Origin of the sequence: Arthrobacter sp. FW306-05-C, assembly GCF_021801725.1 — a bacterium.
Taxonomy (GTDB): domain Bacteria; phylum Actinomycetota; class Actinomycetes; order Actinomycetales; family Micrococcaceae; genus Arthrobacter.
The window spans coordinates 3142070-3594816 of the sequence record NZ_CP084556.1 but is presented as its reverse complement, the minus strand read 5'-3'; the positions used below and the strand labels follow the sequence as shown (position 1 = coordinate 3594816).

The 452747-nt window shown below is 65.7% G+C and carries 424 protein-coding genes, 3 tRNA genes and 8 pseudogenes (2 of these 435 running past the window's edge); 243 read left to right on the top strand and 192 right to left on the bottom strand.

The genetic code is table 11. The annotated features are described in order from the left end of the window. From LFT44_RS16720 to LFT44_RS16705, 4 genes are all read left to right on the top strand, one after another. Positions 1–537: the 3' portion of a carbohydrate ABC transporter permease gene (locus LFT44_RS16720; RefSeq protein ID WP_236799547.1), read on the top strand. It extends 417 nt beyond the left edge of the window; only the last 537 of its 954 coding nucleotides appear in the window; its start codon lies beyond the left edge, outside the window; its stop codon occupies positions 535–537. Beyond that, positions 534–1448: a carbohydrate ABC transporter permease gene (locus LFT44_RS16715; RefSeq protein WP_236799546.1), complete on the top strand. Its 915-nt coding sequence runs from the start codon at positions 534–536 to the stop codon at positions 1446–1448. Before LFT44_RS16720 ends, LFT44_RS16715 begins: the two co-directional genes overlap by 4 nt. A gap of 18 nt (positions 1449–1466) precedes the next feature. Then, a complete protein-coding gene (locus LFT44_RS16710) occupies positions 1467–2114 on the top strand; it encodes a Poxvirus protein I5 (RefSeq protein WP_236799545.1) in 648 nt (215 codons plus the stop codon). Between the two features lie 107 nt (positions 2115–2221). Beyond that, positions 2222–3379 (top strand): MFS transporter, encoded by a 1158-nt coding sequence (locus tag LFT44_RS16705; RefSeq protein ID WP_442863785.1) that lies wholly within the window; start codon positions 2222–2224, stop codon positions 3377–3379. A 78-nt stretch (positions 3380–3457) separates the two neighbouring features. Here the strand turns inward: LFT44_RS16705 and LFT44_RS16700 are convergent, their stop codons facing one another. Further along, entirely contained in the window at positions 3458–6757 is a 3300-nt protein-coding gene (locus tag LFT44_RS16700; RefSeq protein WP_236799543.1) for a family 78 glycoside hydrolase catalytic domain, read from the bottom strand. Positions 6758–7085: 328 nt separating this feature from the next. Between LFT44_RS16700 and LFT44_RS16695 the strand changes: the two are divergent. The 4 genes and pseudogenes from LFT44_RS16695 (at position 7086) to LFT44_RS16680 (ending at position 14092) form a co-directional block, all read left to right on the top strand. Further along, positions 7086–8182 (top strand): annotated as a pseudogene (locus tag LFT44_RS16695) (IS110 family transposase). A 362-nt stretch (positions 8183–8544) separates the two neighbouring features. Continuing rightward, positions 8545–12993, top strand: a complete 4449-nt coding sequence (locus LFT44_RS22010; RefSeq protein WP_272910866.1) for an RHS repeat domain-containing protein — start codon at positions 8545–8547, stop codon at positions 12991–12993. 36 nt (positions 12994–13029) lie between these two features. Further along, positions 13030–13251: a hypothetical protein gene (locus tag LFT44_RS16685; protein WP_236799542.1), complete on the top strand. Its 222-nt coding sequence runs from the start codon at positions 13030–13032 to the stop codon at positions 13249–13251. A gap of 244 nt (positions 13252–13495) precedes the next feature. Then, a complete protein-coding gene (locus LFT44_RS16680) occupies positions 13496–14092 on the top strand; it encodes a recombinase family protein (protein WP_236799541.1) in 597 nt (198 codons plus the stop codon). A 20-nt stretch (positions 14093–14112) separates the two neighbouring features. Here LFT44_RS16680 and LFT44_RS16675 read toward each other — a convergent pair whose 3' ends face one another. Continuing rightward, on the bottom strand, positions 14113–15003 hold the full coding sequence (locus tag LFT44_RS16675; RefSeq protein WP_236799540.1) for a hypothetical protein: 891 nt from the start codon (positions 15001–15003) through the stop codon (positions 14113–14115). 337 nt (positions 15004–15340) lie between these two features. Here LFT44_RS16675 and LFT44_RS16670 point away from each other — a divergent pair, with 337 nt between their 5' ends. The 6 genes from LFT44_RS16670 (at position 15341) to LFT44_RS16645 (ending at position 21858) form a co-directional block, all read left to right on the top strand. Next, positions 15341–16546 carry an IS110 family transposase gene (locus tag LFT44_RS16670; protein WP_236799539.1) on the top strand — a complete coding sequence of 402 codons (1206 nt, stop codon included), beginning with the start codon at positions 15341–15343 and terminating at the stop codon, positions 16544–16546. 99 nt (positions 16547–16645) lie between these two features. Then, complete coding sequence (locus LFT44_RS16665; RefSeq protein ID WP_236799538.1) at positions 16646–16846, top strand: hypothetical protein; 201 nt, start codon at positions 16646–16648, stop codon at positions 16844–16846. Positions 16847–16900: 54 nt separating this feature from the next. Next, on the top strand, positions 16901–17635 hold the full coding sequence (locus LFT44_RS16660) for a GAF and ANTAR domain-containing protein (protein WP_236799537.1): 735 nt from the start codon (positions 16901–16903) through the stop codon (positions 17633–17635). A gap of 351 nt (positions 17636–17986) precedes the next feature. After that, positions 17987–18415: a hypothetical protein gene (locus LFT44_RS16655; RefSeq protein WP_236799536.1), complete on the top strand. Its 429-nt coding sequence runs from the start codon at positions 17987–17989 to the stop codon at positions 18413–18415. Between the two features lie 339 nt (positions 18416–18754). Next, complete coding sequence (gene dprA, locus LFT44_RS16650; protein WP_236799535.1) at positions 18755–19663, top strand: DNA-processing protein DprA; 909 nt, start codon at positions 18755–18757, stop codon at positions 19661–19663. A 914-nt stretch (positions 19664–20577) separates the two neighbouring features. Next, the gene (locus LFT44_RS16645) at positions 20578–21858 is read left to right on the top strand and encodes an IS110 family transposase (RefSeq protein ID WP_442863784.1); all 1281 of its coding nucleotides are present in this window, start codon (positions 20578–20580) and stop codon (positions 21856–21858) included. Positions 21859–22147: 289 nt separating this feature from the next. Here LFT44_RS16645 and LFT44_RS16640 read toward each other — a convergent pair whose 3' ends face one another. Then, positions 22148–23359 carry a Gfo/Idh/MocA family protein gene (locus LFT44_RS16640; protein ID WP_236799533.1) on the bottom strand — a complete coding sequence of 404 codons (1212 nt, stop codon included), beginning with the start codon at positions 23357–23359 and terminating at the stop codon, positions 22148–22150. Positions 23360–23613: 254 nt separating this feature from the next. On the opposite strand from LFT44_RS16640, the gene LFT44_RS16635 reads away from it, so the two are divergent. The 6 genes from LFT44_RS16635 (at position 23614) to LFT44_RS16610 (ending at position 29199) form a co-directional block, all read left to right on the top strand. Then, complete coding sequence (locus tag LFT44_RS16635) at positions 23614–24276, top strand: YesL family protein (protein ID WP_236799532.1); 663 nt, start codon at positions 23614–23616, stop codon at positions 24274–24276. Positions 24277–24403: 127 nt separating this feature from the next. Next, positions 24404–25936 carry an extracellular solute-binding protein gene (locus tag LFT44_RS16630; RefSeq protein WP_236799531.1) on the top strand — a complete coding sequence of 511 codons (1533 nt, stop codon included), beginning with the start codon at positions 24404–24406 and terminating at the stop codon, positions 25934–25936. Continuing rightward, on the top strand, positions 25937–26911 hold the full coding sequence (locus LFT44_RS16625) for an ABC transporter permease (RefSeq protein ID WP_236799530.1): 975 nt from the start codon (positions 25937–25939) through the stop codon (positions 26909–26911). Beyond that, the gene (locus tag LFT44_RS16620; protein ID WP_236799529.1) at positions 26911–27783 is read left to right on the top strand and encodes a carbohydrate ABC transporter permease; all 873 of its coding nucleotides are present in this window, start codon (positions 26911–26913) and stop codon (positions 27781–27783) included. Before LFT44_RS16625 ends, LFT44_RS16620 begins: the two co-directional genes overlap by 1 nt. 24 nt (positions 27784–27807) lie before the next feature. Next, a complete protein-coding gene (locus LFT44_RS16615; protein WP_236799528.1) occupies positions 27808–28500 on the top strand; it encodes a rhamnogalacturonan acetylesterase in 693 nt (230 codons plus the stop codon). Further along, a complete protein-coding gene (locus LFT44_RS16610) occupies positions 28501–29199 on the top strand; it encodes a DUF1961 family protein (RefSeq protein WP_236799527.1) in 699 nt (232 codons plus the stop codon). It abuts the gene before it with no gap. 62 nt (positions 29200–29261) lie between these two features. Here LFT44_RS16610 and LFT44_RS16605 read toward each other — a convergent pair whose 3' ends face one another. Beyond that, positions 29262–29828 (bottom strand): ABC transporter substrate-binding protein, encoded by a 567-nt coding sequence (locus LFT44_RS16605; protein ID WP_236799526.1) that lies wholly within the window; start codon positions 29826–29828, stop codon positions 29262–29264. A 302-nt stretch (positions 29829–30130) separates the two neighbouring features. On the opposite strand from LFT44_RS16605, the gene LFT44_RS16600 reads away from it, so the two are divergent. Continuing rightward, positions 30131–30508: a DUF7793 family protein gene (locus LFT44_RS16600; protein ID WP_236799525.1), complete on the top strand. Its 378-nt coding sequence runs from the start codon at positions 30131–30133 to the stop codon at positions 30506–30508. Between the two features lie 42 nt (positions 30509–30550). Here the strand turns inward: LFT44_RS16600 and LFT44_RS16595 are convergent, their stop codons facing one another. Beyond that, entirely contained in the window at positions 30551–31588 is a 1038-nt protein-coding gene (locus LFT44_RS16595; protein WP_236799524.1) for a LacI family DNA-binding transcriptional regulator, read from the bottom strand. A gap of 152 nt (positions 31589–31740) precedes the next feature. Between LFT44_RS16595 and LFT44_RS16590 the strand changes: the two genes are divergently transcribed. The 9 genes from LFT44_RS16590 to LFT44_RS16550 all read left to right on the top strand — a co-directional run bounded on the left by LFT44_RS16590 (position 31741) and on the right by LFT44_RS16550 (position 41315). Next, a complete protein-coding gene (locus LFT44_RS16590; RefSeq protein WP_236799523.1) occupies positions 31741–32085 on the top strand; it encodes an L-rhamnose mutarotase in 345 nt (114 codons plus the stop codon). An 87-nt stretch (positions 32086–32172) separates the two neighbouring features. Then, positions 32173–33339 carry an L-rhamnose isomerase gene (rhaI, locus tag LFT44_RS16585; RefSeq protein ID WP_236799522.1) on the top strand — a complete coding sequence of 389 codons (1167 nt, stop codon included), beginning with the start codon at positions 32173–32175 and terminating at the stop codon, positions 33337–33339. A gap of 7 nt (positions 33340–33346) precedes the next feature. Further along, positions 33347–35383, top strand: a complete 2037-nt coding sequence (locus LFT44_RS16580) for a bifunctional aldolase/short-chain dehydrogenase (protein ID WP_236799521.1) — start codon at positions 33347–33349, stop codon at positions 35381–35383. Continuing rightward, entirely contained in the window at positions 35380–36873 is a 1494-nt protein-coding gene (locus LFT44_RS16575; RefSeq protein WP_236799520.1) for a rhamnulokinase, read from the top strand. The genes LFT44_RS16580 and LFT44_RS16575 overlap by 4 nt, the downstream gene beginning before the upstream one ends. A 74-nt stretch (positions 36874–36947) precedes the next feature. Then, positions 36948–37967 (top strand): acetylxylan esterase, encoded by a 1020-nt coding sequence (locus LFT44_RS16570; protein WP_236799519.1) that lies wholly within the window; start codon positions 36948–36950, stop codon positions 37965–37967. A 49-nt stretch (positions 37968–38016) separates the two neighbouring features. Next, positions 38017–39342 (top strand): glycoside-pentoside-hexuronide (GPH):cation symporter, encoded by a 1326-nt coding sequence (locus LFT44_RS16565; RefSeq protein WP_236799518.1) that lies wholly within the window; start codon positions 38017–38019, stop codon positions 39340–39342. 234 nt (positions 39343–39576) lie between these two features. Further along, a complete protein-coding gene (locus tag LFT44_RS16560; protein ID WP_236799517.1) occupies positions 39577–40698 on the top strand; it encodes a 3-deoxy-7-phosphoheptulonate synthase in 1122 nt (373 codons plus the stop codon). Positions 40699–40852: 154 nt separating this feature from the next. Beyond that, positions 40853–41065: a helix-turn-helix domain-containing protein gene (locus LFT44_RS16555; RefSeq protein WP_043452394.1), complete on the top strand. Its 213-nt coding sequence runs from the start codon at positions 40853–40855 to the stop codon at positions 41063–41065. Between the two features lie 151 nt (positions 41066–41216). Beyond that, a complete protein-coding gene (locus LFT44_RS16550; RefSeq protein WP_003792170.1) occupies positions 41217–41315 on the top strand; it encodes a 30S ribosomal protein bS22 in 99 nt (32 codons plus the stop codon). A 68-nt stretch (positions 41316–41383) separates the two neighbouring features. Here LFT44_RS16550 and LFT44_RS16545 read toward each other — a convergent pair whose 3' ends face one another. Further along, the gene (locus tag LFT44_RS16545) at positions 41384–42202 is read right to left on the bottom strand and encodes an HAD family hydrolase (protein WP_236799516.1); all 819 of its coding nucleotides are present in this window, start codon (positions 42200–42202) and stop codon (positions 41384–41386) included. Between the two features lie 78 nt (positions 42203–42280). Here LFT44_RS16545 and LFT44_RS16540 point away from each other — a divergent pair, with 78 nt between their 5' ends. Both LFT44_RS16540 and LFT44_RS16535 read left to right on the top strand, forming a co-directional pair. Then, positions 42281–42535, top strand: a complete 255-nt coding sequence (locus LFT44_RS16540) for a glutaredoxin family protein (RefSeq protein WP_142132722.1) — start codon at positions 42281–42283, stop codon at positions 42533–42535. A gap of 11 nt (positions 42536–42546) precedes the next feature. Next, on the top strand, positions 42547–43251 hold the full coding sequence (locus LFT44_RS16535; RefSeq protein ID WP_236799515.1) for a redox-sensing transcriptional repressor Rex: 705 nt from the start codon (positions 42547–42549) through the stop codon (positions 43249–43251). A gap of 74 nt (positions 43252–43325) precedes the next feature. On the opposite strand, the gene LFT44_RS16530 is transcribed toward LFT44_RS16535, so the two are convergent. Together LFT44_RS16530 and LFT44_RS16525 are read right to left on the bottom strand one after the other, a co-directional pair. Continuing rightward, positions 43326–44108 carry a Yip1 family protein gene (locus LFT44_RS16530; RefSeq protein WP_236799514.1) on the bottom strand — a complete coding sequence of 261 codons (783 nt, stop codon included), beginning with the start codon at positions 44106–44108 and terminating at the stop codon, positions 43326–43328. Between the two features lie 203 nt (positions 44109–44311). After that, positions 44312–44860, bottom strand: coding sequence for a YceI family protein (locus LFT44_RS16525; RefSeq protein ID WP_236799513.1), 549 nt, complete (start codon positions 44858–44860; stop codon positions 44312–44314). Between the two features lie 203 nt (positions 44861–45063). Between LFT44_RS16525 and LFT44_RS16520 the strand changes: the two genes are divergently transcribed. The 10 genes from LFT44_RS16520 to LFT44_RS16475 all read left to right on the top strand — a co-directional run bounded on the left by LFT44_RS16520 (position 45064) and on the right by LFT44_RS16475 (position 59300). Further along, entirely contained in the window at positions 45064–45744 is a 681-nt protein-coding gene (locus tag LFT44_RS16520; protein WP_236799512.1) for a histidine phosphatase family protein, read from the top strand. A gap of 53 nt (positions 45745–45797) precedes the next feature. Beyond that, a complete protein-coding gene (locus LFT44_RS16515) occupies positions 45798–46358 on the top strand; it encodes a TlpA family protein disulfide reductase (protein ID WP_236802930.1) in 561 nt (186 codons plus the stop codon). Between the two features lie 15 nt (positions 46359–46373). Beyond that, positions 46374–47129 (top strand): cytochrome c biogenesis CcdA family protein, encoded by a 756-nt coding sequence (locus LFT44_RS16510; protein WP_236799511.1) that lies wholly within the window; start codon positions 46374–46376, stop codon positions 47127–47129. Then, on the top strand, positions 47129–48928 hold the full coding sequence (resB, locus tag LFT44_RS16505; RefSeq protein WP_236799510.1) for a cytochrome c biogenesis protein ResB: 1800 nt from the start codon (positions 47129–47131) through the stop codon (positions 48926–48928). The genes LFT44_RS16510 and resB overlap by 1 nt, the downstream gene beginning before the upstream one ends. Beyond that, positions 48928–50013 carry a c-type cytochrome biogenesis protein CcsB gene (gene ccsB / locus LFT44_RS16500; protein WP_236799509.1) on the top strand — a complete coding sequence of 362 codons (1086 nt, stop codon included), beginning with the start codon at positions 48928–48930 and terminating at the stop codon, positions 50011–50013. Before resB ends, ccsB begins: the two co-directional genes overlap by 1 nt. A gap of 188 nt (positions 50014–50201) precedes the next feature. Further along, on the top strand, positions 50202–52394 hold the full coding sequence (locus LFT44_RS16495; protein WP_236802929.1) for an Hsp70 family protein: 2193 nt from the start codon (positions 50202–50204) through the stop codon (positions 52392–52394). 1 nt (position 52395) lies between these two features. Further along, the gene (locus LFT44_RS16490) at positions 52396–54483 is read left to right on the top strand and encodes a LuxR C-terminal-related transcriptional regulator (RefSeq protein WP_236799508.1); all 2088 of its coding nucleotides are present in this window, start codon (positions 52396–52398) and stop codon (positions 54481–54483) included. A gap of 165 nt (positions 54484–54648) precedes the next feature. Then, positions 54649–55761 (top strand): IniB N-terminal domain-containing protein, encoded by a 1113-nt coding sequence (locus LFT44_RS16485; protein WP_236799507.1) that lies wholly within the window; start codon positions 54649–54651, stop codon positions 55759–55761. A 126-nt stretch (positions 55762–55887) separates the two neighbouring features. After that, positions 55888–57810, top strand: coding sequence for a dynamin family protein (locus LFT44_RS16480; protein ID WP_236799506.1), 1923 nt, complete (start codon positions 55888–55890; stop codon positions 57808–57810). Beyond that, the gene (locus LFT44_RS16475) at positions 57807–59300 is read left to right on the top strand and encodes a dynamin family protein (protein WP_236799505.1); all 1494 of its coding nucleotides are present in this window, start codon (positions 57807–57809) and stop codon (positions 59298–59300) included. The genes LFT44_RS16480 and LFT44_RS16475 overlap by 4 nt, the downstream gene beginning before the upstream one ends. 23 nt (positions 59301–59323) lie before the next feature. Here LFT44_RS16475 and LFT44_RS16470 read toward each other — a convergent pair whose 3' ends face one another. Next, a complete protein-coding gene (locus LFT44_RS16470; protein WP_236799504.1) occupies positions 59324–59893 on the bottom strand; it encodes a hypothetical protein in 570 nt (189 codons plus the stop codon). Between the two features lie 4 nt (positions 59894–59897). Continuing rightward, entirely contained in the window at positions 59898–60287 is a 390-nt protein-coding gene (locus LFT44_RS16465) for a PLD nuclease N-terminal domain-containing protein (protein WP_236799503.1), read from the bottom strand. A gap of 62 nt (positions 60288–60349) precedes the next feature. Between LFT44_RS16465 and LFT44_RS16460 the strand changes: the two genes are divergently transcribed. Next, positions 60350–60658: a DUF4229 domain-containing protein gene (locus tag LFT44_RS16460; RefSeq protein WP_236799502.1), complete on the top strand. Its 309-nt coding sequence runs from the start codon at positions 60350–60352 to the stop codon at positions 60656–60658. On the opposite strand, the gene LFT44_RS16455 is transcribed toward LFT44_RS16460, so the two are convergent. The 5 genes from LFT44_RS16455 to LFT44_RS16435 form a co-directional block, all read right to left on the bottom strand. Then, positions 60655–61536, bottom strand: a complete 882-nt coding sequence (locus LFT44_RS16455) for a 1,4-dihydroxy-2-naphthoate polyprenyltransferase (protein ID WP_236799501.1) — start codon at positions 61534–61536, stop codon at positions 60655–60657. The genes LFT44_RS16460 and LFT44_RS16455 overlap by 4 nt on opposite strands. A gap of 76 nt (positions 61537–61612) precedes the next feature. Further along, on the bottom strand, positions 61613–62824 hold the full coding sequence (locus LFT44_RS16450) for an AMP-binding protein (RefSeq protein WP_236799500.1): 1212 nt from the start codon (positions 62822–62824) through the stop codon (positions 61613–61615). Between the two features lie 12 nt (positions 62825–62836). Next, positions 62837–63790, bottom strand: coding sequence for a 1,4-dihydroxy-2-naphthoyl-CoA synthase (locus LFT44_RS16445; protein WP_236799499.1), 954 nt, complete (start codon positions 63788–63790; stop codon positions 62837–62839). Between the two features lie 22 nt (positions 63791–63812). Beyond that, entirely contained in the window at positions 63813–64253 is a 441-nt protein-coding gene (locus LFT44_RS16440) for a VOC family protein (RefSeq protein ID WP_236799498.1), read from the bottom strand. 51 nt (positions 64254–64304) lie between these two features. After that, positions 64305–65066 (bottom strand): CPBP family intramembrane glutamic endopeptidase, encoded by a 762-nt coding sequence (locus LFT44_RS16435; protein WP_236799497.1) that lies wholly within the window; start codon positions 65064–65066, stop codon positions 64305–64307. 206 nt (positions 65067–65272) lie between these two features. Between LFT44_RS16435 and LFT44_RS16430 the strand changes: the two genes are divergently transcribed. Beyond that, positions 65273–66733, top strand: a complete 1461-nt coding sequence (locus tag LFT44_RS16430) for an amino acid permease (RefSeq protein ID WP_236799496.1) — start codon at positions 65273–65275, stop codon at positions 66731–66733. A gap of 10 nt (positions 66734–66743) precedes the next feature. On the opposite strand, the gene LFT44_RS16425 is transcribed toward LFT44_RS16430, so the two are convergent. Further along, a complete protein-coding gene (locus LFT44_RS16425; protein ID WP_236799495.1) occupies positions 66744–67538 on the bottom strand; it encodes a dienelactone hydrolase family protein in 795 nt (264 codons plus the stop codon). Between the two features lie 46 nt (positions 67539–67584). Here LFT44_RS16425 and LFT44_RS16420 point away from each other — a divergent pair, with 46 nt between their 5' ends. Continuing rightward, on the top strand, positions 67585–68655 hold the full coding sequence (locus LFT44_RS16420) for a DNA polymerase IV (RefSeq protein WP_442863754.1): 1071 nt from the start codon (positions 67585–67587) through the stop codon (positions 68653–68655). 51 nt (positions 68656–68706) lie between these two features. Further along, positions 68707–68841 carry a hypothetical protein gene (locus tag LFT44_RS22005; RefSeq protein ID WP_272910863.1) on the top strand — a complete coding sequence of 45 codons (135 nt, stop codon included), beginning with the start codon at positions 68707–68709 and terminating at the stop codon, positions 68839–68841. Here LFT44_RS22005 and LFT44_RS16415 read toward each other — a convergent pair. Further along, a complete protein-coding gene (locus LFT44_RS16415) occupies positions 68838–69014 on the bottom strand; it encodes a CsbD family protein (RefSeq protein ID WP_236799494.1) in 177 nt (58 codons plus the stop codon). The two genes, LFT44_RS22005 and LFT44_RS16415, sit on opposite strands and share 4 nt — an antisense overlap. A gap of 128 nt (positions 69015–69142) precedes the next feature. Between LFT44_RS16415 and LFT44_RS16410 the strand changes: the two genes are divergently transcribed. The 4 genes from LFT44_RS16410 (at position 69143) to LFT44_RS16395 (ending at position 72854) form a co-directional block, all read left to right on the top strand. Then, on the top strand, positions 69143–69817 hold the full coding sequence (locus LFT44_RS16410; protein WP_236799493.1) for a pentapeptide repeat-containing protein: 675 nt from the start codon (positions 69143–69145) through the stop codon (positions 69815–69817). Between the two features lie 118 nt (positions 69818–69935). Next, positions 69936–71162, top strand: coding sequence for a thiolase family protein (locus LFT44_RS16405; RefSeq protein ID WP_236799492.1), 1227 nt, complete (start codon positions 69936–69938; stop codon positions 71160–71162). Next, positions 71162–71965, top strand: coding sequence for an enoyl-CoA hydratase/isomerase family protein (locus tag LFT44_RS16400; RefSeq protein WP_236799491.1), 804 nt, complete (start codon positions 71162–71164; stop codon positions 71963–71965). The genes LFT44_RS16405 and LFT44_RS16400 overlap by 1 nt, the downstream gene beginning before the upstream one ends. A 79-nt stretch (positions 71966–72044) precedes the next feature. Continuing rightward, entirely contained in the window at positions 72045–72854 is an 810-nt protein-coding gene (locus LFT44_RS16395; protein ID WP_236802927.1) for a 3-hydroxyacyl-CoA dehydrogenase family protein, read from the top strand. A gap of 24 nt (positions 72855–72878) precedes the next feature. On the opposite strand, the gene LFT44_RS16390 is transcribed toward LFT44_RS16395, so the two are convergent. Further along, positions 72879–73112 carry a DUF6480 family protein gene (locus LFT44_RS16390; RefSeq protein WP_236799490.1) on the bottom strand — a complete coding sequence of 78 codons (234 nt, stop codon included), beginning with the start codon at positions 73110–73112 and terminating at the stop codon, positions 72879–72881. 73 nt (positions 73113–73185) lie between these two features. On the opposite strand from LFT44_RS16390, the gene LFT44_RS16385 reads away from it, so the two are divergent. Further along, entirely contained in the window at positions 73186–73806 is a 621-nt protein-coding gene (locus tag LFT44_RS16385) for a GNAT family N-acetyltransferase (protein WP_236799489.1), read from the top strand. Here the strand turns inward: LFT44_RS16385 and LFT44_RS16380 are convergent. Then, a complete protein-coding gene (locus tag LFT44_RS16380) occupies positions 73803–74639 on the bottom strand; it encodes an SGNH/GDSL hydrolase family protein (RefSeq protein ID WP_236799488.1) in 837 nt (278 codons plus the stop codon). The genes LFT44_RS16385 and LFT44_RS16380 overlap by 4 nt on opposite strands. A gap of 158 nt (positions 74640–74797) precedes the next feature. Between LFT44_RS16380 and LFT44_RS16375 the strand changes: the two genes are divergently transcribed. Continuing rightward, positions 74798–75517 (top strand): tyrosine-protein phosphatase, encoded by a 720-nt coding sequence (locus LFT44_RS16375; protein ID WP_236799487.1) that lies wholly within the window; start codon positions 74798–74800, stop codon positions 75515–75517. Beyond that, the gene (locus LFT44_RS16370) at positions 75514–77676 is read left to right on the top strand and encodes a S1 family peptidase (RefSeq protein ID WP_236799486.1); all 2163 of its coding nucleotides are present in this window, start codon (positions 75514–75516) and stop codon (positions 77674–77676) included. The genes LFT44_RS16375 and LFT44_RS16370 overlap by 4 nt, the downstream gene beginning before the upstream one ends. 86 nt (positions 77677–77762) lie before the next feature. On the opposite strand, the gene LFT44_RS16365 is transcribed toward LFT44_RS16370, so the two are convergent. Both LFT44_RS16365 and LFT44_RS16360 read right to left on the bottom strand, forming a co-directional pair. Continuing rightward, complete coding sequence (locus LFT44_RS16365; RefSeq protein ID WP_236799485.1) at positions 77763–78473, bottom strand: DUF4397 domain-containing protein; 711 nt, start codon at positions 78471–78473, stop codon at positions 77763–77765. A 101-nt stretch (positions 78474–78574) separates the two neighbouring features. Then, entirely contained in the window at positions 78575–79018 is a 444-nt protein-coding gene (locus LFT44_RS16360) for a PaaI family thioesterase (protein WP_236799484.1), read from the bottom strand. 142 nt (positions 79019–79160) lie between these two features. Between LFT44_RS16360 and paaZ the strand changes: the two genes are divergently transcribed. Beyond that, positions 79161–81272, top strand: coding sequence for a phenylacetic acid degradation bifunctional protein PaaZ (gene paaZ, locus LFT44_RS16355; protein ID WP_236799483.1), 2112 nt, complete (start codon positions 79161–79163; stop codon positions 81270–81272). Positions 81273–81419: 147 nt separating this feature from the next. Then, the gene (locus LFT44_RS16350) at positions 81420–81815 is read left to right on the top strand and encodes a VOC family protein (protein ID WP_236799482.1); all 396 of its coding nucleotides are present in this window, start codon (positions 81420–81422) and stop codon (positions 81813–81815) included. Between the two features lie 80 nt (positions 81816–81895). Here the strand turns inward: LFT44_RS16350 and LFT44_RS16345 are convergent, their stop codons facing one another. From LFT44_RS16345 to LFT44_RS16335, 3 genes are all read right to left on the bottom strand, one after another. Further along, positions 81896–82201, bottom strand: coding sequence for a hypothetical protein (locus LFT44_RS16345; protein ID WP_236799481.1), 306 nt, complete (start codon positions 82199–82201; stop codon positions 81896–81898). A gap of 13 nt (positions 82202–82214) precedes the next feature. Beyond that, the gene (locus LFT44_RS16340; RefSeq protein ID WP_236799480.1) at positions 82215–83372 is read right to left on the bottom strand and encodes a S1C family serine protease; all 1158 of its coding nucleotides are present in this window, start codon (positions 83370–83372) and stop codon (positions 82215–82217) included. Between the two features lie 101 nt (positions 83373–83473). Then, positions 83474–84127, bottom strand: a complete 654-nt coding sequence (locus LFT44_RS16335) for a TetR/AcrR family transcriptional regulator (RefSeq protein WP_236799479.1) — start codon at positions 84125–84127, stop codon at positions 83474–83476. 161 nt (positions 84128–84288) lie between these two features. On the opposite strand from LFT44_RS16335, the gene LFT44_RS16330 reads away from it, so the two are divergent. After that, positions 84289–85035 (top strand): hypothetical protein, encoded by a 747-nt coding sequence (locus LFT44_RS16330; RefSeq protein WP_236799478.1) that lies wholly within the window; start codon positions 84289–84291, stop codon positions 85033–85035. A gap of 25 nt (positions 85036–85060) precedes the next feature. Here LFT44_RS16330 and paaK read toward each other — a convergent pair whose 3' ends face one another. Beyond that, on the bottom strand, positions 85061–86464 hold the full coding sequence (gene paaK / locus LFT44_RS16325; RefSeq protein ID WP_236799477.1) for a phenylacetate--CoA ligase PaaK: 1404 nt from the start codon (positions 86462–86464) through the stop codon (positions 85061–85063). A 7-nt stretch (positions 86465–86471) separates the two neighbouring features. After that, positions 86472–86942, bottom strand: coding sequence for a hotdog fold thioesterase (locus LFT44_RS16320; RefSeq protein ID WP_236799476.1), 471 nt, complete (start codon positions 86940–86942; stop codon positions 86472–86474). A gap of 326 nt (positions 86943–87268) precedes the next feature. Here LFT44_RS16320 and pta point away from each other — a divergent pair, with 326 nt between their 5' ends. Then, positions 87269–89392, top strand: a complete 2124-nt coding sequence (gene pta / locus LFT44_RS16315; protein ID WP_236799475.1) for a phosphate acetyltransferase — start codon at positions 87269–87271, stop codon at positions 89390–89392. Positions 89393–89463: 71 nt separating this feature from the next. Here pta and LFT44_RS16310 read toward each other — a convergent pair whose 3' ends face one another. Continuing rightward, positions 89464–89754, bottom strand: a complete 291-nt coding sequence (locus LFT44_RS16310; RefSeq protein ID WP_142132762.1) for a hypothetical protein — start codon at positions 89752–89754, stop codon at positions 89464–89466. A gap of 271 nt (positions 89755–90025) precedes the next feature. After that, positions 90026–90205: a hypothetical protein gene (locus tag LFT44_RS16305; RefSeq protein WP_236799474.1), complete on the bottom strand. Its 180-nt coding sequence runs from the start codon at positions 90203–90205 to the stop codon at positions 90026–90028. Positions 90206–90342: 137 nt separating this feature from the next. Between LFT44_RS16305 and LFT44_RS16300 the strand changes: the two genes are divergently transcribed. From LFT44_RS16300 to LFT44_RS16290, 3 genes and pseudogenes are all read left to right on the top strand, one after another. Next, complete coding sequence (locus tag LFT44_RS16300) at positions 90343–90699, top strand: VOC family protein (protein ID WP_236799473.1); 357 nt, start codon at positions 90343–90345, stop codon at positions 90697–90699. A 55-nt stretch (positions 90700–90754) separates the two neighbouring features. Next, positions 90755–91915: an acetate kinase gene (locus LFT44_RS16295; protein WP_236799472.1), complete on the top strand. Its 1161-nt coding sequence runs from the start codon at positions 90755–90757 to the stop codon at positions 91913–91915. Positions 91916–91920: 5 nt separating this feature from the next. Then, positions 91921–92480: pseudogene (locus LFT44_RS16290) on the top strand (GNAT family N-acetyltransferase). Positions 92481–92482: 2 nt separating this feature from the next. On the opposite strand, the gene LFT44_RS16285 reads toward LFT44_RS16290, so the two are convergent. From LFT44_RS16285 to LFT44_RS16275, 3 genes are all read right to left on the bottom strand, one after another. Beyond that, complete coding sequence (locus tag LFT44_RS16285; protein ID WP_236799471.1) at positions 92483–93679, bottom strand: NAD(P)/FAD-dependent oxidoreductase; 1197 nt, start codon at positions 93677–93679, stop codon at positions 92483–92485. Between the two features lie 4 nt (positions 93680–93683). Continuing rightward, complete coding sequence (locus LFT44_RS16280) at positions 93684–93890, bottom strand: DUF2945 domain-containing protein (RefSeq protein WP_236799470.1); 207 nt, start codon at positions 93888–93890, stop codon at positions 93684–93686. A 145-nt stretch (positions 93891–94035) separates the two neighbouring features. Further along, a complete protein-coding gene (locus LFT44_RS16275; RefSeq protein ID WP_236799469.1) occupies positions 94036–96252 on the bottom strand; it encodes a S9 family peptidase in 2217 nt (738 codons plus the stop codon). A 156-nt stretch (positions 96253–96408) separates the two neighbouring features. On the opposite strand from LFT44_RS16275, the gene LFT44_RS16270 reads away from it, so the two are divergent. Then, positions 96409–96969: a hypothetical protein gene (locus LFT44_RS16270; RefSeq protein ID WP_236799468.1), complete on the top strand. Its 561-nt coding sequence runs from the start codon at positions 96409–96411 to the stop codon at positions 96967–96969. 12 nt (positions 96970–96981) lie between these two features. Beyond that, complete coding sequence (locus tag LFT44_RS16265) at positions 96982–98598, top strand: FAD-dependent monooxygenase (protein WP_236799467.1); 1617 nt, start codon at positions 96982–96984, stop codon at positions 98596–98598. Between the two features lie 99 nt (positions 98599–98697). Here the strand turns inward: LFT44_RS16265 and LFT44_RS16260 are convergent, their stop codons facing one another. Then, positions 98698–99915, bottom strand: a complete 1218-nt coding sequence (locus LFT44_RS16260; protein ID WP_236799466.1) for an integrase catalytic domain-containing protein — start codon at positions 99913–99915, stop codon at positions 98698–98700. A gap of 673 nt (positions 99916–100588) precedes the next feature. Between LFT44_RS16260 and LFT44_RS16255 the strand changes: the two genes are divergently transcribed. Then, the gene (locus tag LFT44_RS16255; protein ID WP_236799465.1) at positions 100589–101011 is read left to right on the top strand and encodes an Hsp20/alpha crystallin family protein; all 423 of its coding nucleotides are present in this window, start codon (positions 100589–100591) and stop codon (positions 101009–101011) included. A 220-nt stretch (positions 101012–101231) separates the two neighbouring features. Here LFT44_RS16255 and LFT44_RS16250 read toward each other — a convergent pair whose 3' ends face one another. The 10 genes from LFT44_RS16250 to LFT44_RS16205 form a co-directional block, all read right to left on the bottom strand. Then, on the bottom strand, positions 101232–102191 hold the full coding sequence (locus LFT44_RS16250; protein ID WP_236799464.1) for an ADP-dependent NAD(P)H-hydrate dehydratase: 960 nt from the start codon (positions 102189–102191) through the stop codon (positions 101232–101234). Further along, positions 102175–102966: a histidine phosphatase family protein gene (locus tag LFT44_RS16245; RefSeq protein WP_236799463.1), complete on the bottom strand. Its 792-nt coding sequence runs from the start codon at positions 102964–102966 to the stop codon at positions 102175–102177. Before LFT44_RS16245 ends, LFT44_RS16250 begins: the two co-directional genes overlap by 17 nt. A 221-nt stretch (positions 102967–103187) precedes the next feature. Further along, the gene (locus LFT44_RS16240; protein ID WP_236799462.1) at positions 103188–104879 is read right to left on the bottom strand and encodes an alkaline phosphatase D family protein; all 1692 of its coding nucleotides are present in this window, start codon (positions 104877–104879) and stop codon (positions 103188–103190) included. Positions 104880–104966: 87 nt separating this feature from the next. Continuing rightward, complete coding sequence (locus tag LFT44_RS16235) at positions 104967–106118, bottom strand: LCP family protein (RefSeq protein ID WP_236799461.1); 1152 nt, start codon at positions 106116–106118, stop codon at positions 104967–104969. Between the two features lie 30 nt (positions 106119–106148). Beyond that, positions 106149–107294 carry an LCP family protein gene (locus tag LFT44_RS16230; protein WP_236799460.1) on the bottom strand — a complete coding sequence of 382 codons (1146 nt, stop codon included), beginning with the start codon at positions 107292–107294 and terminating at the stop codon, positions 106149–106151. A gap of 127 nt (positions 107295–107421) precedes the next feature. Beyond that, positions 107422–108087, bottom strand: coding sequence for an arsenate reductase/protein-tyrosine-phosphatase family protein (locus LFT44_RS16225; RefSeq protein WP_236799459.1), 666 nt, complete (start codon positions 108085–108087; stop codon positions 107422–107424). A 146-nt stretch (positions 108088–108233) separates the two neighbouring features. Further along, complete coding sequence (locus tag LFT44_RS16220) at positions 108234–108884, bottom strand: DUF305 domain-containing protein (RefSeq protein WP_236799458.1); 651 nt, start codon at positions 108882–108884, stop codon at positions 108234–108236. Between the two features lie 57 nt (positions 108885–108941). Then, positions 108942–109448 (bottom strand): hypothetical protein, encoded by a 507-nt coding sequence (locus LFT44_RS16215; RefSeq protein ID WP_236799457.1) that lies wholly within the window; start codon positions 109446–109448, stop codon positions 108942–108944. 32 nt (positions 109449–109480) lie between these two features. Continuing rightward, positions 109481–111667, bottom strand: a complete 2187-nt coding sequence (locus tag LFT44_RS16210) for a heavy metal translocating P-type ATPase (protein ID WP_236799456.1) — start codon at positions 111665–111667, stop codon at positions 109481–109483. An 81-nt stretch (positions 111668–111748) separates the two neighbouring features. Further along, entirely contained in the window at positions 111749–112105 is a 357-nt protein-coding gene (locus LFT44_RS16205) for a heavy-metal-associated domain-containing protein (protein WP_236799455.1), read from the bottom strand. A gap of 272 nt (positions 112106–112377) precedes the next feature. Here LFT44_RS16205 and LFT44_RS16200 point away from each other — a divergent pair, with 272 nt between their 5' ends. Next, on the top strand, positions 112378–113058 hold the full coding sequence (locus LFT44_RS16200; RefSeq protein WP_236799454.1) for a PAS and ANTAR domain-containing protein: 681 nt from the start codon (positions 112378–112380) through the stop codon (positions 113056–113058). On the opposite strand, the gene LFT44_RS16195 is transcribed toward LFT44_RS16200, so the two are convergent. From LFT44_RS16195 to LFT44_RS16185, 3 genes are read right to left on the bottom strand one after another with little or no spacing between them, the layout of a single operon-like run. After that, on the bottom strand, positions 113055–113672 hold the full coding sequence (locus LFT44_RS16195) for a hypothetical protein (protein WP_236799453.1): 618 nt from the start codon (positions 113670–113672) through the stop codon (positions 113055–113057). The genes LFT44_RS16200 and LFT44_RS16195 overlap by 4 nt on opposite strands. Positions 113673–113723: 51 nt before the next feature. Then, a complete protein-coding gene (locus LFT44_RS16190; RefSeq protein ID WP_236799452.1) occupies positions 113724–114443 on the bottom strand; it encodes a sortase domain-containing protein in 720 nt (239 codons plus the stop codon). Between the two features lie 22 nt (positions 114444–114465). After that, positions 114466–115239 carry a CHRD domain-containing protein gene (locus LFT44_RS16185; RefSeq protein WP_236799451.1) on the bottom strand — a complete coding sequence of 258 codons (774 nt, stop codon included), beginning with the start codon at positions 115237–115239 and terminating at the stop codon, positions 114466–114468. A 232-nt stretch (positions 115240–115471) separates the two neighbouring features. Between LFT44_RS16185 and nhaA the strand changes: the two genes are divergently transcribed. Further along, the gene (nhaA, locus tag LFT44_RS16180; protein WP_236799450.1) at positions 115472–116824 is read left to right on the top strand and encodes a Na+/H+ antiporter NhaA; all 1353 of its coding nucleotides are present in this window, start codon (positions 115472–115474) and stop codon (positions 116822–116824) included. Between the two features lie 14 nt (positions 116825–116838). Here the strand turns inward: nhaA and LFT44_RS16175 are convergent, their stop codons facing one another. The 6 genes from LFT44_RS16175 to ctaC all read right to left on the bottom strand — a co-directional run bounded on the left by LFT44_RS16175 (position 116839) and on the right by ctaC (position 123931). Continuing rightward, positions 116839–117015, bottom strand: coding sequence for a hypothetical protein (locus LFT44_RS16175; RefSeq protein WP_236799449.1), 177 nt, complete (start codon positions 117013–117015; stop codon positions 116839–116841). 199 nt (positions 117016–117214) lie between these two features. Further along, positions 117215–118372, bottom strand: coding sequence for an ABC transporter ATP-binding protein (locus LFT44_RS16170; RefSeq protein WP_236799448.1), 1158 nt, complete (start codon positions 118370–118372; stop codon positions 117215–117217). Beyond that, complete coding sequence (locus tag LFT44_RS16165) at positions 118369–119958, bottom strand: ABC transporter permease (RefSeq protein ID WP_236799447.1); 1590 nt, start codon at positions 119956–119958, stop codon at positions 118369–118371. The genes LFT44_RS16170 and LFT44_RS16165 overlap by 4 nt, the downstream gene beginning before the upstream one ends. A gap of 4 nt (positions 119959–119962) precedes the next feature. Further along, on the bottom strand, positions 119963–121018 hold the full coding sequence (locus LFT44_RS16160) for an iron ABC transporter substrate-binding protein (RefSeq protein WP_236799446.1): 1056 nt from the start codon (positions 121016–121018) through the stop codon (positions 119963–119965). A gap of 325 nt (positions 121019–121343) precedes the next feature. After that, entirely contained in the window at positions 121344–123077 is a 1734-nt protein-coding gene (ctaD, locus tag LFT44_RS16155; RefSeq protein ID WP_236802926.1) for an aa3-type cytochrome oxidase subunit I, read from the bottom strand. 35 nt (positions 123078–123112) lie between these two features. Beyond that, positions 123113–123931 (bottom strand): aa3-type cytochrome oxidase subunit II, encoded by an 819-nt coding sequence (gene ctaC, locus LFT44_RS16150; protein ID WP_236802925.1) that lies wholly within the window; start codon positions 123929–123931, stop codon positions 123113–123115. 240 nt (positions 123932–124171) lie between these two features. Between ctaC and LFT44_RS16145 the strand changes: the two genes are divergently transcribed. Continuing rightward, entirely contained in the window at positions 124172–124993 is an 822-nt protein-coding gene (locus LFT44_RS16145; protein ID WP_236799445.1) for a carbon-nitrogen hydrolase family protein, read from the top strand. Between the two features lie 31 nt (positions 124994–125024). On the opposite strand, the gene LFT44_RS16140 is transcribed toward LFT44_RS16145, so the two are convergent. The 3 genes from LFT44_RS16140 to LFT44_RS16130 all read right to left on the bottom strand — a co-directional run bounded on the left by LFT44_RS16140 (position 125025) and on the right by LFT44_RS16130 (position 127654). Next, positions 125025–125510 (bottom strand): hypothetical protein, encoded by a 486-nt coding sequence (locus LFT44_RS16140; RefSeq protein ID WP_336885531.1) that lies wholly within the window; start codon positions 125508–125510, stop codon positions 125025–125027. Next, entirely contained in the window at positions 125510–126229 is a 720-nt protein-coding gene (locus tag LFT44_RS16135) for a VIT1/CCC1 transporter family protein (protein WP_236799444.1), read from the bottom strand. The genes LFT44_RS16140 and LFT44_RS16135 overlap by 1 nt, the downstream gene beginning before the upstream one ends. Positions 126230–126304: 75 nt before the next feature. After that, on the bottom strand, positions 126305–127654 hold the full coding sequence (locus LFT44_RS16130; protein ID WP_236799443.1) for a cytochrome P450: 1350 nt from the start codon (positions 127652–127654) through the stop codon (positions 126305–126307). Between the two features lie 160 nt (positions 127655–127814). Between LFT44_RS16130 and LFT44_RS16125 the strand changes: the two genes are divergently transcribed. Further along, positions 127815–129176 carry a phenylacetate--CoA ligase family protein gene (locus LFT44_RS16125; RefSeq protein WP_236799442.1) on the top strand — a complete coding sequence of 454 codons (1362 nt, stop codon included), beginning with the start codon at positions 127815–127817 and terminating at the stop codon, positions 129174–129176. Between the two features lie 56 nt (positions 129177–129232). Here the strand turns inward: LFT44_RS16125 and LFT44_RS16120 are convergent, their stop codons facing one another. Both LFT44_RS16120 and LFT44_RS16115 read right to left on the bottom strand, forming a co-directional pair. After that, entirely contained in the window at positions 129233–129457 is a 225-nt protein-coding gene (locus tag LFT44_RS16120) for a hypothetical protein (RefSeq protein WP_236799441.1), read from the bottom strand. Further along, positions 129457–129714, bottom strand: a complete 258-nt coding sequence (locus LFT44_RS16115; protein ID WP_236799440.1) for a hypothetical protein — start codon at positions 129712–129714, stop codon at positions 129457–129459. Before LFT44_RS16115 ends, LFT44_RS16120 begins: the two co-directional genes overlap by 1 nt. Before the next feature lie 323 nt (positions 129715–130037). On the opposite strand from LFT44_RS16115, the gene LFT44_RS16110 reads away from it, so the two are divergent. The 4 genes from LFT44_RS16110 (at position 130038) to LFT44_RS16100 (ending at position 133392) form a co-directional block, all read left to right on the top strand. Continuing rightward, positions 130038–130376 (top strand): hypothetical protein, encoded by a 339-nt coding sequence (locus LFT44_RS16110; protein ID WP_236799439.1) that lies wholly within the window; start codon positions 130038–130040, stop codon positions 130374–130376. A gap of 20 nt (positions 130377–130396) precedes the next feature. After that, positions 130397–130531, top strand: coding sequence for a hypothetical protein (locus LFT44_RS22000; protein WP_272910862.1), 135 nt, complete (start codon positions 130397–130399; stop codon positions 130529–130531). 80 nt (positions 130532–130611) lie between these two features. Then, positions 130612–131757 (top strand): carboxylate-amine ligase, encoded by a 1146-nt coding sequence (locus LFT44_RS16105; RefSeq protein ID WP_236799438.1) that lies wholly within the window; start codon positions 130612–130614, stop codon positions 131755–131757. A 129-nt stretch (positions 131758–131886) separates the two neighbouring features. After that, positions 131887–133392 carry an FAD-binding oxidoreductase gene (locus tag LFT44_RS16100; RefSeq protein WP_236799437.1) on the top strand — a complete coding sequence of 502 codons (1506 nt, stop codon included), beginning with the start codon at positions 131887–131889 and terminating at the stop codon, positions 133390–133392. Between the two features lie 44 nt (positions 133393–133436). Here LFT44_RS16100 and LFT44_RS16095 read toward each other — a convergent pair whose 3' ends face one another. Next, positions 133437–135140 (bottom strand): alkaline phosphatase family protein, encoded by a 1704-nt coding sequence (locus LFT44_RS16095; RefSeq protein WP_236799436.1) that lies wholly within the window; start codon positions 135138–135140, stop codon positions 133437–133439. A gap of 2 nt (positions 135141–135142) precedes the next feature. Then, entirely contained in the window at positions 135143–136309 is a 1167-nt protein-coding gene (locus LFT44_RS16090) for an alkaline phosphatase family protein (RefSeq protein ID WP_236799435.1), read from the bottom strand. A gap of 307 nt (positions 136310–136616) precedes the next feature. Here LFT44_RS16090 and LFT44_RS16085 point away from each other — a divergent pair, with 307 nt between their 5' ends. The 10 genes and pseudogenes from LFT44_RS16085 (at position 136617) to LFT44_RS16040 (ending at position 146696) form a co-directional block, all read left to right on the top strand. After that, entirely contained in the window at positions 136617–136973 is a 357-nt protein-coding gene (locus LFT44_RS16085) for an SPW repeat domain-containing protein (RefSeq protein WP_236799434.1), read from the top strand. Positions 136974–136988: 15 nt separating this feature from the next. Continuing rightward, complete coding sequence (locus LFT44_RS16080) at positions 136989–137336, top strand: CU044_2847 family protein (RefSeq protein WP_236799433.1); 348 nt, start codon at positions 136989–136991, stop codon at positions 137334–137336. Between the two features lie 5 nt (positions 137337–137341). Then, the gene (locus tag LFT44_RS16075) at positions 137342–138688 is read left to right on the top strand and encodes a phosphoribosyltransferase (protein ID WP_236802923.1); all 1347 of its coding nucleotides are present in this window, start codon (positions 137342–137344) and stop codon (positions 138686–138688) included. Then, entirely contained in the window at positions 138678–140009 is a 1332-nt protein-coding gene (locus tag LFT44_RS16070; RefSeq protein ID WP_236799432.1) for an erythromycin esterase family protein, read from the top strand. The genes LFT44_RS16075 and LFT44_RS16070 overlap by 11 nt, the downstream gene beginning before the upstream one ends. A gap of 18 nt (positions 140010–140027) precedes the next feature. After that, positions 140028–141863: an acetate--CoA ligase gene (acsA, locus tag LFT44_RS16065; RefSeq protein ID WP_236799431.1), complete on the top strand. Its 1836-nt coding sequence runs from the start codon at positions 140028–140030 to the stop codon at positions 141861–141863. 19 nt (positions 141864–141882) lie between these two features. Further along, positions 141883–142928 (top strand): annotated as a pseudogene (gene pdhA / locus LFT44_RS16060) (pyruvate dehydrogenase (acetyl-transferring) E1 component subunit alpha). An 18-nt stretch (positions 142929–142946) separates the two neighbouring features. Next, a complete protein-coding gene (locus tag LFT44_RS16055; RefSeq protein ID WP_236799430.1) occupies positions 142947–143915 on the top strand; it encodes an alpha-ketoacid dehydrogenase subunit beta in 969 nt (322 codons plus the stop codon). Beyond that, positions 143908–145386: a 2-oxo acid dehydrogenase subunit E2 gene (locus tag LFT44_RS16050; RefSeq protein ID WP_236802922.1), complete on the top strand. Its 1479-nt coding sequence runs from the start codon at positions 143908–143910 to the stop codon at positions 145384–145386. The genes LFT44_RS16055 and LFT44_RS16050 overlap by 8 nt, the downstream gene beginning before the upstream one ends. A 22-nt stretch (positions 145387–145408) precedes the next feature. Further along, positions 145409–145651: an acyl carrier protein gene (locus tag LFT44_RS16045; protein ID WP_236799429.1), complete on the top strand. Its 243-nt coding sequence runs from the start codon at positions 145409–145411 to the stop codon at positions 145649–145651. 19 nt (positions 145652–145670) lie between these two features. Further along, positions 145671–146696 carry an alpha/beta fold hydrolase gene (locus LFT44_RS16040; RefSeq protein ID WP_236799428.1) on the top strand — a complete coding sequence of 342 codons (1026 nt, stop codon included), beginning with the start codon at positions 145671–145673 and terminating at the stop codon, positions 146694–146696. A gap of 63 nt (positions 146697–146759) precedes the next feature. On the opposite strand, the gene LFT44_RS16035 is transcribed toward LFT44_RS16040, so the two are convergent. The 6 genes from LFT44_RS16035 to LFT44_RS16010 all read right to left on the bottom strand — a co-directional run bounded on the left by LFT44_RS16035 (position 146760) and on the right by LFT44_RS16010 (position 151801). Continuing rightward, positions 146760–148061, bottom strand: a complete 1302-nt coding sequence (locus tag LFT44_RS16035; RefSeq protein WP_236799427.1) for an MFS transporter — start codon at positions 148059–148061, stop codon at positions 146760–146762. A gap of 113 nt (positions 148062–148174) precedes the next feature. Continuing rightward, positions 148175–149575 carry an MBL fold metallo-hydrolase gene (locus tag LFT44_RS16030; RefSeq protein WP_236799426.1) on the bottom strand — a complete coding sequence of 467 codons (1401 nt, stop codon included), beginning with the start codon at positions 149573–149575 and terminating at the stop codon, positions 148175–148177. A gap of 145 nt (positions 149576–149720) precedes the next feature. Further along, positions 149721–150017 (bottom strand): rhodanese-like domain-containing protein, encoded by a 297-nt coding sequence (locus LFT44_RS16025; RefSeq protein ID WP_236799425.1) that lies wholly within the window; start codon positions 150015–150017, stop codon positions 149721–149723. A 47-nt stretch (positions 150018–150064) separates the two neighbouring features. Beyond that, positions 150065–150406 (bottom strand): rhodanese-like domain-containing protein, encoded by a 342-nt coding sequence (locus LFT44_RS16020; protein WP_236799424.1) that lies wholly within the window; start codon positions 150404–150406, stop codon positions 150065–150067. Between the two features lie 22 nt (positions 150407–150428). Further along, positions 150429–151187 (bottom strand): sulfite exporter TauE/SafE family protein, encoded by a 759-nt coding sequence (locus LFT44_RS16015; RefSeq protein ID WP_236799423.1) that lies wholly within the window; start codon positions 151185–151187, stop codon positions 150429–150431. Beyond that, positions 151184–151801 (bottom strand): rhodanese-like domain-containing protein, encoded by a 618-nt coding sequence (locus LFT44_RS16010; protein WP_236799422.1) that lies wholly within the window; start codon positions 151799–151801, stop codon positions 151184–151186. The genes LFT44_RS16015 and LFT44_RS16010 overlap by 4 nt, the downstream gene beginning before the upstream one ends. A gap of 125 nt (positions 151802–151926) precedes the next feature. Between LFT44_RS16010 and LFT44_RS16005 the strand changes: the two genes are divergently transcribed. After that, positions 151927–152184: a metal-sensitive transcriptional regulator gene (locus LFT44_RS16005; RefSeq protein ID WP_142117514.1), complete on the top strand. Its 258-nt coding sequence runs from the start codon at positions 151927–151929 to the stop codon at positions 152182–152184. 45 nt (positions 152185–152229) lie between these two features. After that, on the top strand, positions 152230–152646 hold the full coding sequence (locus LFT44_RS16000; RefSeq protein ID WP_236799421.1) for a DUF302 domain-containing protein: 417 nt from the start codon (positions 152230–152232) through the stop codon (positions 152644–152646). A gap of 95 nt (positions 152647–152741) precedes the next feature. On the opposite strand, the gene LFT44_RS15995 is transcribed toward LFT44_RS16000, so the two are convergent. Continuing rightward, on the bottom strand, positions 152742–153149 hold the full coding sequence (locus tag LFT44_RS15995) for a four-helix bundle copper-binding protein (RefSeq protein ID WP_236799420.1): 408 nt from the start codon (positions 153147–153149) through the stop codon (positions 152742–152744). A 208-nt stretch (positions 153150–153357) separates the two neighbouring features. On the opposite strand from LFT44_RS15995, the gene LFT44_RS15990 reads away from it, so the two are divergent. From LFT44_RS15990 to LFT44_RS15980, 3 genes are read left to right on the top strand one after another with little or no spacing between them, the layout of a single operon-like run. Next, positions 153358–153966, top strand: coding sequence for a flavodoxin family protein (locus LFT44_RS15990; protein WP_236799419.1), 609 nt, complete (start codon positions 153358–153360; stop codon positions 153964–153966). Positions 153967–154014: 48 nt separating this feature from the next. Then, entirely contained in the window at positions 154015–154686 is a 672-nt protein-coding gene (locus tag LFT44_RS15985) for a haloacid dehalogenase type II (protein ID WP_236799418.1), read from the top strand. Positions 154687–154724: 38 nt separating this feature from the next. Beyond that, positions 154725–155564, top strand: a complete 840-nt coding sequence (locus tag LFT44_RS15980) for an alpha/beta fold hydrolase (RefSeq protein WP_236799417.1) — start codon at positions 154725–154727, stop codon at positions 155562–155564. Here the strand turns inward: LFT44_RS15980 and LFT44_RS15975 are convergent. After that, positions 155551–156291, bottom strand: coding sequence for a CDP-alcohol phosphatidyltransferase family protein (locus tag LFT44_RS15975; RefSeq protein WP_236799416.1), 741 nt, complete (start codon positions 156289–156291; stop codon positions 155551–155553). The genes LFT44_RS15980 and LFT44_RS15975 overlap by 14 nt on opposite strands. Before the next feature lie 41 nt (positions 156292–156332). Further along, positions 156333–156761: a hypothetical protein gene (locus LFT44_RS15970; protein WP_236799415.1), complete on the bottom strand. Its 429-nt coding sequence runs from the start codon at positions 156759–156761 to the stop codon at positions 156333–156335. A gap of 145 nt (positions 156762–156906) precedes the next feature. On the opposite strand from LFT44_RS15970, the gene LFT44_RS15965 reads away from it, so the two are divergent. After that, entirely contained in the window at positions 156907–157452 is a 546-nt protein-coding gene (locus LFT44_RS15965; protein WP_236799414.1) for a YceI family protein, read from the top strand. Positions 157453–157596: 144 nt separating this feature from the next. Here LFT44_RS15965 and LFT44_RS15960 read toward each other — a convergent pair whose 3' ends face one another. From LFT44_RS15960 to LFT44_RS15950, 3 genes are all read right to left on the bottom strand, one after another. Next, positions 157597–158343 (bottom strand): ABC transporter permease, encoded by a 747-nt coding sequence (locus LFT44_RS15960; RefSeq protein WP_236799413.1) that lies wholly within the window; start codon positions 158341–158343, stop codon positions 157597–157599. A gap of 44 nt (positions 158344–158387) precedes the next feature. Then, positions 158388–159356: an IS481 family transposase gene (locus tag LFT44_RS15955; protein ID WP_236799412.1), complete on the bottom strand. Its 969-nt coding sequence runs from the start codon at positions 159354–159356 to the stop codon at positions 158388–158390. Between the two features lie 109 nt (positions 159357–159465). Then, positions 159466–159666, bottom strand: coding sequence for a DUF2795 domain-containing protein (locus LFT44_RS15950; protein WP_236799411.1), 201 nt, complete (start codon positions 159664–159666; stop codon positions 159466–159468). Between the two features lie 208 nt (positions 159667–159874). Here LFT44_RS15950 and LFT44_RS15945 point away from each other — a divergent pair, with 208 nt between their 5' ends. The 3 genes from LFT44_RS15945 to LFT44_RS15935 all read left to right on the top strand — a co-directional run bounded on the left by LFT44_RS15945 (position 159875) and on the right by LFT44_RS15935 (position 162952). Then, on the top strand, positions 159875–161851 hold the full coding sequence (locus tag LFT44_RS15945; RefSeq protein WP_236799410.1) for an amino acid transporter: 1977 nt from the start codon (positions 159875–159877) through the stop codon (positions 161849–161851). A gap of 131 nt (positions 161852–161982) precedes the next feature. Then, on the top strand, positions 161983–162501 hold the full coding sequence (locus LFT44_RS15940; RefSeq protein ID WP_236799409.1) for a GNAT family N-acetyltransferase: 519 nt from the start codon (positions 161983–161985) through the stop codon (positions 162499–162501). An 82-nt stretch (positions 162502–162583) separates the two neighbouring features. Then, positions 162584–162952, top strand: a complete 369-nt coding sequence (locus LFT44_RS15935; RefSeq protein WP_236799408.1) for a hypothetical protein — start codon at positions 162584–162586, stop codon at positions 162950–162952. A gap of 105 nt (positions 162953–163057) precedes the next feature. On the opposite strand, the gene map is transcribed toward LFT44_RS15935, so the two are convergent. Then, positions 163058–163831 (bottom strand): type I methionyl aminopeptidase, encoded by a 774-nt coding sequence (gene map, locus LFT44_RS15930; protein ID WP_236799407.1) that lies wholly within the window; start codon positions 163829–163831, stop codon positions 163058–163060. A 143-nt stretch (positions 163832–163974) separates the two neighbouring features. On the opposite strand from map, the gene LFT44_RS15925 reads away from it, so the two are divergent. From LFT44_RS15925 to LFT44_RS15910, 4 genes are read left to right on the top strand one after another with little or no spacing between them, the layout of a single operon-like run. Continuing rightward, on the top strand, positions 163975–164325 hold the full coding sequence (locus LFT44_RS15925) for an ArsR/SmtB family transcription factor (protein WP_236802921.1): 351 nt from the start codon (positions 163975–163977) through the stop codon (positions 164323–164325). Further along, positions 164322–165023, top strand: coding sequence for an aquaporin (locus LFT44_RS15920; protein WP_236799406.1), 702 nt, complete (start codon positions 164322–164324; stop codon positions 165021–165023). Before LFT44_RS15925 ends, LFT44_RS15920 begins: the two co-directional genes overlap by 4 nt. Beyond that, positions 165020–165430 (top strand): arsenate reductase ArsC, encoded by a 411-nt coding sequence (locus LFT44_RS15915; protein ID WP_236799405.1) that lies wholly within the window; start codon positions 165020–165022, stop codon positions 165428–165430. Before LFT44_RS15920 ends, LFT44_RS15915 begins: the two co-directional genes overlap by 4 nt. Before the next feature lie 13 nt (positions 165431–165443). Then, positions 165444–166838, top strand: coding sequence for an FAD-dependent oxidoreductase (locus tag LFT44_RS15910; RefSeq protein ID WP_236799404.1), 1395 nt, complete (start codon positions 165444–165446; stop codon positions 166836–166838). Between the two features lie 124 nt (positions 166839–166962). Here the strand turns inward: LFT44_RS15910 and LFT44_RS15905 are convergent, their stop codons facing one another. The 6 genes from LFT44_RS15905 to LFT44_RS15880 form a co-directional block, all read right to left on the bottom strand. Further along, the gene (locus LFT44_RS15905; RefSeq protein WP_236799403.1) at positions 166963–167397 is read right to left on the bottom strand and encodes a hypothetical protein; all 435 of its coding nucleotides are present in this window, start codon (positions 167395–167397) and stop codon (positions 166963–166965) included. A gap of 136 nt (positions 167398–167533) precedes the next feature. Beyond that, positions 167534–168997 carry a multicopper oxidase family protein gene (locus LFT44_RS15900; RefSeq protein WP_236799401.1) on the bottom strand — a complete coding sequence of 488 codons (1464 nt, stop codon included), beginning with the start codon at positions 168995–168997 and terminating at the stop codon, positions 167534–167536. Then, the gene (locus LFT44_RS15895; RefSeq protein WP_236799399.1) at positions 168997–169242 is read right to left on the bottom strand and encodes an SHOCT domain-containing protein; all 246 of its coding nucleotides are present in this window, start codon (positions 169240–169242) and stop codon (positions 168997–168999) included. Before LFT44_RS15895 ends, LFT44_RS15900 begins: the two co-directional genes overlap by 1 nt. Before the next feature lie 248 nt (positions 169243–169490). Further along, positions 169491–170321 (bottom strand): oxidoreductase, encoded by an 831-nt coding sequence (locus LFT44_RS15890; protein WP_236799397.1) that lies wholly within the window; start codon positions 170319–170321, stop codon positions 169491–169493. Between the two features lie 40 nt (positions 170322–170361). Next, positions 170362–171390 (bottom strand): aldo/keto reductase, encoded by a 1029-nt coding sequence (locus LFT44_RS15885; RefSeq protein ID WP_236799394.1) that lies wholly within the window; start codon positions 171388–171390, stop codon positions 170362–170364. Between the two features lie 26 nt (positions 171391–171416). Next, on the bottom strand, positions 171417–172298 hold the full coding sequence (locus LFT44_RS15880) for an aldo/keto reductase (protein ID WP_236799391.1): 882 nt from the start codon (positions 172296–172298) through the stop codon (positions 171417–171419). Positions 172299–172384: 86 nt separating this feature from the next. Between LFT44_RS15880 and LFT44_RS15875 the strand changes: the two genes are divergently transcribed. Beyond that, positions 172385–173263 (top strand): helix-turn-helix transcriptional regulator, encoded by an 879-nt coding sequence (locus LFT44_RS15875; protein ID WP_236799389.1) that lies wholly within the window; start codon positions 172385–172387, stop codon positions 173261–173263. A 147-nt stretch (positions 173264–173410) separates the two neighbouring features. On the opposite strand, the gene LFT44_RS15870 is transcribed toward LFT44_RS15875, so the two are convergent. From LFT44_RS15870 to LFT44_RS15860, 3 genes are all read right to left on the bottom strand, one after another. After that, entirely contained in the window at positions 173411–173992 is a 582-nt protein-coding gene (locus tag LFT44_RS15870; protein WP_236799387.1) for a hypothetical protein, read from the bottom strand. 170 nt (positions 173993–174162) lie between these two features. Further along, positions 174163–174519 (bottom strand): DUF7793 family protein, encoded by a 357-nt coding sequence (locus LFT44_RS15865; RefSeq protein WP_236799386.1) that lies wholly within the window; start codon positions 174517–174519, stop codon positions 174163–174165. A gap of 68 nt (positions 174520–174587) precedes the next feature. After that, on the bottom strand, positions 174588–177200 hold the full coding sequence (locus LFT44_RS15860) for an AMP-binding protein (protein ID WP_236799385.1): 2613 nt from the start codon (positions 177198–177200) through the stop codon (positions 174588–174590). 145 nt (positions 177201–177345) lie between these two features. On the opposite strand from LFT44_RS15860, the gene LFT44_RS15855 reads away from it, so the two are divergent. Then, complete coding sequence (locus LFT44_RS15855; protein ID WP_236799384.1) at positions 177346–178062, top strand: GAF and ANTAR domain-containing protein; 717 nt, start codon at positions 177346–177348, stop codon at positions 178060–178062. 275 nt (positions 178063–178337) lie between these two features. Here LFT44_RS15855 and LFT44_RS15850 read toward each other — a convergent pair whose 3' ends face one another. The 4 genes from LFT44_RS15850 to LFT44_RS15835 form a co-directional block, all read right to left on the bottom strand. After that, positions 178338–178961: a metalloregulator ArsR/SmtB family transcription factor gene (locus tag LFT44_RS15850; protein ID WP_236799383.1), complete on the bottom strand. Its 624-nt coding sequence runs from the start codon at positions 178959–178961 to the stop codon at positions 178338–178340. Positions 178962–179140: 179 nt separating this feature from the next. Further along, the gene (locus LFT44_RS15845) at positions 179141–180352 is read right to left on the bottom strand and encodes an alcohol dehydrogenase catalytic domain-containing protein (RefSeq protein ID WP_236799382.1); all 1212 of its coding nucleotides are present in this window, start codon (positions 180350–180352) and stop codon (positions 179141–179143) included. A 226-nt stretch (positions 180353–180578) separates the two neighbouring features. Further along, on the bottom strand, positions 180579–181553 hold the full coding sequence (locus tag LFT44_RS15840) for a hypothetical protein (RefSeq protein ID WP_236799381.1): 975 nt from the start codon (positions 181551–181553) through the stop codon (positions 180579–180581). Between the two features lie 309 nt (positions 181554–181862). After that, positions 181863–182243 carry a hypothetical protein gene (locus tag LFT44_RS15835; protein ID WP_236799380.1) on the bottom strand — a complete coding sequence of 127 codons (381 nt, stop codon included), beginning with the start codon at positions 182241–182243 and terminating at the stop codon, positions 181863–181865. Positions 182244–182500: 257 nt separating this feature from the next. Here LFT44_RS15835 and LFT44_RS15830 point away from each other — a divergent pair, with 257 nt between their 5' ends. Next, positions 182501–183508: an MIP/aquaporin family protein gene (locus LFT44_RS15830; RefSeq protein WP_236799379.1), complete on the top strand. Its 1008-nt coding sequence runs from the start codon at positions 182501–182503 to the stop codon at positions 183506–183508. A 90-nt stretch (positions 183509–183598) separates the two neighbouring features. Here the strand turns inward: LFT44_RS15830 and LFT44_RS15825 are convergent, their stop codons facing one another. The 5 genes from LFT44_RS15825 to LFT44_RS15805 form a co-directional block, all read right to left on the bottom strand. Further along, positions 183599–184498, bottom strand: a complete 900-nt coding sequence (locus tag LFT44_RS15825) for a metallophosphoesterase (RefSeq protein WP_236799378.1) — start codon at positions 184496–184498, stop codon at positions 183599–183601. Positions 184499–184877: 379 nt separating this feature from the next. Beyond that, a complete protein-coding gene (locus tag LFT44_RS15820; RefSeq protein ID WP_236799377.1) occupies positions 184878–185897 on the bottom strand; it encodes a sensor histidine kinase in 1020 nt (339 codons plus the stop codon). Then, positions 185894–186583, bottom strand: a complete 690-nt coding sequence (locus LFT44_RS15815; RefSeq protein WP_236799376.1) for a response regulator transcription factor — start codon at positions 186581–186583, stop codon at positions 185894–185896. Before LFT44_RS15815 ends, LFT44_RS15820 begins: the two co-directional genes overlap by 4 nt. A 5-nt stretch (positions 186584–186588) precedes the next feature. Continuing rightward, a complete protein-coding gene (locus tag LFT44_RS15810) occupies positions 186589–187284 on the bottom strand; it encodes a DedA family protein (RefSeq protein WP_236799375.1) in 696 nt (231 codons plus the stop codon). A 9-nt stretch (positions 187285–187293) separates the two neighbouring features. Continuing rightward, on the bottom strand, positions 187294–188055 hold the full coding sequence (locus LFT44_RS15805) for a phosphatase PAP2 family protein (protein ID WP_236799374.1): 762 nt from the start codon (positions 188053–188055) through the stop codon (positions 187294–187296). A gap of 402 nt (positions 188056–188457) precedes the next feature. On the opposite strand from LFT44_RS15805, the pseudogene LFT44_RS15800 reads away from it, so the two are divergent. Beyond that, positions 188458–189143 (top strand): annotated as a pseudogene (locus LFT44_RS15800) (response regulator transcription factor). Positions 189144–189211: 68 nt separating this feature from the next. Here the strand turns inward: LFT44_RS15800 and LFT44_RS15795 are convergent. Next, on the bottom strand, positions 189212–190180 hold the full coding sequence (locus LFT44_RS15795) for a GAF and ANTAR domain-containing protein (RefSeq protein WP_236799373.1): 969 nt from the start codon (positions 190178–190180) through the stop codon (positions 189212–189214). Between the two features lie 241 nt (positions 190181–190421). Between LFT44_RS15795 and LFT44_RS22090 the strand changes: the two genes are divergently transcribed. Continuing rightward, the gene (locus LFT44_RS22090; RefSeq protein WP_336885530.1) at positions 190422–191369 is read left to right on the top strand and encodes a GAF domain-containing protein; all 948 of its coding nucleotides are present in this window, start codon (positions 190422–190424) and stop codon (positions 191367–191369) included. Continuing rightward, positions 191330–192127: a sensor histidine kinase gene (locus LFT44_RS22085; RefSeq protein ID WP_336885529.1), complete on the top strand. Its 798-nt coding sequence runs from the start codon at positions 191330–191332 to the stop codon at positions 192125–192127. The genes LFT44_RS22090 and LFT44_RS22085 overlap by 40 nt, the downstream gene beginning before the upstream one ends. A 25-nt stretch (positions 192128–192152) precedes the next feature. Here the strand turns inward: LFT44_RS22085 and LFT44_RS15785 are convergent, their stop codons facing one another. Then, on the bottom strand, positions 192153–192830 hold the full coding sequence (locus LFT44_RS15785; RefSeq protein WP_236799372.1) for a response regulator transcription factor: 678 nt from the start codon (positions 192828–192830) through the stop codon (positions 192153–192155). 175 nt (positions 192831–193005) lie between these two features. After that, on the bottom strand, positions 193006–193323 hold the full coding sequence (locus tag LFT44_RS15780; protein WP_236799371.1) for a hypothetical protein: 318 nt from the start codon (positions 193321–193323) through the stop codon (positions 193006–193008). Positions 193324–193755: 432 nt separating this feature from the next. Between LFT44_RS15780 and paaA the strand changes: the two genes are divergently transcribed. From paaA to galU, 12 genes are all read left to right on the top strand, one after another. Next, the gene (paaA, locus tag LFT44_RS15775; RefSeq protein WP_236799370.1) at positions 193756–194763 is read left to right on the top strand and encodes a 1,2-phenylacetyl-CoA epoxidase subunit PaaA; all 1008 of its coding nucleotides are present in this window, start codon (positions 193756–193758) and stop codon (positions 194761–194763) included. Continuing rightward, on the top strand, positions 194760–195164 hold the full coding sequence (gene paaB / locus LFT44_RS15770; protein WP_236799369.1) for a 1,2-phenylacetyl-CoA epoxidase subunit PaaB: 405 nt from the start codon (positions 194760–194762) through the stop codon (positions 195162–195164). Before paaA ends, paaB begins: the two co-directional genes overlap by 4 nt. Further along, a complete protein-coding gene (gene paaC / locus LFT44_RS15765; RefSeq protein ID WP_236799368.1) occupies positions 195161–196087 on the top strand; it encodes a 1,2-phenylacetyl-CoA epoxidase subunit PaaC in 927 nt (308 codons plus the stop codon). The genes paaB and paaC overlap by 4 nt, the downstream gene beginning before the upstream one ends. 11 nt (positions 196088–196098) lie before the next feature. Further along, positions 196099–196638: a 1,2-phenylacetyl-CoA epoxidase subunit PaaD gene (gene paaD, locus LFT44_RS15760; protein WP_442863783.1), complete on the top strand. Its 540-nt coding sequence runs from the start codon at positions 196099–196101 to the stop codon at positions 196636–196638. A gap of 9 nt (positions 196639–196647) precedes the next feature. Continuing rightward, positions 196648–197874: a 1,2-phenylacetyl-CoA epoxidase subunit PaaE gene (paaE, locus tag LFT44_RS15755; RefSeq protein WP_236799367.1), complete on the top strand. Its 1227-nt coding sequence runs from the start codon at positions 196648–196650 to the stop codon at positions 197872–197874. 29 nt (positions 197875–197903) lie between these two features. After that, positions 197904–198695 carry an enoyl-CoA hydratase/isomerase family protein gene (locus tag LFT44_RS15750; RefSeq protein ID WP_236799366.1) on the top strand — a complete coding sequence of 264 codons (792 nt, stop codon included), beginning with the start codon at positions 197904–197906 and terminating at the stop codon, positions 198693–198695. A gap of 32 nt (positions 198696–198727) precedes the next feature. Next, positions 198728–199426: a hypothetical protein gene (locus LFT44_RS15745; RefSeq protein ID WP_236799365.1), complete on the top strand. Its 699-nt coding sequence runs from the start codon at positions 198728–198730 to the stop codon at positions 199424–199426. Between the two features lie 95 nt (positions 199427–199521). Further along, positions 199522–199707 (top strand): PqqD family protein, encoded by a 186-nt coding sequence (locus LFT44_RS15740; RefSeq protein WP_236799364.1) that lies wholly within the window; start codon positions 199522–199524, stop codon positions 199705–199707. A gap of 4 nt (positions 199708–199711) precedes the next feature. Next, positions 199712–200929, top strand: a complete 1218-nt coding sequence (locus LFT44_RS15735) for a hypothetical protein (RefSeq protein WP_236799363.1) — start codon at positions 199712–199714, stop codon at positions 200927–200929. A 47-nt stretch (positions 200930–200976) separates the two neighbouring features. After that, on the top strand, positions 200977–202536 hold the full coding sequence (locus LFT44_RS15730; RefSeq protein ID WP_236799362.1) for a polysaccharide biosynthesis tyrosine autokinase: 1560 nt from the start codon (positions 200977–200979) through the stop codon (positions 202534–202536). A 6-nt stretch (positions 202537–202542) separates the two neighbouring features. Then, positions 202543–203442 carry a nucleotidyltransferase family protein gene (locus tag LFT44_RS15725; RefSeq protein ID WP_236799361.1) on the top strand — a complete coding sequence of 300 codons (900 nt, stop codon included), beginning with the start codon at positions 202543–202545 and terminating at the stop codon, positions 203440–203442. 72 nt (positions 203443–203514) lie between these two features. Next, on the top strand, positions 203515–204405 hold the full coding sequence (galU, locus tag LFT44_RS15720; RefSeq protein WP_236799360.1) for a UTP--glucose-1-phosphate uridylyltransferase GalU: 891 nt from the start codon (positions 203515–203517) through the stop codon (positions 204403–204405). A 9-nt stretch (positions 204406–204414) separates the two neighbouring features. Here galU and LFT44_RS15715 read toward each other — a convergent pair whose 3' ends face one another. The 4 genes from LFT44_RS15715 to LFT44_RS15700 all read right to left on the bottom strand — a co-directional run bounded on the left by LFT44_RS15715 (position 204415) and on the right by LFT44_RS15700 (position 209321). After that, positions 204415–204822, bottom strand: a complete 408-nt coding sequence (locus tag LFT44_RS15715) for a VanZ family protein (protein ID WP_236799359.1) — start codon at positions 204820–204822, stop codon at positions 204415–204417. Between the two features lie 355 nt (positions 204823–205177). After that, positions 205178–205780 carry an LPXTG cell wall anchor domain-containing protein gene (locus tag LFT44_RS15710; RefSeq protein ID WP_236802919.1) on the bottom strand — a complete coding sequence of 201 codons (603 nt, stop codon included), beginning with the start codon at positions 205778–205780 and terminating at the stop codon, positions 205178–205180. 156 nt (positions 205781–205936) lie between these two features. Then, positions 205937–207883: a DUF4012 domain-containing protein gene (locus tag LFT44_RS15705; protein ID WP_236799358.1), complete on the bottom strand. Its 1947-nt coding sequence runs from the start codon at positions 207881–207883 to the stop codon at positions 205937–205939. Continuing rightward, complete coding sequence (locus tag LFT44_RS15700; protein ID WP_236799357.1) at positions 207819–209321, bottom strand: polysaccharide biosynthesis tyrosine autokinase; 1503 nt, start codon at positions 209319–209321, stop codon at positions 207819–207821. Before LFT44_RS15700 ends, LFT44_RS15705 begins: the two co-directional genes overlap by 65 nt. A gap of 314 nt (positions 209322–209635) precedes the next feature. Here LFT44_RS15700 and LFT44_RS15695 point away from each other — a divergent pair, with 314 nt between their 5' ends. The 11 genes and pseudogenes from LFT44_RS15695 to LFT44_RS15645 form a co-directional block, all read left to right on the top strand. After that, on the top strand, positions 209636–211477 hold the full coding sequence (locus tag LFT44_RS15695; RefSeq protein WP_236799356.1) for a polysaccharide biosynthesis protein: 1842 nt from the start codon (positions 209636–209638) through the stop codon (positions 211475–211477). Next, a complete protein-coding gene (locus tag LFT44_RS15690) occupies positions 211470–212606 on the top strand; it encodes a DegT/DnrJ/EryC1/StrS family aminotransferase (RefSeq protein ID WP_236799355.1) in 1137 nt (378 codons plus the stop codon). The genes LFT44_RS15695 and LFT44_RS15690 overlap by 8 nt, the downstream gene beginning before the upstream one ends. Positions 212607–212655: 49 nt before the next feature. Continuing rightward, positions 212656–213720, top strand: a complete 1065-nt coding sequence (locus LFT44_RS15685) for a polysaccharide biosynthesis protein (protein ID WP_236799353.1) — start codon at positions 212656–212658, stop codon at positions 213718–213720. Beyond that, positions 213717–214808 (top strand): polysaccharide biosynthesis C-terminal domain-containing protein, encoded by a 1092-nt coding sequence (locus LFT44_RS15680; RefSeq protein WP_236799352.1) that lies wholly within the window; start codon positions 213717–213719, stop codon positions 214806–214808. Before LFT44_RS15685 ends, LFT44_RS15680 begins: the two co-directional genes overlap by 4 nt. A 3-nt stretch (positions 214809–214811) precedes the next feature. Next, positions 214812–215954 (top strand): non-hydrolyzing UDP-N-acetylglucosamine 2-epimerase, encoded by a 1143-nt coding sequence (wecB, locus tag LFT44_RS15675; protein WP_272910860.1) that lies wholly within the window; start codon positions 214812–214814, stop codon positions 215952–215954. Continuing rightward, on the top strand, positions 215914–217260 hold the full coding sequence (locus LFT44_RS15670) for a nucleotide sugar dehydrogenase (RefSeq protein ID WP_236799350.1): 1347 nt from the start codon (positions 215914–215916) through the stop codon (positions 217258–217260). Before wecB ends, LFT44_RS15670 begins: the two co-directional genes overlap by 41 nt. 57 nt (positions 217261–217317) lie before the next feature. Continuing rightward, positions 217318–218247 (top strand): NAD-dependent epimerase/dehydratase family protein, encoded by a 930-nt coding sequence (locus tag LFT44_RS15665; RefSeq protein WP_236799349.1) that lies wholly within the window; start codon positions 217318–217320, stop codon positions 218245–218247. A 287-nt stretch (positions 218248–218534) separates the two neighbouring features. Continuing rightward, on the top strand, positions 218535–219806 hold the full coding sequence (locus LFT44_RS15660) for a hypothetical protein (RefSeq protein WP_236799347.1): 1272 nt from the start codon (positions 218535–218537) through the stop codon (positions 219804–219806). Positions 219807–221619: 1813 nt separating this feature from the next. Beyond that, the gene (locus tag LFT44_RS15655) at positions 221620–222285 is read left to right on the top strand and encodes a glycosyltransferase (protein WP_236799345.1); all 666 of its coding nucleotides are present in this window, start codon (positions 221620–221622) and stop codon (positions 222283–222285) included. Beyond that, positions 222282–223454: a glycosyltransferase gene (locus LFT44_RS15650; protein WP_236799343.1), complete on the top strand. Its 1173-nt coding sequence runs from the start codon at positions 222282–222284 to the stop codon at positions 223452–223454. The genes LFT44_RS15655 and LFT44_RS15650 overlap by 4 nt, the downstream gene beginning before the upstream one ends. Before the next feature lie 184 nt (positions 223455–223638). Then, positions 223639–223785: pseudogene (locus tag LFT44_RS15645) on the top strand (helix-turn-helix domain-containing protein); the annotation flags it as partial. A 41-nt stretch (positions 223786–223826) separates the two neighbouring features. On the opposite strand, the gene LFT44_RS15640 reads toward LFT44_RS15645, so the two are convergent. Both LFT44_RS15640 and LFT44_RS15635 read right to left on the bottom strand, forming a co-directional pair. Then, a complete protein-coding gene (locus tag LFT44_RS15640) occupies positions 223827–225155 on the bottom strand; it encodes an ISL3 family transposase (protein WP_236798899.1) in 1329 nt (442 codons plus the stop codon). A 671-nt stretch (positions 225156–225826) separates the two neighbouring features. Then, positions 225827–226252 carry a hypothetical protein gene (locus LFT44_RS15635; protein ID WP_236799342.1) on the bottom strand — a complete coding sequence of 142 codons (426 nt, stop codon included), beginning with the start codon at positions 226250–226252 and terminating at the stop codon, positions 225827–225829. A gap of 570 nt (positions 226253–226822) precedes the next feature. On the opposite strand from LFT44_RS15635, the gene LFT44_RS15630 reads away from it, so the two are divergent. From LFT44_RS15630 to LFT44_RS15610, 4 genes are all read left to right on the top strand, one after another. After that, the gene (locus tag LFT44_RS15630) at positions 226823–227869 is read left to right on the top strand and encodes a GNAT family N-acetyltransferase (protein WP_236799340.1); all 1047 of its coding nucleotides are present in this window, start codon (positions 226823–226825) and stop codon (positions 227867–227869) included. 86 nt (positions 227870–227955) lie between these two features. After that, on the top strand, positions 227956–229803 hold the full coding sequence (locus tag LFT44_RS21995; RefSeq protein WP_272910859.1) for a sugar transferase: 1848 nt from the start codon (positions 227956–227958) through the stop codon (positions 229801–229803). A 20-nt stretch (positions 229804–229823) separates the two neighbouring features. Beyond that, the gene (locus tag LFT44_RS15615; protein ID WP_236799338.1) at positions 229824–230582 is read left to right on the top strand and encodes a GNAT family N-acetyltransferase; all 759 of its coding nucleotides are present in this window, start codon (positions 229824–229826) and stop codon (positions 230580–230582) included. Between the two features lie 93 nt (positions 230583–230675). Then, complete coding sequence (locus LFT44_RS15610; protein WP_236799336.1) at positions 230676–231539, top strand: DegT/DnrJ/EryC1/StrS family aminotransferase; 864 nt, start codon at positions 230676–230678, stop codon at positions 231537–231539. Positions 231540–232381: 842 nt separating this feature from the next. Here LFT44_RS15610 and LFT44_RS15605 read toward each other — a convergent pair. Continuing rightward, complete coding sequence (locus tag LFT44_RS15605) at positions 232382–233710, bottom strand: ISL3 family transposase (RefSeq protein ID WP_236798899.1); 1329 nt, start codon at positions 233708–233710, stop codon at positions 232382–232384. 73 nt (positions 233711–233783) lie between these two features. Continuing rightward, positions 233784–234883, bottom strand: a pseudogene (locus LFT44_RS15600) (IS3 family transposase); the annotation flags it as partial. A gap of 665 nt (positions 234884–235548) precedes the next feature. Here LFT44_RS15600 and LFT44_RS15595 point away from each other — a divergent pair. Next, positions 235549–236376 carry an MBL fold metallo-hydrolase gene (locus tag LFT44_RS15595; RefSeq protein WP_236799335.1) on the top strand — a complete coding sequence of 276 codons (828 nt, stop codon included), beginning with the start codon at positions 235549–235551 and terminating at the stop codon, positions 236374–236376. A gap of 157 nt (positions 236377–236533) precedes the next feature. Here LFT44_RS15595 and LFT44_RS15590 read toward each other — a convergent pair whose 3' ends face one another. Beyond that, the gene (locus tag LFT44_RS15590) at positions 236534–237862 is read right to left on the bottom strand and encodes an ISL3 family transposase (protein ID WP_236798899.1); all 1329 of its coding nucleotides are present in this window, start codon (positions 237860–237862) and stop codon (positions 236534–236536) included. Between the two features lie 739 nt (positions 237863–238601). On the opposite strand from LFT44_RS15590, the gene LFT44_RS15580 reads away from it, so the two are divergent. Further along, the gene (locus LFT44_RS15580; protein WP_442863753.1) at positions 238602–239861 is read left to right on the top strand and encodes a MinD/ParA family ATP-binding protein; all 1260 of its coding nucleotides are present in this window, start codon (positions 238602–238604) and stop codon (positions 239859–239861) included. A gap of 97 nt (positions 239862–239958) precedes the next feature. Further along, positions 239959–241236 carry an O-antigen ligase family protein gene (locus tag LFT44_RS15575; protein ID WP_236799331.1) on the top strand — a complete coding sequence of 426 codons (1278 nt, stop codon included), beginning with the start codon at positions 239959–239961 and terminating at the stop codon, positions 241234–241236. 189 nt (positions 241237–241425) lie between these two features. Here the strand turns inward: LFT44_RS15575 and LFT44_RS15570 are convergent, their stop codons facing one another. Further along, the gene (locus LFT44_RS15570) at positions 241426–243018 is read right to left on the bottom strand and encodes a hypothetical protein (RefSeq protein ID WP_236799329.1); all 1593 of its coding nucleotides are present in this window, start codon (positions 243016–243018) and stop codon (positions 241426–241428) included. Positions 243019–243213: 195 nt separating this feature from the next. Between LFT44_RS15570 and LFT44_RS15565 the strand changes: the two genes are divergently transcribed. After that, positions 243214–243528 carry a hypothetical protein gene (locus LFT44_RS15565; RefSeq protein WP_236799328.1) on the top strand — a complete coding sequence of 105 codons (315 nt, stop codon included), beginning with the start codon at positions 243214–243216 and terminating at the stop codon, positions 243526–243528. Positions 243529–243691: 163 nt separating this feature from the next. Here LFT44_RS15565 and LFT44_RS15560 read toward each other — a convergent pair whose 3' ends face one another. Together LFT44_RS15560 and LFT44_RS15555 are read right to left on the bottom strand one after the other, a co-directional pair. After that, positions 243692–244873: a fumarylacetoacetate hydrolase family protein gene (locus LFT44_RS15560; RefSeq protein ID WP_236799326.1), complete on the bottom strand. Its 1182-nt coding sequence runs from the start codon at positions 244871–244873 to the stop codon at positions 243692–243694. Beyond that, entirely contained in the window at positions 244870–246342 is a 1473-nt protein-coding gene (locus LFT44_RS15555) for an aldehyde dehydrogenase (NADP(+)) (protein WP_236799324.1), read from the bottom strand. The genes LFT44_RS15560 and LFT44_RS15555 overlap by 4 nt, the downstream gene beginning before the upstream one ends. Before the next feature lie 128 nt (positions 246343–246470). Here LFT44_RS15555 and LFT44_RS15550 point away from each other — a divergent pair, with 128 nt between their 5' ends. Continuing rightward, positions 246471–247226: an IclR family transcriptional regulator gene (locus LFT44_RS15550; RefSeq protein WP_236799322.1), complete on the top strand. Its 756-nt coding sequence runs from the start codon at positions 246471–246473 to the stop codon at positions 247224–247226. 31 nt (positions 247227–247257) lie between these two features. On the opposite strand, the gene LFT44_RS15545 is transcribed toward LFT44_RS15550, so the two are convergent. Next, positions 247258–248472, bottom strand: a complete 1215-nt coding sequence (locus LFT44_RS15545) for an alpha-hydroxy acid oxidase (RefSeq protein ID WP_236799319.1) — start codon at positions 248470–248472, stop codon at positions 247258–247260. Positions 248473–248780: 308 nt separating this feature from the next. Between LFT44_RS15545 and LFT44_RS15540 the strand changes: the two genes are divergently transcribed. From LFT44_RS15540 to LFT44_RS15530, 3 genes are read left to right on the top strand one after another with little or no spacing between them, the layout of a single operon-like run. Then, the gene (locus tag LFT44_RS15540) at positions 248781–250262 is read left to right on the top strand and encodes an MFS transporter (RefSeq protein ID WP_236799317.1); all 1482 of its coding nucleotides are present in this window, start codon (positions 248781–248783) and stop codon (positions 250260–250262) included. A 40-nt stretch (positions 250263–250302) separates the two neighbouring features. Further along, positions 250303–251214, top strand: a complete 912-nt coding sequence (locus tag LFT44_RS15535) for a dihydrodipicolinate synthase family protein (RefSeq protein ID WP_236799315.1) — start codon at positions 250303–250305, stop codon at positions 251212–251214. Between the two features lie 34 nt (positions 251215–251248). After that, positions 251249–252214: a C-terminal binding protein gene (locus LFT44_RS15530; protein WP_236799313.1), complete on the top strand. Its 966-nt coding sequence runs from the start codon at positions 251249–251251 to the stop codon at positions 252212–252214. On the opposite strand, the gene LFT44_RS15525 is transcribed toward LFT44_RS15530, so the two are convergent. Next, positions 252211–253179: an IS481 family transposase gene (locus tag LFT44_RS15525; RefSeq protein ID WP_236799187.1), complete on the bottom strand. Its 969-nt coding sequence runs from the start codon at positions 253177–253179 to the stop codon at positions 252211–252213. The two genes, LFT44_RS15530 and LFT44_RS15525, sit on opposite strands and share 4 nt — an antisense overlap. Positions 253180–253340: 161 nt before the next feature. Here LFT44_RS15525 and LFT44_RS15520 point away from each other — a divergent pair, with 161 nt between their 5' ends. Beyond that, positions 253341–254915, top strand: coding sequence for a UxaA family hydrolase (locus LFT44_RS15520; protein ID WP_236799312.1), 1575 nt, complete (start codon positions 253341–253343; stop codon positions 254913–254915). Between the two features lie 7 nt (positions 254916–254922). On the opposite strand, the gene LFT44_RS15515 is transcribed toward LFT44_RS15520, so the two are convergent. Beyond that, on the bottom strand, positions 254923–255045 hold the full coding sequence (locus LFT44_RS15515; protein WP_336885625.1) for a hypothetical protein: 123 nt from the start codon (positions 255043–255045) through the stop codon (positions 254923–254925). 92 nt (positions 255046–255137) lie between these two features. On the opposite strand from LFT44_RS15515, the gene LFT44_RS15510 reads away from it, so the two are divergent. Next, positions 255138–255896 (top strand): SGNH/GDSL hydrolase family protein, encoded by a 759-nt coding sequence (locus LFT44_RS15510; RefSeq protein ID WP_236799311.1) that lies wholly within the window; start codon positions 255138–255140, stop codon positions 255894–255896. Between the two features lie 125 nt (positions 255897–256021). Here the strand turns inward: LFT44_RS15510 and LFT44_RS15505 are convergent, their stop codons facing one another. Genes LFT44_RS15505 through LFT44_RS15480 form a run of 6 tightly spaced genes read right to left on the bottom strand, consistent with a single transcriptional unit; the run spans position 256022 to position 261203 of the window. Then, a complete protein-coding gene (locus tag LFT44_RS15505; RefSeq protein ID WP_236799309.1) occupies positions 256022–256885 on the bottom strand; it encodes a prenyltransferase in 864 nt (287 codons plus the stop codon). Beyond that, positions 256882–257217 carry a lycopene cyclase domain-containing protein gene (locus LFT44_RS15500; protein WP_236799308.1) on the bottom strand — a complete coding sequence of 112 codons (336 nt, stop codon included), beginning with the start codon at positions 257215–257217 and terminating at the stop codon, positions 256882–256884. The genes LFT44_RS15505 and LFT44_RS15500 overlap by 4 nt, the downstream gene beginning before the upstream one ends. Next, positions 257214–257561: a lycopene cyclase domain-containing protein gene (locus tag LFT44_RS15495; RefSeq protein ID WP_442863752.1), complete on the bottom strand. Its 348-nt coding sequence runs from the start codon at positions 257559–257561 to the stop codon at positions 257214–257216. Before LFT44_RS15495 ends, LFT44_RS15500 begins: the two co-directional genes overlap by 4 nt. Further along, a complete protein-coding gene (gene crtI, locus LFT44_RS15490; protein ID WP_236799307.1) occupies positions 257558–259219 on the bottom strand; it encodes a phytoene desaturase family protein in 1662 nt (553 codons plus the stop codon). The genes LFT44_RS15495 and crtI overlap by 4 nt, the downstream gene beginning before the upstream one ends. A 5-nt stretch (positions 259220–259224) precedes the next feature. Beyond that, the gene (locus LFT44_RS15485) at positions 259225–260139 is read right to left on the bottom strand and encodes a phytoene/squalene synthase family protein (protein WP_236799306.1); all 915 of its coding nucleotides are present in this window, start codon (positions 260137–260139) and stop codon (positions 259225–259227) included. Then, positions 260136–261203, bottom strand: a complete 1068-nt coding sequence (locus tag LFT44_RS15480; RefSeq protein WP_236799305.1) for a polyprenyl synthetase family protein — start codon at positions 261201–261203, stop codon at positions 260136–260138. Before LFT44_RS15480 ends, LFT44_RS15485 begins: the two co-directional genes overlap by 4 nt. 35 nt (positions 261204–261238) lie before the next feature. Between LFT44_RS15480 and idi the strand changes: the two genes are divergently transcribed. Continuing rightward, positions 261239–261775 (top strand): isopentenyl-diphosphate Delta-isomerase, encoded by a 537-nt coding sequence (gene idi, locus LFT44_RS15475; RefSeq protein WP_236799303.1) that lies wholly within the window; start codon positions 261239–261241, stop codon positions 261773–261775. A 10-nt stretch (positions 261776–261785) separates the two neighbouring features. Here idi and LFT44_RS15470 read toward each other — a convergent pair whose 3' ends face one another. Then, positions 261786–262547 carry a glycosyltransferase family 2 protein gene (locus tag LFT44_RS15470; RefSeq protein WP_236799302.1) on the bottom strand — a complete coding sequence of 254 codons (762 nt, stop codon included), beginning with the start codon at positions 262545–262547 and terminating at the stop codon, positions 261786–261788. Positions 262548–262758: 211 nt separating this feature from the next. On the opposite strand from LFT44_RS15470, the gene LFT44_RS15465 reads away from it, so the two are divergent. Then, positions 262759–263691, top strand: coding sequence for a lipid kinase (locus LFT44_RS15465; protein WP_236799301.1), 933 nt, complete (start codon positions 262759–262761; stop codon positions 263689–263691). A gap of 567 nt (positions 263692–264258) precedes the next feature. Here the strand turns inward: LFT44_RS15465 and LFT44_RS15460 are convergent. Beyond that, a complete protein-coding gene (locus tag LFT44_RS15460; protein ID WP_236799299.1) occupies positions 264259–265266 on the bottom strand; it encodes an acetamidase/formamidase family protein in 1008 nt (335 codons plus the stop codon). Between the two features lie 353 nt (positions 265267–265619). Further along, positions 265620–266327, bottom strand: coding sequence for a hypothetical protein (locus tag LFT44_RS15455; RefSeq protein WP_236799298.1), 708 nt, complete (start codon positions 266325–266327; stop codon positions 265620–265622). A gap of 171 nt (positions 266328–266498) precedes the next feature. Here LFT44_RS15455 and LFT44_RS15450 point away from each other — a divergent pair, with 171 nt between their 5' ends. Together LFT44_RS15450 and LFT44_RS15445 are read left to right on the top strand one after the other, a co-directional pair. Beyond that, positions 266499–266843, top strand: a complete 345-nt coding sequence (locus LFT44_RS15450; protein WP_236799297.1) for a hypothetical protein — start codon at positions 266499–266501, stop codon at positions 266841–266843. A 110-nt stretch (positions 266844–266953) separates the two neighbouring features. Beyond that, complete coding sequence (locus LFT44_RS15445; RefSeq protein WP_236799296.1) at positions 266954–267466, top strand: hemerythrin domain-containing protein; 513 nt, start codon at positions 266954–266956, stop codon at positions 267464–267466. Positions 267467–267575: 109 nt separating this feature from the next. Here the strand turns inward: LFT44_RS15445 and LFT44_RS15440 are convergent, their stop codons facing one another. From LFT44_RS15440 to LFT44_RS15430, 3 genes are all read right to left on the bottom strand, one after another. Beyond that, positions 267576–268187: a copper resistance CopC family protein gene (locus LFT44_RS15440; protein WP_236799295.1), complete on the bottom strand. Its 612-nt coding sequence runs from the start codon at positions 268185–268187 to the stop codon at positions 267576–267578. Next, positions 268171–268917: a YcnI family copper-binding membrane protein gene (locus tag LFT44_RS15435; RefSeq protein WP_236799293.1), complete on the bottom strand. Its 747-nt coding sequence runs from the start codon at positions 268915–268917 to the stop codon at positions 268171–268173. The genes LFT44_RS15440 and LFT44_RS15435 overlap by 17 nt, the downstream gene beginning before the upstream one ends. Before the next feature lie 75 nt (positions 268918–268992). Next, positions 268993–269577: a hypothetical protein gene (locus LFT44_RS15430; protein WP_236799292.1), complete on the bottom strand. Its 585-nt coding sequence runs from the start codon at positions 269575–269577 to the stop codon at positions 268993–268995. A 220-nt stretch (positions 269578–269797) separates the two neighbouring features. On the opposite strand from LFT44_RS15430, the gene LFT44_RS15425 reads away from it, so the two are divergent. Then, complete coding sequence (locus LFT44_RS15425; RefSeq protein ID WP_236799291.1) at positions 269798–272008, top strand: transglycosylase domain-containing protein; 2211 nt, start codon at positions 269798–269800, stop codon at positions 272006–272008. Positions 272009–272061: 53 nt separating this feature from the next. After that, the gene (locus LFT44_RS15420) at positions 272062–272586 is read left to right on the top strand and encodes a DUF2127 domain-containing protein (protein WP_236799290.1); all 525 of its coding nucleotides are present in this window, start codon (positions 272062–272064) and stop codon (positions 272584–272586) included. A gap of 45 nt (positions 272587–272631) precedes the next feature. Here the strand turns inward: LFT44_RS15420 and LFT44_RS15415 are convergent, their stop codons facing one another. Together LFT44_RS15415 and LFT44_RS15410 are read right to left on the bottom strand one after the other, a co-directional pair. Further along, the gene (locus LFT44_RS15415) at positions 272632–273000 is read right to left on the bottom strand and encodes a sec-independent translocase (RefSeq protein WP_236799288.1); all 369 of its coding nucleotides are present in this window, start codon (positions 272998–273000) and stop codon (positions 272632–272634) included. An 84-nt stretch (positions 273001–273084) separates the two neighbouring features. After that, positions 273085–274149, bottom strand: coding sequence for a sodium:calcium antiporter (locus LFT44_RS15410; RefSeq protein WP_236799286.1), 1065 nt, complete (start codon positions 274147–274149; stop codon positions 273085–273087). Positions 274150–274416: 267 nt separating this feature from the next. Here LFT44_RS15410 and LFT44_RS15405 point away from each other — a divergent pair, with 267 nt between their 5' ends. The 3 genes from LFT44_RS15405 (at position 274417) to LFT44_RS15395 (ending at position 278018) form a co-directional block, all read left to right on the top strand. Continuing rightward, positions 274417–275091 (top strand): peptidoglycan-binding protein, encoded by a 675-nt coding sequence (locus LFT44_RS15405; protein ID WP_236799284.1) that lies wholly within the window; start codon positions 274417–274419, stop codon positions 275089–275091. Between the two features lie 6 nt (positions 275092–275097). Beyond that, positions 275098–277563 (top strand): hypothetical protein, encoded by a 2466-nt coding sequence (locus LFT44_RS15400; protein ID WP_236799283.1) that lies wholly within the window; start codon positions 275098–275100, stop codon positions 277561–277563. 242 nt (positions 277564–277805) lie between these two features. Next, on the top strand, positions 277806–278018 hold the full coding sequence (locus tag LFT44_RS15395; protein ID WP_236799281.1) for a hypothetical protein: 213 nt from the start codon (positions 277806–277808) through the stop codon (positions 278016–278018). Positions 278019–278321: 303 nt separating this feature from the next. Here the strand turns inward: LFT44_RS15395 and LFT44_RS15390 are convergent, their stop codons facing one another. After that, positions 278322–278801, bottom strand: coding sequence for an Lrp/AsnC family transcriptional regulator (locus LFT44_RS15390; RefSeq protein ID WP_373462155.1), 480 nt, complete (start codon positions 278799–278801; stop codon positions 278322–278324). Between the two features lie 142 nt (positions 278802–278943). Here LFT44_RS15390 and pdhA (LFT44_RS15385) point away from each other — a divergent pair, with 142 nt between their 5' ends. Genes pdhA (LFT44_RS15385) through LFT44_RS15375 form a run of 3 tightly spaced genes read left to right on the top strand, consistent with a single transcriptional unit; the run spans position 278944 to position 282826 of the window. Next, positions 278944–280173 (top strand): pyruvate dehydrogenase (acetyl-transferring) E1 component subunit alpha, encoded by a 1230-nt coding sequence (pdhA, locus tag LFT44_RS15385; RefSeq protein WP_236799279.1) that lies wholly within the window; start codon positions 278944–278946, stop codon positions 280171–280173. After that, positions 280170–281291: an alpha-ketoacid dehydrogenase subunit beta gene (locus LFT44_RS15380; protein WP_236799278.1), complete on the top strand. Its 1122-nt coding sequence runs from the start codon at positions 280170–280172 to the stop codon at positions 281289–281291. Before pdhA (LFT44_RS15385) ends, LFT44_RS15380 begins: the two co-directional genes overlap by 4 nt. A gap of 2 nt (positions 281292–281293) precedes the next feature. Continuing rightward, a complete protein-coding gene (locus tag LFT44_RS15375) occupies positions 281294–282826 on the top strand; it encodes a dihydrolipoamide acetyltransferase family protein (RefSeq protein ID WP_236799276.1) in 1533 nt (510 codons plus the stop codon). A 93-nt stretch (positions 282827–282919) separates the two neighbouring features. Here LFT44_RS15375 and LFT44_RS15370 read toward each other — a convergent pair whose 3' ends face one another. Beyond that, the gene (locus tag LFT44_RS15370; protein WP_236799274.1) at positions 282920–283678 is read right to left on the bottom strand and encodes a peptide ABC transporter substrate-binding protein; all 759 of its coding nucleotides are present in this window, start codon (positions 283676–283678) and stop codon (positions 282920–282922) included. A 377-nt stretch (positions 283679–284055) separates the two neighbouring features. Further along, a complete protein-coding gene (locus tag LFT44_RS15365) occupies positions 284056–284910 on the bottom strand; it encodes a hypothetical protein (RefSeq protein WP_236799272.1) in 855 nt (284 codons plus the stop codon). 656 nt (positions 284911–285566) lie between these two features. On the opposite strand from LFT44_RS15365, the gene LFT44_RS15360 reads away from it, so the two are divergent. From LFT44_RS15360 to LFT44_RS15350, 3 genes are all read left to right on the top strand, one after another. Then, a complete protein-coding gene (locus LFT44_RS15360; RefSeq protein WP_236799271.1) occupies positions 285567–285746 on the top strand; it encodes a hypothetical protein in 180 nt (59 codons plus the stop codon). Between the two features lie 158 nt (positions 285747–285904). Further along, positions 285905–288682: a S8 family peptidase gene (locus tag LFT44_RS15355; RefSeq protein ID WP_236799269.1), complete on the top strand. Its 2778-nt coding sequence runs from the start codon at positions 285905–285907 to the stop codon at positions 288680–288682. Positions 288683–288803: 121 nt separating this feature from the next. Continuing rightward, positions 288804–290261 carry an FAD-dependent monooxygenase gene (locus tag LFT44_RS15350; protein WP_236799268.1) on the top strand — a complete coding sequence of 486 codons (1458 nt, stop codon included), beginning with the start codon at positions 288804–288806 and terminating at the stop codon, positions 290259–290261. A gap of 47 nt (positions 290262–290308) precedes the next feature. On the opposite strand, the gene LFT44_RS15345 is transcribed toward LFT44_RS15350, so the two are convergent. After that, on the bottom strand, positions 290309–290725 hold the full coding sequence (locus tag LFT44_RS15345) for a VOC family protein (protein WP_236799266.1): 417 nt from the start codon (positions 290723–290725) through the stop codon (positions 290309–290311). Between the two features lie 237 nt (positions 290726–290962). On the opposite strand from LFT44_RS15345, the gene LFT44_RS15340 reads away from it, so the two are divergent. Then, positions 290963–292675, top strand: a complete 1713-nt coding sequence (locus LFT44_RS15340) for a phospholipase C (RefSeq protein ID WP_236799265.1) — start codon at positions 290963–290965, stop codon at positions 292673–292675. 325 nt (positions 292676–293000) lie between these two features. After that, positions 293001–293969: an IS481 family transposase gene (locus LFT44_RS15335; RefSeq protein ID WP_236799264.1), complete on the top strand. Its 969-nt coding sequence runs from the start codon at positions 293001–293003 to the stop codon at positions 293967–293969. Between the two features lie 232 nt (positions 293970–294201). Here the strand turns inward: LFT44_RS15335 and LFT44_RS15330 are convergent, their stop codons facing one another. Then, positions 294202–294939 (bottom strand): GAF and ANTAR domain-containing protein, encoded by a 738-nt coding sequence (locus LFT44_RS15330; RefSeq protein ID WP_236799263.1) that lies wholly within the window; start codon positions 294937–294939, stop codon positions 294202–294204. 145 nt (positions 294940–295084) lie between these two features. On the opposite strand from LFT44_RS15330, the gene LFT44_RS15325 reads away from it, so the two are divergent. Next, positions 295085–296263: an acyltransferase family protein gene (locus tag LFT44_RS15325; RefSeq protein WP_236799262.1), complete on the top strand. Its 1179-nt coding sequence runs from the start codon at positions 295085–295087 to the stop codon at positions 296261–296263. A gap of 33 nt (positions 296264–296296) precedes the next feature. On the opposite strand, the gene LFT44_RS15320 is transcribed toward LFT44_RS15325, so the two are convergent. The 4 genes from LFT44_RS15320 to LFT44_RS15305 are packed head-to-tail and all read right to left on the bottom strand — an operon-like array spanning position 296297 to position 299873. Beyond that, positions 296297–297214, bottom strand: a complete 918-nt coding sequence (locus LFT44_RS15320) for a cation diffusion facilitator family transporter (protein WP_236799261.1) — start codon at positions 297212–297214, stop codon at positions 296297–296299. Between the two features lie 3 nt (positions 297215–297217). Then, entirely contained in the window at positions 297218–297955 is a 738-nt protein-coding gene (locus LFT44_RS15315; RefSeq protein WP_236799260.1) for a cation diffusion facilitator family transporter, read from the bottom strand. Further along, on the bottom strand, positions 297952–298278 hold the full coding sequence (locus LFT44_RS15310; RefSeq protein WP_236799259.1) for an ArsR/SmtB family transcription factor: 327 nt from the start codon (positions 298276–298278) through the stop codon (positions 297952–297954). The genes LFT44_RS15315 and LFT44_RS15310 overlap by 4 nt, the downstream gene beginning before the upstream one ends. Positions 298279–298337: 59 nt before the next feature. Further along, positions 298338–299873, bottom strand: coding sequence for an LCP family protein (locus LFT44_RS15305; protein ID WP_236799258.1), 1536 nt, complete (start codon positions 299871–299873; stop codon positions 298338–298340). A gap of 203 nt (positions 299874–300076) precedes the next feature. Here LFT44_RS15305 and ftsW point away from each other — a divergent pair, with 203 nt between their 5' ends. Continuing rightward, positions 300077–301387, top strand: coding sequence for a putative lipid II flippase FtsW (gene ftsW, locus LFT44_RS15300; protein WP_236799257.1), 1311 nt, complete (start codon positions 300077–300079; stop codon positions 301385–301387). Continuing rightward, the gene (locus LFT44_RS15295; protein WP_236799256.1) at positions 301371–302663 is read left to right on the top strand and encodes an MFS transporter; all 1293 of its coding nucleotides are present in this window, start codon (positions 301371–301373) and stop codon (positions 302661–302663) included. The genes ftsW and LFT44_RS15295 overlap by 17 nt, the downstream gene beginning before the upstream one ends. A 484-nt stretch (positions 302664–303147) precedes the next feature. On the opposite strand, the gene LFT44_RS15290 is transcribed toward LFT44_RS15295, so the two are convergent. Beyond that, on the bottom strand, positions 303148–303900 hold the full coding sequence (locus LFT44_RS15290) for an ANTAR domain-containing protein (protein ID WP_236799255.1): 753 nt from the start codon (positions 303898–303900) through the stop codon (positions 303148–303150). Between the two features lie 228 nt (positions 303901–304128). Between LFT44_RS15290 and LFT44_RS15285 the strand changes: the two genes are divergently transcribed. Both LFT44_RS15285 and LFT44_RS15280 read left to right on the top strand, forming a co-directional pair. Next, positions 304129–304647 carry a MarR family winged helix-turn-helix transcriptional regulator gene (locus LFT44_RS15285; protein WP_236799254.1) on the top strand — a complete coding sequence of 173 codons (519 nt, stop codon included), beginning with the start codon at positions 304129–304131 and terminating at the stop codon, positions 304645–304647. Positions 304648–304983: 336 nt separating this feature from the next. Beyond that, entirely contained in the window at positions 304984–305205 is a 222-nt protein-coding gene (locus LFT44_RS15280) for a hypothetical protein (RefSeq protein WP_236799253.1), read from the top strand. A gap of 161 nt (positions 305206–305366) precedes the next feature. Here LFT44_RS15280 and LFT44_RS15275 read toward each other — a convergent pair whose 3' ends face one another. Continuing rightward, complete coding sequence (locus LFT44_RS15275) at positions 305367–305690, bottom strand: hypothetical protein (RefSeq protein ID WP_236799252.1); 324 nt, start codon at positions 305688–305690, stop codon at positions 305367–305369. A 156-nt stretch (positions 305691–305846) separates the two neighbouring features. On the opposite strand from LFT44_RS15275, the gene LFT44_RS15270 reads away from it, so the two are divergent. Further along, positions 305847–306281: an arsenate reductase ArsC gene (locus LFT44_RS15270; protein WP_236799251.1), complete on the top strand. Its 435-nt coding sequence runs from the start codon at positions 305847–305849 to the stop codon at positions 306279–306281. A gap of 22 nt (positions 306282–306303) precedes the next feature. Further along, the gene (trxB, locus tag LFT44_RS15265; RefSeq protein WP_236799250.1) at positions 306304–307281 is read left to right on the top strand and encodes a thioredoxin-disulfide reductase; all 978 of its coding nucleotides are present in this window, start codon (positions 306304–306306) and stop codon (positions 307279–307281) included. Positions 307282–307371: 90 nt separating this feature from the next. Here the strand turns inward: trxB and LFT44_RS15260 are convergent, their stop codons facing one another. Next, positions 307372–307713, bottom strand: coding sequence for a hypothetical protein (locus LFT44_RS15260; protein ID WP_236799249.1), 342 nt, complete (start codon positions 307711–307713; stop codon positions 307372–307374). A gap of 196 nt (positions 307714–307909) precedes the next feature. Between LFT44_RS15260 and LFT44_RS15255 the strand changes: the two genes are divergently transcribed. Continuing rightward, positions 307910–308524 carry a PAS and ANTAR domain-containing protein gene (locus LFT44_RS15255; RefSeq protein ID WP_236799248.1) on the top strand — a complete coding sequence of 205 codons (615 nt, stop codon included), beginning with the start codon at positions 307910–307912 and terminating at the stop codon, positions 308522–308524. Between the two features lie 7 nt (positions 308525–308531). On the opposite strand, the gene LFT44_RS15250 is transcribed toward LFT44_RS15255, so the two are convergent. Beyond that, positions 308532–308927 (bottom strand): hypothetical protein, encoded by a 396-nt coding sequence (locus LFT44_RS15250; protein WP_236799247.1) that lies wholly within the window; start codon positions 308925–308927, stop codon positions 308532–308534. A gap of 175 nt (positions 308928–309102) precedes the next feature. Here LFT44_RS15250 and LFT44_RS15245 point away from each other — a divergent pair, with 175 nt between their 5' ends. Further along, complete coding sequence (locus tag LFT44_RS15245; RefSeq protein WP_236799246.1) at positions 309103–309534, top strand: hypothetical protein; 432 nt, start codon at positions 309103–309105, stop codon at positions 309532–309534. Positions 309535–309559: 25 nt separating this feature from the next. On the opposite strand, the gene LFT44_RS15240 is transcribed toward LFT44_RS15245, so the two are convergent. Then, the gene (locus LFT44_RS15240) at positions 309560–310261 is read right to left on the bottom strand and encodes a GAF and ANTAR domain-containing protein (protein WP_236799245.1); all 702 of its coding nucleotides are present in this window, start codon (positions 310259–310261) and stop codon (positions 309560–309562) included. A 161-nt stretch (positions 310262–310422) separates the two neighbouring features. Here LFT44_RS15240 and LFT44_RS15235 point away from each other — a divergent pair, with 161 nt between their 5' ends. Further along, positions 310423–311643 (top strand): MFS transporter, encoded by a 1221-nt coding sequence (locus tag LFT44_RS15235; protein ID WP_236799244.1) that lies wholly within the window; start codon positions 310423–310425, stop codon positions 311641–311643. A gap of 56 nt (positions 311644–311699) precedes the next feature. Next, positions 311700–312401, top strand: coding sequence for an esterase/lipase family protein (locus LFT44_RS15230; RefSeq protein WP_236799243.1), 702 nt, complete (start codon positions 311700–311702; stop codon positions 312399–312401). Here LFT44_RS15230 and LFT44_RS15225 read toward each other — a convergent pair. Then, entirely contained in the window at positions 312370–313500 is a 1131-nt protein-coding gene (locus LFT44_RS15225; protein WP_236799242.1) for a flavin-containing monooxygenase, read from the bottom strand. The genes LFT44_RS15230 and LFT44_RS15225 overlap by 32 nt on opposite strands. Positions 313501–313616: 116 nt before the next feature. On the opposite strand from LFT44_RS15225, the gene LFT44_RS15220 reads away from it, so the two are divergent. Continuing rightward, on the top strand, positions 313617–314285 hold the full coding sequence (locus LFT44_RS15220; protein ID WP_236799241.1) for a TetR/AcrR family transcriptional regulator: 669 nt from the start codon (positions 313617–313619) through the stop codon (positions 314283–314285). Here LFT44_RS15220 and LFT44_RS15215 read toward each other — a convergent pair. Then, a complete protein-coding gene (locus LFT44_RS15215) occupies positions 314272–314640 on the bottom strand; it encodes a cupin domain-containing protein (RefSeq protein ID WP_236799240.1) in 369 nt (122 codons plus the stop codon). The genes LFT44_RS15220 and LFT44_RS15215 overlap by 14 nt on opposite strands. Positions 314641–314703: 63 nt before the next feature. Here LFT44_RS15215 and LFT44_RS15210 point away from each other — a divergent pair, with 63 nt between their 5' ends. Next, positions 314704–315303: a TetR/AcrR family transcriptional regulator gene (locus tag LFT44_RS15210; RefSeq protein ID WP_236799239.1), complete on the top strand. Its 600-nt coding sequence runs from the start codon at positions 314704–314706 to the stop codon at positions 315301–315303. A gap of 400 nt (positions 315304–315703) precedes the next feature. Further along, positions 315704–316087 carry a VOC family protein gene (locus LFT44_RS15205; protein WP_236799238.1) on the top strand — a complete coding sequence of 128 codons (384 nt, stop codon included), beginning with the start codon at positions 315704–315706 and terminating at the stop codon, positions 316085–316087. 303 nt (positions 316088–316390) lie between these two features. On the opposite strand, the gene LFT44_RS15200 is transcribed toward LFT44_RS15205, so the two are convergent. Both LFT44_RS15200 and LFT44_RS15195 read right to left on the bottom strand, forming a co-directional pair. Next, positions 316391–317296 carry a phosphatase PAP2 family protein gene (locus LFT44_RS15200; RefSeq protein ID WP_236799237.1) on the bottom strand — a complete coding sequence of 302 codons (906 nt, stop codon included), beginning with the start codon at positions 317294–317296 and terminating at the stop codon, positions 316391–316393. A 36-nt stretch (positions 317297–317332) separates the two neighbouring features. Further along, positions 317333–318526 (bottom strand): MFS transporter, encoded by a 1194-nt coding sequence (locus tag LFT44_RS15195; protein ID WP_236799236.1) that lies wholly within the window; start codon positions 318524–318526, stop codon positions 317333–317335. A gap of 53 nt (positions 318527–318579) precedes the next feature. Between LFT44_RS15195 and LFT44_RS15190 the strand changes: the two genes are divergently transcribed. From LFT44_RS15190 to menD, 8 genes are all read left to right on the top strand, one after another. Then, positions 318580–319563, top strand: a complete 984-nt coding sequence (locus LFT44_RS15190) for an ABC transporter ATP-binding protein (RefSeq protein ID WP_236799235.1) — start codon at positions 318580–318582, stop codon at positions 319561–319563. A 1-nt stretch (position 319564) separates the two neighbouring features. Further along, on the top strand, positions 319565–321187 hold the full coding sequence (locus tag LFT44_RS15185) for an ABC transporter permease (protein WP_236799234.1): 1623 nt from the start codon (positions 319565–319567) through the stop codon (positions 321185–321187). After that, positions 321184–321678, top strand: a complete 495-nt coding sequence (locus LFT44_RS15180; RefSeq protein ID WP_236799233.1) for a GbsR/MarR family transcriptional regulator — start codon at positions 321184–321186, stop codon at positions 321676–321678. Before LFT44_RS15185 ends, LFT44_RS15180 begins: the two co-directional genes overlap by 4 nt. Further along, positions 321675–322691 carry a magnesium and cobalt transport protein CorA gene (locus LFT44_RS15175; protein WP_236799232.1) on the top strand — a complete coding sequence of 339 codons (1017 nt, stop codon included), beginning with the start codon at positions 321675–321677 and terminating at the stop codon, positions 322689–322691. The genes LFT44_RS15180 and LFT44_RS15175 overlap by 4 nt, the downstream gene beginning before the upstream one ends. A gap of 112 nt (positions 322692–322803) precedes the next feature. Next, complete coding sequence (locus LFT44_RS15170; RefSeq protein ID WP_236799231.1) at positions 322804–324156, top strand: Nramp family divalent metal transporter; 1353 nt, start codon at positions 322804–322806, stop codon at positions 324154–324156. Between the two features lie 35 nt (positions 324157–324191). Beyond that, positions 324192–325232, top strand: a complete 1041-nt coding sequence (locus LFT44_RS15165) for an o-succinylbenzoate synthase (protein WP_236799230.1) — start codon at positions 324192–324194, stop codon at positions 325230–325232. A gap of 172 nt (positions 325233–325404) precedes the next feature. Continuing rightward, positions 325405–327471, top strand: coding sequence for a PhoX family protein (locus LFT44_RS15160; RefSeq protein WP_236799229.1), 2067 nt, complete (start codon positions 325405–325407; stop codon positions 327469–327471). A 109-nt stretch (positions 327472–327580) separates the two neighbouring features. Further along, a complete protein-coding gene (gene menD / locus LFT44_RS15155; RefSeq protein ID WP_442863751.1) occupies positions 327581–329398 on the top strand; it encodes a 2-succinyl-5-enolpyruvyl-6-hydroxy-3-cyclohexene-1-carboxylic-acid synthase in 1818 nt (605 codons plus the stop codon). Between the two features lie 96 nt (positions 329399–329494). Here menD and LFT44_RS15150 read toward each other — a convergent pair whose 3' ends face one another. From LFT44_RS15150 to LFT44_RS15135, 4 genes are all read right to left on the bottom strand, one after another. After that, entirely contained in the window at positions 329495–330271 is a 777-nt protein-coding gene (locus tag LFT44_RS15150) for an amino acid ABC transporter ATP-binding protein (protein ID WP_306968954.1), read from the bottom strand. Next, positions 330268–331227, bottom strand: a complete 960-nt coding sequence (locus tag LFT44_RS15145) for an amino acid ABC transporter permease (RefSeq protein WP_236799228.1) — start codon at positions 331225–331227, stop codon at positions 330268–330270. Before LFT44_RS15145 ends, LFT44_RS15150 begins: the two co-directional genes overlap by 4 nt. A gap of 35 nt (positions 331228–331262) precedes the next feature. Next, positions 331263–332222 carry an ABC transporter substrate-binding protein gene (locus LFT44_RS15140; protein WP_236799227.1) on the bottom strand — a complete coding sequence of 320 codons (960 nt, stop codon included), beginning with the start codon at positions 332220–332222 and terminating at the stop codon, positions 331263–331265. 243 nt (positions 332223–332465) lie between these two features. After that, positions 332466–333866: an isochorismate synthase gene (locus LFT44_RS15135; RefSeq protein ID WP_236799226.1), complete on the bottom strand. Its 1401-nt coding sequence runs from the start codon at positions 333864–333866 to the stop codon at positions 332466–332468. A gap of 111 nt (positions 333867–333977) precedes the next feature. Between LFT44_RS15135 and LFT44_RS15130 the strand changes: the two genes are divergently transcribed. The 5 genes and pseudogenes from LFT44_RS15130 (at position 333978) to LFT44_RS15110 (ending at position 338421) form a co-directional block, all read left to right on the top strand. Further along, entirely contained in the window at positions 333978–334754 is a 777-nt protein-coding gene (locus LFT44_RS15130) for a demethylmenaquinone methyltransferase (protein WP_236802912.1), read from the top strand. A 3-nt stretch (positions 334755–334757) separates the two neighbouring features. After that, positions 334758–336098, top strand: a complete 1341-nt coding sequence (locus LFT44_RS15125) for a geranylgeranyl reductase family protein (RefSeq protein WP_236799225.1) — start codon at positions 334758–334760, stop codon at positions 336096–336098. Further along, entirely contained in the window at positions 336095–337195 is a 1101-nt protein-coding gene (locus tag LFT44_RS15120) for a polyprenyl synthetase family protein (protein ID WP_236799224.1), read from the top strand. The genes LFT44_RS15125 and LFT44_RS15120 overlap by 4 nt, the downstream gene beginning before the upstream one ends. A gap of 386 nt (positions 337196–337581) precedes the next feature. Beyond that, positions 337582–337668: pseudogene (locus LFT44_RS15115) on the top strand (hypothetical protein); the annotation flags it as partial. A 162-nt stretch (positions 337669–337830) separates the two neighbouring features. Further along, entirely contained in the window at positions 337831–338421 is a 591-nt protein-coding gene (locus tag LFT44_RS15110) for an endonuclease domain-containing protein (RefSeq protein ID WP_236802911.1), read from the top strand. 111 nt (positions 338422–338532) lie between these two features. Here LFT44_RS15110 and LFT44_RS15105 read toward each other — a convergent pair whose 3' ends face one another. Continuing rightward, positions 338533–338961, bottom strand: coding sequence for a hypothetical protein (locus tag LFT44_RS15105; protein ID WP_236799223.1), 429 nt, complete (start codon positions 338959–338961; stop codon positions 338533–338535). A 52-nt stretch (positions 338962–339013) separates the two neighbouring features. Next, entirely contained in the window at positions 339014–339667 is a 654-nt protein-coding gene (locus LFT44_RS15100) for a trimeric intracellular cation channel family protein (RefSeq protein ID WP_236799222.1), read from the bottom strand. Positions 339668–339727: 60 nt separating this feature from the next. Here LFT44_RS15100 and LFT44_RS15095 point away from each other — a divergent pair, with 60 nt between their 5' ends. The 13 genes from LFT44_RS15095 to LFT44_RS15035 all read left to right on the top strand — a co-directional run bounded on the left by LFT44_RS15095 (position 339728) and on the right by LFT44_RS15035 (position 354319). Continuing rightward, a complete protein-coding gene (locus tag LFT44_RS15095) occupies positions 339728–340597 on the top strand; it encodes a sirohydrochlorin chelatase (RefSeq protein WP_236799221.1) in 870 nt (289 codons plus the stop codon). Between the two features lie 54 nt (positions 340598–340651). Further along, positions 340652–342397, top strand: coding sequence for a nitrite/sulfite reductase (locus LFT44_RS15090; protein ID WP_236799220.1), 1746 nt, complete (start codon positions 340652–340654; stop codon positions 342395–342397). Continuing rightward, positions 342397–343125, top strand: coding sequence for a phosphoadenylyl-sulfate reductase (locus tag LFT44_RS15085; RefSeq protein WP_236799219.1), 729 nt, complete (start codon positions 342397–342399; stop codon positions 343123–343125). Before LFT44_RS15090 ends, LFT44_RS15085 begins: the two co-directional genes overlap by 1 nt. Continuing rightward, a complete protein-coding gene (cysD, locus tag LFT44_RS15080; RefSeq protein ID WP_236799218.1) occupies positions 343122–344066 on the top strand; it encodes a sulfate adenylyltransferase subunit CysD in 945 nt (314 codons plus the stop codon). The genes LFT44_RS15085 and cysD overlap by 4 nt, the downstream gene beginning before the upstream one ends. Next, positions 344066–345481 carry a sulfate adenylyltransferase subunit 1 gene (locus LFT44_RS15075; RefSeq protein WP_236799217.1) on the top strand — a complete coding sequence of 472 codons (1416 nt, stop codon included), beginning with the start codon at positions 344066–344068 and terminating at the stop codon, positions 345479–345481. Before cysD ends, LFT44_RS15075 begins: the two co-directional genes overlap by 1 nt. 213 nt (positions 345482–345694) lie before the next feature. Beyond that, a complete protein-coding gene (locus tag LFT44_RS15070) occupies positions 345695–346471 on the top strand; it encodes a hypothetical protein (protein ID WP_236799216.1) in 777 nt (258 codons plus the stop codon). A gap of 127 nt (positions 346472–346598) precedes the next feature. Further along, positions 346599–347765: an RtcB family protein gene (locus LFT44_RS15065; RefSeq protein WP_236799215.1), complete on the top strand. Its 1167-nt coding sequence runs from the start codon at positions 346599–346601 to the stop codon at positions 347763–347765. 131 nt (positions 347766–347896) lie between these two features. Beyond that, entirely contained in the window at positions 347897–349024 is a 1128-nt protein-coding gene (locus LFT44_RS15060; protein WP_236802910.1) for an ABC transporter substrate-binding protein, read from the top strand. Positions 349025–349049: 25 nt separating this feature from the next. After that, entirely contained in the window at positions 349050–349775 is a 726-nt protein-coding gene (locus LFT44_RS15055; protein ID WP_236799214.1) for an ABC transporter ATP-binding protein, read from the top strand. Next, positions 349765–350739 (top strand): ABC transporter permease, encoded by a 975-nt coding sequence (locus LFT44_RS15050; protein ID WP_236799213.1) that lies wholly within the window; start codon positions 349765–349767, stop codon positions 350737–350739. Before LFT44_RS15055 ends, LFT44_RS15050 begins: the two co-directional genes overlap by 11 nt. Positions 350740–350956: 217 nt before the next feature. Next, a complete protein-coding gene (locus LFT44_RS15045; RefSeq protein ID WP_236799212.1) occupies positions 350957–351403 on the top strand; it encodes an SRPBCC family protein in 447 nt (148 codons plus the stop codon). Positions 351404–351490: 87 nt separating this feature from the next. After that, a complete protein-coding gene (gene cobA / locus LFT44_RS15040; protein ID WP_236799211.1) occupies positions 351491–352753 on the top strand; it encodes a uroporphyrinogen-III C-methyltransferase in 1263 nt (420 codons plus the stop codon). A 99-nt stretch (positions 352754–352852) separates the two neighbouring features. Beyond that, positions 352853–354319, top strand: a complete 1467-nt coding sequence (locus LFT44_RS15035; RefSeq protein ID WP_236799210.1) for an FAD-dependent oxidoreductase — start codon at positions 352853–352855, stop codon at positions 354317–354319. A 100-nt stretch (positions 354320–354419) separates the two neighbouring features. On the opposite strand, the gene LFT44_RS15030 is transcribed toward LFT44_RS15035, so the two are convergent. Genes LFT44_RS15030 through LFT44_RS15020 form a run of 3 tightly spaced genes read right to left on the bottom strand, consistent with a single transcriptional unit; the run spans position 354420 to position 356808 of the window. Further along, positions 354420–355658: an SRPBCC family protein gene (locus LFT44_RS15030; protein ID WP_236799209.1), complete on the bottom strand. Its 1239-nt coding sequence runs from the start codon at positions 355656–355658 to the stop codon at positions 354420–354422. A 28-nt stretch (positions 355659–355686) separates the two neighbouring features. After that, positions 355687–356514, bottom strand: coding sequence for a DUF1206 domain-containing protein (locus tag LFT44_RS15025; RefSeq protein WP_236799208.1), 828 nt, complete (start codon positions 356512–356514; stop codon positions 355687–355689). Positions 356515–356517: 3 nt separating this feature from the next. Beyond that, positions 356518–356808 (bottom strand): hypothetical protein, encoded by a 291-nt coding sequence (locus LFT44_RS15020; protein WP_236799207.1) that lies wholly within the window; start codon positions 356806–356808, stop codon positions 356518–356520. 160 nt (positions 356809–356968) lie between these two features. Between LFT44_RS15020 and LFT44_RS15015 the strand changes: the two genes are divergently transcribed. Then, positions 356969–357508, top strand: coding sequence for a hypothetical protein (locus LFT44_RS15015; protein ID WP_236799206.1), 540 nt, complete (start codon positions 356969–356971; stop codon positions 357506–357508). A gap of 196 nt (positions 357509–357704) precedes the next feature. Here the strand turns inward: LFT44_RS15015 and LFT44_RS15010 are convergent, their stop codons facing one another. Both LFT44_RS15010 and LFT44_RS15005 read right to left on the bottom strand, forming a co-directional pair. Further along, the gene (locus LFT44_RS15010; RefSeq protein WP_236799205.1) at positions 357705–358385 is read right to left on the bottom strand and encodes a FadR/GntR family transcriptional regulator; all 681 of its coding nucleotides are present in this window, start codon (positions 358383–358385) and stop codon (positions 357705–357707) included. A 4-nt stretch (positions 358386–358389) separates the two neighbouring features. Continuing rightward, positions 358390–359715, bottom strand: a complete 1326-nt coding sequence (locus LFT44_RS15005) for an MFS transporter (protein ID WP_236799204.1) — start codon at positions 359713–359715, stop codon at positions 358390–358392. Between the two features lie 136 nt (positions 359716–359851). Between LFT44_RS15005 and LFT44_RS15000 the strand changes: the two genes are divergently transcribed. Beyond that, a complete protein-coding gene (locus LFT44_RS15000) occupies positions 359852–361447 on the top strand; it encodes a CYTH and CHAD domain-containing protein (protein WP_236799203.1) in 1596 nt (531 codons plus the stop codon). A gap of 18 nt (positions 361448–361465) precedes the next feature. On the opposite strand, the gene LFT44_RS14995 is transcribed toward LFT44_RS15000, so the two are convergent. Next, the gene (locus tag LFT44_RS14995; protein ID WP_236799202.1) at positions 361466–362902 is read right to left on the bottom strand and encodes a PucR family transcriptional regulator; all 1437 of its coding nucleotides are present in this window, start codon (positions 362900–362902) and stop codon (positions 361466–361468) included. 168 nt (positions 362903–363070) lie between these two features. On the opposite strand from LFT44_RS14995, the gene LFT44_RS14990 reads away from it, so the two are divergent. Both LFT44_RS14990 and gabT read left to right on the top strand, forming a co-directional pair. Next, the gene (locus tag LFT44_RS14990) at positions 363071–364501 is read left to right on the top strand and encodes an aminobutyraldehyde dehydrogenase (RefSeq protein ID WP_236799201.1); all 1431 of its coding nucleotides are present in this window, start codon (positions 363071–363073) and stop codon (positions 364499–364501) included. 30 nt (positions 364502–364531) lie between these two features. Beyond that, entirely contained in the window at positions 364532–365902 is a 1371-nt protein-coding gene (gabT, locus tag LFT44_RS14985; protein ID WP_236799200.1) for a 4-aminobutyrate--2-oxoglutarate transaminase, read from the top strand. A gap of 78 nt (positions 365903–365980) precedes the next feature. On the opposite strand, the gene rarD is transcribed toward gabT, so the two are convergent. Continuing rightward, the gene (gene rarD / locus LFT44_RS14980; protein WP_236799199.1) at positions 365981–367009 is read right to left on the bottom strand and encodes an EamA family transporter RarD; all 1029 of its coding nucleotides are present in this window, start codon (positions 367007–367009) and stop codon (positions 365981–365983) included. 118 nt (positions 367010–367127) lie between these two features. Between rarD and LFT44_RS14975 the strand changes: the two genes are divergently transcribed. The 6 genes from LFT44_RS14975 (at position 367128) to LFT44_RS14950 (ending at position 374985) form a co-directional block, all read left to right on the top strand. Beyond that, positions 367128–368123 carry a DNA topoisomerase IB gene (locus LFT44_RS14975; RefSeq protein ID WP_236802909.1) on the top strand — a complete coding sequence of 332 codons (996 nt, stop codon included), beginning with the start codon at positions 367128–367130 and terminating at the stop codon, positions 368121–368123. 38 nt (positions 368124–368161) lie between these two features. After that, positions 368162–369628: an FAD-dependent oxidoreductase gene (locus LFT44_RS14970; protein WP_373462160.1), complete on the top strand. Its 1467-nt coding sequence runs from the start codon at positions 368162–368164 to the stop codon at positions 369626–369628. 154 nt (positions 369629–369782) lie between these two features. Further along, positions 369783–371144 (top strand): GAF domain-containing protein, encoded by a 1362-nt coding sequence (locus LFT44_RS14965; protein ID WP_236799198.1) that lies wholly within the window; start codon positions 369783–369785, stop codon positions 371142–371144. A 170-nt stretch (positions 371145–371314) separates the two neighbouring features. Beyond that, a complete protein-coding gene (gene exaC / locus LFT44_RS14960) occupies positions 371315–372838 on the top strand; it encodes an acetaldehyde dehydrogenase ExaC (RefSeq protein WP_236799197.1) in 1524 nt (507 codons plus the stop codon). A gap of 3 nt (positions 372839–372841) precedes the next feature. Beyond that, positions 372842–373249, top strand: coding sequence for a DUF779 domain-containing protein (locus LFT44_RS14955; RefSeq protein WP_236799196.1), 408 nt, complete (start codon positions 372842–372844; stop codon positions 373247–373249). A gap of 173 nt (positions 373250–373422) precedes the next feature. Next, positions 373423–374985, top strand: coding sequence for an amino acid permease (locus tag LFT44_RS14950; protein WP_236799195.1), 1563 nt, complete (start codon positions 373423–373425; stop codon positions 374983–374985). Positions 374986–375090: 105 nt separating this feature from the next. Here LFT44_RS14950 and LFT44_RS14945 read toward each other — a convergent pair whose 3' ends face one another. From LFT44_RS14945 to LFT44_RS14935, 3 genes are all read right to left on the bottom strand, one after another. After that, positions 375091–375726 (bottom strand): DUF2461 domain-containing protein, encoded by a 636-nt coding sequence (locus LFT44_RS14945; RefSeq protein ID WP_236799194.1) that lies wholly within the window; start codon positions 375724–375726, stop codon positions 375091–375093. 123 nt (positions 375727–375849) lie between these two features. Then, complete coding sequence (locus tag LFT44_RS14940; RefSeq protein ID WP_236799193.1) at positions 375850–377346, bottom strand: catalase; 1497 nt, start codon at positions 377344–377346, stop codon at positions 375850–375852. Between the two features lie 7 nt (positions 377347–377353). Further along, positions 377354–377839: a Fur family transcriptional regulator gene (locus LFT44_RS14935; RefSeq protein WP_142133005.1), complete on the bottom strand. Its 486-nt coding sequence runs from the start codon at positions 377837–377839 to the stop codon at positions 377354–377356. 80 nt (positions 377840–377919) lie between these two features. On the opposite strand from LFT44_RS14935, the gene LFT44_RS14930 reads away from it, so the two are divergent. Beyond that, positions 377920–379191 carry an MFS transporter gene (locus LFT44_RS14930; RefSeq protein ID WP_236799192.1) on the top strand — a complete coding sequence of 424 codons (1272 nt, stop codon included), beginning with the start codon at positions 377920–377922 and terminating at the stop codon, positions 379189–379191. Positions 379192–379219: 28 nt separating this feature from the next. Continuing rightward, positions 379220–380086: a zinc metalloprotease HtpX gene (gene htpX, locus LFT44_RS14925; protein WP_236799191.1), complete on the top strand. Its 867-nt coding sequence runs from the start codon at positions 379220–379222 to the stop codon at positions 380084–380086. Between the two features lie 174 nt (positions 380087–380260). Here the strand turns inward: htpX and efeB are convergent, their stop codons facing one another. From efeB to efeU, 3 genes are read right to left on the bottom strand one after another with little or no spacing between them, the layout of a single operon-like run. Next, a complete protein-coding gene (gene efeB, locus LFT44_RS14920; RefSeq protein ID WP_236799190.1) occupies positions 380261–381640 on the bottom strand; it encodes an iron uptake transporter deferrochelatase/peroxidase subunit in 1380 nt (459 codons plus the stop codon). Further along, positions 381637–382845 carry an iron uptake system protein EfeO gene (gene efeO, locus LFT44_RS14915; protein WP_236799189.1) on the bottom strand — a complete coding sequence of 403 codons (1209 nt, stop codon included), beginning with the start codon at positions 382843–382845 and terminating at the stop codon, positions 381637–381639. Before efeO ends, efeB begins: the two co-directional genes overlap by 4 nt. A gap of 32 nt (positions 382846–382877) precedes the next feature. Beyond that, on the bottom strand, positions 382878–383735 hold the full coding sequence (gene efeU, locus LFT44_RS14910) for an iron uptake transporter permease EfeU (protein WP_236799188.1): 858 nt from the start codon (positions 383733–383735) through the stop codon (positions 382878–382880). Between the two features lie 379 nt (positions 383736–384114). Between efeU and LFT44_RS14905 the strand changes: the two genes are divergently transcribed. Next, entirely contained in the window at positions 384115–385083 is a 969-nt protein-coding gene (locus LFT44_RS14905; protein WP_236799187.1) for an IS481 family transposase, read from the top strand. Here LFT44_RS14905 and LFT44_RS14900 read toward each other — a convergent pair. Further along, positions 385080–385571, bottom strand: coding sequence for a YajQ family cyclic di-GMP-binding protein (locus LFT44_RS14900; protein WP_009357171.1), 492 nt, complete (start codon positions 385569–385571; stop codon positions 385080–385082). The two genes, LFT44_RS14905 and LFT44_RS14900, sit on opposite strands and share 4 nt — an antisense overlap. A gap of 188 nt (positions 385572–385759) precedes the next feature. On the opposite strand from LFT44_RS14900, the gene LFT44_RS14895 reads away from it, so the two are divergent. The 3 genes from LFT44_RS14895 to LFT44_RS14885 all read left to right on the top strand — a co-directional run bounded on the left by LFT44_RS14895 (position 385760) and on the right by LFT44_RS14885 (position 386875). Then, positions 385760–386014: a hypothetical protein gene (locus LFT44_RS14895; RefSeq protein ID WP_236799186.1), complete on the top strand. Its 255-nt coding sequence runs from the start codon at positions 385760–385762 to the stop codon at positions 386012–386014. A gap of 166 nt (positions 386015–386180) precedes the next feature. Then, positions 386181–386262: transfer RNA gene (locus LFT44_RS14890), tRNA-Tyr, on the top strand. Positions 386263–386449: 187 nt separating this feature from the next. Further along, on the top strand, positions 386450–386875 hold the full coding sequence (locus LFT44_RS14885; protein ID WP_236799185.1) for a CBS domain-containing protein: 426 nt from the start codon (positions 386450–386452) through the stop codon (positions 386873–386875). A 101-nt stretch (positions 386876–386976) separates the two neighbouring features. On the opposite strand, the gene LFT44_RS14880 is transcribed toward LFT44_RS14885, so the two are convergent. Continuing rightward, positions 386977–387999: a LysM peptidoglycan-binding domain-containing protein gene (locus tag LFT44_RS14880; protein ID WP_236799184.1), complete on the bottom strand. Its 1023-nt coding sequence runs from the start codon at positions 387997–387999 to the stop codon at positions 386977–386979. 337 nt (positions 388000–388336) lie between these two features. After that, positions 388337–389029 (bottom strand): potassium channel family protein, encoded by a 693-nt coding sequence (locus tag LFT44_RS14875; protein ID WP_236799183.1) that lies wholly within the window; start codon positions 389027–389029, stop codon positions 388337–388339. A 114-nt stretch (positions 389030–389143) separates the two neighbouring features. Here LFT44_RS14875 and LFT44_RS14870 point away from each other — a divergent pair, with 114 nt between their 5' ends. Continuing rightward, positions 389144–389698 (top strand): acyl-CoA thioesterase, encoded by a 555-nt coding sequence (locus tag LFT44_RS14870; RefSeq protein ID WP_236799182.1) that lies wholly within the window; start codon positions 389144–389146, stop codon positions 389696–389698. A 93-nt stretch (positions 389699–389791) separates the two neighbouring features. Continuing rightward, positions 389792–390229, top strand: coding sequence for a thioredoxin family protein (locus LFT44_RS14865; RefSeq protein WP_236799181.1), 438 nt, complete (start codon positions 389792–389794; stop codon positions 390227–390229). A gap of 67 nt (positions 390230–390296) precedes the next feature. Here the strand turns inward: LFT44_RS14865 and LFT44_RS14860 are convergent, their stop codons facing one another. Next, positions 390297–390575, bottom strand: coding sequence for a putative quinol monooxygenase (locus LFT44_RS14860; RefSeq protein ID WP_142133016.1), 279 nt, complete (start codon positions 390573–390575; stop codon positions 390297–390299). A gap of 103 nt (positions 390576–390678) precedes the next feature. Between LFT44_RS14860 and LFT44_RS14855 the strand changes: the two genes are divergently transcribed. Beyond that, positions 390679–392355: an AMP-binding protein gene (locus tag LFT44_RS14855; protein ID WP_236799180.1), complete on the top strand. Its 1677-nt coding sequence runs from the start codon at positions 390679–390681 to the stop codon at positions 392353–392355. On the opposite strand, the gene LFT44_RS14850 is transcribed toward LFT44_RS14855, so the two are convergent. After that, complete coding sequence (locus tag LFT44_RS14850; RefSeq protein ID WP_236799179.1) at positions 392352–392975, bottom strand: hypothetical protein; 624 nt, start codon at positions 392973–392975, stop codon at positions 392352–392354. The genes LFT44_RS14855 and LFT44_RS14850 overlap by 4 nt on opposite strands. 164 nt (positions 392976–393139) lie before the next feature. Then, positions 393140–394126, bottom strand: a complete 987-nt coding sequence (locus tag LFT44_RS14845; RefSeq protein WP_236799178.1) for a DNA-3-methyladenine glycosylase family protein — start codon at positions 394124–394126, stop codon at positions 393140–393142. Positions 394127–394261: 135 nt separating this feature from the next. Here LFT44_RS14845 and LFT44_RS14840 point away from each other — a divergent pair. Beyond that, positions 394262–394665, top strand: a pseudogene (locus LFT44_RS14840) (VOC family protein). An 11-nt stretch (positions 394666–394676) separates the two neighbouring features. Here LFT44_RS14840 and LFT44_RS14835 read toward each other — a convergent pair. Next, a complete protein-coding gene (locus LFT44_RS14835; protein ID WP_236799177.1) occupies positions 394677–395864 on the bottom strand; it encodes an SLC13 family permease in 1188 nt (395 codons plus the stop codon). Positions 395865–395923: 59 nt separating this feature from the next. Between LFT44_RS14835 and LFT44_RS14830 the strand changes: the two genes are divergently transcribed. The 5 genes from LFT44_RS14830 (at position 395924) to LFT44_RS14810 (ending at position 401344) form a co-directional block, all read left to right on the top strand. Further along, entirely contained in the window at positions 395924–397309 is a 1386-nt protein-coding gene (locus LFT44_RS14830) for a cystathionine beta-synthase (protein WP_236799176.1), read from the top strand. Between the two features lie 39 nt (positions 397310–397348). Further along, positions 397349–398512 carry a cystathionine gamma-synthase gene (locus tag LFT44_RS14825; protein WP_236799175.1) on the top strand — a complete coding sequence of 388 codons (1164 nt, stop codon included), beginning with the start codon at positions 397349–397351 and terminating at the stop codon, positions 398510–398512. 112 nt (positions 398513–398624) lie between these two features. Beyond that, a complete protein-coding gene (locus LFT44_RS14820; RefSeq protein ID WP_236799174.1) occupies positions 398625–399131 on the top strand; it encodes a winged helix-turn-helix transcriptional regulator in 507 nt (168 codons plus the stop codon). Continuing rightward, a complete protein-coding gene (locus LFT44_RS14815) occupies positions 399128–400504 on the top strand; it encodes an MFS transporter (protein WP_236799173.1) in 1377 nt (458 codons plus the stop codon). Before LFT44_RS14820 ends, LFT44_RS14815 begins: the two co-directional genes overlap by 4 nt. 69 nt (positions 400505–400573) lie before the next feature. Continuing rightward, positions 400574–401344, top strand: coding sequence for an SDR family oxidoreductase (locus tag LFT44_RS14810; protein ID WP_236799172.1), 771 nt, complete (start codon positions 400574–400576; stop codon positions 401342–401344). Between the two features lie 142 nt (positions 401345–401486). Here LFT44_RS14810 and LFT44_RS14805 read toward each other — a convergent pair whose 3' ends face one another. The 4 genes from LFT44_RS14805 to LFT44_RS14790 are packed head-to-tail and all read right to left on the bottom strand — an operon-like array spanning position 401487 to position 406030. After that, on the bottom strand, positions 401487–402692 hold the full coding sequence (locus LFT44_RS14805) for an acyl-CoA dehydrogenase family protein (RefSeq protein ID WP_236799171.1): 1206 nt from the start codon (positions 402690–402692) through the stop codon (positions 401487–401489). Positions 402693–402701: 9 nt separating this feature from the next. After that, positions 402702–404195 carry an APC family permease gene (locus tag LFT44_RS14800; protein ID WP_236799170.1) on the bottom strand — a complete coding sequence of 498 codons (1494 nt, stop codon included), beginning with the start codon at positions 404193–404195 and terminating at the stop codon, positions 402702–402704. Next, entirely contained in the window at positions 404192–405403 is a 1212-nt protein-coding gene (locus LFT44_RS14795; protein WP_236799169.1) for a glutathionylspermidine synthase family protein, read from the bottom strand. Before LFT44_RS14795 ends, LFT44_RS14800 begins: the two co-directional genes overlap by 4 nt. A gap of 3 nt (positions 405404–405406) precedes the next feature. After that, complete coding sequence (locus LFT44_RS14790) at positions 405407–406030, bottom strand: Tat pathway signal protein (protein WP_236799168.1); 624 nt, start codon at positions 406028–406030, stop codon at positions 405407–405409. A 177-nt stretch (positions 406031–406207) separates the two neighbouring features. Between LFT44_RS14790 and LFT44_RS14785 the strand changes: the two genes are divergently transcribed. The 6 genes from LFT44_RS14785 (at position 406208) to LFT44_RS14760 (ending at position 411212) form a co-directional block, all read left to right on the top strand. Beyond that, complete coding sequence (locus tag LFT44_RS14785; protein WP_236799167.1) at positions 406208–406861, top strand: MOSC domain-containing protein; 654 nt, start codon at positions 406208–406210, stop codon at positions 406859–406861. Between the two features lie 406 nt (positions 406862–407267). Then, complete coding sequence (locus tag LFT44_RS14780; protein ID WP_236799166.1) at positions 407268–409292, top strand: DEAD/DEAH box helicase; 2025 nt, start codon at positions 407268–407270, stop codon at positions 409290–409292. A gap of 241 nt (positions 409293–409533) precedes the next feature. Further along, a tRNA-Thr gene (locus LFT44_RS14775) sits at positions 409534–409605 on the top strand. Positions 409606–409665: 60 nt separating this feature from the next. Continuing rightward, positions 409666–409739, top strand: a tRNA-Met gene (locus LFT44_RS14770). A gap of 92 nt (positions 409740–409831) precedes the next feature. Beyond that, a complete protein-coding gene (gene yidC, locus LFT44_RS14765; RefSeq protein WP_236799165.1) occupies positions 409832–410635 on the top strand; it encodes a membrane protein insertase YidC in 804 nt (267 codons plus the stop codon). Between the two features lie 22 nt (positions 410636–410657). Beyond that, positions 410658–411212 carry a dihydrofolate reductase family protein gene (locus tag LFT44_RS14760; RefSeq protein ID WP_236799164.1) on the top strand — a complete coding sequence of 185 codons (555 nt, stop codon included), beginning with the start codon at positions 410658–410660 and terminating at the stop codon, positions 411210–411212. A gap of 1 nt (position 411213) precedes the next feature. Here LFT44_RS14760 and LFT44_RS14755 read toward each other — a convergent pair whose 3' ends face one another. Genes LFT44_RS14755 through LFT44_RS14735 form a run of 5 tightly spaced genes read right to left on the bottom strand, consistent with a single transcriptional unit; the run spans position 411214 to position 419295 of the window. Beyond that, positions 411214–412434: an MFS transporter gene (locus LFT44_RS14755; RefSeq protein WP_236799163.1), complete on the bottom strand. Its 1221-nt coding sequence runs from the start codon at positions 412432–412434 to the stop codon at positions 411214–411216. A 39-nt stretch (positions 412435–412473) separates the two neighbouring features. Further along, positions 412474–413271: a respiratory nitrate reductase subunit gamma gene (gene narI / locus LFT44_RS14750; RefSeq protein WP_236799162.1), complete on the bottom strand. Its 798-nt coding sequence runs from the start codon at positions 413269–413271 to the stop codon at positions 412474–412476. A 2-nt stretch (positions 413272–413273) separates the two neighbouring features. After that, on the bottom strand, positions 413274–413894 hold the full coding sequence (gene narJ, locus LFT44_RS14745) for a nitrate reductase molybdenum cofactor assembly chaperone (protein ID WP_236799161.1): 621 nt from the start codon (positions 413892–413894) through the stop codon (positions 413274–413276). Further along, positions 413891–415585, bottom strand: a complete 1695-nt coding sequence (gene narH / locus LFT44_RS14740; protein ID WP_236799160.1) for a nitrate reductase subunit beta — start codon at positions 415583–415585, stop codon at positions 413891–413893. Before narH ends, narJ begins: the two co-directional genes overlap by 4 nt. Further along, positions 415585–419295 carry a nitrate reductase subunit alpha gene (locus tag LFT44_RS14735; RefSeq protein WP_236799159.1) on the bottom strand — a complete coding sequence of 1237 codons (3711 nt, stop codon included), beginning with the start codon at positions 419293–419295 and terminating at the stop codon, positions 415585–415587. Before LFT44_RS14735 ends, narH begins: the two co-directional genes overlap by 1 nt. A gap of 104 nt (positions 419296–419399) precedes the next feature. On the opposite strand from LFT44_RS14735, the gene LFT44_RS14730 reads away from it, so the two are divergent. Then, positions 419400–420056 carry an NAD(P)H-binding protein gene (locus LFT44_RS14730; RefSeq protein WP_236799158.1) on the top strand — a complete coding sequence of 219 codons (657 nt, stop codon included), beginning with the start codon at positions 419400–419402 and terminating at the stop codon, positions 420054–420056. Between the two features lie 4 nt (positions 420057–420060). Here LFT44_RS14730 and LFT44_RS14725 read toward each other — a convergent pair whose 3' ends face one another. Beyond that, entirely contained in the window at positions 420061–421260 is a 1200-nt protein-coding gene (locus tag LFT44_RS14725; RefSeq protein WP_236799157.1) for an ROK family protein, read from the bottom strand. 96 nt (positions 421261–421356) lie between these two features. Between LFT44_RS14725 and LFT44_RS14720 the strand changes: the two genes are divergently transcribed. The 11 genes from LFT44_RS14720 to LFT44_RS14670 all read left to right on the top strand — a co-directional run bounded on the left by LFT44_RS14720 (position 421357) and on the right by LFT44_RS14670 (position 431408). Beyond that, a complete protein-coding gene (locus LFT44_RS14720) occupies positions 421357–423072 on the top strand; it encodes a glycoside hydrolase family 13 protein (RefSeq protein ID WP_236799156.1) in 1716 nt (571 codons plus the stop codon). Continuing rightward, a complete protein-coding gene (locus LFT44_RS14715; RefSeq protein WP_236799155.1) occupies positions 423072–424013 on the top strand; it encodes an aldo/keto reductase in 942 nt (313 codons plus the stop codon). The genes LFT44_RS14720 and LFT44_RS14715 overlap by 1 nt, the downstream gene beginning before the upstream one ends. A 167-nt stretch (positions 424014–424180) precedes the next feature. Next, on the top strand, positions 424181–425044 hold the full coding sequence (locus LFT44_RS14710; protein WP_141942759.1) for an HpcH/HpaI aldolase/citrate lyase family protein: 864 nt from the start codon (positions 424181–424183) through the stop codon (positions 425042–425044). Between the two features lie 27 nt (positions 425045–425071). Beyond that, positions 425072–426046, top strand: a complete 975-nt coding sequence (locus tag LFT44_RS14705; RefSeq protein WP_236799154.1) for a DUF2797 domain-containing protein — start codon at positions 425072–425074, stop codon at positions 426044–426046. A gap of 40 nt (positions 426047–426086) precedes the next feature. Beyond that, positions 426087–426311, top strand: a complete 225-nt coding sequence (locus tag LFT44_RS14700; protein WP_236799153.1) for a DUF3188 domain-containing protein — start codon at positions 426087–426089, stop codon at positions 426309–426311. A 64-nt stretch (positions 426312–426375) separates the two neighbouring features. Next, a complete protein-coding gene (locus LFT44_RS14695) occupies positions 426376–426837 on the top strand; it encodes an FAS1-like dehydratase domain-containing protein (RefSeq protein WP_236799152.1) in 462 nt (153 codons plus the stop codon). Positions 426838–426839: 2 nt separating this feature from the next. Continuing rightward, positions 426840–427277: a MaoC family dehydratase gene (locus LFT44_RS14690; protein WP_236799151.1), complete on the top strand. Its 438-nt coding sequence runs from the start codon at positions 426840–426842 to the stop codon at positions 427275–427277. A gap of 10 nt (positions 427278–427287) precedes the next feature. Then, entirely contained in the window at positions 427288–428577 is a 1290-nt protein-coding gene (locus tag LFT44_RS14685) for an MFS transporter (RefSeq protein ID WP_236799150.1), read from the top strand. Positions 428578–428628: 51 nt separating this feature from the next. After that, positions 428629–429696, top strand: a complete 1068-nt coding sequence (locus LFT44_RS14680) for a UDP-N-acetylmuramate dehydrogenase (RefSeq protein ID WP_236799149.1) — start codon at positions 428629–428631, stop codon at positions 429694–429696. Between the two features lie 46 nt (positions 429697–429742). Next, positions 429743–430846, top strand: a complete 1104-nt coding sequence (locus tag LFT44_RS14675) for a winged helix DNA-binding domain-containing protein (RefSeq protein WP_236799148.1) — start codon at positions 429743–429745, stop codon at positions 430844–430846. A 133-nt stretch (positions 430847–430979) separates the two neighbouring features. Continuing rightward, a complete protein-coding gene (locus LFT44_RS14670) occupies positions 430980–431408 on the top strand; it encodes an endonuclease domain-containing protein (protein ID WP_236799147.1) in 429 nt (142 codons plus the stop codon). Between the two features lie 16 nt (positions 431409–431424). Here LFT44_RS14670 and asd read toward each other — a convergent pair whose 3' ends face one another. The 12 genes from asd to LFT44_RS14610 form a co-directional block, all read right to left on the bottom strand. Further along, positions 431425–432555: an aspartate-semialdehyde dehydrogenase gene (gene asd / locus LFT44_RS14665; protein ID WP_236799146.1), complete on the bottom strand. Its 1131-nt coding sequence runs from the start codon at positions 432553–432555 to the stop codon at positions 431425–431427. A gap of 169 nt (positions 432556–432724) precedes the next feature. Next, the gene (locus LFT44_RS14660) at positions 432725–433141 is read right to left on the bottom strand and encodes a COX15/CtaA family protein (RefSeq protein ID WP_236799145.1); all 417 of its coding nucleotides are present in this window, start codon (positions 433139–433141) and stop codon (positions 432725–432727) included. Between the two features lie 2 nt (positions 433142–433143). Then, positions 433144–433782: a hypothetical protein gene (locus LFT44_RS14655; RefSeq protein WP_236799144.1), complete on the bottom strand. Its 639-nt coding sequence runs from the start codon at positions 433780–433782 to the stop codon at positions 433144–433146. 23 nt (positions 433783–433805) lie between these two features. Further along, positions 433806–434795 (bottom strand): hypothetical protein, encoded by a 990-nt coding sequence (locus tag LFT44_RS14650; RefSeq protein WP_236799143.1) that lies wholly within the window; start codon positions 434793–434795, stop codon positions 433806–433808. Positions 434796–434908: 113 nt separating this feature from the next. Next, positions 434909–435127: an NF038396 family protein gene (locus LFT44_RS14645; RefSeq protein ID WP_018760496.1), complete on the bottom strand. Its 219-nt coding sequence runs from the start codon at positions 435125–435127 to the stop codon at positions 434909–434911. A 4-nt stretch (positions 435128–435131) separates the two neighbouring features. Then, positions 435132–435716, bottom strand: a complete 585-nt coding sequence (locus LFT44_RS14640; RefSeq protein WP_236799142.1) for a dihydrofolate reductase — start codon at positions 435714–435716, stop codon at positions 435132–435134. Further along, a complete protein-coding gene (locus LFT44_RS14635; RefSeq protein ID WP_236799141.1) occupies positions 435713–436516 on the bottom strand; it encodes a thymidylate synthase in 804 nt (267 codons plus the stop codon). Before LFT44_RS14635 ends, LFT44_RS14640 begins: the two co-directional genes overlap by 4 nt. Next, the gene (locus LFT44_RS14630; protein WP_236799140.1) at positions 436494–437675 is read right to left on the bottom strand and encodes a hypothetical protein; all 1182 of its coding nucleotides are present in this window, start codon (positions 437673–437675) and stop codon (positions 436494–436496) included. Before LFT44_RS14630 ends, LFT44_RS14635 begins: the two co-directional genes overlap by 23 nt. Before the next feature lie 536 nt (positions 437676–438211). Further along, on the bottom strand, positions 438212–439180 hold the full coding sequence (locus LFT44_RS14625) for an NUDIX hydrolase (protein ID WP_236799139.1): 969 nt from the start codon (positions 439178–439180) through the stop codon (positions 438212–438214). 8 nt (positions 439181–439188) lie between these two features. Next, on the bottom strand, positions 439189–441438 hold the full coding sequence (locus LFT44_RS14620) for an RNA degradosome polyphosphate kinase (protein WP_236799138.1): 2250 nt from the start codon (positions 441436–441438) through the stop codon (positions 439189–439191). Positions 441439–441568: 130 nt separating this feature from the next. Beyond that, complete coding sequence (mshD, locus tag LFT44_RS14615; protein ID WP_236799137.1) at positions 441569–442537, bottom strand: mycothiol synthase; 969 nt, start codon at positions 442535–442537, stop codon at positions 441569–441571. Between the two features lie 33 nt (positions 442538–442570). Next, entirely contained in the window at positions 442571–443269 is a 699-nt protein-coding gene (locus LFT44_RS14610) for a winged helix-turn-helix transcriptional regulator (RefSeq protein WP_236799136.1), read from the bottom strand. A 341-nt stretch (positions 443270–443610) separates the two neighbouring features. On the opposite strand from LFT44_RS14610, the gene LFT44_RS14605 reads away from it, so the two are divergent. The 5 genes from LFT44_RS14605 to LFT44_RS14585 all read left to right on the top strand — a co-directional run bounded on the left by LFT44_RS14605 (position 443611) and on the right by LFT44_RS14585 (position 448333). Beyond that, the gene (locus tag LFT44_RS14605) at positions 443611–444378 is read left to right on the top strand and encodes a permease (protein WP_236799135.1); all 768 of its coding nucleotides are present in this window, start codon (positions 443611–443613) and stop codon (positions 444376–444378) included. Positions 444379–444551: 173 nt separating this feature from the next. Further along, entirely contained in the window at positions 444552–445160 is a 609-nt protein-coding gene (locus LFT44_RS14600; RefSeq protein ID WP_236799134.1) for an FABP family protein, read from the top strand. Between the two features lie 64 nt (positions 445161–445224). Next, the gene (gene ygfZ / locus LFT44_RS14595) at positions 445225–446307 is read left to right on the top strand and encodes a CAF17-like 4Fe-4S cluster assembly/insertion protein YgfZ (RefSeq protein WP_236799133.1); all 1083 of its coding nucleotides are present in this window, start codon (positions 445225–445227) and stop codon (positions 446305–446307) included. Then, positions 446307–446732 (top strand): ankyrin repeat domain-containing protein, encoded by a 426-nt coding sequence (locus LFT44_RS14590; protein ID WP_236799132.1) that lies wholly within the window; start codon positions 446307–446309, stop codon positions 446730–446732. Before ygfZ ends, LFT44_RS14590 begins: the two co-directional genes overlap by 1 nt. Before the next feature lie 50 nt (positions 446733–446782). Then, on the top strand, positions 446783–448333 hold the full coding sequence (locus LFT44_RS14585; RefSeq protein WP_236799131.1) for a DHA2 family efflux MFS transporter permease subunit: 1551 nt from the start codon (positions 446783–446785) through the stop codon (positions 448331–448333). Here LFT44_RS14585 and LFT44_RS14580 read toward each other — a convergent pair. From LFT44_RS14580 to LFT44_RS14560, 5 genes are all read right to left on the bottom strand, one after another. Next, positions 448295–449011, bottom strand: a complete 717-nt coding sequence (locus tag LFT44_RS14580; RefSeq protein ID WP_236799130.1) for a GNAT family N-acetyltransferase — start codon at positions 449009–449011, stop codon at positions 448295–448297. The genes LFT44_RS14585 and LFT44_RS14580 overlap by 39 nt on opposite strands. A 46-nt stretch (positions 449012–449057) precedes the next feature. Further along, positions 449058–450083 carry an ATP-dependent 6-phosphofructokinase gene (locus LFT44_RS14575; RefSeq protein WP_236799129.1) on the bottom strand — a complete coding sequence of 342 codons (1026 nt, stop codon included), beginning with the start codon at positions 450081–450083 and terminating at the stop codon, positions 449058–449060. 215 nt (positions 450084–450298) lie between these two features. Then, entirely contained in the window at positions 450299–450556 is a 258-nt protein-coding gene (locus tag LFT44_RS14570; RefSeq protein WP_236799128.1) for a PspC domain-containing protein, read from the bottom strand. 3 nt (positions 450557–450559) lie between these two features. After that, positions 450560–450814 carry a hypothetical protein gene (locus LFT44_RS14565; protein ID WP_236799127.1) on the bottom strand — a complete coding sequence of 85 codons (255 nt, stop codon included), beginning with the start codon at positions 450812–450814 and terminating at the stop codon, positions 450560–450562. 1 nt (position 450815) lies between these two features. After that, positions 450816–452576 (bottom strand): PspC domain-containing protein, encoded by a 1761-nt coding sequence (locus LFT44_RS14560; RefSeq protein WP_236799126.1) that lies wholly within the window; start codon positions 452574–452576, stop codon positions 450816–450818. A gap of 125 nt (positions 452577–452701) precedes the next feature. Between LFT44_RS14560 and LFT44_RS14555 the strand changes: the two genes are divergently transcribed. Then, on the top strand, positions 452702–452747 hold the 5' portion of the coding sequence (locus LFT44_RS14555) for an ATP-binding protein (RefSeq protein ID WP_236799125.1). It continues 1319 nt past the right edge of the window; 46 of the gene's 1365 nt are visible here — the first part of the coding sequence; it begins with the start codon at positions 452702–452704; its stop codon lies beyond the right edge, outside the window.

The following is a 452747-nucleotide window of genomic DNA, read 5'->3' as shown; positions in this document are numbered from 1 at the left end:
ATCGCCATCGTCTGGAAGGCGATGTTCGGGGACTCCGGGCCCGTGGACCAGGGGTTGTCCTTCTTCGGAATCAACCTGGGCGGCTGGGTGGGCAACCCCGCCATGACCATGCCGATGTTCATCCTGCTGACGGTGTGGCAGTTCGGCGCCCCGATGGTGATCTTCCTGGCCGGGCTCAAGCAGATCCCCGGCGAGCTCTACGAAGCAGCGTCCATGGACGGCGCCGGCCCGGTGCGGAAGTTCTTCAACATCACCTGGCCCATGCTCTCCCCGGTGATCTTCTTCAACCTGCTGATGGAAACCATCCACGCCTTCCAGGTTTTCGCGTCGGCCTACATCATCTCCAACGGCGACGGCGGCCCCGCCGGATCCACCCTCTTCTACACCCTTTACCTGTACCTGCGCGGCTTCAGCGACTTCCGGATGGGCTACGCCTCGGCCATGGCCTGGCTGCTGGTGGTCGTGGTCGGCATCATCACGCTGATCTTCTTCCGCACGTCCAAGTCCTGGGTCCACTACAGCGGTGATTCACGATGACAACCATGGCAACTCCCACCCAGTCCACTCCGGACACCGTCCCGGCCTACAACCCGAAGTCAGAGTCCACCGGGGCCAAGCGGGCCAAGAGCGTGGTCTTCCACGCCGCGGCCCTCATCCTCACGGCCATCGTGCTGTACCCGGGCCTGTGGATGATCGCGTCGTCCTTCAAGCCGAACTCCGAAATCGGCGGGCAGAACACGTCGCTGTGGTCCAACAATTTCAGCTTCGACAACTTCGTCACCGCCATGGACGGGATCGGCGGGGTGTCCACCCTGCAGTTCTTCACCAACTCGCTGATCCTGGCCCTCGGCGCCGTGGTGGGGACCATCCTGTCCGCGTCCGTTTCGGCCTACGCGTTCGCCCGGATCAACTTCCCCGGCCGCAGCATCTTCTTCGGCATGATGATCGCCACCCTGCTGCTGCCCTTCCACGTGGTGATCATTCCGCAGTACATCGTGTTCCAGCAGCTGGGCCTGGTGGACACGTACGTGCCGCTGCTGATCGGCAAGTTCCTGGCCGCGGACGCGTTCTTCGTCTTCCTCATGGTCCAGTTCATGCGCGGCCTGCCCACGGAGCTGGACGAGGCGGCCCGGATCGACGGCGCCGGGCACGCCCGGATCTTCTTCTCCATCATGCTGCCGCTGATGAAGCCGGCCCTGATCTCCACCTCCATCTTCTCCTTCATTTGGAGCTGGAACGATTTCCTGGGCCCGCTGCTGTACCTGAACACCCCGGACAAGTACTCGCTGCCGCTGGCCCTGCGGCTCTTCGTGGACCAGACCCAGTCCTCGGACTACGGCGCCATGATCGCCATGTCGGTCCTGGCCCTGCTCCCCGTGCTGATCTTCTTCCTGATCTTCCAGCGGTACATCGTCGAAGGCGTCTCCACCCAGGGACTCAAAGGCTAAAGGCAGCAAAGGAAGAAAATGAGCGTTATGGACAGCACCACACCCGCATCCAGGCACGAACCCATCCCGGTGAACCGGTTCGCCCTGTTCTCCGAAACCCTTTTGGCAGGGGTGCTGGTGCTGGTGCTGTCCCTCCCGCTCGTCACCATCCCGGCCGCATACGCCGCCGGGACCGCCCACCTCGAACGGCACCTGAACGGCCGGGACGATTCCGTCCGCGGCCTGTGGTGCCTGTTTAAAGCTGCCCTGCCGGGCAGCTGGAAACTTGGCAGCACGACGGCGGCAGCCGCCGTCGTGATTGTCCTCAACCTTTTGCTCGCCTGGGTTGGGCAGCTCCCCGGCCGCGGCCTGGTCCTTCCCGCCACGCTCATCCTTGCCGCCGGCGCCGCCATCGTGCTGCTGCGCACCGCATCCGCCTGGTCCGACTACGCAGGGTCCGACTTTGCAGCCGCCGGAACCACCGGCAAGGACACTTGGCGCCGGGCCCTCGAAAGCGGCCAGGCATTCTCCCTCCGTGACTGGACCGGGTCGCTGCTGCTGGCCGCCGCCCTGTTTTGTGCCGTGGTCTTCGTCTGGATGCTCGCCGCGCTTTTCGTCGTCGTCCCCGGAACCCTCATCCTGGCCGCCGCCGCAGTGAAGCTGCGCTCCGGCCGCACCAAACGCTGACTGTGCCTGCCCGCCGCACGCGCTCCCTCCAGTCAGAACAAGCCGTCAGCAGCCAGCCCCGCTGGTACCACCCCCTAAGGCAGCACAACTACCGGCTCTTCCTGGCCATGCAGCTGGCCGGCAGCCTCGGCGTGTGGATGCAGCGCCTGGCCCAGGACTGGCTAGTGCTGCAGCTGACCGGAAGCCCCGCTGCGGTGGGCGCCGCCGTCGCCCTCCAATTCCTGCCCATGCTCGTGGTGGGTCCACTCGCCGGACTGGTGGTGGACATCTTTCCGAAGCGCCGGATCATGATGGTGTGCCAGTCCATCATCGTCCTGCTGGGCCTGGGGCTCGCGGCCTGGGCTGCCGGCGGCACCATCACCGTGTGGGTGGTCTACGCCAGCTGCGTTGCCCTGGGCATCATCGCCGCGGTGGACCAGCCCACCCGCCAGGTCTTCGTCAACGAGGTGGTGGGCGACGCCGCGCTGCGGCCCGCCATCGGACTCAACAACGCGCTGTCACAGCTGGGGGCGATGGCCGGGCCGGCGCTGGGTGGCGTGCTGATTGCGCAGGCAGGGCCTGCAGCGGCCTTCGCCGCCAATGCGCTGATTGGCCTGGTGATACTGGGCCTTATTGCCGCCGTCCGACTCCACGAACTGCACCCCACCGCGCCGGCCGCGCGGGGGCGCGGACAGGTGCTCGCCGGGTTCCGTTACGTCAGGGAGCGGCCGCGCCTGCTGCTCCTCATCCTGCTGGCGGGGCTCATGGGCGCGTTTGGAATGAACGGACCCGTTGTCCTTGCCGCGTTCGCGCAGCAGGTGTGGCACAACGGCGTGGAAGGCTTCGGCCTGTTCAACACCGTCAGTGCCGTTGGGACCCTGGCCGGTGCGCTCCTGGCGGCCCGGCTCGGCAACATGGGCCGCAAGGGCATCGTGGCCGCGGCGGGCCTCTTCGGTCTGTCGCAGCTGGTGGCCGCACTGATGCCCAACGTGGTGCTGTTCATCGGCATGCTGGTGGTGGTGGGCATGATGACGCTGCTGTTCCTGACCAGTGCCGCCACCGTCGTCCAGCTGGAGGCCGGGCCCGCCATCCGCGGCCGGTTTATGGCGCTGTACCTGCCGCTCCTGTTGGGCGGCCACGCGTGCGGCGGGCTCCTGGCCGGCTGGCTGACCGAACAGTTCGGCGTCCGGACCGGACTGGTGGCCACCGGTGCTTTGGGAATGCTCTCCGCGGCCGTGGTGGGACTGCTGCTGTGGTGGCACGGGCGGCGGCAGGCCCGGGTTTGACGCTGCACCCCTGCGCGAGATGGCACTTCGCGGCAGTGGCTTGCGACCGGATTGCCGCGAAGTGCCAACTCGCAGGGTTCAAACAGGGGTGAACGTCCAGGTTCCGGTGTGGACGCGGAATTCGCGGGCGGCGCCGGGGATTTGCTCGTCGGCTTCTGCAGCGGAATCCACGACGGCGGCATCCGCACCTTGGTCCTGCAGGATCCCAGGTCCCTGCACCCCGTAGCTGCCGGCGGGCAGGCGGACCGTGGCTGCGGTTCCGGGCGGCACCGTGCACTCCAGCTCCACCAAGCCGCCGCGGCGCCGCCAGTTCGCATGCACGTATCCGTTGCCCACCGGAACGCTGCCGCGGGCATGCTCCAGCCGGCACACGGGCGGTTCGACCAGCACGTCGTTGCCGCCCGGAACGAGGTAACGGATGCCCAGCAGGTACTCCAGGATCTCCTTGACGACCGACGCGGACCAGGCATGCGACTGGCTGTAGTCCGTGCCGTCTTCCAGGTCCCAGGCCTCCCAAGTGAAGGTGGCCCCGCGGTCAAGGAGCCGGGCCCAGCCGGGCTGGTTCGTGTTGGTGAGGAGGTCCAGCACAGCGTCCGTTTTGCCTTGGCCCAGCAGGGCCCGAACCAGCCGGTGCACAGTCATGGGCCCCTGCCGCATGCCCATCCCGGCGATCCGGTCGGCATCTGTGGCAGCATATCCAGGATCGGTGATGCCCAGGGACAGCGGAAAGGATGTTGCGTGCTGGGAGGCGTGGGAGCTGGGTGTGCCATCGCCGTGGAGTCCGTCAACCATGACGCCGTCCACCCGGAGCCGGGTCCGGATGGCGTCGGCAAGGCCGCGGGCTGCGGCGGAATAACGGACCGCGGCGGACTCGTCGCCTGCCGCGCTACAAAGCCGGGCTGTCGAGACCAGCGCGCAGTAGGCCTGCGCGTTCACGGTGGTCTTGGCCGCGCATTCCATGTCGTAGCCGAACCGCCCGGGCGCGGGCCAGTCCACGATGCCGTGCAGGTAAGGTCCGGAGCCGCCGCCCAGCCTGGTGACCAGTCCCGCCGTCGGGCCCTCCGCCGGAACGTACCGCAGCGCATAATCAGCCGTGTCGCACAGGTGGGGGAGCAACTCCCGGACCAGGGCCAAGTCCCCGGTTCGCAGGTGGTACTCCTCGGCCCATTCCGGCAGCATCAGGGAGAAGTCGGGGATGTCCCGCTTGCCGTCGCCGTTGGGGTAGACGGCGTTGTAGCGGCCCTTTTCCCCTGCGGCGCTCCAGTAGCGGCGGGCGGACCATGCGAACTCCCGCAGGGCCTGCACCGTGCAGGTGTGCTCGCCGAAGAGCGCCATGGTGGCATACGAAATGTTGGCGGCGTCCGCCAGGAACTGGCCCTTCTCCCGGGTTGGGGTGTCCACGAACTGCTCCTGCACCCCGTAAAGCGCGGAGTCGCGCAGCAGCCCGAACACGGCGTCCAGGACCGGGTCCGAGCTGCTGAAGCTGCCTTCGCCGGGATGGCTGGCGTGGACGGTAGTGGCACCCACGCGGGACACCTCTGCGGCGTCGATCCCGGGCAGTTCAAGGTAGCGGAAACCCAGGTGCACCGAGGCGCGGAACTGCTGTGGCCCGGCCGCCTGGGTGTAGGGGAAGGACATGTCCGTGTTCTGGCTGGCGGTCTTCCCGGCGTCAACCCTGCCGTCGGGGCGGAGGGCGTAACCGGCCCGGAGCATCACGGTGCGGCCGGGGACTCCGTCAAGGAAATCCACCTCCGGGCGGGCGGGAAGGACCTGGCCGAAGTCCGCCACCATCGTGCCGTCGTCGGCGGTCAAAAACTGCCGCGGTGCCACGAACTCCCCGGCAAGGAGCGTCCGGCGGGGGTGCAGGCGGGGAAAGTCCGACGACGGGTGGCGGCCCGTAACCACAGCGGCAGGCAGGTCATCGGCCGGGTCGAGTGCCGCAGCGGCCAACCCGTCCAGGTGCTCGACCGGATCGCCCTCATCGTTCCGGTAGCCGGACTGGCGGTACGGCGCCTCGGCGGCGGACCAGCCGGGGCCGGAGGCGAGAACGTCCCGGCGGCCGTCGTCGTAGTCCACGGTGAGCCGGACCAGCAGGCCAGGGACCCCCGCTGCCCGGCCCTGGCCCGGGCCGTACCAGTGGAGCAGGGCCGTCACCGGGGCCGCCGAACCGGCGGGCTGCCCGGCCAGGATCTCCGTGACGTCGGCGGCGTCGTAATAGCCCTCGCCGGGGTAGCCGAACGATGTGGTGTTCAGGCAGGGCGTTCCGGCCACGGAGAGCTGGGCGTGGTGGTGTGCGGCAACATAGAGCCGCGCCCGCCGCACCGTCCCGGACAGCTGGAGGGCCGTGCGGAACAGGGTCCACTCGTCGGGCTGGCGGTGGGTGGTGGTCCGGGGCCACTGGGCCAGGCAGGCAAGGCCCTGGTTATCGTCCACGTCGAAGCGGTGGTCAAAAATGAGGGCTTCCGGCCTGCCGGCAGTGGTGTCGGTGAGCCGCAGCGCGGCGTACTCGGCCTGGCTCCGCGGGCCCTGATGCAACGCCAGCAGGGCGGAATCATCCGCAGCGGCGGGCTGGTCAACGGCCAGCAGCTCCGTCCCGTCCAGTGTGACGCGAATGGTCCTGCCGTCATCGGTGACAACCAGGTCCCGCCAGCTGCCCGGCGCCGGATCCTTGGCCCGGGCGCTGGCCAGTACCGGAGTGTCGGGCACGGGGGAGGGGATCTCCCATTCCGGGGCGGGACGCAGTACAGCGCTGCCGTCCGGGTCCAGTTCGAGCAGCAATCCGGTTCCGGCGCCGCTGCTGCGGAGCAGGAGCCCGGCGAAGCCCATCACGGGCCGCAGCCGCGCTTCAAGCCGGAAGCTCCGGAGCGCAGGGGAGGGGAGGGGCAGGAAAGGGGAACCGGCCACGCGGAGTGAATGATTGAGGATTTCCAGCGGGGCGCGTCCACCCGGGGCACGGCCCATCCAGCCGGCCTGCCAGGAGCCGTCACCGAGGCCGGTGCTGAAGGGTTGCAGGGCGGACCAAGAGCCAGGACTGCCGGCTGCGTCCAGAATGCGCACGCGCCACGCGTAGTCCGTGTCGTCCGCGAGCCGGGGGCCGCCGTAGGGAACACCCCGCTGTGTAGCGCCGGCCATCTGTCCGGAGCTCCACAGCACCCCGCCCCGGGCGTCCCGGATCTCAAGCTCAAAGCCCACCTGCCGTGCAAGGGCGGGGTCGGCGTCGTCATCCTGCCCGAGCTGCCAGCCGAACGCAGGGGACGGGGCCGCCGTCAGGCAGGGGGAAAGACCGTCCGTGAGGAGGTTGACGGCGTACAGCCGACCCTGGCTCCCGGGCCGGGTTGCACCCTCGGCTGCCGCCTCCTGCAGTCCCGCCCGGTCCATCATCAGAAGGCCGGGAGGTCAAAAACCGCTGTGAGTCTTGACGTGGTTGGTCTGGGACTAGCTGGCAGTGTTGGTGCCGGTCGTTCTGCCCGGGGCGTGACTCGAAAAACAACTTGCCCCGTTGAGGGTGCGTTTCCCCCGACTTGTCCGCGCCGGGTTGGAGCGGCCGGCGTTGGCCTGTCCCACGTCGGTGGCTTGATTAGAAGCTTGCCCAGCCTCTGCAGGTTGTGGCTCATCACAGTTTTGCCTCGAGGTGACTCTTTCCAGGCCCAGTGCCGGCCGTTATGCGGCCGTTCTTGCCCGTTTGAAAGGAAGGAGGGCCGCAGCGTTGACTATCGTTGCCCAGACCCGCCCGTTCGTCATCGGCGTGGACTGTCACGCCCGCACCCACACCTACGCCATCATCGAGGCCAGTACCAGGCGACAAGTCGCGAGCGAGCAGTTCCCGACCACCCCTGCAGGGATTTCCCGCGCCCTTGCCTGGGTCGGCCGACGGACAAGCGGCGACATGGCCTGTCTATGGGCCGTTGAGGGCGTCGGCACTTACGGGGCACGCCTGGCCCGGGCAGCCACCAGCGCTGGTTACGACGTCGCGGAAGCACCAAGGATGAACGCCCGCGGTCGCCGGGGGATCGGCAAATCCGACCCGCTGGACGCTGCCGCCATCGGAACCGCTGTCCTGGGCCTCGAGGAGTCCCAGCTCCGGGCCCCTCGCAGGGATGAAGGAACGCGTGCCGGACTCAGGATCCTGAGTGCAGCACGGGACCAGCTGACCCGGGACCGGACACTGAATGCCAACGCACTCCTGGCCCTGCTCAGGGCAAACGATCTGGGAATCGACGCCCGTAAACCGCTGGCTCCCGCCCAGATCACCACGATCACCAGATGGCGGGCCCGGCAGGAACCGATCGAACTATCCATTGCCCGCGAAGAAGCCGTCCGGTTGGCCCGCCGCGTCCTGGAAGTCACAACACAGCTGGCCGCGAACCAGAAGCGCATGACTGAGCTGATCCAGCAAAGCCCCGCAGCTCCCTTGTTGGAGATGGTGGGCGCCGGGGCTGTCACAGTAGCGACCGTCCTGACGGCCTGGTCCCATCCAGGAAGGCTCCGCAACGAAGCCGCCTTCGCGTCAATGGCGGGGTGAATCCCTTGCCAGCCTCCAGCGGCAACACCGTCCGGCACAGGCTCAACCGGGGCGGTGACAGGCGCCTGAACCGGGCCTTGCATACCATCACGATGACCCGAATGGTCCACGATCCCGGAACACGGGACTACGTCGCCAAACGCACGCAGGAAGGGCGAAGCTACCGCGAAATCCGAAGATCCCTCAAGCGCTACATCGCCCGAACCCTCTACCGACAACTCAACACCCTGTACGCCACCGCCGAACCGGTCCCATCACCCGTTGCCGGGGCAGCCCCTTAGCCCGGAATGGGAGCACACGAAGTACATCACCCAGGATGATCAGCCTTGGCGGCGGTCGTCCGGACCTCCAGGCATTGCCAAGAACGCGGCCAGCGCAACTGCACGACAGTGACGGATGGGCTTTCGAAAATGATGGCGGGCACTTCCGCAGTTTTGTCCAAGGTTTTGATCAAATCGTTGCTGATTTTTGGCGTGGGGGTTTAGCGTCAGGGCATCACTCGTTGGGGGGTTCGGGCTTTCGATAACTGGGGATTGCCGCGGATCTTTTCGTAGAAAGCTCGTGGGGGATGTCTACTGTTCAGCGCTCGATTCGTTCTGCCATTTTTCGGCCTGTCTCAGCCGGTTTTCTTGCCATCAGGGCGGTGATCACCACCGTTGTTGCCCTGAGCATCACGATCGCGGGGCTAAGCGCACCGGCGTTCGCCGTTCCTGGGAGTGTCGGTTCGGTCTCCGCTGCTCCGGCCTCCATCCAGACGCCGGGCCTGGCTCCGATGCAGTCCACACCTTCGGTGCAGGCCGGTGTGTTTGTGCCGGTACAGGGCAGGGTGGTGGACACCAGAACCGGTCAGGGCGGGATTACCGGTCCGCTGACGCCGAACACGTGGTACCCGTTCCAGATCCTGGGCGCAGGCGGGGTCCCGACCACTGGTGTGGATGCGGTGTTGGTGTCGTTGACGGTTGTGGGAAGTACCAGTGCCAGTGCAGCGCAGGTCGTGCCGAACACCGCCCGGCAGCGTGAGACGACGGTGTTGTATTCCGGGACCGGGGACACGATGTCCAATTCCGCGATTGTCGCCGTGGGGACCGACGGCAAGCTTGCCTTGCTGGCCACTACCTCGCAGCAGTTCATCGTCGATGTTCAGGGCTATTTCACCAGTGGGGATACCCCGGCTCCGGGCGCGTTCGTTTCGGTGCCAACATCCCGGGTGATTGATACCCGCGACGGGACGGGTTACCCGGCCGGTGCCTGGACGGGCACGGGGATCAAGAGCCTGACGTTGAAGGGCAAGGGCGGGGTCCCGGACACCGCAACGGCTGTGTTTGCCAATATCACCGTTATCAGCACCGATGCCCCGAACCCGATTTTCGAGACGCTTCCCGGCGGCGGCTTCGACGCCGGGGCAGGCCCGGGCACCTCACTGAACTTCCGCGGCAATGAGATCACCGCCGTCGCGGCGGTGCTGAACCTCAATGCCGCCGGCGTCGTGGATATCAAGCACTATGCGTCCACCTTGGGGGTGAACGTGATCGTTGATATCCAGGGCTATTTTGACGGGCAGGTCTCCAACAGTGCTTTCACGACGGTTGAGTCCCGGCTGTACGACTCGAGGCTGACGAACACCCCAATCGCGCCCTATGGCAGGATCGAGCTGCAGATTGCCGGGGTCGGCGGGCTTCCCGCAGCCTCGACAAACCTGGCCGGCGTGATGATGAACGTGACCCCGTTGAGCAGTGGCGGCGGGTTCCTGCGGATTTGGCCCTCTGATGAGCCCGAGCCGAACCTGAGCACCGTGAACTACTCCCCGGATCCGGCGTCCAACAACGTTGTCGTTCGACCCAGCGCCACAACGGGGAAGATCATGATCTACAACGAAGGGGCCAGCCCCGTCAATTACGTGATCGATTCCCAGGGCTGGTTCAACAACGCGAACCTGCTCCCACCGGTCACCGTTGACGGTTCCCAGTCAGGGGCCAGGGGCAAGGCCTCGATGGTTCCCCACACCCTTACCGACTCCGCGAAACTCGCACTCAATCCGACGAACGGCAACGCCGTGCTCACCGGCCGGCTGTTCAACATCCGTGGCATCGGGCAGGACATGAACATCGCCTGGCGGTACAACACCAGGTACGACCACCGCCCCACCCTGTCGATGGGCCGGCTGGAAACGGCACTGCGGTTTGATCCCGCGACGGGGAACATGATCTATACGGCCCCGGACGGCGGCTGGTACACGTTCGCCAACACCGCCGGAGTCTATGCGATGGCACCGGAGTTGAACGCTTCGTTGACGAAGATCTCCACCACCGAGTACTGGCTGCGGTTCAACGACACTGGCGTAATCAACGTCTACCAGGACGACGGGACCAACTTCGTCCTGGTCCGGTCCGTCGATGCGAATGCTACGAATCCGAATACCGTGGCCTACACCTACGGCAACCGCCGGCTGACGCAGACCACCGACACCCAGGGCCGCACCGTCTCCTACGTCTACAACGACACGAACAACCTGAACCAGCCATCCGCGATCACGGACAACTCCCTGAACCGCACCGTGAACATCGAATACGGCGGCGGCGAAGGCCGGATGTCAAAGATCACCGAGGCTACCGGCGCGGTCACCACCTTCGCCTACAGCAACGGCAAACTCAGCTCCTACACCGACGGCCGCACCAACACCACGGCCCTGACCTACGCCGCGGACGGATGGGTGAACACCATCACCTACGGCCAAGGCACCGCCGCGGCCGCGACCTGGACCCAGACGCACAACGCGGACGGCAGCCTCTCCTACCTGACCGACCCGAACAGCAAACAGACCACCTACACGCTGGACGCCAGCAAAACCCGCGTCCTCACCACCACGGACCCGAACGGCAACACCACCTCGGCAAAGTTTGACGGGCACGACAACCGCACCAGCAGCACCAACGGGCTCGGGCAGGCCACAACCTACGCCTACAATGCGGGTAATTCCCTGACGAAGATCACCTCACCTCTGGCCGGGCCCACAGGGACGGCAGGGGAGGTGTCCTTCACCTACCCGACGGCTATCGGGGACCCGCTCCTGAACTACCGCCCGGACACCTCCACCACCAGCGAAGGCAACACCAGCACCCTCCAGTACGACCCCAACACCAAAAACCCGTCAGCGATCCAGACCCCCGACGGGCTCGGCGGTACACCCCGCCGCTACTACCAGGGCGACGCGGCAGGAACGAGCTGTGGCGCCAAGCCCGGATCACTGTGCCGATCCACCGACGGCAACGGCAACCAAACGACCTACGCCTACGACGCGGCAGGCAACGTTGCCACCGTGACCCCGCCCGCCCCGCTTGGGCCCACCACCTACACCTATGACGCGGCCGGCAGGGTCGCGACGGCGAAAGACGGGAAGAACCAGACCGCGACCTACACCTACGACAACAACGACCGGATCACCCAGATCCGGTACGCCGCAACCTGCGTGCCCGCCACCTGCGTCGCCTACACCTACGACAACGCCGGCAACCTCACCACCCGCGTCGATGCCGCCGGGACCACCACCTACACCTGGGATGCGCAGAACCGGCCCACCGGTAAAACCATCGGCGGGGTCACCACCACCGTCACCTACGACGGGGCCTCGAATATCCTGACCTACACTGACCCGCTCGGAACCGTGACCTACCGGTACGACGGCGCCAACCGGCTCACCGCCCTGGCTGAACCCGGTGGGTCCTGTCCGGCCGTCCTGGTGTTCCCGAACAACACCAAATGCACCGGCTTCGACTACGACAAGGCCAACCGGCGCACCGTCACGAAGTACCCCAACGAGGTCAAGAACACCACCACGTACGACGGGGCAGGCAAGATCACGGACATCACCGCGACCAACGCCAGCAACACCGTCCTAGCTAAGCGTTCCTACACCTACACCAGCAGTGCAGGAAAAGACGGTGCGCTCCGCGCGACCATGAGCACCGACACCGGAGCGGTCACGACTTACGGCTATGACAAGCTCAACAGACTCACTTCATCACTTAGCGGTGGCGTCACGGATTCCTGGACCTACGACGCGAACAGCAACCGGCTGACCGAAGCGAAGACTGGGACCGCCACCGTCTACACCACGTTCAACGCAGCAGACCAGCTCTGCTGGCACGCCACCACACCCGGTACCTGCTCCGCTCCACCATCAGGGGCCGTGATGTATGGGTACGACGCGAACGGCAACACCACCCTCGCCGGCTCCACCGGCACCACCCAGGCGTACAACGTCTTCAACCAATTCACCACCAACACCAACGGCTCGACGGTAACGAACTACACCTACGCAGGGACCCGCAACGACGAACGCCTCACCGCAGGATCCACCAGCTTCCTCAACGGCTCCCTCGGTGTCGCGCAGCAGACCAAATCAGGTGCCAGCACCTCGTTTATCCGAGACCCCGACGGTAGGCTCATCAGCATGCGCACCAGTGCCGGCGCCAGCTACTACTACACCATTGACGCACTCGGCTCGACAATCCTGCTCACCGACAGCGCCCAGGCAAAAGCTGCGACCTACACCTACGACTCCTGGGGGCTTCACATCGGCAGCACCGGGACCCTAGCAGCCACCAATCCCTGGACCTACGCCGGCGGCTACAACGACACCACCAGCAACCGCATCAAATTCGGCGCCCGCTACTACAACCCCGGCCGCGGCCGCTTCACCCAACCAGACCCCTCCGGCAAAGAACAGAATTCCTTTCTATATGCCGGCGCTGATCCGATGAATAACATCGATCCCACTGGGCTCTTCACCTTTGGTGACGCCGTGGGCATCGGAATCGGATTTGCAATTCCTACAGTCATCACCGGCCTGGCATGCGTGGCCTCTGCCGGAGCTGGATGTCCTTTAGCGGTTGCTGCAGCTTTTGGTGCAGCATCTGGAGCTGTTGGTGGCCTTACAGGTAAAGCTGTGGCAGCTAGCATGAACGGGGAAAGTCAGCAATCAATAGATGCTGCAGCCCTCTCCGGATTTTTCAACGGAGCTATAACAGGAGCAGCCGGACAAATGAGAAGCGTCTACCTTGGACGGATAGCCGATCTATGGAAGTGGATCTGAGGGGAGTAATCGATGCGGGGTAAATGGGCCCTAGGCTTGCTGCTTCTGTTCGTCATCGGCATCAGTGTGTGGATTCAGGTAACAACGGGGTCGCAGATCGTCGTCGCGGTTGGTTTTGCCTTGGCCGGCATCCTGGGCTCCTACTTCGGGTGGCGATGGTCGCAAAACAAGTCGGCCGAGGTGGAAGGGTATCGCCAAGACCTGATCTCCAAGAAGAAACGCCAGGATCCGGAACCCGACGAAGGGCGAGATCACTAACACTTCGGGAGTCACACAAATAGACCAAGTCCTCGTTCGCTGATATTTGGTCAAGCTTTGGCGGGGACGGAAGCTTGTCTCGCAAAGTAACAGCTTTCCAAGACACTGTCCGTGGCCGCGGGAGGGCCAGCGGTGGCGGCGCGAGCGGGCGGAATGGCCCGGAACTCGACGTCTCGGAAAGGCGTCTTGCGGTAAATTGTCTCGCCGCGGGTGCATCGGGGGCTTTTCGAGTCAGAATTGCTTTGTGAGGCTACTGGGTTACACCCGGGTCAGTACTTCCAGCCAGGACGCGCAGCTGCAGCTGGATGCCCTGGTCGCGGCCGGTGTGCAGAAACGCGATGTCTTCGCCGATGTGACTTCCGGAAGTAAGACGGCGATCGAACGGCCCGGAATGAAAAGGCTCCTCGAGTACGCCGCGGAAGGCGACACCGTGGTTGTGTGGCGGGTCGACCGGCTGGGCCGCTCGTTGGTCGACGTGCTGAACACGGTGGCCCTGCTGCGCGGCCGCGGTGTCCAGGTCCGGTCCATCTCCGATGGTATCGACCCTGTAACCTCGACCGGCCGACTGATGTTGAACATGCTCGCAACTCTTGCCGAGTATGAACGCGAGCTCATCGTCGAGCGCGTCAATGCCGGCATCTCTGCAGCACGACAAAACGGCACTCGGTTTGGCCGGCCCCTGTCCGACCCGGCCGTCATCGCGGACAAGCTCGCAATCGCCCAAGACGCCCGCGCCAAGGGCCGCACCGCGAAGGACGCGGCCCGTCTCGTTGGCTGGAGCCGCGCGACGCTCTACCGCCACCAGCATGTAGTCGCTGCCCCCGAGAACAACGGCGCCTAGGCACGATTCGGGCTGTTGGCCTACTTCTGCGGGCGTATGAGATCTGCAGCGTACATCAGTGCTGGAAGTCCGTACGCGCCCAAATCTCTTTGGATCCTTAACATGTGGGTCGGCCAGTGTCGGAGCCATTGATCCTCAAAGTCGAGTTCGGGAGAAACCCAGGTTCTCGACGGGATGAAACAGTCGATGAGAAGTTCAGTGAGCCAGCCGAGTGCAAAACCTGAATCGATGCCGCGCTGAAACTCATCACTGTAGGACGCTGAGCCATCGAGGCCTTTGGTTACGCCCCGCATGGTCTGGTAAGCGCTGAAGTGGACGTACTGGGAGGAACACTCCGCGAGGAAACCATGTAGGGGGTGTTTCTCAGCGAACCGCTTCTCCGCCAGCCACGCAATCTTAGGGAGCGCGCCGGGGTACCCACCACGGGCTCGGCGCGATGGCCAGCTGAGCTTCGTTGCCAACTCTTCGAAACTTCGCAGATTCTGTTCGAATTGGGGAGCAAGCTCATTATGCGCAGATTCCAGGAACCCTGTTGCCTTTGCCTCATCCTGGCCAAAGAAGGTGCTTTGCGTCCGTACTCGTTGCATCACGTTGAGATTCGCCATCCTGCTGAGTAGTTCATTTCTCAGTCGGCGATCTTCAAGCGTGGCCAAATAATGGATCCAAGTGTTCTCCTCATAGGCGATTCGCACAAACGGTGCAGCGTGGTTACCGAGCCCGGCTCTGTAGAGCGTGACGGCAGCCTTCAACCGTTCTGTGTGAGAAATGCAGATCGAATGCGCGATCGATGGAAAGAAATCTTGTTCATCGGACGATGGTTCGGATGGCCAGTCCTGGAGGACCTTGTTTGCAACAGATAACACTTCATCTGCCCACTCGGCGTACCGCTCGTGACGAATCTCCCGGATCATCAGGCCAATGTACCGGAGCCCGGTTTCGGCACTAATGCAGAACCCGTCCTCGCTCCGCTCGAGCTGTAGAAGCGTTTTTCTGTTTTTTGCTGCTGTCCTTATGTTGTTGACGGGTAGTTTTCCGTGGCCGTTGTAGGGTCGTGGCTACCCAGGGGAGGCGGGTATGGCTTTGTTGCTGTGGCCGGACGACTCGCGCGTGACGGCTTCGTAGGATTGGCCGCCCGCCACCCCGCGATGACCCGACCGCTGATTGAGAGACGCGACATGATCGCCGGATAAGGACACGACGGCGCGGTTATCTGCTGGGTTCCAACCATCCGACAGACTGGAGGCTGTTTTGGCGAAATTGTGGGCCGGGATCGACGCCGGCAAAGCCCATCACCACTGCGTCGTGATCGACGCCGACGGAAACCGTCTGCTCTCCCAAAAAATCCCCAACGATGAACCGGCATTGATCGAGCTCATGTCCAACGTCCTCAGACTCGGGGACGGGGATGAAATCGTTTGGGCAACGGACCTGAACCACGGCGGACCCGCGCTGCTGATCGCCATCCTCGTCGCCCACGGCCAGAACATCCTCTACATCCCCGGCCGGGTCGTCCACCACGCCTCCAAGCTCTACCGCGGCGAAGGCAAAACGGACGCGAAAGACGCCGCAGTGATCGCGGACCAGGCCAGGGTGCGTAAAGATCTGCAGCCTCTGCGTGCAGGGGATGAGATCAGCACGGGCCTGCGGATCCTCACCGCCCGGAGGGCTGACAAATCCGCGGACCGGGTCCGGGCGATCAACCGGCTGCAGGCCCAACTGCTCGAATACTTCCCCGCCCTTGAGCGTGCCTTTGACTACAGCCGCTCTAAAGGTGCGTTGCTGCTGCTGACCAAACACCGGACCCCTGACGGGATCCGCCGCACCGGTCAGGCCAGGATCCACGCCTGGCTGAAGAAACACGGCACCCGTTCCTCCGCCGCGGTGGCCCAGGCGGCCGTGGACGCAGCGAAGTCCCAGCACACCACCGTCCCGGCCCAGCACCTCGGGGAATCGATCGTCGCCGCCTTGGCACAGGAAATCATCACCTTGGACAAGGAACTGGCCGACCTGGATGCGCTGATCGCTGAGAAGGTCACCGAACACCGGCACACACAGGTGCTGCTGAGCATGCCCGGCTTCGGCCCCGTCCTCGCCGCTGAATTCCTCGGCGCCACCGGCGGCGACCTCACTGTCTTCCAAACTGCGGACCGGTTCGCCGGCGTCGTCGGACTCGCCCCCGCGCCCCGGGACTCCGGAAAGATCAGCGGCAACCACCACCGGCCCAGACGCTACGACCGCCGGCTGCTCCGGGTCTTCTACCTTTCCGGGCTCTCGGCCCTGAAAAGCTGCCCCGCCTCACGAACCTACTACGACAGAAAACGCACCGAAGGCAAAACCCACATCCAGGCCATGCTCTCCCTGGCCCGCCGCCGTCTCAACGTCCTTTGGGCCATGCTCCGCGACGGCACTACCTACGCCGCTGTCAGGCCACAAGCGTCACGTATAGCTGCGTAATGCCGGCGGGCAGGACGGAACTTGACCGCATCCACACGCCGTCATGCCTTAATGGAGGACCCCTTGCACGTCGAGTGGAGCAGTTTTTAGCATGGGTGTATGGAGGAGGCGCGCAAAACCGCTCTGATCCTGCTGAGGAATAGAACCCTCACGCCGGACGATTTGTGGATCGCGTTTTACGCGATCGGCGGGACCGCCGGGCCGCTGGAGCTTGAAGCTTACATTCATGGGCTGCTGCCGGTGAGCATGATCGACGCCGAACTGCTTTCCGACGCCCTCCATAACCTGCAGGACATCTGATCCTCCAAAAGGTGCGTGGTTGTGATAGCGGGAGGGTGCTCCTACATTTGATTAATGACCGCACAGGAAGAAACCGGCGATTTCGAGCGGCTGCATGCCCTCATAGCCACTGCTGACATCAAGGGCTTTCTGGACGGCATGTCCGGCCATGCCGCTGCGACCATGAGCAAGGCCACCGGCGGACGCATTGAAAGTGCCGTCACCTTGCGTCGACGCAAACGCAGTACAACGATCGCCGGCAGCAGTGACGAAGCGATCCTGCTCGATGGAATTGAACAACGTCTGGGAGACGGGCCCTGCGCCGAAGCGCTGCGAACCGGGAAACCCACCCTGATCGCCGACGTTTCTGCTGAGCGGCGCTGGCCTGTGTACTGCGAAAACCTTGCCGCGTCTGGGTACCGAAGCGTTCTGGGTGTCCCTCTGCAGCTTGAAGAAGGCGCCAGCGGAGCATTGAACTTTTTCGCACCTGCCCCAGGTGTCTTCACGACAGAGACGACAGCTGAAGCAGCACTCTTCGCCGGCACGGCGAGCCACGCCCTGCGGCTGGCCATCAGAATCGCAGTGGCCGAGGAACTCGCGGACAACCTACGGGCCGCCCTGGACAGCAGGACCGCCATCGATCTGGCCTGCGGGATGATCATGGCCCAAAACGAGTGCTCAAAGGAACAAGCCATCGAAATCCTCCGCAGAACATCGAGCAACCGTAACCAGAAACTCAACACCCTCGCAGAGCAGATCGTTACCCGCGTCGCGGGAACTGACAGCACGACAACCTACTTCGAAGACTAAACTCGCGCATCAGAAATAAAACCCTCAAAGCAGCCTGCCAAGGGCAGGGGGCGGGCCTCGCTGCGCTCGGACGGTACAAGCTCTTTTTCTTTTTTGCTGCTGTCCGGTGGATCATACGTGTCCGCTCCACCTGCGCAACCGTCCTGCGGACGGCCGCGCAGCCGACGGGTTGTATTCGGCGCTGCGCTTATTTCCTCACATAACCCGTCCGCTGCTTGCCCTTCGGGTTGCCCCGGCTCCGTCGGGCACAGCTACGCGATGCTCCGCCAGCAGGCAAAAAACATGGTGGGTGAGAGGGTTAGCCGGTACTTCAGGAACCCGCCCCGCCGAGCGAAACGGAGCAATCACTTGATGACCACAGAAACCCAGACCCACACGGCCACAGCCGACACCGCTGAACCGGTCTCCGCTCCGGCCCTTCCTGCCGATGACCGGGCGGGAGACGGCTACGACTGGATGGACACCCTCGAAGGCACCGCCTGGTCTGTGCTGCCGAACTGGGGCAGCGAGGGATGGGACGCCGGATCCTGGCCCTACATCATCCTCGCCGTCGCCCGCACCCGTGACGGGAACGGGGAATTGTTCGGCTACGGAACCTACGTCGAAGGGGACACCACCACGCACTGGTTCCGCTCCCAGGGTGCCTGCTATGAAGCGATCACCGCCGAGGTGTTCTTCCACTGGGCCTCCGGCCAGTCCGACGGCCCGGACAACCTCCCCGCCTCGGCCGCCGGCCTCCCGGAGCAGGACCGCAAGCCCTACCCCGGCTGGACGGACTAAAAACCCCCGAGGTGTCCCGGCCATCCACCGGCCGGGACACCCGAGCGGCACCGCCGATATCCGTTGACAACATCATTGAGATTCCTGCGGATCGTACGTGCCCGCTCCACCGGCTCAACCGTCCTGCGGACGGCTGCGAAGCCGATGCCTTGTGTCGGCGCTTCGCTTATTTCCTCCCACAAGCCATCGGCTGCTTGCCCTTCGGGTTGCCCCGGCTCCGTCGGGCACAGCTCCGCGATGCTCCGCCAGCAGGCAAAAAACGCCCGGGGGAGAGGGGAAGCTGGCCGGTCACCAAGGCCGCCCCGCCCACCGGATCCTCAGCAAAGGACGAGAAAAACCATGAACGATCGCATTGCACGCGCAGCCCTGACCCGCCTGTTCGAACCGAACGACACGGTTGGGCGGACCCTTGTGGGCAGGCTGGGCGCGTACGCCGCCCTGCGGCTTGCCACCGGCGCCCAACCCGCCCCCACCCTCCCGGACGTGACTTCCGAGGACCTGACCGACGCGGTGAAGCGCTGGGCGCCCCGGGTACCGGAGCTGGACCCGGAAAGGGACCTAGCCACCATCGAACGCCTGGGCGGCGGGTTCCTCATCCCCGGGGACGAGCACTGGCCCGCGGGGATGGACGACCTCCCGGACGCACCCCTAGGCCTCTGGTACCGGGGCAACATCGGAAACGGGATCCCCGACCCCTCCAAATGCGCGGCACTGGCGGGATCACGGGACCGCACGAGCTACGGCGCGGCCGTCACCGGTGATATCGCCTACGGCCTGGCCCAGCGCGGAATCTGCGTCATCGCCGGACTCGCCTACGGCATCGACGCTCACGCTCACCGCGCCGCACTGGCCGGAAGCGCCGGAGGAGGCCCGGCCACCATTGCAGTTCTCGCCGGAGGCGTTGACCGGGACTACCCGTCCGGCAACGCTGACCTCGCGGCCGCGATCAGCGGCAACGGCCTGACGCTTTCAGAGCTGCCGCCCGGTTCCGCCCCGACCCGGTACAGGTTTCTGCAGAGGAACCGCATCATTGCCGCCCTTGCAGGGGTGACGTGTGTCGTAGAGGCACGCTGGCGCTCAGGGGCGCTGAACACCGCCCACCACGCCGAAACCATTGCCCGTCATGTCGCGGCCGTCCCCGGCAGCGTGCACAGCGCCAACTCGGCAGGATGCCACCGGCTCCTGAAGGAAGGCGGGGCCGTGCTGGTGTCCGACGCGGCCGAACTGGCCGAGCTCCTCGCAGGGTAGTCCTTCCAGGTGGCCGTCCCGTTGCTGGGGCGGTCACCGCGGGCGGTCCGCCGTCGTGGCCTCCTTGCGCTGTGGGTTGGCGGCGGCGGACCGCCATTTCGCACACACTGTGCCGGCGACCATGGGCGCGCGCGGCCGCCGAAGGTCGAGGTGCCGAAAGCAAGCCCGGGGTGCTGAGGGAAGGTTCGCTGGGCTCACCAAGGAAAGGGCGTCCGCTGGCGCGGCCGGCTGTGGGGCCAGTGCCGGCTCCGCAGGGCTCCGCCGTCCCTGGCCCTGTCTTGTCTTCGACATTTTGGCTGCTGTCCTGACGGATTGTACGTGTCCGCTCCGGCCCGTCTAGCCCCTCCTTCGTCGGGGCCTGCGGTGCAGGAAATGTCCCTGCGGCGCTCCTAATTCGTTGTTAAGGCGGTTCTGGGAACGAGATCTTCTGGCTCGCGGGGCTGTCTTGGTGGGGTTCTGCGGTGAAGTCATTGGTGGTGACGCCTTCGGCGCTCTTGGGTCCTTGAATCCTCGACGCAGAGCGGCGCGTTCGCCGGCGGCCCTCCGCGGAACTCTGGATTCCGCGGCGCAGCACTGCTGCGACGCCTTCGGCGCTCTTGGGTCCTTGAACCCTCGACGAAGAGCGGCGCGTAACGGCGCAGATTGACGCCGCGGGATCTCCCTGGACTGGCCGGCAAATGCCGTGGGGTTTTTGCCGGCCAGGTTCCGCCACCCCGCGTGGCATCGGAACCCCCAACTGTTGGCGTGGTACTTGGTTCTCGTGGTGGCGTGCAGGCTGCGGGATGACCCCTTCCTTCTCCGGGAGCCGTGGAGCTCTTGGTCAGACCGGGGCGCCCGAAGTGGACTCGTTTCACGAACGGCTGGTGAGATGGCAGACCTTCGAGTCTTGGAATTAGGGCGCTGCGTGATCCGAACTGGCACACCCCGGGAATAGAAAGCACCTTGACTGCGAGGAGTACAGATTGGACATCTACTGCGGGATCGACTGGGCCGAGGGCCATCATGACATTGCCATCATCGACAGTGCCGGTGAGCTGCTGGCCAAACGCAGGATCACGGACGACGCTGCAGGCTATCGGGACCTAATGGAACTGCTCGCCGAACACGGGGACACACCCCTGAACCCGGTCCCGGTGGCGATCGAGACAAGCCAGGGCCTGCTCGTCGCAGCCCTGCGTGCCGGCACCCGGAGCATTTACGCGGTCAATCCGCTCTCGGCCGCACGCTACCGCGACAGGCATGGGGTCTCCAAGAAGAAGTCCGATCCGGGGGATGCTTTGGTGCTGGCGAACATCCTTCGGACCGACGCCCACGCCCACCGCCCTCTCCCGGCTGACAGCGAGCAGTCCCGGGCGATCACCGTCCTGGCCCGCGCCCAGCAGGATGCCGTGTGGGCACGCCAGCAGACGGCCAACCAGCTCCGCTCCGTGCTGCGCCAGTTCTACCCTGCGCTCCTGCAGGCTGCCGCCGTTTGGCAGAACGGGCTCACCCGCCCTGAAATCAGGGAACTGTTGCGCATCGCACCCACCCCGGGCACGGCTGCGCGGCTCAGCACCGCCCGGATCGAAGCCGCGCTGCGCCGCGCTGGACGCTCCCGCGGCATCGCCGCCCAGGCCCGGCGGATCAAGACCATCCTTCGGGGTGATCATGCCCGCCAGCCTCAGGCCGTTGAAGACGCCATGGGGCAGCAGGCGGCCAGCCTTCTGCTCCTCCTCGACGCTGCCTGCCAGAGCGTCGATCAGCTCAGCACCGCGGTCGAGGAAGCATTCCTCACCCACCCCGATGCCCAGATCCTGCTCAGCTTCCCCGGGATCGGCAACCAGCTTGGGGCACGGCTCCTGGCCGAGATCGGAGACGACAGGAAGCGGTTCGCCGACGCCCGGTCGCTGAAGGCGTACGCCGGCTCCGCGCCCATCACCAGAGCGTCGGGCAAGAAGAAATTCGTCGGCCGCAGATTCGTCAAGAATGACCGGCTCAGCACCGTCGGATACATGTGGGCGCTGTCCGCCCTGACCGGATCCCCAGGCGCCAGAGCCCACTACCAGCGCCGCCGCGCAGCCGGGGACTGGCATGCAGCAGCCCAACGGAACCTCTTCAATCGCCTCCTCGGTCAACTCCACCATTGCCTCACCACCGGTACCCGTTTCGATGAAGCCACAGCCTTTACTCCACCGGCTGCAAACCTCGCTGCTTGACTTCTTAAACACGTGAGATGTCTTCGTCGCTGATTTCCTCCGGGAATTTCCCGCCCCTTGCCCTGCGGGTAGACAGGCCTCCGTCGGCCACAGCTCCGCAAGCTTCGCCAGCAGCCAAAACAACGGTGGGGGAAGGGAAGCTGGCCGGTCACCAAAGCCGCCCCGGCGACAACAGGGTCCATGCCCGCACCTATTCCACCCGCTTGACAGACATAGAAGCGTCGGTGGGGGAAGGGAAGCTGGCCGGTCACCAAAGCCGCCCCGGCGACAACAGGGTCCATGCCCGCACCTATTCCACCCGCTTGACAGACATAGAAGCGTCGGGGGCGGCTGCAGCCCAGGGCAGGCCCAGCTCACTGAAGGTGGCATGTTGCCGGCCTGCCTGATCCAGGGCCTCCTCGATGCCGGCTACCACCGCGTGCGCGGCGTCCCCCTCGCCCTCCCAGCGCACGTAGGCGGGATCGATGGGAGTGGGAAGTGGTGCTGTGCGCACGGCCTCCAGCACGAGCATGAAGGCGCCACTGTCCTCCAGGCTGCTGATGAGCGGGACCCCGCGGGACCGGTGGGCCAGGAGGTTCTCCGTGAGGTCGTCCCGGCCATACGTTTCCTCAGTGCGTCCCGCCGCTGTTTCAACCGTGAGCCGGTCCTCGGTGTAGTGGAACACTGCCGTCCCGTTAGAGCCTTGGAGGGTCACGTAAGGCTCAACGGACTCCGAGGCGCAAATGGTCAGGGCACAGGTAATGGGCAGTCCGGCGGCGGTGCGGATCCGGATCACGGAGGTATCGTCCGATTCGATGTCATTGGCCCGGTACAACTCGGTTTCCACGGACGCCACATCGGTGGTGGTGCGCGCCCCGGCAATATGGAGTGCCGTTGCCACGGCGTGCGCCAGCGGATTGGTGGCCACGCCGTCCACCACGTCCACACCGTTGATGCTCCGTTTCCCGGCCCATCGGGAGCGCTTGTAGTAGGCCCGGTCCCGGACCCAGCGGCCGGTGGCGGAAATGCCCTGCAGGGTTCCGATGGTTCCCGCGGCCAGCAGGTCCTCGACGGCCTTCAGGGCGTGCGAGCCGAGGCTTTGGAAGCCGATCTGGACTCCACGGCCCGATGCTGCGGCGGCTTCGCACAGCCGGTTGAAGTCTGCAAGGGAGGCGACCGGCGGTTTCTCCAAGTAGAGTTCCGCATCCGTGGCCAGGGCGGCCAGGGCCAGCGGGGCATGGGTCTGGATGGGGGTGGCAACGATAACCAGGTCCAGGTCCCGGGTCGCCTTCAGGAGGTCGTCAAGCCCCGGGTAAACAGCGGCCGACGGCGGCACGGCACCCGGCGCCGGAGGCTGCGGGTCCGCCACGGCAACCAGTTCAACGCTGCCGGCGGCCTGGAGCCGTTCGAGGTTCCGGAGGTGGTGGGTGCCAAAGCCGTGTACACCCACCAGCGCAACCCTTGCCGCCGGTGTGGTGGCCGTGCCGGCGCCGCTGCCGGCGGTTTCCGTTGCCGTTCCCATCGTTCTCCGTTCTGACCGGCGGCACCACGTCGCGGGCACCAGTGTCCCAGGCGCTGGCATATTTCCAGCAAGCGCTTTCCATCACTCAGTGTGCGGCATTCGCGTACTTCGAGTCTAGTTATGTAACGATTCAAAAAACCACTTGACCGTGGTGTGACGGGAGGTCTAGATTTCGAGAAACCGATTACCAGCGTGATGCGGGACACGTTCCGCTTCGCCCCTGCAACGATCGAGAAACAGAAGGGAGCCGTGCCATGCTGTCCGGGACCTTCAGTGCGCGTGCCTACTCGTTTTTTGACACGCTTGTATGGATTGCCTGCCTGAACCTGCTCTGGATCGCGTTCACCGTGTTGGGCCTCGGTGTCCTTGGTGCCGGCCCCGCAACGGCGGCCGCGCAGATCCTGGTGCGAAAAAGGGCGGCCGGCGATGCTGCTCCGCTGCTGCGGGGCTTCGCTGCCGAATACTTCCGGAACTTTGGCAGGGCCAATGCCCTCTCGCTTCCGGTCATGGCCGTGGTGGCTGCGCTTGTCCTGAACTGGAACTACTTCTCAGGCGGCCACGGGATCTTCCCGCAGCTCATGGCCGTGGTCCTGCTTGTTGCGGGAGCCTTCGTCGCCGGTGCCTTCTGCTACGTGTTCCCGATGTACGCCAGGTACGAACTGCCGCTCCCGCAGTATCTGCTGATGTCGTCCCGGTTCGCCGTGCGGCACCTTGCGGGGACAGTCATCCTGCTGTTCGTGTCCGCGGCCGTGCTGTACGGCAGCAGCTGCCTTCCGGGGCTGATCCCGTTATTCAGTATGGGTGCCTGGCTCTACCTGACCGGCTGGCTGTGCGACCGCTTCTTCACCGCCAATGACCAGGCCGTAGAGCAGGTCGAACCTGTGGGGCAGGCCGTCCCGCAGGGCGCCTCCACCTAAAAGCAATTCCCCGGCAGCCGGGCTACCCCTGATGGTGGCAGGCGCATGCCTGTGTCGTTCAAATGAAACGTATCAACCCAGGGCGCCAACGCCCGAAGAACCCCAACGAAGTGGAAAAGGAAAATAAATGATCCGTAGGAAACTTACCCTTGCCGCCGCCGTCGTCACTGCGACGGCCCTGAGCCTCACGGCGTGCAGCGGCGGGGGTGACACACCGGCCGCGGACCTCACCTCGGTGTCCATCATGGCCCCGTTCCTTGAGGCGCAGCCGCCTGCAGCGGACGGTGCCGTCCAGAAGAAGCTCGAGGAACTCACAGGCAAGCAGGTCAAGATCAACTGGGCGCCCAACGCATCCTACGAGGACAAGACCAACATCACGCTGGCGGGGTCGGACATCCCGCAGGTCATGGTGATCCAGGGTAAAACTCCGGGCTTCGTCAAGAACGCCCAGGCAGGGGCTTTTTGGGACCTGACGGACAAGTTGGACAAGTACCCGAACCTCAAAACCACCTTCCCGGACATCCAGAAGAACGCCAGCGTCAACGGCAAGGTCTACGGCGTGTTCCGTGGCCGTGCCCCCATGCGCGCAGCGGTGATGTTCCGGCAGGACTGGCTGGACAAGCTGGGCCTGCAGCCGCCCAAGACCGTCGAGGACCTGTACAAGGTGGCCAAGGCCTTCACGGAGCAGGATCCGGACGGCAACGGCCAAAATGACACCTACGGCATCACCATCCCCAAGTGGGGTGCGCTGGGAACCAACAGCCCCTACGACCTGATCGAGGAATGGTACGGTGCCGGGAACCGCTGGACGGAGCGGGACGGGAAACTCGTGCCCAGCTTCGAGACGGACGAATTCCTCGAGGCGGACCGGTTCATCAAGAAGATGGTGGACGAAAAGCTCATCAACCCGGATTTCGCCACCTTTGACAGCACCAAATGGAACGAGCCGTTCTTCAACGGCAAGGGCGGCATCATTGTCGACGTCGATTCGCGCGTGAGCGTGCTGATCAACCTCTTTAAGCAGGCGGATCCCAACAACTTCCAGAACAAGGTGGGCTTCGTGGGCAATCTCGAAGGGCCAGACGGCAAACTGCACGCCCACCCCACCGACGGGTACTCGGGGTTCCTGGCCGTGCCCAAGGCCAGCGTCAAGACCGAGGCTGACCTGGACAAGGTCCTGCAGTTCCTGAACACCATGAACGGCAAGGACGTCCAGATCCTGCTGAACAACGGCATCGAGGGTGTGAACTTCAAGGTGGAGGACGGCAAGGCGGCCACCATCAAGCCGGAAACCCCGGAAGGCAAGGCCGTCACCACCGACATCAAGAGCTACGCACAGCTGGGCATGAACGTTGCCGGCAACGGGTTCTACCCCGTGAAGCAGCCCTCCGACTACGAGCAGCAGGTCTTCGACAAGCGCACGGAAGTCATGGCGGAGGATCTCAAGAGCGCGGTCTACAACCCGGCAGCACCCTATGTTTCAGCCACGTACGTTGCCAAGGGCGCCCAACTGGACAACATCGTGGCCGATGCCCGGATCAAGTACCTGGCCGGCCAGATCGATGAGCAGGGCCTCAAGGACGCCATCAAGCTGTGGGACACCAGCGGCGGTAACAAGGTCAAGGAAGAGATCAACAAGCTCTGGCAGGACAACAAGTAAATGGCAGCCCCTGTCATCGACACCCTCGCCGGGGAGCGGGTGGGCAAGACCACTCCCGCTCCCCGGAAGGGGGGCAGGTTCTCCGTCCATTTCGCGCACTACAAGTGGCTGTACCTGTTGCTGCTGCCCGGCGTGGTGTACTTCGCAGTGTTCCGCTACGCACCCATGTACGGGGTGTCCATCGCCTTCAAGGACTACGTCCCGTTCCTCGGCGTGAACGGCAGCCCCTGGGTGGGTTTCCGGAACTTCGAGGACTTCTTCGCCAACCCCGACTTTCCCCGGCTGCTGGGCAACACCCTCATCCTGGCGTTCCTGAACCTGGGCGTGGCCTTCCCGCTGACCATCATCCTGGCCCTGCTGCTGAATGAGGTCCGGCTGTCCGTCCTCAAACGCACCGTCCAGACCCTGGTGTACATCCCGCACTTCCTGTCGTGGACCATTGTTGCGTCGCTGAGCTTCCTGCTGTTCGCCCTGGACATTGGACCGTTGTTCCAGTTCCTGAACAACGTCATGGGCACCAATATCGATTTCCTGAGCGACCCCGCCTGGTTACGGCCCCTGATCGTGCTCCAGGAAATCTGGAAGAACACCGGCTGGGGCACCATCATCTTCCTCGCAGCGCTGGCCACCGTGGACCAGGACCAGTACGAGGCAGCGATCATCGACGGCGCCGGCCGCTTCCGCCGGGTCTGGCACATCACCCTGCCCGCGATCCGCTCCACAATCATCGTGATGCTGATCCTGGCCATCGGTCAGATGCTCAACACCGGCTTCGAGCAGATCTACCTGATGACCAACGCCCTCAACAGGGAAGTGGCCGACGTCTTTGACACCTATGTCTATTTCGTGGGCATCACCCAGGGCGCCTACAGCTACTCCACGGCGGTGGGCCTGTTCAAATCACTGGTGGGCATCGTGCTGATCTTCGGCACCAACTGGCTGGCCAAGCGATTCAACCAGAGCGGACTGTTCTAATGAAGATCCACAACACCCGCGGCGGCCGGATCTTTGACGCCGCCAACTACGTTTTCCTGTCCCTGGTCGGCATCATCACGCTGCTGCCGTTCGTTTACGTCTTCGCCGGGTCATTCGCCACTGAGGCCGAGATTACCCGCCGGGCATTCTTCGTCTGGCCTGAGCAGTTCACCTTGGGCTCCTACGAGTACATCTTCGCCACGCCGGCGTTCGTCCGCGCCCTGGTGACCACCATCCTGGTCACGGCGGTGGGCACCCTGGTCCAGCTGGCCTTCACCGTGACCATGGCCTACCCGCTGGCCAAGAAGACCCTGCGGGGCAGGAACGTGATCCTTTCCCTGGTGGTTTTCGCCATGGTGTTCTCCGGCGGAATGATCCCCACGTTCCTGCTGGTCAAGGACCTGGGCCTGCTCAACTCCTACTGGGCCCTGATCCTGCCGGCGGCCATCAACCCGTTCAGCCTGATCATCGTCAAGAACTTCTTCCAGGAACTGCCCGCCGAACTGGAGGAGTCGGCCAAGATGGACGGCGCTACCGAAATCGGGATCCTCTGGCGGATCCTGCTGCCGCTGTCCAAACCGGTCCTGGCCACGTTCGCGCTGTTCTATGCCGTGGGCATCTGGAACGACTTCATGTCGCCCCTGCTGTACCTGAGCGACAACTCCAAGTGGACCCTGCAGATGTACCTGCGCCAGGTCACTGCCGCTTCCGACCTGCTGGGCACCGGCAACGTGGACCCCAACTACATCCCGCCTGAACAGGGCATCAAGTTCGCCGTGATCGTGGTGGCCACCCTGCCCATCCTCATTTTCTATCCGTTCCTGCAGAAGCACTTCGCCAAGGGCATGTTGATCGGCTCCGTCAAGGGCTGACTCCCGCCTGGAGGAAAGGACACCATGAAGATACTGCTGGCCGGCGACTCCACCGTCGCCAACTGTCCCACGCAAGAGTTCCCCATGAGTGGCTGGGGCGCGCACTTGGCCCCGCTCACCTACACGTGGGCAGCAGTGCATAACTTCGCCAAGGGCGGGGCCAGCACCGAATCCTTCCGCAGTGAGGGGCTCTGGGCGGACCTGCTCGCCGGGGCAGGCCCGGGCGACCTGGTGCTCATCCAGTTCGGCCACAACGACCAGAAGAAGCAGCATCTCGCGGCCCGCACCGGGTATGCGGCGAACCTGCGCACCATGGTGGCCGAGGTGCATGCCCTGGGCGCCGCTACGGTGCTCTGCACATCGGTGGAGCGCCGGCACTTCCTTGACGTGCCGTCGTCGGACGCTGTCCTGGAGGAAAGCCTGGAGGACTATCCGGAGGTGGTCCGCGAGCTTGCCCTGGAGCTGGGCGTCGCAGTTCTGGACCTGAATGCCCGGACACGGTGCCTTTACCTCGGGCTGGGGCCGGACGGCTCCCGGGAGCTCTTTTGCCACTTCGCGCCGGGAGAGCACGCACACTGGCCGGACGGCCTGGCTGACAATACGCATTTCTCCCAACACGGGGCCGCGCTGGTGGCGGGGGAGGTGGCCCGGCAGCTCGGCGGGCTGGGCTATGGCGCGAAGCAGCGGCTGGCAGGTACGACGGCGGGACGCGGCTAGGTGGGCAGCGCAGGCCTGGAGACAGGCGTCCTTTACCGCAACCCGCTGGCCGGGCCGGACGATGTCGCCGGGTGGGTGGCGGAGGGGCCGCTACGCTTAGGCAGCCTTGAGGGCGCACTGGAGCTGTCAGGCAGCCTGGATGACCAGGACTTCGGCGACCATGCACACTGGACGTTCTGGTGCCCGGAGGAATTTCCGGACGGCATCCGCATCAGCTGGGAATTTTTGCCCCTTGCTGAGCCAGGCCTTGCCATGCTGTTCTTTGCCGCTGCGGGCCACGGCGGGCTGGACCTCTTCAGCCCGTCCCTGGCACCCAGGACCGGCTACTACCCGCAGTACCATTCGGGCGACATTGATGCCCTGCACGTCTCCTATTTCCGGCACAAGTACCAGCCCGAGCGGGCGTTCCGGACCTGCAACCTGCGCAAGAGCGCGGGGTTCGAACTGGTGGCCCAAGGTGCGGACCCGTTGCCTCCTGCGGAAGACGCCACGGACTTCTATCGGCTGGAAGTGCTCAAGGACGGCCCGCTGGTGGCATTTTCCATCAACGGGCTGCCGCTCTTCGAATGGCGTGATTCGTCGGACAAGGTGCTTGGCGGGGGCCGGATCGGCTTCCGGCAGATGGCACCGCTCCGGGCTGCCTACCGAAACCTGGTGGTGGAGAAGCTCCAGGCGGCACGCACCTGCACGGGACAGTAAAGCGGGCGGCCCTTTCGGGGCCGCCCGCTTTACTGGCGTTCCAGGTTCTTGACCTGCCGGAACTAGAGGCCCAGGAGGCGGTTGAGCAGGTTGGCCAGGCCGCTCAGGCCCGTCCCGCCGTCGAGGAGCCCGGTGACGGCGCAGAGGAGGTTGCCCACCAGGTTGCCGGCTCCGGTCTGGGAGGTGATGTCGAGGACCACCTGGTTCAGGTCCACGTTGAGTCCCAGGAGATCCAGGTGCAGCGGCCCGAGGACCAGGTTCAGGATGTCGCAGCTGCCGCCGCTGGCGAGGGCAGCCGCGGTGGAGGGTGCGGCTGCAGCGGTGGTGGTTACCGTCTGGGTGACAGGGGTGGCCACGCCGTTAAGGTCCGTGAAGGTACCCTGCACCAGGCCGGTGACGGTCAGCTGGCCGTTCTGGGCGCTGAAGCCGGACGGCGTGAACGAGCCAACGAAGGTGCCGACGCCGTCGATGGTCTGGTTAATGGTTCCCGTTACGTTGGCAACCTGTGATGACTGGGAAGCGGCAGAAGGAGCCGCTGGAGCCGCTGCCGTCGCCGGGCCTGCCATGCCAAAGAGCATGGCGCCGGAGAGGGCAATGGCGGTGACTGAAGCTGAGACCTTTGTTCGCATTTTCGGTAGATCCTTTCAGCGCCGGGTTGCGGCGCAATGAACCCCCCGAGGCTCCGCCCCCATGGAGAACCCCGGCGGAACTGGTTATTTCAAATGCAGTTGTTTCAAATGCAGCCCTCGCGGGCCGCGACTCGCAGCTGCCGGATGGTGATCCGGGCCACGGCACGTCGACCAACCTATTAGTAAGTATGCTGATTAGTCAAGCCGCTTGCAGGCTGTTGGGCATGGGCGCCGTGTTCCGGGTTCCCTGCACTAAGGCAAGATAGGGGAGTCAGCAACTGCCCACTGGAGGGAGGCGGGATATGGAACCCGTAATGGTCGACGGCGGCAAGGGCACTGTGGAGTTGCGCGCCGACGGCATCATCCACCTCATCTGGGAGCCCAGCGTCCGGATAGAAGTTGAGGATGCGACCGCGGCCATGGCCGCGGTGAACCGCATAGCCGGCGAAGGAAACTATCCCATGCTGGTGGACATGGCCACCACCGAGAATGTCAGCATCCAGGCACGCTCCGTCTTCTCCATCCCCTGCGCGGCCAACCGCATCGCCCTGCTGGGGGCAAGCCCTGTGGACCGGATCATCGCGAATTTCTTCTTGGGCGTCCACGTCCCGCCGTGCCCCACGCGCTTCTTCACTTCCCGGAGCGACTCCATGAAGTGGCTGCAGCAGTCCGGCAAGTAGCCTTCCCCGGTGTCCGTCGCCGCTGGGCCGGCGAGTTCTGTGTCAGCCGGCGCTGGGCCCGCTTGTGCCGCGTGCGGCAGTGCTCTGCCGGACCACCAGTTCTGGGGTGAACACCACGGACCGGTGGACGGGATTCTGCGACTCCACTTCCTCGGACAGCAACTCGATGGCCGTCCGGCCCAGTAGTTCCGTCGGCTGGCGGATGGAGGAAAGCGGAACCACGGCCGAGACTGAAAAATCGATGTCGTCATAACCGATCAGGGCCACGTCCTCGGGGATGCGGAACGTGTGGGTCATGGTGAGTGACTGCATTACGCCCAGGGCCAGGAGGTCGTTGGCGCAGAAAATGCCCTCCGGCAACTCGGCGCTGCCCCGCTCCACCAACGTGTCGCCCACGCTGCGTCCGGCCAGGACGGTCTGTCCCTCGGCTTCCAAAACCTCCAGCATTGCGTCCGGCTCCTCCTTTACGGCCCGCTGGGCCCCCTGGAGGCGGTCTGCCACCTGCCGGATGGAAGTGGGACCGCCAACAAAGGCGAGTCGACGGCGGCCGGTGTCCAGCAGGTGCCGGGCGGCAAGGTATCCGCCGGCGTCGTCGTCCACGGCAACCGAACTGAACTTGGATTCGTCGGCCAGCCGGTCCACCAGCACCGTGGGCACTCCGCGTTCGCGGAGGAGGTCCAGCCTGTCCGTGACATCGCCAACGGGTGAAATCAGCAGGCCCTGCACGCGCTGCTCCTGGAAGAGGTCGATGTAGTTCGCCTCGCGCCCTGCATTGTGGCCGCTGTCGCCGAGCAGCACTGCACTTCCCTGCAGTGCGGCGGCGTCCTCCGCCGCACGGACCACGGAGGTGAAGAAGGGGTTGCCCACGTCCAGGACAATGAGTCCGATGGTGCGGCTGTGCCCCACGCGGAGCTGCCGGGCGGCATCGTTGCGGACAAAGCCGAGGTCGTCGATGGCGCGCAGCACCCGCTCCTTGGTCCGATCCGACACCCGGTCCGGATAGTTCAGGACGTTGGAGACCGTGCCTACGGCCACGCCCGCGTGGGTGGCGACGTCCTTGATGCTGGCTGTGCGGTTCATCGATTCTCCGTGCTGATATGCCCGCGGCAGCTGGTTCCGCGCGGGAAATCAAAAGTTCTTGCCATTGCTTGACACCTGCTCAAATCCAAGAGTACTTTGAATCGTAACAATGAAACGATTCAAAGAATCCAAAAGTTTGTAGAGGAGTTCCAGTGAGGGTGTGCTTCCGTTCCTCGGTGCAACCGGCGTTGATGGATGAGTACCGTCGGCGGCACGCAGCGGTTTGGCCCGAGATGCTGCACGCCCTCAAGGAGGCAGGCTGGCATAACTATTCCCTCTTCCTCGGAGAAGACGGCCTCCTGGTGGGGTACGTGGAGTGCGACGATTTTGACGCCGTCCGTGCCCGCATGGCCCTGACGGAGGTGAACGCCCGCTGGCAGGCGGAAATGGCAACGCTTTTCGAAGATTCCGGCCAGGCACCCGACGAAGGGTTCCAGGTCCTTGAGGAAGTCTTCAACCTTGACAGCCAGTTGGCGGCCCAACCCTCCGCGGGCTGACCGGGGCACAAAAACCAGCAGGGCTCCAGCAGCGGGGCATCAACCACAACGCATCAGAATGACGCTCAAACACCGGAAAGAACCATCATGAACGACGTAGCAACGGCGCTGGGCAGGCTCGGGGAGCTTGCAATCGAGGTCCCTTCGTGGGCCTATGGAAATTCGGGAACGCGGTTCAGGGTGTTCGGCACGCGTGGCACCCCCCGGACCGTCCAGGAGAAGCTGGCGGACGCCGCCAAGGTCCACGAGCTGACCGGACTGGCGCCCACCGTGGCCCTGCACATCCCGTGGGACAAGGTGGATGATTATGCGGCCCTGAAGGAATACGCCGCCGGCCTGGGCGTGGGCCTTGGCACCATCAACTCCAACACCTTCCAGGACGACGAGTACAAGTTCGGCTCGCTGACATCCTCCAACGAGTCCGTCCGCCGTCGTGCGGTTGATCATCACCTGGATTGCATCGACATCATGCATGCCACGGGCTCGAAGGACCTGAAGATCTGGCTGGCGGATGGCACCAACTACCCGGGCCAGGACGACATGCGCGGCCGGCAGGACCGGCTCGCCGAATCCCTGCAGGAGATTTACGCCGCCCTGGGCGATGAGCAGCGCCTGGTGCTGGAGTACAAGTTCTTCGAACCGGCGTTCTACCACACCGATGTTCCGGACTGGGGCAGCTCCTATGCCCAGACCCTGGCGCTGGGCGAGAAGGCGTTCGTCTGCCTGGACACCGGCCACCATGCCCCGGGCACGAACATCGAGTTCATCGTGATGCAACTGCTGCGCCTGGGCAAGCTGGGCTCCTTCGACTTCAACTCCCGCTTCTACGCCGACGACGACCTCATTGTGGGTGCGGCGGATCCGTTCCAGCTGTTCCGGATCATGCATGAGGTGATCCGCGGCGGCGGGTACGGCAAGGACTCCGGCGTGGCCCTGATGCTTGACCAGTGCCACAACCTTGAAGAGAAGATCCCGGGCCAGATCCGGTCGGTGCTCAACGTCCAGGAAATGACGCTGCGCGCCCTGCTGGTGGACACCGCAGCGCTGAACGAAGCCCAGCGCGCCGGTGATGTCCTGGCCGCCAACGGCATCTTCAATGACGCCTTCTACTCTGACGTCCGGCCCATCCTGGCCGAGTGGCGTGAATCCCGCGGGCTGCCCGCGGACCCGATGGCCGCGTTCAAGGCCAGCGGCTACCAGAAACAGATCAACGAGGACCGCGTGGGCGGCCAGCAAGCCGGATGGGGCGCCTGAGGAAGTTATGACGAACACGACTGTTGAAGACCTGATTTCCCGTTCCAACCGCCTGGGCGCGGACAAGCGGAACACCAACTTCGCCGGTGGGAACACCTCAGCCAAGGGCATGGAAAAGGATCCGGTGACGGGCGAGGATGTCCAGCTGCTTTGGGTCAAGGGCTCGGGCGGAGACCTGGGCACCCTGAAGGAGCAGAACCTGGCGGTGCTGCGCCTTGACCGGCTGAACGCTTTGAAGGGCGTTTACCCGGGCGTGGAGCGCGAGGATGAGATGGTGGCAGCGTTCGATTACTGCCTGCACGGCAAGGGCGGAGCCGCCCCCTCGATCGATACCGCCATGCACGGCCTGGTTGATGCCGCACATGTGGACCACCTGCACCCGGACTCGGGCATCGCCATTGCGACGGCGGCGGACGGCGAGGCCCTGACCACCAAGATCTTCGGCAACAAGGTGGTGTGGGTGCCCTGGCGCCGCCCCGGCTTCCAGCTGGGCCTGGACATCGCCGCGATCAAGGACGCCAACCCGCAGGCCATCGGCACCATCCTGGGCGGCCATGGCATCACCGCCTGGGGTGCCACCAGCGAGGAAGCGGAGCAGAACTCGCTGTGGATCATCGAGCAGGCCGAAAAGTACATCAGGGACAACGGCAAGGCCGAACCCTTCGGGCCCAAGCTGCCCGGGTACGGTGCACTGCCGGAGGCCGAGCGCCGAGCCAAGGCGGCAGCCCTGGCACCGGTGATCCGCGGCCTGGCCTCCACCGACAAACCGCAGCTGGGGCACTTCAGCGATGACGCCGTCGTCCTTGACTTCCTGGAAGCCGCGGAGCACCCACGGCTCGGAGCGCTGGGCACCTCCTGCCCGGACCACTTCCTGCGCACCAAGGTCAAGCCGCTCATCCTGGACCTGCCGGCGGACGCCTCCCTTGAGGAGTCGATCGCCCGGCTGCACGAACTGCACGCGGACTACCGCGAGGACTACCAGGCCTACTACGACCGCCATGCGGACGGAAACAGCCCTGCCCTGCGCGGAGCGGACCCGGCCATCGTGCTGGTCCCGGGCGTGGGCCTGTTCTCCTTCGGCGCGAACAAGCAGACCGCCCGGGTTGCCGGCGAGTTCTACATCAACGCGATCAACGTGATGCGCGGTGCCGAGGCGATCTCCACCTACGCCCCGATCGAGGAATCCGAGAAGTTCCGCATCGAGTACTGGGCGCTGGAGGAAGCCAAGCTGGCGCGGATGCCCAAGCCCAAGTCGCACGCCACCCGCATCGCGCTGGTGACCGGTGCCGCGTCCGGCATTGGCAAGGCGATCGCCACCCGCCTCACCGCTGAAGGCGCCTGCGTGGTGATCGCGGACCTGAACCTGGAGAACGCGCAGAAGGTCGCCGAGGAACTCGGCGGCTCCGATGTTGCCATCGGCGTCCAGGCGGACGTGACGGACGAAGCGCAGGTCGCGGCGGCGATCGACGCCGCCGTGCTGGCATTCGGCGGGGTGGACCTGATGGTCAACAACGCCGGCCTGTCCATCTCCAAGCCGCTGCTGGAAACCACCGAAAAGGACTGGGACCTGCAGCACAACGTGATGGCCAAGGGTTCGTTCCTGGTGGCCAAGGCCGCCGCGAAGGTCATGATTGCCCAGGGAATGGGCGGGGATATCATCTACATCTCCTCCAAGAACTCGGTGTTCGCCGGGCCCAACAACATCGCCTATTCCGCCACCAAGGCAGACCAGGCCCACCAGGTCAGGCTGCTCGCGGCCGAACTGGGCGAGCACGGCATCCGTGTCAACGGCATCAACCCCGATGGCGTGGTCCGCGGCTCCGGGATCTTCGCCGGCGGCTGGGGCGCCAAGCGCGCCGCGGTCTACGGCGTCGACGAGGAGAAACTGGGTGAGTACTACGCCCAGCGCACCCTGCTCAAGCGCGAAGTCCTGCCCGAGCACGTGGCCAACGCCGCCGCCGTCCTGACCAGCAACGAACTGTCGCGCACCACCGGCCTGCACATTCCCGTGGACGCCGGAGTGGCCGCAGCCTTCCTCCGATGAGCACGGTTCCGAACGGTGTCGACGCGCATTTTGCCGCCAGCGTGTTTGCCGCCGTCGACATCGGCGCCTCCTCCGGGCGCGTGATGCTGGGACGGGTTTCCCCCGAAGGTGTGGCGCTGGAGACCGTCCACCGCTTCCCGAACGGAGTGGTGGAGCGCGACGGCGGCCTCCGCTGGGACTTCGACGGCCTCTTCGCCGAGGTGATTGAGGGCCTGCGGGCTGCCGCCACGGTCGCGGCGGTGCAGGGTGAAACGATCGCGAGCATCGGCATCGACACCTGGGCCGTGGACTACGGCCTGGTGGACGCGGCCGGGAAGCTGGTGGCACAGCCGTTCAGCTACCGGGACGACCGCAGCCGTGCTGCCGTCCAGACTGTCCACGCCACCCTGGACCCGGCGCGCCTGTACCAGACCACGGGGCTGCAGTTCCTGCAGTTCAACACCATTTACCAGCTGGCCAGCGAACGGAACCTGGACGGGCTGCAGGCCCTGCTCATCCCGGACCTGATCGCGTTCCTGCTCACCGGCGTGCGCCGGACCGAGGCCACCAACGCCTCCACCACTGGACTGTTCGACGCCGTGGCGGGGGAGTGGGCCACCGAGTTCTTCACCGCACTGGGCCTGCCGAAGGACCTGTTCCCGCCGCTGATCCAGCCGGGCGAGGCGTTCGGAAACCTCAAGCCGGACATCGCCGCGGCCGTGGGCCTTCCGGTGGAAACCACAGTGGTGGCGGTGGGCTCCCATGACACTGCGTCCGCCGTCGTTGCGGTCCCCGCGACAGCGGACAACAGCAGGGACGGCTTCGCTTACATCTCTTCCGGCACCTGGTCCCTGGTGGGCCTGGAACTGAAGCATCCGGTCCTCACGGAGGCCAGCCGGGAAGCCAACTTCACCAACGAACGCGGTGTCGACGGCACCGTCCGCTACCTGCGCAACGTGGGCGGGCTGTGGCTGCTGAGCGAATGCCAGCGCACGTGGGCCGGGGAAGGGTTCCAGCCGGACCTTGCCGCCCTGCTGGCTGCCGCCGCGGCACTTCCCGCGGGCGGGCCGCAGATCAACGCCGACGACGCGGACTTCATCGCCCCGGACGACATGCCGGACCGCATCCGCGCCGCGGTGCGGCGGACCGGTGCGGACCTGGCGAACGACCCCGCGGCCATCACGCGCTGCATCATGGACAGCCTCGCGGCAGGCTATGCCAGGACCATCACGGCGGCGGAGCGCCTGGCCGGCCGGCAGGTGGACGTGGTGCACATCGTTGGAGGTGGTTCCCAGAACGCCTTGCTCTGCCAACTCACCGCCAACGCAACCCGCCGACCGGTCATCGCGGGACCCGTCGAAGCCACCGCCCTTGGCAACGTACTCGTCCAGGCACGCGCTGCCGGGGCAGCCACGGGAGGGCTGGCCCTCCTGCGTGGAATTGTTGCCGCCGGAACCAGCCTGCACCGCTACGAGCCACTCGTCAGCGTGAGCCAGGGATCTCTGCAGTAGAAAGGGGATCCGTGCAGTAGAAATAGAAGAACCCACCGCGAGCCGCCGAACAACAGAAACAGAACTGGACAACGATGCCCCTCTTCGACCTTCCCCTGGCACAGCTGCGCAGCTACACCTCCGATGTCACGCCGCCGGAAGACCTGGGCGCGTTCTGGGATGGCACCCTCGACGAAGCCCGTGCCTTTCCGCTCAACACAACCTTCGAGCCGGTCGAGAACTACCTCACGGTGATCGACACTTTCGACGTCACCTTCTCCGGCTTTGGCGGCGCGCCGGTCAAAGGATGGCTGCACCTGCCTGCATTCAGGGAGGCAGGTGCCCGGCTTCCGGTGGTGGTGAACTACATCGGTTATTCCGGCGGCCGTGGCCTGGTCAACCAGGACACGCGCTGGGCACAGGCCGGATACGCGCATTTCATTATGGACACCCGGGGCCAGGGGTACGGCGGCACGCTGGGGCACACCGCGGACCCCCATCCGTCAGCCGGGGACGTGGCACACGCGGGCCTGATGACCAGGGGCATCGCCAGCCGCGAGGACTACTACTACCGCCGCGTCTACGTTGACGCCTTCCGCGCGGTGGAAGCGGCCCAGGCCCACCCTGCCGTCGACGCCACAAAAGTAGTGCTGGCGGGAGTCAGCCAGGGCGGCGGGCTGGTGGTGGCCACGGCGGGGCTCACCGCCGGAAGGCTCGACGGCGTCATCGCCGCGCTGCCCGACGTTCCGTTCCTGCAGGACTTCCCGCGCGCCATCGACATCACCCCACGGGGACCGTACCCGGAGATCGCCCAGTTCCTGGCCCGGCACCGGGAGCGCTACGACGACACCCTCGCCGTCCTCAACTACTTCGACGGCGTCAACCTGGCCCGGTACGCCACGGCGCCGGCGCTGTACTCGGCTGCCCAGATGGACGATATCTGCCCGCCGTCCACCGTCTTCGCCAGCTTCAATGCCTACGGCTCCGGGACGTCCGGCGCATCCGCCACCGGAGCTGTAAAGGACATCGACGTGTACCGGTTCAACAACCACGAAGGCGGCCAGGAACATCACTGGATCCGGCAGCTGGTGTTTCTGCGCAAGATTTTGGGGTAGATTCCTGTTCGAATGAGAAAGCGTTTTCTCGTTCGGGGGACAGGGAGCAATGAAGCCTTTGAGCAGGGCCGCAATCGTAGGCTATGGCGCCGGCGATGCGGCCAACAGCATGATCATCAGCACCGCCAACATGTTCCTGCTGGTCTACTACACGGATGTGGCCGGGATCGGCGCGGCGGCTGCCGGCACCCTGCTGGTAGTCGCGCGGGTGTTCAATGCCTTCACGGACATCGCCGCGGGCAGGATCGTTGACCGCTTCCACAGCCCCCGGTGGGGAAAGTTCCGCCCTTTCCTGATCTTCGGGTTCATACCACTGGTGCTGGGCGTAGCCGTGTTCCACGTGCCCGACGTCGAGCCATCACTGAAACTCCTCTACGCCTACTGCACCTATTTCCTGGTCTGCCTTGCCTACAGCCTGGTGAACGTCCCGTACGGCTGCCTGGTGGGGGCCATGACCCAGGACCCCCGCGACCGGGCCAGGCTTGCCGGGGCGCGGACCATCGGCGGTCTCTCCGTGGGGGCGACGCTGGGGTTCTTCGTGGCACCGCTCCTGGGCGTGGGAGGGGACGTCCAGCAGATCTTCACCGTGATGACCCTGGTCTTCGCGGTTCTGGGTTCCGGGCTCTATGTGTTCACCGGGATCGCCTGCCGGGAACGAGTGGCCGGCAGCGTCCCCAAAATCACCTGGCGCCAGACCATCGAAGCACTCAGGGTCAATTCGCCGCTGGTGGTCCTGTGCCTTGCCTCCGTGCTGCTGGTGACGGGCAACTCCGCCACCGTGGCCGCCCAGTTCTACTACCTGCGCGATGTCCTGTCCCGCCTGGACCTCTTTCCCCTGATGGCCCTAACACAGGTGGTCATCACCCTGGCACTCGCCGTGCTGATGCCCCGTCCGGTGGCCAAATGGGGCAAGAAGGCGGTGTTCACCGTCGGCTGCCTGCTCGGCGGCGCAGGCGGACTGGTGGTTTTCCTGGTGCCGGTGGAAGCACCCTGGGCGGCGGTGGCCGGGATGGTCCTGGCCCAGCTTTCAGCCGCAACGATCAGCATCCTCACGTGGGCACTAATCGCGGACACCGTGGAATACGGCGAATGGAAGACCGGCGTCAGGGTCCAGGGCATCAACTACGCCCTCCTGGCTGCCACCCGGAAGCTGGGCATGGGTTTCGGCGGAGGATTGGTGGCCTTCGCGCTCGCGTGGGGCGGCTACTCCTCGTCAGTCCAGGAGCAGGCGGCCCCGGCCCTTACCGCCATCCGCGCCGCTGCCGGACTGTTGCCCGCCGCCCTGGTGCTGGCCGCCGTCGTCATCATGTCCTGGTACCGCCTCACTGACCAAAAGCACGCCGAACTGGTGGCGGGCCTTCAGGAATCGCGATGAAGGGAATGTGACGCACTGATTTTGCGGCTGCGTGCACCCGGGTTTATGGTCTCTTCCATGACTAACCGTTGGTATGCGTATTTTTCGTTGGCTCTGGAGGGGCCCGCGTCTAACTGACACGCATCCAGCATTCCTTCAGAGCCAACAGGGCAGAGATCATTCTCTGCCCTTCGCCGTTTCTCCGGCGGGTTCTGAAATCCGGGCCCGCTTCCCATCTGGAACAGGACCCCGAACATGAGCACCGCAACAGCAGCAGCCCCCGCCACCGAGACCAAGTCCACCTCGAACCTGCGCGTCAGCGAATTCACCCCGCTGCCCACCCCCTCCGAACTCCTCGCCGAACTGCCGCTGGACGCCCGGGCCGCTGCCGTCGTCGAACGCGGACGGGACGAGGTGCGCGCCATCATGGACGGCGTGGACGACCGCCTGCTGGTCATTGTTGGCCCCTGTTCTATCCATGACCCCAAGGCGGGGCTGGAGTACGCCCGCCGGCTGGTCAGCCAGGCCGAAAAGCACAAGGAAGACCTGCTGATCGTCATGCGGACCTACTTCGAAAAGCCGCGCACCACCGTGGGTTGGAAGGGCCTGATTAACGATCCACGGCTGGATGGCAGCCACGACATGGTTACCGGCCTCCGCACGGCCCGGCAGTTCCTGCAGCAGGTCACTGCGCTGGGCCTTCCCACCGCCACCGAATTCCTGGAACCGATCAGCCCGCAGTACATGGCCGACCTCATCTCGTGGGGTGCCATCGGTGCCCGCACCACCGAAAGCCAGATCCACCGGCAGCTTGCCTCCGGATTGTCCATGCCCATCGGCTTCAAGAACGGGACCGACGGCGGCCTGCAGGTGGCCATCGACGCCTGCGGGGCAGCGGCGGCGGCCCAGGCGTTCCTGGGGATCGACGGCGAGGGCCGGGCCGCGCTGGTGGCAACGGCCGGAAACCCCGACACCCACGTCATCCTCCGCGGCGGCCGCAAGGGGCCCAACTACTCAGCGGCCGACGTCGAACGCGCCTCCAACGAACTGGGGGGCAAGGGACTGAATCCCCGCCTTATCGTCGACGCCAGCCACGCCAACAGCGGCAAGAGCCACCACCGGCAGGCCGAGGTGGCATTGGAGATCGGCGCCCAGTTGGAAGACGGCGGGACCGCAGCGCGCGCGGTGGCCGGCGTCATGCTGGAAAGCTTCCTGGTGGGCGGGGCGCAGAACCTGGACGTCGCGGACCATGCAGCAGGGCGCGCTGAACTGGTCTACGGCCAAAGCGTCACGGATGCCTGTATGGACTGGGATGTCTCCGCGTCTGTCCTGGAGCAGCTGGCGGCATCGGCACGGAAGCGCCGGGGGTCGAATTAGGGGATGAAATAGGGGGCCCGCCACTTTCACATCTGCCACAGGAACATCTAGAGTATCTACTTAGGTGGTTGGTGGATGGCTCAGCATCGGAACACCGCATTGGCACGTACCTGGGGTCACTGTTGTCCATCCGTCAGCAAAGGAAAATAGGGAAATGTCGGCAGAACAGAACTTCTCCAACGCGAAGTTCCTGACCGTGGCTGAAGTGGCCGAGGTCATGCGCGTCTCCAAAATGACTGTCTACCGGCTGGTGCACTCGGGCGAAATGCCGGCAGTGCGCTTCGGCCGCTCCTACCGGGTCCCCGAAAACGCCGTTGAACAGTACCTTAAGGGTGCTGTCGTGGACGGTCACACCGAGACGGCCTGAGGCAGCCTGTCCTGAGCCGCTCCCAATAGGCGGTACCCTGTTAAGGAACGTTTTACGTCATTGTAAGAATCTGTCAGTTGTTCAGTTCGTAGCTATGTCCGCGGACCTTCTCCATCAGACAGGTACTGCATCTAGTTTGTAAGGAACTTTCGTGGGTTCAGTTATTAAGAAGCGTCGCAAGCGTATGGCCAAGAAGAAGCACCGCAAGTTGCTTCGCAAGACCCGTCACCAGCGCCGCAACAAGAAGTAGAAATACTTCCAACAGCGTGCAAATGCCCGTCGCCTTCCGAGGCGGCGGGCATTTTGTTTGTTACCGGGCTACGCCCGCGGGCCGCGCATCCGGGCGAAGCCCTTCCAGAGGCCGTAAATCGCACCGCCAAAAGTGGCTGCCTTGAGGCCGAACGTGGCAGCGCGGCGGCCGGCGCGGAAGTCGTAGACCGGCCAGTTCCGGTCCCGCGCGTGGCGGCGCAGCTTGGCGTCCGGGTTGATGGCCACGGGGTGCCCCACCAGCGACAGCAGCGGGACGTCGTTGTAGGAGTCGCTGTAGGCCCAGCAGCGCTTGAGCTCCAGGCCCTCCTCGTCGGCGATGGCCTGGACGGCTACGGCCTTCGCCGAGCCGTGCAGGATGTCTCCCACCAGGCGGCCGGTGTACATGCCGTCCGACACTTCGCCCACCGTCCCCAGGGCTCCGGTCAGTCCCAGGCGGGTGGAGATCACGGTGGCCACCTCAATGGGCGTGGCCGTTACCAGCCAGACGCGGCGGCCCACCCTGAGGTGCTGCTCCGCCAGTGCCTTGGCGCCCGGCCAGATCCGCGAGGCGATCATCTCGTCGTAGACTTCTTCACCCAGGGCCTTGATGTCGTCAACGGTGATCCCGGCGGCCAGCGTCAGGGCCGAATCCCGCACGGCATGGACGTCATCGATGTTCTCCCCGCGGGCCACGAACTTGAACTGCTTCCATGCGAAGCCGGCGGCCTGGGCCAGGGTAAAGGCTCCGCGCTGGTGCATCTTGCGTGCCACATGGAAGAGGCTGGCTCCGCGCATCAAGGTGTTGTCCACGTCGAAAAACGCCGCTTCGCCCGGCTGCGGCTCGGCAACCGGGCGCGTGACTACGGCGACGTATTTCTCCTCGGGCATGGTGTTGAGTCTAGTCAATCCGCTGGCCTGCCGCCGTCGGCGTCACCGGCAGTACGCGAACGGCGATACCGTTAAGCCATGGCTACACCCCGCGTCGTCCTGGTCACCAAAGCTGACTGCCACCTTTGCGAAGACGCGCGCGACGCCGTCAGCCGGGTCACTGCCTCATTGGGCCTTACCTGGAGCGAAGAGTTGGTGGACAACCAGCCCGAGCTGCGGGAGCGCTACGCCGAGGAAATCCCGGTGGTGCTGGTGGACGGCGTACAGCGCGACTTCTGGAAAATCGACGAAACCCGGCTGGAACGCGTGCTGCAGCGCGCCATGGCCCAGTAGGGGGAGTGCCGGTGACCTCCCTGGATTCCACGCCGCAGCCGCTTCCCGACCTTCCAGCTGCGACGGGCACGCCGCCCAAGCAGATACCGCCCGCAGCCGTAGCCCGGCTGACCCTCTACCTCCGCGCCCTGAACACCCTGCTGGCTGAGGGCGTGGAGCGCGTCTCCTCCGAATCGCTGGCTGAAGCCTCAGGGGTCAGTTCCTCAACCCTGCGCAAGGACCTGTCCTATGTGGGATCGTACGGAACCAGGGGTGTTGGCTACGAGGTGCAGTACCTCAGCCGTCATATCGCGGCAGCGCTTGGACTGACGCACGACTGGAAAGTGGCTATCGTCGGTGCCGGCAACCTCGGCAAGGCGCTGGCGCGGTACGGCGGCTTCGAGTCCCGCGGGTTCGACGTCGTGGCCATTTTCGACGCCGACCAGATGGTGGTGGGCAGCGAGGTGGGATGGCTGCGGGTCAGCGACGTCGCGGACCTCGAAACAGTCCTGCACCGCACCGGGGCCAACATGGTGGTGCTGGCGCTGCCGGCCGCCGTGGCCCAGGACGTCTGCGACCGGGTGGTGGCGGCGGGCGTCCACAGCGTCCTGAGCTTCGCCCCGGTGATGCTGCAGGTTCCCGACGGCGTCAACCTCCGCAAGGTGGACATGGCCACCGAACTCCAGATCCTGGCCTACCACGCGCAGCGGGCCCAGACACCCGGACAGACAGCCTAGCGCTGGCTTAACGCAGGCGGCCCGGGACGCATTGCTGCGTCCCGGGCCGCCTGTTTGCCAGCAGACGTGCTGGGTTACCGCCCGTAAGGGTTGCCGAACCCACCCGAGTATGGGTTGGCGAAGGGCTGCTGCTTCCGGAAGTACGGGGCAGCTGCAGGCAGGTAAAGCAGCACGATGGCTACGATGCCCAGGACGGTTCCAAGCGTTCCGAGGGAGGGGACCCCGAACAGGCCGAAAATGGACAGCGCTGCAAAGACTGTTCCCAGGATGCGGGCCCAGTTCTTGCCTTTGCGGATGAAGAAGGCCACCAGCAGGTAGAGCGCGGCGCCGATGATGGCAAAGACCACCAGCGTGCCGGCGATGACGCTCTTGATGCTGTCGTAGCTGATGTCTGTTCCGCTCGACTGCATCTGCTGTTCAAAGAGCTGCCGGAACTGGGGGTCGTCCAGCTGGGTGAGGCCCAGGAGCATGCCGATGACGAAAATGGCGGCCGACGCAATCAGCAGCCAGAAGGAGATGTTCACCAGCTGGGGGATGCCGTTGCTTCCGGCGGGCTGCGGCTGCTCCGAGGGGTACTGGCCGTAAGGGGACTTTCCATACGGCGACTGGCCGAACTGGGACTGGCCGTAGCCGGGAGCCTGCGACCCATACTGCGGTGCATTCTGGCCGTACTGGGGTGCATTTTGGCCGTACTGCGGTGCTGCCGGCGGCTGCGAGCCGTACTGCGGAGCGTTTTGGCCGTACTGCGGAGCGTTCTGGCCGTAGCGCGGCTGGGCTCCGGACTGGTCGTTGCCGGATTGTCCGGGGCTGGTTCGCGGGTCTTCGGACCCGGGAGGCGGGACGGGAGGAGTACTCATGGGCGTTCCTTCTGCAGGGTCGGGATCCAGTTAGGCTGCCGGGAATCGGTCCTCAGCCTTCCCCCCAGCATGGCTTAAGTCCACCGTACCCCCGGCGGGCGGCGTTGTGGATCATTCGGGAGGTGTTGATGCACCGCGTTTGCAGGTTAAACACGGCACCCCGGCCATGCCGTGCAGGCGGGCCGGGGTGCCGTGAAGGGGAATTAGGCTGCGGGAGCGATGAAGGCGAGTTCCAGGTTGATGGCAACCTTGTCGCTGACCAGCACGCCGCCGGTTTCCAGGACGGCGTTCCAGGTCAGGCCGAAGTCCTTGCGGCTGATGGTGGTCTCGGCGGAGACGCCGGCGCGGGTGTTGCCGAACGGGTCCACGGCCACGCCGTTGAACTCGGTTTCCAAGGTGACGGGACGGGTAACACCCTTGATGGTCAGGTCGCCGGTGAGTTCGTAGCTGTTGCCCTTGGCCACGAGGCCGTTGGAGACGAAGGAGATCTCGGGGAACTTCTCCACGTCGAAGAAATCCCCGCCCTTGACGTGGCCGTCGCGGTTGGCGTCGCCGGAGTCAAAGCTGGCGGTCTTGATGGTGGCGTTGATCTTGGAATCGACCACGTCCTCGGCCAGGTCCAGGGTGGCGGCGGCTTCGGTGAACTGGCCGCGGACCTTGCTGATGCCGGCGTGGCGGACGGTGAAGCCAATCTCGCTGTGGGAGTTGTCCAGGGTCCAGGTGCCGGTGGTGACGTCTGCGGGAAGTGCCATGATGTTGCTCCTTGTATAGCTGTGTCTGTGGTGATCCTGCTGTTGAAGCTTCATAAGTTGAAGTCTCAACTAACTTGCTGCATCCAGTATAAACATGCATTTGCATGTTTTGTTCCCGGCTTCGGAACATTTCTTCAAAAACTTCAGTTCTACTGAACGTAGAAGATTTCGGATCGCGCGCCATCTTTGAGAAACTGGTAAACATGCCCCAAGCCACTGTCCATCTGCTCCGCCACGGCGAGGTCCATAATCCCGACGGCGTTCTCTATGGGCGGCTCCCGGATTTCCACCTTTCCGAGTTGGGGCAGGAGATGGCCCGGATGCTTGCGGAGCACTTCCGGCAGCGCGCCGAGCACGGGGCCCGCATCACCTACCTCGCCGCCTCTCCGCTCGAGCGTGCGCAGGAAACTGCACGGCCGACGTCGGAAGCCCTGCAGCTGCAGATCCACACAGACGAGCGGATCATCGAAGCGGAGAACTACTTCGAGGGCATGAAGGTCACCAAGGGTGAACTGCGCCGGCCACGGCACTGGCCGCACCTGGTCAACCCGCTGCGCCCGTCCTGGGGTGAGCCGTACAAGCAGCAGGCGGCCCGGGTGGCAGCGGCTGCGCAGGACGCGCGCCGGAAGGCGATTGAACTTGCGGCCGGCGATTTTGGCGCAGAAGGCCCTGAGGCCATCCTGGTCAGCCACCAGCTGCCCATCTGGGCCACCCGGCTGAGCGCGGAAGGGCGGCCTTTGTGGCACGATCCCCGCAAGCGCGAGTGCACCCTGACCTCCGTTACGTCCCTGGTCTTCGACGACGCCGGCTCGCTGTTGCGGGTTGAGTACAGCGAACCCGCAGCATCCCTTCTTCCCGGTGCCGCCAGCACCCCTGGAGCCTAGTAGTGAGCAACAGCAACCTTCCCTCGCGCCGCAGCCTGCTCGCTGCCGGCGGCATGGCGCTGACCGCGCTGACCCTTGGCCTGTCCGGCTGTGCCCAGGAGGATGCCCTGGCCAAGCAGGCCAAGGCGGGGGACAACAAGAACTACGTTGCCGGTGACGGCTCCGTGACCGAGTTCGCCGCCGCGGACCGCAAGGAAGCCGTGCAGATCCAGGGTGCCCTCTTCAACGGCACCGCCGTCACACCGGCCGACTTCCAGGGCAAGGTGAGCGTCCTGAACTTCTGGTTCGCAGCGTGCGCCCCCTGCCGCGTGGAAGCGCCGCTCCTTGAAGCCCTGCACCAGGAGTTCAAGGACCAGGGTGTCCAGTTCTTCGGCGTCAACCTCCGGGATGAGAAGCCAACGGCGGAGGCGTTCGAAAAGACCTTCAACCTGACCTACCCCAGCTTTGACGACAAGGACGGCGCCGTCCTGCTGTCCGTCTCCGGCCTGGTGCCGCCCGGCGCCGTGCCCACCACCCTGGTCCTGGACAAGCAGGGGCGGGTGGCCTCCCGCGTCCTCGGCGAAATCGAGAAGGGCACCCTAAAGGCCCTCATCACCGCCGCAGTGGCGGAATAGGAACAGGCCGGGACCGTGAACAGCCCCTTCGCCGAAGCCATCCTCAGCGGCTCCATCCTGCTGGCCATCCCGGTGGCACTGCTCGCCGGGCTGGTCTCCTTCCTTTCGCCCTGCGTCCTCCCGCTGGTACCCGGTTATCTGGGATACGTGACCGGCCTGAGCGGCGTGGACCTGGAAAAGCAAAAGCGGGGCCGCATGCTGGCAGGCATCGGATTGTTCGTCCTGGGCTTCTCGGTGATCTTCGTCCTGCTGGGCGGCGCGTTCGGCCAGCTGGGCACGCTCATCACCGGCAGCCAGAACGCCTGGATCACCCAGCTTCTGGGCATCCTGGTGATCATTATGGGCATCGTGTTCATGGGCGGCTTCAGCTGGCTCCAGCGGGACGCAAAAATCCATGCCAAGCCGCCCGCCGGTCTCTGGGGTGCCCCGCTGCTGGGCCTGACCTTCGGGCTGGGCTGGGCGCCGTGCATCGGCCCCACCTACTCGGCCGTGCAGCTGCTGAGCCTCTCCGGCGGGTCCTCAGCCGCCAAGGGCGCTTTCCTGGCATTCGTGTACAGCCTGGGGCTGGGCATTCCGTTCCTGCTAATCGCACTGGCCCTGCGCCGGGGGATGGGCGTGATGGCGTTCTTCCGCAAGCACCGCCTGGCCATCCAGCGGACCGGTGGCGGAATCCTGGTGGTCCTGGGGCTGCTGATGGCCACCGGCGTGTGGGGTGCCTGGGTGACCGGGCTGCAGTACTGGTTCCAAACCGACGTGAAGTTGCCGATCTGATGAGCGAGCGTGTGAAGGTAAAAAAGAAGCAATCCGCCCCTGTTGCCGAGGCGAAGGCCCAGGCCGCCCTCCCGGCGCTGGGACCCAGGGGCATGCTCCGGTGGGCCTGGACCCAGCTGACCAGCATGCGGACTGCACTGTTCCTCCTGCTGCTCCTCGCCGTCGCCGCCGTCCCCGGGTCGCTGTTCCCGCAGCGGCCCGCCAACCCGGCCACGGTGACCCAGTACATCAAGGACCATCCGGAGTACGGCAAGCTGCTGGACTCCCTGCAGCTCTACGACGTCTACTCCTCCGTATGGTTCTCCGCGATCTACCTGCTGCTGTTCATCTCGCTGATCGGCTGCGTGGTGCCGCGGGCCATCGCCCATTACAAGGCCATGCGCTCCCAGCCGCCGCGTACCCCGCAGCGCCTGTCCCGGCTGCCGGAATACGGCACGTTGGTGATTCCCTCGGGCGCCGGAATCCCGGCGTCGGACGCCATCAACGGTGCGGCTGGGTTGCTGCGGAAGCGCGGCTACCGGGTGGAGGTCAGGGATGCCGACGGCGCCCTTCCGTCTTTGGGTGCCGAGCGCGGCTTCATGAAGGAAGTGGGCAACCTGGTGTTCCACACCTCGCTCATCGGCGTGCTGGTGTCCGTGGCCGCCGGTGGCCTCTTCGGCTACAGCGGCCAGCGGATCCTGGTGGAGGGCGACACGTTCGTGAACACGCTGGTGGGCTACGACCAGTTCAACCCCGGCACCAACTTCCAGTCCAGCCAGCTGCAGCCGTACTCGCTCCAGTTGGACAAGTTCAACATCACCTTCGACCGCGAATCGAAGGGCAAGTTCGGCCAGCCCATCGACTTTGCCGCCACTGTCACCACCAAGGAGAATCCGGAGGCTCCGCCGAAGCAGGAAATCCTGAAGGTCAACGACCCCCTGAGCCTGGGCGGCACCAGCATCTACCTGACCGGCAACGGCTATGCGCCGGTGGTGACAGTCCGTGACGGGGCGGGCAACGTCGCCATGCAGGGCCCGGTGGTGGCCAAGCTGCAGGGCGAGAACTACTACTCCTCCGTGGTGATCAAGGTCCCCGACGCCAAGCCGGACCAGCTCGGGTTCGTGGGCTTCTTCCTCCCCACGGCGTTCGTCACGGACAAGAATATTTCGTTCAGCGCCGATCCCGAGCTGTTCAACCCGCAGCTGACCCTGAACTCGTACTACGGCGACCTTGGCTTGAACACGGGTGCGCCGCAAAACGTCTTCGAGCTGGATGTCAAGAACCTGACGCCACTGAACGCCAGGAACCTGGCGGCAGGCGGCATCACGCTGGCCCCCGGCTCCACCTACACCCTGCCGGACGGCAAGGGCACCATCAGCTTCGATGGCGTGAAGCGCTACATCGGCGTGGACATCCACCACAACCCGGGACAGCTCTCCGCCCTGGTGTTCGCCCTCCTGGCCGTGGCCGGCCTGATCCTGTCGCTCTACGTCAACCGCCGCCGCGTCTGGGTCCGCACGGGCACAGCCGCTGACGGCCGCACCATGGTGGAGTACGGGCTCCTGGCCCGCGGCGAGGACCACCGCCTGGCCGGCGAGGCGGCGGCACTCCGGAAGCTGTTCACCGCAGAGTGGCAGCTGCCTGAAGGCACTGACTCTGAAGGTGCTGTGTCCAAAGACGCCGCTCCGTCCCAGCAAACTCCCAGCCGGGCAGGCGATAATGTCGCAGGCTCCGTCGATAACGCGGCAGGCTCCGCTGAAACTGGCGCCGGCTCCGTCACCACCCCAGCAGGCCCCACCGGGCCCGAAAAGGACCAGTAATGCCATTTGGAATCAACGAAACCATGGGCCAGTACAGCGAACTCTTCATGCTGCTGGCGGCGGGTACCTACACGGTGGCCTTCATCGCCTTCGCCTGGGACCTGGCCAAGAGCAGCAAGGCGCTGCGCGCGGTGGACCTCAAGGCCGCCCAGGCCGGCACTGCCGCCAAGGTTCCCGTAGCGGCAGGAGTGGGTGCAGGTTCTGCCGGGGCCCGCCTGGACGGGCCTGCCGACCGGGCCGAGCGCCCGTCGTCGTCCGCCAAGGCCGGCGGAGCAGGAACTGGCAGTGTCGTAACGGCCGACGGCGACATGAAGTACGCCGCGGAGCGCCGGGTCCCGGCGCGGGTGGCCGTAGCCCTGACCATCCTCGCCGCCGTCATCCACGGGGCCGGCGTGGTCACCCGGGCACTGGGCGCGGGCCGCGTGCCGTGGGGCAACATGTACGAATTCCTCACCACCGGCGCATTCCTCGTGGCAGCCGTGTTCCTTCTCTCGCTGATCCGCCGCGACCTCCGCTTCCTGGGCACCTTCGTGGTGGGCCTGGTGATCATCATGCTGGTGGCGGCCTCTGTGGCTTTCTGGACCCCCGTGGGTCACCTGGTTCCCGCCCTGCAGAGCTACTGGCTGGTCATCCACGTCTCCATCGCGGTGCTTTCCTCGGCACTGTTCACCCTGACTTTCGCCATGTCCGCCCTGCAGCTGGTGCAGTCCCACCGGCAGAAGACCGTGGCCGCGGACGGCACCGACAAGCTCGGTTTCATGCGCCTGGTGCCCTCAGCGCTGAGCCTGGAGAACCTGTCCTACCGCATCAACGCCATCGCTTTCATCGGCTGGACCTTCACGCTGATGTTCGGTGCCATCTGGGCCGAGAAGGCTTGGGGCCGGTTCTGGGGCTGGGACACCAAGGAAGTGTGGACCTTCGTCATTTGGGTCGTCTACGCCGGCTACCTGCACGCCCGTGCCACCCGCGGCTGGACCGGAACCCGCGCCGCATGGCTGTCGATCGTGGGCTACCTCTGCGTGATCTTCAACTTCACCATCGTGAACACGTTGTTCAACGGGCTCCACTCCTACTCGGGCCTCTAAGCTGCGCCTTAAGACCCGCTGGTTTTACGGGTCTTAAGGCCCGAAATCGATCGGTGATACGGCAGCCACCTGCCGTATCACCATTCGTTGTAGCAACAGGGGTGTTCCCCGGTCCCTGGGAATGCTAATTTGGTGACTGTTCACTGTGATGAAGCTTGCATGTGGACCACCAGCCTTTCGAGGTCACCATGAGCTACGCCCTCGCCGTAGACGTCGGGACGAGTTTCACGGCAGCCGCGGTTGTACGCTTTCACCAAGGTGCTTCCCCCGTGCCCGAGTGCCTTCCCCTCGGCGCCCGTGGAGCGTCCGTCCCCTCCGTGCTGTACTACCCGGAGGAAGGCACTGTCCTGGTGGGCGAGGCCGCCGAACGCCGCGGGCTGGACACACCGGAGCGAGTGGTCCGGGAATTCAAGCGCCGGATTGGCGACGACGTACCCATCATCCTGGGCAGCCTGGCGCTGCAGCCTGAGGACGTCTTCGCCACCATGGCCCGGTGGGTGGCAGACCGCGCCGCCGAACGTGAAGGGGGCCCGGCGTCGGCCTTCTTCCTGACCCACCCTGCAGCCTGGGGCAGCCACCGCCTGTCCGTGGTGCGGGACGCCCTCAGTTCCCACGGCCTGGAGAACGTGACACTCCTCCCCGAACCGGAGGCCGCGGCCCTGCACTACGCGTCGCAGGTGCGGGTGGAGGAAGGCAGCACCATCGCCGTTTACGACCTCGGTGGCGGCACCTTCGATACCGCTGTCCTGCGGAAGTCCGGCAGCAGCCGCTTTGAACTCGTGGGACGCCCGGAGGGAATCGAAGACCTGGGCGGCGCCGACTTTGACGCTGCGGTCTTCCGCTACGTGGCAGGCCACAGCGGGAATGCACTGGAAAGCCTCGACGCCACCGACCCCGTGGTGCTTGGCGCCCTGACGCGGTTACGGCGCGAATGCGTGGAGGCCAAGGAAGCCCTGTCCGCTGACAGCGAGGCAAGCATCCCGGTACTCCTGCCGGGCGTCCAGCAGCAGGTCCGCCTGGTCCGTTCCGAGTTCGAAGCGCTGATCGAAGAGCCCGTGCGGGAAACGGTGGCGGCACTGGAACACTCCCTGGCCCAACTGCACCTTGAGCCGGAAGACCTGTCCACGGTGCTGCTGATTGGGGGATCGTCCCGAATCCCCTTGGTGGCACAGCTGGTGTCCGAGCAGCTGGGCCGGCCCATTGCGGTGGACGCCGACCCCAAGTCCTCCATCTGCCTCGGTGCCGCCGTGGCGGCGCTCCTGGCCCACAGCGCTGCGGCAAAGGCAGCGGCGTCGGCGGAAGCTGAGGCGGTCGAAGCTGAAGCGGCTCTGGCCGGGCCGGGATCAAGCGGAGCGGAGGCTGACGAGGCGCGTGCCGCCGTCGTACCTTCCGGCGCGCCACCTGGAACGGGCCACCCCGGACGGCCCAGCTGGTCGCGTAAATATTCGACGGCGGGAGGAGCCATTGCCGCGCCCTCCCGCAGTGCGCTGCACGGGAAAGGGGGCGCGCACGCCCCGAAACCCACGGTCCGGGTCACGGCCGTCGCCGCGGCCGCTGCCGTCCTTACGGTCCTTACCGCCACTGCCGCCCAAAGTCCGGATGGCTTCGGGAGCCTGACCGCGATGTTCGTGCCGCAGGCAGGGGCCAGCACCACGGGTGGATCCACCGGGGGAGGGACAACTGAAGTGCCCGATCCAGGGGGAGCAGCAGTGGTTGCCGTTCCCCAGCCCCTTGCGGGCGTTGAAGCCAGCGCCACGAAGCCGCTCAGCCAGGAGCCCGGACCCGCTGCCTACGCACCGCCCGCCGGAAAGCCGGCGAGCAGCGGCGACGGGAACGCCCCCGGTGGGGCGAAGGCCGGTGGACCCGCTGCGGGAGCTCCCCTGACTACGCTGTCCGGCTCCGGTGCGGCCGGCACCGGCATCATTCCGGATTCCATTGCCACTGTCACCGCAAGCCCTACCGACCTCTCGCAGCCTCTCCCGACCAGTCCTGCAACCTCCGTCCCCACGTCCCCTGCCACTACTGCACCCGGGACCATAACGTCCCCGCCCACATCGCCTGCCCCGTCATCGTCCGGCACGGCCTCGCCCGGCACATCACCAGGGGTGACAAGTAGTCCCACGCTTAGTCCCACGCTCAATTCCGGTCCAGCTCCCACGGACACAGGCACCGCGACGCCGACCAGCGAGAGCGCGTCTCCCAGCATGACGCCTGCAACAATGTCAGCCGCCGGCCCCACTGGCGATGCGCTCGTCACGCCAACGGCCACCGAGCTGACGCCCACACCTGCCGTTGCGCCTGCACCTACGCCCGAGGAGACCACCACTGCCTCCACTGAGACTGCCGTCGCCACGGCCACGACCACAGCTCCGGCGGCCTGAGATGGATGCGCACCTGCAGCGGGCGGAACGCCCCGTACCCCTGCACACGTCTCCGGACCACCAGGGGCACCCGCCGCCGCCCCATTCAGCGGAGCTGATGGCCAAGCAGTTGAAGGGCGCCAACGCGGCAGTACGTGAGCTGCTGCTGGCACTGTCGGTGGGCTTCGCCTTGCCCGGACCGCTCCCGGCAGACCTCCAGCAGAAATTCATCAGCGGGACCGTGGAGAACCTGGACTCCTTAGTCGACAGGGCAGAGGCCGCGGGCCTGCTGAGGCCGGATGGCACCGTGGTGGGGACTGCCCAGCACGCCCTGTTGACCGCCACTCCAACAGCCAAGGTGCACGCGCTCCAGCGGGAGCTCGTGAGCGTTTTCGCGTCCACCGGGCAACCGCTTGGCAACCTGGCGCGCGACCTCGCCAGGGGCGGACTCGCCGATTCCAGGGTTGCAGCGGAACTTGAGCAAGCGGCCAACGCTGCGCTGGAAAGCGACCCCAGGCTCGCCTCCCAGCTCTACGAGGAGGCGCTCCTTGCAGGTGCCGACACGCTGGCAACGGCGGCCCGGCGCGCGCAGGCCGCGGCCGGCGACGGTGAACTGGATACTGCCGCCCGCATCATCGACGCGCTCCTGGTCAGCGCGGACCCGCCGGACGTGCGTCGCGGCGCGGACGTAGCGGCCTCTGTGTGGGCGCAGCGGGGAATGCTGGCACGCGCAGCCGACGTCTACAACTGGTTGGGGCCAGGCCGCGTAGGTGCCTCGGCGCCCCTTGCCGCCGTCGCCATGATCGGTGCGGGAGACCGGGCAGGTGCCGAAGCCTTCTTCCAGCCGGACGCTCCGGCGTCGTCCCCGACCCTCCTCGCGGCTGCCCTGGTGCAGACCGGCCAGGGAGTCTTCGCATCTCTGGGTGAAAAGCCGCAGCAGGGCATCTCCATCCTGATCCACGCATCAGACATGTTGAACTCGGCGGGCATGGCCCTGCCGCTGCCGGAAACGCCGGCCGCCCTGGCAGCCCTCCTGGCCTTGCACAGCGGCGAGCCGCACCTGGCGGAAACAGTCTGCCGGGCCGCGGTGGTGGCCGGGCAAGGTGGCAATGCCGCGCAGCCCAGGCTTTTGCTGCTCCAGGCCTGGGCAGCCATGATGCAGGACAAACTCGAGGACGCACGGTTTGCCGCAGCGGAAGCAGCCAAGGCCAACCACTGGCCGCTGGTCCCGCGCGACGAGTTCATGTCCGCCGCCCTGGAGGTGGGACTTGCCCGCCGCAACGGAGACGTACCGGAGCTGCTCAGGGCGTGGGAGCGGGCACGGGAGGCAATGCTGCACACGTCGGTGGACCTCTACAACCTCCTGCCGTGGGGGGAGCTGCTGATTGCCGCTGCCCGCCTGCGGGAGACGCGCCGCGTGGCGCAGTACCTGGACGACGCGTGGAAGCTGCTGGGGCGCCTGGGCGGACCTGCGTTGTGGGCTGTTCCCCTTCACTGGGCCGCCGTCCAGGCTGCGCTGCTCAATGAGAGCCCCGCCGATCTTGCCCCCCACGCCACGGCACTGGCAAGGGCCTCGGCCCACAGCCAGCTGGCCGCCGTCCTGGCGACGGCGGGCAAAGCCTGGGTATCGGTGCTGGCCGGCCGTTTCCGTACTTCCGAGGTGGAGGGCGCGGCCCGGCTGCTGGGAGCTGTGGGAATGCCGTGGGAGGGCGCCAGGCTGGCCGGACACGCAGCCGCCCGCGCAGAGGAACGGCGGGACATGATGCGCCTGCTCTCCTGCGCGCGGGACCTGCATCCGCAGGGAAGCACAGGAGCATCCGGGGGCGCCGACGCGCAGGCAGGCAGCGGTGCCGACGGCGTGGGCAAAGGCGCGCAGCCGGACGCATCCGGCCTCAGCGAGCGCGAAAAGGAAGTTGCCAGGCTGGTGCTTGAGGGCAAAACCTACCGGGAAATCGGCGAGGCCATTTACATTTCGCCCAGGACGGCGGAGCACCACATCGCCCGGATCAGGCGCCGGCTCGGCGCGGAGAACCGGTCGGACCTGCTGGCCCGCCTGCGCCTGGCACTTGGCGTGGAAAGTTCCCAGCAGCTGAATCCGCAGCAGGAATGAACCCCTAACACCCCTAGGCCTGCCAGGCCCGGCGCCCCGGAACGGCGGCCGCTGCTAGGGGGAAACCGCCCGATGTCCTGTCCCCGGCAGCGAACCTAGGTTGAGATAACCGGATACGTTTCGCCGGATGATCCGCGACTTCAAGAAGATGTGAGGACCACGCATATGCCAACACTCGCAAACGACCTTGTTCAGTTCCTGATGCAGCTCTTCGGCAACCGGGAAGCGATCCAGGAGTTCCTGGACGACCCCGAGAGGGCATTGGCGGAACACGGCCTGGGCAACGTGTGCTCGGCTGACGTGGACGCCGCCATGCCGGTCGTCCTCGACTACGCCCCCATCACCGTCAACGCCTCATCCCTGGACCGGGTACATCACACCGGCGGAAACAGTGCCTGGGCAGGGCACACGGGGTCCGGGTACATGGGATCCGGGCAGGCGGGCACCACGGCGGCGCACGCCGGGAGTGCCGCGGCAATCCATGGCGGCGGGCCCAGCCCGGGGCAGGGCGGGACCGACTACGACCAGGACGACCACGCCAACGCGGTCCAGCAGCTGCACCACGTGGTGAACCACTTTTCCTACACGACCAACACCACCATGCTCGACGACCGGGACACCACCACGGACCAGTCCGTCAACCAAAACATCTGGGCGCATGGGGACGTGGAGCAGTGGTTTGACCATGATGCCGTTGTGGCCTCCGGAGATTACGCAGTGGCGGCCGGTGACGACGCCAGTGTCCGGGACTCCAATAATATTCGGGATTCGTACAACGCCGACCATTCGACCGATAACTCCAGGGACAACTCCATCCACGCGGGCGGAGACGTTGGAATCGGCAACGAGGTGACTGCCATTTCCGGTTCCTTCAACACCGACGATTCCTTCAACACCGACGTCGGCCTGGATGTGGACGACTCCTTCAACGACAACTCGGACCATTCGGACTACTCCGACCACTCGGACCACTCCGTCAGCACGGACACAGCCCTGGATGTCCGCGACTCGTTCAATGACAACTCCGACAACTCCACCCACAACTCGGTGGAGATGGAGGATTCCTTCAACCCGGATAACTCCACCAACACGGCGGTGGACGTCCACGTTGACGACTCCTTCCAGGACAACTCGGCCACGAACACCGTGCAGGACAACCTGGTGGTTGCAGACAACCAGCTCGATTTCACGGAGGACAACCCGAGCCACACGGATGTGGACCTGGAAAACCACACCGCCATCGACCATGCGGTGGTTGACGACTCCACCGCGCTGTAACACGCTATTCCAACAACACGCTGTTCGCGGGAGGCAAACCGCCCGGCAGGAGGCATCCACTTCCTGCCGGGCTCTTCCGGTATTTCCGGCATTGGGAATTTTTCGGCACCGACAGGGGGACACGCTGTGGCAGAAGCAGCACCGGCAAGGCCACCGGGGCCCGTCACTGCCGGGCAGTTGGGAAAGCTCGTGGAGCAGGGCCTGCAGTTGGTGGGCAGCGGGGACCGCGCAGACTTGCGCCGGAGGCTGGAGCAGGCCAGTGCCCGGCTGCGGGACCCGAGCATCAGGGTCATTGTCGTGGGGGAGTTCAAGCAGGGAAAGAGCAAACTCATCAATGCCCTGGTGAACGCCCCGGTATGCCCCGTGGACGACGACATCGCCACTTCCGTCCCCACGGTGGTCCGTTACGGGGAGCCGGCGTCGGCCGCGGTCCTGGTCCCCGCCCCGGATAATTCCGCCGCGGACAACTTCACGGCGGAAAACCCCGCCGGGGATGCTGCCGGCGGCGGCATTGAGCGTCGGCCGGTGGCGCTTACCGACCTGCCGGCCTTTGTTTCCGAGCAGGGGAACCCGGGAAACAGCAGAAAAATAGCCGCCGCGGAGGTCTGCCTGCCCCGACGGCTCCTCACCGGCGGACTCAGCATCATCGACTCCCCGGGCGTGGGCGGCATGGGCTCCACGCACACTTTGACCACCCTTACGGCCCTGCCCACCGCGGACGCCATGCTGCTGGTGTCGGACGCGTCGCAGGAATACACGGAGCCGGAACTGCGGTTCCTGCGCCAGGCCATGCGGATCACCCCCAGCGTTGCTGCCGTTCTTTCCAAGACAGACCTGTATCCGGACTGGCGGCGGGTGGCGGAGCTGGACAGGGCGCACCTGGACCAGGTGGCGCCGGACATTCCGCTGTTGCCACTGTCCGCAGACCTTCGGCTGGAGGCTGCGCGGCTCCAGGACAGTGAGCTCAACGACGAATCCGGCTACCCGGCCTTGGTGGCCCACCTGCGCAATGACGTGGTGGGGAAGGCAGAACGGATCCAGCGCCGCTCCGTGAGCCAGGACCTGCTGTCCGTCACCGGGAACCTGAGGCTGTCCCTGCAGTCCGAGCTGGACGCCCTGGAAAACCCAGGCGGCACGCCACAGATGCTTGCAGAACTGGAACGGGCCAGGACGGAGGCGGACCATCTGCGAAAGCGGTCCGCCCGCTGGCAGCTCACGCTCAGCGACGGCATCAACGACCTCATCGCCGACATGGAGTACGACCTCCGGGACCGCCTGCGCGGAATCCAACGGGAAGCGGAGAACGCCATCGACCAGGGCGATCCCGGTCCCGTATGGCCGCAATTCTCGCAGTGGCTCGAAGAGTGCGTTGCCGCAGCGGTTTCGGACACGTTTGTCTGGACCAGCGAACGGTCCCAATGGCTGGCGGCCCAGGTGGCTGAGCACTTCGCGGCGGACGAGGTATCACTGCCGGTCCTGCATGTCTCCGACTCCGGGGACGCCCTGGATCCGGTGGAGCAGATGCCGCAGCTGGATCCCGGCCGGGTGAACCCGGTCCAAAAAGTCCTCATCGGAATGCGGGGATCCTACGGCGGCGTCCTGATGTTCGGCCTCCTGACGGGGATCTTCGGGATGGCCCTGATCAACCCGCTGTCCGTGGGTGCCGGGCTGCTGCTGGGGCGCAAGGCCTACCGGGAGGACAAGGAGACCCGGCTGAAGCGGCGCCAGAGCGAGGCGAAAGCCTTGGTGCGGCGGCAGCTGGACGATGTGACGTTCCAGGTGGGTAAGCAGTTGAAGGACAGGCTGCGCCTGGTCCAGCGGACCATCCGCGACCATTTCACCGAGATCGCCGATGAATACCACCGGTCGCTGTCCGACTCGGTGGCCGCGGCGCAGAAGGCTGCGAACTCGTACGCACAGGAGAAGGAAGGACGCGTGCGGGACATCAGGGCGGAGCTGAAAAAGGTGGATGCGCTCCATCGGGCTGCAGAAGCCGTGGCCGCCGAGGCAGCTGCAGCCAGGACCCAGACAGCGGCGGGGGTGGGATGACGGCGTCCACCACGGCCGGGGCGGCAGCGTTGATCCGGGAAGCGCTGGAGGTATATGCCGATGACCTCCACACCACCCAGGAACTGCACAGCTATGCGCGGCGGTTGGCAGAGCCGCTGCGGATTGCCGTTGCCGGCATGGTGAAGGCAGGCAAGTCAACGCTCCTGAATGCCATCATCGGTGAGGAAATCGCCCCCACGGACACCGGCGAGTGCACCCGAATTGTCACCTGGTACCGGCACGGCCATACGCCCCGCATCACCCTCCACCCCGCGGCAGGGGAGCCCCGGGCCCTGCCGCTGAAGCGAGTGGACGGGCGCCTGGTCTTCGTCCTCGACGGCGTACGTGCGGAAGAAGTGGAACGGCTCGACGTCGAATGGCCGGCGCCGGCACTGCGGGCCATGACCTTGATCGACACCCCCGGCATCGCTTCGGTCTCCCAGGACGTGTCCGCGCGGTCCCTGGCGTTCCTGACCCCGGAGGATTCGCCGTCGGAGGCTGACGCCGTCATCTACCTGATGCGCCACCTGCACGCGTCCGACCTGAGGTTCCTGGAGTCCTTCCGCGACACCGGGGCGGGCCGCTCGGGCACGGTCAATTCCATCGCGGTGCTGTCCCGGGCAGACGAGGTGGGAGCCGGCCGCATCGACTCCCTTCTGTCCGCCGGCAATATCGCGGAGAGGTACAGCCGCGACCCCACCCTGCGGAAGCTGGCCCTCGGCGTGGTCCCGGTGGCCGGGCTCCTGGCCCAGAGCGCCCGTACCCTGCGCCAGCCGGACTTCGAAGCCCTGCGGTTGCTGGCCACCCTGGACCGCGCCGAGCGTGAACGGATGCTGCTCTCCGCAGACAGGTTCCGCCGGTCCACCGGGCCGGCGGGTCTGACGGAAGAGGCGCGGGTGTCACTGCTGGAACGCTACGGGCTTTTCGGGATCCGGCTGGCCGTGGTCCTGATCCGCAACGGGTTTGCCGAACCCACGCCGCTGGCCCACGAGCTGGCCCGGCGGAGCGGTCTGGACACCCTGCTGGACATGCTGGACCGGCAGTTCCAGGCCAGGGCGGAAGCGCTCAAGGCCCGGACCGCCCTGGTGGCAGTGGAAAACCTCCTGGCCACCCGGCCACGGCAGGGGACCGAAAACCTGGCGGCATCCCTGGAGCGGCTGCAGGCCAACGCGCATGAGTTCCGCGAGCTCCGGCTGCTGGCGGCCCTGCGGACCACGGGGGTGGAGCTCGCCCCGGAGCTGGCTGCGGAAGCTGAACGGCTGGTCGGAGGCCAGGGCGCCGCCGCATACCGCCGGCTGGCCGTGGCGCCCGATGCCGGACCGGAAGTGCTGGCCGCTGAGGCGAGCCGCTGCCTGGCACGCTGGCGCGCAATCGCTGAGAGTCCGCTGACGGCACGGGCAGCCGGTGAGGCATGCCGGGTGGTGATCCGCAGCTGCGAGGGAGTGCTGGCAGAATACGCCGGGAGGAACCGGCAGCCGAAGTCGGCGTAGGGCGTTCCCAGGCCTTTGCGGGCTCAAGCCCTGGCACTCTCCGGCCTCAGCCAGGCCCCGGCAGACGGCAGGAACAGCAGCGCCAGCCCGGCTACCGCCAGGAGCAGCCCGGCGCCCCACAGCATCACCACGTAGCTGCCGGCGGCACCGGCCGGGACCAGGAAGGCGGACGCCAGGAACAGTATGAGGACATGGCTGGCCAGCAGCGGGAGCAGGGTCCAGCGGGCCCAGTTCCGGCGGCTCAGCACGGCGGCGAGCACTGCTGCCTCAAACAGGGTCACCAGCAGCAGGGCGCCGATGCTTCCCCAGAAGACGATCTCCGCCGTCCTGCCTACGGCCGCGGCGCCACTGCCTGCCGCCATGTTTGCCACCACGCCGTGGAGCCGCTGCAGATTGGAATCACGAGCCACGAAGGACCCCAGCAGTACGGCCAGTCCCGCACCGAAACTGAAGAGCCACAAAGTGCGCGCAGTGCGGACTGTCCCGGGCAGCGGGGTGACAACCGGAATGGGCGGCGGGGTGGAGTAGGACGGGCCAGGCCTTGGTGGGGGAGCGGACGGGTGCCGCTCTTCACCGCCGGACTGGAATGCCATAGCCCTATTTCAGTCCGTCGGTATCGTGTTCGTCGGTGCCCCGCTGTCCTTTTCCGCCGTCCTCCTTGGCCTTTGCTTCCAGTTCGTCCCGGAGTTTCTTCAGTCGCTCGGCCTCGGCCTGGCTGCGGCGGCGGGCCTCGAGGTTGCGGAGGAAGTCCGGGTCATCGTCCGGGGCCATGGAATGGGGGTAGCTGGGCCGCGGCTGCGCCGTGCCCCGTGGGCGTCCAATCAGCAGCCACAGGATGGCGCCCAGGACCGGCAGGACGATCTGCACGATGATCCAGGCCGGTTTCGAGATGCCCCGGGTAAGGCGGCCTTCAGTACGGATCACGTCCACCAGGCCATACACGAAGATGACGAGGACTGCGACGGCCAAAGCCACACGGAACAGCATGCCATCAAGTCTATCGTCAGGACGGGCAGGGGCCGCCGGGCGGAGGCGGCTAAACTTGAATAGTGGCCTTTTTGAAATATTCCCTGATCCGTTTGGCGATCTTTGTCCCCCTTTTTGTCCTGTTCATGCTCCTGCAGGTAGGGGTGCTGATGGCCGTGATCTGCGCCGCGCTCATTGCCTTTGCCATCAGCTACCTGTTTTTCCAGAAGCAGCGCGATGCTGCCGCGGCGGCCCTGCAGCACCGTTTCTCGGGGAAGGCCAAGCCGCTGCGCTCCGCCGGTGAAGTCCAGGACGCCAATGCCGAGGACGCCCTGCTGGACGCCAACCCGGACATCACCATCAACAACGCCAAGGGCACCAAGAACAGTTAGAACCCGTGGCTGAGGATCAGTCCCAGTGAGAACAGCACGCTGTAGCCGAGATTGATCAGGCCGGTTTGCTTCAATACCGGGATCAGGCTCTTGCGCTTGCGGCCGTTGATCATCAGCCAGGCCGGCATCAGGCAGGCGGGGATGAGCAGCAGCACGATCAGGATCCACGGCCGGGCCGGTGCCAGGATCACCACCAGCAGGATGGCGACGGCGAGCATCAGGACATAGCTTTCCCGCGCATGCTTGTCCCCCAGCCGCACCGCCAGCGTCTTCTTGCCGGCCTGCATGTCGGTAGGAATGTCCCGGACGTTGTTTGCCATGAGCAGCGCGGTGGCGATCAGGCCGGTGCCGATGGCGCCGATGACCGATGACAGGTTGATGTGCCCGGCCTGGGTGTAGGTGGTGCCCAGGGTGGCCACCAGGCCGAAGAAGACGAACACGAAGAGGTCCCCCAGGCCCATGTAGCCGTAGGGGTTCTTGCCGCCGGTGTAGCCCCATGCGGCCATGACGCAGCCCAAGCCCACCAGGATCAGCCACCAGGCCTGGGTGAGGAACACCAGCACCAGGCCGAACACCATGGCCAGGGCAAACGTGCCGAACGCGGCCCACTTGACGTGCTCCGGCTTGGCGGCGCCGGATCCCACGAGCCGCAGCGGCCCCACCCGGTCATCATCCGTACCGCGGATGCCGTCCGAGTAGTCGTTCGCGAAGTTCACGCCCACCTGGAGCAGGAGTGCCACCAGCGCCGCGAGGATGGCGTTGGGCAGCAGGAACGAGTCCATCTCGTAGGCGGCGGCAGTGCCGATCAGCACCGGCGCGATCGCTGCCGGCAGCGTCCGGAGTCGGGCGCCTTGGATCCATTGGGCGGCTGTGGCCACGGTTAGTACCTCGTGTTGTTTCGGTCAGACGGCAGGATGGAACGTGCGCACCCGCCGCGGTGGTGCAGGTCCAACTCTACTTTCCCCGGTGCAGGGCGCTGAGTTCGGCGGTCATGGCGAGCCGGTCGGGTTTTCCGTTGGGCAGCATCCGCAGCGCCGGCGCCGCGAGGACGGTCTTGGGCGCCAAGAGCCCCAACTGCCGCTGCCATTGACGTTGGAGTACGACGGCGGGATCCCCGGCTTCCTGCCCGGCGGTGCCTTCCGTGCCGTCCGTACCTGCGGGGGCAAGCGCCACATAGGCTGCCACGGCCTGCCCCCACTCGGCGGACGGGACGCCCGCCACGAAAGCCGCGGCGACGGCGTCGGACTTTTCCAGCTGTTCCTGCACGTGGCCGGCGGAGACCTTGACGCCGCCGGTGATGATCACATCGTCGGCGCGGCCCAGCACGGTGAGCCGGCCGTCGTCGTCAATGGAGCCCAGGTCGCTGGTGCGGTACCAGCGCACCCCGTCCTCCTCGAAGAATGTCCCGGTTTCCTCGTCCGGTGCCTCGATGTAGCCTGCGGCGACGGTGTCACCGCCCAGCAGGATCCGGCCGTCCGTATCCACCCGCACCGAGACGCCTTCCAGGGGATAGCCGTCGTAGATGCAGCCGCCGGAGGTCTCCGCGGAGCCGTAGGTGGTGACCACGCGGACACCGGCGTCGCGCGCCGCCGCCAGCAGGGCCGGCGGCGCAGGGGCCCCGCCCAGCAGGATGGCGTTGAACCGGCGGAGCACGGCGAGCGTGTCCGGCGAGGGATCGTCCAGGAGCCGCTGCAGCTGGGTGGGAACCAGGGAAGTAAAGCGGATGTTGTCCGTGAGTTCCAGCGCGGCCGCGGTGAAGGCCTCCGGGGTGAAGCCGCCGGACATGTCCATGACCCAGGGCCGGGTGCCGGCAAACAGGGAGCGGACCAGCACCTGGATCCCGGCAACAAACTGCACCGGCAGTGCCAGCAGCCACTGGCCCTCGCCCTTGAGCCGCAACGCCGTGGCCATCGAGGAGGCTGCCAGGGACTCCACGGTCAGCAGGGTTGCCTTCGGCGTGCCGGTGGAACCGGAGGTGCGGACCACGGCCACGGCGTCGTCGCAGCCGGGGGTCTCAACGTGCCCAACGATGAGGCCGCCGTCGGGGCCTAAGGAGAGTTCGACGGCGGGGCCCTCGCCATGGAGGGCGGCCGCGAGGGCCTTCAGGGCGGGTTCGATGTTGACTGGACCGGCGGATACCGGAGTGGGGGAAGCTTCGCTGTTCATTGCCGTCCTGCCTTAGAAGTAGTGCGGGAAGCGTGACCAGTCGGGGTCGCGTTTTTGCAGGAAGGCTTCCTTGCCCTCCACAGCCTCGTCCGTCATGTAGGCCAGCCGGGTGGCTTCACCGGCGAAGACCTGCTGGCCGGCCAGCCCGTCGTCCGCCAGGTTGAAGGCGAACTTCAGCATGCGGATGGCCTGCGGGGACTGCCGGGCGATGTCTGCCGCGTACTCGAGCGCCACCTCCTCCAGCCGCTCGTGGTCCACCGCCTCGTTCACCGCACCCATGCGAACCATGTCGTCAGCGGAATATTCGCGGGCCAGGAAGAAAATCTCCCGCGCTGCCTTTTGCCCGATCTGGCGGGCCAGCAACGCGGAGCCGTAGCCGGCGTCGAAGCTTCCCACGGTGGCGTCCGTCTGCTTGAACTTGCCGTGCTGGCGCGACGCGATGGTGAGGTCCGCGACAACGTGCAGGGAGTGCCCGCCACCGGCGGCCCAGCCGTTGACGACGGCGATGACCACCTTGGGCATGGTGCGCATGAGCCGCTGGACTTCCAGGATGTGCAAGCGGCCAGCGCGGGCAGGGTCGATGGTTTCCTGCGTCTCCCCATCTGCGTAGCGATAGCCGTCCCGGCCGCGGATCCGCTGGTCCCCGCCGGAGCAGAACGAGTGGCCGCCGTCCTTGGGGGAGGGGCCGTTGCCGGTGAGCAGGACGGTGGCGACGTCGGGGGTCATCCGCGCGTGGTCCATGGCCCGGTAGAGCTCATCCACGGTGCCCGGCCGGAAGGCGTTCCGCACCTCGGGCCGGTTGAACGCAATCCTGACGGTGGGCAGGTCACGCACCCAGCCGCCGTCGGAATCCCGCTCCACCTGCCGGTGGTAGGTCATGTCCTGGAAGTCCTCGAAACCGGAGACCACCCGCCAGCGCGTGGGATCGAAGACATCGGACACCGGGGCGGGGATCTGGTTGCTCACCGTCCAAGTCTAGTAATCGTGCTTAGCTGATGCAGAACTCGTTCCCCTCGGGGTCCGCCATGGTGTGCCAGGAATGCGGGCCCTGCCGCGCCGACCAGAGGAAAGTGGCACCCCGCGCTTCGAGTTCGCTCCGGACCTCGTCCTTGTCCCGGCCGTCCAGCCGGACGTCCCAGTGCACCCGGTTCTTGACCGTCTTTCCCTCCGGTGCGGTCTGGAACAGGATGCGCCGCTCGGGGGCCTTGGACTCGATCTCTTCCGGCGGCCGGATGGCGGCGCCGTCCTTCCACACGAGGTTGCCCCGGTGGGTCATGGTCTGGTCCTCGCTGGCGTAGCCCTGCTCGATCATGGAACGGATGAAGGCCCCGTCCTGCGGCTCCACCGCCCACTGCAGGGTTTCCGCCCACCAGTCTGCGAGCTCGTGCGGCCTTGCAGAATCGACAACTATTTGGATATTCAGTCCCATGCGTCCACGGTAGAGGCGGCTGCCGCCCTGCGGAAGATCCCCTGGGGGCGCTTAGGCCTGGACGTTCTGCATCTGGTCGAACAGTTCCGGCGGGATGGCGTAGACCAGGATCACGGCCAGCAGGTTCTTGGCGGCATGGACGAAGTAGGAGAACATGACGTTCTTCCCGGTCCACATGTAGACGAACACCAGCGTGGCGCCCATGGCCAGGTACGGGAGCAGTGCGGTGAGGGTGATCGCTTCCTGCCCCACGATGTGCAGGGCCGCGAACAGCACCACGGACAGGATGCAGCAGATCCAGATGTTCACCCTCCTGCTTAGCTTGCCGATCAGCAGGTGCCGGAAGATGTATTCCTCCACGAACGGACCAACTATCACCAGCAGCGGGACCATGAGCCAGGCGGGGACCTGCTGCATCAGTGCTTGCAGCCCGGCCTGGTTCTGGGAGGTTTGCACCTGCCCGTTCGCCGCCACCAATATCGCCGTGAGGATCATCATGGCGATGACGGACGCCGGCACCATCAGCAGCGTGAACCAGGGCCGGGTTGCCAGGACCTTGAGGTCGCGGACCACCACCTTGCGGGCCGCCAGGAGTGCCAGTATGCCTACCGAGGCATAAAAGAGCAGGTTCACTGCGTACGAGGCCGCGGCGGGGGAGGGGGCTATCTGGCGCAGCAGCGGTGCCACCAAATCGCCGGCAGCGGCGAAGAACCCTGCGATGGCAACGTAGAGGCACAGCGTGGCCACGTCCATGGGGGAGAAACGGTACAGCTGGGGCTGCGGGGCGGGCGGTAAGCGGTGGGCTGTTGCCATGCTTCCAGCCTATCGCCGGGGCCGGCGTGTAGTGCGCGTCACGTACCACTCCGCACCAGGTTGTAGGATGGTCAGGTCGCGTGAAGCTTCGGCAGTTCGACGGTTCGCCCTCACATTCGCTGGCTGTAAGGCCTGAAGACCGAATTATGTGAGCTCGATCATACGAAGACCGGATGCGGCCAACCCCCAACCCACAAGGAACAGTTGTGCCTCAAAGTACCCCCACAGACCTAAAGAACAGTACGGCGCCATCCACCGCCGTCGACCCCACCCTCAGCGCCGAGGGCTACAGCAAGACCCTGGGCCGCCGCCACGTCACCATGATCGCCATGGGCGGCGCCATCGGCGTGGGCCTCTTCATGGGAGCCGGCGGCCGCCTGGCCTCCACTGGCCCGGCCCTGATTTTCTCTTACGCCATTGCCGGCGTCATCGCCTACCTCCTCATGCGTGCCCTGGGCGAGCTCATCATGTACCGCCAGACCTCCGGCTCGTTCGTCAGCTACTCAGGCGAAATGTTCGGCAGGAAGGGCGCCTTCCTGTCCGGCTGGATGTACTTCATCAACTGGGGCATGACCGGCATCGCCGAACTGATCGCCATCGGCTTGTACTTCCAGTTCTTCTTCCCCAACGTTCCGGTGGAAGCATCGGCCATCGCCGCGCTGGCGCTCCTCGTGGCAGTGAACCTGCTCAGCGTCAAGGCCTTCGGTGAATTCGAATTCTGGGCCTCCTGCCTCAAGGTGGGCGCCATCCTGATCTTCCTGGTGGTGGGCACCTTCATGGTGGTCACCAACGCCCAGGTGGGTGACGGGCACGCGTCGGTGGCCAACCTGTTCGCCGCCGAAGGGGGCATGTTCCCCAAGGGCGCCCTGGTGATGGTCCTGGTCCTCAACGCCGTTATTTTCGCCTACAACGGCATCGAACTGGTGGGCATCACCGCCGGCGAGATGCAGAACCCGGAGCGCGAGGTGCCCAAGGCCGTCCGCGCCGTCGTCCTCCGCATCGTGGTGTTCTACGTTGGCTCCGTGACCCTGCTGGCCGTGCTGCTGCCGTCCGACCAGTACAAGGCCGGCACCTCCCCGTTCGTTACCGTTTTCGGCCAGATGGGCCTGGGCTGGGTGGGCGACGTGATGAACATGGTCGTGATCACAGCGGCGCTGTCCTCCTGCAACTCCGGCCTGTACTCAATCGGCCGGGTGTTCCGCACCATGGCCAACAACGGGCACGCCCCGCAGTGGCTCACCAGGATGTCCAAGCGCCACGTCCCGTACGCAGCCATCCTGGCGATCGCGGCGTTCTACCTGGTGGGCATCATGTTGAACATCTGGCTGGGCGGTTCACACGCATTCGACCTTGCCCTGAACACCGCCTCCATCGGCGTGATCTTCTGCTGGGGCTCCATCTTCGCCAGCCAGATCGTGCTGCGCCGCCGCAAGGGCATCACTTCCAGCCTGCCGATGCCCGGTTCGCCGTGGACCAGCTGGGCCGGCCTGCTCGGCCTGCTGGCCATCACGGTGCTGATCGGCTTTGACACCATGACCAGCAAGGACGGCGAGGTGTTCTACCTGGGACTGTGGACCCTGGGCACCATTCCGTTCTTCGCGCTGCTCCTCTGGCTGGGCTGGCAGAAGGTCAAGAACAACCAGCCCAAGAGCGAGCTTTACAGCTGACCTTCCCGGCTTACTGAACAACGTTCGACGGCGGGCCGCCCCCTTGAGTGGGCGGCCCGCCGTCGGCGTTTCCTGTCAGGTGCCGTGCGAAGAATTCCTCGATGCGCTGCCAGGCCTCAGGGGAGGATTTGGGATCCGGGCCCACGCCCATGACCCGCATCAGCGGGCGGAGGAGTACCGGCCCCAGCTCTTCATCGTTGAGGAAGGCGTGGCCTGCCCCGGGGAATTCCTTCACGCTGTGCTCGATGCCCAACTGGTCGAGGGCTGAATCGAGCCGGGCCGCGGCGCCCTTCAGGGACTTGTCCGCACCGCCGTAGCTGGCCACGATCGGACAGGAGCCCCGCAAAGCCTCCACCAGGTCCTGCTGCGCCTTGCCGGGCAGCCGTCCGTAGTTGACGGAGGCGGCGTCGAACCCGTCCCGGGCGGTCAGCAGGGCAAACCCGCCGCCCATGCAGAAACCGATAACCCCGGTCTTGCCGTTGCATAGTTCCGACTCCGCAAGCCAGCTGCGCGCGGTGGCGATGTCTATGAAAGGCCTGCCCGTGCGGGCTGCCATGGCACGCATGGTTCCCACCAGGCAGCGCCTGCGACCGCCGTCGCTGAACAGATCCAGCGCCAGGGTAAGGTAGCCGGCCCGGGCCAGCCGGTCCGCATGCCGGCGGGTCTGGTCATCCAGGCCGAACACTTCATGGATCATGACGACGCCGGGAAAGGGGCCCTGCCCTTCGGGCACGGCAAGGTAGCCGTGCAGGAATGTGGATCCGCCGGCAGCCGTGCTCTCGGCGCTCAGGTCTACATTCGTCATGGCCCAAGGCTAGCCGCTGGGAGTCCCACCGGGCAGACTGGGGCTTGTGAGCGAACCGTGGGTGCTGCATGTGGACCTGGACCAGTTCATCGCTGCCGTTGAAGTGCTCCGCCGGCCCGAGCTGGCGGGAAAGCCGTTGATTGTGGGCGGGCGCGGGGACCCTACCGAGCGCGCCGTCGTGTCCACGGCATCCTATGAGGCCAGGGCCTTTGGGGTTGGCTCGGGAATGCCGCTGCGGATTGCCGCGCGGAAAGTGCCGGATGCCGTCATCTTGCCCGTGGACCACGGGGCCTACCTTGAGGCGTCGGAGAAGGTCATGGCGGTGCTGCGCTCGCAGCCGGGAACCACAGTCCAGGTGCTCGGCTGGGACGAGGCTTTCGTTGGCGTCGAGACCACCGATCCAGAAGCCTTTGCCAGGCTTTTGCAGGAGGCCGTCCTGGCGGAAACCCAGCTGCACTGCAGCGTGGGGATCGGCGACACCCTGCTCCGCGCCAAGGTTGCCACTTCATTCGGCAAGCCCGCGGGGGTCTTTCGGCTCACGGAAGAGAACTGGCTGGACGTCATGGGGAGCCGGCCGACGGTGGAGCTGTGGGGCGTGGGAACCAAGATCTCACGGCGCCTCGCCACCCTGGGGATCAAGACTGTTGCCGAGCTCGCAGCGGCGGACCCCAGTGACCTGGTCCCCGAGTTTGGTCCGAAAATGGGTCCCTGGTACGCGCAGCTGGGACGGGGGGACGGCTCCCGGGTGGTTGACGATACGCCCTGGGTGCCGCGGGGGCACAGCCGAGAGACCACCTTCCAGCGCGACCTGACAGACCCCGAGCGGATTCGCGACGCCGTCCGGGAGCTGGCCGCGCGCGTGCTGGAGGATGTTGCTGCCGAGGGAAGGCCGGTGATCGGCCTGACGTTGAAAGTTCGGTATGCGCCGTTCACCACCAGGACCTACGAGCGGAAGATTCCCCAGACGTCCGATCCCGAGGACGTGCTGTCCCGGGCCCTTGACCTCGCGGCGAAGATCGAGCCCGGGCAACCCATCCGGCTGCTTGGACTCCGGGCCGAAATGACCATGCCTGAGGATTCGCGGCAGGGCCACACGCCGACCCGCAGCGGCTGGTGACTTCCCCTTAGATTGCTGACTTCCCGCATCGATTGCTGTGTATTTGTCGTTATGAGCCGTCAAAACGACAAATACGCGGCAATCGATGAGGAGTGGACAGCGAAACGGCGGCAGATCCAAGGGATCCGCCGCCGTTTTGGGCTGCTGCAGCACGCCGTTCGCTGCGGCTGCATCAGCAAGGACTAGCTGCGCTTGAACTCGTCCTTGACGCTTTCGCCCACCTTCTTGGCGTCTGCCTTGACCTGGTCGGCCTGGCCTTCTGCCTTCAGGCGGTCGTTGTCGGTCGCGTTGCCTGCAGCTTCCTTGGCCTTGCCGCCAAGGTTCTCTGCCGCGTTACTGATCTTGTCTCCGAGGCCCATGGTTCCGGCCTCCTTTCGTTTCCGTCGATCAACCGTGCCCTTTCACGATAAGCAAAGCTTGCTTACTATTTCAAGTCCCGCGCTGCGTTTGCTGCCCTTTGTCAGGCCCCACCGCTAGGCTCGGGCTCATGGATAAAGCGCGCGGCAAGGCGGCAGCCAGGGTGGTCCCGCCCCGGCTCTCCCCGGTGGAGTTGAATGACCTCGAGGACCTGCCGGGCCACGCGTTCCGCCGCGGTGGCCGGCATGAGAATGCACGGTTCACCCGTGCCGCCATGGACGGCCTCGAACTCGCGGACACCGTTTTTGCCGAGTGCCGGTTTGATGCAGCCTCCTTGAACGACGCCCAGCTCCGCGGTGCCTCATTCCGCGACTGCATCCTGGCGGAGGCTTACGCGCCTGTCTTCCGCGGTGCCCGGACTACCTGGCGCGAGGTTGAGTTCCGGAATCCCCGGCTGGGCTCGGCTGAACTGTACGAAAGCGGCTTGCAGTCCGTGCGGATCGACGGCGGCAAGGTGGACTTCCTCAATCTCCGCGGCGCCAAGCTCACTGACGTGCTGATCAGCGGCTGCATCATCAATGAACTGGACCTCGGGGGTGCCGCGGCAACAAGGGTGAAGCTTGAGGGCTGCACAGTGGGCTCACTGGACCTGACGGGAGCCAAGCTGAAGGATTTTGATATCAGGGGTACGGAATTCCGCGGGATCAGCGGCTTGGGCAGCCTGTCCGGAATGGTTATCGACGAGTATCAGCTGAACCTTTTGGCGCCGCTCATTGCGGCGCACCTGGGGGTGGCGGTGCTGTAACCGGATGCGCGCGTGGGGCCTGCCGTGTACCATTTACAGAACGAACGGTCGGTAAGTGGAAGATTCCGCTGTGCCGGCCGCCGATGACAGTGCTGTTTATCGCGTGAAGGGTGTTTCCATGGCTGCAACCGCAGGTCCGCAGGCTTTCCTTGTTGGCGGGGTCCGAACGCCGGTGGGCAGGTATGGAGGGGCTTTGTCCTCCGTGCGGCCTGATGATCTTGCGGCCCTGGTGGTCCGGGAAGCGGTGCAGCGTGCCGGCCTGGATCCGGAGAGCATTGAGGAAGTGATCCTCGGCAACGCGAACGGCGCCGGCGAGGAGAACCGGAACGTGGCCCGGATGGCCACCCTGCTGGCGGGGCTGCCGCTCCACATTCCAGGGATCACCGTCAACCGGCTGTGCGCATCGGGCCTGAGCGCCATCATCCAGGCCAGCCACATGATCAAGGCCGGAGCTGCGGACATCGTCATCGCCGGGGGCGTGGAATCCATGAGCCGGGCACCCTGGGTGCAGGAAAAGCCCACCGCCGCGTTCGCCAAGCCGGGCCAGATCTTCGACACCTCCATCGGCTGGCGCTTCACCAACCCCCACTTCCAGCACGGCGGCCTGTCCCGCGACGGGAAGATGACCTACTCCATGCCGGAGACCGCGGAGGAAGTGGCCCGGGTGGACAACATTTCCAGGGAAGACGCCGACGCGTTCGCAGTCCGCTCCCACCAGCTGGCCCTGGATGCCATCGAAGCCGGCCGGTTCAAGGACGAGATCGTTCCCGTCACGGTCAAGACCCGCAAATCCGAAACCGTGGTGGACACCGACGAGGGCCCCCGGCCCGGCACCAGCCTTGAGGTCCTTGCCGGGCTGAAGCCGGTGGCACATGGCGGATCGGTGGTCACCGCTGGCAACTCATCGTCCCTCAACGACGGAGCCTCAGCCATCATCGTCGCCTCCGAAGCGGCCATCGAGCGCCTGGGCCTGACTCCGCGTGCCCGTATCATCGACGGCGCCTCTGCAGGCTGTGAACCGGAGATCATGGGCATCGGCCCGGTCCCCGCCACCCAGAAGGTGCTCAAGCGGAGCGGCCTGAGCGTCGGCGAGCTGGGCGCCGTCGAACTTAATGAAGCCTTTGCCACGCAGTCCCTGGCCTGCATCCGCCGCCTGGGTCTGGAACCGGAAATCGTAAACCGTGACGGCGGCGCCATCGCCCTGGGCCACCCCCTCGGTTCCAGCGGGTCACGGATCGCCATCACCCTGCTGGGACGGATGGAACGCGAGGACGCGAAGATTGGCCTCGCCACCATGTGCGTCGGCGTGGGCCAGGGCACCGCAATGCTGCTGGAGAAGATCTAATGGCCGTCGCGGTGAACCTCGCCGAAGAAAAGTTCTCATCCCTCCTGGTGGAGGAGCGGGAAGACCGGGTGGTGGTGCTGCTCAACCGACCCGAGGTGAAGAACGCGATCGACCAGCAGATGGTGGACGAGCTCCACACAGTCTGCGCCGCGCTGGAACAGAACCCCAAGGTACTGATCATCGCCGGCGTGGAAGGAGTGTTCGCCTCCGGGGCCGACATCGCGCAGTTGCGCGAACGGCGGCGGGACGATGCCCTGCAGGGAATCAACTCCACTATCTTCGTCCGGATCGCCAAGTTGCCCATGCCGGTCATCGCCGCGCTGGACGGCTACTGCCTGGGTGGCGGCGCCGAGCTCGCCTATGCCGCGGACTTCCGGATCGGCACCCCCAACGTAAGGATCGGCAACCCGGAAACGGGGCTGGGCATCCTTGCCGCGGCCGGTGCCAGCTGGCGGCTCAAGGAACTGGTGGGTGAGCCGCTGGCCAAGCAGATCCTGCTGGCCGGGCTGGTCCTCGGCGCCGGTGAAGCCAAGGCCATCAACCTCATCACCGAAATCCACGACCCCGCCGACCTCCTGGATGCCGCACACAGCCTGGCCAACAGGATCGGACGCCAGGATCCCCTGGCCGTCCGCATCACCAAGTCCGTCTTCCACGCGCCTGCGGAAGCCCACCCGATCATTGACCAACTGGCCCAGGGCATCCTCTTCGAGTCGCAGGCCAAGTTCGACCGCATGCAGGCGTTCCTGGACCGCAACGCGGCCATGAAGGCAGACGCCGCCAACCCTGCCGACGGAAAGTAGACCCGTGAGCGATTCAACAACGAACCCAAACCTGCCCACCGGCCTTCCCCGCTTCGTGGGAGTGCTGGGCGGTGGCCGCATGGGCGCGGGGATTGCCCACGCCTTCCTCATCAAGGGCGCGAACGTCCTGGTGGTGGAGCGCGACGAGGTCTCCGCCGAGGGTGCGCGGGAACGCGTGGAGTCGGCAGCCCTGAAGAGCATCGAGCGGGGCGCCGTGGACGCCAACTTCGACGAACTTGGGTCCCGGCTGACTGTGAGTACCGACTACGACGACTTCAGCGGCCGCGAGTTGGTGGTGGAAGCGGTCCCCGAAGACTGGGACCTCAAAGTAACGGCGCTGCGGGGCATTGAAGAGCGGCTGGCGGAGGACGGGTTCATCGCGTCCAACACCTCTTCCCTGTCGGTCAACGGGCTGGCCCGCGAACTCAAGCGGCCGGAGAACTTCCTGGGCCTGCACTTCTTCAACCCCGTTCCGGCATCCACGCTCATCGAGGTGGTGCTGGGGGAGCGCACGTCGCCCCGACTTGCTGCCGCGGCAAAAACGTGGGTGGAGGCACTTGGCAAGACCGCCGTCGTCGTCAACGATGCCCCTGGGTTCGCGTCCTCACGCCTGGGCGTGGCCATCGCGCTGGAGGCCATGCGGATGGTGGAGGAAGGGGTCGCCTCGGCCGAGGACATCGACAACGCCATGGTCCTTGGCTACAAGCACCCCACCGGGCCGCTGAAAACCACGGACATCGTGGGCCTTGACGTCCGCCTGGGCATCGCCGAATACCTGCAGTCGACACTTGGAGACCGGTTCGCGCCCCCGCAGATCCTCAGGGACAAGGTGGCCCGCGGTGAGCTGGGGCGCAAGACCGGCAAGGGTTTCTTCGACTGGCCCAGCTAGGAATCCCCGCCTACGCTGACGGATTCAGTCGAAGAACCCCACGATGTAGCCGATGAAGTACAGGAGGCACAGCACGACAACCACGCCGATGATGCCGATCCACAGGAACTGCGTGCCCTTGCGGGTGCCGTGCTCGTCGTGACCCTGCGTCATGCTGGTGGAAGCTTCACCCGGTGGTGTTTCCCCTGGCGGCACTCCGCCCCCGGGCTCCAAACCGGTGAGCTTGTCCTCTTCCGGATCCGGATTCTGGCCTGACATGGTGACTCCCTCGCTCGACGTCTTGGTGCTTGCCCCAGCGTAACCCGTGCTTCCGGCGGCCTAGGCTGGTGCAGTGACTTTCCTTGAACCCCTTACCCTCACGGGCCGCTATGTAATCCTCGAGCCGCTTGGGGAGGAGCACCACGACGGCTTGGTGGAGGCTGCCAGGGACGGCGAGCTGTGGAAGCTTTGGTACACGTCGGTGCCCGCACCCGGCAAAATGGCCGCGGAAATCCGGCGCCGGCTGGCCCTGCAGGAGCAGGGGTTCATGCTGCCATTCACCACCCGGCTGATCGATGCCGCAACCGGCGGACCGGGACGCGTTATCGGCATGACCACCTACATGAACATTGACGCCGCTACGCCGCGTGTAGAGATTGGCTCCACCTGGAACGCCGCGTCCGTGCAGGGGACCGGGACCAACCCGGATTCCAAGCTCCTGCTGCTGCGGCACGCCTTCGAAACCATTGGCTGCCCGGCCGTCGAGTTCCGGACGCACTGGTTGAACCACCAGTCGCGTGAGGCCATCGCCCGGTTGGGTGCCAAACAGGACGGCGTGCTGCGCAGCCATTCACGGACCAGTGACGGAAACCTGCGGGACACCGTGGTGTTCTCCATCCTGGAGCACGAGTGGCATGCCGTCCGCGCCGGGCTTGAGTATCGACTGGACCGGCGCGGACAGGGGCACGGCTAGGGGACGGAGTAGGCGCCGGAACCGGTGAGCGCAGCGAAGTAGGCCTGGTAGCCCGAAGCGTTCGGGTGGAAGTTGTCCGGGCTGGCGGGGTTGGCCAGATCCAGATTGATCCAGGGATCCGCGGAGTTGACGCCGTGGCCGGCGAACGCTCCCCGGACGTCCACGTACTGAACCCCTGTGGCACTGGCGGCCGCCGCGATGGAGGCGTCCAAGCCATCGGCCAGGACGGTTGCCTGCTGGATAAACAGCGACAGCGGATCGGCAGGGTTGGGGGTGACGGGGTCGTACAGGTAGGGATAGCCCGTCACCACGATCCTGGCATTGGGTGCGGCGGCCTTCACGCTCTGGATCATCGAGATGACGTCCCGGGTGAGCTGTCCGCTCTGGATCATCGCTGCGGCTGAGGCGGTGGCCGCGTCACATGCGGGTCCTGCGGCGGGGTTGGCCAGGGCAGCCCCGCAAGCGGTGATGATGTCTCCGAACCCGATGTTGTTGCCTCCCGCGGTGATGGTCACGAGCTCCGTGCTTTTGTTCAGCTGGCGAAGCTGGCTGTTCACGACGTCCCAGGTGGTCTTGCCGCTGCAGGCAGCATTCACCACCAATTGGATTGATTTGGCTTCATTCGCAAGTTCGGCATAGGCGCTGTTGCTGCGATAGCAGGCGTCCAGGTACGGCCCGGCACCTTGTCCCGCGGCATACGAATCACCCAGCGCGATGTACTTGTCTTTGTCCACTGCCTGAGCCGGAGCGGCCGCAAAGCCTGCGGCGATCGCCAGCGTGGCAAAGGCGGCAGCGAAAGCCCGCGGCCGCCGTCGTGCTGAAACTGTTCCCATGTGTTCCCCTCAGTTGCTTGGTGCCCTCCACCGGGCCAAGTTTTCGTCACAGTACTCCCGCCTGTCACACCTGTCACGGGCCATTGGGCACTCGCGCTGCACCAGCTCTTCCCCTTATGTGACATGCGGCTCCCAGCAGCGTGTGGTTAGCTGTCCGGATGAGCACAAAGGGCAGGTCCATGGACTGGGATGGCGCTGTCAACGCGTGGCACGTTTCCGGCGGCATTTACCGCATGGGGCGGCGCGAGTGGCTGACCGAAACAGGGTGGAAACAGGCGTTCGACGACGGCGTCCGCACTGTGGTGGATCTCCGTAACGCTGATGAGGGGCGGCGCCGGGACAACGACCCGGCAGTGCCTGCCGCTGGCTGGGCCGGGATCGAGGTGGTGCAGGCGCCTACGGAGGAGCCTGGTGACCCGCGCTTCACCGCAGTCGCCGGCCCCTACCTGAACGATCCAGCCCACTATGCAGAGAACGCCCGGCTCTTCCCCGAAAAGCTGGTGGGTGTGTTCCGTGCCATCGCCGTGGCCGCGCCCAAGGGGGACGTCCTGCTGCACTGCGCCGCGGGACGCGACCGCAGCGGGCTGGTGGCTGCCATGGTCCAGGACCTTGCGGGTGATTCTGACGAAGAGATCGCCGAAGGCTACCGAAGGGCCGTCCGCGGCATCAACGAGCGATACCGCACCCACGGCCCGCCCCACAGCCGGGAGCGGTACCTGGCTGAGCCGGAGCTGGCGCCGCTTCTGGAACAGCGGGGGCGTGCGGTGGTGGCGTTTGTCCGCGGCCTGGACACCCGCGGCTACCTTCTGGCCAACGGGCTCACCACCCCCGAACTTGATGCTGTCCTGGCCCTCTCGGGCGCGGGGGTGGCCCGATGAACGCCGACATGCTGCGGCGCGTGCTTGCCCTTGGCGCTGTGACCGGAATGCTGGCCTCCTCGGCGTCGGTAGCCGGTCCCGCCTTTGCCACCAGCGGATCGGACTCCGGGCAGGCAGCGCCGACCGGGAGCAGCACTGCCGCGCCGGCCCCTGCTGCTGGCCCGTTGCCCACAGCCGGCCCGTCCGGCACAAGCACCTCCACAGGACTTTCCGAAGCGGCTCTCGCCGAAGCAGTGCAGCGCGACCTCAAGCTGACTCCCCAACAGTTCGAAGCCGCAGGTGAACTTGGCGCCCGGGCGGCAGCAGCTGCGGTCCAGCTGCGCCAGGTTCCCGGTTACGTGGGCGTCCGCCTCGAGGGCCCATCCATCGTCGTGACCGGCTCCGGTCCTGAACTGCAGGCTGCCGTTGCTGGGCTTGCCGGCACAGTTAACGGCTTGACCCTTGAAGCCCCGGCGCCCCACCCGTCGGCCGTGGCGCCCACCGTCGTGCCGCCGTCGTCCCCCACTCCGTCTCCTTCAGCGTCGCCGGCCGCCCGGGCGGCCACCGACGGTACCCGCTCAAAGCTGGCAGTAAGCACTGAGCAGCTGTTCCAGGCGTATGTTCGCGACGTCGGCCCGCAGGGGCTGCAGGCGGTAATGGCGGTGGGCGGAAAGTTCGTCATCAGGACCGGCGGAATCAATGCGCCGGAGTCGCTGACGGCTTCTTCAGGAGCCGGTGCCGAGACTGCAGGCCCGGCAAAGGGAAAAGTATCGCCTGAGCAGTTCGTCTCCCGTTACGCCAACGTGGAGCTCGACGGCGGCGCGCCGATCAAGCCCGAGGCTGACGTGCCCGGCGGCGTGGGCTACCAGACGGACATCGGATACGTCTGCTCCACCGGCTTTTCCGTCTTCGATCCGGCGGGTCTTCCCGCTGTCCTTACGGCTGGCCACTGTGCCTCGGACGGCGCCGCGAAAACGGCCACCCTGGAACTCCAGGGCACTCCGGCCGGTCTCCTGGGAAAATTCGGCTTCAGCCAGTTCGGCGGGCCCGGCAACTCGCGGGTGGTTGACCCCAACACCCCCAACGGCCCGGATTACACGGCAGTCACGGATCCCGGCAACGTGGGTACCGACGTATCAGTCATACAGTCGCTGCGGCAGGACATCGATCCGATGCCCGCTGCCAGCACATGGGGGAATCCCTCCCAGCCTGGACCGGATGTGAAGATCATTGGGGTCAAGGATCCGGTGGTGGGAATGCCCGTCTGCCGGTCGGGGCGGAGCTCGTTTTGGTCCTGCGGAACTGTGGACGCGGTGGGAATCTTCATCGTGCCCGGGTCGGCCTACGGGACCGACGCTACTGACCTCCGAGCCTTCAATGGCTTCCTGTCCTATGGCGTGCAGTCCAGCGGTGGTGACTCCGGCGGCCCTTACGTGAGTGGCAATTACGCTGTGGGCACCCACTCAGCCGGGGACACCCCGGACGCGAACGGGCATGTCATCCAGAACTTTGCCGTGGGCGCCACCCTGCGGGACAGCCTGGCCGTGCTTCCGGGTTACCAGCTGGAACTCTTCCTCAACAGGCCGGCCGTCACCGCGCCGGCGCTCGGCGGAACGTACCAGCCGGGACAGACGATCAGCGGGCAGGTTCCTGCGGCTCCGGCGTCCGCCGTTGCTGAAGGTTCAAAGGTTCGGATCACCATCCAGGGCAAAGACCCGTTCGAGGTGCCCGTGGAAGCCGGAAACTGGAGCTTCATGGCTCCGCAGGGCACGGGTACGCTCCGGTTCACGGCCGAGACGGTAAACGGGTTCAGTAAATCGGGCACGAACAGCTTTGAGTTTGCTGCAGCAGCAGCGGAACAGCCTGCCCCTCCGGCGCCGTCGGGTCCCGCTCCAAGCAACCCTGCCCCGACCAGCCCGGCCCCCGCAAGCCCGTCACCTGCCGCGCCGGCGGAAACCCCCGCCGTCGTGCTTCCGCCGACAAGTACCCCCGCACCAAGTGCGCCCGCAGACCTGGTCAACACCGGCGGAAACCGGAACAGTCCCGCCGACCCGGGAAACCTGGCCTACACCGGAGCCGACGGGCTGGTTGCCGCAGCGGTCGCTGCTGTGGCTGCGCTCGCCGTCGGAATCCTGCTGATGCTGTTGGTCCGCCGCCGGAAGGGGCGCTCCACCAACTAGTTGATAAGGGGCGGGGTCCGAGGGCCCCGCCCCTTGCCATCCGCCCCTTGCCATTCGGTGCGGTCCGTTAGCTGCGGTCCGTCAGGTCAGTGCCGGCCGTGCCCGCGGTCCTTGCCGTCAACCACCTGGACGGCTACGTCCAGGGTGCCGTCTGCGAGGCTTCCCCAGGCGTAGACGATGGTGTTCTTTCCGCCCTCAACCGTGATGTCCGCCGGCCTGATCACGGGATCAGTGGTTCCTGCCGCGGCCACGCTGGCCGAAATGGTGCCGGCCTTCAGCTTCAGTTTCGCTTCGTCCGGGTTGCTGAGTCCTTCAATCACTGGAGCTCCGCCGGCCAGTACGTCGACGGCGGGGGCTGCGGCCACGTGCCTGACCGTGAGCTTGCCCTTCTGGTCGTTGCGGGGGGCTTTGGTGTCGTTCGTGAAAAGCGACGCTGTGGGGGTCCCGTCGGCACTGAGGTGGGCGACGGCCGTGTAGTTGCCGCCCTCGTCCAGTTCCACGTTGACCGGGCCGATCACCGGGTTGTCGGCGCTGGTGGCGTCGGCAGCGGTGATGGCGATTTGGTAGTCGCCGGCGGCCAGTTCCAGGGGCCCGGCAAGGGTGCCGGGGGTGAAATCGTCCAGGGTGAGGTTTCCGTTCACCCACACGTCCACGGTCAAGCCGGGAACGCCATGCAGGACGGAGAGCAGGGCAGGGTCATCGTCATGGTGGTGCCATCCGCCGGCCTGGGCGGGAGCGGCGAGGGCCAGCGAAGCGGCGAGCGAGATGGCTCCCGCTGCGTAGATCATTTTGCGCATGTCAAACTCCTTGCAGGATGCCCGGTAGCCGGGCTGTTTGTACTTACGCGCTTAATACCTGCGGAGCGGCGGCTTTGGATGCAGTGCCGGTAATTTTTTCGTCAGTTTTTGCGCTTCATCAGCAGGTTGGTGATGCGCAGGGTGCACAGCCGCTGGCCTGCCTCGTTGGTGATCAGCACCTCGTGCGTGGTGAGTGTGCCGCCCAAGTGGATAGGGGTGGCGGTGATGGTCACCTGGCCCTCACGTGCGGAGCGGTGGTGGGTTGCGGAAACGTCCACGCCCACCGCGGTCTTGCCCATGGTGCTGGCATGGATCACCGCGGCCCAGGACCCCACGGCCTCGCCCACGGCCAGGGAAGCGCCACCGTGCAGGAGCCCGAACGACTGCCTGTTCCCCTCCACAGGCATGGTGGCGACTACGCGCTCCACGGACTCCTCCAGGATCTTCACGCCCATCTTCTCGTCCAGTTCACCGAGGGTGATCTTCCATAGTTCGTGCCCGGACGGCTGGTTGCCGGCAGTATCCGCAGGGGACGTGGCATTCATAAGTTCTCCTTTGAGGCGGCCAATTCGGTCCTGGCCTTCTAGTCTGCAGCACGGCACTTCATGTATGGTGAATATATTACCGAACGGACGGTCAGTAATGCTGTCCTGTTTGCCTGCCCCCTTGTTGGAAGGACCGTCAACGATGACCACCACAGCCACAGCTCCCCAGGCCACGGTCGACACCGTGGAGACAGTGCCCAGCTTCGTCATGGACGCCTGGTGGACGCCCGACGCCGGCTCGGCGGCTTCCGCCGTCCCCGTCCGGGATGCGAGCACAGGGGAGATCCTGGCCAAGGTCAGCACGGAGGGCCTGGACCTCGCAGGGGTGGTGGAGTACGGACGCACCACCGGCCAGGATGAACTGGGCAAGCTGACCTTCCACCAGCGGGCGCTCAAGCTCAAGGAACTGGCCCAGTACTTGAATGCCCGCCGCGAGCACTTTTACAACTTCTCCTTCCAGACGGGCGCCACCAAGATCGATTCCATGGTGGACATCGACGGCGGCATCGGCGTCCTCTTCACCTTCGGCTCCAAGGGCCGGCGCGAGCTGCCCAACTCCCAGGTGGTGGTGGACGGGCCCATGGAGGTGCTCTCCAAGGACGGCTCCTTCGCCGGTGAGCACATCTACACCCGGATTCCCGGTGTCGCGGTGCAGATCAACGCCTTCAACTTCCCCGTTTGGGGCATGCTGGAGAAGTTCGCGCCCGCGTTCATCGCCGGCGTCCCCACCATCGTCAAGCCCGCCACCCCCACCGGCTACGTTGCCGCTGCGGTGGTCAAGGCCATCGTGGAATCCAACATCCTGCCCAAGGGCTCGCTGCAGCTGGTCTCCGGCTCGGTCCGCGGCCTGCTGGACGTGCTGGACTACCGCGACCTGGTGGCCTTCACCGGCTCCGCCTCCACCGCGAAGTCGCTCAAGGCGCACCCGAACGTGGTGGAGGGCGGTGTCCGGTTCACCTCGGAGACCGACTCCCTGAACGCCGCGATCCTGGGGCCCGACGCCGTGGAGGGAACTCCCGAGTTCGATGCCTTCGTCAAGTCCGTGGTCACCGAAATGACTGTCAAGGCAGGCCAGAAATGCACCGCCATCCGCCGCGCCATCGTGCCGCAGGAGCTGGTCCCCGCCGTATCCGCCGCCATCGGCAAGCGCATCACCGAGCGCGTGGTCCTGGGCGACCCGCGCGGCGAGGGCGTCACTATGGGTGCGCTGGCCTCGGTGGAACAGCTTGAGGACGTCCGCGCCGCCGTGCAGTCAATGCTCGACGCCGGCGGTGAGCTTGCGTACGGAACCCTCGATTCGCCGTCGGTCACCTCCGCCGACGGAACCACCGGGGTAGTGGACCAAGGCGCGTTCATGGCCCCCGTGGTCCTGAACTGGGACAATCCGGAAGCGGAAGCCATCCACTCGCTGGAGGCCTTTGGTCCGGTATCGTCCGTGATCGGCTACAAGGACCTGGCCGACGCCGTTCGCCTCGCAGCCCGCGGCGGCGGATCCCTCGTGGCGTCGGTCTGCACCAACGATCCCGAGGTGGCCCGCCAGCTGGTCACCGGCATCGCCGCCCACCACGGCCGCGTCCTGATGCTGAACCGTGAAGACGCCCGCACCTCCACGGGCCACGGCTCGCCGGTGCCGCACCTGGTCCATGGCGGTCCGGGACGTGCCGGCGGCGGCGAGGAACTGGGCGGCATCCGGTCGGTGCTCCACCACATGCAGCGGACCGCCATCCAGGGGTCACCCAACATGCTCACCGCCGTCACCGGCGTCTGGCACACCGGCGCGGCCCGCAACTTCACCGTGGAAACCGAAGGGACCCACCCGTTCCGGAAGCATCTGTCCACCCTCCGGATCGGCGACGCCGTCCGCTCCGACCTGCGGCAGGTCACCCTCGAGGACATCACTGCGTTCGCCAACTCCACCGGCGACACCTTCTACGCCCACACCAACCAGGAAGCGGCGGAAGCCAACCCGTTCTTCCCGGGCATCGTGGCGCACGGCTACCTGCTGCTCAGCTGGGGCGCCGGACTGTTCGTGGAGCCCGCGCCGGGTCCCGTGCTGGCCAACTACGGCCTGGAAAACCTGCGCTTCATCACCCCTGTTGCCGCCGGTGATTCCATTCGGGTGACCCTCACCGCCAAGAAGATCACGCCGCGTGAAACCGACGAATACGGCGAGGTGGCCTGGGACGCCGTCCTCACCAACCAGAACGACGAAATCGTGGCCACCTACGACGTCCTCACCCTCGTCGAGAAGTAACCCTCCCCTTGCTCTATCACTTTTGGTCCCTAAACCCCGGTTTTAGGGGCCCAAAGTGATAGAGCATCGGGGTGCCGGGGGAGGGTCTTTTGGGGCTGCCCGGCGTAAGATTCTGCCCACAAGGAGGTGGCCCCCATGCATCTGACAATGAGTTCAGCCACAACCATCCTGCCGGTGGATGACGCAGCCCGCGCCCGGAGCTTCTATACGGAGAAGCTCGGCCTCCCGCACCGCGGAACCACTGACGATGGGAATGAACTGCTGGGTATCGACGGCGGCCCGTTGCTGGAGTTGATGTCGGTGTCCGACGGCAAGCACTCCGAACACACGGCGCTGAGCTTCGAGGTCCCCGACATTGAGGAGGCTGTCCGGGACATGGAAGCCCGGGGCATCAGGTTCCAGGACTACGACCTGCCCACCCTGAAGACGGAAAACCACATCTGCACTACGGGATCGGAAAAGTGCGCGTGGTTCATGGACACCGAGCACAACATCCTGTGCATCCACCAAAACCTGGGCGACAAGCTGGAGTACCAGGTCTAGGCCCGGCAGACAGCAGAACAGCAGCAGGGGTCCCCGGTCGGATCGGGGTACCCCTGCTGCTTGTCTGTGGACCGCGGCGGCTAGCTTTCGGCGCCGCCGTGCAGGCCGTCGTCGCTGCTGTCGTCCTCGGGGCCGGTGCCCCGGCCGTCCTCGCTGCGGTCGGAGAGGTCCATGTTGCCGCGGGCCTCGTCCATGGTGGGGCCGCCGGAGGGGACGCTGTAGGTGTCCGGGCGGACGCCGTGAGACTGTTCCTCGATCAGTGCCTGCTCCTCGCTGAAGCGGATCACGTTGGCTTCATCGCCGGCGTCGCCGGGGATGTCCTCGCGGATCTTTGACGGATCCGGAATGATGAAGCCTGCGTCGGGTTCTTCCTTGGGGTGGCTCATGTGTTTTTCCTTCCTATCGGGTGGTTGTGTTGGCTGGGCGGTCGGTAAGGTCCACCTTGATGTCCAAGGTCTGGTCGGCGCGCTTGACCTTGAAGCCTACGGTGTCGCCGGGGTTGCGCTTGCGCAGTTCCGCCAGGAGCTTTTCCGGCGTGGTGAGCTCCACGCCCTCCATGGACTGCAGGACGTCCCCCGGGCGGATTCCCGCGCGTCCGGCGGGCCCGTCGGCATCGGCAGCAAGGACCACCACCCCGGATCCGGACTGGATACCCAGCTGGTCGGCGATCTGCGGGGTCAGCTCGCCCGGGGTCAGGCCCAGATACGCGTGCTTGGCCGTGCCGTTTTTCAGCAGTTCCTCGGCCACGTCCACGGCGGTGGCGGCGGGGATGGCGAAGCCAAGGGACACGGCGCCGGACGACGGCGGGATGTAGGCCTCGCTGATGCCGATCACCTCGCCGCGCATGTTGATCACGGCGCCGCCGGAGTTGCCGGGGCTGATGGGTGCGTCCGTCTGGATGAGGTCCACCAGCGAGAGGCTGTTGGATGCGGAGCCGGGGATGGAGCGGTGCAGCCCCGAGATGATCCCGGCGGTGGCGGTGTTTTCAAAGCCGAGCGGGGATCCCAGGACCAGCGCGCCCTCGCCCACCTTGGGCAGGTTGCTTTGGTAGGTGGGCTTGGGCAGGCCGGTGCGCTTGGCCTGCACCAGGGCGAGGTCGGTCACGGCGTCGCTTGCCTTGACCGTTCCTTCCACCCGCTGCCCGTCGGCGAACCCCACCTGAACGGTGGTGGCGCCACGGACCACGTGCTCGTTGGTGAGGATCAGCCCGTCCGCCGAGTACACCACGCCACTGCCCAGGCCGCCCTGCGTGAATATGGTGACGACGGACGGTGACAGGTTTTCCACGAGCTGCGGCAGGTTCCCGGCAGCTCCGGAGTCGGGGCCCGCGCCGGTGGCCGGCGCTGCAGAACCAGAGGCGGCTTGGGTGGAGGGTGCCGGCGTGGCATTGGCCGACGACGATGCCTGGCTTGGGGAGGTGCCGCTGGGATTGGGAGGGCCCGGCGTGCCAGTGCATCCGCTGAGTGCCAGGGCGGCCGTGAGAGCCCCGGCGGCCAGCGCAGTGCCGCGCGCGGGGTAGAGATGGCGTGAACGCTCTGGAGCGCTGGCCTTGCTCATCAGGACCTCCCTGCGGATGGTGGCTTTCTACCACCGTAACGGGGGAGCGGGGAAAATACCAAGCACCCTTATTATCTGGGGCCGGGAAGTTTGCGCGTTCCCTACGTGTCCGCGTGGAGGCCATCGAACGCCATGGTGATGACGTCGTCCGCCAGCCGTTCCGGCGATAGTGCGCCGCCCGGTTTGTACCACTCCACAATGGAGTTGATCATGCCGAACAGCAGCCGCGAAACGGTGCGTGGGTCGATGTCCGCGCGGAGGGACCCCTCGTCGCGGGCCGCCGAGATCAGGCCCGCGACCTTGTGGTCGAAAGCGCGGCGGCGTTCCAGGGCGTCCCGTTCGATTTCGGTGTTGCCGCGCAGGCGCAGCAGCAGGGTGACGAAGGGCAGGCGGTCCACCAGGACGGCCACGGTCTGGCGCAGCACAAACTCCAGCCGGGCATCCGCCGCGCCGGAGGTGGCTTCGGGTTGCTCCAGGATGGCTTCGAGCCCGCCCAGGGCGTGGTCGAGCGCGAGCTTGAGGAGGTCGCCCTTGGACGGCACGTGGTGGTAGATGGCGGACTTGGAGATGCCCAGGTTCTCCGCCAGGATGCCCATGGAGGTGGCGTCGTAGCCGTGGCGGTTGAAAACATCCACGGCGATGCGGAGCACCGACTGCTGGTCGTAGCCGGGGCGGCCCCGCTTGGCAGTGCCATTCGCGGCGGTGCCGTTGGTGCTGGAGGTTTCGGTGCTGGCAGTTCTGCTGGCGCTGGGCATAGTCGCTATTTTCTCATGAACGTTCGGTAATCGGCCGCAGCCGGGCCGCCGCGGGGACCTTCGGCACTTGGATGCCGATGGCCACCGGGCCACCCTGAGGGGAAAGCTGCCAGGAAGCAGGAGACCTGCCGCTCCTCCTGAAGATCGAAGGGATGCCAGCCGTGGATGACAATGCTGTTCGCCGGATCACCGGATGGGCCGGCGTCGGGATGCTGGTGTTCTGGGCAGGGCAGTTCCCGCTGTATCTCGCCCAGGACCCCTCCGTTAGTTTGTACGACGGAGCGGCAGGTGCGGCTGAGGCGTACCGGATCCGCAACATCATCTTCACCCGGGTCCTGCTCGATCTCTGCCTCTACGTGGCTGCGATGGTCTTTGCAGCGGGGTTGGGCCATCTCATCGGGCGTGCGGATCCTCGTTACGGCTGGGCCGGGTCCCTGGTGGTCGCCGCCATGGCCGTCTGGGTGGGGGTGACCCTCGTGGCCAATGGAATGGAGGGCGGCCTGGCTCTGGATGCCTTGGCACCTGCCCCCGATCCGTCGGTGAACCGGGCGCTGACCATGGCTTACCTGCTGATCTACAACAGCTCCATTGCCTTCGCCATCACCGGGCTCTTCCTGGGCGCGGCAGGCTGGGCGGCGGTGGCCACCGGTGTCCTGCCGTCCTGGACCCGGTGGGTCGCCTATGTCGGCGCGGTGCTGTGCGCCGCCGCGGTCCCCTCTATGTACGGCGGCCCCTTGGACCCCTCGGGGTTCTATAACGCTGCCGGCTGGGGCCCGGTGATCATCGCCAATCTGGCTCCGGCGGTCTGGTTCGTGCTGGCAGCCGTGCTGCTGCTCCGCAGGCCCGCTTCCCTGCCGGCCGGCCGGAGTCCCGGCAGGGAACGGACGCCGGGCCGCGCCGAACGCTGAAGCTGCCCGGCGGCCCTGAACGGCATTAGCCTTTCGGGCGCAGGTCGTAGATTCGGCGCAGCTTGCCGTTGGACCGTTCCAGCGAACCAGGCTCCACCACGTCCACGGTGCACGAAGAACCCACGTGGATCTTGATCTGCTCCTTCAAGGTGCGTGCCGCCGTCGTGCTCTGCTCAATGGTGACTGCGTCCCGGCGCTCGATGCGCACGGTCAGTTGGTCCATCCGCTGGCCCTCGGGGCGGGTGAGCTCCAGCTGGAAGTGCGGGCTGAGCTCGGGGATGCGGAGGGCGATTTCCTCGATCTGGGACGGGAAGAGGTTCACGCCGCGCAGGATGATCATGTCGTCGCTGCGGCCGGTGATGCGGCCCATGCGGCGGTGTGCGGGGCGTGCGGTGCCGGGCAGCAACCGGGTGAGGTCCTTCGTGCGGTAGCGAATGATCGGCAGGGCTTCCTTGGTCAGCGACGTGAAGACCAGTTCGCCGTGCTCGCCGTCGCGCAGGACGTTTTCCTTGCCAGGGGCCGGGTTGAAGGGGTCGATGATTTCCGGACGGAAGTGGTCCTCCCAGATGTGGCTGCCGTCCTGGGTCTCCACGGCCTCGCCGGCCACGCCCGGACCCATGACCTCCGACAGGCCATAGATGTCGCAGGCCTTGATGTTCATCATCACCTCAAGCTCGTGCCGCATCTCCTGGGTCCACGGCTCGGCGCCCAGCACGGCGAACTTCAGCGAGGTCGAAGCCGGGTCGATGCCCATGTGCGCCATGGCGTCGGCGATGGTCAGCAGGTAGGTGGGGGTGGCCAGAATCGCGTCCGGCTTGAAGTCCTGGATCAGCTGGATCTGGCGTTCGGTCTGGCCGCCGGACATGGGGATGACGGTGCAGCCCAGGGCCTCGGCGCCGGCGTGCGCGCCCAGCCCGCCGGTGAACAGCCCGTAGCCGTAGGCGTTGTGGACCTTCATGCCGGGGCGGATGCCGGAGGCGCGGAAGCTGCGGGCCACCAGCTTGGCCCAGTCGGCCAGGTCCTGCTTGGTGTAGCCCACCACCGTGGGCCGGCCGGTGGTGCCGGAGCTGGCGTGGATGCGGGCCACCTCGCTCTGCGGCACAGCGAACATCCCGAACGGGTACTCCTGGCGCAGATCCTCCTTGGTGGTGAAGGGGAAGTTACCAAGGTCCTCGAGTTCGCGCAGGTCGCTGGGGTGGATGCCCGCTTCGTCGAATTTGCGCTTGTAGAGCGGGACCCGGTCGTAGGCGTAGGCCACGGTGTCCTGCAGCCGCTTGAGCTGCAGGGCCTCGAGTTCGTCGCGGGAGATGGTTTCCTCGCGGTCCAGCCCTTCCGTAGTGGTGGGGCCGGCGTCCGTGCCGGCCGGGTTGGCTGCTTCCGCCGGGGTGGAAACGGCAGCGGCGGGGGTTTCGGGGGCATGCAGGGTCATGGTTTTCCTACTTCTTGGGGATGGTGCGGCTGCGTCCGCGGAACTCGGCGATGAGCTCGCCCGGGGAACCGGGCTGGGTTTCGGCGGCCGGCGGTGCGGCGTCGGCGGCGAAGATCTGGATGTCGTAGAGCCCGCTGCGTCCGGCGCTGGAGCGGCGGTCCGCGACGGCGGTGAGCACCTGGCCGCGGAATGCCGGCTTGAGGTAATTGATGTCGACGCCGGAGGCGACGGTAATGGTGCCTTCCTCGCCCGGTGCAGGGTGGATGGGGTTGCACGCGAGGGCGAAGGCGGTGTCACCGAAAGCGAAGATCATTCCGCCGTGGGCCATGCCGAAGCCGTTGAGCATTTCCTGCCGGAGCGTCATCCGGATAGCGGCGTGGCCGTCGCTGATGGCGAGGACCTCGATGCCCATCCATTCGGAGGCATAGTCGTTTTCCAGGATGGGGTGGGTGGCCCCGGAAAGGGTGGTCTCAGCCATGCGTCATTGCCTCCAGCTTTATTTACCGAATGTTCATTAGGTAATCCCATGAGGGGGTCCGGTGTCAAGGGGATGCGTGCCTTCCTGCCCACTTACATCGGTGGCCCAACCCGCCAAACGGGGGACACGCCGTCGTCCCCGGCGCGCCGCACGGTGGGGGTGGTAGCAACCGGGCGGGAACGCACGACGGCGGCCACCACCTTTCAGTGCGAAGTGGCACTTGGCGGCAGTCCCGGCGCTGAACACTGCCGCCAAGTGCCATTTCGCGGGGAGGGAAGTGCAAGGATGGGGGTACCGGCACCAGCAAGGACAGCAAAGGGCGGACCATGGCCAAAGGCATCTACGTCAGCGCAACAACTCCTGGATCAGGCAAGTCCCTGATCGCCCTCGGGCTGGCGGACACCCTGCACCGTCACGCGGACAGGATCGGCTTTTTCAAACCGGTAGTCCACGGGCCGTCGGCGGCCAATGACCCCATGGTGGCTTTGATGAAATCCCGGTTCGCGTTGGAGGATGAACGGTGCCGCGGCGGCCTGACCTACGACGAGGTCCGCACGCTGCTGGCCGAGGGGAACCGCGCGGAAATCGACGCCCGGTGCGTGGAGATCTTCGCGGAGATCGCACGCCACTGCGACGTGGTGATCGTGGAGGGGACCGACCTGGTGGGCCAGGACGCCGCCGTCGAATTCGACTTGAACGCCCGGCTGGCCAACAACCTCGCCACCCCTGTGGTGGCGGTGGTAGGCGCCAAGGGCCGCACCGTCAGTGAGACGGCCGCCGCCGTTGAAGTTGCCCGCAAGGAACTCGCCGCCGAGAAGTGCGCGCTGCTGGCCATCATGGTCAACCGCGCGGACGCTGATGACCTGGACGCCATCGCCGCCGCCCTGAAGCCGGGTGCCTCCGGCCGGCCGGTCTACATCCTGCCGGAGCTGGAGGAAATTGCCAGGCCCACCACCGGCGAGGTGGCCATGGCGCTGGGCGTGCGGCAGATCGCGGGTACGCCGGACATGGAGCGCGACGTCAAGGACATCAAGGTGGCCGCCATGAACGTGGGCAACTTCCTGAACGTGCTGGATGAGGGAGCGCTGGTGATCGTGCCGGGGGACCGCGCAGACGTGATGGTGGCCTGCCTGGCGTCCTCGTTCTCGCCCGAGTTTCCCGTGCCGTCTGCACTCATCCTCACCGGCGGCCTGGCCCCGGACGCCAACATCTACCCGCTCCTGGCCCAGGCGCCGTTCCCGGTGTTCGCGGCGGACGAGGACACGTACCAGACGGCCCGCCGGGTGTCCGAAGTGCGCAGCGAGATCTGGTCCGGGCACCGGCGCAAGGTGGCTTCCGCCCTGGGGCTGTGGTCCCGCCGGGTTGATGAGGCCGAACTGGTGGAGCGCCTGCACCTGCCGCGGGCGGAGCGGATGACGCCGCTGCGGTTCCTGCATGACCTCGTCGAGCGGGCCCGGGCGCAGCGCCGGCACGTGGTCCTGCCGGAAGGAACCGACGTCAGGATCCTGCGCGCGGCCGAGATCCTGCACCGCCGCGACGTCTGCGACCTGACCCTGCTGGGCCCCGAATCCGCCGTCCGGGAACTTGCTGCGGCAAACGGCATCGACCTGTCCGGTATCAGTGTCATTGATCCGGCCACGTCCGAGCTGCGGCTGAAGTTCGCCGAGAAGTACGCCGAGCTCCGGGCGCACAAGGGCGTGGACCTGCCCAAGGCCCTGGAAATCATGCAGGACGGAAGCTACTTCGGCACCATGATGGTTCAGCTGGGCGTGGTGGACGGCATGGTCTCCGGCGCCGCCCACACCACGGCGCACACCATCCGGCCGGCGCTCGAGTTCGTGAAGACCCGGGAGGGTGTGAAGATCGTGTCCTCGGTGTTCCTGATGCTCATGCCGGACCGGGTGCTGGTCTACGGCGACTGCGCTGTGAACCCCGATCCGAACGTGGAGCAGCTGGCGGACATCGCGCTCGCTTCAGCGGAGACCGCCGCGCAGTTCGGGGTGGAGCCCCGCGTGGCGATGCTGTCCTACTCGACGGGCGGTTCGGGCTTCGGCGAGGCGGTGGACGAGGTGCGGCAGGCCACCGAACTGGTGCGCCAACGCCGGCCGGACCTGGCCGTGGAAGGTCCCATCCAGTACGACGCAGCCGTGGACGCCTCGATCGCCGCATCCAAGATGCCCGGTTCCTCGGTGGCCGGGCAGGCCACCGTGTTCATCTTCCCGGACCTCAACACGGGCAACAACACCTACAAGGCGGTGCAGCAGAGCTCCGGTGCCGTCGCAGTTGGGCCGGTCCTGCAGGGGCTGCGGAAGCCGGTCAACGACCTCTCCCGCGGCTGCACGGTGGAGGACATCGTGAACACGGTGGCCATCACGGCCATCCAGGCGCAGGCCCAAAGCCCGGCGCAAGCCCAAAGTCTCCAGGCTCCAGCAGAGGCACCGGCCTCCTGAAGGACCACGCAGAAAAGTACGACGCCGGCACTTCGGAAAGTGCCGGCGTCGTACTTTTTGTTGGGGAACAGTCAGCTGTTGTCCGGCTTGGCCAGGCTCTCCGGGTCCTCCTGCTTGGCAGGCTCATCGGAGAGGCCCTGCGGGGTAAGGTCCAGGTCCTCCCGGTTCTCCGGGGCCTCCGGCGCTTCTCCCGTTTCGGCGGCCTTGAGGTGGCCGGTATCGTCCAGGGCCGGGTTGGCGCCCTCCACCCCCGTGGGATCGTCCTTGCTGCCGGAATCCGGCTGCGCGTTGAGCGGGGCGGTGCTGCTGGATCCCGTGTTGGTGGGGTCGTTCTCGTCGATCGAATTGGGCTCGTTCGTCATGGAATTGTCCTCTCGGCGTGGTCCAGCCTTGTTCGCCGACTCTATGCACAGGCTCCGCTGATCCGCAAGGAACCCGCGGCGGAGTATCTGTGCCTGGAAAACCTGCCGCCGCAAGCGGGTACGGGAAAGGTGCGCCCCGTTCGCTGAGCGCACCTTTTCGCTGTTCCGTTCGCAGCCGTTTCCGATCGGCTGCGTCTATAGTAAGCATACTGATGATAATTTTGGCAAGCTTCCCGTGCCGCTGCAGCGAAAGCCCTTTTAGCGCGGCAGGTCAGGACCAAAAGTCGGCCAGCTGCGCGCTGTCCTCCGGGAATTCGAGGCCCTCCGTGATTTTCCCGCCGGAGATACGGAAGACGAGGATTTCACGCTGGTCCAAGGTCTTGCCGTCGCGCTGCGCATGGGTCGTATGAATTCCAATTGCGTATTTGTCGCCCAGGGCCAAGTCCTCCACGTTCACCTTGATGGACCCGTTCGAGGGGGATTGGCCCCCCCAAAAAAGCGCCCCCTAAAGCCCGCGGTGACACGGACTGTCCCCTCCCGGGGTGATTATGGGGCCCTCTGTCGGAGGGGTGGGCTAGCATCGCAGGCATGCCCGGTACAGCCATCACCACCGCCTTCATCCCCGTCCGGAACCCACAGGCGGCAGCCGGCTGGTACAGCCGCATGCTCGGACTCACGGTGGGGCAAGCCAACAACTTCTCGGCCGTCCTCTCCGCCGCGGGAACGGCATCGGTGACCCTCATGGGCCCGGACAGCGGCATCAACGCCCAGCCCGGCCTTGCCTGGGCAACCTGCAACTTCCTCGTCGAGGACCTGGAGGGAGCCCGCGCCCGGCTCGCAGACAACGGGGTTGCCGTTGGCGCCATCACGGGCGCCCAGGATGTCTGCCTCTTCTTTACAGCCCAGGACCCTGACGGCAACACGCTGCTGCTGACCGACCGTTAGCCGCGCCACCTATAGTGGGGGTTGAACTGCACACGCCAGGCTGAGGAGGCCCCGCATGCTCGTGCTCGTCATCAATTCCGGTTCGTCGTCACTGAAGTACCAGGTCCGGAACGTGGCCGCCGGGACCGTCCTCACCGAGGGGCTGATCGAGAAGATCGGCGTGGGCAACGGCGGCGGCGGGGACGGCGAACTGGTGGGCCCGCGGGATCATGCGGAGGCACTAGAGCAGGTGGACGCGGCCATCCACCAGGAACTGGGCGACCCGGAACTGGGGGCGGTGGGCCACCGGGTGGTCCACGGCGGCGAGCGGTTCGCCGAGCCCGTCTTGGTGGACAACGAAATCACCCGTGCCATCGAACGGCTCAACCCGCTGGCCCCGCTGCACAACCCCGCCAACGTCCTGGGCATCCGCGCCATCACCAAAAAATGGCCCGAAATGCCTCAGGTTGCAGTCTTTGACACCGCCTTCCACCGCACCCTGCCCGAGCATGCCTGGCGGTACGCGGTCCCGGATGAGCTCTACACCAACCATGGCATCCGCCGCTACGGCTTCCACGGCACCTCCAACCAGTACGTTGCGCGCCGGTCGGCAGCGCTGTTGGACCTCCCCGTCGAGGAGTTCGACGGCGTCATCGCCCACCTGGGGAACGGCGCGTCCCTGACCGCGATCCGCGGCGGACGCTCCGTGGACACCTCCATGGGCTTCACCCCGCTCGAGGGCCTGGTGATGGGCACCCGCTCCGGCGACCTTGACCCCTCCATCCTGGTGTTCCTCGGCCGCGCCGGCTGGACGCCCGAGGACCTCGACACCATGCTGAACCGCGAGTCTGGTCTGAAAGGCCTTGCCGGGCACAACGACATGCGCTCCGTGGTGGAGGCCTCCGAGGCCGGCGACCAGCGAGCAGCCATGGCGCTCAGCGTGGCCTCCTACCGGCTGGCCAAGTACATCGGCGGCTATCACGTGGCGGTGGGCGGGGCCAAGGCGCTGGTGTTCACCGCAGGGATTGGCGAAAACTCACAGCACTTCCGGGCCCAGGTGGCGGACCGGCTGGGCGCCCTGGGCATAGAGCTCGACGGCGGCCTGAACGCCGAGCGGTCAAAGGAGCCGCGCGTGATATCCACGCAGTCCTCCGCGATTCCTGTCCTGGTGGTTCCCACTGACGAGGAGCGCGCCATCGCCGAGGCGACGGCCGCCGTCGTTTCCGCCAGCCGCTAAGACGCATGCCGGAGATTTCCCTTCCCATCCGCACTGACCGGCTGGTCCTGCGCCGGTTCGACGGCGGCGACCTGGAAGCCTTCCACGCCTACCACTCGCTGCCGGAGACCGCCCGGTACCTTCCCGGACCGGCCAAGACCTACACCCAGTCGATGGAGCGGGTGGGCCGGTACGCCAACTTTTCCTTCGAGAAGGAGGGGGACTGGGCGGCTCTCGCCATCGAAGCGGCGGATGAGCCCGGGCTGCAGGGCGAAGTGGTGCTCAAATGGCTGCCGGACGCGGGCAGGGCGAAGTGGGCTGGACCCTGGCACCGGGTGCCCGCGGCAAGGGTTATGGAACGGAGGCCGCCCAGGCCGTCCTGCGCCTGGGTTTCGAGGAGCTGGGCATGCACCGGATTGAAGCCCGGCTGGACGAACTCAACAGTGCCTCGGCTTCACTCTGCGGCCGGCTGGGCATGCGGCTGGAAGCGCGGCACATCGATAAGTGGCACTACAAAGGCCAGTGGGCCACCGAGCTCATCTACTCGATCCTTGCCGATGAGTGGCGCATCGGCACCGCCGGCTAGCGTTACGCCCGTCCCTTGAGGATCAGGTTCCAGTAGATCTTCGGGAAGATGTCGCGGTCCAGCACCCAGGACAGCTTGCTTTCATTCCACGTGGGCAGCCGCGGGATGGTGGGCATGGGCCGGTACCGGTCGTCGAATTCGGCGAACACCACGGTGTCCCGTGACACGGTGAACGGACACACGGAGTAGCCGTTGTACTTGGCCCGCAGCGGCTTTCCTTTCCGGGCTGCCACCAGGTTCTTTGCCACCACCTTGACCTGCTTGCGCAGGGACCCGCCGGACTTGGAGTTGGTGGTGCCCGCGGCGTCGCCCAGGGACCACACGTTGGGGTACCGGAGGTGCCTGAGCGTCTGGCGGTCCACCTCCACGAAGCCGCCTGCGTCCCCCGCGGCGGGCAGGTCCGTGGCCTTGAGCCAGTCCGGGGCCGACTGCGGCGGAACGGCATTGAGGACGTCGTACGTCAGGTCCTCGGTGGTGTTGGCGGCGTTGTTCCGGATGGTGGCCCTGCGGCCGGCCGGGCTCACGGCCACCAGTTCGCTGTTGGTCCGCAGCTCGATTCCGTACTCGGCGATCTTGCGGTCCAGTTCCCGGTCCACCTCCGGCACCCCGAACACGGTGGGGTACGGCTGCACCATGACCACGCGGATTTTGTCCAGCACCCCCTGCCCGCGCCAGTAGTCACACGCGAGGTACATGGGTTTCTGCGCGGCACCCCCGCATTTGATCGGCCCGGCCGGCATGGTGAAGACCGCCGTGCCGGAGCGCAGGGCGCTGAGCAGCGCCCAGGCCTTGGGGGCCAGTTCGAAGTCGTAGTGGGAGGCGCCGTACGGGGAATGGACGGCGTCGAGCAAGCCGGGCACGCGGTCCCAGTCGTACTGGAGCCCCGGGCACACCACCAGTTGCCCATAAGCTACCGAAGTCCCTGACCCGAGGGTGACCGTGTTTGCGTTCGCGTCCACGCCTACGGCAGCATCCCGGATCCAGGTGACGCCCTGGGGGATCACCGACTCCTGGCTCCGGACAGCCTCCTGGGCCTGTGCCCGCCCGCCGGCGATATGCGAGAACAGGGGCTGGAAGAGGTGGTGGTCCCGGGGCTCGACCACCGCCACGTCCTTGACGCCGTAGCGCTGCAGCCGGGCCGCCAGGGAGATCCCGGCATTGCCGCCACCGATGATCACCACCTCGTGCTGGGCAGCCACAGCGCTACTTCTTCTCGGTCAGTGCGGACGCCTTGTGCGCTGCACGGGCGCCGGTCTTGTCCGATTCCACCACGTACTGTGGTTCGTCCTCACTGGCCCGGTGGGTGTTGCCGTCGAGTTCGAAGTCGCTGGTTTTCTTTTCCACGATCTTGCCGTGCGTCTTGCCCTGTGAAGTGTTCCACTCCACGTGCGATCCCTTGCTCAATGACATGCCTGCTCCTCTGGTATCCCGCCGGAAAACACGTGCCCCCCAATAGTAAGCATGGTTAGCTTTGCCAGGTGCGCGGGTGAACATCGATTGCTCCGTACCTGCCGTTTAGCGGGCCCAAAAGGACAATAACGGAGCAATCGATGGGCTACTTCAGGCCGGCGCCTGGCAGCAGTTCGGTGGCGCCCAGGGCGTCGGCGATGAACGCGTAGTCCCAGGCCCGTTCACGCCACTGCACGTAGCGGCCGGATGCGCCGCCATGGCCGCCGTCCATCTCGATCTTCATGACAATGGGCTCGGACCCTATGGTCCTGTTTCGCAGTTCCTGCACCCACTTGGCCGGTTCCACATAGAGGACGCGGGTGTCGTTGAAGGACGTCACCGCGGCGATCTTGGGGTAGGCCACTTCCCGCACGTTCTCGTAGGGGGAGTAGGACTTCATGTAGGCGTAGGCCTGGGGATCGGTGATGGGGTTGCCCCATTCCTCCCATTCCAGGGCGGACAGCGGCAGGTCCGGGTCAAGGATGCTGGTGAGCGGATCCACGAACGGCACCTGGGCCACGATGGCCGCGTACTTCTCCGGTGCCATGTTGGCCACGGCCCCCATGAGGAGTCCACCAGCCGATCCACCCAGGGCGGCGATACGGGAGGGATCCACCCAGCCCGAGCCGGCCAACCAGTCCGTGGCGTCCACGAAGTCGGTGAAGGTGTTCTTCTTGGTGAGCTTCTTGCCGTCCTCGTACCAGTGCCGGCCCAGCTCGCCGCCGCCGCGGATGTGCGCAATCACGAACACCACGCCGCGGTCCAGCAGCGACAGCCGGGCAATGCCGAAGCCCGGGTCCATGCTCATCTCATAGGAGCCGTACCCGTACACCAGGCCGGCCGCCGTCGAATCCTGCTTGACGGCCTTGTGCCGCAGGACCGACAGCGGGATCCGCGTACCGTCGGCCGCCGTCGCCCACTCGCGGGCGGCAACGTAGTCGCTGCCGTCGTAGCCGCCCAGCACGGGGCTTTCCTTGCGCAACAGCAGTTCGCCGGCGGGTCGCTCCGGGGTGGGCAGGACGAAGTCGTAGATCCGGGACGGCGTGAAGTAGGAGGTGTAGCCCAGCCGAATCACAGGTGCCTCATAGTCGGAGCCGCCCACGCCGGCGGTGTAGAGCTCCTCATCGAATGCCGGCTCCACGGGCTCCTGCTGCGCGGGCGTGCCAAGCCCGGCCAGCCCCAGCACCTGGACCCGCTCGATGGTGTCCTTGCGGATGGAAACGATCAGGTGCGTGGAAGTGACGCCCGCGCCGTTGACGCGCACGTCGTTGGAATGTTCGACGACGGTCTGCCAGGTCTGGTCAGCCAGCGGCCTTTCCAGCTCGGCAGGGTCCGCCAGGGAGACCATGGAGTTGATGGCGCCGCGGTTGTGCGTGAGCAGGATTTTTTCTAGGCCGTCGAGCAGGAAGGGCTCGGCTTCGTACAGGATCCGCTCGTCCCGGGAAATCACGGTGCTGACTGTTCCGGCGGGGTCGTCAAACCGGAGCAGCCTGGTTTCGCTGTACTCAGAGCAACCGATGCCCAGCACCAGGTGGCGCCGGTCGGCGGAAAGCTCGAAGCCCAGCCACATGGCGGGGTCGTCCTCCTGGTACACCACCGCGTCCTGGGCCACAGGAGTGCCCAGGACGTGGGACTTCACCTGGTACGGCCGCCAGGACTCGTCGACCACCGTGTAGAAGAGCCGGGAGCCGTCCGGGGAGAAGGCAACACCGTAAAAGATGTTTTCGATGACGTCCGGCAGGAGTTCACCGGTGCGCAGGTCCTTAATCCGCAGCGTGAAACGTTCATCACCGGAGTTGTCCACGGCATAGGCGTAGAGGGTGCCGTCAACAGTGACGGCGGTTCCGCCTACGGAGAAGAACGGCTTGCCTTCGGCCTCCACGTTGCCGTCCAGCAGGATCTCTTCGCCGGGGATCTCCATGCCGGGCTCCACGGCCGGCGGGGTCCAGTCGGCCACCTTGTCCCCGGTGTCCTGTGCCTTCACCCGGCAGTGGATGCCGTACTCCTTGCCTTCGGCCGAGCGGCTGAAGTACCACCAGCCGTCCTTCCGGTGTGGGACGGAGAGGTCGGTTTCCTGGGTACGGCCCTTGATCTCCTGGAAGATGGCTTCGCGGAGCGGTTCCTGGTGCGCAGTGACGGCTTCCTGGTACGCGTTCTCGGCCCGCAGGTGCTCCACGACCTCCGGCGACTCCTTGTCCCGCAGCCATTCGTAGTTGTCCACGAACGTCTCCCCGTGGTGGATGCGTTCGGTGGGGATCTTCTTGGCCACCGGGGGCGCCGGGATCGCAGTGCCGGTGGAATCCTGCAGGGAAGTGGAGGTCATGGATTCAATATATAGACCGCCCCAAGAAGTCGGCAGGCCGTTCGCTGACGGGGGAGACGCCGCAGCCCTAAAGGGGCGAAAGACTCTGGAGCTTTGCGTCCACTTCCCGGCAGGCTGGAGGGGCGCGGCAGGAAAGCGCAGGGAAAGGAGAACGCCATGACCCCCGAATCCGGTCCGGCTCCCCGGTCCAAGGCTTGGCTGGCGGTGGCCCACAGCGTCGGAACGTCCTGCGTCATGCTGGCGCGCCGGCAGGTGCACCTTCCCAAGGACAACGTGGGCCGGGTCCTGCGCTTCGCCGACGGAAGCACCTCGCGGGTCTACCGGGAGACCGCCGTCGACCGCTTGCCCGCCGAGCCCTGCGTGCTGGTGGTGGCGTTCACGCTGCGGCTGGTGCGGGGCCGGGCGCACCGCCTGTTCGAAGCGGAAAGCATCCTGAACACCCCGCTCTTCGTTGGGTTCCCGGGCTTTATCTCCAAACTCTGGTGCGCCCACGACACCTTCGGCGCCTATCGCGGGCTGTACGAGTGGGACGGCGCCGAGCGCGCCAGGAAGTATGCGTCGGCCCTTTGGCGGGTCCTGGAACTGGTCAGCGTCTCCGGATCGATCAGCTACAAGGTGCTTCCCGGGCTGCGCCGCGAGGAGGTGCTGGCGGACCCGGCCAGGATTGCGGCCGCCGGAACCGACCACGCCTGGTGGCGGCTCCGCGCGAAAAAGTGACGGCCGGCGGGCATGCCAGGCAAACAAGGGACGACGGCGGACACGGACGTTCTAGTGGTCGGCGCAGGTCCCGCCGGGCTCACCACCGCCCTCCAGGCCCTTGCCCACGGCGCCACCGTGCGGGTGGTGGACCGGCGGGATCACCGGGTCCGCCCCTCACGGGCGCTCATGCTGCATGCCCGGGCATTGGAGGGACTCCGCCCGCTCGGTGTAACCGCTGGCCTGCTGGAGCGGGCGGACACTGCGCCTGAGGCACGGATCCACCTGGGGCGGCGGGTGGTTGAAGCACGGCTGGGGCACGCAGATCTTCCGGACACCGCCTTCCCGCACCTGACGCTGGTCCGGCAGGCCGACGTCGAGGAGGTCCTGAGGCAGGCGCTGCAGGACAGAGGCGTGATGGTGGACTGGGGTGTGGAGTTCCGTGGCCTGCACCAGGACAACGGCGGGTTGCAAGCGCTATCAAGCGGACTGGTCCGCGCCGAGCTCCAGGGAGCCCACGGGCCGGGGCATCACGTCTCCCGCTTTTTGGCCGGCTGCGATGGGCAGTCCAGCACCGTCCGCGGCATCACCGGCGCGCAGTGGCGCGGAGGCCCGTACCCCGTGGAGGCGGTCCTGGCCGACCTCGAACTCGATGGTGGCCTGGACCCCGGGCTGCTGCACGTTGCGGTGGGGCAGGCCGGGCTGGCCTTCCTCTTTGCCCTGGGCGAGGGGGCTACGTGGCGGATGCTGGCCACGCGTCCGGCGGTCCCGGATTCCGGCGCCCGCTTCGGCCAGCTGGGTCCGCCCATACCGCCGGAGGAGGTGGCGCAGCTGGTGAAGGACTCGGGCCTGGAGGCCAGCGTGCGGGAGGTGGGCTGGTCCGCCCGGGTCCCGCTGCAGCACCGGATTGCCAGCACCTTCGGGAGCAGCCCGGTCTTCCTGGCCGGCGACGCGGCGCATGCCCACTCCCCGGCGGGCGGCCAGGGCATGAACAACGGCATCCTGGACGCCCTCAACCTCGGCTGGAAACTCGGGTTCGCCTCGACCGCCGGCAGGCCGCTTCCGGAACTGCTGCAGACCTACGGGCAGGAGCGGCTGCCCGCGGCCCGGCGGGTGCTGGCGCTGACGCACCTGATCTTCTTCGGCGAAGCCTCGCCGCATCCGGCGGCACGCCTGGCCCGCAGCATCCTGCCGGCGTTCGCTCCGGTCATGCCGCTGCTCCTCCGCCGGCGGTGGCTCATCGCCAGGGGAGTCAGGCTGCTGGCCCAGCCGTTCGTGAACTACCGGAACAGCGCCATCTCGCGTGAGGGCACGCCCAAGGCCCGCGGGTGGCCGCGGCCCGGCAAACGGCTGCCCGATGCTCCGGCTGCGGTGGATGGACGCTCCGTCCGCCTGCATGAGCTGACCGCGGTGCCGGGACTCCACCTTTTGCTGGAGCGCGACGCCGGCCCAGTCGCGTTGGACGCCATCCCCGCCGTTGCGTCGATGGACAGCCAGCCCCGGCTGCTGCATGTCCACCGCCTCACCAGCCACCCCGGCACGGGAGTGGCCGGCATCAGGCCCGACGGCTACGTGGGCTTCCGCTGCGGCGAGGCGGACCCGGTCCAGCTCCGCGACTGGCTGCGGCTGGTCGGTGCCGTGCGGGACTAAGGCGCCCTCCCGCCGTCGTGATGCTCTATCAGTTATGGCTCCTAAAAGGGCCCTTTGGGGACCACATCTGATAGAGCAACGGGGGCCCGGGGAATCATGTCAAGATGCCCGCCTGGGTTGGTTCGTGGAATCATTTGGTTTTGCCCGGATGACGGGTTGGGGTTTGGTGCTCTGTTTCGCGGTGGTCAGGGTTAGCAGTTCGGCGCTAAGTGCCTGGATCTGACGTTGGATGGCGGCCGGGTTCAGGGGCTTGTTTTCCCGCCGTAGCCGGGTCTTCACGTCCCGGGAGACGGTGCCGGTGTCGGCCAGAACGCGTTGGAACGGGGTCGCGGGCCGGTCGTATGTCTTGCTGATCTTCGCGCCGGTCCGGACCTTCGCCAGGAGCTTCTGCTGCGGCCCGAAATGATTCGTCAGCAGCCGCTGGAGCGCCCAGATCCGGTTCAGCAGTTCGAGCTCGGCGGCAGTGTCGTAGCGGTGGTAGCCGACGGTCTGACGGACGATGTGCCAGTTCTTCTGTTCCACATGCGCGCCGTCGTTCTTGTTCCCGGATCGAGACCGGGTGAATGTCAGGTTCTCCTGCTCGCACCAGGCCAGCAGCTCCCAGTTGATGAACTCCGAGCCGTTATCGGAATCGATGCCGAGGATCGGGAACGGGAACGCGGCGGTCGCGTCTTTGATGGCGGCAAAGACCCATTTCTGGGCCTTGTTCCTGACCGAGCGCGTTTCGGTCCAGCCGGTGGCGATGTCGGTAATATCCAAGGTAAAGCAGAATTCACCTCTGCTGTTACCGCCCTCGTGGCCGACCAGATCTATCTCGACGAAGCCCGGCACCGCGTCGTTCCATTCGGCCCAGGTCCGCATCGGGATGGAGTCTTTCAGCAGGGTCCCCGGCTTGGTGTGGGATCGGCCCCGGGGATTGAGTTTTGCCCTGTCAGGCTTGAGCCGGCGGTCAATTGTCGCCGGTGCGATGCGGAGCAACTGCGCCGCCGTGGTGTCGTCGATCTGCAGCTCCTTGAACCGGCGCAGGCGTGGCACCAGGTCCGGCAGCGCGGCCGCGAGCAATCGCCCGCACGGGGTACCCTGTACCGCCCAGCAGAACCGAAGCGAGTCGATCACCGACTCCCCGTATAGCGGAGCCCGCGGAGTCCGGGGCCCGACCGGCTTCAGCACCAGCGCCAGCCGCAACGCTTTCCGGGCATGGTCCCGGTGCCAGCCCGTCGTCGCGCACAACTCGTCGAGCACCTGCTTCTTACCCGCCCGGTCCGAGCGGGCATAACGGGTGGCAATCGCCTTGGTGACAGCCCTGCGTTCACTCATCGAAAGCTCCATGGCTCACACTGCCGAAGCGGCGGACACCAACCCGGCGGACACGCCGCTACGCGGGCATTCTCAGATGATTCCTCGAATACCGCTGCGCGGGCATCTTTGATGAGTCAACGCGGGGGGTAGTTGAGAAGGGGTTGCGGGCGTAGTCTGGTCAGTTCAAGGCACATCGCCCGGTGTGTGATTCGCCCAGTGTTTGATCCGATCAGCGTGAGAGGGGAATTTCCATGACCATCCCGCCAGTGCACGAACCTGAGCCATTTCCGCCCGAACCCGGTCCCGAGCCCACATCGCCGGATCCCACCCAGCCGCGGCCGCCCGGTCCGCCGTCCCCCAACCCGTTCCCGGCACCGCCGGCGCCCGGCCCGCTGCCGGTCCCGGATCCAGGTCCGGCGCCGCTTCGTCCCGACCCCACCAGGGACTGACCGAAAACCTTAAAACAGTGACTCGATGAAGGGCCTTCCGCGCAGCAGCAGCTGGGTGGAAGGCCCTTTTCCCTGGTGCCGTCGACTGCGGAGTCAGGCCCCGACGGGCAGAAAAATCACCCAAAAACCATGCAGGAACCCCTTGAAGACCTGCTGCTGCGGTGCTAAAAAATCTATATCAGCCAATACAGATCGGCTGATGTGGAAACGATGTTGGACCATCTCTTACGAGGAGGGAAGCCATGTTGATGCGCACCGATCCGTTCCGCGAACTGGACAGGCTGGCCCAGCAGGTCCTGGGTACCTCTGCACGCCCGGCGGCGATGCCGATGGATGCATGGCGTGAGGACCAGGAATTCGTCGTGGCCTTCGATCTGCCCGGCGTCGCTGTGGATTCGGTGGACCTGGACGTGGAACGGAACGTCCTGACGGTGCGGGCGGAACGGCCCGATCCCGTGGGCAAGGACACCGAACTGATCGCCAGTGAACGGCCGCGCGGCGTTTTCAGCCGGCAGCTGATCCTCGGCGACACGCTGGACACGGACAACGTCAAGGCCAGCTACGACGCCGGCGTCCTGACGTTGCGGATCCCGGTGGCCGAAAAGGCCAAGCCGCGCAAGATTGAGATTCAAACGAAGGGGGCAAAGCAGGAGATCTCCGCATAGCCGGCGCAGGGATCCCGCCAAGCGCAGGGACCCGAAGAGGTTCGGAAAAGGATCGGGAGGCGGCCAGATCTGTTGACTGCCTTTTTGGGGCGAATCGCCATCTGTGCAACGCCACAGCGCCAGACAGCGCATCGGCAGCTTAGGCCTCAACCTCCCGACACGGTGGCCCCCGGGTTTAGCCGGGGGCCATCCGCGTGCCCGGGTGTCCTGCCGCCGGGCGTTAGACGCTGAATTCCAGCATCAGGGCGGGCAGTTCGTCGGCCAGTTCGCGGGCCAGGAACCCGAGCGGTCCCAGCCTGACGGCCAAGCGGTCGCCTGCGGCTGCGTGCAGGTGGGTGCCCCAACAGGCGGCTTGGGCGCCGGTGGTTCCGCGGGCACGGAACCCGGCAATGGCTCCCGCCAGGACGTCGCCGCTGCCGGACGTACCCAGCCCGCCGTACCCCGTGGTGATCTTCCACAGCTCCGGCTCGTCCGGGTTCAGGCCGGGCGGCTGGGTGATCAGCCCCTGGCAGCTGACCACAGCGCCGAACCTGGCGGAGATCTCGGCCAGGTCCTTTTCGAGGTCATTCACCTCCCGCCCCAGCAGGACCTCCGCTTCCTTGGGGTTGGGGGTGAGGATCAGCCGGCCGCGCCAGGGGCCGAGTTGGTCCTCCAGAGGCACCAAGGCACCCAGCGCGTAGGCATCAAGGACGACGGCGGGACCTTCCTTTGCGCCGGCGTCGCCTTGGGAGCCCCTGCCGGCGTCACCTTGGGCGCCGCTGTTGGATTCATTCTCCTGCCCGAGCATCGCTTCCAGCAGTTCGCCGGCGAGGTCGGGATCGTCCAGGCCGGGCCCCACCAGGATGACGTCGGCCCGGTCCAGGTAGGAGGAAATGCGGTCCAGTTCCGGTTTGACGGAGCCGCCGGGAGTCTCCGGAAGGCCGATGGACCCGCACTCAGGCAGTGCCACCCCCAGCTGCACTGACACTGACTCGGCCACTGCCAGCGTGACTTTCCCGGCCCCCGCACGCAAGGCTGCGGTGCCGGCCAGAAGGGCTGCCCCCGGGGTGGCCCTGGCCCCGCCCACTACCAACACGGAGCCGCGTGAATACTTATCTTCGCCCGGCGCCGGCAGTGGCCACCCCCGCAGGAGCGTCGCCGTCACCAGCGTGGGCCCGGGTGCGTTATCGTGGGCGGACACTGGTGTCTCCCGCGTGCTGGGTGACCTCGACGCCCTGCTCTGCCAGATGGTCGGCCACGTTGAAGCTCTCCAGCGTCCACGGCCCCACGCCGGAGGGGCGGACAAACTTGGTCAGTGACGCGTTGAGGATGGCCTCCCTGGCTGCCAGGTCCAGCAGTTCCTTTTCGCTGAGCCCTTCCAGGACATAGCGGAACAGCATGATTACCGCGTCGTGGCACACCAGCATGACCCGCTGGCCCAGGCCAAGGTTGTTCAGCTCGGCCAGGACGGACCGCAGCCGCAGCGCAACGTCCGCCCAGGATTCCCCTCCCGGTGGCCGGTAGTAGAGTTTGCCCAGCCAGTCACGGCGTTCGGATTCCTCGGGGTAGCGGTTTTCCACGCCCAGCCGCGTGAGCCGGTCCAGGATGCCCAGTTCGCGGTCGCGGAGCCGTTCGTCTATCCGAACCTGCACTGGCCAGCCTGCGGTTTCCACCGCGATCTCAGCCGTCTGGCGGGCACGCGCATACGGGGAGGACACCACCGTGTCAGGGCGGAACTCCTCCGCAATCCGTCCCAGTGCCATGCCCAGCGCCTTGGCCTGGTCCCTGCCGGTGCCGGACAGGTCCACGTCCGCATCCCGGGCGGGAACCTTGATGACCTCCACGCCGGCCTCGCGGGCCTCGGTGGCCGCAACGTTGCCTTCGCTCTCGCCATGGCGGATCAGCAGCAGTTCCACCGCCCCGGCCTGCTGGACGGCCTCCGTTAGGCCGTCGTCGTTTGCTGAAGTGTCCTTCAAGAAATCACCCCGTCCTCACCCTGCCAAATGCTGTGTCGAATGCAGGAACACTACCAACGGCGTACCCAGGGGCAGGCGCAAATAACGACGGCGGCGGCAGCGGACCATACGGCTCGACGCCCATTTTCGTCAGCGACGCGCAAAATCATCGACGCGCCCCAATATATCGGCGTCTCAGGAATATGCGCGTCGCCAGTGGATTTGCACGTCGAGGACAGGGCTTACCGTTCGGGCGTCAGGACCTTGGAGAACACCGTGGCACCGTTGGCGTTCCGGAGGCTGGCGGTGAAGCTGTTGTCCTCGCCCAGCTGGACGTGGCCGAAGAACTGGTTTTCGCCGTCGCGCGGCGATTCTCCGGCGAAGCGTCCGGTCTTTGCGAACACCACCTCGGGGCCGAAGGCGCCGTCCATGCTGTTGGGGCCGAAGGAGCCGGCGGCGATGGGCCCGGCCACGAACTCCCAGAAGGGTTCGAAGTCGGTGAAGGCAGCACGCTCGGGGGAGTAGTGGTGGGCGGCGCAGTAGTGCACATCGGCGGTGAGCCACACGGTGTTCTTGACGCCGTTGCGCTTGAAGGCGCTGAGCACTCCTGCAATTTCGAGTTCACGGCCCAGGGGAGCGCCGTTGTCCCGGTTGGACAGGCTCTCCTGGTTGACCGGGCCGTCCGGCACCACAATGCCCAGCGGCAGGTCGTTGGCAATCACCTTCCATGTCGCCTTGGACCTGGACACCTCGCGGATGAGCCAGTCCACCTGCTCCTGGCCAAGGATGTTGGTGGCGTAGGGTTCCTTGCCGTCCGTGTTGGGGGACTTGTAGGTGCGCATGTCCAGGCAGAAGATGTCCAGCTGCGGGCCCCGGGAGATCTTCCGGTAGATCCGGGCCGGCTGGTACTGCCCGGCATCATCGAACGTCCCCGGGCGCCAGATGGCCGAGCTGTCCGCGATGGGCATGTTTTCCTGCCAGGCCTGCTGGCCGCGGGCAGCGAGGGTGTTGACGTCCCGCACCGTGTAGCGGGAGTCGTCGATGATCTGGCCCGGGTACCAGTTGTTGTGGGTCTCGTGGTCATCCCACTGGGCGATGACCGGAACGTCCGCGAACATGGCCCGCATATTGGCGTCCTTGGAGTTGTAGCGGTGGCGGCCGCGGAATTCGGTGAGCGTCTCGGCAACCTTGGAAACCTCCTCCGTCACCAGGTTGCGCCACACCTGCCCGTCCTTTTCCACCACGGTTTCGGCGATGGGGCCGTCGGCGTAGATGGTGTCGCCGGAGTGGATGAAGAAGTCCGGGCGGGTCTGGTGCATGGCCCGGTAGCCACGCATCCCCCCGATTTCCTCGTTGATGCCCCAGCCCTGGCCCGCGGTGTCGCCGGTCCACACAAAGCTTTGCGCGGACGACGCCGGGACGTCGCCGCCGTTGGTGGTGTCGCCGGTGCGGCCCTTGCCGTTGACCGTCCCGGTGTCGGGGGCCGTGCGGAAGCTGCCGCGAACCGTCTCACTGGCCGCGCCGGCGTCGTCGTCGAAGCTGATCTCCAGCGCAAAACGCGTGTTGGACGGCAGGTTGCCGGCGTGGATTTTGGCAGTGAAGTCGGATGCCTGGGTGGCGCGGGGCCCGCGGAGGACCCGCTCAAAGGCGCCGCGCCCGCGCAGCACCTGGCCGCCGTCGTCCACTGCCCGCAGGACCGCCGTCATCCGGCCGGCACCCGAGGCACGCGACCACAACACAGCCGAATCGGAGGTGACATCGCCGGTGGCGATGCCGCTGGGCAGTGTGAGCCGGTTGCGCACCAAGGCGACGCCGGCGGGAGACTGGGTGACTGCCGTGGCGTTGGCGGCGGGCACGGAGGCCAGCGCGGCGGCGAGGACGGAACTCTTGACGATGGTGCGGCGGGAAACCCCTGCCGGGGAAGACTCGGTCATGTCCTCAGGGTTGTCCCGGCCGGTACACGGACTCTGGCGTGGCGGTGAACGGGCGGCGAGCCGCGGCTGAACAGCGGGGGTTGCGCCCTATGGCTTCGCGAAGTCGCCGATCCGGCCCTCCCGGAGTGCCGCGCCCACGGCCGCGATGCCGCCATAGTCTGGAAACAGTACGGATTGTCCGGCCACGAAACCTGAACCCGCCGTCGGAAGCGTCATGGTGCCGATGGCGTTCACGTCCAGGTTCCGCAGGCTGTAAGCCAGAATGGCGGCCTGTACGGGGTCGAAGGCCTTATCCACGGTGAGGCAGCAGGAAGCGAAGTCGACCAGGGACCGCACCGTATTCACATCGTTGAGGGCACCTCCAGCCGTGAGGCGGGCCAGGATTGCGCGGAGCATGATCTGCTGGTCGCGGACCCGCTGGAAGTCGCCGTCGGCGAAGGCGTAGCGCTCACGGGAAAACTCCAGCGCCGCCTGCCCGTCCAGGTGGTTCATGCCGGCGGGGAAGACGTGTTGGGTTTCAACGCTGGACTGGAAAGGGATGGGAACATTGACGTCGATTCCGCCCAGGCCGTCCACCAGGATTTTGAACCCGCCGAAGTCCAGCATCAGCGTGTGGTCGATGGTGATTCCCAGCAGTTGCTGCACGGTGGCAGTTTCCATGTCGATGCCGCCATACTGCAGGGCTGCATTGATCTTGGCGGCCCCGTAGCCGGGGATGTCCACCCAGTTGTCGCGGTTGATGGAGATGAGGTAAAGGTTCCGGCGGTCGGCCGGGACGTGAACCACCATCAGGGAGTCCGCCCGCTGGTCCTGGGCTTCGCCGGTGGCTGCCGTATGGGCGGCGGCGTCCCGCGCCGGCGTGCCGCCGCGGATGTCGCTGCCGATCACCAGGATGTTCATCGGAACTGCGGGCAGTTCCGGGATCGGGGGAGGCGGGGGCGGGGGAGCGGGAGCCGGCGGCGGCGTTTCGGAAGGAGTGGGCGTAGGCGTTGTGCTGGGCGTTTCGCTGGGCGGCTGGGTTTGGGTGGCGGCTGGCCGTGCCTCCCGGCCGGCGCGGTTCAGGCTGAAGACCGCGATGCCGGCTGCCGCCACAAGGGCCAGCACCACCAGTGCCACGATCCAGCGGCGGCGTCCCAGGGCAACCAGCCAGCCGGGCCGGTGCGCGGATGGGCCTGTGGGCGGACCGGAATTGCCGGGGCCGACGGGACCGGACGGATCAGGACCGCCTGGGATGCTCATGACGCCTCCACCTCATTGTGACTGGTGGCATCAGTGTCCGTCCGGCAAGCCGTTATTGGCTACATAGTTGTCCAAACTGTCACCTGCCAGCGCATCGCCGATGTCTTTGATTGCCGTTTGGTTTGGAAGGACGATGGACTGGCCGTCCGCGGAGGTTCCGATCCCCAGGGTGGGAAGGGTAAACATTTCCATGTCGTCCGCACGCACGTTGCGCAGTTCCAAGGCCAGGTTTGCCAGGGCCGCTGCGTTAAGTCCGCTGTCCACGCTGATGAACGGCGACATGGCAGTGACTACGTTATGCACCTTCACCGGGTTCAGAAGGGTTTCCGGGCTGAGGTTCTTGGCGAAAAGCGCCCGCACGAAAGCCTGCTGGTTGCGCACCCGCTGGTAATCGCCGTCGGTGAAGGAGTAGCGCTCGCGGACGAACTCCAGGGCGTGCTTGCCGTCCAGCAGGGTACGCCCCTGCTGGTAGGAGAATTTGTCGTGCGCGGAAACGAAGGACCGGGGGATGTCCACCTCAACCCCGCCGAGGGCATCCGTGAGGCCAACAAAGCCCTCAAAGTCGACCATGGCCACGTGGTCCACGCGCTCGTTGAACATGGTCTCCACCGTCTGCACCATGAGGGGGACGCCCCCGTAGGCGAGGGCTGAATTGATCTTTGCCCTCCCGTGACCCGGAATGTCCACCCACAGGTCGCGCATCAGGGAGATGGCGAAGATTTTGGATCGGTCCGCGGGAATGTGCACCAGCATGAGGGTGTCAGCGCGCTGATCCGAGCTGCTGCCGGATACAGCCTTGCCAACCGTTGCCCCGCGGCTGTCGCTGCCCATCACCAGGATGTTCAGCGCCTGCCCGCCGGGTGCCTGGGCAGGGGCGGCTGCTGCGGGCCCGGCCGCCGCGCCAGTGCCGGTGCCTTCGACCGGTGTTACGCCGGACGGCGCAGCGGAACGCGGCTGCGGGCGGTTGGACTCGGACGGGAATGGATTGTCAATGACCTTCGCCTGTGAATCGTACGCACGGCCGAGGCTGAAAAGGTACGTACCGGCTGCGGCGGCTACCAGGATCGCTGCGGCGAGCAGCACCAGCAGCGCGGTCCGCAACGGGTGCCGACGGCGTTTGGACCGCTCAACAACGCGGACGGCGCCGGTACTGCGAAGCTTCGCCTGGGTGCTCATTTCGGAAAATTAGCACCGGAAAAAATGCCTTACATCGGGGAAATCCACAGAAAAACCGCACTCTGTTCCACACCAGCCGGCAGGCCCAAGACCAGACGCCGGATGGGTGGAGCCTCTGCGGCAGGACCTACAGTTGGGCGGCGTCCGGGCTCACGGGCGCGTTCAGGCGGGCGTGGCGCAGGATGGAGACGATCGCCGGAGCCAGCTGGTCCTCCATCTCCCGGTAGACCTCGGGCGAGCGGCGGTAGGGGTCCACGATGTCATTTTCGGCGGGGTCGGCGGGAAGCGAGAGGTGCCGCACCCCGGCGGCGCGGGCTGGCAGCCCGCGCCAAAAGGCGGCGTTGGCAGCCAGCCGGGACTCGTCGTCGGACGCTGCTTCCTGGGGGCCGGCGGGCTGGGTGTCATTTTCGGCGGCCCGCTGGTCCAGGACATTCAGCATCCGGGCGAACTCGCGGATGGTGAACGTCCGTTTGAGCAGGGAAGCGTCCAGCTGCAGGACCTCGCCGCGGTGCCCGGACGTCATGGTAAGCACCAGGTCCACGCCGCGCAGGATTGTGGGGGTGAGCTGCCGGGCAGCGAAGCCTTCGGGATTCCCGCCGAAGGTCCGCACGATGTCCGCCGAGATGGGCTGCATGGGCTGGCCCACCAGGGCGCGGGTGCCGGCGCTGGAGACTTCGAAGCCGCCGGGCACTACTTGGTCAAGCCCCGCCTGCAGCAGCCGTTCGGCCACGGGCGACCGGCAGATGTTGCCGGTGCAGACGGTCAGGATTCGTACTGGTGCGGAAGTGTCCAAGGAGATTTTCTCTTTTCCCAGCTGGCGGCGGTCCGGTGGGGCCCGTGCCCTTCAACTTAACATGCGACGCCGCGGTGGCGGCTCCCACACCGGGTGCCGCCACCGCGTCGTTCACATTTCCCGCCAGGTCGGCGGGCTGTCCCACGCTAGAGCGTGGCCAGCAGCTGCTTCATCTGCATGATCTCCGTCTGCTGCGCGTCCACGATCTCGTGGCCCAGCTTCACGGCTTCAGGGGATTTGCCGGCGCTGATCTCCTGCTGGGCCATGTCGATGGCGCCCTCGTGATGGCCGATCATCTGCTCCAGGAAAAGCCGCGCAGCGTCGGTGCCGGTGGCCGACTTGAGCCTGTCGATCCCGGCGTCGTCCACCATGCCGGTCATGCCATGGCCGGTGTGGTCGTTCATCATGGTGGGTACGTTCCACCCCTGGAGCCAGCCGGTCATCTGCTCGATCTCGGGGGCCTGCGCCGCCTTGATCTTGCTGGCAAGCGCAGTCACTTCCGCCGGGACGCCCTGCTTGTCCAGGATGATGCCGCTCATCTCCACCGCCTGGGCGTGGTGCGGGATCATCATCTGGGCAAACATGATGTCGGCCTGGTTGTGGTCGGCGTCCGCGCTGGGCGTCGTGCCCCCGCTGGACCTGGCCCCGGAGCTGGGCATCGTGCTCGACATGGGGCCGGAGTTCCCGTGGTCCATGGGCATGCTGTTGCCCGATCCGGCGTTGCCGGCGCAGCCTGCCAGGCCAAGCGAGGCCGCCAGGGCAGCAGCAATGGACAGGGTCTTGATGGTGGTGTTCATGGTTGTCTTTCAGGGGAGTGGGTGAACTGGGCCGCGATGGATGTGGCGCAGTCCGGCTTACGTCCGGCTGATCGACAGGTCGCAGGGTGTGGGGCTGGGCGGCAGGTAGCCGTAGCCGGCGCCCGCGGTGCTACCGGGGGCGCGAGGTGCAGGAATCGCGGCCGGGGATGCCTGGGGTGGGGAAAGGGTGACCGGGCTGCCGGGCGCAGAGGGGACACAGGGCGCGCCCGATTCCTGGGCGCCCGGGCAGGAATCGCCGCAGGCGGGCGAGGCAAGGGCTGGCGCGTCCGGAGTGGAGGAGCCGGGGCGCTGGCCGGCATGGCCGCCGGCAGCAGCGGAATGCGCGACGGCGGTGTGGCTGGGGGAGTGCCCGGCGCTGTGCGATGGGTGGGCGGACGCCACAGGAGAAGCCGGACTGTGGGAAATCATGACCTGCAGGCCGGACCCGTGCGAGCCATGCCCGGAGGTGAGCACGTGCATGCCCAGCAGCCCTGCGATGACGGCCAGGGCAGCGGCCAGCAGCCAGGCACGGCGAAGGAGGGACGCCACGGCGCGGGTGGTCATGGCCGTCCCTCCTTTCAATGTGCCTGGAATGTTCAACGTACCTCGGACGGGTTCAGTTTCAGGCGCCGGAGGAGCTGGGCGTTCAGTGCCACCACCACGGTGGACGCGGACATCAGCACCGCCCCTGCTGCGGGCGACAGCACCACCCCGGCGAATGCCAGGACACCGGCAGCCAATGGCACGGACAGGACGTTGTAGCCGGTGGCCCACACCAGGTTCTGCCACATCTTCCGGTAGCTGGCACGGGACAGGTCAACCATGGACAGCACGGCCCGCGGATCGTTTCCTGCCAGCACCACGCCGGCGGATTCCACTGCCACGTCGGTTCCGGCGCCGATGGCGATGCCCACCTCGGCACGGGCCAGCGCGGGTGAGTCGTTGACGCCGTCGCCCACCATGGCCACCCTCAGGCCGCGGCCCTGCAGCTCGGCCACTTTCTTGTCCTTGTCCGCGGGCAGGACCTCGGCGAACACCTCGTCGATGTCCAGATCCGCGGCCACGGCCTTGGCCACCTGGTGCGCGTCACCGGTAACCATGGCCACCTTGACCCCGCGCCGCTGCAGGGCAGCAACAGCCTGCCGGGACTCCGGCCGCACCGCATCCTCCATGCTGACGGCGCCCAGGACGTTGCCGTCGTCGACAACGTGCAGGACCGCTGCCCCGCGGTCCATCCAGGCTTTGGTGCTCCCCGCCAGGGAGGCCGGTTCCACGACGCCGAGCTCGCGCAGGAGCGCCGGCCCGCCCACATGCACCGTACGGCCTTCCACGTTGGCGCGGACGCCGCGGCCCGTCAGCGAGGTGAAGCCGGTGGCCGGAGCCAGCGCCAGGTTCCGTGCCTTCGCAGCGCGGACGATGGCCCGTGCCACGGGGTGTTCACTGTCGGACTCTACGGTGGCGGCGAGGGCAAGCACCGCGTCCGGATCTGCTCCTTCAGCTACGGCAACGTCCTCCAGCTCCGGCTCGCCGGTGGTCAGGGTGCCGGTCTTGTCGAACAGGACCACATCGATGGTCCGCATCCGCTCCAGCGCCATCCGGTTCTTGATCAGGACACCGGCCCGCGCCGCCTGCTCGGTGGAAATGGCGATCACCAGAGGGATGGCCAGGCCAAGGGCGTGCGGGCAGGCAATGACCAGTACGGTGACGGTCCGGGTCACGGCGTCGGGGACACTTCCCATCAGCGTCCAGGCGATGAAGGTGAGGACCCCGGCCCCGGCGGCAAAGTAGAAGAGGAAGGCTGCGGCACGGTCCGCCAGGGCCTGTGCGCGTGATGATGAGGCCTGTGCTTCCTCCACCAGCCGCTGGATCCCGGCCAGGGCGGTCTGGTCGCCAACGGCCGTGACCCGGACGCGGACGCTGCTGTCCGTGGCAACGGTTCCGGCCACCACGGGATCGCCTGCGCCACGCGCCACGGTCTTGGATTCACCGGTGATCATGGACTCGTCGAACTCGGCCTGGCCGTCCACCACGTTTCCGTCAGCGGGCATGCGGGCTCCGGGACGCACCAGGACCAGGTCCCCGGCGTTGAGTTCGGACACAGGAACGGTCTCGGTGCCGCTGTCGGTGATGCGCTCGGCTTCGTCCGGCAGCAGCGCGGCGAGGGCATCAAGGGCGCCCTGCGCGGATCCGAGGGCACGCATTTCGATCCAGTGCCCCAGCAGCATGATGGCCACCAGCAGGGCCAGCTCCCACCAGAAGTCCAGGTCGAAGCCGCCGATGCCCAGGCTGGTGACCCAGGAGGCGGCGAAGGCCACCGTGATGGCCATGGCAATCAGCAGCATCATTCCGGGGGTGCGGTCTTTGAGCTCCTGCAGGCCGCCCTTGAGGAACGGCTGGCCGCCGTAGAGGAAAATCGCGGTGCCCAGGACCGGGGGGATCCAGGCGGAGCCGGGGAACTCCGGCGGCATGTAGCCCAGCAGGTGGGCCATCATGGGGCTGAAGTAGACCACGGGAATGGACAGGGCCAGCGTCAGCCAGAATCTGTTCTTGAACATGGCCGTGCTGTGGCCCGCGTGCTGGCCGTGCGTGTGGATGGTGTGGTCGTCGTCGTGCTGGCCGTGTCCGGCGTGCTGTGGGTGTCCGGTGTGCCCGGCGCTGTGTGCAGGGGGCTCCGTGAGCGTCCCCCCGGGCGGCTGGGGGTGGTCATGCCCGCCTCCCTGGTGGTGCACGGCGGGGTGGTCCTGCGTGCCGTGCTGGTCCTGCATATCGTGGTGATCCTGCATGGTTCCTCCTTGGAGGCAATCGCTGCCCGGCTTTACCCGGGGCTGCGGAAAAATGTTGGGAGCGCAGGGGCGCGGCCCGTATCAGGCCAGGGCGTAACCGGCGGCCGCCACGGCCTGGCGGACGTCGGCTTCGGACACCCCGCCGGTCACGGCAAGCCGGGAGCGGCCGCCCGGCACCAGGTCAACCGAGGCCGAGGTTACGCCCGGAACGGCGGAGACAGCCGTTTCGACAGACCGGACGCAGTGCCCGCAGGTCATGCCTTCCACTGCAAAGCTGCGCTGCGCGGAAGCGTCCGCGTCGGCATTTACGACGGCGGCCGGAGGCTCCTGCGGGGTGGTCGCGGGGAGGATGCTGGCCGGCTCCACCGAGTTGGTTGGGGCGCAGCAGCTGCAGCCGGAGGATGCGAGGGGGAGCTGGGGACGGTTCCCGCTGTTCATGTCAGTTCCAATCCGTTGAGGGAATCAAGGGGCGCTGGGGTTGAACGGCTGTGAAAGGCTGGTGCTGGTGCGCCGGCCGGGACATACCACTTCACTGACAACACCGCCAATATACCCCCTGGGGGTATAAAGGTCAAGGACTCTAGCGCATTTCACGCGCGACTTCCATGGGACCTCCCGCACTACCTTCTGTTGTGCAACGCGACCATACTGGAAGGAGCGGGGACAGAGCCGGACCGCTGGGGGCTGGCCATTGCACGGGAGGTGGACCTGTGACGGAGCTGAGCGATTTGTACACGTATTCGAGTGCCCTCGGAGACAGCGAAAGCGATGCCGGTACCTTCCGCGTGGACATTGAGCCCTCCGGTCCAACCTTCCAGTGGTCGGACGGGATGTTCCGGCTGCACGGATACCAGCGCGGCGAGGTTGTCCCCACGCTGGAACTGATCTTTGCCCACAAGCATCCTGATGACCGCGAGCGGTGCGAGGAGATTGTGCAGCAGGTTTCCGCCACAGGCGGCTTCTTCTGCATGTATCACCGGATTGTGGACGCCCGGGGGAAGACGCGGCGTGTGGTGACCTCCGGCGAGGCGGTCTTGAGCGCCGACGGAGCAGTGCTGGCGCTCGAAGGCGTAACGGTAGACCTCAGCCGCACCCTGCAGCGCGAAACCGAACAAACGGCCCGGGACGCCGTCGCGCGTGCAACGGCAACCCGGACCGTGATCGACCAGGCCCGGGGCATCCTCATGGGCCAGCTGAGACTTGGCTCCGATGACGCGTTCCAGATGCTGGTAAGCACCAGCAGCCACCGGAACGTCAAGCTGGTGGTAGTGGCGGCGGAACTGGTGCAGTTGGCCAACTCCACGGAGGCACGGACCTACCTGGACCGTGCCGTGCGGGCCATCCAACTGCGCGGCCGGGCGAACCACGCGGGGGACCGCCGCGCGGGCTAGTGGTGCTCCACCCAGCAGGCAAGGATGGTTGTGGAGAGCTGGTATGCCAAGGCGCCGCGGGTGATGGCATCCGGTCCAACCGCAGATGGAAGCGCCGATGCGTTCACCTGCAGCACAAAGTTGTCCTTTTGGAAAACGGCGGAACCGGCTGCAGTTTCATAGGCGGGAAAGCCCAGGTTGGCCAGCCCCTCAATGGGGGAGGCGTCTGTGGCAAGGGCTTGCATGGCGTCGAAATACGCCCGCGCCCTCGCTTGGTCGGGCGCCTCCTGCACGGTAATCACCAGTGCACCTTCGGTTAGATGGTAGGTGCAGGTGAAGGTGCCGTTGGCCCAGCTGCTTACCGTGTGCGGTTTCCGGTCGAGCGACAGGATGCTGGTCAGCCGTTCCATCGGCTGGTCCCCGCATACCATCCTGGCGGCCGCGCTGGGGCCTCCGGGGCTGGTTTCGGGAACAGCTGTATCGGTGCCATGGTGGCCGGCATGGGCCGCCGCCGTTGAGCCGGCGGGGGCGGGGGGCGCCGCTGGAAGGGCCTGCCCGGCTGATCCCGCCGCAGCACAGCCGGTGAGCAGCAGCGACAGCGCCAGGGTTGCCAGCAGGGGAGCACGGTTCTTCATGACGATCCGTCCTGGCCGCCGCGAGTGGGGCGGCCGTTGTTGTCTGTCCGATCAGGCTTTGAGCTTGGCGAAAACGACGTAGTTGTCATCGAAGAGGCCGGTGGCGGCGTCATAACCGTCGCAGGTGATCAGCCTCAGTTCGGACTCCGGAGTGTTGCCGTAAACCTCAAGGGTGGGGAAATTGTCTTTGCCGTAGACGGCAGCGCGTTCGACGACGAAAATGGCCGTGCTGCCGTCCGTCCGCGCCACACTGACCTCGGCTCCGGGCGCGATTTTACGGAGGTCGGCGAAGACACCTTTGTGGCCGCCGAGCGCGTTGACATGCCCCAGCACCACGGCCGGGCCGCGCTCGCCGGGCGTCGGCGAGCCGTTGTACCAACCAGCCGGGGCTCCGTTGCCCTTGTCTTCCGGGACCTGCAGCGAGCCGTTGGCCCGCAGGCCCAGGCTCAGCAGTTCCGTGCGCAGGCCAATCGAGGGGATATCAAGCGCCGCCGGTGCGGACCGGGGCAGGACTGGGGGTTCGACGACGGGAGGTGCGGTGGGTGCGGGCTGGCCGGCAGGAACGGGGGCGGTGGAGATTGGCGCGGCGGGTGAGGGCATGGTCGCGGAAGGTGCGGAGGATGCCGACGGTACGGGGGAGAGCGAAGGCGATGGGCCGGTGGCGGACGTTCCTGGTGCGGAGCCGCAGCCGGTGAGGGCGAGCAGGAGCAGAAGCCCGGCAGCCGCGGGGGCCTGAAGGCTTCCACGGCTGCCGGAGTTCAGGAAGGACATGGCGTGGTCCAGCCAGCCGGACTTAGGCTTCCGAACCTGAACCGCGGCGGCGGACCAGGTAGGCGCCCCCTGCTGCCGCTGCCAGGACCAAGCCGCCGCCCAGGGCGAGGGCGCCGCTGTCGGTGCCACCGGCCTGCTGCGCAACGCCCGTGTCAACGCCGCCGGCGGGCATCTTCATCTGCCCCGCTTTAAGCGTCCCGCAAAGGGCGGGGGAGGTGGCAGCGAGTGGGAGGCTCGGAACGAGGTCCGATTTGGCGGCCTGCCCGGCCGGGCTGAGGGTGGCCGGATCGAGCCCGTGGACAACGACGACGGCGGTGCCGGACTCCAGGGCGGATTTGGTCTCGGCGTTGAGTTCGAAAGTTCGGTCCACGGTGTAGCTGGCACCCTGGCCCGCAACCTTGAGGTCGAGCCCGGCCGCAGGGCTGGTATCGCCGCTGGTGGACAGGGTCGTCACAATTCCGCCGTAGCTGGGTGCACCCTCGGTGGTGGAAACCACGCCGTCGCCGTCCTTGTCTGCCGACGGTGCGGGGCAGACGCCTTGGGCGCCGCCGTGGATGTGCTGGACGTGGGGGTAGGGCGCGTTGTTGAAGGTGGAGGCCAGGCCGGAGACCTTCAGGACGGCGTGTGCCTGATTGCCTGTGACGTCCACGGTGACGGTGCCCGAGGCAGAGCTGCCATTGATTTGGGTGAGAGTGGACTGGTATGTGTGGTCCGCTGCGGAGGCGGGACCGCCCGAAAGGGCCAGGGCGCCCAGGGCGAGGGTGGGAACTGCGAGGAAACGAAGTGTCTTGTTCATCGGAAAGCATTCTCCTCATGCAAGTGACGTTTTGTCCCAGATGAGGGACATTAATGATTCGATGCCATCGAAGCGCCGGATGGGTGTTTTTGTGAACTGGCCCACAAACCCCCGAAATCCGCCGGAGAAGAGTGTTTGGGGGGCGGCAGCGGGGCCCCGTAGAATGGACCGAAGGTGCGCCGGGAAGTCTGGTCGGCATGTATTTGTCGAACCCGGATTTAAGGACGCCTGCATGAGCGCCACACCGCCCACCCCACGCCAGAACAAATTCTTCGGTTCCACCGTTTTTTCTCGTGGCAGCTACGCCGAGGCGCTGCGGATCGGCGAGATCCTCCGCAAGGAGACCGTCGGCGGTGCCCTCCTGGTGGTCGCTGCCGTCATCGCGCTGGTGTGGGCCAACTCCCCCGCGTCGGACAGCTACTTTGCCCTCCGCGACTTCAAGGTTGGCTACGAACCATGGCACCTTGAACTGAGCTTGGGGGCGTGGGCGGCGGACGGACTGCTGGCGATCTTCTTCTTCCTGGTGGGCCTGGAACTTAAACGCGAATTCGTGGCCGGTGACCTGCGCCAGATCAGCAAGTCGATCGTGCCGGTAGCGGCCGCCGTGGGAGGCGTGGCGGTCCCGGCGGTGATCTACGCCGTCGTCAATCTCGCCAGCCCGGAAACGCTCCGGGGGTGGGCCATTCCCACCGCAACGGATATTGCTTTTGCCGTTGCCGTCCTGGCGATCATAGGGTCCCACCTGCCCAGCGCCCTGCGGATCTTCCTGCTCACGCTGGCCGTGGTGGATGACCTGATCGCCATCACCATCATCGCGTTCTTCTACTCCAGCGACATCCAGGTGGCGCCTCTGCTTCTGGCGCTGGTTCCGCTGGCCATCTATGCCTTCCTGGCCCAGAAGTTCCGTCGGTTCTTTGGCCTGCATGCCGCCGCTGCCTGGCTGGTCCTGCTGCCCCTGGGCGCCGTGACGTGGGCGCTGGTGCACGCTTCCGGTATCCATGCCACCGTGGCGGGCGTGCTGCTGGGCTTCGCCATTCCGGTGATCCGCTCCCAGGCGTCGGGCGGGCCCGAAGCCGGACCCGGGCTGGCGGAGATCTTCGAGCACCGGTTCCGGCCCATCTCCGCGGGCGTGGCAGTGCCTGTGTTCGCGTTCTTTTCGGCCGGCGTGGCCGTGGGTGGCTGGGCTGGATTGGGCTCAGCCCTGACGGACCCCGTGGCGCTGGGCATCATCCTGGGCCTGGTCCTGGGCAAGCCGATCGGCATCCTGGCCACCACGTGGATCCTGACCAAAGCCACCAGGGCCACCCTGGACAGCTCCTTCAAATGGATCGACGTGTTTGGCGTTGCGCTGCTGGCGGGGATCGGCTTCACCGTGTCCCTGCTGGTGGCGGAACTCAGCTTCGGCAACGGCAGCCTGCATGACGACCATGCCAAGGTTGGCATCCTGGCCGCGTCGCTGATTGCCGCGCTGCTGGCAACCGCCGTGCTGCGCACCCGCAACCGGCAGTACCGCCTGGCCGAAGAGCTGGAGAAGGTGGATTCGGACCACGACGGCGTCCCGGACGTCTACCAGGACCGCGCCTGAGCCCTCCCCGGGCTTCAGGCGGTGGCGAGCGGCTTGGCCGGGGGCTGGGGCTTGGCGGTGACTTCCGGTTTCACCGGCGCCCCGGCCTCCACGTGGCGTATCTCCAGGGCTTCGGGGTCCAGCAGCTTGCGCGTGCCGGTCCGGGCGTCCAGGATCCAGAAGAGTTCAAGGGCCGGGACGACGTCGGTCACGCGCCCTTTGTGGAAGAGCCTGCCCCTGTGCCAAGCCTCGATCTGATCCCCGATCCGAAGCTGGGCCGTACGTACTCCTTGTGCCTCCATAATGGGCTGCCTCCTGCTGTTGTATCCCCGTAAGGACAGCTTGGCGGGGAGACATTGCCGGAGTGTTTCCACAGGATGATTTTTCTGTGTCAGGAGAGACGGCTGGTGCTCAGTCCTCCACCGGGAACGCCACGGCTTCGCCCACCACCCGCAGGCACAGTTCCATGCCGGGCCGGGCGATCGAGGCGTTCCAGTGCCGAATGGTGATCACCTCGCCGCCGCCGGGGTACCGGTGGTCAGCGTGCTCGGCCACTTCCTGCGGCACGTTCAGCTTCAGCCGCACGGTGGTTTCGGGGCCGAAGTAGTCCGTGTCCACCACCACGCCGCGGATGGGTCCGTCCTCGGCGATGCGGATCTGTTCCGGCCGCAGCATCAGCTGTACCCGGCCCTGCGCCGGCGGCCGGCGGACCGGGATGCCGCCCAGGGAGCAGGTGGCCAGGGAGCCCTCCAGCCAGGCGTCCAGGATGACGGCATCACCCAGGAATTCGGCGGTGGCCCGGTCCGCGGGGCGGGTGTACACCACGAAGGGGTTACCGATCTGGGCCAGCTTGCCGCCGCGCATCACGGCCACCTGGTCCGCGAAGGACAGGGCCTCGGCCTGGTCGTGCGTGACCAGGATGGTGGTGACCCCTGCCTCGGCCAGGACCTTGGCCACGGCCCGGCGGGTGGCCACGCGCAGGCCCGCGTCCAGGGCAGAGAAAGGCTCGTCCAGCAGCATCAGCTCCGGTTCGCGCGCCAGCGCCCGGGCCAGGGCGACCCGCTGCTGCTGGCCGCCGGAGAGCTGGTGCGGGCGGCGCTTGGCCATGGACGCATCCAGCGACACCATTTCCAGCAACTCCGCCACGCGGGCGTTGACGGCGCGGCGGCCGCCGTCGAGCTTGGCCGCATTCAGGCCGAAGGCAATGTTCTGGCCCACCGTCAGATGCGGGAACAGGGCACCGTCCTGGGCCACGTACCCGATCTCCCGCTTGTGCGCCGGAAGCCACGCGCCATCACCAGCGACAAGGGTCCCGTTCAGCGAGATGCTCCCGGTGTCCGGATGTTCAAACCCGGCGATCAGGCGCAGCAGCGTGGTTTTGCCGGAGCCGGACGGGCCCACGATGGCGGTGGTGCCGCCCTTGGCCACGGAGAGGTTGACGCCCCTCAGGACCGCCTGCGATCCGAAGTTCTTGGTGACGTCCGTGATCTGCAGGTGGCTGTTGGTGGTTGCCGCCACGGAGGGTGCCACCCGGGGCTCGGGCAGCCTGCGGGTTGATGGTGCTGTCACTGTCCGGCTACTTTCTTGGACTGTTGGAAGAGGAGGTAGGTCATGGGCGCGGAAAGCAGGATCATCAGCAGCGCGTAGGGGGCGGCGCCGGCATAGTCGATTTCGCTGCTCTTGCTCCAGAACTCGGTGGCCAGGGTCTTGGTGCCGTTGGGGGACAGGAGCAAGGTGGCGGTGAGCTCGTTGGCGATGGCCAGGAACACCAGGGCCGCCCCGCCTGCGGCGGCCGGGGCGGTAAGCCGCAAGGTGACGCGGATGAAAGCCAGCAGTGGCGGCTTGCCCAGCGCCTGCGCGGCCTCGTCCAGTTCCTTGGGCGCCTGTGCCAGCCCGGCCCGGAGGTTGACCAGGGCGCGGGGGAGGAACAGGAGCACGTAGGCTGCCACCAGGAGCCCCGCCGTCTGGTACATCCCCGGGACCATGCGGATGCTCACGGTGACGAATGCCAGGGCCACCACGATGCCGGGCATGGAGCTGGTGACGTAGTTGGACAGTTCCAGGGACTTGCTGAACCAGCCCGGGTGGCGGACGGCGAGGTATGCCATGGGGAAGGCCACCACGGTGGTGGCTGCGGCGCCCGCCAGCCCGTAAGTGAAGGTGGTGAAGAGGGCAGGCAGGAACTCGGACGCGGTCCAGATGTCCGCCCCGCCGGCCAGGATCCACCGCATGACGTAATACAGCGGAAGTCCGAACGCCAGTGCCGTCAGCGCCACCAGGAACAGCTGGGCCGGCACCTGATACGCGTGCAGCGGCAGCCGCAGCGCCCTTGCCTGCACGCCGGAACCGATCCTCGCGTAGCGGGCGGTGCCGCGGCTGCGGACCTCGGCCACCAGCAGGAGCAGGCAGAAGAACACCAGGACGCTGGCCAGCATGTTCCCGGCTGCGCCGTTGAAGGTGGACTGGTACTGGGTCATGATCGCGGTGGTGAAGGTGTCGAACCGGATCATCGCGAACGCGCCGTATTCGGCAAGCAGGTGCAGCCCCACCAGCAGGGCGCCGCCGGTCAATGCAATCCGGAGTTGGGGGAGCACCACTCGGAAGAAGGACCGCCAGGCCCCCAGCCCCAGGGCTGCGGCGGACTGTTCAATGGCCGGGTCCAGCCGGCTCAGGGTGGCCGCGGCCGGGATGTACACCAGCGGGAAATAGGACAGCGTGGAGATAAGGATGCCGGATCCCAGCCCCCCGAGCGACGGGACGGCCGATACCCAGGCATAGCTGTTCACGAACGCGGGGACGGCCAGCGGAGCGGCCAGCAGCACGGCCCAGATCCGGTGGCCGCGCAGTTTGGTCCGCTCCACCAACCACGCTCCCGCCACGCCAAGCAGCAGGCACAGCGGGATGGTGGCGGCCATCAGGAGCAGGGTGTTCAGCAGGAGTTCGCCCACGCGGGGACGCAGGATAAGCCCGACGGCAGTGTCCCACCCGGTTGCCACCGTCATGTAGGCCACGTACCCCAGCGGGACGAGGGAGAAGAGGGCGATCAGCACCGCCAGGAGGGACACTGCGGAAACGCCGAAAGGCGGGCGGGGGCTGTTGCCCCGGCCCGCCGTCGTCGTGCTCCGCCTGGGAGGAGCCGATAGATCGGTGGTCACGGAATTAGAGGAGTCCTGCCTGGGTCATCAGATCGGTGACCTTCTCGGAGTTGAGCTTGGCGGCGTCAACCTTGGGTGCCTGCAGGTCCTTGATGGGAACCAGCTTGTCATTGGCGGGAACGTCGGAGCCGATGGCGTACTCGAAGGACGTACCGTTCTTGAGTACCTCCTGACCCTTCTTGCCGGTGATGAACTTCAGGAACTCCTGCGCAGCCGCAGCGTTCTTGGAGGACTTCAGCACACCGCCGCCGGAAACGGACAGGAACGCGCCCGGGTCTTGGTTCTTGAAGTAGTACGGGGTGACGTTGCTGGAGTTTTCGCCGGTCTTGGCCTGGTCGCCGTAGTAGTAGTAGTGGTAGATCAGGGCGGCATCCACTTCACCGGCGTTGACGGCCTTCATGGCCGTGCTGTTTCCCTTGTAGGCCTTGGAGTTTTCCTTCATCCCCTTCAGCCACTCTTCCGTGGCGGACTCGCCCTTCAGTTCCAGGAGCGCGGAGACGATGGCCTGGAAGTCGGCACCGCTGGGGGAGGCAGCCCACCTGCCCTTCCATTCGGGGTTGGCCAGGTCAAGCATGGACTTGGGCAGCTTGTCCTCGGTGAGCTTGGTCTTGTTGTAGACCAGCACGGTGGAGCGGGCGGCGATGCCGGTCCACTTGCCGGTGGACGGCGAGAATTCGGCCGGGACCTGGGCCAGGGTGTCCTTGTTGACGTCGGCGAACAGGCCGGCGTTCTCCACCTGCGTCATGGCGGGGGAGTTCTCGGTCAGGAACACATCCGCGGGGGAGGCCTGGCCTTCCTGGATGATCTGGTTGGACAGTTCGGTGTCCGAGCCCTGGCGCATGGTCACCTTGATGCCGGTTTCCGCCGTGAAGGCATCCACCCATTCCTTGGTGAGGCTCTCGTGCTGAGCGTTGTATACCGTGATTTCACCCGAGGAGGCGCCGCCGGAAGCGGCGGACGAGCTGTCGCCGGCGGGGTTGGCGCCGCCGCAGGCGGTCAGGCCGAGAGCTGCGCTGGCGGCGAGTGCGATGCCGGCCAGCGCGCTGTTGCGGATCTTCATTGAGGCTGCTTTCGGTGGGGAAAAAGTCTGCTTGAACCTAGGTCCTATTAGGCAACACGAATGTTTCCTATGTCAGAAAACTGTAGGGTAGGCAAACCTAAGCTCCAAGCCGAAGAGCCCCTTAAGTGACGAGGTTCACATCAATTACGAAACTTGGGCGTGACGTAATTGCCGATGTATCGGCGACTTGCTCGCAGGGCCTTCAACAGCGCTGCCCATAGACACTGGCGCTACTCACAAGTGCTGGCGCTGCCCGTATTCGGGTAGCGCCAGCGTCTTTGCGCCTCGAAGGCCAGGATGCGCCTCGAAAAGCGGGGGACCCTGGCTACTTGTTCGGGTTGGGATCGTGGAGGTCGTGTTCGCCGATATCGGCGGCGCCCAGGAGGCCCTCTCCAGGGGCATTTTCATGCGGATGTACGCGGATACTCAGCTCGGGGTGGTGCAGGTCCAGGGCGGGGCGCTCGGAACGGATCCGGGGGAGCGAGGTGAAGTTGTGGCGCGGCGGCGGGCAGGACGTGGCCCACTCCAGTGAAGCGCCGAAGCCCCAGGGGTCGTCCACCGTGACTTTCTTCCCGGCGCGCCAGGTGATGAACACATTCCAGAAGAACGGGATCAGTGACGCACCCAGCAGGTAGGAACCGATGGTGGAGAACTGGTTCATGAAGGTGAAGTTGTCCTCCGGCATGTAGTCGGCGTACCGCCGCGGCATGCCCAGGACGCCCAGCCAGTGCTGGATGAGGAACGTGGCGTGGAAGCCCAGGAAGAGCATCCAGAAGTGGATCTTGCCCAGGCGCTCGTTGAGCATGGTGCCGGTGAACTTGGGCCACCAGAAGTAGAATCCGGCGAACATGGCGAAGACGACGGTGCCGAACACCACGTAGTGGAAGTGCGCCACCACGAAATAGGTGTCCGAGACGTGGAAGTCCAGCGGCGGGGAGGCCAGGATGATGCCGGTCAGGCCGCCGAACAGGAACGTGGCAAGGAATCCCATGCTCCACAGCATGGGGGTCTCGAACGTCAGCGATCCGCCCCACATGGTGCCGATCCAGTTGAAGAACTTCACGCCGGTGGGCACTGCGATGAGCATCGTCATGAACGCGAAGAACGGCAGGAAGATGGCGCCCGTGACGTACATGTGGTGGGCCCACACCGTCACGGAGAGGGCTGCGATGGCGATGGTGGCGTACACGATGCCCTTGTAGCCGAACAGCGGCTTGCGGCTGAACACCGGGAAGATTTCCGAGACGATGCCGAAGAACGGCAGCGCGATGATGTACACCTCCGGGTGGCCGAAGAACCAGAACAGGTGCTGCCACAGGATGGCGCCGCCGTTGGCGGGGTCGAAAATGTGCGCGCCGAACTTGCGGTCCGCGCCCAGGGCGAACAGTGCGGCGGCCAGCGGCGGGAAGGCCATCAGCACCAGGATGGCCGTGACCAGGGTGTTCCACGTGAAGATGGGCATCCGCCACATGGTGAGGCCGGGGGCGCGCATGCAGATGATGGTGGTGATGAAGTTGACCGCACCCAGGATGGTGCCGAAGCCCGACAACGCCAGGCCGAACACCCACAGGTCGCCGCCGATGCCGGGGGTGAAGGTGGTGTTGGACAGCGGCGCGTAAGCGAACCAACCGAAGGACGCGGCGCCCTGCGGAGTGATGAAGCCGGACACCGCGATGGTGGAGCCGAACAGGAAGAACCAGAATGCCAGCGCGTTCAGGCGCGGGAAGGCAACGTCCGGCGCACCGATCTGCAGCGGCATGATGACGTTGGCGAACCCGGCGAACAGCGGGGTGGCGAACATCAGCAGCATCATGGTGCCGTGCATGGTGAACAGCTGGTTGTACTGCTCTTTGGTCTGCAGGATCTGCATGCCGGGCTCGAACAGCTCGGCGCGGATCAGCAGCGCCATCACCCCGGCCAGGCAGAAGAACACGAAGGACGAGATCAGGTACATGTACCCGATGGTCTTGTGGTCCGTGGAGGTGATCCAGTTGACCACGATGGTGCCTTTGGGGCGCCGGACCACTGCCGGTGCCGCCGTGGCTGCCGTTCCACCCATTCTCTGGCCTGTGGTGGTCATTACGGTGCCGTCCTTTACTCTGCTGGTTCCAAAGCCTGCGGTGCCGGTGCCGACTGCGGCTGCCGGTTGAAATCGTTGCCCAGGCTTCCGGTGTTGCCCTTGGCCTTCAGGTCGGCCATGTGGCTGTCATACTCCTGCTGGCTCACCACCCGGACCTTGAAGAGCATCTCTGAGTGGTACTCACCGCACAGCTCCGCGCATTTGCCCATGTATTCGCCGGTGCGCTGCGGGGTGATGCTGATGTATGGGTTGTACTGTTCGTGGCCCGGGTAGAGGTCGCGTTTCTGCAGGAAATCGATGACCCAGAAGGAATGCTGCACGTCGCGGGACTGAAGGTGCAGCTCCACCTTCTTGCCAACGGGCAGGTAGAGGGTGGGCAGCCGGTCCGGGGCGCCGTAGCCGCCTGTCAGGTGGGCCTGCTGCCCGGCGTCCTCATGGACCTGTTCCTTGACGTAGTTGAAATCCCACGACCATTGTTTGCCGAAGACATCGATCACCACGTCCGGATTGGCGTAGCGCTCATCGATGGCGCGCTGGTCCCGGTCCGTGAAGACGAACAGGACGCCGATGACGATCAGCGGGACCGCGAGGTAGAACACCTCAAGCGGAAGGTTGTAGCTCAGCTGCGCCGGGAACCCCACCGTGTTTTTCCTGCGACGGTAGGCCACGATCACCCAGATCATCAGGCCCCAGGTAATGATCCCCACGATCAGCGCGGCGATCCAGGAGTTGACCCACAGGTCAGTGATGAGCGGAGTCTTGTCGGTGGTGTCCCGGGGGCCCGGAAGGAAACCGCGGGTGACTTCCGCGGAGCAGGAGGCCAGGGCCGGCATGGCCAGGAGGCCAACTGCCAGTGCCGCGAAGCGCCGCGTCCTGTGATTCCTGAACGGTCTTCTACCCACTTGTGGTCCCTCCGGCACGCTCCAGAAGCCCAACTGCATGAGCCCACCGCACCAGCAAAAAGCCCGGTGGGTTGTGTGGCCAACCCTACGCGGGGAGGATGCTGATGGGAAGGGGACGGGCTGCGGCCGGGACAAGACCGGAACGCCAGTCCAGGGACGGAAAGGGCAGTCATGGACCCAGCAGAAATGCTCATCGCGGCGGGCCAGTTCAGCGCGGGCACCGATCCCGGGGAAAATACGACGGCGGCCGGCCGGTTGATTGCGCAGGCTGCGGAAGCAGGGGCGCAGCTGGTGGTCCTGCCCGAGTCCAGCCTGTACGGCACCAGCGAGCCGGCCGGGGCCCTGTCAGCCATCGCGCAGGACCTGGACGGCCCGTTCATCCGGAGCATGGCGGGTTTCGCCCGGGAGCATGGCATCGCGGTGGTGGTGGGAACCTATGAGAAGACGGAGGCTGGGCCGCCGTTCAACACCCTGGTGGCTCTGGACAGGCGCGGCAAGATCCTCGGCTGCTACCGGAAAGTGCATCTCTACGATGCCTTCGGGTACCGGGAAAGCGACGGGATCACGCCGGGCAGCGCCGGGGAGCCGCTGGTCTTCACCCTGGGCGGCTTCAGCTTCGGCGCCTTCACCTGCTACGACCTCCGCTTCCCCGAGAGTGCCCGCGCCGCGGTCGATGCAGGAGCCGATGTCCTGCTGGTGCCGTCCATGTGGATCCGAGGCCCAGGGAAGGAGGAACACTGGTCCACGCTGGCCAGGGCGAGGGCCATCGAGAACACGGCCTACCTCCTGGCAGCCAACCAGGCAGGGCCGCTGGCCACCGGATACTCCATGGCGGTGGACCCGGCCGGGGTGGTGGTGGCGAATGCCGGCGAGGAGCCCGGCCTGATCGTGGCCCGCCTCAGCCGGGACCGGCTGGCCCGGGTGCGCGAGCAGGTGCCGGTGCTGGAAAACCGCCGCTACGCCGTCGTGCCCCTCCCCGACGCAAGGCGCTGAACGGGCCGGGACGGGCGGCTGCAGGCGAGAATTACCGGATGCCCGCCCAGACCGATGCTGCACCCGAGTGGCCGGTTGCGATGCTTTGGTAGACCAGGAAAACTCCGGCCAGCACGCCCAGTACCGAGGTGGCGGGGAGCAGCCAGCGCGCTTCGAGGATGCCGCGCAGGCCGCGGAAGGCGGGACGCCTGGTCAGGATGGAAGGGAAGGCAGCGGCGATCTGTGCAGCCACCACCACCAGGAAGAAGGCGGTGACGAAGCGCAGGAAGCTTCCCTGTTCGGCGTGTTCCTCGATCAGTTTTGAGACCGGCCTCGCCTTCTCCAACTGCTCCCCGGCTTCCGCCGTAAGGACGGACAGCGGGACCAGAATCAGGGCAAGGATCCCCAGCGGCCAGGCCAGGTAGCGCCTTGAGCGCCGGAGCAGCGCGAAAACCACCGCAGACAGCCCGGCCAGCGGCGCCAGGACCACCACGCCGTGGATCAGCAGGATATGGGCGGGAAGGCCGGCGATCTCCATCAGGCGATCCCGGTGGTGCCCAGCAGGCTGCCCACGGCAAACGTGAAGGCCATGGCAAGCGCGCCGCCCACCACCAGCCGGATGGTCGCCTTGCGCTTGGAGCTTCCGCCGATCTTGGCGCTGACGGTGCCGGTCAGGGCCAGCGCCAGGATGACGGCGACGAAGGTGACGGGGATGCGCGCCTGTTCAGGCGGGAAGATGATGGCCAGCATCGGCAGCACGGCGCCGACGGTAAAGGCGATGGCGGAGGCGAAGGCGGCGTGCCAGGGGCTCACCACTTCTTCTTCGTCAATGTTCAGTTCGGCGGCCAGGTGGGCTTTCAGCGGGTCCTTTGCCGTCAGCTCTTCGGCAACCGTGCGGGCCGTGGCCTCACTGAGTCCCTTGGCCTGGTAAATCCCGGCAAGTTCTTCCAGCTCGCCTTCGGGATCGTCCCGAAGTTCCTGGCGCTCCTTTTCGATCAGCGCCCGCTGGCTGTCGCTCTGGCTGCTCACGGAGACGTATTCGCCCAAGGCCATGGACACCGCACCGCCCACTACTGCGGCCGTGCCGGCCACCAGGATGGGCGCAAGGTCGTTGGTGACGCCCGCGACGCCCACCACTGTTGCCGCGACGGAGACGATGCCGTCGTTGGCACCGAGGACACCGGCGCGCAGCCAGTTGAGGCGTGCTGCCACGCTGCTGTCGTGGGGTTCGCGGCTCAGCTTGAGAGTTTCAGACATGCTGGCAGTAAAGCACCGCATGGACCCCCGTGCCACGAAGGTTTGCATCCCCTAACCGTGTTGGCAGGGAAAGGGTCAGGCGGGGGACACCCGGAACCGGAGCCCGAAGTGATTCAGCGTGCCCGGCAGTGGCCGGTCCGGGGACAGCCGGTGGGACTCCAGGGTGAAGGTGCTGTCCTGCAGCAGGCGGGCCAGCAGGGCACTGGTCAGCAGCAGCACCAACTGGCGGCCGGGGCACCGCACCGGCCCGTCGCTGAAGGGAACCACGCCCCAGTCTTCGGGATCACCGGGGCGGGCATCGTCGTGCTGCAGCCAGAGGCCGGGGTCGAAGGTATCGGCCTGCGTGAGGCGACGGCCGTCGCGGTGGAAGTAAGGGGCAAAGACCAGCACGCCGCAACGCGCCGGCATGGTTCCGTTCTCCCAGGCGACCTCACGGGTGGTCTGGCGCAGGATCATGGGCGTGGTGGGCCACAGCCGCAGGGACTCCAGCACGCAGGCGCGCAGGAAAGGCAGGTTCCGGCCGCCGGTTTGATCAGCAGCAACTTCCTCCCGGGCCTGCGCTGCCTGGCTGGGATGGCTGGCCAGGAGCGCCAGGGTGCGGATTGCCGCCATCCCCGCCGGTTCGAACGCGAACAGCCACTGGGGGACCTGGTCGCCGGGCGCCGTGGGGTCCGAGTCGGGCCGCCCGCGCAGGGCGGAGGCCAAGGTGCCGGGCGGAGCGGCATCGATGCCGGCGCGCACGCGCCCCAGGAATTCGGTCCGCACGCTGTGGCGGCGCGGCTTCAGGCCGGACCAGTTGGCGTCCTTCCGCAGCCGGGCCAGCATATCCGTGAGTTCGACGTCGTCCCTCGCCGCATCGCCGAAGACCACCCGCCGGACGGCCCGGTGCCAGGCGGCGGTGAACAGCGGCCAGTCCAGCGCTCCGTCGGCCGACCCGACGTCGCCCATGGCCGCAAGCAGCAGGGCGTCCGCTTCCTCTTCAACGACCGGCAGGAAGGAATCGGCGAACCGGTGGACCGGGCTGGCGGTATCCAGCGCCTGTTCCTGCAGCGCCCGCCGCACAGTCCTGTCGGTGCCGGTGGAAACCAGCACATTCCGTGGCTCGAAGTGCGCCAGCGCACCGCGTTTTTCGCTGCTCGCCGGCGAGAAGGGCTCCGGCGACTCCGCCAGGACCCGGTGGAGCTGGTCCGGGCGAAGGACCACCGCCTGCTTCCTGAAGGGCAGCCGGAGCAGGAGCGGACCGGCAGGATACTTGGCGTCCAGCTTCTGCATCCGCGTCACGGCGCGCCGGTCCAGGCCCAAGCGCTCGGCCAGGGCCTCGACCCGCGGCCGCCGGATCAGGGGACCTTTGGCCGCCGTCGGAATGAAGACGTCCATCAGGAACGCTGCCGTTTCGCCGATGCCGGCGCGTGGAAGGGAATGCATGGGTACCTGCCTTGCTCGGGTGCTCGTCCTAGGGTGAGGTACCCGATTCTGGGCTCCTGTAGCGGCAGGACATTTTTTGCCCCCAGCAACCGGCTTTCGGCCCTAGCGGTGCCTCTCCGGCGGGAGGAGGCTGGAGGGCGTCCCGTATGAAGGATCTGCCATGGACGTCCGCCTCCTCTCCCAAGTGCTCTCGCTGCGTGCAGCGTGGCGGCGAAGGGACCGGTGGGATGCCGCGCGCATCGCTGACCACCAGGAACGGGCCCTGCAACGGCTGCGCGAAGCCACCTATGCGGGCTCGGAATTCTACCGGCGCCATCACGCGGGGCTGCACGAGGCTCCCTTGCAGGAACTGCCGCCCGTGAGGAAAGCGGATCTGATGGAGCACTTCGATGAAGCCATCACCACCCCGGACCTGAACCTCGCCGATGTGCAGGACCATTTGCAGGAGCTCGCAGAAGGCGGAGGGGACCCCGGCCGACCATGGAGGGGCCGGTGGTGGGTTGCCGCGACCGCCGGAACGGCGGGCGGCCCGGGGATCTTCGCCTGGAACCGGTTTGAATGGGCAGCTGTGCTGGCGTCCTATGCCCGAGCGTATGACTGGGCCGGCATCTCAGCCGGGAGCCGGGGAAAGCCGGTGAAGACAGCGCTGGTCAGCTCCCGCGTCCCCACCCACCAGTCCGCAGCCGTCGCAGCGTCCCTGGCCTCCCGGTTTGTACCAACGCTCCGGCTCGATGTCACTGCGCCACTGGACGGAATCACGGCCGCCCTGAACGGGTTCCAGCCGAAGGTGCTGGTGGGTTATGCCTCCGCCCTCAAGCCGCTGGCTGCCGAACAGTCCGCCGGGCGGCTGCATATTGCACCCGCCGGCGTCATGTCTGCCTCCGAGGTCCTGACCAGACAGGCTGCCTTGGAGATGGAGGCAGCCTGGGGGACTGCCCCGATTGACGTCTATGCAACTACCGAAACAGCGGGTATCGCTTCGGGCTGCCCCTACCGGAACAGCCACCTCTACGAGGACCTGGTGATCCTCGAGCCTGTTGACCAGGCCGGAGCACCGGTCCCGGCGGGAACGACAGGGGCCAGAGTGTTGGTTACCGTCCTGTTTTCCCGCACCCTGCCCCTGATCCGCTACGAGATGTCCGACAGCGTCAGGGTCGGCGGGCGTGGCTGCCCCTGCGGGCGATCCTTCAGCCTCCTTGAGGAAGTGGAGGGGCGCCTCGAAGATGTCCTGGAGCTTTCGGGAAGGGAAGGTCCCGTCAGGCTCCATCCGATCGTGTTCCATCATGTGCTGGATGAGGTGGCAATGGGCTGGCAAGTGATCCAGGAACCCGCGCGGCTGCGCGTCCTTGTGGCCGGAATCGCGCCAGGACAAAATCCGGAGGGAATCCGTGCGGCCGTGGCGGGGGCGCTTGATGCCGCGGGCGTGCCGGCACTCCCGGTGGTCGTGCAGCCGGTTGACCGGATCGAGCGCACCGCCTTGGGTAAAGCTCCCTTTGTCCGGGCGCTGCGCAGTTCACGCTGACCCGCAATCCATGGCAGGCGCGGGCAGACGTGCGGTGCGGCAGCGCTTGAATCCGCTCAGGCCGGTTCAGCAGCGTCCTGGTCCGGTATCTCGATCTGGAATCCGCAGGCGCAGCGCAGCACCCTGGTGGCCAGGTACACGCCAAGGGCTTCCGGCAACTGGCCATAGGTGCCGTGGATGCTGCGCATTTCGGCTCCGCTGGCGGCCATGACCTGTCCGCAGTGGACGTAGTGGCCGCCCCGGACCAGGACGTCCGGAGTACGCCGGCTTTCGGTGGCCATCAGGCGACGGCGGGGTAGCTGCTGAGGATGTAGACCGCCGCGGCGGGGCCCGTCATGCGCAGCCGGCAGTTCCGGACATCCACGCCGCAGCGCAGCATTCCCGCGCGGAAGGCCTGGTCCGGCTTCGGCGTCAGGCCGTGCAGCGCTGCCCAGCTGACGTAAAGGCCGTAGAGGCAGTCGGGACCAAGGGGGTGGTCCCTGGAAGGGTCGGAGATAGTTGCTTCGTCGAGGAATAGCTGGAACTGCGAGGACGCCATTGCGTGTCTCTTCCGCTGCTGCTTAATTGCCGCCGTTGGACTACAGCAGCTGCTCTGGCCGGCCTTTGCAAAAGATCCGGGGAGGACGGGGCATGATCCCAGTCACAGGTACTAATCTACGCGGGGGTAGGGCGGAAGTACAGCCGGAGCAATTGCGGCTGCGCAACCGCACCCCTTCCCACGGATTGATAAGGCTGCTTATCATATTGTTCCCTTCCGACGGCGGCCGCGGCACCGGGGATGAAATGGTGCAGAGGTTGCCGGGGAAGATTCGACTCATGCGTGCTCCGGAAGGGTAACCAAGAGATATGGAGAACAATGAGATGAACGATTCACCCCTGCACAAGGAATTGGCGCTGCCCGACTATGACCACCTGCCCGTCGGCACCCTTCCCACGCGCATTAACGGGCTGGACGAAGCGGACGTTGCCCAGCTGGTCACCTACGAGAAGGCACACGGAAACCGGCTCCCGATCCTGCAGATCCTGGAGAAGCGGTTGCAGGACCTGCAAAGCGGTGCAGAGCCGAGTGGCACCCGGAATCCGACCACTCCGGAGGTCCAAGGCAACGCAGGGACCCCGCAGCCGTCCTCCGTCCCCGGGCCCCCGGTGAACCCGCCGTCCCACGGCGATCCCACCAACCCGGCACAGCCCCGCAAATGACCTGCGGAACGGGCACGAGCATGCAGGACAACCTGGGCGCCGGCGGCACTGAGAGGCATAGCGGCGCCGCGGACCTGCTCCGCTCGGCCAACTGGGTGGCCGGCGAATTCCGCGACGTGGGCTTCCCCATGGCGGAGGTGCTGCGCCAGCTTTGACGTCCTGATGGACGGGGCAGTCACGCTGGCCTGCTTCTGGGAGGAACTTGCAAGGAAGCAAGGGATAGGGGACGACGACGATGGACACCTACGGCAATGACGGCACCGGCGGCGCCGGTGCAGGCAGGCGCACGTTCGGGATTGAAGAGGAGCTGCTGCTGGTGGACCCTGCCACCGGTGAAGCAGTGCCGCTGGCAAGCGCCCTCCTGGACCTGTACGTCCGGCCGCTGGAGGCCGGTGCCGGCCCCGTCCTGACCGCCGAATTCCAGCAGGAAATGATCGAGCTGGTCACCCCGCCGCACGCCACGCTGGCGAGCCTGGAGCGTGACATCATTGCCGGCCGCGCGATTGCCCACCAGGCAGCCGAGGATGTGGGCGTCAGGGTGGCGGCACTGGGCACTTCGCCGCTGCCGGCCGACCCCCATCCCGTGCAGCTGCGGAGGTTCCGCGCCATGACGGAAGAGTACGGGCTGACCGCCAGGGAACAGCTCACATGCGGATGTCATATCCACGTCTCGGTGGAGTCGCCCGAGGAAGCCGTGGCCGTGCTGGACCGGATGCGGAACTGGCTGCCGGTGCTCATCGCGCTCAGCGCCAACTCCCCGTTCTGGCATGGCCAGGACAGTGGCTACGCCAGTTACCGCTCGCAGGTGTGGAACCGCTGGCCCTCTGCCGGACCGCTGGAAATCCTGCGAACACCCGATGCCTACCACCAACTGGTGCATGACATGGTGAGCACCGGGGTGGCCCTTGATGAGGGCATGATCTACTTTGACGCCCGCCTCTCCCGGCACTATCCCACCGTGGAGATCCGCCTGGCCGATGTGTGCCTCCGGCCGGAGGACACGGTCCTGCTGGCTGGGATTGCCAGGGCCCTGGTGGAAACCGCGGCAAGGGAGTGGCGGGAAGGAATCGAACCGGTGGCTGTCCCGTCGGCGTTGCTCCGCCTGGCTGCCTGGAAGGCGAGCCGCTGGGGCCTCCTCGGTGAGCTGCTGGATCCGCAGACGCACCGCCCGGCGCCCGCCCTCGCCGTCGTGAATTCGCTGCTGAACCATGTCCGCGGGGCGCTGGAGGACATGGGGGACCTGCAGCGGGTGGAGGACCTGGTGGACCGGCTGCTCGCCCGCGGCACCGGTGCGGTGCGGCAGATAGAGGTGCTGCACCGCACCGGGGACATGGAACGGGTGGTGGAGGACGCGGCCAACTGCACCGTTTCGGCCCCTTAGCTGTACTAACGAGGCACCCTTGACCCCCTGCTGTCCCCGGCGTATACCGAGAGAATCATCATGCTGGCCCCCGCTGGGCCTTGTATGGAGCCAGCTGCCCTGGTCTTGGAAGAAACAAATGGAGTTGTGATGGGTAGCGATCGTTTCGACGTGCTCCGCGAACAGGTCCGCGGGCAGGTTATCGAAGAAGACGACGCCGAGTACGAGGCCGCGCGCCTCGTGTTCAACGGAATGATCAACCGCCGGCCCGCCGCAGTCCTGCGGGTATCGCAGGTTGCGGATGTTTTGGCGGCCGTCCGCTTCGCCCGGGGCCTTGGCATTGATGTTGCGGTGCGCGCCGGCGGGCACAGCGCACCCGGCTTTGGAACGGTCGACGGCGGCTTGGTCCTGGATCTCTCGGCGCTCCGGGGAGTTCGGGTTGACCCAGCAGCAAGATTGGCCCGGGTGGAGCCGGGCGCCACCTGGGCCGACTACAACCATGCGACGCATGCATTCGGCCTGGCGAGCACGGGCGGCATCGTCGGCACGACCGGCGTCGCAGGCCTTACCCTCGGCGGGGGGATCGGATACCTTGCCCGTAAGTACGGACTGGCGTGCGACAATCTCGTTTCTGCTGATGTGGTCCTTTCCGACGGCACCTTCGTCACTGCGAGCGAGGCAGAAAACGTCGACCTCTTTTGGGCGCTCCGCGGCGGAGGCGGCAACTTCGGCGTGGTCACGTCTATGGAGTTCCGGCTGCACCCTGTCGACATGGTCCATATCGGGATCATCTTCTTCGATGCCTCTATCGGCACCCAAGTCGGCGCCGCCTACCGCGAGTGGCTTGCCGCCGAACCCGAAGAAATGGGCGCCTTCCTTGGATTCCATCTGGGTCCCCCGGCGCCTTTCCTGCCTGAGGAGTGGCACGGGAAGCCCGTGGCCGTGATTGCGGGCATGTGGACAGGGGACCTTGACGCGGGGCCGGCGAACTGGCAGGCCATGCTGGACGCCGGACCAGTGCTGGGAAGCTTTTTTGCACCGATGCCCTACCCCGCGCTCAACATCATGTTCGACGGGCTCAACATCCCTGGGCTGCAGGGCTACTGGAAGGCCGATTTCCTTCGTTCCCTCAGCGATGACGTGCTCCGCGTTGCCGTCGAACATGCCTCGGGGATCCCCAGCGTGCACTCGGCCAATCACTTCTACCCGATTGACGGGGCCGTCCACCGCGTCGCGCCGGAGGCAACGGCGTTTGCTTACCGCGACGTGAATTTCGCCCCTGTCATCGCCGGGCAATGGCCTGAGCCCGCTGAGAACGAAAAGAACATTGCCTGGGTCAGGAAGTACTGGGCCGCATTGCATGAATTTTCGGAACCCGGCGGCTACATCAACTTCCAGGATGCCGACGACCAATCCAGGATTGAGGACACCTTGGGGTCGAACTACGCGCGGCTTGCCGAACTCAAGGCCAAGTACGACCCCGACAACTTCTTCCACGTCAACCAAAACATCAAGCCAGCCACCGCAGGGTCCGCCACGGCGGCCGTGCCGGTGCGGCAGCCTGCCGTGCTGCAGGCCGAAGCAGTTCCGGAGGAAGCACGGCATGCGGATGCTGCGCCACCCAAGGCAAATCCAGCCGAGGGTGCGGCAATGTAGCCACGACGGCAGGGCACGAGGTTTTGGCCAAGCCGGAAAGGTGGTCAGTAAGTCGTCGCGTTGGGCAGGATCAGTGGCGGCAGCGGTGCCTGGTCGAAGTCGAAGGCCTTGGCCAGGTCGCCCAATTGCGGGTTGTTCTCGCGCACGTCGGGCCTCGGGTCCGGCCGTCCGTCGGTGGCGGGATCGATGCGCTCGCCGCCCAGGAAATCGTCCTCGATGAACTTGAAGTAGGCATCCTGGCTGAGCACCTGGTGGTCAATGTAGCCCTTCTTCGCATAGGGGCTGATCACCAGGCCCGGGACGCGCAGGCCGTAGCCGTTGTCGTCCACTACCGGCGGCTGCAGGTGGTCGTAGAACCCTCCCCAGTCGTCCCAGTTGAGGAAGATTGCCGTGCTGTCCCAGTCCGGCCCGCTCATGACAGCGTTGATCAGTCCTGCCACGTACGCCTGCCCGGTGCTGATTTTGGCCGGGGCGTGCTCGCTGACTTTGTCCGTGGGCGCCACCCAGGTGACGGCGGGCAGGGTGCCTTGCTTCGCGGCGTCGTAGAAACCACTCAGCGGCTTGATGTTGCCCTGCTGGCCGTCCTCCTTCACCGTGTCGAAGTACAGCAGCGGGTTCCACAGGCCCGGGGTTTTGGCGTCCTGCTTGACGGGATCGCAGGTGGCGGCGTCGTTCCGGCAGTCGGGTTCAGTGCCGTTGAAGACGTAGTAGGCCCAGTCCACCTGGTGCTTGTGGAGCAGGAAGGTCAGGTCAGTCCAGGCGTAGTCCGGCAGTTCCAGTTTTTTGGCGGCCTCGGTGAGCTTCTTCTTCAGGTCGTCGGCCACCGGCGCGGCGTCCACCGCAGCCTGGCAGACAGCGTAGGAATCGGTGGGCTTGCAGCTGGTGCCGATGATCTGGTCGATCTGGGCGGCCAGGTCCGGGTTGATGCCCGCTGCCTCCAGCGCCTCCTTGCACGGGTCCAGGTCCATCCCGGCCTGGCACTTTCCGATCAGGGTGTCCTTGATGATCTGGGGCTCCGGTTCGGGATCCGGATTCTGCAGGGCGTTGACGCACGATGACGGATCTCCACTGACGGTGCACTTGGCCGACCATTCCGAGACCAGGTACAGGTGGGCCGGCAGGCTCCAGGAGGCGGCGGAGGCGAACAGGTGGTCCTGGAGCGTGAAGTTCTGCGCATAGGCCCAGTAGTTGGGCAGGTCCCGGCCGTCGTGGAAACCCATCACGTCCGTAGGCGCACTGGTGTTGTACACGCAGTTGGTGCTGCCGGCGCTGCAGCCCGACAGCCCTTTCTCCGCCTGCGCCACAAACCCGTCCATCGCCCCGCCGTTGATGTCCGCCGTGGCGTCCGTGTGACTGTGCGGGCCCCCTGCGTTGCTGTCCGCCGAGTTGTAGAAGGGCTTGGCGCAGCCGCCCTCCGCAGGGTCGGGGACGCAGACGCTGGGCTGGCCGTCCTTCATGGGGATCCCGTCGGCCCCGGGAAAGGTGCCGAAGTAGCTGTCAAAGGACCTGTTCTCCTGGGTGATGATCACCACGTGCTTGATCTTGGAGATTCCGGCAGCGGCGATGCCAGCGGGACCGGCCGCAGGAGCGGCGTTCGGTGACGGGTTCGCCGGCGCCGCTGCAGGGGAGCCCGTCTGTTGCGGGCCGGCACGGAACGCGATGGGAAGAACGACGGCGAGGATCACCAAGGCGACCACTGCGGCAGCCGCCAGTACCAGGCGGCGTCGTCCGTTATGCTCAGGCCACATCCTCAGGATTCCTTCCGGTAAACGTCGTCGCTGAAGACCCTCGCACCGGGATCTGCCGCCAGTCCCAGGCGGGGGAGGCGGAAGAAGTCCTCGATGCTGGCCAGCAGGCTGTAGTGGTTGTAGGCCCGGTCCGATGAGGTCCCCGCCTCGCTGAACGGGGACAGGACCAGCGCGCCCACCTTGCCGCCCGCCGTGCCGCCGGCTGGTACGGCACTGGCCGGTTCGGACGGCCCGGCGGCGTCGCCCTCGGCCTCATCGAAGGTGATCACCAGCATCCCGTCCTGCTTGTACGCCGGGGAGGACAGGATGGCCGGCACCTGCTCCTTGAGCCAGCTGTCCGCCGCACGCAGGCCGCCGTCCGAGCCGTCGGCGCAGGTGCCGTCATGCCCGTCATGGCAGAGGTTGGGCGTGATGTAGGCAAGGTTCGGGGTGGTGTCCACGGACTGCAGGTCGTCCTTGAGGGCCGAGGAGTTCACCACGTTCCTTGCGCACTCCGGGGATGAGGTGATGGAGCGGAAGTACACAAAGGGGTTGTGGTGGGTGGAGTACTGCTCCTCCGGGGTGGCCTTGATGTGGTTGTCGGCCTCTTCCAGGACCGGGTGCTCGCACGGCTGCTGCATGTCCTCCATGTAGCCCTTCCAGGTTTTGCCCTGCGCCGCCAGTTGCCCTGCCAAGGTCTGGACGTTCTCCGGATAGACGCACCCGTCGCCCTGCAGCGTGCCGTCCGAATTGGTTCCAGTGGCGGTGAACCCGGTGTAGGTGTGGCAGTCCTTCTCGGTGCTGTCGTTGGGGGGTTGCCCGGAAATCTGGGCCAGGTAGTTGGGCAGTGAGTTGTGCGCTATGCCGTAGTAGTTCTGCAGCAGCACGCCCTTCTTCCGCAGTGTTCCGGACAGGTACGGGGCGGGGGAGTTGTCGCCCCAGACGCTGGCGTATCCCTTGTTTTCCAGGTTGATCACGAAGATGTGCTGGGGTGTGCCGGCGGCCTTTACGGCGTCGACAGCGTCTGCAGCGGAGCTTGGGTTTGCCGTGGGTGTTGCCGTTGCCGGTGAAGCGCTGGGCGAAGGCGTGGCAGCACCGGACGGCGTGGCTGTTTGCGGAGCCGGCGCGGGCGCGGGCGCCTGGCAGGCCACCACTCCGGACAGGAACAGTGCCAGAACGGGCAGCAGCATGGGAAAGGGGCGCCTCACCGCAGCGAAGGGAGGGAGTGGTCTTCGGTTCACGGGCAACCTCCACGGTCGGGTATTCACCTGCGCCCCAGCGCTGCGGTCACTCTTGCACACCGGGACCGCTATTTGCAGGGGCGATTGCTGTGAGTTGGCAGTGAATCGCGACGCAATGCAGGCGCTGTCCTGCCCTAGGTCTTTCTGCCCTACACCCCGAACAGCGCCAGGCGTTGACTTAAATCGCGGGAAACAAAGGCCCGCGGGACGGGAAACGCACAGGGCGCAGCCGTCCCAAAACAGAAAGGAAAGTTCAGTGAAGAAGTGGTATCGGTGGCAGGACTACGTAGCTGCTGCCGCCGGACTCTTTACCGCGGTGGCGGTCCTGTTCACGCGGCAGCAAAACATGTCCACCACCCTCATGCTCGTCTTCGGCGGGCTCCTGGTGGTCAGCGGCATCATCAACCTGGCCATGCCGGGAACTCCGGCCATGGAATACGTGCAGGCCATCCTCGCAGCAGGACTGGTCCTCTCGCCATGGCTCGGAACATACACGGGCGCGACGGGGGCTGCCTGGACGTCATGGATCGCAGGGGCAGTGGCACTGGTGGTAACAGCGGTGGCCATCAAGCCCAGCACCGACGTCCGCCGGACCTACCGCGTCTCGCATTAGTAAAAGGAATCCGCCATGACCGAGGTGCTGCGGTACGAAGTGGGATCCGGGACCGTGCTTGTCGAGGCTGCTGATGACAGCTACGGCGTGGACCATCCCGCACGGAACGAGCAGGGAATCCTGGACACGGGCAGGCGACTGGAAGATGCACTCGCCAGCGTCCGCCCCGCCGCCCGCGCAGCACTGGAGGCCATGGCGGAACTAACTCCGGAAAAGATCGAAATCGAATTCGGCGTCAAGCTTGCGGGGGACGCAGGGGCCGTGATTGCCAAGAGCAGTTCCGACGCCCACTTTGTCCTCCGCATGTCCTGGGCCCCTGCCGCGGCAGCGGTGCCCGGGGAAGAAATCATGCATGGCGGGTGACAGCTATGGTTGCGTTTCATGACAGGTCCGACGCCGGGCGGCGGCTGGGCAAACGGCTTGCGGGCCTGCGAGGACGGGACGTGGTGGTGCTGGGCCTGCCGCGCGGCGGTGTCCCGGTGGCGTTCGAAGTAGCGAAGGCCCTCGAAGCGCCGCTGGACGTCATCGTGGTGCGGAAACTGGGGGTTCCGTTCCAGCCCGAGGTGGCCATGGGGGCCATCGGGGAGGGCGGAGTCCGCGTCCTGGATCCGCGCACCATGTCCCTGGCCCGGGTTTCGCAGGAGGACCTGCAGCAGGTGGAACGGCAGGAACGCGCACTGCTGGAAAGCAGGGTGGCGCGGTTCCGGCAGGGCCGCCCCCGCATCAACCTCGACGGCCGCACGGTGATCATCGTGGATGACGGCATCGCCACCGGTTCCACCGCCAGGGCCGCTTGCCAGGTGGCCCGGCACCTCGGCGCGGCGAAAGTGATCCTTGCCGTTCCTGTTGCCCCTGCCCGTGCCATCGTGGAGCTGAAGGAACCGGACGACGTCGTCTGCCTGCTCTCGCCCCAGGACTTCCAGGCCGTGGGCTACTACTACCACGACTTCTCGCCCACCGAAGATGGCGAGGTGGTGCAGTTGCTGGACGCCGCCGCCTCCCCGGCACGCCGCCGCGCCGAGGAAGGCGGGGACGGGAGCCTGGAGCAGGACGTGGAAATTCCCAACGGCCGGGTGGTGTTGAGGGGCAGCCTCTACCTGCCCGCCAGGTGCGACGGCACCGTCCTCTTTGCCCACGGCAGCGGCAGCAGCCGGCACAGTCCCCGCAACCGCTTCGTCGCCTCCGTGCTGCACGGGGCAGGCCTGGGCACCCTGCTGCTTGACCTGCTGACCCCGGAGGAGGAGGTCAACCGGGCGAACGTGTTCGACATCGCCCTGCTGGCACACCGCCTTTCCTCGGCAACCCATTGGCTGGAGGCACGGCACGACGGCTCGGCCGGCCGGATCGGCTACTTCGGGGCCAGCACCGGCGCGGGCGCCGCCCTGTGGGCCGCCGCAGAGCCCGGCGCCCAGGTTGAAGCCGTGGTGTCCCGTGGCGGACGTCCGGACCTGGCAGGCCCGCGGCTGGCCGCCGTGAAAGCGCCCACCCTCCTGATCGTCGGTGGCGCGGACACGCAGGTGCTGGCCCTCAACCGGCAGGCCATGGCCCAGATGCAGGCCCCCACCCGGCTGGAGGTTGTCCCGGGCGCCACCCATCTCTTCGAAGAGCCCGGCACCCTGGCCATGGCAGCCAGCCTTGCCGCGGACTGGTTCCGGCAGTACCTTCTGCCCGAGCCGGTGGGGCGGTCCAGGCCGGAGGCCAGGGATGAACGCTGACGGCCGCTGGGCTGAGCGGGGTGCGGAACGGGCGGCTGAAACGGGCCAGATCCGCCGCCTCGCCCACCCCCTGGCCACGGCGGACCACCTCGAACCCCTGGTCCGCCTCGCTGCCCCCGCCCGGTTCGTGTGCCTTGGCGAGGCATCGCACGGCACCCGGGAGTATTACCACTGGCGGGCGCTGCTCAGCCGCCGGCTCATCGAAGAGTACGGCTTCACGTGGATCGGGGTGGAAGGGGACTGGCCGGACTGCTGGCGGATCAACCGCTGGGTCCGGGGCGAGGCCGGCCAGGACATGGATGCCCGTCGGCTGCTGGCGGGCTTTGAACGCTGGCCCACCTGGATGTGGGCCAACCAGGAGGTGGCGGAGTTCCTCACCTGGCTGCGCGACCGGAACCTGGACCTCCCCGCGCACCAGCGCACCGGCTTCTACGGCCTGGATGTCTACTCCCTGTGGGATTCGCTGCGGGAGATTTTCTCCTGGCTCGAGGCCAACGCCGAGGACGCCCTCCCGGCAGCCATGCAGGCCTGGCACTGCTTCGTTCCGTACCGCGAGGACCCCCAGCGGTATGCCTTGAGCAGCCGGCTGGTGCCACAGTCCTGCGAGGCGGACGTGGTGGCGCTGCTGGCGGAGGTCCGGCGGCGGACGCTGGGCCGGTTGCAGGATGATCCGGCGGCCTTCGACGCAGTCCAGAACGCCATCGTGGCCACCAACGCTGAGCGCTACTACCGCACCATGGTGCGCGGCGACCAGCAGTCCTGGAACATCCGGGACCACCACATGAGCGACACCATCGACCGGATCGCGCGCCACCACGGACCGGACTCCAAGGGACTGGTGTGGGCGCACAACACGCACGTGGGCGATGCCCGGGCAACGGACATGGCGCATGACGGCATGGTCAACATCGGGCAGCTGGTCCGGCAGCGGCACCCCGGAGAGGTGGTGCTGGCGGGGTTCGCGTCCTACGCCGGCTCAGTCACCGCAGCGGAGTCATGGGGCTCGCCGGAGTGGGTAATGGATGTGCCTGCCGCCGTACACGGGAGCCACGAGGACCTCCTCAACGAGGCACTGGGCGAGCCGTCCGTCCTGGTGTTCGGTGCCGACAGAACCGGGCCCTGGCTCACCTCCTGGCGCGGCCACCGGGCCATCGGGGTGGTGTACAACCCGCACCGGGAGCGGGGCAACTACGTCCCCACGCGGATGGGGGAACGCTACGACGCCCTGTTCTGGCATCCCCGGACCGAGGCGCTGCGGCCGCTGCACCACGAGTACCAGCCCGGCGAACCCGAGTTCGAGACCGAGCCCTCCGGGTTCTAGGCATGAGGGAGGACCACAATGACCACCGGAGTTGAAGGGTCCACGCGCTGGCCAGCCATCACCAAGGACGTGGCCGCGCTCCCGGTCCAGCCCAACATGCTGGATTACGACGCCGCCCGGCGGGATTTCACCTGGGACCAGGCGCGGCGGGCGCTGGCCGGGCTGCCCGGCGGCCGGGGGCTGAACATCGCCTACGAGGCCGTGGACCGCCACGTGGCGGAGGGCCGCGGCGGCAGGGAGGCCCTGCGTTTCGTCAAGGCCGACGGCGGCACCCGGTCCCTGAGCTATGCCCACCTTTCGGAGCGGTCCGGGAGGTTCGCGGCAGTACTGCAGGGCCTGGGCGTGGGGCGCGGCGAGCGGGTCTTTTCGCTGCTGGGGCGCAGCCCGGACCTGTATGTCGCGGTCCTTGGCACCTTCAAGAACGGCAGCGTCTTCTGCCCGCTCTTTTCCGCCTTTGGCCCCGAGCCTGTGCGGCAGCGGCTGCACCTGGGCACCGGCAGGGTGCTGGTGACAACCAGGGCGCTGTACCGCAAGAAGATAGCTCCGGTGCGGGACGCCCTGCCCGAACTCCGCCACGTCCTGCTGGTAGACACGGACAGTCGGTCTGAACCGGGAACCCTGGACCTGGCCGCACTCCTGGCCCAGGTCGACCCTGTCGAGGAGATCGCTGACACCCAGCCGGGGGACATGGCACTGCTGCACTTCACCAGCGGCACCACGGGCACACCGAAGGGCGCCATCCACGTCCACGACGCCGTCGCAGCCCACTACGCCACCGGCCGCTTCGCCCTGGACCTGCACCCGGACGACATCTACTGGTGTACCGCGGATCCGGGCTGGGTGACCGGCATGTCCTACGGCATCATTGCGCCGCTGGTGCATGGAGTCACCGCCGTTGTGGACGAGGAGGAACTGGACGCGGACCGCTGGTACCGGATCCTCGCGGAGCAGCACGTCACGGTCTGGTACACCGCGCCTACGGCCCTGCGGATGCTCATGAAGGCGGGCGGCGAAAGGGCTGCCGGGCATGACCTCTCCGCGCTGCGCTTCATCGCCAGCGTGGGGGAGCCGCTGAACCCGGAGGCGGTGGTGTGGGGCCAGGACGTGCTTGGCCTGCCCGTGCACGACAACTGGTGGCAGACCGAGACCGGCGGGATCATGATCGCCAACTACCCCGCCATGGACATCCGTCCCGGCTCCATGGGCCGGCCGCTGCCCGGCATCGAGGCCGCCCTGGTGGCCAGGGACGCCGACGGCAAACCCATCATCAGGGACGGCCAGGCTGTCCTGATCACCGGACCGGACACCATGGGGGAGCTGGCGCTGCGGCCCGGCTGGCCCTCGATGTTCCGCGGCTACCTCAATGAGGAGGAGCGGTACCGGCGCTGCTTCGCCGGCGGCTGGTACCTCACGGGAGACCTGGCAAAGCGCGACGGCGACGGCTACTACTGGTTCGTTGGCCGCGGCGACGACGTGATCAAATCCTCCGGCCACCTGATCGGCCCCTTCGAAGTGGAGAGCTGCCTCATGGAACACCCGGCCGTGGCCGAAGCGGGTGTGATCGGAGTGCCGGACCCGGTGGCCGGGGAAGTGGTGAAAGCCTTCGTGGAACTCAAGCCGGGCCACCAGCCCAGCGAGGAGCTGCAGCTGGACATCATCGGATTCGCGCGGAAACGGCTGGGTGCCGCCGTGGCGCCCAGGCTGCTGGACTTCACCGCCACCTTGCCCAAGACCCGCAGCGGAAAGATCCTCCGCCGGCTCCTCAAAGCCCGCGAACTGGGGCTGCCGGAAGGTGACACCTCGACGCTGGAATCCCCGGCGGGCCCGGCAGTGACACTGAAGGAACAGCAATGAGCACCCGCAAGGACCAGCCATGACCGCCCTCAAGAACCAGGGCGTCCCGGATGCGGGGCACGCACTGCACCTCCTGCGGCGGATGCTGCGGGTACGCCGGCTCGAGGAAAAATGCATCGAGCTGTACAGCGCGGCCAAGATCCGCGGCTTCATGTGTATATCGGCGAGGAAGCCGTGGCGGCCGGGGTGATGGAAGCCCTGGCGCCGGAGGACGCGGTGGTGGCCACGTACAGGGAGCATGGGCACGCCCTCCTGCGCGGCGTCTCGGCCGGCGCCATCCTCGCCGAAATGTACGGCCATGCCGAGGGCTGCTGCCGGGGCCGCGGCGGGTCGATGCACCTGTTCGACGCCGCCACCCGTTTCTACGGCGGAAACGCGATCGTGGCAGGCGGGCTGCCGCTCGCCGTCGGCCTGGCGCTCGCGGACCGGATGGCCGGGCGCCAGCAGGTGACCGTCTGCTTCTTCGGCGAGGGCGCCGTGGCCGAAGGCGAGTTCCACGAGAGCATGAACCTGGCCGCCCTGTGGCAGCTGCCGGTGCTGTTCTGCTGCGAAAACAACCTCTACGCCATGGGAACCGCGCTGGTCCGGTCCGAATCCCAGACCGACATCGCGCTCAAGGCCGCGGCGTACGAGATCCCGTCATGGGCCGTGGACGGCATGGATGTGCTCGCGGTGGAGGAAGCCGCGCGGCGCGCCGTGGACGCAGTGCGGTCCGGCGGCGGCCCGCACTTCCTGGAACTGCGAACCTACCGCTTCCGTGCCCACTCCATGTTCGATCCCGAGCTCTACCGGGAGAAGTCCGAGGTGGCGCAGTGGATGGAACGGGACCCCATCCGCCTGCTGCAGGGTGCCATGGAGGCCGCCGGACAGCTGCCGGAGGAGGAATGGGACGAGCTGCAGGCGGACGTGGACGCGGAGATCAGCACCGCCGTCGGATTCGCCGAGAACGGGACACCGGAACCGGTGTCCGAACTCGCCCGGTTCGTGTACAGCGACCGGGTGGAAGAAATCAACAGTGGGACGGACATCAGCAAGGGGCCAGGGAAAGGCGGGGCGGCAGGATGAAAACCATACCGTGAAGCGATGCGCGCGGCCCTCCGCGACGCGATGCAGCGCGACGAACGCGTGTTCCTCATGGGTGAGGACGTGGGCCGGTACGGCGGAAGCTTCGCCGTCAGCCTGGGCCTGCTGGAGGAATTCGGGCCGGAGCGGATCCGCGATACCCCGCTCTCCGAATCCGGGTTCGTGGGTGCCGGCATCGGTGCTGCGCTGGGCGGCATGCGGCCCGTCGTCGAAATCATGACGGTCAACTTCAGCCTGCTGGCGCTGGACCAGATCATCAACAACGCCGCCACTCTGCTGCACATGTCCGGCGGCCAGTTCAACGTGCCCATCGTCATCCGGATGACCACCGGCGCCGGCCGGCAGCTGGGCGCCCAGCACTCGCACAGCCTGGAGGGCTGGTACGCACACATCCCCGGGCTCCGGATCCTGGCCCCGGCCACCCTGGCCGACGCCCGCGGCATGCTGTGGACCGCGCTGCAGGACCCGGATCCGGTGCTGATTTTCGAGCACGGTTCGCTGTACAACGTGGCGGGCGAGCTGGACGAGGACGCCGGCGCCGTGGGCATCGACAAGGCAGCGGTCCTGAGGCAGGCGGACGGAAGCGGTGACACGGTCACGCTCATCACATACGGCGGCACACTGCCCCTGGTGCAGGAGGCCGCGGACCAGCTTGCCGGGGAGGGCATCGCGACTGACGTGATCGACCTGCGCACCCTCCGCCCGCTGGACACGCACACCCTCCTGGACAGCGTGGCCAGTACGCACCGGGCCGTGGTGGTGGATGAAGGCTGGCGCAGCGGCAGCATCTCCGCGGAGATCGCGGCCAGGATCAGCGAACAGGCGTTCTTCGACCTGGACGCACCGGTGGAGCGGGTGTGCAGCGAGGAGGTGCCCGTTCCGTACGCCAAGCACCTGGAGCAGGCGGCCCTGCCGTCCGTGGAGCGGGTCATGGCGGCCGCGCGAAGGGCCGTGGGTGCCGGTGGATGAGTTCCGGATGCCGTCCCTGGGCGCGGACATGGAGCACGGCAAGGTGGTGGAATGGCTGGTCAAACCCGGGGACTACGTCCACAAGGGCGACCTCGTGGCGGCCGTGGATACGGACAAGACCGTGATGGACATCGAGTCGTTCCAGGACGGCGTGGTGGCCGAATTCCTAGTGGACATCGGCGACACCGTGGACGTGGGCACCCCCATCGCCCGGATCACCGCCACCCCCGCCGAACTCCCTCCCGCCCAACCCCCGCTCACTTCCGGCACGCTTTCCTCCGACGCCCGCTCACCTTTGGCAGCCCGGGAGCCAACGCCCGCTCACCAGGGTGCCGAGGCCGGGCACCCGGAGTCGGCAGTCAAAGCCGCCCCGCCCGTCCGGCACCTTGCGCACACCCTGGGGGTCGACGTCGGACGCATCACCGGGAGCGGGCCCGGCGGCGAGGTGGTGCGGGCCGACGTCGAACGCGCCGCAGCAGCGTCCGTCACCGCAGCGGCGCCGGAGGAAGCAGCAGCGCCTGAAGAGCCGGCAGCGCCGGCACCCGCGGAAGCCAGGCGGGTCCGGTCATCGCCGCTGGCGCGGCGGCTGGCGGCCGAACTGGGCGTTGAGCTGCAGGACGTCAGCGGAACCGGCCCCGGCGGCGCGGTGACCGAGGACGATGTGCTCTCCGCAGTCCCGCCCAGGGGGCGGCCACCCCGCGAACAGGTTGCGGAAGCGCCGCCGTCGGAAGCTCCTGCCCGGGAGCCTGCGCCCGAAGCCGCGGAAGAGGCACCACGGCAAAAACGCCCGACGGCGGCCGGCGGCAAGGCCGAGACTTTGCGGCAGGCGGTGGGTGCGCTGATGTCCCGGTCCAAGAAGGAGATCCCGCACTATTACCTGTCCACCACACTGGACCTGGCGGCGGCGATGGCCTGGATGCAGGCGGCGAACCAGCAGCGGCCGGTGTCGTCGAGGCTGGTGCCTTCCGCCCTGCTGCTGAAGGCCACCGCGCTGGCAGCCAAGGAAGTGCCGGACCTGAACGGCTTCTTCACCAAGGGCGCGTTCCACCCCAGCAGCGAAGTGCACCTGGGCGTCGCCGTCGCACTGCGGCATGGCGGACTGGTGGCCCCGGCCCTGCACGACGCCGACACCCTCAGCCTGGATGAACTCATGGACCAGCTGCGCGACCTGGTCAGCCGGGCAAGGGCGGGCAGGCTGCAGCGCGCGGAGATGGCCGACCCCACCATCACGGTGACCAACCTGGGGGATCTGGGCGTCGAAAGCGTGTACGGGGTGATCTACCCGCCGCAGGTAGCCATGGTGGGGTTCGGCAAGGTCCTGGAGCAGCCGTTTGCGGACAACGGGATGCTCGGCATCCGGCACGCCGCCATCGCCACCCTGTCCGCGGACCACCGGGTGAGCGACGGGCTGCGGGGCGGCCGGTTCCTGGCACGCATCGACGAACTGCTGCAGGAGCCGGACAAGCTGTGAAACCTGCAAGCGAGGAGGAACCGTGAATGAACAGGACGCGCGCCAGGCGGTGGCGGCGGCGATCGGGAAAGTAGCTCCCGACGTCGAGCCCGAAGACTTGGACGGTGCCGCCAGGCTCCGCCAGGACCTGGAGCTGGACTCGCTGGACTTCCTCCGCCTGGTGGAGGTCATCGCGGAGACCACCGGCGTGGACATCCCCGAGGCCGACTACCCTGCCGTGGCCACCGTCGACGGGCTGGTCACCTACGTCGCTGCGCACGGGTGAAGCTGCTGTGGGAACGCCGGTGCAGGACCCGGTAAAGCCACGGCGGCGACGGCGCTGGCCGCGCCGCCTGGGGATCACGGCGCTGGTTGTCCTTGGGCTGGTCCTCGTTTCCACCGTGGCCAACCTGCTCCTGGAGCAGCAGGAAAGGGCAACGTTGGTGCCCTATGGCGAGAGGGTAGCGGTGAACGGCGGATCGCTGAACGTGGTCCGGAGCGGGGCATCCCCGAACGGCACCGCCCAGGGCGGGAGCGACGGCGTCGCTTCCACCGGGGGCCAAGGCCAGCCCATCATCCTCCTCAGTGGGCTGGGAACTGCGGCCCCCGGCTTGGACTTCGCGCCCCTGATGCGCGAGCTCAAGGGCTTCGACGTCATCGTGGTGGAAGGGTTCGGGTACGGCTACAGCGACATGGAGGCCAGTGCCCGGACCAACGAACACATCAGCAACGAACTGCACGAGGTGCTGGCCAAGCTCCAGGTCCGGCAGCCCTACGTCCTGGCGGGCCACTCCATTGCCGGGTTCTACCTGCTGGATTACGCCAACCGGTACCGCTCCGAGGTTTCCGCCGTGGTGGGCATCGACGTCAGCATTCCCAAACCGGGGGACCAGCCGGTGGCGGAGCCGCAGCCGGGCATCAACTGGGCCAAACTGTTGGCCACCCTGGGCGTGGTCCGAGTGGTAGCCGCGCTGGCGCCCGGCCTGGTTGACCCGGACAGCAAGGCCTACACCGACGAGGAGCTGCAGCGGATGCGCACCATGACGGTGTGGAACGTGGGCAATCCTGCCGTGGCTGATGAAACCGCGCGCATCGCCAACAACGCGGCTGCCCTCCGGGGCGTCACCTACCCCCATGACCTCCCGGTCCTCGCTTTCATCGCCGATGAAAAAAATGACAGGACTGCCACCAAAACCGCCGCCGCGGAGAACCTGCTGAAGAACGTCACCCGGCACCAGGTCCTGCCCCTCGAAGGCGGGCACTACCTGCACTGGACGCAGGCTCAACGGATGGCGGAGGAGATCCGGCGGTTCGTTGAATCGGCGGGCTGATTCCAAAGGCAGGAGTGGCGCCCGCTCCGTCGTCTCCGGCATCGACGGCTCGGCCACAAGCACCTACTTCGAGTCCTGACTCTGCCCCTGTCGCAGAGCGTGGTCGTTGCCACGCATCCGGACGGCAACCACCACACCGGACGCTGCGGTGAGAACCGCGACGGCGGCGATGGCGGCGGGGATGCCGTAAAGGTCGGCGAGGACACCGGACAGGAGGGCGCCGACGGCGAATCCGCCGTCGCGCCACAGCCGGTAGACGCCCACTGAGCGGGCGCGCCAGGCCGGGTGGGCCACGTCGCCGATGGCGGCCAGCAGGGTTGGATAGACCAGGGCGGTACCAAGGCCAAGGACGACGGCGGCGGCGAGCCATGGCCCAAAGCCGTGCGCTGAGGCGATGATCCCCAGGGCGGCGGCCTGCACCAGCATCCCCGCCGCGATGAACCACTTGCGGCCCCACCGGTCTGACGCGGCACCGGTGACCAGCTGGGCGGCACCCCAGGCGGCGGGGTAGGCGGCGGCCAGGATGCCGATCTGGCCCAGGCTCAGGCCGGCACCGGCGAACAGGACGGGAAAGAGACCCCAGGCCAGGCCGTCATTGAGGTTGTTCACCAGGCCGGCCTGGCTGGCCGCCGAGAGTGACCGGTCCTTGAAGCTGGTGAGGGTGAAGACCTGCCCGGTGCTGAGCCCGGCGTGCGCGCTGTCCTGGCTGCCGACGTGCTGGAAGGCCTCGGTCCTGGCGTGGTGGTGGGTTTCCTTCACTGCCAGGACCGTCAGTCCCAGGCCGAGGGCAATGTATGCGGCGCCCAGGAGGAAGGGGGCGGGCCGCAGGCCGTAGGCCGTGGCGAGGTAGCCGGTGGCAAGCGCAGTCACGGCTACGCCCAGGTAGCCCGCGGCCTCGTTGAAGCCCATGGCCAGGCCGCGCTGCTTGGGGCCCACCAGGTCCATCTTCATGATGACTGCCGTGGACCAGGTGAGGCCTTGGCTGATGCCCAGCAGCACATTGGCTGCCACGATCCAGCCCCAAGAGGGGCCGAAGATGAGCATGAGTGGCACGGGTACCGCTGCCAGCCAGCCGGCGACCAGCACGGGTTTGCGGCCGTAGCGGTCAGAGAGCGTCCCGGCGAAGTAGTTCATCGCGGCCTTGGACAGGCCGAAGGCCAGGATGTAGGTCAGTGCGCTGGTGTACTGGTCGAGGTGGAATTCCTGCGCGGCCAGCAGGGGCAGGACGGTGCGTTCCTGGCCCAGCGTGCCGCCCACCAGCGCGTTGACGGCCACCAGCAGCATGAACTGCGCCAGGTTCTGCCGCAGGCCCAGCACCGCAGGCGCTGGTCCCGTGCTGCGGCGCGGGAGTGCTGTGCCGTTCATCGAGTGGTTCCGTTCCGTTTGGGCAAAGGGTGGCCCGGGCGTGTGGGGGCACGCCCGGGCCGGAAGCCCGGGCAGGAGGGGGGTCCTGCCCGGGCGGTCTGTGGTCGCCTGGGTTAGGCGGCGGGGACGCTGTTCCGCCACGCGTTCCAGGCGGCGTAGCTGCCGTCGAGCTCGACGACGTCGTACCCGGCACGGCGCAGGGCGCTGGCGGCTACGGAGTTCCGCACGCCGGACTGGCAGTAGGTCACGATGGTCCCGCCAACCGGCAGCTCATCCAGGTGCCACATGACGCGGCCGCCGCTGAGCTGGTACGAGCCCGGGACGTGCCCGGCCTTGTGCTCGGTCTTGTTGCGGACGTCCAGGACCATGGCTGCGTCGAAGCCTTCGAGTTCCTCCGGCTGGATCAGCTTGGGGGTGAAGGTGGGCAGTCCCTCGATGCTGGTCAAGTAGCCAGCCACGTTGTCGATGCCCACGCGGACCAGGTGATCCCACATGTCCTGCGCCTGCTCCTGGTCCTTGGCCAGCAGCACCAGCGGGTTCTTGTCCGTCTCCGGGTTCACCACCCAGGCGCCGTAGCTGGCCACGGACTTGCCGGCCGGAACGTTCAGGGACCGGACCACGGTGCCTTCGTGGACCTCGCTGTTGGAGCGGGTGTCAATGAAGGTCAGGGTGTCTTCCGCCAGTCCTGCGGCCACGATTCCGGTGGAGAGCTCGGGCAGCGGGGTGCGTTCACCCATGACGTCCGGGCCTACGCGGTTTTCGCGCTTCATGCGGCCGAAGTAGGCGTGGGCGTCGGGCTGGCCGTCGAGGAGTTCGTTGATGAAGCCCTGCTCGTCGTTGGCGGCGAGGTAGGGACCCCACCAGGCGTAGAGGCGCTCGTAGCCGACGGTGGAGGAGGGGATGGCACCCAGGGCCTTGCCGCAGGCACTGCCGGCGCCGTGGGCGGGGTGGACCTGGACGTAATCCGGCAGGGTGAGGAACTTGTCGCGCAGGCTGGCGAACAGCTGCTTCGCGCCCTCGAACCTGGTGTCCACGCCGCCGGCTGCTTCGTCTAGCAGGTCCGGCCGGCCCAGATCGCCGGAGAAGACGAAGTCTCCGGAGAGCAGGTAGCCGGGCTTGTCGCTGAACGCGCCATCGGTCACCAGGAAGGACAGGTGCTCCGGGGTGTGGCCGGGGGTGTGGACGGCCTTGATGCTGATGTTGCCCAAGGTGATGATGTCGCCGTCGTAGAGCCGCTCGCCCTCGAACTCATACTGCCAGTCGGGCCCGCCCTCACCGGAGACGTAGATCTTGGCGCCGGTGGCGGCGGCCAGTTCGCGGGTGCCGGAGAGGTAGTCGGCGTGGATGTGGGTCTCGGTGACCGCAACGATCTTCATGCCGTTCTTGGCAGCCAGTTCCTGGTAGACGGCGATGTCGCGGCGGCCGTCCACCACGATCGCTTCGCCCTTGGCCTGGCAGCCGATCAGGTAGCTGGCCTGGGCGAGGTCTTCGTCGTAAATGCGCTCGATAAGCATGGGGTGCTCTCCTTCAGGTAGGGGGAGTATTTGTCTCTGGCAACTATTTTAGATACCCCCGGGGGTATAACGCAAGGGGACTGCCGCCAATTGAGTTGCGGTGCGGCGGGAGCCGTCGATCAGGGAAGGGCGGGTCCGGGCAGGCTTAGGTGGTGGGGAGTCCGGCGCGTGTCCAGGCGGTCATGCCGCCGGCCATGGTGTCCGCTTTGTAGCCAACGCCGTTGAGGGCATCGGCGACGGCGGCGCTGCGGTTGCCGCTGCGGCAGACGGCGATCACGGGCACGGCCGGATCGAGCTCGCCCAGGCGGGCCTGCAGCTGGCCCATCGGGATGTGCAGCGCGCCGGGGATCATGCCCTCGGCAACTTCAAAGTCCTCGCGGACATCCAGGATGTGGGCGGTAGAGCGGCGCTGGTCGGTTTCGGTGATGGTGATTTCAGCCATGGGAGTTCTCCTTTGAAATGGGTTGCGGCTGGTGGGGTGGAGTTGGGTCAGCGGATCGTTTCGCCGGCCTGGCGCCAGGCGGCCATGCCGCCGCGCACCGAGTACGCGTCATATCCCTTGGCGGCGAGGAGCCTGGCCGCCGAGGCAGAGCGGACGCCGGAGGCGCAGACGGCAATCACCGGCCGGGCCTTCTGGATTCCGGCAGTGCTGGTCTGCAGCCGGTCCAGGGGAACGTGTTTGGCTTGGGGTGCGCGGCCGGTGCGCCATTCCTGGGCGGACCGGACGTCGATCAGCGTGGCGCCGGAGCCCAGGAGTTCCTTGGCCTGCGCCACGGAAATCGTCTTGTAGGGCTTGCTGAAGGCCTTCTTGAGGGAATCGATCAATCCCACGATGTTCTCCTCTGTAACGGGGTCAGGCGGTGACCGTGCCGGCGGTGACCCACGCCGCGACGGCGAAGATGAGTACCGCGAATGAGATGCGGATGTGCTTGTCGTGCAGGCGCCGGGCCAGCCGGGCGGCGAAGACGGAACCCAGGATGGCCGGGACTGCGAACGCCAGGGTGGTGGCCCAGTCGATGGTGTAGCCGGCTGCGTGTGCGCTGAACCCGGCGGCGGAGTTGACCACGATGATCGCCAGCGAAGTCCCTACGGCCTGCTTCATCCGCAGGCCCAGGAAGATGGTCAGTGCGGGGGTGATGAGGAAGCCGCCGCCCACGCCCAGCAGCCCGGTGAGGAACCCGACCAGCACGCCCACAGCCACGGCTTTCGGGGCGCAGGACCGGAAGGCCCGGCGCGGCCCGGTGCTGCAGGAGCCCTCGGTTTCGCGCGGCTTCTTGAGCATCCGGATGCCCGCGACCACCATGATCACGGCGAATGCGAGCATCAGGATGTTCGGGTCCAGCAGTTTCCCCACGGCGGCTCCCGCCCAGGCCGCCGGGATGCCGGCGGCGCCTACCAGTGCGATGACGGGCCAGTTCAGGCCCTCGCGGAGGCGGGGGAGCAGGGCCGCCAGTGAGGAGATGCCCACCACCAGAAGTGAGGTGGGGATGGCCTGGGCGGGGCTCATGCCCACGCCGTACACCAGGGCAGGAACGGCGATGATGGACCCGCCGCCACCCACTACGCCCAGTACGACGCCGACGACGAGCCCCAGTCCCAGGGCCGGGATCATGCTGCCGCGCCCGCTTCAGCTGTCTGCACGGGAAGCTGCAGGATGGCGCTTTCGCGGGTGGGTTCGTTGGCGGCCTTGTTCCATGGCATGGCAGACAGGGCCTTTCCCATGGCGCAGGTGTTGGTCGCGGCCGAGAAGGTCAGCCCGGTGCCGATGGCGCCGGCGAGCATGCGGACCTTGGGGGAGACGAACTTGCCGCCCACCAGACCCAGCATCACCAGGGAGCCGGCGGCCAGGCGGACCTGGCGCTCCAGGTCCCAGCGGTCTTTGCCCTTGACGACGTCGCCGCCGGCAGCGGCGAAGCCCGGAACCCCGCCGGTGAGGACGTAGGCGGTATCGAGGCCGACGGTGGCCATCCGCTGGCGTGCCTGCTCGGCGCGGACGCCGGACTGGCAGACCAGGACCACGCGTGAGCCCAGCCGGGCGGCGAGTTCGTCGGTGTGCTCGGAGAGCAAGGGCAGCGGCACGTTGTAGGAACCGCGGATGTGCATGGACTCGAACTCGGCTGCAGAGCGAACGTCGATCACCACCAGGTCCTGGTGCTCTGTGATCCAGGACTGCAGCGTTTCGGGAGCAAGCGCCGTAACGGCGGTTGCTTTGGAAGGGGATGTCATGTGTGGCCTCTCGGAAGGGGTCTGGGGGATACCCCACCGAGTATTACAGATACCCCCTGGGGTAGTCAAAACACCCACGGGGGTATATAGTTGAGGGCAGCACCCCATCGATGGAGACACCTCTTATGGAACTGAACCCCACTGAACTCACGCCCGTGATCAACCGCCTCAAGCGGGCCCAGGGCCAGCTCGCCGCCGTCACGCGGATGCTTGAAGAAGGCCGGGACTGCAAGGACGTTGTCACCCAGCTGGCGGCCGTGTCCAAGGCCCTTGACCGGGCCGGCTTCGCCATCATCGCCACCGGGCTGGAGCAGTGCATCGTCCAGAAGGACGCAACCATGGACCGCAAGGACCTGGAGAAGCTCTTCCTCTCCCTGGCATAAACCAACGCCCCATCAGCGGACCGGCAGCAACCTCAAAGGAGCACCATGACCTACACCCTGGCCACCACCGTCTCCCTTCCCTGGGCCGAAGCCGTGGAACGCACCCGCGAAGCCCTCGCCGCGCAGGGATTCGGAATCCTGACCGAAATCAACGTCCGCTCCACCTTCGAAGCGAAGCTTGGCGCTGAAGCCGCGGACGCCGTCGGGGATTACGTCATCCTTGGCGCCTGCAACCCCGCCCTTGCCAGCCGCGCCCTGGCCGCCGAACCGGAAATGGGCGCCCTGCTGCCCTGCAACGTGGTGGTGCGCCGGGACAGCGCAGCCGATGCAACCACTGTGGAGGCGATCGATCCGCAGACCATGGTGCAGCTGAGCAGCGCACCTTCAGTTAAGGAAGTGGCGGACGACGCCGGCACCCGCCTCCGCAAGGCACTGGCCAGCCTGAACGGTGCAGCCGAGTAAACAGTCAGCCGGTAAACCACAACGCGGGGCTCCGCCGTTACGGCGGAGCCCCGCGTTGTTTTGCCTAAAGCACGGAGCCGTTCTTCCCGGGCGTCTCAGCCCAGGGATGCCAGGAGGTCGGCGCAGGCCTGTTCGCAACGGCGGCAGGATTCGGCGCAGACGCGGCAGTGCTCATGCATCGAGGCATGCGCGCCGCATTCGTCGCCGCACGCCTTGCAGGCCGCATGGCAGGCTTCCAGGACTGCCCGGGTGATGTTCGCGTCGTACCCGGTGTGGCGGGAGAGGACGTTGCCGGTGGCGGCGCAAATGTCCGCGCAGTCGAGGTTGGTGCGGATGCACTTGGTCAGCTCCGCGACCATGTCTTCGCTCAGGCAGGCGTCGGCGCAGGCTGTGCAGGTTTGGGCGCATTCGAAGCAGGCCTGGATACATGCGGCGAGCTTGTCCTTGTCCAGGTTGCCGAGGTCTTTGGGGTAGGTGTCCAGCATGGACTGTACGTGGGTCATTTTTGGTCTCTCGTTTCCGGTTGTGGTCAGTGGATTGGGCGGGCGGAAGTGCCCGTTTACGTCCGGCTGATGGAGAGTTGGTCTAGCGTCAGCGCCTGCCGCCGGGGCCCGGGCTCCTGCGCCACCTGCAGTACATGCTGCAGGGTGTGTGATCTACTACTCAGTAGACTGACTATTTTGGTCGAGAAAATCAAGGGAGCTTTCGCTGATGTCCACGTTGTCCGCTCTTGCCCTCATCTGTACCCTCACCCCGTCCCCGGAACCGTCCAGCAGCGAGCTGATGGCCCAGCACATCCTTGACGAACTGGAAGGCCACGGGGTGGCCACCGAGTCACTGCGCATCGTGGACCATGACGTGAAGCGCGGCGTGCAGGTGGACATGGGCAACGGTGATGCGTGGCCCGCAATCCACGAAAAGATCCTGGCCGCGGACATCCTGGTCCTCTCCACCCCCATCTGGATGGGCCACCCCTGCAGCGTCGCCCAGCAGGTCATGGAGCGCCTGGACGCCGACCTGTCGGAAACGGACGACGACGGCCGGCCGGTCATGTACGGAAAGGTTGCCACGGTTGCCGTGGTGGGAAACGAGGACGGGGCCCACAAGACCATCGCCGACATGATGCAGGGACTGAACGACGTCGGCTTCAGCCTTCCAGCCCAGGGCGGCACCTACTGGGTGGGCGAGGCCATGCAGACCGTGGACTTCATGGACCTTGAGCAGGTCCCGGACCCGGTAGCTTCCACCAATGCCGGGCTTGCCCGCAACGCCGTGCACCTGGCCCGGCTCCTGCGCTCCAACAAATACCCGGCCAAGTAGCGGGCGGCTCCGCGGTGGGGCTGCCCGCCGGAACAGGAAAGGAACATCATGTCCCAACCATTGGTCATCGTTTTTGACGTCAATGAGACCCTGTCCGACATGGGCCCGCTCGCCGAGGCATTCGCGCAGGTCGGGGCGCCTCGCGGGCTGGCCAAACTCTGGTTCGCCACGCTCCTGCGTGACGGGTTCGCCCTCACCGCCAGCGGGGGCAAGGCGTCCTTCGCCACCATTGGCGCCGATGCCCTCCGCACCCTGCTGGGAGCCGAAGGGATCTCCGGAAACCTGGAGACCGCCGTCGAACGCGTCATGGCTGCCATGCAGAACCTGTCCCTTCACCCGGACGTCCCGGACGGCATCCGCGCCGTCGCGGCGGCCGGGCACCGGCTGGTCACGCTAACCAATGGCGCCACCGCCAACACGGACAAACTGCTGGTTGCCGGTGGCGTTAGGGACAAATTCGAGCTGCTCCTATCCGTGGAGGACGCGCCTGCCTGGAAACCGGCCAAGGCCGCATATGAGTACGCGGCAACTGCGGCCGGAGCAGACCCGGCCAAGATGCTGCTGGTTGCCGTGCACCCCTGGGACATCCATGGGGCAGCCAAAGCCGGGCTGCGGACCGTGTGGATCAACCGCACCGGCGCCCGCTACCCCTCCTATTTCCAGTCACCGGACATCACCATCCCGGCCCTCACCGGGCTGCCCGCGGTGCTCGCCGCGTAGCACCCCAGCCCCGCCCCAAACTCGAACGGAGACCACCCATGGCCCAGCCCGTCGAACGCCATACCGTTGACGTGAACGGCATCCCGCTGTCCTACCTCGCGGCGGGGGATGAGGGCGCCCCGCCGCTGATCCTGCTGCACGGCACCTTCTGGAGCCGGGTGTGGCAGCCCGTCCTGCCGGCCCTTGGCGAACACAGCCGCTGCTACGCGCTGGACTTTCCGGGCTTCGGCCGGAGCGGGGGAGAGCTGGATGTTGAGCAGGCCAGCGTCCCGGCCCTGGCGCAGACCGTGCTCGATGCCGCGGATGCCCTCGGCATCGGGGAGTTTGACGTCGCTGCCCACGACATCGGCGGCGGCGTGGCCCAGCAGCTCGCCGCCTACAGCGGGAGGGTCCGGAAGATGGTGCTGATGAACGCCGTCATGTTCGACTCCTGGCCGGTGCCCGCCGTCGAGCGTTTCCGGGACCCTGACGTGCGGGCAAACACCAGCGAGGAGGACCTCCTCGCTGCACGCCGGAAGTCCACGCAGGGCTGCGCCGTCCGGACGCTCACCGAGGAGGAACTGGAGGACTACCTGTCGCCGTGGCATTCTCCGGCCCGGTCGCGCTCGTGGATGGCCATGGCAGCGGCCGCCGATCCCCGTTACACCCTGGACTTGGTCCCGGCCCTCAAGGAAGCCGCAATCCCCACACGCCTGGTATGGGGCCGGGACGACGACTTCCAGAAAATCGGGTTTGCCCGCCGGTACGTGGAGGAGGTCCCCAACGCGGACCTGGTGGAGGTGGACGGCAAGCACATCCCCACGGAAGATTCACCGGACGCCGTGGCCACGGCGATGCGGGAGCACCTGGCTGCACAGCACTCGGCTAAAGCGCCGTAAGCCCGGCCTCCGCGTCCAAAACCACCGCCCGGTGGCGGCTCTCCAGCTGGACCACGTCCCGCGTGAAGGAAAACGCGAGCAGGCCAAGGGCCAGGGCCGGCGCCGCAACCGCCGCATTGGGCGGAGTCACCGGCAGCAGTGCCACCAGCAGCGCGAACGGCTGGAACGCCCCGATCGCCTTGCGGGACGTGCTCGGCGGCAGCGTTGCACGGAGGTGCGGCCGGAGGAAGCCGGCGGCAGAGAATGCGTAGTACATGGCCCCGGTGGCCAGGGTCCAGGGACCAACGACGGCGGCGGCCGCGACGGACAGGACCAGGACCAGGGCGGCGTCCGTGGCTCCATCGAAGCGGGCGCCCTCCGCCGACGAGGTGCCGGTACGCCGGGCCACCGCGCCATCGAGCCCGTCCAGGAGGAACGTGGCGCCGCCCAGGACTGGCAGGAGCAGGTCCGTGCGGGGCCCGGTGAACAGTTGCTGCACGGCCAACACGGCGCAAAGGGCCACGAGGACGGCGCGCAGGAGGGTGACACGGTCGGCGGGCGTGGAGAAGCGCGGGACGCGCCGCAGGACAGAGCCGACGGCGGCGCCGGCCACCACGGCGCCGGCGGCCAGCCCGGCCAGCTGGGTCATTGGAGCGGACGGGGTCAGCGTGAGCAGCCACAGTGCCGCCAGCCCGTAGGCCACAAGGGCGGCCAGCGCGTCCGGCACTGCCCGTTCAGCTGCGCTCATCTGCACCTCCCCTCGCATGCTAGCAACGCCGGCGGTGATCCTCACCGCCGGCGACGCCCGGCCCGAAGCCTGGTGCCGTCGTCGTACCTTGCCCTGTGGCTCGTCCGGACCAGGCCGGCGAGTGCCAGCAGTGTGCCCGCACCTTCGGCGACAGCGCTAAGGGTCTTCGAGAAGAACCAGACGGGGTCGTACATGGCCGGGATGGGCCCGATGGCCGGGATGTCCACGTACCGGTAAAGCACGACGGCGGCGAACGCGCTGAGTGCCACCACCAGGGCCAGGGCGTAGGCAGCCCTGCTGCCGCGGACCAGGACGTAGACGCCGGCCACCAGCGCCGCGGCCGCCTCGAGCAGGAACAGGGTGCCTTGGCTGATGGTGCCCGGCTGCGCGTTCTGGTAGCCCGGGGCCAGGAAGAAGTGGACGCCGGAGTCGATGAACAGCGCCAGTGCGGTCAGGAGTCGTAGAGCCACGTTTATGTATACGCCGGAAATCCGCTCCGGGTTCAAGTCGCCCTATTACGTCTGCGGGTTTTGTGGGGAATATTTAGGGGTGTCTGGAATATTGCGCCTTTAGCGGGCAGAAGCGCCTGCGGCCCTACGAGTAAGGAGAACAGCGATGACCCTTCCCAAGGAACTCACGCCGGGAACATGGACCCTGGACATGGCCCACAGCGAGATCGGCTTCAGCGTCCGCCATGCCGGGATCAGCAAGGTCCGGGGCCGCTTCACAGAAGCGTCGGCGGAAGCGCGCGTGGGCGAATCACTGGCGGACTCGTCCGTGCATGCCACGGTGTACACCGCCAGCTTCACTTCCGGGGATGCCAACCGGGACGCCCATGTCCGCGGGGCTGATTTCTTCGACGTGGAGCAGTACCCCGAGATGACGTTCCGCGGCACCCATGTCGAGGGCGACGGCGAGGAGTACACGCTGACCGGGGACCTCACCATCAAGGGCGTCACCCGGCCCGTGGAACTTGAGGTCGAGTTCACCGGCGTTGCCGTGGATCCCTTCGGCGCCACCCGTGCCGGGTTCTCCGCCGAAACCGAGATCAGCCGCAAGGAGTTCGGGCTGACCTGGAACGCAGCCCTGGAAGCCGGCGGTGTGCTGGTCAGCGACAAGGTGAAGATCAACTTGGAAGCAGCGCTGGTAAAGCAGGGCTAGGTCCTCAAACACATTTTCGATGCGCGACGGTACTTTCGACGCGCAAAAACGATGGCGCGACCGAAATATCGGTAGCGCCATCGTTTTTGCGGCGCGGGAATGAACTTCCGCAGCGCCAAACCGTCCGGGCAGAAACCGGCCCGGTCACAGCGGCTCGGGACGCACCTTCACGTTGCCCAGCGAACGGATCAGCGCCACGGCGGTGATGGATCCGGCCGCCATGATCGAGGCCAGCACCACCACCTGGAACCGGCCCGCCTCCAGGGGAGAGGCGCCGCCGAAGATGGCACCCACGAACGCGCCGGGCAGTGTGACAAGCCCGGTGGTCTTGGTCTGGTCCGTGGAGGGGATCAACGCCGAGTGCACTGCCTGCCGGGCCTGGATCAGGGTGGCCTGCCGGGGTGTTGCCCCCAGCGCCAGCCAGCCCTCTACCTGGTCCCACTGCTCCAGGACGGCCTCGAAGAAGCGGCGGCCGGCAAGCGTGGCGATGGTCATGGAGTTGCCGATCACGATCCCGCTCACCGCCAGCGCGTATCGCGGGGAGAATTCGATGGCACCTGTGCCAAACACGATGGCCACCGTCACCAGGATGCCCGCAGCCATCGTTGCGGCCACCACGGCAAAGCGCCGCCAGGACCAGGTGAGCCGCCGCGTCGCCGTCACGGATGCCACGGTGAACATGACCAGCAGGGCCGCCCCCACCCAGAGCGGGTTGGTGATGACGCCGCCCAGCACCAGGCTGATCACCGCCAGCTGGGCCGCGCCGCGGAGGATGGCCAGGGCAGGGGAGAGGTACGACGGCGTCCGCGCGCCCCACAGGATGCCCACCGTGAGTGCCGCCAGGATGGCAATGGCCACCAGGGTGGGCAGCAGGGCGGCAAGGGCGGGCATGCCGCCAGCTTACTGGGGGCGGAAACCGCCTCCTGCGAACCCGCCTAGGTGTATTGACCTGAGAGGTTGGTGACGCGGCTGGCCGGTGGCTGACCGTTGAGTGAGGTGTGGCCTCGATGATGATTGTAATGATGGAGCCAGTCGGCGAAAGCGGCAACACGCTCGGCCTCGGAGGCGTAGGGACGGGCGTAGGCCCATTCGTCGAGCATGGTGCGGTTGTAGCGCTCGACTTTGCCGTTTGTCTGAGGCCTGTAGGGGCGGGTGCGTTTGTGCTTGATGTCCGGGCCCAGAGCGTCTTTGAATGCGTAGGAGCGGTAGCAGGATCCGTTATCGGTCAGGACCCGTTTGACAGTGATCCCGTGGGACTCGAAGTAGGCATTGGCGCGTTCCCAGAATCCGGCCGCAGTGTCCTTTTTCTCATCGGTCAGGATCTCCGTGTAGGCGAGCCTGGAGTGATCATCGACGGCGTTGTGCAAGAAGGCGTGACCCGGTCTCCGGTTCGCCGCGGTACCGGTCTTGTTCCGGTTTCCGGCGGCCCTGCCGACACTGCGGTGTCCGCCGCCGTCAGGGATCCGTCCAAGTTTCTTGATGTCGACGTGGACCAGGTCCCCGGGGCTGTGGTGCTCGTACCGGCGAATCACCCGGCCCGTGGCCCGGTCCATCCACGCCAGCCTCGCCAGCCCAAACCGGGACAGCACCCGGTGCACCGTGGAGGGGTGAATGCCCAGCAGATAGCCGATCCGTGCCGGGCCCCAGCGCCGGTTGACTCTGATCGCGACGATCCGCCGCTCCCGCCGCGTGGAGGTCCGACGCGGGGAGTTGATGGGCCGGCTGGAACGATCACCCGTCCCGTGCTCCCCGTGCTCCCGGTAACGGGCCGCCCACCGCGCTGCGGTCGTCACCGACACCTGGAACCGCTCAGCAGCACGGCGCAGCGGCCACCCGTCATCGACGATGCACCGGGCCAGCCGGAGCCGTCCCTTCGGCGTCAGAAGCGCGTTAGCATGGGACATTGAAGACCTCCTTGTGGATCGGACTCTTAGACAAGCCCCACTCCACTTGGAGGTCTTCTTTTTGTCACCTAACCACGCCGCATGTTCCTAACCTCCGTGGTCAATACACCTAGGAGTTGCTGTCCGAAATCGCGGAGCTGACAGCGGTGGGGCTGTCGTATTCCCGGTCGGGGAGTGCCTCGAGGGCCTCCATCACGTTGTTGTCGGCGCCGGATTCCTTGGCCCTGGACAGCAGGTCTTCACGCTTCGCCGGGTAGTCGATGCCGCCCAGGAACTTCTGGATCTGGATGGGATTGGGAGTGTCTGCCATGGTGCCGGGTTTCCTTTCGGTGTTCGGCTGTGCTTTCCGTGGCCCACTACGTTCAGGCCGCGGTGGACCCATCCTAGTCCCGCAGCCTGCCGTCCCAAACCAGGCGTCAAGGAATCATTAAGAAATCCCGTTTTGGCGCTTGGGGCGTTTTGGCCGGTGCTAGCTTCGCAGGTGGTCGCGGTGCAAAGGGCAGCGCGGAAAGGCAAACATGACCACGTTAAGCAGGCCCCCGGCGGATCCTTCCGCGCATCACGCGCACGGAAGGAAGACGTTCCAGGGCTGGCTGCTCTTCGGGCTCCAGGACAGCAAGGGCGCCCATCCCGGTCCCGGGGGCGTGCCGACGCAGCATGAGAAGAAGCACACATGGTGGCAGGTCATGTGCCTGACGGGGGTGGACTACTTTTCCACCCTTGGCTACCAGCCGGCCATTGCTGCGCTTGCAGCAGGGGTCATCTCCCCGCTGGCCACCCTGGTACTGGTGGCGGTGACCCTGCTGGGCGCCCTGCCGGTGTACCGCAGGGTTGCCGGCGAAAGCCCCCGCGGTGAAGGCAGCATCGCCATGCTCGAGCGGCTGCTGCCGCGCTGGGGCGGCAAGCTCCTGGTGCTGGTCCTCCTGGGATTCGCAGCCACCGACTTCATGATCACCATGACCCTTTCGGCAGCAGACGCCACCGCGCACCTGCTCGGGAACCCGGTGGCTCCGGGGTGGCTGCAGGGCCAGAACGTCCCCGTCACCCTCTTCCTGCTTGCGTTGCTGGCCGCTGTGTTCCTGCGCGGCTTCAAGGAAGCCATCGGCATCGCCGTTGTCCTGGTGGTGTTCTACCTGGGCCTGAACGCTATCGTGGTTGCCGTTACTTTCGCTCAGGTACTCTCGCACCCCGCCGCCATGGGGGATTGGTGGACCAACCTGTGGGTGTCGCACGGAAATCCGGTGATGGCCGTGGCCATCGCGCTGCTCGTGTTCCCCAAGCTGGCCCTGGGCCTGTCCGGCTTCGAAACCGGCGTGGCCGTGATGCCACAGGTCCTGGGCGCAGAGGAGGACACGGAGGAAAACCCGGCCGGCCGCATCCGGGGTACCCGGCGTATGCTCACCACCGCCGCCGTGATCATGAGCGCCTTCCTGCTGACCTCCAGCTTCATCACGGTTGTCCTGATCCCCGAGCAGGAATTCCAGCCCGGCGGCCAGGCGAACGGGCGTGCCCTGGCCTACCTGGCGCACGAATACCTCGGCGTGGGCTTCGGCAGCGTTTACGACATCAGCACCATCGGAATCCTCTGGTTCGCCGGCGCGTCGGCCATGGCCGGCCTGCTGAACCTCGTGCCCCGCTACCTGCCGCGGTACGGCATGGCTCCGGCCTGGGCCAAGGCCGTCCGGCCTTTGGTGCTCGTCTTCACCCTGGTCGGCTTCCTGATCACCTTCATCTTCAAGGCCGACGTCGATGCCCAGGGCGGTGCCTACGCCACCGGCGTCCTGGTGCTGATGACCTCCGCCGCCGTGGCCGTCACGCTATCGGCGCGCCGTCACGGGCAGCGGAACCTCACGGTGGGTTTCGGCGCCATCACCGTGGTGTTCGCCTACACCACGGTGGCCAACATCTTCGAACGGCCCGAGGGCATCCGGATCGCCGCCATCTTCATCCTTGGGATCATCGTCATCTCGCTGCTGTCCCGGGTCCGCCGCTCCTTCGAGCTGCATGCCACCCGGGTGCACCTGGACCAGCAGGCCCTGGAGTTCATGTCCAGCACCCTGGACGGGCCCATCGCGATCATCGCGCACGAGCCGCTGCGGATGACCGCGGAAGCGTACCGGGACAAGCTGGAGTCCGCCATCGAGGTCAGCCACCTGCCGCTGGCCGGCGACGCCCTGTTCCTCGAGGTTGTGGTGGATGATTCCTCGGACTTCGAAACCGAGCTGCACGTCAAGGGAGTGAACCGGCATGGGTATCACATCCTCGAAGTCCACGGCCCCGTGGTCCCCAACACCATCGCCTCCGTCCTGCTGCACATCAGGGACATCACCGGGCTCATGCCGCACATCTACTTCCGCTGGACCGAGGGCAACCCGATCAACAACCTGGTACGGTTCCTGTTCCTGGGCGAGGGAGAGATCGCGCCGGTGACCCGGGAGGTGCTGCGCGAGGCCGTCCCGGATGTCACCCAGCGCCCGTGGGTCCACGTCGGCTGACCGCCGTCGCACCGTAACGCCCACACCCCCCGCGCGAGATGGCACTTCACGGCAATGTTTCCCCGAAGCATCGCCGTGAAGTGCCGTCTCGCGGGACGGAGGGGTGCCAGCGCGCCACCATAATGGGACGCATGGACAGTCCCGTCACCATCCGCCCCATGTGCCCCGACGACTGGGCTGCGGTCCACGCAATCTACGCCGCCGGCATCGCCACGGGGGAGGCGACCTTTGAGAGCGAGCCGCCCACCTGGGAGGCGTTCGACGGCGTGCGGTTGCCTGGGCACCGGCTCGTCGCCGAAGATGCGGGCAGGGTCCTGGGATGGGCCGCGGTCTCCCGGGTTTCTTCACGGGAGGTGTACTGGGGCCTCGTGGAGCACTCCATCTATGTTGCCCCGCAGGCACAGGGCCGCGGCGTGGGCCGGGTGCTCCTGGACGCCCTGATTGAGTCGACGGAAGCGGCCGGAATCTGGACCATCCAGTCCAGCATCTTCCCGGAGAACATGGCGAGCCTTGCCCTGCACCGGAAGCTGGGCTTCCGGGTGGTGGGAACCCGGGAACGGATTGCCCGGATCAACCACGGCCCCAAGGCGGGCCACTGGCAGGACACGCTGCTCCTGGAACGCCGCAGTTCCGTGGCCGGGACCGAATAGAAGGACCTTCCGGCGCCGGGTTCGCACCTGCCTCCGGTGCCTAGACTGGACGTATGCGGGTAATGAACCCCGGGGGCTTTTGATGAGCCTGCAAGCGATGTTCGTGGGCGCGCTGTTGTCCGCCGTCGTGGCACTGGTCCTGCTCCTGCTGGTGCGGAGGGAACGGCGCGTGGGGGTCGTGGCAACGGCGGCAGCCGCGGCCCTCCTGATGCCCATGGCCTGGAATTCGATCCTGAACTGGACTGCAGCGGTCGGCCTGTTCTCCCACGACCTGCCGTTCCCGCCGTTCCCCATCAGCTGGCAGGACACGGGAACGGGAGTGTTCACCCTTGCCGGCACCGCCATCGCCCTCATGTCCGGGCCCTGCAGGCGGGACGCAGCCCGCAGCGTGGCAGCGACCGCCGCCATCACCGCGCTGGCCGCCCTGCTGGTGGACGTCTACCTCTACTGAAGTGGCGCCTGTACTCCGCGCGCTCGTACTCCGCGCGCTCGTACTCCGCGCGCTCGTACTCCGCGCGCCGGCTCAGCCGCGGCAGCGGGCGAAGCGCCCCGGCACCTACCGCGACGGCAGGGTCAGGATCTCGGCGCCGTCGTCGGTAATGGCGATGGTGTGTTCCGTGTGGGCCGTCCGGCAGCCTGTGGCGCTCCGGAGCGTCCACCCGTCGTCGTCCGTCACCAGTTCAGCCGTGTCCGCCATGATCCACGGCTCCAGCGCCAGCAGCAGCCCGGGCCGGAGCTTGAAGCCGCGGCCGGGCCGGCCCATGTTGGGCACGTGCGGGTCCTGGTGCATGGTGGAGCCGATGCCGTGCCCGCCGAACTGCGTGTTGATGGGGTACCCCGCGTCGGTGAGGACCCGGCCGATGGCGTAGGAGATGTCGCCAATCTTGGCCGTTGGCCCTGCCGCAGCGATCCCGGCAGCCAGGGCGCGCTCAGTGGCCTCAATCATCGCCACGCTCTCCGCCGGCCGCGAATCGCCCACCAGGAAGCTGATGGCGGCATCGGCGGCCACCCCGTTCTTCACGACGGCGAGGTCCAGGGTGAGCAGGTCGCCGTCGGCCAGTTCGTAGTTGTGCGGCAGCCCGTGCAGCACGGCATCGTTGACGCCCGTGCAGATGTAGTGGCCGAAGGGGCCGCGGCCGAACGACGGCGCATAGTCCACGTAGCACGACTCCGCCCCGGCCTCGGTGATCATCTCCTTGGTCCACTGGTCGATGTCCAGCAGGTTGGTGCCCACGGCGGCCCGGCTCTTCATGGCCTGCAGGATGTCCGCCACCAGGGCTCCGGTCTCCCGTGCGCGGGCCACTTCAGCGGGGTTCAGGATCTCGATCATTGCGGCGCCCTTCGTCTGCTGCCAAAAGCTCTCGGGGCCATCCTATTTGCCGTGGCTGTGGGCGTTGCAAGGGGCGGAGGAAGCAGGGGGGATTTCTGCGGATTGCCAAAGATATAGATGAGTGTAAATATTTACATGTGTCTATGTCTTTGGAGCTGACCCCCGTCCAGGCCGTCGCCTGCTGTGCGCCCTTGGCGAGGGAGCCGTTGTCAGAACCGGAAGCGGAAGGAATCGCGCCGCTGTTGAAGGCGCTGGCCGATCCGGTCCGGCTGCGGCTGATGTCCCTGGTCGCCTCGCATGAGGGCGGCGAAGCATGCGTCTGCGACCTCAATGACGCCTTTGAGCTGTCCCAGCCCACCATCAGCCACCACCTGAAGATCCTCCACGAGGTGGGTTTGCTGGACCGGGAAAAGCGGGGGGTGTGGGTCTACTACCGCGCCCGGACCGAGGCGCTGCAGAATTTGGCCGCCCTGATTGGCGGGCAGGCCACGTGAGCACACTTTCCCGCCGTGCCGCCGCCGAGTTCATCGGCACCGCCTTCCTGGTGATGGCCGTGGTGGGCTCGGGCGTGATGGCAGCCAGGCTGTCCCCGGACGACGCCGGCCTGCAGCTTCTGCAGAACAGCCTCGCCACGGGTGCCGCGCTGGTGGCGCTGATCGTGGCACTGCAGCCGGTGTCGGCGTCGTTCAATCCGGTGGTGACCCTGGTGGAACGTGCACTGGGGATGATCGACACCAGGACCGCGGCAGGGTTGATTGCCGGCCAGGTTTTGGGCGGCCTGGCCGGAACCATCACGGCGAACCTGATGTTCGGGCTGGACGCGGTCGCCTGGTCCACGCACCAGCGCACCGGGCCTGACCTCTGGCTTGCCGAGGTCATCGCCACGGTGGGACTCCTGCTGGTCATCTTCGGCACGGTCCGGTCCGGCCGGGCGGACAGGGTGGCCTTCGCCGTCGGCGGGTATATCACCGCCGCCTACTGGTTCACCAGCTCCACCAGCTTCGCCAACCCGGCGGTGACCATCGCCCGGACCCTCACGGACACCTTTGCCGGCATCGCACCGCCGTCGGCCCCTGCCTTCATCCTGGCCCAGCTGCTGGGCGGTGCCCTGGGATACTTCCTGGTCCGCTTCCTCTACCCCTCCTTCACCGCTGCCGCTGCCGTCGCGGCTGACCGAAAGGTGCTCTCATGAGCCACAAACCCTCCGTCCTGTTCGTCTGCGTCCACAACGCCGGCCGTTCCCAGATGGCCGCCGCGTTCCTTACCTCGCTCTCGCAGGGCGCCATCGAGGTCCGTTCCGCCGGATCGCAGCCGGCGGAGAAGGTCAACCCGTCTGCGGTCCAGGCCATGGCGGAGGTGGGCATCGACATGTCCGCCGAGATCCCCAAGATCCTCACCACCGAAGCCGTGCAGGACTCTGACGTGGTGATCACCATGGGCTGCGGCGACGAATGCCCCTACTTCCCGGGCAAACGCTACGAAGACTGGGTGCTGGAGGATCCCGCCGGCAAAGGCGTGGAGTCCGTCCGGCCCATCCGCGACCAGATCAGGACCCGGGTGGAAGCCCTGATCGCCTCCCTCATTCCTGCCCAGAGCTGAATTGGAGCATGCCATGACATCGCCGGAACCTACATCGCTTGAGTCCCTGCAGTCCCTGCCTGTTGCCGTGATCGGCGCCGGACCCGTCGGCCTGGCCGCGGCCGCGCACCTGCTGGAACGCGGGCTGGAGCCATTGGTCCTCGAGGCAGGCCCAACTGTTGGCGCTGCCATCCGCCAGTGGGGCCACGTCCGCGTCTTTTCCACGTGGAAGTACAACCTGGACGCTGCCTCGGTCCGGTTGCTGGAACGCTCCGGGTGGGAAGCGCCCCGGCCCACCGCCCTGCCGTACGGCGCCCAGATCGTGTCCGAGTACCTGGAACCGCTGGCCGCAACGCCGGAACTGAAGGACCGAATCAGGACCGGGGCGCGGGTGGTGGCCGTCAGCCGGCAGGGCATGGACAAGGGCAGGAGCCAGGGCCGGGACACTGCCCCGTTCCTGCTGCGGATAGAGCACGACGGCGGCAAGGTCACCCAGGTGCTTGCCCGCGCCGTGGTGGATACTTCCGGCACCTGGAGCACCCCGGCGCCGCTGGGATCGTCAGGGTTGCCCGCCCCCGGCGAGGCAGAGGCCCGGGCGGCGGGCCTGGTCACGGGGCCACTGCCCGATGTTTCAGCTGGTGGTTTCGCCGGCCGCCGCACCCTGGTGATAGGTTCCGGCCATTCGGCGGCCAACATGGTCCTTGACCTGGCCCGGCTGGCCCGCGCCAATCCCGGCACCGAGGTGCTCTGGGCCATCCGCGCGGCCACACCCGCCCGCGCCTACGGGGGCGGGGATGCCGACCAACTGCCCGCCCGCGGCCAGCTCGGCGCGAGGCTCCGCACCGCCGTCGACACGGGTGCCGTCCAGCTCCTGACGGACTTCCACACCGCTTCCATCGGCGTGCATGACGGCGCGGTGACAGTGCACTCAACGGACGGCCGCGCTGTTGAGGTGGACCGCGTGATTCCCACTACCGGTTTCCGCCCGGACCTGGCCATGCTCTCCGAGTTGCGCCTGGACCTGGACCCGGCGGTGGAGGCACCCAAAGCCCTCGGCCCGCTGATCGATCCCGATTTCCACAGCTGCGGAACAGTCCCCGCCCACGGCGCCCGCATCCTGGCCCAGCCGGAGAAGGACTTCTACCTGGCCGGCATGAAGTCGTACGGCCGGGCGCCCACCTTCCTGATGGCCACCGGCTACGAGCAGGTCCGCTCCATCGCCGCAGCCCTGGCCGGAGACAAGGACGCCGCGGACGCCGTGGAACTCGAACTGCCGGAAACCGGGGTGTGCTCCACCAGCATCCCCAGCGACTCGGATGATGCCGGTGATTCTGTCGGCGGATCCTGCTGTGCGGCGCCGGTGCCCGTGTCGATCGGGTTCGCCACGGGCCTTCAGCACGGCCGCAGCAGCGGAACCATTTCGGGGTAGGCGTGCGTTCCAGCCCAGTTACTCCCGGCCGCCCGGGTGCACAGCCAAGGGCACGCCGTCCCTCACGGCGCGCCGCGGGAGGAGCGGAAGAGTAACTGGGCGGGAATGCATGGTTGGCCGGGACTCATGGGCCGGAAGGCTCACCCCAGTTGATGCCGATGGAGCGGCCGCGGGCGAAGTGGGCGTTCGCGATTTCGTTGACTTCGCGGAGGCTCTTGCCCGGATGGGCCAGCCGGATCCACTCGTAGTCCCATTCCTGCAGGTCCCGTTCGCGGCCGGCCCGTTTTTGGTTGCGCATGTGGGCTGTGAGGTCGTCGCCGCCAACGGGTACATGGGGTGCGGCAATGACGGGTTGCGGCTTAGGTGGGGGTATCGGAGCCGGACGGGCCGGAGCCTTCGTAGTGCGGACCAGCGCCACCGTCACTGCCACCACACCCAGGCTGATGAGGATGACCCACCAGAATTTGATGATGATGGCTATGACGATCAGGACCAGGAAGGGGGCGCACCCGATAGTGCCGCCGCCCTTGCTGCGCGAGCGACGCCGTTTTGCTGCCATGGTGGTTCCTCTTGTGACGTGATGGAGCTATAGAATCCACTTTCGCACCGGCTACGCGCCGTGTCATGAGTACTAACTACTCAATTTTGACGCCTCGTTAGGGGCCTGGCTGGTTGCCCTGCAGGGTGCCGATTGCTCACCGAACCTCAATAGCGCCCATCATGCCAAGATCCTCATGGTCCAGAATGTGGCAGTGGTAGGCGGAGCGTCCGCGGAAGTCCGCGAATGCAACCCGGACCTTGATCCGTCCGTTTGCCGGTAGGTTCACCACGTCGCGCCAGTCGGGGGAGGAGGCTCGCTGACCGTTTTGCTCGACGACCTGCATGGGCCAGACGTGCAGGTGGAACGGGTGGTCCATCGTGCTGGTGTTGATGAGGGTCCATTCCTCGACGGTTCCGGCCGCGGCCGTGATATCGGTCCTGGCCGGATCGAACTCCCTGCCGTTGATGGTGAAGCGCATCATGCCGGCCCCGCCCATTCCCATGCCGGCGGACAGGACGATCTGCCGGTGGGCGGCCACTGCTGCACCCCTCAGGTCCAAAGGCGCTCTTTGTGCAGGTATTGCTGCCTGGGGAGGGGCAGCTTCGCCGGCCACCTGGAAAGAAGCCAGCGCCACGCCGTCGGCCGGCTCAGCGGGTCCAAGCGGCCCAGGCCCCTGGCCCATCATCCCCGCGGTGCTGCCGCGGTTGTACCGGAACGCGCGCAAAGAGGAGGTGCCGGCCTTGGTGGTGACCAGCAGGTCAGCCCGGTTACCGGGGGTCAGCACCAGATCTTCCACCTGCCGCGGTTCGCGGAACCGGCCGGAGTCCATGCCCAGCAGCTGCATTTGCTGCCCGTCCAGCCGCAGCTGCAGGTAGCGCGCTACACAGGCGTTGACGACGCGCCACCGTTCCCGCTGCCCGGGACGGGAAGTGAACTGGGGGTTGATTTGGCCGTTCACCAGGAGCAGTTCGCCCTCCCGGCCCGCCATCCGCCCCATCACTGACGTGGCGCTGATGTTCCCCAAACCGTCCACCGAGGTGTCCGATACCACCAGCACACGCTCGGCGCTGGACTCGATTGGCTCAGGGTCCTCCACGATGATGGCTCCATAGAGCCCGGCGAAGACCTGGTCGGCCACCATCCCGTGATGATGGGGGTGGTACCAGTACAGGCCGGCCGGATGATCCGCGGGCAGCCGGTATTCGTAGTCGAACGAAGTGCCTGGCGCGACCGCGACGAACACGTTGTCCCCATTGTTCTCGGGCGACACGTGGAGGCCGTGCACGTGCAGGTTGGTGGGCTGGGACAGGCTGTTGGTGAGACTTATCTTGAGGGTGTCCCCAGCCTTGAGACGAAGGGTGGGCCCGGGCACGCTGCCGTTGTACGCGAGCGCCGTGGCCTGCCGCCCGCCAAGCTGGACCTGCGCAGGGCCGGCTGCGAGCCGAACCTGCAGTTGCCCGTCCCCGCTCCGGAGTTCTTCCGGCTGGATCAGGTTGCCGCCAGGGGGCCGGGCGGCGGGGGAGAACAGGGACCAGATCAGGCCGGCTCCGCCTGCCACAGTGCCCGCAGCCCCCAGCCCGCCGAGGAGGAGAGCCTGCCGGCGGCTTATGGGGCGCACTACCGGCCCTCGCCGAGCACCCTGAGCTGTTCGCGGTACTGCTCCGCGGTCAGTTCACCCTTCGCGAAGCGCTCATCGAGGATCTGCCGCGCCGTCGATGCCGGCGGCCCTTCCCGCCCCTTCCCGCCGCTCCGGATACCACCGCCGAACACCCGCACGGCCACGAAGACGAGCAGCGCTATGCCCAAGAGCATCAGGATGCCCCAGAGCCACCAGCCTGCGCCCTGCCCGTAACCCCACATCATCGCCGGAGCCCTTCTTCGCGTTGGTACTTGCGATTCTTGGCGCGTTCCGGCCCGGTAGGTAGGGCCCGAGGACCCGTCGATCCCCGGCGACGCGCCTGCCCATATTCGGTTCCCCGCACTCCAGCCCAGTTACTCCCGGCCCCTCCGGTACCCGGGCCTGGACACGCCGTCAGCCACGGCGCGGTCCGGGAAAAGCGGAAGAGCAACTGGGCGGGAATGCACGGTGGCGGGCCAAGCCAGCAGCAGGGTCAGTCCGTGATGTCGGTGCTGGTGCTCAGCTCCTGCCACTGCTCCAGCTCGGCGCGCTGGGCTTCCGCCACCTTGCCGAAGGCGCCGAACGCGTCCGTGCCCAAGACCAGCAGGCCCGGCGGGTTGGGGGATTCCACGACGGCGATGATCGCCCGTGCTGCCTTGTCCGGGTCGCCGGGCTGGTTGCCGTGCGCGGTGTCGTGTTCCTTGCGGCGCTTGCCGGCGGTGTCCGCGTAGTCACCGATCGCCGAAGCGGACTGCGTGAGCGAGCGGCCGGCGAAGTCGGTGCGGAAGCCGCCCGGTTCGATCGCGGTGACATTGATGCCCAGCGGCTTCAGCTCGCTGCGGAGCGACCCCGACATGCCCTCCAGCGCAGCCTTGGTGGCCGCGTAGTAGCCGGAGCCGGGCGGTGTGATCCGTGCGCCGATGGACGAAATGTTCAGGATGGAGCCGGCCTTGTTGGCGCGCATGCCCGGCAACACTGCCTTGATCATGTCCACCGCGCCGAAAAAGTTCGTGTCGAACAGGCGGCGGATGTCGGCGTCGTCCGCTTCCTCCACCGCCGCCCGGTAGCCGTAGCCGGCGTTGTTCACCAGCACGTCGATGCTGCCGAACTTCTCCTCCGCCTGCTTCACCGCTGCGGCAATCTGCGCCTTGTCGGTGACGTCCAGGGCCAGGGGAAGCGCGGTGTCCGGGAAGCCGGCAGTGATGTCCTGCACCGCGTCCACGTTCCGGGCGGTGACGACGGCGTTGTGCCCGGACGCGAGCACGGCCTCCGCGAGCGCCCGGCCAAGTCCGGTGGAGCAGCCTGTGATGAGCCATGTTGCCATTGGTATTTCCTTTCGTGGGGGATTTGGCGGGGGCAGGCACTTAGCGCCGGTGCCGCCGTCGTGCGTTGGGCGTCAGTTCGTGGGCGCCGTAACTGTTGTCGTCCGGGTTGACGGTGACGCCGGGGGCGACCAGCTGGTCGATGCGGTCCAGCACCTCGGGGGCCAGGACGGTGTCCGCGGCCGGGAGGTAGGACTCCAGCTGCTCCATGGTGCGCGGGCCCACGATCGCGGAGGTGACGCCGGGGTGGTTGATGACGAACGCGATGGCCATCTCGATGAGCGTGACGCCTGCCCATTCGGCCACCTGGGCCAGCTCCTCCACGATGTCGAGCTTGCGCTGGTTGGCCGGCTGCGTCATGTCGAACCGGGCACTCGGCCGCGCTGACGACGTGGGCCGGGACGCCGAGTCCTTCCGCCACCGGCCCGAAAGCCAGCCGCCGGCCAGCGGGCTGTAGGTGAGGGTGCCCATCCCGTGCCGCTGCACCGCGGGAAGGACATCCTCCTCGATGCCGCGGACCAGGATGGAGTAGGGCGGCTGCTCGGTGACGAACCGCTCCAGGTTGCGCTCGCGGGACGCCCACTGGGCTTCGACGATCTGCGAACCGGAGTAGGACGAGGAACCGATGTAACGCACCTTGCCTTGGCGGACCAGGTCGGTGAGGGCGCCCAGGGTCTCCTCCACGTCGGTGTCCGGGCTGGGCCGGTGCACCTGGTAGAGGTCGATGTAGTCGGTGTTCAGACGGCGCAGGGAGTTCTCCACCTCGCGCATGATCCACCGGCGGGAGCCGCCGCGCTGGTTGGGGTCCTTCTCGTCCATGGGCATGAAGAACTTGGTGGCGAGGAAGGCGTCGTCGCGCCTTCCTGCCAGTGCTTCCCCCACGATCTCTTCGGAGGCACCGCCGGAGTACACGTCCGCGGTGTCGATGAAGTTGATGCCGGCGTCCAGGGCGCGGTGGATGATGCGGGTGGCGTCGGCGCGGTCGTTGTTGCCCCACGGGCCGAACATCATCGCGCCGAGGCAGAGGGGGCTGACCTGCACACCGGTGCGGCCAAGCGGGCGGTAATCCATGCTGTGCTCCTACTATCTGCGGCGGTCTAGGCTTCGGGGATGACCATGGCGAACCGCTCCGGGCGGGCCACATCGGGGTCCGGGCCGCTGCGGACGCCGGAGTCCAGGGCGTCGATGGCAGTGAGTTCCTGGGCGGCGAGCTCGAAATCGAACACGTCGAAGTTCTCCGCAATGCGTGCCGGATTGGTGGACTTGGGGATGGCGGAGCGGCCCTGCTGCAGGTGCCAGCGCAGCATCACCTGGGCGGGGGTCTTGCCGTGGGCCTGCGCGATGCCGGCAATCACCGGGTCGCGCATGACGTTCTTCCGGTTCTCGCCCCAGCCGGGGTAGAAGGTGATGCCGCTGATCGGCGACCAGGCCTGGGTGAGGATCCGATGGTCCTCATTGATGGTCTGGACGGCCTGCTGCTGGAAGTACGGGTGGAGCTCGATCTGGTTGACGGCCGGGACCACGTCGGTTTCCGCCAGCAGCTGCTGCAGGTGGTGGGGCATGAAGTTGCTGACGCCGATGGCCCGCACCCGTCCGTCCTTGAGCAGGGTTTCCAAGGCCTTGTACGCGGCGATGGTTTTGTCGAACCGGTCCGGGGCGGGCTGGTGCAGGATGAACAGGTCCAGCTGCTCCACACCCAGCTTGCCCACGGCCTTGTCCCACGCGTGCAGCGCCTGATCGTAGCCGTAGTCGCTGACCCACACCTTGGTCTCGATAAAGACGTCTTCGCGCGCCAGGGCCGAACGCCTGATCCCTTCGCCCACCTCCCGCTCATTGCCGTACGCGGCGGCGGTGTCGATGTGCCGGTAGCCCACCTCCAGCGCGGTCTCGACGGCCGCCGTCGTCTCTTCCGGGGGACTTTGGAAAACGCCCAGGCCGAGTGCGGGCATGGTGACACCGTTGTTGAGTTTGAGTTCCATGCCTTCACGCTATGTGGGTGTCCGCGATTGTGGGAGGGCTTGCCAGTCCCTCCTTCGCTGGTTGGGGCACGCGTACCGTTGAACCCATGACCAACAGCGATGACGTGCGGAAATTCCTGACCTCCCGCCGCGCCCGGCTCACGCCGGAAGAGGCCGGGCTGCCCGCGTACGGCGGCAACCGGCGCGTGGCGGGGCTGCGCAGGGAAGAAGTGGCGATGCTGGCCGGGCTGAGCGTCGACTATTACATCCGGCTGGAACGGGGAAACCTGTCCGGCGCGTCGGACAGCGTCCTTGAGGCCCTGGCGCGCGCCCTGCAGTTGGACGACGCCGAGACGGCCCACCTTTTCGACCTGGCCCGCGCGGCCACCGCCGCCCCGCGGGTGCGGCGCAAGCGGAGTCCCTTGACGGTGCGTCCCAGCGTGCAGCGGGTCATCGATGCGATTACGACGGCGCCGGCCTGGGTCCGCAACGACCGCGGCGATGTGCTGGCCTCCAATGAGCTGGGCCGGGCCCTGTACCTGGAAATGATGGCGGAGCCGGTCACTCCGCCGAACAGCGCGCGGTTCACCTTCCTGAATCCGAAGGCACGGGAGTTCTTCCGCGACTGGGAGCGGAGCGCGGATGACATCGTGGCGGTCCTGCGCTCCACCGCCGGAAAGAACCCGTACGACAAGGACCTCTCCGACCTGATCGGCGAGCTCTCAACCCGCAGCGGGGAGTTCCGCATCCGCTGGGCCCGGCACGACGTGAAGTACCACCGCACGGGCCGCAAACGCCTGCACCACTCCATCGTGGGGGACCTGGACCTCACCTACGAAGCGATGGAACTCCCCGCGGACCCGGGGCTGCGGATCAACATCTATACGGCCGAGCCGGGCACTCCGTCGGAGGATGCGCTGAAGGTGCTGGCCAGCTGGGCCGCCACGCAGACAGCGGCTGTGGTATCGGCCCGGGAGGCCACCTGACCTGCGCTTCTGCGGGTATTCGTTTGCGAGGCCCATATTCCGTTTCGACGCGCATATTCCTTTGCGCAGCCCATATTCGGGCCGCGAAAAGGAATATGCGCGTCGCGGGCGCTTCTGCGCGTCACTATGCGGGCCAGGCTTGCGGCTTCAGGACTCAGCGTTGATGAACCCAATGATGATTGCTGTCCACCAGCACAGCTGTGACACGGCCAGGCAGGACAGCAAGTGCACCCGCTGGCCAGGGGACAAGTCCGTGAAGGTGGTGTCGGCCGGCAGCCGGGCGAGCCGCCGCATAAGGGGCACAAGCATGATCCCGTTCAGGCTGAGGACAAGAACCGCAGCGAGCTTGACGTCGGTCATGGGGTTTTCCAGATGTGGGCTCAGGAACGCACCGGTGGCGAGCAGGCCGGCAAGACCGCCCCAGATGAGCGGAGTCGCAGCCCCGTCCAGTCGAATGATCTCGCCAAGTCCGCGCCGGCCGATCAACCACAGAAAACCATGCCAGTCGACCAGGATGATGGCGCCAAAAGCCACAACAAGGCATAGGTCGTGCACCACGAGGTCGACGGCATGGACGTATCCATCGACATAGACCATGGGTGACAAGCTGACGGACAGCAGCCAGGCCACCACAGCCGCTGCGGCAAGGGCTACAACCAGGCGCCGGGTGGACCGTTCGGATTCCCGATGCCTCCTGATGGTGCGTCGGCTGACCGGCACGTAACTCATGAGATACCTCTGCGGAGACCTGCCAGCTGTGGCCTTCCCAGTAAGGCCCGGAGTAGCTCCAACATAGTCCTGCGCATTCCTGTCAACAAGGAACAGGCCTCCCGAAGCCAAGCAATTGGTTTCGATGCGCAGGTTCCTTGCCGCTCCTGAATGCCCGGCGCCAGGCGAAATCAGCCGCCCTCCTCCAGCCACGCCATCGCCTCATCCATGGACGTGAAGTACCGGGTGGGGTGCACCGGCTTGTGCCTGCCGGTGTAGAAGCTGGCAAGGGTCTGGTCCACGGGGGAGGTGCCCACCACGGCGGCACGCGTCAGGGGCCAGGTACCGGCAAAGGCCTTTAGCGCCCCCTGGTCAATCCACTCCACGCCGGTTATTTCCACCAGCAGCGGCAGGGCGCGGCCGCCGCTAAGCTCTTTGGCGCGCTCCATCAGCGCCACAGCATCGCGTTCCGTGACCACATCCCCGTGCCCCCACTTGAGGTGCAGCAGCTCCCCGGAGAGCTCGATGGTCCCGGTGACGTCTTCCATGCCTACTACTTTGCTGCTCCTTCACCGCGTACAGCAATACGGCTCGAAAAAGGTACGACGACGGCGGCTCACCTGCCGCCGGAACGCACCGCCGCTGGGCGTCCACGCAGACTCCCCGGGCGCCCCTTCAGCCACCGTTCCCCCAGGCCCATGGCGCGCGTTGCCGCCGCCCAGTACAGGACCCCGCAGGCCAGGGAGGCCAGTACCGCGAGGCCTTTGGCCAGGGGTTCGAAGACATCAGCGGAGTCGAACAGGGGGTACACCAGCCAGTGCGTGACGTAAATGTACAGCGATGCGCTGGCCAGCAGCGCCGTGACCCGGCGCAGTCCGCGGGGAACCCGCAGCGTGGGAAGCCAGAGCAGGACCAGGCAGCCGGCGAGGATGGTGGCGCTGCGGTAGGGGTTGTCGAAGGACGCGGGAACCGTGAGGAAGGCAAGACCCGTCACCGCGATCCGCTCCCACTGGGTGCGGGAGGCGGCGGCCGCCCAGCCCAGTCCGAACAGCCACAGCACCGGACCCTGGCCCGGGTAGCGGCTGTCCACCAGGCCATAAAGCAGGGGCAGGTCAACGGCAACCAGAACCACGCCGAACGCCCACGGCCAGCGCCGCACCACCCGGTCAACGGCCGGTATCGCCAGCAGCAGGGAAAGGCCAAGGAGGATGTGGACCAGAATCTCCACGAACCAGAACCGCGAGTAGTCACTCCATCCTTCAGGGCCCAGCAGCGGATTGAGCAGGACTACGTTGTGCCAGGCGTATTTGTCCGTGACGGCGAAGGCGAACCCGATGACGGCGATGCTGGGCACGGCGATCCGGGCGATGCTGCGCAGGTGCCGCCGGAACCGCGCACCACGCTCCCCGGCCAGCTGGAACCGCGCGAAGTTGTACCCCGCCACGGCCATGAGCACATGCGCGGTGCCCTGCCAGTGGAAGAACCCGATGTGCGTGGAGACGATGGCAATGATCGCCACCGCACGGAGCACGATTCCCGTCTCCATTGGTGCAAGCAACGGGCGCTGCACCCGGTGAACCCGGGTCCCCGCAGGTTTGCCGGCGGGCGCGGCAGCCGGTGCCACGTGCGGCGCAGGCGTCAGTTCGCAGACAGGCATCAGGTGCCAGCCTTCGGGAAGGTACCCGAGTGCATGCTCCAGCCGGACAGACGCCGCCACATAGGACAGGGAGTCGCCGCCCAGGGATACGAACGTATCGGTGTCGGCGACGCGGTCCACTTCAAGCACCTCCGCGAAGATGCGCGGCACATCAGTGGAGCCCGCGCCGGGAACTGCAGTGCCGCCGTCGTGCGCTTCTTCACCACGGCCGAGGGCGAGGACGGCCGGATAGTCGGGCTTTCCGTTGCCAAGGCGCGGTATGGCTTCGACGCGGTGAAGTCCGACGGCGGCGCGCGGCAGGCCCAGGTCCTGCGCCAGGGTTTTGGCGAGCAGGGGGAGGTCGTGGTCGCCTTCGACGGCGGCAGTCACCGCGGCGTCGGAACCGGCGGCGGCCGCCGTGACACCGAGGTCCGTCAGAATCCGCTCCACGTGTCCCAGGTCCACGCGGAGCCCGGCAATTTTCAGGAAGCGGCTGCGCCTGCCAACAATCTGGTACAGCCCCTCGGGCGCTCGCCTGGCCAGGTCGCCCGTGCGCAGTTCGGTCAGGACCCGGCCCAGGCCGAGGTCCTCCGGCCGTTCGGCGTACCCCAGCATCACGTTGGGGCCGGAATACACCAGTTCATCGGCGTCCAGCCCGGCGACCGGCTCCAGCCGGAAGGAGCCGCCCGGGATGGGTACGCCGATGGACTCGGGATGCACCACGGCCTGCTCCGGCGGCAGGTATGCCATCCGCGCCGTGGCCTCGGTCTGGCCGTACATCACGAACAGGTCCCACCCCTTCCGCCGGCCCAGGTCGGCGTACCAGCGCACCCGCTCCGGTGCCAGCCGTCCGCCGGCCTGGGTGATGTAGCGCAGGTTCGGCAGGTCCATGTCCCGGAATCCCACGCGGTCCAGGAGGTCGAAGGTGTACGGTACGGCGGCGAATGAGGTCACGTTACCGGTGCGGACCAGGTCCCAGAAACAGGGGTCCACAACCGAGAGGTCCGTCAGCGCCAGGGACGCGCCCGCCAGAAGGTGGCTGTTCACCACACTCATCCCGTAGCAGTAGGAGAGCGGAAGGGTGGTGGCAGCTTTGTCGGCCGGTTGCAGCTGCAGGTATTCAGCGATTGCCGCGGCGTTGGCCTGGATGTTGTCCGCGGAAAGGCGGACCAACTTGGGGGAGCCGGTGGATCCGGACGTGCTGAGGAGCAGGGCCAGATCGGGGTGCAGGTCGTGGGAGGTCTGCTCCCGGCGCACGTCCATGGCCACGTCACCGGGGTGGGATGTCCGGACTACGATGTCCGGATCGTAGGCAGTTATCAGCGCATTTGCGGCGGACTCGCCGCTTGGAAGGACCAGCAGGGGATTGCCCGAGGACAAGGCCGCCAGGTAGGCCACCACAGACGGCAGGGTGTTCCCGGCCTCCAGCGCAATGAGCCGCCGGCCGTGCCCCAACGTCCTGGCAAATTCCTCCACGCGGAGGGCCAGTTCCGCGTAGCTTAGGGACAGGCTTCCCGTGCTCACGGCGGGACGGTCTCCGAAGCGGGCAAGGTCGGCGGCAAACGGAACGCCGGTGAGCTTTGTCTCTGTCATCACCGAAGAACCGTATAAGGTGAGGCTAACCTAACTCAAATGGACGTATCTGTGGGCGCTCTTTCGCCGGCAGGGCAGGCGGTAGCAAAATATTGTCGAAACCTTCGGCAGCCCCTGCTGCCCAGCCATGACAAGGTGCCAAGCCATGAATTATTTGCTTCCACCGGCCTATGAGCCTGCCGGACTCACCGGACGGATGGTCACCGGCCTCCTCTCCGCGGAGGATGCTTCAAGGGCCGTGCAGTCCCTGGCGTCTGCGCTGCGGGACGTGATTCCGCACGCTGCGGGCGCGGGGGTCTCCCTGATCAGCGCCGACGGCCGCGGCGAAACCATAGGTGCCACAGACAGTCTGGTGCTCCAGGCGGACAAGTTGCAGTATGAACTGGGCCAGGGGCCATGCCTGAGCGCCTGGGCCGGGCAGCGCGCCGTCATCATCCAGGACACATGGAGGGAAACCCGCTGGCCGGAGTGGACGGCGGCAGTTGCCGGCTTTCCGCTGCGGTCGGTCCTCAGCGCGCCGCTGACGCCTGAGGGAAGGCCGATCGGTGCCCTGAAAGTCTATTCACCCGTCCCGCTGGCGTTCGACGACAACTCGGTGTTCCTGATCGAGCGGCTCGCTGCCCCGGCCGCGGTCCTGCTGGGCCATGTGCGGGACCGGGCGGCTGCGCAGCGGATGACTGACGAGCTAGCCGAGGCCTTGACTAACAGGGACATGATCGCCCAGGCCCAGGGCATCCTGATTGAGCGGCTGAATCTCACCTCGCAGGAAGCGTTGGCGGTCCTGCTGGCCCGCTCCCGGGGCGAGAGTACGCCACTGCATGATGTGGCACGGGAGGTCCTTCAGGAGACCGTCGGCGAATAGGGACGCCTGCCGCCAATATCGCCAGTATTGACGGCCGGAAGTGGATGGGGAAAGGGCAGCCTGTCCCCTCCCCATCCAATCCACACCAGGAACCCCCCAATAACGGGGAGAGCGGTGCCCCCGGGCTTCCTGCTGGCTTCCTTGGACCGGGTGGCCGGCCAGAGAATTGACGGATAGACGTTTTCGTCAATTCTGCTAGAAGTGTGGCCCTCGCTCCGCTGCAAGGTCAAGGGACCTTAGTATCGGATGGATGGGGAGGACATGGAGATCGGGGATCAGGATCCGGTCCCGTGATGCGCGTTCTGCAGCTCCTGGGCGGCCGCTGCCCGAAGAGTGAGGTTGGCGTTGCGCGCCGTCATGATGAGGTGCTTCGCCGCCTCGTCCAAGGTAAAGCCGCATCGCGCAGCTATTGCTTCGCACGCGTCAGCAATCACCGCCCGCGATGCCAGGGTATGTTCCAGCTCCGCAAACTGCTCGTCGGAAAAGGTTGCCGGGGTGGTACCAGGGACGCCAGGCGGCGCCGGCATAGGTGTGGCAACGTTATGCGTCCGCCTCGGTGTGTAGTTCGCGCGGACCACGGCAGCCGCCACCTGCGCCTGCAGCACGGAGCGTGCGGCGGCAAGCAGGTTCGCCACCTCAGGGCTAGCGAGCCGGTACATCAGCCGCCCCTCGGAGCGCTGGCACTCGATCAGCCGCTGGCTCCGCAGTTGGGCCAGGTGGCGCGACAGGTGCGAGGCCTTCTCGCCGGTAGCCGCGCAGAGTTCCGGGATGGAAGACCCGCCATGGGACAGCGTGTCCAGGACCTGCGCCCTCACCGGATGGGCCGCGGCCTTGAAAACCTCCGCGAGAGCCAGCATCGACGGCCGTGCCCCGTCTGCATCAGGGACTTGTTTCGTCACGGTTTCCCACCCTTGCCTTGTCCGGGCCCCGCCAGGGAGACACGCCAATGTGTTGACGCCTAAGATCGTCCCCCGCAACCGGACGTCAGCGCAACGATTTCCCGCAGAAATGCCCGGCAGGGGAAACACGGCGGCGGCCAGCGCCAAAAGGAGCGGACCGCCGGTGGTGCAGGGGGAGGCTATGCGGTGGTCAGCACCGTCTTCAGCCAGCCTTCCTCGCGCCGGTCGAAGTTCAGGTAGGCGTCCACCACGTCGCTGATCGGTTCGTGCTGGGTGATGAATGTGGTGGGGTCGAAGACACCGGAGGCCACCAGGTCCACCAGCGGCGGCGTGACCGATCGGTGGTCGCAGTTGCCCATCCGGATGGTCAGATTCTTGTTCATGGCCTGGCCAATGGGATAGGTCATCATCGCCGGGCTGTACACGCCAATGATCCCGATGCGGCCGTACTTCCGCACGGTCTCGATGCTCCACTGCGAAACCTGCGACGGCGCGTTCCCCGGCACCCAGTTGTCGCCCTGCACATTGGTGGACGGGGCAACCTCGGCCACTTCCTGCGCGAACTGCTCCGCCTGCTCCTCGCCTTTGGCCGCCGCGGGCCCGGCCCAGGGCCGCTGCGCATCCACGCCAACGGCATCGATCACCGCGTCCACGCCGATTCCCTGCGTCGCCTCCTGCAGGGCCTCCGCGGGGTCCTCGCTGTTGAAATTGATGACATCTGCGTTCTGGTCGAGCGCCTGGACCAGCCGGGTCTCGATCCCGTCCACGGCGAACACCCGCGACGCACCCTGCCGGAACGCGGACGCGATTGCCAGCTGCCCCACAATGCCCGCGCCATACACGGCCACCGTGTCGCCGCGCTGGATGCCGGCCAGCTGCGCGCCGAACCAGGCCGTGGGGAAGATGTCCGAAAGCAGGATGGCCTGTTCGTCGCTGACATTGTCCGGCAGCCGGGTCAGGGTGTTCGAGGCCCACGGAATCCGCGCGTACTCCGCCTGCAGCCCGTTGATGGGGCCGGTGGTCTCCGGTCCGCCGAAGAAGCACGTCCCCGCCTGCGGGCCGTTCGGGTTGGCAACATCGCACTGCGCAGTATGTCCGGCCCGGCACTGCCAGCACACGCCGCAGGACATGGTCGAGGAGACAATCACGCGGTCCCCGGGCGCGAACCGCCGCACGGCCTTGCCCACGGCCGTCACCTCTCCCACGGCTTCATGGCCCAGGATGGTGCCTTCCTTCATGCCGGACATGGTGCCGCGGATGAAGTGCAAGTCGGTGCCGCAGATGGCGCTGCGGGTGATGCGGACAATGGCGTCGTTCGGATCGAGGATGGTGGGATCGTCCACGTTGTCCAGGCGGATGTCGCCTTCGCCGTGCCATACAAGAGCTTTCATGATGGGACTCCTTTTACGCGCTCAAACCGCCAAATAGGGTTCTGGTCATCAGGCACTGCATGCGCCCAGCTGCAAGATAGTAAGCCTACTGCCTATTTTGCGGCAGGGCGAGGGTTCCATCCACCCCCGAGCGACGCGCATCCTCATTTCCGCTGCTCAAGTTCCGGCCCGACGCGCAAATTCCTGAGCGCACTCCAAATAAGCGCCGCGCCATGGAGGGATCGTGTCATGGGAAGTTTTGCGTGTCGAAAACAGCGGAACGCGTACGACGCCGGGCCACGCCTGCCGCCGCCAGTTTCCGTTCCAGCGTTCCAGCCGCAGCGAGGTCCGCCCAGTCCCACCGCTCCACGCGGAATCCCAACGAACGAAGCCGGTTTTCGCGGTTCTTCTCGGCGATAACGACCTCGGATGTGGTCCGGCCCTTGAGGAACTCGGGTTTGACGTACTTCTCTTCGCCGTCGAACTCCCCAATGACCCGTGAGTCCTTCCAGTAGAAGTCCGAGTACCCTACCAGTCCGGCGGCGTCCGTGAAGCGCTGCTGGAGGATCGGGGGTTCAAAGCCGGCCACGTGGATCAGCGCGCGGCTCCAGGACTCGCCTGCTGAAGCGGATGCGGGATCGGCAAAGGCGATGGCGGTCCGGATCCTGCGCGCCGCCGCCGCGGAGTAAAGCCCACCAATGCCTGCCTCCAGTTCGGCCTTGGCCAGGGCATGCAATTGACGGCCCAGGTCCTGCCGCAGCACGTGGTCCAGCGGCGCTATGGCTTCGGTGAAGGGGCTGAAAGCGGCCAGATCCAGAACAGTCCGGACGCGTCCGGTGACCAGGAGCCCCTCCAGCTTCACCACTTCCAAACCCTCACGCGCAGCGAAGTGGCGGGTGACTCCGGCACGTGACCTCCCGCCGTCGTTCTTCAACGTGAGGGCCTGCACGGGGTGGTTCTGCCCGATGAACGGGATGTCCCACACGCTGGCCGAGGAATGCCGGGCGAAAATGGTGGGCTTTTCAAAGGTCTCCGCCGCGGCTTGGACCCGAATGCGGTACTGCTGCCAGGGCCTCATGGCCCGCCATGTGGGCCCGTCGACATACACGCCGTGCCTGATCCGCACCAGGGCGCCGGACCGCATGCGCTTGGCCAGATCGTTGGCGCTGAGCCCGTGCAAAATGCGGTCCCGCGACAGCAGGAACGGCGGGAGGTTGGTCATATCTCCACGCTGCCCCCAGGGCCCGCTGCCAAGAAGGGGCTTCTGTGGCTATGTGGAAAAGCGCCGGCGCGGGCGGGGCCAGCCAGGAGCCTCTGTCGCCAGCGACACGCATCCGCGTTTCCGCTGCGCACGTTCCTTTCCGCGGCCCATATGTGCGCCGCGCAAGTGAGCACGTGCGTCGAAAATGCACCCGCACGTCGAGCACTGGAGCGGGCCAAGGCTTCAGCAGGAACGCACGACGCCGGCCCGCACCAGAGCGGCCTGCCCGCCGTGTGCAGGTGGGCAGGCCGCTGTGGCCGGGTCGGGCGGCTACCGCTCCGCACGCGGGTCCTGGGCTCCGCCCGGCTTGCGCGTGGGATCCACAGTGCCGCCCTTCCCGTAGTCTCCTTCCGGGTACCGGCCGGTCTCGGACGCTGCGGTCCTGCCGGGGACGGGCCCGGCCTCGCCGTAGTCGGCCTTCACGTAGCGGCCGGCTCCCACGGTCCTGTCGCCCAGGGGTTCGGGCAGTCCGGCTTCGGCGCCCGCCCCGCCGTAGTCCCCTTCGACGTACTGGCCCTCTTCGTCTTCGGCATGGCGGCCGCGCTGTGCACCGGCTTTGCCAAAGTCGCCTTTGACGTACCGTCCGCGCAGCTCCCGTTCCTCCGGTGTCTCATCCGCAGTTGGGGTGTTTTCGATGCTGCTGTCGTTCATGGTCTTGCCTTTCCGAACGAACTCCACGTCCCTGCAACGGCAACCTGGACCTGTCCGGGGTGTCTCTTCCCTGGCGGAATCCGGCTCCGCGCCCGCTCAAACAAGGCGGCGGTGCTGGCGTCAGAAGTGCCGCCCGGTAGGGGTGACCGTCGGTCTGTTGCCTAGGGATACTTTCGGCGTAGCATAGAAGTGCTCGCATTGTCAATTGGTCCTGAAGTGAGGCCATAAACCTAGAAAATCGCAAAGAAGGTACTGCGATGAGTGATGTAAGTCCACTGAGAAATGCGGTCCGCAATGGCAGCGGACTCAAGCGGTTGGGTGGGACCTGGGGCGAGCTGCTTGCGGAGTTCCTGGGCACGTTCGTGCTGATCGCGTTCGGCGACGGCGTCGTGGCCATGGCGGTCGCGGCGTTGCCGGGATCGGGCCGTGCCCAGACATCAACAACCATCTTCATGGCGGCGGGCGACTGGCTGCTCATAGCCTGGGGATGGGCCCTTGCCGTGGCGTTGGCCGTCTACGTGGCCGGCGGCGTCAGCGGCGCCCACATCAACCCGGCCGTGACGATTGCCTTTGCAGTCCGCCGCAAATTCCCGTGGCGCAAAGTGGGCCCGTACATCGTGGCCCAGGTGGTGGGTGCTTTTGCAGGGGCGGCGTTGGTGTACCTGCTGTACTACAACGCGATTGACGCCTACAACACCGCCGTGGGCACCGGCCGCGGCGACGCGAAGGGCCTGGCCACCTACTCAATTTTCGCCACGTTCCCGGCGCCCTACTTCAACGGAAACGCCGTCGGCCCGCTGGTTGACCAGATCGTGGGCACGGCGTTCCTGGTGATGTTCGTCGTGGCCATCATCGACATGCGCAACACCGCCGTCCAGGCGAACCTGGGCCCGTTCATGATCGGGCTCGCGGTCGCCGCCATCGGCATCTCCCTTGGCGCCAACGCCGGCTATGCCATCAACCCGGCCCGTGATTTCGGCCCGCGGCTTTTCGCGTGGATGGCCGGATGGGGCCAAACGGCGCTGCCTGGCACAGTGGACGGGGCGTTCAGCTGGTACTTCTGGGTGCCCATCGTCGGCCCCATCGTCGGCGGCGTGATCGGCGTGCTGCTTTACGACTGGTTCATCGGTGACGTCCTGGACGCCAAGGCCCGCCTGGCAGAATCCACGCCTCCGGGCCGCGCCGGCGGCGTAACGCCTCCCGCCACCGAGGCCGAGACCTCCGTTCCGGAGACCCGGACCACCCCGAAGCGGAGAGCGGCGTAGGGGCGCACCAGCGCCAACATGGAAGGCACGACGGCGGAGCTCCCGTGGGGGTCCGCCGTCAGGCCTGCCCGGGGTACTGGGCGAACCAGGTCACTTGGTGATGCTGAACGAATCCGTGAAGCTGTATCCCTCGGCCGGCACGAACTTCACGTCCATGCGGGATTCGGTCAGCCGGATGTCCAGGGTTCCCAGCGCCGGATCCACGTTGCTGCCGGACCATGCCGTGAAGTACGGTTTCTCTTCATCCTTGGTGTTGATGGGCCTGATGTTCCTGCCGCCCAGGCCTGACGTGACAAATACCGTGCCCTTGCCTTTGGCGAGGGAGTCATCCGTATCAGCCATGCAGTCCCGCTTGGTCGACATCTGGCGGCAGCTGACGCTGTTGGCCAGCTGGTTGGTCCGCTGATAGACGTGTTCGTGGCCGTTCAGGACCAGGTCCACCTTTTTCTTGATCAGCATCTCGGTCAGCTCCCGGCCGGCGTCACAGCTGTAGCGTCCGATGGTGAAACAGGGGGTATGCATCCCAACAACCGTCCAGGGGATCTTCGCGTCACGGGCACCGTCGATGGCGCTTTCTGTCCACTGCCGGCGTTCGCTGCCCTCCGAATAGTCCAGCTCGTCCCCGCCGTCAAAGGGAATTCCGGGGGACACCAGGATCAGCCGCATCAAGGGGTTTTCCTGGGGCAGGTCCACGTACCACTGTTTGGCGTATTCACCCTGGAGGCCCGGCAGCTTGTTCGGCAGGCACTGCGCGAACTTCTCGATATTGCCCTGCAGGCCGTCGCTTTCATGGTTGCCGGCAACCAGCTGGTACGGAAAGTCGGTTCCCAGCTTTCCGGTCACCATGTCGCAGAACTGCTGCTCTGGAACGTCGGAGTAGGACATGTCACCGAGGTGGAGGTTGAAGTCGGGCGAGAGTTCCTTGATTTTGTCGAGCACGGCCCTGGCGCCGTCCTCGATGCCGGTGTCGCCGGCAGCAGTAAAGTGCACTGACCGTGCGTCTGTTTCCTTTGGATTGTCGGGGGCCGGCGGTTTCGACTCGCACCCCGCAAGCCCGGCACACACCAGCAGGGCCAGAAAAATCGATGCGGCCCGCTTTCGTGCCGGCATAAGGTCCTCCCTCCAACGGCGCCCCTCTGCTTGATGCGCCCGCCCAGCTGCCATGCCGGGGTGAGACCAACCTATTGAGCCCTCACCCGTGGAGCAATAGGGATTCCCGCAGGAAAGCCCGCAGTCCCGCCGACGATGCCGCCTGGCCACCACCCCGGCTCCGACGCGCATGTTCCCTTTCGCGGCCCGAATGTGGGCCGCGAAAGGGAACGTCCGCGTCGATAGTGCATTTGCGGGTCGAAAACGAAGAAGCCCGCAGTCAGGCTGGCGCCAGGGGCAACGACAGTTCCATGGTGGTCCCGTCCGGGCCGGTGCGGGCCACCTTCACGGTGCCCCCGGCCGCGGAGGCAATCTCGCGGACCAGTGCCAGCCCGATCCCGAAGCTCCGCCGCCCCTCGGACCCAGCAGGCCCGGCGGCGCGGACAAAGCGGTCGAAAATCCGGTCCGGGTCCACCCCGCTGATGCCGGATCCCGTGTCGGTTACCCGGACCAGCGCCCGGGAACCCTCGGCTGAGGCGGCAATGGTGATGCTCCCGCCTGCCGGGGTATGCCCCAGCGCGTTGTCCGCCAGGGCCAGCACCGCCCGCCGGAACGAACTGGGATCGATCCGCACCAAAGCCGGCCCGCCGCCGTCGAACGTTAAACGGACGCCCTGTTGCCGGGCAAGGTCCTGAAGGCTCCCGGCGGCGGACTCGGCAGCCAAAGCCACGTCCACCGGCTCAAGTTCCGGCACGGGCGCCGACGCAGTGGCGGCCAGGAGCAGCTCGTTCACGATCCCGGTCAGCGTGGACGCGTCCTCCCGGATCTTCGCCAGGGCCAGCGAAGGTTCCGAGCCCGGTTCGGTCTTCCTCTGGGCCAGCTGGATGCGGGTGTCCAGGATGGCCAGCGGGGTGCGCAGTTCGTGGCTGGCGTCCTGGACGAACCGCCGCTGCCGGGCCAGCGCCTCACCCAGCGGCCGGATGGCGCTGCGCGCACTGAGCCAGCCCACCACCCCGGCCAGCACCACGCCCGCAAGGCCGGCCAGGATCATCCCCTCAATCAGGTCCCTGGAATCCAGGTAGGTGTACGGCTTTCCCGAGGCAGAGGCGGGCTGGACCGGGTGGGCGAGCTTGTACATGAGGAAGGCGGTGGCGGCGGCCAGGAGGATGAGCACCAGGGTGGCAACCCCGGCGCTGATCCGCAGTGCCACCTTCAGCGACGCGCGGCGAAGGATCTCCCGGTCCGGGTCGGCGGAGGCAGCAGCAGTGGTGCGCGGCCCGGAAGGAACGGGTGCAGTCATGAGGGCTCGCCGATCTGGTAGCCCACGCCGTGGACGGTGCGGATCAGGGCCCTGTCGATCTTGCGGCGCAGGTGGTGGACGTAGGTGTCGATCACGCCGGGCTGGTCCGTCTCCTGGAAGTGCGCGGCGAGCAGTTCGTCCCTGGTGAACACCCGGTCAGGCTCCGCCGCCAGCGCGGCCAGCACCTCGGCCTCCTTCGCGGTCAGCGTCACCAGATCGCCGTAGAGGGACCGGACGGAGCGCGACGCCGGATGGAATTCCCACGTGCCGATGCCCACCGGGCCGGCGTGCGGACCCTGCCCGGCGGGCGGACCGTAGGTGCGCGTCAGTGCACGCAGGCGCGCAGCCAGCTCGCCGCCGTCGAACGGTTTTGCCAGGTAGTCGTTGGCGCCGGCGTCCAGGCCGCGGACTTTCTCGTCGGTGTCGCCCAGCGCGGTGAGGATCAGGATGGGGGTGCCGATGCCTTTGGCCCGCAGGGCGGTGATGACGCTGATGCCGTCCATGACGGGCAGGCCGCGGTCGATCACCATCACGTCCCACGGCTGCGTCAGCCCCAGGTGCAGGCCCTCCTGCCCGTTCACCGCGAGCCGCACCGTGAAGTCCGGCTCCAGCAGTTCGGCAATCAGCGGACCCAGGACGGGATCGTCCTCCACCAGCAGCAGGGCCGGCCCCTCACCTGTTGTCATGCCGCCTATTCTTCCGCAGCCGCCTCGACACCTTCATCAAGAGGTTCTTCAGCTGCGGCGAGCCTGTTCTTCCGGCGGCGCTTCAAATATTCGACAATCCACGGCACCACGGAGGCCAGGACCATCACCACGGCAATGATGTCGATGTTGTTGGCGATGATCTCGTAGTGGCCCAGCCACGTGCCCAGGAGGGTCACCGACGTCGCCCACGCCAGGGCCCCTGCCATGTTCCAGAGGGTGAACGCCTTGTATTCGTAGCGGGCAATTCCGGCGGTGACCGGCGCGAACGTGCGCACCATGGGCACAAAACGGGCCAGTACGACGGCGGCGCCTCCATGGCGGCGGAAGAACTCTTCCGTGACGGTCAGGTGGGCGGTTTTGAGGATGCGGGCATCGTCCTTGAACCAGCGGCGGCCGAACTTGCGCCCCAGCAGGTACCCCACCTGGTCGCCGCCGATCGCGGCCGCGGTGATCACGCCGATCAGCAGGGGCAGCGCCAGGTTCAGCTGCTGGTGCAGGAGGCCTGCGGTGAAGAGGAGGGAGTCGCCGGGCAGGAAGGGGAACAGGACGCCGGATTCGATGAACACCATCGCGGCGATGACGCCCAGTGCGGCCGGGCCGAAGCCCTCCAGCAGGCCGGCGGGATCAAGCAGCGAGGGCGAACCGGCGGTTGCTGCCAGGGGTATCAGGAGGCTGTGCATGAATGCTCCCTATGCCCGGCCGAAGGGGCGGAGGACGGTGGCCGGCAGGCGTTCCATCAGGGCAGGGGCGAAGCGGTTCCAGAGCCCGGCGAGCAGGACCACTGCGGCGCTCGCGGCAAAGAAGGAGGCTGCGACGTCGGTGGGGTAGTGGACCCCCACGTACAGCCGTGACCAGGCGACGATGAGCGCCATGACCGCGCCTCCCACCGCAACCGGCCGGGCCCAGCGGGTTCCGCGGGCCAGGAAGTACAGCGCGAAGGCCAGGGCCACGGCGAAGCTGACGTGCCCGCTGGGGAAACTGTTGGATCCGGTCTCCGGCGCCAGGGGGTCGAACAGCATCGCAGGGTTGGGCCGCTGCCGGGCGAACAGGAGCTTGAAGGCCTCGCTCGCCACCCAGCCCGAGCATGCGGTGAGCCCGAAGGCGACGGCGGTCACCAGGTCGCGCCGGAACAGCCAGATGCCCAGGGCGGCAACCGCGATGAGGGCCAGGCCGACCACCGGGCCGAACAGCAGGTTGATCCCCATCGCCACGGCGGTCAGTACGGCAACGTGGTGCAGGCTGAGGTTTTGGTCAACGCCCAGTTCCGCGGTTGTGTCGCCGGGGACCAGTTGCACGGCAAGGCCCAGCACCACGACGGCGGCGCACAGCACGATGCCCACCGGCAGCCAGTGCCGGGGCTGGGGGAGTGCCCTGAACTGGGTGCCGACGGCCGGGGGTGCCGTGGGAGCGGTGTGCTGGTTCGGTCGGTCGTTGTGGGCTGATCCGTGCATGTCTTCCTTGGGGGCGTGGCGTGGGGGCCGCTGTTCGGCCTGTCATTCCACTCTCCTCCGTGGGCTTTAAGAAAGGCTTAAGAAGTGCTGGTTCCTGGCTGTGGTAAGGGGTACGACGGCGGCCCGCGCCTTTCGCGCGCGGCGTGGCGGCGACGCGCAAACTCATTTCCGCTGCGCAGATTCCTTTTCGCGCCCCGTATTTGGGCCGCGCGGGGGAAGGTCCGCCCCTGGAACGAACATCCGCGTCGAATGTGCAGCGGGGCGCGATCAGTGGGTTTCCATTCCGGGGAGACGGACTTTCGGCCCTATTCGTTTTCGTTTGCTGCGGCGACTGTGGTGGTGGTGCATTTGTGCCGCAGGTGGCCAATGTTGACATCGGGGAAGTTGGGGGATGAGGACACTATGCCAGAGGTAAAGCATTACAAGGATGGGCGCCCGCTTCGGGTTTTTATCCTGGATGACCATGAACTCGTCAGGCGGGGTTTGAGGGACCTGGTTGAGGGCGAGGGGATGGAAGTGGTGGGGGAGTCGGGCTCGGCGGTGGAGGCCTCACGCCGCATCCCTGCTTTGCGGCCGGATGTGGCCGTCCTTGATGGCAGGCTCGCCGACGGGACGGGCATCGAGGTTTGCCGGGACGTCCGGGGGATCGATCCGGAAATTCGTTGCCTGATCCTGACGAGTTTTGACGACGAGCAGGCCCTGCGGGGAGCGGTCCTGGCGGGGGCAGCAGGCTATGTTCTGAAGGAGATTGGCAACCACGATCTGATCAACGGCATCCGGAGGGTGGCTGCCGGGGAGAAGACTTTCGGGCCTGGTGTTGAGGAGCGGGTCCTCCGGGGGTGGGTGAGGAGGCCCGGATGAATCCGAGGTTTTCCGGTCTGAGCGTGCAGGAACGGAAGGTCCTGGAGCTCATTGGTCAGGGAATGACCAACCGGGAAATCGGTCAGGAGATGCGACTGGCTGAGAAAACAGTGAAGAACTACGTCTCCTCCGTGCTTGCCAAGCTTGGCTTCGAACAACTCACCCAGGCTGCTGTCTACGCAGCCCGCCCCGAGGCCCCCGCTCAAAGGGCCGCCAAGGGAGCCTAGGTCGGCCTGACCGACAGGGTGAGCCGCGGATCAACAGGGAGGACGAGCGGTGAGGGTTTTGGTCGGCGTCAAGTTTGGAAGTGCACCGGTGGTTCGCTGCCGCCTGAGGCGGACGCCACTATTGCTGCCGCAAGGTCCCGTACTTTGATGTTCCGGTTGCTGGAGGCGCGCCGAAGAATCCCGAAGGCGGTTTCGTGGTCGCAGTGGTTTTGGCCAATCAGGATCCCTAAGGCCATGTCGATGACGGTGCGGTGGGACAGGGCTGCATACAGTTGATCGACGGTTTCCTTCAGTTCTGCGATGCGCAGGGCCGAACGCAGGGGGCCGCTGATCCGGTCGGCGAAGCCTTCAGCGGCGACGATGTCACCGTACTGGAGGCCGCCGGGCACCTGGGTGGAGAACGTCAATACCGCTGCCGACCCCTCGTCGATGGCAATGGGTACGGCCAGTACGGAGCCGATACCGCATGCCGAGGCGGACGGGGTGAACTTGGGCCAGCGGTTGTCAAAGGACGTGCTGCGCATGATGATGGTCCGGCGGCCGGTGATGGCTGTGAGTGCAGGTCCTTCCTCGAGCCGCTCCTGCAAGTCAATAACCTGGGCGGCCAATACTCCATTGCAGGCGTGGACGGGCGTTTTCTTCGGATTGAGGAGCGTGATGCTGCACGAGGTGCCGTCACCGGTTGAGGCAGTGAAATCCACCAGCGTCACCACGGCCGAAAGTGCGTCGTTGATGTTCTCGCTTGCGATGAGGCTTTCCTCCAGGGCTTTGTCCGGGTGGGCGGCGGACGGTGCATGACGTGTTTGACGGGCCCCCATGGCTGACTGGACGCTGGGCGGTGGGTCAGCGACAGTCAGCCGCCGTACGCGGACCTGGTCTGTCCCGTCTTGGTTGCGGACACCAGCAGGCTTGTCGCCCAAGCCCATACCGTCGGCGTCAGCCTCGGAGGCCGGCGCGGCGGACTTGTCCTGGGACTGGCCGGATACTTCCAGTGCGTGACCGTCAGGGGTTAGAAGCCGGAAACGGGGGGAGTCCAAATGGTTCGTTCTGACTTCGAATCCACGCGCCATGTTCTTGGCCCTTCAGTTTGGTGGACTTCCAGTAGACGTTCCGCTGCTGCGGGACCAACAGGGACAAAAGACCCCACCAGTTCCGGGCTCAATGGTGGCTGGGGTTGGTAGGATTGGTGGGTAGACGCTGGGGCTGCTGCAGATATCCTTTTTCCGAGGCGATGCAGCCCGCCATGGAACGACGTTGGTCTTTGACCGAGGTGCTTTCATGTGGCGAGAACCTATTAAGCAGCGGACCCGGAACCTCCTGCGGGAGTTTGTGGAGCGGGCTGATGACCTTGTCCGGGCCCAGGAACATGTTGAAGGGCTCCTCGGCGCGGTGGTCTCCCTCAGTGAAAACCTCAGCCTTGAGGCCGTGCTGGACCGGGTGGTGCAGTCAGCATGTGAGCTTGTCGGGGCGCAGTACGGCGCGCTGGGCGTCATCGGCGATGACCAGCAGCTGAGCACCATCACCGTCGGCATTGATGAAGTCGGTGCCCGTCTCATCGGTGATCTTCCCACCGGCTATGGATTGCTGGGGCAGCTGATCCGTGAGCCTAAACCGCTCCGCCTCAATAATCTTGGCGAGCATGCCTCCGCGGCGGGCTTCCCGCCGGGTCTTCCGCCCATGCGGACCTTCCTGGGCGTTCCGGTGCGGGTACGGGATGAAGTGTTCGGGATCCTGGCCCTGACGGAAAAGATCGAGGGCCGCGAATTCACCGCCGAGGACGAGGATCTGGCGGTGGCCCTGGCCTCCGCTGCGGGCGTGGCGATCCAGAACGCGCGGTTGTATGAGGACAGCAACAGCCGCCAACGCTGGCTGGAAGCAGGTATGGAGGTCAGCGACCGGCTGAAGAGCCAGCCGCGCTCGGAAACAGAAAATCTGGAGATGATTGCTGAACGGGCATTGCACGCGTCCTCCTCGGCGTTGGCGGTAATCGCTTCGTTGGCCGGTGACGGCAGCCTGCGGTGCCGGACGGCTCTGGGCGTACAGTCCATGCCGGCCGGGCAGGAACTTCCCGCAGGCCCGGTGTTTTCGGAGGTTCTTGCCACGGGGCAATCCCAGTTCCTGCGGGACCCGCGGCAGGTTTTCGACGACGTGTCAGCGGAAAGCTCGGCCCTGTCCTGGTGGCTGCCTTGGCCAGTGACAGCGACGGCCAGCGCGACAGTGTGCTGATTCTGGCAAGATCCGCCGGCACCGCCCGGTACACAGACGTGGACCTTGAGCAGAGCTGCGTGTTCGCCTCCCGGATCGGGCTCACCCTTGACCTTTTGAAGACTAACCGGCTGCGGGAAGAACACGCCTTGTTCATCGACCGGGAACGGATTGCCCGGGACCTGCACGACTTGGTCATCCAGCGGCTTTTCGCCGCAGGGCTGAGCATCCAGGGCCTGCGCCGCTACACCTCGGATCCGGCAGCGCATGAACGGCGCGTCGCCGGCATCACCACGGAACTGGACGACTGCATCCATCAGCTCCGCGACACGATCTACGCCCTCCAAACCGGAGAAGCCGATCAGGAGCTGCTCAGCGGCCGGGTCCTGCGAGCTGTTCAGGAAGCCGCCAATGCTGCCGGGTTCCTCCCCAGGATTCAGCTTTCCGGGCCTGTCGATGACGCAGTGGACTACGAGGTAGCCGAACAACTACTGCCGGTGCTGCACGAAAGCGTCAGCAATGCCGTGCGGCACTCAGGGTCTGAAGACATCCAGGTCCTGTTGGCAGCCCGGGACGGCGAGGTGGTCCTCACAGTCCGGGACCACGGGTGCGGCTTCCAAAATCCTGATCGGACGAGCGGGCTGGACAACATGCAAAACCGTGCCGCCCGCCTGGGAGGGACCTGCACCATCGACAGCGCCCCCGGCGAGGGGACCAGCATCACCTGGACTGCACCCACAGCCCCACTGCAGGTGCTGCCCAGATCTGCGCCGGGCTGAGGTCGGGCGGCCCAACCAGCGCTCTTCAGACGCTTTGACCCGTAGCAGCCGGTGGCGCCAGTTTGTCCCGCCGGCTGAAGCCCAGTTTCTGCAAGACCGAAGACACGCAGCGGACAACCGTCTCCTGGGAAGCCGTCATATGCAGTTCGATTTGCCTGTTGGTCATGCCGCGGGCCATGAGCGCAAAGACGTTGCGCTCCTCAAAGGTCATGGCCTCCAGCCAGTGGACCCCAGCAGTTGCGGAGAGGCTCTCGGCAACCCTTTCCCGGATCTCTGGCTCCAGCAGCGAGCGGCCGGCTGCTATCGCACGGACATCGTTGAGAAAATCCCCGATGCCCCCGACCCGCTTCACCGCGTACCCTGACGCGCCCGCCAGCACGGCTGCCCTCACCCCGTGCTGTTCGTCCCAACCGGTCAGAATCAGGCATCTCACCGACGGCGCGGTAGAGCGCAGGTGGCGGCAGACCTCAATGCCCGTAGAGTCCGGCAGGCGCTCGTCCAGGACAGCGATGTCCGGATCCAGGCTCGGGATCAAGCGGTAGGTTTCAGCCGCCGAGCCGCCTTCACCCACCACTTGGAATCCTTCATGCTCCAGCAAGTCCCGCAGCCCCTGCCGGACCAACTCATGGTCGCTGACGATGAACACCCGGACGGGCAGTGCCTCGGACCGAACCCCATTCTGTGGTGTTGCTGATGTATCCATGACGATGCTCTTATCGGCTCATGCCCTCCCCGGCCACCCCATTTCAAATGGCCGCCCCGTTCGGAAGAATCCTCACCACATCATCCCGCAACACCCCGTACACGGGCAGGGCCGAAAGTCCGCTCCGCAAGGAACGGCAAACTGCAGGCCTACAGGAGAAAGACCAGCCGATAAATCATGACCATTCGATGCCCATAATCCGGCCGGCCAACGCAGGGATCCCCCGTGACATACCGCAGACCGAGCAACTGGTCCTCAACCCAGTTTCGCGCGCCCACTGATGGGACTCCTCCAACCAGTACTCGAACCCGAACCCAAGCTTTTGCAGTTCGTTCAGGGCCCTGCTGGCTACCTCCCAGGAGCCCCACCGGCCGATCACTCCGCCGCTGTTCCTGATGACGTTGCATCCCCCATCGCCAAGCTCGGCTGCCAGGTCTTTCCGGCTGGCTGGCCCACTGCCGTGCACTGCCCTGTACTCCTCCACGGTTACCACGCGTCAACTCCTCACCCAAACATTGCCCGCCCAAGCTCTGCATCCCGTCCTGCAGGCTGGAAGCTCTCCCGGATCCCCCTCAAGTCCGCCGATCCGGCCCCGAAAACTGGGGACCCGGACGGTACCTCTACAAGAATGACAAGCTTTGCGGGCCCGGCTATAGGGCTGAAAGTCCCCTGCGAGCGCTCGCAGTACTGTTCCCCGCGGTCCGCGGCAGTGAGCCCGCATTCAGCCGAGCCGCGCCGGGAGTGAGCGGGCGTGGGAGGAAAGGTTGCGAGACGTGAGCGGGCGTGGGGAGAAAGGTTGCCAAAGGTGAGCGGGCGTCGGAAGAGGGGCGGCACGCTTGACGAGTTCCGGCACGCCAACATATCCTGAACGAACGGTCGGTAAATAATTCCGCACGTCCCAGAAGGTCTTTGCATAGGAGCAACCATGGCAGCGCAGAACTTGCAGTCAGTGCCGGTCGAGCTAACGGCTGGAACCAGCGAAACAGCAGATGCGGCAGGCCAGGCCCACTTCGACCGGATCATCGCCGAGGACTCGCGCATCGAGCCCCGCGACTGGATGCCCGCCGCCTACCGCAAGACCCTCCTGCGCCAAGTGAGCCAGCACGCGCACTCGGAGATCATCGGCATGCAGCCGGAGGCCAACTGGATCTCCCGCGCCCCCACCCTGAAGCGCAAAGCCATCCTCATGGCCAAGGTCCAGGATGAGGCCGGCCACGGGCTCTACCTCTACTCGGCCGCCGAAACGCTGGGCCAGTCCCGGGACAAGATGATGGACGACCTCATCGCCGGCAAGGCCCGCTACTCCAGCATCTTCAACTACCCCGCGCTCACCTGGGCGGACATGGGTGCCATCGGCTGGCTGGTGGACGGCGCAGCCATCTGCAACCAGGTCCCGCTGTGCCGGGCCTCGTACGGCCCCTACGGCCGGGCCATGGTCCGCATCTGCAAGGAGGAGTCGTTCCACCAGCGCCAGGGCTTCGAGATCCTCCTGGAGCTCTCCAACGGCACGCCTGCCCAGAAGCAGATGGCCCAGGACGCCGTGAACCGCTGGTACGCGCCGGCCCTGATGATGTTCGGCCCTCCGGATGATGATTCCCCCAACTCCAAGCAGTCCATGGCCTGGAACATCAAGCGGTTCAGCAATGACGAGCTCCGCAGCCGGTTCGTCGGCATGATGGTGGAGCAGGTCCGGGTCCTGGGCCTCACCCTCCCCGATGACCAGATCCGCTTCAACGAGGACACCAAGAAGTGGGAGCACGGCCCCCTGGACTGGCACGAGTTCCAGGAAGTCCTGGCCGGCCGCGGCCCCTGCAACGCCCAGCGCCTTGAGCGCCGGAGGGCAGCGCACGACGACGGCGCCTGGGTCAGGGAAGCAGCCGCGGCTTACGCAGCAAAACAGTCAGCAAAGATGCAGAAGGAACACGCAGCATGAGCCCGCACGGCAACCCCGAAACCCCGGCCAGCTCGGCCACCGAGATCAACCGCGAAGCCCCCAAGGCCAGCCCCAAGGTAGAGGCTGCCCCCACGGAGACCGCAGTAAACCACCACGACCGCTCCACCTGGGGCCTCTGGGAGGTTTTCGTCCGCTCCAGCCGCGGCCTGAGCCACGTCCACGCGGGATCCCTGCACGCCCCGGACGCCGCCATGGCCCTCCGCAACGCGCGCGACCTCTACACCCGCCGCAACGAGGGCGTCTCCATCTGGGTTGTCCCGGCCGACGCCATCGCCGCCAGCGATCCCGACTCCAAGGGCTCCTTCTTCGAATCGCCCCAGGGCAAGGACTACCGGCACGCCACGTACTACACCAAGAGCGAGGGAGTGAAGCACCTGTGAGCCCCCAGGCACCCGAAGCCACGGAAACCACCGGCCACGGCGACATCTCCACCGGCGTGGCCGGCGGCGACTCGAACGCGTCCGCCACACGCATCACCCCCGGCAACGCCCTCCGCCCGGAGGACATCGCCCTTGAGGTCAAGACCGGACTGGCCAAGCCCACCGAGGACGTCGCCGAATACGCACTGAGGCTCGGCGATGACGCCCTGATCCTCGCGCAGCGCCTGGGCCACTGGATCTCCCGCGCCCCGGAGCTGGAAGAGGACATCGCCCTGGGCAACATCGCCCTGGACCAGCTGGGCCACGCCCGCAGCTTCCTCACCTACGCCGGCGCCGGCATGCCCAACGAGGACGGCACGGCCAAGTCCGAGGATGACCTGGCCTACTTCCGCCGCGAGCACGAGTTCCGCAGCGTCCAGCTGTTCGAGCAGCCCAACGGCGACTTCGCGGCCACCATCGCCCGCCAGTTCGTGGTGAGCTACTACCAGTACGAGCTCTACCGCCGCCTCACCGAATCCACGGACGCCACCCTGGCGGCCATCGCCGCCAAGGCCGTGAAGGAAGTCGACTACCACCGCGACCACAGCACCCAGTGGGTCCTGCGCCTAGCCGGCGGCACGGACGAGTCGCGCACCCGGATGATCCACGGCCTGCGCACCATGTGGCCGTACGTCAACGAACTGTTCCAGGACGACGAACTGACCGAAAAGCTCGCCCAGGCCGGTGCCGCCGTCGCGCCTTCCAGCCTGAGGGAGGACTTCGACCGCCTGGTGGCGGACGTCCTCGAAGAAGCCGAGCTGGAGGTCCCGGACGTGCCCGCAGCCCCGGGCGGCGGCCGGCAGGGCCGGCACTCGGAGTACCTGGGCTATATCCTCGCGGAGATGCAGGTGCTGGCCCGCGAGCATCCCGGGGCAAGCTGGTGACCGTCGTGGACATCTACGTCAGCGACTTTGAGGCAAAGCGTACGACCCCGGCAGCACAGTCGGCGGACCAGCTCGCCTGGGACATCGCGGCCACCGTCGTGGACCCCGAGATCCCGGTGCTCACCATCGCGGACCTGGGGATTTTGCGGAAGGTCGACGTCGGCGCGGACGGGGGCGTGCGGGTGACCATCACGCCCACGTACTCGGGTTGCCCCGCCATGGATGCCATCCGCGACGACCTCTACAGGGCCTTCGAAAAGGAGGGCTACGGGGACGTGCACGTGGACCTGGTCCTGGCCCCGGCCTGGACCACGGACTGGATGACCGAGGCCGGCAAGGCCAAGCTGCAGGAGTACGGCATCGCCCCGCCCAGCGGCAACTCCCGGGCCGGCGGCCACTCCGGCCCCATCCGGCTGAGCCTGGCCGTCAAGTGCCCGCAGTGCAGCAGCCTCAACACCAGGGAACTCACCCGCTTCGGTTCCACGTCCTGCAAGGCGCTGTACGTCTGCCAGGACTGCAAGGAACCGTTCGACTACTTCAAAGTCCTGTAAGGAACCACCATGACTGTTGTCCGCCAGACCGCCGCCGAAGAGGCTGAGGCGACCGGCCGCCGTCGTCCGTCCTTCCACACCCTTGAGGTGAAGGAGGTGCGCCGGCTCACCGACGATGCCATCGAGGTCAGCTTCCACGTGCCGGCCGAGCTCGCCGGCAAGTTCGACTACCTGCCCGGCCAGTACGTGGCCCTGCGCACCACGCTGCCGGACGAAACCGGCGAGCCGAAGGAGATCCGGCGCAGCTACTCCATCTGCGCCGAGCCGCCCAGCTTCGCGGACGGCACCAGCGAGATCCGGGTGGCGATCAAGAAGGACCTGGGCGGGCTGTTCTCCACGTGGGCCAACGCCGAGCTGAAGGCGGGGGACACGCTGGACGTGATGAGCCCCATGGGCGCGTTCGTGTCCAAGCACGGCCGGGACGGGCAGGCCGTGGAGCAGAACGTCATGAACTCCATGAACCACCCCGAGGAGCTGGCGGGGGAGCCGGGCAACTTCGTGGCCATCGCGGCCGGGTCCGGCATCACCCCGGTGATCGCCATCGCCCGCACACTGCTGGCCGCCAACCCGGACACCCGGTTCGACCTGATCTATGCCAACAAGGCCGCCATGGACGTGATGTTCCTGGAGGAGCTCGCGGACCTGAAGGACAAGTACCCGCAGCGGCTGGCCATCCACCACGTGCTGAGCCGTGAGCAGCGGATCGCGCCGCTGCTGAGTGGCCGGATCGATGCGGAAAAGCTGCAGCAGCTGCTGGGCACCGCCCTGCACGCGGACGATGTGGACGAGTGGTTCCTGTGCGGGCCGTTCGAGCTGGTGCAGCTGTGCCGGGACACCCTGGCCGAGCGCGGGGTCAAGCCGGAGCACATCCGGTTCGAGCTGTTCACCTCAGGCAAGCCGGACCGTCCGGAGGGGCAGGCCGGCCGTCCCGTCATCGTGGACGAGTCCAAGGAGACGTACAAGATCACGTTCAAGCTGGACGGCCTGCAGGGCGAGGTGGCCAGCCCAACCCACGCCCGTGAGTCGATCCTGAACGCGGCGCTGCGGGTGCGCCCGGACGTGCCGTTCGCGTGCGCCGGGGGAGTGTGCGGCACGTGCCGGGCCAAGGTGGTCACCGGCAGCGTGACCATGGACGAGAACTACGCGCTGGAGCAGGATGAGCTGGACAAGGGCTACGTCCTGACCTGCCAGAGCCACCCGACCAGCAAGGAAGTCACGGTCGACTTCGACGTCTAAGTCTTTCCCTTTCCCACCCAAGGAGCCCCATGATCTCTCTTTCCATCAGCAACGGCATCGCCGAGGTAGTGCTGGACGTGCCGCACAAGCTGAACTCGCTGGATGAGCAGGCGCTGCGGGATTTAGCACAGGCGTACGACGACGCTGCTGCCGCCGCCTCACTTGGTGAGGCGCGGGCGCTGCTGCTGAGGGGAGAGGGGCGCGCCTTCTGCGCGGGCCGGGACATCGCGGGGGTCACCCCGGAGAACGACGACGCCGCGGCGTACCTGAGCGGGCTGGTGGAGCCGCTGCTGAAGAAGATGGCGGCTTTCCCGGCGCCAACCTTTGCGGCCGCCCAGGGGGCATGCCTGGGCGTGGGGCTGGGACTGCTGCTGGCCACGGACGTGGTGTACGTGGCGGAGAACGCGAAGTTCGGGTCGCCGTTCGCCAAGCTGGGGGCCACGCTGGATTCCGGCGGGCACTGGTACTTCACGGAGCGGCTGGGCATGCACCGGACGCTGGACCTGATCTACACGGCGGACCTGATCTCGGGCGCCGAGGCGGTGGCGCAGGGGATGTTCAGCCGCGCCATGCCAGCTGAATCGCTGTTGGAGTCGACGCGGGGGATTGTCTCGCGGGTTGCTGCCGGCGCAACCGGTGCTTTCGTCTCCTCGAAGGAGCTGGTGGCGCACATCCGCGACCAGCGGCTGGGCCTGTGGCAGGCCATGCAGGAGGAGAACGAGGAGCAGGCGCGCCTCTGCAAGACCGAGGATTATGCGGAGGGTTTCCGGGCGTTCCAGGAGAAGCGCGAGCCGAGGTTCACGGGAATTCCCCTCGTGTAATTACCCTTTGGCAAGCCTTGCAGAATTCTTGATTGAACCTTGCAAGCCCTTTTCAAAATTCTTTATTTGCGTTCGTAAGAGTAGGCGAAGCCGGGCAAACCGGCCGATGCGCCCTGCCGGTCTCAAATAGGCAGCCGCATCCGGAACCTACTCTGGGGGCACAATTGTCTGAGGTTTTGAACGCTAACACTGATGAAAAAGAAGGAAGCGATTTCAGCCGGCGCAGGGTCGTCGCGGGTGTCGCCTGGTCACTTCCGGTTATTGCCACCGCCATAGCTGCTCCAGCTGCTGCGGCATCGCCGGGGACGACTACCCCGGCTTCCGCCAGCTTAGGGCCGCTGTCCTCCTTTACTCTGGCTGGAGCAACCTCGGCTTCTGGGCCCACCAGTTTCACCATTCAAACGGGCAGTTCTTTCCTTGGTCCCACCGTTTCATACAGTGTCACCTTTACGGCTCGTGACAAGAACCAGAAAGCGTTGATCTCTGTCGGCGGGGTGTCTCAAGGAAGCGGAACGAACTCCGTTTCCCAAAACAAGCAAAGCTCCTCCTTCTCAGGCAGCGTTCCCGCCTCCGCCGGAGCCCACGCGCTGACTTTCGCTCTGTCTACATTTAGCTATACCGATAAGGCAACTAAGGGAACATATATTTACGATGTCGCCTTGCAAGTCACCCTGAACAGCGGAACGTCCTTGACGGCGGTCCCTTCCACATTGACCGTGACGTACCCCTGATGGTTTGGAAACGTGGCGGCCTGGTCGCTGAAGTCTGCACCAAACCCCGAACCCGCGTCGCACTACTGCACCTCGATGCAAGTCAGCCCGTAGTCTTGGAGGGAACAGCTGCGGTTATCTGGGACCTTATCGATGGACAGCGCAGCGAGCAGGACATCTTTGCTGAGCTTGCGTCGACCTTCGAGGATCAGTCAGGACAGATGCAGGCCCAAGTGGAAGGCTTCCTGGCAAGCCTCGAAGCGCAGCGCCTGATCGAGTCTGCCCGCGGCGACTCCCACTAACGACATGACGGCAACGGGAACCACGGAAAGCGCAGGGCTGGCGTGGAAGCAGCGCATGCTTGAGGAGTTGGCAAGGGGTGGCGACCTGCTGTGCCTGGATGTTTTGGGACAGCAGTTCGTGGTCCGCTGGGGCTCTGTAGTCACTTGGCAGCAGCGGGCCAGTATGAGCTCGGCGTGGGCTCGCTGCGTCAGCAGCCATGAACCTTTGCTGCCGCCCGTGCCCGCGGAACCGCTGCCCGGCGAGTCGTTCACGGCCTCGGTCACCTGCACGTCCACGAAACATAGCGAGGGCACCTTCCAGCTCGCGGCAGCTTCCTTTGAGGAACTGGCTGAGAACCTCACGTCCCGGCTCACGGTAGCTGCCATCCTGGCCAACGCCGGTGAGCTGACCATGCTCCACGCGTGTGGGGTGGCGGATCCAGCTACCGGGGCAGTGGTCGCGCTGGTGGCCAAGTCGGGAACGGGAAAGACCACGGCCGCCTCCGTGCTCGCCAGGACCTATGGCTATGTCACGGATGAAACGGTGGCCATTGCCTGGGACGGTTCGGTGGTTCCTTATCCCAAGCCCCTGTCCGTCAAACAGGAGGCCGGCACCTCGAAGCGCCAGGCGTCCCCGGATGAGTTTGGGCTGCAGCCGGCTCCGGCGTTGCCCTACATCCAGTCGATCGTGCTCCTGAACCGTGTCGAGGGGGCCCGGCACATGGCCCCGGCGCTGGAGAGGGTACCGCTGGCAGATGCCGTGTTGGCGCTGGTCCCGGAGTCTTCTTCGCAGGCAGAAGTCGTGGATCCGCTGCAGTCACTCTGTCGCCTCATCGAGAGCGTCGGGGGAGTGTGGCAGGTGACATATTCCGAAGCCGCAGACCTCCCGTCCGCGTTGGAACCTCTGTTCCGTCTGCAGCCGGCTACCCAGACAGAGTGGGCGCCTGCAGGAGCAAAAAGTGTCCAAGAGCCACAGATCCCGGTCGGCTGCATCCAGCGCACCACTCCAAAGGATGCGGTCGCTATCGCCGGGGACCTTCTGATCATGCTGGACAACCAGATAGTGCGCCTAAGCGGCATCGGCCCAGCAGTCTGGGAAGCCTGCGCCAATCCCGTCAGCCTGGACGGGATAACGAAATACGTCGGCAGCGTGCATGGCAAACCCGAAGGTTATCGGGAGGCCGTCGCCGGAGCCGTAGACCAGCTCGTCGCCAAGTCGATTCTGGAACGCGCCAGCAACTGAACTTACCCGCATCCCTGCATACAAGAACTTGAGTTTAAGGAACCATCGTGAGCACAGCAGCAGCCCCGGCGGAGACGCCCCCTGGCTTGGACCTGGCAGACTACCTGAACGTTCTCCGAACGTACTGGAAGGCCATTGTCGCAATCACACTGCTGGCCACCACGGCCGCCGCAGGATGGACGCTTCTCCAACCAAAGGTCTATTCCTCCGATTCCAGCGGCATAGTGGTCACTCCCGGCTCGGACAACGTTAGCCTGGCCTTGGCCGGTGACAGCTTGGCCAAGGCCAAAGTCAAGGACTACGAGTCTGTGGCCAAGTCGCGGCTCGTCGCGGACCGCGTCATCCACGCCCTGGATCTGAAGACGAGTGCCGACGCCCTGCTCGGGAGCATCAGCATCAAAGTCCCTCTCGACACGGCCCAGATCACTGTCACCGCAAAGTCGCCTGATCCAGCAACCGCCCAGCGCGTAGCCGACGCCTGGGTCAACGGCCTCGCTGACCAGGTGGAAGCCATCGAGACGGCACCCTCCAACGACACCGCGTCCAACCCGGCAATCGCCGGCGCCGGGCCGTCTGCGAACGCAACCACGGCCGTCCGTGTACTCCCGCTGGGCAAGGCCGTCCTCCCCAGCAGCCCAACCTCACCCAACACAAAGCTCAACCTCGCCCTGGGTGCTCTCGTCGGACTGGCCCTCGGCGTGGCCTACGCCCTCATCCGCCGCCACCTGGACCGTCGCATCCGCCGGGCTGCAGACATCGAACGGCTGTTCGGCGTGCCCGTGATCGGCACCCTCCCCGTGGACCACCGCCTGGATGGGAAGAGCACCATTGTGGACGCCGGCACCGCCGAACATCTGCATGATGCCGGCGGGGCCATGGCCGAGGCCCTCCGCGAGCTGCGCACCAACCTCAGCTTTCTGGACGTGGACCAGCCGCCGCGGGTCATCGTGGTCACCAGTTCACTCCAGGCAGAGGGCAAGTCGACCGTCACAGCCAATCTTGCGGTCACCATGGCGGCAGCGGGTGAAAACGTGGTGGTGGTCGACGGCGATCTCCGCCGGCCTACGTTGGTGGACGTCTTTAATCTTGTTCCGGGTGTGGGGGTCACCGATGTGCTCACCGGCACGGCGGATTTGGCTGATGTCCTTCAGCCCTGGGGTGCCTTGCCGAACCTTTCAGTTCTGGGGTCGGGGCGTATCCCGCCCAACCCCAGTGAGTTGCTTGGGTCGCGGGCCATGAAGAACATGCTGGCGGCTTTGGCGAAGGATGCAGTGGTCCTCATCGACGCGCCGCCGCTTCTTCCCGTGACGGATGCTGCTGTCCTCTCCCGGGCTGCCGATGGCGCAATCCTCGTCATCCGGACCGGCAAGACCACCCAGGAGCAGCTGGACCTGTCCCTGGGAAACCTCGAGAAGGTCAAGGGGCGGGTTCTGGGCGCCGTCCTCAACTATGTTCCTAGCAAGGGACGGGATGCCTATTCCTACTACGGAACGTACACGGCTGCGTCCACCCCGCCCGCGGAGACGGCTTCCGCTCACGGCCGGGATGAAGAGGACACTCTGGGAGCGCTGGAAGCCGCGGCGGGTGGCCGCAGAGCCAGGGGCTAGAGTCCTGTGACCCACGCTTCCCGTAAAACGCAGCTCGAGATCCCGGAGGGTGTGCTCCTGGGTCATGCCCTCGTGGCGCGCCTGGCAAATGGCCTCGGCATCAGGGCCTTCTTCATCAAGGGGCCTGCAAGCGTCCTTCAGGGGCTTCGTGAAGCCAAACTGTCGACCGATGTTGACGCCTTCGTCGATCCCGTCAGGCTTGAGGAAGTGCTGGAGCGACTCCGTGAACGGGGTTGGCGTGAACGGCCTGTGGACCCGGACAGCAGGACGTTCCCCAAGCACTCCGTCACGGTCCACCATCCGGAGTGGCCCTGCTGTATCGACATCCATTTCCGCTTTCCCGGTATGGAAAAACCCGCGCACGACTGCTTCGAAAGCTTGTGGGCGAACACTGAGACCATCTCACTTGCCGGCCAGCGGTTAAGGGTTCCCGCCAAGGAACTTGGCGTTTTGTTTTTGGCTCTGCATGCCCTGCGTTCTCCCACTCTGCCTGCTTGCCAACAGGAGTTGGACTACCTTGCTGACCTCATGCGCAGGGAGGACATGTCCGAGGCGCTCCTGGAACTCGCTGGAGCAACAGGATCGCTGGCAGCCATTCAACCCTTCCTGGAAGGGCTTCTTCCCCCGACGACCAGCGTTGTCTGGCCGGAGCCCTCCATGGAGTGGCGCAACCGCGTGGCAGCCCAAGAACCTGGCAGCGCACGCCTCGCCGCTATCCTTCAGGCCACGTGGAAAGAGAAACCAAGAATGCTGCGGCGAGCGCTCTTCCCACCGCCGGAGGTCTTCCTCAGCGGGAACATCTATGCGGACATGTCGCTGGTTGGACAACTCAGGCAGCATCGTGCCCGGTGGGGCCGGTTTATGCGTGCTCTGCCTCGTCTAGTTCGGGGCCTCTGCAGACTCTGATCGAGCGGTGAAGTCCTTCTGAAATCCGCATCCAATTGCCGTTTGGCCCACCAAATTTGTTAAGGTTCAGCTATGACTAAGGGGAAAGCAATTACCAAAGCCGTCATTCCTGCTGCCGGATTGGGAACACGCTTCCTGCCCGCCACCAAGGCAATGCCGAAGGAAATGCTGCCGGTGGTTGACCGCCCGGCCATCCAGTATGTGGTGGAGGAAGCGATCGATGCGGGCCTCTCGGACCTGTTGATGATCACGGGCCGCAACAAGCGAGCCCTGGAGGACCACTTCGACCGCGAGCCGGGCCTGGAAGCTGCTTTGGAGGCCAAGGGGGACAAGGACAAGCTGGGCTTGGTGGAGTACGCCTCCAACCTGGGCCCCATCCACTACGTCCGCCAAGGCGAGGCCAAGGGCCTGGGCCACGCAGTGCTGTGCGCGCAGCAGCACGTGGGTGACGAGCCGTTCGCCGTGCTTCTGGGTGACGACCTCATCGACGAGGCAGAGAACCTACTGAGCACCATGATGGAGGTGCAGCAGAAGACTGGCGGTTCCGTGATTGCACTGATCGAGGTTGATCCGTCACAGATCAGCGCTTACGGCTGCGCTGACGTCACTGCTGTGGAAGGCGAGGACTACGTCCGCGTCAACAGCCTGGTGGAGAAGCCGGCTGCAGCTGACGCACCGTCCAACCTGGCGGTCATCGGCCGCTACGTGCTCCATCACAACGTGTTCAGCGTCCTGGAGCACACGGAGCCTGGCCGCGGCAACGAGATCCAGCTGACAGACGCTCTGCAGACGCTTGCCGCCGGCGAAGGCGAAGGCTCCGGCGTGTACGGTGTGGTCTTCAAGGGCCGCCGCTACGACACCGGGGACAAGCTGAGCTACCTGAAGGCCGTCATCACCCTCGCGTCCGAGCGAGTGGAGTTCGGCGAGGACCTGAAGACCTGGATGAAAAGCTTTGTAGGCTAAAAGCAGCTTTTAGCACTTCTGGGAGGCCTGCTGCCGAAAGGTGGTAGGCCTCCCTTTTTTCGTGGCCCAGGCGGCCAGCAGCGCCCCGATGACAGCACCTGACGTGTTGGTCAAGATATCTGATGGGCTTGCAAAGCGATCGTCCAGAAATAGGAGCTGTCCCAGCTCGATGCAGCCGGAAATCAGCATGCCGAAACCGCCGATTTGCCACCAGCGTTTTGGTAAAAATGCCAGTGCGGCCACAAATCCGACGGGCATGAAAAGGACGACGTTGGCGGACGCTTCGACCAAACCGTAGTTGAACCAGCGGGGAATCCCGTGGCGGTGAAGGAAGGCGAGGACGGCTGCGAGCTGTCCGGAAACTGGTTTGTCGACGGGCGATGGCCAAAAAGCGATGAACGCCAGGGGAATTGCCATAGCCACGAGGATTAGCTGCCACAGTCGCTGATGGTAAACGAACCTCAAGTCGGCCTCAGGTGGTCCGTAGCAGGGCGAATACTGCAGTTCCGAGTGCAGTCACAGCCAGAAGCACAAGAAGTGCGTAGCGCATCCCATGTAGCTGGGGGAGCGGCGTCGAGAAATCGTACACCCGTGGTTCTTTGCGCCAATGTCTCCCCATAGATCAAATAGATACCACATAGCCGCTCCTGTTGGGTGGGTGTAGGGAAGGGGGCTTCAAGAACCCTCGAAGCCATGCGACGTTAAAAGCAAGAGATGGGCCACCTCCTTGCGGAGTCGACCCATCTTTCCCGGCTTATCTGACCGGCTGTTGCTAGGCAGAAGCCTCCGACTTGTTTCGACGAACCAGGATCACGCCCGCTGCGCCCAAGCCGAGAGCACCAACGCCCGCTGCACCCCACAAAAGCAGGCTGGCATCGGCACCTGTGCTTGCCAATCCACTGCCAGTGTTTGCAAGTGGAGCGCCAGCAGCATCGCCTCCGGTATTGGCCAGGGAAGCTGCTACCGTGACGGTGACTGGGCCAACTGTGATACCCGAGGTATTACCTGTTGCGGTAAGCGTGTAGGTTCCAGCTTCGCTGATGGCAATAGGAAGGGCGAAGGCACCCTGCGCGTCGGCGCTGGTCGTCAGAGTCTGCGCTTCGGCGACGACTCCGATGCGCGTAGCGACCGCTCGGCTACCCGCTATGTTGGCACCGTTGGATGCGGGGGCCTGTCCCGGGGTAACGCGGATGGTGAGCGTTTCGCCCGCCAAGAATCCCTGGCCGCGGAAGATGAAGGTTTCACCAGGGCCGACATAGCTGTCCGAGACAGCGGCCTGAGGTGGAAGGGGTGGGTAGGTAGCCGCCAAGGCCGGCGCTGACCCGATCAGTGCAATGGATCCAGCAAGAGCGAGTGCGGCAAATGTTTTTTTCATTGAAGTCCCCCCGGAGACGTTATTTTCATGTAATCCGTTTTGAGGATGCTTCCTCACTGTAAGAGACCTTTACAGAGTTACGGACATATCCCAAAAAACACGCTACCACCGCGTGAAGCCTGTGGGCAACGTCTGTCAAGTTCTTTACAGAAGATCCTAATCGCCGCAGGAAGCTCTCACCGTGGGAAGAAGAACTTCTTTGACATCTTGGAGAGTTGGGGTGACAACGACTTCCGGCTCTGCATGCTGGACCACATTCACGAATGTCATCTCGATTTCCGAAGTCTGGCCTGGTTCCAGACGTGTGGTCACGATGCCAACTGGACGATCGTAGTGGACATACGACCCAAAACTAACCTTCGCATTGTCCTCAAGAGCGGCATCCAGATGCGATAAGGATGGGCCGTAGACCGTGACGTTGGTTTGAATAGTGCCACGGGGTGTCCCGAATCGGCCGTCTCCAGTTACGGCCACTGGCAGTGCGCTTGCTGCGTCTTCTCCCGCCGTATTCGTCATACTCACTATGACCTTGTATTCGGCATAGTCACTACCGGTGCAGACAGACTCAAGGCGCACAGTTTTCCTCACGTAGTAATCCATCTTTGCGCCAGTCCCGTCGTTGAAGTAGACACCGAAGGAAGCGCCGCCAACTGTGGGACCGGAAACTGCTCCTCCCACCAAGGTTCTTTCCAACACATCCTGTTCTTCTTCCTTGGTACTCCAAACGAGGAGTCTGTGTTCCTCAACGCTCGTTGTCAAAGCACCAAGTAGTTGGTCCGGTGAGATCTTTCCTGACCCAAGAAGATTGAAAACTTCTTTCGAAACGGAGGCAAAGTAGGCATCCTGCAACTCGTTGGATTGCGTGGCGGAGTAGATATCCGACAAAAGAGCCTTCACAACGTTGCCCTCAGTCAAGATGCCGGGGACTCGTTGGCCCAATTCGGGACTGAGGTCAGGTATTGCCATCGGACCGGATGCCTTCAGAATGTGTGACAGCACTACAGGGTCGAGTGCAATTACGCCATCTATCTGTGTCCCATGCCGGGTTTCCCACATGGCCTTTGCCGCCTTCGCGGCTGTCGGAAAGTCGGGGGTCAAGTTGACGTCGCTGATGTAGCTGCCCAAGCGTTTACTGTAGATTGCGGTTTGGGCAGGGTCCACCGCTACTGCTGGGGAAAACTTTCCAAGCGCCGCCCCACTCGACTGCGCATCCAAGCTCATGGTTCCGTTTTCAATCCGCAGCACAGCCAGAGCCCCTGGAAGCCCCCCGGTGGCCCGGACTTCCGCATTGTTTTGAATCAGCACCAGATAGTGTCGGGTGCCCTCCGTCCCCATCATCTTTGGAAGGAGCGCCGACGCATCCGCAGCGACGCTGAGTGACTCCCTGAGGCTACTCAAAGAGCTTTTCGCGGTAGCGAGGGGCTGTGCCACCTCAGGTAAGAGGCCACCATCTTCGATACTGGACAGACGTTGGTATGTCAGATCGACAGTATTAGCCGCTGAAACGATGCTCGGAGAGGATGCCCTAAGCGGCTCCAGGTCAAACTTCCCCTGAACGGGTTTCAGGGCCTTCCAGTCGAGGGCACCATAAACGGACAGCAGCGGTTGGGCGGCCCCGACTACGACGTCATCGGCGGACAGCACCAGCTCCGAGACCGTAGAGAAGTTCTTCCCTACTCCGGGAACCGAGCCTGCTGCCTTCCACACCGGGTCCGTCGCAGAACTTCGAGCTCTCTGAATATGGGCTTGAATGTCGGTCAATGCAGAGCGAGCCGCCGCTTCATCATGAGCAAGGAGCTTCTTTTCGAATTCAGGGAGAACGTTATTGACAGCGGCTAGTTCCCCTCTTATATCCATAGCGCGGTAGAAAAGCCAGCCTCCGACAGCCGCAACGACCAGTAGAAGTCCAGCGAATATTCCTGCGATTCGAAGCAGAAAAAGACGGGCATGTCCCTTGGGGCTCCCTCGAGTACGTCGGGCCCTCGAGGATGTTGATTCAGGAAGTCCGCCCACTTGTGCCTGTGGGTTTCGTCGCCTGTCAGCTGGCATTATGTCCCTGTCCTCGGCCGCCGATGAAGCGAGTCTCTTCTCGTGGGCTTCCATGGAGAATTTCATCCGTGAAGACGTCATGGGAGTCCTCTGCACGCCCGTGATGGAGGTCTACCGGCGGCTTTACTGGGAGCTTGCCCGAGGTGCTGTAGCTGTAGGAGGCATAGGCATAGGCATCGGGGCCCTTGACGGGCAAGCGGTTCAGGACAACACCTAGGACGTCGGCCTGCACCATCTCAAGCGCTGCCAGGGATTTCTCCAGATCACCGGTTCGAACCTTTTGAGTGCCGACAACTACCACCACTCCACCCACTTGTTGTGCCAGAACCGCGGCGTCAGTGACAGGGAGTAGCGGTGGTGCATCGATAACCACAGCGTCAAAGACACTTTCTAGCCTGATAATCAGTTGCCTCATCTTCTCGGAGCCGAGTAATTCGCTGGGGTTTGGCGGTACCTGTCCGGACGCGAGGACGTAAAGTTGGCCATCGCCCCAGGGTTGCAGAAGGTCGTTGACATCCGCTTTACCAATGAGCGCTGTCGTTAGCCCTGCATTTCTCTCCAGCCCGAGGTAATCGGCGATCATGGGCCTCCGCAGGTCTGCATCCACCAAAGCAACAGATTGTCCTGCTTGAGCCATGGCAATTGCGAGGTTCGTGGCAGTAGTGCTCTTTCCTTCGCCGGGAACCGATGAGGTTACGAGGAGAGTTTTGGATTCATGACTTACATGGGCGAACTGAAGGTTCGTCCTCAGTTGACGGAAGGACTCAGCGCGGGGGCTCTGGTGAGCCGCCTGTGTGAGCAGTGGTTTCTTTATGGCGTCCGTATCGAAGCTGATGCCACCTAGCACGGCAGAACTGGTTACCCTCCGGAGATCTGCCTCGCCACGAATTCGAGTATCAAGAAGCGCCCGGAGCACGGCAAGCCCGATGCCGGCAGCCAACCCCGCGAGGAGACCCAGGAGCAAGTTCATTTGAACGTTTGGCGAGTAGGGCGAGGACGGTGCCGTTGCGGGGGCGACTATAGAAAGCTTGACTGGCGAATTGCCCCCGTTGGAGGGCTTTTCCAAATCGTTAACGGCGGCAATCAAGCTGCGGCTGACGGATTGGGCTATCGCCGCCGCTTGGACGGGCGATTCGTTTTGAACCGAAATGCTAATAAGAACAGTATTGGTATCTGACGTTGCTACAATTTTTTGCGCCAAGGATTGCGGGGTTGTCTTCAGGTCCAGGCTGTCAATCACTGGTTGGAGTACTGTCGGGGTCGTGACTGTCTTCACATATGACTGAACCCTCGCCTGGCTGAAGACGTTGCCCTGCTGAAGCTCGGAGACCGAACCCGAATTCTGTAGCGCAACGAAGAGCTTTGTCTCGGACCTGTAGCTCGGCTTCATAAGCAAGGACACCACACCCGCTCCCAAGATGCCGATGAGCGCACACGCAACGACTAAAATCCAGTTTCGCCGGACGATGCGCAAGTAATCCTTAAGCTCCAAAACCGAGCCCCTTCCAGGTGAAGTTCGCGGGGAAAATTTCCCTCATCGTACCGGTTCCACAACTAGAAACCGGACCGGGGGCAGTTATACGGGCAAGTGGACCACCCGCACGTAGCACTATCTTTCAAGGCGCGTCAGCACCGTAACGGAGCGCACAAATTTGCTTGACTGAATGCTTTCGTCCGTAACTACGTCGCGGAGGTGCTTTAATATCAAGGATCGATGGGCCCGTCTGTATTCTAATGTCGGGTCTGCTCGAAGGGATGAGGTGAGAATCATCTCGCGCGCAGTCAATTTGTGGGGGAACAAGTCAAGTGGGATCAACAGAGGTGCGCCAGCGCGCCGGCGATGACCGGGCTGCCAAGTGGGCATATCGCGTCGTTCAGTACTCGATCGACGCAGAGGCGTGGATCCTCGCCGTTGCATTCGCTGTCCTCTTCCGATTCGACTTTGAAGCGGAGCGGGTGAATTGGTTCTCCGTAGGCATCCTGGTTTTGCTAGCCGTCAGTCTTCAGGCTGCAGTAGGTTGGTCTCTTGCCCTTTACCGGGGACGGCATCAGCATGGGGCATTCGATGAAGCGCAAACGCTTCTGTTCACGGTGGTCATCGTTGCTTCAGCGTTATTCGGGGTCAATCTCTTCTTCCTTAGTGCCAACGGTTTGCCTCGCAGCACGGCCCTGGTGGCGCTACCCCTTGCGTTCGTCTTGATGGGCGGGAGCCGATATATGCGGAGGCTCTTTACCGAGCGGAGAGTCCGTCCGCTGGATTCAGCGGAGCGTGTGCTGATATACGGAGCAGGCCAGACCGGGGCATATCTCCTACGGAGAATGCTCGGTGATCCCGCTTCTCTGTACCGCCCAGTGGGACTTGTCGACGATGATCCTGGAAAACGGAACAGGCGGCTTTCAAATGTGGCGGTCATGGGGACGGGGGCAGAGCTAGAAGCAGTGGCGAAAAGAACCGCAGCAACAGCGGTTGTCCTATGTGTGGCACGGGCGGACGCAGATTTCATCCGCAAGACGTCGGATGCAGCGGACAAAGCAGGAATTCGGCTGATGGTAATGCCTCTTCTCTCAGACATCTTAGAGGAGGGCATGCGGCTTGGAGACCTGAGGGATGTGGCTATCGAGGACATTATTGGGCGAAGGCCGGTGGATACTGAGATAGCATCCATAGCTGAATATGTTGCTGGCAGGCGCGTCCTTGTCACAGGTGCCGGCGGTTCCATTGGCTCTGAGTTGTGCCGCCAACTCTCAAAGTATGCCCCTCGGGAGCTCATCATGTTGGATCGTGATGAAACCGGCCTCCACGGCGTTCAGATGATGCTCTCCGGACATGGACTGCTGAACAGCAGTGACGTGGTCTTAGCGGACATACGAGACCAGGAAGCAGTTCGCGCGATCTTCGACAACAGGAAGCCCCAAGTGGTATTCCACGCGGCAGCACTTAAGCACCTGCCAATGTTGGAACAGTATCCTCGAGAAGCTTGGAAGAGCAACGTTCTCGGAACGCTCAACGTCCTGAAGGCCTCCGGGCAAATTGGAGTTGAGACGTTTATCAATATTTCGACGGATAAGGCGGCAAATCCTACCAGCGTCCTGGGGCATTCGAAGCGGCTTGCAGAAAGACTTACCGCTTGGGCGGCCGAGAGAACCGGGCAATCTTACCTGTCGGTCCGTTTTGGTAACGTGATCGGAAGCCGCGGCTCTATGCTCCCGGCATTTATTGCACAGATCGAGGCCGGCGGGCCGGTAACGGTGACGGATCCTGAGGTCACGAGATACTTCATGACGATCCCAGAAGCCTGCCAGTTGGTGATCCAAGCCGGTGCGATCGGTCGACCCGGGGAAGCGCTGATCCTGGACATGGGGCAGCCCGTGAAAATACTCGATGTTGCAAAACGAATGATTTCCATGTCCGGCAGGGCGATCGACATTGTATTCACAGGTCTTCGGCCCGGCGAAAAGCTGCATGAAGAGCTATTCGGCCAAGAGGAACGCGGCGAGCGCCCCTATCACGACAAGGTGACGCACACCGCTGTCCCACCGTTGGACCCTGCGGATCTGGACTACCACCGTTGGGAAGAATCCTGCAGTAGGGTCCCAGCCGCACCCAAGCCTTACCTTGCTACGTCAATAGGCAGCAGCAATGACTGACCGGATCTATATGTCGGCTCCCGACGTGGGCGAGCTCGAGGAAAAATACATTCTGGAGGCGCTCCACTCGGGATGGATAGCCCCCCTGGGCCCGGACGTCGATCGCTTTGAGCAGGAAATGTCGCAGCGTATAGGTCGAAATTACGCAGTTGCACTGAGCTCCGGAACCGCGGCCCTCCACCTCGCTCTTCTAGCCTCGGGCGTAGGGCCAGGCGATGTCGTCTTGACGTCCACCATGACGTTTGCCGCAACCGCCAACGCAGTCACTTACACAGGGGCAGAGCCGTTCTTCATTGATTCTCTGCCGGAGTCGGGCAATATGGACCCGAGCCTACTGGAAGGCGCCCTGCGGACACTGACCGCCGCCGGTGAACGGGTCGGAGCGATTGTCCCCGTCGACCTTCTAGGAAAAGCCGTTGATTACACAACTATCAGTGAAATTGCTGCCCAGTATGGTGTCCCGCTGATAGCGGACGCGGCGGAGTCGCTTGGCGCCGTGCACGCCGGCAAGCCTGCTGGTGCTTGGGGGGACGCCGCCGTTTTCTCCTTCAACGGCAACAAGATCATGACCACCTCAGGCGGCGGTATGCTGCTCACTGATGACGGACAGCTGGCTTCCCGAGTCCGGTACTTGGCGACGCAGGCCCGACAGCCCGTTGTTCATTACGAGCATGCCGACATTGGCTATAACTACAGGCTGAGCAACCTGTTGGCCGCCCTAGGGCGAGCTCAACTACTCCGGCTTGACGAAATGATCGCAAGCCGCCGGGCCCATCGGCAGTACTACAAGAGGCTGTTCAGTGGTGTCCCTGGCGTATCGGTCTTCGGCGGTGAAACGGATGACGACGACAACTGTTGGCTAACGTCCATACTTGTCGATGAAGAAGTTGCAGGCTTCAGCCGCACCGAACTTAGCTCCGCACTGAGTCTTGAAAACATTGAGAACCGGCCGCTGTGGAAGCCTATGCATCTGCAGCCGGTGTTCCGACAGGCGCGGCGTCTTGTGGATGGGACATCAGAGCGGCTTTTTGCCACGGGCCTAACGTTGCCCAGTGGATCTGCGATGTCGTTGTCCTCGCTTCAACTAGTGGAATCGACCGTATTGGAATTTCTGGGGAGCACAGTATGAGTCTTACTCCGTGTAGCTGTGCGGTCTTTATTGGGAAAGGGAACATCTGATGGTAGATACGGCGAGTGGTTACGAGGGGAAGCGCATCCTCGTAACAGGCGGTACAGGATCCTTCGGTCACATCGTGACCAAAAAGCTGCTGTCGAGGGGTGTCGAGGAGATCCGCATTCTTAGCCGCGATGAAGCCAAACAGGATCTAATGCGCCATGAGATGGGTGACGCCCGCCTGCGCTTCTACGTGGGTGACATCCGTGACTATCAGAGCGTCGAGCGAGCAGTTCGGGACGTTGACTTTGTGTTTCATGCGGCAGCCCTCAAGCAAGTGCCGTCCTGCGAGTTTTTTCCGGTAGAAGCGATGAAGACGAACATCGTTGGCAGTGAGAACGTCGTTCGCGCCTCGGACCAGGCGGGCGTGAAGTCGGTCGTTTGCCTTAGTACCGACAAAGCAGTTTACCCAGTGAACGCTATGGGCATGAGCAAAGCGATGATGGAGAAGGTTGCCCAGTCACATGGCCTGAACAACCCAAATGCTGAAACCACCGTCTCCTGTGTGCGTTATGGCAACGTCATGTACTCACGGGGATCAGTCATACCCCTCTTCATCAATCAAATCAAGGCAGGCAAGGATCTCACAGTAACAAACCCCGACATGACCCGGTTCATGATGTCCCTCGCCGATTCAGTGGACTTGGTGGAATTCGCCTTCCACAACGCTCATCAAGGAGACCTCTTCATTCGGAAAGCGCGAGCATGCACGGTCGGAGACCTCGCTCAGGCAACTGTTAACCTTTTCCGGTCGCGCTCCAACATCAATGTCATCGGCACCAGGCACGCGGAGAAATTGTCTGAGGCCCTTGCTACCCGCGAGGAACTTTCACGCGCACAGGATATGGGCGAGTACTTTCGTATTCAGGCGGATAAACGGGACTTGAACTACAGCATCTACTTTGAACAAGGGGACCCTGTCCAGGCCAGATACTCCGATTACGACTCACATACGGTCGAACGGATGACAGTCGCTGAGGTTGAAGACCTCCTGCTTACGCTCCCAGAAGTGCGGCAAGAGCTTGTGTCCGCCGGACTTGCAGCGGACAAAGACCTCATTCGCGAATGAGTGAAGTCGCGCTGACAGGCGCTAACGGGTTTGTAGGTTGGCATACGCGGGCTGCTCTCTATGGCGTGCAGCCAAGTCGAACGTTTTCTTTGGGAGATGGTTTCCATGTTGATACCGCGTCTTCCGCAATAAACGGTGCTCACCGACTAGTGCATATTGCCGGAGTGAATCGCGGAACCGATGAAGAAGTTCGCGAGGGCAATCTACTCTTCGCGAAGCAGGTCGCAGAGGCATTGACCAGAAGTGAGAACCCGCCGCCAACCGTTGTCTTTGCCAATTCAACGCAGTCAGGGAATGGGAGCGTCTACGGCGAAGCCAAACGCAAAGCCTCTGACATTTTGCGGGGAGCAACCGAGAAGGCCGGGGTGCAGTTTGAGGATGTACTTCTGCCCAACTTGTTTGGCGAACATGGGCGGCCGTTTTACAACGCCGTCACCGCCACGTTCAGCCACCTTCTGTCGCAAGGGGAGGCACCGACGGTAGAGCACGACAAGGAGCTCTGTCTGCTCCATGTGCAGGATGCCGCTGACATTCTCGTTGGAGCCGTTACTCCTGGTGAATCCGAATCTCTTCATGTCCGTGAGTCGGTAACGGGCTTGTTGAAGCGCCTGACCGCGATTGCCAAAGCATACGGCCGAGGTGACATCCCCGATATTCGGAGCAAATTCGATCGGGACCTTTTCAATACTTACCGCTCCTATACATTTCCGCAGCAAGCTCCGCTTTCCCTGCAACGCCATGCCGATGCCCGTGGGTCTTTTTTTGAAATTTTGAGGACTCATGGTGGGACAGGACAGTCGTCGTTCTCCACAACGGAACCTGGCATTAGCCGCGGAGATCATTTCCACCGGCGGAAGATCGAGCGGTTCACCGTGCTCGCCGGCACGGCAACTATTTCCCTTCGCAAAATGTTTACAAATGAGGCCCACGAGTTCCGTGTAACTGGAGAGTCTCCAGTCGCTGTAGACATGCCTACGATGTGGACACACAAAATCACCAACACCGGAAACGACACACTCTACACGTCCTTTTGGACTAACGAAATTTACGATCCATCAGCACCTGACACTATTCCGGAGCCCGTGTAAGCAATGATCAAAAAATTGAAGGTACTGACAGTCGTTGGGACCAGACCAGAAATTATTCGTTTAGCAGCAACCATCAAGCGGCTGGATAAGTACATGGACCATGTGCTGGTACACACGGGCCAAAATTATGATTACGAACTAAACGAGGTTTTTTTCGAAAACCTCGGCCTTCGTCGCCCTGATCATTTTCTGGAAGCAGATACGAGTTCGCTTGGTTCGATTTTGGGAACCATCCTCACAAAAATGGAATCAGTGCTTGCTGAAGAAAAACCTGACGCCATGCTTGTCCTGGGTGATACCAACAGTTGCATTTCTGCCCTGATGGCTCGCAGAATGAAGATCCCCGTTTATCACATGGAAGCCGGCAACCGTTGTTTCGATGAGAATGTTCCAGAGGAAGTCAACCGCCGCCTCGTGGATCATGTGGCTGACTACAACCTTGTCTACACTGAGCACGCCCGACGCAACCTTCTGGCCGAAGGAATCCATCCTTCGCGAATCATGCTCAGTGGTTCGCCGATGCGAGAAGTGCTCGATGCCAACGCCACCCAAATCGCCGCCAGTGATGTGCTGGAACGTCAAAACCTCTCCCATGGAGGATATTTCCTCGTAAGCCTCCATCGTGAAGAGAATGTCGACAGCGTCCCTCGACTTACATCGGTTCTGGACGCTCTGAATCAACTAGCCAAGGCATACGATTTGCCAGTGCTGGTGTCGACCCATCCACGCACTCGTAAGCGACTGGATGAGTTGCCGGAAGAACCGAGGGGTTCTCTCACATTTCATCCCCCCTTCGGATTCCACGATTACGTAGCGCTCCAGCAAGGGGCAAAGCTCGTATTATCCGACAGTGGAACGATCAGCGAGGAGTCGTCCATTCTGGGCTTCCCGGCCGTGACTCTTCGGGATTTCATCGAGCGTCCTGAATCGATGGATACGGGTGGCATAATCACCGTGGGCATCTCGGCCGACTCAATCACGGATGGTGTCCGCATAGCTTTGGAGGAGTTTGGTTCTGCTGGTTCGGCAACTTTACCTGCGGAATACCAGGTATCAGATACTTCTCGACGCGTCGTGAGTTTTATACGCTCCACGGCGCATAGTCATGGCCAGCGAACCGGTATCAGAAGGCCAGAAGCTAATTGAACTCAGAACTTCGTGCATACAACCGGAAGAAAATGAAATGATCATCAAGGATCAGAAAGTTGTCATCGTTGGACAAGGCTATGTAGGCCTTCCAGTTGCGATGAGAGCGGTCGAAGTCGGCTACACAGTTGTCGGTGTGGATTTGGACAAAAACCGCATCGACTCACTCAACGCACGTGAGTCATACGTCGATGACATCTCAAACGCGCAATTACGCTCTGCCCTAGACTCCCGTCGGTATTGCGCAACGACGGACTACGCCGAGACCTACGGCTTCGATGTTGCCGTCATCACTGTACCCACGCCGCTCCGAGAGAGTCTTCCGGACCTTTCCTTCATTGAGGAGTCAGCGCGCTCATTAGCCGTCAACCTTACGCCAGGAGCTGTGGTTGTTCTCGAGTCCACGACTTACCCGGGAACCACAGAAGAACTTTTGGTGCCCATTTTGGAGGAGGGGTCTGGACTCAAGGCAGGCGCAGACTTTCATGTGGGATACAGCCCGGAGCGTATCGATCCTGGAAACAAATCTTGGGGCTTCGTGGAGACGCCCAAAGTGGTTTCTGGGGTTAATGCGGCATCCCTCGACCATGTTCAGCGCTTTTATGACGACTTGGTGAACCAGACTGTGCCGGTCAGTTCGCCGAAAGAAGCCGAACTCACGAAGCTCCTTGAAAACACGTTCCGGCACGTCAACATCGCATTAGTTAATGAACTTGCGATTTTTGCCAATCAGCTTGGTGTTAATGTCTGGGAGTCCATTGAGGCGGCAAGCACGAAACCTTTTGGGTTCATGAAATTCACCCCCGGGCCTGGTGTCGGAGGGCATTGCCTGCCTGTGGACCCGAGCTACTTGTCGTGGCAGGTTCGGCGCAAGCTGGGTCAGAACTTCCGGTTCGTCGAGCTAGCCAATGACATAAATGACAATATGCCTAGCTACGTGGTGCAGCGAGTGGTGGAATTGCTCAACAATGAGAGCAAGGCTGTGAAGGGTTCGGCTGTGCTTCTGCTGGGGCTGGCCTACAAGAAAAATACCGGTGACATTCGCGAGGCGCCTTCCGTTCGTGTGGCGGAGCTCCTGCGTGGGATGGGGGCTGAGATATCTGCCGTTGACAGTCACGTTGAGCCCCACCGCTGGCCGGCCGGGATTACTCAAACCGTGTGGTCAGCAGGGGCCGTTGACCAAGCAGACATCATCGTCCTCCTTACCGACCACGATGACATCTCTTATGACGTCGTGAATAGGGAGGGCGCGCTCGTGTTGGACACCAAGAACAGGTTGACCGGCAGCAAGGTGCACGCGCTGTAAGCGCGCCCCTCAAAGCGGTCAAGTACCCGGTCGCGTATTCGATCTAGGAGACTAAATATGGACATCTTGATAACGGGCGGGTGCGGGTTCATCGGCACCAACTTGGTGAATCATCTTATGACGCAGCCCGAAGTGGAGCGCGTGCGAACGTTGGATAACTACGTGACGGGCCGTCGTCGTGAGGTTCCGCATGAGCGCGTCCAGGAAATAGAGGGAGACCTTCGCAATTACGATGACGTGTTGCGGGCCACCGAGGGAGTCGACGCCGTCGTTCATCTTGGCGCCCTTCCGTCAGTTCCACGGTCAATCAAGGACCCCTTTTCCACCAACGCAGTGAACGTCGATGGGACACTGCACGTGCTCGAGGCGGCGCGCGTAACGGGAGTTCAGCACGTGAGCGTTGCTTCCTCATCGTCGGTATATGGTGCCAACCCTGCGCTACCGAAGACCGAATCGCTTTCTACTTTGCCGCTTAGTCCCTACGCCGTAACGAAATTGGCTACTGAGGCGTACACAAACGCCTACTCAACCAGCTACGGCCTCAACACCATTGCCTTCCGGTTTTTCAACGTTTTCGGACCGCTGCAGCGAGCGGACCATGTGTACGCGGCCGTAATTCCAAAGTTCCTGCTAGCCCTCAAGAACAACAAACCATTGACCGTCTTTGGCGATGGCGAGCAGTCGCGGGACTTTACCTCAATCCACGCCGTTACTGACGCCCTCACCAAATCTGCACTACGTACAGTAACCTGCGAGACGCCGGTGAACCTCGCATTCGGCACGCGTACCTCACTCAACGGGCTGATCGCTCTTCTGCAGGAACTGCACAGTAGCCCAATCGAAGTCGAGTACGTGGAACGCCGCCAGGGCGACGTGAAGCATTCGCAAGCCTCGTCCGAACTACTCAGTTCATTGTTGCCGGAAGTTGTGCAGCCGGATTTCGTCCACGCGCTTAAGGAAGTGTATGACTGGTACATGGGGTTATGAGTAGACGAAGCAATGAACGTCTATAAAAAACGCCCTTCTGAGCAAGAGCTGGGACAACCCAGAGCGATAGCTGAGTGCGTGGTTAGACATAGTGAAGCCTTGCCGGCCGTCTTAGTCTCTGGTACTTGTGAGCTCTTGCGCGTGGCCCCCTCGAAGGGGCCACGCTGGCCAGCTGGGTCAACACATGTGCCTCTTTGCGATGTAGAGGAGGGACGATCATGGCCCACATTCGGACAAGCCAACTTCGGTTAGGCGTTGCAACTTCGGCAATAAGCCGAGGAGTGGCAATGCTTTCTCCTTTTGTGACTGTGCCGGTTTCCCTGCAGTATCTGGGGGCAAGCCTCTATGGGGCGTGGGCCGCAGCATTGTCACTTACAGCAGTCGCGGTGTTTGCGGATCTAGGCATTGGCGCGGGACTCATGACCAGACTTGCCAAAGCCATGGCAGAAGATGACACTTCAAGGGCACGACGTCTGATATCCACCGCATATCTAGCGCTTTCGCTTGCGGTGGTAATTTGCTTGATCTCGCTCTGGGTATCGTCGCTGTCTGTTGACTGGGCTGCCGTAGTTGGACGTTCATCCAGTGCTAACGACCCTGAGGTGGAATCACTAACGTTACTGACATTGAGTGCCTTTATTCTGAACATTGTCGGTTCACTCATAATTCGTGTTCAGTATGCAATGCAGCAAGTCGGCCGGTCGAATATGTGGCAAGGAGCGGCGAGCGTTATAGGTATAGCGGCAGTCTTAGTAGCGGCACGTGTCGCCGCGGGCAGCGAGTTTTTTATCGCCCTAGCGTCTTTCTCTCCCGTTTGCGTCTCCCTCGTCAACACTATACTTTTCTTCACAGGACGCCACGGCAGGTCAATATCACCCCGGCTAAGTCAATTCAGTTGGAATGATTTGAAGGATTTAGCTGCAATTGGGGCCCGGTTTCTGCTCATAACGGTGCTAATGGCAGCGACGCTTTCGTCTGACAATTGGATCATCGCTCAGACCGTCTCTTTATCTGAAGTTACCAATTTTGCGATACCCGCAAGAATCTTTGCCATGTTTGGCGTGATTACGGCAATACTTACCACCCCGCTTTGGCCCCTGAATGCCGCGGCTCTCCAGAATGGTGACACCGCCTGGGTGCGGGCTATAACGCGAAAAATGGTTATTATCACCTCGCTCTCAGTGGGAGGGTTGGCGGGAATCGGGATTCTTCTTGGGAAGCAAGCGATAGGCTGGTGGCTGGGCTCTGCCATCGTACCAAGCAGTACACTTCTGTGCGGCCTGGGGCTCATGGTTTTCGTCCAAGCCGTTGTGGCGCCTCTCTTCATGGTTCAAAATGGAGGAGGGGTGCTGATGGCCCAGACTGTTGGTTACAGTCTTTTCCTAATCGTTGTTCCCCTTAAATGGTTCATCGCAACTCATATCGGTACTATGTGGATCCCTTTCGCGGGAGCTACTTTATACTGTGTCTTGGTCTGGCCTGCGGCCTTCATTGGTTACAGACAGACGTTACTGCGTGCTTCGAAAGATCACCCTCGGCAAATGGTGGAGACCCAATGAACTGTGTTCGTGTGCTTTATCTGGGTGCCAAGCCGATTGGATCGAGGGACGCAACTGGGCAGACTCTAAGTAGCATATACGCGGGCCTGCCTCCGGAGTCGATACTGCAACTGGTAGACAACCCTGGTCTACATGACCACCCGAGCATTGTTCCCTTACCCAAAACGGTCGCTCCGGTATCTGGCGCTATCCATTGGACCTTGGCACGGTTGCGAGCCTCGAGCCTTCCAGCCCCGGGACTAGCTGCTGATGGACTGAATGCAGCAGTCCGCCGTGAACAGGTCCCAGCCGGTGGACGCCTGAGGCGTGAAGCTAAAGCGGCTTCGGACCTTAGTCCCGTGAGGCTGCCGACCGATACCATTAGGGCCGTCTCAGAGTTCCGCCCAACCGTAATTCATTCCCTGTTGGGAAGTTGCAGAATGATGCTTTTGGCGCTCGAACTCTCCAAACGATTTGACGTTCCAATAGTCCCGCACTTCATGGACGACTGGATCCTGTCGCTTTATCCCAATCGTGAACTCTGTGGCTTGGCGCACAAGAGATCATTGCAACTTTTACACCGGGTGTTGGATCGGAGTCCCCTGTGCTTGACTATCGGCTCCGCCATGGCCTCTGATTTTAGTAGCCGAATGGGGATGGAATGCGTGGCCATAGGAAACAGCGTGGACCCTGCTGATTACTTTCGGGCGGGGAGGCCTCGTGAGGTAAGAGGGTCGGAGTCTAAGGAACTCGTCTACGTGGGTGGTCTGCATCTTGGGAGAGCGGATGTCCTGATTCAGCTAGCTGATGTGATGCGCGAATCCTCTCTGAGCGATTGGACCTTGGTTGCACATACATCGGCGAGTGACGCCGAACGCTACCTGGCTGGAGACTTGCCGAGCAACTTGAAGTGGGGCGGGGAAATCAACGTCAACGATGTTCCTCGAAGACTTACTGAGGCTGACGCGTTATTGTTCGTCGAGTCCGAAAATTGTAATATCTCTAATTTTACCCGCTTGTCCGTGTCCACCAAGGTGCCGCAGTACCTTGCTGCCAACCGACCGCTATTGATTGTTGGCCCCATTGGACAAGCTAGCGTCGAAGAGTTTCGGACTCATGGCGTTCGCGTTCGCGTGGCTCATTCCTCTGAGAGCAGTTCGCTTCGGCGAGCTTTTCAAGGACTAAGTGAATGGGCTGGACACGACATTTATTCGTCCGACGAGCCTAAGCTGCCTGAACAATACGACGTAAATTTTGTGCGTCACCGGTTTATTGAAGCCCTCCATTGTGCCGTTAGGGCTTATAAATATTCTGCGAGTGCAGCTTCCAGGACGCGGTTATGAAAGTTGCCTACTTCACCCCTAGCTCATTTCGGACAGTTAATGCAGGGGCGCTTAGGAACGTTGGTCTGGCTAGGGCCCTTGTCTTGGCCGGACACGAGATCACGATCATTTGCAGTGACCATACCCGGGATGAAATGTCGAGCGAGTGGGAAGCAATTCTGAAAGGCTCAAAGATCAGTGTGGTCCAAGGCGGTTTCCCGAGAGAAAAAGGTTTTCACGTCTTCGCTCGCTTGGTTCGGTTACTGAATGGTCCAAGCTCGGATCTCAGGAGCAGACTTTCATCTATCTCCCCTGATTCCCTTATACTCTATAATGCTGCCCCCGTTCCACTACTCCGTCTAAATCATTTTGCACGTCGCCATAAGCTGCCCTTTAGTCTCGACATCACCGAGTGGTTAAACTCGGCAGATCTTCCTGGCGGGAGGTTCGGCCCACTGGCAGTTTTACATGAGCTCACAATGCGTGCCTTGGCTTGGCGACGGGGTCGTTACTTGACCATCTCCAACACTATGGCGGGTAAATTAGGTAAGCGGGGGTTCCCCCCTCTAGTAGTTCCGCCGATCTTCGACATCAGTCCCAGCGACCTTGTTAGGCGAAGAGACCACAGAACTCATCTGGTTGCCACTGGCACTGACCTTCGAGATCACGGCAAGGATGTCGGCGGTCTTTCATTGATCGTCGCTGCGCTAGCCGAAGTGGACCCGGAGGGAAACAGGTTCCACTTGGACGTGGTAGGAGCATATAGCGCTCAAACTGAAGCGTACGTCTGCGCACGGTTGAAAGCTCGAGCCTTCAAGCTTCATGGTCGACTGAGCTGGGAGAAGACATTGTCTGCGGTTCACAGTGCGGACTTCAGCGTTGTTCTACGTGACCCGGCAGACAGAAGATCGAACCTGGGATTCCCCTCTAAAGTGCCGGAAAGCCTTCTCCTCGGCACTCCCATCCTTGGCAATTTATTCAGTGATCTATCCGAACATCTCGAGGATGGCATCAATGCGCTTGTTGTCAGTGAGCCGACAAAGCAAGCTTTGGTTAGCGCGCTCCTTCGCCTGCCTGTCGAAATTGATAGAGAAGCAGTCCGTAAACAAGCTTTGGTCCGTTACACACCACGGGCCTGGAGTGCAACGGTATCCCAGTTTGTGATGGGGGAGCTTTGAAAGCCATCATCTATGCGTCGAATATAAGAACTGGTGGTGCTATAGGCGGGGCTGCCAACCTCCTAGATACTCTTCCTGACTTCTACAAGACAACGCACATGTGTTGGGCACGCGAATGGTACGTCTACCTTTCGGATGAGATCGCCAGTGAAATGAGCCGATTGGATGACCTGCGCGATCTCGGAGTGAGCGTCGTTCAGCGTACTGACGCGGCGAATTTGCGCACCCTGCAACGAAGAAGTAATGCCTGGGCGGACGTTCGGCTGGTTCTCCGGGGACCCGACTACGTCGGGCGGATGGCGAAACGGGAGATACTAGGGTTTGCAGATCGCTCGATTCTGACGCCTGTCTCCAGGCATCAACCTGCGACCAGGCGCTTCAGGGCTTCTGCTAGGAATGCCTTAAAGCGTGCGTTACTGCGACGATACGACGCTTATCTGACCCAAACTACGAATATGTCGGAAGAATTGTCGGCTCGTTTCCCGGGTAAGCCTGTGTGGGTCTTCCCGAATTCTCCTGCCGATATTTTTCGTGCTCAAGATGTCATGTCCCGGATCGAGCGTACTCCTGCGCTCGGGAACGGTCGCAGAATTATCCGATTGTTCTATCCTGCCCGAGGCTATCCACACAAGAATCACCAATTAATTCCTCGCGTTGTGGAGGTACTCCGGTCGACCTACAACCTGGAGCTCGAGGTTGTCTGTACTCTTCGATCCGATGAATTGATATCACTTGGGCTTCACAATGCCCCCGGTATCGTCCCGGTTGGGGCGCTCTCGCGCGCCGAGTGTTACGTCCAATACCGCAATAGCGACGGAGTGTTCTTCCCCAGTCTGAACGAAACCTCCTCTGTCACTCCCCTTGAGGGAATGGCTCTTGGACTTCCCGTGTTTGCCTCCGATCTCAACTTCATAACCGAAATTTCGGGTAATGCCCCGTATTACTTCGATCCTAAAAATCCCGGTGCCGCGGCGGCAGTGATTTCTGAATATTTTGCGAACCCATACGCTGATCTTGGTCGTCTCAAGGCCGGATTTGAATTTGTGCGTGGACTGCCTTCTCGCCTGGAAACGACGCGGGGCCATCTGGATGCGATGAAGTCTATGAGTACAGCGGAGACGACTCACAATTCCCGGATTTTACCGACGATTAGGCTCGGTCGTCCGTAGTGATTGAAACAGTGGGGTCGTGCCAATCGGATCCACACGCGGGCAGCCCTTCCGTGGGTCGGGAGCGCTGCCTAGGTGTATTGACCACGGAGGTTAGGAACATGCGGCGTGGTTAGGTGACAAAAAGAAGGCCTCCAAGTGGAGTGGGGCTTGTCTAAGAGTCCGATCCACAAGGAGGTCTTCAATGTCCCATGCTAACGCGCTTCTGACGCCGAAGGGACGGCTCCGGCTGGCCCGGTGCATCGTCGATGACGGGTGGCCGCTGCGCCGTGCTGCTGAGCGGTTCCAGGTGTCGGTGACGACCGCAGCGCGGTGGGCGGCCCGTTACCGGCTCTTCGCGGTTCGTGGGGAAACGGGTCCCTGGAATGAGCGTCATGCCGCCGTCCGGACGGCACTTCGTAAGAGAATAACGGATTTGTAGTTGGCTGCGTTGCGGTACCCGCGGGCGGTTCGCTTGATGTTCTTGATAGCGGTGTTGTTGGCCTCGACCTTCCCTGTTGTGGCGCCGGTAATGATCAGCACCTCTATCTCTTTCCACCATCTGCAGACGGTTCGGTAGAGCCTGTTCGTCTCCGGCCGTGCGGCTGCCCTGACCAGTTCCTCGAGTACCGTCTTGGCCGTCGCGGCGTCTTCGAGCGAGCCGGTGCGGAGTAGTGCCCGGAGTTGTTCCTTGACGTTCCAAACAGCCTGGAGGGTTCCTGTGGGATCGTCCAGGGTGAATACTTCCTCGAGTCGGCGGCCGGCCCTGCAGCTGAGGGTGTCGCCGCCCCGGAGGAGCAGCATGCGGTGGGCCCAGGCCTTGTCGATGGCCCGGCCGCGGCGGCCCTTGACCTGTTGCGAGAGGTTCTGCCGGGTCTCCGTCATGGCCTGGTTCGCCAGGGAGATCAGGTGGAAATGATCAACGGCGACTGCCGTGCGCGGCAGCCACATCCGGAGCGCTTTACGGAATGCCGCCGAGGGGTCGATCGCGACGACCTGCACGGCCAGGCGCCACTCCAGGGGCCGGGCGAACAGCCAGTCCCCGACGCCCTTGTGGTCCCGCCCGTCGACGACACCGAGGACCTGGCCGGTGTCGAGATCAACGATGGTTGTCATCCAGGGTTCGAACCGGGTCCACGCCTTCGTTGACGGGTCCTGGAAGTAGCGCACGGACCGGAACCGGTGTTCGTCGATGCCGAGCATCCGCGGGCTGAGCTTGTCCACGTCGGGCAACCGCAGCAGGCAGGCTTCGGTCACCGCAGCCCGGACCATCCACCAGGACACGGAGAAGCCGGCAGCGGTCTCCGAGACGGCCCGGCCGGAGCGGATGACGGCGTCCACGAGCTGGTCCCGAAGGCGGCTCGTGGACCGGGCATGGCGCGGGACCTGGGGCGTGGATTCGAAGAACGAGAGCCGGTCGCAGGCCGGTTCCTCGCAGTACCAGCGGTACTTGGACCAGAGGACCTCCACGGGCCCGGCGACAGGAATATCACGGAGCCGTTGAAGGCGGCGCTCTTTCCGCCGGGAAGCGATGACCCCGCAGCTCGGGCAGCCCGGTAGCTGGTCCGTTTCAACGATGACCTGCCTCCGGCCGGCAGTGATGGTGGTGGAGATGACATGGTAGTCGGGCAGGTTGAAGAGGATAGTGGCAGCGTCGGCTGCGACCCCGGTAGGCTCGTTCAAAGGCTCGTGGTCCTGTTCCAGGTTGAATGCTAGACACACTCATCCCAGCAGGGCCACGGGCCCTCTTGTCTTCAACGACACGAACTCAATTCCCCACCAACCACGAAGAGCCACTTATGTTCCGCCTTCGACAGCTTGGGCTTCTCCGAACCTGGCACCGCGCTCCAATGCGCGGAGGGATCTTTGTCGAGAAGCCCAATCCGGAAGAAAACCGCAACCCCGATCCAGGCAGCAGGGGAGTGGTCCCAAAATCCAGTCAGGTAGCTGAGGGCCGAAGCGGCAATGAAGCATCCAACAAGTACTCTTCCGCGGGGGTCCGTCCCTGTAGCCTGCTTGCCGAGAGAAGTCCACAAGACTGCAACGTAAACCAGAACACCGACGGTCCCCATCCCGGTCCCGAGTTCCAGGATGAAGTTGTGCGCGCCGACCTGGTAATAGTTACTGAGCTGGAACGCCCCCGCGCCTGCTCCGAACCAAAAGTTATCTTCCGACGCCCAAAAGTCGCGAGCAACGGGCCAAATGATAAGGCGGCCGGACCAGTCGCCCGTAGCTCGCCCAAATACGTTCTCAAACGCTAATGACGCTTGATCCACGGCACCCGACCGTGATAGCCGCGGCGGCCACAATGAATGCTCCAATAAGTAGACGCATGGGGTGTGTCTTGGCGGCCAAGCACATGAGTGGCCATGCCATCATCAAGCCAAGCGCGATCAGTGCCCCGCGAGTATCGGTAGGACGATACCCACTACAATCAAAGCCCCGGCAGTGGCGAGCCAGAGTCGAGTCCCCTGAGTCCGGCGCCCAGTGCCCCACCACAACGCGATCATGGCGAAGCCGGCGACGAACGCGTACCCGGCATAGTTGACATTCAGGCCAGCCAAGTCCAGGCGTCCGCCCTCAAGCGCCGCTACCTGCTTCGCGTTTTCGTGCCACACGCTGTACACGAGCACAGCGCACCCTGCGAGGTAGCCAACGGCCACGCTTCGGAGTTGCTGGAGGGTTTGGATCACGTGGCGGGCGGCGATGAACATGACCAGCACAACGGCATAGTTCCTGGCAGCGCCTAGTGAAGCGTCGGGGAACTTTGACCACATAGAAGACGCCGCAGCGAACGCCACCAGCAGTGTGCCCAGCATGTGTGGAGCGTCGAAACGGAAACGCCCCGGCCGGCTCAGAGCGACGGCCGGCCACGAGGGAAACGTGCGGTCCATGGGTCACAGGGGTCCCCGGGTCATAAGCCGACAGCGCGGCGACCGTCGCCATCATGAACGTTGGCAGCCCTAACCTCAACATAGCGGGCCGCGGTTCAAGAAGGAACTCGTTTATAACAGCTTGTCATTGCTCACGAGTATGCTCTTGGTCCCCATAGTCACGACGCCGATTCTACCCGGCACATACTCCGGTTAACTGCTTTTACGCGGCGGCGGCCTCACCCGGGGTGTAGCCGGCAATAATCCCACAGCTGTAGCATGGCATGCTTGGTCGGTGCCTGTGGGTGCACAAACCAAATATTCGATGTCGCTCGGCGTGATAACGTGGCTGGAAGCGCCGGTTGTTCGCAACGTTCTGACTACTTCCGCCATTAGCGACCTGCGGAACAATTCCCGTTTGATCTAAAAATGAGTATCCGCAGATTAATGAGAAGGGATTAAGGCGCAACAAAAGCGGGTGTATCAGCTGCTTGGCGAATTGAAAGTAAGGGTGCCGTGACTCAGTTTTCCGTTCTAATGACCGACAGCCCTCAAGACGTCGAGCAATGGCGTGAGATATGGGAGCGATGGCCCGCCAGAGAGGTTTTTGCGCATCCTAATTACCTCCGCTTGTTTGAGTCTGAGAATGAGAAGGCCGCCTGCGCGCTTCTCACGTCTGCCAACGGTACTGTGATTTATCCCTTCTTCCTGCGGAAGGTTGATACGGGCAGATACCCCAACATACGTGATCTTTCGAGCCCCTATGGCTATGGCGGTGCTGTCGCCATCGACGGTACAAATAAAACGGCGTTGGAAGAGGAGTTTTGGACTAACTTTGATGAATGGTGTGCGCAGTCACATGTAGTTTCAGAGTTCGTACGCTTTACTCTTTTCCCCGAATCGCTTTTGAGGTTTCCTGGCGAGGTTGAAGATGGGCGGGAGAATGTTGTGCGCGCACTCGAAATGCGTCCAGAAGACTTATGGATGGATTTTGACCATAAAGTCCGTAAAAATGTGAAGAAAGCGCAACGTTCGGGCGTGACCATTGATATTGATTATGACGGCAGCCACTTTGAGGGATTTTATCAAATTTACCTGGAAACCATGGACCGCCGTTCTGCGTCCTCCAGGTACTATTTTGAGGAAAAGTTCTTTCGTGAGATCCACCGGTCACTAATCGGACAGTTTGTTTACTTCCACGCTCGACACGAGGGAAAGATTATCTCAACCGAGTTGATACTTGTCTCGGAGCAGAGCGTGTATTCCTTTCTGGGCGGAACCTCAGAAGTAGCCTTCGACAAAAGGCCGAACGATCTACTTAAATATGAGGCTATGGTGTGGGCCGCGAAGCAGGGCAAGAAAAACTTTGTACTGGGCGGGGGATATGCTCCTGGGGATGGGATATTCAAATATAAACGAGCGTTTGCCCCGGATGGCTGTGTGCCGTTCCGCATAGGGCGCAGAATCATGAACCAACCTGTGTATGATGCCTTGGTTCGGGAGAAGTCCTCAGAAAACTCGGGCGACGTTCCCAAGGGCTACTTTCCTGCCTATAGAGCGTGAAGCTTTTCGTTGAACCCAAGAAACTGGGTGGCGACGGTTGCACTGTACCTCGGCAGAGGGTTGCCCGACCTCGATAGGATTCAGTCGTGCACATATTGATCGTAAGTCAGTGGTTTGATCCGGAGCCCACCTTCAAAGGGATGCTTTTCGCGAAGGAGCTGCAGCGGCAGGGTCATCGCGTGAGCGTGCTAACCGGTTTCCCGAATTATCCCGGAGGAAAGGTCTATCCTGGCTACCGTGTCAGGGCTTTTCAGCACGAAACTATGGATGACATCTCAATACTGAGGGTCGCCCTTTATCCCAGCCATGATGGATCCCCTGCAAAGCGTGTCCTGAACTACCTCTCGTTCGCACTGTCAGCGAGCATTGGCGCCCTGCTAGTGGAACGACCGGACGTGGCGTACGTGTACCATCCGCCAGCTACAGTTGCATTGCCCGCATTGGTACTCAAACTGCTGCGCGGCGTCCCCTACCTCTATGACGTGCAGGACCTGTGGCCCGACACGCTTGCGGCAACGGGCATGGTCAACAGTTCAGCTGCCCTTTCGCTTGTTGGAAAGGGCATGTCTGGCGTCTACCGCATGGCTTCGCGGATAGCAGTTCTTTCCCCTGGCTTTCGAACCGCCCTCGAACGAAGAGGGATACCCGCTGGCCGCGTGGACGTTATCGCTAACTGGGCCGACGAAGCCCAGATCCGAGTGGCGTCGAACGCTAACTCGCCCAGTTCGAAGTGGCCTTTGGGGCTTGAAGGCAAGTTCGTCGTCACATTCGCGGGAAATCTCGGCAAGGCCCAAGCTCTCGAAACCGTGTTGGATGCCGCTGAGCTGCTAAAGGACAGAGAGGATATTCGGTTTCTGCTCGTGGGCGAGGGAGTGGAGGCAGTTAGTCTGGCTAAAGAGGCCAAAGAACGGGGGTTAGGGAACGTCTTCTTTGTCCCTCGTCAGCCAATAAGGGAAATAGGTGAATTTTTGGCGCGCTCTGATGCACTGCTCGTGCATCTTCGGGATGACCCGCTTTTCGAGATTACAATTCCCTCAAAGACACAAGCCTATTTGATGGCTGGGCGGCCCATCCTGATGGGGGTCAAAGGTGACGCCGCGTCGTTAATCACGGAGGCAGGGGCTGGGGTGGCATTTGAACCTGAGAACCCAGCCCAACTGGCTGACGCGGTTATTAAACTCCAGTCCTGTAGCCCTAGTCAGCGCCATGCGATGGGAGCAGCGGCGGCGAAATACTACTCAGAAGAGTTGGCGCTCAAGGTGGGGGCTGGACGGTTCAGTAGGGCATTGTTCATTGCAAGTCTCTCCAAGCCGTGGGTGTTGGGGCCGAAACGGGTAGTCGACGTAGTGATCTCTGCGCTAGCGTTGGCCGCTTTGGCTGGTCCTATGAGCGTCGTGGGTATCTTGATCCGCAAGAAACTGGGGTCACCTGTGGTCTTTCGACAGATGCGTCCCGGCCGAGACGGGGAATTGTTCGAGATGTACAAGTTCAGGACGATGACCGACGAGAGAGACCTTGATGGGAATCTCTTACCAGATGCTCAGCGGCAGACGAAGTTTGGGTCGCTACTGAGGTCGACGAGCATTGATGAACTGCCTGAGCTGTGGAACGTACTAAAGGGTGACATGTCCCTTGTGGGCCCGCGCCCCCTTCTGCCCCGGTACTCTAAATATTTCACAGAGGAAGAAAGCCTACGGTCGCTAGTGCGACCGGGTATCACCGGGTGGGCTCAAATCAAGGGCCGAAATACTGCGTCCTGGGATGACCGGCTGTCAAACGATGTCTACTATGTCAAATCATGCTCATTGCGTCTCGACGCCAAGATTCTCTTACTTACAGCCGCAAAGGTCTTCCGCCGGCAAGGTGTCGTCATTGACCCTGAATCCATAATGCAGAACCTGGACGACGAGCGACGCGGAAGGGGGACGCTCTGATGTCCGTAATTGTCCGAGACATGATCGAAGCTGATGCGCCGCTGGTTTCCCACCTGATCCTCCGCTCATTTGATGCAGCGCTGCGACCGTACATGGCGTACACGCAACACGGCATAGGAGCATTCTTATCTGTACACACAAAATATCCGGAAGCGGACCCAGGGCGGCACCTGCTGGTAGCCACTGACCAATCGAATCCTCATGGCGTTGTGGGCTACGCGGAGTTCCGAATCGGCAAGGATAATGTTGGATTTTTGTCCTACATCTGTGTTGCTGAGTCTGCGCGCGGGCGAGGGGTTGCGAGCGCCCTCGTTCGTTCGTTCGTCCATAAGCGTCCACAACTGCTGGAGCTGCAACTCGATGTATTTCAGGACAATGCCCCCGCTGTGTCTTTTTATCAAAAACTGGGATTCCGCACTATCAGTAGTGTCACATGGGTTACGCGGCCCATGCCAGATTCTTTCGGTGCCGCCCGAATCCTATCGCTGCCCGCAGCTGTAGCTAGTCTTAGGACCTATGGGTTTTGTGAACTGGAAGTAGTCAATGGGGTTGCGCCTACTAAGGTTGGGCTGATAGGTCAGAAAGTTGTCCGGTGCTTTTCCATTGAGGCCTTTGATGATGATGAGCTGCTATGTGGGCTGAGAGGGCACTTTCCTGGCGCCGACACTGTCTTGGCAATATTGTCGACCACGGCGGTGGGGAAGGTGCTTTCGAACCATGAGATCATCCAAAAATCCGACCGTATGAAACTTAGCCTTCCGGGCCGCCCTCAAGGATAAAGGAATCAGATGTCACGCCGTATAGCGAAGACTGCAGTTGACCCCTCTAATTTTTTCGAGCCCGCGCTATTCTACCGGTCTGCAAGGGAGGGCATGCATGACTTCCTGGCGAACGTCCTTCCGGATTCCCAAGATGCAGTCTTACTGCCAGCCTTCATTGGATGGTCGCCCAACGAGGGAAGCGGCGTCTTTGACCCGGTCGCCCAGTTGGGCAAACAATTTGGGTTTTATGACCTCAAACCGGACCTTACTGTCGATTTGGACGACCTGGAGCGAAGACTGGCTTCAGGCGGATACCGCGCGCTCGTCGTTATCCACTATTTTGGGCGGACCGACCCGGCACTCTCGAGCATCAGTGAACTTGCACAGCGCTTCGGCGCACTACTCGTCGAGGACCTAGCTCACGGTTTCTTTAGCTCAGTTCGGGGGAGCCAGGCCGGGTCCTACGGCCAAGTCCGCCTGTATTCCCTACACAAGATGTTTCCATTCGCAGAGGGCGGACTCGTAACATATTCGAGCCCGGCACTCCTTGGCGGTCAAAAATCGACCAAGAGCGAACTCGCCGTAGATGTAATGTCTTACAACTGGGATGCGATTAGTGCGACTAGGCGAGCCAACTTCGAGGAGATAACTAAGCGACTCGCGGCGCTCCCGGGATTGGGCCGACAGTTCCAGCTCCTCTGGCCGGAACTGAACGCTGGGGACGTTCCGCAGACGCTTCCTGTCCGCGTACTCAGCAATACTCGCGACGAAATCTACAAAAAAATGAATGAAGAGGGGTTCGGCATGGTCAGTCTTTACCACACGTTGATTGATCACGTTCGAGGCGATTTTGGCTCAATGATGGACTTATCACGGCACATTATTAACTTTCCTGTTCATCAAGATGTGCAGCCAGACGTACTGGACTCTCTCGTCTCTTCGTTCCAGTCACACTTGAAGGAAGAGATGGTATAAATGTTTCCCCAGAATTTTCCGCGGCTAAGGCGCAAGAGAATGTGGGCGAAGGTATCGAGGCTTGGGCCGAACTTGCACGGGTCGTTTCAAAGTCCCGGTGATGTTCGGTGTCGTGTCCCTTCCCGGTGCGGCTTTTGATCGCAGCGATCTCCTTTGACCGCTCTCGACAGGAGTTCTCCGATGCCACCTTCCCTTACCGAACCTGTGTGAAAGGTATTCGACAGGTGTTCTTGACTACGGACGGATCGATGTTCAGGCGGCGCTCCGGAAAGTCCGGGATCTGCGGGCCTGCGAGCGGTGAGATACCACTTCGTCAACCTGCTCCTGATGCTGCTTGGTCGGCGCGGTGTTCTCCCCGGCCCTCGCCATGATAGGGGAATGGTTCAGGCGTAACGCCGACTCCGGGATGCGGTTCGCTTCGGGAAAGACTCGCTCCCGGCCGGACTTGACATTGCTACCCATCTCGGATTGACATTCGGGCAAGGCTGCTTCCTCGGCCGCCTGAGGCCCCTTCCTGCGGGGTAGGTGCCGCCGTAGGAGGCCGACATCAACAATATTTGCAGTCGTAAAGCGGTAGGGCGGTCTCGCCTCACTGCCGTCATCGTTAACCCCTCCTGCATGACGGGGGCAAGTAGGCAACGTGGTGCAGTAAGTATTCGGCAAACGAAACTCAGGTAGGGCGTACGGGACTGCTGAAGGTTTAGTTGACAGCTGTGGTTGATAATTTCTTACGCGGCTGAGGCCGCGTTTTTTATTGTCTCAAACTCGATGGGTGTCAGCCGCCCGAGGGCGCGTTGACGGCTCTTCGCGGTTCGTGGGGAAACGGGTCCCTGGAATGAGCGTCATGCCGCCGTCCGGACGGCACTTCGTAAGAGAATAACGGATTTGTAGTTGGCTGCGTTGCGGTACCCGCGGGCGGTTCGCTTGATGTTCTTGATAGCGGTGTTGTTGGCCTCGACCTTCCCTGTTGTGGCGCCGGTAATGATCAGCACCTCTATCTCTTTCCACCATCTGCAGACGGTTCGGTAGAGCCTGTTCGTCTCCGGCCGTGCGGCTGCCCTGACCAGTTCCTCGAGTACCGTCTTGGCCGTCGCGGCGTCTTCGAGCGAGCCGGTGCGGAGTAGTGCCCGGAGTTGTTCCTTGACGTTCCAAACAGCCTGGAGGGTTCCTGTGGGATCGTCCAGGGTGAATACTTCCTCGAGTCGGCGGCCGGCCCTGCAGCTGAGGGTGTCGCCGCCCCGGAGGAGCAGCATGCGGTGGGCCCAGGCCTTGTCGATGGCCCGGCCGCGGCGGCCCTTGACCTGTTGCGAGAGGTTCTGCCGGGTCTCCGTCATGGCCTGGTTCGCCAGGGAGATCAGGTGGAAATGATCAACGGCGACTGCCGTGCGCGGCAGCCACATCCGGAGCGCTTTACGGAATGCCGCCGAGGGGTCGATCGCGACGACCTGCACGGCCAGGCGCCACTCCAGGGGCCGGGCGAACAGCCAGTCCCCGACGCCCTTGTGGTCCCGCCCGTCGACGACACCGAGGACCTGGCCGGTGTCGAGATCAACGATGGTTGTCATCCAGGGTTCGAACCGGGTCCACGCCTTCGTTGACGGGTCCTGGAAGTAGCGCACGGACCGGAACCGGTGTTCGTCGATGCCGAGCATCCGCGGGCTGAGCTTGTCCACGTCGGGCAACCGCAGCAGGCAGGCTTCGGTCACCGCAGCCCGGACCATCCACCAGGACACGGAGAAGCCGGCAGCGGTCTCCGAGACGGCCCGGCCGGAGCGGATGACGGCGTCCACGAGCTGGTCCCGAAGGCGGCTCGTGGACCGGGCATGGCGCGGGACCTGGGGCGTGGATTCGAAGAACGAGAGCCGGTCGCAGGCCGGTTCCTCGCAGTACCAGCGGTACTTGGACCAGAGGACCTCCACGGGCCCGGCGACAGGAATATCACGGAGCCGTTGAAGGCGGCGCTCTTTCCGCCGGGAAGCGATGACCCCGCAGCTCGGGCAGCCCGGTAGCTGGTCCGTTTCAACGATGACCTGCCTCCGGCCGGCAGTGATGGTGGTGGAGATGACATGGTAGTCGGGCAGGTTGAAGAGGATAGTGGCAGCGTCGGCTGCGACCCCGGTAGGCTCGTTCAAAGGCTCGTGGTCCTGTTCCAGGTTGAATGCTAGACACACTCATCCCAGCAGGGCCACGGGCCCTCTTGTCTTCAACGACACGAACTCAATTCCCCACCAACCACGAAGAGCCGCGTTGACGGCGTTTGCGGTGGTAGCTGCGCTCGATCCAGGTCGTGATGGCCAGCCGGAGCTCGGCCCGGGTCTCCCATCGTTTCCGGTTCAGGACGTTCTTTTGAAGCAGGGAGAAGAACGATTCCATCGCCGCGTTGTCACCGCAGGCCCCGACCCGGCCCATCGATCCGCTCAGCCCATAGGTGTTCAGGGCCAGGACGAACTTTCTGGATCTGAACTGGGACCCTCTGTCCGAGTGGACCACCGTGCCCGCCGGTTTCCTGAGGGCCACGGCGTGGTCCAGGGCGGCGACGGCCAGGGACGCTTTCATCCGCCCGTCCATCGAGTATCCGACGATCCGGTTTGAGTGAAGGTCCTTGATCGCGCACAGGTACAGCTTGCCCTCCCCGGTGTGGTGCTCGGTGATGTCCGTGAGCCATTTCCGGTTCGGTGCCGTGGCGCTGAAGTCCCGTTCGACGAGGTCATCGTGGACCGGAGGGCCGGCCTTGAGCCCTGAGCGGCGCCGCCGGTGGATCACCGAGAGGATGCCGTTCTCCGAGCACAACCGCCAGATCCGGCGTTCGCTGGCGGCCGGGCCGGGACCGGCGTTGATCTCATCGGCGATGAACCGGTATCCGAAGGCAGGATCGTCGCGGTGGTGGTCGATGGCCGCGTTGATCAAGTGGGCTTCTTCCCAGTCCCGGGCGGGGACGGGATTGGCGGCCCACTGGTAGTAGGCCTGTCTGGAGAAATTCAGTACCCGGCAGGACACTGCCACGGGAACCCTGATCGGGGCGTCCCTGGCAGCCAGCTCGCGGACCAGCGGGTACATCATTTTTTTGGATTGATGTCCCGGGACAGATAGGCCACGGCACGGCGCATGACTTCGGCTTCCTGTTCCAGGAGCCGGATGCGTTTGTTGGCCTCCCGCAGCTTCGCGGCGTCATCGGACACCGCCCCGGACTTCACGCCATCTTCTCTATCGGCGATCTTCATCCAGCGGTGCAGGGCAGCGGGCGAGACACCGAAGTCCTTGGCGATCTGGGTGATGGGTGCTTCGCCCTTGCGGGCAACCGCGACGACATCGCGGCGGAACTCTTCGGGAAAGGCTTTGGGCATGATGAACATCCTTCCACCCGCGAGGATCAAATCCTCACAGGCAAAGTGTCAATCAAACCTTCAGCAGTCCCTACTCGTGTCGCAAGCATTGGGGTGGGGCTAACTTCGGCCCATGAGTGGTTACGAGGAGGGCACAGGGGCACCACGCCGTTCGCGGGCTTCCTTGCCAGAGGCAATGTTTGGATTCAAAAACGGTGCGGCTTGGGTGGCGGAGGATGCGTTCGTCACACGCGACGTTCGCGGCGACCTACTTGTAGAGCGATGGGATCGACATGGGGTGCGGTTTGCAGTCGTCCGCAGAGACAGCGAGGGCTTCATGAGGGCGATGTGGTTGAAGCTAAATGAACTGGCTGTGGATGGCATCCCGGAGTCAGCGCTTTGACGCCCAGCTGTGGCTGCGCCGGGGAAAGTCCGCGTCCGCGTGAACGAAGCCATGTTAGCCTCCCTTGATTTGATCTACTGGACGCCCGGAACTGTACGAGCACTCTCGGGACCTCTTGTAGCCGCGACTTTTCTTGTACACAGCAACTACTCAAGTCTGTCGTCCGTGGTGGCCGACGCCACCAAAATGCACGGCTGCAGCAGCAATACCGCTAAGCGGTTGGGCTTCATGGGTAGAATCGGTGACCAATACGAACGCCCGCTGCCGGAGGTGCAGAAAAAGAATGTCGGAATGGCTCGAAGTCGGCAGGGACAACTATGTACTGGTCACTGAAGGATCCCAGCTGAACAGCGGTCTCATCGTCGGCTCCGAGCGCGCCATGGTCATTGATACCGGCTGCGGTCCCCGCCAGGGGCGCGAGATCCTGGAGGCTGTCCGGGAGAAGACAAACCTGACCCTCGTCGTTGTCAATACTCACGCCCACTACGACCACTTCTTCGGCAGTGCCGTCTTTGCCGAAGCCGGCGTTACAGAGTTCTGGGCGCATCAGAACTGTGCCACCGAGATTCACCGGCGGGGCGAGCTGCAGCGCCGGCACGTTGCAAGGCTGGAGCCGGAAATGTCCACCGGTGAGGGGAAGAACGTAGAACTCGTGGTGCCTAACGTAGTCGTCAAGGACCAGCCCGTCCTGGTAGATCTTGGCGGCCTGACCGCAACCCTGTTCTACCTCGGTCGTGGCCACACCGATGGAGACCTCCTGGTGGGTACGCCAACGACTCTGTACGTCGGTGATTTGGTTGAGCAAGGTGCGCACCCGTCCTTCGAAGACTCCTACCCTGAGGAGTGGGCCGACGTGCTCCGGCACATCTCGGCGCTGCGGCACCGTTACGAGTTCCTGATCCCGGGACATGGGACGCCGTGCAGCGACCAGTTCGTCAAGACCATGGCCGATACCATGAGCACGGCTGTCCGACAAGCCCGACAGTCTATTCGTGACACCCCTAACGATGCCACCAAGGCAATTCCCGTCCTGCCTTATGGCCCGGAGCAGTCCCGTTGGCTCATCAAACGTCTTCAGGAGAACCCGCGCGGCATCCAAAACGCGTCGTAGCAATCAGTGTTCTCTGAGGAAAAGTGCTCGCCGTAGCCACCGTCACTCTCGGGCTGACGGCCGTTCCCCACTGAAGCAACGCCTTCGCTCCGTTTGAACGAGGGCTACAAAACAGGCTCTTCGCGGTTCGTGGGGAAACGGGTCCCTGGAATGAGCGTCATGCCGCCGTCCGGACGGCACTTCGTAAGAGAATAACGGATTTGTAGTTGGCTGCGTTGCGGTACCCGCGGGCGGTTCGCTTGATGTTCTTGATAGCGGTGTTGTTGGCCTCGACCTTCCCTGTTGTGGCGCCGGTAATGATCAGCACCTCTATCTCTTTCCACCATCTGCAGACGGTTCGGTAGAGCCTGTTCGTCTCCGGCCGTGCGGCTGCCCTGACCAGTTCCTCGAGTACCGTCTTGGCCGTCGCGGCGTCTTCGAGCGAGCCGGTGCGGAGTAGTGCCCGGAGTTGTTCCTTGACGTTCCAAACAGCCTGGAGGGTTCCTGTGGGATCGTCCAGGGTGAATACTTCCTCGAGTCGGCGGCCGGCCCTGCAGCTGAGGGTGTCGCCGCCCCGGAGGAGCAGCATGCGGTGGGCCCAGGCCTTGTCGATGGCCCGGCCGCGGCGGCCCTTGACCTGTTGCGAGAGGTTCTGCCGGGTCTCCGTCATGGCCTGGTTCGCCAGGGAGATCAGGTGGAAATGATCAACGGCGACTGCCGTGCGCGGCAGCCACATCCGGAGCGCTTTACGGAATGCCGCCGAGGGGTCGATCGCGACGACCTGCACGGCCAGGCGCCACTCCAGGGGCCGGGCGAACAGCCAGTCCCCGACGCCCTTGTGGTCCCGCCCGTCGACGACACCGAGGACCTGGCCGGTGTCGAGATCAACGATGGTTGTCATCCAGGGTTCGAACCGGGTCCACGCCTTCGTTGACGGGTCCTGGAAGTAGCGCACGGACCGGAACCGGTGTTCGTCGATGCCGAGCATCCGCGGGCTGAGCTTGTCCACGTCGGGCAACCGCAGCAGGCAGGCTTCGGTCACCGCAGCCCGGACCATCCACCAGGACACGGAGAAGCCGGCAGCGGTCTCCGAGACGGCCCGGCCGGAGCGGATGACGGCGTCCACGAGCTGGTCCCGAAGGCGGCTCGTGGACCGGGCATGGCGCGGGACCTGGGGCGTGGATTCGAAGAACGAGAGCCGGTCGCAGGCCGGTTCCTCGCAGTACCAGCGGTACTTGGACCAGAGGACCTCCACGGGCCCGGCGACAGGAATATCACGGAGCCGTTGAAGGCGGCGCTCTTTCCGCCGGGAAGCGATGACCCCGCAGCTCGGGCAGCCCGGTAGCTGGTCCGTTTCAACGATGACCTGCCTCCGGCCGGCAGTGATGGTGGTGGAGATGACATGGTAGTCGGGCAGGTTGAAGAGGATAGTGGCAGCGTCGGCTGCGACCCCGGTAGGCTCGTTCAAAGGCTCGTGGTCCTGTTCCAGGTTGAATGCTAGACACACTCATCCCAGCAGGGCCACGGGCCCTCTTGTCTTCAACGACACGAACTCAATTCCCCACCAACCACGAAGAGCCACAAAACAGACTCCCACCAGACTCAAAGTCGCTGGTGACTACTAACCGACCGAAGTCGTTACACACCGAGGGCTTTAGTTCTCAAACTACATGACGCGACTTGTCAATCTATCTGTCACATGCGTCGGTCATAAGCAGTAAGGATGCTTATGACCGACGGAGATCGTTGTGGCCTTGACTGATTATGCCCTTGCGCTGAGCGCCTTGATGGGCACCCTGCTAATTCCCTTCGCCGTTCTGTACCAGATGCTGCGGCTCAAGCGCCGCGCAATCCGGATACCTGTACAGCCCGCGCCTGCGCCCATCCACAGAGATACCCGACGCTGATCATTCCGTACGTCGATATCAACCCTCACAAAGGCCGTCCCAAATGGATGGGCTACGTCCCCGCCGTCCTCCTGGTGCTCACTGCTGTAGTGGTTTCAGCCGCGCTCATCCACCGCTGAGCAGCGGATACTGGCAGGACCTCCTGCCGGACCCCCTAGACTTACAGATTGAACCAGTGCCGCAGAACCGTTTGCCGAAACGTCCGGGGGGACAGACATGCCAGATCCGGCTGATCAGACTGCAGGCGCCCCAGCAGAAGATGCAGGGCAGCCGCAGCTGCGCCGACGCCGCGACCTTCGTCGTGCCGACGGCTCAGTTCAGGATGCCTGGACAGGAACCATGCCAGCCGTAACGCCCCCTTCCAACTCCAGCGACGCCGGGAAGCCGGTCACGCGCCGTAGCTCCTGGGCGGAGGCAGCCGCGGCAGCGGACGCCACGAAGCCGTCACGCGCACCTTCGGCTGCTGCTGCGCCGGTGTCTCCTTCCTCTTCTATGACCCCTGCTCCGGCGAGGCCTGCTGCTGCGCCAATGGCCGCAGTTCCCTCTGCCGCTTCCAGCTCAGGTGAGGTGGTTGCTGAAGCTGCCGTCCCGCCGCCCGCCGCTCCTGCTGAAACGCCCTCCTTCCGCCGCAGCCGGCCCACCGTGGCGGACACAATCGCGGAGGCACCGATGCCGGACTTCATCAGCTCGCCGGGGCTGTTCGTTAAGGAACAGAAGCCCAGGCCCGTCGGCGGCTTCCGCGGCGCCCTGTACAACCTTACCGGTGGCGCGTGGAACCTGGGCCCCGGGCCTAAGCAGCGCCAGGAAGACGAACTGGCCCGCCGCATATCCCGTCAGCTTCAGGGCAGCTACAACACTGCCGTGTTGAGCCTCAAGGGCGGCATCGGCAAGACATCCACCACGGTGGGCGTTGGCCTGACCCTCGCCGAATACCGCGGCGACGCACCGTGCGCCATTGATGCCAATCCCGACTCCGGTGACCTGGTGGAACGCGCGCTGGGTGAGGGGATTTACCAGCAGTCCTCGCCGCGGACCATTTCGGACCTGTTGGAGAACATCGACTCCATCGACTCTCTGACCTCGCTGGCCCGGTACATGCACCACGCCGGGCGGTTGCACCTGATCGCGGGGGAGCAGGACCCGGAGGTCTCGGACTCGCTGACAGCCGAGGAGTACCGCCGCATCCGCAAACTCATCTCCAGTTACTACTCAGTGGTGCTGACCGACTGCGGCACTGGGGTGACCCACAATGCGATGAGTGGGATCCTGCAGTCGGCCGACAACCTGGTGATCGCTGCGGGCTACGCGGTGTCCGGTGCCAAGCGGGCGCGGAGCACCCTGCACTGGCTGGCCAGCCACGGGTACGAGGACCTGGCCCGCAATGCCATTGTGGTTATTACAGACAAGGACGAGGTGTCCTCCCGTGTGGACAAGGACGCCATTGAGGAGCACCTGGCCGGGATCTGTCGCGAGCTTATTGCGGTGCCGCACGACCGGGGCGTTGCAGACGGCGACCTGGTGACGCTCGACGTTCTGAAGCCGGAGACGCGGCGGGCTTACAAGGAGATCGCCGCAGCGATTGTGGACGGGTACCGCTAAGCGTTCGACCTCCACGTACGGTGCATAACCGGTCTTATTGGTCCCAGGGGGCGCAGGTAGAATCGGCATCGTGACTATGGGGACCAAGAGCATACTCGTGAGCAACGACAAGCCATTTGTGAATGAGTTCCTTCTTGAACCGCGGCCCGCTGCGTTGAGGTTAGGGCTTCCGACGTTCATGATGGCGGCGGTTGCGGCGCTGTCGGTTTATGATCCGGGGATCGCGGGGACCTGGGGGGTGTGGGCTGCCGTCGCGGCTGTCGTTTTGAGCAGGCCGTGGCGTTTGCGTATCGATGCCCCATTCCTGCTGGGCGCGCTGCTGGTGGCGTTCGCTGCGGCTTCTTCTCTATGGTCAGAGTTCCCCGATGCTTCGCTGGGCGCGGCGAGGAATTATGCCGTTGTGGTGGTCATGTTCATCGCGGCCCGTCACGTAATCCAAACTATCCAGCAGCTCCGGACTGTGGCTGTTGGATACCTTACCGGGTGCGCTGTCCTCGTTTACAGGGTGTGGCACGAGAACGCGAAGCAGGTATCGGGGCTTGAAGGCGGGCGCCTGGACTTGGGCGGCTTGAACGTCAACTATGCCGGGTACGCGTTCGTTGCCGGGTTCGCCATGATCGCGCTGCTATGGGGGACCAAACGCAGGACGGCAGGCACCCGGCTTTGGCTCGCTGCCGCCGGAGCGTCGATTGTGCTGGGCATTGTGCTGTCCGATACCCGCGGGGCGCTGATCGGACTTGGTTTGATGGTGGCGTGGCTGCTCATGTGCTTGGCCGCCAAGACGCCACCAATGCGTTTGCTTGTTGCCACGGTCCTTGCCGGCGCCGCTGCTATCACGACGGGTGCTGTGGATCAGGCGTCACTAGCGTTTGAGAACGTGTTTGGGAGGGCTACGGGTGACTGGTCGGGGCGCCTCATCATTTGGCCGGTCGCCCGCGACTTCTGGGTATCGGGAGGCAACTTCTGGTTCGGGTCAGGGGCGGGAACGTTCCAGCTCAGCAACTACTTTGAGGTCGGTGCCCACAACCTCATCCTGGAACTCGGGACCGGGCTGGGGATGGTCGGCGTACTGATGTACGTTGCAGTGTTATGGGCTTCCCTTGGCAAGCGGGCGGCAGGGTCGGACCACCGGGCCGCAATCCTGATTGGGTGCTTCATTGCCGCTTCGGCGCTCAGTTACCTGACTGGGTTTTGGGATCATTCGCCGGCTGCGTGGATCGGTGTAGCGGTATTCTCCCGGCTTGGGCTTCTCGACAAAGACCCCGCCGCGCATTGGAGCGCGGTGAAGCCAGGCGCCGAGAAGCCCAAGCTGTCGAGGGCGGAACGGAAGTGGCTAGACGGCGTTCAAGGTAGCCCTAGGCTGTCGGGGCGTTGAACGCACCGTACGTCAAGATCAGCCGAAGCGTGCCACCTGTGAAGTTGGCCGTTCGTGCGGTGACGATGATGTCCGTGTTCGTTAGGTACCACAGCGGGCTTGTTGCCGCAGCTTGAGCGCTTGGGCCGAACGTCGTGCCGACCGCCGTGCCGTCTCCGTTGCGGAACCTAGTTAGGTCGCCTGTCACACCTACCTGAATACCGGAGGCGCCGGCGATCGCGGTCTGTACCCTGCCCTGCACCCCCAGCAGCAGGGACCCTCCTGGAATAGCTGCCGCCCAAGTAGTAGACGCCCCTGACAAGGTGAGGGTAACTTCCTTCTGGGTGATGATCCCGCCTGCACCGCCGATGCCGGCGTTACCCTGGGTGCGGATCGGCAGTGCCCCGGCGCGTGGGCAATGTTGCAGCCCGCACCAACGGTGAACAGTGCGCCGCCTGAAAAGCTGGAGGCATCTACGCTCGCAAGAATGCATCCATCGAACTTTGTGGTTACCGTGTTCGACGTGTAAAGGGAAACGGTCAGGCCGGGGGCGTTGAGGTTCCGCAGAAGGATTGGCAGCGCCGGTTCCCTTGCCACGATGACCACCGGCCGGGGAGAGGCAGCGGAGGACTTCAGGATAGTCAGCCCGTCTACGGTGAGTCCGCGCACGGTCGCGTACTTGCCCGAAGCTTCCCCAGCATCGTCCTTGGTGTAGATGTACAGCTCGCCCGTGGTGTTCGACGCCACGGTTTGGGCTGAGTGATCCACTACGCCAGAAATCTTCACGTTGTCGAAGATGACCGTAGATTCCCAGTTGTAGGTATACCGCGACCAGACGGCAGGGACGCCTGTGCTGTTGAGGATGAACCCGCCTACCTTTGTGCTGACCGTGTCAGTGCCGACCGTGTAAACAGTGATGTCGATATTCTCGAAGCGGCACGGGTCAACGCGGGAGAGGTTGATCCCAGCGCACATGCTGTTGTTCTTGAACACGATGGAGCCCTTGTCTATGACGCTGACCTTGACGTCGGTGCAACCCCGTGAGGTGGTGGGGGAGTTCACTGGGTCTGCCTGCGCGGCGGTATCCGTTCCAGACGTGATGCAGTCCGTCAGCAGGTAGGCGATAGGGGCGATGTATTGGTTCCGCCAGCGGGCAACGCCTTTCACGTCAACGCACCCTGCCATGTACCCGACACGGTGAACGCCGTCCACGTCGAGGTCGTGGCGGATGCCGTCAGCACGGTGCGCGGCGATTCCATAACCGATCATGGTGCCGCGGATCTTCACATCGAAGTTCTTGCACCCGCCCTTAGCCGGATCGCTGTAGTCGCCGGTCTGCACGCCATAGCGGCAGTTGGTGGCCCGCATGTCCACCTTGACGCCATCGGTGCCGTTTATCGCCCGGACCAGTATTGCGCCCTGGTAACCGAGCAGCGTGGACGGGTCAGACAGCGCCGGCCCGACGTATTCGATGCCGGACACTTCGACATCCTTGCAGTTGTCGAACAGGAATACACCCTCAAGCGGGCCGTTGTTGCCGTACGCCGTGGTGTCGTTGATAACGGCGTCGATACCCCGGACACGGATGTGCTTTTTCCCTGCAAAGGTCATCATCCACTGCCCGTTACTTGCGGCTGCCCACTGGTAGGTGCCCGGGGGGAGGACGAAATCGACGTAACCGGAGTTCTGCGCGTCCAGGAAGCCCTGCCGGTTCTGCGCCGCCGTGTTGCCGGGTAGAACGTTGAAGTCAGCGAGGGACCGTGGGGCACTGTCCTTGCGGCCATAAGTGGCAGATAGCGACACCTGCGAGGGCTGGTTCAGCCGATTTTCCTAGGTGGTTAGGACTATGCCGTCAAGATCCCTAGAACTGACTGACTCGCAGCAACATCGCCCCCAGGAACGGCGCCTTGGAGGCAACCGTCGTCGGCAGCGTGAGCCACTTTCTGCTTCACTGGATTCGGCGATTGAGGAGAAAAGAAAGCTGGTGGAAGCTCGACGGTGTCCTACGTTCCCAACGACCTGCTGTCCCGGCTGGTAGACCGGCGGCTGTATTCGGTGGAGTTCGTCCTCAATGACTACGTGCAGTTCCGGTTCGACGGCGAGCAAGGCCCTGGCCAGGTCACGCTCAACAGCTACGTGTGGCTGATGGTCCGGCAGGATGGCCGCCGGTGGCGCGAGCAGGAGCTGGGGTACGGCTATTCGTTGCGCCGGCTGGCTCCTGGGACCGTGATCTCAACTACTGAAGAGACAGGCTCCGGCATCCGCGTCGAGCTCGACACCGGCACCATCGTGATCCACCCTGCCAAGGAATAGATCTTCGTGGAGATTGCTGAACTCAGCGGCTTCCCGGACGGGCGGTGGATGGCCTGGCGCCCCGGCGAGGACAGCTTCGAAGATCTGGCGTAGTGCAGCGTCCACCAATACCGAGAAAGGCAGGGCCCGGCACGCCCGGACCCTGCCTTTTCAATTTTTGTGGCTAACCCTCGTGCACCGGAACCTGGACAAACCGCGACAGGTATTCCATCAGGTCGCGGATCCCGAAACTCCACGCCGGGAGGTCCTCGGCGGTGCCCGTCGTGTTGATCAGCGACCCCAGCTGGGCGCTGTGGATGGTGACCCGGTCTCCCTCCTTGTGGGTGAAGCCCAGACCGGGGGTTTCCCGGTCCTGGCTGGGTGCAAAGAGCGTCCCGGTGAAGAGGGCAAAGCCGTCCGGGTACTGGTGGTGCCTGCCGTAGGCGGCTCCCACCAGTTCCTCGAAGGGCCTGCTGATCCGGGACAGGCTGTTCTGCCCGTCAAGCCGGTAGCCGTCGGTTCCCTCGACAGTCAGCGTGATGTCCTCGTTCCGCAGCGACTCCAGGCTGAACCGGTCGTCGAAGAGGCGGATGAAAGGGCCGATGGCGCAGGACGCGTTGTTGTCCTTGGCCATGCCCAGCAGGAGGGCGCTGCGGCCCTCCACGTCGCGCAGGTTCACGTCGTTGCCCACCGTCGCCCCACGCACCCGGCCCCGGGAGTCCACGATCAGGACCAGTTCCGGTTCCGGGTTGTTCCAGCTCGAAAACGACGGGATGCCGATTCGAGCCCCAAACCCGACGCTCGAGAGCACCGGGGCCTTGGTGAAGACTTCCGGGTCGGCGCCCAGTCCCACCTCCAGGTACTGGGACCACATCCCCTTGGCCGTCAGCACCTCCTTGACCTGCCGGGCCTCCTCGGAACCCGGCCGCACACTGGCAAGGTCTGAGCCAAGGACAGCGAGGACGGACTCACGGACGGCCGCGGCCTGGTGGAAGTCACCGCCGCACCGTTCCTCGATGACCCGCTCAATCATGCTGTCCACGAACGTCACGCCGCAGGCTTTGACCACCTGCAGGTCCACCGGGGCCAGGATGTGCGGGCGTTCCGTGTCCTGCGCCAGGGACGCATCGATCAGGGCAGCGAGGTCCCAGCTGGGCGACTCACGGGTGGCGGTAATGAGCCCTACCGGGTCGTCCAGGTCCATAAGCTCGGAAACGGTGCTTACGTGGGCAGTGTGGTCGAAGACGTCCTGTCCGCTGATGGAGACCACGCGCGGCCCACCGGTCTCCGGGTCCCAGACGCGCCCCACCAAAAGGGCCTTGTCCGCATCCGCGGGCAGGATCTGGTCTGCACTAACAGTCGTCATCGTGTTTCAGCTTTCTGTCCGGCGGGCTGGTGGATTCCGTCCACCCGCCGCGTGATGTTCCAGGGGTTGTCATCCCGGAGGGCAGGCGGAAGCTGCTCCGGGGCGAAGGAGTCATAGGCGACCGGTCGCATGAACCGTCCGATGGCAGCGGTGCCCACGGAGGTGGTGGAGGCGGCGGTGGTGGCAGGGTAGGGCCCGCCGTGCTGCTGCGCGTAGGTGACGCTGACCCCGGTGGGCCAGGCGTTCCACACCAGCCGGCCGCTCCGTTCGCGCAGCACCGTCAGCAGGTCATCGAGCTTCTCCTCCGGCTCACCCTGGACAGTGGCCGTCAGCTGGCCCTCCAGCAGGGCGGCCAGTTCGGGGAGGTCGGTTCCGGGACGGTACCGGATGAGCAGGGTGGCGGGGCCGAACATCTCCTGCTCCAGCAGCTCCGGCTGTGCCAGCACTGCCTCCGCGGTGGTGGCCAGCACGGTGGGCCGGGGTGCCTCGGCGTCATCGCCCTTCACCAGTACGTCCACGCCCTCGGCGGACCGCACCTTCTCCAGCGCAGCGTCAAAGCCCTCGCGGAGCTTCGGGCTGAGGAGCGGTGCCACGCTCTTGGCTTCGAGCTCCTGCTGAAGCAGGGCTGCCACCTCGTCGACATCCTCTACCGGCGCGAACAGCAGCCCCGGCTTGGTGCAGAACTGCCCCATTCCGGCGGTGAACGACGCCGCGTAACCCGACAGGATGGCGTCCCGGCGCACGGCCCAGGCCTGCTCCGTGACGAACACGGGGTTGATGCTGCCCAGCTCGCCGTAGAAGGGGATGGGGGTGGGGCGGCGGCAGGCCCGGTCAAAAAGCGCCCGGCCGCCCGCGGTGGAACCCGTGAAGCCAATCGCCTTGGTCAGGGGGTGGTCCACCAGTGCTTCGGCTGCCTGCCGGCCCACCACGGCGGAAAACAGTCCCTGCGGCGCGCCTGCGGAAGCAAGGGCCTCCTCGACGAGGGCCGCCGTGCGCAGCGCCAGCTGCAGGTGCCCTTCGTGGATCTTGTGCACCACGGCGCAGCCGGCCGCGAGGGCGGAGGCAGTGTCCCCGCCCATCACGCTGAATGCAAAGGGGAAGTTGGAGGCACCGAAGACGCCCACGACGCCGAGGGGCACGTTGACCCTGCGCAGGTCCGGGCGGGGGCCCATTCCCCAATCCTGGTCGGCGTGGTCAATGATGGCGCCCAGGTGCTCACCGGCAAGGATTTCGCTCCGGAAGAGGCGCAGCTGGAAGACCGAGCGCTTCAGTTCGAAACGCAGGCGGCCCTCGTCCAGGTGGGTTTCCTGTTCTCCGAGGCCAACGAGTTCATCCGCGTTGGCTTCGAGGGCGGCGGCGATGGCCTCCAGCCAGGACCCGCGGACCTGTGGCTCCACGTCCCGGGCCTGCTCGTAGGCCGCGTGCGCGGCCACTATCTGGTTTTCGGCCTGCTCTGGGGTGGTCTGCATGTTGTTTCCTCCTGGAATCATCTTTAGTTCCAAATCCATTCCTTGTCGAACAATGTGCGATATTTCGAACGGTGCACGTAGACTGGAAGCCGCGCTAGGCCATCGCGCCCCAAACGAAAGGACTTCACGTGCCCCGCTTGACCCCCGCCGTCGTCAGGAGCCTTGACGTCCTGGAGCTTTTCATGGACGCCCGCCACGGGCTTTCCGCGCCCGAAGTGGTGCAACGGACCGGCCTTCCCCGGACCACCGTCCACGAACTGCTCACCACCCTGACGGAGCGCAAATACCTCCGCCGGGACGATGCCACGGCCACCTACCACCTGGGGCTGAGCGTCTTCCGGCTGGGCAACGCGTTCGCCGAACGGCTGGACCTGCACGCCGTCGGGCTGCGCATTTCCCAGTCCGTGGGCAGGGAGTGCGACGAGACCGTGAACGTGGGAATCCTCGACGGCGCGGACGTGGTGTACATCTGCAAGGTGGACAGCACCCAGTCCGTGCGCATGGTCTCGCGCATGGGCGGCCGGCTTCCGGCGAGCTGCACCGCCGTGGGCAAGGCCCTTCTGGCGTACCTGCCGGACGCCGAACGCAAGCGCATCATCACAAAGGGCCTTGCCAAACTGACCCCCAACAGCATCACTGAACCCCACGCGCTCGCCAACGTCCTGGACGAGATCCGTGCCTCCGGGCTGGCCTTCGAGTCCGGGGAGTCCACGCCGGACGTTTCCTGCGTGGCTGCGCCGGTCCGGGACTACACCGGCGCAGTGGTGGCGGCCCTGAGCATCTCCGTGCCGGACATGCGCTGGAACCAGCGCCCGGTGGAGGAGTGGTCGGCGCTGGCGTCCGACGGCGCTGCCCGCTTGAGTGCCGAGCTCGGCTACCGCTGACGGCTGGGGGAGCGGGGCGAACCCCTGGCGGTCAGCCGGCCAGTGCCACATGATCGCCCGAAATGCCGGCCGTGGACTTGACGCCCAGCAGCTGCATGGACCGTACGTACTGGGAGCGCAGGATCTTCACGGCATGGGCGGCGCCGCGCTCGCCGCCGGCCATCAGGCCGTAGAGGTAGGCACGGCCCACCATCGCCGCATCCGCTCCCAGGCCGACGGCGGCCAGGATGTCACTGCCGGACATGATGCCGCTGTCGATCAGCACCGTGGGGTTGGATCCCAGGGCCTCGCGGACCTGGGGCAGGATCTTCAGGATGGTGGGTGAGCGGTCCAGCTGCCGGCCCCCGTGGTTGGACAGGACCACGCCGTCGCAGCCCAGCTCGATAACCCGTTCCGCATCCTTGACCGTCTGGATGCCCTTGACCAGCAACTTGTGCGGCCACACTTTACGCAGCCAGGCGATGTCCTCGAACGTCAGGGCGGGATCAAACACCTGGTCCGCCACCTCCGCGGAATTCCCGCCAAAGCCACGGAGTGAAGCGAACTCGATGGGCGGGGTGGTGAGCTTGTCGAACCACCAGGACGGGTGCAGGGCCATGTCCGCAAAGGTCTTTGGCGACAACGTGGGCGGAATGGTCAGGCCGTCACGCAGCTCCCTGACGCGGGCACCGCCCACCTGGGTGTCCACAGTGACCATCAGGACGTCGTAGCCGCTGGTGAGCACCCGCTCCAGCAGGCCCTCCGTCTTGCTCCGGTCCTTGGCAATGTAGAGCTGGAACCAGTTGTTCCCCTCAGGCACCGCCTTGGCGAGGTCCTCCACGGTGGTGGTGCCGACCGTGGAGAGGGTGTACGGGATGTTGTTCCGGGCTGCTACCCGGGCCACCGCCTTCTCGCCGTCGTTGTGCATCATCCTGGTGTAGCCGGTGGGCGCCAGGACCAGGGGGAAGTCGATGGTGCGGCCAAAAAGCTTCGTGGAAGGATCGGGATCCGAGACATCACGAAGGACTGCCGGCGAGAACTCCACGTCCCGGTAGGCCTGCCGGCACCGGGCGATGGTTATCTCTTCTTCGGCGGCGCCGTCCGTGTAGTTGAAGACAGCCTTCGGAGTGGTCTTCCGGGCCATTGCGCGAAGGTCGGCGATGGTGAATGCCTGGGCAAGCCTTCGCTGCACCGGATCCATCTCGAAGCTCCGGAACTGGAGAAGTTCGCGGATCTCGGACCACTTGGGCAGTTGACGGTCCTCCATAGGGAGCAACCCCTTTCACGTTCGAAATTTAGTACAAAGGTCGGCAAGTTGGCGCTGGTGAGTGTGGCGGTTTGGCGGTTTAGGCCAGCGGCCGCTGGCGCCTGCATCGCCGCTGGTGCAGGCGTTCGCGTCCAAATTCCGGTCCAGCGCTTGACGGTCCGGGGTGGCTTCCCTAGACTCCTTTGTGTTCCCGATCACCCTACCCCAGCGAACGCCTGATCGCCACATCGACCAACGTTCGAAATATCGAACATAAGACTTGCAAAATCCGAGACCCACAAAGCAGTGGGCTTTCGAAAGGACCCCCAATGTCAGCAGTCCCCAACGCCGCTGCCCCCAGCGGCGGACGGATCGTCCTGCGCTCCGCCCAGGACGTCACAGACCTCATCAACAGCGGTGCCCTCCAGAAGGGCAAATCCTTTGCCATCACCCTCATCGCCCTGGGCGGCATCTTCCTGGACGCCTACGACTTCACCTCGGTGGCGTTCGGCCTGCCCTACATCTCCAAGGACTTCCACCTGACTCCCGAGATGCTGGCCGTGGTGTCCGCCTCGATCATGGTTGGCGCCCTGGTGGGATCAGTCTTCGGCGGCTACTTCGTGGACAAGCTCGGCCGGTTCAAGGTGTTCATGGCGGACATGGTCTTCTTCGTCGTTGCCGCCATCGCCTGCGCCGTGGCCCCGGACGTCTGGACCCTCATCATTGCCCGCTTCATCATGGGCCTGGGCATCGGCGTCGACTTCCCTGTCGCCTTCAGCTTCCTGGCCGAATACGCCTCACAGAAGAAGAAGGGCGGCACCGTCTCCCTCTGGCAGCCCATGTGGTACGTCGCCGTCGCATCCACCTTCGCACTGCTGATTCCCGTGTACTTTCTCTTCCAGGGCATGCAGTGGCCGGAAAACCAGATGTGGCGCATCGTTGTCGGCTTCGGCGCCGTCCCGGCCATCCTGATCATGATCTTCCGCCAGAAGTACATGGCGGAGTCCCCCTCCTGGGCGGCGCAGAACCTGGGCCTGCACGAAGCAGCCAAGATCCTTAAGCGGACCTACAACGTGGACGCCGAAGTGGCGGAAGACGCCGTGGACCCCCGTGCCGAGCGCAAGCAGTTCCAGATGACCCTCACCCAAGCCTGGGGCAAGCTCGTGGGCAAGAAGTACCGCGGCCGCACTGGCCTGGCCCTCGTCATCAACGCCAGCCAGTCCATGGAGTACTACGCTGTCGGCTTCTTCGTCGGGCAGATCGTGCTCGCCATGCTGCACACCCAGAACGTGATGACCAACATCATGTCCTCGCTCATCCTCAACGTCTGCTTCGGCGTTACCGGCGGCTTCATCGGTGCCCGCCTCTCCGGCAAGATCGGCCCGCGCAAGCTTTCACTCCTCGGCTTCTGCGGCACCTTCACCTGCATGATCATCGCCGGCAGCCTCAGCAACGTCGAAGGTGCCTGGTCCTTCATCGGCGCCCTGGTCATCGGCCTCCTGATCTTCTGCCACGCAGCAGGCCCCGGGGCCCAGGGAATGACCATGGCCACCATGTCCTACCCCACCTCCCTCCGCGGAGCCGGCACCGGCTTCACCCAGATCGGCATCCGCCTCGGAGCGATCGCCGGGCTCGTGTTCTGGCCCCTGGCCACGGCCGCCTGGGGAACCCGTGCGCTGCTGGTGCTCGCTGTTGTTCCCGCCATCGCCATCGTGGTGATCCTGATCAACAAGTGGGACCCGCACGGCCGCGACATCGACGCCGAAGACTACGAGGACCAGTCCGTGGCCGCGGTCAGTGCAAACCGCTGATTCCGGTGCCCGCAACCCCTACAAACCCTGAAGGACAACCATGAGTGCCATCACTGGCGTAATGCCGGTAGCGCCCACCATTTTCGCCGACAATGAGGAACTGGACCTCGACGGCCAGCGCAGGGTCCTGGATTACCTGGTGGACGGCAAGTCCGACGCCGTCTGCATCCTGGCCAACTACTCGGAGCAGTTCTCGCTGACCGACGAGGAACGCGAGCAGGTGCTCCGGACCACCATGGAGCACCTTGACGGGCGGCTGCCGGTCTGCGTCACCACCAGCCACTTCAGCTCCCGGATCGCCCGGGAACGCAGCCTTCACGCCCAGGAGCTCGGGGCGGAAATGGTGATGCTCATGCCGCCGTTCTTCGGGGCCACCATGAAAGTGGACGACGACGCCGTGGTGGAGTACTTCAAGCGCGTGGCCGACGGCCTGGAGATCGACATTATGATCCAGGACGCACCGATGAGCACCACTCCGCTGTCTGTGGCACTCCTGGCACGGATCGCCAGGGAGGTGCCGAACGTGAACTACGCCAAGATCGAGATGCCCCAGGCCGCGGACAAGCTCCGCGCCCTGGGCGCCGCGGCCGGGCAGTCGCTGCCCGGACTGTTCGACGGCGAGGAAGCCATCACGCTCATCCCGGACCTGGAAGCCGGGGCCGTGGGCACGATGAGCAGCTGCATGGTCCCGGACCAGCTGGGCCGGATCGTGCGGGATTTCCATGCAGGGGAACGGGACAAGGCGATCCACGCCTGGGAGGACCTGCTTCCGTTCATCCATTTCGAGAACCGGCAGTGCGGCCTGCGCGCCACTAAAGTCCTGATGAAGGAGGGCAACATCATTGCCAGCGACAGGACGCGCCATCCGGTAGGGGAGCTGAACCCGTACACCCGTGCGCAGCTGGTGGAGATGGCCAAACGCAAAGACCCGCTGATTCTCCGCTGGGCGTGAGAATCACACGATGCAGGAAGAGGAAAGGGCGGGCATGCCGCGCATACTAATCACCGACTACGAATTTGAGTCGATCAGCCAGGAGCAGGCCGTAGCGGACGCCAACGGCGTTGAGCTGCTGCGGGCCAACTGCAGGACGGAGGACGACGTCCTGGCGGCTGCGGCCGATGTGGACGGGCTCATTGTCCAGTACGCGCCCATCACCGAGCGCGTCCTCAAGGGCCTGCCCCGGCTGAAGGCCGTCAGCCGGTACGGGGTAGGCGTGGACACCGTTGACGTCCCGGCCGCAACGGAATGTGGTGTGGTGGTGTCCAACGTGCCCGACTACGGTGTGGAGGACGTCAGTGACCACGCCATTGCGCTGGCCCTGACGCTGGCACGCGGCATCCCGGACCTGGACAGGGGAGTCCGGGCCGGGGAAACCCGGCTCGACTCGGTCAAGCCAATCCGCCGCTTCTCTTCACAAACCTTCGGCGTGATCGGACTGGGCCTGATCGGGGCGGCCACCGCAGCCAAGGCCAAGGCTCTGGGCTACCGTGCCCTGGGCTACGATCCCCTCCACACCCCGGGGACCACCACCAAGGAAGGCATCGAGGTGGTGACCTTGGAAGAACTGCTGGCCGCGTCCGACGTCGTATCCCTGCACGTGCCGTTGAACAAGCACACCCACCACTTGATCAACGCACGCACGCTGGGGCAGTTCAAGGCGGGGGCCACCATCATCAACACCTGCCGCGGCGGGGTGATTGACACCGCGGCCCTTGTTGACGCGCTGAAGAACGGAAAACTCCAGGCGGCAGGCCTGGACGTCTTTGAGGAAGAGCCCCTTCCCCTTAACAGTGCGTTGCTGGACCTTGAGCGCGTGGTGCTGACACCGCACACCGCCTGGTACACGGAGGAATCCAGCGACGAGCTGAAGCGGCGCACCGCGGAGAACGTGGTGGATGCCGTCCTGGGCCGCCGGCCGCGCAACATCGTCAACCCCGAGGTCCTCAGCTAGCTGTATTGACCTGAGAGGTTGATGACGCGGCTGGCCGGTGTCTTACCTTTGAGTGCAGTGTGGGCTCGATGGTGATTGTAAGCATGGAGCCAGTCGGGGAAAGCAGCAACTCGCTCGGCTTCTGAGCGGTAGGGGCGGATGTAGGCCCATTCCTCAAGCATGGTGCGGTTGAACCGTTCGACTTTGCCGTTGGTTTGTGGTCTGTAGGGGCGGGTGCGTTTGTGTTTGATATTCGGACCCAGCGCTTCGGCGAAAGCATGGGACCGGTAGCAGTTCCCGTTGTCAGTCAGAACACGTTGGACGGTAACTCCGTGTTCTTTGAACCAGGCGTTTGCCCGCACCCAGAAGCCTGCTGCCGTTTCCTTGGTTTCGTCAGTGAGGATCTCGGTGTAAGCCAGTCGTGAGTGGTCATCCACGGCATTGTGGAGGTAGTGGTAGCCGGGCCGGCGGTTGGCCTTGGTGCCGGTCTTGTTCTTCCAGCCAGCGATCCTGCCCACGACTCGATGTCCGCCGCCATCGGGGATCCGGCCCAGCTTCTTGATGTCCACGTGGACCAAATCCCCCGGCCTGTCGTGTTCATAGCGGCGGATCACTCGTCCTGTGCCGCGATCGAGCCAGGTTAGTTTCGCCAGCCGGTAGCGGGACAGTACCCGGTGGACGGTCGAGGGGTGCAGACCCAGCAGATAGCCGATCCTGGCAGGGCCCCACCGGCGGTTCACACGCACGGCGATGATCCTCCGTTCGGTACGCGTAGCAGTCCTGCGGGGCGAGGAATGTGGCCGACTCGAACGGTCCACCATTCCTTCGGGTCCCTCCTGGCGGTAGCGCTTCGCCCAACGTTCAGCAGTCGGGACCGAAACCTGAAACCGCTCCGCGGCACGGCGCAGGCTCCAGCACTGATCAACAACACACTGCGCGAGCTGTAACCGGCCACGAGGAGTGAGGAAAGCATTAGGGTGGGACACGAAGACCTCCGTGTGTGGAAAAGGACTCTAGACAAGCCCCACTCCACCCGGAGGTCTTCTTCATGTCACCAAACCACGCCGGGCGTCACTAACGTCTGTGGTCAATACAGCTAGCCACCCCTGGTACCCGCCGGAGTGGGGCCAACAGTAAAGGCAGAAACATGAACACACCGATTGAACTGATCGCAAACCCGCGGCTTGCCGCGGACATGGGACTGCTGGTCCTGCATCCGGAGGACAACGTTGGCACCGCCCTGGGGACGGTTCCCGCCGGCACCTCCCTTTCCGTTAACGGCGGTGAGTTGCTGTGCGCGGATGAGATTCCCGGCGGACACAAGGTGGCTTTGCGGACCATCGAGGCCGATGAACCGGTCCGGAAATACGGCCAGATCATCGGTTTTGCGGGGCGCCTGATCAGCAAGGGCGAACATGTCCACGTCCACAACGTGGCGTACCGGGAGTTCGACCGGGCCGGCCAGGCGGGCACCGCGCTGCGGGAGACCGATTTCGTGCCCGAGGATCAGCGGGCAACCTTCCAGGGGTACCGGCGGAGCAACGGCTCCGTCGGTACCCGGAACTACATCGGCATCCTGACGTCCGTCAACTGTTCCGCGACGGCGGCGAAACTGATCGCCTCCCGGATCGAGAACAGCGGGGTCCTGGACCAGTACCCCAACGTGGACGGCGTGGTGGCCCTGACCCATTCGTCGGGATGCGGCACCGGAGGGGACGGCAATTACGGCTTCGAGGTGCTGCGCCGGACCCTCCACGGGTACGCGAACCACCCCAACTTCGCCAGCATCCTGGTGCTGGGGCTCGGCTGCGAAGTCAACCAGATTGCCGGCCTCACCACCGGGTGGTCGCTGAGCCCTGACAAGTCGATTTCCAGCATGACCATCCAGGCGCAGGGCGGCACCAAGGCCACGGTGGCCGAAGGGGTGCGGCGGATCGAGGAACTGCTTCCCGAAATCAACAAGGCACAGAGGACTGCCGTTCCCGCCTCGGAGCTTGTCCTCGCCATGGAGTGCGGAGGCTCGGACGCCTTCTCCGGCGTCACCGCAAACCCGGCGCTGGGCGCAGCCGCGGACCTGCTCATCAGGCACGGCGGCACCGCAGTATTTGGCGAAACCACGGAAATTTACGGCGCCGAGCACCTGCTCACGTCCCGCGCCGAGTCCCAGCACACGGCAGACAAGCTCATGGAACGCATCCGCTGGTGGGAACGGCACGTTACCCAGGACGGATCGTCGATCAACAACAACCCGTCCCCCGGGAACAAAGCCGGCGGACTCACCACCATTCTGGAAAAGTCCCTGGGAGCCGTGGCGAAGGGCGGGACCACCAACCTGGTGGACGTCGTGGAGTACGCCGAACCCATTACCGCCCACGGCCTGGTCTTCATGGACACCCCGGGATACGACCCCGTCAACGCCACCGGCATGGTGGCTGGAGGCGCCCAGGTCCTCGCGTTCACCACCGGACGCGGTTCCGCCTTTGGCTGCAAGCCCACGCCCAGCATCAAACTGGCCACCAACACCCCGCTATATGAACGCATGCGGGACGACATTGACGTGAACTGCGGGGCGGTGGCGGACGGACAGCTGACCATCGAGGAGATGGGGCAGCAGATCTTCGACCTCATCCTGGCTGTGGCTTCGGGCCAGGAAACCAAGAGCGAAGAACTGGGTTACGGGGACAACGAGTTTGTCCCCTGGCAGCTGTCCACCGTTCTCTAGGTGCCGCCTACCGCACCGCCGCGCACCAGGCCAGCAGCGTGGTCACGAAGAACCCGGTGACATAGTTCAGCCACAGGAACCGTTCCCAGCCGCGGCGGGCCTGCTCCGAGAGGCCGCGAGGTGCGGGCACTCACTACCTGCGCCCCGTCCCGGTACGATGTGCTGAGTTGTGTGGCCGGGGCGGGGGATCTTGTGGGCAGGTGGGCGGGCCGTAGGTTTTTTATGGTTGCGGTGCTGGCTGTGCTCATGGTGGCCGCCGCTATCGTCGTCTTTCTGTCCCTGAACCGCGCGGCCCGGGACCCGGCAGCAGGAAACGAAGCGCAGCCCCAGGAGCAGACAGCATCGACGCCGGCGGGGCCGGATGCCGCGATCGCGGCTGAGCCGGACGCGGGGCAAGTAAAGCTGACCTGGCCGCAGGAGCATCCCCTGCGTTTGTTCTTCAGCGGCGACTCACTGACCGCCGGGGAGTTTTCGACCACGGAGGACACCTCGTTCCGGAGGCTGGTCACGGCTGGATTGGGAAAGCGTGGTGCCGTTGAGGAAGTTGGAACGTACAAGTCGGGGTACCGGCTACAGGACGTCGCCTCGGGGTTCGCGATCCCTCGGGGTGCAGGCCTTGCCGTTGTAGAACTGGGCACCAACGACCTGGTCACGAACACGGACACCGCGGTGTTCGCCCGGCAGTACAAGGAGTACCTGAACCGTGTCGCCGCGGCCTCCCCTGACGCCAAGCTCCTGTGCCTGGGCGTGTGGGCACCGGCAGCTGCTGGCAGAACCGCCGCCCTCGACGCTGCCATCACAGCAGGGTGCCATGCCCACGGCGGCCAGTTCATTTCCCTGAAGGAACTTTTTGGCACGCCAGCCAACAGGGGTCCGGCCGGCGATCCGGTGTGGCTGGGGAGCAGGGACACCTTCCACCCCAACGATGCGGGCCATGCAGCCATCGCCGATGCCGTGCTCCAGCGGATAGCGTCATCCTGATCCCCGCCGTGCTGAAGTGAAGATCGCCGAACTCAGCGGCTTCCCGGACGGCCGGTGGATGGCCTGGCGGCCGGGTGAGGACAGCTTCGAAGACCTTGCGTGACAGCAGCTGGAGGGCTAGGCCCCTAACGGACCGCGGCGTACCAGATCAGCAGCATGGTCACGAAGAACCCTGTGACGTAGTTCAGCCACAGGAACCGTTCCCACCCGCGGTGGGCCTGCTCCGAGTCCTCGTCCGTGACCGAGGCGAATGGGAGGATGCTCACCGCGTAGGGGAGCGCCAGCAGGGCTGCGAGCGGTCCCGGCCACGGTGTGAACAGCAGCAGCACACCGGCCAGCAGGTAGGCGGCGATTGCGAAGCGCACCGTGGCCTTGGCACCGATCACAGTGGCCACGGATCCGATGCCGCCGGCCCGGTCCGCCACCACGTCCTGCACCGCGCCGAACGCGTGGCTGGCCACGCCCCACAGGAAGAACGCCCCCAGCAGCGCCCACAGCGCCGGCGTGAACTGCGCCTGCGCCAACACCAGCCCGTACACGGCCGGGCTCACGAAGTGCGTGCTGGACGTGGCCGAATCCAGGAACGGCCGCTCCTTGAACCGCAGCCCCGGCGCGCTGTAGGCCACCACCGCGAAGATGCTGACCGCCAGCACCAGCCAGGACAGCGGGTTCCCCAGCAGGACCAGCGCCGCCAGGAACGGCACGTTGGTGCCGATCGCCGCCCGGAGCGTGACGGCATGCATGGTCCGGTCCAGCACCGCGCCCTCCACACCGCCCTTGCGCGGGTTCCGGAGGTCCGATTCGTAGTCGAACACGTCATTGATGCCGTACATCGCCAGGTTGTAGGGGATGAGGAAATACAGGGTCCCCACCACCCAGGCCAGGTCGATCTCGCGCGCCGTGAGCAGGTACGCCGCGGCAAACGGGTACGCCGTGTTCACCCAGGACAGCGGGCGGGAGGACAGCAGGAGCATCCGCAAGGTCTTCATGGCCGCCTTCCCGACGGGCTGGCCTTCGACGTCCGGTCCAGCAGGATCCACAGGCCCGGCAGCAGCAGCACCGCGGCCACCGGGTACGCGAAATCCTCCAGCGGGGCCAGGCCCACCGTCATCCCCGAAATCATCTCCGGCGCGTACGTGAACAATCCGGCGGCGATCATCAGGTTGTCGAACACCGCCGTCAGGACCAGGACGACGGCGGCCGCCCCACCTGCCGCTGCCAGCGCCACTTTCCGCGTCCGGCCCCTGAGCCGGATGGCGGCGGCGGTCCCCACGGCCAGGGCGGCGATGAGGAATACCGCGTTCAGTGCCCAGTAGCTCATGACCGTTCCTCCACCTTGCTGTTGTGCATCAGCCGGGCTCCGGCAAACCGCCGGAACAGCTGGAACAGGTTCATCACCAGGTAGCAGAGGAACACCAGGAAGATCGGCTCCTCCAGCGGCAGCTCCGGTGCCAGCTCGATCCCGATCGTCTCGTTGTGCCCGCGGAAGAAGATGCCCAGCCCGATCCCGGACAGGTCCCACGCCAGGAAGAACACCAGCCCCGCCGCCAGCACCACGGCCGCGCGCCGGGCGTCCTGCCAGAAGAAGAGCCGCAACCGCTGGTCCAGCAGCACCATGCAGCCCAGCGACACCAATAGGAACGCCAGGTACGCAACCGCCGTCACGCCGTCGTACCCTTTGAAACTGTTCCCTCTTGTGCAGGTGCCGATGGCACTGCTTTGCCTGCCAGACGCAGCGGCGCCGGCAGCGGACCGGTGCTCGTGTCGCCGCGCAGCCGCTTGACCACCAGTTCGGCGCTGATCAGGCACATGGGGATGCCGATCCCCGGAATGGTGGACGCCCCCGCATAGTACAGCCCCTCCACCTTGCGGCTGACGTTGCCGGCCCGGAAGAACGCGCTCTGCTTCAGCGTGTGCGCCGGCCCCAGCGACGTGCCCTTCCACGAGTGGTAGTCCCGCTCAAAGTCCGAGGGCCCGTACATCCGCCGCACCACGATGCGCCCGGCCAGGTCCGGGATGCCCGCCCACTCACTGAGCTGCCCGATCACGGCGTCGGCCGCACGTTCCAGCCGCTCGTCGCCGCTGCCGCCCAGACCCGGATCCGGCGGGATGGGCACCAGCACGAACACGTTCTCGTGCCCGTCCGGCGCCACGTCCGGATCGGTGGCGCTGGGCTTGCACACGTACATCGACGCCGGCTCAGGAATGAACGTGTCCTTACCGAAGATCGCCTTGAAGTTCTCCTCCCAGTTCTTGGTGAAGAGGAGGGTGTGGTGCTGCAGCTGCGGCAGCCCGCCGCGGACGCCCAGGTACAGCAGCAGGGCACTGGGCCCGGCGGTGCCCCGCTGCCAGTACCGCTGCGGGTAGGTCTGGAGGTTCCGGGGGAGCAGCGCGGTTTCGCTGTGATGCAGGTCGGCAGCGGAAATTACGACGTCGGCCGCCAGGGTTTCCTCCGTCCCGTCACTCTTGCGGAAGCGCACCGCGCGCACGGCCGCCGGACGCCGCCGGGAGATGATGGGCGCCGTTTCGATTTCCAGCACCTCCGTGCTGGTCCTGATGGTCACGCCGGCGTTGCGGGCCTGCTTTTCCAGCGCCTCCACCAGCCGGGCGAAGCCGCCCATGGGGTAGTAGACGCCCACGTCCAGGTCCAGGTGGCTCATGAGGTGGTACATGCTGGGCGCGGTGAACGGCGAGGCGCCCAGGAACACGGCCGGGTATTCCAGGATCTGCTGCAGGCTTGGATTGCTGACGTAGCGGCGGGCGTAGCTGTGCAGCGGCTCCAGCAGAAGGCGTGCCAGCCGGGGGAGCCGGGCCAGGATGTCCGGCACCAGCAGCGGGGCGAAGGACTGGAACGTGGGATACAGGAAGCGGCGCTTGGCCATGGTGTAGGTCTCGGCGGCGGAGTCCAGGTACTTCTCCAGGCGTGCGCCGGCGCCGGGTTCCAGCCGGTCAAACAGCGCCACCACCCGTGCCCGCCCGGCCGGGACGTCCACCGGCTCTGCTGCGCCTTCGGAGATGAGCCGGTAGCCGGGGTCCAGCTTCAGCAGGTCCAGCTGCTCGGCGGCGGAGGTGCCCAGGAGCTGGAAGTAGTGGTCGATGACCTCGGGCATCAGGTACCAGGAGGGCCCGGCGTCGAACCTGAAGCCATCCTCACTGAACGTGTACGCCCGGCCGCCCAGGACGTCCTGTTTCTCCAGGATGGTGACGCGGTGCCCCTCGGTGGCGAGCAGGGCCGCCGTCGCCAGTCCGCTGATGCCGCCGCCGATCACCACCACCGTTTTACCGGGTCCAGCTGTCCGTCCGGACGGAACTGCTTTCTTCACGGCCGTCACTGCGCCGCCACCCGGGCCGGGCGCGCGGCAACTGGTTCCAGGCCGCGCCTTCCGGTGAGCACGGCGGCGGCGATCTTCAGCTTCACGGGGGTGGGCACGCTGATCCTCGCCCGGATCAGGTCCGGTGCAGGGGTGACGCGGATCCGCTCGGCCAGTTCGGCGAAGAGCTCCTGGGCCAGGGCCACGGCCAGGCGGCAGGACGTGGGCAGGCTGCGGAGCACCGCGCGGGATTCCTGCAGGTCGTGGTCAATGTCCGCCAGGAGCCGGATCTTCTGTGCCTCGTCGAAGTTTGCGGGGCTGACGCCGGGGAAGTAGCTGCGGCCCAGGGACGTGAAGTCCTCTGCCAGGTCGCGCAGGAAGTTGATCTTTTGGAAGGCCGCGCCCAGGTGCCGGGCGCCGCGCTCCAGCCGGGCCCGTTCCTCCGCGCTGACCGGTTGCCCGTAGAGAAAGCACCTCAGGCACATCAGGCCCACCACTTCCGCGGACCCGTACACGTACTCGGTGAAGGATGCCGGCGTGTGTTCCGACTGCTCCAGGTCCGCCCGCATCGAGGCGAAGAACGGGCGGGTGAGATCGGTGCCGATGCCGGTTCGGCGGGCGGTGTCCGCGAACGCGTGGATCACCAGGTTGCTGCTGTAGCCGGTGGCCAGGGCGTTCTCGGTTTCCTGCTCGAACGCGTCCAGCTGCCGCCGGCTCTCCTCCGGTGACAGGCCCGCCGCGGAGGTGACGCCGTCGACAATTTCGTCCGCCACCCGCACCAGCGCGTACACGGAATCCACCTGGCGGCGGACGGCGTCGTCAAACAACTTGGAGGCGAGGCCGAAGGAACTCGAATAGGAGCGGAGCACCACGCCGGAGGACTTGAGGGCGGCGGCGGTGTAGTCGGCCAGCGCGTCGCGGTCCCGCTTCATGCGCCCATCCGATCGGTGACCAGGCGGGACAGGGGGGAGAGGCCGTCGCGCAGCTCTTGCGGCACGAACGGCTGCACCAGGACATCCAGCGCCCGCTCGGTGAGGTCTGCGGCGAGTTTCAGGGTCTTGTCCCGTGCCCCGGAGGCCACCAGGAGTTCGCGGATCTCGGCGGCATCCCTGGCCGTGAGGTCCTTGGAGAGCAGCTCTTTGATGCGGGTCCACTGGGGCTGCTGCGCTGCGTAGGAGATCAGGGCCGTGCGCTTGCCCTCGCGCAGGTCGCCCCAGCCGGTCTTGCCGGTCCTCGACTCATCCCCGAACGCGCCCACCAGGTCATCCGCCACCTGGTACGCGGTGCCAATGATGCGGCCGAACTCGCCCAGGGCCTCCACCAGTTCCCGGTCCGCGCCGGCCAGGACGGCCCCGGCGCGCAGCGGCGTGTCGAAGGAGTACACGGCCGTTTTCAGCCTGGACATCTCCAGGACCTGGTCCACGGTCTGTGGCATGGGGTCCAGGGGTGCCAGCACGTCCAGGAGTTCGCCGGCCGCTGAAGCCATGACGGCCTCGTCAAGGAGGTCGCCCAGCCGCTGCCGGATGGCCGGGTCCGCCTCGACTTCGGACAGGAACCGGTATGCGTTGGACAGCGCCAGGTCCCCGGCGATCACCCCGGCGGACAAGCCGGTGTGCTCTGCCCTGTCCGGGCTGCTGCCCTGGTCCGTGGCGAGGCTGCGGTAGGCGCCGGCGAGGTTGGGCATCCCGCGGCGGGTGAAGTCCTGGTCCACCACGTCGTCGTGGATGATCAGGGCAGTGTGCAGCAGCTCGTAGGAAGCGGCCAGCGTGGCTGACGCCGTCCTGTCGCTGCCGCCCAGCAGGGAGTAGGTGGTCATCACCAGCCGGGGACGGAAGCGTTTGCCGCCCACCGTGCAGGCTTCAAGGTGTTCCCACAGGCGTAGGTACTGGGGGTGCAGCGCACCGGCCCTCACCTTGGCCCGGGCAAAGAAGGATTGCAGAACGCCATTGACCAAGCGGCCGTCATCGGTGTGCGCCAGCGTGGTCCCCGTATCCATAGGTAAAGTAAACACGGGCACCCATGGGAGGGCAATTGAACGGGAAGACAGAGCAGGTGGTCCTGGCCGCCGACGACGGAACACCCGTTGGCGTCGAGGACAAGGCCACCGTGCACACCTCCGCCACGCCCCTGCACCTGGCCTTCTCCGCCCACGTGTACGATTCCGACGGCCGCATTCTCCTCACCCGCCGCGCCCTGGCCAAGCTGACCTGGCCCGGCGTCTGGACCAATTCCTTCTGCGGACACCCCGCGCCGGGAGAGGACCTCGAGGACGCCGTGCGGCGCCGGGGCGAGTATGAGCTGGGCCTCCGCCTCTCGGACATTGAACTGCGGGTTCCGGACTTCCGATACCGAGCGGTGGATGCCTCCGGCGTGGTGGAAAACGAGATCTGCCCGGTCTTCACGGCGCACGCCGCGTCCCCGATGGATCCCCGGGCCGACGAGGTCATGGAGTGGCAGTGGACCGACCCCGCCCTGATCACCGCCGCGGTGGCCGCGACCCCCTGGGCCTTCAGCCCTTGGCTGACCCTCCAGCTGCCGCTGCTCTACCCGGAGCGGTTCGGCGCTTAGGTTCCTTGTGTCACCGTTGTGGTGACGGACGACGGCGGCGCTCGCCGCGGGCTTTCAGCGTCACCTTCCAGCGCTCCCAGGGAGGCAGCTGCCGCCAGTGGATTCCCAGGGTGTGGAAGGCGCGCTTGAACCGCAGGCGTGCATCGGCGCCGCCGGCAAGCGCGCGGGCCGAAATGCCAACCTTCAGCGAGGGATCGTAGGCCGTGCGGCGGGCGGGGTCCAGCGCAAAGCCGAGGTCGACGTCGTCGTGCACGCCCGTGTCCAGCCGGTTCACCCTGGCGCGGGCCTGCTCCCAGTCCGGTCGGCCGAAGGCGCAGTTGGAGCCGAAGGGCGGCCAGTGCCCCATGGCCGCGCCCATCAGGACGAAGTAGGCCTGGATGTAGGCGACCCCCGCGAGTTTGCCGCGGATCCTGCCCGTGCCGTAGAAGACGCCGGGCCCGGTGAGAAGGGCCAGGTCCGGTTCCTGCTCGAAGCGCCGGCAGATGCGTTCCAGCCAGTCCGCCGGCGGGAGGCTGTCCGCGTCGCAGCGGGCGGTGATGTCCCCGCGGGCGGCGTCGTAGCCGGCGGAGGCTGCGGCGGCGATCCCCGGCACGTTTTCGTGAAGGACCCGGGCGCCGTACTTTGCTGCGATTTCTCCCGTGTTGTCGCTGGAGGCGTTGTCCACCACGATGATTTCCAGCGGAGCCATGGTCTGGGACTGCAGGGCCTGGAGGCAGCGTTCCAGGAAAGGGCCGTCATCCTTGCACGGGATGACCACGGAGAGGGACGGCATTCCCCGATGCTAGCCTGCTTCGCTGTCCTTCCGCCTGATCGCGGGCCCTGCCTGATTTTCGACGCGCATATCCATCCGCGATGCGGTTCCCCGTTTTCGACTCGCAGACTCGGTTGCGCTCCCCAAATGTGGGTCGCGGGAAGGAACCTGCGCGGCGGAATCTCATTCGCGCGTCGAAATCCGCCTGTCCGGTCCACCTAGGATGGTCCCCATGAAGGCTGCCCGAGACGCGGAGTCCGTTGCCCTGGTGATCAACGCCGGTGCGCGCCTGGCCGCGGCCGGGGCGGAGCCGGTGGTGGAGAAGCTGCGGCAGGCCGGCCTGCCGATCTCCGCCGTGCACCTCGTCCGGTCCGGTGGCGATCTGGCTTCGACACTCGAGGCTGTGTCCTCGAAGGGGCATGACCTGGTGGTCGTCGGCGGCGGCGACGGCACCGTGTCCTTCGCTGCCGGGCGGTTCGCCGGAACTGGAACGGTGCTGGGGGTCCTACCCTTGGGGACAGCCAACGACCTTGCCCGCACCCTCGAAATTCCGGCCAACCTTGAGGCGGCGTGTGCTGCGCTCGCCGACGGGAAAGTGGTGGACATCGACCTGGGGCGGGCCAACGGCGAGCCCTTTCTCAACGTGGCGTCGGTTGGCCTGTCCGTGGGGGTGACCGAAAGCCTGAGCCCGCGGCTGAAGCGGAGGCTGGGGCCGCTGGCCTACGGCGTTGCCGCGGTGCGCGCGTATGCCCGGCACAAGCCCTTCCGTGCCTGGCTCGAGTTCCCGGAAGGCGACCACGAACCGCTGGAGCTAGAGAACATGCTGCAGGTGGCGGTGGGCAACGGCCGGCATTACGGAGGCGGCAATGCGGTCTCGCCCACCGCCGGCATCGACGATCACACTCTGGACATCTACGCCATCCCCGGGGCGCCGCTCCGGGAACACGTAAGGATCGCCCGGCTGCTCAAGGACGGCAGCTTCGTGGAGCGCGACGGCGTGTACCACTTCACCACGACTCGGGTCCGGCTGGTCACCGAGCCGCCAATGCCGGTGAACCTCGACGGCGAGATCGCCACAGTCACGCCCGCGGACTTCACCATCGACCGCAACGCCGTGCATGTCGTGGTGCCGCAATACAGCACCGCGGCGAGACTGGACTCGTAGGGGAGCCCTCCGCCGCCGCTTGCCCTTCCCCGTTTTCGAGGCGCAAGTCGGTCCGCGACACGGTTCCCCGTTTTCGAGGAGCAGATTCCTTTTCGCTCCCCCAATTTGGGCCGCGAAAAGGAATCTGCGAGTCGACATCTCATTCGCGAGTCGAAATCCAAGGTGCGTGCCGTCGTCGTACTTCTTTGAGGGATGTGGGGGCCGACGGCTTTTTTCGGATCGACGCTGATCCGTTGCCTCCGCCGTCGGCCCCTGGCCTGTGTGGAATGGGGGGGTGGTTGCCTGGCGGCGCCGCTTCTTAGCGCCGCCAGGCTCTGAGACCATCGGTTTTATCCGATGCAGGCGCGGGTTGACTGGGCCCAGTTCCCAGGTGCATCGAGGTTGCGTCCCCGTCCTTCACGCACCACTTTGAAGGGAATGCCTCAAGGACCTGTTTGCTTTCGATCAAGATTGCATCAAGGTCGGCGAAATTTCGTGCCGGCAGACGTTGAGGGCGTTCCCAACACAACGGAAGCGCTGCAGATCTGGCAAGAGACCTGCAGCGCTTCCGTTGTTTTGTGCCGTTTTCTACCGTGCGGTGTAGTCCTCGGCTGCCTTGCGCAGGCGGCTGTGGGCGCCGCCATATGCTTGGGCGCCCTGGAGCGTCCACTTGGGCAGCTTGGCCACCATCGTGTAGTTGGGGTCGCAGACGTTGGCCGCCGGGGCCAGGCCCATCTGGCTGACCAGCTGGTAGGAGTCCAGCAGGTCCATTCCAGTCAGGTCCGAGGTCCAGGCGATGAGGTCCTTCTGGCTAATCCGGTACGCATCCTCAAGCGGGCGGGTGGAACCGGTGCTCATGATGAAGTCGTCGTTCTCCAGGCGGGGCCAGGCGGCGGCACCCTCCTTGATCAGGTCCACGGCGATCACCGAGTTCATGGCGGATTCCAGGCCGGTGCCGCAGACTTCGCCCTCGCCCTGGCGGGCGTGGCCGTCCCCGAGGGAGAGCATGGCCCCGGCCACGTTGACCGGCAGGTACAGCGTGGTCCCGGTGCGGGCTTCCGGGGTGTCCATGTTCCCGCCGTGCGTGGACGGCGTCATGACCAGCCGGACTTCGCCGCCGGCAGGGGCCACACCCACGGTGCCGTGCATGGGATCCAGCGGCAACTGAAGCCGGAAGTCGGAGTTCCGCGCCTTGAACGAGGCGGTCCAGTTTTCCAGGTCGATGTCGTAGAACCAGACGCGTTCCTCCAGCGACTCGTTGAGCGTGGCCGTCTCGCGCGTTCCCGTCAGGGCGCCGAACTGCGGAAGCACGCAGGACACCGCGTACTTTCGGGCCGGCACTATGGAGACGAAATGGACGGCCAGCATGTCGCCGGGTTCCGCGCCCGCCACCTCGATGGGCCCCGAGACAGGGTTCATCTCGTTGAAGGGCACCACTTCGCTGGGCAGTTGGTCAGGGGAGGTGACCCGGCCGCCGAAGCAGTCCTCGGTGCTGACCTCCACAATGTCGCCGGGCTTGATGCTGATCATCGGCTCCCGGCCGCCGAACACGTACGAGTATTCGCCTGGCTGGGGCGCGAGTTTGTGGACAACCATCTTTACTGAACCTCCGCTGCTTCAGGTTCCCCTGCCGCCGTCGTAATTGGTACTTCCTTCTTACCCATGCGCCCGGTCTTGAACAGGACGACGGCGACGACGATCCCCACGATAGTATTTTGGGCCCCTCGCGCCGAAAGATCTCGGGAGTTCGGGCAGCACCAGGGCTCTCCTCGACTCGCTTCTCCATCTTCGCGGCGCACCTTCCTTGGCGCACCCCAAATGCGGGCTGCGAAAAGGAATCTGCGCAGCGGAATCGCATTGGCGCGTCGAAAGCGCAGGTGCGGGCCGCCGTCGTACTTTTGTCCTGCCTGTGACCGGGGAATCTGGTGCCGGTTAGTACCTGAAAATGCTTAGGTGTTGGGGGCCGCAGCCTTCTTGGCCAGCGCTTCCGCCATTTTCTGGACCTTGGTGCCGTAGCCGCCGTTGACTGCGGTGTCCTTGATCTTGTTCGCCTGCGCATCCAGATCAGCGGGGGCGGCGTTCTTGAGTGCCGTCAGGTCGGCCTGCAGATTTGCGGGGAGCTTGGCGAACAGTTTCGGGTGGCCGATGAGCTGGTCGGCCACCTGCTGGAGCCCGGCGCCCGGGTTGCCCGAGCTGAACGCGGTGCGCAGCTCCTGGCGAAGCCCGGCCAGGCTGGTGGCGGCCTTCTCCGCCGCGTCGGCGCGCTTCTGGATCTCGGCGCCGTACCCGCCGGACAGGGCAGTGGTCTTGATCTTGTAGGCGTCCTTCACCTTGTCGGCCGCGGGGGCGTCCTTGAGGGTGGTCACGTCCGCCTGAAGGGCGGCGGGGAGCTTTGCGAAAAGCTGGGGGTGGTTCACCAGGGCGGCGGCGGCCTTTGCCGCACGGTCGCCGGCGGACTGCGGGCTGTCCGCCTTCAGGCTGAGGAAGGCCTCCAGGCCACCCGAGCCCTTTGGCATGTGGGCCTTGGCCGCCGCAGCGGGGGAGGCTGTTGACGTGAGGGTTGACGTGGGAGAGGCGGACGCAGCACCGACGCCTGCGGCGGCCATGGCACCCGCGGCGAGGACTGCCGCCGCCCCGACTCCGATGCGGGATTTCATTGACGGAATTGATGGCTTCACCACGTTGTGTCCTTCCGAATTTGCGCATGCGTGCCGAACCAGTGACCGGGCACGGGTTCACTGTAGGAGCCAAGGCTGGGGAAAAGCTGAAAACGCCGTGGTTCTTGTCCGGTCCTTACCTCTGTCTGGGGTGCGGATTATGCTCGGACAATGGCGCATGATTCTCTGGCGAGACCCGTTACCCCCGGCAAACAGGGGCTTTGGCAGCGGCGCATGTGGATGTGGATCGCCGCCGCCGGACTGGACGTGTACATTCTGGGTTTCGTCATCGGGCTGCAGCCGGCGGGTCCTCTCTGCGGCAGCCCGTTGGCCCCGAACAGCCGGGCAGCTGAACTGCTGGACCAGCAGCAGGGCGGCGGCGGGGCGGCAGCTGCCTGCTACCGCAGCATCGATGCCGATTCCGTGCCCGTGTGGATCCTCCTGGCGTTGGGAATCGCTCTTGTTATCGCCGGAGTTGCGGCGCGGATCGTCATCATCCGGCGTTCCGCTGCCTGAGCCGGCCCTTAAACGAGCTGGAGCGGCGCCGCACGTACGCCATGTTGGGGCATCTGCAAGGATGGGCTGGTGGCTCACCCGGGCGCGCTGAACCTGCCGAAAGGTCCACCATGGACATCGTTGAAGTGATTTTGAATGACCACCATGAGCAGCGGCGGCGGTTCGCCCTGCTCGACGAAATGCATGAGTGCGAACCTTCAGACCTGGAACCTGTGTGGAACCAGCTCCGCATCCTGCTGGAAGTACATGCCAAGGCAGAAGAGGAACTGTTCTACCCGGCCTTGATGGAACTGGGGACAGGGGCAGGCGGAAAGGACTCCGCCGGGGACGAAACCACCGACGCGATCCACGACCACAATGAAATCCGGGACGCCATCCGTGATGTCTCCGACCACCGGGCAGGGGCACCGGAGTGGTGGGAGGCGCTGTCAAAGCTCAATGAAGCCAACGGCGACCATATGGCAGAGGAAGAACGCGAAGGCTTGACCGACTTCCGGCAGCACGCTTCCCTGGAACTGCGCCACCGGCTTGGACTGTCATTCAGCATTTTCGAGTCAGCCCACGCCGACGGCATCGAACCCCGGGACCTCGATCCCGACGAGTACGTCCGCGAGCACGAATAGGGCCGGCCGCGTCCGCCCGCAGTCCGGTCAAAACCGGTCACCCCGCAGCTGTTCGGCTGCAGGGTGACCGGTTCCCGCCTTCCAGGCGTTGACCCAACTTTGGTACCGCTTACTGTTCCTGGTCGGAATTTTGGAGCCGGCGCCTGACGAAGATGCCGGTCACCACCAGCGCGAGGACCAGGACACCGGCAATGCCGCCCACCAGGGCCCACGGCACCTGGCCGACCGCTGTGCCTGCCTGGGCGGGCGCCGCCGTCGTGGGCGCGTCACTGCTTGCGCCGGAACTGCCCCCACTGCCTGCGCTACCGGCCGCGGCAGTGCCCGCCGTGCCCGCACTGTTCGCGGTGAAGCTGAAGGTTCCCTCGATGGGGTGCCCGTCCGAGGAAACCACCCGCCACACCACCGTGTACTTGCCGGCGGGCGCTCCTGCTTTGACCGCCTGGGTGACGTGGTTGTCCACGATCTCCACCGCCCCGTCTGCCTGGTCCGTGCCCGTGGAGTCCTCAACCCGCACGATCGAATTGATGGCGATGGGGGTGCGGTCAAAGGTCAGGCCGATTTTGGCCGGGACGCTCTGGATTGTGGCGCCGTTGGCGGGATCGCTGGATTCGAGGGCGTCGTGGGCCTGGGCCGCAGCCGAGGGTAGTACCAGGAACGCAGCTGTGGCGAGGGTGAGAAGGAGCCGCGCAGGCCAGCCCCGGCCCTTATTTTGCGCTTTCACGGACCGCCCCTTTCGTGCGCCGCCCGGCGAGGGCAACCGCCAGGGCGGTGGCACCGAGGACCAGCCCGGCAGCGCCCAGGACGATTCCCCAGACGGAAGCGGCATCGTTGGACGCGGGGGAGACCTGGGCCGCTGGTTCCGCAGCCGGCCCTCCGGCCGCGGCAGCCGCCGTCGTGCCGTCCTCGGCGGTGGTGGTGAAGGACGGGGCCGGATGTTTGGGCTCGGGCTGTCCCTCGGTCTGTTCCTGGTCCCAGTTCACTACGGAGCCGTCCGTGTAGGACTGCGCCGTCTTCAACGTCACCGTGGTCCCCGCTGCCGGGAGCCTTCCCACGGACAGGGAGAACGACTGGTACTGGTTCTGGCCCAACTGGTGCGCCTCATCCGCAGTCCACACCACGGAGCTCGGCGCCTTGGTCACCGTGGTGCCAGCCACTGTGACGGGCTTGGGCAGGTCGCTGGTGATGACCTGCGCGGTCCAGCCCTCTACGGGCTTGACCGACACGGAGGTGAAGGGGGTGTCTGCAGGCAGCTTCACCTCGAGCTTGCTGGTCTTCGCGGTGGGGGATTCGTTGGGCACATTGAACGTCAGGTGCGAGTAGCCGTTGGCGCCGGTATCGTCAGGGTCCACGCTGACGTGGGCGGATGCGGCGGTGGCGCCTGCGGCGATGATTCCCGCGGCTGCGGTCGCGGCGGTCAGGGTTTTCAGGGTATGGCGAAGTGTCGTTTTCATTGCATGCTTTCAGGGAAAGGGCGTGCTGGCAGGACCCGGCGCGGCAATCGCCCGGGTCAGGATGTCAGGTGCCGCTCAGGGAGCGGTGGGAACCAGCGGCGGCCCACGCCGGGCCGGCAGCCTGAGGTTTCGCCAGCGGGAAAGAACGACGACGGCGGGCCGCGCCGGCTGGAGCGGCCAGTCAGGGATGACCACCGGCGTGAGGATCCGGATGGTGGGGCGCAGCCACGCGGCGAGTGCCCAGACGGCTGCCTCGCCCCGTGCCAGCACCACAGCCGTGGCCAGTGTTGCCGCGGCGTGCAGGACCAGCATCAGTGTGTTCGGAACGGCGTAGTCCGGGGTGAATGCCGTTGCGGGCAATACGGATCCGGGGCCGTGGAGGTGGCCGACAGCAATGTGCTGGAAGCCTGCGGGCATGGACAGGGCGTTGAAGGCCTCATGAAGGATCAACTGGCTGGCCACCAGGAGCCCGGCCATGGCGGGCGCGGCCACTTTGGACCTGGCCAGGATCATGACCGGCGCCAGCACCAGCGCCACAAGCCCCAAGAAGATTACGGGGTGGGGCAGCGCACCGCCCGCCATGACGTGTGCGCTGGCAGCCAAGGCGACCATCGCCGTCGTAACAGCCATGGCGCGGGGGAAGCGCAACGGGGCACTCATGCCATACGCCACCCTTCCAGCTCGATCTTGCCGGTATCCACTCTAGGCAAGGGCCCGAGGTGCCCGTTAATCGGGCCGCCTCTTCACCGAAACGGCCCCGCTGGCCGTGACGCAAACTGTGCTCCCGGTGCACCGTTCAGGAGCGCCCCAGACTTGAAGAGTAGGGTGAGGGCCGGTTGCGACCACTGCAGGAATACGATGCCGAGAACCGGAGACACGCATGCCCAAGGGAGTTTCTTTCCAATCCACGTCAGACTCGCCCGGGCGCCGGAACCCGTTGCGCGTCGCCGGGATCACGCTGGGCTGGTTCGCGGGCTTCCTTGCAGTCAGTGCCCTTTGCGGGGCCCTTGTTGCCGGCCTGATGATGCCGGCGGCAGCCGTGACGGAGACGGCGTTAGCGGGCGGATCTGCTGCCCTGACCACCAACCTCCCCAACGACGTTTTCTCCGCGCCCCCGGCACAGATGACGCGTGTGCTTGCAGCGGACGGGTCCCAGATCGCCACCCTTTTCAACGAGAACCGGACGCGGATTTCCCTGGACCAGATGTCGCCCAACATCAAGAACGCGATCGTGGCGATCGAGGACTACCGGTTCTATCAGCACGGCGGCATTGATCCCGAAGGCATCTTCCGGGCCCTGGCCGTGGACGCCGCCGGCGGGCACCAGGGCGCATCGACCCTGACCCAGCAGTACGTCACCAACATGCTCAACGAAAACCTGATCGCCCAGGGCAAGGACGCCCAGGTGGTGCTCAACGGTCAAAAGGGCGTGAACCAGAAGATTCAGGAGATGAAGCTCGCCATCGGCCTTGAGGAAAAGTACTCGAAGGACCAGATCCTGGCCGGATACCTGAACGTGGTGGGTTTCAACAGCAACGCGTACGGCATCCAGGCCGCCAGCCAGTACTTCTTCTCCATTGACGCCAAGGACCTCACCCTGCCCCAGGCGGCACTGCTCGCCGGCCTGGTCAATGGTCCTTCACTCTACGACCCCACCGTTCACCCGGAGGCCGCCAAGTCGCGGCGCGACCTAGTGCTGGACGCGATGCTGGAACACGGCTACATCAAGCAGCAGCAACGCGACGACGCCGTGAACACTCCCATCCAGCTCAAGCTCAACCCGCCCAAACAGGGCTGCGCGTATGCTCCCCAGGCGCAGTACTTCTGCGACTACGTCATCCACCAGATTGAGAATGACCCGGCGTACGGCGCCACGGTGGACGACCGCGACCAGAAGATCATGGCCGGCGGCCTGACCATCAAGACCACCCTGGACCCCCGACTGCAGGGACCGGCCCAGGCACAGGTGGACGCCACTGCCGGCGCCAACCCGGACAAGTGGGGCGCCTCGCTGGTAACCATTGAACCCGGCACCGGAAAAGTCCTGTCCATGGCGCAGAATTCACGGAAGCTGCCCGGACAAGGCGCCGGGTTCGTCTCTGACTACAACTTCAACGTGGACGGCAGCAACGCGGCCGGGAACAGCCTGGGTGGTGTGGGCGGCATGCAGCCCGGCTCCACCATGAAGCCGGTGACCCTGGCGGCCTGGCTGGGCGAGGGTAAATCGACAAACCAGATCGTCGACGCCTCCAAGCGGCGCTACGGCATCTACTACCCCTGGAAGACAACCTGCCACCCCGTGCAGGGCTGGTTCGACAGCACGGTGCCGCAGTCTTCGGACCTGCAGAACGATGAGCCCAACTGGTACCGGCCCATGACAGTCCGCGAGGGCATCTACCAGTCGATCAACACAGCCACGTTTGCCTCGCTGGCCGGGCTCAATGACTTCTGCGACGTCCAGCGCGCCGCAGATGCCATCGGCCTGCACCTGGGCAGCGGAAAAGACGAAAAGATCGATCTCTCAACCCTGGGGAACATCCTGGGCAGCCAAAATGTGGCACCCCTGACCATGGCGAACGCCTTCGCGACCTTTGCGGCCAACGGCACCTACTGCACTCCCATCTCCATCACGGAAGTGGACGACGCCCAAGGCAAGAAGATCGGTGGACAAACATCCTCCTGCCAGGCCGGGGCGCTGAAACCGGATGTTGCGAAGGCCGTCACCAACGTTCTCCAGGACGTCCTCACCAAAGGTTCCGGTTTGCTGATTCCGCAGAAACTCGGGGTGCCGGATGCTGCCAAGACCGGCACGAATGAATGGAACAACCAGACCTGGGTGGTGGGCTACACGAAAGGTCTGGCGACGGCATCCTTCTTCGGCGATCCGTTCAATGGCGGCCCGGGCCGGCTGGGCCGCAACATTACTGTCAACGGCAAGTTCTATCCCGCGGTGGACGGAGCATTTATCGCCGGGCCGCAATGGGCGCAGTACATGCAGGGCGTAGTGGGCCTCTACGATCACGGAAACTTCGACTCGCCGCCGCAGGACCTCATCAGCGACCCTGCGGGACAACGGACCAAAAGCAACTGATCCGGGACGTTTGAGCCGCTGGGGATCGCCGCAGGGTTCGGAAGGGAAAACCAATGGAAAAGGGGCAGTCGGGAACAACCGTGCTCGACAGGACCTTCCGCATCTCCCTGCTCCTCAAAGGGTTGGACGGAGTCCTGGAACTGATCGGCGGCATTCTCCTTTTGCTGGTCACGCCGGCGCAGATCGGCGAGGTGGCCCGGTTCCTCACCCAGCATGAACTTGCCCAGGATCCCCGGGACTTCGTGGCCAACAGCGTGCTGCACATGACCGCCAACCTTTCGGGGTCGGCGTCGTTGTTTGGCGCTGCCTACCTCCTTCTGCACGGCGTGGTGAAAATCGTCCTGGTGTGGGCCGTCCTGAAGGAAAAGCTGTGGGCCTACCCCTGGATGATCGCCTTCCTGCTGGTCTTCATCGCCTACCAGCTGTACCGGATCTCCGTGTCTTTCTCGTGGGGCATGGTGCTCCTCACGGCATTCGACATCTTCATCGTGTGGATTACCTGGCGTGAGTACCGGCTCCGGCGGGCGCAGGGCCGGGCGCCTGAGGATGATGCGGCAAGGTCCCGGTCCTCGCACTGACAGCGTGTCCTTTCATTTAGGGCACGCCTGCCTGGAACGAGGCTCCTAGGTTGCCTCGGAATCAAAAGGGGCTGCCTGCCCGGGAACCACCTTTTGCCGCCGCGGCGAAGACCCCGTTTCCGCGCGCTCGTTCCCGTCCGGGCTCCGGGGGAAGTCAGCAGGTTCATCCAGGAGTGCCTCGCGGATAATCCGGCGGGGATCGTACTGGCGTGGATCCAGCCGCTTCCAGTCAATGTCATCGAACTCGGGCCCGAGTTCCTGGCGGAGCTGTTCCTGGGCCCCGGAAGCCATGCGGCGCAGCTCCCGGATAAGGCGGCCAAACTTGGCGGCGTATTCGGGTAATTTGTCCGGGCCAAGCACCAGGGCCCCGATGATGAGGAGGACGAAAAGCTTTTCGGCGTCGATACCGAACATCCCATCATTTTACTGCCGTCCCGGCCGCAGGAGTGTGGGAAGAACTCGCCTTGGAGTCCCCACTGGACCGGAGAATTCCTGCGGTCAGGCCATCGTGGCCACGGCGAATAGTCCGGCCACTCCAACCAGGTAAAGGATCAGGACCACCAGCGAGTCGGCTCCCATGCCCAGGCGTTTCTTTTTCGGCCGGAAGAGGAGGCCCAACAGGTAGGCCAGCGTCAGCAGGATGGCCAGGGCGGTGAGGTAGATGTCCGTGGCCTGGGCCTGCGGCAGCACGGGCTTGCCGGTGATGAGGACTGCCACCAGGAACAGCACGGGCAGGAAAGCGTTGCCGCCGAAAATGTCGCTGAAAGCCAGTTTGTAGTCGCCCTGTTTCACCGATGCCAGCCCGGTGGAAATTTCGGGCAGGGAAGTGGCCAGGGCCAGGAAAGTCGCACCGAAGAGGACGCCCGAAAGCCCGATGTGCCCGGCGATCGCGTCCCCGCTGCGCTCCAGCACCACGCCTGCGCCCAGGGTTGCCAACGCAGCGACTGCGAAGATCAGGGCCGACTTGCCCGTGCTGATGTGCCGGTTCTTGTCGTTGGCCTTCTTCTTGGAATGGCCTTGAGGCTGGTCCTGCCCACCGGGGGCGTCACCTTGCTCGTGCCAGGGAAGGCCCTTCTGGGAACGCTGGACGAGGATTAGCCCGACAATCCAAATCACGGCGATCAGCACCGCGGCCGGGGTCAGGCGAAGGGCCACGAGCGAGTTCGGCATCTGGCTGCCGGCAATCACCACGCCCAGGACTGCGATGACGGTGACAGCCTCAATGACCAGGGTCAGGGACGCTGCCTTGTAGCTGAGGGGATCGGTGCCCCTGGTTCCAAACACATCGAGGATGACCAGCACGACGGTCTGGATGGCGATACCGCCCAGGATGTTTCCAACGGCCACCCCGATGTTGTTGGAAGCGGCCGCGCTGACAGTGATGGCGATTTCCGGCAGATTCGTGGCAACGGCAAGCAGGATCAGGCCGCCCAGCGCCGAGCCCAGATGCAGCCGGTCATCGAGAACATCCGTCTGTTTGGAGAGGTGGATTCCCGCCACCCAGATCACCGCCGCGGCACCGGCGAAAATCAGTAACAGAACTGCCAAAGGCAGGGATTCCATGCCTCTCCCTTCCCGGGCGGCGCCCTACCGTCCAGGAAATCAGATACCCAGCGAAGGGGCCGGGAACTGAATCTGCGGCTGGGAATAGGCTGGGAATCCCCGCTTCCCGCACGACGAGGCCACATCGCCGCAGGTCAGCAGCCTCCTGTTTAGCCCTAGCAAGGCCCCCGGGTTTCTAGGCAAAACTACTAATCATGCTTACTATTGTGGGGCGCGAGCTGTCCGCTGGGGGCAGAGCACCCGCGCTGCACCGGAGGTTTTTCAAGCATGGACAACGAAATGCGTCCCCTCACCGATGAAGAACTGATGTCGGAGCAGGCCACCGCCCTGCCGGACAAGGAAGTGGCGTCCGTCCTGGACCTGAATGCGGACCTGGACTTGGGCATCAACGCAGCGGCACCCATCGACCTGGCCGTCGCCGCCAACGCCAACGTGGCAGCACCCATCGACGCCGCCGCCTCGGCCAACATCCTCTCCTACGGCTCGGACGCGCAGGCCCTCTCGAGCCAGGACGCCACCATTGACCAAGGCATCACCGCCGACGCCAATGCCGACTCCACCCAGGACAGCGTGATCGGCCAGGGTGACGGCACCACTGATACGGGCACCACCGACGCCGGCACCGCGGACGCTACCGCTGGCACGGTCACGGATCCCACCAGCACCGGCGGGCTCACGGACACCGTCGGCGGCGCCCTGAACGGCAACCTGCTGAACGTCGACGTGAACCTGGACGCCGACGCCGCCATCGCCGCTCCCATCAACGGTGCCGTGGCCGCCAACGCCAACGTTGCCGCCCCCATCGACGCCGCAGTGGCCGCCAACATCGGCTCCATCGACAGCCGGGCCTACGCCATCTCGGACCAGAGCGCCACCATCTCGCAGCACATCGACGGCGAGGCCAACGCCACCGCGGGCCAGCAGTCCGACCTGCAGCAGTAAGCAAACATGACCCAAATCCACGGCGGGCCGCCTCCTGAGGCGGGCCCGCCGTCGTCACGCGTTTCTGTTGCCCCGGATCCGTCGGGCCAAATTCCGTCAGGCCAGAGTACGACGGCGGCTGCCCACCTTCCTGCCCGGGCCGACGGCGTCCAGCTCCTGGGCACCGCAGAGGGGTCCGGCTACTGTGAACCGCCCGCCCTGGTGCGGCGCGCCGACGGCCAGACCCTCCAGCTGACCCGGCTCCTGTACCTGGTCCTGGAGGCCGCCGACGGCACGAACGACCTTGACGGCATCGCCCGGCACGTCAGCGAAGCTTCGGGCCGGCTGGTCAGCGCGGACAATGTCCGGACGCTGATGGACAAGCAGCTGCTGCCGCTGGGCCTGCTGCGGCTGGCCGACGGCAGCCAGCCCGAGGTCAAAAAGTCCAACCCGCTGCTGGGCCTGCGCTTCCGCTACATCGTGTCCGACCCCGAGCGCACCCGCAGGATCACGGCACCGTTCGCAGTGCTGTTCAACCCGCTGATCGTGGTGGCCGTGACGGCGGCGTTCCTTGCAGCTTGCTGGTGGGTGCTCATGGTCAAGGGCCTCGGATCGGCCACCCATGAGGCCTTTGAGCAGCCCGCCCTCCTGCTGTTGATCCTCGCCGTCACCATCCTGTCGGCCGGCTTCCACGAGTTCGGCCACGCCGCCGCCACCCGCAAGGGCGGAGCCACACCCGGGGCCATGGGCGCCGGGCTCTACCTGCTCTGGCCGGCGTTCTTCACGGACGTCACCGATTCCTACCGCTTGGGCCGGGGCGGCAGGATCCGCACCGACCTGGGCGGCCTGTACTTCAACGCCATCGTGGCCGTCGCCATCATGGGACTTTGGTGGGCCACCGGCTTCGACGCGCTCCTGCTGGTGGTTGTCACGCAGATCCTGCAGATGGTCCGCCAGCTCATCCCGCTGGTCAAGTACGACGGCTACCACATCCTGGCAGACGCCACCGGCGTGCCCGACCTGTTCCAGCGCATCAAGCCCACCCTCCTGGGAATCCTTCCTTGGCGCTGGGGAAACCCGGAAAGCAAGGTACTCAAGCCCTGGGCGCGCACGGTGGTCACCGTCTGGGTCCTGGTGACCGTACCGGTGCTGCTGTTCAGCATGGTGATGATGGTGCTGTCCCTGCCGCGGCTGTTGGCCACTGGGTGGGCCAGCGCGGGCAAGCAGCAGGAAGCGCTGGCGGCATCACTCGCCACCGGCGATCCCGTGGGCGCGGCCGTGCGCGCCCTCGCCATTGTCGTGGTGGCGGTCCCGGTGCTGGGCGTGCTGTACATCGTGGTGCGGCTGCTGCGGCAGCTGGTGACCGGGCTGTGGCAGAAGACCCGCGGCAAAGCCGTGCAGCGGACGGCCGCCATGGCCGCCGTGGCCGCCTTGTTGGCAGGGCTCGCCTGGGCATGGTGGCCCGACGGCGGGACGTACCGTCCGGTGCAGGCATACGAACGCGGGACGTTGGGTGATGCAACGCGGGCCGTCCTGCCCAAGCCTGCGCGTGCGGGCGTGGCGTTGCGGGAGGGTGCTTCCGGTCAGACTGTTGCGCTGTGGCCGGCGGGTGCTGTGAAGCCCACGCGGGACAAGCCCCAGTTGAGCATGGTGCTGGTGCCGGTGGCGGAGCCTGGCGCCGCCTCTCCCGGGGGTGATGCTCCCTCTGCTGCCGCTTCGGCTGCCGCCCCGTCCTGGGTGTTCCCGTTCGACAGGCCGGCCGCCCCGGCCGCCGACGGAAACCAGGCGCTCGCCGTCAACACCACCGACGGCTCGGTGAAGTACAGCGTGGCCTTCGCCCTGGTGTGGGCAGACGACGGGGAGCCGGTCACCACCACCAATGAGGCTTACGCCTTTGCCAACTGCTCGGGCTGCGCGGCCGTTGCGGTGGGGTTCCAGGTGGTCCTGATCGTGGGACAGACGAATGTGATTGTCCCGGAGAACCTTTCGGCGGCGGCCAACTACAACTGTCTGGACTGCCTGACGTATGCCCTGGCCAGCCAGCTGGTCTTGACGCTTGACAAGCCCCTGGACGGAGACAGCAGACAGCAGCTTGAGGCCTTGTGGGCGCAGATCGCTGAGTACGGAAGGAACATCCAGAACGTCCCGCTCTCCGAGATCCAGGCCACGCTGAATGGGTACAAGGAGCAGATTACGGCCATCGTCAAGGGAGCTTCGGTTTCCGGGGGAACTTCTGTGGCGACGTCCCCTGCTGCGGTCAGCCCCAGCAGTGGTCCGACCCCTGCCCCTACCTCAACCCTTGCCCAGGATGGTCCGTCCGCCACCGCCGATGCACCTGCCCCGGCAGCGACTCAGGTGGCCACCGCACCGGCGGGCCAATACATGGAAAGCGGGCAGCCGACGTCGTCCGTTGACTACGCAACGCCGGCACCAACTGTGGATTACGGGGGAGGAGAGACGGCGGCGCCGGCGCCTACGTCCAGCGCAGGGTAGGGGAGGGGGCACCCCGACCATGCCCCACCGACGATCCCGCCATTGGGATGGGTAGGCCGCCGGGGCGAATGGGGTGCAGCCAACCCTTATGCGAGGTTCGCCGCGCGAGTATGTTGACTGCTGCCGGAGCGTCCTGCCCGGCAGCAGTTCATTTTTGGGGCATGGGCTGGGAACCCCAGACGCGCCGCCCGTGTGTCCGGCGGTTGCCCTTTTAGTCGCCCTTGCTATCCAAGGAGACAACCATGAACAGGAAGAATCTTCCGGTTCTTGCTGCCGTGTTCCCGGCTATCTTCCTCTCCGCAGTTCCGGCTTCGGCCACCACCGCCTCCGATGACGACGTCCTCAACACCTACGTCGACTGCCCGCTGGAGCGCATCGGCTCCCAGCTGGTCCGCTGTGACAACCTCACGGGCTTGGGGCTGGATGCACCTGACTGGATCCCGGAGCAGCGATAGCAGTAGTCGGCACGACCCCATATCCGGCCAGCTTCTTCATTCCGACGCGCATCCCACTTGTCGACACGCAGATTCCCGAGCGCGCACAACATTTGCTGCGCGAAATGAAACATGCGCGTCGAAAACTCATTGGCGGCTCGACCACCGAAAGGTGTATAGCCGAAGCCAGCGCGGGGCGGGGTGGTCAGGGCTGGCGGCAGTGGCCGGATCAGGCGGGTGAGGCTTGATGAAGTTGCGTGAATCCATGCTGGTTGGGTCTGGGTGGTCCACCGGAAATCAGCCTGGCTGCGGGGAAGCAGCCACCTACCGCGTATCCACGTCCTCAAACACCAGGAACGTCTGCGTGTCGAGCACGCCGGGCATGGTCTGCAGCTGGTCGAAGATGACCCGTCGCAGATCGATGTTGTCCACGGCGCGGACCAGCAGGATCACATCGAAGTCGCCGCCCACCAGTGCGATGTGGTGCACCTCGGGGATGGCGCCCAGCTGGTCACGGAGTTCGCGCCAGGAGTCCTGCTTCAGCTTCAGCGTCACATAGGCGGAGGACTTGAGCCCGGCCTTGATCGGGTCCACCAGCGCGGTGAAGCGGGTCAGCACGCCGTCGGAAGTCAACCGGGAGATCCGGGAGTAGGCGTGGGCCCGGGAAATGTGGACGTTCTCCGCGACCTGCGTCACCGACATCCGGCCGTCGCGGGTCAGTTCGGCAATGATCCGCCGGTCAATGTCATCGAGCGCAACCTCGGCTGCAGCGTCCTTGCCCGGCATTTTGTCCACGGCCCCCATCGGTAATCCACGTCACAGTTACAAATCGTCTCCCATAGTAGGCAGTTTGGAGCAGCTTCTCCACGATCTGCGCAGGTGCTGGATACGAAACCTGCTGCAGGACCATACTGGGAGCGAATAGTGGCTACCGAAGGACGGACCAATGACGATCTCCGCAGACCACACCGTGCCGGACACCGCCAGCCCGCAGGAAGCGCCGGAAAACGCGCTGAACGAGGCTGTAAAGAAGTTCGGCATCACGGTGGAGGACTACATGCTCCCCGCCCGGCACCAGATCCAGATGGTGGACCCGGACGGCCGGCTCAAGCCCGAAGGCGAGCAGGGCACCCAGCCCGGCCACGAATACCCCGTGCCCGGCGACAAGGAACTGCTCGAAGCGTACGAACGCCTCGTCGTCGGGCGCCGCGTCAACGACCAGAACTCCGCCCTGGTCCGGCAGGGCCGCATGGCCGTCTACCCCTCCAGCCATGGGCAGGAAGCCTGCCAGGTGGCCGCCGCCCTGTGCCTCTCCGACGGTGACTGGATGTTCCCCACCTACCGGGACGCCGTCGCCGTGATGACCCGCGGTGTGGACCCCGTGCAGGTGATGACCATCTTCCGCGGCGACTGGCACGGCGGGTACGACCCCCTCAAATACAAGGTGGGCATCCAGTGCACGCCGCTGACCACCCAGCTGCTGCACGCCGTTGGGGTGGCCCACGCCGCGAAGCTCCGCGGCGAGGACACTGTGGTGCTGGCCATGTGCGGCGACGGTGCCACCAGCGAAGGCGACTTCCACGAAGCCCTGAACTTCGCCGCCGTCTTCCACCTGCCCGTCATCTTCTTCGTGCAGAACAACAAGTACGCCATCTCAGTGCCGCTGGCGCACCAGTCCGTGGCACCGTCGCTCGCGCACAAGGCTGTGGGCTATGGCATGGCCGGCGAACGCGTGGACGGGAACGACGTCGTCGCTCTTCTCGCCGTCTTGGACCGAGCCGTCAAGCTCGCCCGCGAAGGCTCCGGACCGCTGCTGGTGGAGGCCAACACCTACCGCATGCAGGCCCACACGAACGCCGACGACGACACCCGCTACCGGGAAAACAGCGAAGTTGCGGAGTGGCGGGCCAAGGACCCCGTCAACCGGATGCGCACCTACCTGACGGACCGGGGGCTGCTGGATGACGACGGCGAGGCCCGGATCCGCGAGCACGCCGAGGCGGTTGCCGCACAGCTGCGCGAAGGCCTCAGCGAGGACGTTCCCGTGGACCCGCAGGAACTCTTCCGCCACGTCTTTGACCGGCAGACCCCGCAGCTGAAGGAACAGTCCGCCATGCTTGCCGACGAGCTGGCCAGGGATGCAGCAGCAACTGATTCGAAGGAGGCCGGCAAGTGAGCCCCACCATCACCACCTCGTCCGAGGCCAACGGCAACGTTTCCGCCGCCACCGCCCGGGCCGCCGCTTCCGCTGCTGCGTCCGCCGAAGCCGCCGGCCCGCAGCCGGTCACCATGGCCAAGGCACTGAACACCGCCCTGGCCGACGCCATGCAGGCAGACTCCTCCGTGCTGGTCTTCGGCGAGGACGTAGGGCTCCTGGGCGGCGTCTTCCGCATCACCGACGGGCTCACCGCCACGTTCGGCGAGCAGCGCTGCTTCGACACCCCGCTGGCCGAGTCCGGCATCGTGGGCATGGCCGTGGGCATGGCGATCAACGGCATGCGGCCGGTCATCGAAATGCAGTTCGACGCGTTCGCTTACCCGGCCTTCGAACAGATCGTCAGCCACGTGGCCAAGATGCACAACCGCACGCGCGGAATGGTGAAACTGCCCATGGTCATCCGCATCCCGTACGGCGGCGGCATCGGGGGAGTGGAGCACCACTGTGACTCCTCCGAGTCCTACTACGCCCACACGGCCGGCCTGAAGGTCTACACCCCGGCCACAGTGGCGGACGGCTACCGCATGCTCCGCGAAGCCATCGACTCCGACGATCCGGTGGTCTTCATGGAGCCCAAGAAGATGTACTGGACCAAGGACTCGGTGGACTTGGGCGAGCTGCGCCGGCTCCACGACTCCCGCGGGGAAGGTACGACGGCGGGACTTGGCTCTGAGGGGCGTGCCGCCGTCGCGCGTCCCGGCACGGACGCGACGCTGATTGCCTACGGTCCGTCCGTGCCCACCGCTTTGGCTGCCGCCGAGGCCGCTGCCCTGGAGGGGCGCTCGCTGGAGGTCATTGACGTGCGGACCATCGTGCCGTTCGACGACGAGACGGTGTGCGAGTCTGTCCGGAAGACCGGCCGGGCGGTGGTGATCGCCGAGGCGCACGGCTTCGCATCCGTGTCCTCCGAGATCGTGGCCCGGGTGCAGGAGCGCTGCTTCCATTACCTGGCCGCGCCCATCCGCCGCGTGACCGGATTCGACATCCCGTACCCGGCGCCCAAACTCGAAAAGTACTACCTGCCCGGCGTGGACCGCATCCTCGACGCCGTTGACGACCTTCAGTGGGAGAACTGACCATGAGCGAACCACGCGTGTTTTTGTTGCCCGACCTGGGTGAGGGCCTCACTGAAGCCGAGCTCGTGTCCTGGCACGTGGCCGTGGGCGACGAGATTGCCGTTGACCAGCCCATCGCCGAGGTGGAGACCGCCAAGTCCGCGGTGGAGGTGCCGTCCCCCTACGCCGGGATCGTCACCGAACTGCACGGGCAGCCGGGGGAGACACTGGACGTGGGGAAGCCGCTCATCTCTGTTATGCCGCTCTCCGTCGGTGTTGGGAACGACGCGGATGATGCCGCCCCCGCCCCTTCGCCGGACGACCATGCTGCAAGCAGCATGTCGTCCGGCACAGGAAGGCCCGATGCCACTCCCGGGGCGGCATCATCCGCGTCGGCTGCGTCGGAGGCGGCAGCCGAGACCTACCGGGAAGAGGAGAAGGCCGGGTCCGGGAATGTGCTGATTGGGTACGGCACTCCAGGCGGTCATGGTGTTGCCCGGCGGACCCGTGCGCGGAAGTCTTCTGTGGCGGTGGCTGAACGGACCGAGGCCCCTGCCGCGGAGTTGTCCAAGGAAGACGAGCTCACCCTCCTGCGGACCCGGGTGCCGGGCAAGCTTGGCGCCGTCATCTCGCCGTTGGTCCGCCGGATGGCGCGCGAGCACGGCGTGGACTTGGGAGAGCTTTCCGGTTCCGGCGAGAGCGGGCTGATCATGCGCCGCGACGTGGAGGCTGCGATGCGGACCGAAGCGCCTGTGGCTGAACCTGAGGCCAAGGCGGTGGAGGCGCCGGAGCGTCCGTCTGCTCAGCCGGCCGAATCCTCGGCGGGCTCGGCCACCGACTCCCGTACCGGACTTCCCATTTCTGCACGCACGCCGGTCCGGGGTGTCCGGAAGGCCGTGGCCAGCAACATGGTCCGCAGCCGCTCGGAGATCCCGGAGGCGACCGTGTGGGTGGACGTTGACGCCACGGCCCTTCTGGAGCTCCGGGCGGGGCTGAAGGCCAACGGCACCGAGGTTCCCGGCCTGCTGGCGTTCATCGCCCGGTTCGTCACCGCGGGGCTGAAGAAGTACCCGGAACTGAACACGCGGATCGAGACGGCTGAGGACGGGTCGCAGGAAATCGTGTCGTTCGACGGCATCAACCTGGGCTTCGCGGCCCAGACCGACCGCGGCCTGGTGGTGCCTTCCGTCCGCGGTGCCGAAAAGCTCAGCGCCCGCGAACTCGACGCAGAGATCCGCCGGCTCACCCAGGTTGCGCGAGACGGCAAGGCGACGCCGACCGAGCTGGGCAGCGGCACGTTCACCCTGAACAACTACGGGGTGTTCGGCGTTGACGGTTCCGCGGCCATCATCAACCACCCCGAGGTGGGCATCCTGGGCGTGGGCCGGATCATCGACAGGCCGTGGGTGGTCAACGGAGAGCTGGCCGTCCGCAAAGTCACCGAACTCACGCTGACGTTCGACCACCGGGTCTGCGACGGCGGCACGGCCGGCGGCTTCCTCCGCTTCGTGGCAGACGCGATGGAAAACCCCACCTCGCTGCTGGCGGACATCTGAGCCGCGCCGCTGGCCCCGCTCGACGCGTATAAATATGGGTAAGAAGTACGACGGTGGCGCGTGCCGCCGTCGTACTTCTTCAGGCGGTCGCCGTTACTTGGCCCTGACGTTGTAGTAGAGGATGACGCCGTTCCAGCCGGTCTCGGCTGCCAGGACGCTGTTGCTCCACACCAGAGGCTGGTTGTTGTACCAAAGCGGCAACGCGGGCAGTTCCCTGAAAAGCACTTCCTGCGCCTGGTTGAACTTTGCATTGGCCTGTGCCGGGTCAATTGACCGCAGGCCTTCTTCGAGCAACCCATCGAACTCGGGGTAGGAGAAGTTTTCAAGATTCGCAGATGCCCCTGTACTCCATTCAAGGCCCAAGAAGTTGTACAACGAGGGATAGTCGCCTTGCCAGGCGGTGCTGGTCAGGCCGGGGAGGGACTGCGACACGCGCAGGTTCAGAAGATCCGCGAATCTGGGAAGCGCCTGGACCGCAGTCTTGATGCCCAGATTGTTTTCCATGCCTTTAGCGACGGCATCGACCCACTCCTTGTTGCCGCCGTCAGTGTTCGTTGTGAAAATGAGGGGCTTGCCGGCGTCGTACGGCTTTAGGGCTTCTGCCTGCTCCCACAGTTTCTTGGCCTTGTCCGCGTCGAACTTCAAGACATCATTACCGGGAATCGAATCCGAGTAGCCGTCCAGTACCGGCGAAGTGAATTCTGTGGCGGGCGTGCGTGTGCCGTTGAAGATCACCCGGGTGATCTCTTCCCGGTTGATGGCGTGGGATAACGCCCGGCGGCGCAGCTTCCCCGCTTCGCCCTGGAAGTTTGCGTTATAGGGCGGAATTACCAGGGCTGCGTTGACGGCCACCGGCCTGGCAGCATTCCGGGTTTGAAAGTCACTTTTATAGGTCTTGAGTGGCGTTGGCGGGCCCGGAAGAGCTTAAGGATCGATTAAGCCTCCTGGGGGATTCTTGAGACATCAAAGCACCGGAACCCGGAGCTCTTTCGCAGGACCGATCACACCACCGGTCATTCGACAAATTCCTCGCCGAACCGGCGAAAGCCTGAACGGAAAACGGTCAGGAAACCCAGCCGTCCCCCGCGGGGTGGCATCGCATGAAAGGAGCAGTACAGTGTTCACGCTCAAAGGACACCATCGCATCACCGGTATCGTCAGGCTGGCTAGTTCATCATCTTGATTTATTAGCAGAACTTTAGCCTCGACCTCGGAGTGCCTGGATGAACTCACGTCAACGGCCAGGGCGGGGCAGGCACCTGGTACTTGCTGATCGCGGCCTTCGCCTGCTCATACCGGGATCCGCTGGACATGAGCATGTCCTGCTCCATGAAGCTGAACCCAAACAGCCCGTTTACCTTCAGTTCCGCCATTTTGACGTCGTTGAAGAAACCGGCCATGTCGGCATCATAGACAGCCAGGGAGTTATTGTCGGGTTTGTAGTGTGCCAGCAGTGAAAAGCCGTTGCCGTAGCCGTGGAGTGCTTTCACCATCCACGTGGACTGCTCCACGTTCCCGCTGTTGCCCATTGCCTGGAACGACTGGAAGTCCGATCCATCCATGACGTCCTTGAAGAACGGAAGCATTGACCTTCCACCGCCCCTTGCCGGGTCATCGAAGTTGGCAGCCCAGCCGCCCCAGGTCAGCGCAACCTTTGAATTGGGGGCGTATTTATGGAAGGTGTCTTTGGCCTCGCGGTAGGCATCCTTCAAGGCTCTGTAGTAGTTCTGGCCCGTGTCCCAGTAATTCCCGTCCTCGTGGCACGGGTAGGTCTGAAATTCGGTGAACATGGAAACGTACAGCGGCGGGCCGTCTGCTGGGCCGCCCGTGTTCTTTGCCAACCGCACCATGTCGGCCTGGAATTCCCGTGACAAGGGGTAGCTGGCGCCGCAGACCTTCCCGTACTTTGTCTGCACCATGCCGGCGTCCGGCCACCCTTTCGGTCCCCAAGTATCGGTTGTGTATCCATCCCAGATGACCAGATGCATGGCTTTCCCTGCGGCGTAGATCTGCGGTGTCACGGAGGTGCGGAATTTGTCGAAGAACGCCATGTCGGTCCGGTAGTTGTACCAACTGGTAATCATGTTGACTGGCACTTCCTTGACGATTGGCTTGTCCAGGGCGCCATAGGCCTGTGATCCCACACCGAAAAGAAAACCCCCGTGGATCTGCTTCGACTGTTTACCGGGAGGTCCCGAAGTTGTGGAGGGAGCCGCTCTATCCGGGGGTGGCGACGGTATGCATCCTGCCAGGAGAAGGCATGCTGCGAGCACAACAGCGAGCAGCCGCCGCGGCACTGGCGTCCGTCGGCCAGGCAGGTCACGCGCGGACGGTCTGTTGCGGAGGCACCTCCACTGCCGCTTTCGGTCCATGCGATCCATCCTCCCGGTCGCCCAGGCAGGAACTTTAAGGGACAGCCTGGGCCGCCCCCGCGTCAAGCTTTAGGGGCACGCAGATAACGACAATCAGTGCCGGGCAGAGTCGACTGTCCGACACTGTCGATATTGCCCCTTGCTCAGGTCCTGCCGCCACAGCAAAGGTCCTGAAAATGTTGATTACGGGAGATTAGGGGGTTTTGCTCCGGTTGGCGGTTTTAACCTTCCAATGGGGCCCATGCCGTAACCTTGTGAGGATAATTCCTGTTGCTTGGGCGGACACCTGGGAGGGCCTGCCCGGCGTTCCTTCCGGAAACACGCCCCGCAGGAACATGCCTCCCCGGTCTCACAAAAGGGTCAGAACTTTGCCAACTTCAGCTTTGCAGGCTCCCAAGCTCGGTCCGCTCGAAAACCTGGGCTGGACTGCCCTGTCCATCACTGCCGCTGCAGTTCTGCTTCCGGCAATCGGGGTCAGGGCGCTGTCCCGTGCAGTCTTTCCCAAACCTGCCGCAAATGCTGACGAGCGCCATTACCTGATCCAATAGCAGCAAAGGTTTTTCCAAGGATTTGGCTTTATAGCGCTTTTGGGGGTCCTGCTGCTGGCTTCTTGTGGCTAGAATCGGGGCGGGGGTCAGCTGGTGATTCCCGGCTGTCCGCGCTGAGCCGTCCTGGGGTTGGCGCTCGTCCCTGAGGATGCCCGCCCATGTTCCATTTCCGGCCCTTGGCTGCCGCCGCAACCGTGCTGGCCGCCGTCGTGGCTAATGCCGCGCTGATGGCCCTCCCCGCACACGCAGACGAACTGCCCATTCGGGACGCACCGCCGCGGTCAACCCCTGCCGCTGTCCCCACGGATCAGTTCATCGTGCGGATCAAGGGGGGACGGGGGATCGCCTCCGAGGCGACAGCCACGGCAGAAGCCGCCAGGTTAGCGGCCGGAAAAGTCGGCATCTCCGCCCGAAACGTCAGGTCCGCCGCCACGGGAGCGCAGGTCATCAAGACCAGCAAGGCCCTCCCTGCCGCGGACGCCACGGCTTTCCTGGCTGCGCTCAGGGCAGATCCCACTATCCAGTCCGCCGAACCCGACGTCGTTGTGCAGGCGACAGCGGTAGCCCCCAATGACCCCGGCTACACTGCGCAATGGGGCCTGTGGGAAGACGCCTCCGGCATCCGGGCTCCTGGCGCCTGGGACGTGAACCGCGGTACAGGTGCCGTGGTGGCCGTGGTGGACAGTGGCATCACCAGCCACTCGGAACTGAATGCCAAAGTCCTGCCTGGTTACGACATGATGTCCAACGCGGACTGGGCGCGCGACGGTGACGGGCGCGATCCCAACCCGCAGGATGAGGGCGACTGGATGGGCGCGGATGAGTGCGGCGCCGGAACCCCGGCGTCCATCTCCTCATGGCACGGGACCCATGTGGCAGGGACCATTGCAGCGGCCGGCAACAACAATGACGGCATCACGGGCGCTGCTCCTGAGGCAAAGATCCTCCCCGTGCGGGCCCTTGGCTCCTGTGGCGGCTACTCCTCCGATGTAGCGGACTCCATCATTTGGGCCGCCGGCGGAACCGTCCCCGGTGTTCCCGCGAACCCTAACCGGGCGCAAGTGGTCAACCTCAGCCTCGGCGGCATAGGCACGTGCTCCGCCATCGAGCAGGATGCCATCAACTTCGCCTACAACGCCGGCACCGCAGTGGTGGTGGCGGCAGGAAACGCGAACCGCCCCGCAGCAGATATGAGCCCGGCAAACTGCCAAAACGTCATCAGCGTGGCCGCAGCGGGACGCAACGGTGCCCGCGCCAACTACTCAAACTACGGAGCCGCCGTCGACATCACCGCTCCCGGCGGTGACCTTGACGTCGACAACACCTCGGGAATCCTGTCTACCTCCAACTTCGGGTCCACGGCACCGGAGGGTGAGGCGTACGAATTCCTGCAGGGAACTTCCATGGCGGCTCCACACGTGTCCGCCATCGCCGCGATGATGATGTCCGAAATTGGCAGCACCTTCACCCCGGAGATGGTGGAGAAGCGGCTCAAAGCCACTGCACGCCCACTGCCCATTGCCTGCCCCGAAGGCTGCGGCGCCGGATTGGCAGATGCTGCAAAGGCCCTTGCTTTCACCTCCGCCGACCTGCCCGCCAACACTGTCATCCCCGCAGCGGTGACGTTCACGGACAAGGACGGCACCGCCCAGGACACCTTCACCATCCCCACGCAGCAGGGCGTGGAGTACCTTCGGGATGGAAACGTGGTCCCGCCAGGCGTGCGCGCAGGTTCCGGCACCGTGACAGTCTCGGCCCGGGCACTGCCCGGCTACACCATGGCGGCCGGAGCCACCTCACAGTGGGTTTACACGTTCGCCACCACCACTGCACCCGTTCCCGGTTCGCTTATTACCGTCACCCCCTTCCGCGCGTTGGACACGCGCCAATGGTCTCCGGTTCCGGCGGACGGCACAGTCTCCTTCCAAGTGGCCGGCCAGTCCGGAATTCCGGCCAAAGTCTCGGCAGTGGTGTTCAACCTGACAGTGGCCGAAGCCCGGTCCTTCGGCTTCGTCACTGCTTATGCATCGGGCTCAGCCCGCCCAGACGCATCCAACCTCAACTTCGATACCGGCCAGATCGTGGCCAACTCGGTGACGGTTCCGGTGGGCGCTGATGGGAAGGTGACGCTGTTCAACAGGTCATCGGGCACCACGCACCTGCTGGCTGACGTTTCCGGGTACTACCTCGACGGAACGCCGACGGCGGGCGGTGCCTTCCAGCCGATTGCACCGGCCCGGTTCCTGGACACCCGGACCAGCTCTGCGGTGGCGCCCGACAGCACCACCTCGGTCCAGGTGGCCGGCAGGAACGGCCTCCCCGCCAACGTATCCGCTGTGGTGATGAACCTGACGGTGGCCGAGGCGAAATCCTTTGGCTACGTCACCGCCTATCCCTCGGGAGCGGCCCGGCCGGATGCCTCCAACATCAACTTCAAGGGGGGCCAGATCATCCCCAACTCCGTCACTGTCCCCGTGGGGGCCGACGGCAAAGTGGTGTTCTACAACCGCTCCAGCGGTGCCACGCATCTGGTGGCCGACGTTTCCGGCTATTACCTGGCTGGGAAGCCGACGGCAGGCGGCACCTTCCAGCCCATGGTCCCCACGCGTTTCCTGGACACCCGCCAGGGTTACCCGGCCGAACCGGACAAGGATGCGGCGTTCCAGGTGACAGGGGAGCACGGGATTCCTGCAGGGGCAACCGCCGTGGTGTTCAACCTGACGGTGGCCCAGGCAAACTCCTTCGGCTACATCACCGCGTATCCCACCGGGAAGTTCCGGCCGGACGTCTCCAGTGTCAACTTTTCGACCGGGCAGATCATTGCCAACTCCGTCACAGTGCCCATTGGTTGGTATGGCAAAGTCAGCCTCTTCAACCGGTCTTCGGGGAGTACGCACCTGGTAGCGGACGTCTCGGGGTACTTCCTGCCCGGCTGACAGCCGGCGTTCCGCCGCAGACCGTTCCTTCCATTTCCAAAGTACCGCGCGACGGGGGCCTTGCCGCAAGGCCCCCGTCGCGCCGCATACTGGCGGTCGAAAAGGAAGGGGACGGTTGGGTATGCACGACGTAGTAATAGTGGGGAGCGGCCCCACGGGGCTGATGCTTGCGGGCGAGCTGCGGCTGGCGGGGGTGGACGCCCTTGTCCTGGAGCGGCGACAGTCCCAGGAGTTGGCCGGCTCGCGTGGCGGCGGCATCCATTCACGCACCATCGAGCTGCTGGACCAGCGCGGCATCGCCGGCCGGTTCCTCGCCGAGGGCAAGACGCTTCAGACCGCCGCCTTCGGCAGCACCCAGCTGGACCTGACCGGCTTGCCCACGCGCCACCCCTACACGCTGGCTCTGTTTCAAAACCACATTGAGCGGCTGCTGCTTGAGTGGGTGGAGGAGCTGGGTGTGCAGATCCGTCGCGGCATGGAGGTGACCGGTGTTTCAGCGGACGACGCCGGCGCAGACGTAGAGCTCGCAGGCGAGGGGCCGGTGCGCGGCAGGTATGTCGTGGGCACCGACGGTGGGCGCAGCGTGGTGCGGCGTTCGGCCGGCATCCCGTTGGTGGGTGCGGATGCGACCCGGAGCAGCCTGATCGCTGAGGTGAAGGTGGCGGGGGAGCCCGGCCAGCAGGGGAAAGTGGACGCCCGGGGCATTCATGGACTGTACCCGATGGGGGACGGCGTGGTCCGGGTGGTGGTCACCGAGGCCGCGCTGGGCCCGGCCACCGAGCCAACCCTGGCCGACTTGAAGAAGGCTCTCATCGATGTGTTTGGCACGGACTTCGGTGTGCACAGCCCCATCTGGCTCTCGCGCTTTACCGACGCCACCCGGCAGGCAGTGGCCTACCGGAAGGGCAGGGTGCTGCTCGCCGGAGACGCGGCGCATGTCCACTCACCTACAGGTGGCCTGGGCATCGGGCTGGGGCTGCAGGACGCGGTCAACCTTGGCTGGAAGCTGGGGCAGGTGGTGCTGGGGATCTCAGGCGAGGAGCTGCTGGACACCTACCATGCGGAGCGCCATCCTGCCGGGGCCCGGTCACTCAAGTACACGATGGCCCAGTCCCTGTTCCAGAAGGCCGATCCCCGGCAGGAGGCCCTGCGCGACCTGCTGGACGAGGTGCTCCGCGTCGATGATGCCGGCGCCCCGATCGCAGCCCTGGTCAGCGGACTCGACGTCGCCTACGACCTGGGGCCCGGCCATCCGCTGCTTGGCCGCCGCATGCCCGACCTGGACATCACAACTGCCCAAGGTCCAGGCCGGGTGTACCAGTTCCTGCACCAGGGCCGGCCGGTGCTTCTTGAATTCAGCGGCCCGGTGCTGGAGCCGGGCGCATGGGCGGGCCGGGTGCAGCATGTCAGGGCAATTTGCGACGGCGCGTGGCAGCTTCCCGTGCTGGGCGCGGTGGATGCACCCACGGCGGTCCTGGTCCGGCCCGACGGTTACGTCGCCTGGGTGGGTGAAGGCTCAGTGGAGGGGCTCCCTGAGGCGCTTGCCACCTGGTTTGGTCGCAGTGGCGTTGGCTGCTGAGAGGTTGTTTGGGCCGCCAAGGGTGCTGCAGTTACTGGATCCGGCAGCTACTCCTTGGGGCCCGCGATGTTGACCAGCCACTGGATGCCGAACTTGTCGGTGCACATGCCGAAGGCGTCGCCCCAGATGGCCTTCTCCAGCGGCATTGTCACGGTGCCGCCCTCGGACAGCTTGTCCCAGTAGCCCCGCAGCTCGGCTTCATCGTCACCGCTGAGGGACACACTGAAGGTGTTCCCGGGGTTGTAGTCCATGCGGGCCGGAGTGTCCGATGCCATCAAGGTCAGCCCCGATGGGCCGTCAAGCTGTGCATGCATCACCAGGTTGTCCTCAGCGGGATCCTGGCTTGCATGAAAATCTGCGAACGTGCTCACGTTCAGCTCGCCGCCGAAGACGTCTTTGTAGAATTCCATGGCTTCCCGTGCGTTGCTGCGGAAGCTCAGGTAGGGGTTGAGGCGCGTGGGCATTTGGGCTCCTTCATGGACGGACATCGTTGTCAGCACGGCCATGCTAACAGCGCCGGGGAATGCCGAGAAGGGGTCCCGTCCGCAGGGTGGGGATGACCGAGAGCCCGGGCCGGCAGCGCCAGGCAGATGGCGCGTGACCGGAAGGTGAACAGGCGTTCATCCGCAAGGCGGGAGGGGTTAATTGCGCGAAAGTAGCTTGGGGGGCCCCGGCTATTACCAATTTGAGAGGCTCCCCCAATGAGTTCGTCCCAAGGACAACGAATCAGCAGGAAGCGGATGGCCGCCGCCACGGGCGCGGCGGCACTTGCAGCCTGCACCCTGACCGCAGGCTTCGCCGGCCCCGCCGCCGCCGATGGTGACGGCAGCACAGCTACTCCTATCAAGCACGTTGTGGTGATCTTCCAGGAGAACGTCTCCTTCGACCACTACTTCGCCACCTACCCCAAGGCGGCGAACATAGCAGGTGAAACCCAGCAGGGCACAGGTACCCCGGCGTCCGCATTCACCGCGGCGGGGGACACGCCCAAGGACATCAATACCTTGGCCAAGGCGGGCCTGCTGGCACCCAACAACCCAAACTCGGTCCAGCCTCCCCGGCTCTCGCCGATGCAGGCCGTCACGTGCGACCAGGACCACGGCTACACCGCCGAGCAAAAGGCCTACAACGGCGGGGCAATGGACCAGTTTGTCCAGTTCACCAGCCGCGACGCCTGCGGCACCAACCAGTACGGCCGCCCCGGCCTGACTATGGACTACTACGACGGCAACACCGTCACCGGCACCTGGAACTACGCCCAGAACTACGCCATGAGCGACAACCACTTCAGCACGGTCTTCGGTCCGTCCACCCCCGGCGCCCTCAACCTGGTTTCCGGCCAAACCCATGGCGCCAAGGAGTACACCGCCGCTGGAGCGCCCGTGGCCACGCCGGCAGCCGGCAGCAGCACCGTCCGCCAGCCCGATGCGAACGGAGTGGGCACCGTCATCAACGACCCCGACCCTGTCTACGACGACTGCTCCAACAACAGCCATGTCAAGAGCAACAACCTCGCTGGCATGAGCGGCACCAATATCGGGGACCTGCTCAACGCCAAGGGCACCTCATGGGGCTGGTTCCAGGGCGGGTTCACACCCACCACCCCGGCGACAGCGACCACACCGGCCTCCTGCCTGTCCAGCCACGCCAATGCCGCCAGCGCCTCCGTGGTGGACTACTCCCCGCACCACCAGCCGTTCCAGTACTACTCCTCCACGGCCAACCCCCATCACCTGGCCCCCGCCGCAGATGAGGAGATCGGCCACAACGGCCAGGCCAACCACCAGTACGACCTGACCGATTTCGAAAAGGTGGTCAACACAGACAACATGCCCGCTGTGTCCTTCCTCAAGGCGGGGATGTACCAGGACGGCCATGCCGCCTACTCGGACCCAGTGGACGAGCAGAACTTCATCACCAAAACCGTCAACCAGATCCAGCAGTCCAGGAACTGGGAGGACACCGCCGTCGTGATCGCCTATGACGACTCCGACGGCTGGTACGACCACGTGGCCGCACAGGTGAAGAATTCCTCCAACACCACAGACGACGCCGGCTGGTGCCAAAGTGCCGCGGCCGTAGGAGTGCCCATGGCCGGCGGCTACACCGACCGCTGCGGCCCGGGCCCGCGGCAGCCGCTGGTGGTCATTTCCCCGTACGCGAAGAAGAACTTCGTGGACCACACCCAGACCGACCAGGCCTCGGTCCTGCGCTTCATCGAAGACAACTGGAGCACCGGGCAGATCGGCGACTCTTCAGCCGACGCCGTGGCGGGATCGATTAGCGGCATGTTCAACTTCCACCACTCGCGGAACGACAAGGTGATGCTCGATGAGCAGACCGGCGCCGTCGCGTCCATTACCCATTCCAGTAAGGGCAGCGACACGTCCGGCAAGGGCTGCGGTCCGCAGTAAAAAGCGTACCCGCCGAGCCCGGCGCCCCTCCTGGGGCGCCGGGCTCTTCAGTGTCTCCTGTGATGCCCGAGCCGACGGTGCAGCTGCTGGTGAAGGGCACTGAGAGGGCGAAATCTTGTTGTGTCAGGTAGTCAAGGGGCCGCACGCGACAGAATCATTAATTGGGGGAAATTATTGGGGATTTAGTCCCTATGTCCGGGCACTGGGGAGCGCTAGGTGTATCGACCACGGAGGTTAGGAACATGCGGCGTGGTTAGGTGACAAAAAGAAGACCTCCAAGTGGAGTGGGGCTTGTCTAAGAGTCCGATCCACAAGGAGGTCTTCAATGTCCCATGCTAACGCGCTTCTGACGCCGAAGGGACGGCTCCGGCTGGCCCGGTGCATCGTCGATGACGGGTGGCCGCTGCGCCGTGCTGCTGAGCGGTTCCAGGTGTCGGTGACGACCGCAGCGCGGTGGGCGGCCCGTTACCGGGAGCACGGGGAGCACGGGACGGGTGATCGTTCCAGCCGGCCCATCAACTCCCCGCGTCGGACCTCCACGCGGCGGGAGCGGCGGATCGTCGCGATCAGAGTCAACCGGCGCTGGGGCCCGGCACGGATCGGCTATCTGCTGGGCATTCACCCCTCCACGGTGCACCGGGTGCTGTCCCGGTTTGGGCTGGCGAGGCTGGCGTGGATGGACCGGGCCACGGGCCGGGTGATTCGCCGGTACGAGCACCACAGCCCCGGGGACCTGGTCCACGTCGACATCAAGAAACTTGGACGGATCCCTGACGGCGGCGGACACCGCAGTGTCGGCAGGGCCGCCGGAAACCGGAACAAGACCGGTACCGCGGCGAACCGGAGACCGGGTCACGCCTTCTTGCACAACGCCGTCGATGATCACTCCAGGCTCGCCTACACGGAGATCCTGACCGATGAGAAAAAGGACACTGCGGCCGGATTCTGGGAACGCGCCAATGCCTACTTCGAGTCCCACGGGATCACTGTCAAACGGGTCCTGACCGATAACGGATCCTGCTACCGCTCCTACGCATTCAAAGACGCTCTGGGCCCGGACATCAAGCACAAACGCACCCGCCCCTACAGGCCTCAGACAAACGGCAAAGTCGAGCGCTACAACCGCACCATGCTCGACGAATGGGCCTACGCCCGTCCCTACGCCTCCGAGGCCGAGCGTGTTGCCGCTTTCGCCGACTGGCTCCATCATTACAATCATCATCGAGGCCACACCTCACTCAACGGTCAGCCACCGGCCAGCCGCGTCACCAACCTCTCAGGTCAATACAGCTAGGCTGGGACCAGGTCAGGCAGACGGTCCCCTCTGTTGCCGTCTCAGGAACCAACGATGCCGCGCCCGCCTGTTCATGCCGGGGCCTTGGCAGACCGCACCCCCTGTGACGCAACCCCCGCAAGCTGGCGCGGGTGTGGCCCAGGGAAATCCAGTTTCGGGGGTGGGCCACATTCGCGTCGTACCCTCCGGGAGCCAGCAGCGTCGCTGGCTCCCGGTCTGGTTTTTGGGGGACTTAATCCTCGAAGTGCGCCTTGGCTTCCTCCGGCGGTGCATAGCGGTTCACGAGGGACTCGGCCAGATCATTGAGCTTTTGGTTCCGGGTATTGGAGGCGCTGCGAAGGATCTCGAAAGCCCTGTCCTTGCTGCACTTGTTCTCCGCCATGATGATCCCGCAGGCCAGGTCGATCACGGTCCTCGTATCCATTGCCGCCCTGAGGTTCTCGGCACGCTGGTCAGCCGCCGCGATCCGGACGGCCAGGCGGAGCGCCTTGCCTGCCATGTCGGCGAACCGCACCCCGTCCGCCACGGCCTGCTCATCGAAGAGCCCACTGGCGGGAGCGAAGTAATCAAGGACCGCACCGGCATCGTCCTCCAAATTCATCGGGATGCCCAGCGATCCGCCCATGCCTGCGGCGGACAACGCGCTGCGATACTCCGGCCACCGCGGGTCCGACGCCACGTCACCCAGGAGAACGGGGGCGGCGCTTTCCAGGGCCTCGATGCAGGGGCCGTCACCCAGGCTTTGTTCAATGCGGTCAATTACCGTCGCCCGGCCGCTGCTTCCGCCTATGGTGGCCGTTCGCTTTCGCCGGTGCAGTGTCACGGCGCACTCAACGGGCACTCCAAGGGTGCCGCTCATGCTGGCCGCAGCAAGTCCGGTGAGACCGTCCAGCACGGATTTGATGTCCTCCATCCCAGCGACAAGATCCACAAGCCCTTCGAGGTCATCCACCATGTCCTGCTCAACCATGAGTTCACCCTAGAAGTGTGGGCTGGCAGCCACAAGGGGCGATATGTCCAGACCGGAAGTCAGCGTTCTCCCAGCCTCCTGTCAGTCCAGTTATGGAAACGTTATATATGCTTGCTTAGTGGTTTTGAGGTTGAGCAGTGGATTGATGTCAGCGCCAGATCGCCCGGCGGCGCCCGAAACGGGCATCATCGCCGGACGCAAGCATGCCTTGGACGGCCTCCGGACCGTCGCCGTCGCCGGCGTTTTCTTCTTCCATACCGCCACGGAGGCGACGCCCGGCGGGTCCATCGGGGTGGACGTGTTCTTCACGCTCAGCGGCTTCGTCATCACGCTGCTGATCATGAAGGAACGGCTCGCCACCGGTCGTCTCCATCTCGGCATCTTCTACGGCAAGCGCCTGGCCCGGCTCTGGCCGGCACTGCTGGTGCTCTGCGCGGTGATCCTCGCCGGCGGCTTCCTGTTCCCTGCCTCAGGCTGGGGCGGGCAGGCGGGCTTTGTCCTTCCGGCCGCCGCCTACGTGATGAACCTGGCCCACTTCGGCATGTTCGGTGACTCCATCGCCGGTGAAACGCTTGGCCCCACCTGGACCCTGGCCGTTGAGGAACAGTTCTACCTGGTGTGGCCGCTGCTCCTGCTGGTGATGCTCCGGTTCTTGAAGGTCCGCAGCGCAGCCGTCGCCACCGTGGCCCTGGCGGCCGCCTTCGTACTGAACCGGTTCCTGCTGGTCAACGCCGGCGAACCGCTGGACCGCATCTACAACGGTCCGGATACCCGGGCTGACGAACTGCTGATTGGCTGCGCCCTGGCCCTGCTGTTCACCGCCGTGCGCCACGGCTCGCGGCTGCATGCAGGGCTGCTGTCGGCATCCCGCTGGGCCGCGCCCCTGGCCGGCGTCGCCCTTGTGGCCGCACTGTTCCTGCTGAAGGAACCGGACACCCCCGGCACCTGGTTCAACGTGTTCTGGACGGCCGGGCCCGCCGCGCTCGCACTGCTGTCCGCGGTGCTGATCGGTTCCCTGGTCCTCCAGCCGGCCGGCTTCCTGTCACGCATCCTCAGCCACCCCTGGCTTGCCCGCCCCGGCCGCGACATGTCCTACGGCATGTACCTCTGGCACCTTCCGGTCTACCTGCTGCTGATGCCGCTGATCCCGGAACTGCCGCTCCGGATCGTCCTGACCGCGGCACTCACCGTGCTGCTGGCCTTCGCGTCCTTCCGCTGGGTTGAGCGCCCGCTGCGCCGCTGGGCGAACAAAAGGCTCGAACCCGCCGTCGTGCCTTCCACGACGGAGCCGTCCAAGACGCCCGTTTCCGCGTCGGCAGGCTGAACCGTTCGGCCGACCAAACGCCGGTTCTGGAAATCAGTGCGGGATGCTTTCCTGGTCGCGGTGCGCGGCGGGTTCGATCTGGAAGGTGGAGTGCTCCACGCTGACGTCGAAGTCCTGGGCCACGCAGCGCTGCAGATCCGCCAGGATGGTGGCCGAATGACCGTCACGCATGCACCCGTCCTGCACGGTGACATGTGCGGACAGGACCGGCACACCGGAGGCCACCAGGGAGGCGTGCAGGTCGTGGACGTCGATGACATGGGGCAGCGCCAGGATGTGCCGGCGGACCTCGGCCAGGTCCAGGCCCGGGGGAGTGCTTTCCATCAGCACATTCACCGTGTCCCGCAGCAGCTTCAGCGTCCGCGGGATGATCAGCACGCCGATGAGAAGGGATACGACGGCGTCAGCCCGGGTCCATCCAGTCAGGGCAATGACCAGCGCGGCGACGATCACGGCAACGGAACCGAGGGCATCATTGAGCACCTCGAGGAACGCAGCCTTCATGTTGAAGCTGTGGTGGCGGCCGGAGGCGAGCACCAGCAGCCCCACGGCGTTGCCGGCCAGGCCGGTCACACCGAACCACAGCATCAGTGAACCACCCACCTCCGGCGGTTCGAACAGGCGGCGGATGCCCTCCACGATCACGAAGCCGCCCACCCCCAGCAGCAGGGCAGCCTGCCCGGCCGCGGCGAGGATCTCGGCGCGCTTGTAGCCCCAGGTGCGCTTGAAGGTTGGCGGCTTCAGGGCCAGCGACGCCGCAATCACGGCAATGAGCAGCCCGGCGGAGTCGGTGAACATGTGCCCGGCGTCGGCCAGCAAGGCCAGGCTGCCGGTGAGGACCGTGCCCACGATCTCGGCAACCATCACCGTGAACGTGATGGCGAAAACCAGCAGCAGCTTGCCGCGCTGGCTTTGGGGATCGGCCACGTCGTGGCTGTGGTCGTGGCCCACGGGTCAGCCCTTCCCGATGGTCGGCAGGCCAAGCGGCTGCAGGCCGACTGATGTTGAATCAGGGCTGGCGCAGCCCGGGCAGCAGCCGTCCTGTTCGTCGGCGGCTTCCGCCGCGTGCGGAACAGTGCAGCACGCGTCCCCACGCCAGGCGTTGATGCCTTCACGGACGGCAATGCCCGCGATGACCAGTGCTGCGCCGGCGTCGGCCCACCACCAGCCCAGTGTGCTGTTCAGGACCAGGCCCACCAGGAGCACGGCGGAAAGATAGGTGCACAACAGCGTCTGCTTGGAGTCCGCCACGGCCGTCCTGGACCCGAGCTCCCGCCCGGCCCGGCGCTGACCCCAGGACAGGACGGGCATGATGAACAGGCTAAGCGCGGCAATCACAATGCCCGGCAGGGAGTGCTGCGCTTCCCCGGCGCCGGCCAGGGAGCGGATGGAGTCCACGGCCACGAACGCGGCCAGGGCGAAGAACGACACGGCAATGATCCGCAGCGTCAGGTGCTCGCGCCGCTCTGGGTCCTTGGCTGAGAACTGCCAGGACAGCGCCAGCGCGGAGGCTACTTCGATCACGGAGTCCAGGCCAAAGCCGATCAGCGCAGCTGAATCAGCTGTGCCGCCGGCCCACAGCGCCACGATGGCCTCGATGATGTTGTACGTGATGGTGGCCGCCGCGAAGAGCCTGATCCGACGGCTCAGGACCCGCCGCCGCTGGGTGCCGGCCACGTTGGGGGCGGTCATGCCAGGCACTCCCCGTCGGGTGCGCAGCAGGCAGGATCCACCGCCAGGACTACGCTCAGCAGGTCCTTGATGGCATGTCCGATCCGCGCATCCGCCAGCTCATACCGGCTCCGCCGCCCGTCCGGAACCGCAACCACCAGGCCGCAGCCGCGCAGGCAGGTCAGGTGGTTGGACATGCTTTGCCGGGATACGGCAAGGCTGTCCGCCAGGTCCGACGGATATGACGGACCCTCCGCAAGGGCCAGCAGCACGCGGGCGCGGGTGGGATCCGATACCGCATAACCGAACCGGGCCAGCACCGGAGCGTGGGTGAGGGTCTGCATGTCCTAAAGGTACAGCCGGGGCTGTATTCAGGCAAAGCTGGATCGTGCTGGAGGTTCTGCTATCCCAGCGGGTTGGCCGCCTGGCACTTCTGGTCGCTGCCGGTCTGAGCCACCACGCTTCCGGAGGAGTCAGCGGACGACGGCGGGGCGGCGGGTTTGGTGCCGGACGCAAAGTCCGTGCCGGCGTACAGTTGCACGCCCTGGATGTTGGCAACCTGCTGGACGCTGCTTGCCGGCAGGCCGAACAGCGCGGCAACGTCGGCTGCCACGTCCTCGAACCCGGCGGAGTAGTACACCATGGTCTGGCCCTGCGCCTGGGCCGGCAACTGGGTGAGCTTGGTGAACCCGGCGTCGGACAGCAACCCTGCGATCGCCTTGCTGCGGCCGGTCACACCGGTGCCGTTGGCGATGGAGACCGGCTGCAGCGACTTGTCATAGGCCGGTGCAGCGGGCGTTGCCGGCGTCTCAGGTGCTGCCGGCGCAGGCTGGCTCAGGTCCGGGCTGTTGCGCAGGGCCTTGAAGAAGTTGGATGCAGCCGGCTCGTCGAGAGCCAGCCGGTTGGGGTCCTGCGGCGCGGGGACGGTGGGTACGGTGATGAAGTTGATGTTGGCCGGATCGATGTTCTTCAGCCGGTTGGCGATGGTCAGCAGGGACGGGGCCGAGGCCAGGCCGGAATCCACCGTCAGGTTCTTGGTGATGGTGTCGGCGATGCTCAGGACCTTTTGCGGGTTGCCGAGGGTGCCCTCGGACTTGAGCTTGCGGCTGAGCGAGGCAAGGAAGCCCTGCTGCGCCTGGATGCGGCCCAGGTCCCCGCCGTTGGCGAACCCGTGCCGGGTCCGCAGGAAGGCCAGCGCCTGGTCGCCCTGCACCTGAGAGGTGCCCGCCGGCAGGTTCAGGTGCGAATCGGGATCATTGACGGCCTCGGTCACGCAGACCTCCACGCCGCCTACCGCGTTGGACAGCTCCTTGACGGCGTTGAAGTCCGCCATCATGAAGTGGTCCACCTCAAGGCCCGTCAGCTTGTTCACCGTATCCACGGCACAGCCGATGCCTGCCTGGGCCATGGCGCTGTTGATCATCGCGCTCTTTTGCCCGGGATACGTTTGGTTGGTCTTGGAATCCGTGCACGAAGGCACATCCACCAAAAGGTCGCGGGGGAAGCTGATGACGTTCACGTGGTTGTTGTCCGCGGAAATGTCCAGCAGCATCATCACGTCGGACTGCCCGTAGCCGGAGGATTGGTCCGCGGTGCCGTATTGGCTGTTGTTGCCGCTCCGCGTGTCCGAGCCCAGCACCAGGATCTGCAGCCGGTCCGTGTTGTCATTCGCGGCCCCCTCCGTGCGCTGTCCGCCCGCGGACAGCTGCGAAGTGCTGATGTTGGACTGCAGGCGCCAGGCCCAGTAGCCGCCAAACGCCAGGACGGCCAGGAGCAGCACGGACACCACAGCAGTGAGGACCTTGACCCAGCGTGGGGCACGACGGCGGAGGGGCCGGAGGTGGCGCGAACTGGTGGCGTACAGCTCACCCTGACCGGGGTAGGCGAGGGGGCTGGAGCTTTCCTGTTCCGGGCCGGGAGATTTTCTGGAACCGAACACGACAAAAGGACCTTCGGGAGGGGACAGGTTTCCGCTACCCTACAGGCCGAAGCTGGCAATTCGCCTAAAACCCTTGACCTGGCGGGTGTCCCGTCGCCCTCCAGTAGCGGGGTGGGCGTACTCTTTCTTTTCGGCGGTACCCGCCCGGGCCGCTGGCCCGGCCCTGCGGGAAACCGCGGATGTTCAGGCTGAGGAACGGACAGATGAGTACAGGACAAAAGCAGCGCGTTACGCGTCCTCCTGCCCGGCGCAGGCTGGGCAAACTGGCGGTATGGCTGGAGGACGACTCGCCGGGCCGCCTGCGGCCGCTGATCCTGGCAGTGGTGCTCACGCTCTCAGGGATCGGACTCGTGGAGGTGGCGTCGGCGTCGTCCGTGGAATCCGTGGCGGCAGGAAACAATCCGTACGATCTTCCCCTGAAGCAGGCCATGTGGACCGTGGCCGGCGCGGCGATCATGCTGGTGCTGGCGCGGATGCCCGTGCGGCGGATCCGGTGGCTGGGCTGGCCGATGCTGATCGGTTCACTGTTTGCCCTGGTGCTGGTGTTCACGCCGCTGGGCATGACCGTGAACGGCAACCGGAACTGGCTCAGTGTGGGTGGTTTCACGGCCCAGCCGTCCGAATTCGCCAAGCTCTCGCTGATTGTGTGGGGAGCCTGGATCCTGGACCGGAAGCAGGCCCTGCTTGGGCAGTGGAAGCACGCGGTCATGCCGCTGGCACCGGCCGGTGCACTGATTATGGGCATCGTGGCGCTGGGGCACGACCTGGGCACCACCTTGATCATCATGATGATCCTGGCCGCCACCATGTTCTACGGCGGCGTGCGGATGAAGGTGTTCTCCGTGGCCGGGCTGATCTGCGCGGCGGCAGCCCTGGTGCTGGCAGCCACCAGCGGCAACAGGATGGGGCGCATCTCCTCCTGGCTGGGCATGGGGTCTGACGAGGACGCGCAGGGCATGGGCTACCAGGCGCAGCACGGCACATACGCACTGGCTTCCGGCAGCTGGTTCGGCGTGGGCCTGGGGCAGAGCCGGCAGAAGTGGAACTGGATCCCGGAAGCCCATAACGACTTCATCTTCTCCATCCTGGGCGAGGAACTTGGCCTGGCCGGCTCGCTGCTGGTGCTGGGCCTGTTCGCCACCCTGGCCATTGCCGTGTTCAAGACCATCGCCCGGACCACGGATACCTTCTCGCGGATCGTGGCCTGCAGCGTGATCACCTGGATCCTGGGGCAGGCGGTGATCAACATTTCCATGGTCAGCGGGCTGCTGCCCGTTATTGGCGTGCCCCTGCCGTTCATCTCATACGGCGGGTCGGCGATGGTTTCGTCCCTGGCAGGAATCGGAGTGATCCTGGCGGTGACGCGTCCGGAAGGTACTGTTCCACCATCCCGCCGTGGCACCCGCGTGGGCCGCGCACTCCGTCGCGGTGCCGGGTCGAATCGTGCTGGATTAAGCGGCGCTGTGCCTGATAGTGCTGTGAAGCAGGCCCGGGAGCATGCGCACCAGCGGTAACGCCGGAGGGGCGCTTCCCGCCGCGCCCATGACTGCCGTCCGCTTCATCCTGGCTTTCGGCATCATCAGCGCGCTGATGGACATGGTGTACGAGGGTGCGCGGAGCGTTACCGGGCCGTTCCTCGGTGCGCTGGGCGCATCGGCGCTCCTGATCAGTGTGGTCACCGGTGCCGGTGAAGCCGTGGCCCTGGTCCTCCGCCTGGTGTTTGGGCGGCTTGCTGACAGGCCCGGGCTGCGGTGGGCGCTGGCCATCAGCGGTTATGCCCTGACCGCGGTCTCAGTGCCCCTGCTCGGAGTCACCGACGCACTGTGGGTCGCCTGCCTGCTGGTCCTGGCCGAGCGCTTGGGCAAGGCCGTGAGGAGCCCCGCGAAGGACACCATGCTGGCGGAGGCCGGTTCCGCGCTGGGCCAGGGAAAGGCATTCGCGCTTCATGAAGCACTGGACCAGGTGGGGGCGTTGGTGGGGCCACTGCTGGTGGGGGTGGCCCTGGCGCTTTCCGGCAGCTACGGGCCCGGTTTCCTGCTGCTGGCTGTGCCCGGACTTGCGGCCATGCTGGTCTTGTTCTGGCTGAAGCGCAGAGTTCCCGATCCTGGCGTCTACGAACTCGCCGCCGCCCAGCCGGGCAACCCGCAGCCTGCAGGCGGCGTGGAGCAGGCCGATGCGGAGCCCCCTGGAGCGGAGCGCAACGCGGCCATTCCTGTTCCCGGCGGCGCTGCCGGAATGCCGCGCCAGTACTGGCTTTACGCTGCGTTCAGCAGCCTGACAATGTTCGGCTACGCCACGTTTGGACTGCTTTCGTTTCACTTGGTGGCCACAGGGCTGCTCCCGCCGGCGCTGGTTCCGGTGCTTTACGCCGCGGCAATGGGTGTGGACGCGGTGGCAGCCCTGGGCTCGGGCTGGCTTTTTGACCGGGTTGGGCTGCGGGTCCTGCTGGTCCTGCCGGTGCTGGCCGCCGCGGTTCCGTGGCTTGGCTTCAGTAACAACACCGGGCTTGCAGTGGCAGGTGTGCTGGTGTGGGGAGCGTCGATGGGGATGCAGGAGAGCACTATGCGTGCCGGCGTGGCGGGCCTGGCACCGGCCAACAAACGGGGGAGCGCCTACGGAATGTTCACCGCCTGTTACGGCCTGGCCTGGCTGGCGGGAAGTTTCCTCATCGGCCTCCTCTACCAGCAGTCGGTCTTTGCCCTGGCCGTCACCGTCACGGTGGTGCAGGCAGCAGCATTGGCGATTTTCGCCGTCGTCCGTCCTGGCCGCTCCGGCGACCTAACTGCCTAGGCGACCGCCCCCGCAGCCTCCCGGCATTCTGCACAGCGGACGTCCGCAACCAGGCTGCCGGCGTCGTCCTATTGGAAATGGGTGACGTGATTGGTGTTCCTTCCGCACCGGGGGCAGAAGCTCTGGCTTTGTTTAGTCCACATGCCTGAATAATACGGAATGCCGTGATGCAGGGAAGATCGCGGGTCAAAGTATGCGGATGCCCGCAGGTCTCCTTAACCGGATCTTGATCAAACCTGCCGGCGATCCTTCAGGGAAGCCTGAGTTTCGCCGGGTAGCTTGTGCCCATCAGGCGGTAGCAGGGAAGGAGCGCAGGACAATGACCATTACCGATTACTTCGTGGCTCTTGGTGGCATGCTGGCTTCACTCGGGTGTGCAGGACTTCTGGCGGCAGCACTTATCCGGGCCCGGGCGCGTCATTAGCCGCGCGGTCACCCTTGCCTTGCCCTCCCGCCATTGGCCGCGGGGAGTTGCGCGGCGGGATTAGGCGATTGCCGGAGGCTCGAAGCGGGTTCCCGGCGGGCCGCTGGGCATCGCCCGGAGGATGCTGTCCGCGACGCTGCGCACTTTGAGGTTGCGGTTCCTGGAGGTGCCGGCCAACTTGCTGAAGGCTTCAGCATAGGAGCAGCGGTTCTGCGCCATGAGCACTCCGCAGGCAACGTCGATGCTGGTCCTGCTCTCCAGTACCTGCTTAAGGTTGTCGCCGGCACGGATGACGCCGTGGACGTCCAGTGCCAGCTTCAGGCTGTGCGATGCCACCTCGACGAACCAGGCGGCGTCATTGACAACCTTGGCGGTGAATCCGACATTGGCCGGGGCCAGGAAGACCAGTGCGCCGGCCAAGCCGGGCTTTAGATCCAGGGGGACGGCAAGGGCTGCGCCGAAGCCGTTGTCCACCAACCGCCTCCGGTAGGCCTGCCAGCGCCCGCCGGCCTGATTGATGACTGTTGGAGCAGCCAGTACGGAACCGAGTGCTGTGGGGCCGTCTCCGTGCTCGTCCTCGGACGCTGCCAGGCCAGCCGCGCCGGATGTGCTTCCGGCCGTGGCAAGGCAGGACCGCTGGCGGTGCAAGACCACGGCACATTCCATCGCCGCACCTGCCGTGGTACTGACCCAGTGGGCTGCAGCGTCGGCGAGTATCTGCAGGGACCCTGCCTCGCCGTCGGCCCCCGTTACGAGGTCCAGCAGGAACCCCTGCCGCTCAAGCGCCTTGTTGTTTGCCGGGCCAACTGCCACTGACGCACCCCCATTCCTTTACGCCCACCAGCTACAGGCGCGGCGGGTTGCATAGAAACCTATTGGGCTGCCGATGCCCGGGCACGAGTAGCCAGTACTCTACTTTTCCCGTCGGGCTGCGCGAGGTACCTGAACATGCTTTGCATCGTTATGGAGGTGGAGGGACGGCGAGTGGGCTACGATGGGTTTGTTAGACAGCCAAGCAAGTAGGATATCGAAGGAATTCGCATGAACCCGCATGGTGCAAGCGAAGGCTCACGGTACCCATCCTCGGCGGGTGCCGAGCCCCGCGCAGTCGACGTCATCAACGCCCTCCGGGAGTTCCGGACATCCGAAAGCGCCATGAGAAGGCGCACCCGTTCCTCCGTGGCAATGGGGGAGACGGACCTCCTGGCCCTGCGGTACCTCATAGACGCGGAATCGGCCGGAATCGGCATCCGGCCCACAGAACTTGCCGCCCGCCTGGCCATCACCTCCGCTTCAATGACAAGCCTGGTCGATCGGCTGGTTGCGGGTGGGTATGTGTTTCGGGAACCCCATCCCACGGACCGGCGCGCTGTGATTCTGAGGCCCACTCCCGGTGCTGACGAAGAGGTCCGGCACAACCTGAACCAGATGCACAAGCGCATGCTGGAGGCTGCCGAATCCCTGTCTCCCGAGGAGATCAAAGCCGTGATGCACTTCCTGGAACGGATGCGTGAAGCGGTGGACGCCGTCAATGCCAAACCCGGCGTTTCCGTACGCTAGACAAGTAGAGAATCCTAGTTAGGCTAGCTACATACTTGTTTATCAATCGGATGGCGGATCGAATGACTGCAGTACTTGAACCTCAGGCACCGGGACAATCGACCTTTACGGGCCGTCGCGTCGAATGTGTGCAGAAGGCCGTGCCCATTGCCCTGGACCACCCGTCGGGATTGCGTGGTTCTTCCGTTGCCGTGAATGCCTCGGATCGTGCCCTGGCTGACCCTGCCGCCCCCTTCCACTGCGGCACCGCAATGAGTTCGATTCCAGTGCCTGTGCCGTCGCTGAGCTGGGCTTCGACGGAACTCCAGGGAGTGGGCCTGCGCCTGCGGCTTCAAGATGGACGTTGGCATCACCGCTGATTCCATGGAGGCCGTGCGGCTGGAATCCGCCATGCTGGAAAGCCTCCAGTGGGAAATGGACGCAGCGCAGGAACGCTTCGAGAATGCCGTGCGGGCCGCTTCCCGGTTGGGCGCGGCCCCCGAAGCTCTTGGCAAAGCTGCCGGCCTCGCCGCCGAGGAACTACAGGAGATCCTGGCCCGCAGCGTTCAGCTGTTCTAACGCCTGGCAGGCGGGGCCTGTAATAGGCTCCCCGGGCCCCGAAGTGCAGCCATCCGTCTGTTCAGATGCGGCTGCACTTCGGGTCGTTGGGAGCGGTAAAGCAAAGTGGTGGCCGGCCGGCTCTGGCCCGAAAAGTGGGCGCGGCGAGCGGCCGGAAGGTTTTATGCAGCCAGGCGGACTGCCCTGGGACGCGGATCTCGGCGCTCGGCCAGCACGCTGATGGTGCAGGGTGCCTGGTCCGGATCGATCTTTGCGGGCAGGTGCCGTGTTTCGGAGGCGGTATGGAGCATGTCCAGCGCCTCCTCATCAACCAGGGCGCTGGAAACGTCCAGCTCCAGGTCCAGGCCTCCCCTGAGGGAGTTGGCACGCTTTGCCACTACATAGAGGGCGTTGACGCTGTGGATGGTGATATGCCCCTTTGCAATCACCTGGGCCTTGCTGTGGTCCAGATCCACCCGGACCACAATGTTCAGCTTAGAGTTCAAGTTGTAAAGCCTTCCCCGGCATTGGCTGCGACGCTGCAGCTTCTTGCATGGCCTGTTTGCTTAAGCCTCCACTAGGTTAGGCAACGAATGTGATGAGCGCAACACAGTGACGTTTGTTACACCGCAAGTAGTTTTCTATCAGTTTGAGGAGCACCCATGAGCGCCGATCCCGCCGGCAAGCCTTCCGTCCTCTTTGTTTGCGTCCACAACGCAGGCCGGTCCCAGATGGCGGCCGCTTTCCTGACCTCCCTGTCCCGGGGAACCGTGGAGGTGCGTTCCGCCGGATCCCAGCCCGCGGAGAAGGTGAACCCCTCCGCCGTGGAGGCCATGGCGGAGGTAGGTATTGACCTCTCCGCGGAGGTCCCGAAGATGCTTACCACCGAGGCAGTGAAAGAATCGGACGTGGTGATCACTATGGGATGCGGTGACGAGTGCCCGGTTTTTCCGGGCAAGCGTTACGAGGACTGGGAACTGGAGGATCCGGCCGGCAAGGGCGTTGACTCGGTTCGTCCGATCCGTGATGAGATCAAGGCACGCATTGAAAAACTGATCACCGAACTCCTGCCCGCGCAGCACGCGGACGCCCAGTAGTACCGCCACCGAAGGACAACCAATGAGCAAAGAACAGCTGATCATCATCGGCTCCGGCCCCTCCGGCTACACCGCCGCCATTTACGCCGCCCGCGCCGGCCTGAACCCCCTGGTCCTGGCCGGGTCCGTCACCGCCGGTGGCGCGCTGATGAACACCACCGAAGTGGAAAACTTCCCGGGCTTCCCGGGCGGCGTCCAGGGCCCGGAGCTGATGGACGGGCTGCAGCAGCAGGCGGAAAAGTTCGGCGCGCGTATTGAGTACGACGACGCCACGTCCGTTGACCTCAAAGGTCCCGTCAAGCGCGTGGTCACCGGCGGCGGGGAGACTTACGAGGCAACGGCTGTCATCCTGGCCACCGGCTCCGCCTACAAGGAACTCGGCCTGCCGGAGGAGAAAAAGTTCAGCGGCCACGGCGTTTCCTGGTGCGCCACCTGCGACGGCTTCTTCTTCCGCGAACAGGACATCATCGTGGTGGGCGGCGGCGACTCCGCCATGGAGGAAGCAACCTTCCTGACCCGCTTCGGAAAGTCCGTCACCGTCGTCGTGCGCAAGGGCGAGCTCCGGGCCTCCCGCATCATGGCCCAGCGTGCCAAGGACAACCCCAAGATCCGCTTCGCCTGGAACTCCGCCGTCACGGCCATCCACGGCGACGGCAAAGTCACCGGCGTCACCCTCACGGACACCCGCACAGGGGAAACCCGGCACCAGGACGCCACCGGCATCTTCGTGGCCATCGGCCATTTGCCGCGCACCGACCTCGTGGCCGGCCAGGTGGACCTGGACGAGGAAGGCTACATCAAGGTTGACGCGCCCACCACGTGCACCAACCTGCCCGGTGTCTTTGCCTGCGGCGACGCCGTGGACCACCGGTACCGCCAGGCAATCACCGCCGCCGGAACCGGCTGCGCCGCAGCCCTGGACGCCGAGCGCTTCCTCGCCGCGCTGGAGGACGCTGCCAGCATCGCCACTGCGCTCGTCGAGGAACCGACCCACAGCTGATGTCCGTCCCAGGCCCCAACTGAGTCGCAGTTAATGTCGTTATCAGCCCCGAAAACGACAACAACTGCGACCCAGTTGGGGCTTTGCCTGTTAGACGACTTCGGGGAGCTTTCCCGTTAATACTGATACGGGAGCGGCCGACCAGCGCTCGCGTTCCGGTTCGTAGGAGACCACCATGGACACGTCGCTTCCCCGCGCCTCGTCGATTGCCAGCAGCAGGGCGTCCTCCATGTGCCTGGCATATTCCAGCCGCTCGGGCAGGGAGCCCTGCAACCCGCCGTCGTCAATCAGCACGTGGCTCTTGCCGTCCACAATGACCTTCAGTGAATACCCGCGGTCCTCCTGCCGGGACCCGCGGGTGGATGTAATCTCGGTGACTCGATCGGCCCGGACCAGCCCGTTGCCCAGCGTGCGGATCCACACTTCACCCATGAAATGACCTCCCCTTGGCTGTGGGCGCAGACCGCCAGCGCCCCCTAGGGCGAACAGTACTCCGTCCCCGCATCTTTGTGACCCCTGTACTTTTCCGGCATCTGCTGGGCGGAATATGACGTGTCCTTTTCATACTGGTCGGTTAGGGTGGGTGCCGTTAGCCCGCCGGGGGTGCACCTGACTTTGGGAGGAATGTATGTGGTCAAAGCTTGATACGTATCTTTATCCGCTGCAGCCCTCTGCCCATTGCCCCTCAGGGACGTTCGAACTGCATGTCCCCTCCGGGAAAATGGTGTGGTCCGAGGGCATGTACGGCATACACGGACTCAAGCAGGGTGAGGTGGTGCCCACCTTCGAACTGTTCATGGCCCACAAGCACCAATTGGATCGGGAGCGCATCCAGGAGATCTGGGCGGACCTCCTGGAAGGCGGCGGCCAAGGGGCGCTGCTGCACCGGGTCATTGACGTCCGGGGCAGGGAACGGCGCGTTTTTTCTGCCATCCAAGCTGTCGTGGAACCATCCGGACAGGTGGACTACGTCCGCGGCTTCATGGTGGACGTGACCCAAAGCCTGCGTATCGAGTCCCAGCACGCCGCCGAGGAAGCCATCGAGGGAGCCCTCGGGCATAAGGCCCTGATTGAACAGGCGAAGGGCATTGTCATGGCACTGCAGGGAGTGGACGGCCCTGCCGCATTCCAACTCCTGGCCAGCAGGAGCCAGCACGCCAACACCAAGCTGCACATCGTGGCCGAAGAACTGGTGAACGCGGCAGCGAACGGCAAGGCCGCTGAGCTCCTGGCCGGTTACTGACCTCCAGCTAGCCCATCACCTGCTGGTTGACCCAGCGTTCCAGGGGCGGTACCAGCAGCAACACCGCGACGCCGGCCACCATCAGGACGTGCACGAAGACGTTCCATGCGGTGGTCCCCACCGTCTCGCCTCCGCCCGTTGCCGCCTCCCAGAACGGCACCAGGGTGACCAGCCCCAGCGCCGCAGAGGCCAGGGCTGCGTACTCCCACCAGCTCCACCGGGCGAACAGTCCCCACGTGGCCACCAGGAATCCCAGCACGGTCAGCAGCGACAGCACCATGGTGATGGCCCACCAGACGCCGGAGGTGTTGACCCCTTTGCTGGCGAACGTGGGCGTCAGCCACAGCCAGCTGCTCCCAGCCATCAGGAGGGCGATCCCGCCAAGGGTGCGAAGAGTGAACACTGCCAACCACCTCCTTCAAAAAGGCTCCGTTTCCAAATAGGCTCCGTGCTGCCGGGACCGCTGGAACAGTGCCGAACGGCCTGCCGTCCCCTGCAGGCGGTGTCCCCGGGCGCTTCCTGCGTCGGGGGACCTTCGGCACTTTTTGCCGCGGCTGTCCATGCGGGACGCTGTTGGCATGGCGGCCAGGACTACCACCAGCCGGAGCGGCAACGTTGGCTCCGCCGTGATCAACGCCCTGTTGCTGTGGGGGATCAACGTCTGGCCGGGCTGGCAGATAGTTCCGTTCCTCACCGCGGACATGACCCGCGTCCTTGACCTCATCAACGCATCCCTCATCGCCGGCATCATTGTGAACCTGGTCTGCGCGGTGATCCATTCGCGGGCCCTCCTTTCGCTGGGAAACATTGTGGTCATGGGCATAGGGGTGGCGGCCATGCTGCGAATGTGGCAGGTCTTCCCCTTCGATTTCGGCACCAGCTGGTCCGGCTGGCCCGTAGTGGTGCGGGTGTTCCTGGTGCTCGGGATCGTGGGTTCGATCATTGGCGCCATTGTTGAGCTGGTGAATTTCTTCCGGGCCCTGGCCGGGTTCGAGCCGCGCGTCCGGTGAACCTTGCCCCTGTTGCACCTAAGCCTCAGTCGAAGTGCGTAATGACGTTGGGATCCTTGCCCACCGAGGCCACCAGCAAGGCTGCCACGTCCCGAAGCTTGCGGTTGCGGGTGTTGGAGGCGCTCCGCAGGACCTTGATGGCGGTGTCCTGGTTGCAGTTGTTCTGGGCCATGATGATTCCCGTTGCCAGGTCGATGATGGTCCTCGACTCCAGTGCTGCTGCCAGGTTGTCGCGGTCCTCCGTCAGCTGTGCCAGGCGCACGGCCAGGCGCAGCGCCTTGGAGGCCTGGCCCGCATGCACTTCCGCCTTGTGAATTGCTTCATCGCTGAACGCGTGCGTTTGGGCGGCGTACAGATTGAGTGCCGCACTTGCCTCCCCTTCCAGCGGCAGCGGAACGGAGAGGATGGAGCGGATGCCTTCGTCCCAGGCCGTGGCACAGTAATGGGGCCAGCGGCTCTCCTCATGCAATGTGGGGATGTAGACGGTGACCAGGTCCCGGAGGGCGGTCAGGCAAGGCCCGTCGCCATAGGCATACTGCAGCTCATCCATGGCTTTGACCCGCGAATGGCTGGTGGCCACCGTTGCCGGTTTCTTCTTCCGCACCATAGTGACGCCGCAGAGCAGCCTGGTGTGGACGGAAAGCGCCGCGGCAGAGAGGGTCACGAGTTCGTGGAGCAGCTCCGCCATGTCCGGAGTCTTCAGGACAAGGTCCTGTAGACGCTCCACGATCCCTTCCTCACGCGGAGTTTCGTGCTTTCCCGCCATGTGGCATCACCCCAATGTGCTGCGTACGGAGATTCTAGGAGGAAGGGCGGGCGAGGAACCCCTGTACCAGGCCCCCTTTCCAATGCAGGGGGACCACAATGGGCGGCCATAGGATAAATCTGATGACTTCCCCTGATGATCCTGAGCCTTTCAGCCTGCGCAGCATTGCGGTTGCCGCTTTCGGCCCCACACTGCTTTTCGGGATCGGGCAAGGTGCCATCCTGCCGGTGGTGGCGTTGTCCGCCCGCGAACTGGGAGCGTCGGTGGCAGTGGCGGCCCTGATCGTCACCCTGATCGGCCTGGGGTCCTGGTTCTTCAACCTGCCCGCGTCCCTGGTGACCCTCCGCTTCGGTGAGCGCTGGTCCATCGTGGGCGCCGCCGTCGCTGCCGGCCTGGCGCTGGCAGCAGCCGCCGTCTCCTCCACCCTTGCCTCGAACGGACTGTGGCTGCTCGCGGTGGCGATGGCCGTCGTCGGAATGTCCGGGGCGGTGTTTGGCCTGGCCCGGCAGAAGTACCTCACCGAGGCCGTGCCCGTGGCGTTCCGTGCCCGGGCGCTGTCCACCCTGGGCGGTGTGAACCGGATCGGCGTGTTCATCGGTCCGTTTGCGGGGGCCGCCGTGATGCAGTTCTTCGGCCTTGCAGGCGCCTACTGGGTGGGCGTGGTGGCCATGGCGGCCGCCGCGCTGCTGTCGCTCACCATTCCGGACCTGACGACGCCGGAGGTCCGGCCGGGCGGGGATGCCGGCCCCCAGCCCACCCTCCGCAGCGTCGCGGTCTCACACGCGGGCGTGTTCCTTTCACTGGGCGTTGGCATCCTGCTGCTCAGCGCACTGCGGTCCTCCCGCCAGGTGGTGATTCCGCTCTGGTCCGACCACCTGGGAATGGACGCCACCTCGGCCTCCCTTATCTATGGGTTGTCCGGCGCGATCGACATGCTGGTGTTCTATCCCGCCGGGAAACTGATGGACCGCAAGGGCCGGCAGTGGGTGGCAATCCCGTCCACGCTGCTCATGGGGACGGCGCTGCTCCTGATCCCGCTCACCGGATCCTTTGTTGGGCTGCTGCTGGCGGCGCTGTTGATCGGTTTCGGCAACGGCATCAGCTCCGGGCTGGTGATGACGCTCGGCGCCGACTTCTCGCCGGACCGCGGCCGGGGGCAGTTCCTGGGCCTCTGGCGGTTCATGGCCGACGCCGGGTCCACCGGCGGTCCCGTCCTCCTGTCGGGGGTGACCGCGCTCGCCTCCCTGGGCCCGGGGATCTCAGCCACCGGAATCCTGGGGTTCGCGGCGGCAGCCGTGTTCGCCGTCGTAATTCCCCGCCTGAAGCACCGCCGCAACTACTGACCGTGTTTGCGGGCCGGTTTGGTGGGTAGCGCGGCCGTTGAGGTTATTCTCGACACATGAGTCATCCCGGCGCCGCTGCCCGCATCAGTCCACTGCAGAAGGCCGTGTGGTGGGCGCAGGACTATGTGTACGCCGCGGGCTGGCAGGTGCGCGGCTTCCTGTCGCGCGTGCAGCCGGCGTCCTTCCGGAACGGGACCCGCGCGCCCGTGGTGATCATCCCCGGCGTGTACGAAAACTGGCAGTTCATGATGCCGGTCATCCAGGCCATCCACGACGCCGGGCATCCCGTCCACGTGGTCACCGTACTCCAGCGCAACAAGCTGAAGGTGCCGGAGGCCGCCAAGCTCGTGGCCCAGCACCTGGAGGAGGCGGGGCTGCGCGGCGCAATCCTGGTGGCGCACAGCAAGGGTGGGCTGATTGGCAAATACACCATGCTGTCCCTGGATCCCGAACACCGGATCGACCGGATGATCTCCGTGTGCGCACCGTTTTCCGGCTCGCGTTACGCCCGGTACATGCTGCTGCCAAGCCTGCGGATCTTCTCGCCCCGGAACGCCCTGACGCTCCAGATGTCCCGTGAGCTCACCATCAACAGCCGGATTACATCCATTTACGGACCCTTTGACCCGCACATTCCGGAGGGAAGCGTCCTGCCCGGCGCCACCAACATCGAACTGCCGGTGGCCGGGCACTTCAAGATCCTGGGCGACCCCGGAACCGCCCGCATCATTGTGGAGCAGCTGAACCTTCCGGCCTGACGTCCTTTTGCCGGGGGCGTGCTGCCGGTGCTTGTGGCGTGCGTGCGGCGATATGCCGGGCGATGAAGGCCGCGTCCCGGCCTACCCCGTGGACCATGGAGGACGCCAGCGACTGCTGGAAGATGGCGCCCAGGAAGTAGAGTCCCGACTGCGCTTTGGCCACCCCGCGGTCATGTTCCGGTTCGCCGTCCGGGCCGAACACCGGCAGGTGGATCCACCCCAGGTCCGGCGTGAAACCGGTGCACCAGATGATGCTGGCCACCTCGAGTGCCCGGCCATCCGCGAGTATGGGAAACCCATCCCTGGTTCCTTCCGTCCTGGGAACGCGTTCGACGCCGGCACGCACCAGGTCGCGGTTCTTCACCCTGACCAGGGGTCCGCTGTGTGCCAGGATCTGCGGGCGGGCCTTCCGGCCGGCAGGCGTGTTGAGGTTCAGGACGTGCGAGAACGCGAAGAAGACGGCGAGGGTGAGGGGGCGGGTGGCCAGGGCGTCGATGGGCCAGGGGATTTCGCCGGGGTGCCTGCCGGAGATGTATGTCCTGCGGGTCGGGGCCAGCTCCAGGGCGATGTCCGCGCCGGAGTTGCCCGCGCCGACCACCAGGACCGGGCCTGGCGCGAGGTCCGCTGGGCTCTTGTAGCTGCCCGCCGTGAGCTGTTTGATGTGCGGGCTGAGCTGCTGTGCGAAAGCCGGCACCTTGGGCTTCCGGTCCCAGCCCGGGGCGACCACTACGTTGTCGGCTTCGATGCGTTGGTTGTCCGTTTCGATGACGAAGCACTGTCCGGTGTGGCTCACGCCGGTGACCCGGAAGTTGTTCCGGACCGGCAGTGCGAAGCGGTCCGCGTAGCCGCTGAGGTAGTCGGCGAACTCTTCCCGCGACGGGTAGGACCAGGGCGGGGCTGGGTAGCGGCTGCCGGGAAGGGCGTCGTACCGGGCGGGGGTGAAGAGCCGGAGCGACTCCCAGCGGGCACGCCAGCTGTCACCGGTCCTGGGGTTCTCGTCGAGGATGACGAAGTGACGCTTGAGGCGGGACAGGTGGTAGCCCATGGCCAATCCGGCCTGGCCGCCGCCGACGACGACGGTGTCGAAGTGCTCTGACATGATGGCCTGCCCTTCCACCCCTTTGCCGCTTCTTTGCGATGGGCTCTTGGCGGCCTGGGGCTTCCTGCTAGAATTCATCCGAAGCATACTCGGATCAATTAAGGCTAGGCCCGGCGATGAGTGAAGTCAATGCCCCTGCGCGCCGCTACCACTCGCCCCGGCGGAAGCAACAGGCGGCCGCAACGCGGGATGCCGTACTGGCCGCCGCTCGTGAATTGTTTGTGGGGGAGGGGTACCGTTCCACCACTGTGGCGGGCATTGCGCGGAGGGCGGGTGTCGCCGTCGACACTGTCTACGCCGCCATCGGGCGCAAGCCTGACCTGCTGCGGGAAGTAGTGGAAACTGCCATCTCCGGGACCGGCCATGCGGTTCCCGCCGAGAGCCGCGACTATGTCATTCGCCTGAGGGAAGCGGAGCGCGCCGCCGACAAGATCTCGATCTACGCCCACGCCCTGGCCGCCATCCAGCCCCGGCTCGCGCCGGTGTATGTGGCCCTGCGGGATGCCGCGGGGACCGACGCCGATTGCGCTGCGCTCTGGCGGGAGATCTCCGACCGGCGCGCGGCGAACATGCTGAAGTTTGTTGAGGACCTTGCCGCTACCGGGGAGCTGCGGACCGACCGGCCGGCCGCAGAGCTGGCCGACGCCGTCTGGAGCATGAACGGGCCCGAGTACTGGGTGTTGCTGGTGGACCAGCGCGGGTGGACCCCGGAGCAGTTTGCGGGCTGGCTTACTGATGCGTGGTGCCGGCTGCTGCTGACCGTGGACCAGGCTAAGAAGCGCTAGGGCCAAGGCGGCCGGTGTGGGTGGCCGGCGAACGCTCCTGGTCGCCGGGGGATTGCGGACGCGGTTCCTTCAGCTCAATGAAGAGGCAGTGCGTGGGGGAAGAGCCGGTATTCGTCCCCGAATGTTCCTGCGCGTCGAGCCAGCGGGCCTGCCCTGCCCCGAGTTCCACATCCACTTCGCGGCCTCCCGACCGGAGCCGGCGGGCGAACGAAGTGAGTGTGACCATCACGCTGTCCGGGTGGGAATGGGTGCCGGTGCTGTCGCCGGGGCCGTCACTGTACTCAAGGACGCGGACCCGGTCGTTCTCGAAGACCAGCCGGTAGTGCTGTGGATTCACTGCAATGGGATCGGCCATGGGAAACCCCTCATTTTTTATGGGACGTCCGTACCATTACGGTACGTATGTATCATAAGTCCTGTGTCCGTACGCCACAATGAAAAGTATCTGGAGACCGGCAGGGCCCGGCAGAAGTCGCGCACGCGGGACGAGTTGGTGTCCGTCCTCCGGGATCTGCTGAAGGACGGACGGGACCCTTCGGTTGCAGAAGTTGCTGCCACGGCGGGCATATCCCGCACCACTGCCTACCGGTACTTTCCGGACAAGGAAGCGCTGCTGCACGCGGCCCTCCCGGAGACCGGTCTGGGATCGCTGCTGGGTGAGGACCCGCCGTCGGACGTGCGTGACCGCCTGGAGCGCACCCTGGACGCGCACTTCGACTTCATCCGCACCTGGGAACCACAACTGCGGGCATCGCTCCGGCTGTCTTTAACCCCGGGCGCTGCCCGGCCCACGCTTCGCGGCGGCCGGGCTGTGGGCTGGTACCGCGACGCGCTGTCCCCGCTGGAAACCGGAGGATCCGGCATCGACACTGCCGCCCTGGCTGTCAGGCTTCGCGCGGTTGCCGGCATTGAAGCCTATGTCTGGCTGCGGGACGTTGCAGGCCTCCGGCCGAACCAGGCATTTGGGGTCATGCGTGCCAACGCCTTGGACATTCTTGACGCTGCGCTCGCTGCCTAGAGCAGGCTGTCCCGCCGCTTTGGAGGGCGGTGGATAAGTAGGGCAATCGGAATAGAAGCGCAGGTCAGAGGCGGTTGAGCTTTCAAATAACTTGAGCTTTTGTTGACGATTTACTCCCTCACTTCCTGAGGTTGAGCGTTCATAGTAGTCCTCAGTTAGGCCACGCTCGGCGGAAGAAGGTGCCGCTGCAACACCCCCAAGGCAGCGGCGCCGCCTCCCGCCGAGCTGGTTCTGTCATAAATGTGGTTCCCGCGACGCGCATATTCGACCCCGACGCGCAGCTTCAATTGCGCTCCTGATACCTGGGCCGCGCTGGTGAAGATGCGCCTCGAGGATGGAAAAGGCCGTCGAAGAATGTGTCAGCGAGCTGGCAGGTGCAGCCCCTCCGTAGACTGGCACCATGTCATGCCGTATAAGTGAACTGGTCCTTACTTGCGCTGACCCCGAACTGCTCGCGAAGTTCTGGAGCGACGTGCTTGGCTACGTGGAGATTGACCGGGAGGACGGGGCGATCGAGATCGGGCCGCCGGACGCCGGGTTCGGGGGAGCGCAGCCAACGATCTTCCTGAGTCCAAGCAGCAACCCGCGGGTGGGGAGGCTTCCGCTGCACATCGACATCAACCCGGTGGACCGGGACCAGGACGCCGAGCTGGAACGCCTGCTGGCGCTCGGTGCACGGCCGGCGGACGTAGGCCAGACCGGCGAGGCGCAGTGGCACGTCCTGCAGGATCCCGAAGGCAACGAGTTCTGCCTTCTGCGCAAGCGGCTCGACCCGCTCGAGTAAGAACAGAGGCACATCCGTGCGGGACGCGTAGAGGGAGTTGCCCGGCGGTGCCTGCTTCTAGACGCCGCCCGGGCACCTTTAACTATCCGCCGCACCCCTCAAGCTAAGGGCCTCAATATCCTCAAGGTTTGATCAAGATCTCCCCGCAAAAGCCCGTTTCGTGCTAGGGCCAGGCGGGCCGTGAAGCTTATCGCCGCCATGGGGGGAGCAAGGCGGTATCGAGAACGCCATCCTGGCCGGGGCTTCCTCCTGGCCCGCCTTGGCGCCGCGGACTGACCTGCGCGTTGCACCCGCCGTTCCGTGTCAGCGGCGGGACGCGTGCCGCCGTCGGGAGGCAAACGCAAACAGGGACGTAGTGGCCACAGTGGCCAGGTACCCCGCGATCACGATCAGCGAGATGCCGGCCCAAAAGTAATTGGTGGTGCTGGCCTCCTGCCAAGGGCTGGGGGCAATCCGAATCAGTGAATAGACGGCAACGCCCGCGGACGCCAGGCCGATCAGCACCGGCAGAGTGAGCCAGATCCGGGCCGAGCCGAGATGTTCACCGAACCCGTCCCACTCGTTCCACGAACCGCGCCGGAGGATCAACCAACCGGCCGGAATCATGAACGCCCCTACCAGCAGGAACGCCGCCACCACGTCGGCGGGCCGGTGCCACTGGTTGATCAGCGTGGACACGCCGGAGGCAATGGCGAAGGTGCCGCCGACGAAGCCTGCCATGGGCCGCCAGCGCGGGGACGCCATCAGGAACACTGCCGCCGCCGCTGAAGCCGCCAGGGTGGTGTGGCCGGATGGCAGCGAATTCAGTTCGAGGGTCAGCACACCCTTGTCCGGGCGCGCCGGCAGCAGGTCCTTCAACACTTGGGTGGCCACGTTCGCGCCAATGCACGCAGCGACGGCGATGCCGGCCTCGGCCCAGTGCCGCCGGATCACCGTGACAAACAGGACCACGACGGCGGCCATCACCAGCGAGATGGTGGGCAGCCAGTCCAGGAACTTGGTGGCCGCCTTGCCCGCAGGCCCGTGGATTTCCACCGCTTCCACCAGCGCGGACTCATCAATGAACTGGCCCGTGGTGGTCTGGACAAAGAAGTAGTAGGTGGCCATCAGCCCGGCAATGCACGCGGCAGTGGACAGCACGAACAGGAACGCCGAACCCGGGGCAGGCCGGGCCGGAGTCCTGGTGGGCAGTTGCCGTGAAGAAGTCATCGCGGTTAAGGGTGACACAAAAAGCTGGATGGCCGCTCAGGAGTTGGGCGCGGCGGGTTTGACCGGGTCCAGCCGGGGGATGCCCGCCGCGGCCACCAACAGCGCCAGCGCGCCCAGCCCGAACGGCAGCGCCGTGGCCGTGGCGATGCCGCCCACCAGCAGCGGGCCGCCGGCGTCGCCCAGCTCCCGTCCCAGTTCGGCCGAACCCATGGTCCGGCCCATCCGCTCCGGCGGGGTGGTGTCGGCCAGATGCGCGAAACCCAAGGGGGTCACCGCGCCGATGCCTGTCCCAATGCAGGCCGCGGCCACGAAGATGGTGACCACACCCGGGGCCACCGCCACCAGACCGATGCCCGCGGCAATCAGCAGCAGGCCCGTCGTCGTGCCGCTGTTGTCCGTGATGGCGTTGCGGTCCCGCAGCCTTCCGATCCAGGGTTGGGTGAGTACCGAGCCCAGCGCCAACACGCTCACCGCGGCCGTGCCCGCGAATGCGTCCATGCCATGGCGGGTGGCCAGGGCGGGGATGAATCCGACGGCGGCACCCAGCGCGCCGGTTGCTGCGGCCAGCACCAGTGTGGGCACCAGGAAACGGCGCTCGCCGACCTGCCGGGCCAGGTCCATCACCGTGTACCGCTTCCGCGGCAGCGGCGCCAAATGCGGCACGGACACCAGCACCCACACGGCGGTCACGGCGGCCAGCGCTGAGAGCGTTCCGAACAGCAGCGGAAACCCGCCGGCAAGGATCAGGCCCGCGCCCAGCGGCGGCCCGATAATGTAGCCCAGGCTCTTCCAGGACCCGTACCGGCCAAAGTAGGTGCCCGCCTTGCCGCCGCGGGCCATCCTTGCCACCATGGCGGACGACGCCGGCGAGAAGGCAGATGCCGCAGCGCCCTGTCCCAGCCTGGCCAGGGCAAGGATCAACGGGTCCGCGGCTCCCAAACCGATGAGGGACAGGGCGGCGAAGGCGAAGAGTCCGCCGACGATGACAGGCTTGGCCCCGATCCGGTCGCTGAGCGCTCCGAACACGGGCTTGAGGAAGACTTCGGCCACGTCATAGAGGGCCAGCAGGATGCCGAGGTTCAGCAGCGTCAGGCCGACGTTCCCGCTTTGCGAACCGAGTCCTGCCGCGATGCTGTGGGCGCCGAAAGCGGTGACGAACCCGGCGGCGTAAAGAGGTGCCGTTGCCGTGCGGGTGGCGTGCCCGGTGGACAGGGGCTTGTCGGGGCTCATAGTTGGGACTTTAGTGCCTTCATAAACTTGTGAAAACTTCGAAGACTTGAATCATGAACACCGTTGTCCAGACAGCGAACCTGCATAAGCACTTCGGCCGGGTCAGGGCCCTGGACGGCCTGGACCTCGAAGTCCAGCACGGGGAGATCCACGGCTTCCTTGGCCCCAACGGCGCCGGGAAGTCCACTACCCTGCGCGTCCTCCTGGGCCTGGCCCGGGCAACTTCCGGCGCCGCCACGGTTCTGGGCCTCGAACCCTGGACTCAGGCCGCAGAATTGCACCGGCGCCTCGCCTACGTTCCCGGCGACGTCCGGCTCTGGCCCAACCTGTCCGGCGGCGAGACCATCGATTTGCTGTCCCGGCTGCGCGGCGGCACGGCGGACGGCGAGGCCTACCGCCGCCGGAAGGACCGCCTGTGCCAGGTGTTCGACTTTGATCCGGCCCGGAAGGGGCGCGCCTACTCCAAGGGCAACCGGCAAAAAGTCGCCCTGATCGCGGCCCTCGCCACTGAAGCCGAGCTCTACCTGCTGGACGAGCCCACCAGCGGCCTGGACCCGCTCATGGAGGAGGTTTTCCGCAGGGAGCTGCTGGCCGCCGTCGACCGCGGCGCAACGGTGCTGCTGTCCAGCCACATCCTCTCCGAGGTGGAGGTGCTGTGCCACCGGGTGAGCATCATCCGCGCCGGAAAAATCGTCGACGGCGGCACGCTGGAGTCCCTGCGGCACCTCACCAGGTCCGAGGTTTCCTTCGCTGCGGACGGTTTGGACGCGGAAGCCCTGTCCCGGCTCGGCGCCGTGCACGACCTTACGGTGGACGCCGGCCGGGTCCGGTTCAGCGCCGACGCTGACCGGATTGCGGAGGTGCTTCCCGCATTGGGCGCGCTGGGCGTGCTGGGCCTGACGATTGTCCCGCCGTCGCTGGAGGAGCTGTTCCTGCGGCACTACGGGGATGCCGCTGCTGCCCCGGAGCCGGATGCTCCGGCTTCCGCTGGCAACGGTTCCCGGCGGCACCTGCTGGGTGCGAGGGGACGGAGCTGACATGGAAGTCCTTCTGGTCCTCTGGGGCCAGCGGCTGCGGCGGGACCGCTGGCAGCTCCTAAGCTGGGTGGTGGCCATCGGGGCCTTCGCCCTGTTCGCAGCGGCCGCCGTCACACAGACGTACGGCAGTGTGGTGAGCCGCACCGAGATCCTGCAGGTGGCCATCGCCACTCCCGCCATCCTGATGCTGCGCGGCCTGCCCCGCGGTGCGGACCAGGGGGCGTTCACGTTCTTCCTGATCTACGCGTTCCTGGCCCTGCTGACCGGGCTGATGAGCACGTTCCTGGCGGTGCGCCACACGCGTGCCGATGAGGAAACCGGCACTGCCGAACTGGTCGCCGCCACGCCTGCCGGCCGCCTGCTGCCCAACATCGCCACCCTGCTGCACGGCATCACGGCGAACATCCTCGTGGCACTGGCGGTGTTCGCAGGGTTCGCCTCCCAGGGCCTGGACGCGCAAGGTTCCCTGACCGCCGGAGCCGCAACGGGCGCCGTCGGGCTCGCCTTCCTTGCCCTGGGCCTGCTGGTGGCCCAGTTCATGCCGACGTCCCGCGGCGCGAACGGCGTGTCCGCCGCACTGGTTGTCCTGGCCTACGTCCTGCGTGGGATCGGCGATGCCACGGGGACCCCCGGTGCCGACGGGACCACCATGACGGAAGGGTCCGCCAGCTGGTTCTCACCCATTGGCTGGGGCCAGCAGACGTACGCTTTCTCGGGAAACCGCACCTGGCCGCTGGTGCTGCCGGTGGGCCTCGCCGTCGCCTGCTTTGCAGTCGCCTGGCTGATCCTCCGCACGCGGGACAGCGGGGCAAGCGTGTGGGGAACACGGCCGGGACGCGCCGCAGCCCGGCCCGGGCTGCGGAGCCCGGTGGCCCTGGCGCTGCGGCTGCAGTCCGGATCGATTATCGGCTGGGGACTCAGCGGCCTGGCCCTGGGCCTGCTGGCGGGCTCGCTCGGAAAGGCGATTGCCGCCGTCGATACCCCTGATACCAACATCACCGCCATGCTGCGGGCCATGCTCCAGTCCCAGGGCACCTCGCTCACCCAGCTCATGGTCTCGGTGCTCTTCTCGATGGCCGGGGTCCTGGCGGCGGCGTGTGCGCTCCAGGCCGTGATCAGGCTGCGGCAGGAGGAAGCGGCCGGGACGGCCGAACTGCTGCTGTCCGCTCCCGTGGGCCGGGTCCGGTGGCTGGCCGGTTACCTGCTGCTGGGGGCGGCGGCCGTGGTATTGGTGGTGGGCCTGGCAGGTGTGGGGGCCTGGGCAACATTGACCGGCTCCGGCGATACCTCGATGCCCGCCGATGCCCTCTGGCAAACCGCCCTGGCCCAGCTGCCGGCGGCCCTGATCTACCTTTCCGTTCCAGCGCTGGTGTTCGTCCTGTGGCCGGCAGCGACCATCGCCGCCAGCTGGGCGCTGCTGGCCCTGGGCGTGGTGCTCGGCATCCTGGGCGCCATGTTGGGGATTGATCAGGCCCTGCGTGACCTGTCGCCATTCGCCCACACCCCGGTTCCTCACGGCGACACCACGGACTGGAGCGGCGCATGGTGGATGCTCTTGATCGCCGCGGTTGCAGCCGTGCTGGCGGTCTCGGTAATGCGGCGGCGGGAGGTGGGTTCGACGTGACCACTGACATGGGCGTGGCTGATGCGCAAACCCCGGAACTGACCGTCGCGGCTGCCGAAAGGACCGCGGCCGCCTTCGCCGCGGCCGGGTTCCCCAAGATGCCGGCGCGGACCTTGTTGGCGCTGGTTTCCTCGGAACAGGGAAGCCTCACCGCCGCAGAGCTCTCGGAGCGGCTGGGCGCCAGTGCCGCAGCGGTCTCGGGGGCGGTGCGGTACCTGCAGACCGTGGGCTTCGTCCACCGGATTTCGCAGCCCGGCAGCCGCCGGGACCTCTACGCCCTCCATACCGATGAGTGGTACGTGGCGTCGATGCGGAACAGCACCGTTTACGAGAAGCTGGCAGCACTCACCGATGCCACGGCGGAAACCCTCCCGGAGGGATCTGCCGCGCGGGCGCGGGTAGCGGAGATGGCCCGGTTCTACCGGTTCCTCAACTCGCGGATGCCCGCGCTGCTGGATGACTGGGAGCGCGAGCGGGAGGCCCACCCGTGACCATCATTGACAACGCCGTCTACGTAAACGGACTCCGCACCGAGGACCCCGAAGACCTTGATGAAACCTACTTTCTCCTGCGGCAGCGACAGGGGATGGCATGGATCGGCCTGTACCGGCCGGACGCGGAGGAACTGCAGTCCGTCGGCGAGGAATTCGACCTCAACCAGCTCGCCATCGAGGACGCGCTCTCCGGCCACCAGCGGGCCAAGCTGGAGCATTACGGCGGCTGCCTGTTCCTGGTGCTCCGGCCGGCGCGGTACCGGGACGACGTAGAAAAGGTGGACTTCGGCGAGATCCACGTTTTTGTCGGTGACGAGTACGTGGTGACCGTCAGGCACGCCGAGTCCCCGGACCTGGCAAAGGTGCGCCGCCGCATGGAGTCCATGCCGGAGTTCCTTGCCCTGGGCCCCGACGCCGTGCTGTACGGCATCCTGGACCAGGTGGTGGACGAGTATGAGCCTGTGGCTGCCGGCTTGGAGAACGATATCGACGAAATTGAGGATGACCTCTTTGGCGCCGACCCGGAGGTTTCGCGGAGGATCTACGAGCTCTCCCGGCAGGTAATCATCTTCCAGCGCGCCACCAGCCCGTTGGCCGGAATCCTTCGCCAACTCATGGCGGGGACCCCTGAGCGGCCGCCGGGGGAAGTCCTGCAGGACCACCTGCGCGACGTCCTGGACCACGTGCTGCGGCTCAACGAGCGTGTGGCCTCCTTCCGGGCCCTGCTTCAGAACGCCCTCGCCGTCAACGCAGCCCTCGTGGCCCAGCGGCAAAACGATGAAATGCAGCGCATGACCGAGTCCAGCCTGGAACAGAACGAGCAGGTCAAGCGCATCTCGTCCTGGGCCGCCATCCTGTTCGCGCCCACCCTGGTGGCCTCTATCTACGGCATGAACTTCACCAACATGCCCGAGCTGGCGTGGACGTACGGCTACCCCTACGCGCTGGGCCTGATGGTGGCCATGGGCCTGGTCCTCTACCTCGCGTTCAAGCACAACAAGTGGATCTGAGCGCCTCCACGCGACCGCTGCTCCCAGCTTCATGCCCTACCATTGCCTCTGAATCCTAAGCCTGCTTAGCAGTTGGGCGGCTTAGCGGTCGATGGTGAGTGGAGAGAACTGTATGAGCAAGGCTCAAACGAGCGGACGGCCCCAGGTCGAAGACACGGCAGCTGGCGCTCGGCAAAAGTCCTTGCTGCGCCGCTTTGGGGCGCTGCTGGGCCCGGGCCTGGTCACAGGTGCCGCGGACGATGACCCCTCAGGGATTGCCACGTATGCAAAAGCCGGTGCCACCTTTTCCAACGGCATGCTGTGGACCGCGCCGGTCACGCTGCCCATGATGATGGCCGTGCAGGAGATCTGCGACCGCACCGCACTGGCCACCGGGGAAAGCCTGGGCTGGCTGGCCCGCCGCAAGTTCTCCCGCCGTCCCCGGGTGGTGATCGGCATCCTGATCGTTGCCCTGCTGGTGGGCAACATCCTCAACGCCGCCGCGGACCTGATGGCGATCGGGCAGGGCATGCAGATGCTCGGTGCGGGCCCGGACCACCTGTGGAGCGCGCTTGCGGGCTTAGGCATTGCCGTCGCGCTCATGAGCGGATCGTTTGCCGTCATTGCGAAGGTCTTCAAGTGGTTGTGTCTTACGCTGCTGGCGTACGTTGCGGTCCTGTTCGTTGCCAATGTCGACTGGCCGGACGTGTTGGAAGGCATGCTGGGAATGAAGTTCAGCTTCGCCCCCGAATACCTCGGCCTGATCGTCGCCGTGCTGGGCACCACCATCTCGCCCTACCTGTTCTTCTGGCAGAGTGCGCACAGGGTCCAGGAATTGCGCGCCGAGGAGCACGGCGGTGACGAGGCGGTGGGACTGAAGGACCGTCCGGACGCGGCTGCCGCCGCCCACACCCTCCGGAAGGCCCGCGCCGACGTGTTCATTGGCATGGTCTTCTCCGTCCTGGTGATGTTCTCAATCATGGCGGCCACGGCGGCAACCCTGGGCAAGGACGGCACGGACGTGAACACCGCGGCCGATGTTGCCAAGGCCCTGGAGCCCGTGGTGGGGCCGGCCGCCACGTTCCTGTTTGCCGCCGGATTCATCGGCACCGGCATCCTGGGGGTCCCAGTACTCGCCGCGTCCGGTGCAGCGGGACTCGCCGGCCTGCTCGGCAAGGACTGGGGCCTGGACCTGAGCCCGCGGCGTGCCCCGTTGTTCTACACGCTGCTGGGGGTCGGAATCATTGCCGGCGTCCTCATCAGCTTTTTCTCCGCCGACCCCATCGGGCTCCTGGTTTTCAGCGCCACCGTCAACGGCATTGCGGCCGCCCCGTTCCTGGTGGTCACCATGCTCATCTCCCGGGACAAAGCCATCATGGGCAACTACGCCAACGGCCGGCTCGCCGCCACGCTCGGCTGGTTCACCGCCGCCGTCATGGTCGTGGCCGGAGGCATCGGCGTCTGGACCACCCTTACCGGAGCCTGACGGGGAGTTGCCCCTGCCCGCGTACAGTAAACCGCATGCCCCTCCCCGGTCTCCCGCCAGCCCCCGCCGCCCTCCCCGAAAAAGTTCCTCCGCTGGAAGAACTGCTGGCGGGTGCCCATGTGGTGAGCCTGCCCATGCGGGTGAAGTTCCGCGGCATTATGCAGCGCGAATCGCTCCTGCTCCGGGGTCCCGTGGGCTGGGGCGAGTTCTGCCCCTTCCCTGAGTACGGCGACGCCGAGGCGTCCCGCTGGCTGGCCGCCGCGATCGAGGCCGGGTGGGAGGGCTTCCCCCCTGCGCTGCGGCATAGCATTCCCGTCAACGCCACCGTGCCCGCCGTTTCCGCGGACCGGGTGCCGGACGTCCTGGCCCGGTTCGGCCGGGTGGACGCAGTCAAGGTCAAGGTGGCGGAGCAGGGGCAGACATTGGACGACGACGTCGCCCGGCTTCACGCCGTCCGCGCCGCCTTGCCGGATGCCGCCGTCCGAGTGGACGCCAACGGAGGGTGGGATGTGCCCGGCGCCGTGGAGGCGCTGACCCGGCTGGCGCCCGTGGGGCTGGAATACGCCGAGCAGCCGGTGCCGTCCATCGAGGGCCTGGCCGAGGTCCGGTCGCGGCTGGGGGACGCGGGGACTCCTGTGCTCATCGCGGCAGATGAAAGCGTGCGGAAGGAAACCGACCCCCTCCGCGTGGCCCGCGCCGGCGCCGCGGACCTGATCGTGGTCAAGGTGGCACCGCTCGGGGGAGTACGCCGCGCCCTGGACATCGTGGCACAGGCCGGGCTTCCCGCCGTCGTCAGCTCCGCTCTGGACACCTCCGTGGGCATCCGCGCGGGGCTGGCGCTCGCCGCCGCCCTGCCGGAGCTGCCCTACGCCTGCGGCCTGGGGACGGTGTCCCTGTTCGAATCGGACGTCACCCTGGATCCCTTGGTGGCCGACGACGGCGCCATCCGCCTCCGCGACGTGGCCGCCGACGCGGAGCTGCTTGAGCGGTTTGCGGCTTCCGCGGAACGCCGGGACTGGTGGCTGGATCGGCTCCGCCGGGTCCACGCCCTCCTCGCCCCATCGATTGCTGAGTAGCTGCCGTTTAGAGCGGCCTAAACGGCAGTTACTCAGCAATCGATGGCGGGATTGGCAACGTTCCTGCAGGTCACGGGCGGTTCACCATGAGTTCATCCAATTGATGGCTTCCGGTAGGAACCGGCTGGAAGGGTGATCGGGCACCCCAGAGAGATTCCTTGGAAGGTTCCCCATGTCTGAAATTGCCCGCAAGTTCACCCTGTTGCCCATGCTCGGCCACACCAAGGGCAAGCGCAGCCCGGTCACATGCGCACTCAAGTGCGACAACGCCTGCGCCGGGGACGTCTGCAACACCAGCTCCAACAGCTACTTCCGCGATATCGCTTCCGCCACCCTGTCCCGCCGCGCCGCCCTGGGCATGGGCGCCGCCGGAGCACTCGCCGTCGTCCTTAACTCCGTGGTGGGCTCCGCTGAGCCTGCCTCCGCTGCCGGCCTGTCCCAGGCCGCCAAGGAAGGCTTTGGCAAGTCCAAGCTGCAGTTCACCGCCATCAAGCCCGTGGACAAGGCAGTCGACGCGTTCACCGTGCCCGAAGGTTTCACATGGCAGCCCATCATCCGCTGGGGTGACCCGCTGTTCAACGATTCCCCGGCGTTCGACCTGAACAACCAGACCGCGGCGGCGCAGGCCCGCCAGTTCGGCTACAACAACGACTACACGGACATCGTGGAAATCCCGGGCAGCAAGGGCCGCCGCGCGGTGCTGTTCACCAACCACGAATACACCAACGAAAGCATCATGGTCCCCGCGGGCTACGACCCCAAGGAAACCCGCGCCATTGGCCGTGCCGCCCATGGCCTGGCCGTAGTGGAGCTGGAGCGCAAGAACACCACCAAGCCTTGGAGCTACGTCAAGGGTGCACCGCTGAACCGCCGCTACCTCTCCGACACCACCTACGAACTGACCGGCCCCGTTGCCGGCTCGGCACTGGTCAAGACCGTGGCAGATCCCTCCGGCCGCGCCATCAAGGGCACGTTCGGCAACTGCTCCGGCGGCACCACCCCCTGGGGCACCATCCTTTCCGGCGAGGAAAACTTTAACGGCTACTTCGTGGCGGGCGGCACCTCCGCCGGCGACAAGCGCTACGGCCTCACCGCCAAGCCGACCGCGCGCCAGTGGGAACTGGACGACCCCCGCTTCGACACCCGCAACCCCGGCTACGAGAACGAGTCCAACCGCTTCGGCTGGATCGTGGAAGTCGACCCCTTCGACCCCACCTCCACCCCCAAGAAGCGCTCCGCCATGGGCCGGTTCAAGCACGAGGGCGCCAACATGATCGTGGCCGAGTCCGGCCACGTGGTGGCCTACATGGGTGACGACGAGAAGTTCGACTACCTCTACAAGTTCGTCTCGGCGGATAAGTACCGTGAGGGGGACCGCCGGCACAACATGAACCTGCTGTCCGAAGGCGACCTGTACGTTGCCAAGTTCACGGGCAACTCACCCGCCGCGGAGATCACCGGCACCGGCGCACTGCCCTCCGACGGGGCGTTCGACGGCACCGGCGAATGGCTGCCCCTGGTGGTGGGCGGCAAGTCCGCCGTCCCGGGCATGTCCGTCGAGGAGGTCCTGGTGTACACCCGCCTGGCCGCGGACAAGGTTGGCCCCACCAAGATGGACCGCTGCGAGGACGTCCAGCCCAGCCTGCACACCGGCAAGGTCTACGTGGTCTGCACCAACAACTCGGACCGCGGCACCGGCACGAAGGAAGGCGCCACGGAGGTCAACCCGCGCACCCAGAACCGCGACGGCCACATCGTGGAAATCACCGAAACCGGCGACCAGACGTCCACCAGGTTCAACTGGACCCTCCTGATGGTCTGCGGCGATCCCGCGCAGGGTGACGTCACCTACTTCTCCGGCTACCCGGTGGACAAGGTCTCGCCCATCTCCTGCCCGGACAACGTGGCCTTCGACTCCGTGGGCAACCTCTGGATCTCCACCGACGGCGCGCCCTCCGGCATCGGCTACAACGACGGCCTGTTCAAGGTCACCCTCGACGGCGCAGAGCGCGGCAAGGTGGAGCAGTTCCTCTCCGTCCCCCGCGACGCCGAGACCTGCGGCCCGGTCATCCACGACGACGAGCGGATGGTCTTCGTCTCCGTGCAGCACCCGGGTGAGGACGGCACCTTCGAGGCGCCCAACTCCTTCTTCCCGGACTACGTCCCGGCAGGTACGACGCCGGCACCCGGCAAGGTGCGCGCGCCCCGTCCCGCGGTGGTCCAGGTTTTCCGCGGCTAGGCCCTTTCGTTGCTCTATCACTTATGGTCCCCAAAACCCCGGTTTAGGGACCATAAGTGATAGGGCATCCGAGGAGTGGGCGGGCGTTTAGGGGTGGCAGACTGGTTGGGTGACTTCGTTCAACGAACCCGCGCCCGACTCCGCCTCCACAGAGGCCCGCACCGACGTCCCTGCTTCCACCGACGCGGCAGATGCCGTCCGCTCCGGTGACGCGCCTGAGCTGGACACACAGGAGTTGAGCGCGCTGTCTGCAGCGCGGATCGCCGTCGAAGTTTTGCTCGACGGCGGGGTGCGGCACGTGGTGGTGTCACCGGGTTCGCGGTCGGCACCCATGGCGTACGCCCTGGCCGAGGCATCGGCGGCGGGCCGGGTGGAGCTGCTGGTCCGGATCGACGAGCGGTCCGCCGGATTCACGGCGCTGGGCTTGGCCCTGTCCACCGGCTCGCCCGCCGCCGTCCTCACCACGTCCGGAACCGCCGTCGGAAACCTGATGCCGGCCGTGATGGAGGCCAACCATGCCGCCGTCCCGCTGATCGTCCTGTCCGCCGACCGTCCCGAAGAGTTGCGCGGGACCGGCGCCAACCAGACCACCGTGCAACCGGACCTGTTCGGGGAGCAGGTCCGGTTCGCCGCCGACGTCCCCGCAGGAAGCAGCCCGCAGCGGGCCATAGAAACCGGGCTGTCCGCGGCTACCGGCGCCTTCCCGGACCTGCCCCCGGGACCGGTCCAGCTCAACCTCGCCTTCCGCGACCCTCTGGTTCCTGCTGCTGGCGAGGGGCTGCCTCAGGCTGTGGAGCGGCAGCGCTACCGGGTGGGCACCGAGCCGCTGGTCATGAACCTTCCGCCGGCACCGGAGTCCATGCCTGAGCGTCGCACGGTGGTGCTGGCGGGCCATGACGCCGGCCCGGTGGCTGAAGCGTTCGCCCGCGCCCACAACCTGCCGCTGCTGGCCGAGCCGTCTTCAAACTCCCGGTTCGGACCCAATGCGGTGGGCCCCTACCGGCTGCTGCTGGAGCACTTCGGGCCGGGTTCGGCACAGCCGATTGAGCGCGTGGTGTTGTTCGGCAGGCCCACGCTTTCCCGCCCGGTGGCTGCGCTCCTGGCCCGCGCCGACGTCGAGCCAGCCCTGTACCAGCCGGTTCCGGTCGCCTGGTATGAGCCAGGGCGCCGCACCGAGCTGCCCTTGGAGAACCTCGCAGACCTTGCCGATTTCGCCGGCCGCGGGGCCTTCGCCTGGCTGGACACGTGGCTGCTGGCCGGCTCCGCCGCGCAGCACGCGCTGGACCAGGTGCTGTCCGCCGATGCCGCTGCTACCGGTCCTTCCGTCGCCGCGCTGGTGTGGAAAAATGCCCGGGGGGAGCTGCTGCTCGGTTCATCCAACGGCATCCGCGACGTGGACCTTGCCGGGCTGCCTGCACCGGACCCCGCCGCCACCGTGTATGCGAACCGGGGCCTGGCGGGCATTGACGGAACCATCTCAACGGCCACTGGCATCGCGATCGGGGGCCGGCAGGAAACCACAGTCCTGCTGGGGGACGTGACCTTCCTGCATGACGCCGGCGGCCTCCTCCTTGGCGCGGGGGAGGAACAGCCGGACCTGCGGATCGTGGTCCTGAACGACTCCGGCGGCGCCATCTTCGGCCTGCTCGAACACGGGGGAGTGGAGGAAGGCGGCCGCTACGGGGACGCCGTCGAACGCCTCTTCGGCACCCCGCACTCCGTGGACATCGCGGCACTCGCCGCAGCGTACGGCGTCGGACATTCAATGGTCAGTACGACGGCGGGACTCGCCGAAGCGCTCGACCGGCCTGTGCAGGGGCGCAGCATTGTGGAGGTCCGGACGGACCGGCGGTCGCTCCGGCAGCTCCACGCCCGGATCAAGGAAGCCGTGGCCGCCGCGGTCGAGGGAGTGCTCTCCGGGCAGTAGGGTTTCGACGCGGAAATCCGCCCATGACGCGCAAATGCCCTGCCGCTCCCGAAATTCGGGTAGCGACAGGGCATTTGCGCGTCGGAGGCGTGAAACTCAGAGCACGCGGCTGAGGAACTCCTTGGTGCGGGCATGCTGCGGGTTGGCGATGATTTCGCGGGGATCGCCCGATTCCACCACCACGCCTCCGTCCATGAACGTCAGCGTGTCACCCACCTCGCGGGCGAAGCCGATCTCGTGGGTGACCACGATCATGGTCATGCCCGACTTGGCCAGGTCCTTCATCACGTTCAGGACGTCGCCCACCAGCTCCGGGTCTAGCGCCGAGGTGGGCTCGTCGAAAAGCATGAGCTCCGGCTCCATGGCCAGGGCCCGGGCGATGGCGACGCGCTGCTGCTGGCCGCCGGAGAGCTGGGAGGGGTAGTGGCCGGCGCGGTCGCCTAGCCCCACCCGGTCCAGCAGCTCAAGGGCACGCTTCTGCGCTTCAGCCTTCGACTGGCCCTTCACGTGGACCGGCGCTTCCATGACGTTCTGGAGCGCGGTCTTGTGCGGGAACAGGTTGAACCGCTGGAACACCATGCCGATTTCGCGGCGCTGGGCGGCGATTTCCTTGGTTTTCAGGTCGTGGAGCTTGCCGTTGACCTCGCGGTAGCCGATCAGCTGGCCACCAACGGAGATCCGCCCGGCACTGATGCTCTCCAGGAGGTTCACGCAGCGCAGCATGGTGGACTTGCCCGAACCAGAGGGACCGATCACCACTGACACTTCGCCCTGGTTGACGGTCATGTCGATGCCCCGGAGCACGTGGTGGTGCCCGTAGTACTTGTGCAGGCCTTCGATCTTGACCAGCGGCTTTTCTGCTGTGATCGTCATCGTGCACTCTCCTCGGGGAAGTCCGTCTTCATTGAGTGGTGCGCATCAGCGCCGGCGCCGGCTGCTTTGGCTGCGGCCGGATTGACCGCTGCCGGGGCCAGGTTGTCCACACCCTTGCCGTAGTACGCCTCGATGAAGTGCTGGCCCACCATCAGGATGCTGGTAATCACCAAGTACCAGATGGCGGCAACGATCAGCAGCGGAACCGGCAGATAGGTTCGGTTCGCCAGGGCATTGGTGGCGAACGTCAGGTCCAGCGTGAATGGAACCGCGAGTACCAGCGACGTGGTCTTCAGCATGCCGATGGTTTCGTTGCCCGTGGGAGGAACGATGATCCGCATGGCCTGCGGCAGGATGATCCGCCACATGATCTTGCCCTTGGACATGCCCAGCGCCTCGGCGGCTTCCTGCTGGCCCTTGTCCACGGACTTAAGGCCGGCGCGGAAGATCTCCGCCAGGTAAGCGGACTCGTTGAGGCCTAGGCCGAGGATTGCAGCGACGGTCGCGTTGACCACACTCGCCGTATCAAGGCTGAAGAGCTCGGGTCCGAACGGGACACCTGCGCTGATCTTTGGATAAAGAACTGCGATCAGGCCCCAAAAGACCAGTTGGGTGTACACGGGTGTGCCGCGGAAGAACCACACCCAGACCCAGCTGGACCACCTGAAGATCGGGTTGTCGGACTGCCGCATGAACGCCAGCAGAATGGCCAGGACGATCGCGAGCACCATGGAGGCAACCGTCAGCAAGAGGGTCCAGCCAACGCCTTGGACAACCTTCACGTCAAGGATGTAGGTGCCCACAATGTCCCAACGGAAGTTGGGGTTGGTGAACAGGCTCTGCAGGAATACCGCAACGAAAGCGAGGATGATGACCGCGCTGATCCATCGGCCGGGATGGCGAACCGGTACTGACTTGTTCAGTACCGGTTCATCCCGGTGTTGATGGTGTTCCATGTGCACGCCTGACTTGTCGTCGGTAACGCGAAAACTCAAGACTTAACCGCCGGGTTGACCTCGGACTTGGTGATGGCGCCCTCGGCGTTGCCCCAGCCTTCGAGGATCTTCTTGTAGGAGCCGTCTTCCATCAGCTTGGTGACGGTCTTCTGGATGACCTCGGCCCAGGCGGTGTCGGACTTGGCCACCGCGATCCCCTGCGGAGCGGAATCGTAGACGTCGCCCAGCTTCTCCAACTGGCCGTTGGTCTGGGTCAGGGCGTAGCCGATGATGGGGGAGTCCGCGGCCATGGCGTCGATGCTGCCGTTGACCAGGCGGGTGGTGACATCCGTCTGGTTCTTCAGGGTGACGATGTCGATGGGCTTCTTGCCGTCGGCCACGCACTTCTTGTTGCGGTCGGCCAGATCCGGGTCTTCCTGGACGGTGCCGGTCTGGACGCCGATGGACTTGCCGCAGACATCATCGAGGGAGAACTTGTTCGGGTTGCCCTTCTTCACGGCCCATGCGGTGCCGGCGTTGAAGTAGCTGACCATGTTCACTGCGCCCAGTCGCTCCGGGTTGATGGTGAACGAAGAGATGCCCAGGTCGTACTTGGGGCCGAGGGCCGGGAGGATGCCGGTGAACTCCGCGGTCTGCACCTGGACCTTGAGGCCCAGGGTGGCACCGATGGCCTTGGCGATGTCCACGTCGTAGCCAACCGGAGTCTGACCGTCCGGACCCAGGAATTCGGCGGGGGCGTAGCTGGTGTCGGAGCCGACCGTGATGGTGCCCTTGGACTTGATGGAGTCCGGGACCATGGCGGCGAGGGCATCGTCCTTCTTGACCGTGGTGGGATCAAAGCTGGCGCTGGCGCTGGCGTTGCCTGAAGAGGTGGCCGCGCTGGAGGGACCCGTTTCCGAGGCGTTCGTGCATGCTGAGAGGGCCAGGGCGCTGATGGCGATCATAGTGGCAGCGGTCAGCTTGGAGGTGCCCAGGAGGGTACGGGGAGTCTGCATTTCTTACCTTTTGTTGCAGGGGCTATGAGGTACTAACGCGGCTTATAGTGTAACGCTCAACAAGAGAGGTACGTCACACGCAACTAAGTTTCACTATTGGATAACTGTAGCGGGGGCAAAATCAAGCCTTCCAGAGCGGGAGCAGTCTGTCATTCCAGACTCCTTACCCAACTGGCTAGCAGTTAATGTCGTTTAGGGGGCTCAAAACGACATTAACTGCGACCTAGTTGGGGGCGCGAAACGTCAGCTGCTGATGCCCAGCGACTCCAGCATCGGCCGGAACTTGGCCCAGGTCTCCGCCAGTTCGGCCTCTGGTTGTGAACCGTCAACAATGCCGCAGCCGGCATACAGCCGGACCGTCTCAGGGGACTCGATGACCGCGCCCCGCAGGGCGATGCCCCATTCGCCGTTTCCGGCCGCATCAAGCCAGCCCACCGGTCCCGCATACGGGCCACGGTCCAGGTGCTCAAGCTTGCGGATCAGTTCACCCGCAACCAAGGTGGGGGTTCCGCACACGGCGGCCGTTGGGTGCAGGGCGTTGATCAGGGCCAGGCACGTGGGGACGTGCCCCTCCACCTCGGTCAGTTCCGCCTTGACGTCGGAGGCCAGGTGCCACACGTTGGGCAGCTCCAGGATGAACGGCTCGTCGTGGGCATTCATGGCCTCGGAGAAGGGTGCCAGCTGCCTGGTGAGGGACTGGATGGCGATCTCGTGCTCGTGCCGTTGCTTGTCGGAACCCGCGAGCACCCGCGTCGCGTAGTCCATCGGGGAGCCGTCCTCGCCGTGCGCGTCCCGGCGGTCAAGGGTGCCGGCCAGCACTCGGGCCTGGGCGGTGCGCCCTTCAACCTGGATCAGCATCTCCGGCGTTGCGCCCACCAGTCCGTCCACGCCGTAGGTCCAGCATTCGCGGTACCTCGCGGCGAGCTCGCGCAGCACGTCTGCGGCATGTACGCCGGACGGAATAGTTGCCACCACATCCCGTGCAAGCACCAGTTTCTCGAGCGCGCCGGTTCGGATTTCCTCAACCCCGGCGGCCACGGCATCCATCCACGCTTCCTCGCTGAGCGAGCCCGTGTGCAGTGTTGCGCCGGCGGCCAGGGGGAGGGGGCGTACGACGGCGCCGCCCGCCGTACCGGGCATGTCACCAACTGAAGCGTCCCCGGGGGAGTCCGCTGCCGCCGTCGTGCCTTCTTCGACCGGGGAGCCGAGGGAACCACTGCTGAGCCAACGGTCCAGCGCGGCGAGGGCCGTCTCTTCGGTGAGCGGGCCGCCGTCGAACGCCAGTTGGGTGAGCCAGGCCTGGTTGTCCCGCACGCCCACCACAATTTCCGGCACGATCAGCCGGGACTCGTGGGCGGAAGTCTTGGAAAAAGCAAAGGAGCCGAAAGCCACGGGACCGGTTCCCGGCAACTCCACGGAATCCGTGACGTCTGCCTCAAGGACCAGGTGCCGCCACCAGATGTCCGCCTCCAGGAAGCGGTCGGGGCCCGTGGCGGTGAAGCGCGCTATCTCGCCGAAGCCCGCCAGGCCGGCTTCGCGGCGGGTCCAGCACAGGACGTCGTCCCGGACCAAAAACGAAGGCAGCCCCCCGGGGAACGCTTTGCCATCCAGGGGGACTGTCAAGGTGCGGAACGTGCTCGTCATGATGAGACAACACTACTCCCGCGTAGAGTCCCCCCTTCCCGGCGCCCCGCTGGAACCGGGCGTGCAGCAGGGCTGGTCAGGACCGTCGGGAACATTTGAGACAATGTCATGGTGAACCGAGCATCCTTGGATAAGCGTCCGGACGAAGTAGCCACGATGTTTGACGACGTCGCACCGAAATACGACGTCGTCAACGATGTCCTCTCCATGGGACAGACCCGCCGCTGGCGGAAGATCGTGGTGGATGCCATGGAAGTCTCCAAGGGCCAGCGGGTCCTGGACCTCGCGGCTGGCACCGGTACTTCCAGCGAGCCATATGCCGACGCCGGCATAGACGTGGTGGCCTGCGACTTCTCGCTTGGAATGCTCAAGGTGGGCAAGCGCCGCCGCCCGGATATCGACTTCGTGGCCGGTGACGCCACCAACCTGCCGTTCGCCGACAACACCTTTGACGCCACCACCATCTCCTTCGGCCTGCGCAATGTGAACGAGCCCAAGAAGGCGCTGCAGGAGATGCTGCGCGTCACGAAGCCCGGCGGCCGCCTGGTGATCGCCGAGTTCTCGCAGCCGGTGGTTCCGCTGTGGCGCACCATGTACACCGAATACCTGATGCGGGCCCTGCCGGCCATCGCCACCAAGGTTGCCTCCAACCCGGATGCATACGTGTACCTCGCCGAATCCATCCGGGCCTGGCCGGACCAGGACCACCTGGCCGCCTGGCTGCAGGAGAGCGGCTGGGAGAAGGTCACCTACCGCAACCTCACGGGTGGCATCGTTGCCGTCCATCGGGCATTCAAGCCTGCCGATTCCTCGCCTGAGGGCGCTGCCGCCGCCATCGCCGCGCACAAGGGCCCGGTGGCCAAGCTGCGCCGCAACATCGTCCGCTGACCTGTGAAGGTATTGATTGTCGGCGCGGGTCCGGCCGGATCCACTGCCGCGTACTACCTCGCCAAGGCTGGCCTGGACGTTACGGTCCTGGAAAAGACTGCGTTTCCGCGTGAGAAGGTCTGCGGTGACGGTCTGACGCCCCGCGCCGTCCGCGAGATCCAGAAGCTCGGCCTGCCCCACCCGGAAGGTGAGGGCTGGCGGCGCAACAAGGGCCTGCGCCTGATCGCCGGCGGCCGCACCATCGAGCTGCCCTGGCCCGAGGTCTCCGACTTCCCGCAGTACGGCCTCATCCGCACCCGGCTGGGCTTCGACGAGGAACTGGCCCGCCACGCTGAGTCGGCCGGTGCCACCATCCTTGAGCGGCACAGTGTCACCGATGCCCTTAAGAACGACGTCGGCCGCGTCACCGGAGTCCGCGCAGCGCTCCTTGACGAGGCCGGGCGCAAGACGGGGGAGACGCGCGAGTTTAGCGCCGACGTCGTCCTAGCCGCCGACGGAAACTCCACCCGCACATCGGTGTCCCTGGGGATCCAAAAGCGTGACGACCGCCCGCTCGGCGTCGCCGTCCGCACCTACTTCACCTCCCCGCGCACCGACGACGACTGGATGGAAGGCTGGCTGGAGCTTCCCGGCCGCGACGGCAAGCTGCTGCCCGGCTACGGCTGGGTGTTTGGCGTGGGCGACGGCACCTCCAACGTGGGCCTGGGCATCCTGAACTCCTCCAAGGATTTCGGCAAGCTGGACTACAAGCAGGTCCTGCGCGAATGGACCGCCGGAATGCCGCAGGAGTGGGGCTTCACCCGGGAGAACCAGGTGGGCGAGATCCGCGGCGCCGCGCTGCCCATGGGCTTCAACCGCACCCCGCACTACTCGCCCGGCCTGTTGCTTCTGGGTGACGCCGGCGGCATGGTGTCCCCGTTCAACGGCGAGGGCATCTCCTACGCCATGGAGTCCGCGCGGTTTGCGGCGGAGTTCATCATCGACGCTTCCTCGCGCTCGGCTGCTTCAGGCGGGACGTACGACGCCGATGCGCACCTTGCGCGGTACGCGGACTACGTGCGGGACCAGTGGGGCTCGCACTTCACGCTTGGGCGGGCCTTCGCCGCGCTGATCGGCAAGCCCGCCGTCATGAAGCTTGCGCTGCGCACCGGCATGCCGATTCCGGTGCTGATGCGGTTCGTGGTCCGGCTTCTTGCCAACCTCACGGACCCCTCCGCGAAGGGCTTCGAGGACCGGGTGATCCGCGTGCTGGAATCGCTGGTTCCGGCCACAAGTAATACATCCACTGTCCCGCCAGCTTCGAACCAGCGGTATCCGCAACAAAAAGTTAGGGTTAACCCGTGACCAAATCCGCAGACCAGAGCTGGACGCACGCCGGGCACGGCCTGCCGGACTCCGAACCCAGCCTCAACACCACCGCGATCGCCACCGGACTCCAGCTGCCGGCAGGCTTTGCGGCTATTGCGGGGGACCCCGAACTGGGCCCGGCCATCACCACCAACCTGGCCAAGGTGGAGAAAAAACTCCGCGAAGCCATCGCCAACTCGGACCCCCTTGCTGACGCAACGTCGCGCCACCTGGTGGAGGCCGGCGGCAAGCGGATCCGGCCCCTGCTGACCCTGCTCTGCGCCCACCTCGGGGACGCATCCCTGCCCGCCGTGGTGCAGTCCGCCGTCGTGGTTGAACTGACGCACCTGGCAACCCTGTACCACGACGATGTCATGGACTCCGCCCCGTTCCGGCGTGGTGCCCCCACGGCCCACGAGGTGTGGGGCAACTCCGTGGCCGTCCTGACCGGTGACCTCATCTTTGCCCGGGCATCCATCCTGGTGTCCGAACTGGGCGGCCGCGCGCTGGGCATCCAGGCCCGCACCTTCGAGCGGCTGTGCCTCGGCCAACTGCACGAAACCGTCGGTCCGCGGCCGGACGAGGACCCCATCGAGCATTACCTCTCAGTGATCGCGGACAAGACCGGTTCCCTGGTTGCCGCCTCCGGCCAGTTCGGGGCGATCTTCTCCGGCGCTGACGAGGCCTATGAAAACGTCCTGGTGGAGTACGGCGAGAAGGTGGGCGTGGCCTTCCAGCTGGCTGACGATGTCATTGACGTCACCGGGGTCAAAGTGAAGTCCGGCAAGTCCCCGGGAACGGACCTGCGCGAAGGGGTTCCCACCCTGCCCGTGCTGCTCCTGCGCAAGGCTGCCGCTGATGGCGACCAGTCCGCCGTCGACCTCTTGAAGCTCATCGACGGCGACCTGTCCTCCGACGAGGCACTGGCTGCCGCTGTCGCCGGGCTGCGCGAACACCCCGTGACCGCTGAGTCATGGGTGGTGGCGCGCCAGTGGGCCAGCGAAGCAATCGCCGCCCTGTCTCCGCTGCCGGAGGGCGTGGTCAAGGAGTCCTTGTCCAACTTCGCCCTGGCTGTGGTGGACCGCGCCAGCTGATTCCCGTTCGTTAGGAGCCCGGGACCTCTGGTGATTCGCTGGAGGGCCGGGCTTCTTCGCTTTAACGGGACAGCCCCGGCCCTCAGCAACCGAAGCTGCTGTGAACCGGGGCTATCTCTCCGTTCGCATCAGACCCGCCGGAGGCGTTTAGCGGATCCGTGAATAGCTTATGACAGCTTTGTCATAATGCGCAAGTCTCTCTTTACGTGATCTGTCACGGACTTTTCCTGCTTGCTCTGACGGTCGTGGGGCACATTGACGGCCTGAACCGCGAATGGGGCGAGATGGTACGGCGGGTTCGTGTCGAAGTGCCCCTCGACGGCACGTTGTCCACATGACAAAGTCCCGGGCTGACGCTTGCTCACGGCCAGCGCCATCGTTGAGCTGTGGAGATTGAGGATTTTCTGCGTGACAGGGGAGGCGTCCCCAGAACTGCGAGCATCAGCAAGGCTGGTATTCGCCGAACCCTTCTGGACAAGGCCTTGAAGGCGGGGCGCATAGTCCGGATTCGGCGGGGTGTTTACGCTCTGGCTGACGATGGAGGAGCGCTCGGCTTCGCGTTGAAGCACAATGCACACCTGACGGGTCTTTCAGCTGCCCCTCTTTACCAGCTGTGGACTCTGCAGAAGCCCAGCGTGCTCCATGTCAGCCCGGGCCACAAGAGTGCGGTGCCGGGAACGCTCCCCCGCGGCAGGATCCTTCATCCAGTGCACCCCTGGCTTCCGGCGGCCGGTCTGGCAGACGTCCTGATGCACGCCTTGCGCTGCCTTCCGATGCTGGAAGCCCTGGTGATGGTGCAGTGTGCTGCGCAGCGAGGAAACATAACGGTGGACTTCCTGCGCTGCAAACTGCCCGGCAACCGCAATGCCCGCGCCAGGGCCGTCCTGGATTACGTCATTCCGCGTGCGGACTCGGTCTTGGAGGTACTGGCCAACTACCACCTCCGCGCGGCTGGGCTCAGTGTCCGCAGGCATGTGGAACTCGATGGTGTTGGCGAGGTGGACTTCCTGGTTGAGGACTGCCTTGTGGTGGAGACGGACGGCCAGACCCATCTGGAGCCGAAGCAAGTTAGGAAGGACCGGGCCCGCAACAACGCCACGGTGGTCGGCGGCCGGCTTTGCCTCAGGTTCAGCTATGCCGACGTCGTCCATCACCCAGAGCAGATGATGGCCCAGGTGCTTGCGGTACTTGAGCAGAGCAGGCGGGGAGCCTTCAGCACGAGGTGAGTACCGCCGTCGTGGGGCACTTTGGACGCCGCACCTGGGACTACGGGCTTAAGTTACGGCGTTTCTGTGTCAATGTGCCCCACGAGCGAAGGGTGCCCGGGAAGGAGGGGCCTACTCTTCCTCTTCGTCCTCGAAGGCCCACTCGAACATGTCGAAGACAAACTCGGAGAAGGTCCCTTCCTCGGACTTCCACTGGCCGCGGGCGTTGTTGCGGCGGTAGACAATGGGGTCCGGCACGCTGAGGTCGCCTACGCGGAAGCCCCAGGTGTACTCCTCGTCCTCGTCCTCAAGGAACATCAGGAAGCCCTCGTCATCAACTTCGAGCTCGTCGGGGTCCCAGAAGTAGTGGTACGCCTCCATCAGGTCCTCGCAGCCGCCCAGGGCGAGGTAGAACTCGCGCAGGACCAGGGGAATCTGGAACTGGTGCTCGGCAAGCTGGGAATCGAGTTCCCCGGGAGCCAGGCCGTCCTCTTCCTGCCATTCATCCTCGAGATACTTCGGAACAAGCGCTTTGAACTTCTCGAGGAACATGTCAGTCATGCTCATATCCTAGCCAATTTAGAGCACCCCAGAATGCCAGCGGCAACGGCTCTCATAGCCCCGAATCTGTGGCCCGCCGGTGCCACCCGCGCACGGCGAGAGGTGCCTGCCAGGACCGCCGCCAGGCGAGGACCCGGAACGTGAACACCAGGGCCGCAATCCCGGCTGCGGTCAGGACGTTGAACACGCCAAGGACCCACAGCACCGCCGTCAACGAGGAACCGAGGAATGCCGGCAGCGCGTAGATGTCCTTCGGGTTGAAGAGCTCCGGCACCTCATTGGCCGTGATGTCCCGGAGCAAACCGCCGCCCACCGCCGTCGTCACTCCCAACAGCACTGAAGCCACGGGATTCAACCCAGTGGCCAGCGCCTTGAGTGTGCCGGTCATGCAGAACAGGGCCAGGCCGGCGGCGTCGAACAGGATCAGCAGCGACGTGTACCGCTGCACGCTGGAGAACAGGAAGAACACCAGCGCGGTGGCCAGCAGCGGCGGCGCCAGATAGGCCGGGTTGGTGAAGGCCGCCGGGACGATGGCCAGGATGATGTCGCGGATCACGCCGCCCCCAAGCCCCACCAAAGAGGCCAGCAGCAGCGACCCGACAATGTCGATCTGCTTCCGCGCAGCCAGCAGCGAGCCCGAGACGGCGAAGAAGAACACGCCCAGCAGATCCAGCCACACCGGGGAGTTGTCAAAGGCGAAGGTCATGGGGCGTCCTGGCATTTCAAAGAGGGCGGACAGGGCGGCTCCAACGTTACGCTAGCCCCTATGAACAGCCCCATCATGATCGCCTGCGCCCATGGGACGTCCAACGCACAGGGGGCCGCGGAGGTCAATGCCCTGCGCGCCGCCATCGCGGAACTGCGCCCCGGGCTTGATGTCCGCGAAGCGTACGTGGACGTCCAGCAGCCCGACCTCGTGGACGTGGTGGCGGGCCTGCCGGAGGGGGAGCCCGCCGTGGTGGTGCCGCTGTTGCTGAGCGTTGGGTACCACGTGAAAGTGGACATCGCCCGCGCCGTGAAGAGCCGTCCCGGCAGTGCCGCGGCCGCCCCGCTCGGCCCCGATCCCCGTCTCGCGCAGCTGCTGGACCAGCGCCTCCGCGAGGCCGGCACCACGGACAACGACGTCATCGTCCTGGCCGCGGCGGGCTCGTCCAACCCCAACGCCGCAGTGAGCGTCGAGGAGCTGCTGGGCCAGCTGCAGCAGCTGCGGTCCAACCGGATGGTGGCCGCCTACGGTGCCTCCGCCCAGCCGTCCGTGCCCGACGCCGTCGCCATGCTGCGCGAGGAGCTCGCCGGAGGTGCCGGGGCGGGGGAGTCCGCAGGAGCGGTCGACGTCGGCGGCCGCGTCGTGATTGCCTCGTATCTGCTGGCGCCGGGCTTCTTCCACGACCAGCTGGCCAAGGCGGGGGCCGACGTCGTCACCGAACCCCTGCTGCCGTCCCCGACACTCGCCGAGATTGCGCTGGACAGGTACGACGCCGCCGTCGCGAAGATGAACGAAACCCCCGCGGAAGCTGCTCCGCCAGGTCCCGCGCCTGCCCCGGCGGAGGCGCCCGACGCGGGGTCCCAGGATGCACAGCAGGGTGGCTTGTTCAAGGCCGTCCGGCGTTTCGTGACGAAATATTTCCCTAGGTGACTTAGCGTTTCCGGGCCTTTGTGACGCTATTCGGCGTCGCCCTACAGTCGATGCATGACTGATACAGCTCTAGCCGGAGCGTCCGCGGACTCGGCTGCCCCCAAGCGCCCCGCACGCCCGTCACGCCCCGCCGCGAAGCCGCACGGCCAGTGGAAAGTGGACGGCAAGACGCCGCTGAACGCCAACGAAACCTGGAAACAGGAAGACGACGGCCTGAACGTCCGCGAGCGTATCGAGACCATTTACGCCAAGGAAGGCTTCGACGCCATCCCCAGCCAGGACCTGCACGGCCGGTTCCGCTGGTGGGGCCTGTACACCCAGCGCAAGCAGGGAATCGACGGCGGCAAGACCGCCACGCTTGAACCGCACGAGCTCGAGGACAAGTACTTCATGCTGCGGGTGAGGATCGACGGCGGCGCGCTCACCACAGAGCAGCTGCGCGTGATCGGCCAGATCTCCGTGGACTTTGCCCGCGACTCTGCCGACCTCACCGACCGCCAGAACATCCAGCTGCATTGGATCCGGGTTGAAGACATTCCGGAAATCTGGAACCGCCTGGAAAGTGTTGGCCTGTCCACGACCGAGGCCTGCGGCGACGTGCCCCGCGTCATCCTGGGTTCGCCCGTGGCCGGCATTGCCAAGGACGAGATCATCGACCCCACCCCGCTCATCGCCGAGCTGGGGGAGCGGTTCATTGGCAACCCGCTGCTGTCCAACCTGCCGCGCAAATACAAGACCGCCATCACCGGCCACCCCAGCCAGGATGTGGTCCACGAGATCAACGACTGCGCATTCGTGGGCATTGAACACCCGGAACTCGGCGTTGGCTACGACCTCTGGGTGGGCGGCGCGCTGTCCACCAACCCCATGCTGGGCAAGCGCCTCGGCGCCTTCGTCCAGCCGGACCAGGCCGCCGACGTGTGGCTGGGCGTCACCAGCATCTTCCGCGACTACGGCTACCGCCGCATGCGCACCAAGGCCCGCCTGAAATTCCTGCTGGCCGACTGGGGTACGGAGAAGTTCCGCCAGGTCCTGGAGGACGAATACCTGGGCTACAAGCTGGCCGACGGCCCCGCCGCGCCCAAGCCTTCAACCCCCGGCGACCACGTGGGCGTGCACGAGCAGAAGGACGGCAAGTTCTTCATCGGTGCCACCCCGATCGCGGGCCGCCTTTCCGGATCCGGCCTGGTCAAGCTCGCGGACACCCTGGAGGCCCGCGGCTCCTACCGGCTGCGCACCACCCCGCACCAGAAGGTCGTGGTCCTGGACGTCGAGAAGGACCAGGTGGAGCCCCTGGTGGCCGAGCTCGACGCCCTGGGCCTCTCCGCCCGCCCGTCCGTGTTCCGCCGCGGCACCATCGCCTGCACCGGCATCGAGTACTGCAAGCTGGCCATCGTCGAGACCAAGTACACGGCCGCTACCGCCGTCGCCGAACTCGAACGCCGCCTCGCGGACCTCGCCGGCTCGGGCCAGCTGCCCGCGGCACTCTCCCTGCACATCAACGGCTGCCCCAACTCCTGCGCCCGCATCCAGACGGCGGACATCGGCCTGAAGGGCATGATGCTTCCAACGCCCGACGGCGACCCCTCCCCGGGCTTCCAGGTCCACCTTGGCGGCGGGCTGGCAAACAACGACCGAGAGGAAGCAGGCCTGGGCCGCACCGTCCGCGGCCTGAAGGTATACGTCGACGACCTGCCCGACTACGTGGAGCGCGTGGTCCGACGGTTCGTTGCCGACCGCGCCGAAGGCCAGACCTTCGCCGAATGGGCCCACACAGCAGACGAGGAGGCACTGCAGTAATGGCAAAGCATCTCGCACCCGCACCTGCCAAGCGCCCCACGGAGGAGCTTAAGGCACTGGCCGAGGCCGGCGCCGCCGAACTCGGCTGGGACGCCCCCGCGCGTGACGTGATCGCCTGGGTGGAGCGCAACTTCGAACTCCCCGCCGTCGCCGTCGCCTGCTCCATGGCTGACGCCGTCCTGCCGGCCCTGGTCGCGGACCAGATGCCCGGCGTCGACGTCCTGTTCCTGGAAACCGGCTACCACTTCCCGGAAACCTACGCCACGCGGGACGAGGTGGCCGCCAACCTCCGCGTCAACGTGGTGGACGTGCTTCCGGAGACCACCGTGGAGCAGCAGGACCGGCTCCTGGGCAAGGACCTGTTTGCCCGCGACGCTGCCCAGTGCTGCGCCCTCCGCAAAGTGGCGCCCCTGCAGCGCACCCTTGCCGGTTACGAACTCTGGTTTACCGGCGTCCGCCGCGACGAAGCACCCACCCGCACCAACACGCCTCTGGTCAGCTGGGACGAGAAGAACGGCCTGGTCAAGGTCAACCCGATGGCCGCGTGGACGTTCGACCAGCTGGTGCAGTACTCGGACGACAACCTCCTGCCCGTCAACCCGCTGCTTTCCCAGGGTTACCCCTCCATTGGCTGCCAGCCCTGCACCCGCAAGGTGGCGCCCGGCGAAGACCCCCGCGCCGGTCGCTGGGCAGGCTCCGACAAGACAGAATGCGGACTTCACGTATGAGCACTTCACTAACCGAGGAGACCCAGGTGACTGAGTCCGCCGTCTCAACCCGCCTCAGCAGTCTGGACACCCTGGAGTCCGAAGCGATCCACATCATCCGCGAGGTTGTTGCCGAGTTCGAGAAGCCTGCGCTGCTGTTCTCCGGCGGCAAGGACTCCGTCGTGATGCTGCACCTGGCCACCAAGGCGTTCTGGCCAGGCAAGGTTCCGTTCCCCGTGCTGCACGTGGACACCGGCCATAACTTTCCCGAGGTCATCGACTTCCGCGACCGCACCGTTGAACGGCTCGGCCTGAAGCTCGTGGTCGGCTCCGTGCAGGAGTTCATCGACCGCGGCGAACTCGCCGAACGTGCCGACGGCACCCGCAACCCGCTGCAGACCGTCCCGCTGCTGGACGCCATCCAGCAGAACAAGTTTGACGCCGTGTTCGGCGGCGGCCGCCGCGACGAGGACAAGGCCCGCGCCAAGGAACGCATCCTGAGCCTGCGCGACGAGTTCGGCCAGTGGGACCCGCGCAACCAGCGCCCCGAGCTGTGGAACCTGTACAACGGCCGCCACACGGTGGGCCAGCACGTCCGGGCGTTCCCCATCAGCAACTGGACTGAACTGGACATCTGGCGCTACATCGAGCGCGAGAACATCGAACTGCCCGGGCTGTACTACGCCCACGAGCGCGAGGTCTTCGCCCGCGACGGCATGTGGCGCCCGGTGGGTGAGGTTTCCCAGCCCCGGCCCGATGAGGAAGTCATCACCAAGACTGTCCGCTACCGCACCGTGGGAGACATGTCCTGCACCGGCGCCGTCGAGTCCAACGCCTACACGGTGTCCGACGTGGTGGTAGAAGTGGCCGCCTCCACCCTGACCGAACGTGGCGCCACCCGCGCAGATGACCGCATCTCCGAGGCCGCCATGGAAGACCGCAAGAAGGACGGGTACTTCTAATGACCACGGAAACTGTTTTGTCCGGCGCTGCCGGTGGCCTGGAAACCGCCCTGCCCACCACACTCTTCCGGTTCGCCACGGCAGGATCGGTCGACGACGGCAAATCCACCTTAGTGGGCCGCCTCCTCCACGATTCCAAGGCCATCCTGGCTGACCAGCTTGACGCGGTCGCCCGCACCTCGGCTGACCGCGGCTTCGGCGGCGAGAAGGGCGGGATCGACCTGGCCCTGCTGACCGACGGCCTGCGCGCCGAGCGGGAACAGGGCATCACCATCGACGTGGCCTACCGCTACTTCGCCACCGACCAGCGCAGCTTCATCCTGGCCGACTGCCCCGGGCACGTGCAGTACACCAAGAACACCGTGACGGGCGCGTCCACCGCGGATGCCGTCGTCGTACTCATCGACGCCCGCAAGGGCGTGCTGGAGCAAACCCGCCGCCACCTGTCCGTCCTGCAGCTGCTGCGCGTGGCGCACGTGATCGTGGCCGTGAACAAGATCGACCTGGTGGACTTCAGCGAGTCGGTGTTCCGTGAGATCGAAGCGGATGTGCAGCAGGTGGGCCGCGAATTGGGCCTCGGCTCGGACGGGATCTCCGACCTGCTGGTGATCCCTGTCTCCGCGCTCGACGGCGACAACGTTGTGGAGCGCTCGGAGCGCACCCCCTGGTACACCGGTCCCGCACTGCTGGAGGTTCTGGAGACCCTTCCGGCCGCCGATGAACTCGAAAGCCACCTGGAAAGCTTCCGGTTCCCGGTGCAGCTGGTCATCCGGCCGCAGGGTGCCCTGGCACCGGACGCCGTGGCCGCCGGGCTGGACGCGGAGGCCTACCGCGACTACCGCGCGTACGCCGGCCAGATCACCGAAGGGTCGGTGAAGGTGGGGGACCAGGTGTCCGTCCTGACGCCCGGTCAGTCCCCGCGGACCACCACCGTGGCGGGCATCGACTTTGCCGGCGCCTCCCTGGAGGAAGCCGCCGCGCCGCAGTCGGTGGCCATCCGCTTGGCGGACGAGTTCGACGTCGCGCGCGGTGACACCATCGCCGCCGCCGGCACCGTCCGCGAAGCCTCCGCCGACCTGTACGCCGCCCTCTGCTGGCTCTCCCCGAAGCCGCTGCGCGAAGGGCAGAAGGTGCTGGTCAAGCACGGAACCCGCACCGTCCAGGCGATGGTCCGCAGCGTGTCCGGCAAGCTGGACCTGTCCACCTTCAAGCTCGAGGGCGCCTCCGGCCTGGAGCTCAACGACATCGGGCACGCCCAGCTGCGCCTCGCCGCACCGCTGCCGCTGGAGAACTACCTGCACCACCGCCGCACCGGCGCGTTCCTGGTCATCGATCCGCTGGACGGCAACACGCTGGCCGCGGGCCTGGTCAAGGACCACCCGGGCGACCACGAGGACGAGCGCTACAGCATCTAGTTCGCACCGGAATCGCCTGAACCCTGCGGGGCCGCCGTATCGTTACGGCGGCCCCGCTGCGTTTCCGGCGATTTCACGTGACTGCGGCATTCCGCACGTTTACCACAAAGGTTGCCGGGGGATGTTCCCTGCCTGTTTGGAGCCGTGGGAAGCTCAGGCATTGCATCAATGCCTGCGACTGCAGGCCATGGCCGGATACTTTGAGGAGGCAGGATGCCAACCAACCAGGAGTGGTACACAAGGGGGAGCGAGCTCGTCACGATCGACTCGCGCGAATGGAACATTGCTCCCCGCCGGGCGCGGTTGCTGGTACTGCTGCCCATCATCCTGTCCGTCGCTGTGGCGGCAACTGTTCCCTTCAAGGAGTTCTATCTCTGGATTGTGGACGAGGACCACCCGATCGAGTGGCTCCAGTTTGCGTGCCTCGTGGCCGCCGCCGTCATTCTGGCGCTGGTCAGCGTCCGCCTGCTGCGGAGACGGCAAGTGGGCATGGCATTGCTTTACGGCGTGGTGGCCCTTGGCGTTGTGTTCCTTGCCGGTGAGGAAATTTCCTGGGGCCAGCGCATCTTCGGATGGGGCACCCCTGAAGAGCTGCAAGAGGTCAACCGCCAGGGTGAGACAAATCTGCACAACCTCCGGGCGGTGCAGGTGCTGGTCCCGTATGCCATGCTCCTGGCAAGCCTGTATGGAACATGCGTTCCGCTTTGGGCGGCGTTCCGGAAACGGTTGAAGCACTCCACGTACAGCCATCTGCTTGTACCCCCGCTCTGTCTCGTGCCCGCCTTCGGGCTGGCTGCGGCTTATCGCCTCTTCCGGTTGGTAATCTGGCCGACCCCCACCTTCGTCATTTCCGAATACGGCGAGGTCATGGAGTTGACCCTGTACTTTGGGCTGATGATGTTCTGCTGGTTCAACCTGCGCAACATGCGGCGGCCCCGGTTGAACCTGACTTTCCAGGATCAGCGACAGCCCGCCCACCGCCGGGCGTAGATGCCCCGTTTCCGCACCGTCCGCTTCCGCAACCCGCGGCCCGTTCGCCAAACCTGACCTTCCAAGGCCGGATCAGGCGAACGAGCCGCGGTTCTGCCGTCTCGTATGGTTGTCAGAGGAGGCGGCAATGGAAACCATCAGTCCGAAACTCTTGAACTGGGCGTCGATCCTGGACGACAAGACCCGCGAACAGGCGGTGATGACGGCGGGCCTGCCGTTCATCTACCCCCACCTGGCGCTGATGCCGGACGCGCACCTGGGCAAGGGCGCCACCGTGGGTTCGGTGATCCCCACACTCCGCGCCATCATCCCGGCCGCAGTGGGAGTGGACATCGGCTGCGGCATGATTGCGGTCCGCACCCAGTACTCCGTAAAGGACCTGCCGAAGGACCGCAAAGGCCTCCGCGAGGACATCGAGCGGGTCATCCCGCTGTCCGCCGGCCACAACAACCGGAAGGTCCTGTCCACTGCTGAGCCACGAATCGCCGAACTGAAGCGGCGGGCCGCCAAGGCAGGGTTCAACCCCGCCCAATACGTCGCCCAATGGGAGCTGCAGCTGGGGTCCCTGGGCTCGGGCAACCACTTCATCGAAGTCTCAGCGGATGAGGACGACGGCGTGTGGCTCTTCCTGCATTCGGGCTCGCGGGGCATCGGCAACAGGATCGCGCAGCACCACATCGGCGTCGCCCAGCACGTGGGCCGCAAGCATCAGATCCGCCTGCCCCACCCGGACCTGGCCTACCTGGATGAGGGGACGCAGCAGTTCGAGCGGTACATTGCCGAGCTGCGGTGGGCCCAGCACTTCGCCCTCCTGAACCGGGAGGAAATGATGGACCGCGTGACCGCCCAGTTCAGCCGCTGGGTGGGAGGCCCCGTGCAGGAACGCGAGCGGATCAACTGCCACCACAACTTCACCCAGCAGGAGACGCACTACGGCAAGCCGGTTTGGGTGTCCCGCAAGGGAGCCATCAAAGCCGGCCACGGCGATCCCGGACTGATCCCTGGATCCATGGGGACGGCGTCATATGTTGTGGAAGGCCGGGGCAACCCTGCATCGCTGAACTCGTCCCCGCATGGGGCCGGGCGGGAATACTCCCGAAACGCCGCCCGAAAGACATTCACCCTGGAGGAACTGAAACGCGCCATGCGGGGCATCGAGTTCCGCGCGTCGGAGGCCTTCATTGACGAAATCCCGGCCGCCTACAAGCCGATCGACCAGGTCATGCAGGACGCCGCGGACCTGGTCACCGTGCGGCACAAACTGCGGCAGCTGGTCAACGTCAAGGGCAACTGAATCTGGGCAGCCCGGGCAACAGCAGGGCAAAATATGACGCCAGATGAACGTGCGTGACCCCCCGTTTCCGCTTCGTTGAACGGGTTTGGGCCACTCCCTATGGTGAAACAATGACTAGTTCCAAGCCCGGGATGACCCGCATCGTGGCAGGCGAAAGCGCGGTCCCCACGCGCAAACGCGCCGTCGAGGCTGCCCTGGCCATCGGGCTGGTCCTGCTGATCGCCGTCGGGGCCATCGTGGCCTCCAACATCTCCCGCAACACCGAGGCACAGGCCGCCGAGCCCACCCCGGCCGCCGAGCTGAAGCTGGGTTACTTCGGGAACGTCACCCATGCCGCAGCGCTGGTGGGTGTCAAGAAGGGACTCCTCGCGGAGGCCCTGGGCAGCACCAAGCTCAGCACCGAGACCTTCAACGCCGGCCCGGCCGCGATCGAGGCCCTGAACGCCGGCGCCATCGATGCCGCCTACATCGGCCCCAATCCGGCCATCAACTCGTTCGCCAAGAGCCAGGGCCAGTCCGTGCGCGTGATTGCCGGAGCCGCGGCCGGTGGTGCGCAGCTGGTGGTCGAGCCGGGGATCAACTCCGCGGCCGACCTCAAAGGCAGGACCTTGGCAACCCCGCAGCTCGGCGGCACCCAGGACGTGGCACTCCGGGCCTGGCTCACCAAGCAGGGCTACAAGACCAACGTGGACGGCAGCGGTGACGTGGCCATCAACCCCACGGACAACGCTCAGACGCTGAAGCTGTTCCAGGACGGAAAGCTCGACGGCGCCTGGTTGCCTGAGCCCTGGGCCTCACGTTTGGTGCTCCAGGCCGGCGCCAAGGTGCTGGTGGATGAAAAAGACCTGTGGGATGGGGCCGGCACCGGCAAGCCCGGCGAGTTTCCCACGACCATCCTGATCGTGAACCAGAGATTCGCTGCTGACCACCCGGACACCGTCAGGGCCCTGCTGAAGGGCAATGCGGACTCGGTGGCATGGCTCAACTCGGCTCCGGCCGATGAGAAGGCCAGCCTCATCAACTCCGCCCTGCAGGAATCCGCTGGGGCAGCGTTGCCCGCTGACGTCCTGGCCCGATCGTTGTCCAACATCACTTTCACCCTCGACCCGCTGGCCGGCAGCTACCCCAAGCTGCTGCAGGACGGCGTGGACGCAGGCACCACCAAAAAGGCCGACATCAACGGCCTCTTCGACCTTCGCGGCCTGAACCAGGTGACCGGCGGCGACAAGATCTCAGCTGCCGGCCTCGGCCAGGACTGACCCACCACTACCTAAGGACGCCACCATGCCAGTCGTACTGGAACACCTGGGCAAGCGCTTCGGCGACGGCGCCCCGGTACTGGACGACGTCAACGCCAACATCAAACAGGGCGAATTCGTTGCCCTCCTTGGTGCCTCCGGCTGCGGCAAATCCACCCTCCTGAACATCATCGCGGGACTCGAAGCGCCGACGTCGGGCGCCCTGGAAGTACCCAGCGACGGCGCCGCCTTCATGTTCCAGGACGCCGCCCTCTTCCCGTGGCTGACGGCCCGGGAGAACATCGAGCTGGCCCTGAAGCTGCGCGGCGTGGGCAAAACCGAACGGCGCGCCAAAGCCCAGGAGCTCCTGGAACTGGTGCACCTGGGCTCCGCCGGGGATAAGCGCCCGCACGAGCTGTCCGGTGGCATGCGGCAGCGCGTCTCACTGGCCCGTTCCCTGGCCCAGGACCGGCAGCTGCTGCTCATGGATGAGCCGTTCGCCGCCCTCGACGCCATCACCCGGGACCTGCTGCACGACGAGCTCGAGCGCATCTGGAAGGAAACCGGGCGGACCATCGTCTTCGTCACCCACAACGTCCGCGAGGCCGTCCGCCTGGGCCAGCGGGTCCTGCTGCTGTCCTCCCGCCCCGGCCGCGTAGTCCAGGAATGGGCCGTCACCGAGGAACACCGAACCGACGCCGGGCTCGCCGGCCAGCTGACCGGGGTTATCACCGCCCGGCTGCGGGAGGAGATTCGCCGCCATGCCAAGTAACCCGACACCCCTCGCGGAAGCACGCACGGAGGCGGCATCCGGTGCTACGGCTGATGCTTCCGAAACCCGTGAGCACGTGCATGCCGCTTTGACCCGGACGTCCACTGGCAAGGAGGACCTCCGGGAACTCGAGTCCGGCCTTGACTCGCTGCAGTCCGACGCCGACCGCAAGCACCGGGTCGACTGGAGCCGCATTTTGCTGCCCGTGGCCGCGCTGGTGGTCCTGGTGCTCATCTGGCAGTTCTATGTCTCGCTCGGGGTGAAGCGGCGAGACCTCGTTCCCGGCCCCCTGGACGTCGTGGCCCAGATGGGCGTCCTGTGGAGCGACGGAAAGTTCCAGCAATCCATTTGGACGTCCCTGCAGCGTGGTGTGGTGGGCTTCCTGATTTCGGTGGCCATCGCCACGCCGGTGGGCCTGCTGCTGGCCCAGGTTGCACCGCTGCGCCGCGCGTTTGGCCCCCTGATTTCCGGTTTGCAGGTCCTGCCCTCGGTGGCCTGGGTTCCGGCCGCGATCATCTGGTTCGGACTTACTGACGCTACCGTGTACTTCGTGGTGTTCATGGGCGCCATCCCGTCCATCATCAACGGGCTGATCTCGGGCGTGGACCAGATTCCACCGCAGTACCGCAGGGTCGGCACCGTCCTGGGCGCATCCCGGCTCCAGATGGCCCTGCAGGTCATCCTTCCGGCCGCGCTGCCCGGCTACCTCAGCGGCCTGAAGCAGGGATGGGCCTTCTCCTGGCGCTCCCTCATGGCCGCGGAAATCATTGCCGTGGGCGGCACCATCGGCTTTGGCCTGGGTTCCCTGCTGGACCAGGGCCGGGATCTGTCCGACATGACCATCGTCATGGCTGCCATCCTGCTGATCCTCGCGGTCGGCATCCTGATCGAGCTGCTGGTCTTCGGCCCCATCGAGAAGCGGCTCCTGCGCCGCCGCGGCCTCCTGGCCGGCAGCACCCGCTGACCCAACCGCTTCCCAACACAGCCCCTTCCCAACGCACCGCAAGAGCCCGACGGCGAGTCCCGCCGTCGGGCTCTGCTGTTTCCTGCCGCTGCCCGGAACCAAGACGAGGCACTTTGGCACGGACAGGCCGGGTCATCAGGCCGTTGCGACGCCGGAGCCCGCCAAAGTGCCCCACCACGGGGCCCGGGGCGGTCCGGAAGAATGGCAGACTGACGCCATGACCGTCAGCTTCGTGTGCCGCACCGAGTCCACGCTGCCCGTGGAACAACTCTTCGACCGGGCACGCAGCATCGACCTGCATCTGGACTCCCAACAGGACGCCGGGGAACGGGCGGTGGCCGGCGTCACCAGCGGGCTCATCGGGGAGGACCAGGAGGTGACCTGGCGGGCGAAGCACTTCGGTATTCCGCTCACCATGACCAGCCGGGTCACCCACTTCGATTTCCCACGCAGCTTCACGGATGAGCAGGTGAAGGGCCCTTTCAAGGCTTTCAAGCATGTGCATGAGTTCCAACCAACAGCCGCCGGAAGCATCATGACGGACCGCGTTCAGTTCACCGCCCCGCTGGGTGTCCTGGGCCGCGCCGTCGAGCGGCTCATCCTGCGTGGCTACCTTGAGCGGCTCATTATCCGCAGGGGCACGTTCCTGGCGCAGCACAGGTAAAAATCCTTTGTGACGCAGCGTTACCTTACGTGAACTGGTGTTGCTCGTCCTTTGTTGGCGAATATGACGCCGCCCTACCGTTGATTCATGGCAATTCAGGACATTTACCCCACCGCGCTGCGGCTGCTCGGCCGCCCGGTGCTGGTGGTGGGTGGGGGCCCCGTTGCTGCCCGCCGCGCCAAGGGGCTGCTCGACGCCGGTGCCGTGGTCACCGTCGTGGCCCCGGTTGCCTCGCCCGCGCTGCAGGAGATGGCCGACGCTGGCCTGCTCACCTGGGAAGCGCGCCCCTACCTTTCGCGGGACGTCGACGGCGTCTGGTTCGTCCAGACGGCCACCGGCGATCCGGAGGTGGACGCCCAAGTATCGGCCGACGCCGAGGCGCAGCGGGTTTGGTGCGTCAACGCCTCCAACCATGAAGCTTCTGCCGCCTGGACCCCCGCCGTCGCCGTGGTGGACGACGTCAAAATCGCCGTCAACGCCGGGGGAGACCCGCGCCGTGCCATGGCCGTCCGGGACGCTGTTGCCACCGCCCTCGAAACCGGTGACCTGCCGCTGCGCCGCCGCCGGGCGCACCAGGGAAGCGTGGCCCTGGTGGGCGGCGGCCCCGGCGACACCGGGCTCATCACTGTCCGGGGCCGTCGGTTGTTGGGCCAGGCCGACGTCGTGGTTGCCGACCGCCTGGGCCCCCGCGCGCTCCTGAACGAGCTTGCCCCGGATGTGCGCGTCATCGAGGTTGGGAAGACTCCCGGCCACCACCCCGTGCCGCAGGCGGAGATCAACAGGATCCTGGTGGAGGAAGCCTTGAAGGGCCACCGCGTGGTCCGGCTCAAGGGCGGCGACCCATACGTGCTGGGCCGCGGCGGCGAAGAAGCCGAATACTGCCGGCAGCACGGCGTCGAGGTTGAAGTGGTCTCCGGCGTGACCTCCGCCATCTCGGTACCCGCCGCGGCGGGAATTCCGGTCACGCACCGCGGCCTGGCCAAAGGCTTCAGCGTGGTCACAGGCCACGAGGAACTCTCCGAGATCCCGGCCCGCCCGGACCACACCATCGTCCTGCTGATGGGCGTGGGCCAGCTGCGCGAATCGGCGTCCGCGCTGGGCGAAGCCGGACTGCCGCTGGAGACGCCAGTTGGTATCGTGGAAAACGGCTATTTGCCGGACCAGCGCGTCACCATCGGCACGCTCGGTTCCATCGCCGACCAGGCCCAGGCGGCCGGCGTCGCAAATCCTGCCGTGATTGTCATCGGTGACGTGGTGCGCGTGAGCCCCTTCGCGCCGTCGCACTTCAAAACCGCTGACTACAGCACCACCACCCCGAACAGCCCCCGCAAGACCGCCCTCACCACCTAGCCCCAAGCCCAACTGACTCGCAGTTGTTGTCGTTATGAGCCCTCAAAACGACAACAACTGCGAGCCAGTTGGGCCGGAACGAAGAAAAGGAACACAGCCGTGTCATCCAGCAACACCGTAGGATCTGCTGAGCGTCCGCTGCGCGTCGCCGTCGTGGGCTCCGGCCCGGCCGGTGTCTACGCCGCCGATATCCTCACCAAGAGCGAAGCCGTCAAGAGCGGCGAGCTGACCGTCAGCATCGACCTCTTTGACCGCTACCCGGCACCCTACGGCCTGATCCGCTACGGCGTGGCCCCGGACCACCCCCGCATCAAGGGCATCGTGAATGCCCTGCACAAGGTGCTGGACCGCGGCGACATCCGCTTCTTCGGCAACGTGGACTACGGCACGGACCTCACCATCGAGGATCTCCGCAAGCACTACGACGCCGTGATTTTCGCCACCGGCGCCATCAAGGACGCGGACCTGAACATCCCCGGCGTCGAGCTGGAGGGCTCCTTCGGCGGCGCCGACTTCGTGTCCTGGTACGACGGGCACCCGGACGTGCCCCGCGAGTGGCCGCTGGAGGCCAAGGAGATCGCGGTCATCGGCAACGGCAACGTGGCCCTGGACGTGGCCCGTGTCCTGTCCAAGCACGCCGACGACCTGCTGGTCACCGAAATCCCGGACAACGTCTACGCCGGCCTGAAGGCGTCCCCCGTCACCGACGTGCACGTCTTCGGCCGCCGCGGCCCGGCCCAGGTCAAGTTCACCCCGCTGGAGCTGCGCGAGCTGTCCCACTCCAAGGACGTGGACATCATCCTGTACCCGGAGGACTTCGAGTTCGACGAGGAATCGGACCGCCAGATCCAGACCAACAACCAGACCAAGACCATGGTGGGCACCCTCACCAACTGGATCGCCGAGCAGCCCGAGGACCTCTCCGAGCTCAAGGCGTCCCGCCGCCTGCACCTGCACTTCCTGCACAGCCCGGTGGAGATCTACGACGACGCCGAGACTCCCGGCAAGGTGGCAGGCATCAAGTTCGAGCGCACGGAGCTGGACGGCACGGGCAACGCCCGCGGCACCGGCGAGTACGTGGACTACCCGGTCCAGGCGGTCTACCGCGCCATCGGCTACTTCGGTTCGGCCCTGCCGGACGTTGAGTTCGACCACAAGAAGGGCGTGGTCACGAACGACGGCGGCCGCGTCCTGGACGCCGACGGCCAGCACGTGCCGGGTATCTACGCCACGGGCTGGATCAAGCGCGGACCGGTCGGCCTGATCGGCCACACCAAGGGCGACGCCCTGGAGACCGTCACCTACCTGCTCGAAGACCGCGAAAACCTGCCGGTGGCGCAGGCACCCCAGGAGGAAGCCGTCGTCGAACTCCTCGATGCCCGCGGCGTGAAGTTCACCAGCTGGGAGGGCTGGCTGGCCCTCGATGCCCACGAACTCGCCCTCGGCGCTGCAGCCACCGAGGCTGGCGGCTCGCACGGTGTTGAGGTCAAGCGTGAGCGCATCAAGGTGGTCCCGCGCGGGGACATGGTTGACATCTCCCGCGACGGCGTCGCCGCCCAGGTCTAGGACCTCAAAACAAGGAGCCGCGGGACCAATGGTCCCGCGGCTCCTGCGTTTAAGCCTATTAACCGGGCTGCACCATTTCGCGTCGACTATCTCGAGCGCCCTATTTCCCCGCCCCGCCGATCGCCATGAGCTCCAGCCGCCGGAGGGTCTCGCGGTTCCGGGCAGAAATCAACGGGTCCCGGAGGAATTTCGGCATCAGCTTGCCGGGCCCGCGGATGGCGTCCTCTGCAATCGTCACCCGGCACTGGTTCCCGCGGTCTTCCAGCGAGATCTCCACCTTGGCCTCGCCCATGGGCCAGCCGCGTGCAACGAGTTCCAGTGAGCGGCCGGGCTGCATGGCCGTGACCCGGGTGCTGTCGTCGATGACCAGTGGCCAGGTCCCTACCGAGTGGTGCAGTTGGGCGCCGAGCTGCGGCCATTCGGCGTCCACGTCCCTGATCCGCGACGCGCCCACCACCCAGCCCGAGTAGAGCCAGCCGTCAGAGATGACGCGCCAGACGTCGGCGGCGGATGCGTTGAACAGCAGCGAGACGGTGGACATGGTGTTCCTTCCGGTTCCGGTAATGCTTTCCTGGAGTGTTGCGGCAGGGTTCCTTGGCTGCGCCCGTTGTTTGGCATGGACGACGGCGGGAGGTGGGGGCCGCCGTGCGGCCCGGTAGGACGGCTTCCGCAGGCGCCGGGTCCACCCGTAGGCCTCGGCCCCCGGCGGCTGGTTCTCCAAGGGATCGAACCGCAACGGGATGTCAGCAGGATCGGCTCCGGCATGCAGCCGCAACTCACCGCACTCCCGCCAGTGTCCGCCCGGGGTGGCCCAGTGCAGCCCCAGCACCCACTCCCCGGACGCCAGCGAACCCGGGGGGAGGCTCCGTGTCCGCAGCCCCAGTAGGACGGGACCGTGTTGGCCCCGGTACGGCATGAGCGTGGTCATGGTGGCTCCGGCGACGTCCAGCCGTGGCATCAGCAGGAACCGGCCCGGCAGGCCCCACCCGGTGGAGGCAAACAGCACGTCAGCCGGACCGCCGGCAGCGTCATCGCCGCCAGCGGACACACCCGCGGGCGAAACCCGGAGGGCCAGGCCCAGGATGTCCGGCAGCGTCTGCGGCAGGCCCACGGACCGCGAGAAGCGGGCCACCACCTGGTCAGTCCCGGGGGAGTCCAGCCAGCTGATGCCGCTGGGCCCGGCCGGGTTCCCCGTCCTGGTGAGTTCCCCGGCCAGGCCGATGCCTTCCGGATGGATGGGCCGGTCAGGCCGCGCGAGTTTGAGGAGCCGGAAAAGGGCAGCAAAGGCCTGCCCGGCACTTCCGGTGACGGCGGAAACTACGCGCAGCTGTTGGGTCATACTTCCTTCCTACCCACAAAGCCCGGGACTACATGCGCCCGAACCGGGCCCGGACCAGGGCGAAAATCCCGTAGGCGATGAACCCGGCACCGATCGCCACCAGCAGGGCGGGCCCGAAGGGGTGGTCCTGCAGCGCCTTGAGGCTGCCGTCCAGCCCGGTTGATTCCTCGGGCCGGTGCTTGGCTGCAGCAATGACGAACAGCAGTCCGGTGAGGTCCAGCGCGATGCCTTTGGCCACGTGGCCCGTGACGCCCAGGCTGTCGATAAGCCTGCCGCGCCGGGTGCCCTCGAAATGGAACAGTTCTTCCTTGAAGCCGCGCCGCAAGCCCTTGACGATGAAGTAGATGCCGACGCCCAGGATGGTCAGGCCAAGGGCCACCAGGAGCCACGGCCCCACAGGGTTGTCCATCAGGCTGGCGCTGAAGTCGCGCGTGTTGTCGCCCGAGTCGCTGCGCTGGCCCAGCGCGAAGCCTGCGAAGGTCAGGCCCACGCTTCCGTAGGCGATGGCCAGGAACCCTGAGGAGACCAGCTTGGCCAGCCGTTCCTTGCGGGGGAGGCTCCTGGCCCGCAAGGTCGCCTCACTGGCCTGCCATAAGGCAAGGCCGAGGCAGGCCACCACGCACCCCCACATGACGATCGGGCCCCCCGGGTTGTCTGCCAGTTGGGCAATGGCGCCGGTGGGTTCGGCCTCTCCCGGATGCCCGAAAGCGATGTCGATGGCGATGGCACCGAGGATGACGTGGAGCAGGGCCATGACGGCAAACCCGGCGCGGGCCAGCACATCCAGCACCTTGTGGTTGGAGGCCTCTTCGACAACGTCCGCTGCCTGCCTAAGCGTGGATTCGCCGTTGGACATCTGTCAGCCGTTCATGGGCCCTTCGGCCCGCAGCTTTTCTGCGCCCGGTCCCTCGACGTGCACGGTACAGCGGACCACCAGCTGGCCGGGGGCGTTGTCCAGCTCCACCAGGGATTCGTCCGCGCTGAGGACGGTGAACACTTCAGAGCCCGCCACAACGTCCACGCCCTTGGCTTTTGCCGTTTGCTTGGCATTGCGGAGCGCCTCGCGCTCCAGTCCGTCGACGTAGCCGCTGTCACTTTCGCGGGCGGGGTTTCCGAAGGCCCAACCGAACAATGTCCCTGTGTTTCCCATGGCGACGATATTACGCGGTGCGCACCAGTCGGGGGCGGGCTTTCGTAATATTAGTAAGTGTGCTTACCATGAGCGCACCATACCTCGATGGGACACGGCAAGTGAAGTCTGCCGCGCAGCGGCACCCCGGAACCAGTTCACGACGATAGGAATGCACATCATGGCAGGAAATCTCATTGCCCGTTCGGTTCACGACCTCACGGCAGCAGCATGGTTTGGTGGATCCCTGATGGGCGCCATCGGGCTCAACGGGGCAGCGGCCCAGGCCAAGGACCCCTCGGAGCGGACCCGGCTTTCCAGCGCTGGTTGGATGAAGTGGGCTCCGTTCCAGACCGCGGCCTTCGCCTCCCACCTGGTGGCGGACCTTGCCATTGCCTGGGAGAACAAAGGCCGCATCGCCAAGCAGGAGGGCGTGGCCCGCGACACCGTCATCAAGACCGCCGTTACGGTCGTGGGTGCTGCGGTGACCCTGTACTCGGGCATCCTGGGCAAGAAGGTGGACAAGCTGGCCGGTGAAGGTGCAGAAGGCGCAACGGAGCCGCATGGCGCCGCGTCGGACGAACTCAAGGCCGCCCAGCAGCAGCTCAAGCTCCTGCAGTGGGCCATCCCGGGCTTCGCAGCACTGGTGATCATCCTGGGCGCCAAGCACGGCGAGATGCAGCGGCCCAAGAACGTGTTCGCGGGCCTGCGCGGCGACTGAGGCTGATAAGCAAGACAAAGCGTACGACGGCGGTCCGGCACCACGGTGCCGGGCCGCTGGCGTGTCCGGGACGCACCGTCCTCGGCGACGCGCAGGTTTACTTTCGCTGCGCATATTCGAAAGCGCACCGGATTTATCCCGCGCGCCAAGGAACATGCGCGTCGATAACCGGGGATAACCGGGGAAGCCGGAGCAACTACTCCGCCAGCCACTCCGCGCAGGAGTTCAGGTTCCGGTTCACGCTGGCCACGGCGGCATCCTCGTCCCGCTGTTCGATGGCATCGAGCAGGGTCTCGTGGCCGTCCCGGGGAAGCCCGTTGAAGCCCGGCCGGCGCTGCTGCGTCAGCAGGTCCTGATGGAACACGGTGCCAAAGCTCGCGTAGAGCTCGTGCAGCAGGGGGTTGCCGGAGGCCCGCGCGATGCCTTCATGGAAGTGCCAGTCGGCATCGGCCCAGGCCTCGAAGTCCCCGTTCCTCCAGGCCCGGTCCCGGGTGGCGAGGAGCGCACGCAGGGCCGTGACGTCGTCGTCCGTGGCATTGCGCGCGGCCAGTCGGGCAGCCTGTGTGTCCAGGCCCAGCCTGACCTCGAGGATGTGCTGTTCGCTGTGGTCCTGGTACATCCGGCGGGCCGCGCCGGACATTTCGCTGGTGGCACGCACGTAGGTGCCGTCCCCGCGGCGCACCTCCAACATGCCGCCGTGGGCCAGAGCCTTGACCGCCTCGCGGAGGGTGCCGCGGGAAACACCCAGCCTGGCCATGAGCTCGGGTTCGGGTGGGATCCGCTGGTTTAGCGGCCACTCGCCGGAGTGCACCATTTCCCGCAGCTTGGCCGTGACTTCAGCGGCGAGCGGCGGACGGACCGAAGGACTCAAGGACATGGCGTTATTTTCCTTCCGCGCGGGCGCCATCCGGGGCAACCGTGCCGGGAGCGCCCGCTGGCTTTGCGGACATCGCCTTCCCGGTGAGCAGGTGGGACACCACGATCTGCACCAGGGCCAGGCCCAGCAGCAGCACGAGGGGCAGGGACCAGCTACCGGTGGCGCTGTGCAGCAGCCCCATGCCGAACGGGCCCACGGTGGCCAGCAGGTAACCCGAGGACTGGGCAAGGGTGGACAAGGCCGTGGTTTCGGCGGTGCTGGTTCCGCTGCGGCTGATCATCACCATCACCAGCGGGAAGATGCCCAGGCCAAAACCCAGCAGGACGGCGGGGACGGCTGCCAGACCCACGGGGAGGACCAGGAGCGCCGCGATCCCCACCATCATGGTGATGCTGACCAGATAGAACGCGGGGCGCAGCATGCCCGGCCGGGAGCCAATGGCAATCAGGACCATCCCGGCCGGGACGGAGACCAGCTGCATCAGCCCGAACATCAGTCCGCTCTCCGACGCGCCAAGGCCCATGGTGGTGAGCATGTAGGGGAACCAGCTCAGCAGGGCATACGCCAGCAGGGCCTGCAGGGTGAAGATGGCGGTGAGGAGCTGGCCCTTGCGTGTCCGCAGGAGGGGCCACGGCGAGACGTGCCGGGCGGTGGTCCGGACGGCGTGGCGGTGGGCATGCATGGCCACGGGCACGAACCCCAGGAAGGCTGCCACAGCGGCGATGCCCACGGCACCGACGGCGGCGGACGGGGATCCCAGGGCCTGTGCCAGCGGAACCACCAGGACGGAGGTCAGGGTACCGCCGGTGGTCATGGTCACCGTGTAGACGGCAGTCATGAGGGAGGTCCGGGAGGAGAAGTGCTCGCGGATGAAGGACGGCATGGCCACATTGCAGATGGCCAGCCCGGACATGCCCACCACACTGCCGGCCACCAGCATGCCGGTGGCGGGGATGCCGCGCAGCAGCAGCCCGCCCGCCAGCAGGGCCAGGGACAGCAGGATGGCCTTCTCCACGCCGAGCTTGCCGCTGAGCCACGAGGTGGCAGCGCCGGCCACAGCGAAACACAGGGTGGGGATGGAGGGGATGATCGCCGCCACCAGCGCCCCGTAGCCCAGCACCGCCTGGAGGTCGTGCAGCAGAGCGGACGCCCCCGTGATGCCGGCGCGCAGGTTCAGCCCGATCAGTACCAGCGCAATGACCCCGAACACGACGGCGGAGCGCGGCCTCGAAGGTGCCGTCCCGGCTGTCTTGGCGGGCGTGGCGGCGGGAGTCGCCTGAGTGACTGCGGGGGCGTCCGCGGGCGCGGAGGCAGGGGGAGTGGCGGGCATACCCTCAACGGTAAAGGTTAGACGTTTGATGTTTTCGCTTTTGTGGCCAACCTCTCGCCGGAGCGGAAGCCTGCAATAGACTGCCAACGGACTGTCGGAGGGCCTGGCATGGACCAGGCGGCGCGGAAGGACGGCTGTGGAGGCTTCCCGGGGACTTGAGATCGAGAAGAAGTACGACGTCGACACCGCCACCGAGGTGCCGGCACTGGAGCAGGCTCCCGGGGTGGCCCGCACGGGTAAGCCGCACACGGACCTGCTGGAAGCGGTGTACTTCGACACTCCCAAACATGGCCTGGCTGGCCGCCGCATCACGCTCCGCCGCCGTACCGGGGGCAAAGACGCGGGGTGGCACCTGAAGCTGCCGCCGCAGGCTGCCGCCGGGGAAGGCCCCCAGCACCGGACGGAACTGCACGCGCCGCTCGGCCGGCCCGACGTCGTCCCGGACAGCCTCCTCACGCACCTTCACGCCTACCTCCGGGGGACTGTCCCGGCGCCCGTGGTCCGCCTGGAAACCCGACGCACCACGTACCCCCTCTACGGGCCGGACGGCGTGCACCTCGCCGACCTCGCCGACGACCAGGTCACCGCCGTGCGACTGGAGGACGGACATCCCGACGAGGCTACACGGCAGGAATGGCGCGAATGGGAGCTGGAACTGGTCCATGGGGATCCTGACCTCTTCGGCCCCGTGGAGGACCTGCTCACCGCCGCCGGCGCCCAGCCGGCCGGCCACGCTTCAAAGCTCGCCCGCGCCCTGGGAAGTGACACCAAGGCAGGAAAGCGGGCCGCTGCCGCCGGTGAGGTTCCTGCCGCCGGTGCTGCCGGCCCTGGAAGTGCCCCCGCCCTCTTGGCTGGAAAGCGCGCCCCGGCCGCCGCCGTCGTCACCGTCTATGTAGCTGCGCAGATCGACCAGATCCTCGCAAGCGACGCCGACGTCCGGAACGAGGAACCGGACGCCGTGCACGCCATGCGTTCGGCGACGCGCCGCATCCGCTCCGTCCTGGCTGCCTACAGCCGGCTCTACCGGGCATCGCCGGTGCGCAAGCTGCGGAGCGAGCTGAAATGGCTGGGCCAGCTGCTGGGCCAGCCACGCGACGCCGAGGTGCTGGGGAAACAGCTCCGCGAACAACTGGGCGGCCTGCCGCCGGGGGAGGGCATCGCCGCCGCAACCGTGGAACAGCGCACCGGCAGTGATTACGACGCCGCCTACCGGCTCCTGCGGGAAGCCTTGGGATCGACCCGCTACTTCCGCCTCCTGGACAAGCTGGAGGATTTCCGGGACAACCCGCCCGTGCGCGCCGAAGCCGTGACTCCCGGACGCCGTGCCGCCACGAAGGCGGTGGACAAAGCCGCCAAACGCCTGCGCCGTTCACACAAGGCGGTCAAGCGGGCCCGGCGCGGCAGGGAGGAAGAGCTTGCCCTCCACCGCGTCCGCAAGGACGCAAAGCGGCTGCGCCACGTGGCCGAATCGGCGGCCCTGGTGCACGGAAAGCGCGCAGGCAAGGTGGCCAAGGCCGCGCACCGGCAGCAGAAGATCCTGGGCCAATTCCAGGACGCCGTGGTGGCCCGCGACCTGCTCGCCGCCATCGCCGCGGAGTACAGCGATCCGGCAACGGCGGGCATCTACGCCGAGCTGCTCAACCAGCAGGAAGAACGGATGGGGGCGGCAAAGGCCGGGTCCCGGAAGGCGTGGAAGAAGTCGCGCGACCTGCTGGGCCACGGCGTCATCTGAGGCTCTAAGCGGCGGCGTCTACTTGCCCTGCCGCGCCGACAACCGGGCCACGGCCAGGGCGAGCCACAACTGCACCCGGTCCGCGGTGATGGCGGGGTCGTAGCCGGTGAGCTCGGTGATCTGGGCCAGCCGGTACCGGACGGTGTTGCGGTGCAGCGTGAGGTCTTCCGCGACTGCGGCTACGGACCCGTTGTTGTTCAGGTAGCTCTCCAACGTGGCCACCAGCTCCGAGCCGTGCGCCGCATCGAAGGCACGCAAGGGGTTCAATGACTCGTGTGCCATGTCCGCCAGTGGCACGTCCTCGCTGGCCAGCAGCAGGGACGTCAGGCTCAGCCGCTCGGGCTCGTTGACCGGCAGGCCGTGACTGGCGGCGTCGCGCGCCTCGAAGTAGCTCCAGCGGAGTCCGTTTGGCTTGGTGTACGCCCCTCCGATGCCGATCGTGGCGTGGATTCCGGCCTCGGCGAGGTGGTCGCTGAGTTTCCGGGCCAGCGCAGGTGCCGTCCCGCCGTCGTCATTGATTACCAGCACGAGGTCCTTGCCCACGACGGCGGCAACAGCCTTCTCCAGCTCCTGCGGCACCGAGGTGCTCCCCAGTGCCTTGCCGTGGGCGGCCGAAACGGCCAGCAGCACCACGTTCTTGCGGGTGCTGTTCACGCCCACGCCTGCCAGCCTGCGCTGCGCCTCGCTGGTCTCCAGCGCCCCGTGGATTACGTCCTCGAGCACCTGGCCGCACAGGGCGCGCTGTGCCTGCCGCTGCTTGACCATGTTGTTCAGCTCCACGCTGATCAGGTTCTGCGCGTAGCCGATGATGCCGGTGTCATCGAAGGGCTGTCGCACCCACAGGGTGCAGGCGTCGCGCCGGCCGGTGGGCACGGGGTAGCTGGACCAGGTGTCCGCCGACGGGTGGGTGCTGCTGCTGTTGTAGAGCTGGGCCGTGAACTGGGTGAGCGCGATGTCGGTGCGCAGCATGCCGCCCAGGTTCTTCAGCAGCTCCGCGAGCCCGCCGCCGGTCAGCAGCGCGCGGGCCAGAACCTGGTGCCCGGCGATCAGCCGTTCCAGCTTGGCGTAGTGGTCGGCGGACTGGGCATCGGCCACCAGCTTGGTGATGGCGATGAAGGGCGTCTCGTATGGCACCTCGACCACGGGCAACCCCCACCGGTTGGCCTCCGCCAGGAGGGCCGGCGGCACAGCCTCGTGCGACAGCCCTACGCCGAAGCCGATGCCCACCGCTCCGGCGCGCTGCACCTGGCGGACAAAGCGGCGCTGCTCGGGCGCCGAGCGAAGCCGCAGGCCCGTGGTGAGGACCAGTTCCCCGCCGTTGAGGAACCGCTGCGGATCCTCCAGTTCGGTCACCGCCACCCAGTTGATGTCCTGGTTCCAGGTAGTCTCCGCCACGCCCGCCTTGGACAGCTTCAAGGAGGTCACGCCCACCAGGGCAGCAAGGGAAATGGCCATGAAGCAAGGATAAACGTGAGCTGGGCAACCGCACTAAACACCTTTGGCAAGGGTGTGCAGGTGGCTATTCACCCGGCTTGGGCGCTGGCATAGGCTCAATGCAGTTCCATCCATCCGTCCTGGTCTCCGCCCGGCCGCGGATGGCCCTTACGAAAGAGGTTGCACACCGTGGTTCAAACCTTGCAGAACTTCATTAACGGGAAGTTCGTTACCCCCGCCGGCACCACCCTGCTGGACGTGGTCAACCCCGCCAACGGCGAAGTGGTGGCGCAGGCTCCCGTGTCGGTGCAGTCGGATGTGGACGCCGCCATGGCGGCCGCCAAGGACGCCTTCAGGACCTGGAAGCACGTCACCCCGGGCCAGCGCCAGCTGATGCTGCTCAAGCTCGCGGACGCCATCGAGGCCAACAGCGACGAACTGGTCGAGGCCCAACACCGCAACACCGGCCAGGTCCGCTCGCTCATTGCCTCCGAGGAAGTGGCTGCCGGCGCCGACCAGCTGCGCTTCTTCGCCGGGGCCGCCCGCATCCTGGAGGGCAAGTCCGCCGGCGAGTACTTCGAGGGCCACACCTCCTACGTCCGGCGCGAACCCATCGGCGTGGTGGCCCAGGTCGCCCCGTGGAACTACCCGTTCCTGATGGCCATCTGGAAGATCGGTCCCGCGCTCGCGGCCGGTAACACGGTGGTCCTCAAGCCTTCCGACACCACCCCCGAATCCACCCTGGTGCTGGCCCGGCTCGCCGGGGAGATCCTGCCCGCCGGCGTGCTGAACGTGGTGCTCGGCACCGGCGAAACCGGGGCCATGATGGTGGAACACAAGGTCCCCGGCCTGGTGTCCATCACCGGCTCGGTCCGGGCCGGCATCGCTGTCGCGTCCGGCGCCGCGAAGGGCCTCAAGCGCGCCCACCTGGAGCTGGGCGGCAAGGCGCCGGCCATTGTCTTCAAGGACGCCGACATCAAGAAGAGCGCAGCGGCCATCGCCGAGTTCGCCTTTTTCAATGCCGGACAGGACTGCACCGCCATTACCCGCGTGCTGGTGGAGGAATCCGTGCACGACGACGTTGTGGCAGCCATGGTGGAACACACCAGGACCCTGCACACCGGCTCGCAAAACGACGAAGACAACTACTTCGGGCCGCTGAACAACGTCAACCACTTCAACGCCGTCACCTCCGTGGTGGAGAACCTGCCCGCCAACTGCAGGATCGAGACCGGGGGGCACCGTGCGGGGGAGAAGGGCTTCTTCTTCGAGCCCACCATCATCACCGGCGCCAAGCAGACCGACGAGGTGGTGCAGAAGGAAACATTCGGCCCCGTTATCACCGTCCAGAAGTTCAGCACTGAGGAAGAAGCCGTGGCCATGGCCAACGACGTCGACTACGCCCTGGCCTCCAGCGTCTGGACCACCAACCACGGCACCGCCATGAGGCTCAGCCGCGACCTGGACTTCGGCGCCGTCTGGATCAACACCCACATCCTGCTCACCGCCGAAATGCCGCACGGCGGCTTCAAGCAGTCCGGCTACGGCAAGGACCTCTCCATGTACGGCGTGGAGGACTACACGCGCATCAAGCACGTCATGTCCGCCCTCGACGCCTGATTTCCCACCACCAGCACTGAAAGTAACCCCATGACCACCACCGCAGCAGACATCACTTACCGCCTGGAGCAGAAGCGCCGCGTCCAGGCCGACTTTCCCGGCCCCAAGTCCGTGGCACTGACCGAACGGCGCAAGTCCGTGGTTGCCGCCGGCGTCGCTTCCAGCGTTCCGGTCTACGTGGCCGACGCCGACGGCGGCATCATCCAGGACGTCGACGGCAACTCGTTCATCGACCTCGGCTCAGGCATCGCCGTGACCAGCGTGGGCGCCTCCGACCCCGCCGTGGTCGGCGCGGTCAAGGAAGCCGTGGAGCACTTCACCCACACCTGCTTCATGGTCACCCCGTACGAAGGCTACGTGGCCGTCGCCGAGCAGCTGAACCGCCTCACGCCGGGCGACCACGAGAAGCGCACCGTCCTGTTCAACTCCGGCGCCGAGGCCGTGGAAAACGCCGTTAAGGTGGCCCGCCTGGCAACCGGCCGGGACGCCGTCGTCGCCTTTGACCATGCCTACCACGGCCGCACCAACCTGACCATGGCGCTGACCGCCAAGGCCATGCCGTACAAGACCAACTTCGGCCCGTTCGCCCCCGAGGTCTACCGGATGCCGATGAGCTACCCGTACCGCGAGGAAAACCCAGCCATCACCGGTGCCGAGGCCGCCAAGCGCGCCATCACCATGATCGAGAAGCAGATCGGCGGCGACCAGGTTGCCGCCATCATCATCGAACCCATCCAGGGCGAGGGCGGCTTCATCGTCCCGGCCGAAGGCTTCCTCCCGGCGCTGGCCGCCTGGGCCAAGGAGAAGGGCATCGTCTTCATCGCCGACGAAGTCCAGTCCGGCTTCTGCCGCACCGGCGAATGGTTCGCCGTCAACCACGAGGGCGTTGTCCCGGACATCCTGACCATGGCCAAGGGAATCGCCGGCGGCATGCCCTTGTCCGCCATCACCGGCCGCGCCGACCTGCTGGATGCCGTCCACCCGGGCGGCCTGGGCGGCACCTACGGCGGCAACCCGGTGGCGTGCGCCGCTGCGCTGGCCGCCATCGGCTCCATGGAGGAATACAACCTGAACGGCCGTGCCCGCCACATCGAGGAACTGGCCCTCAGCCGGCTTCGCGACCTGCAGGCTGAACTGGCCGGTGCCGGAACCGACGTGATCGGTGACATCCGTGGCCGCGGCGCCATGCTCGCCGTCGAACTGGTCCAGGCCGGCTCCAAGGAGCCGAACCCGGAACTGACCAAGGCTGTTGCAGCCGCCTGCCTCAAGGAAGGCGTCATCATCCTCACGTGCGGCACCTACGGCAACGTCATCCGCCTGCTGCCGCCGCTCGTCATCACCGATGACCTGCTGGCAGACGGCCTGGAAGTCCTCGCCGCCGCCATCAAGGCCAACGCATAGCCGGAACGACTCCCTCCGGCAACGCAAGGAAGGTGGGCCCGCAGTCGCGGGCCCACCTTCTCTTTGGTTAATTCAGGATCAGGCGGCCTGTCGAAGCGCCCTGCGGGCCAGCGAGTTGCGGCGCGCCGCCCGGAGCATGTCCAGGGTCAGCAGCACCAGGGCCAGCCACACCACCCCGAACCCGATCCAGCGCTCAACGGTCATAGTTTCACGGAACACGAGCAAGGCCACCAGGAACTGCAGGACGGGGGCGAAGTACTGGAGCAGCCCGATGGTGGTCATGGGCAGCCGGCGCGCGGAGGCGCCGAAGAACAGCAGCGGAACGGCAGTGATCACGCCGGACGCCAGCAGCAGCCAGAAGTGCCCCGCGCCTTGGGTGGTCAGCGTCGAGCTTCCGCTGGCAGCAAGGACCACCATGGCCACGGCAGCGAGAGGGGCGAGCACCATGGTCTCCACGCTGAGGCTGGTGATGGCGTCCACTTTCGAGCCCACCCGGTTCTTCACGAAGCCGTACAGGCCAAAGCTGAACGCCAGCGTGAGGGCGATCCACGGCAGCTTTCCGTAGGAGTAGGTCAGGACGCCCACGGCCACGAAGCCGACGGCCACCGCGGTCCACTGGAGCGGCCGCAGCTTTTCCTTCAGGACCAGCACGCCCAGCAGCACCGAGACGAGCGGGTTGATGAAGTACCCCAGGGATGTTTCCACGGCCTGCCCCGTAGTCACCCCGTACGTATAGGTCAGCCAGTTGATGGCGATCAGGAACGCCGCCAGCGCCAGGGAGCCAAAGACCACCCGGTCCTTCAGGGCCGCGGCAAGCACCCGCCACGTCCTGGTGACCGTGATCAGGAGCGCGCAGAACAGCAGCGACCAGACCACGCGGTTGGCGACGATTTCGACGGCCCCCGCCGGCATAAGGATGAAGAAGTACAGGGGGAGCAGCCCCCACAAAACGTACGCGCCGATGCCGAACAGCATCCCCGCCGTCGTGTCCTTGCCAACGGGCACGGGGCCTGCAGGTGCCGGGGCACCTGCTGGGGATTTTGCGGCGGGCGGAGCGGCGGCTTCCGGGGCGGCGACGGGCGTGACTGGCGAGGTTCCTTCTGGCATGGGCACGCTCTCAATAACAGCATCCGGCGGGCGGGTATTCCAGCAGGCAGGCGGCAATCCGGAAAATAGTCAGTAGGCTTGCTTTCATGACATGTGCGCCTTTGCCGAAGCCCGCCCCATGAGGCTCCGGCGCAGCAATGCCTCGGGCCGTGGCTACCGCAGGGTGGCCGCCGGCAAGGGGTTCAGTTACCGTGACCTGGACGGCTCCACGCTTCCACCCGGCCCGATCCGCGACCGGCTGGAAAGCATCGGCATCCCGCCGGCATGGACCGACGTCTGGATCGCCCCGTTTGAGAACGGCCACATCCAGGCCACCGGGGTGGACGGGGTGGGCCGCCGCCAGTACATCTACCATCCGGAGTGGCGCGAGCGTAAGGACAGGGTGAAGTTCGACCGGTCGCTCCAGTTGGCCGAATCGCTTCCCGCAGCCCGGCGGCGCGTCACCATGGACCTGCGCAGCGACGGCTTCACCCGCGAACGCGTCCTGGCCGGCGCCTTCCGGATGCTGGACAGCGGGTCACTGCGGGTGGGGTCTGAGCGGTACACGAACGAGAACGGCAGCCGCGGCCTTGCCACCCTGCTGTGCGCCCATGTCCAGGTGCGAAAAGACCGGATCATACTGCGCTTCCCGGCCAAAAGCGGCAAGGACTGGGAGTCGGAAATCCGCGATCCGGACCTCGCCGTCCTGCTGCGCCTGCTCAAGCGGCGCGGTCCCAACGCCCGGCTCCTGGCCTACAAGGAGGGCAGGGTGTGGCGCCCGGTCACAAGCGCCGACATCAACGCCTACGTAAAGGAGCGCACCGGCTCCGACTTTACGGCCAAGGACTTCCGGACCCTGCGCGGAACGGTGGCAGCAGCGGAAAGCCTGGCCCGCACCGGTGTCCAGCGCACTGCCGCCAAGCGGAAGCGGGCCATCAGCCGGGCCATGTATGACGCCGCGCAGACGCTGGGCAACACCCCGTCCATCGCGCGGAAGAGCTACGTGGATCCCCGGGTGGTGGACCACTACCACGACGGTGAAACCATCGACCCGAAACGGCCGGACTCCGCGGAAGCCGAACTGCGCGCGCTGCTGTACCGCGAAGGCAAGGTTGTGCCGCTGGCCGCCAACTAGAATGGGGGACTGTGCGCTGCACCGTGCTGCGCGCCCTCATGGATCATGAGCAGGACCAGTCAGAAGGGCTCCCGGTGTCCAACCACAGCGAAACCCCGTCCAACCGTCCCCTCCGCGTTGCCATCATCGGCGCGGGACCGGCAGGAGTCTACGCTGCGGACATCCTCACGAAGTCCAGCGGCGTGAAGGACGGCGACTTCCAGGTCAGCATCGACCTTTTTGAGGCCTACCCGGCGCCTTACGGCCTGATCAGGTACGGTGTGGCCCCGGACCACCCCCGCATCAAGGGCATCGTGAACGCGCTGCACAAGGTCCTGGACCGTGGCGACATCCGCTTCCTTGGGAACGTCACCTACGGCCGGGACCTCACGCTGCACGATTTCCGCGCCTTCTACGACGCCGTCATCTTCTCCACGGGTGCCGTCAAGGATGCGGACCTGGACATTCCGGGCGTTAATCTGCAGGGTTCCTTCGGCGGTGCGGACTTTGTTTCCTGGTACGACGGCCACCCCGACGTCCCTCGCGAGTGGCCGCTGGAGGCCAGGGAAATCGCCGTTATCGGCAACGGGAACGTGGCCTTGGACGTTGCCCGCATGCTGGTCAAGCACCCCGAGGAGCTGCTCAGCACCGAGATCCCGGACAACGTCTATGCCGGTTTGAAGGCCTCGCCCGTCACCGACGTCCACGTCTTCGGCCGGCGCGGCCCCGCGCAGGTCAAGTTCACCCCGCTGGAGCTGCGCGAGCTCAGCCACATGAACGACGTCGACATCGTCCTGTACCCGGAGGACTTCGAGTTCGACGAGGCCTCGGACGAGGCCATCCGCACCAACAACCAGGTGAAGACCATGGTGAACACCCTCACCAACTGGCTGGTGGAGGAGCATGCGGAGTCCGAGAACCCCTCCTCCCGCCGGCTGCACCTGCACTTCCTGCACAACCCCGTTGAAGTGCTCGACGACGGCACGGGCAAGGTGGGCGGCATCAAGTTTGAGCGCATGCAGCTGGACGGGACAGGGAACGCCAAGGGGACGGGGGAGTACGTCGAGTACCCCGTCCAGGCCGTCTACCGTGCCATCGGCTACCACGGCTCGGCCCTGGACGAACTGGAGTATGACGCCAAGCGCGGCGTCATCCCCAACGAGGGCGGGCGCGTCCTGGACGCCGACGGCAACCCCGTTCCCGGCGTTTACACCACGGGCTGGATCAAGCGCGGTCCCGTGGGGCTGATCGGGCACACCAAGGGTGACGCGCTGGAGACCATCGGCTTCCTCCTGGAGGACCGTCTGAACCTGCCCGCGGCGAAAAATCCCGATCCACAGGCCATCATCGATCTTCTTGAGGAACGCGGCATCGAATACACCACCTGGGAAGGGTGGAACAAGCTCGATGCGCACGAGGCAGGCCTGGGCGCAGCCTGGACCGGCCCGGAGGAACTGAACCACGTGGTGCGCGAACGCATCAAGGTTGTGCCGCGTGAGGACATGATCCGCATCTCCCGCAGCTGACCGGGGGTCGCGGCGGCGGGAGCGGAGGCGCTGAGGGATCTGGTCCGGATACACCCAGTACACCGGCACCCATGACACGCAGTTCTGGTGCGGCTATGCTGGCTTGGCCACCTCCAGCCTCAAGCGCTGGACAAAACTCTGGACCGGGAGTTCGATGACGAACCTGCTCCACCCTGAACCGCTCCAGCGCGCCGCGCTGGCGGGACATGAGCGCCTGGCTGACCTGGCTCCACAGCATCCGGGCCGGGGCGACGCCACGCCCGAAATTCCGGGCCTGCGCAAACTCATCCGCGAGTCCTGGCAGCGGTCCGCACGCTTCAAGGCCAATCCTGACAACGTGGCCGCCCGCTTGGCCTTCGATTGGGACGAGCTGGACGACTACCGCCGGCAGCACCCCTTGGCCGCCATCATGCCGGTCATCAACAAACTCCTGGTCCAGCCGAGCCATGACAGCGGCCTCCTGGTGGCCGTGGGTGACGAGGTGGGCAGGCTGCTGTGGGTGGACGGCGACCCCACCCTCCAGCGCCGCGCCGAAGGCATGATGTTCGTTCCCGGCGCCGACTGGTCCGAGGCAAGCGTCGGCACCAGCGCGCCCGGCACCGCCCTTGCCCTGGGCAGGGGGATCCAGATCGCCGGAGCGGAGCACTACCAGCGCGCCGTGCATCCCTGGAGCTGCACCGCCGTCCCCTTCCATGACCCCGACTCCGGCGCCCTGCTCGGCGTCGTGGACATCACCGGCACGGACACCGCGGTGGCCCCGCACACGCTCTCGCTGGTGGAGGCCACGGTGGCCGCCGCCCAGGCGCAGCTGCGGGTGGAGCGCCTGCAGCATGCCGCGGAGCTGGCCAGGAAAGCCGTACGACGGCGGCCCACGGCTTCCGGAAGCAGGCAGGCCCCAGGTGCCAAGGAAGGCAGCCTCTACCGCAACAGCCTCCAACTGCTGGGCCGCGACCAGGCGCTGCTCAGCCTGGCCGGCCGGACGGTTTCCCTGTCCGCCCGGCACAGCGAGATCCTTGCCCTGCTCAGCACACACCCGGAAGGGCTCAGCGCCGAGGAACTCGGCTCGCTGCTGTATCCAGGGGAGGGTTCCACCATTACGCTCAGGGCCGAGATGGTCCGCCTCCGGAAGATCCTCCATGAGCTGAGCCCGGAGGCCGTTCCCGGCTCACGCCCGTACCGGCTCCCGCTGGACCTGGTGCCGGACACGGGCCAGGTGCTCAGCTGCCTGCAGCGCGGTGCGCACCGGATTGCCCTGGAGATCTACCGTGGCGAGGTGCTTCCGCGCTCAGAAGCGCCCGGCATTGTGGACTTGAGGAACAGGGTCTCGTCCCTGCTCCGGGAAGCTGTCCTCACGGACGGCAGCGCCGAGTCCCTGCTCAAGTTCGCCGCGCTGCCCGAAGCAAGGGACGACGTCGGTATCCGCCGGGCTGCGCTTCGCCTCCTGCCGCCGCGCTCACCCAAGCGCGCCGCCGTCGTCGCCGACCTGGAACGGCTGGAAGCCGAGCTCCGTGCCTGACAGCCAGTAGGTGGTTGAGCTTGTGGACACCAGGTTCCGACAAGCTCAGCCCGCGGTTGTGATCCGCAGCCTACCCGTGCAACCTTGCTGCAACCTTTCCCCTCCTACGCTGGGTCCATCGGCGGGCGCCCTGGTGGGCCAGCCTTCTGCACAGCAAAGGAGCTAAGCACATGACCGTTTACGCACAGCCGGGAACCGACGGTTCGAAGGTCACCTTCAAGGACCGGTACGAGAACTGGATTGGCGGCGAATGGGTGGCCCCGGTGAAGGGCCAGTACTTCGACAACATCACCCCGGTAACAGGCAAGGCATATTGCCAGGTGGCCCGCGGCACGGCCGAGGACATTGAACTGGCCCTGGACGCTGCCCACAAGGCCGCACCTTCCTGGGGCAAGACCTCCGTGGCGGAACGGGCCGCCATCCTGAACAAGATCGCCGACCGCATCGACGAAAACCTCGAGATGCTGGCCGTCGCGGAAACCTGGGACAACGGCAAACCCATCCGGGAAACGCTCAACGCCGACCTGCCGCTGGCCGCGGACCACTTCCGCTACTTCGCCTCCGCCGTCCGGGCGCAGGAGGGCAGCCTCTCGCAGCTGGATGACAACACCACCGCCTACCACTTCCACGAGCCGCTCGGCGTGGTGGGCCAGATCATCCCCTGGAACTTCCCCATCCTGATGGCCGTCTGGAAGCTTGCGCCCGCGCTCGCCGCCGGCAACACCGTGGTGCTCAAGCCCGCGGAGCAGACGCCGTCGTCCATCCTTGTGCTGATGGAGCTCATTGCGGACCTGCTGCCGGCCGGTGTGCTTAACGTGGTCAACGGCTTCGGCGTCGAAGCCGGCAAGCCGCTGGCGTCCAGTTCCCGGATCCGGAAGATCGCCTTCACCGGCGAGACCACCACAGGGCGTCTCATCAGCCAGTACGCCAGCCAGAACCTCATCCCCGTCACGCTGGAACTGGGCGGCAAGAGCCCCAACATCTTCTTCAACGACGTAGCCCAGGAAAACGACGCCTTCTACGACAAGGCCCAGGAAGGCTTCGCCCTGTTTGCGTTCAACCAGGGCGAAGTGTGCACCTGCCCGTCACGTGCGCTGGTCCAAGAGGACATCTACGAGTCCTTCATGGCGGACGCCGTGGCCCGGGTGGAAAAGATGATCCAGGGCAACCCGCTGGACACCGAAACCCAGGTGGGTGCGCAGGCGTCCAACGACCAGCTGGAGAAGATCCTGTCCTACATCGACATCGGAAAGCAGGAAGGCGCCAAGATCCTCACCGGCGGTGCCCGTGCCGAGCTGCCGGGCGACCTGGCCGGCGGCTTCTACGTCCAGCCCACCGTGTTCGAGGGCCACAACCGCATGCGGATCTTCCAGGAGGAGATCTTCGGCCCGGTGGTGGCCGTGACGAAATTCAGCGACTACAACGACGCCATGGGCATCGCCAATGACACGCTCTACGGCCTCGGCGCCGGAGTGTGGTCCCGCAACGGCAACGTGGCCTACCGCGCAGGCCGCGAGATCCAGGCCGGACGCGTCTGGGTGAACAACTACCACGCCTACCCGGCAGGCGCGGCGTTCGGCGGCTACAAGTCCTCGGGCATCGGGCGCGAGAACCACGCGATGATGCTCGACCACTACCAGCAGACCAAGAACCTGCTGGTCAGCTACGACGAAAACAAGCTGGGCTTCTTCTAGGCCATGGCTTCGACCAGGCTCGATGCCGCCGTGACGCTGCCCGGGGAAGACTTTTCCCGGGTGGCGCTCACGCCCGCGGCCGTGGACCTGCTGCGCATGCTGTGGGACCGGCATGGCCCGCTCATGTTCCATCAGTCCGGCGGCTGCTGCGACGGGTCCGCTCCCATGTGCTACCCGGCAGGTGACTTCATCACAGGGGAGTCCGACATCCTCCTGGGACTGTTCGACCTGTCCGACGGGCTGCAGCCCCAACCGCTTGAGTTCTGGATGTCGCGCGAACAGTTCAACTACTGGAGCCACACCCACCTCAGCGTCGATGTTGTGCCAGGCAGGGGGAGCGGCTTTTCCGTTGAAGCCCCTGAGGGTAAACGTTTCCTGATCCGGTCCACGCTGATGGACTGGCCCGCCTAGAAGTTCGATCCGCCGCCACTGGGGGCTCTCCTTTGGGAGGGCCCCTAGTGCGTTGGCAGAACATTATTCGGTCATTAGGGCGTCTCACTATTCGGGACGATTGGGACCGTCCAGTGGATGGACACTATCGTTGATAGGTCTGTTTCCATCACAAACCAGGATTGTGACCCCTTATGAACCTTCTGCGGACAAAATCCATCGAGCAGTCGATCGCCGACGCCGATGAGCCCGGACGAAAGCTTAAGCGTTCCCTCAGCACCTGGGACCTCATGATCATGGGCGTCGCCGTTGCTGTTGGCGCCGGTATCTTCTCGGTCGGCGCCAAGGCCGCCGCAAACTTTGCCGGTCCTGCCGTGACGCTCTCCTTCGCCATCGCGGCCGTCACCTGCGCGCTGGCCATCATGTGCTACGCCGAGTTCGCCACCGCCATCCCCGTGGCGGGTTCGGCCTATGTCTTCACCTACGCCACCATGGGCGAACTTCTTGCCTGGATCATCGGTTGGAACCTGATCCTGGAGCTGTTCACGGCCGCGGCCGTGATCGCCAAATACTGGGGCATCTACCTCAGCAAGGTGTTTGCCCTCACCGGCCTGGACATTCCCCCGGCCATCTCGCTGGGCGGCGTGGACCTCTACTGGGGCGCTTTCCTGATCGTTGCCATCTTCACCGTGCTGCTGGTGCTGGGCACTAAGCTCTCCGCTCGGGTGGGCAACATCTTCACGCTGATCAAGATCGCCGTGGTGCTATTCGTGATCGTGGTGGGCTTCACCTACGTGAAGTTCGAAAACTACGCCCCGTTCGTTCCCGCTGCCGAGCCCACTGCGGGCACCGGTGCGGCGGACGTCCTGAAGCAGTCGTTCTTCGGCTTCCTGACGGGCGCTGCCCCTGCCCAGTACGGCACCGCGGGCATCTTTGCCGGCGCCGCCCTGGTGTTCTTCGCCTTCATCGGCTTCGATGTGGTGGCCACCTCCGCCGAGGAAGTGAAGAACCCGCAGAAGACCCTGCCCCGCGGCATCTTCGGCGGCCTGGCCCTGGTGACGCTGCTCTACATCCTGGTCTCCCTGGCCCTGACCGGCATGGTGTCCTACACGCAGCTGGCCGAAGCCAAGAGCCCCACCCTCACCACCGCGTTCGAAGCCGTGGGCGACACCTCCGCCGCCAAGGTCATCGCCTTCGGTTCCCTGGTGGGCCTGACCACCGTGATCATGGTGCTCCTCATGGGCCTGTCCCGCGTGGTGCTGGCCATGAGCCGCGATGGCCTCCTGCCGCGGGCACTGTCCAAGACCAGCGACAAGCGCGCCACGCCGGTCCGCCTCCAGATCATCTGCGGCACCGCGGTTGCCCTGGTGGCAGGCCTCACCAACGTGGACCTGCTCGAGGAAATGATCAACATCGGCACGCTGTCCGCGTTCGTGGTGGTCAGCCTGGGCATCCTGGTGCTGCGCAAGAAGCGCCCGGACCTGAAGCCCGCCTTCCGCGTCCCGTTCGGCAAGGTGCTCCCGGTGGTCTCAGCCCTGCTCTGCCTGTACCTGATGACCAACCTGGCCGTGGAGACCTGGATCTTCTTCGCGTTCTGGCTGGTCCTGGGCCTGGCGATCTACTTCGCCTACGGCCAGCGCCACTCGCGGCTCAACGAGCGCTTCGCCGAAGCCAACGCGACGGTCAATGGCATTTCCAGCACCGCTGCCCTCGCGGCCGCTGAAGCTGATGACGAGGACGAGCTGAGCCGCACCTGACGGCCCTCGAATCCGCCCGACGGCCGGCGCATCACCAGCTGTCCAACTGCCCGCCCGGCCTGTGCCGGGCGGGCAGTTGCTTTTCCAGCCTGCAACTTTGCAAGTTCAGGGCGCCGCGTACTTCCCCACCCACTCGACCAGCGGCCGCAGCTGCCGCCACCTGGCGGCAATCTCGTCCGTGGCGGCTTCCGTGGAAAGCCACTCCGGCTGGCCCAGGTCCACTCCCGTATACAAGGTCTTGTGCTTGAGAAGCTCCGCCCGTGGGTGGTCCCGGCCGAAACCGCGGGGCACCGTCTTGAGCTTCTCGCCTTCAATGAGAAAGCCGGCGGCCGCCACCGCATCCACGATCTCCTCCAGGGCGGCGCCACTCCCCGGGGCGTCCGCTGCCGCCCGGAACCTGGCCAGCTGGGCGGGGGTGTGGGAGCGATAGCCCCCTCCTACCAGCAGCCCGTCGGCGCTGACCTGCAGGTAGTAACCCACCCCTTCCTGCCGGGTGGCGAAGGCGCCCTGGGCAGTCTTGTAGGGTGACTTGTCCTGGGAAAAGCGGACGTCCCGGTAGGGGCGGAACAGCCTGGCCGGACCAAACTCCGGCTCCAGGACCGCCAAAAGTGCTTCCAGTGGCTCCTTGACCGCGGCGTCGTACACGTCCTTGTGGCCAAGCCACCAATCGCGGTTATTGTTCTCTTCCAGCTCCGCATAGAAACGGAAGGCTTCCGTAGGAATGCCTGCAAATGTGTTCATGAACGGAGCCTAGGAGGGCCGCCCGGGGCAGGCCAGGGGACCAGGACCGTATGTGCAAAAAGACCACCCCGCCACGGAACCCGTGGCGGGGTGGTCTTTCGGTTAAGCCTGCAGGAAGCCTGGTCAGCCGATCTTGTTGGCGGACTCTGCATCCGAGGCCGGAGCCGACGGGGCAGCCCCGGCGCCGAGGTTAGCGCGCAGCTTGGCGCCCAGTTCGGCGTCGACGTTGGTCCAGTACTGGATGGCGCGTTCCTTGATGTCGGAACGCTTGACGCCGCCTACTGCGCCGGTGATCGTCTCCAGGAAGCGGGCCTTTTCGGCTTCGTTGTAGACCTCGCGGTACAGCGCGCCGGCCTGGACGAAGTCGCCGTCCTCTGCGTGGAGGGAGTGCGCGGCGAGGGTCAGCTCGCCGTCGTTCTCCCAGCCGCCGGCGGTGTTCTGCGGCTCAACTGCAGCCGGACCACCGAAGGTGTTGGGCGCGTAGACCGGAACGGAGGGAGCGTTGAACAGGAAGCGTCCCTGGCCGTCCTGGCTGTAGTTGTTGACCTGGTTCTTGGGCTGGTTCACCGGGATCTGCGCGTGGTTGGTGCCCACGCGGTAGCGGTGTGCGTCCGCGTAGGAGAAGATGCGGGCCTGCAGCATCTTGTCCGGGGAAGCGGCGATGCCCGGCACGAAGTTCGACGGCGCGAAGGTGGCCTGTTCGATCTGCGCGAAGTAGTTCTCCGGGTTCCGGTTCAGCTCCATGGTGCCCACCTTGATCAGCGGGTAGTCCGCGTGCGGCCACACCTTGGTCAGGTCGAACGGGTTGAAGCGGTAGCTCTTGGCGTCCTCGTAGGGCATGACCTGGACGTGCAGGTCCCAGGAGGGGAAGTTGCCGGCTTCGATGTTCTCGGACAGGTCGCGGATGTAGAAGTCCGCGTCGGAGCCGGCAAGCTGTTCGGCCTGCTCGGAGCTCATGGAGTTCACGCCCTGGTTGGACTTGAAGTGGTACTTGACCCAGAAACGCTCGCCCTCCGCGTTGATCCACTGGTAGGTGTGCGAGCCGTAGCCCTGCATTTCACGCCAGGAAGCGGGCAGGCCGCGGTCACCCATCAGCCAGGTGACCTGGTGTGCGGACTCGGGGGACAGGGTCCAGAAATCCCACTGCATGTCGGCGTCGCGCAGGTGGGTGCCCGGGAGGCGCTTCTGCGAGTGGATGAAGTCCGGGAACTTGATGCCGTCGCGGATGAAGAAGACGGGGGTGTTGTTGCCCACGAGGTCGTAGTTGCCCTCGCTGGTGTAGAACTTCACGGCGAAGCCGCGGGGGTCGCGCCAGGTGTCCGGGGAGCCGTTCTCGCCGGCAACGGAGGAGAAGCGGATCAGCATCTCGGTCTCGACGCCCGGCTGCAGGAATGCAGCCTTGGTGTACTTGGAGATGTCCTCGGTGGTCTTGAACGTGCCGAATGCACCGCCGCCCTTGGCGTGCACTACGCGCTCCGGAACCCGCTCACGGTTGAACTGGGCAAGCTTCTCCACCAGGTAGTGGTCAGTCAGGATGATGGCACCATCGGCACCAACTGACTTCGAGTGTGCGTCGGACGTAACCGGCGCGCCTGACTGGGTTGTGGAAACGGCAGTCATTGTTCTCCTATTTCTCTTTTTCTTGCGAGGGACTGTGGGGAGGAAGTTGCTGGGCCTGCTGGCACTCCTGGCAGATGCCCTGGTACATGACGTCGGCGATCTGGATGGTCATCGGCTTGGCGTCCGGGTTCCAGTGCGGGGTGAGGCACGGGGCGTGGCCGACGGCGCAGTCCACGTCCTCCACGCGCCCGCAGCTGATGCAGATGGCGTGGTGGTGGTTGTCGCCCACACGCGTTTCGTACAGGGCGGGGGAGTGCGGCGGCTCAAAACGGCGCAGCATGTGCAGGTCCGTCAGGTCGCCGAGGACCACATAGACGGACTGGGCCGTCAGTTCGGGGAGCTCGGCGCGGGCGGCGGCAAGGATGCTTTCGGCAGGGGAATGCGGGTGGCGTTCGACGGCGGCGAGTACAGCGAGCCGCTGCTTGGTCACCCTGCGGCCATGGGCGCGCAGGGCTGCAGCCCATGCTTCCTGGCCATCAAAGTGCTCCGTCATGGCTCCATTGAAGCACTTATTTTGAGCAACTCACAATAAGGCTCGGCTAACCTCTCCCCGTGTCCCGCTAGTGTTACGGGGTGGGGAAATTACTTGCCGATGTCACGCCGCTCAAGGAAAGCCCCGCATTCCGCCGGCTCTGGCTGGGATCCGCGGTGTCCGCCGTCGGCAGCCAGCTGACCTTGGTGGCCGTGAGCCTGGAGGTGTACCGGCTGACCCAGGACAGCTTTTACGTGGGCCTGCTGGGCATCTTTGCACTGGTTCCCCTGGTGATAGGCGGCCTGATGGGCGGCTCCATCGCCGACGCCCACGACCGCCGCCGGATCGCCCTGCTGGCCTCCGCCGTGCTGTGGCTGACCACCGGCCTGATCGCGCTTCAAGCCTGGCTGCACCTGGGAAACGTCTGGGTACTGTACCTGCTGGTGGCACTGCAAAGCGGGGCCCAGGCGATCAACCAGCCGGCCCGCAGCGCCATCATCCCCATGCTCATCCGCAAGGAACTCCTGCCCGCGGCCAACGCCCTGAGCATGCTGTCCATGGGCCTGGCCATGACCGCCGGACCCCTGCTGGCCGGCGTGCTGGTGGCCTGGCTGGGATTCGGCTGGACCTACACCATCGACTTCGCCAGCTTCGCCTTCGTCCTCTGGGCGGTGTACCGGCTTCCGCCCATGGCGCCCGCCGGAGCCGGCGGCAGGCCGGGAATCCGCTCCGTCACCGAGGGTTTCCGGTTCCTGGGCACCCGCCCGAACCTCCGCATGACCTTCATCATCGACCTCGTGGCCATGATCCTCGCCCAGCCGCGGGCGCTGCTTCCGGCTGTCGCGGCGCTGGTGATCGGAGGCGGGGAGGCGACCGTGGGCATCCTGCTGGCGTGCACCGCCGTCGGGGCCTTCCTGGCCGGTCTGTTCTCCGGGCCGCTGGGCAGCGTGCGCAGCCAGGGGACCGCCGTCGTCGTTTCCGTCATGGGCTGGGGCGCCTCCATTGGAGCGTTCGGCGCGGTGGTGCTGCTCGCCGGGCCCGCGCCCGACGGTGCTGTGACCGTGTGGCTGCTGCCCGCCGCCGTCTGCTGCGCCCTGGCCGGCATCGCGGACTCTATCAGCAGCGTCTTCCGCAACACCATCCTCCAGGCCGCAGCCCCCGACCATCTGCGGGGTCGGCTCCAGGGCGTGTTCATCGTGGTGGTCGCCGGCGGTCCGCGGATCGGCGATCTGCTGGCAGGTGGCGCGACTAAGATTTTGAGTGAGGGCTGGGTCCTGCTGCTGGGAGGCGGGCTGTGCATCGCGGGGGCGTGGCTGGCGGCGAAGCTGCAGCCGGGCTTCCGGAAGTACGATGCGCGGAACCCGGTTCCCTAGCAAGCCGTTCCTTTAGTAAGGAGGAAACGTGCACAAACATCACAACGGCCTGAAGACCGCGGCACTGTTCGGGGTGCTGTGGGCGGTACTGCTGGGCCTTGGCGGGCTGATCGGGGTGGGGACCCGCAGTTCCACCCCCATTTGGATCATGGCCCTGATCGGGGTCGGCACCACCTTCTACGGGTACTGGAACAGTGACAAGATCGCCATCCGGTCCATGCAGGCCATCCCGGTGACCGAAGCCCAGGCGCCGCAGCTCTACCAGATCGTCCGTGAGCTTTCGATGCGGGCCAACCAGCCCATGCCGCGCATCTATGTCTCGCCCACCATGAACCCGAACGCGTTCGCCACCGGACGCAACCCGCAAAACGCCGCCGTCTGCTGCACCGAAGGCATCCTGCAGCTCTTGGACGCCCGCGAACTGCGCGGTGTCCTTGGCCACGAGCTGATGCACGTCTACAACCGGGACATTCTCACCTCGTCCGTGGCGGCCGCCGTCGCGGGCGTCATCACCTCGGTGGGGCAGATGCTGCTGTTCTTTGGCGGCGGCGACCGCCGCAACGCCAACCCGCTGGCGATGATCGCCATGGCGCTGCTGGCGCCCTTCGCGGCGTCGCTGATCCAGATGGCCATCTCACGCACCAGGGAGTACGACGCCGACGAGGACGGCTCGCAGCTCACCGGCGATCCGCTGGCGCTCGCCTCAGCCCTGGCCAAGATTGAGCGCGGCGTCAGCCTTGCGCCGCTGCCGCAGGACCAGCGGCTGGTCAACGCATCGCACCTGATGATCGCCAACCCGTTCCGCGGCGGGGCCATGAACAAGCTGTTCGCAACGCACCCGCCCATGCGCGACCGCATCACCCGCTTGGAGCGGATGGCTGGCCGGCAGCTGTAGCCGGCATCCCGCCGTCGCCGCTTGCTGGACATTTTCGATGCGCAACCTATTTTTCGACGCGCATATTCACTGGCGCCCCCCAAGAAACGGGTGCGCCAGCGAACATGCGCGACGGTTTCGAGTTTGCGCGTCGAAGACGACGGCGGCGCGGGCCGTGCAAGGCAGCCGCGGCGGTCAGGCGAAGAGTCCTTCGCCGATGAAACCGCCAGGCTTCACACCGCCCGGGACGGCGAACAGGCCGGAACCCGTGTGCTTCAGGTATTCCACGGCCAGCGTGTCGCCCTTGGCCATGGCCATCTGCATGGGCACGTAGTGGGTGCGCGGGTCGGTGACGAAGGCAATGAAGAACAGGCCGGCGTCGAGGTGGCCCACGCCGTCGGACCCGTCCGTATAGTTGTAGCCCCTGCGCAGCATCCGCACCCCGCTGTTCTGGCTGGGGTGGGCCATCCGCATGTGTGAATCGAGTGGAATCAGGGGCTTGCCGCCTTTGCCTCGGCGCGCGAAATCCGGTTCGGTGAACTCTTCGCCGCCGGACAGGGGCGCGCCGGTCCCCTTGGTCCTGCCGATCAGGCCTTCCTGTTCGCCCAGCGAGGTCCGGTCCCAGATCTCGATATGCATGCGGATCCGGCGCGCCACCAGGTAGCTGCCGCCCTCCAGCCAGGCATCCTGCGGCCGGGGAGCGTGGGCCCACACATGCTGGTCCAGCAGTTGGTCATCCTCGACCTTGAGGTTGTTGGTCCCGTCCTTGAAACCGAACAGGTTCCGCGGAGTTTGCTGGGCGCGGGAGGTGGAGGAGGTCCGGCCAAAGCCCAGCTGCGACCACCGGACCCGCACTTTCCCAAACCCAATCCTTGCCAGGTTCCGGATGGCGTGGACTGCCACCTGGGGGTCGTTGGCACAGGCCTGGACCACCAGGTCACCGCCGCTGCGGGCAGGGTCCAGGTCGTCGCCGGGGAAATGCGGCAGCTCGATTAGGGCCTCGGGCCGCCGGCCGTCCAGGCCGAAGCGGGCCACCCCGTCCTTTTCGAACAGGCTGGCGCCGAAACCGAAGGTCAGGGTCAATTTGCCCGCATTGAGGTCCAGGGCCTCGCCGGTGTCTTCAGGGGGTGCGCCGTAGGGCCCGTCCACAGCGCCCGTTGTCCCGGCGGGGCGCCCTTCGGTCAGCGCCTCCGCTGCCTCGGTCCAGTCCTTGAGGAGCTGGATGAGTTCTTCACGCTTGGTGGTGGTGACATCGAACGCCGCCATGTGCAGGCGGTCCTGGGCCGGGGTGGTGATGCCGGCCTGGTGGTCGCCGTGGAAGGGGACCACCGGACTGTCGGCAGAAGGCGCGGGCGCCGCAGTGGCCGCCACGGCGTCGTGCCCCAGGAAGCCGGCGGCAAGCCCGGCGGCGGCGCCGCCCAGTCCTGCGATGCCAAACAGTCCGCGCCTGCTCAGTCGGGATCCGGCCGTCGGGCCTTCCCCCTGCGTGGTATCCGCAGATACCTTATCGGTTGCGACTGCCGGCGCCGGTCCGGAAGCTTCCGGCGGCCGGCCGCTAAAGGGGCACCCGGTCACAGGACCACCGCCGCGGTCAGCCGGGACAGTGGTTCGCCCAGGGCGTCAACCAGCGACGCGAGCCGTTGGACCTGTTCCGGCGTCAGTTTGTCGTACGAGATGAAATCCGCACCTTGGGCATGGGTGGCAAGTTCTGCCTGCAACGCTGCGAACTTTTCGTCCAGCGAGGCGGCCAGGGCGGAGTCCTTTTGCAGCAGCGCGGGCTTCAGGCCTTCAAACGCAATGCGTGCACCGTCAACGTTCGCCTGGAAGTCCCAGAGGTCGGTGTGCGACCAGATTTCCTCTTCGCCGGTCACCTTGCCCGTGGCCACTTCGTCGAGGAGTTCCTTGGCGCCGTTGCCCAGCATGTCCGCGGAGATTTCAAGCGTCCGGGTGCGTTCCACCAGGTCCTTGGTGTCGGCCACCATGCGATCGGCGATGGCTGAGCGTTCGGCCGGCGTCATGGCGGTGTAGCCGGCGGGCGGGAAGAGATCCTTTTCCGCGCGGTGCCAGCCGGTCCACTCCTGGCCCGGCTCGAGGTCGGCCTCGCGTGCATCGAGCTGCGGGTCCAGGTCCCCGAATGACTCGGCAACGGGCTCAATCCGTTCCCAGTGCTGCCGGGTGGCGGCGTACAGCCGCCTCGCCTCACCGGCATTGCCGCCCGCGAAGGCTGCAGCGAACTGCTCAGTGCCAGTGAGCAGCTGTTCGCTTTGGTCTTTCACGTAGGACGCATACTGCGTGGTTGCGGTGTCCAGCAGGTGCTGGAAATCTGCGTCCGCGGACGGCTGGTTGCCGGACTGCGTCACCTCCAAGGCACCCCGGATCCCGTCGCCTTCCATGCCGGGCTTGCAGGCAGTGGTGTACGTGCCGGCGGGGGCGGTGACCACCAGGTTGCGGCTGAGCCCGGGCCCGATGTTTTCCACTTCGCCCAGAATGCGGAGCCCGTCCGCTGCCAGCAGGTAGAACTCCGTGACTTCTGTGCCTTCATTCTTGACGGAGAACGTAAGGTTGCCGCTTGTGACGCTGGTTGCCGAGACCCTGCAGTCGGTGTTCGAGCTGACCACGTTGATGGCGCCCCCGTTGGAGTCCGCAGCCTTGGTGTTGTCGGTGCAGCCGGTGAGCAGCAGGGGGACGGACACCACGGCGGCAGCCAGCAAAGCGAGCTTGATATCGCGGGTGGCGGCATTTTTGGGCAGGTTGTTTTCGGGCAGATTAAAGCCAGGCATGGGGATTCCTTTGGGTGCGGGTGGCGCGGGAGTTAAGCGGCTGCGACGGCCTTGCCGGCGGGGTTTGTGCCAGCAGTAGTGGGCTTGGGCGTCTTGCGGTTCGTATGCAGGTACAGGAACAGCACCGGCAGGACGTAGAGGAGCCAGGCGCCCGCCTCGAGCCAAGTTGTGGCGGGGGAGAAGTTCAAGGTTCCCTTCAGCAGTGTCCCGTACCACGACGACGGCGGGACGGCGACGCTGATGTCGAAGGCCAGGGAGTGCAGCCCCGGAAGCAGGCCGGCTTCCTGGAGGTCGTGGATTCCGTAGGACAGGACGCCGCCGGCGATGATGACGAGGGCGGCACCGGTCCACGTGAAGAAGCGGGAGAGGTTCACTCTCAGGACGCCGCGGTGCAGCAGGTAACCGACGCCGGCCGCGGCAAGCAGGCCGAGGACGGCGCCGGCAAGCGGCTGCGTGGATTCGCCCGTGGCCTTGGCCGCCGCCCAAAGGAACAGCGCCGTTTCCAGGCCCTCACGTCCCACCGCGATGGCGGCAACCACGGCCAGGCCCCACCCGGTTCCATCGGCCGACTTATCGACGTGGGACTTCAAGTGGCTTCCGAGCGTCCGCGCGGTGCGGGCCATCCAAAAGACCATCCACGTGACCAGGCCTACGGCGAGAATGGAGAGGCCGCCGCCGATCGCCTCCTGTGCCTCAAAGGTGAGTCCCCTGGGACCGAAGGTGAGGAGCGCGCCGAAGCCGGCTGACACAGCCAGCGCCGCCGCAACACCTGCCCAGATGCAGGGGATGAGGTGGCGCCGGTCCGTCTTGGCCAAGTAGGCCATCAGGAGGACTACCACCAGGGTGGCTTCGAGTCCTTCGCGCAGGCCGATCAGGAAGTTGGCAGTCATGGAAGTTCTTTCACTCAGGTAAGCCTTACTTAGGAAGGCCTAAGAAAGAGATTACCCGGCAGGCGGTATTACGCAAACCAAACGTGGCGTAATTGGCGCTGGATTACGCCCGGGTCTGTTGCCCTGGGCTACCGTCTGGGTTGCTGCGACTCGACAACCCCCGGCACGCAAAAAGGCCGGCGCACCCCGTATATCGGGTGCGCCGGCCTTTTCCTGCAGCGCCGGGAACTATGGCGTCGATTACGACGCCGCGGCAGGACGGCTGCTAGCTGTATTGACCACAGACGTTAGTGACGCCCGGCGTGGTTTGGTGACATGAAGAAGACCTCCGGGTGGAGTGGGGCTTGTCTAGAGTCCTTTTCCACACACGGAGGTCTTCGTGTCCCACCCTAATGCTTTCCTCACTCCTCGTGGCCGGTTACAGCTCGCGCAGTGTGTTGTTGATCAGTGCTGGAGCCTGCGCCGTGCCGCGGAGCGGTTTCAGGTTTCGGTCCCGACTGCTGAACGTTGGGCGAAGCGCTACCGCCAGGAGGGACCCGAAGGAATGGTGGACCGTTCGAGTCGGCCACATTCCTCGCCCCGCAGGACTGCTACGCGTACCGAACGGAGGATCATCGCCGTGCGTGTGAACCGCCGGTGGGGCCCTGCCAGGATCGGCTATCTGCTGGGTCTGCACCCCTCGACCGTCCACCGGGTACTGTCCCGCTACCGGCTGGCGAAACTAACCTGGCTCGATCGCGGCACAGGACGAGTGATCCGCCGCTATGAACACGACAGGCCGGGGGATTTGGTCCACGTGGACATCAAGAAGCTGGGCCGGATCCCCGATGGCGGCGGACATCGAGTCGTGGGCAGGATCGCTGGCTGGAAGAACAAGACCGGCACCAAGGCCAACCGCCGGCCCGGCTACCACTACCTCCACAATGCCGTGGATGACCACTCACGACTGGCTTACACCGAGATCCTCACTGACGAAACCAAGGAAACGGCAGCAGGCTTCTGGGTGCGGGCAAACGCCTGGTTCAAAGAACACGGAGTTACCGTCCAACGTGTTCTGACTGACAACGGGAACTGCTACCGGTCCCATGCTTTCGCCGAAGCGCTGGGTCCGAATATCAAACACAAACGCACCCGCCCCTACAGACCACAAACCAACGGCAAAGTCGAACGGTTCAACCGCACCATGCTTGAGGAATGGGCCTACATCCGCCCCTACCGCTCAGAAGCCGAGCGAGTTGCTGCTTTCCCCGACTGGCTCCATGCTTACAATCACCATCGAGCCCACACTGCACTCAAAGGTAAGACACCGGCCAGCCGCGTCATCAACCTCTCAGGTCAATACAGCTAGCTGCGGAAGTTCACGAACTGCAGGTCGGCTTCGTCGAAGTCCTTCAGCAGGGCCATGGTGGCCTGCAGGTCGTCACGGGACTTGGAGGAAACGCGGAGTTCGTCGCCCTGGATCTGGGACTTGACGGACTTGGGGCCTTCGTCGCGGATCAGCTTGTTGATTTTCTTGGCCAGGTCCTGGGCGATGCCTTCCTTAATGGAGGCCTCGAGCCGGTATTCCTTGCCGGAAGCATAGGGCTCGCCGCTGTCCAGCGACTTGAGCGAGATGCCGCGCTTGATCAGCTTGGACTGGAAGACATCCAGGACAGCCTTGACGCGTTCCTCCGAGTTGGCCTTCATGAGGATTTTTTCGCCGCTGAAGTCGATCTCGGCGCCAACACCCTTGAAGTCATAGCGCTGGGCAATTTCCTTCTGGGACTGGTTGAGTGCGTTGGCCACTTCCTGCTTGTCCACCTTGCTTACGACGTCGAACGTTGACTCGCCTGCCATGACTCTCCTTTTGCTGATGGGAGCCCTGCCGGGGGACAGGGCCTGGATTCCTGCGTTCCAGCCTAATACGGATGCCGCGGCCGGTGGGATGCGCATTTCACAGTTCCCTCTCAGCGGAAGCACCGGCGGAATGAAGGAGCGGTGGCCAGAGTTGGACGAGAGGTACAGCAGTTGAAGGGAACACCGCCATGCGCCGCAAAGCCGCCCGCTACGTCACCCGCACCACCACGGCGGCAGCCGGGGCAGTGGCCACGGCCGCAACGTCAGTGGCCGCGGCAGCGGTGGCCGCGTCCATCGTCCTCAGCCCGGTGGCGGATGCTTCATCCCGGATGGACGGCGTGCGGGCCGACCTTCAGCGGGCCGTACAGCTGAACCAGATCACTGAAGAACAGGCGCTCAGCTTTGAGGCCAAGCTGGCGGGGCGCATCCTGGGCCAGGCATAAGTCCGGGTTTTTCGCGCGGTTCCAGGGCTTTTGAGGTGCCGCAGGCCCCGATTCGATTCTTCGGCGGAAGTTCTGTAAAGTTGTCTTGCCCGCGGTTACTGAAGCGGAAAGGACCGGAAACGGATCCTTCCGAACACTGCATCAACGGGTACTTCTTTTGAAGTTCGGCAGATTACCCGAGCGGCCAAAGGGGGCTGACTGTAAATCAGCTGGCAACGCCTACGGGGGTTCGAATCCCTCATCTGCCACCCAAGGAAAGCCTCCGGAACCAACAGGTTCCGGGGGCTTTTTCGTTGTCCGGTGCCCTGCTCCAGAGCGCCCAGGCAAGGCTCCTGCCGCCGTCGACACGATGTTGGGGCGGGCATAATCTGGAAGTATCGGCGCATGTGCTCCGATGCCCTGCGTCGATATCCCACATCGATGAAGGAGGATTCAATGAGTGCCGTACGCGAATTCATGACCACTGATGCGCGATGTGTCCGGGAAGGCGAGTCCCTTCTGGACGCGGCCCGTATGATGCGGGACCTCGATTGCGGAGCTCTTCCCATCTGCGGTGACGACGGCAAGCTGAAGGGCATGGTCACCGACCGTGACATCGTGCTCAAGTGCGTCGCCGCCGGCCGTGACCCGGGTCAGACCATGGCCCGCGAGCTGGCCTCCGGCAAGCCGTACTGCGTCGACGCCGACGCCAACGTTGACGAAGCCATCCACATGATGGAGGAGCACCAGGTCCGCAGGCTCCCGGTGATCTCGGACCACAAGCTGGTGGGCATCATCAGCCAGGGCGACATTGCGCGCAACTACAACGAACAGCGCGTGGGTGAACTGGTGGAACACATCTCAGAACGCCACGGGATCTAGCTCAGGCAACCACGGCCTTGTCCGCGGATCCAGCCCTTGAAGGGTTCGGACCCGCGGACAGGCTTAAGAACTTTGCGGTTCAACAGGTTTCGTGCACAGGTTCAGTTCAGCGCGATCAGGAGCATCGTGCTGGTTCCCGGGATGCAGGTCTGCAGGATGGCCCGGGGGAAGCCGCCGAAGACCGCGATGACGTCATTGGTGGTTCCCGGGTTGGGGACCGTGCCGCGCCCCGTCACCGTGTACGTGCCGTAGCCCGGAATGCTCACCGTCTCGCCCACGCCGATTCCGGAGAAGCGGGCCCACCCGCCGCAGAAATCGTGCTCGGTGATGAACAGCGAGTAGCCGTCATTCGGGGTGTAGTGGATGGGCCCGATGCAGGCGTCCACCATCGACTGGCCCCCGGAGCCCGCAACGTAGATGGTGCGGACGGCAGGTGCTGCAGGGACAGCTACGGGCGCGGGAGCAGGAGCGGGTGCGGCTGCTGGAGCCGGGGCCGCGGCGGGCTCAGGTGCGGCAGCCGGTGCCGGTGCAGGGGCTGCTACTGCTACCGGCGGCCCGGTCAGCAGCAGCGTTTCGCCCGGGTAGATGATGCTGTAGGCGCTCAATCCGTTGGCTGCGAGCATCGCGTTCATGTCCACGCCATGGGACGCTGCAATCGCACCTACGGTGTCGCCGGCCACCACCGTGTACGAATTGGGATCGCCCGCAGGTCCTGGGACCGGCGCAGGTGCCGGTTCCGGTGCGGGCGCGGGCGCGGGGGCCGGGGCGGGTTCGGGCGCTGCGGGAGCGGGCGCTTCTGATGCCGGCGCAGGTGCTGCCTCCGCAGCCGGCGCAGCTCCCTTGGCCGCAACTGCCGCCACGGCATCGTCGCCGTCGGGGGTGCTTGGCGGCGCTGGCGCGGCGGTTTCTGCGACCTGGGCCGCCGGCGTCGTGCCACCGCTGAGCAAGGTGGGCGGCGCCGCCAGGGCGCCGACGCCCACTGCGGCCACCACCGCCGCCGTGGCCATGCCGGCCCACAATTTGTTGCTGATTACCGGGCGCCCGGTGCTGAGGTCCGTGCGCGGTTCGTCTGTGGCGAAGCTTCTGCTGGTGCCGTCGGGGGAGGTGGATGTCTTCGGGTTCATGGGTTGCCCATCAGGTGTCGGTCCTGCCCGGGCATGCGAGGCACGCCGGGACTGGACGGAGCGAGATGTGATTGCACCGCCGGGCCCCGGCAAACGACGGAACCGGTGGCGGTACAGATTGGAGGCATCCGCACACCCAGAAAATGCAGAGCTCCGCGTGAAGGAAGGTCTCCCGGAAGCCACCCGGGGGACCTGCCAGTGCGTGTTGGTCCTAGGAACCCCGAGTCTAGGAATCGTGCCAAGGGGCGGGCACCAGTAGGACTTACCCGACTTTTCCGGCCCGGTACTCGCCTGCCCGGGGCCCGCTACTCAAGCAGCGACGGCCCGGTACTTGCCGTTACAGCGGGCGGTGTTCCCGCAGTTCAGCGATTTCCTGCCGCAGCAGTGCGATCTCCGCCACCAGTTCCGCCACCTCAACCCGGACCGGTTCCTCCACCGCCTCGGCCACCGATTCAGCGGTGTCCTCAACGCGTTGGACCAGCCAGGACGCGATGGAGGCGGTAACTACACCCAGCACGGCGATCCCGCTCATCATCAGCGCCGTGGCCACCAAGCGGCCGATGGGCGTCACCGGATACATGTCCCCGTAGCCCACGGTGGTGATGGTGGCGGTGGCCCACCAGAGGGCATCGCCAAACGTGGTGATCTTGGCGTCCGGAGCCCACTGCTCCACATCCAGCACGGCCAGCGCTCCCACGAAGACCAGCAGTGCAGCAGACGCCGCCACGTACGTCACTACCCGGCCGCGCAGGGTCTCGCCCACCGTCCGGTGCAGTACGGACAGCAGTGTCACCAGCCGCAGCAGCCGCAGGGGCCGGAAGAACGGCAGGGCCACGATCACCAGCTCATGCAGGTTTCGGATGAACCACTGCCGGCGCTTTTCCGCCAGCCACAGGTTTGCCGCATAGTCCAGGACAAAGACGCACCACGTCACCCACATGACGGCCTCGAGCCAGTCGGCCCAGCTGCCTTCAACCCGGCCGATCACCTGCCAGGCGTAGGCGCCCAGGAAGACAAGCGCGGTAGCCATCAGGGGCCACTCCGCCAAGTCCCGCTAACGTTGCTGCGTCATGCAGGAAATCCTACGGCGGTGGGCACGCCGGTCAGCAGCCTGCACAATGTTACTCGCGGGTAGCATTGGTCCATGCACCTGCTTCTGAGAACCTTGCTCCTGCTCTTCCGGTCGAAGCGTCGCCCGCCCCTCACGGTGTGGGAGGCGTCCTCCCTGCCCCTGCGCGTCCTGCCCACGGACATCGACATCGCCATGCACGTGAACAACGGCATGTACCTGTCCCTCATGGACCTGGGCCGGTTCGACCTGATGGTCCGCAGCGGCATCTGGCAGCGGATGCGCCGCCGGGGCTGGAGCCCGGTGGTGTCGGCCGAGACCATCTCCTTCCGCAAATCGCTGCAGCTGTGGCAGGACTACACCATCGAGACCCGCATCATCGGGCTGGACACCAAAGCGATCTTCTTCGAGCAGCGCATGGTGGCCGACGGCGAGATTTACGCCCGCGCCTACATCGCCACCCGGCTGGTCACCAAGACCGGCCCGGTCAGCCAGGAGGACATCCTCGCGGAATTCGGCGCCCCGCCGGCGGACCTCATGCTCCCCGAGTGGATCCACGAATGGCGTGCCGCCAGCGCCCTCCCAGGCAGCCGCACACCGGCCCCGCATCTCTGGAATGCCGACGCTTAAAGCCGGGTGCCGGCGTCGTCCTTCCTGCTATTCCCAATGACGCGGGGAGCGAACAGGCGCGACAGGGAGGGGCCGGGCGCGTACCGTGGACACATGGCTACCCTTGACATCACAGGTGAAAAGTTCGCATCCACGATCGAAGGCAACGACATTGTCCTGGTCGATTTCTGGGCAGAATGGTGCGGTCCCTGCAAGCAGTTCGGCCCCACGTATTCCGCGGTCTCGGAAAAGCACCCGGACGTCCTCTTCACCAAGGTGGACACCGAAGCTGAGCAGCAGCTCGCCGCGGAGGCGGGCATTACCTCCATCCCCACGTTGATGGCCTTCCGCGAAAAGGTGCTGGTGTTCTCGCAGCCCGGCGCCCTGAACGCCCAGCAGCTGGAACAGGTGGTGGACGCCGTGAAGGCGTTGGACATGGAAGAAGTCCACGCCCATGTGGCCAAGCAGCGGGAGGAAGCGGAAGCGGCGGCAAGCAAGCCCGCCGGATCCCAGGGCGGCACCCAGGACGGCACGCAGATCCCCGACTTCTAAGACTTGTCTTAAATCAAATGCGGGACCCCCCTTTGGAGGTCCCGCATTCTGTGTTTAAGGCGCTGCGCTAGACGCGTTCCACCTTGACCGGCTCGGCCAGCAGTGCGCTCAGCGACTCGTTCAGGTCCTGCACGGCGGTGCCCTTGGAGTGCTTGTCCAGATCTTCCTCGGACGCCCACTGCTCGGTCAAAACCAGCTTTTCCTCCGTGGCCTCGGTCAGCTCGTAACGGATGCAGCCGGGCTCCTTCACCACCTCATCGATCGCGATATCCAGGGCCAGTTTGACGCGGTGGAACTCGCCCTCGTTGGGGATGAACGTTGCTATCAGATCAATGGGTGCACTCATGGTTTTCACAATACCGGGCCCTGCTGATACCTCCGGTTCTGTTGCGTCCGTTTCCCCGCCTGTCGTCCTTCTCCTGCCGTGATCCTGTTGGTAGCGTGCCTTCATGCGTGCTTACACAGCCGGGGACACTGACGTCCCGCTCCTGGAGGAAACCATCGGCGCCAACTTCGAGCGGGTGGTGGCACGGTTTCCGCTCCATGACGCCCTGATCGAGGCCGCCCCGGTGCCGGGCGGTGACGCCCGCCGCTGGAGCTACACCAAGATGAACGACGACGTCGACCGGCTGGCACGCGCGCTCCTCGCCTTGGGCGTCGCCAAGGGGGAGAGGGTGGGCATCTGGAGCCCCAACTGCGCCGAGTGGACCCTGCTGCAGTACGCCACCGCCAAAGTCGGCGCCATCCTGGTCAACGTCAACCCGGCGTACCGCAGCCATGAACTCGAGTTCGTGGTCAAGCAGAACGGCATGCGAATGCTGGTCACGGCGCCGTCGGACAACAACAGCGACTACGTGGCCATGGCGCGCCAGGCCCTCCTGACCTGCCCGGACCTGCGGGAGCTCGTCTTCCTCCCGGACCACGGCCTGGACCCCCTCAAGGCCGGCAGCCCCCAAAGCGATGCCGAACTCACGTACGCCGAACTGCTCACCCGGGCGGACGGCGTCGCACATCCGGTACTAAAGGCCCGCATGGCCGAACTTTCTCCGCACGACCCCATCAACCTGCAGTACACCTCCGGCACCACCGGATTCCCCAAAGGCGCCACGCTGACGCACCACAACATCCTGAACAACGGCTTCGCCATCGGCGAGCTGCTGGGCTATACGGAACGTGACCGGGTGGTCATCCCCGTGCCGTTCTACCACTGCTTCGGGATGGTGATCGGCAACCTCAACGCGCTCAGCCACGGTGCCGCCACGATCATCCCGGGGCGCGGCTTCTCGCCCGCCGCGGCACTCGAGGCCGTCCAGGATTTTGCGGGCACGGCGCTGTATGGCGTGCCCACCATGTTCATCGCCGAGCTGGCCCTGCCCGACTTCGGGTCCTACGACCTCTCGACGCTGCGCACGGGCGTGATGGCGGGCTCGCTGTGCCCCATTGAGGTGATGACCCGGGTCATTTCGGAGATGAACATGGTGGACGTTGCCATTTGCTACGGCATGACCGAGACCTCGCCGGTGTCCACCATGACCCGCAAGGGGGACACTCTCCAGCAGCGCACCGAGACGGTGGGCCGGACCATGCCGCAGCTGGAAAGCCGGATCGTGGACCCTGCCACCGGCGAGGAGCTGGAACGCGGGCAGATCGGGGAACTCTGCACCCGCGGCTATGCCGTCATGGCGGGTTACTGGAACCAGCCGGAGAAGACGGCCGAGGCGATTGACTCCGACGGCTGGATGCACACCGGCGACCTGGCCCGCATGGACGACGACGGGTACGTGGTGGTGGAAGGCCGGATCAAGGACATGGTCATCAGGGGCGGCGAGAACATCTATCCCCGGGAGATCGAGGAGTTCCTGTACACCCACCCCGACATCCAGGACGTGCAGGTGATCGGGGTCCCGGATCCGCGGTACGGCGAGGAACTGATGGCCTGCGTCATCCTCAAGCCCGGCGCCGGCCCGCTGACCGCTGAGTCCCTTGCCGAGTTTTGCCGCGGCCGGCTGGCCCACTACAAGATCCCCCGGTACGTGGAAGTCCGCGAGAGCTTCCCGATGACGGTCTCGGGGAAGATCCGCAAGGTCCAGATGCGCGAGGAGGCCGTGGCCCGGCTGGGCCTCTAGGCGTTGACGCGGCGCCGGCGGCTGGTTCCCGCGCGGACGGCCACGACGGCCGCAATAGCCACTGCTGCCAGCGCCGTCAGGGCCAGGACCGCCCCGCTTTCCCACTGCGGCAGCGACAGCGTGCGGGTGCTGCCGCCGGTCGTCTCGCTGCGGGGGATGTTCCAGTCGTCCTGGGAGGGGAAGATGCCGGCCGGTAGCTTCTCCTGCTGGAGCTCCCGCTGGGCGGCCAGCCGGTCCCGGACCTCCTGGTTCGGAGCGGGCACGATCGTGTCCGCGACTACCGCGGCAGGAAGGTTCACGATGTACGGCTCACCGTAGAACGCGGAGGATGCCACCGATTCCAGCCAGGTGCCCGGCGGCGTTTCGACGCCGTGCCGTGCGAAGGCAGCACGCAGCATCTCCTGGATCTCGTCGAGGCCCCTGCCATCGGCGTCCCGGGTGACCTCAAAAATAGCCAGCTGAAGCCGTACCTTCTCGTCCCCCATCGGGTCCGCGACGGTGGGATCATGAGCGTTCGGGTCATCGGCGGTGGGATCCTGTGCGTCGGGGTCCAGGGCTGCGGGGTCGGCGGCTTGCCGCCCGCTGCTGGCCCGGTTCGTGCTGACTGGGTTGGTGCTCATGGGGTCTCTTCCGTCCTGTTCAGCATTCCGCCTCGCGGGCGGCCTTCACCCATGGCCGTACCCATTGCCCCGTGGATCAAGCGCCCAGGTTGAAAAGTGGGGCCGCGGAAAGGAACGCCGCTGGAAAGAGGGCCTGCGGTGCGCACGCACATCAGGCCCACGGGTCAGTGCCCGCGGTGGTCCTGGATGGTCATGCGCGGGCCGAAGGTGGGTTTGCGGAAGCCGGTGCTTTGGATCATCCGGACCACGCGCTGGCGGTGTCCCCGCCAGGGCTCCAGCAGCCGGAGCATCCCGGCGTCGTCCGTCCGGCGTCCGGTCAGTGCCGCCCCCACGTAGGACGCCAGGTGGTAATCGCCCACCGAAATCGAGTCAGGGCAACCATGGGTGCGCTGCACCACCTCGGCCGCAGTCCACACCCCGATGCCGGGGATCACCTGCATCTTCTCCGCTGCCTCAAGTGCCGGCAATACCGCAAGGCGTTCAAGCGCGACGGCGGAACGCAAAGCCCGCATGACCGTGGCGGAGCGCTGGGGTCCTACGCCCGCCTTGTGCCACTCCCAGCTGGGAATCTGCAGCCACTGCGCGGCGGTTGGCGGCACGACGAGGCCCGCCGGGGTGGATGATCCTGCCGGGGGAGCAGGCGTTCCATAGCGGTGCACCAGGTAGCGGTAGGCGCGCCGCGCCTCGATCACCGTCACCTTCTGTTCCAGGATGATCGGCACCAGCTGGTCCACCATGCGGCCGCTGGATGGCAGCCGGACCGACAGGCTGCGCCGCCGCGCCTCCCGGACAGTGTGGGGCAGAGTGGCGTGGAAGTCGGGGTCGTCGAAACTCCGCCAGTCGTCGTCCGCCCCCAGAAGCCGGGGTGCCGCCTGCACGGCGGCTGCGGCGCCCGGCCCCCACGCCTGGATGTCCACCAACGGTCCGCCTGCTTCGCCGCCGCCCGCCGGGGCGAGCCGCATGGTGGCCGGGCCGGCCGGCGTCGTAAATGCGTTCCAGATGACATCCCCCTGGACGCAGAACGAAGGATCACTGTTGCCGCGCAGGAGCGGCGCAAGGGTGCGGGAAAGACTGTAGGGAGCCTCTGGACACCACCGCAGGGACACGTCCGCCGCGGCCGCCAGCCGGGGAGGTGCGTCTGCGATCGTCATGCCTTCCATCGTCCCACGGACCACGGACAGCGGCGGGACCATCGGCCCTTCTGCGCTTTCCGGGCCCGGATTACGATCACCGCGTGGTACCCGGGCGACCGGAAGATGACCGCGAATAACAAAACACGGAGGGCAATGATGGGCGGAGTAGTGCATTTCGAGATCCCCGCGGACGACCAGAAGCGGGCCAGGAAGTTCTACCAGGAGGCACTGGGCTGGCGGATCGAAGCGGTGCCGGGGATGGACTACAGCATGGTCATCACCACGGACATGGACGACGACGGCCAGCCGGCGGCCGCGGGCGCCATCAACGGGGGAATGATGGCCAGGGATGGCCAAATCACCACCCCGGTCATCACCGTCGACGTTCCGGACATCAACGCCACCCTCAAGAGCGTGGAGCAGTTGGGCGGCTCGGTGGTCATGCCCAAGAACGAGATTCCCGGAATAGCTACACCGCCTACTTCAAGGACCCCGAGGGCAACGTCATGGGCCTGTGGGAAAACCTTCCCGGCGGAGACCGGGGCACAGGCAGCTGATCCCGCCGGCCTCAGGCCATACCGCTGACCAGCCACAGCGCCAGCACGGCCAGCGGCACGGTCGCCGCAACGGCCACCAGGCCCGCGGCGGCGAACCCGCCCCACCTGATAGGAACGTTCAGGACGCGTAGCCGCTCATGCCACAGGAGCGTTGCCAGCGAGGCCCATGGGGTCACCAGCGGGCCCAGGTTCACGCCAATCAGCAGGGCGGCCAGCCTGGCCGGCGAGCCCGCCACCGGTTCCAGCGCCAGGTAGGCGGGAAGGTTGTTGGCGGCGTTGGCCGCGCCGGCCCCCACTCCGGCCAGCTGCAGCAGTGCGGGCAGTGTGTCCCCGGACCCCGCGACACCGGCCAGCAGGGTGGTGAGGCCGTGCGAATGCAGGGTCTCCATCAGCATGAACAGGCCCACCGTCAGCATCAGCGGCCGCCAGGGAACCATGGACCACCGCAGCACGGAGGGCCTGCGGCGCAGGAAGACCACCAGCAGGACGGCGGCCGCGGCGAGCGCCGGGTACTGGACGGGGACACCGGACACCAACGCGGGCAGCAGGACCAGGAGCGTAATGGCGGCCGCCTTCAGCAGGGTGGGGTCGCGAACAGGGTGCGCCGGCTGCGGCCCGTAGGTTCCGCGCAAATCGCGGCGGAAAGCCAGCCACAGCAGGACCAGCGGAACCAGCAGGCCAACCAGCGAAGGAGCCCAGACCAGTCCCGCGAAGCGCCACGGGCTTAGCCCCAGCCGGTCCTGGGCCAGGAGGTTGGTCAGGTTGGAGACCGGCAGCAGCAGGGAAGCGGTATTGGCCAGCCAGATGCTGGTCAGCGCGAACGGCAGCGGCGGGATGCGCGCATGGACCGCCAGCAGGACCACCACGGGCGTCACCAGCACGGCGGTGGTATCCAGGGACAGGAACACGGTGGACACCGTGGCCACCCCCACCACCAGGAGCCACAGCAGGAAGACCCGCCCCCGGCCCAGGGCGGCCAGCCGGTCCGTCACTACCCGGAACAGTCCTGCCTCGTCCACCAGTTCGGTGACCAGGGACATCGCCAGTACGAAGGCCAGGATGGGAATGGTTCGGGCAGCCAGCTCCCCGAATGCGGGCAGGGGGAGTACGCCAAGTGCCAGGCTGGCCAGGCCTGCTGCCAGGATGGCGCCGGGCAGCAGGTAGCTCCGGGCAGCTTTGAGCCATGCGAACTGCTTCACCGGCCTATCCTTGCACCCCGGGCAGGGAACGGCGCACAGGAAGCGGTAGCTTTGTACCTATGAAGTACGCCCAGTCCATCCTGGACCTCATCGGCAATACCCCGCTCATCAAACTCAACCATGTGACTGAGGGCATCAAAGCCACCGTCCTGGTCAAGCTGGAGTACCTGAATCCCGGCGGCTCCATCAAGGACCGCATCGCAGCCCAGATGATCGAGGACGCCGAACGCGAGGGCAAGCTGAAGCCCGGCGGCACCATCGTGGAGCCCACGTCCGGCAACACCGGCGTAGGCCTGGCCCTGGTGGCACAGCAAAAGGGCTACAAGTGCGTCTTCGTGGTGCCGGACAAGGTGGGCGAGGACAAGCGTGCCGTGCTGCAGGCCTACGGCGCCGAAGTGGTGGTCACGCCCACCTCGGTACCGCCGGACAGCCCGCAAAGCTACTACGGCGTCTCGGACCGGATCACCCGCGAGACCCCGGGCGCCTTTAAGCCGGACCAGTTCTCCAACCCCGCCGCACCGGGCAGCCACTACAAGACCACGGGCCCGGAGATCTGGCGGGACACCGACGGCAAGGTCACCCACGTCGTCATTGGCGCCGGCACAGGCGGCACCATCACCGGCACCGGCCGCTACCTTAAAGAGGTTTCGGCTGACAGGCCGGAATCCGACGGCGGACTGGTCCGGATCATCGGCGCGGACCCCGCGGGGTCGGTCTACTCAGGAGGAACCGGGCGCCCGTACTTTGTTGAGGGCGTCGGCGAGGACATGTGGCCGGCGAACTACGACAAGACAATCCCGGACAACGTCATCGCGGTCACCGACGCCGACTCCTTCGCCATGACCCGCCGCCTGGCCCGGGAAGAGGGGCTGCTGGTGGGCGGTTCCTCGGGCATGGCGGTAGTAGCCGCGCTGCAGGCGGCCCGGGACCTGCCGGAAAGTGCCGTCGTCGTGGTCATCCTGCCCGACTCGGGCCGCGGCTACCTGGCCAAGATCTTCAACGACCAGTGGATGCGTTCCTACGGGTTCCTCTCCGGCGGTGAGGAAACCTCCGTGGGGGAGGTCATCAAGTCCAAGAACGGCGAGCTGCCGGACCTGGTGCACATCCACCCCAACGAGTCCGTCCGCGATGTCATCAACATCATGAACGAGTTCGGCGTCGGCCACATCCCGGTCCTGTCGCAGGAACCGCCCGTGGTCATGGGCGAGGTCCTGGGCGCCGTGGACGAGCGCACCCTCACCGCCAAGCTGTTCCGCGGCGAAGCCAAGCTCACGGACAAGATTTCCGAGCATATGGGCCCCAAGCTGCCCGTCATCGGATCGCTGGAAACCATCTCCGCCGCCAGGGAACTGCTCTCGGACTCGGACACCCTGATGGTCACGTTCGTGGGCGCTCCCGTGGGCATCCTCACCCGGCACGACCTGCTGGCCTACCTCAGCAACTGAACTGCCTGACCCGATCAGCCAACCCCGATAAGGAGCATCATGCCTGCCTCTGAAAACCAGGGTTTCAACACCCGCGCCGTTCACGCCGGCCAGGACTTCGAGCCCCGCACCGGGGCCGTAGTGCCGCCGCTGCACTTCAGCTCCACGTATGCGCAGGACGGCATCGGCGGCCTGCGCAGCGGCTACGAGTACGGTCGCGGCGCCAACCCCACCCGGGATGCGCTGCAGGAACAGTTGGCCGCGCTGGAACTGGGCACCCACGCCTACAGCTTCAGCTCCGGCCTCGCCGCGGAGGACGCCCTCATCCGTGCGCTGACCCGGCCCGGGGACCACATCGTGCTGGGCAACGACGCGTACGGCGGAACCTACCGGCTCATCAGCCGTGTCCTGGGGGACTGGGGGATAGGCAACACCCCGGTGGACATGGCCAACCTGGACAGGGTCCGCCGTGCGGTGGCTGCGCACAAGACCCGGTTCGTGTGGGTGGAGACGCCGTCCAACCCGCTGATGAAGATCACCGACATCGTGGCGCTCGCCGACATTGCGCACGACGCCGGCGCCCTCCTGGTCGTCGACAACACCTTCGCGTCCCCATACCTGCAGAACCCGCTCGCCCTGGGTGCCGACGTGGTGGTCCACTCCACCACCAAGTACATCGGCGGCCATTCGGATGTGGTGGGCGGCGCCGTCGTGGTCAAGGACGCGGAGTTGGCGGAGAAGATCGGCTTTGTGCAGTTCGCCGTCGGCGCCGTCTCCGGGCCCATGGACGCCTTCCTGACCACCCGAGGCCTCAAGACGCTGGGCGTCCGGATGGACCGGCACAGCGAGAACGGGCAGGCAGTGGCCGAATGGCTGCTGGAACGCCCCGAGGTGGAGGCCGTCCTCTACCCGGGCCTGCCGAACCACCCGGGCCACGAGCTCGCCAAAAGGCAGATGCGCAAGTTCGGCGGCATGGTGTCCGTGCAGTTCAAGGGCGGTGAAGCTGCCGCCCGCAAGGTGGCCGAGTCCACGTCCGTGTTCACTCTGGCGGAGTCGCTGGGCGGCATCGAGTCGCTCATGAACTACCCCTCCGAGATGACCCACGCCTCCGTCAAGGGCACCGAGCTGGCCGTCCCGGTCAACCTGCTGCGGCTCTCCTGCGGCATCGAGGACAAGGAAGACCTGATCGCAGACCTGGACCAGGCGTTCACCTCCATCCCGTAGCCCACCCCCGCGAGATGCCACTTAATAGCAATGTTTGCGACCCGGACTGCCGTTAAATGGCATCTTGCGGGAACTCTAGCTTTCTTCAAGAAAGTTAGCTAGCGTTTCCCGTATGCCTCTTCGATCTGACTGGTCCCAACGCAGCTGCAGCATGGCCCGCGGCCTGGACATCCTGGGCGACCCCTGGAGCATCCTGGTGCTGCGCGAGGTCTTCTTTGGCAACGGGCGCTTCGACGCCATGAAGGACCGGCTGGAGGTGGCGGATTCCGTCCTCACCAAGCGCCTGGCAGGCCTGGTTGAGGCCGGACTGCTGGAGAAAAAGGCATATGACGACGGCGGCCGCACCCGCCAGGAGTACGTCCTCACCACCAAGGGTGAGGACGTACTCCCGGTCCTCAACGCGGTCACCATCTGGGCGGAGAAGCACCTGCCCGCGCCCTCGGACCAGGCGCACCTCCACGTCATCCACACCGGCTGCGGCAAACCCACTACCTCGGCAGACACCTGCACGGAATGCGGGGAACGGCTGACGGCGGCGAACACCAGCTGGCACAGCCGGGCCAGGTCGGAGCATCCCATCCCGTTGTCCACCGCGTCCGGAAAAGAAACTGCGGCATGAGCACCGTGCCGGAGGAAGCCCGCGAAGTTCCTGCTGGTTCTGCTGCCCTTCCCTCACCGCCACGTAAGCGCAGGCGCCTGCATCCTGCCTGGATCGTTGCCGCCGTGGCGTTCCTGGCACTCGTTGGGGCGGCCGGATTCCGCGCTGCGCCTGGTGTCCTCATGGTCCCGCTCCAGCAGGAGTTCGGCTGGTCCACCACCGTGCTGTCCGCGGCCGTGAGCATCAACCTGGTGCTCTTCGGCCTGACCGCCCCGTTCGCCGCCGCCCTGATGGAACGGTTCGGCGTCCGGGCCGTCACTGCAACAGCCCTGGTGCTGATCGGCATGGGTAGTGCCTTAACCGTGCTGGTGAACCAGTCCTGGCAGATCCTGTTGACGTGGGGGCTGCTGATCGGCCTGGGGACCGGTTCCATGGCCCTTGTCTTTGCCGCCACGGTCGCCAACACCTGGTTCACCAGGAGCCGCGGTTTGGTGATCGGCATCCTCACCGCCGGCAGCGCGGCCGGACAGCTGGTCTTCCTGCCCTTCATCGCCATGCTCGCCCAGGACCCCGGGTGGCGGCAGGCCTCCCTGCTGATCGCCGCCGGTGCGCTCGCCGTGGTTCCGCTGGTGCTGAAGTTCCTCAAGAACTCACCGGCCGAGGCGGGGGTCCTGCCCTACGGCGAGGAGCCGGCCGGCGTGGCCGCCCAGCCGCCGGAAACCGCAACGGTTCCGGGTGGCCGCCCGCGTGCCAACGCCGCGGTCCGCGCCCTGCGGGTGCTGCGCCGCGCCAGCAAGGTCAGGACCTTCTGGGCGCTTGCAGCCGGGTTCGCCATCTGTGGCGCCACCACCAACGGCCTGATCGGCACCCACTTCATCCCCTCCGCCCACGACCACGGCATGCCGGAAACCACGGCAGCGGGGCTGCTTGCCGTCGTCGGGATTTTCGACATCATCGGAACCATCGCCTCCGGCTGGCTGACCGACCGCTTCAACCCCCGCATCCTGTTGGCCGTCTACTACCAGTTCCGCGGCATCGGCCTGCTGGTGCTTCCGCTGCTGCTGAACGCCGAGGTGCAGCCCAGCATGATCGTGTTCGTGGTGATTTACGGCCTGGACTGGGTGGCCACTGTTCCGCCCACGGCTGCCATCTGCCGGGAGACGTTCGGTGCGGACGGCAGCGTGATGTTCGGCTGGGTCTTCGCCGCCCACCAGCTCGGCGCCGCCGCGGCCGCCATCGTTGCCGGCGCCCTGCGCGATGCCACCGGGCACTACACCTACGCGTGGCTGGGGGCGGCGGCCATGTGCACCATCGCCGCGGTCATCAGCGCCACCATCCGCCGGCACAAAGGGTCGCAGGAACCGACGGCAGCGGCGGAGCCGGCAGCGGCCTGAGCAGTGTGGGACCTGTGAGCAGTGCGGCACAGGACAGTCCCCGCCGCCAGCCGCCGCTAGGCTGGTCGGATGGAATCCCAATCATCCGTCCCCGCCCGCCCCGTTGCCCTGGTCACCGGCGCGGGGCGCCTGGCCAGTATCGGCGCCGGTATTGCCCGGCAGCTGGCCGCGGACGGCTGGGACCTGGTCCTCTCCTACTGGGCCGACTACGACGCCCGCATGCCCTGGGGGAGCGAACCCGAGGACGTTGTCAGGCTTACCGCCGAGCTTGAGGCCATCGGCGCCAAGGTGCACGTCCTGTCGGCCGACCTGCAGGACCCCGGCGTCCCGGACCGGCTGGTGGCGGAAGCTGCACAGCTGGCAGGGCCACTGCAGGGCCTGGTGCTGAGCCACGCGGAGTCGGTGGATTCGGGAGTGCTGGACACCACCATTGAATCCTTTGACCGGCACTTCGCCGTGAACACCCGCGCCAGCTGGCAGTTGATTGCCGCCTTCGCACGCCAGGCAACGGACGACGGCGGCGCGATCGTTGCGCTGACCAGCGACCACACAGCGTTCAACCTTCCCTACGGTGCCTCAAAGGGTGCCTTGGACCGGATCGTGATTGCTGCCGCACGTGAACTGGGTCCGCAGGGGATCTCGGCAAACGTGCTGAACCCGGGTCCGGTTGATACCGGGTGGATGACCCCCGACGTCCATGAAGAGCTCACCGCGCAGCAGCCCACCGGCCGCCTGGGCACCCCTGCCGACGTCGCCAGGACCGTTGCGTTCCTGCTCTCACCGGCAGGCCGCTGGGTGTCGGGCCAGCTGATCAAGGCCGACGGCGGCTTCTCGGCCTGACTGGCCGGGCCGGACGTCGGCCCACGTCCCGGGCCCCCAACTGACTCGCAGTAGATGCCGTTTTGGGCCCCCAACTAGCTCGCTGTTGTTGTCGTTATGCGTCGCCAAAACGGCAACAACTGCGAGTCAGTTGGGGGAGGGGTCAGTGGAAGGCGCCCAGGCCGGTGATGTGCCGGCCCAGGATCAGGGTGTGCACCTCGTCGGTGCCCTCATAGGTCCGTACTGATTCGAGGTTGGCGGCATGCCGCAGGGGTGAGTAGTCGGTGGTGATGCCGTTGCCGCCCAGGATGGACCGCGCCTCCCGTGCCACGGCAATGGCCTCGCGCACGTTGTTGAGCTTGCCCAGCGAGATCTGCTCGGGCCTGATGGTTCCCGCGTCCTTGAGGCGTCCCAGGTGCAGGGCCAGCAGCGTGCCCTTCTGGATTTCCACCAACATGTTCACCAGCTTCTCCTGCGTAAGCTGGTAGCCGGCCAGCGGCTTGCCGAACTGGAGCCGGTCCTGCGAATAGGCCAAGGCCGCCTCATAGGAATCGCGGGCCGCGCCCATGGCGCCCCACGCGATGCCGTACCGGGCCTCATTCAGGCAGGTGAACGGGCCGCGCAGTCCCCGCGCTCCCGGCAGCAGGGCCTCGGGACCCAGCCGGACGTCGTCGAACACCACGTCGCACTGGATGGAGGCGCGCATGGACAGCTTCTGCGTGATGGCCCTGGCGGTCACGCCGGGGGTTCCGGCCGGCACCAGGAAGCCGTGCACGCCGTCGTCCGTCATGGCCCAGACCACCATGACGCCCGCAACTGACGCCAGCCCGATCCAGCGCTTCGTCCCGTTCAGGACCCAACCGGCGTCGTCTCCGGTGCCGTCGCGCTGCGCAACTGTGGCCATGGACGCCGGGTCCGAACCGGCCGTGGGCTCGGTCAGGGCAAAACACCCAATGACCTCGCCGGCTGCCATCCGGGGCAGCCACTCCTGCTTCTGTTCTTCCGAGCCCCACGTGTGGATGGCTGTCATGGCCAGCGAACCCTGGACGGACACGAACGTGCGGATCCCGGAATCGCCGGCTTCCAGCTCCATCGCGGCAAGGCCATATTCGACGGCGGAGCGGCCGGGGCAGCCGTAGCCTTCCAGGTGCATCCCCAGCACGCCCAACTCACCCAGTTCCGTAGCCAGCTCCAGGGGGAAGACGGCGTCCTCATACCAGCGGGCTATCTCCGGCTTGATGCGCTGGCTGGTGAAATCCCGGACCTTTTGCCGGAGTTCCAGTTCCTCCGCTGACAGCAGTGAATCGAGGTTCAGGACGTCTGACAGGCCGGCCGCCGCGGCTTCAGCAGTCAATTCTTCGCCCGTCATTCGGTCACCTCATTTCTCAACCAGGAAGTAGCCGCGGGTGGCGGGCAGGAACCGGCAGGCGGCGGCCAGCACCACGCCCAGCGCCAGCAGCACCACTCCGCTCACAAACGCGCCGCCGACGCCGAAGATCTGCGTATCGCCGTACGCCGGGTCCCACATCTGCACTGCCGAGATGAAGAACGCGGCGGTCAGCAGCAGCGCGCCCACCAAGGGGAGGATGCCGCGGAACCAGAGGTTGCGGGCCGATTCCCGCAGGGTTCCGCGGAAGTACCAGAAGCAGGCGAAGCCGGTCAGGGCGTAGTAGAAGGCGATAAACAGGCTGATGGCGCTGATGGAGTCCGCCAGCAGGTTTTCGCTCAGGAAGCTCATGGCCACGTAGTAGGCGGCCGCAGCACCGCCCATCACCTGCGTGGAGAACCCGGGGGTCTGGTTGCGCGGGTGCACCTCTGCGAACTTGGCCGGCAGGGCTCCGTGGACGCCCATGGACAGGGTGCCGCGGGCGGTGGGCAGGATGGTGGTCTGGGTGGAGGACAGCACCGAGGCCAGGACCGCGACGACGATCAGCCAGCCCCACGGCCCCAGCACCACGTCCTTCATGGCCAGAAACACGTCGTCCTTGTTCGCCTCGTTGCCCAGCCCGATGCCCTCGGAGCCCACCGTGGCGTACATCATCACCAGGAGCGCCACGGAAACGTAGATGGCCACCAGCACGAAGGCCGAGATCACGGCGCCGCGGCCGGGGGTCTTGGAGGGGTCCTCGGTTTCCTCGTTCACGGCCAGGCAGGTATCCCACCCCCAATAGATGAACAGGGCCAGCAGCGCCCCGTGCACCACGGCGCCGGGGTCGGTGAAGGCGCCCACGGGGTTGAACCACTCAAAGTCGAAGGCCTGGCCTTCTGGAGCACCCCCAACGATCCGCACCACAATGGCCAGCGCGAAAATGCCCAGGGCAATGTACTGGACGTAGGTCAGGACGCGCTGCACGTGCTCGCCCAGCCGGATCCCGCGGTAGTTCACCACGGTCATCAGCACGATGAACAGCAGCCCCGTCCCGGTGACCAGAACCTTGTTCTGCGCCAAGGACCCGTCGCCCACCAGCAGCCACAGGTATTGCCCGGCCACCTGGGCCAGGTTGGCCAGGACCACGATCCCGGCGAGCGCGACACCCCAGCCACCCAGCCAGCCGGCCCAGGGGCCGAAGGCCTGGCGGGACCAGGTGAACGTGGTGCCGCAGTCCGGGATGGCGCTGTTGAGCTCGCGGAAGGCGTAGGCGATGAACAGGACCGGGACGAAGCCCAGCAGGAGGATCAGGGGAGTGTAGTTGCCGTTGACCGCAACGATCAGGCCCAGGGTGGCGGCCAGTGAGTACACCGGCGCGGTGGAGGCCAGTCCCAGCATCACCGAGTCGCCCAGGTCCAGGATCCCGGCCCGCAGCCCCTTGGCCGGCACCGGGGTGCCCGGTCCGCCTCCGGAGGCGCCCGTCGTCGTCATGTCCGTACTCATAGGGTGATACCTGCCTTGGTGGAGTCGGCCACCGCTGAAAGCGGCGCCGGTGCATCAATCGTGTTGGGGACGAAGCGGCAGAAGTAGTCCGTGACCGGTCCGTCGGATTCGCGGATGCCGCAGCCCACGGACTCGCCGTCCACCACCCAGAGCCCCAGGACGGGACGGTTGCCGTCGAAATCCGGCAGCGGGTGGTATTGCTGGTAGCACCAACCCTCGCGGCCGTACCCGCCGGGCTGCTCCAGGTTGATGCCGTCCGCGTGGATGCGGATGTTGTCGCCTTCGCGGCCGTGCAGCGGCTTGGCCACCCATTCCTTCAGCGGTCCCGGATCGGTGAGGTACGCCGGCAGCAGGTTGGGGTGGTTGGGGTAAAGGTGCCACAGCGCGGCCAGCAGGGCCTTGTTGGAGAGCAGCATCTTCCAGGCAGGTTCCACCCAGCGCGGGTTGTGGGCACGCTCCAGCAGCCGCGGGCCGAACTCCTCCTTCATCATCAGCTCCCAGGGATAGAGCTTGAAGATGGTGCTGATCAGGAAGTTGTCCAGGTCCACGAAGCGGTTCAGGTTGGGGTCCCACCCGATATCGGACATATTGATGCCGATGGTGGTCCAGCCGGCCTGGCTGGCAACATCGCGCATGTACGCGGCAGTCATCCAGTCCTCGCCGGACTCCTCAACTTCCGAATGGGCAACGTGCAAAGTGCTCATTCCCGTGCGGTACTGGAATTTCTTCCACTGCCGGATCAGGGCCTCGTGGATGCCGTTCCACTGGTCCTTCTCCGGGTGGACGTCCTGCAGCCAGAACCACTGGGCCACGGCGGCTTCGATCAGCCCGGTGGGGGTGTCGGCGTTGTATTCGAGCATCTTTGCCGGCCCGCCCTGGCCGCCATAGATGAAGTCGAACCTGCCGTAGACGTCCACGTCGCCCGCCTGCAGGGATTCCGCCGCCAGTTCCAGGGCCTGCGGACCGATGCCGATGCTGCCCATGGCGCCGGTGGCCAGGAACTTGGCGGCCTCCAGGCACATCCGGTGCATGTCTTCGGCCACCACTTCGAGGGCCTCCACCTCGTCCATGGTGAATTCGTAGTACGCCGATTCGTTCCAGTACTCAATGCGGCGCCCGTCATCCATGGTGGTGGTGGAGAAGACCAGGCCCTGTTCTTCGATCTTTTGCTTCCAGCCCGGCCGGGGCTCAGACAACATTCTCTTCATCCGTCAGCCCCCCGAAACCTTGCCGCCGCCGCCGCTCGAACCGCTCTTGGCGCTTGACCCGAAACCGCCGCGGCTGACCGTGCCGCCCTTGCTGCTGTAGCCCGTGGAGGCCTTGGCCCCGCTGGGAACGGTCCGCGTGTAGTTGGGCGCCGTGGACCGGTTCTGGCCGATGGCCGGAACGCTGGCTCCGCGCGAGTAGAAGTACCAGGCGTAGATGCCGCCGCCGCGGCCTGCTGAGCTGTCGCAGCTCCTGTCCTCCACGCGCTCGCCGGTCTCATCGTTGAAGCACACCTGGGCGTACTCGGGATCGTCCTCGTTGCTGGCCACCACGGCCGTGATGGTGCCGGCCAGGAGGGCGGTGACGCCGAGGCCCACCACCACTGCGCGGCGCTGGGAGCGCTTCTTCCGCGCCGCAGCATTGTCGAGCTGCTTTTCCCGCTCGCGCGCAAACGGGTCCACGGGGGTGACGGGTTCGTTGAGGAGATCAGGACGCAGCTCAGGCTTGGGCACCTGCCACGGCGGCGGCTTGGCGGCGCTGCCCGCGCCGCTGGTTCCCGGGATGTTGTTAGCCCCGCTCGGCGGCCCTTCCTCCGGGTCCCCTTGCGGGATCTTCTGGTTCGAGTCCACGGCGTCCCCCTCAGTTATCCGCACGATTTGGGCGCAGCACTGCCCCCAATGCAAGTCTCGACTCAGCGTAGTCCCTGCCGGTGCCGCCTGCGAGTAGGAACGCAGTACGGCAGCAGGGGAGAACTGCCCATGGCCGGCAGGCGGGGGTGGATCCCAAGGGGACCCTAGACTGATGCCATGGAATCAGGTTCTGTCCTTGCTGTCTGCCGCGTCCACCAGCTCCTGGGAGACCAGGGCAGCGTGGGCGTCACCGCCATCGACAAGCGCCCGGCCGATGGGCCCGTCAAGGTCCACAAGCTGGGCCTCCGCGGGGACATCCAGGCCAACAGGGCACACCATGGCGGGGAGGACCAGGCCGTCTACGCCTACTCCCAGGCCGACGCCGATTACTGGGCCGGCGCACTGGGCCGTGAGCTGCCGCCGGGCGTCTTCGGTGAGAACCTGCGGGTATCCGGCATCGAAGCCACGCACGCGGTGATCGGGGAGCGCTGGAAGGTGGGGTCCGGCGTCGAACTTGAAGTCACCTCCCCACGCACCCCCTGTGCAACGTTCCAGCGCCGGATGAAGGAGCCGCAGTGGGTGAAGCGGTTCACCGACGAGGGGAGGGTGGGGACATACCTGCGCGTCATCCGCACCGGCAGCATCCGGGCCGGCGACACCATCGAGCGGACCTTCGTCCCGCGCCACGGCATCACCATCGGCAGGTGGTTCAGTGAACCGGACGCGGAGGTCATTGCGGCCCTGCGCGGTGCAGAGGCCGACGGCGAGATCCGGCTCCAGGACGAGTACCACGCAAGGTTTGAGGTACTGCTGCGGCGGCTGGCGCGGTAGCCCGTCTTGCCCGAGTGCCGCCCACGGCGTGCTGTGTGCGCAAGCTCACCGCCGCCGTCGCCCGCTCGATTAGCGCCGCGGCGCCTGCGTGCCCTACACTTGAAACATCCCCCACTCCGGAAATCCCTTATTCCTGCCCAATTTTTGAGGCAGGACTGGCAAGTGTTGGGGCCCGCACAAGCGATGCGGGCATTTTCATAGGGAGAGCCGGCTAAAGAGAAACGCTGTACAGACTGCTGGGATAGCAGCCAAGAGATGCAGCGCGAAGTCCTGCCATGGGATTGCGAAAGCGCCGGACTTCTGTGACCGGCCGGTCAACGTTTGCCCGGCACCATCGGCACGTGTACTGCGGCTCCGCTCACCTTGGGTAGTGCCGCCTGGCCCCCTATGGATGAGGAATCTCCCTATGCCCGAAAACCAGAACGAAACCACCGCTGAAGCAGCAACTGCCAGCATCGAATTCACCGAGCCCGCTGCCCCCGCAGCTGAGGTTCCTGCCGCTGAGGCCGTCGCGGCCCCTGCCGAAGCCCCCGCCGCCAAGGCGCCGGAATCCGACGAGGAAGAAGGCGTCAAGTTCGCCGACCTCGGCATCGACGCCCGCGTCCTTGCCGCCCTCCAGGATGTCGGGTACGAGAAGCCGTCCCCCATCCAGGCAGCCACCATCCCGCTGCTGCTCGAAGGCCGCGACGTGGTGGGCCTGGCACAGACCGGTACCGGCAAGACTGCAGCATTCGCAGTGCCGGCACTGTCCCGCCTGGCCGAACTCCACGACCTCAACGGCCCGTCCCGCAAGACCCAGGCCCTGGTCCTGGCCCCCACCCGCGAGCTGGCACTCCAGGTTGCCGAGGCGTTCACCTCCTACGCCAAGCACATCGATGACTTCACCGTGCTGCCCGTCTACGGCGGCTCCGCCTACGGTCCCCAGCTGGCCGGCCTGCGCCGCGGCGCCCAGGTGGTTGTGGGTACCCCCGGCCGCGTGATCGACCACATCTCCAAGGGTTCCCTGGACCTGTCCGAGCTGCAGTACCTGGTACTGGACGAGGCTGACGAGATGCTGCGCATGGGCTTCGCCGAAGACGTGGAGCAGATCTTCCAGCAGACGCCGTCGGACCGCCAGGTGGCACTGTTCTCCGCCACCATGCCCAGCCAGATCCGGCGCATGTCCAAGCAGTACCTGAATGATCCGGCCGAGATCTCCGTCAAGTCCAAGACCACCACCGGTGCCAACACCCGCCAGCGCTACCTGCAGGTCATGGGCCCGCACAAGCTGGACGCGATGACCCGCATCCTTGAGGTGGAAGAGTTCGACGGCGTCATCGCCTTCGTCCGCACCAAGATGGCCACCGAGGACCTGGCTGACAAGCTGAAGTCGCGCGGCTTCCAGGCTGCCGCCATCAACGGCGACATCCCCCAGCAGCAGCGTGAGCGCACCGTCGACGCGCTGAAGGAAGGCCGCATCGATATCCTCGTTGCTACCGACGTCGCTGCCCGCGGCCTGGACGTGGAGCGCATCAGCCACGTCATCAACTACGACATCCCGCACGACACCGAGTCCTACGTGCACCGCATTGGCCGCACCGGCCGTGCAGGCCGTTCCGGTGACGCCATCCTGTTCATGACGCCGCGGGAGAAGTACCTGCTGCGCTCCATTGAAAAGGCCACCCGCCAGCCGGTGGAGCAGATGCACCTGCCCACAGCGGAAACCGTGAACACGCTTCGCCTGGGCAAGTTCGCCGAGCGCATCACCGAGACCCTCGCCTCCGAGGACGTCTCCGCGTTCCGTGACCTCATCGCCTCCTACGAGGAAGAGCACAAGGTGCCGGCAGCAGAAATCGCTGCGGCACTGGCCGTCATGGCCCAGGGCGGCCAGCCGCTCCTGGTCAAGGAACTGCCCGCTGCTCCTGAATTCCAGAAGCGCGAGCGGTCCAAGGACGGCTTCGGCTCCCGTGGGCCGACCCGTGCACTGACCGAGGGCAACGCCACCTACCGTATCGCGGTGGGCCGGCGTCAGCGGGTCATGCCCGGCTCGATCGTGGGCGCCATCGCCAACGAGGGTGGCATCTCCTCCGCCCAGATCGGCTGCATCGACATTCGCTCCGACCACTCCCTGGTGGAGCTGCCCGCGGACCTCAGCCCTGAGCAGCTGCGCGCACTGTCCCGCACCCGGATCGGCGGCGAGCTGATCCACCTGGAGCTGGACAACGGCCGCAAGCCGTCCGGTGACCGCGGCGCCTACCAGGGCAACCGCGGTGGCGACCGTGGAGGCAACTTCAAGGGCAATGGCGGGTTCAAGAAGGAATTCCGGAAGAACGACGGCGAGCGCACCTCCGCTGACCGCGGCGGACGTTCGTACAGCGAGCGTTCCGAGCGTTCCTTCGGTGACCGCAAGCCGCGGACCGAGGGCGGCTTCAAGCCCCGCAACAAGTGGTAACCACGTTTTGCTAAGCAACACCCGGACGGGCCGGCTCATCGCGAGCCAGCCCGTCCTTTTTGTTGACTCTTTGCGCGAAGTAGTCTTCGTCACATCTGGGTCCGGAGGGGTCCCGCCGCCGTCGCTGCGGAGGCCTCGGGTACCGCTACATCCCTGATCTGGCGGGGATTTTGGGGGTCCGGGTTCGCCGGCCGCGCCGATTTGTTGGTGCGGAAATCTTCCGGTAGAGTATTTACTCGTTGCCCCCCTAGCTCAGTGGTAGAGCGCGTTCTTGGTAAGAACGAGGTCACCGGATCGATTCCGGTGGGGGGCTCTGAATGAGGGCCTGCGTCAAGGCGGTTTGACCGGCTTGACGCAGGTTTTTCTCATTCGTGGCGGTGTAGCTCAGTTGGTTAGAGCGCACGACTCATAATCGTGAGGTCGGGAGATCGAGCCTCCCCACCGCTACAGGCTAAGCCCCCAGGATCGCATGATCCCGGGGGCTTTCTTGTTTCCCTGATTCCCAGTAGCTTTGCAGCAGGCTGCGGATGGGGGATTCGGTGGACTTTTTCACGGCAGTGATGGATCCGTTCCGGTGGCTGGTGTCTGCCATCCTGGTGGCTTTCCATGACGGACTGGCTGCGGCAGGCATGCCGGCATCCGGTGGCTGGACGTGGACGCTGGCCATCATCGGGCTGGTCCTGGTCATCCGCGCCGCGCTGATCCCGGTGTTCCTGGCACAGGTCCGTGCCCAGCGCAGGATGCGGCTCCTGCAGCCGGAGCTGAAGGAGCTCCAAGACCGGTACAAGGGCCGGACGGACCAGGCGTCCCGGCAGGCCATGGCCCAGGAGCAGATGGCGCTGTACAAGAAACACGGCACCAACCCGTTCTCCGCCTGCCTGCCGCTGCTGATCCAGGCGCCGTTCTTCCTTGCCCTGTTCCAGGTGCTGTCCGGGATCTCCAACGCGTCGCGGCAGGGCGAAGGCATTGGGGCGCTAAGCCATGACCAGGTGCTCCAGTTCGAATCCGCCAGTATCTTTGGTGTGCCGCTGTCCGCCTCTTTGCTGCACGGCAGCGGCGGCGGTGGCCCCGCCGCCGTGGCCGTGCTCGCCGTCGCCATGATCCTGGTGATGATTGCCTGCCAGTTCCTCACCCAGAAACTCGTGGCTTCCCGGAGCTTTGCCGGGCAGGACAGCGACAACCCCCTGATGCGCCAGCAGAAGGTCCTCCTCTACGTCCTGCCGCTGGTCTTCGGCCTGGGCGGAATCTTCTTCCCCATCGGCGTCCTGGTCTATTGGACGGTCTCCAACCTCTGGACCCTGGGGCAACAGTTCCTGGTGTCCCGGGAGCCTATCCAGAACTGATGTCCAGCGGCAGAATGTCCCCATGGCGCAGCTGATCTACTCCGCAATCATGTCCCTGGACGGCTACACGGCAGACCCAAACGGGAACTTCGCCTGGTCGGCGCCGGACGAGGAAATCCACGCCTTCATCAATGACCTGGAGCGGGATGTGGGCGCCTATCTTCTGGGCCGCCGGATGTATGAGGTGATGTCGGTCTGGGAAACCATGGGCACGCAGGATGACCCGGAGGTGATCCAGGACTACGCCCGCTTGTGGGCGGCAGCGGACAAGGTGGTGTATTCGACGTCGCTGGACACTGTCTCCACGCCAATGACCCGGCTGGAGCGGCAGTTCGTCCCGGACGCCGTGCAGGAGCTGAAGTCCACCAGCGCCAGGAACATCAGCATTGGCGGCCCCACCCTTGCCGCGCATGCCCTCAACGCGGGACTGGTGGATGAGTGCCAGTTGTTCATCAACCCTGTAACTGTGGGCGGCGGCCTGCGCTTTCTGCCCGACGGCTTGGACCTGAAGCTGGAACTGCTGGAAGAGCGCCGGTTCAGCAACGGTGTGGTGTACCTGCGTTACCGGACAGTGTGAATCACCGGGCCCGCTGAACCGCCGCGGCGCTGGCCCTGGGCTGGACTGCGAAGAGGGTGAACACCAAAGCCACCAGGGCTGTGACCACCAGCAGGAGCAGCCCTATCGAGTAGCTGCGCGTAGCGGCGTCGTACGTTGCCCCCATGACGAGTGGGGGAAAGTAGCCGCCCAGGCCACCCGCCGCGCTCACGATGCCACTGATGCTGCCTACCTTCCCTGCCGGTGAGAGGACGCCCACCCAGGCGAACACGCCGCCCGTCCCCAGCCCCAGCGCCGCAGCCATGGCAACGAACGTGGCACCTGCCGGGACCTCGCCGTCGGGCCGCATGTTCACCACCCAGCCCAGGACGGCCACGGCTCCAAGGGCCACCAGGACCACGGGCTTGGGGCCCAGCTTGTCCGCGAGGACGCCACCGACCGGACGGGCCAGGACGGCGGCGAGGGCAAATCCGGCGGTCCGGGCACCCGCACCGGCGGGGTCGAAGCTGTAGACATCGCGCAGGTAGGTGGGCAGGTAGGTGGCGAAGGATACAAAGCCGCCAAAGACCACGGCGTACAGGAAGCACATCTTCCAGGTGACTGAAATCCTGGCAGCATCCAGCAGCTTGGGCAGCACCGGTGCGTGGTTCGGAGCCCATTCGGGGGATTCCTTCATGAGGAACCAGACCAGCGCGGCCATGACGGCCAGGACACCGGCGATCAGCAGGTGCGTGGGAAAGTAGCCGATTCCCGCCACCAGCCGCGGATTCAGGAAGGCCGCCAGCGCCGTCCCGCCCATGCCCGCACCAAAGATGCCGGTGGCGAAGCCGCGGCGGGCGGGCTCATACCAGGAACTGACGAACGGAATTCCGACCGCGAACACCGTCCCGGCCACGCCCAGCAGCAGGCCGGCGCCCAGCACCAGCGCGAAGGAACTGAGAAGGCCGCCAATGGACACCAGGAGGATGGGAGGGATGGCGGCCAGCAGCACAAAGCTGAACATGGCCCTGCCACCGTATTTGTCCGTCAGGGTGCCCACCACGATCCGTCCCAGCGAACCGACGAACACCGGCATGGCCACCAGGATCCCCGTGGCGGCCGGTGCCAGGGCCAGGTTCTGGGTGTAGAAGGCACCCAGGGTGGCCACGGAGTTCCACGCCCAGAAACCTGCCACGGACGCCGCCGTCGCGAGCGCAAGGTTCAGCGCCCTTCCGCTAACTGGCGTTGGGGTTGTTCCGGCCACTGCTAGCTCCTCAGGAGATTGTCCAAGACGCACCGCCGGTCAGCGGTTGCGGGTATCCCTGTCCGGCGTGCCAACGGCGGACCAGCCCCGGCCCTTCGTTTCCCTGTCCCGCGAGCGGTAGACGATGTACGGGCGGAAAAGGTAGTGCAGGGGTGCCGTGAATGCGTGCACCAGGCGCGTGAACGGCCAGATGACGAACAGCGCCATGCCCACCAAGGTGTGCAGGTGGAAGGTTAACGGCGCAGCGGCCATCGCCGCGATGTCCGGCTGGAAGATGAACAGCGACCGGAACCACGGCGCCACCGTTTCCCGGTAGTTGTGCCCGTGTTCTCCCTCGAACACACTGGCCAGGGTGGTCCACAGGCCAAAGACGATGGCCGCGGTCAGCACCACGTACATGGTCTTGTCGTTCCTGGTGGTCGCCATGAAGACCGGGCCGGTGGTGCGCCGCCGGTAGATCAGCAGCGCGATCCCGCCCAGCGTTCCCACCCCGGCGATGCCGCCCACCAGCAGGGCGTTGAAGTGGTAGAACTCCTGGCTCATGCCCGCCGCCGCCGTCCAGGCCATCGGGATCACCAGGCCGAAGAAGTGCCCGGCGATGACCGCAAGCAGCCCGAAGTGGAAAAGCGGGGAGGCGATCCTCAGGAGCCGGGATTCGTAAAGCTGGGAGGACCGGGTGGTCCAGCCGAACTGGTCGTACCGGTAGCGCCACACCAGCCCGCCCACCAGCACCACCACCATGACATAGGGCAGGACGCCCCACAGGACGGTATCCCAGGCGTTGAGTACGACGGCGGGTCCCGGCTCCGCCACGGTGGACGCCTTGAGTGCGGGCATGGTCAGGCCCTCCTGACCGGCAAAAGCCGCGGATCGTAGGGATCCAGTCCCACGCTTTCGGAGGGTGGACCGTATCCGGCCATGCGCATCACTTCCTTCTCGTCCTGGGGTGACTTCCCGGGCAAGGTGGCGCAGATGGCCGCCAGCATCGTGGCATGCGGCAGGTTGTCCCGAAGCAGCCCCAGCCGAAGCATCTCCAAGCTGGCCCGGTAACGCTTCAGCAGGGTGCGTCCGGCCGCGGAATCCACCCGGGCAGCGAATTCCAGCACCATGGGCAGGTAGTCGGGAAGTTCCCCGTCCAGGTCCACCAGGGCGCCGCTGTGCCGGTAGGCCTCCTTGAAGAAGCCCAGCACCTCACCGCGGCGCCGGGTGTCGCCATCGGTCCAGTAGCTCAAATGCAGCGCGTGCCGCCGGCCGAGATCGAACTCGCGGACATATTGGGCCTGCAGTTCCATGGGCGGGGTGGCCTCGAGAAGGTCCAGTACCGGCGCAAATGCCGGCAAAGCCCCGGGAAACTCGGACAGCGCTGCCCGGACCAGGGGAACCCGCTGCACCAGGTCCTCATCGGGATAGGACAGGCACCAGGCCGCTGCCAGGTACACCACCTGGTCGTGGCGGTTCACGGCTGGTCCTCCGCAGCGTCGAGGGTATCCGCTTCGTGCCCCTTGTCCGGGAACAGGCCGGGCGGCGCCCCGCGGCCGTCCCAGTTCAGCAGGTTCACCCGCCCGCGCAGGCCCGTCCCCTCGGCGATGGTGTCCGAGCTCTGCCGGTCCCGCAAGGCGTTGAACGTGTCCACTGCCACCGGGACGGGCCGCCCGCTCGCCTCGCCAAACGGGGCCGAGTCCTGCATGCCCGGTCCGCCGTCGAAATCCAGCGAGCAGCCCAGCTCCTCCAGGTCGTGCGCCTGCTCAAGGTGCGCCGTGGGAATGACATAGCGTTCGCTGTACTTGGCGATGGCCATCAGCCGGTACATGTCATACATGCTTTGCCCGTCCATGCCCACGGACTCCGGGATGGCCTCGTCCGGGTCCCCACCCATGCTGATGCCGCGCATGAAGGACCGCATGGCCGCGAGCTTCCGCAGCACGGCCGTAACCCGCTCCGTATCCCCGGCAGTGAAGAGCTCGGCGAGGTACTCCACCGGGATCCGCAGGGCGTCGATGGCGCCGAACAGGTTGCCGGGATCCTCGCCGTCGTGCCCCTGGTCGCGGAGGAGGTCCACCACGGGGGAGAGGGGCGGGACGTACCAGACCATGGGCATGGTGCGGTACTCCGGATGCAGGGGCAAGGCCACCTTGTACACCTTGGCCAGGGCGTAGACGGGGGACCGGCGGGCGGCGTCCAGCCAGTCCTCGGGGATGCCCTGTGCCCGGGCCTCCGCCTGGACGCGGGGATCGTTGGGGTCCAGCAACACGTCCATCTGGGCGTCGTAGAGGTCCCTCGGATCGGTGACCGACGCTGCCGCGGTGACAGCATCGGCGTCGTACAAAAACAGTCCCAGGTAGCGCAGCCGGCCCACGCACGTCTCGGAGCACACGGTGGGCAGGCCGACCTCCACCCGGGGGTAGCAGAACGTGCATTTCTCGGCCTTGCCGGTCTTGTGGTTGAAATAGATCTTCTTGTACGGGCAGCCCGTGACGCACTGGCGCCAGCCGCGGCACCGGTCCTGGTCCACCAGCACAATCCCGTCCTCCACCCGCTTGTAGATAGCACCCGACGGGCAGGACGCCATGCAGGAGGGGTTCAGGCAGTGCTCGCAGATCCGGGGGAGATAGAACATGAAGGTCTGCTCGTAGGCGAACTTGATCTTGTCCTCGGACTCACGCCGGATCTTCGCCACGATCGGGTCCAGGTTCCCGTGCTCGGTGGCGCCGCCCAGATCATCATCCCAGTTGGCGGACCAGGTGATCTTGGTGTCCTTGCCGGTGATCAGGGACTTCGGCCGGGCCACGGGGAAGTCGTCGCCCAACGGAGCGTCCACCAGGGTCTTGTAGTCGTAGGTCCACGGCTCGTAGTAGTCCTTCAGCTCGGGCTGGACGGGGCTGGCGAAGATGCCGATGAGCTTCTTCACCCTGCCGCCGGCCTTCAGCGTCAGCTTGCCGCGCCGGTTCAGGGTCCAGCCGCCGTACCAGCGCTCCTGGTCCTCATACCGGCGCGGATAGCCCTGCCCGGGCCGGGTCTCCACATTGTTGAACCACACGTATTCCATGCCGGCACGGTTGGTCCACGCCTGCTTGCAGGTCACCGAGCACGTGTGGCAGCCGATGCATTTGTCCAGGTTCATCACCATGCCCATCTGGGCCATCACCCGCATCAGTACTGCACCTCCTGCGAGCGGCGGCGCACCGTGGCCACCATGTCGCGCTGGTTCCCGGTGGGGCCAAGATAGTTGAACGCGTAGGCCAGCTGCGCGTAGCCGCCGGCCAGGTGCGAGGGTTTCACCAGCAGCCGGGTCACGGAGTTGTGGATGCCGCCGCGCCGTCCGGTGGCCTCGGACTTGGGCACGTCGATGGTGCGCTCCTGGGCATGGTGGACGTAGACCACTCCGGCCGGCATGCGGTGGCTTACAATTGCCCGGGCCACCAGGACGCCGTTGACATTGGTGCATTCCACCCAGTCGTTGTCCCGGACCTTGATGGCGTCGGCGTCGGCCGGGCTCATCCAGACGGTGGGTCCGCCCCGGGACAGGGAGAGCATCAGCAGGTTGTCCTGGTATTCGGAGTGGATGGACCACTTGGAGTGCGGGGTCAGGTACCGGACCGTGACCTCCATGGCGCCATCGGAGCCAAGCCGTGGTTCGCCGAACAGCCGGTGCATGTCCAGCGGCGGCCGGTAGATGGGCAGGTTTTCGCCGATGTCTGTCATCCAGTCGTGGTCCAGGAAGAAGTGCATCCGGCCGGTGAGGGTGTGGAAGGGCTTGAGCCGTTCGATGTTGATGGTGAACGGCGCGTACCGCCGGCCGCCGGTTTCCGATCCGGACCATTCCGGGGACGTGATCACCGGGACCGGACCCGCCTGCGTCTGGGCAAACGTGATGAACTTTTCCTCCGAGCCCTCAGCCAGGTCCGCGAGCTTCCTGCCGGTGCGGACTTCCAGGTCCTTGAAGCCCTGGACGGACAGCAGGCCGTTGGTGGTGCCGGAGAACGCCAGGATCGCTTCGGCCATCTTCGCGTCCGTATCCATGGCGGGCCTGCCGTCCGCCGCGCCGCCCAGCATCACGCCGTTGGTGTGGCTGAGCCTGGCCACGGGTTGAGCCACGTTGTAGGTGACGTTCTTGACGGTGAAGCCGAGCTTGTCTGCCAAGGGTCCGACGGCGGCGAGCTTGTCCGCGATGGCCGTATAGTCCCGCTCCACAACGGAGAAGACGGGCATGTTCTGCCCCGGGACGGCCGGGATGTGGGGGTCCCGCCAGTCCCGGACCCGCCCGCCGGGTTGAGCCAGCTGGCCGGGAGTGTCGTGCATCAGCGGCACGCTGACCAGGTCTTTCCGGATGCCCAGGTGGTCCTTGGCGAGCCGGGAGAATTCCCTGGCCAGCAGGTGGAAGGTGTCAAAGTCGGTCTTGGTTTCCCAGGGCGGGTCGATCGCAGGGCTGAACGCATGCACGAACGGGTGCATGTCCGTGGAGGAAAGGTCATGCTTTTCGTACCAGGTGGCGGCGGGGAACACGACGTCGGACAGCAGCGTGGTGGAGGTCATCCGGAAGTCGGCGGAGACCAACAGATCCAGCTTTCCCTCAGGTGCCGTCCCATGCCAGGCCACCTCCCGGGGCTTGAGCTCCTCCGCGCTGTCCGGGCCCAGGACGTTGTTGTGGGTTCCCAGCAGGTTCCGGAGGAAGTACTCGTTGCCCTTGGCGGATGAGCCGAAGAGATTGGACCGCCACAGCACCAGGGTGCGCGGCCAGTTCCGCGGCGCGTCCACATCCTCGATGGCCGGGTTGAGGGAGCGGTTCTTGAGGGAGTCGGCAATGTAGGACGGCGCATCAGCTGCGGTGCCCGCGGCGACGGCGGCCTCCGCCTCATCCGCCACGTCCAGGGGGTTGCGGTCGAACTGGGGGTAGAAGGGCATCCAGCCAAGCCGGGCGGACTGGGCGATGGCATCCGCCGTATGCATGCCGTCCAGCTTTCCCGTGGACAGCGGGGACTTCAGGGCATCGGCCGAGTAGCCGTCCTGCCGCCACTGGTCGGTGTGCATGTACCAGTAGCCGGTGCCGATCATGGTCCGCGGCGGCCGGGACCAGTCCAGCGCGTTGGCCAGGGATACCCAGCCAGTGACGGGGCGGGTCTTTTCCTGGCCCACATAGTGCGCCCAGCCGCCGCCGTTGCGCCCCATGCAGCCGGTAAGCATCACCAGTGCCAGCACGGCGCGATAGGTCGTGTCGCCGTGGAACCACTGGCAGATGCCCGCGCCCATAATGATCATGGACCGGCCCTGCGACTGCTCGGCATTGCGGGCGAACTCACGCGCTACCCTGATGCAGGCCTGCGCCGGAACGCTGGTGATCTCCTCCTGCCACGCAGGCGTGTAAGGGGTGGCGGCGTCGTCGTATCCCTCGGCCCACGTGCCGGGAAGGCCCTGACGGCCCACGCCGTACTGGGCCAGCATGAGGTCGAACACCGTGGTGACCAGATGGCCGTCGACCTCCAGGACCGGGACACCCCGGCGCAGGATGCTGCCCCCGCCGCCTGCATCCTCGAAACAGGGGAGCAGGATTTCGGCGCTCTGCGTGGACACTTCCTTGAGGGAAAGGGCGGGCTCGATCCCTTCGAGGTCCAGGTTCCATTTGCCCTCCCCGCTAAGCGAATAGCGGAACCCCATGGACCCGTTGGGAACGGCGGCCCGGGCCGCCGCCTTGTCGTACAGGACAGTGCGGAACGCTGCATCCTCGGCCAGCGACTCACTGGGGACGTCCAGGGCGGTGAGGAATTTCGACGGCGTGAGGGCGCCGTCGTCGTTCTTCTCCAGCCTGACCAGGAAGGGAAGGTCGGTGTACTGCTTCACGTAGTCGGCGAAGAACGGCACCTGCCGGTCGACGAAGAATTCCTTCAGCATCACGTGGCCCATGGCCATGGCCAGTGCTGCGTCCGTCCCCGCCTGGGCGGGAAGCCATTCGTCGGCGAACTTGGTGTTGTCCGCATAGTCCGGACTGACCGTGACCACCTTGGTGCCGCGGTACCGGACCTCGGTCATCCAGTGCGCATCCGGCGTGCGCGTCACCGGAACGTTGGAGCCCCACATCATGAGGTAGCGGGCGTCCCACCAGTCCCCGGACTCGGGAACGTCGGTCTGGTCCCCGAACACCTGGGGGCTCGCGACGGGAAGGTCGGCGTACCAGTCGTAGAAGGAGGTCATCACCCCGCCGATGAGCTGGATGAAGCGGGTGCCCACGGCGTGGGAGACCATGGACATGGCCGGGATGGGCGAAAAGCCGGCGCACCGGTCCGGCCCATAGGTCTTGATGGTGTTCACGTGGGCGGCGGCGGCGATCTCGATGGCCTCCTGCCAGGACACGCGTACCAGGCCACCCTTGCCGCGGGCCTGCTGGTAGCGGCGCCGCCGCTCCGGGTCGGCGGCTACCTCGACGAACGCCAGCACGGGGTCGCCCAGCCGGGCCTTGGCTTCCCGGTACATTTCCACCAGGACGCCCCGGGCGTAGGGGAAACGGACCCGGGTGGGGGAGTAGGTGTACCAGGAAAAGGCTGCCCCGCGCGGGCAGCCCCGTGGCTCATACTCCGGGCTGTCGGCCCCTACGGAGGGGTAGTCTGTCTGCTGCGACTCCCATGTGATGATGCCGTCCTTGACGTACACCTTCCAGGAGCACGAACCCGTGCAGTTCACCCCATGCGTGGAGCGCACCACCTTGTCGTGGCTCCAGCGGTCGCGGTAGAAAATGTCGCCCTTGCGGCCGCCCTCGCGGAACACCGCCCTGCCGTCATCCGTCTGCTCCCACCTCGTGAAGAAACGGCCCAGCTTCAACATCGCTTCTGATGCGGGTCCATCTAACCCCGCATGGGGTCCGGCAGCCATGCCCCCAAGCTAGGTGGCTTCCGGAAACCGTGGACAGGGCACAAAGCCCCTGTTCAGCACCACGTCGCTTCTGTCTGCCGGTGCCTTGCGGGCAGAATGGGTGCATGACACGCATCGCCATCATTGGCGGCCACGGGAAAGTGGCCCTCCTCCTGTCCGAACTGCTCACCGGCGAGGGCCACTCCGTGACCTCGTTCATCCGAAACCCGGACCATGCCGACGACGTCACAGCCACCGGCGCCACGCCGTCGGTCCTGGACGTGGAGAATTCCACGACGGCGGCCATCGCCGATGCGCTCGCCGGGCACGACGCCGTGGTCTGGTCCGCGGGTGCCGGCGGCGGCAGCCCGGAGCGGACCTACGGGGTGGATCGGGATGCGGCCATCCGCTCCATGGACGCCGCTGCCCAGGCCGGGGTGGACCGGTATGTCATGGTGTCCTACTTCGGCGCCGGCAGGGACCACGGGGTGCCGGAGGACAGCAGCTTCTTTGCGTATGCCGAAGCGAAAGCGGCTGCTGACGAGTACCTCCGCGGCACCAAGCTGGCCTGGACCATTCTTGGCCCGGGCGCGCTGACGGACAACCCCGGAACGGGACGGATCGACGTCGACCCCTCGCCGGAAGGGGAACGGGAAACTTCCCGGGCAAACGTGGCGATCGTGGCGGCGGCAGTGCTGGACCTGCCGCAGACCGCCGGCCGCACCGTCGAGTTCCGCGACGGCACCCTGCCGGTGGCCGCGGCCCTGGAACCGCGCCCCTAGCCTCCTAAGGCGTCCGAAGCTCCAGGTCCAGCGAGTTCCTTTCCACGTAGTCCAGGGCGCAGCGCACGGCGCCTACCGTCACAATGGAATCACCCAGCGGGGACACCGCCACCCGTGCAGGGGTGGCGGTGAACTCGTGCAGGCGCTCGCTGATGGGCGCCAGGAGGACGTCCGCCGAATCCGCCACGCCCCCGCCAATCACCACCAGTTCGGGGTTAAGCATGGTGGCCACAGTGCCCACCACCCGTGCCATCCTGTCCGCCAGCCGGTCCAGGATGCCCAGGGCCACGGAGTCCCCTTGGGATGCTGCGGCGAAGACCTGCTCGGCCTCCACACGCGCCGGCCGGAGGTCGCGGAGGGCGGTGGGCGTGTCCGTGGCCAGTGCCTCGGCTGCCCAGGTCCTGGCCAGGTGGGCGATGCCGTAGGTGTCACCCACGCCTTCCACCAGGTTCAGGTAGGCAAGTTCGCCGGCACTGCCGCGGCTTCCGTGCACCAGCCGACCGCCTTCCACGATGCCGGATCCCAGCCGTTCGCTGGCCAGGATCACCACCACGTCGTCGACGCCGGCAGCCGCCCCCTGCCAGCGGTCGCCAAGGGCGGCAAGGTTGGCGTCGTTTTCCAGCAGCACCGTCCACCCGCGGGTCTCCTTGAGGGCCGGCCGCAGCCCGAGGTCGAACAGTCCCCAGAACTTTTGCGTGGCCACCACGTCCCCGTGCCGGTCCACCGGTGCTGCCACCCCGGCGCACACGGCCAGCACCTGTTCAGGCCCGGTTCCCGCGGACTGCAGCGCCGCCATGGCCACGCCGTCAATGAAGGCGATGCGTTCCTTCGAGCCGACGTCACCAGCTTGGAAGGGGCGGCTGGAGCGGCCAAGGGTCATGCCCCGGAGATCGGAAACCACCACGGTGACCTTGGAGTAGCCGATGTCCATGCCCAGGACCACGCCCGCCCGCCCGTCGAGTTCGAACCGGCGGGCGGGACGGCCCTTCTGGTACCCCCCGAACTCGCGCTGGTTCTCCAGCTCCAGGATCCAGCCGCGCCGCACCAGGTCCTCGCAGACGGCAATGGTGGTGGCACGGGTGAGTCCTGTGGCGGCCATGACGTCCGTGACCGTCACTGCCGCCGTCGTCCGCATGAATTCCAGGACCGCGCCGGCGCTGACGCGCCGCAGCAACTGGGGGGTCGCCGGAACTGGTTCGGGCATGCTGTTGACCTTCCTGTGCAAATCACCAGATAATACTTGAGGAAGTAAATTTAGGCTCAATATAAATATAACCGCACTGAAGAAGAGGGTTAGTCCTTGTCCACCACTGCCACCCTGGCAACCCTGTCCGACTCTGACCGTCTGGCCGACCCCAACTGGTGGCGCCAGGCCTCCGTCTACCAGATCTACCCCCGCAGCTTTGCCGACTCCAACGGAGACGGCATCGGCGACCTCAAGGGCATCACCGCCAAGGTCCCGTACCTGAAGTCGCTGGGAATCGACGCCGTCTGGCTGAGCCCGTTCTACCCGTCAGCGCTCGCCGACGGCGGCTATGACGTTGACGACTACCGTGACGTCGACCCCAAGCTGGGCACGCTGGCCGACTTCGACGAGATGGCGAAGGCACTGCACGACGCCGGCATCAAGCTCATCGCGGACATCGTCCCCAACCATTCGTCCAACCGGCACAAGTGGTTCCAGGAAGCACTGGCCTCGCCCAAGGGCTCCCCGGCCCGGGACCGCTACATCTTCCGTGATGGCAAGGGCCCCAACGGCGAGTTCCCGCCGTCGGACTGGGACTCCGTGTTCGGCGGACCGGCCTGGGAGCGCATCACCGAACCGGACGGCACCCCGGGCCAGTGGTACATGCACATCTTCGCCAAGGAACAGCCGGACCTGAACTGGTCCAACCGCGAAATTCGTGACGACTTCCTCAAGACCCTGCGTTTCTGGTCAGACCGGGGCGTGGACGGCTTCCGCGTTGACGTGGCACATGCCCTCACCAAGGACCTCACCGAGCCGCTGCTGTCCAAGCTGGAACTGAGCGCCGCCAACACCGGTGTGGACGGATTCGACGACGGCACGCACCCCTTCTGGGACCGCGACGAAGTGCACGAGATCTACGCCGAATGGCGCGAGGTGTTCAACGAATACAACCCGCCCCGCACCGCCGTTGCCGAAGCCTGGGTGCACGCCACCCGCCGCGCCCGCTACGCCAGCCCGCAGGGACTGGGCCAGGCCTTCAACTTCGACCTGCTGCAGGCCGACTTCGATGCCGCCGAATACAAGGAAATCATCACCCGCAACCTTGCCGAGGCCGCTGCCACCGGCGCCTCCTCCACGTGGGTGTTCTCCAACCACGACGTGGTGCGCCACGCCACCCGCTATGGCCTGCCCCAGGTGGCCAAGGAAAAGGCCGGCGCCAAGGGCCAGGACGGCAAGGACTGGCTCCTCGCCGGAGGCCCCAAAGACCAGCTGGACGTTGAGCTCGGCGAACGCCGCGCCCGCGCCGCCACCCTCCTGATGCTCGCCGTGCCCGGATCCGCCTACCTGTACCAGGGAGAGGAACTGGGCCTGCAGGAAGTTGCCGATATTCCCGAATCGGAGCGGCAGGACCCGTCCTTCTTCCGCAACAAGGGCGTGGAGATCGGCCGCGACGGCTGCCGCGTGCCGCTGCCCTGGAAGGTGGAAGGCACCTCCTTCGGCTTCGGCGACGGCGGCTCCCACCTGCCCCAGCCGGATTGGTTCAGCAAGTACGCCGTGGAGGCCCAGGACGGAACGGAAGGCTCCACCCTGGAGCTCTACCGCAAGGCCCTGAAGCTCCGCCGGGAGCTGCTGACGGACGAGGACCTCGAATGGGTTGAAAACGGCAGCCCGGACGTCCTGCACTTCAAGCGCCCCAACGGCTGGCAGTCGGTGACCAACTTCGGCACCACCGCCGTGGACCTTCCCGCCGGGACCGTCCTGGTCAGCAGCGCTCCGCTGGAGGACGGCAAGCTGCCGGCCAACACCACCGCCTGGCTGCGGGACTGATGCAGGAAGTCATCTACGGCTGCATGGGCCTGGGCGGCAGCTGGTCTGGGGAACCGCATGAAGCTCGCCATGTGGACCAGGCCGCCGCTGCCGTCCAGGCCGCCCTAGACGCGGGCATCACCCTGTTCGACCACGCTGATATCTACCGCACCGGAAAGTCCGAGGCGGTGTTTGGTGAGGTTCTGGCCGGCACGCCGGGCCTGCGGGAGCGCATCCGGCTGCAGACCAAGTGCGGCATCCGGCTGAACGAACGCGGCCTGCAGACCCACTACGACCTGAGCCGGGACGCCATCCTGGAGCGGGTCAACGGCAGCCTTAAACGGCTCCGGACCGACTACGTGGATATCCTCCTGCTGCACCGCCCGGACCCCCTGGCGGACCCGGCGGAGGTGGCATCCGCCGTCGGGCAGCTCATGGCTGAAGGCAAGGTCCGGCAATTGGGCGTGTCCAACATGTCCGCGGCGCAGATCGAGGTGCTGCAGGACCGGCTGGAGACGCCCGTGGTGGCCAACCAGCTGGAAATGAGCCTGCTCAAGCGGGCATGGCTGGAAAGCCAGGTGCTGGTCAACCACCCGGAACACCTGGACTACAGCTTCCCGCACGGCACCGTGGAATACTGCACCCGCAACAACATCAGCCTGCAGGCCTATGGTGCGCTGGCCCGCGGCGCCTACACGGGAGCTGAGCCGGAGAACCCCGGCTCAGCCGAGGCGGCGACCGCGGAACTGGTGGCCCAGTTGGCGGGGGAGTACGGCGCCACCGGCGAGGCTATTCTCCTGGGGTGGCTGATGAAGCATCCCGCCGGAATCGCGCCGGTGATCGGCACGGTCAACCCCGATCGGATCCGGGCCTGCGGCGACGCAGCGAGGGCGGCCCAGGCCATGAGCCGGGCTGACTGGTACAAACTCTGGGTCACAGCCCGCGGGAGCAACATCCCCTGACCCTCCCAACTGACTGGCAGTAGTTGTCGTTTTGGAGCTCCAAAACGACAACTACTGCCAGTTGCTTTCCCCTCCCGGCCAGTCATATCCCGTTTAGTTCGTATTGAACCTCACAAGCGGGCCGTTTTCTTCGCCGTGCCGCTTCCGGGCCGGATACTGTAGAAAGCATGACGTCTACCATCGCCGCCGAAACCGTTAGGCCGGAACGCAATATCCCCGCCGAGATCGCCCGCTCCTGGCTGCTGGTCAATGCCATGAAGCCGGAACTCTTCGACCAGTCGGCCGTTTCCCGCGCGGACTCGATCATCCTGGATATTGAAGACGCCGTGGACCCCTCGCAGAAGGACCAGGCCCGGAACAACGTCATCGACTGGCTTACCGCCGGCGGCAAGGCCTGGGTCCGGATCAACGACGCCACCAGCCCGTTCTGGGCTGATGACCTCGCCGGCCTGCGCGGCACCCCAGGGCTGCTGGGCGTCATGCTCGCCAAGACCGAATCCGCGGACCAGGTGACCGAGAGCTACCACCGCATGGACGGCAAGACGCCCGTCATCCCGCTCGTGGAATCCGCCCTCGGCATCGAGGAAGCCAACCACATCGCCAAGGCCCAGGGCGCGTTCCGCCTGGCCTTCGGCTCCGGCGACTTCCGCCGGGACACCGGCATGGCCGCCACCCCGGAAGCCATGGCCTACCCCCGCGCCAAGCTCGTGGTCGCCAGCCGCGTCGGCAACCTGCCCGGCCCCATCGACGGCCCCACCGTCGGCACCAACCACCCCATCCTGCGCGAGCAGACCGGCATCACCGTAATGATGGGCATGACCGGCAAGCTCTGCCTGGCGATCGACCAGACCCCGGTCATCAACGAGGTCATCAGCCCCACGCCGTCCGACGTCGCCTGGGCCACCGACTTCATGAACGACTTCGAGGCCAACGGCCGCGTCATCCGTGATGGCTCCGACCTGCCCCGCCTGGGCCGCGCCGAGAAGATCATGAAGCTCGCGGTAGCCTTTGGGGTGCAGCCCGCGCTGTAACACCCCCACACACATCAGGAGACCCCGTTGACCGATACACGCTATCTGGTCCACGGGGTCTTTTGGGAGGGCCCGCCGGCTGACCAGCCCGCGGAACCCGATAAGACAGCGGACGACGGCGGCGGCCCGGTTCTGCGCCTCCAGTCACCGGAGGGGGAGTTCCGGGAGATCGCCCTGCGCCGGGGACACCGGCTCGGCTTCCAGGTGGCGGAGCCCGGAAGGTTCTGCCTGGGCCATGTGCAGATGCGACAGGCCGGCTCGCGCAGCCACGTTCTCTGTGCCTCCGCTGCCCCGGCCATCCGGGGAAAGCAGTGCGAGCGGTGCTTCATACTGGACGAGTCGCGGCTGATGCACGACTTCCACCGCGGCGGCCGCGTCACTCCCGGCCTGCGGGAGTACCTGATGCAGGAACACTGGCTCTACGTGGCAACCTTTGCCGGCGGCGCCACCAAGGTGGGGACGGCGTCCGGCCCACGGAAGTGGAACCGGCTCGCGGAGCAGGGGGCCGCGGTTGCGCGCTATGTGGCCCGGGCGCAGGACGGCCGGGTGGTGCGGATCCTTGAGGACCTGGTGACGGCCGACGTCGGGCTGACGCAGCAGGTGCGGTCCTCGGCCAAAGCCGAAGCACTGCTGCAGCCGCTCCCAGCCACGGCGTTGGACGCCGTCAATGCCCGTGCCGCCAGGGACGTTCGAGCACTCCTGGCGCGCACCGCCGTCGACGGTTTCGAACCTGTCGATGAGCAGTGGAGCAGGCCCGCGCACGCTGATGCCCTGAACGGGGATGCCATCTTTGGAAACAAGCCTCGCCATGCATACCCGCACGCCCTGGAGGCGGGGCAGCACGGGTTCGGCATTGCTGCCTTGAGCGGCGCGAACGCCTTGGCCCGGCTGGACGGCTCGGACGCGGATTTTGTGGTTAACCTGTCCCAACTGGCCGCCCGCACGATTGTCCTGGGTGACTTTGTTTCGGAGGTGCCCGCAGTGCAGGAAGCCCTGTTCTGACCCAGCCCGGGACGCCGGGCGCGGCCGCTAGACTTGGACGGTGCTGAACGAATTCTGGGCCACTGCGCCAACCCGCTACAAAGTCCTGGTTTTCAGCGCGATGGGCCTGATCGCCGTCGGTATCATCCTCAACCTCATCGGCAACACTGGTGGCAACCAGGGACTTGCCATGGCGTCCCTGCCGCTGATCGGGCTGGGCCTGGTCCTGCATGTCGTCGGCCTCGTGGTCCGCGGCCAGGCCATCCGCCGGAACCTCCGCCGGTAGCGGGCGCCAAAAACCGCGGCGGGCCTTTTCTAACGGCCAAGACGCGGACTATAGGCTGGAATCCATGACTATCAATCCGGATCTGCAGGGCCGAAGCTACCCTGCCGCAGAGGTGTACGACGTTGGCCGCGAGAAAATCCGCGAGTTCGCCCGCGCCGTGAAGGCCACCCACCCTGCACACTTCGACATCGACGCAGCCAAGGCGCTGGGCCACAGCGACCTGGTGGCGCCCCCCACCTTCGCCATCATCATCGCCCAGCGCGCCGACGCCCAGCTCATCCAGGATCCGGAAGCGGGCATCGACTTCTCCCGCGTGGTCCACGCAGACCAGCGCTTCACCCACCACCGGCCCATCATTGCCGGCGACCGCCTGGTGGCGGAACTGCATGTGGACGGCGTCCGGGCCATGGGCGGCGGTGCCATGATCACCACCCGCTCGGAGATCTTCGCCCTGGGTTCCGGCGACTCCCGGGAACCCGTCACCACCACCACGTCATCCATCCTGGTCCGCGGAGAGGGACAGTAGCCATGAGCCTCAGCATCCACGAACTCAGCCCCGGCCAGGAGATCGGCAGCCGCACCATCGCGGTGACCCGTACAGACCTGGTGAAGTACGCCGGCGCTTCCGGTGACTTCAACCCCATCCACTGGAACGAAGCCTTCGCCACCAGCGTGGAACTGCCGTGCGTGATCGCCCACGGCATGTTCACCATGGGCTCAGCCGTCCAGCTGGTGAGCGACTGGGCAGGCGACCCCGCCGCCGTCGTCGATTTCCAGACCCGCTTCACCAAGCCCGTCCTGGTCACGGACACCACCGGGACCGACCAGCCCGGAGCCAGCATCGAGGTCAGCGGCATCATCGGGAAGCTCGACGCTGAAGCCAACACGGCGCGAATCGACCTCACAGTGGTCTCCGCCGGGCAGAAAGTCCTGATGAAGGCCCAGGCCCTCGTCAAGCTGTCCTAAGCTGCACCTTTTGACCACTCCTGCAGGAACCACCGCCACCGCCGCACAAGTCACCGCCGCACAAGTCACCGCCTGGCGCAACGCCGTCGTCATTGCCTACGGGGCCAGCGGCCTGGCCTTTGCCTCCTGGGTCTCCCGGTTGCCGGCCATCCGGGACGCGCTGGACCTCACCCCGGGCAACGTGGGCATCATCCTGCTGTGCATGACGCTGGGCTCGTTCGCTTCCGTGTCCATGTCGGGGCTGATCGTGCTGCGGCTGGGCTCCAAGCGGACCATCCGCACCGGCAGCATCATGGTGGGTGCCGGGCTGCTGACCACCGGTTTTGGCACAACTGTGCTGGCAAACCCGATGGCAACAGCCGTCGGCCTGGCCATCATCGGCCTGGGCACCGGGAGCTGGAACACTGCCTCCAACGTGGAGGGTGCAGCGGTGGAACGCGCAGTGGGCCGGCACATCATGCCACGGCTCCACGGGGCGTTCAGCCTGGGAACTGTGGCTGGCGCCGGACTTGGCGCCCTTGCTGCGGCCGTGTCCCTGCCCGTGTTCTGGCACCTGGCAGCGGCAGGGGCGGTGGTGGCTGTCTCGGTGGCGACGGCTGCGTCCTGGTTCCGTGCCGATGCCACGCCGGTGCCGGGGGAGCGCAGCTACTCCCCGGACAATTTCGAGGACCCCACTACAGGACCCATCCCCGTGATTCCTGCCGCGGGCACGGCGGAGGCGCCGCTGGACAACAAGCGCAGGATCGCCCAGGCCTGGCGGGAGCGGCGGACCCTGCTGCTCGGGGTCCTGGTGCTGGGCCTTGCACTGGCTGAAGGCGCCGCGGGGGACTGGGTGGCCCTGGGGCTGGCGGACGGCCACGGGCAGAGCGACGCCGCCGGTGCTGCCGGTTATGGCCTCTTTGTCACGTTCATGACCATCGGGCGCTTTGCCGGGACGGTGCTGCTCGATAAGTTCGGCAGGGTCCCGGTGATGCGGTGGTGCGCCGCGATGGCCGTGGTGGGCCTTGGCATCTTCGTCTTCGCCCCGGCGCCGTGGCTCGCCTACGTTGGGCTGGCGGCCTGGGGCCTGGGCGCCTCCCTGGGCTTTCCAGTGGGCATGTCCGCCGCGGCCGACGATCCCGCCAAAGCCGCCGCCCGGGTATCGGTGGTATCCACCATCGGGTACGGGGCGTTCCTGTGCGGGCCGCCGCTGCTTGGCCTGCTGGCCGAACACGTGGGCATCCTGCATTCACTCCTGGCCGTGATGGTAATGCTCGCTGTGAGCTTCGTGCTGTCGCCGGTGGCCCGGAAGGCTGCCTGAAGGTACTGCAGGTCACTGCGCCCGCACAGTAACTTCAAGTACTGTGGATCGGTGACTCCCACCCTGCTTTCGTCCCTGACCACGTCCGCCGTCGGCGGCCCCGCCGGTATGTTCATCGAGGCGCGGACTGAGGCGGAGATCATCGACGCCGTCCGTTCCGCGGATGCGGCCGGTGAGCAGGTGCTGATCATCAGCGGTGGGTCCAACCTCCTGGTGTCCGACGACGGGTTCCCGGGGACGGTCATCAAAATCGCCTCCGAGGGGTTCACGGTCAACGCCGAGGACTCCTGTGGGGGCGTGGCCGTGGTGGTGCAGGCAGGCCATAACTGGGACAAGCTGGTGGAGCACGCCGTCCGCCATGCCTGGTCCGGCATCGAGGCCCTCTCCGGCATTCCCGGCTCAACCGGCGCCACTCCCGTCCAGAACGTGGGCGCCTACGGTGCGGAAGTTTCGCAGACCATTGCCGCTGTCCGCACTTGGGACCGGCAGCGGAATGCCGTGCAGACCTTCACGAACTCGGAACTGAAGTTCGGCTACCGGGACTCCATCCTTAAGCAGACCACCGTCAACGGCTCGCCCCGGTACGTGGTGCTCACCGTTGAATTCCAGCTGCCGCTGGGGCGGATGAGCGCCCCCATCCGGTACGCCGAATTGGCGCGCGCCCTCGGTGTGGAGGTGGGCAAACGCGCGTACGCCAACGATGTCCGCCGTGAGGTGCTCCGGCTGCGCGGCTCCAAGGGCATGGTGTGGGACGCCACGGACAGGGACACCTACTCCACCGGCTCGTTCTTCACCAACCCCATCGTTTCCGCCGACGTGGCAGACAGGCTGCCGGAAGCGGCGCCACGCTACCCGGCCGGCCAGGACGGCCAGGTCAAACTTTCGGCAGCGTGGCTGATCGACCAGGCAGGATTCGGCAAGGGCTTTGGCCTGGAGCCGGAAGGCGTGGCCGGCGGCCGTGCCTCGCTCTCCACTAAGCACACCCTGGCCATCACCAACCGCGGCTCCGCCAGCGCCGCCGACATGGTGGCCGTCGCGCGGGAGGTGAGCGCCGGCGTCGAACACCGCTTTGGCATCTCGCTGCACCCGGAGCCGCTGCTGATCGGCCTGGAGCTCTAAGCGTTCCCCGCTGTCCGCCTGCCGCAGGCGGGCCTAGGATGGGCGCATGGCTGCACAGGGTGTGCTCCGCGACCGCAGGATGATGGGGCGGCTGAGGCTTGCATCCCAGCGCCTTGCCGGGGATGCTGCCACCTCCGCTGCGGAGGCGGTCCGGTGGATGACCGCCATGCAGGCGCAGGACTTGCCGGCAGCACTCTGGGCCGTAGGTGCCAGGGTGCCCGCGGTGGGCAGCGCCGACGTCAGGGCTGCCATCAACAACGGCGAAGTGGTCCGGTCCTGGCCCATGCGCGGAACGCTTCATCTGGTGGCTCCCGAGGATTTGCGCTGGATGCTGGAGCTCACGGCCGAACGGCTCACCAGAAGCATCGCGGCGCGGCACCGGCAGCTGGACATTGCGTTGTCCGACATCGAGAAGGCACGCGACCTGGCGCTGGACCGCATCCTGGCTGGCGGCCCCATCAGCCGTTCTGAGCTGTTCAAGGTGTTCGACGCCGGAGGCCAGCCGACGCACGGCCAGCGGGGAATCCACCTCCTGGGTTCGCTGTGCCGCCACGGGTGGCTGGTTCTGGGGCCGCTTGCCGGAAACCAGCAGCTGGTCGCGGCCTTCGATGAGTGGATCCCGGCGTCCCGCAGCCTGGAGCGGGAGGAGGCCCTCGCTGAGTTCCTGCTGCGCTACTTCCGCAGCCACGGCCCGGCCACGCTTCGCGACTTCGCCTGGTGGACGCAGTTGCCGCTGACCGAGGTACGGGCCGCCTTTGAGAACGTCCGCCAAAAGCTGGTGGAACTGGAGGTTGAGGGCACCGGCTACTGGCTCTCACCCGATGTGGCCGCCCTCCTGGACACCGGCCTTCCGGGCGCGCGGTCCGTACACCTGCTGCCCGGTTTCGACGAATTTGTCCTCGGCTACACGGACCGGACGCACGTCTTGGACCCCGGGCATTCCGACCTGATCGTGCCGGACGGGAACGGCGTCTTCAAGAAGACGGTGGTCGCCGCGGGGAAGGTGATTGGCACCTGGGGACTGCAGGGGACGGGGCCGGGTGCCGTCGTCGTACCCGAATTCTTCGACGGAGCCCAGCCGCTGGGTCCTGCCGCCCAGGGCGCCCTCGCCAAAGCCGCGCAGCGCTACACAACATTCCTGGCCACCTGACCGGCCCCTGCCCGCATAACCGGCTCTTGCGCCCACGGTGATCGGCGACCACGCGCTTCGAAAGGGTGCCGGCGGGGAGTCCAGGCGCCGGCTGCTCGGCGAAAGCCAGACCAAACTTGGCAGCAGGAGGGCCTTGGATCTTTTGGACGTGCTGGACGGGCGGTCGGAATCGGCGGGGGAGACGCGGACGCGGTTGCTGCTCCATGCGTTCGGTCTGCACAACTTCACCCCGCAGGTAGAGAACCCTACGCGTGAGGGTCTTTTCCGGGCTGATTTTGCCGATCCCGAGGCCCGGATAATCATCGAGTTCGACGGCGCCGCCAAGTACACCGATTACCGTCCCGCCGAAGATGTGCTGATTGCGGAGCGCCGCCGGGAGAACGCATTGCAGGAGTTTGGGATGGGCGTTCTTCCGAATCAACTGGGAGCACCTGGACCGGCCGGGGGAGCTGCGCCAAAGGCTGTCCGCGTTTCTGGCGCGGCACCCCGGAACGCAAAAGCGGCCCTTGCCCGCATGACCGTCGCTGGGCCGCAACGGTCATGCGGGCAAGGGCCGCTCTGACAGCAATCTGTAGGCGTTACAGGTTACCGGTGGCGATGTTGAGCATGCGGCGCAGCGGCTCGGCGGCGCCCCAGAGGAGCTGGTCGCCAACGGTGAACGCGCTGATGTACTGCGGCCCCATCTCCATCTTGCGGATGCGCCCCACGGGAATGTCCAGGGTGCCGGAGGCAGCCACGGGGGTCAGCTCGGCCATCGAGGCTTCCTTGGTGTTGGGAACCACCTTGGCCCACTGGTTGTCCTCGTCCAGGAGCTTTTCGATCTCGGCGACGGACAGGTCCTCGCGGAGCTTCAGGGTCAGGGCCTGGGAGTGGGAGCGCATGGCGCCGATCCGGACGCAGAGGCCGTCCATGATCACCCGGTTTTCCTCGGAGGTGCCCAGGATCTTGTTGGTCTCAACCCCGGCCTTCCACTCTTCCTTGGACTGCCCGTTGCCCAGGTCGGCGTCGATCCAGGGGATCAGGGAGCCGGCCAGGGGGACGCCGAACTGGGTGGCGTCGATGTCGGAGCGCTGGTGGGCCAGGACCTTGCGGTCAATGTCCAGGATGGCCGATGCGGGGTCGTCCAGTTCCGTGCTGACCTCGGCGTTGAGCGTGCCGAACTGGCTGAGCAGCTCACGCATGTGCCGCGCGCCGCCGCCTGAGGCTGCCTGGTAGGTCATGGAGGTTCCCCACTCCACCAGGCCGTTCTTGAACAGGCCGCCGAGGCCCATGAGCATGCAGGACACGGTGCAGTTGCCGCCGATGAAGTCCTTGGTGCCGTTGACCAGGCCCTTGTCGATGACGTCGCGGTTGATGGGGTCCAGCACGATGATCGAGTCGTCGTTCATGCGCAGGGTGGAGGCGGCGTCGATCCAGAGGCCGTCCCAGCCGCGGCTGCGCAGCTCGCCGTGGACCTGCTTGGTGTAGTCGCCGCCCTGGGCGGTGACGATAATGGGCAGCTTGGCCAGGGTGTCGAGGTCGAACGCGTTCTCGAGCTTGCCGGCGCCGTCAGCGAAGGACGGCGCGGCACCTCCCGCGTTGGAGGTGGAGAAGAACACCGGGTTGATGTTGGCGAAGTCGCCCTCGTCCTGCATGCGCTGCATCAGGACGGAACCGACCATGCCGCGCCATCCGACCAGGCCGACGGAAGGGGTAGCTGCTGTAGTCATTGGTCCAGTTTAGACTTCGTATCCGGCACGGCGCAGTCGGTTACGTCACGCCGTGGGCGGCCTGGAAAGGTACGACGGCGGCGCACACCTGGGGCGCTACTCGACGGGCCGCGGGAGGTTCCTGGCCTTGGGCAGCTTTTCCGCTTTGCATTCGGAGCTTGCCTGCTGGTCACTCGCTGACATGTCCTGCTCCTGGTTCCGGTGCCTGCCGTTCCTTACGCAGCTTCTTGGCCCGGTACTCGTCCCTCGCCAAGCCGAAGGTGTACCAAGCGCCGAATCCCCCTAAAGCGATGGCGAACAACGCGCCCCACTCGGGCCCTGCGGTGTGCCCGAACGAAGCGAGGAACAGAACGGAAGAGCCAAGGAACATGAGCCCCAGAAAGGCAGACACTATTCCCATTCCCCACCAGGTCCGGACCTGTGCCTGGCCTCGGCCCGGGGAAAAGCCGATCTCGTCCCCGGGATAGCTGTGCAGCTCGCCCGTATTGGTCCTGCGCAGAACGCGTTTCTCACCCCGTGCAAGCGCTGCCTTGTGCTCGGCATACACTTCGTCGTTGCGGCGTTCACGGTCGCGGTCGAAGTTCACAGTCAGTCCTTACGGATGGTGCGGATCTGTTCAAGAAGGGAAGCTTCATCCACGCCCATGGTTTCAATAATGTTCTCTTGCTGCGAGCCGGCCGTACCGGTGGTCCATGCCCCATCGCCGCCCTTCTTCACGTAAAGGGTCTGTCCGGTGGGATCCTCGCGGCGGCGGAGAGTGGCGCCGCCCTCCGGGTTGTTGTCCAGGTGCTGCTTGATAACCATGAGGTTGGCCTCGGCGGCGGCAACATCCGGTCGTTGAGCCATTGCCCACCACGTGAAGTAGGCGCGGGGCTGGAACAGCAGATGGATGTCATCGCTTTCCATGAAGACCACGCTGTCGCCCCCTTCGGCCGTCAGCAGCGAGATCTCAATGCGGCGGGTGGCGGAGGAGAGAAGGCCAGCCACGGCGGCAGTGGGTCCTGATACGGAGAGGAGCCCGTCATTTTCGGCCTTGGCCAGGCCACGGGCCACCAGTGAGGACGCGCCTGCGCTCACCATGTCCGTGTTGTTCAGATAGCCGTCAACCCTCAGTGCTTCAGCGCTGAGCACGGCAGCGTCCCCGCCCTTCAGACGTGCGAGGGTAACCATCTCGGCAAAGCCATATCCGATGGCGTCGGGGATGGCTTCCGCAGTTGTCTCAGTCATCGTCAATACCTCTCGTTGTGGGCTCAGAATCCAAAGAAGTCCCCGACTTTTTCGGCCGCACCCCCGGCGCCTTCCCAGGCTTCCTTGGCACCATCAGCGATGGACGCGCCGACGGCATTGACTGTTTCCTTGACTACCGGAACATTGTCGTAGATGGCCAATGCGCCGGACGCTACCATTGCAGCGGTCCCAACGGGGGGCGGGATGAAGCCGGCTGCGCCCAACCCTGCCTTGACCACCGAATACCAGGCTTGGCCGTTGTCGTCAGGATTGCCATTGCTGAAGTTGTTGAGAGCGTCAAGGGCATCAAGGCCAACTCCGATGCCGCCCAAGGCTTTACCTCCGAACTCGAAAAACTTGGCCGCCTTGCCGCCCTCGGCGAGGTTCAGGGCGGTGTCCCACCTGCCGTCGAACAACTCAGAAGAGGTGTTGAAATACTGGCTCAGCATGTTCGAGTCCTGGAAGGCCTTTGCAACGCTCCGGAAGTCTCCAGAGAAGAGGAACTCGCCGAGGTTGTCTGCCTTGCTGATGAAATGGGGAAGATCGAACAGTCCTGCCCGGAGATTCGGCAACGCTTTGGTGAGGTTGTAGATGTCCCAGCCGCTGCGGAACGGGGAGTCCGGATCAGTCAGCCAGTCCGGTCCCCAAGGATCGTTACTGCCTTGCCCCGGAATTACCGGGCGGGGGCCGTTGCTGCCTTCAGGACCACCCGCGCCGGATCCTCCACCGGAGCCCGAGCCGTTGGTGCTGGCCTTCTCCTGCTCATCCGCGTTCTTGAGCAGCACCTTTGATTCCTGCTGCAACCGCGAGACGGTCTGTTGCAGAAGCGTCCGGTGGTTGGTGTTCCAGTCAGACCGGAATCGCTGGGCGTCTGCGCCCTTCCAGGCCGGGTTGTTGTTGATCTGGCTGCTCAGTTGCGTCGATTGCTGCTGCAGCAGGTCCGCCGTCTTGCTGAACTGCTGCGCGAGGGTGCGCAGTTGCTCGACGTCCGCGCCCCACAAAGTTCCTGCCACCAGGATTCCCCCCAATATTCATTCAACAGCCCCCAGAGTGCTGCGTGCCCCAGCCTAGGGCAGGAGCAGGCCGGCCGCGATGGGGTGGCCTCCCCATGCCGCCGCCGTAAGCGCTAGCTTTGGTCCGACTGCTCCAGCACCGCTGCTTTCCGCGCGCGGAGCGCAAAGAACGCACCGAAGGTGAAGACCTGCGTGACCACCACCAGCACGATGGCTCCGGCGATCTTGTTGCCGCCCAGGATCATCGTCAGCCCCACGATTGCGGAGAGCAGCGCTAGGAGGGGCAGCAGCATGTAGCCCAGGACGAACAAGGTTTCCGGTTTCTTCAGCATGTTCCTAGCCCTCTGTCCGTGACCATTTGGTGAATCGGTAGCGCGTGCCGTTGGCCCCCGTCAGCCACCCGTCGGGCGGGACGGAGGCGGTGGCTTCCCAACCGGGGCCAAGCTCGGGAGCGAACGTGTCGCCGTCGGCCTTCACATCGATGGTGGTGACCACCGCGACGTTGGCCAGCTCGGTGGACTGGCGGAACACCTCGCCGCCGCCCAGGATCCACACCGTTTCGCCGCCGTCGACAAACTGCGACTCAAGGAGCGCATCATCAAGGGAGGGAACCACGACGGCGCCCTCCGCCTCAGGTGTGTCGGCCCAACTCTTCTGCCGGGTGATCACGATGTTGGTGCGGCCGGGCAGGGGACGGTACTTGTCCGGGAAGGACAGCCACGTCTTGCGGCCCATGATGACGGGATGCCCGGTGGTGAGCCGGGTGAAGTGCTTAAGGTCCTCGGGCAGGTGCCAGGGCATGTCCCCGTCCTTGCCGATCACGCCGTCGGAGGTCTGCGCCCAGACCAGCCCGACGCCGGTGATTGAGGCGGCCAGTTCCTCCGTGAAGGACTGCGGATCCGTAAAGTTTTCGGTGCTCATACCGCTATCGGTGCCTTGATCGTAGGGTGGTGCTTGTAGCCAACCACGTCGAAGTCCTCCAGGGTGTAGTCGAAGATCGACGCCGGCTTCCGGTTGATCTTCAGCTGCGGGTACTCGTACGGCTCGCGTTCCAGCTGTTTGAGGACCTGGTCCATATGGTTCTCGTAGATGTGGACGTCCCCGCCAGTCCAAATGAATTCGCCCGGCTCCAACCCCACCTGCTGCGCCACCATGCACGTGAGCAGCGCGTAGGAGGCGATGTTGAACGGAACACCCAGGAACATGTCAGCGGAGCGCTGGTAGAGCTGGCAGGACAGCTTTCCGTTGGCCACATAGAACTGGAAGAACGCGTGGCAGGGCGGCAGCGCCATGTCGTTGAGCTCGGAGACATTCCACGCAGACACGATGTGCCGGCGGGAGTCGGGGTTCGACTTCAGGTTCTCGATGAGCTCAGCGATCTGGTCGATGTGGCCGCCGTCGGGGGTCGGCCAGCTGCGCCACTGCACGCCGTAGACCGGGCCAAGGTCGCCGTCTTCATCCGCCCATTCGTTCCAGATGGTGACCCCCTGGTCGGTCATCCACTTGATGTTGGTCTCGCCGCGCAGGAACCACAGGAGTTCCACGGCCACGGACTTGAAGTGGACACGCTTGGTGGTGATCAAGGGAAAGCTCTTGGAGAGGTCAAAGCGGATCTGGCGCCCGAAAACGCTGGTGGTTCCGGTGCCCGTACGGTCCGATTTATGCGTGCCGTTGGCCAGGACATCGCGCAGGAGGTCTTCATAAGGCGTTGGGATGCTCACGCCCCAAGTCTACTGGCTGGGGGTCATGGACTGGCGGTGCTGCTGCTCGCGCTCGCGTCGTGTGGCCGGCAACGGGAATCACCGCGACCACCACTGCGGCCGCCGCCAGCAGAGCCCCGACGGCGGGCGCCGCCTCCCACATGTTGCCCCAGTGGTCCGGGTCCAGAGTGGGGGATGTCCGGTGCAGCTTTGGTCCTGCGCTCATCAGCAGCACTCCTGCCTCCGCAGCGAGGAAAGCGGCGAGGGTACGGATGACGCGGTGCACGGTAATGGCGCGGAGTGCGGTATCGAGCCCCGGGACCGTCGCCGCGACGCTGCTCCGTCTTCGGGTAAATGCAAGGGGAACACCGGAAACGAGCACGAGTCCGGCGCTGGTCCAGGCAGTCACCGGCCACGTTTGTTCCACTTCCAACTCCACCTGCCGCCACGCAACAACGACGACGACCGCCACAAGAACGGCCGCCGCCACCACAAGGGTGCCGGCGATGGCGGGCGGGACGGTCTGGCGCGGCCAGTGGCAGGGCTGGTCCGCGGCCCCGTAATTCCGGTGGACCAGCAGCTCTCCGAGCGCAACAACCGCCAGGACGGCGGCGGCTGATGCGGCCACGAAGAGCGCGGGGCTCCCGGTAACCGCACCCGGGGCGAATATTGCTGCAGGCACAGGCGCAAATGCGGCCAGACCCATGACCGCGCCGATAGACACCACCAGCCTGGTGACCGGTTGCGGGCCGGCACCGCCATTCCAGCGGGCCGGTGACCTCCCGGGAAGCCTGGGTGGGGCCCACAGCAGCATCAGCAGCAGGACGGCCAGGTTCAAGGCACCGGCCGGGTTAAGCCAGTTGGCCGGCCCGGTGGCCGGATCGGGGCGGGCTGCGTGGTTGCCTGCGATGGCCGCCAGCCCTGAGGCTACGGTTGCAACCGTGCGGAGAAAGCGGTTCGTGGTAATGGTCCTCAACAGGCCATCAGCTTCTGTGCTCAGCTCAGGAAGCGGTGGGCGGTGGGCCACCAGCACCAGCAGCAGCAGCGTTCCAAGTACCAGGACGAGCAAAGCACCGCCAAGGTATGCCGCGAGTTCGACGCCGGGAATCCGGCCTTCGCCGCCCCTGGGGACAAAACTGCCAGTGCCGTCGGGCCACGACTCGTACGGGAGCGGGGACAAGCCGGGCAGAGTGGATGTCCATAGGATTTGCGCGGCAGAAAGCAGGAAGACCACAGCAACGGTCCAGGACAGGCGGCGGGGCAGGAACTCCCGGATGCGACGGATATGTCGCGGCCCAGCGGGCATCGGCCGCAACCCGAAGTAGCTCAGTTGGCCCAGGACGTGTGCAGCCAGGCAGCCGAAAACAGGCCAGGCGAGGGCCGGCAGAATCTCAATGGGTCGATTTGCGGCTCCAGGTACGGGGAGTATCCCTGCGTTGGTCGCTGTGAGCAGCGAACTGCCCATCCAGCCGATGATCCCAACCCACAATGCGTGCCGCGCAGCTGCCGCTGCAACGTCTCTCCTGCCGCCTGTCCGCAGTATCGACCGCAACAGGAGATAAACGGCGGCCGCCAGCAGAAGGGGCCACAGGATGACTGCAGGCGGAATGTCGTGGGCAACAGCGATCGTGGCAGCCTGCACTTTTCCCCCAAAAGCGTGCGTCGTCCCCTAAGTCAAAGCTGCCGGATCGGCTGGGTCAAGCCGGAAGGCAAAACCTAGTCATCGAAGGGTTTGAACTGCTCCACCGCCACGACCCGTTTCCTGCCGCCCACGGCCACGTGGCAGACCACCACTTCCCCGGGTGACAGGTATGGCTCGCGCGCCGGCAGCAGCTTCGCAAGGTGTGATGGCATGTGCGCCGCCAGCTGCTTCAGCACCGTCGGCAGGGCGGGCCGGTGCGTGCAGACAACCACAGGCTTCTGCTTGTCGAACAGGGACTCGATGACGGCGGCCGTCTTCTTGGGGCTGCGCTGGTGCTTGTGCTCGGTGAGGCCTTCAGCGAGCTTCACCTTGGCCCCCGTGGCCCGCGCGTACGGAGCAACGGTAGCCACGCAGCGCAGCCACGGGCTGGTGACGATGCGCATCGGCTTCCACGCCTGCAGGAGCCGGCCGACAGCCTGCGCCTGCCGGGTGCCGGTAGCTGCCAGCGGTCGCTCGCCCTCGGCCTTGCTCCAGGAGGAGCGCGGCTTGGCCTTGGCATGGCGCAACACCAGCAGCGGCCAAGTGTCCAGCGCACCCCGTTCGTGCGCGTCCCGCAGGTATTCAAGGGGTACGACGTCGGACGGATTGGACAGCAGGCGGGCGGCCTTTTCAGGGGCGCACCACATGACGCTGTCCACCTCCTTGCCGTCCGGCACCAAGGTGGTGCCGTTGACCTTGACCGCCCAGTAGTGGACCACCTTCAGGCCCGACGTCACGTGGTAGTGGATGGGCGGCAGCGGTATGCCCAGCGGCGCTCGCAGGCCGATCTCCTCCCATACCTCACGGACAGCGCACTCGGGGACCGTCTCGCCGGCGTCGATCTTTCCCTTGGGCCAGGACCAATCGTCGTAGCGGGGCCGGTGGATCAGCAGGACTTCAAGGCTGTCCTTGTTGATCCGCCACGGGATGGCACCCGCAGCGGTGACCGCTACGGGTTCCCCTGGGTGGTCAGTCTGGTCAGCTACGAGTGCATCGCTCGACACGCGGCTGCCTATCGCCGGCTCAGGCTGCGTTGCCGCGGCCGGGATGCCAGCAGCCAGGACTGGACGTCTTCAAGAGGCTTGCCGTCCTCGGACAGGTGGTGCCGGGTCCAGTGGCCCGCGTTGTCCAGGTGCCAGCTGGAGGTTTCCGGCGCCATGTAGCGGCGCATGAGGTCAAGGACGTAGGTAATGTCGTCCGCGCTGGCCAGCTGGACCAGGGCCTCCACCCGGCGGTCCAGGTTCCGGTGCATCATGTCCGCGGAACCGATGTACACCACGGGATCGCCGCCGTTGGCGAAAGCGAACACCCGCGAGTGCTCCAGGAACCGGCCAAGGATGGAACGGACGGTGATGTTGTCGCTCAGGCCTGGAACGCCGGGACGCAGCGAGCAGATGCCACGGACCACCACGTCCACCTTGACCCCCGCCTGGGACGCGCGGTAGAGCGAGTCGATGATTGCCTCGTCCACCATGGAGTTGACCTTGATCTGGACATGCCCCGGCACTCCCGCCCGGGCGTTGCGGATCTCGGTCTCGATCCGGTCGATGAGTCCCGACCGGACGGAGCGGGGGGCTACCAGGAGCCGTTTGAAGGTGGACTTCGGTGCGTAGCCGGAGAGCTGGTTGAACAGCTTGGAGAGGTCCTCGCCCACCTGCTCGTTGGCGGTCAGCAGGCCCAGGTCCTCGTAGTAGCGCGCCGTGCGGGGGTGGTAGTTGCCGGTGCCAATGTGGCAGTAGCGGCGCAGCCCGTCCACTTCCTGCCGGACCACCAGCGAAAGCTTGCAGTGCGTCTTCAGGCCAACGATGCCGTAGACAACGTGCACGCCGGCCTGCTCCAACTTACGGGCCCAGGAGATGTTGGCCTGCTCATCGAAGCGCGCCTTGATCTCCACCAGGGCCAGGACCTGCTTGCCGGCCTCGGCAGCGTCGATCAGGGCATCAACGATGGGGGAGTCGCCGGACGTGCGGTACAGGGTCTGCTTGATGGCCTGGACCTTCGGGTCCGCCGCAGCCTGTTCCAGGAACGCCTGGACTGAAGTGGAAAACGAGTCATACGGGTGGTGCAGCAGGATGTCCCGGCGCCGCATGGCGGCGAACACGTTCGCAGCCTTGGAGGTCTCGGACTCGTTCAGGTACCTGGAGGTGTGCGGAACATGCTTGGGGTAGTGCAGGTCGGCCCGGTCGATGCCGGCAATGACTGAGAGGCCCCGGAGGTCCAGCGGAGCCGGCACCGAGTACACCTCGGATTCCTCCACACCCAGCTCGCGGATGAGGAGCGCACGGATGTTGGGGTTGATGTCGTTGGTGACTTCAAGCCTGACGGGCGGGCCGAACCGGCGGCGCAGGAGTTCCTTCTCAAGGGCCTGCAGGAGGTTCTCGGCGTCGTCCTCCTCCACCTCCACGTCCTCGTTGCGGGTGACGCGGAACGTGTGGTGCTCCAGGACCTCCATGCCCGGGAACAGTTTGTCCAGGTGGACGGCGATGACTTCCTCAAGCGCGATGAACCGGGCAACCCGGCCCGGCACCGCGCCGGCACGGGGACCGTCGATGGAGATCAGCCGCGGCAACTGGTCCGGGACCTTGACGCGGGCGAAGAGTTCCTTGTCGCTGACGGGGTTCCTCACCACCACGGCGAGGTTCAGCGACAGACCGGAAATGTACGGGAAGGGATGCGCCGGGTCAACGGCGAGGGGAGTCAGGATGGGGAAGACTTTTTCCGCGAACATGACGCTGAGCTGCTGCTGGGCTGTGTCGTCCAGTTCATCCCACTGCATGAGGTGGATGTGCTCGTACGCCAGCGCCGGCCGGATCTGGTCAGCGTACACCTGGGCGTGCCGCGCCTGGAGCCGGTGGGCTTCCTCGCTGATGCTCTCCAGCACCTCGACGGGGCTCAGCCCGGCGGGTGAGGGGACCGCCAGGCCCGTGGCGATGCGGCGCTTGAGGCCGGCCACGCGGACCATGAAGAACTCGTCCAGGTTGGAGGCGAAGATGGACAGGAAGTTGACGCGCTCCAGCAGTTGCAGGGTGGGGTCCTCGGCCAGCTCCAGCACCCGGGAATTGAAGGCGAGCCAGCTCAGCTCGCGGTCCAGGAACCGGTCGGGGCGGATGTCGCCTTCCGGCTGCAGGTTTGGTGCGAACTCCGGGATGTCGATGCGGTCCTGGGTAGCCCTGGATGCCGGTACCTCGGAGGAGCCGAAGCGTGCCCTGACGGGCACCGCAACATCCTGGGACGTGGCTGTTCCGGAAGGTTCCGGGTTCATGGCTGCTCCTTTTGCTGGCGCTCTGGTGCCGGCGCTTCCGCCCCGCGCGGTTCCTTCTCAACCTTACAAGCATTCACCGAGGGCACGGCCCTTGTTTTACGCGCTGACGGCGTTCGCTGGGTCGCCCTGTTCAGCCCGCAGCCGGCCCATACATGACGTCCATGTCCCACCGGGTGAAACCCAGCCGCCGGTACAGGGCCACCGCTGCGCTGTTGTCGGCGTCGACGTAAAGCATGACGGCGCTCAACCCCGCGTCACGGAGGTGCTTGATGCCCGCGATCGTCAGGGCCTTGCCCAGGCCCATGCCCTGCGCCTGGGGCGTCACTCCCACCACATACACCTCGCCGATGGCGGGGTGCGCACCATGCCGCGGATGGACCTTGGTCCAGTGGTAGCCCAGCAGCCGGCCGTCCCGGTCCTCGGCCAGGAAGAATCCGGCAGGATCAAACCAGTCTTCCGCCATGCGCGCCTCGAGGTCGGCCCTGGTCAGGTTGCCCTGTTCCGGGTGGTGGGCAAACGCCGCGCGGTTGGCAGCCAGCCAGGAATCCTCGTCCTTGCCCGGCACGAAGGTGCGGATGGCCACCCCGTCCGGGAGGCCGGCGTCGGGCAGGTCCGCGCCCGCTGTCGTCATCCGCATTTTCCACAGCTCGCGCATGGGCGCGTAGCCGTAGCGTGCGGCAAGGTCGGCAGCGGCCTCGTGGTTCCCGTGGGACCAGGCCTTCAGCCCGTCGAAGCCGCGGACTTCCTTGAGCGCTCCGACCAGCCGGTCCGCCACGCCCTGGTTCCGGTAGGAGGGATGGACAGCGATTTCCAGGACGCCGTTGCCGTCGGGCTCTTCAACCACCACGGCGAAGCCTGCCAGGTCCTGGGCGGTGGCGGGATCGGAGTCCTCGTCCGGCGCGTACAGCGCCAGTGTCAGCAGCGTGTGCTCCGCGGAGTCCCCGGCACGCATGGTCACCAGGGTCTGCTCGGAAATGGACGGGTTGCCGTCCGATTCCTCGGCGGCGGCCAGGAGGTCCCGGCAGTCTTTCAGGAGTTGCTGGTCAACTCCGCCACGGACGACATGGACGGGCCACTTCTGCGGATGCGCTGGAGTCATGAGCCAAGGCTATACGTCGACGGCGGACGGGGCTCAGGCTTCGGTGAGTTCGTCTTCCTGCTGCCGGACCAGGGTGAGGCGGTAGCCAACGTTCCTGACCGTGCTGATGAGGTTCTCGTGGTCCGCCCCAAGCTTGGCCCGCAGGCGCCGGACGTGGACGTCCACGGTGCGGGTGCCACCGTAGTAGTCGTACCCCCAGACCTCGGTGAGCAGCTGCTGGCGGGTGAAGACACGCCCGGGGTGCTGAGCCAGGTACTTGAGGAGCTCGAACTCCTTGAAGGTCAGGTTCAGCGGCGCACCGTTTACCCGGGCCGTGTAGCTGGCTTCGTCGATGATGACGCCGGCGGCGCGGATTTCGGTCGGCGCGTCTTCCTGCTCCGGGACGGCACGGGCGACGGAGAGCCGGATGCGGGCCTCCACCTCGGCGGGGCCGGCGGAATCAAGGACGATATCGTCAACAGCCCAGGCCGACGAGACTGCGGCCATGCCGCCTTCGGTCAGGATCAGCACCAGCGGGGCGCTGAGGCCGGTGGCTTTGAGGAGCTGGGTAAGGGAACGGGCGCCCACCAGGTCCTTGCGGGCGTCCAGCAGGACGACGTCGCAGGGGTCCGTTTCCAGCAGGGCCGTGGGTTCGGCGGGCAGGATATGGACCCGGTGGTTCAGCAACTCGAGGGCAGGCAGGATGTCCACCGAAGAACCGGTGCTGTTGGTCAGTAACAGGATGTGCGACATTGTTCCTCCAAGGGCCGTCCGCGCATCATTGGGCGACTGAACCGGATTCTCACCGGCCGGTACTGGCTGCCTGCAGGAGGTTTGTGGACCGTCAGCGCGCCGCCGGCCAGCCACCTCAGCAGGGAGCGTAGCTGAACCTTGAGTATACCCGGCAGGTCCCTCCCGGCCACAGATTGCGGCCGTGGAGAGGCTCGATTTGCGACATATCCGGTTCATATAAGGCAGGATTGAACCAGGGCTGACCAGCCCTGCCATGAGGGGGCGGACCAGCCTTCCGGCCGAATGCCAGGATGGGAAAGCAGCGCAGTGAGTGCACGGACGAACCTCAGGCCGGGCCGCACATGACGGCCGAATTGCAGGCGCCCGTGCGTTCGCTTGGATCCTGGAGCATCGGAGTCGTCGGAATCGCCGGCCTCATCGCCATCATCGCCGGGGTCTACGCGTCCCCGGAGGCGCTCGTCGCCGTCGGCATCTTGATCGCCGCGGCTGTGGGCATTGGGTGGCCGCACTTCCTGCGCATCCCCGCCAAGAAGACCCTCGCCGCAGTCATCGCCCTGCCCGGTGCAGCCTCGGCAGTGGCCGCCGCCGTGGCCCCGGCCCCGGGGTACCTGGACTGGACGCCGACATTTGTGGCGCTGGGGATGATGGCTGTCTTCGTGGTGCAGCTGATCCGCGGCACCGGCCAGGCGCAGCGGCTGGAATCCACCCTTGGATGCTGCGCGGGCGTGCTGCTGTCCTGCCTCGGCGCAGGCTGGATTGCCGGCGCCCGCTTCAACGGGGTCCGCGAGATGCTCCTGGTGGCGGCCATCAGCGCGGCAGTGGCCCTGCTTGCCGGGCTCATCCGCTGGCCGGACAGCATCGTTGCCCCGCTGGGAGTGGTGCTTGCGGGACTGGCAGGTCCGCTCGCGGGACTGGTCCTGTCCGATATCGCCGTCCTGCCGGCCGCAATCTTCGGCGTGGTGGTGGGTGCGGTCCTGGCGAGCTTCCGCCGTCTTGCGACGCTTCGCGGCGCCCCACTGAACATCTCCGCCGCACTGGGCATGGGCCTTGCCCCGGTGTCGGCTGTGGGATCCCTCGCCTACTTCATAGACAAACTACTCATCTACTAACGGGTTAGGATGGCACCATGTCCGTACTTGCTTTTGAAATCTTCTTCCTTGTCCTGCTCGGCATCGCGAGCCTGTCCATGGCCTGGTTCGCCGGTTTCGTGGTCTACCGCCTCTTCAAGGGCCAGAAGTAGCCACCCCTTTTCCGGAGCCAGCCGCATCTGGAGGTAAGACCAATGCCCATTGAGATTCCTACAGACCTGACGCCTGAACTCGTCCCGCTTTCCTGGCTCATTGGTGAGTGGGAGGGCCGCGGCCGGCTCGGCAGCGGCGACGAGGATTCCGAACACTTCCTGCAGCACGTCTCCTTCACCCACAACGGCCTGCCGTACCTTCAGTACCGTGCGGAGAGCTGGCTGACCGACGACGAAGGGACGCGGCTGCGGCCGCTCACCGTCGAGACAGGGTTCTGGGCGCTGGAGCGCAAGCAGTTGGATGCCGACGGCGGTCCCGGCCTGGTGCCGGCAGACATCGTGCCGGTATTGAAGAGCGCCGACGAGGTGGAAGCGCTGCGCAACAAGGACGGAGGCTTCGACATCTCCGTGTCCATCGCGCATCCGGGCGGAATCTCGGAGCTGTACTACGGCCAGATCAAGGGCCCGCAGATCCAGCTCACCACCGACATGGTGATGCGCGGCAGCCACTCCAAGGACTACAGCGCCGCCACCCGGATCTTCGGGCTGGTGGACGGCAACCTGCTGTGGCGGTGGGACGTAGCCACCGGCGGAGAAGCCGGCAAGGGACTTGAGGCCCACGCCTCCGCGTTCCTGCACCGGGTCTCCTGAGCAGGGTTTCACCCCGATTCCGGAAATCCGGAATACCGCTGACCGCCAAGGACTTCTACTTCATATGACTACGCCCAGCCCTTTGTTGTCGCGCCCCGGCGCCGTAGAGGCCGCCGGCCCTGATGCCGGTGTCGCCGCCCACTACGGTGAGCCGCTGCGCGAGCAGCGCGCCCTCGCAGCCGGAACCGCCGTCGTCGACCTTTCCCACCGCGGCGTGGTCACCGTCACCGGGCCGGACCGGCTGAGCTGGCTCAACACCCTGTCCTCGCAGCAGGTGGCAGCCCTCAAGCCCGGCGAGTCCAGCGAGCTGCTGCTCCTGAGCGTCCAGGGCCGTATCGACTTTGATGCCCGGGTGGTTGACGACGGCGGGACCACCTGGCTGATCGTGGAGGCAGCGGAGGCCGCGCCCCTTGCTGAGTACCTCAACCGGATGAAGTTCATGCTGCGGGTGGAGATCGCCGACGTCTCCGCGGACTGGGCCGTGGTGGGGAGCACCCGGGCAGTTCCCGAATGGTCCGGCTACCTTGCCTGGCAGGATCCGTGGCCGCACGTGGGAGCCGGGGGTTACTCCTACGCCACCGTCTCGGAGGAGCACCATCCGGGCGTGGAGCGTCCCTGGTTCGAGTACCTCGTCCCCGCCGCCGAGCTGGAGGAAGCTGTCAGCGGACGCGCGCTGGCAGGCGTGCTCGCCGCGGAAGCCCTGCGCATCGCTGCCTGGCGTCCCCGGATCGGCGCCGAAACCGATGACAAGACCATCCCGCACGAACTGGACCTGCTGCGCACGGCCGTGCACCTGGCGAAGGGTTGCTACAAGGGGCAGGAAACCATCGCCCGCGTCCACAACCTGGGCCATCCGCCGCGCCGGCTGGTGTTCCTGCAGCTGGACGGCTCGCAGCACACCCTGCCCGCCGCCGGCAGCCCGGTCCTGGCGGGAGAGCGAAAAGTGGGAGCGGTGACCTCCGTGGCACAGCACTACGAGATGGGGCCCGTGGCCCTGGCGGTCATAAAGCGTTCCGTTGCCCCAGATGAAATACTGACCGTCCTGGACGGCGACGAGCCGTATCCGGCCGCCCAGGAACTCATTGTCGCCCCCGACGCCGGCCAGGTTGTGGGGCGCCAGACCGGATTCCTGAGGGGGCCACGCTGATGACCGAGAACACCACGCCCGTCCACATTGGGGCGGAAGCAGCGGAAGGACACGACGACGACGCGCTGGCTTTGGCGCATGCGCTCTTCCAGGCTGCGCGTGAAGGAAACAACGCACTGCTTGGTGCCTACCTGGACGCCGGCGCCCCCGCCACCATGACGAACGCTGCGGGGGACTCCCTGCTGATGCTGGCCGCATACCATGGCCACGCCGGCACCGTCGAGCTGCTCCTGCAGCACGGGGCCGACGCAAACACCGCCAATGACCGGGGACAGACGCCCCTCGCCGGAGCGGCATTCAAGGGCTACACGGACGTGGCCCGGGTCCTGCTGCGCGCCGGCGCGGATCCGGACGCCGGTGCGCCATCGGCGCGCGCCGCGGCGCAAATGTTTGCCCGCACGGAGATCCTGGACCTGCTGGGCTAGCCTTACCAAGTGCCCGCGCGGCACGGCCATAACTTCAAAAGGATGACCGAGTGGAAAACGTAGAAAAGCCCTGGCCGGCCCTGTGGTCCCTGGTGATCGGGTTCTTCATGATCCTGATCGACACCACCATCGTGTCCGTGGCCAACCCCCGGATCATGGAAGGCCTGCACGCCGACATTAACTCGGTGATCTGGGTGACCAGCGCCTACCTGCTGGCCTACGCCGTCCCGCTGCTGATCACCGGCCGCCTGGGTGACAGGTTCGGGCCCAAGAAGCTCTACCTCACCGGCCTGGTGGTCTTCACCCTCGCGTCGCTGTGGTGCGGCCTGTCCGGTGACGTCCGGATCCTGATTGCCGCCCGCGTCCTCCAGGGCCTTGGCGCGGCCATGATGACCCCGCAGACCATGGCCGTGATCACCCGCATCTTCCCGCCGGACCGCCGCGGTTCAGCCATGGCTGTCTGGGGTGCAACTGCCGGCATGGCCACCCTGGTGGGCCCCATCCTCGGCGGCGTCCTGGTGGACGGCCTTGGCTGGGAGTGGATCTTCTTCATCAACGTGCCCATCGGCGTCGTGGGCTTCATCCTGGCGCTGCGCAACGTTCCAGCCCTCAGCACGCACCCGCACCGGTTCGACATTCCCGGCGTGCTGCTCAGTGCCGTCGGCCTCTTCCTGCTGGTGTTCGGCATCCAGGAGGGGGAGACCTACAACTGGGGCACCATCGTTGGACCCATCAGCGTGTGGGGCCTGATCATAGCCGGCATCGTGGTGCTGGCCGCTTTCGTCCTCTGGCAGCGGTTCAACAAGGGCGAGCCGCTGCTGCCGCTGGGACTCTTCCGGGACCGGAACTTCTCGCTCGCCAACATCGGCATCACCACCGTGGGCTTCACCGTGACTGCCTTCAGCCTGCCGCTGATCTTCTACTACCAGCTGGTCCGGGGCCTCACCCCCACGCAGTCGGCCCTCATGATGGTGCCCATGGCGCTGATTTCCGGCGGCCTTGCACCCGTGGTGGGCAAGCTGGTGGACCGGGTCAACCCGAAATTCATTACGGCCACCGGCCTGGTGCTCATGGCAGTCGCGCTGCTCTGGAACTCCTCACTGATGCAGCCCGACACGCCCATCCTGATGTTCCTGCTCCCCAGCGCGGTGCTGGGCTTTGCCAACGCCGGCATCTGGGCCCCGCTGAGCACCACGGCCACCCGGAACCTGCCCCCGCGCCAGGCCGGTGCCGGGTCGGGTGTCTACAACACCACCCGCCAGATCGGCGCGGTCCTGGGCAGCGCCGCCATCGCTGTGCTGATCCAGTCCCGGCTTGCCGCCGAACTTCCGTCGGGTGGTCCCGGCGGGGCCGCGGGCGAAGGCCTTGCCATGGGCGGCCCGCTGCCCGAGTTACTCCACAGTGGATTCTCGACGGCGATGGGCCAGTCCATGCTGCTGCCCGCCGGGGTAATCCTGGTGGGGGCGGCGGTGGCACTGTTCTTCGCCAAGCCCCAGCCGGTCCAGGGCTGGAGCACCCAGGGCCAGCACGGCGGGGAGAGCCACGGCCAGGGCGGTCAAGCGTCAGCGAAGGTGGACGCTGGTCTGGATTCCGCCGGCTGAGAGTCCAAGTTTTCGGGCCAGTGCCAGGCACCCGGTGTTGCTGACGTCGGCGCGCCACTGCAGGGTCAGTCCGGCGGCGAGTGCCTCGTGGGCCGCTATGGATCCGGCGAGCGAGCCCAGGCCCTGCCGGCGCCACTCGGGATCCACCAGCACGCCCATATTGGCCAGCAGGCCTTCCCATTCCCCGTAGGCACCGCAGGCCAGGGGAACGCGCCTGCCGTCCAGCTGGTGCACGATGGTGAAGCGGTTCTCCAGGTCGGAAAGGCCCACTTCGTTGACGTCGTCCGGCGGGCAGCGCCCCTCCAGCTCGATCGCCTCCGGGTTGCCGTGCGAGACGGTCAGTTCCTCGGACGGTTGTTGCAGCGGCAAGTCGTCCGCGAAGAACAGAGCCGCCGACCCCAGCCCATGGCCGCCACGGTCCCTGGTCAGTTTCAGGAGCGTGACGTGGTGGGCCATCTCCTCATCAGGAATGTCCTCAGCGGCATCGATGACGCTCTGCGGGCCCACCAGCGCCGAACTCCCGAACAGCCGCACGAACTCCACCGTGCGGCATGATTCGTCGGCGCGGACAATCCGGTTCCCGGACGCGAGTGCATCGCCGAAAGCGTCGTCGTCAAGGCCCAGCCGGCGCGCCCACGCAAGCTGGATGATGGCCGCAGAGCCGGGATCGAGTGTCATGGTCCCAGCCTAGGGCGGACCGGAGGCTTAGCCGAACAGGACAGGCCTAACCGAACAGGACCGCGGCCTCGTCGTACCGGTTTTGCGGGACGGTCTTGAGCTGGCCCAGGGCTTCCTCGAATGCAACGTGGCGGATGTCCGTGCCCTTCAGCGCCACCATGGTGCCCCAGTAGCCCTCCACCACGGAGTCGATAGCGGCCATGCCCAGCCGGGTGGCCAGGACGCGGTCGAAGGCGGAGGGGACGCCGCCGCGCTGGATGTGGCCCAGGATCGTGGCTCGGGTTTCGATGCCGGTCCGGGCTTCGAGCTCGGGGGCGAGCTGGTCGGCGATGCCGCCCAGGCGAGGCCGGCCGAAGGTGTCCAGGCCGCGCTCGGAGTGCGGGCTTTCCATGTGCTCCGGCACGAACCCTTCGGCCACCACCACCAGGGGCGCACGGCCACGGTGCTGGGCTTCCTTGACCCACTCGGTGATCTGCTCAATGCTGACTTTTTGCTCGGGGATGAGAATGGCGTGGGCGCCGGCGGCCATGCCGGCGTGCAGGGCGATCCAGCCCACGTGCCGGCCCATCACTTCGGCGATCATGCAGCGGTGGTGGGATTCACCGGTAGTCCGGAGCCGGTCGATGGCCTCGGTGGCAATCTGCACTGCGGTGTCGAAACCGAAGGTGTAGTCGGTGGCATCAAGGTCGTTGTCCACCGTCTTGGGGACGCCGACGATCTTCAGTCCGGCGTCGGTCAGGCGCTTGGCCGCAGCAAGGGTTCCCTCACCGCCGATGGCGATGATGGCATCGATGCCCAGCCGGTCCATGTGGGCCTTGATCGCCTCGGGGCCGCCGCCGTTTTCGAACGGGTTGGTGCGGGAGGTGCCCAGGATGGTGCCGCCCTGCTTTGCGATGCCACGGACCATGGTGCGGGGAATGTCGATGATGTCGCCCTCCACCACGCCGCGCCAACCGTCACGGAATCCGACGAATTCCTGGCCGTGGACGGCGATGCCTTTCAGCACGGCGCCGCGGATGACGGCGTTCAATCCGGGGCAGTCGCCACCGCTGGTGAGGATTCCAATTTTCATGTTCGGCTCAAATCCTGGGAGAAGGTTTACAGGCAGAGCGCCACGCTGAGCTCACCTAGAAGTGTAGTGGGGTGTGTGGGGTACGACACAAACCGGTTACATTAGGGCCCGCTGTCCGGAAGCGGAGAACAGCAAAAGGCCCCTGCCTGGCGAAGCATTCGCACAGGCAGGGGCCTTGGCCGGCGGGTGGAAGCCGGGTCCGTTTCAGCGAGCGTTCAGGGCCGGTTGAGCGAGCGGCGGTCCAGGAACGTCTGGAGCAGGATCTCGTGCCGCTGGTCGGGGATGATGATCCAGGCCAGGAGGTAGAAGATCACGGCGGGTCCGGGGAGGAGACAGAACAGCAGGAACGCGATGCGCACGTAGGCCACGTCCACGTTGAGCTGTGCGGCGATGCCTCCCAGCACTCCGCCGAGCCAGCGCTGCGGGCCGCGCTTCAGGCCAAAGCCCCTGACAATGCTGAAGAACTTATCCATGGTTCAAGACTTCCCTGTAGTTGGTTCGTTGTCACGTTTCCGGGCGGAGAGCAGGCCGCCGACCACCAGGGCCACGCCCGCTCCGATCATGAGGCCGATCAGGACGTAGGTGCCGTTGAGGGTGATGATTCCCAGCTGCGCCACGAGGATCAGCACGGCCAGCGCCAGGACGATCAGTCCCCACACCACCGTTCCCACCCTGGCAGGTGCCGGGCCCCCGGTGTCCGGTTCCGCCGTCGGAATGTTGCTGCTGTCCATGTCAGTTGCCTTCCTGAATCGTGACGTTGCTGAAGGTGCCGTCGATCTGCACCACCAGGTGGTTGCCGGGCCTGTCCGTGTTGTAGCTGCTTTCGCGGGTGGTGGTACCGCCGCGCTGGCCGCTTACCTCGTTCAGGTTCCCCATGGTCATGTCCGCCTTGATGTCCACGGGCAGGTTGTGCGGGATGACCACGGTGACGTTGCTGGCGGTGACGTCCAGGGGAACCACGACGTCGGAGGTCAGGGGGGCGCTGGGGGACAGGTCCGTGAGGTCCACGGTTCCCCGGCCGGCGGTGATGTCGATGCCCCCGCGCGCCTCCTCAATGCTTGCCGGGTTCCAGTCCACCTGCTGGAAACGCATCCGGCCGTCATCCACGGTGTTGTAGACGCCCCCGGTGACAAGGGCGATCACGGCGAAGAGGCTCAGGATGCCCGCGCTCCGGCCGCGCAGCCCCGCTATCAGGATGCCCAGGCCGAGGACTACGGCTGCGCTGGCCCACACAATGGCGTTGGCAGACCCGCCCAGGCTGATGAGGTTGGCGGCGTCCAGCGCTTTGAGCCCACCGCCCACCAGCAGGGCACAGCCGGTTGCGATGGCCACGGCCGGGGCGCCGGGACCGGACGGGCGGGGCTTAGGCGGCCGCGGCGGGACCCAGGGCGCCGGGTAGCTGCCTCCGCCGGGGACACCGCTGCCGGGTCCGCCTGGTGTGCTGCCGCCGGGCACACCCGCGCCAGGGACCGCGCTACTGGGAAACGTGCCGCCATACCCGCTGCCGGTGCCCGTGCCTGCGCTGCCGTAACCGCCCTGGCCGTAGGCGCTGGGCCCCGTGCCACTGGGATACGTGGGCCCACTGCCATAGGTGGGCGCCCCGCTGCCGGACGTAGGCGCCGAAGATTGTCCAGGTGCCGGGGCTGAAGCCGTGCCGGCGGAGAATGACGACGTGTATCCCGTGCCTGAGTGCCCCGAGGGTTGGGTTGTTCCGTGGACTGATCCGTGCCCGGCCATGGTGGGGTGGGCCTTGTTGCGCTGGGAAAGGTAGTAGACCAGGTAGATCGCACCTCCCACCCAGAACACGGTCCACAGCAGGCCGCTCAGGCCGTTATGGTTCCACCCCCAGAAGCCTCCGCCCAGGCCCGTCAGTCCCAGGACCGTGGCGATCAGGGAGCCCGTCATGCCGCTGGACCAGCGCCCGGCGCCGGCTTCCTGGACGTGGATCCTGCCGTCCGGTTCCGGGAGGAAGGCCCATGCCAGGCCGTAGAGCAGCACGCCGATACCGGCCAGGAGGGTCAGGACGATGAAGACACCGCGGATGATGATGGGATCCACATTCAGCCGGTGGGCGATGCCGCTGCACACGCCGCCGATCCACCGGTCGTTGCCCCGGTAGATGCCGTTGCTCCTGATCCAGCCAAAGAAGTCCGTTGAGGGAGCCGGAGCCGGGTTGTTGTGGAAGGCGTAGTCAGGGCCGGAGCCGGCACCAGGGCCCGGACCAGCACCCGGACCCGGAGCAGCACCGCTGCCCGGGCCGGCTGCCTGGCCGCCAGCGGAGGGATAGTCCGGAGCCATTGGATCGATGGGGTCTGAAGCCCCGATTGGGCGGCCCCCGGAGGGCGCGGTGGAGGGATCCGTCGCGCCGGCCGAAGATATTGAATCGGAAGACGGCAGTGGCTCGGTGGGCTGCTCGCTGCCCTTGCCGTGCGGCCCTTCAGGGAGGTGTTCGGCAGGGTGTTCGTCGTCGGGGGAGGGGGTCTGCGAGTTCATACCTCGATCCTCCCGCCCGGCCGGGTTCACGCTCTACTGGGGGAAACCCTGAACCGTCCCTGAGCTGTCCCCGGGAACCGGCCGGATGCGGTCCGGGCCACCCTGATCCGTGCTTGGATTGATCCATGACAACCCTCCCGGCGCGCCCGCCCCTGGCACGGAGCAGCGACC

Coding starts and splice junctions, on each gene's coding strand:
- LFT44_RS16485 (WP_236799507.1), top strand. CDS start 54,649: ATGCCAACACTCGCAAACGACCTTGTTCAGTTCCTGATGCAGCTCTTC.
- LFT44_RS14690 (WP_236799151.1), top strand. CDS start 426,840: ATGAGCCTCAGCATCCACGAACTCAGCCCCGGCCAGGAGATCGGCAGC.
- LFT44_RS16090 (WP_236799435.1), bottom strand. CDS start 136,309: ATGCTGCTGCCCGTTCTGGCACTGTTCCTGTCCGGAGTGGTGGCCTGC.
- LFT44_RS15635 (WP_236799342.1), bottom strand. CDS start 226,252: ATGCTGGGCACACTGCTGGTGGCGTTCGCTGCGGCGTCTTCTATGTGG.
- LFT44_RS16235 (WP_236799461.1), bottom strand. CDS start 106,118: ATGAGCATCCCAGGCGGTCCTGATCCGTCCGGTCCCGTCGGCCCCGGC.
- LFT44_RS16475 (WP_236799505.1), top strand. CDS start 57,807: ATGACGGCGTCCACCACGGCCGGGGCGGCAGCGTTGATCCGGGAAGCG.
- LFT44_RS15660 (WP_236799347.1), top strand. CDS start 218,535: ATGCTTTCTCCTTTTGTGACTGTGCCGGTTTCCCTGCAGTATCTGGGG.
- LFT44_RS15445 (WP_236799296.1), top strand. CDS start 266,954: ATGGACATCGTTGAAGTGATTTTGAATGACCACCATGAGCAGCGGCGG.
- LFT44_RS16405 (WP_236799492.1), top strand. CDS start 69,936: ATGGCTGCAACCGCAGGTCCGCAGGCTTTCCTTGTTGGCGGGGTCCGA.
- LFT44_RS16080 (WP_236799433.1), top strand. CDS start 136,989: ATGACCGAGGTGCTGCGGTACGAAGTGGGATCCGGGACCGTGCTTGTC.
- LFT44_RS16055 (WP_236799430.1), top strand. CDS start 142,947: ATGCGCGCGGCCCTCCGCGACGCGATGCAGCGCGACGAACGCGTGTTC.
- LFT44_RS14610 (WP_236799136.1), bottom strand. CDS start 443,269: ATGTCGCACATCCTGTTACTGACCAACAGCACCGGTTCTTCGGTGGAC.
- LFT44_RS14850 (WP_236799179.1), bottom strand. CDS start 392,975: ATGAGCACCAACCCAGTCAGCACGAACCGGGCCAGCAGCGGGCGGCAA.
- LFT44_RS15315 (WP_236799260.1), bottom strand. CDS start 297,955: ATGACCGCCCCCAACGTGGCCGGCACCCAGCGGCGGCGGGTCCTGAGC.
- LFT44_RS16070 (WP_236799432.1), top strand. CDS start 138,678: ATGAACGCTGACGGCCGCTGGGCTGAGCGGGGTGCGGAACGGGCGGCT.
- cobA (WP_236799211.1), top strand. CDS start 351,491: ATGGCAATTCAGGACATTTACCCCACCGCGCTGCGGCTGCTCGGCCGC.
- LFT44_RS15185 (WP_236799234.1), top strand. CDS start 319,565: ATGGAAGTCCTTCTGGTCCTCTGGGGCCAGCGGCTGCGGCGGGACCGC.
- LFT44_RS16435 (WP_236799497.1), bottom strand. CDS start 65,066: ATGGCAACAGCCCACCGCTTACCGCCCGCCCCGCAGCCCCAGCTGTAC.
- LFT44_RS15955 (WP_236799412.1), bottom strand. CDS start 159,356: ATGTCCCATGCTAACGCGCTTCTGACGCCGAAGGGACGGCTCCGGCTG.
- LFT44_RS16010 (WP_236799422.1), bottom strand. CDS start 151,801: ATGACATCCCCTTCCAAAGCAACCGCCGTTACGGCGCTTGCTCCCGAA.
- LFT44_RS14955 (WP_236799196.1), top strand. CDS start 372,842: ATGGCTTCGACCAGGCTCGATGCCGCCGTGACGCTGCCCGGGGAAGAC.
- LFT44_RS14715 (WP_236799155.1), top strand. CDS start 423,072: ATGCAGGAAGTCATCTACGGCTGCATGGGCCTGGGCGGCAGCTGGTCT.
- LFT44_RS16655 (WP_236799536.1), top strand. CDS start 17,987: ATGACCACAGAAACCCAGACCCACACGGCCACAGCCGACACCGCTGAA.
- LFT44_RS16575 (WP_236799520.1), top strand. CDS start 35,380: ATGAGCACGGTTCCGAACGGTGTCGACGCGCATTTTGCCGCCAGCGTG.
- LFT44_RS15885 (WP_236799394.1), bottom strand. CDS start 171,390: ATGGATTACCGCCCGCTTGGCCGCACCGGTGTGCAGGTCAGCCCCCTC.
- LFT44_RS16270 (WP_236799468.1), top strand. CDS start 96,409: ATGACCCCCGAATCCGGTCCGGCTCCCCGGTCCAAGGCTTGGCTGGCG.
- LFT44_RS16630 (WP_236799531.1), top strand. CDS start 24,404: ATGATCCGTAGGAAACTTACCCTTGCCGCCGCCGTCGTCACTGCGACG.
- LFT44_RS15510 (WP_236799311.1), top strand. CDS start 255,138: ATGGTTGCGGTGCTGGCTGTGCTCATGGTGGCCGCCGCTATCGTCGTC.
- LFT44_RS15710 (WP_236802919.1), bottom strand. CDS start 205,780: ATGAAAAAAACATTTGCCGCACTCGCTCTTGCTGGATCCATTGCACTG.
- LFT44_RS15215 (WP_236799240.1), bottom strand. CDS start 314,640: ATGGCCGATCCCATTGCAGTGAATCCACAGCACTACCGGCTGGTCTTC.
- LFT44_RS15615 (WP_236799338.1), top strand. CDS start 229,824: ATGATCGAAGCTGATGCGCCGCTGGTTTCCCACCTGATCCTCCGCTCA.
- LFT44_RS22000 (WP_272910862.1), top strand. CDS start 130,397: ATGCAGGACAACCTGGGCGCCGGCGGCACTGAGAGGCATAGCGGCGCC.
- LFT44_RS14900 (WP_009357171.1), bottom strand. CDS start 385,571: ATGGCAGGCGAGTCAACGTTCGACGTCGTAAGCAAGGTGGACAAGCAG.
- LFT44_RS15460 (WP_236799299.1), bottom strand. CDS start 265,266: ATGGTTGTCCACAAACTCGCGCCCCAGCCAGGCGAATACTCGTACGTG.
- paaE (WP_236799367.1), top strand. CDS start 196,648: ATGACTGTTGTCCGCCAGACCGCCGCCGAAGAGGCTGAGGCGACCGGC.
- LFT44_RS16465 (WP_236799503.1), bottom strand. CDS start 60,287: ATGCTGTTCCGTGTGGCTTTGGCCGTCGCAGTCCTCGTCATCTTCGTG.
- LFT44_RS16140 (WP_336885531.1), bottom strand. CDS start 125,510: ATGGAGATCGCCGGCCTTCCCGCCCATATCCTGCTGATCCACGGCGTG.
- LFT44_RS16410 (WP_236799493.1), top strand. CDS start 69,143: ATGGATAAAGCGCGCGGCAAGGCGGCAGCCAGGGTGGTCCCGCCCCGG.
- LFT44_RS16345 (WP_236799481.1), bottom strand. CDS start 82,201: ATGAGCCACCCCAAGGAAGAACCCGACGCAGGCTTCATCATTCCGGAT.
- LFT44_RS15960 (WP_236799413.1), bottom strand. CDS start 158,343: ATGCCCGCCCTTGCCGCCCTGCTGCCCACCCTGGTGGCCATTGCCATC.
- ftsW (WP_236799257.1), top strand. CDS start 300,077: ATGAGTACAGGACAAAAGCAGCGCGTTACGCGTCCTCCTGCCCGGCGC.
- LFT44_RS15530 (WP_236799313.1), top strand. CDS start 251,249: ATGCCGCGCATACTAATCACCGACTACGAATTTGAGTCGATCAGCCAG.
- LFT44_RS14970 (WP_373462160.1), top strand. CDS start 368,162: ATGGATCATGAGCAGGACCAGTCAGAAGGGCTCCCGGTGTCCAACCAC.
- LFT44_RS15340 (WP_236799265.1), top strand. CDS start 290,963: ATGAGTTCGTCCCAAGGACAACGAATCAGCAGGAAGCGGATGGCCGCC.
- LFT44_RS16255 (WP_236799465.1), top strand. CDS start 100,589: ATGTTGATGCGCACCGATCCGTTCCGCGAACTGGACAGGCTGGCCCAG.
- LFT44_RS14940 (WP_236799193.1), bottom strand. CDS start 377,346: ATGACTGCCGTTTCCACAACCCAGTCAGGCGCGCCGGTTACGTCCGAC.
- LFT44_RS15435 (WP_236799293.1), bottom strand. CDS start 268,917: ATGAAAACGACACTTCGCCATACCCTGAAAACCCTGACCGCCGCGACC.
- LFT44_RS16160 (WP_236799446.1), bottom strand. CDS start 121,018: ATGAAGATCCGCAACAGCGCGCTGGCCGGCATCGCACTCGCCGCCAGC.
- LFT44_RS14780 (WP_236799166.1), top strand. CDS start 407,268: ATGCCCGAAAACCAGAACGAAACCACCGCTGAAGCAGCAACTGCCAGC.
- LFT44_RS16075 (WP_236802923.1), top strand. CDS start 137,342: ATGGTTGCGTTTCATGACAGGTCCGACGCCGGGCGGCGGCTGGGCAAA.
- LFT44_RS14805 (WP_236799171.1), bottom strand. CDS start 402,692: ATGACGGGCGAAGAATTGACTGCTGAAGCCGCGGCGGCCGGCCTGTCA.
- LFT44_RS16265 (WP_236799467.1), top strand. CDS start 96,982: ATGCCAGGCAAACAAGGGACGACGGCGGACACGGACGTTCTAGTGGTC.
- LFT44_RS15150 (WP_306968954.1), bottom strand. CDS start 330,271: ATGACGATCACAGCAGAAAAGCCGCTGGTCAAGATCGAAGGCCTGCAC.
- LFT44_RS15195 (WP_236799236.1), bottom strand. CDS start 318,526: ATGAGCCCCGACAAGCCCCTGTCCACCGGGCACGCCACCCGCACGGCA.
- LFT44_RS16190 (WP_236799452.1), bottom strand. CDS start 114,443: ATGTCCTTCCTGAACTCCGGCAGCCGTGGAAGCCTTCAGGCCCCCGCG.
- LFT44_RS15205 (WP_236799238.1), top strand. CDS start 315,704: ATGTCATGCCGTATAAGTGAACTGGTCCTTACTTGCGCTGACCCCGAA.
- LFT44_RS14580 (WP_236799130.1), bottom strand. CDS start 449,011: ATGACACTCGATCCCGGCTCTGCGGCCATCATCCAGCTTGCGTGGGCG.
- LFT44_RS16605 (WP_236799526.1), bottom strand. CDS start 29,828: ATGCGAACAAAGGTCTCAGCTTCAGTCACCGCCATTGCCCTCTCCGGC.
- efeU (WP_236799188.1), bottom strand. CDS start 383,735: ATGACTGCCAACTTCCTGATCGGCCTGCGCGAAGGACTCGAAGCCACC.
- LFT44_RS15295 (WP_236799256.1), top strand. CDS start 301,371: ATGCGCACCAGCGGTAACGCCGGAGGGGCGCTTCCCGCCGCGCCCATG.
- LFT44_RS15095 (WP_236799221.1), top strand. CDS start 339,728: ATGAACAGCCCCATCATGATCGCCTGCGCCCATGGGACGTCCAACGCA.
- cysD (WP_236799218.1), top strand. CDS start 343,122: ATGAGCACTTCACTAACCGAGGAGACCCAGGTGACTGAGTCCGCCGTC.
- LFT44_RS14800 (WP_236799170.1), bottom strand. CDS start 404,195: ATGAGTACGGACATGACGACGACGGGCGCCTCCGGAGGCGGACCGGGC.
- LFT44_RS16525 (WP_236799513.1), bottom strand. CDS start 44,860: ATGGCACTTCCCGCAGACGTCACCACCGGCACCTGGACCCTGGACAAC.
- LFT44_RS15555 (WP_236799324.1), bottom strand. CDS start 246,342: ATGCAGACCACCCCAGAGCAGGCCGAAAACCAGATAGTGGCCGCGCAC.
- LFT44_RS15990 (WP_236799419.1), top strand. CDS start 153,358: ATGTCCACGTTGTCCGCTCTTGCCCTCATCTGTACCCTCACCCCGTCC.
- LFT44_RS15060 (WP_236802910.1), top strand. CDS start 347,897: ATGACCCGCATCGTGGCAGGCGAAAGCGCGGTCCCCACGCGCAAACGC.
- LFT44_RS16335 (WP_236799479.1), bottom strand. CDS start 84,127: ATGCCCAGCGCCAGCAGAACTGCCAGCACCGAAACCTCCAGCACCAAC.
- paaB (WP_236799369.1), top strand. CDS start 194,760: ATGAGCCCGCACGGCAACCCCGAAACCCCGGCCAGCTCGGCCACCGAG.
- asd (WP_236799146.1), bottom strand. CDS start 432,555: ATGACTACAGCAGCTACCCCTTCCGTCGGCCTGGTCGGATGGCGCGGC.
- LFT44_RS15015 (WP_236799206.1), top strand. CDS start 356,969: ATGGCAGGAAATCTCATTGCCCGTTCGGTTCACGACCTCACGGCAGCA.
- resB (WP_236799510.1), top strand. CDS start 47,129: ATGAGCGAGCGTGTGAAGGTAAAAAAGAAGCAATCCGCCCCTGTTGCC.
- LFT44_RS15200 (WP_236799237.1), bottom strand. CDS start 317,296: ATGACTTCTTCACGGCAACTGCCCACCAGGACTCCGGCCCGGCCTGCC.
- LFT44_RS15830 (WP_236799379.1), top strand. CDS start 182,501: ATGAGTGATGTAAGTCCACTGAGAAATGCGGTCCGCAATGGCAGCGGA.
- LFT44_RS16320 (WP_236799476.1), bottom strand. CDS start 86,942: ATGGCTGAGACCACCCTTTCCGGGGCCACCCACCCCATCCTGGAAAAC.
- LFT44_RS15820 (WP_236799377.1), bottom strand. CDS start 185,897: ATGACTGCACCCGTTCCTTCCGGGCCGCGCACCACTGCTGCTGCCTCC.
- LFT44_RS16110 (WP_236799439.1), top strand. CDS start 130,038: ATGAACGATTCACCCCTGCACAAGGAATTGGCGCTGCCCGACTATGAC.
- LFT44_RS16370 (WP_236799486.1), top strand. CDS start 75,514: ATGAACGCCGACATGCTGCGGCGCGTGCTTGCCCTTGGCGCTGTGACC.
- LFT44_RS14675 (WP_236799148.1), top strand. CDS start 429,743: ATGGCTGCACAGGGTGTGCTCCGCGACCGCAGGATGATGGGGCGGCTG.
- LFT44_RS16130 (WP_236799443.1), bottom strand. CDS start 127,654: ATGCATTCCCTTCCACGCGCCGGCATCGGCGAAACGGCAGCGTTCCTG.
- LFT44_RS14710 (WP_141942759.1), top strand. CDS start 424,181: ATGACGTCTACCATCGCCGCCGAAACCGTTAGGCCGGAACGCAATATC.
- LFT44_RS15925 (WP_236802921.1), top strand. CDS start 163,975: ATGTCTTTGGAGCTGACCCCCGTCCAGGCCGTCGCCTGCTGTGCGCCC.
- LFT44_RS15540 (WP_236799317.1), top strand. CDS start 248,781: ATGTCAGCAGTCCCCAACGCCGCTGCCCCCAGCGGCGGACGGATCGTC.
- LFT44_RS14965 (WP_236799198.1), top strand. CDS start 369,783: ATGACGAACCTGCTCCACCCTGAACCGCTCCAGCGCGCCGCGCTGGCG.
- LFT44_RS15685 (WP_236799353.1), top strand. CDS start 212,656: ATGGTAGATACGGCGAGTGGTTACGAGGGGAAGCGCATCCTCGTAACA.
- LFT44_RS14975 (WP_236802909.1), top strand. CDS start 367,128: ATGAGGCTCCGGCGCAGCAATGCCTCGGGCCGTGGCTACCGCAGGGTG.
- LFT44_RS15030 (WP_236799209.1), bottom strand. CDS start 355,658: ATGACCCAACAGCTGCGCGTAGTTTCCGCCGTCACCGGAAGTGCCGGG.
- LFT44_RS15145 (WP_236799228.1), bottom strand. CDS start 331,227: ATGGAACACCATCAACACCGGGATGAACCGGTACTGAACAAGTCAGTA.
- LFT44_RS14655 (WP_236799144.1), bottom strand. CDS start 433,782: ATGACTGAGACAACTGCGGAAGCCATCCCCGACGCCATCGGATATGGC.
- LFT44_RS15350 (WP_236799268.1), top strand. CDS start 288,804: ATGCACGACGTAGTAATAGTGGGGAGCGGCCCCACGGGGCTGATGCTT.
- LFT44_RS14560 (WP_236799126.1), bottom strand. CDS start 452,576: ATGAACTCGCAGACCCCCTCCCCCGACGACGAACACCCTGCCGAACAC.
- LFT44_RS14845 (WP_236799178.1), bottom strand. CDS start 394,126: ATGACGATCGCAGACGCACCTCCCCGGCTGGCGGCCGCGGCGGACGTG.
- LFT44_RS16400 (WP_236799491.1), top strand. CDS start 71,162: ATGGCCGTCGCGGTGAACCTCGCCGAAGAAAAGTTCTCATCCCTCCTG.
- LFT44_RS16035 (WP_236799427.1), bottom strand. CDS start 148,061: ATGAACGGCACAGCACTCCCGCGCCGCAGCACGGGACCAGCGCCTGCG.
- LFT44_RS15160 (WP_236799229.1), top strand. CDS start 325,405: ATGTCTGAAATTGCCCGCAAGTTCACCCTGTTGCCCATGCTCGGCCAC.
- LFT44_RS16185 (WP_236799451.1), bottom strand. CDS start 115,239: ATGAACAAGACACTTCGTTTCCTCGCAGTTCCCACCCTCGCCCTGGGC.
- LFT44_RS15665 (WP_236799349.1), top strand. CDS start 217,318: ATGGACATCTTGATAACGGGCGGGTGCGGGTTCATCGGCACCAACTTG.
- LFT44_RS15465 (WP_236799301.1), top strand. CDS start 262,759: ATGAAGGCTGCCCGAGACGCGGAGTCCGTTGCCCTGGTGATCAACGCC.
- LFT44_RS14600 (WP_236799134.1), top strand. CDS start 444,552: ATGCCCATTGAGATTCCTACAGACCTGACGCCTGAACTCGTCCCGCTT.
- LFT44_RS15895 (WP_236799399.1), bottom strand. CDS start 169,242: ATGATGTGGGGTTACGGGCAGGGCGCAGGCTGGTGGCTCTGGGGCATC.
- LFT44_RS16015 (WP_236799423.1), bottom strand. CDS start 151,187: ATGATCCCGGCCCTGGGACTGGGGCTCGTCGTCGGCGTCGTACTGGGC.
- pdhA (WP_236799279.1), top strand. CDS start 278,944: ATGACGATCTCCGCAGACCACACCGTGCCGGACACCGCCAGCCCGCAG.
- LFT44_RS15995 (WP_236799420.1), bottom strand. CDS start 153,149: ATGACCCACGTACAGTCCATGCTGGACACCTACCCCAAAGACCTCGGC.
- LFT44_RS15815 (WP_236799376.1), bottom strand. CDS start 186,583: ATGACAACAGGTGAGGGGCCGGCCCTGCTGCTGGTGGAGGACGATCCC.
- LFT44_RS16275 (WP_236799469.1), bottom strand. CDS start 96,252: ATGACCTCCACTTCCCTGCAGGATTCCACCGGCACTGCGATCCCGGCG.
- LFT44_RS16125 (WP_236799442.1), top strand. CDS start 127,815: ATGGACGTCCGCCTCCTCTCCCAAGTGCTCTCGCTGCGTGCAGCGTGG.
- LFT44_RS15670 (WP_236799350.1), top strand. CDS start 215,914: ATGGCCAGCGAACCGGTATCAGAAGGCCAGAAGCTAATTGAACTCAGA.
- nhaA (WP_236799450.1), top strand. CDS start 115,472: ATGAGCGCCACACCGCCCACCCCACGCCAGAACAAATTCTTCGGTTCC.
- rhaI (WP_236799522.1), top strand. CDS start 32,173: ATGAACGACGTAGCAACGGCGCTGGGCAGGCTCGGGGAGCTTGCAATC.
- LFT44_RS14605 (WP_236799135.1), top strand. CDS start 443,611: ATGACGGCCGAATTGCAGGCGCCCGTGCGTTCGCTTGGATCCTGGAGC.
- LFT44_RS15415 (WP_236799288.1), bottom strand. CDS start 273,000: ATGTTCGGTATCGACGCCGAAAAGCTTTTCGTCCTCCTCATCATCGGG.
- LFT44_RS15560 (WP_236799326.1), bottom strand. CDS start 244,873: ATGACGACTGTTAGTGCAGACCAGATCCTGCCCGCGGATGCGGACAAG.
- LFT44_RS16145 (WP_236799445.1), top strand. CDS start 124,172: ATGGACCCAGCAGAAATGCTCATCGCGGCGGGCCAGTTCAGCGCGGGC.
- LFT44_RS16640 (WP_236799533.1), bottom strand. CDS start 23,359: ATGGGAACGGCAACGGAAACCGCCGGCAGCGGCGCCGGCACGGCCACC.
- LFT44_RS16205 (WP_236799455.1), bottom strand. CDS start 112,105: ATGAACAGCGGGAACCGTCCCCAGCTCCCCCTCGCATCCTCCGGCTGC.
- LFT44_RS16340 (WP_236799480.1), bottom strand. CDS start 83,372: ATGAGCAAGGCCAGCGCTCCAGAGCGTTCACGCCATCTCTACCCCGCG.
- LFT44_RS14815 (WP_236799173.1), top strand. CDS start 399,128: ATGAGCACCGTGCCGGAGGAAGCCCGCGAAGTTCCTGCTGGTTCTGCT.
- LFT44_RS16545 (WP_236799516.1), bottom strand. CDS start 42,202: ATGCCCGAGGAGAAATACGTCGCCGTAGTCACGCGCCCGGTTGCCGAG.
- ccsB (WP_236799509.1), top strand. CDS start 48,928: ATGCCATTTGGAATCAACGAAACCATGGGCCAGTACAGCGAACTCTTC.
- LFT44_RS14645 (WP_018760496.1), bottom strand. CDS start 435,127: ATGCTGAAGAAACCGGAAACCTTGTTCGTCCTGGGCTACATGCTGCTG.
- LFT44_RS16280 (WP_236799470.1), bottom strand. CDS start 93,890: ATGTCATTGAGCAAGGGATCGCACGTGGAGTGGAACACTTCACAGGGC.
- mshD (WP_236799137.1), bottom strand. CDS start 442,537: ATGACTCCAGCGCATCCGCAGAAGTGGCCCGTCCATGTCGTCCGTGGC.
- LFT44_RS15365 (WP_236799272.1), bottom strand. CDS start 284,910: ATGATTACCAGTTGGTACAACTACCGGACCGACATGGCGTTCTTCGAC.
- LFT44_RS14620 (WP_236799138.1), bottom strand. CDS start 441,438: ATGAACCCGGAACCTTCCGGAACAGCCACGTCCCAGGATGTTGCGGTG.
- LFT44_RS15235 (WP_236799244.1), top strand. CDS start 310,423: ATGACTTCCCCTGATGATCCTGAGCCTTTCAGCCTGCGCAGCATTGCG.
- LFT44_RS15430 (WP_236799292.1), bottom strand. CDS start 269,577: ATGAGTGCCCCGTTGCGCTTCCCCCGCGCCATGGCTGTTACGACGGCG.
- LFT44_RS15010 (WP_236799205.1), bottom strand. CDS start 358,385: ATGTCCTTGAGTCCTTCGGTCCGTCCGCCGCTCGCCGCTGAAGTCACG.
- LFT44_RS16715 (WP_236799546.1), top strand. CDS start 534: ATGACAACCATGGCAACTCCCACCCAGTCCACTCCGGACACCGTCCCG.
- LFT44_RS22090 (WP_336885530.1), top strand. CDS start 190,422: ATGTGGCGAGAACCTATTAAGCAGCGGACCCGGAACCTCCTGCGGGAG.
- LFT44_RS14735 (WP_236799159.1), bottom strand. CDS start 419,295: ATGGCTGCCGGACCCCATGCGGGGTTAGATGGACCCGCATCAGAAGCG.
- LFT44_RS16115 (WP_236799440.1), bottom strand. CDS start 129,714: ATGGCGTCCTCGCAGTTCCAGCTATTCCTCGACGAAGCAACTATCTCC.
- LFT44_RS15230 (WP_236799243.1), top strand. CDS start 311,700: ATGAGTCATCCCGGCGCCGCTGCCCGCATCAGTCCACTGCAGAAGGCC.
- LFT44_RS15690 (WP_236799355.1), top strand. CDS start 211,470: ATGACTGACCGGATCTATATGTCGGCTCCCGACGTGGGCGAGCTCGAG.
- galU (WP_236799360.1), top strand. CDS start 203,515: ATGACTAAGGGGAAAGCAATTACCAAAGCCGTCATTCCTGCTGCCGGA.
- LFT44_RS16665 (WP_236799538.1), top strand. CDS start 16,646: ATGGAGGAGGCGCGCAAAACCGCTCTGATCCTGCTGAGGAATAGAACC.
- LFT44_RS14825 (WP_236799175.1), top strand. CDS start 397,349: ATGCCTGCCTCTGAAAACCAGGGTTTCAACACCCGCGCCGTTCACGCC.
- LFT44_RS15005 (WP_236799204.1), bottom strand. CDS start 359,715: ATGCCCGCCACTCCCCCTGCCTCCGCGCCCGCGGACGCCCCCGCAGTC.
- LFT44_RS15220 (WP_236799241.1), top strand. CDS start 313,617: ATGAGTGAAGTCAATGCCCCTGCGCGCCGCTACCACTCGCCCCGGCGG.
- narI (WP_236799162.1), bottom strand. CDS start 413,271: ATGCCCGCACTCAAGGCGTCCACCGTGGCGGAGCCGGGACCCGCCGTC.
- ctaC (WP_236802925.1), bottom strand. CDS start 123,931: ATGCCGGCCCTGGCCTCCTGCTCCGCGGAAGTCACCCGCGGTTTCCTT.
- LFT44_RS15945 (WP_236799410.1), top strand. CDS start 159,875: ATGACCACGTTAAGCAGGCCCCCGGCGGATCCTTCCGCGCATCACGCG.
- LFT44_RS16700 (WP_236799543.1), bottom strand. CDS start 6,757: ATGGACCGGGCGGGACTGCAGGAGGCGGCAGCCGAGGGTGCAACCCGG.
- LFT44_RS15055 (WP_236799214.1), top strand. CDS start 349,050: ATGCCAGTCGTACTGGAACACCTGGGCAAGCGCTTCGGCGACGGCGCC.
- LFT44_RS16555 (WP_043452394.1), top strand. CDS start 40,853: ATGTCGGCAGAACAGAACTTCTCCAACGCGAAGTTCCTGACCGTGGCT.
- LFT44_RS16390 (WP_236799490.1), bottom strand. CDS start 73,112: ATGTCAGGCCAGAATCCGGATCCGGAAGAGGACAAGCTCACCGGTTTG.
- LFT44_RS15680 (WP_236799352.1), top strand. CDS start 213,717: ATGAGTGAAGTCGCGCTGACAGGCGCTAACGGGTTTGTAGGTTGGCAT.
- LFT44_RS15935 (WP_236799408.1), top strand. CDS start 162,584: ATGAGCCTGCAAGCGATGTTCGTGGGCGCGCTGTTGTCCGCCGTCGTG.
- LFT44_RS16520 (WP_236799512.1), top strand. CDS start 45,064: ATGCCCCAAGCCACTGTCCATCTGCTCCGCCACGGCGAGGTCCATAAT.
- LFT44_RS15025 (WP_236799208.1), bottom strand. CDS start 356,514: ATGTCCAACGGCGAATCCACGCTTAGGCAGGCAGCGGACGTTGTCGAA.
- LFT44_RS15535 (WP_236799315.1), top strand. CDS start 250,303: ATGAGTGCCATCACTGGCGTAATGCCGGTAGCGCCCACCATTTTCGCC.
- LFT44_RS14855 (WP_236799180.1), top strand. CDS start 390,679: ATGCGTGCTTACACAGCCGGGGACACTGACGTCCCGCTCCTGGAGGAA.
- LFT44_RS15285 (WP_236799254.1), top strand. CDS start 304,129: ATGAACCCGCATGGTGCAAGCGAAGGCTCACGGTACCCATCCTCGGCG.
- LFT44_RS15595 (WP_236799335.1), top strand. CDS start 235,549: ATGTCGGAATGGCTCGAAGTCGGCAGGGACAACTATGTACTGGTCACT.
- LFT44_RS15520 (WP_236799312.1), top strand. CDS start 253,341: ATGAACACACCGATTGAACTGATCGCAAACCCGCGGCTTGCCGCGGAC.
- LFT44_RS15085 (WP_236799219.1), top strand. CDS start 342,397: ATGGCAAAGCATCTCGCACCCGCACCTGCCAAGCGCCCCACGGAGGAG.
- LFT44_RS16560 (WP_236799517.1), top strand. CDS start 39,577: ATGAGCACCGCAACAGCAGCAGCCCCCGCCACCGAGACCAAGTCCACC.
- LFT44_RS16440 (WP_236799498.1), bottom strand. CDS start 64,253: ATGGGACTGAATATCCAAATAGTTGTCGATTCTGCAAGGCCGCACGAG.
- LFT44_RS15255 (WP_236799248.1), top strand. CDS start 307,910: ATGTGGTCAAAGCTTGATACGTATCTTTATCCGCTGCAGCCCTCTGCC.
- LFT44_RS15715 (WP_236799359.1), bottom strand. CDS start 204,822: ATGGCAATTCCCCTGGCGTTCATCGCTTTTTGGCCATCGCCCGTCGAC.
- LFT44_RS16615 (WP_236799528.1), top strand. CDS start 27,808: ATGAAGATACTGCTGGCCGGCGACTCCACCGTCGCCAACTGTCCCACG.
- rarD (WP_236799199.1), bottom strand. CDS start 367,009: ATGCCAGAAGGAACCTCGCCAGTCACGCCCGTCGCCGCCCCGGAAGCC.
- LFT44_RS16120 (WP_236799441.1), bottom strand. CDS start 129,457: ATGGCCACCGAAAGCCGGCGTACTCCGGACGTCCTGGTCCGGGGCGGC.
- LFT44_RS15325 (WP_236799262.1), top strand. CDS start 295,085: ATGTCAGCGCCAGATCGCCCGGCGGCGCCCGAAACGGGCATCATCGCC.
- LFT44_RS16195 (WP_236799453.1), bottom strand. CDS start 113,672: ATGAAGAACCGTGCTCCCCTGCTGGCAACCCTGGCGCTGTCGCTGCTG.
- LFT44_RS14875 (WP_236799183.1), bottom strand. CDS start 389,029: ATGGCTACCGCGCTTGTCTTCCTGGGCGCCTACGCCTGGCAGGTGATC.
- LFT44_RS16260 (WP_236799466.1), bottom strand. CDS start 99,915: ATGAGTGAACGCAGGGCTGTCACCAAGGCGATTGCCACCCGTTATGCC.
- LFT44_RS15400 (WP_236799283.1), top strand. CDS start 275,098: ATGACCCAAATCCACGGCGGGCCGCCTCCTGAGGCGGGCCCGCCGTCG.
- LFT44_RS15840 (WP_236799381.1), bottom strand. CDS start 181,553: ATGACCAACCTCCCGCCGTTCCTGCTGTCGCGGGACCGCATTTTGCAC.
- LFT44_RS15375 (WP_236799276.1), top strand. CDS start 281,294: ATGAGCGAACCACGCGTGTTTTTGTTGCCCGACCTGGGTGAGGGCCTC.
- LFT44_RS15545 (WP_236799319.1), bottom strand. CDS start 248,472: ATGGAGGACCGTCAACTGCCCAAGTGGTCCGAGATCCGCGAACTTCTC.
- LFT44_RS14795 (WP_236799169.1), bottom strand. CDS start 405,403: ATGAAGAGAATGTTGTCTGAGCCCCGGCCGGGCTGGAAGCAAAAGATC.
- LFT44_RS15965 (WP_236799414.1), top strand. CDS start 156,907: ATGACCCTTCCCAAGGAACTCACGCCGGGAACATGGACCCTGGACATG.
- LFT44_RS16565 (WP_236799518.1), top strand. CDS start 38,017: ATGAAGCCTTTGAGCAGGGCCGCAATCGTAGGCTATGGCGCCGGCGAT.
- LFT44_RS15310 (WP_236799259.1), bottom strand. CDS start 298,278: ATGCAGACCCTCACCCACGCTCCGGTGCTGGCCCGGTTCGGTTATGCG.
- paaZ (WP_236799483.1), top strand. CDS start 79,161: ATGACCACCACAGCCACAGCTCCCCAGGCCACGGTCGACACCGTGGAG.
- LFT44_RS16230 (WP_236799460.1), bottom strand. CDS start 107,294: ATGAGCACCCAGGCGAAGCTTCGCAGTACCGGCGCCGTCCGCGTTGTT.
- LFT44_RS15335 (WP_236799264.1), top strand. CDS start 293,001: ATGTCCCATGCTAACGCGCTTCTGACGCCGAAGGGACGGCTCCGGCTG.
- LFT44_RS15020 (WP_236799207.1), bottom strand. CDS start 356,808: ATGGGAAACACAGGGACATTGTTCGGTTGGGCCTTCGGAAACCCCGCC.
- LFT44_RS14895 (WP_236799186.1), top strand. CDS start 385,760: ATGCGCCGCAAAGCCGCCCGCTACGTCACCCGCACCACCACGGCGGCA.
- LFT44_RS15330 (WP_236799263.1), bottom strand. CDS start 294,939: ATGGTTGAGCAGGACATGGTGGATGACCTCGAAGGGCTTGTGGATCTT.
- LFT44_RS15855 (WP_236799384.1), top strand. CDS start 177,346: ATGAATTATTTGCTTCCACCGGCCTATGAGCCTGCCGGACTCACCGGA.
- LFT44_RS16415 (WP_236799494.1), bottom strand. CDS start 69,014: ATGGGCCTCGGAGACAAGATCAGTAACGCGGCAGAGAACCTTGGCGGC.
- LFT44_RS16380 (WP_236799488.1), bottom strand. CDS start 74,639: ATGGGAACAGTTTCAGCACGACGGCGGCCGCGGGCTTTCGCTGCCGCC.
- LFT44_RS16005 (WP_142117514.1), top strand. CDS start 151,927: ATGGAACTGAACCCCACTGAACTCACGCCCGTGATCAACCGCCTCAAG.
- LFT44_RS16450 (WP_236799500.1), bottom strand. CDS start 62,824: ATGAACAGCGAAGCTTCCCCCACTCCGGTATCCGCCGGTCCAGTCAAC.
- LFT44_RS15860 (WP_236799385.1), bottom strand. CDS start 177,200: ATGACAGAGACAAAGCTCACCGGCGTTCCGTTTGCCGCCGACCTTGCC.
- LFT44_RS15070 (WP_236799216.1), top strand. CDS start 345,695: ATGCCAACCAACCAGGAGTGGTACACAAGGGGGAGCGAGCTCGTCACG.
- LFT44_RS15245 (WP_236799246.1), top strand. CDS start 309,103: ATGGCGGCCAGGACTACCACCAGCCGGAGCGGCAACGTTGGCTCCGCC.
- LFT44_RS22005 (WP_272910863.1), top strand. CDS start 68,707: ATGAGCCGTCAAAACGACAAATACGCGGCAATCGATGAGGAGTGGACA.
- LFT44_RS15455 (WP_236799298.1), bottom strand. CDS start 266,327: ATGAAATCCCGCATCGGAGTCGGGGCGGCGGCAGTCCTCGCCGCGGGT.
- dprA (WP_236799535.1), top strand. CDS start 18,755: ATGAACGATCGCATTGCACGCGCAGCCCTGACCCGCCTGTTCGAACCG.
- LFT44_RS16600 (WP_236799525.1), top strand. CDS start 30,131: ATGGAACCCGTAATGGTCGACGGCGGCAAGGGCACTGTGGAGTTGCGC.
- wecB (WP_272910860.1), top strand. CDS start 214,812: ATGATCAAAAAATTGAAGGTACTGACAGTCGTTGGGACCAGACCAGAA.
- LFT44_RS15835 (WP_236799380.1), bottom strand. CDS start 182,243: ATGAACGACAGCAGCATCGAAAACACCCCAACTGCGGATGAGACACCG.
- LFT44_RS14885 (WP_236799185.1), top strand. CDS start 386,450: ATGAGTGCCGTACGCGAATTCATGACCACTGATGCGCGATGTGTCCGG.
- LFT44_RS15420 (WP_236799290.1), top strand. CDS start 272,062: ATGGAAAAGGGGCAGTCGGGAACAACCGTGCTCGACAGGACCTTCCGC.
- ctaD (WP_236802926.1), bottom strand. CDS start 123,077: ATGGGTGGAACGGCAGCCACGGCGGCACCGGCAGTGGTCCGGCGCCCC.
- LFT44_RS16395 (WP_236802927.1), top strand. CDS start 72,045: ATGGGCGCGGGGATTGCCCACGCCTTCCTCATCAAGGGCGCGAACGTC.
- LFT44_RS16570 (WP_236799519.1), top strand. CDS start 36,948: ATGCCCCTCTTCGACCTTCCCCTGGCACAGCTGCGCAGCTACACCTCC.
- LFT44_RS14880 (WP_236799184.1), bottom strand. CDS start 387,999: ATGAACCCGAAGACATCCACCTCCCCCGACGGCACCAGCAGAAGCTTC.
- LFT44_RS15890 (WP_236799397.1), bottom strand. CDS start 170,321: ATGGCAACATGGCTCATCACAGGCTGCTCCACCGGACTTGGCCGGGCG.
- LFT44_RS16095 (WP_236799436.1), bottom strand. CDS start 135,140: ATGTGGCCTGAGCATAACGGACGACGCCGCCTGGTACTGGCGGCTGCC.
- LFT44_RS15355 (WP_236799269.1), top strand. CDS start 285,905: ATGTTCCATTTCCGGCCCTTGGCTGCCGCCGCAACCGTGCTGGCCGCC.
- LFT44_RS14810 (WP_236799172.1), top strand. CDS start 400,574: ATGGAATCCCAATCATCCGTCCCCGCCCGCCCCGTTGCCCTGGTCACC.
- LFT44_RS16660 (WP_236799537.1), top strand. CDS start 16,901: ATGACCGCACAGGAAGAAACCGGCGATTTCGAGCGGCTGCATGCCCTC.
- acsA (WP_236799431.1), top strand. CDS start 140,028: ATGACCACCGGAGTTGAAGGGTCCACGCGCTGGCCAGCCATCACCAAG.
- LFT44_RS16490 (WP_236799508.1), top strand. CDS start 52,396: ATGGATGCGCACCTGCAGCGGGCGGAACGCCCCGTACCCCTGCACACG.
- LFT44_RS15225 (WP_236799242.1), bottom strand. CDS start 313,500: ATGTCAGAGCACTTCGACACCGTCGTCGTCGGCGGCGGCCAGGCCGGA.
- LFT44_RS16375 (WP_236799487.1), top strand. CDS start 74,798: ATGAGCACAAAGGGCAGGTCCATGGACTGGGATGGCGCTGTCAACGCG.
- LFT44_RS14640 (WP_236799142.1), bottom strand. CDS start 435,716: ATGAGCACCGAAAACTTTACGGATCCGCAGTCCTTCACGGAGGAACTG.
- LFT44_RS15505 (WP_236799309.1), bottom strand. CDS start 256,885: ATGAAGACCTTGCGGATGCTCCTGCTGTCCTCCCGCCCGCTGTCCTGG.
- exaC (WP_236799197.1), top strand. CDS start 371,315: ATGACCGTTTACGCACAGCCGGGAACCGACGGTTCGAAGGTCACCTTC.
- LFT44_RS16310 (WP_142132762.1), bottom strand. CDS start 89,754: ATGACGAACGAGCCCAATTCGATCGACGAGAACGACCCCACCAACACG.
- LFT44_RS14865 (WP_236799181.1), top strand. CDS start 389,792: ATGGCTACCCTTGACATCACAGGTGAAAAGTTCGCATCCACGATCGAA.
- LFT44_RS15470 (WP_236799302.1), bottom strand. CDS start 262,547: ATGCCGTCCCTCTCCGTGGTCATCCCGTGCAAGGATGACGGCCCTTTC.
- LFT44_RS15750 (WP_236799366.1), top strand. CDS start 197,904: ATGATCTCTCTTTCCATCAGCAACGGCATCGCCGAGGTAGTGCTGGAC.
- LFT44_RS15580 (WP_442863753.1), top strand. CDS start 238,602: ATGCCAGCCGTAACGCCCCCTTCCAACTCCAGCGACGCCGGGAAGCCG.
- LFT44_RS15190 (WP_236799235.1), top strand. CDS start 318,580: ATGAACACCGTTGTCCAGACAGCGAACCTGCATAAGCACTTCGGCCGG.
- LFT44_RS16705 (WP_442863785.1), top strand. CDS start 2,222: ATGCAGCTGGCCGGCAGCCTCGGCGTGTGGATGCAGCGCCTGGCCCAG.
- LFT44_RS15280 (WP_236799253.1), top strand. CDS start 304,984: ATGGACGTTGGCATCACCGCTGATTCCATGGAGGCCGTGCGGCTGGAA.
- LFT44_RS15785 (WP_236799372.1), bottom strand. CDS start 192,830: ATGGATACATCAGCAACACCACAGAATGGGGTTCGGTCCGAGGCACTG.
- LFT44_RS15875 (WP_236799389.1), top strand. CDS start 172,385: ATGACCAACAGCGATGACGTGCGGAAATTCCTGACCTCCCGCCGCGCC.
- LFT44_RS16220 (WP_236799458.1), bottom strand. CDS start 108,884: ATGAACACCACCATCAAGACCCTGTCCATTGCTGCTGCCCTGGCGGCC.
- LFT44_RS14725 (WP_236799157.1), bottom strand. CDS start 421,260: ATGCCCGAACCAGTTCCGGCGACCCCCCAGTTGCTGCGGCGCGTCAGC.
- LFT44_RS16025 (WP_236799425.1), bottom strand. CDS start 150,017: ATGGCTGAAATCACCATCACCGAAACCGACCAGCGCCGCTCTACCGCC.
- LFT44_RS16350 (WP_236799482.1), top strand. CDS start 81,420: ATGAGTTCAGCCACAACCATCCTGCCGGTGGATGACGCAGCCCGCGCC.
- LFT44_RS16300 (WP_236799473.1), top strand. CDS start 90,343: ATGCCCGGTACAGCCATCACCACCGCCTTCATCCCCGTCCGGAACCCA.
- LFT44_RS16135 (WP_236799444.1), bottom strand. CDS start 126,229: ATGTCTGAAACTCTCAAGCTGAGCCGCGAACCCCACGACAGCAGCGTG.
- LFT44_RS15390 (WP_373462155.1), bottom strand. CDS start 278,801: ATGGGGGCCGTGGACAAAATGCCGGGCAAGGACGCTGCAGCCGAGGTT.
- LFT44_RS15425 (WP_236799291.1), top strand. CDS start 269,798: ATGCCCAAGGGAGTTTCTTTCCAATCCACGTCAGACTCGCCCGGGCGC.
- LFT44_RS15980 (WP_236799417.1), top strand. CDS start 154,725: ATGGCCCAGCCCGTCGAACGCCATACCGTTGACGTGAACGGCATCCCG.
- LFT44_RS15090 (WP_236799220.1), top strand. CDS start 340,652: ATGACTGATACAGCTCTAGCCGGAGCGTCCGCGGACTCGGCTGCCCCC.
- LFT44_RS15865 (WP_236799386.1), bottom strand. CDS start 174,519: ATGGAAGACGTCACCGGGACCATCGAGCTCTCCGGGGAGCTGCTGCAC.
- LFT44_RS16495 (WP_236802929.1), top strand. CDS start 50,202: ATGAGCTACGCCCTCGCCGTAGACGTCGGGACGAGTTTCACGGCAGCC.
- LFT44_RS16595 (WP_236799524.1), bottom strand. CDS start 31,588: ATGAACCGCACAGCCAGCATCAAGGACGTCGCCACCCACGCGGGCGTG.
- LFT44_RS14935 (WP_142133005.1), bottom strand. CDS start 377,839: ATGACGGAGCACTTTGATGGCCAGGAAGCATGGGCTGCAGCCCTGCGC.
- LFT44_RS15905 (WP_236799403.1), bottom strand. CDS start 167,397: ATGGCAGCAAAACGGCGTCGCTCGCGCAGCAAGGGCGGCGGCACTATC.
- ygfZ (WP_236799133.1), top strand. CDS start 445,225: ATGACTACGCCCAGCCCTTTGTTGTCGCGCCCCGGCGCCGTAGAGGCC.
- LFT44_RS16105 (WP_236799438.1), top strand. CDS start 130,612: ATGGACACCTACGGCAATGACGGCACCGGCGGCGCCGGTGCAGGCAGG.
- LFT44_RS15500 (WP_236799308.1), bottom strand. CDS start 257,217: ATGAGCTACTGGGCACTGAACGCGGTATTCCTCATCGCCGCCCTGGCC.
- paaA (WP_236799370.1), top strand. CDS start 193,756: ATGGCAGCGCAGAACTTGCAGTCAGTGCCGGTCGAGCTAACGGCTGGA.
- LFT44_RS15260 (WP_236799249.1), bottom strand. CDS start 307,713: ATGGGTGAAGTGTGGATCCGCACGCTGGGCAACGGGCTGGTCCGGGCC.
- LFT44_RS16470 (WP_236799504.1), bottom strand. CDS start 59,893: ATGGCATTCCAGTCCGGCGGTGAAGAGCGGCACCCGTCCGCTCCCCCA.
- LFT44_RS15075 (WP_236799217.1), top strand. CDS start 344,066: ATGACCACGGAAACTGTTTTGTCCGGCGCTGCCGGTGGCCTGGAAACC.
- LFT44_RS16295 (WP_236799472.1), top strand. CDS start 90,755: ATGCTCGTGCTCGTCATCAATTCCGGTTCGTCGTCACTGAAGTACCAG.
- LFT44_RS16580 (WP_236799521.1), top strand. CDS start 33,347: ATGACGAACACGACTGTTGAAGACCTGATTTCCCGTTCCAACCGCCTG.
- LFT44_RS15810 (WP_236799375.1), bottom strand. CDS start 187,284: ATGCACAGCCTCCTGATACCCCTGGCAGCAACCGCCGGTTCGCCCTCG.
- LFT44_RS15140 (WP_236799227.1), bottom strand. CDS start 332,222: ATGCAGACTCCCCGTACCCTCCTGGGCACCTCCAAGCTGACCGCTGCC.
- LFT44_RS15975 (WP_236799416.1), bottom strand. CDS start 156,291: ATGAGCGCAGCTGAACGGGCAGTGCCGGACGCGCTGGCCGCCCTTGTG.
- LFT44_RS16635 (WP_236799532.1), top strand. CDS start 23,614: ATGCTGTCCGGGACCTTCAGTGCGCGTGCCTACTCGTTTTTTGACACG.
- LFT44_RS15050 (WP_236799213.1), top strand. CDS start 349,765: ATGCCAAGTAACCCGACACCCCTCGCGGAAGCACGCACGGAGGCGGCA.
- LFT44_RS15395 (WP_236799281.1), top strand. CDS start 277,806: ATGAACAGGAAGAATCTTCCGGTTCTTGCTGCCGTGTTCCCGGCTATC.
- LFT44_RS14730 (WP_236799158.1), top strand. CDS start 419,400: ATGACACGCATCGCCATCATTGGCGGCCACGGGAAAGTGGCCCTCCTC.
- map (WP_236799407.1), bottom strand. CDS start 163,831: ATGATCGAGATCCTGAACCCCGCTGAAGTGGCCCGCGCACGGGAGACC.
- LFT44_RS15910 (WP_236799404.1), top strand. CDS start 165,444: ATGACATCGCCGGAACCTACATCGCTTGAGTCCCTGCAGTCCCTGCCT.
- LFT44_RS15870 (WP_236799387.1), bottom strand. CDS start 173,992: ATGAGTTACGTGCCGGTCAGCCGACGCACCATCAGGAGGCATCGGGAA.
- LFT44_RS15610 (WP_236799336.1), top strand. CDS start 230,676: ATGCATGACTTCCTGGCGAACGTCCTTCCGGATTCCCAAGATGCAGTC.
- efeO (WP_236799189.1), bottom strand. CDS start 382,845: ATGCCTGGCTTTAATCTGCCCGAAAACAACCTGCCCAAAAATGCCGCC.
- LFT44_RS14870 (WP_236799182.1), top strand. CDS start 389,144: ATGCACCTGCTTCTGAGAACCTTGCTCCTGCTCTTCCGGTCGAAGCGT.
- LFT44_RS16240 (WP_236799462.1), bottom strand. CDS start 104,879: ATGACCGAGTCTTCCCCGGCAGGGGTTTCCCGCCGCACCATCGTCAAG.
- LFT44_RS14945 (WP_236799194.1), bottom strand. CDS start 375,726: ATGAACACATTTGCAGGCATTCCTACGGAAGCCTTCCGTTTCTATGCG.
- LFT44_RS15705 (WP_236799358.1), bottom strand. CDS start 207,883: ATGGAAGCCCACGAGAAGAGACTCGCTTCATCGGCGGCCGAGGACAGG.
- LFT44_RS15410 (WP_236799286.1), bottom strand. CDS start 274,149: ATGGAATCCCTGCCTTTGGCAGTTCTGTTACTGATTTTCGCCGGTGCC.
- LFT44_RS16100 (WP_236799437.1), top strand. CDS start 131,887: ATGGGTAGCGATCGTTTCGACGTGCTCCGCGAACAGGTCCGCGGGCAG.
- LFT44_RS16530 (WP_236799514.1), bottom strand. CDS start 44,108: ATGAGTACTCCTCCCGTCCCGCCTCCCGGGTCCGAAGACCCGCGAACC.
- LFT44_RS16540 (WP_142132722.1), top strand. CDS start 42,281: ATGGCTACACCCCGCGTCGTCCTGGTCACCAAAGCTGACTGCCACCTT.
- LFT44_RS15135 (WP_236799226.1), bottom strand. CDS start 333,866: ATGACGAGCACGTTCCGCACCTTGACAGTCCCCCTGGATGGCAAAGCG.
- LFT44_RS15105 (WP_236799223.1), bottom strand. CDS start 338,961: ATGACTGACATGTTCCTCGAGAAGTTCAAAGCGCTTGTTCCGAAGTAT.
- trxB (WP_236799250.1), top strand. CDS start 306,304: ATGAGCAAAGAACAGCTGATCATCATCGGCTCCGGCCCCTCCGGCTAC.
- LFT44_RS15735 (WP_236799363.1), top strand. CDS start 199,712: ATGACGGCAACGGGAACCACGGAAAGCGCAGGGCTGGCGTGGAAGCAG.
- LFT44_RS15950 (WP_236799411.1), bottom strand. CDS start 159,666: ATGGCAGACACTCCCAATCCCATCCAGATCCAGAAGTTCCTGGGCGGC.
- LFT44_RS14820 (WP_236799174.1), top strand. CDS start 398,625: ATGCCTCTTCGATCTGACTGGTCCCAACGCAGCTGCAGCATGGCCCGC.
- LFT44_RS15940 (WP_236799409.1), top strand. CDS start 161,983: ATGGACAGTCCCGTCACCATCCGCCCCATGTGCCCCGACGACTGGGCT.
- LFT44_RS16215 (WP_236799457.1), bottom strand. CDS start 109,448: ATGACCACCCGCGCCGTGGCGTCCCTCCTTCGCCGTGCCTGGCTGCTG.
- LFT44_RS14570 (WP_236799128.1), bottom strand. CDS start 450,556: ATGGATAAGTTCTTCAGCATTGTCAGGGGCTTTGGCCTGAAGCGCGGC.
- LFT44_RS15805 (WP_236799374.1), bottom strand. CDS start 188,055: ATGCACGGATCAGCCCACAACGACCGACCGAACCAGCACACCGCTCCC.
- narH (WP_236799160.1), bottom strand. CDS start 415,585: ATGCGGGTGATGGCCCAGATGGGCATGGTGATGAACCTGGACAAATGC.
- LFT44_RS15165 (WP_236799230.1), top strand. CDS start 324,192: ATGCCCCTCCCCGGTCTCCCGCCAGCCCCCGCCGCCCTCCCCGAAAAA.
- LFT44_RS16675 (WP_236799540.1), bottom strand. CDS start 15,003: ATGATCCGGGAGATTCGTCACGAGCGGTACGCCGAGTGGGCAGATGAA.
- LFT44_RS15450 (WP_236799297.1), top strand. CDS start 266,499: ATGGCGCATGATTCTCTGGCGAGACCCGTTACCCCCGGCAAACAGGGG.
- LFT44_RS15845 (WP_236799382.1), bottom strand. CDS start 180,352: ATGAAAGCTCTTGTATGGCACGGCGAAGGCGACATCCGCCTGGACAAC.
- LFT44_RS16625 (WP_236799530.1), top strand. CDS start 25,937: ATGGCAGCCCCTGTCATCGACACCCTCGCCGGGGAGCGGGTGGGCAAG.
- LFT44_RS16000 (WP_236799421.1), top strand. CDS start 152,230: ATGACCTACACCCTGGCCACCACCGTCTCCCTTCCCTGGGCCGAAGCC.
- LFT44_RS16425 (WP_236799495.1), bottom strand. CDS start 67,538: ATGACGAATGTAGACCTGAGCGCCGAGAGCACGGCTGCCGGCGGATCC.
- LFT44_RS14860 (WP_142133016.1), bottom strand. CDS start 390,575: ATGAGTGCACCCATTGATCTGATAGCAACGTTCATCCCCAACGAGGGC.
- pta (WP_236799475.1), top strand. CDS start 87,269: ATGGCCAAAGGCATCTACGTCAGCGCAACAACTCCTGGATCAGGCAAG.
- paaK (WP_236799477.1), bottom strand. CDS start 86,464: ATGACCCTGCATGCCCCCGAAACCCCCGCCGCTGCCGTTTCCACCCCG.
- LFT44_RS15045 (WP_236799212.1), top strand. CDS start 350,957: ATGACCGTCAGCTTCGTGTGCCGCACCGAGTCCACGCTGCCCGTGGAA.
- LFT44_RS15880 (WP_236799391.1), bottom strand. CDS start 172,298: ATGGAACTCAAACTCAACAACGGTGTCACCATGCCCGCACTCGGCCTG.
- LFT44_RS15345 (WP_236799266.1), bottom strand. CDS start 290,725: ATGCCCACGCGCCTCAACCCCTACCTGAGCTTCCGCAGCAACGCACGG.
- LFT44_RS15985 (WP_236799418.1), top strand. CDS start 154,015: ATGTCCCAACCATTGGTCATCGTTTTTGACGTCAATGAGACCCTGTCC.
- LFT44_RS14590 (WP_236799132.1), top strand. CDS start 446,307: ATGACCGAGAACACCACGCCCGTCCACATTGGGGCGGAAGCAGCGGAA.
- LFT44_RS15100 (WP_236799222.1), bottom strand. CDS start 339,667: ATGACCTTCGCCTTTGACAACTCCCCGGTGTGGCTGGATCTGCTGGGC.
- LFT44_RS16210 (WP_236799456.1), bottom strand. CDS start 111,667: ATGCAGGATCACCACGATATGCAGGACCAGCACGGCACGCAGGACCAC.
- LFT44_RS16710 (WP_236799545.1), top strand. CDS start 1,467: ATGAGCGTTATGGACAGCACCACACCCGCATCCAGGCACGAACCCATC.
- LFT44_RS15270 (WP_236799251.1), top strand. CDS start 305,847: ATGAGCGCCGATCCCGCCGGCAAGCCTTCCGTCCTCTTTGTTTGCGTC.
- LFT44_RS16365 (WP_236799485.1), bottom strand. CDS start 78,473: ATGCGCAAAATGATCTACGCAGCGGGAGCCATCTCGCTCGCCGCTTCG.
- LFT44_RS14575 (WP_236799129.1), bottom strand. CDS start 450,083: ATGAAAATTGGAATCCTCACCAGCGGTGGCGACTGCCCCGGATTGAAC.
- LFT44_RS16030 (WP_236799426.1), bottom strand. CDS start 149,575: ATGCTTATCGAGCGCATTTACGACGAAGACCTCGCCCAGGCCAGCTAC.
- LFT44_RS15405 (WP_236799284.1), top strand. CDS start 274,417: ATGGACAACGAAATGCGTCCCCTCACCGATGAAGAACTGATGTCGGAG.
- LFT44_RS14950 (WP_236799195.1), top strand. CDS start 373,423: ATGAACCTTCTGCGGACAAAATCCATCGAGCAGTCGATCGCCGACGCC.
- LFT44_RS14830 (WP_236799176.1), top strand. CDS start 395,924: ATGAAGTACGCCCAGTCCATCCTGGACCTCATCGGCAATACCCCGCTC.
- LFT44_RS14565 (WP_236799127.1), bottom strand. CDS start 450,814: ATGGACAGCAGCAACATTCCGACGGCGGAACCGGACACCGGGGGCCCG.
- LFT44_RS15915 (WP_236799405.1), top strand. CDS start 165,020: ATGAGCCACAAACCCTCCGTCCTGTTCGTCTGCGTCCACAACGCCGGC.
- gabT (WP_236799200.1), top strand. CDS start 364,532: ATGACCACCACCGCAGCAGACATCACTTACCGCCTGGAGCAGAAGCGC.
- LFT44_RS16360 (WP_236799484.1), bottom strand. CDS start 79,018: ATGAATGCCACGTCCCCTGCGGATACTGCCGGCAACCAGCCGTCCGGG.
- LFT44_RS14695 (WP_236799152.1), top strand. CDS start 426,376: ATGACTATCAATCCGGATCTGCAGGGCCGAAGCTACCCTGCCGCAGAG.
- LFT44_RS16515 (WP_236802930.1), top strand. CDS start 45,798: ATGGCGCTGACCGCGCTGACCCTTGGCCTGTCCGGCTGTGCCCAGGAG.
- LFT44_RS14995 (WP_236799202.1), bottom strand. CDS start 362,902: ATGGCCATTTCCCTTGCTGCCCTGGTGGGCGTGACCTCCTTGAAGCTG.
- LFT44_RS14785 (WP_236799167.1), top strand. CDS start 406,208: ATGGAATCAGGTTCTGTCCTTGCTGTCTGCCGCGTCCACCAGCTCCTG.
- LFT44_RS15065 (WP_236799215.1), top strand. CDS start 346,599: ATGGAAACCATCAGTCCGAAACTCTTGAACTGGGCGTCGATCCTGGAC.
- LFT44_RS16620 (WP_236799529.1), top strand. CDS start 26,911: ATGAAGATCCACAACACCCGCGGCGGCCGGATCTTTGACGCCGCCAAC.
- LFT44_RS14760 (WP_236799164.1), top strand. CDS start 410,658: ATGGCGCAGCTGATCTACTCCGCAATCATGTCCCTGGACGGCTACACG.
- LFT44_RS15480 (WP_236799305.1), bottom strand. CDS start 261,203: ATGGATACGGGGACCACGCTGGCGCACACCGATGACGGCCGCTTGGTC.
- LFT44_RS15485 (WP_236799306.1), bottom strand. CDS start 260,139: ATGAAGCGGGACCGCGACGCGCTGGCCGACTACACCGCCGCCGCCCTC.
- LFT44_RS15170 (WP_236799231.1), top strand. CDS start 322,804: ATGAGCAAGGCTCAAACGAGCGGACGGCCCCAGGTCGAAGACACGGCA.